Annotated in this window: 416 protein-coding genes, 1 tRNA gene, 7 pseudogenes and 1 riboswitch (2 of these 425 running past the window's edge); of the genes and pseudogenes, 212 read left to right on the forward strand and 212 right to left on the reverse strand. The window is 68.6% G+C overall.

What is annotated here, in order from left to right; translation table 11 throughout:
* On the reverse strand, positions 1-1,028 hold the 5' portion of the coding sequence (locus ASD79_RS25425; protein WP_056720857.1) for a DUF418 domain-containing protein. It extends 322 nt beyond the left edge of the window; the window shows 1,028 of its 1,350 coding nt (coding positions 1-1,028); it begins with the start codon at positions 1,026-1,028; the stop codon falls past the left edge of the window.
* 193 nt (positions 1,029-1,221) lie between these two features.
* Positions 1,222-1,794 carry an SH3 domain-containing protein gene (locus tag ASD79_RS09315; RefSeq protein WP_156400428.1) on the reverse strand — a complete coding sequence of 191 codons (573 nt, stop codon included), beginning with the start codon at positions 1,792-1,794 and terminating at the stop codon, positions 1,222-1,224.
* Between the two features lie 235 nt (positions 1,795-2,029).
* Here ASD79_RS09315 and ASD79_RS09320 point away from each other — a divergent pair, with 235 nt between their 5' ends.
* The gene (locus ASD79_RS09320; RefSeq protein ID WP_056720860.1) at positions 2,030-2,299 is read left to right on the forward strand and encodes a hypothetical protein; all 270 of its coding nucleotides are present in this window, start codon (positions 2,030-2,032) and stop codon (positions 2,297-2,299) included.
* Between the two features lie 178 nt (positions 2,300-2,477).
* On the opposite strand, the gene ASD79_RS09325 is transcribed toward ASD79_RS09320, so the two are convergent.
* Complete coding sequence (locus tag ASD79_RS09325; protein ID WP_056720862.1) at positions 2,478-3,104, reverse strand: glutathione S-transferase family protein; 627 nt, start codon at positions 3,102-3,104, stop codon at positions 2,478-2,480.
* Between the two features lie 105 nt (positions 3,105-3,209).
* Between ASD79_RS09325 and ASD79_RS09330 the strand changes: the two genes are divergently transcribed.
* The 3 genes from ASD79_RS09330 to ASD79_RS09340 all read left to right on the forward strand — a co-directional run bounded on the left by ASD79_RS09330 (position 3,210) and on the right by ASD79_RS09340 (position 7,029).
* Positions 3,210-4,904, forward strand: a complete 1,695-nt coding sequence (locus ASD79_RS09330; protein WP_056720864.1) for an acyl-CoA dehydrogenase family protein — start codon at positions 3,210-3,212, stop codon at positions 4,902-4,904.
* A gap of 91 nt (positions 4,905-4,995) precedes the next feature.
* Complete coding sequence (locus tag ASD79_RS09335; RefSeq protein ID WP_056720866.1) at positions 4,996-6,600, forward strand: serine hydrolase; 1,605 nt, start codon at positions 4,996-4,998, stop codon at positions 6,598-6,600.
* A gap of 243 nt (positions 6,601-6,843) precedes the next feature.
* Entirely contained in the window at positions 6,844-7,029 is a 186-nt protein-coding gene (locus ASD79_RS09340; RefSeq protein WP_056720868.1) for a hypothetical protein, read from the forward strand.
* Here ASD79_RS09340 and ASD79_RS09345 read toward each other — a convergent pair.
* The 3 genes from ASD79_RS09345 to ASD79_RS09355 all read right to left on the reverse strand — a co-directional run bounded on the left by ASD79_RS09345 (position 7,026) and on the right by ASD79_RS09355 (position 8,584).
* Positions 7,026-7,628, reverse strand: a complete 603-nt coding sequence (locus ASD79_RS09345) for a TetR/AcrR family transcriptional regulator (protein ID WP_056720870.1) — start codon at positions 7,626-7,628, stop codon at positions 7,026-7,028. The two genes, ASD79_RS09340 and ASD79_RS09345, sit on opposite strands and share 4 nt — an antisense overlap.
* Positions 7,629-7,715: 87 nt before the next feature.
* On the reverse strand, positions 7,716-8,363 hold the full coding sequence (locus tag ASD79_RS09350; RefSeq protein WP_056720872.1) for a TetR/AcrR family transcriptional regulator: 648 nt from the start codon (positions 8,361-8,363) through the stop codon (positions 7,716-7,718).
* A complete protein-coding gene (locus ASD79_RS09355; protein WP_056720875.1) occupies positions 8,360-8,584 on the reverse strand; it encodes a hypothetical protein in 225 nt (74 codons plus the stop codon). The genes ASD79_RS09350 and ASD79_RS09355 overlap by 4 nt, the downstream gene beginning before the upstream one ends.
* Positions 8,585-8,910: 326 nt before the next feature.
* Between ASD79_RS09355 and ASD79_RS09360 the strand changes: the two genes are divergently transcribed.
* Together ASD79_RS09360 and ASD79_RS09365 are read left to right on the forward strand one after the other, a co-directional pair.
* Complete coding sequence (locus ASD79_RS09360; RefSeq protein ID WP_056720876.1) at positions 8,911-9,108, forward strand: twin transmembrane helix small protein; 198 nt, start codon at positions 8,911-8,913, stop codon at positions 9,106-9,108.
* A gap of 220 nt (positions 9,109-9,328) precedes the next feature.
* Positions 9,329-9,907: a cob(I)yrinic acid a,c-diamide adenosyltransferase gene (locus tag ASD79_RS09365; RefSeq protein WP_056720878.1), complete on the forward strand. Its 579-nt coding sequence runs from the start codon at positions 9,329-9,331 to the stop codon at positions 9,905-9,907.
* Positions 9,908-9,935: 28 nt separating this feature from the next.
* Here ASD79_RS09365 and ASD79_RS09370 read toward each other — a convergent pair whose 3' ends face one another.
* The gene (locus ASD79_RS09370) at positions 9,936-10,196 is read right to left on the reverse strand and encodes a hypothetical protein (RefSeq protein ID WP_056720880.1); all 261 of its coding nucleotides are present in this window, start codon (positions 10,194-10,196) and stop codon (positions 9,936-9,938) included.
* 97 nt (positions 10,197-10,293) lie between these two features.
* The gene (locus ASD79_RS09375) at positions 10,294-10,647 is read right to left on the reverse strand and encodes a hypothetical protein (protein ID WP_156400429.1); all 354 of its coding nucleotides are present in this window, start codon (positions 10,645-10,647) and stop codon (positions 10,294-10,296) included.
* Between the two features lie 346 nt (positions 10,648-10,993).
* On the opposite strand from ASD79_RS09375, the gene ASD79_RS09380 reads away from it, so the two are divergent.
* Together ASD79_RS09380 and ASD79_RS09385 are read left to right on the forward strand one after the other, a co-directional pair.
* Complete coding sequence (locus ASD79_RS09380; protein WP_056720884.1) at positions 10,994-11,740, forward strand: electron transfer flavoprotein subunit beta/FixA family protein; 747 nt, start codon at positions 10,994-10,996, stop codon at positions 11,738-11,740.
* Entirely contained in the window at positions 11,740-12,681 is a 942-nt protein-coding gene (locus ASD79_RS09385; RefSeq protein WP_056720886.1) for an electron transfer flavoprotein subunit alpha/FixB family protein, read from the forward strand. Before ASD79_RS09380 ends, ASD79_RS09385 begins: the two co-directional genes overlap by 1 nt.
* 261 nt (positions 12,682-12,942) lie before the next feature.
* On the opposite strand, the gene ASD79_RS25295 is transcribed toward ASD79_RS09385, so the two are convergent.
* Positions 12,943-13,074 carry a hypothetical protein gene (locus ASD79_RS25295; protein ID WP_255356968.1) on the reverse strand — a complete coding sequence of 44 codons (132 nt, stop codon included), beginning with the start codon at positions 13,072-13,074 and terminating at the stop codon, positions 12,943-12,945.
* Between the two features lie 120 nt (positions 13,075-13,194).
* Between ASD79_RS25295 and ASD79_RS09395 the strand changes: the two genes are divergently transcribed.
* Positions 13,195-14,085 (forward strand): LysR substrate-binding domain-containing protein, encoded by an 891-nt coding sequence (locus ASD79_RS09395; protein WP_056720890.1) that lies wholly within the window; start codon positions 13,195-13,197, stop codon positions 14,083-14,085.
* Between the two features lie 435 nt (positions 14,086-14,520).
* Here ASD79_RS09395 and ASD79_RS09400 read toward each other — a convergent pair whose 3' ends face one another.
* Complete coding sequence (locus ASD79_RS09400; RefSeq protein ID WP_056720891.1) at positions 14,521-15,909, reverse strand: glycoside hydrolase family 47 protein; 1,389 nt, start codon at positions 15,907-15,909, stop codon at positions 14,521-14,523.
* 246 nt (positions 15,910-16,155) lie between these two features.
* Between ASD79_RS09400 and ASD79_RS09405 the strand changes: the two genes are divergently transcribed.
* From ASD79_RS09405 to ASD79_RS09410, 3 genes are all read left to right on the forward strand, one after another.
* Positions 16,156-17,034, forward strand: coding sequence for a 3-hydroxybutyryl-CoA dehydrogenase (locus ASD79_RS09405; protein ID WP_056720893.1), 879 nt, complete (start codon positions 16,156-16,158; stop codon positions 17,032-17,034).
* 80 nt (positions 17,035-17,114) lie between these two features.
* The gene (locus ASD79_RS23180; protein ID WP_082584863.1) at positions 17,115-17,618 is read left to right on the forward strand and encodes a DUF488 family protein; all 504 of its coding nucleotides are present in this window, start codon (positions 17,115-17,117) and stop codon (positions 17,616-17,618) included.
* On the forward strand, positions 17,566-18,318 hold the full coding sequence (locus ASD79_RS09410; protein ID WP_156400430.1) for a hypothetical protein: 753 nt from the start codon (positions 17,566-17,568) through the stop codon (positions 18,316-18,318). The genes ASD79_RS23180 and ASD79_RS09410 overlap by 53 nt, the downstream gene beginning before the upstream one ends.
* Positions 18,319-18,338: 20 nt before the next feature.
* Here the strand turns inward: ASD79_RS09410 and feoB are convergent, their stop codons facing one another.
* Together feoB and ASD79_RS09420 are read right to left on the reverse strand one after the other, a co-directional pair.
* Positions 18,339-20,237: a ferrous iron transport protein B gene (gene feoB, locus ASD79_RS09415; RefSeq protein WP_056721645.1), complete on the reverse strand. Its 1,899-nt coding sequence runs from the start codon at positions 20,235-20,237 to the stop codon at positions 18,339-18,341.
* Positions 20,238-20,256: 19 nt separating this feature from the next.
* Entirely contained in the window at positions 20,257-20,580 is a 324-nt protein-coding gene (locus tag ASD79_RS09420; RefSeq protein ID WP_200952292.1) for a FeoA family protein, read from the reverse strand.
* A gap of 385 nt (positions 20,581-20,965) precedes the next feature.
* Here ASD79_RS09420 and ASD79_RS09425 point away from each other — a divergent pair, with 385 nt between their 5' ends.
* From ASD79_RS09425 to ASD79_RS09440, 4 genes are all read left to right on the forward strand, one after another.
* Complete coding sequence (locus ASD79_RS09425; RefSeq protein WP_235524383.1) at positions 20,966-21,550, forward strand: hypothetical protein; 585 nt, start codon at positions 20,966-20,968, stop codon at positions 21,548-21,550.
* A gap of 224 nt (positions 21,551-21,774) precedes the next feature.
* Positions 21,775-23,034: an EAL domain-containing protein gene (locus ASD79_RS09430; protein WP_156400432.1), complete on the forward strand. Its 1,260-nt coding sequence runs from the start codon at positions 21,775-21,777 to the stop codon at positions 23,032-23,034.
* A 207-nt stretch (positions 23,035-23,241) separates the two neighbouring features.
* Positions 23,242-23,796 carry a hypothetical protein gene (locus tag ASD79_RS09435; protein WP_156400433.1) on the forward strand — a complete coding sequence of 185 codons (555 nt, stop codon included), beginning with the start codon at positions 23,242-23,244 and terminating at the stop codon, positions 23,794-23,796.
* A 45-nt stretch (positions 23,797-23,841) separates the two neighbouring features.
* Positions 23,842-24,336, forward strand: a complete 495-nt coding sequence (locus ASD79_RS09440) for a GNAT family N-acetyltransferase (protein WP_235524384.1) — start codon at positions 23,842-23,844, stop codon at positions 24,334-24,336.
* 150 nt (positions 24,337-24,486) lie between these two features.
* Here ASD79_RS09440 and ASD79_RS09445 read toward each other — a convergent pair whose 3' ends face one another.
* Positions 24,487-24,846, reverse strand: a complete 360-nt coding sequence (locus ASD79_RS09445) for a hypothetical protein (protein ID WP_056720902.1) — start codon at positions 24,844-24,846, stop codon at positions 24,487-24,489.
* Between the two features lie 110 nt (positions 24,847-24,956).
* A complete protein-coding gene (locus ASD79_RS09450) occupies positions 24,957-25,574 on the reverse strand; it encodes a glutathione S-transferase N-terminal domain-containing protein (RefSeq protein WP_056720904.1) in 618 nt (205 codons plus the stop codon).
* Positions 25,575-25,749: 175 nt separating this feature from the next.
* On the opposite strand from ASD79_RS09450, the gene ASD79_RS09455 reads away from it, so the two are divergent.
* Both ASD79_RS09455 and ASD79_RS09460 read left to right on the forward strand, forming a co-directional pair.
* Positions 25,750-26,316, forward strand: coding sequence for a TetR/AcrR family transcriptional regulator (locus ASD79_RS09455; protein WP_082584864.1), 567 nt, complete (start codon positions 25,750-25,752; stop codon positions 26,314-26,316).
* A gap of 114 nt (positions 26,317-26,430) precedes the next feature.
* Entirely contained in the window at positions 26,431-26,874 is a 444-nt protein-coding gene (locus ASD79_RS09460) for a cupin domain-containing protein (protein WP_056720909.1), read from the forward strand.
* A gap of 73 nt (positions 26,875-26,947) precedes the next feature.
* Here ASD79_RS09460 and ASD79_RS09465 read toward each other — a convergent pair whose 3' ends face one another.
* The gene (locus tag ASD79_RS09465) at positions 26,948-27,988 is read right to left on the reverse strand and encodes an NAD(P)-dependent alcohol dehydrogenase (RefSeq protein ID WP_056720911.1); all 1,041 of its coding nucleotides are present in this window, start codon (positions 27,986-27,988) and stop codon (positions 26,948-26,950) included.
* Between the two features lie 280 nt (positions 27,989-28,268).
* Here ASD79_RS09465 and ASD79_RS09470 point away from each other — a divergent pair, with 280 nt between their 5' ends.
* The 9 genes from ASD79_RS09470 (at position 28,269) to ASD79_RS09510 (ending at position 37,379) form a co-directional block, all read left to right on the forward strand.
* A complete protein-coding gene (locus ASD79_RS09470; RefSeq protein WP_056720914.1) occupies positions 28,269-29,129 on the forward strand; it encodes a TIGR01459 family HAD-type hydrolase in 861 nt (286 codons plus the stop codon).
* Between the two features lie 54 nt (positions 29,130-29,183).
* Positions 29,184-29,606, forward strand: a complete 423-nt coding sequence (locus tag ASD79_RS09475; protein WP_056720916.1) for a MaoC family dehydratase — start codon at positions 29,184-29,186, stop codon at positions 29,604-29,606.
* Positions 29,607-29,617: 11 nt separating this feature from the next.
* Entirely contained in the window at positions 29,618-30,574 is a 957-nt protein-coding gene (locus ASD79_RS09480; protein ID WP_056720918.1) for a bifunctional riboflavin kinase/FAD synthetase, read from the forward strand.
* A 201-nt stretch (positions 30,575-30,775) separates the two neighbouring features.
* Entirely contained in the window at positions 30,776-30,976 is a 201-nt protein-coding gene (locus ASD79_RS09485) for a hypothetical protein (protein ID WP_007667006.1), read from the forward strand.
* 101 nt (positions 30,977-31,077) lie between these two features.
* Complete coding sequence (locus ASD79_RS09490) at positions 31,078-32,166, forward strand: S1C family serine protease (RefSeq protein ID WP_056720920.1); 1,089 nt, start codon at positions 31,078-31,080, stop codon at positions 32,164-32,166.
* A 109-nt stretch (positions 32,167-32,275) separates the two neighbouring features.
* Positions 32,276-32,527, forward strand: a complete 252-nt coding sequence (locus ASD79_RS09495; RefSeq protein ID WP_235524385.1) for a hypothetical protein — start codon at positions 32,276-32,278, stop codon at positions 32,525-32,527.
* A 357-nt stretch (positions 32,528-32,884) separates the two neighbouring features.
* On the forward strand, positions 32,885-35,863 hold the full coding sequence (ileS, locus tag ASD79_RS09500; protein WP_056720922.1) for an isoleucine--tRNA ligase: 2,979 nt from the start codon (positions 32,885-32,887) through the stop codon (positions 35,861-35,863).
* A gap of 170 nt (positions 35,864-36,033) precedes the next feature.
* Positions 36,034-36,543, forward strand: coding sequence for a signal peptidase II (lspA, locus tag ASD79_RS09505; RefSeq protein WP_056720924.1), 510 nt, complete (start codon positions 36,034-36,036; stop codon positions 36,541-36,543).
* Between the two features lie 269 nt (positions 36,544-36,812).
* A complete protein-coding gene (locus ASD79_RS09510; RefSeq protein WP_056720926.1) occupies positions 36,813-37,379 on the forward strand; it encodes a DUF3035 domain-containing protein in 567 nt (188 codons plus the stop codon).
* Between the two features lie 178 nt (positions 37,380-37,557).
* Here the strand turns inward: ASD79_RS09510 and ASD79_RS09515 are convergent, their stop codons facing one another.
* A complete protein-coding gene (locus ASD79_RS09515; RefSeq protein ID WP_056720927.1) occupies positions 37,558-38,499 on the reverse strand; it encodes a TraB/GumN family protein in 942 nt (313 codons plus the stop codon).
* A gap of 220 nt (positions 38,500-38,719) precedes the next feature.
* Here ASD79_RS09515 and mutL point away from each other — a divergent pair, with 220 nt between their 5' ends.
* From mutL to ASD79_RS23185, 3 genes are all read left to right on the forward strand, one after another.
* Positions 38,720-40,621 (forward strand): DNA mismatch repair endonuclease MutL, encoded by a 1,902-nt coding sequence (gene mutL / locus ASD79_RS09520; protein WP_056720929.1) that lies wholly within the window; start codon positions 38,720-38,722, stop codon positions 40,619-40,621.
* 136 nt (positions 40,622-40,757) lie between these two features.
* Complete coding sequence (locus tag ASD79_RS09525; RefSeq protein ID WP_056720930.1) at positions 40,758-41,759, forward strand: hypothetical protein; 1,002 nt, start codon at positions 40,758-40,760, stop codon at positions 41,757-41,759.
* A 47-nt stretch (positions 41,760-41,806) separates the two neighbouring features.
* Positions 41,807-42,730: an Abi-alpha family protein gene (locus tag ASD79_RS23185; protein ID WP_082584865.1), complete on the forward strand. Its 924-nt coding sequence runs from the start codon at positions 41,807-41,809 to the stop codon at positions 42,728-42,730.
* A 519-nt stretch (positions 42,731-43,249) separates the two neighbouring features.
* Here the strand turns inward: ASD79_RS23185 and ASD79_RS09530 are convergent.
* Together ASD79_RS09530 and ASD79_RS09535 are read right to left on the reverse strand one after the other, a co-directional pair.
* Positions 43,250-43,738, reverse strand: a complete 489-nt coding sequence (locus ASD79_RS09530; RefSeq protein WP_056720932.1) for a VOC family protein — start codon at positions 43,736-43,738, stop codon at positions 43,250-43,252.
* 170 nt (positions 43,739-43,908) lie between these two features.
* Entirely contained in the window at positions 43,909-45,024 is a 1,116-nt protein-coding gene (locus tag ASD79_RS09535) for an acyltransferase (RefSeq protein WP_056720933.1), read from the reverse strand.
* Between the two features lie 247 nt (positions 45,025-45,271).
* Here ASD79_RS09535 and ygiD point away from each other — a divergent pair, with 247 nt between their 5' ends.
* The 3 genes from ygiD (at position 45,272) to ASD79_RS09550 (ending at position 48,469) form a co-directional block, all read left to right on the forward strand.
* Complete coding sequence (ygiD, locus tag ASD79_RS09540; RefSeq protein ID WP_056720934.1) at positions 45,272-46,045, forward strand: 4,5-DOPA dioxygenase extradiol; 774 nt, start codon at positions 45,272-45,274, stop codon at positions 46,043-46,045.
* 96 nt (positions 46,046-46,141) lie between these two features.
* Positions 46,142-47,557, forward strand: a complete 1,416-nt coding sequence (locus ASD79_RS09545) for a S41 family peptidase (protein WP_056720936.1) — start codon at positions 46,142-46,144, stop codon at positions 47,555-47,557.
* 192 nt (positions 47,558-47,749) lie between these two features.
* The gene (locus ASD79_RS09550) at positions 47,750-48,469 is read left to right on the forward strand and encodes a glutathione S-transferase (RefSeq protein WP_056720937.1); all 720 of its coding nucleotides are present in this window, start codon (positions 47,750-47,752) and stop codon (positions 48,467-48,469) included.
* 15 nt (positions 48,470-48,484) lie between these two features.
* Here the strand turns inward: ASD79_RS09550 and ASD79_RS09555 are convergent, their stop codons facing one another.
* The gene (locus ASD79_RS09555; protein ID WP_056720939.1) at positions 48,485-48,931 is read right to left on the reverse strand and encodes a DUF2147 domain-containing protein; all 447 of its coding nucleotides are present in this window, start codon (positions 48,929-48,931) and stop codon (positions 48,485-48,487) included.
* A gap of 175 nt (positions 48,932-49,106) precedes the next feature.
* Positions 49,107-49,820, reverse strand: a complete 714-nt coding sequence (locus ASD79_RS09560; protein WP_056720942.1) for a DJ-1/PfpI family protein — start codon at positions 49,818-49,820, stop codon at positions 49,107-49,109.
* A gap of 78 nt (positions 49,821-49,898) precedes the next feature.
* On the opposite strand from ASD79_RS09560, the gene ASD79_RS09565 reads away from it, so the two are divergent.
* Entirely contained in the window at positions 49,899-50,870 is a 972-nt protein-coding gene (locus ASD79_RS09565) for a GlxA family transcriptional regulator (protein WP_056720944.1), read from the forward strand.
* Positions 50,871-51,001: 131 nt separating this feature from the next.
* Here the strand turns inward: ASD79_RS09565 and ASD79_RS09570 are convergent, their stop codons facing one another.
* Positions 51,002-51,562: a DUF1003 domain-containing protein gene (locus ASD79_RS09570; RefSeq protein WP_056720946.1), complete on the reverse strand. Its 561-nt coding sequence runs from the start codon at positions 51,560-51,562 to the stop codon at positions 51,002-51,004.
* 139 nt (positions 51,563-51,701) lie between these two features.
* On the opposite strand from ASD79_RS09570, the gene ASD79_RS09575 reads away from it, so the two are divergent.
* On the forward strand, positions 51,702-51,881 hold the full coding sequence (locus tag ASD79_RS09575; RefSeq protein ID WP_056720948.1) for a YegP family protein: 180 nt from the start codon (positions 51,702-51,704) through the stop codon (positions 51,879-51,881).
* 115 nt (positions 51,882-51,996) lie between these two features.
* Complete coding sequence (locus ASD79_RS09580) at positions 51,997-52,821, forward strand: SDR family oxidoreductase (protein ID WP_056720950.1); 825 nt, start codon at positions 51,997-51,999, stop codon at positions 52,819-52,821.
* Here ASD79_RS09580 and ASD79_RS09585 read toward each other — a convergent pair.
* Positions 52,781-53,914, reverse strand: coding sequence for a cell wall hydrolase (locus tag ASD79_RS09585; protein ID WP_056720951.1), 1,134 nt, complete (start codon positions 53,912-53,914; stop codon positions 52,781-52,783). The two genes, ASD79_RS09580 and ASD79_RS09585, sit on opposite strands and share 41 nt — an antisense overlap.
* A 387-nt stretch (positions 53,915-54,301) precedes the next feature.
* On the opposite strand from ASD79_RS09585, the gene ASD79_RS09590 reads away from it, so the two are divergent.
* A complete protein-coding gene (locus ASD79_RS09590) occupies positions 54,302-54,487 on the forward strand; it encodes a hypothetical protein (protein WP_056720953.1) in 186 nt (61 codons plus the stop codon).
* Here ASD79_RS09590 and ASD79_RS09595 read toward each other — a convergent pair.
* Both ASD79_RS09595 and ASD79_RS09600 read right to left on the reverse strand, forming a co-directional pair.
* On the reverse strand, positions 54,484-55,485 hold the full coding sequence (locus tag ASD79_RS09595; protein WP_056720955.1) for a hypothetical protein: 1,002 nt from the start codon (positions 55,483-55,485) through the stop codon (positions 54,484-54,486). The genes ASD79_RS09590 and ASD79_RS09595 overlap by 4 nt on opposite strands.
* Positions 55,486-55,500: 15 nt before the next feature.
* The gene (locus ASD79_RS09600) at positions 55,501-55,845 is read right to left on the reverse strand and encodes a PadR family transcriptional regulator (protein WP_056720957.1); all 345 of its coding nucleotides are present in this window, start codon (positions 55,843-55,845) and stop codon (positions 55,501-55,503) included.
* 156 nt (positions 55,846-56,001) lie between these two features.
* Here ASD79_RS09600 and ASD79_RS09605 point away from each other — a divergent pair, with 156 nt between their 5' ends.
* From ASD79_RS09605 to ASD79_RS09615, 4 genes are all read left to right on the forward strand, one after another.
* On the forward strand, positions 56,002-57,567 hold the full coding sequence (locus ASD79_RS09605; RefSeq protein WP_156400434.1) for a hypothetical protein: 1,566 nt from the start codon (positions 56,002-56,004) through the stop codon (positions 57,565-57,567).
* A 1-nt stretch (position 57,568) separates the two neighbouring features.
* Positions 57,569-58,819: a hypothetical protein gene (locus tag ASD79_RS09610; RefSeq protein ID WP_056720960.1), complete on the forward strand. Its 1,251-nt coding sequence runs from the start codon at positions 57,569-57,571 to the stop codon at positions 58,817-58,819.
* Positions 58,820-58,886: 67 nt separating this feature from the next.
* A complete protein-coding gene (locus ASD79_RS23795; protein ID WP_156400435.1) occupies positions 58,887-59,054 on the forward strand; it encodes a hypothetical protein in 168 nt (55 codons plus the stop codon).
* Positions 59,055-59,134: 80 nt separating this feature from the next.
* Positions 59,135-59,476, forward strand: a complete 342-nt coding sequence (locus tag ASD79_RS09615) for a hypothetical protein (protein WP_156400436.1) — start codon at positions 59,135-59,137, stop codon at positions 59,474-59,476.
* A 13-nt stretch (positions 59,477-59,489) separates the two neighbouring features.
* Here ASD79_RS09615 and ASD79_RS09620 read toward each other — a convergent pair whose 3' ends face one another.
* Positions 59,490-59,921, reverse strand: coding sequence for an Lrp/AsnC family transcriptional regulator (locus ASD79_RS09620; RefSeq protein ID WP_056720964.1), 432 nt, complete (start codon positions 59,919-59,921; stop codon positions 59,490-59,492).
* 113 nt (positions 59,922-60,034) lie between these two features.
* Here ASD79_RS09620 and ASD79_RS09625 point away from each other — a divergent pair, with 113 nt between their 5' ends.
* From ASD79_RS09625 to ASD79_RS09635, 3 genes are all read left to right on the forward strand, one after another.
* On the forward strand, positions 60,035-61,459 hold the full coding sequence (locus ASD79_RS09625; RefSeq protein WP_056720965.1) for an FAD-binding oxidoreductase: 1,425 nt from the start codon (positions 60,035-60,037) through the stop codon (positions 61,457-61,459).
* Between the two features lie 182 nt (positions 61,460-61,641).
* Positions 61,642-63,165 (forward strand): aldehyde dehydrogenase family protein, encoded by a 1,524-nt coding sequence (locus ASD79_RS09630; RefSeq protein WP_056720967.1) that lies wholly within the window; start codon positions 61,642-61,644, stop codon positions 63,163-63,165.
* A gap of 188 nt (positions 63,166-63,353) precedes the next feature.
* Positions 63,354-64,388 carry a DUF1338 family protein gene (locus ASD79_RS09635; protein ID WP_056720969.1) on the forward strand — a complete coding sequence of 345 codons (1,035 nt, stop codon included), beginning with the start codon at positions 63,354-63,356 and terminating at the stop codon, positions 64,386-64,388.
* A 16-nt stretch (positions 64,389-64,404) separates the two neighbouring features.
* On the opposite strand, the gene ASD79_RS09640 is transcribed toward ASD79_RS09635, so the two are convergent.
* The 4 genes from ASD79_RS09640 to ASD79_RS09655 all read right to left on the reverse strand — a co-directional run bounded on the left by ASD79_RS09640 (position 64,405) and on the right by ASD79_RS09655 (position 67,385).
* Complete coding sequence (locus tag ASD79_RS09640; RefSeq protein WP_056720971.1) at positions 64,405-64,782, reverse strand: response regulator; 378 nt, start codon at positions 64,780-64,782, stop codon at positions 64,405-64,407.
* Positions 64,779-65,822 carry a sensor histidine kinase gene (locus ASD79_RS09645; RefSeq protein ID WP_056720973.1) on the reverse strand — a complete coding sequence of 348 codons (1,044 nt, stop codon included), beginning with the start codon at positions 65,820-65,822 and terminating at the stop codon, positions 64,779-64,781. The genes ASD79_RS09640 and ASD79_RS09645 overlap by 4 nt, the downstream gene beginning before the upstream one ends.
* A 198-nt stretch (positions 65,823-66,020) precedes the next feature.
* The gene (wrbA, locus tag ASD79_RS09650) at positions 66,021-66,620 is read right to left on the reverse strand and encodes an NAD(P)H:quinone oxidoreductase (RefSeq protein ID WP_056720975.1); all 600 of its coding nucleotides are present in this window, start codon (positions 66,618-66,620) and stop codon (positions 66,021-66,023) included.
* Positions 66,621-66,686: 66 nt separating this feature from the next.
* Entirely contained in the window at positions 66,687-67,385 is a 699-nt protein-coding gene (locus ASD79_RS09655; RefSeq protein WP_056720977.1) for a pirin family protein, read from the reverse strand.
* 279 nt (positions 67,386-67,664) lie between these two features.
* Between ASD79_RS09655 and ASD79_RS09660 the strand changes: the two genes are divergently transcribed.
* Complete coding sequence (locus ASD79_RS09660) at positions 67,665-68,573, forward strand: LysR family transcriptional regulator (RefSeq protein WP_082584866.1); 909 nt, start codon at positions 67,665-67,667, stop codon at positions 68,571-68,573.
* 439 nt (positions 68,574-69,012) lie between these two features.
* On the opposite strand, the gene ASD79_RS23800 is transcribed toward ASD79_RS09660, so the two are convergent.
* Together ASD79_RS23800 and ASD79_RS09670 are read right to left on the reverse strand one after the other, a co-directional pair.
* Positions 69,013-69,138, reverse strand: coding sequence for a hypothetical protein (locus ASD79_RS23800; protein ID WP_155856545.1), 126 nt, complete (start codon positions 69,136-69,138; stop codon positions 69,013-69,015).
* A 127-nt stretch (positions 69,139-69,265) separates the two neighbouring features.
* On the reverse strand, positions 69,266-70,726 hold the full coding sequence (locus ASD79_RS09670) for a protein adenylyltransferase SelO (RefSeq protein ID WP_056720981.1): 1,461 nt from the start codon (positions 70,724-70,726) through the stop codon (positions 69,266-69,268).
* Positions 70,727-70,991: 265 nt separating this feature from the next.
* Here ASD79_RS09670 and ASD79_RS09675 point away from each other — a divergent pair, with 265 nt between their 5' ends.
* Positions 70,992-73,505 carry a TonB-dependent receptor gene (locus tag ASD79_RS09675; RefSeq protein WP_056720983.1) on the forward strand — a complete coding sequence of 838 codons (2,514 nt, stop codon included), beginning with the start codon at positions 70,992-70,994 and terminating at the stop codon, positions 73,503-73,505.
* A 162-nt stretch (positions 73,506-73,667) separates the two neighbouring features.
* The gene (locus ASD79_RS09680; protein ID WP_056720985.1) at positions 73,668-76,118 is read left to right on the forward strand and encodes a M20/M25/M40 family metallo-hydrolase; all 2,451 of its coding nucleotides are present in this window, start codon (positions 73,668-73,670) and stop codon (positions 76,116-76,118) included.
* Between the two features lie 153 nt (positions 76,119-76,271).
* On the opposite strand, the gene ASD79_RS09685 is transcribed toward ASD79_RS09680, so the two are convergent.
* The 3 genes from ASD79_RS09685 to ASD79_RS09695 all read right to left on the reverse strand — a co-directional run bounded on the left by ASD79_RS09685 (position 76,272) and on the right by ASD79_RS09695 (position 80,246).
* A complete protein-coding gene (locus ASD79_RS09685) occupies positions 76,272-78,134 on the reverse strand; it encodes an AMP-binding protein (RefSeq protein WP_056720989.1) in 1,863 nt (620 codons plus the stop codon).
* Between the two features lie 93 nt (positions 78,135-78,227).
* Positions 78,228-79,667: an aldehyde dehydrogenase family protein gene (locus ASD79_RS09690; protein ID WP_056720992.1), complete on the reverse strand. Its 1,440-nt coding sequence runs from the start codon at positions 79,665-79,667 to the stop codon at positions 78,228-78,230.
* A 108-nt stretch (positions 79,668-79,775) separates the two neighbouring features.
* The gene (locus ASD79_RS09695; protein ID WP_056720993.1) at positions 79,776-80,246 is read right to left on the reverse strand and encodes an NUDIX domain-containing protein; all 471 of its coding nucleotides are present in this window, start codon (positions 80,244-80,246) and stop codon (positions 79,776-79,778) included.
* A gap of 187 nt (positions 80,247-80,433) precedes the next feature.
* Here ASD79_RS09695 and ASD79_RS09700 point away from each other — a divergent pair, with 187 nt between their 5' ends.
* From ASD79_RS09700 to ASD79_RS09725, 6 genes are all read left to right on the forward strand, one after another.
* Entirely contained in the window at positions 80,434-81,189 is a 756-nt protein-coding gene (locus tag ASD79_RS09700; protein ID WP_056720996.1) for an SDR family oxidoreductase, read from the forward strand.
* A gap of 58 nt (positions 81,190-81,247) precedes the next feature.
* Positions 81,248-81,628, forward strand: coding sequence for a dihydroneopterin aldolase (folB, locus tag ASD79_RS09705; protein WP_156400458.1), 381 nt, complete (start codon positions 81,248-81,250; stop codon positions 81,626-81,628).
* Between the two features lie 20 nt (positions 81,629-81,648).
* Positions 81,649-82,218 (forward strand): hypothetical protein, encoded by a 570-nt coding sequence (locus tag ASD79_RS09710; protein ID WP_056721657.1) that lies wholly within the window; start codon positions 81,649-81,651, stop codon positions 82,216-82,218.
* Between the two features lie 85 nt (positions 82,219-82,303).
* Positions 82,304-82,669 carry a hypothetical protein gene (locus tag ASD79_RS09715; protein WP_007667439.1) on the forward strand — a complete coding sequence of 122 codons (366 nt, stop codon included), beginning with the start codon at positions 82,304-82,306 and terminating at the stop codon, positions 82,667-82,669.
* Positions 82,670-82,671: 2 nt separating this feature from the next.
* Positions 82,672-83,073, forward strand: a complete 402-nt coding sequence (locus tag ASD79_RS09720; RefSeq protein WP_056720999.1) for a hypothetical protein — start codon at positions 82,672-82,674, stop codon at positions 83,071-83,073.
* 137 nt (positions 83,074-83,210) lie between these two features.
* Entirely contained in the window at positions 83,211-84,191 is a 981-nt protein-coding gene (locus ASD79_RS09725; RefSeq protein ID WP_056721001.1) for a tetratricopeptide repeat protein, read from the forward strand.
* Positions 84,192-84,283: 92 nt separating this feature from the next.
* On the opposite strand, the pseudogene ASD79_RS25035 reads toward ASD79_RS09725, so the two are convergent.
* Positions 84,284-84,364 (reverse strand): annotated as a pseudogene (locus tag ASD79_RS25035) (hypothetical protein); the annotation flags it as partial.
* A gap of 96 nt (positions 84,365-84,460) precedes the next feature.
* Positions 84,461-85,330 carry a branched-chain amino acid aminotransferase gene (locus ASD79_RS09730; protein WP_056721003.1) on the reverse strand — a complete coding sequence of 290 codons (870 nt, stop codon included), beginning with the start codon at positions 85,328-85,330 and terminating at the stop codon, positions 84,461-84,463.
* An 80-nt stretch (positions 85,331-85,410) separates the two neighbouring features.
* On the opposite strand from ASD79_RS09730, the gene ASD79_RS09735 reads away from it, so the two are divergent.
* From ASD79_RS09735 to ASD79_RS09745, 3 genes are all read left to right on the forward strand, one after another.
* Entirely contained in the window at positions 85,411-85,929 is a 519-nt protein-coding gene (locus ASD79_RS09735) for a MarR family winged helix-turn-helix transcriptional regulator (protein WP_056721005.1), read from the forward strand.
* Entirely contained in the window at positions 85,926-86,627 is a 702-nt protein-coding gene (locus ASD79_RS09740) for a response regulator (protein WP_056721007.1), read from the forward strand. The genes ASD79_RS09735 and ASD79_RS09740 overlap by 4 nt, the downstream gene beginning before the upstream one ends.
* Positions 86,628-86,787: 160 nt before the next feature.
* Entirely contained in the window at positions 86,788-88,134 is a 1,347-nt protein-coding gene (locus ASD79_RS09745; protein WP_056721009.1) for an ATP-binding protein, read from the forward strand.
* A gap of 49 nt (positions 88,135-88,183) precedes the next feature.
* Here the strand turns inward: ASD79_RS09745 and ASD79_RS09750 are convergent, their stop codons facing one another.
* Both ASD79_RS09750 and ASD79_RS09755 read right to left on the reverse strand, forming a co-directional pair.
* On the reverse strand, positions 88,184-88,531 hold the full coding sequence (locus tag ASD79_RS09750; protein ID WP_056721011.1) for a hypothetical protein: 348 nt from the start codon (positions 88,529-88,531) through the stop codon (positions 88,184-88,186).
* Positions 88,532-88,735: 204 nt separating this feature from the next.
* Positions 88,736-90,277, reverse strand: a complete 1,542-nt coding sequence (locus tag ASD79_RS09755; RefSeq protein WP_056721013.1) for an acetolactate synthase large subunit — start codon at positions 90,275-90,277, stop codon at positions 88,736-88,738.
* Positions 90,278-90,288: 11 nt separating this feature from the next.
* Between ASD79_RS09755 and ASD79_RS25040 the strand changes: the two are divergent.
* Positions 90,289-90,390, forward strand: a pseudogene (locus ASD79_RS25040) (hypothetical protein); the annotation flags it as partial.
* A 28-nt stretch (positions 90,391-90,418) separates the two neighbouring features.
* Here the strand turns inward: ASD79_RS25040 and ASD79_RS09760 are convergent.
* The 3 genes from ASD79_RS09760 to ASD79_RS09770 form a co-directional block, all read right to left on the reverse strand.
* Positions 90,419-92,230, reverse strand: coding sequence for a feruloyl-CoA synthase (locus ASD79_RS09760; protein WP_056721014.1), 1,812 nt, complete (start codon positions 92,228-92,230; stop codon positions 90,419-90,421).
* Between the two features lie 178 nt (positions 92,231-92,408).
* Positions 92,409-93,743 (reverse strand): dihydroorotase, encoded by a 1,335-nt coding sequence (locus ASD79_RS09765; RefSeq protein ID WP_056721016.1) that lies wholly within the window; start codon positions 93,741-93,743, stop codon positions 92,409-92,411.
* Between the two features lie 351 nt (positions 93,744-94,094).
* On the reverse strand, positions 94,095-95,279 hold the full coding sequence (locus ASD79_RS09770) for a glycosyltransferase family 9 protein (protein WP_056721018.1): 1,185 nt from the start codon (positions 95,277-95,279) through the stop codon (positions 94,095-94,097).
* A gap of 110 nt (positions 95,280-95,389) precedes the next feature.
* Between ASD79_RS09770 and ASD79_RS09775 the strand changes: the two genes are divergently transcribed.
* The gene (locus tag ASD79_RS09775; RefSeq protein WP_056721021.1) at positions 95,390-96,322 is read left to right on the forward strand and encodes a folate-binding protein YgfZ; all 933 of its coding nucleotides are present in this window, start codon (positions 95,390-95,392) and stop codon (positions 96,320-96,322) included.
* Between the two features lie 144 nt (positions 96,323-96,466).
* Positions 96,467-97,054 (forward strand): DNA-3-methyladenine glycosylase I, encoded by a 588-nt coding sequence (locus tag ASD79_RS09780; protein ID WP_056721024.1) that lies wholly within the window; start codon positions 96,467-96,469, stop codon positions 97,052-97,054.
* Positions 97,055-97,124: 70 nt separating this feature from the next.
* Here the strand turns inward: ASD79_RS09780 and ASD79_RS09785 are convergent, their stop codons facing one another.
* The gene (locus ASD79_RS09785; protein ID WP_056721026.1) at positions 97,125-98,315 is read right to left on the reverse strand and encodes a DUF3644 domain-containing protein; all 1,191 of its coding nucleotides are present in this window, start codon (positions 98,313-98,315) and stop codon (positions 97,125-97,127) included.
* 205 nt (positions 98,316-98,520) lie between these two features.
* Between ASD79_RS09785 and ASD79_RS09790 the strand changes: the two genes are divergently transcribed.
* The gene (locus tag ASD79_RS09790; protein ID WP_162252350.1) at positions 98,521-99,192 is read left to right on the forward strand and encodes a ribonuclease HII; all 672 of its coding nucleotides are present in this window, start codon (positions 98,521-98,523) and stop codon (positions 99,190-99,192) included.
* A 107-nt stretch (positions 99,193-99,299) separates the two neighbouring features.
* Here ASD79_RS09790 and ASD79_RS09795 read toward each other — a convergent pair whose 3' ends face one another.
* Entirely contained in the window at positions 99,300-99,878 is a 579-nt protein-coding gene (locus ASD79_RS09795; RefSeq protein WP_056721661.1) for a dihydrofolate reductase family protein, read from the reverse strand.
* A gap of 206 nt (positions 99,879-100,084) precedes the next feature.
* Here ASD79_RS09795 and ASD79_RS09800 point away from each other — a divergent pair, with 206 nt between their 5' ends.
* Positions 100,085-101,161: a site-specific DNA-methyltransferase gene (locus ASD79_RS09800; RefSeq protein ID WP_056721028.1), complete on the forward strand. Its 1,077-nt coding sequence runs from the start codon at positions 100,085-100,087 to the stop codon at positions 101,159-101,161.
* A 256-nt stretch (positions 101,162-101,417) separates the two neighbouring features.
* Positions 101,418-101,852, forward strand: coding sequence for a hypothetical protein (locus ASD79_RS09810; protein WP_056721032.1), 435 nt, complete (start codon positions 101,418-101,420; stop codon positions 101,850-101,852).
* Here the strand turns inward: ASD79_RS09810 and mutY are convergent.
* The gene (mutY, locus tag ASD79_RS09815) at positions 101,849-102,913 is read right to left on the reverse strand and encodes an A/G-specific adenine glycosylase (protein WP_056721033.1); all 1,065 of its coding nucleotides are present in this window, start codon (positions 102,911-102,913) and stop codon (positions 101,849-101,851) included. The genes ASD79_RS09810 and mutY overlap by 4 nt on opposite strands.
* Before the next feature lie 244 nt (positions 102,914-103,157).
* On the opposite strand from mutY, the gene ASD79_RS09820 reads away from it, so the two are divergent.
* From ASD79_RS09820 to ASD79_RS09835, 4 genes are all read left to right on the forward strand, one after another.
* The gene (locus tag ASD79_RS09820) at positions 103,158-103,700 is read left to right on the forward strand and encodes a DUF721 domain-containing protein (protein ID WP_056721035.1); all 543 of its coding nucleotides are present in this window, start codon (positions 103,158-103,160) and stop codon (positions 103,698-103,700) included.
* A gap of 125 nt (positions 103,701-103,825) precedes the next feature.
* Positions 103,826-104,455, forward strand: coding sequence for a DsbA family protein (locus ASD79_RS09825; RefSeq protein ID WP_056721037.1), 630 nt, complete (start codon positions 103,826-103,828; stop codon positions 104,453-104,455).
* The gene (locus ASD79_RS09830; protein ID WP_056721039.1) at positions 104,452-105,123 is read left to right on the forward strand and encodes a thioredoxin domain-containing protein; all 672 of its coding nucleotides are present in this window, start codon (positions 104,452-104,454) and stop codon (positions 105,121-105,123) included. The genes ASD79_RS09825 and ASD79_RS09830 overlap by 4 nt, the downstream gene beginning before the upstream one ends.
* 16 nt (positions 105,124-105,139) lie before the next feature.
* Positions 105,140-108,586 (forward strand): AAA family ATPase, encoded by a 3,447-nt coding sequence (locus tag ASD79_RS09835; protein ID WP_056721040.1) that lies wholly within the window; start codon positions 105,140-105,142, stop codon positions 108,584-108,586.
* 153 nt (positions 108,587-108,739) lie between these two features.
* On the opposite strand, the gene ASD79_RS09840 is transcribed toward ASD79_RS09835, so the two are convergent.
* From ASD79_RS09840 to ASD79_RS09850, 3 genes are all read right to left on the reverse strand, one after another.
* Entirely contained in the window at positions 108,740-109,534 is a 795-nt protein-coding gene (locus ASD79_RS09840) for a TSUP family transporter (RefSeq protein WP_056721042.1), read from the reverse strand.
* A 67-nt stretch (positions 109,535-109,601) separates the two neighbouring features.
* Entirely contained in the window at positions 109,602-109,931 is a 330-nt protein-coding gene (locus tag ASD79_RS09845) for a DUF6481 family protein (RefSeq protein ID WP_056721044.1), read from the reverse strand.
* A gap of 103 nt (positions 109,932-110,034) precedes the next feature.
* Positions 110,035-112,002 carry a hypothetical protein gene (locus ASD79_RS09850; RefSeq protein ID WP_056721046.1) on the reverse strand — a complete coding sequence of 656 codons (1,968 nt, stop codon included), beginning with the start codon at positions 112,000-112,002 and terminating at the stop codon, positions 110,035-110,037.
* A 109-nt stretch (positions 112,003-112,111) separates the two neighbouring features.
* Between ASD79_RS09850 and ASD79_RS25045 the strand changes: the two are divergent.
* The 6 genes and pseudogenes from ASD79_RS25045 to ASD79_RS09875 form a co-directional block, all read left to right on the forward strand.
* Positions 112,112-112,217, forward strand: a pseudogene (locus tag ASD79_RS25045) (hypothetical protein); the annotation flags it as partial.
* A 254-nt stretch (positions 112,218-112,471) separates the two neighbouring features.
* Positions 112,472-112,855, forward strand: coding sequence for an AtpZ/AtpI family protein (locus ASD79_RS09855; protein WP_056721663.1), 384 nt, complete (start codon positions 112,472-112,474; stop codon positions 112,853-112,855).
* Positions 112,856-112,880: 25 nt separating this feature from the next.
* Complete coding sequence (locus ASD79_RS09860) at positions 112,881-113,654, forward strand: F0F1 ATP synthase subunit A (RefSeq protein ID WP_056721665.1); 774 nt, start codon at positions 112,881-112,883, stop codon at positions 113,652-113,654.
* Positions 113,655-113,702: 48 nt separating this feature from the next.
* Entirely contained in the window at positions 113,703-113,927 is a 225-nt protein-coding gene (locus tag ASD79_RS09865) for a F0F1 ATP synthase subunit C (RefSeq protein ID WP_007668628.1), read from the forward strand.
* A gap of 29 nt (positions 113,928-113,956) precedes the next feature.
* The gene (locus ASD79_RS09870; RefSeq protein ID WP_056721049.1) at positions 113,957-114,490 is read left to right on the forward strand and encodes an ATP synthase F0 subunit B'; all 534 of its coding nucleotides are present in this window, start codon (positions 113,957-113,959) and stop codon (positions 114,488-114,490) included.
* A gap of 12 nt (positions 114,491-114,502) precedes the next feature.
* Positions 114,503-115,012: a F0F1 ATP synthase subunit B gene (locus tag ASD79_RS09875; RefSeq protein WP_056721051.1), complete on the forward strand. Its 510-nt coding sequence runs from the start codon at positions 114,503-114,505 to the stop codon at positions 115,010-115,012.
* 224 nt (positions 115,013-115,236) lie between these two features.
* Here ASD79_RS09875 and ASD79_RS09880 read toward each other — a convergent pair whose 3' ends face one another.
* From ASD79_RS09880 to gcvT, 6 genes are all read right to left on the reverse strand, one after another.
* Positions 115,237-115,680 (reverse strand): hypothetical protein, encoded by a 444-nt coding sequence (locus ASD79_RS09880; RefSeq protein ID WP_056721052.1) that lies wholly within the window; start codon positions 115,678-115,680, stop codon positions 115,237-115,239.
* Positions 115,677-116,108 carry a hypothetical protein gene (locus ASD79_RS09885; protein WP_056721054.1) on the reverse strand — a complete coding sequence of 144 codons (432 nt, stop codon included), beginning with the start codon at positions 116,106-116,108 and terminating at the stop codon, positions 115,677-115,679. Before ASD79_RS09885 ends, ASD79_RS09880 begins: the two co-directional genes overlap by 4 nt.
* 132 nt (positions 116,109-116,240) lie before the next feature.
* Entirely contained in the window at positions 116,241-117,809 is a 1,569-nt protein-coding gene (gcvPB, locus tag ASD79_RS09890) for an aminomethyl-transferring glycine dehydrogenase subunit GcvPB (RefSeq protein ID WP_056721056.1), read from the reverse strand.
* Positions 117,806-119,152: an aminomethyl-transferring glycine dehydrogenase subunit GcvPA gene (gcvPA, locus tag ASD79_RS09895; protein ID WP_056721058.1), complete on the reverse strand. Its 1,347-nt coding sequence runs from the start codon at positions 119,150-119,152 to the stop codon at positions 117,806-117,808. Before gcvPA ends, gcvPB begins: the two co-directional genes overlap by 4 nt.
* A gap of 135 nt (positions 119,153-119,287) precedes the next feature.
* The gene (gcvH, locus tag ASD79_RS09900; protein WP_056721060.1) at positions 119,288-119,653 is read right to left on the reverse strand and encodes a glycine cleavage system protein GcvH; all 366 of its coding nucleotides are present in this window, start codon (positions 119,651-119,653) and stop codon (positions 119,288-119,290) included.
* 24 nt (positions 119,654-119,677) lie between these two features.
* Positions 119,678-120,805 carry a glycine cleavage system aminomethyltransferase GcvT gene (gene gcvT / locus ASD79_RS09905; protein WP_156400437.1) on the reverse strand — a complete coding sequence of 376 codons (1,128 nt, stop codon included), beginning with the start codon at positions 120,803-120,805 and terminating at the stop codon, positions 119,678-119,680.
* Positions 120,806-120,953: 148 nt separating this feature from the next.
* A riboswitch (glycine riboswitch) is annotated at positions 120,954-121,045 on the reverse strand.
* A gap of 123 nt (positions 121,046-121,168) precedes the next feature.
* Between gcvT and ASD79_RS09910 the strand changes: the two genes are divergently transcribed.
* The gene (locus ASD79_RS09910) at positions 121,169-121,978 is read left to right on the forward strand and encodes an ORF6N domain-containing protein (RefSeq protein WP_056721065.1); all 810 of its coding nucleotides are present in this window, start codon (positions 121,169-121,171) and stop codon (positions 121,976-121,978) included.
* 4 nt (positions 121,979-121,982) lie between these two features.
* Here the strand turns inward: ASD79_RS09910 and ASD79_RS09915 are convergent, their stop codons facing one another.
* Positions 121,983-123,824 (reverse strand): arginine--tRNA ligase, encoded by a 1,842-nt coding sequence (locus ASD79_RS09915; protein WP_056721066.1) that lies wholly within the window; start codon positions 123,822-123,824, stop codon positions 121,983-121,985.
* Positions 123,821-124,534 (reverse strand): hypothetical protein, encoded by a 714-nt coding sequence (locus ASD79_RS23805; protein ID WP_056721068.1) that lies wholly within the window; start codon positions 124,532-124,534, stop codon positions 123,821-123,823. The genes ASD79_RS09915 and ASD79_RS23805 overlap by 4 nt, the downstream gene beginning before the upstream one ends.
* 151 nt (positions 124,535-124,685) lie before the next feature.
* Here ASD79_RS23805 and ispH point away from each other — a divergent pair, with 151 nt between their 5' ends.
* From ispH to rnhA, 3 genes are read left to right on the forward strand one after another with little or no spacing between them, the layout of a single operon-like run.
* Positions 124,686-125,657, forward strand: a complete 972-nt coding sequence (ispH, locus tag ASD79_RS09925; protein WP_056721070.1) for a 4-hydroxy-3-methylbut-2-enyl diphosphate reductase — start codon at positions 124,686-124,688, stop codon at positions 125,655-125,657.
* A 44-nt stretch (positions 125,658-125,701) separates the two neighbouring features.
* Positions 125,702-126,664, forward strand: a complete 963-nt coding sequence (gene thrB, locus ASD79_RS09930) for a homoserine kinase (RefSeq protein ID WP_056721072.1) — start codon at positions 125,702-125,704, stop codon at positions 126,662-126,664.
* On the forward strand, positions 126,661-127,110 hold the full coding sequence (gene rnhA, locus ASD79_RS09935; RefSeq protein ID WP_056721074.1) for a ribonuclease HI: 450 nt from the start codon (positions 126,661-126,663) through the stop codon (positions 127,108-127,110). Before thrB ends, rnhA begins: the two co-directional genes overlap by 4 nt.
* Positions 127,111-127,209: 99 nt before the next feature.
* Here the strand turns inward: rnhA and ASD79_RS09940 are convergent, their stop codons facing one another.
* Positions 127,210-128,094 (reverse strand): LysR family transcriptional regulator, encoded by an 885-nt coding sequence (locus ASD79_RS09940; RefSeq protein WP_056721075.1) that lies wholly within the window; start codon positions 128,092-128,094, stop codon positions 127,210-127,212.
* A 78-nt stretch (positions 128,095-128,172) separates the two neighbouring features.
* Here ASD79_RS09940 and ASD79_RS09945 point away from each other — a divergent pair, with 78 nt between their 5' ends.
* Both ASD79_RS09945 and ASD79_RS09950 read left to right on the forward strand, forming a co-directional pair.
* Positions 128,173-128,826, forward strand: a complete 654-nt coding sequence (locus ASD79_RS09945) for an FMN-dependent NADH-azoreductase (protein ID WP_056721076.1) — start codon at positions 128,173-128,175, stop codon at positions 128,824-128,826.
* Positions 128,823-129,152: a multidrug efflux SMR transporter gene (locus ASD79_RS09950; RefSeq protein ID WP_056721077.1), complete on the forward strand. Its 330-nt coding sequence runs from the start codon at positions 128,823-128,825 to the stop codon at positions 129,150-129,152. The genes ASD79_RS09945 and ASD79_RS09950 overlap by 4 nt, the downstream gene beginning before the upstream one ends.
* Positions 129,153-129,377: 225 nt before the next feature.
* On the opposite strand, the gene ASD79_RS09955 is transcribed toward ASD79_RS09950, so the two are convergent.
* Positions 129,378-129,692 (reverse strand): NIPSNAP family protein, encoded by a 315-nt coding sequence (locus ASD79_RS09955; RefSeq protein WP_056721078.1) that lies wholly within the window; start codon positions 129,690-129,692, stop codon positions 129,378-129,380.
* A 91-nt stretch (positions 129,693-129,783) separates the two neighbouring features.
* Positions 129,784-130,209 (reverse strand): rhodanese-like domain-containing protein, encoded by a 426-nt coding sequence (locus ASD79_RS09960; RefSeq protein WP_056721080.1) that lies wholly within the window; start codon positions 130,207-130,209, stop codon positions 129,784-129,786.
* A gap of 87 nt (positions 130,210-130,296) precedes the next feature.
* Here ASD79_RS09960 and ftrA point away from each other — a divergent pair, with 87 nt between their 5' ends.
* Both ftrA and ASD79_RS09970 read left to right on the forward strand, forming a co-directional pair.
* Positions 130,297-131,289: a transcriptional regulator FtrA gene (ftrA, locus tag ASD79_RS09965; RefSeq protein ID WP_056721082.1), complete on the forward strand. Its 993-nt coding sequence runs from the start codon at positions 130,297-130,299 to the stop codon at positions 131,287-131,289.
* Between the two features lie 286 nt (positions 131,290-131,575).
* Entirely contained in the window at positions 131,576-131,944 is a 369-nt protein-coding gene (locus ASD79_RS09970) for a hypothetical protein (RefSeq protein WP_056721084.1), read from the forward strand.
* Positions 131,945-132,326: 382 nt separating this feature from the next.
* Here the strand turns inward: ASD79_RS09970 and ASD79_RS09975 are convergent, their stop codons facing one another.
* Positions 132,327-132,923 (reverse strand): TetR/AcrR family transcriptional regulator, encoded by a 597-nt coding sequence (locus ASD79_RS09975; protein ID WP_235524386.1) that lies wholly within the window; start codon positions 132,921-132,923, stop codon positions 132,327-132,329.
* A gap of 192 nt (positions 132,924-133,115) precedes the next feature.
* On the opposite strand from ASD79_RS09975, the gene ASD79_RS09980 reads away from it, so the two are divergent.
* From ASD79_RS09980 to ASD79_RS10010, 7 genes are all read left to right on the forward strand, one after another.
* A complete protein-coding gene (locus tag ASD79_RS09980) occupies positions 133,116-134,450 on the forward strand; it encodes a cytochrome P450 (RefSeq protein WP_056721088.1) in 1,335 nt (444 codons plus the stop codon).
* Position 134,451: 1 nt separating this feature from the next.
* On the forward strand, positions 134,452-135,552 hold the full coding sequence (locus ASD79_RS09985; protein ID WP_056721090.1) for a hypothetical protein: 1,101 nt from the start codon (positions 134,452-134,454) through the stop codon (positions 135,550-135,552).
* The gene (locus tag ASD79_RS09990) at positions 135,549-136,574 is read left to right on the forward strand and encodes a phosphotransferase family protein (RefSeq protein ID WP_082584867.1); all 1,026 of its coding nucleotides are present in this window, start codon (positions 135,549-135,551) and stop codon (positions 136,572-136,574) included. Before ASD79_RS09985 ends, ASD79_RS09990 begins: the two co-directional genes overlap by 4 nt.
* On the forward strand, positions 136,574-137,005 hold the full coding sequence (locus ASD79_RS09995) for a hypothetical protein (protein ID WP_056721092.1): 432 nt from the start codon (positions 136,574-136,576) through the stop codon (positions 137,003-137,005). Before ASD79_RS09990 ends, ASD79_RS09995 begins: the two co-directional genes overlap by 1 nt.
* A gap of 93 nt (positions 137,006-137,098) precedes the next feature.
* Positions 137,099-137,449: a hypothetical protein gene (locus ASD79_RS10000; protein WP_056721093.1), complete on the forward strand. Its 351-nt coding sequence runs from the start codon at positions 137,099-137,101 to the stop codon at positions 137,447-137,449.
* Between the two features lie 253 nt (positions 137,450-137,702).
* Entirely contained in the window at positions 137,703-138,626 is a 924-nt protein-coding gene (locus ASD79_RS10005; protein ID WP_056721095.1) for an ABC transporter ATP-binding protein, read from the forward strand.
* Positions 138,623-139,384, forward strand: coding sequence for an ABC transporter permease (locus tag ASD79_RS10010; RefSeq protein ID WP_056721098.1), 762 nt, complete (start codon positions 138,623-138,625; stop codon positions 139,382-139,384). Before ASD79_RS10005 ends, ASD79_RS10010 begins: the two co-directional genes overlap by 4 nt.
* Positions 139,385-139,570: 186 nt before the next feature.
* Here ASD79_RS10010 and ASD79_RS10015 read toward each other — a convergent pair whose 3' ends face one another.
* From ASD79_RS10015 to ASD79_RS10025, 3 genes are read right to left on the reverse strand one after another with little or no spacing between them, the layout of a single operon-like run.
* Complete coding sequence (locus tag ASD79_RS10015) at positions 139,571-140,023, reverse strand: NfeD family protein (protein ID WP_056721100.1); 453 nt, start codon at positions 140,021-140,023, stop codon at positions 139,571-139,573.
* A gap of 4 nt (positions 140,024-140,027) precedes the next feature.
* Entirely contained in the window at positions 140,028-140,993 is a 966-nt protein-coding gene (locus ASD79_RS10020) for an SPFH domain-containing protein (RefSeq protein ID WP_056721103.1), read from the reverse strand.
* A gap of 33 nt (positions 140,994-141,026) precedes the next feature.
* Positions 141,027-141,461: a TIGR02301 family protein gene (locus ASD79_RS10025; protein WP_056721104.1), complete on the reverse strand. Its 435-nt coding sequence runs from the start codon at positions 141,459-141,461 to the stop codon at positions 141,027-141,029.
* Between the two features lie 218 nt (positions 141,462-141,679).
* On the opposite strand from ASD79_RS10025, the gene ASD79_RS10030 reads away from it, so the two are divergent.
* Positions 141,680-141,889, forward strand: a complete 210-nt coding sequence (locus ASD79_RS10030) for a hypothetical protein (protein WP_056721106.1) — start codon at positions 141,680-141,682, stop codon at positions 141,887-141,889.
* A 164-nt stretch (positions 141,890-142,053) separates the two neighbouring features.
* Here ASD79_RS10030 and ASD79_RS10035 read toward each other — a convergent pair whose 3' ends face one another.
* The 6 genes from ASD79_RS10035 to ASD79_RS10055 form a co-directional block, all read right to left on the reverse strand.
* Positions 142,054-142,599: a hypothetical protein gene (locus ASD79_RS10035; protein ID WP_056721108.1), complete on the reverse strand. Its 546-nt coding sequence runs from the start codon at positions 142,597-142,599 to the stop codon at positions 142,054-142,056.
* 190 nt (positions 142,600-142,789) lie between these two features.
* Entirely contained in the window at positions 142,790-143,755 is a 966-nt protein-coding gene (locus ASD79_RS10040; RefSeq protein WP_056721110.1) for a nitronate monooxygenase family protein, read from the reverse strand.
* 198 nt (positions 143,756-143,953) lie between these two features.
* Positions 143,954-144,091, reverse strand: coding sequence for a hypothetical protein (locus tag ASD79_RS24590; protein WP_200952293.1), 138 nt, complete (start codon positions 144,089-144,091; stop codon positions 143,954-143,956).
* A 130-nt stretch (positions 144,092-144,221) separates the two neighbouring features.
* Positions 144,222-145,004 carry an SDR family NAD(P)-dependent oxidoreductase gene (locus ASD79_RS10045; protein ID WP_056721112.1) on the reverse strand — a complete coding sequence of 261 codons (783 nt, stop codon included), beginning with the start codon at positions 145,002-145,004 and terminating at the stop codon, positions 144,222-144,224.
* A 64-nt stretch (positions 145,005-145,068) separates the two neighbouring features.
* Positions 145,069-146,253: a trans-acting enoyl reductase family protein gene (locus ASD79_RS10050; protein ID WP_056721114.1), complete on the reverse strand. Its 1,185-nt coding sequence runs from the start codon at positions 146,251-146,253 to the stop codon at positions 145,069-145,071.
* Positions 146,254-146,466: 213 nt separating this feature from the next.
* Positions 146,467-147,762, reverse strand: a complete 1,296-nt coding sequence (locus ASD79_RS10055) for an MFS transporter (protein WP_056721115.1) — start codon at positions 147,760-147,762, stop codon at positions 146,467-146,469.
* 214 nt (positions 147,763-147,976) lie between these two features.
* Between ASD79_RS10055 and pgsA the strand changes: the two genes are divergently transcribed.
* Positions 147,977-148,594, forward strand: a complete 618-nt coding sequence (gene pgsA, locus ASD79_RS10060) for a CDP-diacylglycerol--glycerol-3-phosphate 3-phosphatidyltransferase (RefSeq protein WP_056721117.1) — start codon at positions 147,977-147,979, stop codon at positions 148,592-148,594.
* A 127-nt stretch (positions 148,595-148,721) separates the two neighbouring features.
* Here pgsA and ASD79_RS24595 read toward each other — a convergent pair whose 3' ends face one another.
* Positions 148,722-148,889: a hypothetical protein gene (locus tag ASD79_RS24595; protein WP_200952294.1), complete on the reverse strand. Its 168-nt coding sequence runs from the start codon at positions 148,887-148,889 to the stop codon at positions 148,722-148,724.
* Positions 148,890-148,979: 90 nt separating this feature from the next.
* Entirely contained in the window at positions 148,980-149,219 is a 240-nt protein-coding gene (locus ASD79_RS10065; protein ID WP_056721119.1) for a hypothetical protein, read from the reverse strand.
* A 310-nt stretch (positions 149,220-149,529) separates the two neighbouring features.
* On the opposite strand from ASD79_RS10065, the gene ASD79_RS10070 reads away from it, so the two are divergent.
* The 15 genes from ASD79_RS10070 to ASD79_RS10140 all read left to right on the forward strand — a co-directional run bounded on the left by ASD79_RS10070 (position 149,530) and on the right by ASD79_RS10140 (position 165,519).
* Positions 149,530-149,736, forward strand: a complete 207-nt coding sequence (locus tag ASD79_RS10070) for a cold-shock protein (protein ID WP_007666377.1) — start codon at positions 149,530-149,532, stop codon at positions 149,734-149,736.
* 175 nt (positions 149,737-149,911) lie between these two features.
* On the forward strand, positions 149,912-151,108 hold the full coding sequence (locus tag ASD79_RS10075) for a patatin-like phospholipase family protein (protein ID WP_056721121.1): 1,197 nt from the start codon (positions 149,912-149,914) through the stop codon (positions 151,106-151,108).
* Between the two features lie 268 nt (positions 151,109-151,376).
* Positions 151,377-154,670, forward strand: coding sequence for a carbamoyl-phosphate synthase large subunit (carB, locus tag ASD79_RS10080; protein ID WP_056721123.1), 3,294 nt, complete (start codon positions 151,377-151,379; stop codon positions 154,668-154,670).
* Positions 154,671-154,972: 302 nt separating this feature from the next.
* Positions 154,973-155,329, forward strand: coding sequence for a hypothetical protein (locus tag ASD79_RS10085; RefSeq protein ID WP_056721124.1), 357 nt, complete (start codon positions 154,973-154,975; stop codon positions 155,327-155,329).
* 79 nt (positions 155,330-155,408) lie between these two features.
* Complete coding sequence (locus ASD79_RS10090) at positions 155,409-156,410, forward strand: transferrin-binding protein-like solute binding protein (RefSeq protein WP_056721127.1); 1,002 nt, start codon at positions 155,409-155,411, stop codon at positions 156,408-156,410.
* Between the two features lie 102 nt (positions 156,411-156,512).
* A complete protein-coding gene (locus ASD79_RS10095; RefSeq protein WP_156400438.1) occupies positions 156,513-157,856 on the forward strand; it encodes a surface lipoprotein assembly modifier in 1,344 nt (447 codons plus the stop codon).
* Positions 157,857-157,902: 46 nt separating this feature from the next.
* Entirely contained in the window at positions 157,903-158,349 is a 447-nt protein-coding gene (locus ASD79_RS10100) for a hypothetical protein (RefSeq protein ID WP_056721130.1), read from the forward strand.
* Between the two features lie 3 nt (positions 158,350-158,352).
* Positions 158,353-158,655 (forward strand): DUF1294 domain-containing protein, encoded by a 303-nt coding sequence (locus ASD79_RS10105; protein WP_056721132.1) that lies wholly within the window; start codon positions 158,353-158,355, stop codon positions 158,653-158,655.
* 237 nt (positions 158,656-158,892) lie between these two features.
* Positions 158,893-159,558 (forward strand): glutathione S-transferase family protein, encoded by a 666-nt coding sequence (locus ASD79_RS10110; protein ID WP_056721134.1) that lies wholly within the window; start codon positions 158,893-158,895, stop codon positions 159,556-159,558.
* Between the two features lie 259 nt (positions 159,559-159,817).
* Positions 159,818-160,291, forward strand: a complete 474-nt coding sequence (gene greA / locus ASD79_RS10115) for a transcription elongation factor GreA (protein WP_056721136.1) — start codon at positions 159,818-159,820, stop codon at positions 160,289-160,291.
* Positions 160,292-160,361: 70 nt separating this feature from the next.
* Complete coding sequence (locus ASD79_RS10120) at positions 160,362-161,642, forward strand: mitochondrial fission ELM1 family protein (protein ID WP_235524387.1); 1,281 nt, start codon at positions 160,362-160,364, stop codon at positions 161,640-161,642.
* Between the two features lie 137 nt (positions 161,643-161,779).
* On the forward strand, positions 161,780-162,505 hold the full coding sequence (locus ASD79_RS10125; RefSeq protein WP_156400439.1) for a hypothetical protein: 726 nt from the start codon (positions 161,780-161,782) through the stop codon (positions 162,503-162,505).
* Between the two features lie 65 nt (positions 162,506-162,570).
* Positions 162,571-163,287: an NTP transferase domain-containing protein gene (locus tag ASD79_RS10130; protein WP_056721139.1), complete on the forward strand. Its 717-nt coding sequence runs from the start codon at positions 162,571-162,573 to the stop codon at positions 163,285-163,287.
* A complete protein-coding gene (gene pseG, locus ASD79_RS10135; RefSeq protein ID WP_082584868.1) occupies positions 163,284-164,381 on the forward strand; it encodes a UDP-2,4-diacetamido-2,4,6-trideoxy-beta-L-altropyranose hydrolase in 1,098 nt (365 codons plus the stop codon). Before ASD79_RS10130 ends, pseG begins: the two co-directional genes overlap by 4 nt.
* A gap of 274 nt (positions 164,382-164,655) precedes the next feature.
* Entirely contained in the window at positions 164,656-165,519 is an 864-nt protein-coding gene (locus tag ASD79_RS10140) for an SDR family oxidoreductase (protein WP_056721141.1), read from the forward strand.
* Between the two features lie 153 nt (positions 165,520-165,672).
* Here ASD79_RS10140 and pseI read toward each other — a convergent pair whose 3' ends face one another.
* Entirely contained in the window at positions 165,673-166,728 is a 1,056-nt protein-coding gene (pseI, locus tag ASD79_RS10145) for a pseudaminic acid synthase (RefSeq protein WP_056721143.1), read from the reverse strand.
* 151 nt (positions 166,729-166,879) lie between these two features.
* On the opposite strand from pseI, the gene ASD79_RS10150 reads away from it, so the two are divergent.
* Positions 166,880-167,185 carry a hypothetical protein gene (locus tag ASD79_RS10150; RefSeq protein WP_056721146.1) on the forward strand — a complete coding sequence of 102 codons (306 nt, stop codon included), beginning with the start codon at positions 166,880-166,882 and terminating at the stop codon, positions 167,183-167,185.
* A gap of 13 nt (positions 167,186-167,198) precedes the next feature.
* Here the strand turns inward: ASD79_RS10150 and ASD79_RS23810 are convergent, their stop codons facing one another.
* Complete coding sequence (locus tag ASD79_RS23810) at positions 167,199-167,480, reverse strand: hypothetical protein (protein WP_056721147.1); 282 nt, start codon at positions 167,478-167,480, stop codon at positions 167,199-167,201.
* Between the two features lie 93 nt (positions 167,481-167,573).
* On the opposite strand from ASD79_RS23810, the gene trxB reads away from it, so the two are divergent.
* A complete protein-coding gene (trxB, locus tag ASD79_RS10160) occupies positions 167,574-168,581 on the forward strand; it encodes a thioredoxin-disulfide reductase (RefSeq protein WP_056721149.1) in 1,008 nt (335 codons plus the stop codon).
* A 171-nt stretch (positions 168,582-168,752) separates the two neighbouring features.
* Here the strand turns inward: trxB and ASD79_RS10165 are convergent, their stop codons facing one another.
* Positions 168,753-169,871 (reverse strand): cell wall hydrolase, encoded by a 1,119-nt coding sequence (locus ASD79_RS10165; protein ID WP_235524388.1) that lies wholly within the window; start codon positions 169,869-169,871, stop codon positions 168,753-168,755.
* Between the two features lie 118 nt (positions 169,872-169,989).
* The gene (locus tag ASD79_RS10170; protein ID WP_056721153.1) at positions 169,990-170,469 is read right to left on the reverse strand and encodes a Dps family protein; all 480 of its coding nucleotides are present in this window, start codon (positions 170,467-170,469) and stop codon (positions 169,990-169,992) included.
* Between the two features lie 126 nt (positions 170,470-170,595).
* Between ASD79_RS10170 and ASD79_RS10175 the strand changes: the two genes are divergently transcribed.
* Positions 170,596-172,944, forward strand: a complete 2,349-nt coding sequence (locus ASD79_RS10175) for a PAS domain-containing sensor histidine kinase (protein WP_235524389.1) — start codon at positions 170,596-170,598, stop codon at positions 172,942-172,944.
* A gap of 4 nt (positions 172,945-172,948) precedes the next feature.
* The gene (locus tag ASD79_RS10180; RefSeq protein WP_056721156.1) at positions 172,949-173,686 is read left to right on the forward strand and encodes a haloacid dehalogenase type II; all 738 of its coding nucleotides are present in this window, start codon (positions 172,949-172,951) and stop codon (positions 173,684-173,686) included.
* 62 nt (positions 173,687-173,748) lie between these two features.
* On the opposite strand, the gene ASD79_RS10185 is transcribed toward ASD79_RS10180, so the two are convergent.
* Positions 173,749-174,312, reverse strand: a complete 564-nt coding sequence (locus tag ASD79_RS10185) for a TetR/AcrR family transcriptional regulator (protein ID WP_056721158.1) — start codon at positions 174,310-174,312, stop codon at positions 173,749-173,751.
* 62 nt (positions 174,313-174,374) lie between these two features.
* Between ASD79_RS10185 and ASD79_RS10190 the strand changes: the two genes are divergently transcribed.
* The 4 genes from ASD79_RS10190 (at position 174,375) to ASD79_RS10205 (ending at position 179,358) form a co-directional block, all read left to right on the forward strand.
* On the forward strand, positions 174,375-175,421 hold the full coding sequence (locus tag ASD79_RS10190; RefSeq protein ID WP_235524391.1) for an NADP-dependent oxidoreductase: 1,047 nt from the start codon (positions 174,375-174,377) through the stop codon (positions 175,419-175,421).
* 36 nt (positions 175,422-175,457) lie between these two features.
* The gene (locus tag ASD79_RS10195; protein ID WP_056721160.1) at positions 175,458-176,324 is read left to right on the forward strand and encodes an alpha/beta fold hydrolase; all 867 of its coding nucleotides are present in this window, start codon (positions 175,458-175,460) and stop codon (positions 176,322-176,324) included.
* Between the two features lie 242 nt (positions 176,325-176,566).
* Entirely contained in the window at positions 176,567-177,667 is a 1,101-nt protein-coding gene (gene nadA, locus ASD79_RS10200; protein WP_056721162.1) for a quinolinate synthase NadA, read from the forward strand.
* 143 nt (positions 177,668-177,810) lie between these two features.
* The gene (locus ASD79_RS10205; protein ID WP_056721164.1) at positions 177,811-179,358 is read left to right on the forward strand and encodes an L-aspartate oxidase; all 1,548 of its coding nucleotides are present in this window, start codon (positions 177,811-177,813) and stop codon (positions 179,356-179,358) included.
* Here ASD79_RS10205 and ASD79_RS10210 read toward each other — a convergent pair.
* Positions 179,346-179,939 (reverse strand): hypothetical protein, encoded by a 594-nt coding sequence (locus ASD79_RS10210; RefSeq protein WP_056721166.1) that lies wholly within the window; start codon positions 179,937-179,939, stop codon positions 179,346-179,348. The two genes, ASD79_RS10205 and ASD79_RS10210, sit on opposite strands and share 13 nt — an antisense overlap.
* A 62-nt stretch (positions 179,940-180,001) precedes the next feature.
* Between ASD79_RS10210 and ASD79_RS10215 the strand changes: the two genes are divergently transcribed.
* From ASD79_RS10215 to ASD79_RS10235, 5 genes are all read left to right on the forward strand, one after another.
* Positions 180,002-180,664 carry a TetR/AcrR family transcriptional regulator gene (locus tag ASD79_RS10215; protein ID WP_082584871.1) on the forward strand — a complete coding sequence of 221 codons (663 nt, stop codon included), beginning with the start codon at positions 180,002-180,004 and terminating at the stop codon, positions 180,662-180,664.
* Positions 180,625-181,503, forward strand: a complete 879-nt coding sequence (gene nadC / locus ASD79_RS10220; RefSeq protein ID WP_056721171.1) for a carboxylating nicotinate-nucleotide diphosphorylase — start codon at positions 180,625-180,627, stop codon at positions 181,501-181,503. The genes ASD79_RS10215 and nadC overlap by 40 nt, the downstream gene beginning before the upstream one ends.
* A 78-nt stretch (positions 181,504-181,581) precedes the next feature.
* The gene (locus ASD79_RS10225; protein WP_056721173.1) at positions 181,582-182,259 is read left to right on the forward strand and encodes a DUF4328 domain-containing protein; all 678 of its coding nucleotides are present in this window, start codon (positions 181,582-181,584) and stop codon (positions 182,257-182,259) included.
* 189 nt (positions 182,260-182,448) lie between these two features.
* Positions 182,449-183,042 (forward strand): PleD family two-component system response regulator, encoded by a 594-nt coding sequence (locus ASD79_RS10230; protein WP_056721176.1) that lies wholly within the window; start codon positions 182,449-182,451, stop codon positions 183,040-183,042.
* 20 nt (positions 183,043-183,062) lie between these two features.
* Complete coding sequence (locus ASD79_RS10235) at positions 183,063-183,524, forward strand: hypothetical protein (RefSeq protein ID WP_235524392.1); 462 nt, start codon at positions 183,063-183,065, stop codon at positions 183,522-183,524.
* A 178-nt stretch (positions 183,525-183,702) separates the two neighbouring features.
* Here the strand turns inward: ASD79_RS10235 and ASD79_RS10240 are convergent, their stop codons facing one another.
* The 3 genes from ASD79_RS10240 to ASD79_RS10250 form a co-directional block, all read right to left on the reverse strand.
* Positions 183,703-184,935: a hypothetical protein gene (locus tag ASD79_RS10240; protein WP_056721181.1), complete on the reverse strand. Its 1,233-nt coding sequence runs from the start codon at positions 184,933-184,935 to the stop codon at positions 183,703-183,705.
* A gap of 86 nt (positions 184,936-185,021) precedes the next feature.
* Positions 185,022-186,308: a hypothetical protein gene (locus ASD79_RS10245; protein ID WP_056721183.1), complete on the reverse strand. Its 1,287-nt coding sequence runs from the start codon at positions 186,306-186,308 to the stop codon at positions 185,022-185,024.
* A gap of 352 nt (positions 186,309-186,660) precedes the next feature.
* Positions 186,661-187,251, reverse strand: coding sequence for a GNAT family N-acetyltransferase (locus ASD79_RS10250; protein ID WP_056721186.1), 591 nt, complete (start codon positions 187,249-187,251; stop codon positions 186,661-186,663).
* 466 nt (positions 187,252-187,717) lie between these two features.
* Between ASD79_RS10250 and ASD79_RS10255 the strand changes: the two genes are divergently transcribed.
* From ASD79_RS10255 to ASD79_RS10265, 3 genes are all read left to right on the forward strand, one after another.
* Positions 187,718-188,719 carry a transporter gene (locus ASD79_RS10255; RefSeq protein WP_056721188.1) on the forward strand — a complete coding sequence of 334 codons (1,002 nt, stop codon included), beginning with the start codon at positions 187,718-187,720 and terminating at the stop codon, positions 188,717-188,719.
* 87 nt (positions 188,720-188,806) lie between these two features.
* The gene (locus tag ASD79_RS10260; RefSeq protein ID WP_056721190.1) at positions 188,807-189,439 is read left to right on the forward strand and encodes a hypothetical protein; all 633 of its coding nucleotides are present in this window, start codon (positions 188,807-188,809) and stop codon (positions 189,437-189,439) included.
* Positions 189,440-189,522: 83 nt separating this feature from the next.
* Positions 189,523-190,830, forward strand: coding sequence for an acyl-CoA dehydrogenase family protein (locus ASD79_RS10265; RefSeq protein ID WP_056721192.1), 1,308 nt, complete (start codon positions 189,523-189,525; stop codon positions 190,828-190,830).
* Positions 190,831-191,023: 193 nt separating this feature from the next.
* Here the strand turns inward: ASD79_RS10265 and ASD79_RS10270 are convergent, their stop codons facing one another.
* Positions 191,024-192,076, reverse strand: a complete 1,053-nt coding sequence (locus tag ASD79_RS10270) for a hypothetical protein (protein WP_056721193.1) — start codon at positions 192,074-192,076, stop codon at positions 191,024-191,026.
* 447 nt (positions 192,077-192,523) lie between these two features.
* Here ASD79_RS10270 and ASD79_RS10275 point away from each other — a divergent pair, with 447 nt between their 5' ends.
* The 9 genes from ASD79_RS10275 to galA all read left to right on the forward strand — a co-directional run bounded on the left by ASD79_RS10275 (position 192,524) and on the right by galA (position 206,912).
* A complete protein-coding gene (locus ASD79_RS10275) occupies positions 192,524-194,041 on the forward strand; it encodes a DNA-3-methyladenine glycosylase 2 (protein ID WP_056721195.1) in 1,518 nt (505 codons plus the stop codon).
* Positions 194,031-194,543 (forward strand): methylated-DNA--[protein]-cysteine S-methyltransferase, encoded by a 513-nt coding sequence (locus ASD79_RS10280; RefSeq protein WP_056721197.1) that lies wholly within the window; start codon positions 194,031-194,033, stop codon positions 194,541-194,543. Before ASD79_RS10275 ends, ASD79_RS10280 begins: the two co-directional genes overlap by 11 nt.
* 91 nt (positions 194,544-194,634) lie before the next feature.
* Positions 194,635-195,477: an SMP-30/gluconolactonase/LRE family protein gene (locus tag ASD79_RS10285; protein ID WP_056721199.1), complete on the forward strand. Its 843-nt coding sequence runs from the start codon at positions 194,635-194,637 to the stop codon at positions 195,475-195,477.
* Positions 195,478-195,576: 99 nt separating this feature from the next.
* A complete protein-coding gene (locus tag ASD79_RS10290; protein WP_056721200.1) occupies positions 195,577-197,340 on the forward strand; it encodes a chloride channel protein in 1,764 nt (587 codons plus the stop codon).
* Positions 197,337-198,041 (forward strand): helix-turn-helix domain-containing protein, encoded by a 705-nt coding sequence (locus ASD79_RS10295; protein ID WP_056721202.1) that lies wholly within the window; start codon positions 197,337-197,339, stop codon positions 198,039-198,041. The genes ASD79_RS10290 and ASD79_RS10295 overlap by 4 nt, the downstream gene beginning before the upstream one ends.
* Positions 198,042-198,149: 108 nt before the next feature.
* Positions 198,150-198,818 carry a class I SAM-dependent methyltransferase gene (locus ASD79_RS10300; protein ID WP_056721204.1) on the forward strand — a complete coding sequence of 223 codons (669 nt, stop codon included), beginning with the start codon at positions 198,150-198,152 and terminating at the stop codon, positions 198,816-198,818.
* A gap of 42 nt (positions 198,819-198,860) precedes the next feature.
* Positions 198,861-201,185 carry an acyl-CoA dehydrogenase gene (locus ASD79_RS10305; RefSeq protein WP_056721206.1) on the forward strand — a complete coding sequence of 775 codons (2,325 nt, stop codon included), beginning with the start codon at positions 198,861-198,863 and terminating at the stop codon, positions 201,183-201,185.
* Between the two features lie 280 nt (positions 201,186-201,465).
* A complete protein-coding gene (locus tag ASD79_RS10310; protein ID WP_056721208.1) occupies positions 201,466-204,162 on the forward strand; it encodes a TonB-dependent receptor in 2,697 nt (898 codons plus the stop codon).
* Between the two features lie 218 nt (positions 204,163-204,380).
* A complete protein-coding gene (gene galA, locus ASD79_RS10315) occupies positions 204,381-206,912 on the forward strand; it encodes a beta-galactosidase GalA (RefSeq protein WP_056721210.1) in 2,532 nt (843 codons plus the stop codon).
* Between the two features lie 61 nt (positions 206,913-206,973).
* Here galA and ASD79_RS10320 read toward each other — a convergent pair whose 3' ends face one another.
* From ASD79_RS10320 to ASD79_RS10360, 9 genes are all read right to left on the reverse strand, one after another.
* On the reverse strand, positions 206,974-207,993 hold the full coding sequence (locus tag ASD79_RS10320; protein WP_056721212.1) for a Rieske 2Fe-2S domain-containing protein: 1,020 nt from the start codon (positions 207,991-207,993) through the stop codon (positions 206,974-206,976).
* Positions 207,993-209,120, reverse strand: a complete 1,128-nt coding sequence (locus ASD79_RS10325) for a hypothetical protein (protein ID WP_056721214.1) — start codon at positions 209,118-209,120, stop codon at positions 207,993-207,995. The genes ASD79_RS10320 and ASD79_RS10325 overlap by 1 nt, the downstream gene beginning before the upstream one ends.
* A complete protein-coding gene (locus ASD79_RS10330; RefSeq protein WP_156400440.1) occupies positions 209,117-210,277 on the reverse strand; it encodes an ATP-dependent carboxylate-amine ligase in 1,161 nt (386 codons plus the stop codon). Before ASD79_RS10330 ends, ASD79_RS10325 begins: the two co-directional genes overlap by 4 nt.
* Positions 210,274-211,539, reverse strand: coding sequence for a hypothetical protein (locus ASD79_RS10335; protein WP_056721216.1), 1,266 nt, complete (start codon positions 211,537-211,539; stop codon positions 210,274-210,276). The genes ASD79_RS10330 and ASD79_RS10335 overlap by 4 nt, the downstream gene beginning before the upstream one ends.
* Entirely contained in the window at positions 211,536-212,384 is an 849-nt protein-coding gene (locus ASD79_RS10340) for an MBL fold metallo-hydrolase (RefSeq protein WP_056721217.1), read from the reverse strand. The genes ASD79_RS10335 and ASD79_RS10340 overlap by 4 nt, the downstream gene beginning before the upstream one ends.
* Entirely contained in the window at positions 212,381-213,379 is a 999-nt protein-coding gene (locus ASD79_RS10345) for an NAD(P)-dependent oxidoreductase (protein ID WP_056721219.1), read from the reverse strand. Before ASD79_RS10345 ends, ASD79_RS10340 begins: the two co-directional genes overlap by 4 nt.
* On the reverse strand, positions 213,379-214,428 hold the full coding sequence (locus ASD79_RS10350) for a 3-oxoacyl-[acyl-carrier-protein] synthase III C-terminal domain-containing protein (RefSeq protein WP_056721221.1): 1,050 nt from the start codon (positions 214,426-214,428) through the stop codon (positions 213,379-213,381). The genes ASD79_RS10345 and ASD79_RS10350 overlap by 1 nt, the downstream gene beginning before the upstream one ends.
* A gap of 157 nt (positions 214,429-214,585) precedes the next feature.
* Positions 214,586-214,978 carry a helix-turn-helix domain-containing protein gene (locus ASD79_RS10355; protein ID WP_368664861.1) on the reverse strand — a complete coding sequence of 131 codons (393 nt, stop codon included), beginning with the start codon at positions 214,976-214,978 and terminating at the stop codon, positions 214,586-214,588.
* Positions 214,979-215,218: 240 nt separating this feature from the next.
* Positions 215,219-216,409, reverse strand: a complete 1,191-nt coding sequence (locus ASD79_RS10360) for a hypothetical protein (RefSeq protein WP_056721225.1) — start codon at positions 216,407-216,409, stop codon at positions 215,219-215,221.
* A gap of 113 nt (positions 216,410-216,522) precedes the next feature.
* Here ASD79_RS10360 and ASD79_RS10365 point away from each other — a divergent pair, with 113 nt between their 5' ends.
* From ASD79_RS10365 to ASD79_RS10380, 4 genes are read left to right on the forward strand one after another with little or no spacing between them, the layout of a single operon-like run.
* Positions 216,523-217,251, forward strand: coding sequence for a ferritin-like domain-containing protein (locus ASD79_RS10365; protein WP_056721227.1), 729 nt, complete (start codon positions 216,523-216,525; stop codon positions 217,249-217,251).
* Positions 217,251-219,020: a carbamoyltransferase N-terminal domain-containing protein gene (locus tag ASD79_RS10370; protein ID WP_056721228.1), complete on the forward strand. Its 1,770-nt coding sequence runs from the start codon at positions 217,251-217,253 to the stop codon at positions 219,018-219,020. Before ASD79_RS10365 ends, ASD79_RS10370 begins: the two co-directional genes overlap by 1 nt.
* The gene (locus ASD79_RS10375; RefSeq protein WP_056721230.1) at positions 219,017-219,229 is read left to right on the forward strand and encodes a DUF5989 family protein; all 213 of its coding nucleotides are present in this window, start codon (positions 219,017-219,019) and stop codon (positions 219,227-219,229) included. Before ASD79_RS10370 ends, ASD79_RS10375 begins: the two co-directional genes overlap by 4 nt.
* A 2-nt stretch (positions 219,230-219,231) precedes the next feature.
* The gene (locus ASD79_RS10380) at positions 219,232-220,221 is read left to right on the forward strand and encodes a bifunctional 2-polyprenyl-6-hydroxyphenol methylase/3-demethylubiquinol 3-O-methyltransferase UbiG (protein ID WP_056721232.1); all 990 of its coding nucleotides are present in this window, start codon (positions 219,232-219,234) and stop codon (positions 220,219-220,221) included.
* 30 nt (positions 220,222-220,251) lie between these two features.
* On the opposite strand, the gene ASD79_RS10385 is transcribed toward ASD79_RS10380, so the two are convergent.
* Complete coding sequence (locus ASD79_RS10385) at positions 220,252-221,199, reverse strand: LysR family transcriptional regulator (protein ID WP_056721234.1); 948 nt, start codon at positions 221,197-221,199, stop codon at positions 220,252-220,254.
* 272 nt (positions 221,200-221,471) lie between these two features.
* On the opposite strand from ASD79_RS10385, the gene ASD79_RS10390 reads away from it, so the two are divergent.
* The 5 genes from ASD79_RS10390 (at position 221,472) to ASD79_RS10410 (ending at position 229,553) form a co-directional block, all read left to right on the forward strand.
* Positions 221,472-224,459 (forward strand): TonB-dependent receptor, encoded by a 2,988-nt coding sequence (locus ASD79_RS10390; RefSeq protein ID WP_235524393.1) that lies wholly within the window; start codon positions 221,472-221,474, stop codon positions 224,457-224,459.
* Between the two features lie 128 nt (positions 224,460-224,587).
* Complete coding sequence (locus ASD79_RS10395; RefSeq protein WP_235524394.1) at positions 224,588-225,634, forward strand: nucleoside hydrolase; 1,047 nt, start codon at positions 224,588-224,590, stop codon at positions 225,632-225,634.
* Positions 225,631-226,953, forward strand: coding sequence for an NCS2 family permease (locus ASD79_RS10400; RefSeq protein WP_056721241.1), 1,323 nt, complete (start codon positions 225,631-225,633; stop codon positions 226,951-226,953). Before ASD79_RS10395 ends, ASD79_RS10400 begins: the two co-directional genes overlap by 4 nt.
* 120 nt (positions 226,954-227,073) lie before the next feature.
* Positions 227,074-228,204, forward strand: coding sequence for an adenosine deaminase (gene add / locus ASD79_RS10405; protein ID WP_056721243.1), 1,131 nt, complete (start codon positions 227,074-227,076; stop codon positions 228,202-228,204).
* Positions 228,201-229,553 (forward strand): MmgE/PrpD family protein, encoded by a 1,353-nt coding sequence (locus ASD79_RS10410; protein WP_056721245.1) that lies wholly within the window; start codon positions 228,201-228,203, stop codon positions 229,551-229,553. The genes add and ASD79_RS10410 overlap by 4 nt, the downstream gene beginning before the upstream one ends.
* A 24-nt stretch (positions 229,554-229,577) precedes the next feature.
* On the opposite strand, the gene ASD79_RS10415 is transcribed toward ASD79_RS10410, so the two are convergent.
* The 6 genes from ASD79_RS10415 to ASD79_RS10440 all read right to left on the reverse strand — a co-directional run bounded on the left by ASD79_RS10415 (position 229,578) and on the right by ASD79_RS10440 (position 236,844).
* On the reverse strand, positions 229,578-230,363 hold the full coding sequence (locus ASD79_RS10415) for an ABC transporter ATP-binding protein (RefSeq protein WP_056721247.1): 786 nt from the start codon (positions 230,361-230,363) through the stop codon (positions 229,578-229,580).
* 194 nt (positions 230,364-230,557) lie between these two features.
* Positions 230,558-231,448 (reverse strand): nitrate ABC transporter permease, encoded by an 891-nt coding sequence (gene ntrB, locus ASD79_RS10420; protein WP_056721249.1) that lies wholly within the window; start codon positions 231,446-231,448, stop codon positions 230,558-230,560.
* 14 nt (positions 231,449-231,462) lie between these two features.
* Positions 231,463-232,761 carry a CmpA/NrtA family ABC transporter substrate-binding protein gene (locus tag ASD79_RS10425; RefSeq protein ID WP_056721251.1) on the reverse strand — a complete coding sequence of 433 codons (1,299 nt, stop codon included), beginning with the start codon at positions 232,759-232,761 and terminating at the stop codon, positions 231,463-231,465.
* Positions 232,762-232,783: 22 nt separating this feature from the next.
* Complete coding sequence (locus ASD79_RS10430) at positions 232,784-234,160, reverse strand: alginate export family protein (RefSeq protein ID WP_235524422.1); 1,377 nt, start codon at positions 234,158-234,160, stop codon at positions 232,784-232,786.
* Positions 234,161-234,532: 372 nt separating this feature from the next.
* Entirely contained in the window at positions 234,533-235,096 is a 564-nt protein-coding gene (locus ASD79_RS10435) for a gluconate 2-dehydrogenase subunit 3 family protein (protein ID WP_056721256.1), read from the reverse strand.
* The gene (locus ASD79_RS10440; RefSeq protein WP_056721258.1) at positions 235,096-236,844 is read right to left on the reverse strand and encodes a GMC oxidoreductase; all 1,749 of its coding nucleotides are present in this window, start codon (positions 236,842-236,844) and stop codon (positions 235,096-235,098) included. The genes ASD79_RS10435 and ASD79_RS10440 overlap by 1 nt, the downstream gene beginning before the upstream one ends.
* 177 nt (positions 236,845-237,021) lie before the next feature.
* Between ASD79_RS10440 and ASD79_RS10445 the strand changes: the two genes are divergently transcribed.
* Complete coding sequence (locus tag ASD79_RS10445; protein WP_082584872.1) at positions 237,022-237,876, forward strand: DUF1080 domain-containing protein; 855 nt, start codon at positions 237,022-237,024, stop codon at positions 237,874-237,876.
* A 77-nt stretch (positions 237,877-237,953) separates the two neighbouring features.
* Here ASD79_RS10445 and ASD79_RS10450 read toward each other — a convergent pair whose 3' ends face one another.
* The 5 genes from ASD79_RS10450 to ASD79_RS10470 are packed head-to-tail and all read right to left on the reverse strand — an operon-like array spanning position 237,954 to position 242,813.
* Positions 237,954-238,313, reverse strand: coding sequence for a cytochrome c family protein (locus ASD79_RS10450; protein ID WP_056721261.1), 360 nt, complete (start codon positions 238,311-238,313; stop codon positions 237,954-237,956).
* A gap of 32 nt (positions 238,314-238,345) precedes the next feature.
* Positions 238,346-239,401: a sugar phosphate isomerase/epimerase gene (locus tag ASD79_RS10455; protein WP_056721262.1), complete on the reverse strand. Its 1,056-nt coding sequence runs from the start codon at positions 239,399-239,401 to the stop codon at positions 238,346-238,348.
* Positions 239,398-240,543: a Gfo/Idh/MocA family protein gene (locus ASD79_RS10460; RefSeq protein ID WP_056721264.1), complete on the reverse strand. Its 1,146-nt coding sequence runs from the start codon at positions 240,541-240,543 to the stop codon at positions 239,398-239,400. The genes ASD79_RS10455 and ASD79_RS10460 overlap by 4 nt, the downstream gene beginning before the upstream one ends.
* On the reverse strand, positions 240,543-241,547 hold the full coding sequence (locus ASD79_RS10465; RefSeq protein WP_056721265.1) for a sugar phosphate isomerase/epimerase: 1,005 nt from the start codon (positions 241,545-241,547) through the stop codon (positions 240,543-240,545). The genes ASD79_RS10460 and ASD79_RS10465 overlap by 1 nt, the downstream gene beginning before the upstream one ends.
* 3 nt (positions 241,548-241,550) lie before the next feature.
* Positions 241,551-242,813, reverse strand: coding sequence for an MFS transporter (locus tag ASD79_RS10470; RefSeq protein ID WP_056721267.1), 1,263 nt, complete (start codon positions 242,811-242,813; stop codon positions 241,551-241,553).
* Between the two features lie 182 nt (positions 242,814-242,995).
* Here ASD79_RS10470 and ASD79_RS10475 point away from each other — a divergent pair, with 182 nt between their 5' ends.
* A complete protein-coding gene (locus ASD79_RS10475; protein WP_056721269.1) occupies positions 242,996-244,009 on the forward strand; it encodes a LacI family DNA-binding transcriptional regulator in 1,014 nt (337 codons plus the stop codon).
* A 163-nt stretch (positions 244,010-244,172) separates the two neighbouring features.
* On the opposite strand, the gene ASD79_RS10480 is transcribed toward ASD79_RS10475, so the two are convergent.
* From ASD79_RS10480 to ASD79_RS10550, 15 genes are all read right to left on the reverse strand, one after another.
* Complete coding sequence (locus tag ASD79_RS10480; protein WP_235524395.1) at positions 244,173-244,931, reverse strand: DUF1080 domain-containing protein; 759 nt, start codon at positions 244,929-244,931, stop codon at positions 244,173-244,175.
* A gap of 599 nt (positions 244,932-245,530) precedes the next feature.
* On the reverse strand, positions 245,531-245,815 hold the full coding sequence (locus ASD79_RS23815; protein WP_056721273.1) for an RHS repeat domain-containing protein: 285 nt from the start codon (positions 245,813-245,815) through the stop codon (positions 245,531-245,533).
* Positions 245,816-245,978: 163 nt separating this feature from the next.
* The gene (locus tag ASD79_RS23820; protein WP_156400441.1) at positions 245,979-246,446 is read right to left on the reverse strand and encodes a hypothetical protein; all 468 of its coding nucleotides are present in this window, start codon (positions 246,444-246,446) and stop codon (positions 245,979-245,981) included.
* Between the two features lie 8 nt (positions 246,447-246,454).
* A complete protein-coding gene (locus tag ASD79_RS10495; RefSeq protein ID WP_082584874.1) occupies positions 246,455-249,577 on the reverse strand; it encodes an RHS repeat-associated core domain-containing protein in 3,123 nt (1,040 codons plus the stop codon).
* Positions 249,574-253,911, reverse strand: a complete 4,338-nt coding sequence (locus ASD79_RS10500; protein WP_162252351.1) for a hypothetical protein — start codon at positions 253,909-253,911, stop codon at positions 249,574-249,576. The genes ASD79_RS10495 and ASD79_RS10500 overlap by 4 nt, the downstream gene beginning before the upstream one ends.
* Positions 253,912-254,274: 363 nt before the next feature.
* Positions 254,275-255,840, reverse strand: coding sequence for a glycoside hydrolase family 43 protein (locus tag ASD79_RS23205; RefSeq protein WP_235524396.1), 1,566 nt, complete (start codon positions 255,838-255,840; stop codon positions 254,275-254,277).
* Positions 255,841-256,079: 239 nt separating this feature from the next.
* A complete protein-coding gene (locus ASD79_RS10510) occupies positions 256,080-257,309 on the reverse strand; it encodes a glycoside hydrolase family 27 protein (protein ID WP_082584876.1) in 1,230 nt (409 codons plus the stop codon).
* 32 nt (positions 257,310-257,341) lie between these two features.
* Complete coding sequence (locus ASD79_RS10515; RefSeq protein ID WP_235524397.1) at positions 257,342-259,333, reverse strand: family 43 glycosylhydrolase; 1,992 nt, start codon at positions 259,331-259,333, stop codon at positions 257,342-257,344.
* 441 nt (positions 259,334-259,774) lie between these two features.
* On the reverse strand, positions 259,775-261,313 hold the full coding sequence (locus ASD79_RS10520; RefSeq protein ID WP_056721281.1) for an alpha-N-arabinofuranosidase: 1,539 nt from the start codon (positions 261,311-261,313) through the stop codon (positions 259,775-259,777).
* 55 nt (positions 261,314-261,368) lie between these two features.
* Positions 261,369-262,379 (reverse strand): glycoside hydrolase family 43 protein, encoded by a 1,011-nt coding sequence (locus ASD79_RS10525; RefSeq protein ID WP_082584877.1) that lies wholly within the window; start codon positions 262,377-262,379, stop codon positions 261,369-261,371.
* Positions 262,380-262,494: 115 nt separating this feature from the next.
* Entirely contained in the window at positions 262,495-264,009 is a 1,515-nt protein-coding gene (locus ASD79_RS10530) for a tryptophan halogenase family protein (RefSeq protein WP_235524398.1), read from the reverse strand.
* A gap of 188 nt (positions 264,010-264,197) precedes the next feature.
* Positions 264,198-267,587, reverse strand: a complete 3,390-nt coding sequence (locus ASD79_RS10535; RefSeq protein WP_235524399.1) for a TonB-dependent receptor — start codon at positions 267,585-267,587, stop codon at positions 264,198-264,200.
* 665 nt (positions 267,588-268,252) lie between these two features.
* Positions 268,253-269,596 carry a DUF1593 domain-containing protein gene (locus ASD79_RS10540; RefSeq protein ID WP_235524400.1) on the reverse strand — a complete coding sequence of 448 codons (1,344 nt, stop codon included), beginning with the start codon at positions 269,594-269,596 and terminating at the stop codon, positions 268,253-268,255.
* Between the two features lie 671 nt (positions 269,597-270,267).
* On the reverse strand, positions 270,268-272,064 hold the full coding sequence (locus ASD79_RS10545; RefSeq protein WP_082584878.1) for a phosphocholine-specific phospholipase C: 1,797 nt from the start codon (positions 272,062-272,064) through the stop codon (positions 270,268-270,270).
* Between the two features lie 60 nt (positions 272,065-272,124).
* The gene (locus ASD79_RS10550) at positions 272,125-274,821 is read right to left on the reverse strand and encodes a TonB-dependent receptor (RefSeq protein WP_056721289.1); all 2,697 of its coding nucleotides are present in this window, start codon (positions 274,819-274,821) and stop codon (positions 272,125-272,127) included.
* A 296-nt stretch (positions 274,822-275,117) separates the two neighbouring features.
* On the opposite strand from ASD79_RS10550, the gene ASD79_RS10555 reads away from it, so the two are divergent.
* A complete protein-coding gene (locus ASD79_RS10555) occupies positions 275,118-275,873 on the forward strand; it encodes a DeoR/GlpR family DNA-binding transcription regulator (RefSeq protein ID WP_056721291.1) in 756 nt (251 codons plus the stop codon).
* A 246-nt stretch (positions 275,874-276,119) separates the two neighbouring features.
* Here the strand turns inward: ASD79_RS10555 and ASD79_RS10560 are convergent, their stop codons facing one another.
* From ASD79_RS10560 to ASD79_RS10580, 5 genes are all read right to left on the reverse strand, one after another.
* Positions 276,120-277,223 carry a hypothetical protein gene (locus ASD79_RS10560; protein WP_056721293.1) on the reverse strand — a complete coding sequence of 368 codons (1,104 nt, stop codon included), beginning with the start codon at positions 277,221-277,223 and terminating at the stop codon, positions 276,120-276,122.
* 14 nt (positions 277,224-277,237) lie between these two features.
* Positions 277,238-277,852 carry a 5-bromo-4-chloroindolyl phosphate hydrolysis family protein gene (locus tag ASD79_RS10565; protein ID WP_056721295.1) on the reverse strand — a complete coding sequence of 205 codons (615 nt, stop codon included), beginning with the start codon at positions 277,850-277,852 and terminating at the stop codon, positions 277,238-277,240.
* 83 nt (positions 277,853-277,935) lie between these two features.
* The gene (locus ASD79_RS10570; protein ID WP_056721296.1) at positions 277,936-279,495 is read right to left on the reverse strand and encodes a substrate-binding domain-containing protein; all 1,560 of its coding nucleotides are present in this window, start codon (positions 279,493-279,495) and stop codon (positions 277,936-277,938) included.
* Positions 279,492-280,577, reverse strand: coding sequence for a toxic anion resistance protein (locus ASD79_RS10575; RefSeq protein WP_056721297.1), 1,086 nt, complete (start codon positions 280,575-280,577; stop codon positions 279,492-279,494). The genes ASD79_RS10570 and ASD79_RS10575 overlap by 4 nt, the downstream gene beginning before the upstream one ends.
* Positions 280,578-280,785: 208 nt before the next feature.
* A tRNA-Arg gene (locus tag ASD79_RS10580) sits at positions 280,786-280,862 on the reverse strand.
* A gap of 102 nt (positions 280,863-280,964) precedes the next feature.
* Between ASD79_RS10580 and ASD79_RS10585 the strand changes: the two genes are divergently transcribed.
* Positions 280,965-282,248 (forward strand): dicarboxylate/amino acid:cation symporter, encoded by a 1,284-nt coding sequence (locus ASD79_RS10585; protein WP_162252353.1) that lies wholly within the window; start codon positions 280,965-280,967, stop codon positions 282,246-282,248.
* On the opposite strand, the gene ASD79_RS10590 is transcribed toward ASD79_RS10585, so the two are convergent.
* From ASD79_RS10590 to coxB, 10 genes are all read right to left on the reverse strand, one after another.
* Positions 282,245-283,510, reverse strand: a complete 1,266-nt coding sequence (locus ASD79_RS10590) for a pitrilysin family protein (protein WP_056721300.1) — start codon at positions 283,508-283,510, stop codon at positions 282,245-282,247. The two genes, ASD79_RS10585 and ASD79_RS10590, sit on opposite strands and share 4 nt — an antisense overlap.
* Before the next feature lie 154 nt (positions 283,511-283,664).
* Positions 283,665-285,068, reverse strand: a complete 1,404-nt coding sequence (thrC, locus tag ASD79_RS10595; RefSeq protein ID WP_056721302.1) for a threonine synthase — start codon at positions 285,066-285,068, stop codon at positions 283,665-283,667.
* Complete coding sequence (locus ASD79_RS10600) at positions 285,068-285,754, reverse strand: SURF1 family protein (RefSeq protein WP_056721304.1); 687 nt, start codon at positions 285,752-285,754, stop codon at positions 285,068-285,070. Before ASD79_RS10600 ends, thrC begins: the two co-directional genes overlap by 1 nt.
* On the reverse strand, positions 285,747-286,109 hold the full coding sequence (locus ASD79_RS10605) for a DUF983 domain-containing protein (protein WP_056721306.1): 363 nt from the start codon (positions 286,107-286,109) through the stop codon (positions 285,747-285,749). Before ASD79_RS10605 ends, ASD79_RS10600 begins: the two co-directional genes overlap by 8 nt.
* A gap of 127 nt (positions 286,110-286,236) precedes the next feature.
* A complete protein-coding gene (locus ASD79_RS10610) occupies positions 286,237-287,109 on the reverse strand; it encodes a cytochrome c oxidase subunit 3 (RefSeq protein WP_056721309.1) in 873 nt (290 codons plus the stop codon).
* Between the two features lie 72 nt (positions 287,110-287,181).
* On the reverse strand, positions 287,182-287,820 hold the full coding sequence (locus tag ASD79_RS10615; RefSeq protein ID WP_056721682.1) for a cytochrome c oxidase assembly protein: 639 nt from the start codon (positions 287,818-287,820) through the stop codon (positions 287,182-287,184).
* Between the two features lie 13 nt (positions 287,821-287,833).
* Positions 287,834-287,983 (reverse strand): hypothetical protein, encoded by a 150-nt coding sequence (locus tag ASD79_RS24600; RefSeq protein WP_200952295.1) that lies wholly within the window; start codon positions 287,981-287,983, stop codon positions 287,834-287,836.
* Entirely contained in the window at positions 287,980-289,035 is a 1,056-nt protein-coding gene (gene cyoE, locus ASD79_RS10620) for a heme o synthase (protein WP_056721311.1), read from the reverse strand. The genes ASD79_RS24600 and cyoE overlap by 4 nt, the downstream gene beginning before the upstream one ends.
* A gap of 112 nt (positions 289,036-289,147) precedes the next feature.
* Positions 289,148-290,815 carry a cytochrome c oxidase subunit I gene (ctaD, locus tag ASD79_RS10625; RefSeq protein ID WP_056721313.1) on the reverse strand — a complete coding sequence of 556 codons (1,668 nt, stop codon included), beginning with the start codon at positions 290,813-290,815 and terminating at the stop codon, positions 289,148-289,150.
* 24 nt (positions 290,816-290,839) lie between these two features.
* Positions 290,840-291,781 (reverse strand): cytochrome c oxidase subunit II, encoded by a 942-nt coding sequence (gene coxB / locus ASD79_RS10630; RefSeq protein ID WP_056721315.1) that lies wholly within the window; start codon positions 291,779-291,781, stop codon positions 290,840-290,842.
* 359 nt (positions 291,782-292,140) lie between these two features.
* Between coxB and ASD79_RS10635 the strand changes: the two genes are divergently transcribed.
* The 6 genes and pseudogenes from ASD79_RS10635 to ASD79_RS23825 form a co-directional block, all read left to right on the forward strand.
* Positions 292,141-292,467: a PadR family transcriptional regulator gene (locus ASD79_RS10635; RefSeq protein ID WP_007663566.1), complete on the forward strand. Its 327-nt coding sequence runs from the start codon at positions 292,141-292,143 to the stop codon at positions 292,465-292,467.
* Entirely contained in the window at positions 292,464-293,030 is a 567-nt protein-coding gene (locus ASD79_RS10640) for a DUF1700 domain-containing protein (RefSeq protein ID WP_056721317.1), read from the forward strand. The genes ASD79_RS10635 and ASD79_RS10640 overlap by 4 nt, the downstream gene beginning before the upstream one ends.
* Positions 293,031-293,040: 10 nt before the next feature.
* Positions 293,041-293,838 carry a DUF2807 domain-containing protein gene (locus ASD79_RS10645; RefSeq protein ID WP_056721319.1) on the forward strand — a complete coding sequence of 266 codons (798 nt, stop codon included), beginning with the start codon at positions 293,041-293,043 and terminating at the stop codon, positions 293,836-293,838.
* A gap of 100 nt (positions 293,839-293,938) precedes the next feature.
* Positions 293,939-295,369, forward strand: a complete 1,431-nt coding sequence (gene tldD, locus ASD79_RS10650; RefSeq protein ID WP_056721684.1) for a metalloprotease TldD — start codon at positions 293,939-293,941, stop codon at positions 295,367-295,369.
* 371 nt (positions 295,370-295,740) lie between these two features.
* On the forward strand, positions 295,741-297,807 hold the full coding sequence (locus ASD79_RS10655; protein WP_056721320.1) for a TonB-dependent siderophore receptor: 2,067 nt from the start codon (positions 295,741-295,743) through the stop codon (positions 297,805-297,807).
* Positions 297,808-297,821: 14 nt separating this feature from the next.
* Positions 297,822-297,928, forward strand: a pseudogene (locus tag ASD79_RS23825) (hypothetical protein); the annotation flags it as partial.
* Positions 297,929-297,930: 2 nt separating this feature from the next.
* Here ASD79_RS23825 and ASD79_RS10660 read toward each other — a convergent pair.
* From ASD79_RS10660 to ASD79_RS10670, 4 genes and pseudogenes are all read right to left on the reverse strand, one after another.
* Positions 297,931-298,704, reverse strand: coding sequence for a DUF4908 domain-containing protein (locus ASD79_RS10660; protein WP_235524401.1), 774 nt, complete (start codon positions 298,702-298,704; stop codon positions 297,931-297,933).
* Between the two features lie 208 nt (positions 298,705-298,912).
* A pseudogene (locus tag ASD79_RS25050) lies at positions 298,913-299,037 on the reverse strand (hypothetical protein); the annotation flags it as partial.
* A 34-nt stretch (positions 299,038-299,071) separates the two neighbouring features.
* Complete coding sequence (locus ASD79_RS10665; protein ID WP_056721322.1) at positions 299,072-299,797, reverse strand: beta-ketoacyl-ACP reductase; 726 nt, start codon at positions 299,795-299,797, stop codon at positions 299,072-299,074.
* A gap of 104 nt (positions 299,798-299,901) precedes the next feature.
* Entirely contained in the window at positions 299,902-301,077 is a 1,176-nt protein-coding gene (locus tag ASD79_RS10670) for an acetyl-CoA C-acetyltransferase (RefSeq protein WP_056721324.1), read from the reverse strand.
* Positions 301,078-301,298: 221 nt separating this feature from the next.
* On the opposite strand from ASD79_RS10670, the gene phaR reads away from it, so the two are divergent.
* Complete coding sequence (phaR, locus tag ASD79_RS10675; protein ID WP_056721326.1) at positions 301,299-301,973, forward strand: polyhydroxyalkanoate synthesis repressor PhaR; 675 nt, start codon at positions 301,299-301,301, stop codon at positions 301,971-301,973.
* Positions 301,974-301,999: 26 nt separating this feature from the next.
* Here the strand turns inward: phaR and ASD79_RS25055 are convergent.
* Positions 302,000-302,113 (reverse strand): annotated as a pseudogene (locus ASD79_RS25055) (hypothetical protein); the annotation flags it as partial.
* Between the two features lie 39 nt (positions 302,114-302,152).
* On the opposite strand from ASD79_RS25055, the gene ASD79_RS10680 reads away from it, so the two are divergent.
* Positions 302,153-302,476, forward strand: coding sequence for a hypothetical protein (locus ASD79_RS10680; RefSeq protein WP_056721328.1), 324 nt, complete (start codon positions 302,153-302,155; stop codon positions 302,474-302,476).
* Here ASD79_RS10680 and ASD79_RS10685 read toward each other — a convergent pair.
* From ASD79_RS10685 to ASD79_RS10705, 5 genes are all read right to left on the reverse strand, one after another.
* Entirely contained in the window at positions 302,473-302,805 is a 333-nt protein-coding gene (locus ASD79_RS10685) for a helix-turn-helix transcriptional regulator (RefSeq protein ID WP_056721329.1), read from the reverse strand. The genes ASD79_RS10680 and ASD79_RS10685 overlap by 4 nt on opposite strands.
* Before the next feature lie 152 nt (positions 302,806-302,957).
* Positions 302,958-303,158: a hypothetical protein gene (locus ASD79_RS10690; protein ID WP_056721331.1), complete on the reverse strand. Its 201-nt coding sequence runs from the start codon at positions 303,156-303,158 to the stop codon at positions 302,958-302,960.
* 3 nt (positions 303,159-303,161) lie between these two features.
* Positions 303,162-304,433 (reverse strand): acetyl-CoA C-acyltransferase, encoded by a 1,272-nt coding sequence (locus ASD79_RS10695; protein ID WP_056721333.1) that lies wholly within the window; start codon positions 304,431-304,433, stop codon positions 303,162-303,164.
* Positions 304,434-304,547: 114 nt separating this feature from the next.
* Positions 304,548-304,973, reverse strand: coding sequence for a hypothetical protein (locus ASD79_RS10700; protein WP_007663595.1), 426 nt, complete (start codon positions 304,971-304,973; stop codon positions 304,548-304,550).
* Positions 304,974-305,185: 212 nt separating this feature from the next.
* A complete protein-coding gene (locus tag ASD79_RS10705; protein WP_056721334.1) occupies positions 305,186-305,923 on the reverse strand; it encodes a glycosyltransferase family 2 protein in 738 nt (245 codons plus the stop codon).
* Between the two features lie 55 nt (positions 305,924-305,978).
* Here ASD79_RS10705 and ASD79_RS10710 point away from each other — a divergent pair, with 55 nt between their 5' ends.
* Both ASD79_RS10710 and ASD79_RS10715 read left to right on the forward strand, forming a co-directional pair.
* Complete coding sequence (locus ASD79_RS10710) at positions 305,979-307,706, forward strand: glycosyltransferase family 39 protein (protein WP_056721337.1); 1,728 nt, start codon at positions 305,979-305,981, stop codon at positions 307,704-307,706.
* A 98-nt stretch (positions 307,707-307,804) separates the two neighbouring features.
* Positions 307,805-308,704: a hydroxymethylglutaryl-CoA lyase gene (locus ASD79_RS10715; RefSeq protein WP_056721339.1), complete on the forward strand. Its 900-nt coding sequence runs from the start codon at positions 307,805-307,807 to the stop codon at positions 308,702-308,704.
* On the opposite strand, the gene ASD79_RS10720 is transcribed toward ASD79_RS10715, so the two are convergent.
* The 8 genes from ASD79_RS10720 to cysS all read right to left on the reverse strand — a co-directional run bounded on the left by ASD79_RS10720 (position 308,705) and on the right by cysS (position 315,381).
* Positions 308,705-309,031, reverse strand: a complete 327-nt coding sequence (locus ASD79_RS10720; protein ID WP_156400443.1) for a hypothetical protein — start codon at positions 309,029-309,031, stop codon at positions 308,705-308,707. It lies immediately after the preceding gene.
* Between the two features lie 48 nt (positions 309,032-309,079).
* The gene (locus ASD79_RS10725) at positions 309,080-310,006 is read right to left on the reverse strand and encodes a glycosyltransferase family 2 protein (RefSeq protein WP_056721689.1); all 927 of its coding nucleotides are present in this window, start codon (positions 310,004-310,006) and stop codon (positions 309,080-309,082) included.
* Positions 310,007-310,011: 5 nt separating this feature from the next.
* Entirely contained in the window at positions 310,012-311,982 is a 1,971-nt protein-coding gene (gene thrS / locus ASD79_RS10730) for a threonine--tRNA ligase (RefSeq protein ID WP_056721344.1), read from the reverse strand.
* Positions 311,979-312,233 (reverse strand): membrane protein insertion efficiency factor YidD, encoded by a 255-nt coding sequence (yidD, locus tag ASD79_RS10735; RefSeq protein ID WP_056721346.1) that lies wholly within the window; start codon positions 312,231-312,233, stop codon positions 311,979-311,981. Before yidD ends, thrS begins: the two co-directional genes overlap by 4 nt.
* A gap of 54 nt (positions 312,234-312,287) precedes the next feature.
* Entirely contained in the window at positions 312,288-312,749 is a 462-nt protein-coding gene (locus ASD79_RS10740) for an iron-sulfur cluster assembly scaffold protein (RefSeq protein ID WP_056721348.1), read from the reverse strand.
* Positions 312,750-312,754: 5 nt separating this feature from the next.
* Positions 312,755-313,219 (reverse strand): SRPBCC domain-containing protein, encoded by a 465-nt coding sequence (locus tag ASD79_RS10745; protein WP_056721350.1) that lies wholly within the window; start codon positions 313,217-313,219, stop codon positions 312,755-312,757.
* A 19-nt stretch (positions 313,220-313,238) separates the two neighbouring features.
* Positions 313,239-313,751, reverse strand: coding sequence for a DinB family protein (locus tag ASD79_RS10750; protein WP_056721352.1), 513 nt, complete (start codon positions 313,749-313,751; stop codon positions 313,239-313,241).
* Between the two features lie 238 nt (positions 313,752-313,989).
* On the reverse strand, positions 313,990-315,381 hold the full coding sequence (cysS, locus tag ASD79_RS10755; RefSeq protein WP_056721354.1) for a cysteine--tRNA ligase: 1,392 nt from the start codon (positions 315,379-315,381) through the stop codon (positions 313,990-313,992).
* A 189-nt stretch (positions 315,382-315,570) separates the two neighbouring features.
* Here cysS and folE point away from each other — a divergent pair, with 189 nt between their 5' ends.
* The 4 genes from folE (at position 315,571) to ASD79_RS10775 (ending at position 319,206) form a co-directional block, all read left to right on the forward strand.
* On the forward strand, positions 315,571-316,212 hold the full coding sequence (gene folE / locus ASD79_RS10760) for a GTP cyclohydrolase I FolE (protein ID WP_056721356.1): 642 nt from the start codon (positions 315,571-315,573) through the stop codon (positions 316,210-316,212).
* 135 nt (positions 316,213-316,347) lie between these two features.
* On the forward strand, positions 316,348-318,195 hold the full coding sequence (locus ASD79_RS10765; RefSeq protein ID WP_056721358.1) for a M14 family metallopeptidase: 1,848 nt from the start codon (positions 316,348-316,350) through the stop codon (positions 318,193-318,195).
* The gene (locus ASD79_RS10770) at positions 318,196-318,705 is read left to right on the forward strand and encodes a hypothetical protein (RefSeq protein WP_056721360.1); all 510 of its coding nucleotides are present in this window, start codon (positions 318,196-318,198) and stop codon (positions 318,703-318,705) included.
* A gap of 99 nt (positions 318,706-318,804) precedes the next feature.
* A complete protein-coding gene (locus ASD79_RS10775; protein ID WP_056721362.1) occupies positions 318,805-319,206 on the forward strand; it encodes an MAPEG family protein in 402 nt (133 codons plus the stop codon).
* Here the strand turns inward: ASD79_RS10775 and ASD79_RS10780 are convergent.
* A complete protein-coding gene (locus tag ASD79_RS10780) occupies positions 319,203-321,014 on the reverse strand; it encodes an FAD-binding protein (RefSeq protein WP_235524402.1) in 1,812 nt (603 codons plus the stop codon). The two genes, ASD79_RS10775 and ASD79_RS10780, sit on opposite strands and share 4 nt — an antisense overlap.
* Before the next feature lie 27 nt (positions 321,015-321,041).
* Between ASD79_RS10780 and ASD79_RS23835 the strand changes: the two genes are divergently transcribed.
* The 4 genes from ASD79_RS23835 to ASD79_RS10795 are packed head-to-tail and all read left to right on the forward strand — an operon-like array spanning position 321,042 to position 323,606.
* The gene (locus ASD79_RS23835) at positions 321,042-321,188 is read left to right on the forward strand and encodes a hypothetical protein (protein WP_156400444.1); all 147 of its coding nucleotides are present in this window, start codon (positions 321,042-321,044) and stop codon (positions 321,186-321,188) included.
* 55 nt (positions 321,189-321,243) lie between these two features.
* Positions 321,244-322,575 carry a TldD/PmbA family protein gene (locus tag ASD79_RS10785; protein WP_056721364.1) on the forward strand — a complete coding sequence of 444 codons (1,332 nt, stop codon included), beginning with the start codon at positions 321,244-321,246 and terminating at the stop codon, positions 322,573-322,575.
* On the forward strand, positions 322,572-323,357 hold the full coding sequence (locus ASD79_RS10790) for a 3'(2'),5'-bisphosphate nucleotidase CysQ (protein ID WP_056721366.1): 786 nt from the start codon (positions 322,572-322,574) through the stop codon (positions 323,355-323,357). The genes ASD79_RS10785 and ASD79_RS10790 overlap by 4 nt, the downstream gene beginning before the upstream one ends.
* 24 nt (positions 323,358-323,381) lie before the next feature.
* Positions 323,382-323,606 (forward strand): DUF4170 domain-containing protein, encoded by a 225-nt coding sequence (locus tag ASD79_RS10795; protein ID WP_056721368.1) that lies wholly within the window; start codon positions 323,382-323,384, stop codon positions 323,604-323,606.
* 146 nt (positions 323,607-323,752) lie between these two features.
* Here ASD79_RS10795 and ASD79_RS10800 read toward each other — a convergent pair whose 3' ends face one another.
* Positions 323,753-324,418, reverse strand: coding sequence for a tyrosine-protein phosphatase (locus ASD79_RS10800; RefSeq protein ID WP_156400462.1), 666 nt, complete (start codon positions 324,416-324,418; stop codon positions 323,753-323,755).
* 166 nt (positions 324,419-324,584) lie between these two features.
* Here ASD79_RS10800 and ASD79_RS10805 point away from each other — a divergent pair, with 166 nt between their 5' ends.
* The 5 genes from ASD79_RS10805 (at position 324,585) to lpxK (ending at position 330,663) form a co-directional block, all read left to right on the forward strand.
* Positions 324,585-326,378, forward strand: coding sequence for an ABC transporter ATP-binding protein (locus ASD79_RS10805; RefSeq protein WP_056721372.1), 1,794 nt, complete (start codon positions 324,585-324,587; stop codon positions 326,376-326,378).
* Positions 326,375-327,094: a lysophospholipid acyltransferase family protein gene (locus tag ASD79_RS10810; protein WP_056721374.1), complete on the forward strand. Its 720-nt coding sequence runs from the start codon at positions 326,375-326,377 to the stop codon at positions 327,092-327,094. Before ASD79_RS10805 ends, ASD79_RS10810 begins: the two co-directional genes overlap by 4 nt.
* Positions 327,095-327,389: 295 nt before the next feature.
* Positions 327,390-328,394: a cation diffusion facilitator family transporter gene (locus ASD79_RS10815; RefSeq protein WP_056721376.1), complete on the forward strand. Its 1,005-nt coding sequence runs from the start codon at positions 327,390-327,392 to the stop codon at positions 328,392-328,394.
* Between the two features lie 14 nt (positions 328,395-328,408).
* Positions 328,409-329,659: a 3-deoxy-D-manno-octulosonic acid transferase gene (locus tag ASD79_RS10820; RefSeq protein ID WP_082584881.1), complete on the forward strand. Its 1,251-nt coding sequence runs from the start codon at positions 328,409-328,411 to the stop codon at positions 329,657-329,659.
* Positions 329,656-330,663 (forward strand): tetraacyldisaccharide 4'-kinase, encoded by a 1,008-nt coding sequence (gene lpxK, locus ASD79_RS10825; RefSeq protein WP_056721380.1) that lies wholly within the window; start codon positions 329,656-329,658, stop codon positions 330,661-330,663. The genes ASD79_RS10820 and lpxK overlap by 4 nt, the downstream gene beginning before the upstream one ends.
* Positions 330,664-330,804: 141 nt before the next feature.
* Here lpxK and ASD79_RS10830 read toward each other — a convergent pair whose 3' ends face one another.
* From ASD79_RS10830 to ASD79_RS10845, 5 genes are all read right to left on the reverse strand, one after another.
* A complete protein-coding gene (locus ASD79_RS10830; protein WP_156400445.1) occupies positions 330,805-331,887 on the reverse strand; it encodes a phosphotransferase in 1,083 nt (360 codons plus the stop codon).
* A 203-nt stretch (positions 331,888-332,090) separates the two neighbouring features.
* Complete coding sequence (locus ASD79_RS23840; RefSeq protein WP_156400446.1) at positions 332,091-332,240, reverse strand: hypothetical protein; 150 nt, start codon at positions 332,238-332,240, stop codon at positions 332,091-332,093.
* Positions 332,241-332,317: 77 nt separating this feature from the next.
* Positions 332,318-333,598 (reverse strand): phosphoribosylamine--glycine ligase, encoded by a 1,281-nt coding sequence (gene purD / locus ASD79_RS10835; RefSeq protein WP_056721384.1) that lies wholly within the window; start codon positions 333,596-333,598, stop codon positions 332,318-332,320.
* 931 nt (positions 333,599-334,529) lie between these two features.
* A complete protein-coding gene (locus ASD79_RS10840; RefSeq protein ID WP_056721386.1) occupies positions 334,530-335,210 on the reverse strand; it encodes a PQQ-binding-like beta-propeller repeat protein in 681 nt (226 codons plus the stop codon).
* A 9-nt stretch (positions 335,211-335,219) separates the two neighbouring features.
* Positions 335,220-336,440: a hypothetical protein gene (locus ASD79_RS10845; RefSeq protein ID WP_056721388.1), complete on the reverse strand. Its 1,221-nt coding sequence runs from the start codon at positions 336,438-336,440 to the stop codon at positions 335,220-335,222.
* Positions 336,441-336,577: 137 nt separating this feature from the next.
* Between ASD79_RS10845 and ASD79_RS10850 the strand changes: the two genes are divergently transcribed.
* Positions 336,578-337,351, forward strand: coding sequence for a DUF899 domain-containing protein (locus ASD79_RS10850; protein WP_056721390.1), 774 nt, complete (start codon positions 336,578-336,580; stop codon positions 337,349-337,351).
* 340 nt (positions 337,352-337,691) lie between these two features.
* Positions 337,692-338,696, forward strand: a complete 1,005-nt coding sequence (locus ASD79_RS10860) for an NAD(P)-dependent alcohol dehydrogenase (protein ID WP_056721392.1) — start codon at positions 337,692-337,694, stop codon at positions 338,694-338,696.
* A 15-nt stretch (positions 338,697-338,711) separates the two neighbouring features.
* Here the strand turns inward: ASD79_RS10860 and phoB are convergent, their stop codons facing one another.
* The 5 genes from phoB to pstC form a co-directional block, all read right to left on the reverse strand.
* Positions 338,712-339,404, reverse strand: coding sequence for a phosphate regulon transcriptional regulator PhoB (gene phoB / locus ASD79_RS10865; protein ID WP_012288542.1), 693 nt, complete (start codon positions 339,402-339,404; stop codon positions 338,712-338,714).
* 18 nt (positions 339,405-339,422) lie between these two features.
* The gene (phoU, locus tag ASD79_RS10870; RefSeq protein ID WP_056721394.1) at positions 339,423-340,112 is read right to left on the reverse strand and encodes a phosphate signaling complex protein PhoU; all 690 of its coding nucleotides are present in this window, start codon (positions 340,110-340,112) and stop codon (positions 339,423-339,425) included.
* Between the two features lie 98 nt (positions 340,113-340,210).
* On the reverse strand, positions 340,211-341,059 hold the full coding sequence (gene pstB, locus ASD79_RS10875) for a phosphate ABC transporter ATP-binding protein PstB (protein WP_156400447.1): 849 nt from the start codon (positions 341,057-341,059) through the stop codon (positions 340,211-340,213).
* 52 nt (positions 341,060-341,111) lie between these two features.
* Complete coding sequence (gene pstA, locus ASD79_RS10880) at positions 341,112-342,416, reverse strand: phosphate ABC transporter permease PstA (RefSeq protein WP_056721398.1); 1,305 nt, start codon at positions 342,414-342,416, stop codon at positions 341,112-341,114.
* Positions 342,409-343,851, reverse strand: coding sequence for a phosphate ABC transporter permease subunit PstC (gene pstC, locus ASD79_RS10885; protein ID WP_056721401.1), 1,443 nt, complete (start codon positions 343,849-343,851; stop codon positions 342,409-342,411). Before pstC ends, pstA begins: the two co-directional genes overlap by 8 nt.
* A 314-nt stretch (positions 343,852-344,165) precedes the next feature.
* Between pstC and ASD79_RS23845 the strand changes: the two genes are divergently transcribed.
* Both ASD79_RS23845 and ASD79_RS10890 read left to right on the forward strand, forming a co-directional pair.
* Complete coding sequence (locus ASD79_RS23845) at positions 344,166-344,546, forward strand: hypothetical protein (protein ID WP_156400448.1); 381 nt, start codon at positions 344,166-344,168, stop codon at positions 344,544-344,546.
* On the forward strand, positions 344,530-345,792 hold the full coding sequence (locus ASD79_RS10890) for a hypothetical protein (RefSeq protein ID WP_156400449.1): 1,263 nt from the start codon (positions 344,530-344,532) through the stop codon (positions 345,790-345,792). The genes ASD79_RS23845 and ASD79_RS10890 overlap by 17 nt, the downstream gene beginning before the upstream one ends.
* Positions 345,793-345,832: 40 nt before the next feature.
* Here the strand turns inward: ASD79_RS10890 and ASD79_RS10895 are convergent, their stop codons facing one another.
* Complete coding sequence (locus ASD79_RS10895; RefSeq protein WP_056721405.1) at positions 345,833-347,266, reverse strand: cell wall metabolism sensor histidine kinase WalK; 1,434 nt, start codon at positions 347,264-347,266, stop codon at positions 345,833-345,835.
* 176 nt (positions 347,267-347,442) lie between these two features.
* Between ASD79_RS10895 and ASD79_RS10900 the strand changes: the two genes are divergently transcribed.
* The 8 genes from ASD79_RS10900 to dapD all read left to right on the forward strand — a co-directional run bounded on the left by ASD79_RS10900 (position 347,443) and on the right by dapD (position 358,059).
* Positions 347,443-350,736, forward strand: coding sequence for an autotransporter outer membrane beta-barrel domain-containing protein (locus tag ASD79_RS10900; RefSeq protein WP_056721406.1), 3,294 nt, complete (start codon positions 347,443-347,445; stop codon positions 350,734-350,736).
* Positions 350,737-350,985: 249 nt separating this feature from the next.
* Positions 350,986-352,443, forward strand: coding sequence for a porin (locus tag ASD79_RS10905; protein ID WP_056721409.1), 1,458 nt, complete (start codon positions 350,986-350,988; stop codon positions 352,441-352,443).
* A 68-nt stretch (positions 352,444-352,511) separates the two neighbouring features.
* On the forward strand, positions 352,512-353,564 hold the full coding sequence (locus ASD79_RS10910; protein ID WP_056721410.1) for a sulfate ABC transporter substrate-binding protein: 1,053 nt from the start codon (positions 352,512-352,514) through the stop codon (positions 353,562-353,564).
* A 152-nt stretch (positions 353,565-353,716) separates the two neighbouring features.
* Positions 353,717-354,826, forward strand: a complete 1,110-nt coding sequence (locus ASD79_RS10915; protein WP_056721412.1) for a histidine kinase dimerization/phosphoacceptor domain -containing protein — start codon at positions 353,717-353,719, stop codon at positions 354,824-354,826.
* Between the two features lie 18 nt (positions 354,827-354,844).
* Positions 354,845-355,309, forward strand: coding sequence for a response regulator (locus ASD79_RS10920; protein WP_056721693.1), 465 nt, complete (start codon positions 354,845-354,847; stop codon positions 355,307-355,309).
* A 268-nt stretch (positions 355,310-355,577) separates the two neighbouring features.
* Positions 355,578-356,492 carry an acetylglutamate kinase gene (gene argB, locus ASD79_RS10925; RefSeq protein WP_056721414.1) on the forward strand — a complete coding sequence of 305 codons (915 nt, stop codon included), beginning with the start codon at positions 355,578-355,580 and terminating at the stop codon, positions 356,490-356,492.
* Between the two features lie 42 nt (positions 356,493-356,534).
* Complete coding sequence (locus tag ASD79_RS10930; RefSeq protein WP_056721417.1) at positions 356,535-357,197, forward strand: pyrimidine 5'-nucleotidase; 663 nt, start codon at positions 356,535-356,537, stop codon at positions 357,195-357,197.
* Position 357,198: 1 nt separating this feature from the next.
* Complete coding sequence (dapD, locus tag ASD79_RS10935; protein ID WP_056721419.1) at positions 357,199-358,059, forward strand: 2,3,4,5-tetrahydropyridine-2,6-dicarboxylate N-succinyltransferase; 861 nt, start codon at positions 357,199-357,201, stop codon at positions 358,057-358,059.
* Here dapD and ASD79_RS10940 read toward each other — a convergent pair.
* From ASD79_RS10940 to ASD79_RS10950, 3 genes are all read right to left on the reverse strand, one after another.
* Positions 358,056-358,352, reverse strand: a complete 297-nt coding sequence (locus ASD79_RS10940) for a hypothetical protein (protein WP_056721420.1) — start codon at positions 358,350-358,352, stop codon at positions 358,056-358,058. The two genes, dapD and ASD79_RS10940, sit on opposite strands and share 4 nt — an antisense overlap.
* A complete protein-coding gene (locus tag ASD79_RS10945) occupies positions 358,330-358,884 on the reverse strand; it encodes a Panacea domain-containing protein (protein ID WP_056721422.1) in 555 nt (184 codons plus the stop codon). Before ASD79_RS10945 ends, ASD79_RS10940 begins: the two co-directional genes overlap by 23 nt.
* A 117-nt stretch (positions 358,885-359,001) precedes the next feature.
* A complete protein-coding gene (locus ASD79_RS10950; RefSeq protein ID WP_056721424.1) occupies positions 359,002-360,591 on the reverse strand; it encodes a peroxidase family protein in 1,590 nt (529 codons plus the stop codon).
* Positions 360,592-360,722: 131 nt separating this feature from the next.
* Between ASD79_RS10950 and dapE the strand changes: the two genes are divergently transcribed.
* The 3 genes from dapE to ASD79_RS10965 all read left to right on the forward strand — a co-directional run bounded on the left by dapE (position 360,723) and on the right by ASD79_RS10965 (position 363,320).
* Positions 360,723-361,889, forward strand: a complete 1,167-nt coding sequence (gene dapE / locus ASD79_RS10955) for a succinyl-diaminopimelate desuccinylase (protein ID WP_056721426.1) — start codon at positions 360,723-360,725, stop codon at positions 361,887-361,889.
* Positions 361,890-361,913: 24 nt separating this feature from the next.
* On the forward strand, positions 361,914-362,834 hold the full coding sequence (locus ASD79_RS10960) for a glutaminase (RefSeq protein WP_056721428.1): 921 nt from the start codon (positions 361,914-361,916) through the stop codon (positions 362,832-362,834).
* Between the two features lie 99 nt (positions 362,835-362,933).
* Positions 362,934-363,320: a DUF3597 domain-containing protein gene (locus tag ASD79_RS10965; RefSeq protein WP_056721430.1), complete on the forward strand. Its 387-nt coding sequence runs from the start codon at positions 362,934-362,936 to the stop codon at positions 363,318-363,320.
* A gap of 137 nt (positions 363,321-363,457) precedes the next feature.
* Here the strand turns inward: ASD79_RS10965 and truA are convergent, their stop codons facing one another.
* Together truA and fmt are read right to left on the reverse strand one after the other, a co-directional pair.
* Positions 363,458-364,204 (reverse strand): tRNA pseudouridine(38-40) synthase TruA, encoded by a 747-nt coding sequence (gene truA / locus ASD79_RS10970; protein WP_056721432.1) that lies wholly within the window; start codon positions 364,202-364,204, stop codon positions 363,458-363,460.
* Positions 364,204-365,130 (reverse strand): methionyl-tRNA formyltransferase, encoded by a 927-nt coding sequence (gene fmt / locus ASD79_RS10975; protein ID WP_056721435.1) that lies wholly within the window; start codon positions 365,128-365,130, stop codon positions 364,204-364,206. The genes truA and fmt overlap by 1 nt, the downstream gene beginning before the upstream one ends.
* A 113-nt stretch (positions 365,131-365,243) precedes the next feature.
* Between fmt and ASD79_RS10980 the strand changes: the two genes are divergently transcribed.
* Complete coding sequence (locus tag ASD79_RS10980) at positions 365,244-365,603, forward strand: hypothetical protein (RefSeq protein WP_056721438.1); 360 nt, start codon at positions 365,244-365,246, stop codon at positions 365,601-365,603.
* Between the two features lie 170 nt (positions 365,604-365,773).
* On the opposite strand, the gene ASD79_RS10985 is transcribed toward ASD79_RS10980, so the two are convergent.
* Positions 365,774-366,166 carry a hypothetical protein gene (locus tag ASD79_RS10985; RefSeq protein WP_056721440.1) on the reverse strand — a complete coding sequence of 131 codons (393 nt, stop codon included), beginning with the start codon at positions 366,164-366,166 and terminating at the stop codon, positions 365,774-365,776.
* Positions 366,167-366,284: 118 nt separating this feature from the next.
* On the opposite strand from ASD79_RS10985, the gene ASD79_RS10990 reads away from it, so the two are divergent.
* Entirely contained in the window at positions 366,285-368,435 is a 2,151-nt protein-coding gene (locus tag ASD79_RS10990; protein WP_056721442.1) for a protein-disulfide reductase DsbD, read from the forward strand.
* A gap of 137 nt (positions 368,436-368,572) precedes the next feature.
* Here ASD79_RS10990 and ASD79_RS10995 read toward each other — a convergent pair whose 3' ends face one another.
* The 3 genes and pseudogenes from ASD79_RS10995 to ASD79_RS11000 all read right to left on the reverse strand — a co-directional run bounded on the left by ASD79_RS10995 (position 368,573) and on the right by ASD79_RS11000 (position 370,002).
* On the reverse strand, positions 368,573-369,304 hold the full coding sequence (locus ASD79_RS10995) for a DUF1353 domain-containing protein (RefSeq protein ID WP_056721444.1): 732 nt from the start codon (positions 369,302-369,304) through the stop codon (positions 368,573-368,575).
* A gap of 52 nt (positions 369,305-369,356) precedes the next feature.
* Positions 369,357-369,515: pseudogene (locus tag ASD79_RS25060) on the reverse strand (hypothetical protein); the annotation flags it as partial.
* Positions 369,505-370,002, reverse strand: coding sequence for a hypothetical protein (locus tag ASD79_RS11000; RefSeq protein WP_056721446.1), 498 nt, complete (start codon positions 370,000-370,002; stop codon positions 369,505-369,507). The gene ASD79_RS11000 and the pseudogene ASD79_RS25060, both read right to left, overlap by 11 nt.
* A gap of 111 nt (positions 370,003-370,113) precedes the next feature.
* Here ASD79_RS11000 and pgi point away from each other — a divergent pair, with 111 nt between their 5' ends.
* Positions 370,114-371,733, forward strand: a complete 1,620-nt coding sequence (gene pgi / locus ASD79_RS11005; protein WP_056721449.1) for a glucose-6-phosphate isomerase — start codon at positions 370,114-370,116, stop codon at positions 371,731-371,733.
* Positions 371,734-371,924: 191 nt separating this feature from the next.
* On the opposite strand, the gene ASD79_RS11010 is transcribed toward pgi, so the two are convergent.
* Positions 371,925-372,164 carry a hypothetical protein gene (locus tag ASD79_RS11010; protein ID WP_056721451.1) on the reverse strand — a complete coding sequence of 80 codons (240 nt, stop codon included), beginning with the start codon at positions 372,162-372,164 and terminating at the stop codon, positions 371,925-371,927.
* Positions 372,165-372,936: 772 nt separating this feature from the next.
* On the opposite strand from ASD79_RS11010, the gene ASD79_RS11015 reads away from it, so the two are divergent.
* Both ASD79_RS11015 and ASD79_RS11020 read left to right on the forward strand, forming a co-directional pair.
* A complete protein-coding gene (locus ASD79_RS11015; protein WP_056721454.1) occupies positions 372,937-373,803 on the forward strand; it encodes a hypothetical protein in 867 nt (288 codons plus the stop codon).
* Positions 373,804-373,872: 69 nt separating this feature from the next.
* Positions 373,873-374,862 carry a hypothetical protein gene (locus ASD79_RS11020; RefSeq protein WP_056721455.1) on the forward strand — a complete coding sequence of 330 codons (990 nt, stop codon included), beginning with the start codon at positions 373,873-373,875 and terminating at the stop codon, positions 374,860-374,862.
* Between the two features lie 22 nt (positions 374,863-374,884).
* On the opposite strand, the gene ASD79_RS11025 is transcribed toward ASD79_RS11020, so the two are convergent.
* Complete coding sequence (locus ASD79_RS11025) at positions 374,885-376,948, reverse strand: TonB-dependent siderophore receptor (protein WP_056721457.1); 2,064 nt, start codon at positions 376,946-376,948, stop codon at positions 374,885-374,887.
* Between the two features lie 489 nt (positions 376,949-377,437).
* On the opposite strand from ASD79_RS11025, the gene hisS reads away from it, so the two are divergent.
* Genes hisS through hisG form a run of 3 tightly spaced genes read left to right on the forward strand, consistent with a single transcriptional unit; the run spans position 377,438 to position 381,022 of the window.
* On the forward strand, positions 377,438-378,919 hold the full coding sequence (gene hisS, locus ASD79_RS11030; protein ID WP_056721459.1) for a histidine--tRNA ligase: 1,482 nt from the start codon (positions 377,438-377,440) through the stop codon (positions 378,917-378,919).
* 1 nt (position 378,920) lies between these two features.
* On the forward strand, positions 378,921-380,069 hold the full coding sequence (locus tag ASD79_RS11035; protein ID WP_056721461.1) for an ATP phosphoribosyltransferase regulatory subunit: 1,149 nt from the start codon (positions 378,921-378,923) through the stop codon (positions 380,067-380,069).
* Entirely contained in the window at positions 380,066-381,022 is a 957-nt protein-coding gene (gene hisG / locus ASD79_RS11040; RefSeq protein ID WP_056721463.1) for an ATP phosphoribosyltransferase, read from the forward strand. The genes ASD79_RS11035 and hisG overlap by 4 nt, the downstream gene beginning before the upstream one ends.
* Before the next feature lie 778 nt (positions 381,023-381,800).
* Here the strand turns inward: hisG and ASD79_RS11045 are convergent.
* The 5 genes from ASD79_RS11045 to ybaL form a co-directional block, all read right to left on the reverse strand.
* Positions 381,801-383,930, reverse strand: coding sequence for a M13 family metallopeptidase (locus ASD79_RS11045; protein WP_056721465.1), 2,130 nt, complete (start codon positions 383,928-383,930; stop codon positions 381,801-381,803).
* A 261-nt stretch (positions 383,931-384,191) separates the two neighbouring features.
* Entirely contained in the window at positions 384,192-384,677 is a 486-nt protein-coding gene (locus ASD79_RS11050; protein ID WP_056721467.1) for a copper chaperone PCu(A)C, read from the reverse strand.
* 95 nt (positions 384,678-384,772) lie between these two features.
* Positions 384,773-386,857, reverse strand: coding sequence for a TonB-dependent receptor (locus tag ASD79_RS11055; RefSeq protein ID WP_235524403.1), 2,085 nt, complete (start codon positions 386,855-386,857; stop codon positions 384,773-384,775).
* A 69-nt stretch (positions 386,858-386,926) separates the two neighbouring features.
* A complete protein-coding gene (locus tag ASD79_RS11060; RefSeq protein ID WP_056721471.1) occupies positions 386,927-387,322 on the reverse strand; it encodes a DUF2946 family protein in 396 nt (131 codons plus the stop codon).
* Positions 387,323-387,854: 532 nt separating this feature from the next.
* The gene (gene ybaL, locus ASD79_RS11065; RefSeq protein WP_056721473.1) at positions 387,855-389,507 is read right to left on the reverse strand and encodes a YbaL family putative K(+) efflux transporter; all 1,653 of its coding nucleotides are present in this window, start codon (positions 389,505-389,507) and stop codon (positions 387,855-387,857) included.
* A gap of 71 nt (positions 389,508-389,578) precedes the next feature.
* On the opposite strand from ybaL, the gene ASD79_RS11070 reads away from it, so the two are divergent.
* The 4 genes from ASD79_RS11070 to ASD79_RS11085 all read left to right on the forward strand — a co-directional run bounded on the left by ASD79_RS11070 (position 389,579) and on the right by ASD79_RS11085 (position 392,404).
* Positions 389,579-389,827 carry a helix-turn-helix transcriptional regulator gene (locus ASD79_RS11070; protein WP_007669294.1) on the forward strand — a complete coding sequence of 83 codons (249 nt, stop codon included), beginning with the start codon at positions 389,579-389,581 and terminating at the stop codon, positions 389,825-389,827.
* A gap of 74 nt (positions 389,828-389,901) precedes the next feature.
* Positions 389,902-390,330 (forward strand): putative toxin-antitoxin system toxin component, PIN family, encoded by a 429-nt coding sequence (locus ASD79_RS11075; RefSeq protein ID WP_056721475.1) that lies wholly within the window; start codon positions 389,902-389,904, stop codon positions 390,328-390,330.
* The gene (locus tag ASD79_RS11080; protein WP_056721477.1) at positions 390,327-390,581 is read left to right on the forward strand and encodes a toxin-antitoxin system HicB family antitoxin; all 255 of its coding nucleotides are present in this window, start codon (positions 390,327-390,329) and stop codon (positions 390,579-390,581) included. Before ASD79_RS11075 ends, ASD79_RS11080 begins: the two co-directional genes overlap by 4 nt.
* Before the next feature lie 38 nt (positions 390,582-390,619).
* A complete protein-coding gene (locus tag ASD79_RS11085; protein ID WP_156400450.1) occupies positions 390,620-392,404 on the forward strand; it encodes a cation:proton antiporter in 1,785 nt (594 codons plus the stop codon).
* A gap of 163 nt (positions 392,405-392,567) precedes the next feature.
* Here ASD79_RS11085 and ASD79_RS11090 read toward each other — a convergent pair whose 3' ends face one another.
* Positions 392,568-394,022 (reverse strand): serine hydrolase domain-containing protein, encoded by a 1,455-nt coding sequence (locus tag ASD79_RS11090; RefSeq protein WP_235524406.1) that lies wholly within the window; start codon positions 394,020-394,022, stop codon positions 392,568-392,570.
* Between the two features lie 250 nt (positions 394,023-394,272).
* Here ASD79_RS11090 and ASD79_RS11095 point away from each other — a divergent pair, with 250 nt between their 5' ends.
* The 8 genes from ASD79_RS11095 to ASD79_RS11130 all read left to right on the forward strand — a co-directional run bounded on the left by ASD79_RS11095 (position 394,273) and on the right by ASD79_RS11130 (position 403,600).
* Complete coding sequence (locus ASD79_RS11095; protein WP_056721483.1) at positions 394,273-394,917, forward strand: TetR/AcrR family transcriptional regulator; 645 nt, start codon at positions 394,273-394,275, stop codon at positions 394,915-394,917.
* Entirely contained in the window at positions 394,914-395,900 is a 987-nt protein-coding gene (locus ASD79_RS11100; protein ID WP_056721485.1) for an HlyD family secretion protein, read from the forward strand. The genes ASD79_RS11095 and ASD79_RS11100 overlap by 4 nt, the downstream gene beginning before the upstream one ends.
* Positions 395,897-396,859 carry an ABC transporter ATP-binding protein gene (locus ASD79_RS11105; RefSeq protein WP_056721486.1) on the forward strand — a complete coding sequence of 321 codons (963 nt, stop codon included), beginning with the start codon at positions 395,897-395,899 and terminating at the stop codon, positions 396,857-396,859. Before ASD79_RS11100 ends, ASD79_RS11105 begins: the two co-directional genes overlap by 4 nt.
* Positions 396,856-398,013: an ABC transporter permease gene (locus ASD79_RS11110; RefSeq protein WP_056721488.1), complete on the forward strand. Its 1,158-nt coding sequence runs from the start codon at positions 396,856-396,858 to the stop codon at positions 398,011-398,013. The genes ASD79_RS11105 and ASD79_RS11110 overlap by 4 nt, the downstream gene beginning before the upstream one ends.
* 327 nt (positions 398,014-398,340) lie before the next feature.
* The gene (locus tag ASD79_RS25430) at positions 398,341-399,549 is read left to right on the forward strand and encodes an OmpA family protein (protein WP_056721490.1); all 1,209 of its coding nucleotides are present in this window, start codon (positions 398,341-398,343) and stop codon (positions 399,547-399,549) included.
* Between the two features lie 511 nt (positions 399,550-400,060).
* A complete protein-coding gene (locus ASD79_RS11120) occupies positions 400,061-401,938 on the forward strand; it encodes a ribonucleoside-diphosphate reductase subunit alpha (RefSeq protein WP_156400452.1) in 1,878 nt (625 codons plus the stop codon).
* A gap of 170 nt (positions 401,939-402,108) precedes the next feature.
* Complete coding sequence (locus ASD79_RS11125; protein WP_056721492.1) at positions 402,109-403,104, forward strand: lipid A-modifier LpxR family protein; 996 nt, start codon at positions 402,109-402,111, stop codon at positions 403,102-403,104.
* A gap of 172 nt (positions 403,105-403,276) precedes the next feature.
* Entirely contained in the window at positions 403,277-403,600 is a 324-nt protein-coding gene (locus ASD79_RS11130) for a hypothetical protein (protein WP_056721494.1), read from the forward strand.
* 167 nt (positions 403,601-403,767) lie between these two features.
* On the opposite strand, the gene ASD79_RS11135 is transcribed toward ASD79_RS11130, so the two are convergent.
* The 9 genes from ASD79_RS11135 to phnC all read right to left on the reverse strand — a co-directional run bounded on the left by ASD79_RS11135 (position 403,768) and on the right by phnC (position 413,832).
* On the reverse strand, positions 403,768-405,039 hold the full coding sequence (locus ASD79_RS11135; protein WP_056721496.1) for a patatin-like phospholipase family protein: 1,272 nt from the start codon (positions 405,037-405,039) through the stop codon (positions 403,768-403,770).
* Positions 405,040-405,046: 7 nt separating this feature from the next.
* Complete coding sequence (locus tag ASD79_RS11140) at positions 405,047-405,760, reverse strand: hemolysin III family protein (protein ID WP_235524408.1); 714 nt, start codon at positions 405,758-405,760, stop codon at positions 405,047-405,049.
* A gap of 72 nt (positions 405,761-405,832) precedes the next feature.
* Positions 405,833-406,615 (reverse strand): sulfite exporter TauE/SafE family protein, encoded by a 783-nt coding sequence (locus tag ASD79_RS11145; protein WP_056721498.1) that lies wholly within the window; start codon positions 406,613-406,615, stop codon positions 405,833-405,835.
* 190 nt (positions 406,616-406,805) lie between these two features.
* Positions 406,806-408,101 carry a hemolysin family protein gene (locus tag ASD79_RS11150; RefSeq protein ID WP_056721499.1) on the reverse strand — a complete coding sequence of 432 codons (1,296 nt, stop codon included), beginning with the start codon at positions 408,099-408,101 and terminating at the stop codon, positions 406,806-406,808.
* 330 nt (positions 408,102-408,431) lie between these two features.
* Positions 408,432-409,475: a substrate-binding domain-containing protein gene (locus ASD79_RS11155; protein WP_056721501.1), complete on the reverse strand. Its 1,044-nt coding sequence runs from the start codon at positions 409,473-409,475 to the stop codon at positions 408,432-408,434.
* 79 nt (positions 409,476-409,554) lie between these two features.
* Positions 409,555-410,805: an OprO/OprP family phosphate-selective porin gene (locus tag ASD79_RS11160; RefSeq protein ID WP_056721503.1), complete on the reverse strand. Its 1,251-nt coding sequence runs from the start codon at positions 410,803-410,805 to the stop codon at positions 409,555-409,557.
* Positions 410,806-410,974: 169 nt separating this feature from the next.
* Positions 410,975-411,802: a phosphonate ABC transporter, permease protein PhnE gene (phnE, locus tag ASD79_RS11165; protein ID WP_056721505.1), complete on the reverse strand. Its 828-nt coding sequence runs from the start codon at positions 411,800-411,802 to the stop codon at positions 410,975-410,977.
* A 198-nt stretch (positions 411,803-412,000) separates the two neighbouring features.
* The gene (gene phnD, locus ASD79_RS11170; protein WP_056721508.1) at positions 412,001-413,023 is read right to left on the reverse strand and encodes a phosphate/phosphite/phosphonate ABC transporter substrate-binding protein; all 1,023 of its coding nucleotides are present in this window, start codon (positions 413,021-413,023) and stop codon (positions 412,001-412,003) included.
* The gene (gene phnC, locus ASD79_RS11175) at positions 413,020-413,832 is read right to left on the reverse strand and encodes a phosphonate ABC transporter ATP-binding protein (protein ID WP_056721510.1); all 813 of its coding nucleotides are present in this window, start codon (positions 413,830-413,832) and stop codon (positions 413,020-413,022) included. Before phnC ends, phnD begins: the two co-directional genes overlap by 4 nt.
* A 256-nt stretch (positions 413,833-414,088) precedes the next feature.
* Between phnC and ASD79_RS11180 the strand changes: the two genes are divergently transcribed.
* The 6 genes from ASD79_RS11180 (at position 414,089) to ASD79_RS11205 (ending at position 420,512) form a co-directional block, all read left to right on the forward strand.
* Positions 414,089-415,348, forward strand: coding sequence for a type III PLP-dependent enzyme (locus tag ASD79_RS11180; RefSeq protein ID WP_056721512.1), 1,260 nt, complete (start codon positions 414,089-414,091; stop codon positions 415,346-415,348).
* Positions 415,349-415,706: 358 nt separating this feature from the next.
* A complete protein-coding gene (locus ASD79_RS11185) occupies positions 415,707-416,756 on the forward strand; it encodes a deoxyhypusine synthase (protein ID WP_056721515.1) in 1,050 nt (349 codons plus the stop codon).
* Between the two features lie 228 nt (positions 416,757-416,984).
* A complete protein-coding gene (locus tag ASD79_RS11190; protein ID WP_056721517.1) occupies positions 416,985-417,758 on the forward strand; it encodes a phosphatase PAP2 family protein in 774 nt (257 codons plus the stop codon).
* A gap of 67 nt (positions 417,759-417,825) precedes the next feature.
* Entirely contained in the window at positions 417,826-418,620 is a 795-nt protein-coding gene (locus ASD79_RS11195; RefSeq protein ID WP_056721698.1) for a phosphatase PAP2 family protein, read from the forward strand.
* A gap of 213 nt (positions 418,621-418,833) precedes the next feature.
* Entirely contained in the window at positions 418,834-419,316 is a 483-nt protein-coding gene (locus ASD79_RS11200) for a Fur family transcriptional regulator (protein WP_007672843.1), read from the forward strand.
* Between the two features lie 248 nt (positions 419,317-419,564).
* Positions 419,565-420,512 (forward strand): thioesterase family protein, encoded by a 948-nt coding sequence (locus tag ASD79_RS11205; RefSeq protein ID WP_056721520.1) that lies wholly within the window; start codon positions 419,565-419,567, stop codon positions 420,510-420,512.
* A gap of 171 nt (positions 420,513-420,683) precedes the next feature.
* Here the strand turns inward: ASD79_RS11205 and ASD79_RS11210 are convergent, their stop codons facing one another.
* Complete coding sequence (locus tag ASD79_RS11210; RefSeq protein ID WP_056721700.1) at positions 420,684-421,586, reverse strand: alpha/beta fold hydrolase; 903 nt, start codon at positions 421,584-421,586, stop codon at positions 420,684-420,686.
* 225 nt (positions 421,587-421,811) lie between these two features.
* The gene (locus tag ASD79_RS11215) at positions 421,812-422,600 is read right to left on the reverse strand and encodes an SH3 domain-containing protein (protein ID WP_056721523.1); all 789 of its coding nucleotides are present in this window, start codon (positions 422,598-422,600) and stop codon (positions 421,812-421,814) included.
* Between the two features lie 96 nt (positions 422,601-422,696).
* Between ASD79_RS11215 and ASD79_RS11220 the strand changes: the two genes are divergently transcribed.
* Positions 422,697-423,557 (forward strand): crotonase/enoyl-CoA hydratase family protein, encoded by an 861-nt coding sequence (locus tag ASD79_RS11220; protein WP_056721525.1) that lies wholly within the window; start codon positions 422,697-422,699, stop codon positions 423,555-423,557.
* 51 nt (positions 423,558-423,608) lie between these two features.
* Here ASD79_RS11220 and ASD79_RS11225 read toward each other — a convergent pair whose 3' ends face one another.
* The 5 genes from ASD79_RS11225 to ASD79_RS11245 form a co-directional block, all read right to left on the reverse strand.
* The gene (locus tag ASD79_RS11225) at positions 423,609-423,824 is read right to left on the reverse strand and encodes a hypothetical protein (protein ID WP_235524409.1); all 216 of its coding nucleotides are present in this window, start codon (positions 423,822-423,824) and stop codon (positions 423,609-423,611) included.
* A gap of 115 nt (positions 423,825-423,939) precedes the next feature.
* A complete protein-coding gene (locus ASD79_RS11230; RefSeq protein WP_056721529.1) occupies positions 423,940-425,235 on the reverse strand; it encodes a pentapeptide repeat-containing protein in 1,296 nt (431 codons plus the stop codon).
* Positions 425,236-425,316: 81 nt separating this feature from the next.
* On the reverse strand, positions 425,317-426,276 hold the full coding sequence (locus ASD79_RS11235) for a magnesium transporter CorA family protein (protein WP_056721530.1): 960 nt from the start codon (positions 426,274-426,276) through the stop codon (positions 425,317-425,319).
* Between the two features lie 59 nt (positions 426,277-426,335).
* Positions 426,336-427,028 (reverse strand): CHAP domain-containing protein, encoded by a 693-nt coding sequence (locus tag ASD79_RS11240; protein ID WP_056721532.1) that lies wholly within the window; start codon positions 427,026-427,028, stop codon positions 426,336-426,338.
* 67 nt (positions 427,029-427,095) lie between these two features.
* Positions 427,096-428,193: an acyltransferase gene (locus ASD79_RS11245; RefSeq protein ID WP_056721534.1), complete on the reverse strand. Its 1,098-nt coding sequence runs from the start codon at positions 428,191-428,193 to the stop codon at positions 427,096-427,098.
* A 118-nt stretch (positions 428,194-428,311) separates the two neighbouring features.
* Here ASD79_RS11245 and ASD79_RS11250 point away from each other — a divergent pair, with 118 nt between their 5' ends.
* Both ASD79_RS11250 and ASD79_RS11255 read left to right on the forward strand, forming a co-directional pair.
* The gene (locus ASD79_RS11250; RefSeq protein WP_056721535.1) at positions 428,312-429,091 is read left to right on the forward strand and encodes a TerC family protein; all 780 of its coding nucleotides are present in this window, start codon (positions 428,312-428,314) and stop codon (positions 429,089-429,091) included.
* A gap of 237 nt (positions 429,092-429,328) precedes the next feature.
* Positions 429,329-430,903, forward strand: a complete 1,575-nt coding sequence (locus ASD79_RS11255; protein WP_056721537.1) for an MDR family MFS transporter — start codon at positions 429,329-429,331, stop codon at positions 430,901-430,903.
* A 245-nt stretch (positions 430,904-431,148) separates the two neighbouring features.
* On the opposite strand, the gene ASD79_RS11260 is transcribed toward ASD79_RS11255, so the two are convergent.
* Entirely contained in the window at positions 431,149-433,311 is a 2,163-nt protein-coding gene (locus tag ASD79_RS11260) for a primosomal protein N' (RefSeq protein ID WP_056721538.1), read from the reverse strand.
* Between the two features lie 164 nt (positions 433,312-433,475).
* On the opposite strand from ASD79_RS11260, the gene ASD79_RS11265 reads away from it, so the two are divergent.
* Together ASD79_RS11265 and ASD79_RS11270 are read left to right on the forward strand one after the other, a co-directional pair.
* Entirely contained in the window at positions 433,476-434,156 is a 681-nt protein-coding gene (locus tag ASD79_RS11265) for a DUF484 family protein (protein ID WP_056721540.1), read from the forward strand.
* A complete protein-coding gene (locus tag ASD79_RS11270; RefSeq protein WP_056721542.1) occupies positions 434,153-435,097 on the forward strand; it encodes a tyrosine recombinase XerC in 945 nt (314 codons plus the stop codon). The genes ASD79_RS11265 and ASD79_RS11270 overlap by 4 nt, the downstream gene beginning before the upstream one ends.
* 59 nt (positions 435,098-435,156) lie before the next feature.
* On the opposite strand, the gene ASD79_RS11275 is transcribed toward ASD79_RS11270, so the two are convergent.
* Together ASD79_RS11275 and ASD79_RS11280 are read right to left on the reverse strand one after the other, a co-directional pair.
* Positions 435,157-435,567 carry a DoxX family protein gene (locus tag ASD79_RS11275; RefSeq protein ID WP_056721544.1) on the reverse strand — a complete coding sequence of 137 codons (411 nt, stop codon included), beginning with the start codon at positions 435,565-435,567 and terminating at the stop codon, positions 435,157-435,159.
* Between the two features lie 68 nt (positions 435,568-435,635).
* Positions 435,636-437,666 (reverse strand): sulfatase-like hydrolase/transferase, encoded by a 2,031-nt coding sequence (locus ASD79_RS11280; protein ID WP_056721547.1) that lies wholly within the window; start codon positions 437,664-437,666, stop codon positions 435,636-435,638.
* Positions 437,667-437,920: 254 nt separating this feature from the next.
* Here ASD79_RS11280 and ASD79_RS11285 point away from each other — a divergent pair, with 254 nt between their 5' ends.
* Positions 437,921-439,897: a methyl-accepting chemotaxis protein gene (locus tag ASD79_RS11285; RefSeq protein ID WP_056721548.1), complete on the forward strand. Its 1,977-nt coding sequence runs from the start codon at positions 437,921-437,923 to the stop codon at positions 439,895-439,897.
* Between the two features lie 103 nt (positions 439,898-440,000).
* Here ASD79_RS11285 and ASD79_RS11290 read toward each other — a convergent pair whose 3' ends face one another.
* The 14 genes from ASD79_RS11290 to ASD79_RS11355 form a co-directional block, all read right to left on the reverse strand.
* Positions 440,001-440,345 (reverse strand): hypothetical protein, encoded by a 345-nt coding sequence (locus tag ASD79_RS11290; RefSeq protein ID WP_156400454.1) that lies wholly within the window; start codon positions 440,343-440,345, stop codon positions 440,001-440,003.
* Entirely contained in the window at positions 440,342-440,680 is a 339-nt protein-coding gene (locus ASD79_RS11295; RefSeq protein WP_056721552.1) for a hypothetical protein, read from the reverse strand. The genes ASD79_RS11290 and ASD79_RS11295 overlap by 4 nt, the downstream gene beginning before the upstream one ends.
* 92 nt (positions 440,681-440,772) lie before the next feature.
* Positions 440,773-441,099 (reverse strand): hypothetical protein, encoded by a 327-nt coding sequence (locus ASD79_RS11300; protein ID WP_056721555.1) that lies wholly within the window; start codon positions 441,097-441,099, stop codon positions 440,773-440,775.
* Between the two features lie 74 nt (positions 441,100-441,173).
* On the reverse strand, positions 441,174-442,574 hold the full coding sequence (gene lpdA / locus ASD79_RS11305) for a dihydrolipoyl dehydrogenase (protein ID WP_056721557.1): 1,401 nt from the start codon (positions 442,572-442,574) through the stop codon (positions 441,174-441,176).
* Between the two features lie 214 nt (positions 442,575-442,788).
* On the reverse strand, positions 442,789-443,262 hold the full coding sequence (locus ASD79_RS11310; RefSeq protein WP_056721559.1) for a DUF2007 domain-containing protein: 474 nt from the start codon (positions 443,260-443,262) through the stop codon (positions 442,789-442,791).
* 41 nt (positions 443,263-443,303) lie between these two features.
* Positions 443,304-443,660, reverse strand: a complete 357-nt coding sequence (locus ASD79_RS11315; RefSeq protein ID WP_056721562.1) for a DUF3088 family protein — start codon at positions 443,658-443,660, stop codon at positions 443,304-443,306.
* Complete coding sequence (locus tag ASD79_RS11320) at positions 443,657-444,067, reverse strand: type II toxin-antitoxin system VapC family toxin (RefSeq protein WP_056721564.1); 411 nt, start codon at positions 444,065-444,067, stop codon at positions 443,657-443,659. Before ASD79_RS11320 ends, ASD79_RS11315 begins: the two co-directional genes overlap by 4 nt.
* Positions 444,064-444,336 (reverse strand): antitoxin, encoded by a 273-nt coding sequence (locus ASD79_RS11325; RefSeq protein WP_056721565.1) that lies wholly within the window; start codon positions 444,334-444,336, stop codon positions 444,064-444,066. The genes ASD79_RS11320 and ASD79_RS11325 overlap by 4 nt, the downstream gene beginning before the upstream one ends.
* A 124-nt stretch (positions 444,337-444,460) precedes the next feature.
* The gene (gene odhB / locus ASD79_RS11330) at positions 444,461-445,678 is read right to left on the reverse strand and encodes a 2-oxoglutarate dehydrogenase complex dihydrolipoyllysine-residue succinyltransferase (RefSeq protein ID WP_056721568.1); all 1,218 of its coding nucleotides are present in this window, start codon (positions 445,676-445,678) and stop codon (positions 444,461-444,463) included.
* Positions 445,679-445,773: 95 nt separating this feature from the next.
* Positions 445,774-448,737, reverse strand: a complete 2,964-nt coding sequence (locus ASD79_RS11335) for a 2-oxoglutarate dehydrogenase E1 component (protein WP_056721570.1) — start codon at positions 448,735-448,737, stop codon at positions 445,774-445,776.
* A gap of 166 nt (positions 448,738-448,903) precedes the next feature.
* Positions 448,904-449,788 (reverse strand): succinate--CoA ligase subunit alpha, encoded by an 885-nt coding sequence (gene sucD, locus ASD79_RS11340; RefSeq protein ID WP_056721573.1) that lies wholly within the window; start codon positions 449,786-449,788, stop codon positions 448,904-448,906.
* Positions 449,789-450,988, reverse strand: coding sequence for an ADP-forming succinate--CoA ligase subunit beta (sucC, locus tag ASD79_RS11345; protein ID WP_056721575.1), 1,200 nt, complete (start codon positions 450,986-450,988; stop codon positions 449,789-449,791). It abuts the gene before it with no gap.
* 247 nt (positions 450,989-451,235) lie between these two features.
* Entirely contained in the window at positions 451,236-452,861 is a 1,626-nt protein-coding gene (locus ASD79_RS11350; protein WP_056721576.1) for an esterase family protein, read from the reverse strand.
* A 68-nt stretch (positions 452,862-452,929) separates the two neighbouring features.
* Positions 452,930-454,196 carry the 3' portion of a glycosyltransferase gene (locus tag ASD79_RS11355; RefSeq protein ID WP_235524412.1) on the reverse strand. 2,105 nt of this gene lie beyond the right edge of the window, so only the last 1,267 of its 3,372 coding nucleotides appear in the window; its start codon lies off the right edge, out of view — the gene reads right to left on this strand; its stop codon occupies positions 452,930-452,932.

Raw genomic sequence — 454,196 nt, forward strand, 5'->3', positions numbered from 1 at the left:
ACCAGGGTCACCAGGCCGACCCAACCCAGGGTCAGCGGCAGCCGACCCAGTTCGTAGACATAGCCGCGCCACGCCATGACGGCCGGGTCGGGCATGTAGCCGGCGCGCCAACTGGCCGCCGCCAGCGTCCCGCGCACCGCCAGCCCGAGGGCGAAACCGCCGACCGCCAGCGTCAGGTAGAAACGGCTCGACCACCGGCCGGTCAGCACCCCGGCCCGGAACAGCGCCATGCCGATCAGCATGAAGCCCAGGGTCTCGAACACGAAGGTCGCCCGGGTCCCCCAGTTGTAGCCCAGCCAGGTCTTGGCGCTCCAGGCCAGCAGGGACGGATAGTGGGTGCGGACCTCGTAGGCCTCGCGCCGGTCCCGCGCCGTCGGCTGGGCCCTGCGCAGCATCTCGGCCCGCGCCGCGATCGCCTTGCCTTCCGCCTCGCTCGGCCGACGCCCTGCCGCCTGGGCCGCGACCGCCGCCTCCGCCGTGCGCAGGCTGGCGGCGCGCTCGGCGCCCTGTCCGCCCATCAGCACGGCCAGGAACACCAGCGCCGCCGCCGCCGCGACCACCAGCACCCGGGTGTCGACCCGCCGGAAGAACAGCAGCGCCAAGCCGCAGATCCCGTAGTTGAACAGAATCTCGCCGGGCCACAGGAACAGGGCGAAATTGGCCACGCCCAGCAGAACCAGGGCGAAGCAGCGGGTCAGGTAGGCCTGAACCGCCGCCGCTTCCTGGACGGGGCCCGGCCGGCTCAGCATGACGATCATCCCCGCCCCGAACAGCAGGGTGAACAGCCCGCGCATCGCGCCGGAGAACACCGTGTCCTGCAGCGTGTAGACGATCCAGTCGAGGCTGGGCGTGGCCGGCACGGGCGGCAGCGGGTGATCGTACAGCATCCCCATGATCGGGATGTTCATCAGCAGGATGCCCAGCACCGCCACGCCGCGCAGCACGTCCAGCACCGCGATGCGGTCCCGCTTGGCGATCGGCGCGAGTGTCACGGTGTCCATGCCGGCCTCCCAGTTGGAAACCGTCATGCAACCTTGGGGTTTCGCCCGCAAGCTTGAATTGCGCGTCGGCGAACGCAACAAGCCCGCCCGCCGTGGGGGCGGACGGGCTTGCCGGTATGCGGCGGACCGCTATGGGGGCGGTCCGCCGAACGCTGGGGAGCATTTTCAAGCGAAGTGGATGCCGGTTCGCGTGAAGAAAATGCGCAAAGACAAGGAGGCCTTAGGCCCGGTAGACGTAGGCGCTGCTGACGTAGCCGACGCCGACGCCGTCGTGGCCGACCAGGATCCACTTGCCGTCGCCGGTGCGGCCCAGGGCCTGGAAGGTCTCGCCCGCCTGGACCGAGCCGACCCGCTCGCCGCGGGTCGAGGCCGAGGCGCGCAGGTTCAGGGTCGAGCGGGCGACATACTTGCCCTTGATCTCGGTCATCGGGGCGGCTTCGACCGAATTGGCCAGGCGGATGCCGTTGCTGGTGTAGGCGCCGCCGGCGTTCTCGGCCGCGCGCTTCTTCTGCATCGAGCAGCCGACATAGGAGCCGGCGCCGGCCCCGGCGACGGCGCCGACGGCGGTGCCCGTGCCGCGGTTGTGCTTGGCCAGCTTGTTGCCGATGACGCCGCCCAGGACGCCGCCGATCACCGCGCCGACTTCCTGCTTGCCGCCGGCCGCGTCGCAGCCGACCACGCCGCCCAGGCGCTGCTCAACGGCGTTGGCGGCCGGGGCGACGGCCATGGTCAGGGCGGTGGCGCTCATGGCCAGGCCCAGGGCGATCTTCTTGGTGATGGTCGTGGTGGTCATGTCTTTGTCCCTTTGAAATGGTCCGGAGCCGTCGGCCCCGTGAGACGCACCATGCCAAGGCGAAGCTGAACGGCGCCGAGCGGCGGGCTGACAGATTTCGTTCATGTTGGATTTTTTTGAGGCGGCCCCTCGCCTGCACACGGAATGTCGCGTTCAGAGACCATGCATCCACAGGCTTGTCGGCATCGGACGCGTATCCGGTGCAGCTAAACGCGGCTTGAGCCGTTCTTGAACAATGGCCAAACCTCCCAAACCCCCACGCACCGGCGCCGGCGCCCTGACCGTCGCCCGCGAAAGCTGTCCCGTCGAATTCGCCGTCCACCTGGTCAATGAGCTGAACGGCCGTCGCGGCGGCAAGGGCGCCGTGACCGGCGACCCCGAAACCATGCGCCTGGCCTTCAAGGCCGGCCGCACCAGGCTGACGCTCGACGACGGCGTCGCCCTGGATGTGATGGTGGTGGCCTACACCGAAGGCAGCGAAACGGCGTACTTCCAGGTGGCCTAAGAGACCCTCTCCCGGAGGGGAGAGGGAGGGGCCCGCCGCGTAGCGGTGGGAGGGTGAGGGGTGACGCCCTCACCGTTTTCCATGAGCGCCCTGCCGGCACGCCGTCAGACGTCCAAACCCCTCACCCTCCCAAGCTCCGCTTGGGCCCCTCCCTCTCCCTTTGGGAGAGGGTTTCCGATCATTCCCCCAGCTTGTACGGCCCGCTCTTCGCCAGCGCGGTCTTCCAGGCCGGGCGCGCGTGCATGCGCTCGATCCAGTCGGCCAGGTTGGGATAGTCGCCCAGCTTGCCGTGGGCCTTGGCGACCTCGGCGACGAAGCTCATCTGGATGTCGGCGCCGGTCAGGCTGTCGCCAACGAAGAACTGGCGACCGACCAGCGCGCCCTCGACATAGGACAGGTGGTTGGCGATCTCGCCCTCGATGCGCGGGGCCAGCGGCGCGCCGGCCTCGCCCAGGCGGCCGACATACATCCGCAGCAGCATCGGCAGCATGGCCGAGCCCTCGGCATAGTGCAGCCATTGCTGGTAGGCGTCGTAGTCCGCCGAGGCCGGATCGGGCGCCAGCCTGCCCTCGGCATGGCGGCGGATGACGTAGTCGGTGATCGCCCCGCTCTCGATGATCGTGGCGTCGCCGTCGGTCAGCACCGGCGACTTGCCCAGCGGATGGACGGCGATCAGCTCGGGCGGGGCCAGGCGGGTCTTGGCGTCGCGCTCGTAGAACTTGATCTCGTAGGGCAGACCCAGCTCCTCGAGCAGCCAGAGAATCCGCTGCGAGCGCGACTCGTTGAGGTGATGGACGACCAGCATGTTTCTTCCCCTATTGGGCCACTTATGTTGCACTGCGGCATTGCTCGCAGATGCGAAAAGCTCCAGAGTAAAAGAAAACAACTGTTTGGCGCACGGGAGCAAGCCATGACCGCGACGGTCGCCCAGGAAACCACTGAAACCCTGATCCTGCCGGGTCTGACCGCGCTGCTGCGCGAGGCGGCCGGCGCGGCCCAGCTGTTCGTGGCCGAGGCCAAGCCCGCCGTGAAGGCGGCGATCACGGGCGGAAGCGGCAAGATCGACCGCAAGCTGGCCGACGACCAGCAGCACCAGGTGCACGGCTACGGCTGGTACGCCGCCTATGCCGAGCTGCTGAACCAGGTCGCCGGCTGGGCCGAACGGCTGGAGGCCGAGGGCCGGTTCGGCGAGATCGAGGCCCTGCTGGCCCAGCTTCTGGTCTCCGAATACTGCGCCCAGATGGTCGGCGGCGTGCCCATGAACCAGGGCGAGATCGTCCGCCCCGCCCACCTGGTCACCGACCGCGCGGTGCTGAACCGGCTCTATTCCAACGGCCTGATGAAGCTGATGGTCGAGGGCGGAACCCAAGCGGTGAAGACCCGCATCGCCCAGCATCTGGCGCGGGCCCGGGGCCGCCCGACCCTGGAGCATACGGGCCTGGACGAAACCTTCGAGATGGTCCGCGACCAGTTCCACGCCTTCGCCGAGGAAAAGGTCACCCCCTTCGCCCACGAATGGCACCTGAAGGACCAGCTTATTCCCATTGAGCTGGTCGAGGAGCTGGGCGCCCTGGGGGTGTTCGGCCTGACCATCCCCGAGGAATACGGCGGCAGCGGCATGGGCAAGACCGCCATGTGCGTGGTGTCGGAGGAGCTGTCGCGGGCCTGGATCGGCGTCGGCTCGCTGGCCACCCGTTCGGAGATCGCCGGCGAGCTGATCCTGACCGGCGGCACCGAGGCGCAGAAGTCGTATTGGCTGCCCAGGATCGCGGACGCCTCGATCCTGCCGACGGCGGTGTTCACCGAGCCCAACACCGGCTCGGACCTGGGGTCCCTGCGCACCCGCGCCACCCTGACCGGCGACCAGTACGTGGTGACGGGGAACAAGACCTGGATCACCCACGCCGCCCGGGCCGACGTCATGACCCTGCTGGTCCGCACCGAGCCCGACACCACCGACTATCGCGGCCTGTCGATGCTGCTGGCCGAGAAGCCGCGCGGCGTCGAAGGCGACGACTTCCCAGCCCAGGGCATGAGCGGCGGCGAGATCGGGGTGATCGGCTATCGCGGTATGAAGGAGTACGAGCTGGGCTTCGACGGCTTCGCCGTGCCGGCCGAAAACCTGCTGGGCGGCGTGCCCGGCCAGGGCTTCAAGCAGCTGATGGCCACCTTCGAGAGCGCCCGCATCCAGACCGCCGCCCGCGCCGTCGGCGTGGCCCAGGCGGCGCTGGAGACCGGCCTCGGCTACGCCCTGGACCGCAAGCAGTTCGGCCAGGCGATCTTCGAGTTCCCCCGTGTCCACAACAAGCTGGCGATGATGGCCGCCGAGATCATGGGCGTGCGCCAGCTGACCTATTTCGCCGCCCGCCAGAAGGACGAGGGCAAGCGCTGCGACCTGGAAGCCGGCATGGCCAAGCTGATCGCCGCCCGCGTCGCCTGGGCCGCCGCCGACAACGCGCTGCAGATCCACGGCGGCAACGGCTTCGCCATGGAATACGTCGCCAGCCGCCTGCTGGCCGACGCCCGGATCCTCAACATCTTCGAGGGGGCCGGGGAGATCCAGGCGCAGGTGATCGCGAGAAGGCTGCTGGAGGAAGGGAACTAGGGTTTCTTCGAACCCTCTCCCTCTGGGAGAGGGTTGCCGCGATGCCATGGCTCGGCTTAGCTGCCGCCCTCGCCATGAACCGGACGCCCCCATGATCGCCACGACCCGCCGCGCCGCGCTGCTGTCGGCCTTCGCCACCGTGGGAGCCGGCGCCCTGGCCGCGACGCCGCGCATCGCGCGGGCGGCCGAGACCGGCAAGGCCGCCGCGGCGATCGACCTCTACGCCCAGCAGGTGATGGCCGCCTTCCCCGACGAGCCGGGCCTGGGGATCTGCGTGGTCGAGGACGGCCAGATCACCCTGGCCAAGGGCTATGGCGTGCGCCGCCTGGGCGGGACCGACAAGGTCACCGACTCCACCCTGTTCGGCGTGGCTTCCAACACCAAGGCCTTCACCGCCGCCGCCCTGGCCATGCTGGTCGAGGCCGGCAAGGTCGAGTGGGACGCGCCGGTCACCCGGTACCTGCCCCAGTTCGAGATGAGCGACCCGGTCGTCACCAGGCTGATGACCGTGCGCGACCTGCTGTGCCACCGCAGCGGCCTGACGCTGGGGGCCGGCGACCTGATGATCTGGCCCAACCCGACCCACAGCCGCGCCGAGATCGTGGCCGGCATGAAGTACCTGCCGATCGGGACCGGTTTCCGCACCGGCTACGCCTATGACAACGTGCTCTACGTGGTGGCCGGCGAGGTGATCGCCGCCGTCACCGGCGCGCCGTGGGAGGTGTTCATCCAGACGCGGATCCTCGATCCGCTGAAGATGACCGACAGCGTCCCCTTGCCCTCGATGATCGGAAACCGGCCTCGCGCCGAGCCGCATGCCCGCATGGGGCCGCCGGTGCGCGGCATGGGACCGCAGACCGTCCTGCCCTTCGACGGCAGCTTCGCCGCCGCCGGGGCGGCCGGCGGCCTCAACGCCACGCCGCGCGACATCGGCAGGTGGATGCAGGTCCAGCTGGGCCTGGGCACGACGCCCGACGGGGTGAAGCTGTGGAGCGAGGCCTCGGCCCGCGAGATGTGGAAGCCCCACACCATCACCGCCTGGTTCGACGGCCCGACGGCCGAAAACCCGGTGCGCCCGACCATGCAGGCCTATGGCCTGGGCTGGTTCGTCCAGGACCATCGCGGCGAACGGCTGCTGTCGCACACCGGCGGCCTGGCCGGCTTCATCTCCTATACCGGCCTGCTGCCCGGCCGGAAGTCGGGGATCATGGTGATGACCAACGCCGAGGAGAACGCCGTCTTCCGGTCCCTGCGCTACGGCGGTCCCGACCGGCTGCAGGGCCGCGCCGACTACGACTGGATCGCCTCGTCCAGGCGCGTCCAGGCCGAGACCGACGCCACGACCATCAAGGACGCCGCCGAAGCCGTCACCCCCAAGGGCGGTGGCGTCAAGCCGACCCTGCCGCTGGCCGCCTATGCCGGAACCTATCGCGACCCCTGGTACGGGACGATCACGGTCTCCGTCGTGAAGGCGGGCCTGAAGATCGCCTTCGACAAGACGCCGGCGCTGCAGGGCGCCCTGGAGACCTTCGACGGCGACACCTTCCGCACCCGCTTCGACGACCGCTCGCAGGAGGACGCCTTCATGATGTTCGCGGTCAAGGACGGTCAGGTGACCGGCGCGACGATGAAGGCCGTCTCGCCGCTGGCGGACTTTTCGTATGACTATCAGGATTTGAAGCTGGCGAAGATTTGAGCCCACGTCGCGCGCCGTGAACCCTCTCCTATAAGGAGAGGGAGGGGCCCGCGCTCGAAGAGCGTGGGAGGGTGAGGAGTTACGCCCTCACCGCTTTCTCGCGGCGCCCTGCCGGCACGCCGTCAGACGTCCAAACCCCTCACCCTCCCAAGCTCCGCCTGGGCCCCTCCCTCTCCCTTTGGGAGAGGGTTCACGGCGCGTCGCTTGCACCACGCATGGCCAGAGTCTCACGACAGGACAGCCATGCCCAATCCTCGCCGCCGGTTCCGCGCCTTCGCCCAGAACGACACGGCCGGTTCGGCGGTCGAGACCGCGCTGATCCTCGCCCTGACAGCGGTGATGGCCTGCACGGTCAAGGCGACGGCGGTCAATGCGTTGATCCGGCCGACCAAGCAGGCTTTCGATTCGCTGATCCGGGCGCTGTCCTAACGCGGCCGCCAGCCCTCGGCGATGAAGGCGATCTGGTTGTCCATGGCGGCTGACAGCGCCGCGGCCTGGGCCCCGCAGGTGGCGGCCAGGCGGTAGTTCCAGGCGTAGCTGGCCTTGAGGACGTCGACGGCCAGTTGCGGGTCGAGGTCGGGGCGCACGTCGCCGCGCCGGACACCGTCCTCCAGCACCTCGCGCAGCATCAGGGTCAGCCGTTCGTTGCGGCCGTAGGGCGTGACGCCGGGGTCGTTGGAAGGGCTGTAGGAGGCGGCGATGTGGGCCAGGAACAGCTTCACCCGCCGGGTCTCGAACTCGTAGTGGATGGCGAAGATCGAGCACAGGCGATCGGCCGTCGAGCCCCGCAGGTAGGGTACCACGCGGTCGAACTCGGCATAGAGATCGCCGAGCCGCCTATCCATCACGTGGCTGAGCACCTCGGCCTTGGAGGCGAAGGTGGTGAAGACGCTGCCGACCGAGACGCCCGCCCGTTCGGCGATCGCCCGGATGGTGGTCTCCTCGTAACCCGTCTCGTTGAACAGGTCGCGCGCGGCCTCGAGGACCTTCTCACGCGTCGCCAGTTTCTGGTCGTCCCGTATGCCCACGCACTGTCCCCCCGGATAGCCTGCGTCGTTATATTTATTCCGAAGGCGGACGCTCCGACTAAGAGCGCCCGCCCCCGGTCGTGCCTCTTAGGCGCGCGCGCCCGCCAGAATGACCTTCAGTTGATCCGAAAGCCGCGACAGCAGTGCTTCAACCGTCCAGGCGTCGAAGATCGCCCGGCGATAGTTGGCGACATACACGTCCCAGATGATCTCGGCGAGCAGCTTCGTGTCGGCGCTGGTCTTCAGTTCGCCGCGCTCGACGCCGCGCAGCAGCACGCCGTTCAGCAGGGTGAAGATGTGCTTCAGGTGGCCGCGGTTGCGGCGCTCGGCGGTTTCCGAGCGGGTCCACGACACGGCGATGCTGGCCTGCAGCAACGGCAACTGCTCGACGTGGAAGCCGTAGGCGACGGCGAACATGCCGATGACGCCTTCTTCGACGCTGGCGCCGTTGACGCCGGCCTGCTTCATCTGGGCGTAGATGACTTCGTAGTCGGCGGTCAGGATCTCGTCGAACAGTTCGCTCTTGTCGGAGAAGCTGGCGAACACCGCGCCCGTCGACATGCCGGCGGCCTGGGCGATGTCGCGGATGGTCGCGCCTTCGTAGCCACGTTCGGTGAACAGGCGACGCGCCGCCGACAGCACGCGCTCACGGGTGCGCTGCTTGGCCAGGGCCCGGCGCGTCAGCTTGACGGGGGCGTCGGTCGGGGACTCGATGTTCAAGGATACAAAGCTCATGCGGCGGCCTCCAGGCGAGCAAGCGCAGCCTCGGCGCGCTTTTCGAATTCGTTGCAGTATTCGTCGACGACGTTCTGAAGGACGTCGGCGTAACGGCGCGCCAGGGCGCGGCCATCCTGCGCGGCGTCGCGCAGGTCGGTGATCAATTGGCGGACTTCCACCATGGCTTCTTCGCGCTCGGACGCGGAGAAGTCGGCTACGGCGCGAGCGCTCTGAGCCATTCTAAGTCTCTCCTGCCTCCCCGCTGGGATGGGGCGCCGACATGACCTGCGGTGAGGAGTTGATCATGTTCAACGAACGCGTACTGGAATTTGAAGGTGGCGCGTTTAACCCCAGCCGCAAGGGGTTGCAACCCGTAAACTGAACTAAAATCGTCGAACGGCGGCGCTTGAGACGCTGTATGGTACCGGTAGCGCTCGGTCACTGCGACAAATGCACTCAACGAACAGACTCGTCGAACGCGATTTCGCGACGGGACGCTCAATCAAGGCTTGATCCGGAGGACCGTGCTCTGGCCAAGCCTGGGGCGAGGGCCTAGTTTGCCGCCATGGACAAACTGTTCGACTTTCTGATCCCCGTCGCGCTGGGCGCGGTGTTGATCACCCTCGGCGTCGGCATCTTCTCCCTGTTCAAGGGTGGGGATTTCGGACGTTCCTATTCCAACAAGCTGATGCGCCTGCGCATCGTGCTGCAGTTCGTCGCGGTGCTGGTTCTGGTCGCCGCCTTCTGGTGGCGCGGCCACTGAGAGCGTCTTCGCGTGAAGACTGGTCACGTGAAGACGGCGGACTGGGTGGACGACCCGCTCCCGGCCAGGTCGTCCACCGCGCTTAAGCCACCAACGCTTACGCTACTCTAGGAGCTCACTGCTCTATGGGACGAGTTGACCAGAGCCGCGCACCCATAGCGATAGGACAACTTGCCCTAGGACATATTGGCCCACCGGACCGTCGAAAGGGGACCCGCCCATGGTCACGCTCAATCGCATCTACACCCGCACCGGCGACCAGGGCCTGACGCGGCTGTCGACCGGCCAGCCGGTCAGCAAGGCGTCCTTGCGGGTCGAGGCCTATGGCGGAGTCGACGAGACCAACGCCTTCATCGGCGTGGCTCGCCAGCACACGGGCGCCGACGCCGAACTCGACGCCCTGCTCGAGCGCATCCAGAACGACCTGTTCGACCTGGGCGCGGACCTCGCCACCCCCGAGCAGAACGGCAAGCCGGACTGGGAGCCGCTGCGGGTGGTCGACAGCCAGGTCGAGCGGCTGGAGCGCGAGATCGACCTGATGAACGCCAGGCTCTCGCCCCTGACCTCGTTCGTACTGCCGGCCGGCTCGCCCGCCTCCGCCGCCCTGCACGTGGCCCGCACGGTGTGCCGCCGGGCCGAGCGCAAGGTGGTGGAACTGATGAGCGTCGAGGGCGAGATCGTCGGCGACGCGGCGCTGAAATACCTCAACCGCCTGTCGGACCTGCTGTTCGTGGCGGCGCGCCGGGCCAATGACGATGGCGCGGCGGACGTGCTGTGGAAGCCGGGGGCGACCAGATAACCCTCTCCCGGCGGAAGAGGGTTTCTTCCTACTTCGCCGCGCGGGCTTCCATCTTCCGGGGATCGGTGTTGATCGGCGGCAGGGTGGTCGAGCGCTTCATCGTCAGCACTTCGAGCGGCATGATCGTCGCGCACTTCATCCACTTGCCGGCCCAGGCGTGGTCGGGGCCCCGGGCCTCGCAGCGCGCCTTCGGCCAGACCCACAGGTAGTGGTAGGTGAAAACACTGGCGGACCCGGCCAGGAACAGACCCAGGAAGACCAGCTGCAGGCGCTTGATGTTGCTCTTCATGCGCGCCTCATAATCGCCCGCCGCCGAGCTGGCCAGAGAGTTCTGCGCCGCCGCCGTGCGCGGCCCGCGGCGGGAAGTCCACCGGCTGGGCCGGTGCTCAGTCGCTGATCACGAAATAGGCGGCGCTTTCGGTGTCCGGGGCGGCCTGATCGCAGGCGCTTGTGCCGACGATTGTCACGGGCTTGTGCGTCGCGAAGGCCGTCAACAGGGTCGAGAGCATCGCCTGGCCACCCGGAGTGGCGACGCTGAAGGCGTAACGGGAGTTGCTCGCGGCGCCGCAGCTTGGGATTTGCGTCCTCGTGCCGGCGTGGGTGAAATAGACCATGCCGTAGTTGGTCGGCGTGATCGACATGACAATGACGGGGGCCGTGTTGGAGGCCTGGGCCGAACCTCCGGCCAGAGCGCCCAAGGCCACGAAAGCAACAAGCCATTTCCGCACGATCTTCTCCAAGGCTAAACCCCGTTCGCGAACACCGATCGCCGGCGCGACACCTCGGGTCAGGGCGGAAAATCATTTCAGCCCTCGGCTGCAGCGTCGCAAAAGCCGTGACGCGACACAATGGCCACGCTTGCCCGGGTCCGCCGATTTCACGTCCCGGCCCGCCCCCACCACGCGTTGCGAAGCGCTCTTAAGTGTGCGGCGCAGCAGACGCGGACCGGGAAGTGTCCTACGATCGTTTGAACGCCCCAGCCGATAACGCATTACGTTTACGTCAGGGGAAACTTGCAAACCTGCGTGGACACGGTAATGGCCTCCGCGCAGGCAGGAAAAACTAGCCAGGAGGCGGCGTAGACCGATGAAGGTTCTGGTCCCGGTTAAACGGGTTATCGATTACAATGTGAAGGTCCGGGTGAAGCCCGATCAGACCGGCGTCGACTTGGCCAACGTCAAAATGTCGATGAATCCCTTCTGCGAGATCGCGGTCGAAGAAGCCGTGCGTCTCAAGGAAAAGGGCGTCGCCACCGAGGTGGTCATCGTCAGCATCGGCCCGCAGCAGGCGCAGGAAACCATCCGCACGGCCCTGGCCATGGGCGGCGACCGCGGCGTGCTGATCGTCACCGACATCGACCCGGAACCGCTGGCCGTGGCCAAGCTCCTGGCCGCCGTGGTCGCCGAGGAACAACCCAACCTCGTGCTGATGGGCAAGCAGGCGATCGACGGCGACAACAACGCCGTCGGCCAGATGCTGTCGGCCCTGCTGGGCTGGCCGCAGGCGACCTACGCCTCGGCCATCGAGGTTTCCGGTTCGACCGCCAAGGTCACCCGCGAAGTCGACGGCGGCCTGCAGACGCTGGACGTCGACCTGCCGGCCGTGGTCACCGCCGACCTGCGCCTCAACGAGCCGCGCTACGCTTCGTTGCCCAACATCATGAAGGCCAAGAAGAAAGAGATCGCGCAGAAGACCGTCGCCGACTACGGCGTCGACGTCGCCCCGCGCCTCAAGGTCCTCAAGGTCGTCGAACCGGCCAAGCGCTCGGCGGGCATCAAGCTCGAGACCGCCGCCGACCTCGTTTCCAAGCTCAAAACCGCGGGGGTGCTGTAATGGCCGTTCTCGTCGTCGCCGATAACGACAACGCGCACCTGCGCGATGGCACCCACAAGACCGTCACCGCCGCCCTGAAGCTGTCGTCCGACGTGGACGTCCTGGTCCTGGGCAAGGGCGCCAAGGCGGTGGCCGACGCCGCCGCCAAGATCACCGGCGTCCGCAAGGTGCTGCTGGCCGAGAGCGACGCCCTGGGTCACGGCGTGGCCGAGGCGGAAGCCGACGCCGTGCTGGCCCTGGCCGGCAATTACGACGCCATCCTGATCCCGGCCACCTCGGGCGGCAAGAACTTCGCCCCCCGGGTCGCCGCCAAGCTGGACGTCGCCCCGATCTCGGAAATCGTCGAGGTCGTTTCGGCCGACACCTTCACGCGGCCGATCTACGCCGGCAACGCCCTGGAAACCGTCCAGACCAGCGACGCCAAGAAGGTGATCACCGTGCGCCCCACCGCCTTCGCGGCGGCGGAAGAAGGCGGCTCCGCTCCCGTAGAAACGGTCTCCGGCGCCGACGCGGGCAAGACCCGCTTCGTCTCCGAGGAAATGGTCAAGTCGGACCGTCCGGAACTGGCCGCGGCCAAGATCGTCGTCTCCGGCGGTCGCGCCATGGGCTCGGCCGAGGAGTTCCAGAAGGTGATCGAGCCCCTGGCCGACAAGCTGGGCGCCGCCGTCGGCGCCTCGCGCGCCGCCGTGGACGCCGGTTATGCCCCCAACGACTACCAGGTCGGCCAGACCGGCAAGGTGGTCGCCCCGGCGCTGTACATCGCCATCGGCATCTCGGGCGCCATCCAGCACCTGGCCGGCATGAAGGACAGCAAGATCATCGTCGCCATCAACAAGGACAGCGACGCTCCGATCTTCCAGATCGCCGACTACGGCCTGGTGGCCGACTACAAGTCCGCCGTGCCCGAACTGATGGACGCCCTGACGGCGGCCGGGAAGTAAGGCTTTCGCGACTTTCCCCATTTTTTGGGGGCGATACAGGAAAGGCCCGGGAGCGATCCCGGGCCTTTTTTCTTTGGCTGCAACATCGCGAACCTTCCACCTGAACGCCAACGAAGACCAAGTCCCAAATTTCGTTGTCATCCCGGCCGTAGCGAAGCGGAGGGCCGGGACCCAGGGCAACCGCAGTGCGTTGGCCCCTGGGTCCCGGACAGCGCTACGCGCTTCCGGGATGACAACCTTTGGGGGCGGGTTCGCATATCCTCACTTCGGACTGTCGAGCGGGATCCCCGCCGCCCAGGCGAAGGCCTCGTCCTTGACCGGCGAACCGGGGTTGTCGGCCGAGGCCATCAGCAGGGAGAGCACGGCGATACCGGCTATGAGCAGAAGTTTCATCACATCACCTGTGAGCATGAAGGGGTGGGCCAGGTCGGCCCGCACCCACAAGATGCCTCCGCACGACAGGCTTTACGAACGATGGTATCTACGCGAACTTGTCAGCGGAGCTAACATCCTATGCGCCTGCCGCCGTTCCTGACCCTGACCGCCCTCGAGGCCGCCGCCCGCCATCGCAGCTACAGCCGCGCGGCCCGCGAACTGCACGTCACCCACGGCGCGGTCAGCCAGCAGATCCGCAAGCTGGAGGACGAACTGGGCGCCAAGCTGTTCCTGCGCCAGGGCAACAGCATGGTCCCCACCGCCACCGGCGCGCGGCTGGCGGGACAGGTGACGATCGCCCTGTCCACCCTGCGGCTGGCCGTCGAGGAGGCCAGCCAGGCGGCGCGCGGGCCGCTGGTGGTGAGCACCGGCGCGGCCTTCGCCAGCCGCTGGCTGGTCACCCGCCTGGCCCGGCTGGCGGCCGACACCGGCGAGCCGGACCTGACCGTGCGGGCCGAGGATCGGGTGTCGGACCTGTCCAGCGACGGCGCCGACGTCGCCCTGCGCTTCGGAATCGGACCATGGCCGGGCATGGAGTCGGTGACCCTGATGACCGAACGCCTGTTCCCGGTCTGCAGCCCGGCCTTCCTGCGCGTGCACGGCATCGCCCACCCGCGCGACCTGATCGACGTTCCGCTGCTGCGCCACACCGGCCTGCCATGGAGCCTGTGGCTGTCGGCCATGGGGGTGGAGGAGACGCCGCTGCACCTGGGCCTGCGTTTCGACGACACCGCCCTGATGCTGGACGCCGCCGCCCAGGGCATGGGCGTGGCCCTGGCCCGCAGCGGCCTGTCGGAGCGCGACCTGCGCGACGGCCGCCTGGTGCGGCCCTTCCCCGGCGAGGTCGCGGTCGAGACCGGCCACCACTTCGTCTGGCGCGCCGACAGCCCCAAGCTGGCGCGGATCCTGCGGCTGCGAGACTGGTTCCTGGAGGAAACCAAGGGTGTTCGGGGCGGCGCGGCGGACTGAGGAACCGTGGTATTTGGACTCTTGGGATGTTGGTTATGGGTGGAAGGTAGACGTCTGAAGCGCCCGCTTCTGATGAAGGCCGGGCGCACGGACCCCCTCTCTCTTTGAGAGAGAGAGGGGTACAGGAGCGTCCGCTCAGGGTCGAAAGCGGAACTTGACCTTTCCGACGAAAATGCAGGCAATGTGGCGTGGGCCGTCAGGAGGACGGCAATGACCTGCGAGGGTTATGTGAAGGCCCACTGGCCGGCTCTACTTCTCCGATGGGCGGTGTTCTCGCTCGCCATTCTGGTTATCGCGTTCTTTAGCAAGCAAGATCCACGCACGCTCTGGCCCATCGCCCTGGTCGCCGGAGGCCTACTCAACATCGCGTGGATCTGGGTCGCCTAGAGGTCCACGACAGGCCGATAGGCGGCCGGAACCGGCGCCGGCGCGGCCCTACCCCTTCCTGAACCCCCGCAGCACATTGGCCTCGGTGCTCAACTGCAACCGTCCATAGTCGATGCGCGGCGTGTCGGAGAACAGCAGGTAGTAGTACTTCATCTGCTCGGACCACCAGTAGCCGGGGCAATTGTCGCCCTGGGTCATCGGCTTGGTGGTGATGTCCTTCAGCGCCGTGTAGCCGAAGGCCGCGCGGCTGGTGGCCTTCATCTGGACGTAGTGGGCGCCGGCCAGCCGGCGATAGCGGTCGTCGCGGCCCTCCAGCCACAGGTTCAGGCAGGCGTCGGGATATTCCGGGCGCAGGCCGGTGTGCTTGCGGCGCGGCTGGCGGGTGGTCACGTCGATGGATTCCGGGATCACGCCGAACGTCGCCTGCAGCTCGCTAAAGGAGGCCAAGTAGTCGTCGCCCTGGGCCTTGCGGCCGACCTGGCCCAGCAGGCCGGCATAGTAGGCGGCCAGCTCGCTCTGGGCCGTGCCGGTCACCGCGCCGGTTTCGAAATCGACCATCGGAAACCACAGCCGCCCGTCATAGCGCTTGGCCTGGTGGGCCAGCTGGGCGTCGACGCACTCGACCGCCCAGCGCTTGCAGTCCTGGTCACCGAACAGCTCCCAGGCGTCCCACAAGTACTCGTAGAAACTGTCGGCATAGACGTCGATGCTTGCGTTGCGGCTGGTGAACTCGCCGGTCGTGGCGTGGATGTTGGCGGCCATCAGGCCGATCTTCGAGCGGCGGTCCAGGGCGTGACGCATGGCCCGCTTGGCCATGTCGAAATAGCGCCGGTCGCCGGTCAGTTGGCTCAGCACCCCGAACTCCGACAGGTAGGTGCCGATCTCGGCCAGGTTGGTCTCCGGGTCGCTGACCGCGCCGGTGCGCAGGTTCACGTAGCGCCAGGGCAGGCCGTGGGGCGAGGCCTCGAACGCCTTGACCAGGCGGTCGGCCAGGTCGCGGGCCTTGGCCAGAAGCACAGGGTCGCCGCAGGCCAGGTGAGCCGACAGCAGGCCGCCGACCAGGCGGATATTGGTCTCGAACACCTGGGCGTTCCCGTCGACGTCGAAATCGAGATGGGTCTTCACCCAATCGACCCCGGCCTGGAACTCGGCGTCCAGGCCCATGATCCACAGGGTGTCGAGCGCCTCGACCAGCGACAGTCCCAGGTCGTGGCCCTCGATGAAGAACGACCGCGACGTGCCGCTGACCGGGTTGATCTCGTCCTTGCCCCAGGCCTTGGCGACATAGCCCCGCCAGGCCCACTGGAATTCGGAACGAACGTCCTGGGCCAGCAGGCTCCAGTTCTCGACGGGCGGCACGGCCGCGGCGGGAGAGGCCAGCGCGGCCGAGGAGACCAGGACGAGGGCGTGGCGGCGGGAGACGAGCGAAGCGGTCATGGGCCGATCTAACCTCGGATCGGGGCGTCCGCCCAGAGGGTCGCGACCCCGTCCGCCCCAGCCCAGCGATAACTCGCCTTTCTGGATAACCACAACCCTTACGATTACATGGCAACGAAGTCACGCGGTTTCCGCTGCGTCGCAGCAAAGCCTTGGCGACGGTGGGGTTGCTCGTGCTAGAAAAGCGGGCATGAAATTGGGTATGGCGCGCAAAGCCTTGCCCCGCCTCGAACAAGGCTAGCCTGAATGACGGATATCAAGACGGTCGGCGTGATCGGCGCCGGCCAGATGGGGTCGGGGATCGCCCATGTGGTCGCCCTGGGCGGCTATGACGTGCGGCTGCATGACATTTCGCGCGAGCGCATCGACGCCGGTCTGGTCCTGATCGAAAAGAACATGGCCCGGCAGGTGCATCGCGGCATCATCGACGAGGCGGCGATGGTCGCCGCCATGGCCCGCATCACCGCCGCCGAGGACCTGGCCCAGATCGGTTCGACCGACCTGGCCATCGAGGCCGCCACCGAGAACGAAGAGACCAAGAAGGCGATCTTCCGGGGCCTGCAGCCGCACCTGGGTCCCAACACCCTGCTGGCGTCGAACACCTCGTCGATCTCGATCACCCGCCTGGCCTCGGCCACGGACCGTCCCGAGCGGTTCATCGGCCTGCACTTCATGAACCCGGTCCCGCTGATGAAGCTGGTCGAGATCATCCGTGGCATCGCCACCGACGTGCCGACCTACGAGCGCGCCGTGGCCTTCGCCAAGTCGCTGGGCAAGATCACCAGCAACGCCGAGGACTTCCCCGCCTTCATCGTCAACCGCGTGCTGGTGCCGATGATCAACGAGGCGATCTACACCCTGTACGAGGGGGTCGGCACGGTCGACGCCATCGACACCGCCATGAAGCTGGGCGCCAACCATCCGATGGGCCCGCTGGAACTGGGCGACTTCATCGGCCTGGACACCGTGCTGTCGATCATGAACGTGCTGCACGAGGGCCTGGCCGACAGCAAGTACCGCCCCTGCCCGCTGCTGGTGAAATATGTCGAGGCCGGCTGGCTGGGCAAGAAGGCCGGCCGCGGCTTCTACGACTACCGCGGCGAGGTTCCGATTCCGACGCGGTAGACCTTCCAGCGTCGCCTCAGAAGCTAAATTAGGCTAAAATCTTAACCATGTTCACGCAGTTCTTCACCGTGAGGTGACCCATGCAGATCGTGACGATTGGCTACGAAGGCGCAACGCCAGAGGCCTTTGATCGCGCCCTCCTACAGGCTGGCGTTCAGATGGTCGTTGACGTTCGGGCGATGGCCATCAGCCGCCGGAAGGGGTTTGCCAAAACGGCCCTGCGTAGCCGTTTGGCCAGTCTTGGGATCGACTATTTGCACCTTAAGGGATTAGGCGATCCCAAACCCGGCCGAGAAGCCGCGCGAGCTGGCGACTTCGTGCTCTTTCAACGTATATTTGGCGCCCACATGCGTACCAGCGAAGCGCTGGCGGATTTGGCCATTCTAAAGGATCTAGTGACACGACAGACTGTCGCCTTGGTGTGTTACGAGGCAAATGCCACAGAATGCCACCGTACGGTTGTGGCGCGTACTGTTGCATCTTCCCATGATTGCGAGATTGTGCACCTCGGGCTTTCTGGGGGCACGCGCATTGAACGACGTCGAGCAGACTATCGTGTTGGTGAAGGCTTGGCCGCAGCCTAGCCAGAAGTACGGCGAGACAGTTTGCTGTGCTGGGGTTACACCTGCCGGAGAATGGCGTCGTCTATTTCCTGTTCGATTCCGACATCTTGTTGGTAGCGCTCAGTTTTCCCGTTGGGACGTCGTCGAATATCGGCCAGCAAGACCTCGTGACGACAACCGAATTGAAAGCCGGCGCGTCGATGAACAGAGCCTCAGACGTGTACGTAAAATGTCGGAACGGGAGCGCGAGGGCTTTTTCGATCCGCTATTTCGCTCCTCGATAGGTGAAGCCGCGAAACGCAACGAAAGCCTCACACTAATACGCCCCCATTCTCTGCGGTTCTTCTGGCGACCGAAGAGCACCCGCGAACTCTCGGACGAGGCCGAAAAACGGCAGAAAGCACTTCGGCAGGGCAGCCTTTTCGATCGCGAGCTGGCGAAGATCGAGCCATGCCCTTACGAGTTGCGCATGGCATTCGACGATGCCGATGGGCCCCACGACATGGCTTGTGGGGATTGGGAAACTGCCGCGACATTCTTCAACTGGCAAAAATTGTACGGGGCCAAGTCGGCTCTTGAGAGGCTTAAAGCTATATACGAGAAAGACTATTTCCAGGCTGGAGTGGCACTAGCGCTTGGCACCGTCAAGAAGAGGCCCAGCCAATGGTTGTTGCTTGGCATCATTAGGCTCAATGAAACGGTTCAACCTCGTTTGTTATGAAGCGCGGCGAGAACTCACCCCTACCCCGCCCCCATCGACACGGCGACGTGGTAGGTGATGAACGAGGCCAGATAGGCCAGGCCGGCCATGTAGAGGAACATCACCGTCGGCCAGGTCCAGCTGTTGGTCTCGCGCTTGACCACGCCCAAGGTCGCCGCGCATTGCGGGGCGAAGACGTACCAGGCCAGGAACGATAGGGCGCTGGCCAGCGACCACTGGTGCGACAGCACCGAGCCGAGGGTGGCGGTCGAGACGTCGGTGTCGCCCACGGCATAGACGGTGCCCAGGGCGGCCACCGCCACCTCGCGCGCCGCGAAGCCCGGGATCAGGGCCACCGTCATCTGCCAGTTGAAGCCGATGGGTTGCATGACGGGCGCGATCAGGTGTCCCAGCCGGCCGGCGAAACTGTAGTCGATGGCCGGCCCCGTCGCGCCCTGCGGCGGATAGGGGAAGGTCGACAGCACCCAGACCAGCACCATCAGCGGCAGGATGATCCGGCCGGCCCGGTTGAGGAAGATGCGGCAGCGGGTCCACAGGTTCATCAGCACGTTGCGCGGCTCGGGCCAGCGATAGGTCGGCAGCTCCATCATGAACGGCTCGACCGTGCCTCGCCAGAAGATGCGCCGGATGACGGTCGACACCACCAGCGCGCTGACGATGCCGGCGGCGAACAGGCCGAACATCACCAGCCCTTGCAGCGACAGCCCGCCCCAGACCGTGGTGCGCGGCACGAAGGCCCCGATGATCAGCGTATAGACCGGGATGCGCGCCGAGCAGGTCATCAGCGGCGCGATCAGGATGGTGGTCAGGCGGTCCTGCTTGTTGTCGATCACCCGGGTCGACATGATCCCGGGGATGGCGCAGGCGAAGCTGGACAGCAGCGGGATGAACGCCCGGCCGTGCAGGCCCGCCACTCCCATCAACTTGTCCAGCAGGAAGGCCGCGCGGGTCATGTAGCCGCTGTCTTCCAGCAGCAGGATGAAGAAGAACAGGATCAGGATCTGCGGCAGGAACACCAGCACGCTGCCGACCCCGGCGATCAGGCCGTCGGCGATGAAGCTGCCCAGCAGCCCGTGCGGCAGGTGAGTGGCCACCAGGCTGCCCAGGGCGGCGAACCCGCCGTCGATGAGGTCCATGATCGGGGCCGCCCAGGTGAACACCGCCTGGAACATGACGAACATCAGGGCCACCAGGATCAGCAGGCCGCCGACCGGGTGGAGCAGCACCGCGTCGACCTTGCCGGTCACGGTGTCGGGCCGCTCGGGCGGGCGGACGCATTCCTTGACGATGCGCTGGGCCTCGCGGTGGGCGGCGCGGATCTCGTTGGCGGTCGGCTCACGCCAGACGTTCTCATGCTCACCGGCATGGCTGAGCGACAGGGCGTCGGCCTTGGCGACCAGTTCCTCCAACCCGCGCTTGCGGGTGGCGACGGTGGTGACGATCGGCGCGTCGATCTCGGCCGACAGCCGCTCCAGGTCGATGCGCAGCCCCTGGCGCTGGGCGATGTCGTACATGTTGAGGGCCAGGACGAACGGCCGGCCGACCTGCTTGAGCTCCAGCACCAGGCGCAGCACCAGCCGCAGGTTGGTGGCGTCGGCCACGCAGATCACCACGTCGGGCGCGGCCTCGCCGGCCAGCCGGCCCAGCACCGCGTCGCGGGTCACCATCTCGTCGGGGCTGCGGGCCCGCAGGGAATAGGTGCCCGGCAGGTCGAGGATGTGCGCGCCCCGGCCGCTGGCCATGGTCAGCACGCCTTCCTTCCGCTCGACGGTGACGCCGGCGTAGTTGGCGACCTTCTGCCGGCTGCCGGTCAGGGCGTTGAACAGGGCGGTCTTGCCCGAATTGGGATTGCCGACCAGCGCCAGGCGCACGGGCCGCGCGGGTGCGGTCCCGGGCGCGGTCCTTGGGGGGGCGGACATCACGGTGTCGGTCACGGACTTAGATCTCTTCGAACTGAACGGTGACGGCCCCGGCTTCGCGGCGACGCAACGCCACGCGCATGTCGTCGACGCGCAGGGCGATCGGGTCGCGGAAGAACAGGCCCTCGTGCAGCACCTCGAACGCCGCGCCCTCGACGAAGCCCATCTCGAGCAGGCGCCGCTCCAGTTCGTCCGGGTCGATGGCCTCGGACCGCCCCGTCTGGCCGCCGACCCGCAGGATCACGCCGCGCTGGCCCTTGCGGGCCACGCTCAGCGGATGCTCCGCCCTCGCCGCGGCGGGGATGTCCGAGATGTCGGGGGCAAGGCTGAGAGCGTCTGACATGGTCGCACCGGAAAAACTTGCGAACGATTATCAGTCTAAGGCCACGCTGTCATGTCACGATTGGGGCGGAGCCCGCGCCAAGGAACCTTCGTCACGTGCCGGAATCCTTCCAGCACACCTAATAATAGCGCCACGCATTGACTCAACCTTTGAGATGTGAGGGAGCTGAGGTCTCTCAGCGGCCAAGCTTCCCATTGCAAGGAGGTGTTCAGTGCGTGTCTGCAGCATCACGATGAAGAACGCCGACGCCAGCGACGCACAAGTCGTCGACGGTCATCTTGGCCACGGCGAATGGCGGACCGACCTCGCGAGCACGACCCGCCGGTTGTTTCCACGGCCTTCAAGCGACCCTCGCATCAAGACGCGGTCGTTTCCTCGGGGCGGCGTGAGGGCCCAAATCCTGGCGTCCACCCGCCGCACCCTGGTCGCCTCGGCCTTCGCCCTGACCGCCGTCACGGGAACGGCGGCGTTCGCCGCCGACCCGCCCGACGCCGGGATCACCGAACCGGAGGTGCTCGCCGCCCAAAAGGCCTGGGGCGACGCCCTGGTGGCCATCTCGCGCGACTACGAGACGGGCGGCATCAATAAGGCCCGGGCGACCGCCAGCGCGGTGCTCGACCAGGCCTATGGCTACAATCTGGGGCCAGTCCTCTTCAAACCGACCCTGACCCGCGCCCCGCAGACCTTCCGCACCACCAAGGAAGGCGCCCTGGCCTACTTCGTCGGCCACGATCGGAACTACCCCCGCGACCGCGGCTTCGCGCTCAAGCACTGGCGCTCGGTGGAGATCAGGAACGTCGGCATCCAGATCGACGGCGATGTCGCCAACACCATGGGCACGGTCATGATGCGCGACAGGCGCGGCAAGACGACCACGGTCGACAAGACCTGGACCTTCAAGAAGGACGACGCCGGCGTGGTCCGCATCGTCCTGCACCACTCCTCGCTGCCCTACACCGGCAGCAAGTAGGGTCCCCGCCCTCATTCCCCTTGGGCGCGAACCTGGGCCCCGGCGGCGACCCGGGCCCAGTTGACTGTCGGCGCCGCCCTCCGCTACCCGACAATCGCCGTCGCGCGTTCACGAAGAGCTGTTTCGTGGTTAAGGCGCGGCGTAATGGCTCACGCGCGTTAATCTGTTCGACTCGCGGCCTCCGCGACTCACATAATCAAGCTGGACGATTCGTGGGAAACCCTATGCGAAGGCTGATGCTGGCGCTGCTGACCGGCGCCTATCTCTGTCTGGCCTTGGTGACCTCCCTGGCGCTGTGGCGCATGGGGGCGGCGCCGGCCGTCGGCCTAGCCGCCTTCATCGGGGCCATGGGCCTGTGCTTCGCCGTCCACGCCGTGATCGCCAACGCGCTGCAGGGCGCGGCCCTGCGCGTCGACATCGAGACCATCCGCGAGGCCCACGGCATCCTGCTCGAGCAGGTCGAGAAGGTCGACGCCCGCATCACCGGCCTGCTGGAGACCGTCGCCGACGACGCCCAGCGCCGCTCGGCCGAACTGACCAGCGAGGTCCACCAGCTGGAAGACCTGGTCGGCCGGATGAGCGACCGCCTCGAGCACCAGCTGACCGACCAGGTCGCCGCCGCCCGCACCGAGACCCGCGGCCGCTCGCCCCAGTCCGCCGCCCTGCTCGAAGTGGTGCAGGACGCCCTGGCCGAGAACCGCGTCGACCTCTACCTGCAGCCGGTCGTCAGCCTGCCGCAGCGCCGCACCGTCTTCTACGAAAGCTTCTCGCGCCTGCGCGACGACACCGGCCGCATCATGATGCCGGCCGAGTACCTGGCCGTGGCCGAGCCCGAGGGCCTGACCGCCGCGATCGACAACCTGCTGCTGTTCCGCTGCGTGCAGATCGTCCGCCGCCTGGCCAAGCAGGACCGCAAGGTCGGGATCTTCTGCAACATCTCGCTGGCCAGCCTGGCCGACGAGGTGTTCTTCGCCCAGTTCCTGGAATTCCTGCAGGTCAACAAGGACCTGTCGGGCGCCCTGATCTTCGAACTGGGCCAGGCCGCCTTCAACGACCGCGGCCCGGTCGAGGCCCGGCACATGGCCCGCCTGGCCAGCCTCGGCTTCCGCTTCAGCCTCGACAAGGTCCACGACCTGGACCTCGACTTCCAGGACCTGGCCCGCGCCGACGTCAAATTCCTGAAGATCGGCGCCCAGTTGCTGCTGGACCAGCTGGAAGAGCAGGACGGCAAGCTGGTCATCGCATCCTTGCCCGACCTCAACGCCGCCGACTTCGCCGGCCTGACCCGCCGCTACGGCATCGAGGTGATCGGCGAGAAGGTCGAGACCGAGCGCCAGGTGGTCGACATCCTCGAACTCGACATCGGCTACGCCCAGGGCCACCTGTTCGGCGAACCCCGCGCCATCCGCGACGCCATCCTGGCCGAGGCCGATCCGCCGCAGGACTTCATGCGTGGGGCGTTGCGGCGCCGGGCCGGGCGGTAGGGAACGAGTCTCCTCTCGATATTTGTCATCCCGGACGAGCGCGAAGCGCGAAGATCCGGGACCGATGCCCAAGCGCCGCGCTTCTGGCGGTCCCGGATAACGGCTGCGCCGTTTCCGGGACGACAGCCGTTGGGGCGCTTTCTCCCCAGCAATTGACGCCCTCGGCGCCTCAACCCTAAGGTTGAGCCCCCAGGAGCGCCCGTCGCCGTGCAAGCCGTCCCACCGCCCGTATCGCCGCCGGCGCTCTTTCGCCCGAACCCGCCGAGCATCGTGCGTGGCGCCAGCGCCAACACCATCGTCGCCCATGGCGACCTGAAGCTGGTGCTCACCAAGGGCCAGCGCGCCGAAACCGCCCTGGCCCGCTACCAGATTTTCATCAAGACGGACGTCGATCGGAAGGTTCAGACCGCCGAGGTCCAGGACCCGCGGGTCGAGACCGCCGACCTCCCGAAGGTCCAGTGCGGCTGGCGGGTCCAGGCCTACCTGCAGCGCAACACCTGCTTCTGGTCGATGAGCGGTCTGTTCAGTTGCACCGACCTGGTGTCGGACGAACTGCCCGACGCCGAGACCGGCGCGGCCGACCTCGACCCCGCCCAGGCCACCGACGCCTGCGGACTGTCGTTCGCCCCGGCTCGCGAGGCCCGAGAACGGCTGGAGGCCAAACTCTCGGCCGGCGCGGAGGCGCGGTTCGAGGACGACTACCGCCTCAAGCTGCGGCCCCTGCTGACGGCGTCCGGCGTGCAGGTCCGCCGCGCGCCGTGAGGGCTTTGCCCGCGCCGCGCCGCGCGCTTGTCCGTGGTGACAGGCATGAGCATTGAGGCGATATATCCGCCCATGCTGATCGAGACCACCGACGCCCATTTCGCGGCCCTGATCGCCGGAAACGCCCCCGAGGGACTGACCGTCGCCGAGGGCGGGGTCGAGGCGCCGGAGGTGCTGGCGATGTTGCGTGGGCTGTCGGCGACGGTCGCCGAGGAATTCACCCCCAACGCCTGGATGATGGTCGAGGACGGCGAGGTGGTGGGCCTCTGCTCGCTGGTCAGGATCCCCTATGTCGGCGGCACGGTGATGATCGGCTACGGCGTCGCCGAGTCCCGTCGCCGGCGCGGGATCGCCCGACGGGCGGTGGCCGACCTGCTGGACTGGGCGCGGGCCGACCACCGGGTGAGCGTCGTCACCGCCGAGACCTCGATCCACAACGCCCCCTCGCAGCGGGTGCTGGAAGCCAACGGCTTCGCGCGGTCCGGCGAGCGGACGGACGAGGAGGACGGCGAGCTGTTCTGCTGGCGGGTCGAGGTCTGAATCCTTCCCCCTTGATGGGGGAAGGTGGCCGCGAAGCGGTCGGATGGGGGTGGACGCGCAGCGTTCATCTGATGTCGGGCAGCGATGCGGCGCCTCGGCAATCACCCCCATCCCCAGCCCTTCCCCCATCAAGGGGGAAGGGGGCGATTCCTAGCGCGCCGCCGCCACTTCGGCCTCGGCCGGGGTCTTGGCGATCTGGGCGGGGCTGCAGGCCGCCAGGTCCGCGGCCTCCAGCGTCACGCCGCGATAGCTGAAGGCCGTGACCGGGCCCAGCTCGCGCGCCAGCCGCTTGCAGCTGCGCAGCGGCGGCAGCGACTTGACCTGCGGCGAGCGGCAGACGTCGGCCTTGCAGCGCCAGACCGCGCCGTCGAACACCACGTGGTCGCGGGTGGTCGGCGCGCTGAGGGTCAGCCAGCCCCCCTCTTGTCTAAGGGCCTGTGGCTTGGTTTCGGACATGGCGGGGCCGCCCATCGCGGCGAGGGCCGCGACGGCGATGATGAGACTACGCATGACTTAGCTCCTGGGGAGAGGTTTGGGGGGTGGGAAGGGACACACATTCACGGCCACGCCTCGCCAACCCGGCTCTGACCGTGGGGTGAGTGTGTGTCCCCGTACGCGAACTAGGCGGCGGCTTTGTAGAGCGTGAACTCCTCGCCCAGGGCCCGGGCGACGGAGGGGCGGGCCTTCAGGCGGCCGTGATAGGCGGTCAGGGCGGGATAGGCCGACAGGTCCACATTCACCGCCCCGGCCCAGGTCAGGATCACCAGCAGATAGGCGTCGGCGACGCTGAACCCGCCTTGCAGGAATTCGCGCCCGGTCAGGTAGGCGTCGAGGTGGGCGAAGCGCTCGGCGACGGCTTCGCGGGCGAAGGCCTTGGCCCCCTCCGGCGCGGTGGACCGCAGCAGGACCCTGAACACCCCGGCGTGCAGTTCCGAACCGATGAAGCTCAGCCAGCTCTGCACGCGCAGGCGCTCGATCCCGTCGGGAGCGATCAGGCCGGCGGCCGGAAAGCGGTCGGCGACATATTGCAGGATCACCGGGTTCTCGGTGATCAGTTCGCCATCGTCGGTGCGCAGCACCGGCACCTGGCCCATCGGGTTGATGGTCAGGAACTCGGTCCCGTCCTCCACCCGGTTGGCCTTGGTGTCGACCTTGTGGAACCTGGCGTCGGCTCCGGCCTCGTAGAGGGCGATGCGGGTGGCCATCGAACAGGCCAGTGGGGAGAAGTAGAGATCCATCGGAGCCTCCGTTTGCATTTTCATACCATTTCGCATAAAAATAGCGGACGCAAGGTTTTTATTCGAAATGGTACAAAAATCAAATCCACCCGAACCGCGACTCCCGCCTGAAGGCGAGGCGCCTCCGGAAGCCAAGCGCAGGGGCAGGCCCCGCGGCTACGATCCGGACGTCGCGGTGCGCCAGGCGACCGCGACCTTCTGGGACCAGGGCTATGCCGGCGCTTCGCTGGACGACCTGAGCGCGGCCACCGGCATGAACCGCCCCAGCCTGTACGGGGCCTTCGGCGACAAGCAGACCCTCTTCCGCATCGCCCTGGATCGCTACATGGACGAGTCGCGGGCGACGATGATCCAGGCCTTCCGGGCCGGCGGCACGCTGCGCGAGGCGCTGGCGCGGGTCTACCAGGCGGCCCTGAGCCGCTATCTTTCGGGCGACGTCGGCGGGCGCGGCTGCTTCCTGGTCAGCGCGGGCCTGGGCCAGGCGGTCGTCGATCCGGTGGTGCGCCAGACGGTCGCCGACGGCCTGCACGAGCTGGACCGCGGCTTCGAGCGCCTGTTCTCGCGGGCCTACGAACACGGCGAACTGCCGCCCGGCACGGACCACGCCGCCCTGGCGCGGGTGGCCGGGGTCATGGTCAACGCCCTGTCGGTGCGCGCCCGGGCCGGCGAAACCCGCCAGCAGCTGGAGGCGACCATCACCGCCACGGTCGACCTGATCTGCGGACCGCGCGTCTCGGAGTGACGGAATCCAGGCGCGCCGACGCGGCGACCTCACCCGGCGTCCGCCCGCCGAGGTTGTAGGGGGGCGGGGCCACTGGGTGATAGGCTACCGCCTCCGAAAACCCGGAGAACCGCCATGTTGAAGACAACGGTTGCGTTCTGTATCGGCCTCGCGTTCGCCTCCGCCGCCCAGGCCCAGGTGAATTCGCAAGACCTGAAATGGGGCCCCGCCCCGGCCATGTTCCCGAAGGGCGCGACGATCGCGGTGCTGTCGGGCGACCCGACCAAGGCGGGCCTGACGACGTTGCGGATGACCATGCCGCCCGGTTACCAGGTCCCGGCCCACCACCATCCGACGACGGAATATGTGACGGTGATCTCCGGCGACCTCCACCTGGGCATGGGCGACAAGCTGGACATGACCAAGGCCGCCGCCCTGGCCGCCGGCGGCTTCGCCGAGGCGTCGGCGGGCATGAACCACTACGCCTGGAGCCAGGACGGCGCGGTTCTGCAGATCCACGCCCAGGGGCCGCTGGAGATCGTCTACGTCAACCCGATGGACGATCCCCGCAAGAAGTGATGGCCCTCGAAGGACGCAGCGGGGCCAGAATGGGGACACGCACATGCGCGTGTCCCCAGCCGTGCTCCCAGCCCTACAGCGTCGCCATGTCGATCACGAAGCGGTAGCGCACGTCGCTCTTGAGCATGCGGGCGTAGGCGTCGTTGATCTGGTCGATGGCGATGGTCTCGATCTCGGCGACGATGCCGTGCTGGCCGCAGAAGTCGAGCATCTCCTGGGTCTCCTTGATCGAGCCGATCATCGAGCCGGCCAGGGTGCGGCGGGCCGGGATCAGGGCGAAGGCGTTGACGGGCACGGGCTGCTCGGGCGCGCCGACCACGACCATCGCGCCGTCGACCTTCAGCAGGTTCAGATAGGCGTTCCAGTCCAGCTCGGCCGAGACCGTGCAGATCAGCAGGTCGAACGTGCCGGCCAGGGTCTCGAAGGTCGCCGCGTCGCTGGTGGCGTAATAGTGGTCGGCGCCCAGCTTCAGCCCGTCCTCCCGCTTGGACAGCGACTGGCTCAGCACCGTGACCTCGGCTCCCATGGCGTGGCCCAGCTTGACGCCCATGTGACCCAGGCCGCCCATGCCCAGGATCGCCACCTTCTTGCCGGGCCCCGCCTTCCAGTGGCGCAGCGGCGAATAGAGGGTGATGCCGGCGCACAGCAGCGGCGCGGCGGCGTCCAGCGGCAGGTTGTCGGGGATCGACAGCACATAGCCTTCCTTGACCACCATGTGGTCGGAATAGCCGCCATAGGTGGGCAGGTCGCTGCCCGGCTGCAGGCCGCTGTAGGTCAGGACCAGGCCGGGCTGGTACTGCTCCAGGTCCAGGTCGCGCTGGGCGCAGGTGGTGCAGCTGTCGACGAAGCAGCCGACCCCGACCCGGTCGCCTTCCTTGAAGCGGGTGACCCCGGAACCCACGGCGGTGACGACGCCGGTGATCTCGTGGCCCGGCACGATCGGATAGAGGCTCTGGCCCCAGCCGTTGTCGACCATGTGGATGTCGGAATGGCAGACGCCGCAGTGCTTGATGGCGATGACGACGTCGTCGGCGTTGGGTTCGCGCCGCTCGAAGGTGAAGGGGGTCAGTTTCTCGGACGCGGCTTGAGCCGCGTAGCCCTTGGCGATGGCCATCGGATAGTCCTCGGATTTGGGGGAACGGCCGGACGGCCAAGACTTGCCATGCGCCGGGCGCCCAGCGTTAAACCGATCCTCCACGTCTGATGCACGATCCTGCCAGAGCCACCCGACGCGGTGCGCGAAGCTGGGGACACACACTCACCCCACCGCGCCTCGCCGTCCTAATGACGACCGTGGGGTGAGTGTGTGTCCCCGTCCCCTGGCCGCCGCGCCTTCGCGCCCCTACATGCGCTACCGTTGACGCACCCGTCTCCGCCCGGTACCGCCCGTCTCCATGACCGACCTGCCCGCTGGACTATCCGCCCTCGCCGACCGCTACGACGTGCTGCTGTGCGACGTGTGGGGGGTGATCCACAACGGCGTCGCGAGTTTCCCGGAGGCCTGCCAGGCCCTGGTCGAATGGCGGGCCCATCATGGTCCGGTGATCCTGATCTCCAACTCGCCGCGCCCGTCGGCCGACGTGGTGGCCCAGCTGGACGCCCTGGGCGTACCGCGCGCGGCGTGGAGCGCCTTCGTCACCTCGGGCGACGCCACCCGGACCCTGCTGGCCCAGCGCGCGCCGGGCCCAGTCTGGACCGTCGGCCCCGACCGCGACGCCGTGCTCTACGAAGGCCTCGGCCTGGCCTTTTCAGGACCCGAGGACGCGGCCTTCATCTCGGTCACGGGCCTCTTCAACGACGAGGCCGAGGGTCCCGAGGACTATCGCGAGCGCCTGGCCACGGCGGCCGAGCGCGGCCTGGCCCTGGTCTGCGCCAATCCCGACCGGGTGGTGCAGCGCGGCGACCGGCTGATCTATTGCGGCGGCGCGCTGGCCGACCTCTATGAAGGTCTGGGCGGCCAGGTGCTGATGGCCGGCAAGCCCTACGCCCCGATCTACGACCTGGCCCTGGCCGAGGCCGAAGCGCTGAAGGGCGGACCGGTCGACCGCTCGCGGGTGCTGTGCATCGGCGACGGGGTGATCACCGACGTCAAGGGCGCCCAGGACCAGGGCCTGGCCTGCCTGTTCATCGCCAAGGGCATCCACGGCGAGGCGGCGCTGGGCCCCGACGGCAAGCTGGATCCGGCCAAGGTCGAGGGCCTGCTGGCCGCTGAAAGCGTCGGCGCGACCCACGCCATGGGCGATCTGGTCTGGTGAAGCCGCCGCTGATCGCTAGATTGGTTGCAACGCACAATAAGAAGAGAGCGCGGGATGCGGGGACTTTATCTTGAGGATCTGAGCGTCGGCCAGTCGGCCGAACTGGTCCGCACCGTCGGCGAGGCCGATATCGTCGCCTTCGCCGCCGTGACCGGCGACAACAATCCCGTCCACCTGGACGCCGACTACGCCGCGACCACCAGCTTCGGCGAGCGCATCGCCCACGGCATGCTGTCGGCCGGCTACATCTCGGCGGTGCTGGGCACCACCCTGCCCGGCCCCGGCGCGATCTACCTGTCCCAGACCCTGAAGTTCAAGCGCCCGGTCAGGATCGGCGACGCGGTCACCGCCCGCGCCACGGTCGCGCAGATCGACGAAGCCAAGGCCCGCGTCACCTTCGCCACCGTCTGCCTGGTCAATGGCAAGCCCGTGGTCGATGGCGAGGCCGTGGTCATGGTCCCGCGCAAGAACGTCTAGAGAGAGCCCGCATGCGCCTGAAGATCGTCCACGGCTGGAAGGACCTGCCCGAAGAGCAGCGGGGCGCGGCCGTGGCCCTGGGCAATTTCGACGGCGTGCATCGCGGCCACCAGCAGGTGATCGCCCAGGCCGCCAAAGCCGCCCTGGCGGCCAAGGTCCCGCTGGGCGTGGTCACCTTCGACCCGCATCCGCGGCGACTGTTCCGGCCCAGCGAACCGGCCTTCAAGCTGATGACCCACGACCAGCAGGCCCGCGCGCTCGAGGCCCTGGGCGTCGACATCCTCTACCTGCTGCCGTTCGACTTCGAGATGGCCAGCTTCGGCGACCGCGAGTTCGTCGAGAAGGTGCTGGTCGGGGGACCCCATGGCGGAGGCTTGGGCGTGAAGCACGTGGCCGTCGGCTTCGACATCTCGTTCGGACGCGGCCGCACCGGGAGCGCCGAACTGATGAAGATCTACGGTCAGCAGGACGACTTCTCGGTCTCGGTGGCCGAGCCGGTGGCCAGCCGCGACGGCGAGAAATTCTCCTCGACCGCCGTGCGCGACGCCCTGCGCGACGGCCATCCCGAGCAGGCCGCCCGCATCCTGGGTCGCCCCTTCGCCATCGAGGGCGTGGTGCGTCGGGGCCAGCAGCTGGGCCGCCAGCTGGGCTTTCCCACCGCCAATGTCGAGGTCGAGGACTATGTGGTGCCGAAGCTCGGCGTCTACGCCACCCGCACCCGCCTGCCCGACGGCCGCCTGGTGCCCGGCGTCGCCAACCTCGGCAACAACCCGACCACCGGCGTGGTCGAGACCCGGCTGGAGACCTGGCTGTTCGACTTCGACGAGGACCTCTACGGCCAGATCATCGAGACCCAGCTGATCGCCTTCCTGCGGCCGGAGCTGAAGTTCGACAGCATCGAGCTGCTGGTCGAGCAGGTGCTGCGCGACGAGGTGGCCGCCCGAGCGATCGTGGCGCCGGGGTTCTAGGGACGTCCTCCCCCCATGGGGGAGGCGATCGCGCAGCGATCGGTGGGGGGAGTTCTAGGGTCGTCGATCCTGGAGTCCGGCCAATGGCCAAACCCTCCCCCCACCGTCGGCTTCGCCGACACCTCCCCCAGAGGGGGAGGACCCGCGACCTCCCTGATCAAGCGCATGGCGCGGGGCCCCGCCAGGGTTTATCCTCACGGCATGGCGACCAACCTGACCAAGGCAGACCACCTCCTTCTGGACCGCTATCTGGATTGCGTGCTCCTGCGCCACGCGGAAGGCGTCTACAATCTCGAGATGGCCAGGGCTGAACTGGCCGAGGCGTTCACCCAGATCACCCGCGACGAGCCGGCGTTCCGCAACCACATGCAGGCCGTGCTGGACGCCCGCGACGACGCCTGAAGGCCCGACCGCCCCCGGGGCCGCCCCCGGGGCCGCCCGTCGACTCGCCAACCCCCGTTCTTCCCGTTAACCTTCACCTTGCGCAGGCGGGGGCCGGGACGTTGAAAGCACGCAAGTACGAACGGTTCGCCCAGGCCCGGCGGCCCCGCTCCACGCGTCTGCGCGAGATCCTGGCCTATCCCGACATCGACGCCGACGGGGCCGCCTTCGTCTTCAGCCCCGCCGAGCCGCCGCGAACCGGCGGCGCGGCGTCCGACGACACCCTGCTCGACGCCTATTCCAACGCCGTGGTCCGCGCCGTCGAGGCGGTGGGGCCCAGCGTGGTGCGCATCCATCCGATGCTGGACGATCCCCGCGTCCAGGGCGTCGGCTCGGGCTTCGCCATCGCGCCCGGCGGGCTGATCCTGACCAACAGCCACGTGGTGCAGGGCGCGGCGCGCTTCGTGGTGATCACCGCCGAGGGTCGCAGCCTGACGGCCCGCTGCGTCGGCGACGACCCCGACACCGACCTGGCCCTGCTGCGCCTCGACCAGAAGGCCGACCTGCCAGTGGCGCGGCTGGGCGATTCCAAGGCCCTGCGGCGCGGCCAGCTGGTCATCGCCATCGGCGCGCCGCTAGGCTTCGAGGCCACGGTCACCACCGGCGTGGTCTCCGCTCTGGGCCGATCCCTGCGCGGCGAACGCGGCCGGCTGATCGAGGACCTGATCCAGACCGACGCCGCCCTCAACCCCGGCAACAGCGGCGGACCGCTGGTCGCCTCGAATGGCGAGGTGGTCGGCATAGCGACGGCGGTGATCGCCGGCTACCAGGGCCTGTGCTTCGCCGTGGCCTCCAACACCGCCAGTTTCGTGATCGCCCAGCTGCTGCGGCACGGCCACGTGCGGCGCGGCTCGATCGGCCTGGTCGCCCAGCAGGCCCCGATCCCGTCGGGCCTGGCCAAGGCCACCGGCGTCACCCAGGGCTATGCGGTGTTCGTGGCCCAGGTCGACGCCGGCGGACCGGCGGCCAAGGCCGGGGTGCGCGAGGGCGACCTGCTGGTCAGCGCGGCCGGCGCGCCCCTGACCGGCCTGGACGACCTGCTGCGGGCCCTGGACCACCACAGCATCGACAAGCCCGCCGCCTTCGTCCTGATCCGCGAGGGCCGGCTGATGACCGTGACCATCACGCCCCGGGCTCGAAGGCGGGGTTAGAGCATCGTGCGGCTTGCTCCAGGCAAAACTGGGTAACCATGGTTTTTCACCGTAGACGCGACCAATTGACGCGCCTACACTTTTTCCGTCAGCGTCGGGGGAACGGGTCTTGCGTCACGACTTCAGGGGGCATCGGATTTGGCGGCGGTCCCTGCGGGCCGTCAAGCGGCTGACGTCGCCCAGACTGGCGCGCCAGTCCCGCGAAGGCCGTTTGCTGATGGTCGCCTGGACCCTGGCCGCCCTGCTCACCCTCGGCGTCGCCCTCGCCCAGAGCCTGCCGATGTTCCTGGCCTCGTTCGCGGCGGTGACCTTCGGCACCTGTACGGCGCTGTGGCTGATGAGCGGCATGGCGCGGCGGTAGCGGCGCGGCTTCAACTTCCACGCAAATTTCGTTGTCATCCCGGAAGCCTCGAAGAGGCTGTCCGGGACCCAGGCGACTGGGCCAACGTGGTGCAGCCGCCCCTGGGTCCCGGACAAGCGCTGCGCGCTTTCCGGGATGACAACCATTGGGGGAACCGGAGCTGACACCGTCCTGCTGAGCTCCGAGCTTCGCATCCCGTTTGCCCCTCCCCTCCGCCTCTGCTATCCCCCGCCCATGCCTTTCGTTCGGAAAACCCCGCGAATTAACCGCCCGGCGTGACGCCGCCGGACGAGATTCCAGCGCGCGCCGGGACGACCACCCGCACTTTTCGAACACTCCAAGCTGGATAGCTCTCCCATGGCCGACGACGCCACGCCCGCTCGCGACTACCGCGAAACCGTCTTCCTCCCCGACACCCCGTTCCCGATGCGTGGCGGTCTGCCCAAGAAGGAGCCCGAGATCCTGGAGGGCTGGGCGGCCCTGTCGGACAAGGGCCTGTACGGCGCCGTTCGTGCAGCCCGCCAAGCCGCAGGAGCGGAGTTGTTCGTGCTGCACGACGGCCCGCCCTACGCCAATGGCGCCATCCACATCGGCCATGCCCTCAACAAGACGCTGAAGGACTTCGTGGTCCGCTCGCGCTTCGCCCTCGGCTACGACGTCGACTACGTGCCCGGCTGGGACTGCCACGGCCTGCCGATCGAGTGGAAGATCGAGGAAGAGTTCCGCGCCAAGGGCCGCCGCAAGGACGAGGTGCCGGCCGCCGAGTTCCGCGAGCGCTGCCGGCAATACGCCGCCGGCTGGATCGAGGCCCAGAAGGTCGAGTTCCAGCGCCTGGGCGTGCTGGGCGACTGGTGGAACCGCTACGCCACCATGGACTTCACGTCCGAGGCCACGATCGTCGCCGAGTTCCACAAGTTCGCCACCAGCGGCCAGCTCTATCGCGGCTCCAAGCCTGTCATGTGGAGCCCGGTCGAGCGCACGGCCCTGGCCGACGCCGAGATCGAGTACCACGACCACACCAGCCCGACGGTGTGGGTGAAGTTCCCGGTCAAGGCCTATGACGAGGACCGCTACGCCCTGTCGGGCGCAGAGGCCGGCGACAACGTCTTCCGCCTGCCGCCCAACGACGCCTCGGTGGTGATCTGGACCACGACGCCCTGGACCCTCCCCGCCAACCGAGCGATCTCGTTCGGGCCCAAGGTCGAGTACGGCCTGTACGAGGTCGAGGAGATGGAGGCCGACCTGGCCTTCGCCCCCTGGGCCGCGCCGGGCGACCGGCTGATCGTCGCCGACAAGCTGGCTGACGACGTCGCCAAGGCCGCGAAGATCGCCAAATGGCGCCGCGCCGAGCCCGTCGATCCGACCGGCCTGATCTGCGCCCACCCGCTGGCCCAGTTCGAACCTGACCCCCAAACAGGCTACGGCTACGACGTCCCCCTCCTCGCCGGCGAGCACGTCACCGACGACGCCGGCGCCGGCTTCGTCCACACCGCGCCGGGCCACGGCGCCGACGACTACCTGGTCTGGCTGAAGAGCGGCCACAGCCTCGACTCGATCCCCGACACCGTCGATCCCGACGGGGCCTATTTCCCGACCGTGCCGCTGTTCGCGGGCCTCAAGATCATCGAGACCGAGGGCAAGAAGGCCGGCAAGTTCGGGCCCGCCAACGGCGCGGTGATGGACAAGCTGATCGAGGCCGGCAACCTGCTGGCCCGCGGCCGGGTCGAGCACAGCTATCCGCACAGCTGGCGCTCCAAGGCCCCGGTGATCTTCCGCAACACCCCGCAGTGGTTCATCCGCATGGATGCGGCCGTCGAAGGCGGCAAGACCCTGCGCGAAACGGCCGTCCAGGCCATCGCCGACACCGCCTTCCACCCCGAGGCCGGCCGCAACCGCATCGGGGCGATGGTCGAGACCCGGCCCGACTGGCTGGTCAGCCGCCAGCGCGCCTGGGGCACGCCGCTGGCGATGTTCGTCGACAAGGAGACCGGCGTCCCGCTGATGGACCCGGACGTCAACGCCCGCATCCTGGCGATCATCCGCGAGGGCGGCAGCGACGCCTGGTTCGAGCGCCCGGACGCCGATTTCCTCGGCAACCATGACCCCGACAAGTTCGAGAAGGTCATCGACATCCTCGACGTCTGGTTCGACAGCGGCTGCACCCACGCCTTCACGCTGGAAGGCCGGACCGACAGCCGCAGCCCGGCCGACCTCTATCTGGAGGGCTCGGACCAGCACCGCGGCTGGTTCCAGTCGTCCCTGCTGGAAAGCTGCGGCACGCGCGGCCACGCGCCCTACAAGGCGGTTCTCACCCACGGGTTCACCCAGGACGAGAACGGCGAGAAGATGTCCAAGTCCAAGGGCAACACCGTCGAGCCGCAGACCATCACCAAGGAGAGCGGGGCCGAGATCCTGCGGCTGTGGGCGGCGATGGTCGACTATTCGGAAGACCAGCGGATCGGCAAGACCATCCTGGCCACCACCACCGACGCCTATCGCAAGCTGCGCAACACCACGCGCTACCTGCTGGGGGCCCTGGCCGGCTTCGACGAGGCCGAGCGGGTGACGAACTACGCCGACTTCCCGCCGCTGGAGAAGTACATCCTGCACCGACTGTGGGAACTGGACGGCCAGGTGAGGGCCGCCTACGAGGCCTTCCGGTTCAGCGACGTGATCCGGCCGCTGATCGACTTCTGCCAGGGCGACCTGTCCAGCCTGTTCTTCGACATCCGCAAGGACAGCCTCTATTGCGACGTCCCGACCGCGCTGCGCCGTCGGGCCTACCGCACGGTGCTGGACTACGTCTTCGAGCGCCTGACGGTGTGGCTGTCGCCCCTGACCAGCTTCACCATGGAAGAGGCGTGGCAGACGCGCTTCCCCGAGGCGGGTTCGAACGTGCTGCGGGTGATCCCGGAGACCCCGGCGGCGTGGCGCAACGACGCCGAGGCCGCGCGCTGGGCCAAGGTCGAGACCGTGACCTCGGTGGTGACCAGCGCCCTGGAGATCGAGCGCCGCGACAAGCGGATCGGATCGGCCCTGGAGGCGGCGCCGGTGGTGCATATCAGCGACGCCGGCCTGCTGGCCGCCTTCGACGGCCTCGACGCCGCCGAGGTGTTCCGCACCAGCGCCGCCACCCTGACCGCCGGCGACGCGCCTGGCGCCTTCGCCCTGGACGAGGTCAAGGGCGTGGCGGCGGAGGTCAAGCTGGCGGAAGGCGCGAAATGCGCCCGTTCGTGGAGGATCCTGCCGGAGGTCGGCAGCGACCCCCGCTATCCGGAGCTGTCCTTGCGCGACGCCGAAGCCGTGGCGTGGTGGGATAGCAAGCACGCGGTTTAAGATCACCCTCTCCCAGAGGGAGAGGGAGGGGCCCGCGCCGCCAGGCGTGGGAGGGTGAGGGGTTAAGGCGCCGGGGAAACCTGGCGAAGGCGTAACCCCTCACCTTCCCACCGCTACGCGGCGGGCCCCTTCCTCTCCCCTCCGGGAGAGGATCCAAGAAAGCGACCTGAATGCCCAAAATCACCCGCCTCGGCTGGATCGCCTACGCCATCGCGATCGCCACCATCGTGCTGGACCAGGTCAGCAAGGCCTGGATCCTGTCGACCCTGGGCGCCGACCCCGGCGCCAGCCAGCCGCTGCTGGGTCCGCTGCACCTGACCATGGTCCATAACCAGGGCATGAGTTTCGGCCTGTTCCGGGGCTCGGAGCTCAGCCGCTGGCTGCTGACGGCCTTCTCGGCCGCCGTCGTGGTCGGCCTGGCGATCTGGGCGCGCAAGACCACGCGCTGGCTGATGGCCGGCGGCCTGGGCCTGATCATCGGCGGGGCGTTCGGCAACAACCTGATCGACCGCATCCGCTACGGCTATGTGGTCGACTTCATCGACGTCACCCGCCTGCACTTCCCGTGGGTGTTCAACGTCGCCGATTCGGGGATCACCGTCGGGGTGGCGCTGCTGCTGCTGGACAGCTTCCTGTCGGAGGAGAAGACTCTCGCCCATCCCGACGGACACGGGCTTTAGATCCGATTCTCCGCGGTCTCTCCTTCCTCCGCCTCCCCGGCGAAGGCCGGGGCCCAGATGAAACCCATGAGCCGCTCAGGCTGAATCTGGATCCCGGCCTTCGCCGGGAAAACGGTAGTGGGGTTGAGGCGTTTCAATATGAAGCCGTTGGCTTTAACGCCCTAACGTGGCCACGTTTCCAAGGAAGATTGGCGCCCGGCCCCGGATGTCGTATCGAGGGCGTCCGAAATTTGGCCTACCCGGGGGCGGGCCGCTGGAGCATGGGTTTCATGAGTTTCTATCGGGTCGCGACCCTGAGCGCACTGGTCGCCGTGGCCGCCACCGGCTTGGCCGGCTGTCAGACGGCCTCCAAGGCCCTGGGCATGAACAAGGTGGTTCCCGACGAGTTCCGCGTCGTCACCAAGGCCCCCCTGGTGGTGCCGCCCGACTACAGCCTGCGCCCGCCGGCGCCCGGTGAGCCGCGCCCGCAGGAACTGCAGCCGGAAAGCGCCGCGCGCCAGGCCCTGATCGGCCAGAGCAACGCCGCCGCCCGCTCGGACGGCGAGAAGCTGCTGGTGTCCAAGGCCGGCGTCGAGAAGGCCGACCCGCTGATCCGCTTCGTTGTCGACGACGAGAACGGCGACCTGGCCCACAAGGACGAGAGCTTCGCCAGCAAGGTGATGTTCTGGAAGAAGGGCGACAAGACCGCCGCCCCCACCGCCTCGGAAACCGGCGCCACTGACGCCGCCCCGGTCGACGCCGCCACCGAAGAGGCCCGCCTCAAGGCCCTGACCGGCAACGGCGCGATCGTCATTACCCGCGACAAGCAAAGCAAGATCAAGCTGCCGGGCCTGTAGGCTTCGACGCTCGCTGAATTCTGGAAAGGCCCGGCGGCGAAAGCTTCCGGGCCTTTTTCTTTAAGTCCTCCCCCTCTGGGGGAGGTGTCGGCGAAGCCGACGGTGGGGGGAGTGATCCGATCTCTCAAAACTCCCCCCACCGATCGCTGCGCGATCGCCTCCCCCACGGGGGGAGGACTCAATCCCCCGGCGTCGACACCTCGAACCCTCGCGCCCGCATCTGGTCCAGCACCCCGTCCCGGGCCACCAGGCCCCGCACGCCATAGACCGCCACCGCATGGCCCGGCGTCTTCATCGCCGCGCTCAGCGCCTCGACCTCGTCCTGGGTTCCGCGCCGCTCCAGCTCGGCCATGCCCGGCAGGCCCAGCAGGCAGCGCTGGAAGTTGCGCGGCCCGCTGATCGCGCCGCGCACGTCGCCCAGCGCCCAGGCCCGGGCGGCGGTCCGCGTCGCGCCGGCTCCGGCGTTGACCTCGTCCAGCACCCCTTCCAGGCACACCAGCCCCGCCTCCGCCGAGTGCCCGCGCACCGCCGTCTTGATCACCGGCATCGCCTTGTAGGTCGCGGCCGGGCGAGCCCTGACCCGATGCTTGCGGGCCAACCGGGCGATGGCGCGCTCCGGTTCGGCCGGCTCCAGCCTGACCGCCTTGCGATAGTCGCCGGCCATCATCACCCCCGCGCCCAGCGGGCTCCACTGGCGATAGGCGTCGGGAGCCTTGCCCAGGGTGGCCCGGGCCCTGACCAGCTTGGGCGCCAGGCTGGCGGCGGCGACGTCGAGCGGCGTGTCGGACTTCAACCGGCCGCGCAGGGCCAGGGCGGCGGGGAGGTCACGGAGCCCGGCCTTGCCCTCCGGCGGCAGGATCACCGCGAAGGCCCCGGTCAGCCGTCGCTCCAGCACCGACTTGTCCCAACCCTGGCCCTCGGGCAAGGCCTGCAGCACGCCCAGCATGTAGATCGTGGTGTCGCCGTCGGAGATCCGCCACCAGGCCGGGCCGGGCAGCTTGGCGCTGACGACCAGCTCATCGACGACGTTGGCCTCGGGGTCGTCGATGACCTGGGCGTGGGCGGGGGCGTGGGTGGCCAGGGCCAGCACGACGACGAGGCCCAATGTCGATCGCCGCATGCCGAATCTCCAACCAAGGCCTGTCATCCCGGACGTAGCGTAGCGAAGATCCGGGACCGGCGCGTGAACGCATGTGCTTCCGGCGGTCCCGGATCTTCGCGCCGCGCGCTCGTCCGGGATGACAATCTTGGACGACCAATCCCTATCTGTGATCCTCAAGAGTCGCCGGAATCGATCTAGGATGACCGGCTCGCCGTCCGCCCCTGAAAGCCCGCCCCGCATGCCGATCCGCCGCCTGCCGCCCGAGACCGTCAACCGCATCGCCGCCGGCGAGGTGGTCGAACGGCCGGCCAGCGCCATCAAGGAGCTGGTCGACAACGCCATCGACGCCGGAGCCACCCGGATCGAGGTCGAGGCCCACGGCGGCGGCCTGACCCGGATCATGGTCGCCGACGACGGCTGCGGCCTGAGCGCCGAGGAACTGCCGGTCGCCATTGAGCGCCACGCGACCTCCAAGCTCTCGCCCGACGCCGAGGGCCTGTGGGACCTGCTGGCCATCCACACCATGGGCTTCCGGGGCGAGGCCCTGCCGTCGATCGGCTCGGTGGCGCGGCTGTCGATCGCCTCGCGGGCCAAGGGCCAGAGCGACGCCTGGTCGATCCTGGTCGAGGGCGGGGCGGTCGGCGACGTCGCCCCCGCCGCCTTCGCCGGCGACCACGGGGCGCGGATCGAGGTCCGCGACCTGTTCTACGCCACCCCCGCTCGGCTGAAGTTCATGAAGTCCGAGCGCGCCGAGGCCCTGGCCATCACCGAGGAGCTCAAGCGCCAGGCCATGGCCAACGAGGGCGTCGGCTTCTCGCTGGACATCGACGGCCGCCGGATCATCCGCCTGCCGCCCGAGCATCCGGGCCCGCAGGGCCGGCTGGCGCGGCTGTCGGCGGTGCTGGGCCGCGACTTCCAGGACAACGCCATCGAGATCGACCAGACCCGCGACGGCGTCCGCCTGACCGGGTTCGCCGGCCTGCCCACCTACAACCGCGGCAACGCCGCCCACCAGTACCTGTTCGTCAACGGCCGGCCCGTACGCGACCGGCTGCTGCAAGGCGCCCTGCGCGCCGCCTATGCCGACTTCCTGGCCCGCGACCGCCACCCGACGGCGGCCCTCTACATCTCGCTCGACACTTCGGAGGTCGACGTCAACGTCCACCCGGCCAAGGCCGAGGTGCGGTTCCGCGACCCGGCCCTGGTGCGCGGCCTGATCGTCGGGGCCCTGCGCCACGCCCTGGCCGGGGCCGGCCACCGGGCCTCGACCACCACGGCGGCGTCGGCGCTGGAGGGCTTCCGGGCGCAGTCGATGATCCCCGGCTATCAACCAGGCCCCTCGCCCGCCGGCTTCTCGGCCTGGCAGGCCGGCGGCTGGACGCGGCCTTCGCCGCAGGTGCTGCCGGGGCTGTCGGACGTCTCGGCCCGGGTCGAGCCTGGCGGCGGCTATGGCGTGGCCGAGGCGGTGCGCGAGGCGGCCTATGGCGACTATGACGCCCCGCCGGCCATTGCCTATCCCGGGATGAGCGAAGGCCCCGCCCCGGTGTTCGACCCCGTCGACTTCCCGCTCGGCGCGGCCCGGGCCCAGGTGCATGAGACCTATATCGTCGCCCAGACCCGCGACGGCGTGGTCATCGTCGACCAGCACGCCGCCCACGAGCGCCTGGTCTACGAGCGGATGAAGACCGAGATGGCGGCCGGCGGCGTCGCCCGCCAGGCCCTGCTGCTGCCCGAGGTGGTCGAGCTGGACCCCGCCGAGGCCGAGCGCGTCGTGGCCCGCGCCGACGAATTGGCGGCCCTGGGCCTGGTGGTCGAGAGCTTCGGCCCCGGCGCCGTGCTGGTGCGCGAGACCCCGGCCCTGCTGGGCAAGGCCGACGCCGCCGGCCTGGTCCGCGACATCGCCGACGACCTGGCCGAGAACGGCCAGGCCCTGGCGCTGAAGGAGCGCCTGGAGGAGGTCTGCTCGACCATGGCCTGCCACGGGAGTGTGAGGGCGGGGCGGCGGCTGAACGGCGCGGAGATGAACGCCCTGCTGCGGGAGATGGAGGCCACGCCGCATTCGGGCCAGTGCAACCACGGGCGGCCGACTTATGTGGAGCTGAAGCTGGCGGATATCGAGAAGCTGTTTGGGAGAAGGTAGGGGGGCGTCGTCATCTTCGACGGCTCTCCCTACCAAACGCCCAAATTGCAGATAGCTCCAAGGACGCCTGCCACGGGATCGTGGCGAAACGTCGTTTTGTCTGGAATGTAGAGACTACAGCGGAGCAGTCGAGCTGATGGACGAGGCCAACGAAAAACTGGAGGCGATCCGCGCTCGATACCAAGCCGTAATGGCACCGCTGTTCTTTCCAGAACGGCCCGCCGAGCCCGACATCATTCAGCTATTTGCATCATTGCTTAGGGTCGTGGGCATGGAAGATGCCGGCTGGGACCCGTACATGGAATCTCGCGCCGTGCTTGAGGACCTTAACCGGCTGATGCAGATTCCGCTGCCGGAGGATCGTTTTGCCGATCGCGAGCTGACGGGGTGGCGCCTCGGCCTTCTGTTTTACACGCATGTGGTGGAGATGTCGGCCCCCTACGAAGTGCTGTTGAATTTGCTGCGCTTTCGCCTGGGTAAGGGCTACAGCCCCAACCCCTACTACGATTTCCTTACCAAGGACGAGCGCAAGCGGGCTGCCAAGAGCGGCCTGTTTCCCAGCAAGAAGATCCAGATTATCGGTCAGTTGGGCGATGAAGCGGGCCTCAACCTCAAGTCCATCTTCTTGGACTTTTACTCCGGACCTTTCCGCAATGCCGTCGCTCATTCTGATTTCATCTTCACGGATGAGGGCTTCCGCTGTCGAAATGACCTCTTCGGAAAATCCTTTAAGCTCTCCTTCGCAGAGGTCGATGTCCTGATCACTCACGCCAAAGCCTTTATCGGCGCCTTCTTCACGCTTGAGCGGGAGGCTCGCCGAGGATGGGGCACCAATGCAGGCCAGGGCCATGCCTACGATGCTGCGTACAAGGGCGTCATGGAGATTCTGGCGGACGACGTCGGGCTCATGAACGGGTTCAAAGTCCATTGGCCCAACGGCAGCGAAAGCACATATCGGCGAACCGAAGCAGGTATCGACATGACCAACTGCATGCTTGATTTGGAAGCCAATACAATCGGCCTCATGGTCGGCCTCTATGCCCGTGATCGCGATCCCTTCAGCCCGTTAGTGGAGCGCGGCGAGGCTCCGGTCTACACACCGCTAGAAAATGGTGAGCCAACCGTCTGGCTGCCTTAGCTTGGGCACCCCGATCACCTCACGACGACGGATAGTACGGAGCGACTATGGAAGCCCTGGACCCCGAGCTGGCCAAAGTAGCAGGGCAGATTGCCGTCGATACCGCCAAGGATGCGCGCGGCGCATTGGGACGGTTGTTTGGCGACGCCATCACTGAGCTTGGCCTAACCCTGGGTGATCGCGCACGGCTATATCGGTTTGAAAACCTTACAAAGATTTTGGAGAAAGCGGAACGCATCGCGAGAGAGCGTGGCTATACGGCTGAGCAGTTGAAGGCTTTGCCGTTCGGTGATGCGCTACGAACTACCGAGGCCGCCTCCATGGAGGAGGATGACGACGTTCGGGATTTATGGGCGCGGCTAATCGCCAATGCGACGGCGCCCGAGAACGGATCGCCTGTTCAAAAGGTCTATATCGATCTTCTGAAATCACTCTCTGGGCCCGAAGTCTTATTGCTTGATCTTCTCTGGCGCTTTCGGTTGGACAGCTTTCGAAACCTTGAGGAATTAGACAGCTACAACAGAGATTCCGAGGCCGCCGCGGAAACTCGTTGGCGTAAAGTGCCTATGCAGAAGCGTCTTGCCTCGATTCAAAATTTGCTGAGACTGCGGTGCATAAGCTTGCGCCCTCGCCCGATCATGGCGGAAAATCTTCTGGCCAAGATGCCCAATGAATTGGTGAAAAATCACTTCAGTGAATGGTCGCTTATAGATGCGAAAAAGTTCGAGCGAGTTCTAGTCCAGATAGCCGAGAATATGGCTATTTCTAGCGGCGCCAAAGAACATATTCCATCGAGCGGAGTTATATTGACACCCATGCACGGCGGCTGGAGCTTTAACAGGCAATTGATGATCAAAGCTCCGGAACTGAATTATATTCTGACGCCAATTGGTCGAGATTTGATGCTGGCTTGCAGTCTTTCAGATGACCAAGGTCGAGCGGATGAGGACCATCGCGACGTATATGAATAATCAAACGTGGCGTGACGATTGTTTGACCAATATAGGACCCATTGTATCATTCAGAATATTATCCGACGATGGATCAAATCTCTTGGGTTCGACGTAGAAGTGTAGACACATTGATACCGAAGCCCCATCCGCCAAGCCGGATGCGGCCACGCCTTAAACCCTTGCAGGATGGGAGCTCTGGCGTCTGGCCGAGTCAAGGACCGCCTCTGGCGGCCGCGTCGCGGCGGCGCGGCGCGCCGTCCTTGACTCGGCCAGACGCCAGAGCAAGCTCGCCAGCAAGGTTTCAAGGCGCGGCGTCGCTCGCCCTTCGTCCTAAGAGCTGTGGACAGTTGAACGGTTTAGGCTGGGAAGCGCCGTGCGTCCTTCGAGGCCCTCCTCTGGAGGGCGCCTCAGGATGAGGAACTCAGCAACAACGCGCCTCATCCTGAGGTGCGTAGCGGAGCGAAGCCTCGAAGGACGCAGAGCGCTCGCCGAAGAACGACCGCCAAAGTCTACTGCTCCCACCCTAGCCCCCCCCGATCAGCCCTCGCCCCGCCGCGCGGCCTCGATCTTGGCCACGTCGATCTTGCCCATCGTCATCATCGCCTCGAACACCCGCTTGGCCACCGCCCTGTCCGGGTCGTTGACCCCCTCGGTCAGCTGACGGGGCGTGATCTGCCAGGAATAGCCCCAGCGGTCCTTGCACCAGCCGCACGCGCTGGCCACGCCGCCGTTGCCGACGATGGCGTCCCAGTAGCGGTCGGTCTCGGCCTGGTCCTGGGTCTCGACCATGAACGAAACGGACTCGTTGGGCTTGAAGCCCGGACCGCCGTTGAGCCCCGTGAAGGGCGCGCCGAGCACGGTGAACTCCACCGTCAGCTCCACCCCTTCCGCGCCGTTGGGGAAGTCGCTGGGCGCCGCCATCGCCGCGCCGACATGGCTGTCGGGGAAGACGCTGGCATAGAATTCCGCCGCCTTGCGCGCCTCGCCATGGTCGAACCACAGGCAGTTGGTGATCTTGCCGGCCATCGTCTCTCTCCCTTGCCTTGTCCGTCTCGAAACGTGTTCCCGTCCCCCCGGTTCACGCCGTGACAGGTTTAAGCCCCGAACGTCCGCTTTCCACGCGTCGCCGCCGGCCCAGCCAGCCGCCGGTTCTTTGACGCTACTCAGGAACTCAAGCGTTCAACTGAGTACGGACCCTAGCGCCGCCCCCGCAGCCACGGCGACAGCCGATCCTGCAGCGGCTGGTCGACATAAGTATGGAACAGCCAGGCCGCGCCCATGGCGATCGGGAACGAGGCCAGCCACATCAGCCACTGCCAGCCGATGCCGATCGGCACCGTCTCGATCAGCTTGTGGACCGCGCTCCAATAGATCACCCCCACCAGGATGTGGGTGATGAACAGGGCGAAGGATAGCTTGGCGCCCTCCTCGATCCAGGCCCGGGGATGCCTGACCGGCAGCCGGCCGGCCCCCAGCACGATGGCGGCGATGGCGATCAGGCAGGGAACGTCGAAGATCAGCTCGTCGGGCAGGGCGTAGCGGTCCAGCGGCTGCATGACGGCCAGCAGCCCGCAGCCGGCGATCAGCAGGGCGCGCGCCGCCTTCTCCGACGGCCAGTTCATCTCCACGGCCCGCGCCAGGCAGACGCCGAGGATGAACAGCGGCAGGGCCCGCACCACCCCGAACCGGAACTGCAGGTCCGACAGGGCGTGGTCGAACACCTGGCGCGCCAGCACCTCGCAGGCCACGAAGGCCAGGGCCCCGATCAGCGGCAGGATCCACGGGTGGCGGACCTTGTCGACCGCCCGCCACAGCCACGGGAACACCGCGTAGCAGACGACCAGGGCCGACAGCGACCAGCTGGGCAGGTTCCAGCCGTCGCTGTTGAAGCCCCAGGCGTGGACCAGCAGGGCCTGGACCGGCAGCTGGTCCCAGGCGAAGCGCGAGGGCTTGTGGGCGTCGGTGCCCAGGGCGTTGAGGGCCAGCACCAACCCGGCCATCATCGCCAGCACGATCAGGTGCCCCGGCCAGACCCGTCCGACCCGCCGCACCCAGAAACGGCCGTGGCTGATCTTGCCGGTCAGGGTCGAGGCCCCATAGGCCCGGCCCAGCACATAGCCCGACAGCATCAGGAAGAAGTCCGTCGCCAGGAAGCCGCGCGAGAACACCTGGCCGAAGCGTTCGATGCGCATCGGCCCCTCGGCCCCGTAGTGGTAGACGACGATCAGCAGCGAGGCGAGCAGCCGCAGCAGGTCCAGCGCCCCGCCGCGCGTGGAGGCCCGCGACACGCGCGCCGCCACCGGCGAGGCCATCGCGGGCGTCGCCTCGCTGGAAGCTTCGGGGGAAGCCTCCGAGGGCGCAACGGGAGGAAGGACGGGTACGTTCACGACGCCCGCCTTAACAAAGCCGGGCGCGCCGGGAAAGCACGCGTCGCGACGCGGGGCGCGACACCACGACGCGGCGGCCCGCCTGTGGCCAAATGGTCGCCCCCGGCGTCGTTGAACGCACGAGGGAAGTTCCTATCTGTAACTTCAACAGTGTCTAATTGGATCGACAACGATGACCGCCCGCCTGCCCGTCCTGTTCCTCGGCCACGGCTCGCCGATGAACGCCATCGACGACAACGCCTGGAGCCAGGCCTGGGCCCGGCTGGGCGCCGAGCTGCCGCGGCCCAGGGCGGTGCTGATGATCAGCGCCCACTGGGAGACCATGGGGGCCAGCGCGGTCAGCGCCGCCGAACACCCCGAGACCATCCACGACTTCGGCGGCTTCCCCCAGGCGCTGTTCGACGTGCGCTACGACGCGCCGGGCGCCCCGGCCCTGGCCTTGCGGGTCGCCGAACTGCTGGCCCCCGACCGCGTGGTCCAGCACCCAACGCGCGGCCTGGACCACGGGGCCTGGGGCGTGCTGCGGCCGATGTATCCGCACGCCGACGTGCCGGTGGTCCAGCTCAGCCTGGATCGCGGTCGCTCCGACCAATGGCATTACGACGCCGGCGCGCGCCTGGCCGCCCTGCGCGACGAGGGCGTGCTGATCGTCGGCAGCGGCGACATCGTCCACAACCTGCGGGCCGTGAACTTCCGCACCGGCGAAATCCCCGACTGGGCCCCGCGCTTCAACGACCAGGCCAAGGCCCTGATCGCCGCCGGCGACCACGGCCCGCTGATCGACTGGCGGAGCCTGGGCCCCGACGCCGAGGCCTCGATCAACAGCGCCGAGCACTATCTGCCGCTGCTCTACGTGCTGGGCGCCCAGCAGCCGGGCGAGCCGGTGTCGTTCTTCACTGATGATCTGTTCGCGGCGATCTCGATGACCAGCGTGCGGATCGGGTAGGCTTTCCAGGGCGTTACCACCACAAAGACCACGCTGACGCTTGCATCGGCCGTCCCGCAGCGCCGATGGTCCGGCGTTGAAATGGAGGGGATTCGCATGACGCGTCGCAGCGCCCTCGTCGCAGCCGTGATCGCCCTGGCCGGAACGGCGAGCGCCCAGCCCTCCCACGCCCAGGCCCCGGGCGCCGACACCCAGGGCGCCAGTACCCAGGGTGCCAATACCCAAGGCGTATGGCGCTCGCGCGGCTATGGCTACATCGTCAGGATCGACGCCGCCGGCCCCAAGCTGTTCCACGCCGTCGACGGCGCCTGCTACGCCGACCCGCGTCCGCAGGCCGATCCCGACGGCATCCTGGCCGTGCGTCGCGCGGTCGGCCCAGGCGCCATCGCCTTTTCGTCGGGCCCGGCCGACACCGCCTACCTGTTCGACCGCCTGCCCGCCCTGCCCAAGGCCTGCCTGGCCAAGACCGACTGGACGCCCCGCCGCGTCGCCGCCGTGACCGCCGAGACCTTCGCGGCCTTCTACCCTTCCTCGCGCGAGCACCACATCGACTGGCCGGCCCGGGCCCGCATCGCCGACAAGGCGGCGGGCAAGGCGACCAGCGACGCGGCGCTGTTCGACGTGCTCGACGGGCTGATGGCGGGGCTCAACGATCCGCATGTCGGCCTGCAGGCCACGCTGGGCGGCGACGAGCGCGAATTCGAGAGTGGCCAGGCCGCCACCCTGATCCGGGTGCGCTCGGAATCCAAGGAGGCCGACCCCGCCGCCTCGGAGAAGGCCTGGCTGCAGGCCTACAAGCGCGGGGTGATGGACGGCGTGCTGAGGGGCCGCGGCCACCAGACGGCAAACAACCGGGTGATCTGGGGTCGGGTGGGCGAGATCGGCTACCTGAACGTCGCCACCATGGGCGGCTTCGACAAGGACGCCGCCCCCGGCGACCCCGCGGCCCTGGACAAGGCCCTGGACGAGGCCCTGACGGCCTTCGAGGGCGCCAAGGCGGTGATCGTCGACGTCAGCAACAATCGCGGCGGCTACGACGACATCAGCCTGCGCATCGCCGGCCGCTTCGCCGACCGCTCGCGCCTGGCCTGGACCAAGGTCGCGGTCGGCGCGCGCGGCGTGGTTCCCCAGGCCTTCCATGTCGAGCCGACGCGCGGGCGCCGCTATCTGGGGCCCGTGTATCTGGTGACCAGCGACGTCACGGTCAGCGCCGGCGAGACCTTCACCCTGGCCATGCGCGCCCTGCCCAACGTGGTGCAGGTGGGCGAGCGCACACGCGGCGCCCTGTCGGACAAGCTGAACAAGCCCCTGCCCAACGGCTGGATGCTGACCCTGCCGGGCGAGATCTATCGCGACCCGCGGGGGACGCGCTTCGAGGCGGTCGGCATCGCCCCCGACGTCCCGCGCGCGGTGTTCGCCGGCGACCTGGCCGAAGGCCATGCCCGGATGATCCACGCCCTGATGGACCAGATCGAGCAGGGCGGCGCGCCGTCGCCGGTCACGCGGAGCTGAAGGCTCCTTACGCAAGAAGGATCGAGAAGCGCCCCGCGTCCTTCGAGGCCCTCCGTTGGAGGGCGCCTCAGGATGAGGAGCTTTGTGCTGATTTCCTCATCCTGAGGTGCGTAGCGAAGCGAAGCCTCGAAGGACGCAGGGCATTCACAGCCTCCAATGGGAACAATCGCGCTCCAGACGGTTTCCCCCCGCATGACCTACCAACTGCACTACTGGCCGACGATCCAGGGGCGCGGCGAGTTCGTGCGCCTGGCCCTGGAAGAGGCCGGCGCGGCCTATGTCGACGTGGCGCGCGGCGACGGCGACGACGGCGGCGAGGAGGCCCTGATGGCCGACATGGCCGCCCAGGACCACCCGCCCTTCGCGCCGCCCTATCTGGTCGACGGCGACCTGGTGATCGGCCAGACGGCCAATATTCTGCTGCACCTGGGTTTGCGCCACGGCCTGGCCCCGAAGGCCGAGGCCGGGCGGCTGTGGGTCAACCAGCTGCAACTGACGATCGCCGACCTGGTGGCCGAGGCCCACGACGTCCACCACCCGGTCGGGATGGGCCTCTATTACGAGGATCAGAAGCCCGAGGCGGCCAGGCGGGCCCGGGAATTCCGCACCCAGAGGATGAAGAAGTTCCTCGGCTGGTTCGAGACCGTGCTGGAGCGGGCTCCGAAAGGAGGCTGGCTGACCGGTGAGGATCTGACCTATGCCGACCTGTCGCTGTTCCAGGCGGTCGAGGGTCTGCGCTACGCTTTCCCCCACGCCATGAAGCGACTGGAGCCCAGGATCGGGCGGGTGATCGCCGTGCGCGATCGGGTGGAGGCGCGGCCCAACATCAAGGCCTATCTCGCCTCGCCGCGCCGCATCCCGTTCAGCACCGAGGGGATCTTCCGGCTCTATCCGGAGCTTGACCCGGTCTAGGGCGGCGAGCCGCCCCTACGACGCCGCGTTGGCGGTGACGCTATCGACCCGCCGCCAGGTCTGCGACTTGCAGAGGATGGACCCGATCAGGCAGCCCTTGGCCTTCATGGTCGTGGCGTTCGGGAAGTCGGCCGTGCCGGTCAGGGTCATGTTGAGGTCCGGCACGAACACCTTGCCCTTCCAGCTGCCGTTCTTCTGCAGCTGGAAATCGCGCAGCAGCTGAAGGCCGACCAGGTTGGGCGTGCCGCCCTTCTTGGCGTCGGCCTGGGCCTCGTCGGTGGCCCAGACGACGTTGCCGCAGGCGCGGCCACCGCCGCAGGGCTTGATCTCGACATGCACGCTGTTCTTGGGATTGCGCCAGACGCCGTAGGTGAAGGGGGCGTCCTGGGCCGAGGCCGGCAGGGCGATCGAAAGGCCGGCCAGGGCCGCCAGAACGACGAGAGCGGTTTTGACTGAACGCATGAGCGCCTCCGAACACCACCATGTTGTGATGCAGGTCAGCGCCCGGATCAAGGCGGGCGGGGCGATTTGGCGCGCCTAGAGCCGCTAACCAGGCTGGAGCAAATCCCAGAATTCCGCTTGTCCCGGCGAATGCCGGGACCCAGATCCCAAGGCGGTGTGGAAGTGAGCCGATGCCTTAGACCCCCGCCAACAGCCTCTCCCCCGCCGCCCGGGCCGCGGCCCAGCGCGCATCCATGCCCCGGCCGTAGATCGCCTGGACCCGCTCCAGAACGGCCGGCGGCGCGGTCTCGGGGCGGCCGGCGTCGAACGGCGGAGCAGGGGCGTATTCGACGGCCAGCTGGATGGCCTGGGCGACGTCGGGACCCGCGATCTCGGCGGCGATGGTCAGGGCGAAGTCGATGCCCGCCGTCACCCCGCCGCCGGTGAACACATTGCCGTCGCGCGCCACCCGGGCCGGGTCGGGGATGGCCCCGAACAGCGCCAGTTGGTCGCGCCAGGCCCAGTGGCAGGCCGCCCGCCGGCCCCGCAGCAGTCCGGCCGCGCCCAGCAGCAGCGACCCGGTGCAGACCGAGGTCACATAGCGCGCCCCCGCCGCCAGCCGGCGCAGTTGGGCCAGATAGGCCTCATCGGCCATCGCCTGGGTGACGCCGAAGCCGCCGGGCACGCACAGCAGGTCGCAATGCTCCAGGTCGGCCAGCCGGGCCACCCGGGCGAAGACCAGGCCCTCGGCTTCGATCTCGCCGCCGGCCTCGCTGGCGATCACCACCTGGGCGCCGGGCAGGCGGCTGAGGATCTGGTGCGGGCCGGTGAAGTCCAGGTGGGTGACATCCGGGAACAGGGCGAAGACGATGTGCAGCGGGGCGGGCTTCTTCGGCGGTGATTGGGTCATGGGGCGGTCTCCGATTGACGCCGCAGCATCGTCCGCCTAGCGTCTGGCGGAAATGACATAATTCCCTCGGAATCCGCCATGACCCGCGAACTCGGCTTCCTGATCTTCCCCGACTTCCAGCTGCTGGACGCCGCCGGACCGATCGCCGCCTTCGAGATCGCCGGACGGCTCGCGCCCGGGGCCTATCGCCTGAACCTGCTGGCCCGCGACCCCGGCCCGGTGGCCAGTTCGTCGGGCGTGGCGATGACCGCGACGGCCTTCGCCGACGCCCCGCCGCTCGACACCCTGATCGTCTCCGGCGGCGAGGGCACGCGCAGCCCGGCGATCTGCGACGCCACCCTGACCTTCGTCCGCGCCGCGTCGGCCACGGCCCGCCGCACCGCCAGCGTCTGTTCGGGGACCTACGTCCTGGCCGCCGCCGGCCTGCTGGACGGCCGCCGGGCCACCACCCACTGGCAGCGGTCGCGGGACTTCCAGAAGCGGTTCCCGGCCGTGCGGCTGGAGCCCGACAAGATCTTCGTCCAGGACGGCGCGCTGTGGAGCTCGGCCGGGATCACGGCCGGCATCGACATGGCCCTGGCGATGATCGGCGCCGACCTCGGCGAAGCCGTCGCCCGCCGCACCGCCCAGCAGCTGGTGGTTTATCACCGCCGCCCCGGCGGCCAGTCGCAGTTCTCGGCCCTGCTGGAGATGCAGGGCGGCCGGTTCGACGACCTGCTGGTCTGGGCGCGCGAGAACCTGGCCCTGCCGCTGACCGTCGACCAGTTGGCGGAGCGGGCCGCCATGAGCCCACGCAACTTCGCCCGGCTGTTCGCCGCCGAGACCGGCGCCACCCCCGCCAAGGCCGTCGAGCGCCTGCGCGTCGAGGCGGCCCGGGCGCTGCTCGACAGCCAGCCGCTGCAGGTCGAGGACGTGGCCCTGGAGACCGGCTTCGGCGATTCCGAACGCATGCGCCGCGCCTTCGTCCGCGCGTTTGGACAGCCACCCCAGGCGCTGCGGCGGGCCGGAAGAACCCTCTCCCATGGGGAGAGGGAGGGGCCCACGCCATAGGCGTGGGAGGGTGAGGGGTTACGCCCTCGCCGTTTTCCTCGAACGCCCTGCCGGCGCGCCGTCGGACGCAGAACCCCCTCACCCTCCCACCGCTGCGCGGCGGGCCCCTCCCTCTCCCCATGGGAGAGGGTTCAGGCTCCGCCGGCCATCTTCGCCACCTGGGCCTTCAGGATATCCAGCGTCTCGGTGTTGCACCGCAGGATCTCGACCATCTCCTGCTCGCGCAGGGCGTCCAGCTTGGCGTGCAGGCGCATGATCTCCAGCTCCGCGCGCAGGTTGACGACATAGTCGTGCTCGGCGTTCAGCCGGTCCTTCGTGGCCTGGCGGTTCTGGCTCATCATGATCACCGGGGCCTGGATCGCCGCCACGGTCGAGAGGATCAGGTTGAGGAAGATGAACGGATAGGGGTCGAACGACAGATGGAACGGCTTGAGGCCGACGTTCAGCACGATCCACAGCGCCAGGCAGGCGCAGAACCCGCCGATGAAGGCCCAGGACCCGCCGATCGCCGCGACCCGGTCGGCCAGCCGGTCCCAGAACGACCGGTCATCGGCCAGCAGGGCCTTGTTGAGTCCGGTGGGGGCCTCGGCGGCGATCAGATCGATGACGCTCTTCTGGACGTCCTTCAGGGCGGCGTAGGGCGTGGCCAGCAGGTCACGGGCCAGTTGGTCGAGGCGATCGTCGGGGGTCATGGGCGCTCGTCGATGAGGGACGGCGAAGGATGCGCCTTCGAGGACGGCGCGCAAGCCGCCGATTGACGCCGTGCACGCCTGAGGCGAGGTTGGCGTCGTCGGCTTGACGACATCGTCAGCGCACTAAGGAGCGATCCCCATGGCCCACAAGTTCCAGATCAAGAAGAACAAGGCGGGCGAGTTCGTCGCCTACTTCGTCTACAACAGCGAGACCATCTTCTGGACCGAGGGCTACACCTCGAAGGCCTCGGCCAAGAACGCCATCGAGTCGATCAAGAAGAACGGCCCGGACGCCGAGATCGACGACCAGACGGACTGAGGCCAATCGAAGGGGGGCATGCGCTTGTGCGTGTCCCCACCTCGACCCCGGCTTGACCTTCCCCGCCTCCCCGGCGTCTGATCGGCGATAACAAACAGAAAAGGGGAGGGACGACATGGACGCCAGCGCCACCAACGCAACGGCAGGGGCCCGCAAGGCCGTTTTCATCACCGGCGCCGCCAGCGGCATCGGCCTAGCCGCCGCCAAGCGCTTCGCCGCCGAGGGCTGGTTCGTCGGGCTTTCCGACATCGACGCGCCGGGGCTGAAGGCGGCGCTCGTCGCCATCGGTCCGGACAACGGCTCGGTTCACCGGCTCGACGTCCGCGACCGCAGCGCCTGGACCGCCGTCCTGGCCGACTTCGCCAAGGTGACCAAGGGCCGGCTGGACCTGCTGCTCAACAACGCCGGCGTCGCCCGCTTCGGGCCGTTCGAGAGCCACGAAGACGCCGACATCGACCTGCAGCTGGACGTCAACATCAAGGGCGTGATCAGCGGGGCCCGCGCCGCCCTGCCCTGGCTGAAGGCCACGCCGGGGTCGCGGCTGGTCAACATCTCGTCCTGCGCGGGCCTGTACGGCTCACCCGGCCTGGCGGTCTATTCGGCCACCAAGTTCGCGGTGCGCGGCCTGTCGGAGGCGCTGGACGTCGAGTTCGCGCCGCAGGGCGTCAGCGTCGCCTGCGTGATGCCGTGGTTCGTGGAGACGCCGATCCTCAACGCCAGCCAGCCGGGCAGCAACGCCAACATGTCCGACGCCCTGAAGGCCGGCGGGCTGCCGGTCTATCCCGTGGAGGACGCCGCCGAGGTGATCTGGCGCGCCGCCCACGGGAAGGACCTGCACTATTTCGTCGGCAAGCGGGCCAAGCAGATGCGCTTCGCCACCAGCCACATGCCCGGCGCGGTTAGGAAGCAGCTCCGGTCGAGGCCGCCGCTGGCGACTTGACGGCGTCGCCCGACGCAGGCGACGAGGCCTTGCTCGGGTGCATGGCCGGGGCCGAGGCCGGTTCGGAGACCGGGCCCACGGGACCGCCCATGCCGCCCGGCGCGGTCGCCTGCGTCGGGGTGTTGGGCATGATCACCAGGGCGCTGGCCAGCTGGAGCGTCTGGACGGGCTTGCCGTCGGCGCTGGTCGCGGCCGGCAGGCTGGCCAGGGTGACGCCGGGCAGCTCGTCCGCCGTCGACGGACGCGGCTGGCGGCTGAAGGCGTCCGGCGCGCCCGAGCGACCGCCGAAGCGGTAGAACACGTGCATGCCGACCTGGGCGACGCGCAGCAGGCGCGGGCCCCAGCCCGGCGAGACGCCGGTGGTGTGGAAGTGGGTCGCGGCCCCGACCTCGCCCATCACCGCGCCGCTCAGGGCGCGCGAGGCGACCTTCTGGGCCCGGTTCCAGGCGCCGGGCTCGCGACCGCGACGCATCGAGCCGTCGCAGGCGAAGCTGAACTGGCAACCGACGTGCTTGTAGGCCCCCTGGAACACCACGCCGCAGATCGACTTGGGGAACGAAGGGTGGCGTACGCGGTTTAATACCACTTGAGCCACGGCCGCCTGGCCGCTCGGGGTCTCGCCGCGGGCCTCGTAATAGACCGCCTCGGAAAGGCACTCGAGTTCACGCGAGCTTTCCAGGGCGTTGGTCAGACGGAACGGCGCGACAGCCGGGTTGAACGGACCGCCGAAGCTGGCGCGCAGCATCAGGGGCTGGCGATCGCCGCCGCTCGCCTGGCGCTGTTCGAGGCGTTCGGCGAGCAGCGCCGACTGCCGGTCGCGCTGGGCGCCGCCGGCGACGGTATAGGGATCGTGACGGCGGGCGATGGCCATCGCTCCGGCGTCCATCCGCGACGCGGCCTGGTACAGCGCCGCGTCGGAGAAATTCCCCTCGGCGCCGTCGGCCAGGCGCGAGACTTGAGCGTGCTGACTCGCGGCTTGGGCCATGCCCCCCACAAGGTAAACGCCGCCAAGCGCCAGACCCGTGGCGGATCCGACCAATACGGCGCCGATCAGCGCGCGCGCGTCTGCGCACGTCTGCGACTTGATATTCAAAACTCGTGTCCTGCGCGGCGAGGGCGGACCGCCCCCCGACAAAAACGCCTTTAGAAACCCGGGAAAAACACTATCGGGCAGCTCTGAAAGCGGAGGCTCGGCCGGTTCACGATGGTGGCCGAAGTCCTACATATAGAGCGCCTTATGACGCAATCATGACCGAGTCGCAAGCGTACGCGGAGTCGCACCATGAATTTAGCCGCCCCGCGCGACAGATCGAATGGTTAATTGTTTGATTCCAAGGCAAAAACGCGACAGTCCCGTAATTCCCCGAAACGGCGAATATTCAACCGCTCGGATAGACTTCCGCCCCGCCGCTCTCAATGGAACCCCGCCTGTCGCACGCCGTTACTCAAGCGACGTCGCAAGGATGTCTCGGAGGACATAGTGTCTGCTATTTGCCGGTTTTCCCTCCCCCTCGCGGCCGCCCTCGCCCTGGCCGCCTGCGGCCACAACATGGAGCAGCGCGCGGCCACCGGCGCGATCGCCGGAGCGGTCGTCGCCGGCCCGGTGGGCGCGGTGGTCGGGGCCGGTGTGGGGGCGGTGGTCAACACCGCCGCCAAGCCGAACTAGGCCGTTCGGGAGGCCGCCGCTTCCGGAGTCCGCCCGCCTCGCAACAGCCGCCAGCCGTCGACGATAAGCTTAATGACGCAGATCGCGGCGGCGACGGCCGTGGCGATCTGAAACGTCTGGTCGAGCACCAGCTGCAGGGCGGCGACGTCCGCCGATCGCGTCCCCGCCGCGCCCTGCGCCGCCACCTCGACCAGACGTCCGGCCGACCACAAAGTCGCGGCCAGCGCCAGCCCGCCCAGGCCGCCGACGATCTCCAGCCCGGCGCGCGCCCGCACCCAGTCGGGCCGGATCATCCTCACGAGGCTGGAGGCGACCTGGACCAGGGCCAGGGCCAGGATCGGCAGATACAGGGTCGACCAGATCGGCGTCGCGCCCAGGAATAGGCCGTTGCGCGCCACGCTCGCCGACCACGGCGCCTCCACCGCGCCCGTCCACCACAGGATGAACAGCAATGTGGCGGCCAGCTCGAACGACGCCTCGAAACGCGACCCGACCTTGCCGCCGCGCCGGTCGAGGCGTGGCAGGTCGGCGACCTTCCAGTCGAGGGTCCGGCCCAGCTGGATCCAGCCGCGCTCGATCGCCGCCCCGACCACCGTCGCCGCCCCGATCATCATCATGGCCGTGGTGAGGAAGCCGGACAGGAAATGCGCCAGGGCCGCGCCGTCTTCGTGGCCGGTGATCACCGCGATGACGATCGGAATGGCGGTGACGACGGCCGTCAGGATCAGCAGGCCCTTCACCGCGAACATGTAGAACGGATAGAGCTCCGGTCCGATCACCGAGCGCGGCGTTCCGAACCGGCCGGCCACGGCGATCGGGTGGCCAAAGGCCCGCAGCACGTCCTCGCGCTCGGCCCTGTCGAGCGGCCGGCCCAGTTCGGCCTCCTTCTCCTCCATCTGGCTCAGCAGCAGGTCGCGCAGCTCGGCGATGATGTCCTGGCGCTGGGCCTTGGGCAGCAGGGCCGCGACGGCGGCCAGATAGCGGTCGAGCAGGTCCATGACGGGGTCCCTTCCTCAGATCAGGTTTTGCAGGGTGTCGTTCATCGCCCGCCACTCGGCGGACAGGCGGGCCAGCACGGCCACGCCGTCGGGCGACAGGCGGTAGAAGCGCTTCTTGCGCTTGTCTTCCTCGCGCCATTCGCTGGTCAGCAGGCCCTGGCCCTCGAGGCGGCGCAGCATCGGGTAGAGCGCCCCTTCGTCGATCTCCAGCCCCACCTCGGCCAGCGCCTGGCGCAGGCTGTAGCCGTAGCGCTCGACCCGCAGGTGCGCGAGCACGGCCAGGATCAGGGTCCCGCGCCGGAGCTCCTGGCGCAGGGTTTCGAAAATGTCGGCGCCTGTTGGCTCGGTGTTTGGGGGCATGGTGTACGTCGCATGGTGTGCGCCACTTGGTGTGTGGCGTACACTGTGTGACACACTGTATATGTCATCGTCAAGCCATGTCGAAGGCGACTACAAGCGTTGCCATGGTGCGGAGGTCATGCTTCTACCTGCGGACGTAGCTTAGCCGGGGGCGTCATGAAGCGTTTCGTATTGGTCGGGGCCTCCGCCCTGGCCCTGTTGTGCGGGGTCGCGACGGCGAACGCCGACACCAAAGCCGTCTCCGACCAGATTTCGCCCTCCCCCACGCACCGCACCCGCGACGCCGAGGCCGCCCTGCTGGAAATCCAGGACGCCCAGCAGAAGCTCGCCAATGGCGATTTCTCCGGCTGCTACGAGGTGCTGAAGCCGGTGATGGCCGGCAAGGGTCTCTCCCAGCTGGAACCCGCCGTGCAGCGCGCCGCCTGGTATATTTTCGGCGTCGCGGCGACGCAGAACAGCACCAAGATGGACGAAGCGCATGACGCCTTCCGGCATTCGTCCGTGCTGGAAGGCGCGGTCGGCCTGGACTGGTACATGCGGCTGATGACGGCCTCGGCGCGCGAGGACAAGGATGACGCCGTCCTCGCCGCGACCACCCTGGCCGAGGACTATCCGGCCACCTTGAGCCAGGTCACGGACACCGGCATGGCCTGGCTGGTCGCCAGCGCCAAGGACGTGCCGCGGGGCGACACCCGACGGTTCGCGTTGCTCGACGCCCTGCTCACCGCCGACTGGAAGCCCAAGAGTCCCTACATCGACTGGAGCATGCAGTGGTCGCAGCACGCCGCCCAGCTGCTGGATCGCGGCGACGCGACGCGCGCCGCCGAGGCCGCCAAGCGCGTGACCATGCCGATCCCGCTGATCGGCATGCGGGCCGACAACCGCTTCGCCCCCGTGCTGAAGTCCTCGCCCGGCCTCTTCGACATCAAGGCCGCCTACGCCCGGCGCATCGAACGGGCCCAGGCGCGGGTCGCCGCCGACCCGACCTCGCTCGAAGCCGCCAACCAGTTGGTCGCCGCCCTGCTGTCGGCCGATCGACCGGCCGAGGGTCTGAAGGTGGTCGACGACGCCCTGGCCAAGGCGCTGCCGGCCGATGGCGCCAAGTCCAGCTACAAGGACGCCGAGAGCGTCAACCTGACGCTCAACCTGCGCGCCGAGATCCTGCTCGCCCTGGGGCGTAGCGACGAAGGCCTGGCTGTTCTGGCCCGCGCCGCGCGGCGGCCGGAGAGGGGCCATCTCAATATCAGCCAGACGCTGAACCTGGCCGGCCAGCAGATGATCACCGGCCACCTGGACGAGGCGGTGGAAACCTTGGCCGAGGTCACCACCTCGGACGCCAGCGCCTACGGCAAGATGGTGCAACAGTCCTTGCGCGCCTGCATCGCCGCGCAGAAGGGCGACAAGGACGGCATGGCGCGCGTGCTGGAGGCGATGCGCAAGACGCAGGACGACGCCCCGCGAATGATGATGAGCGCCCTGGTTTGCGCCGACGACCAGGACGCCGCCGCCCACCTGCTCATCGGCCGGATCGCCGACCCTGACACCCGCCTCGAGGCTCTGAGCGAGGTCCAGGACTATCCCGAGCGGCCGGACCTGACGGCGTTCGAGAAGGTGCTGCGGGCGCGCGGCCTGGCGATCGAGGCCCGGCCCGACGTCCAGGCGGCGATCGCGGCGGTCGGCCAACGGACCGAAAAGCCGCCCTATCCCTATCGAGGGTGGTGAGATGAAACCCCTGTTGTTCGCCCTGGTGCTGGCCGGCCTCGCCGCGACCGGCCCCTTGGCCCTGGCCGAAACCGAAAAACTGCCCCTCGATCTCGACGCCCCCGCCAAGGCGGTCGCCCTGGTCGAGAAGCAGGCCCGCAAGCCCGGCGGGCTCTCCGCCTTCGCGGCCTCCGACCTGCAGGACCTGGTCTACGCCGCCGCGGACGACAAGCCGGGACTGCAGCTCAGGTTGTTGAACCTGCTGGCCCGCGAGAACTTCGCCCCCGCCGACCCGTTCGAGACCTATGACGACATCTGGTACGAGCAGGCGCTGCGGCTCGAGGAAAAGGGCGACCAGGCCGGCGTCCTGACCGCCCTGGGCCGGATGCGCGCCATCAGCGAGCTGTTCTACGCAGGACTGGACCCGCGGTTCGCGCGGACCCGCGCGGCCGATCCGGCGGTGTTCGACATCAAGGCCGCGGCCGAGCGCCGCCTGGCCCAGGCGGAGACGCTGTCGGTCGCCCATCCCGATCGCCTGGTCGGCGCGCGAATCCGCGCCGACGCCCTGGAACAACTGGGACGAGCCGACCAGGCGCTGGCCCTGGTCGACGAGGCTCTGGCCAAGGTCGAGGCCCATCCCGGCGACTATGTCGACAAGGCCGACACCCTCACCAGCCTGCATGTCGAGCGCGCGGTTTCGCTGTGGCTGGTCGGCCGGACCGACGACGCGATCGCCGAGCGGCGGCGGACCATCCCCCTCGCCCGCTCGCAGGAGGGCTATAACGGCTGGGCCGACCTGGCCCTGGTCGGCGACCTGGTGGCGTCGGGCAAGGCCGCCGAGGCGCTGGTCGCGCTCGACTATTTCAACGCCGAGGTAGGCGTCGCCAGCATCGACAACTGGGTGGCCGCCCGGGCGATCTGCGCCAACGCCCAACTGGGACGCCAGGGGGCGGCGCAACGCGAGCTGAGCCGCCTGGCCGGCAAGGACGACCCCAACACCGCGTCGTTGAGCTTCGCCTATCTGTGCCTCGACGATCTCGACAAGGCGGCGCTGACCTACATCGCCCGCTTGGAGAACCCCGACCGCGCGCCGAGGGCGATCGAAGCGCTCTCGCCCCGCATCGCGATCAAGGCCGCCCGACCCGCGATGGAGGCCGAACTTCTGCGGCGGCAAGCGATGGTGGCGGCCCGCTCGGACGTCGCCGCCGCCCTGGCCAAGCGCGGCGGGCCGCAACCCTCGCTCCTGATCCCCGCGGCCGGCGAACCCTATTGATAGGCGCGGTGGGAACGCTCCACCGGCCGGCGCCTTCCTAGTGTCACCCGCCCCGAGGAGACCCGCCATGTTCGGAAACAAGGACGCCCAGGCCACCGTGCCGGTCAAAAGCCTGGCGCTGGCGCGGGCCTCGATGCGGTTCCACGCCATTTCGGTGCGGGCTTGGCTGAGGCGCCGGGCGGCGGGCGACCGGCGGCGTCCAACGGGCGACGCAGGCGGGCTGATCCGCGATTGAAACCTGCAATTGCACTTGCCAAGGCGACTTGCCAAAGGCGAAGCTTGCCGCATCGTTTCGAATCGCGACTGGGGGTTTCCTTGCAACACATCAGCAGGATCGCGGCGGCTGCAGCGTTTTCGCTGGGCATGCTGGCGATGGGTCCGACAGCGCACGCCGCCGCGGAATCGCTGGTCGTGCCGGACGCCTCTGTCCTGCAGTACGGCGTGAGCTACGACGCCAAGGTCTATTTCCGCAACCTGAACCAGGTCGACGCCAGCTGGCTGGGCTGCTGCTACAACTATTGGATCGACGTCTCGACCGACACGGGCCGGGCGCAGTTCTCGGCCTTCCTCACCGCCAAGGCCAGCCACTCGCGGATCGTCTTCTTCATCGCCGACAAGGCCGTCATCAGCCCCTTCATCATGGTCGGCGACTTCTGACTGCTGATCGCGCTCAGCGATCGAACTTCGTCGACAGGATGATCGACGAAGTGGTGCGCTCGACCCCCGGAAGCTGGCCGATGCGATCGATCACCGCGTCCATCTCGGCGACCGTCGCGGTGGCGGCGATGGCGATCATGTCGTAGTCGCCGCTGACCGAGTGCAGCAGCCGCACCTGCGGGATGGCCCGCAGCCCCGCCTCGACGGCGCGGGCCTCCTTGGGGCCGATCTTCAGCATCACGTGGACGCGAACGGCGCCGTGGGCATGGTCGGGCGCCAGGCGCGCGGTGTAGCCGACGATCACCCCGTCGCGTTCCAGCCTTTCGATCCGGCTCTGCACCGTGGTACGCGAACGGCCGACCCGCCGCGCGAGGTCGGCGGTCGAGGCCCGGCCGTTGTCCCGCAGGGCGGCGATCAGCTTCTCGTCTATGGCGTCGATCGTCATTGCGTCGGCTCGAACCTGCGTTTCGCCGAAAGCATGTCGGCAAACCGACGATCAGGCCACTAGGATTCGACGAAACGGCGGCGATGATGTCCGCCCCTGGAGGCGCCGCTCACGTGCTTGACCAAGTCCACACAGAGGCCCTGGCCGCGATCCTCGGGCCCGGCGGCCTGATTCTCGATCCGGCCGACCGCGCCGCCTACGAGACGCCCGCGCGCTACGCCGGCGGCGTGGCGGCGGCCGTGGCGCGACCGACCAGCACGGAACAGGTCTCCCAGGTCGTGGCCTATTGCGTGCGCCATGGCCTGGCCTTCGTGCCACAGGGCGCCAACACCGGCCTGGCCGAGGGCTCGACCCCGGACACCAGCGGGACTCAGTTCGTGCTGTCGCTGGACCGCCTGATCGCGCCGCTGGAGATCGACGCCGCCGACCGCACCGCCACCGTGGGCGCCGGGGTGCGGCTGTCGGCCCTGAACGCGGCGCTGGAGCCGCACGGCCTGTTCCTGCCCATCGACCTGGGCGCCGACCCCAGTCTGGGCGGCATGGCGGCCACCAACACCGGCGGAGCGCGGTTCCTGCGCTACGGCGACATGCGGCGGCACGTCCTGGGCTTGGAGGTTGTGCTGGCCGACGAAGCCGCCACGGTGCTGCAGCTGTCGCACGGCCTGCGCAAGGACAACGCGGCCGTCGCCCTGCGGCAGCTGTTCGTTGGCGGCTGCGGGGCGTTCGGGGTCATCACGGCGGTCACCGTCGAGGTCCACCACCGCCCGCGCCAGACGGCCGCCGCCCTGCTGGTCCCGCGCGACGCCGACGCGGTCCTGCCCCTGCTCCAGGCCTTCGAGGCCGAGGCCGGCGGGGCCCTGACCGCCTTCGAGGGCATGTCGGCCGCCGCCATGCGCCGCGCCATCGACCACGTGCCGTCTCTGAGCAATCCCTTCGCCGGCGGCGTTCCCGACTACGCCGTGCTGGTCGAGCTGACCCGGACCTGGGCGCCGCGCGACGGCGAGGCCTCGCTGGATGAGGTGCTGCAACAGATCGCCGGCGACCTGCTGGAGCGGGACGACAGCCCGCTGGTCGACGCCCTGTTCGGGCCCCTGGAGAAGATGTGGGCCCTGCGCCATTCGCTGTCGGAGGGCCTGCGGGCCAGCGGGCCGGTGGTCGGCTTCGACCTGTCGTTCCGCCGCCGCGACCTGGCCCGCTTCCGCCGCGAGGCCACGGCGATGCTGGAAACGGATTTTACCGACTACGAGCTTTGCGACTTCGGCCACGTGGCCGACGGCGGCATGCACTTCAACCTGGTGCGGCGGGAGCCCGGCGCGCACGACCCCGACCGGCTGGACGCCCTGCGCGAGGCGGTGCTGGTCCTGGCCATCGAGTGTTTCGGGGCCAGCTTCAGCGGCGAGCATGGGCTTGGCCGCGCCGTCCAAGGTCCTTATGACCGGTTCACGCCCCGGCTGATCCAGGACTATTCGGCGGCGGTGGCGGCGGTGTTCGGGACAGGGTCGGCCAGCGTGAGACTGGGGCCGGCGGTGATCAATTGAGATATTCCACTTTACTTCAACCGCTCATCCCGGCGAATGCCGGGACCCAGATGGAATGGCTTTGAGGCTGACGCCAAGAGCGCAGAGCCTATCCAGTCAGCGCCCCAGCTTTGGGATCTGGGTCCCGGCATTCGCCGGGATGAGCGGATCAAAAATAAGATCAAATTCCTCAGGACCACCCCATGACCACCCTGCCCTCCGCCATCCCGCAAGCCCACGCCCTGCTGAGCCGCCTGGGCGTCGACGCCGCTATCCTGGACGGCGGGACCCTGGCCGCCTGCTCGCCGGTGACCGGCGAGGTGCTGGCCCAGTTGGTCGAGGCGACGCCGGAACAGGCCACGGCCGCCATCGACGCCGCCCATGACGCCTACCTCGCCTGGCGCAAGGTTCCCGCCCCGCGGCGCGGTGAGTTGGTGCGGCTGCTCGGCGAGGAACTGCGCGCGGCCAAGGCCGACCTGGCCGACCTGGTCACCCTGGAGGCCGGCAAGGTCGTCTCCGAGGGCCTGGGCGAGGTGCAGGAGATGATCGATATTTGCGACTACGCCGTGGGCCTGTCGCGCCAGCTGTTCGGCCTGACGATAGCGAGCGAACGTCCTGATCACCGAATGATGGAGACCTGGCGCCCGCTGGGCGTGGTGGGCGTGATCTCGGCCTTCAACTTCCCCGTGGCGGTGTGGTCGTGGAACGCGGCCCTGGCCCTGGTCTGCGGCGACGCGGTGGTCTGGAAACCGTCGGAGAAGACCCCGCTGGTGGCCCTGGCCACCCAGGCGCTGTTCGCGCGCGCCGCCGCCCGCTTCGGCCCCGACGCGCCCTCCGGCCTGTCGACCCTGCTGATCGGCGGTCGCGACGTGGGCGAGGCCCTGGTCGACCACCCGAAGGTCCCGCTGGTCTCGGCCACCGGCTCGACGGCCATGGGCCGACAGGTGGGGCCCAAGCTGGCCGCCCGCTTCGCCCGCGCCCTGCTGGAGCTGGGCGGCAACAACGCCGCCATCGTCGCGCCGTCGGCCGACCTGGACCTGACCCTGCGCGGCGTCGCCTTCGCGGCCATGGGCACGGCGGGCCAGCGCTGCACCAGCCTGCGCCGGCTGTTCGTGCACGAGAGCGTCTACGACGCCTTCGTCGGCCGGCTGAAGATCGCCTATCCCAACGTGCCGGTCGGCGATCCGCGCGCCGCCGGGGTGCTGGTCGGCCCGCTGATCGACAAGGCCGCCTACGAGGCCATGCAAAGCGCCCTGACCCACGCCCGCGCGGCCGGCGGCCGGGTGGTCGGCGGCGAACGCGCGCGGGTCGCGGGTCCGGACGCCTACTACGTCGCCCCCGCCCTGGTGGAGATCGACGCCCAGGCGCCGATCGTCAGGCACGAGACCTTCGCCCCCATCCTCTACGTGATGAAGTACGCCGAGCTGGCCGACGCCATCGCCGCCCAGAACGACGTGGCCCAGGGCCTGTCGTCGTCGATCTTCACGCTCGACCTGCGCGAGGCCGAGCTGTTCGTGTCCGGCGAGGGCAGCGACTGCGGCATCGCCAACGTCAATATCGGCCCCTCGGGCGCCGAGATCGGCGGGGCGTTCGGCGGCGAGAAGGAGACCGGCGGCGGCCGCGAGGCGGGCTCCGACAGCTGGAAGACCTATATGCGCCGCGCCACCAACACCGTGAACTACGGGACCACCCTGCCGCTGGCGCAGGGCGTGACCTTCGACGTCTAGGGATCCGCATGCCGTTGCCCCACTACCGTTGTCATCCCGGAAAGCGCGTAGCGCTTGTCCGGGACCCAGGGGCGGCTGCACCGCGCTGGCCCAGTCCCCTGGGTCCCGGACAGCCTCTGCGAGGCTTCCGGGATGACAACTGATCTTAGGTCTCCAAACCTCACCTCTCGCCATCACCGGACCATGCCATGACCCCCCACCTGACCGCCCTCGTCGCTTCGGCTATCGGCCCGCGCGCGGCCGGCGAAATCCTCGACACCCTCGCCATCGACGTGATGTTGTCGGGCGAGACCGGCCAGCGCGTGTCGCGCGCGGTATTCGCCATGGCGGTCAACACCGTGTTGTTCCACGACATCATGGACCGCGTGCCGCTGGGCGCGGCCTATGTCGCCGAGCGCCGGGCCGCCGGCCTGCGGATCCTGTTCGACCACGGCGCCCTGCGCACGATCCGGTTCGGTGAAGGCCGGTTCGGCGAGGGCAAGACCGGCGCCCTGCCGGCCGGCCAGATCGCCTTCGCGCGGATCCTCGAGCCGCTGGGCTACGCGATGGCCGACGTCTATCCGCTGGACCGCCTGAAGATGACCGGCCGGGCCTACGCCCATCTCGACTATCCGGAGGCCATCCCGCAGTTCTTCGTCAGCGAGCTGCACGTCGACCGCTTCTCGCCGGCCTTCCAGGCCGCCGCCCACGCGGTGTTCGACGCCACGCGCGACCTGCTGGGGGCCGAGGCGACCCGCGCCCTGGCCGCCTTCGCCACCGAGGGCGCCGTCGACCTGGAGACGGCGATCGCCGCCCTGCCCCAGGTGGTCGCCGCCTTCGACCGCACCCATCCGACGCCGCGCCTGGCCGACTACAAGACCCTGCTGGCCGAGTCGGCCGAGGCCGCCTGGATCGCCACCGAGGGCCAGTCCTTCAATCACGCCACCGACCGGGTGCCCGACGTCGAGGCGGTGGCCGACGCCCAGAAGGCCCTGGGCCGTCCGGTCAAGGACGCCGTCGAGGTCTCGGCCTCGGGCCGCGTGCGCCAGACGGCGTTCAAGGCTCAGCCGGTCGAGCGGGCGTTCATCACCGACGACGGCGAGGTGATCCTGACCGTCCCGGGCTCGTTCCACGAGTTCATCACCCGCGACCGGTTCGTCGACGAGGCGGGCGTCGAACGGCTGGACCTGCGGTTCGACAGCGCCAACGCCCAGGGCATCTTCAAGATGACCGGAACGGGGTGAGGTCCTCCCTCTCCCCCTACCCCCCCAGCGCCACCTCGACCGCGCTGCGCAGCTGACGATCGGAGATCGGCTTGAACAGCACGCCGGCCGGGTGGTCCATCTGGATGCGGGCGATGGTGGACGGCTCGCGGGAGCCGGTGATGAAGATCACCTTGGAGCCCACGGCATGATGGATGGCCAAGGCGGCGTCGACGCCGTCCTTGTCGCCGCGCAGGCGCACGTCCATCAGGACCAGTTCGGGCTTGTGAAGCTGGGCCAGCGCCACCGCCTCGTCGGCCGTCGCCGCGGTGCCGCAGACCGCCATGTCCAGGTCCTCGACCTGCAGGCACAGGCCCTGGGCGATCAGGAACTCGTCGTCGACCACCAACACCAGGCGCTTGCGCGGACCGTTCATGAGGCTAGCGGCGCGGGCGCCCGGATCTCGCTGCGCGTCCTTCCCCGTTGGCTTTCAACCATGATCGTTCCCCTCAATTGGGCGACGAGGCCTTTGATGATGCTGGAGCCCAACGCGGCCTTGGGCTCCTCCGACGCCGGCCCGCCCTGATTGTAGCCCTTCCCGTTGTCGGCGACGACGAGAACCAGCGCGCCGTCCTCCGCCCGCTCCAGGGTGACGTCGATATCGCCCTGGCCGTCCGGGAAGGCGTGCTTGAGCGAGTTGGTCACCAGTTCGGTCACCAGCAGGCCCAGCGGAATGGCGAAGTCCAGGCCTACGTCCAGCGGGATGGCCTCGACCGACAGGTTGACCGTCCGCCCCGCGCCGCCGTGGACGATGTTGGTCGACAGTTCGCGCAGGAACGGCGCGATGTCGAAGGTCTTGAGGTTTTCCGACTCCATCAACTGATGGTGCACCAGTCCCAGGGCGTAGACCCGGTCGCGCAGTCCCTGCATCGCCCGACGCCCTTCGGGATCGCTCAGTTGGCGGGCCTGCATGACCAACAGGCCGTCGACCATCTGCAGGTTGTTCTTCACGCGGTGATAGACCTCGCGCAGCAGCAGGTCGCGCTGGGCCAGGGCGGCGGTCAGTTCGGCGGTGCGCGCCTGGACCCGGCGCTCCAGCTCGGCGGCCGACGGCAGGGCCGCGGCCTTGGGGATCAACGGCCAGAGGATCACCGCCGTGGCGATCGACAGGATGGCGGTGACGACCTTGATGATCCCCTCGACCCCATAGGCCGGGACCCAGAGGGTGAGGATCGCCAGGAAGTGGGTCGCGCCGCAGGCCAGGATGAAGGCCACGAACAGATAGGCCACCCAGCCGTACTTGATGTCCGGGCGACGCCGGACGAAGGCGGCGATGGCCAGCGGGATCGAGAAATAGGCCAGGCCGATGACCACGTCGGACAGGGCGTGCATCGCCACCAGGCCCGGAGACCAGCTGAGACAGAAGCCGTGCGGCGTCAGCCCGGTGGGGTTGAGCAGCCAATCAAGGAAAGACATGTCCAGACCCCCGACGGTCGACGCGACGACACCTCATCAAGGCAGAAAATTACTCTCCAAGGTAGCGCTTTCGCGGGGAGCGGCGACACGGCGCCAGCCGACCACGCGAGGACCGCGCGGCGCGGACGTTGGGGGAGGACGAACCGACCGTGGAACCGTTGGGGACAGGCGCATGCGCCTGTCCCCGATCGCGCACGCCTAGCCGAACAGCTTGGCCGCGGTCTTGGCGACCAGCTCGCCCTGATGGCGGGCGCCGGCCAGTTCCAGTTCGCTGGGCTGGCGCGAGCCGTCGCTGGCCGCGACGGTGGTGGCGCCGTAGGGCGCGCCGCCGGTGATTTCCTCGACGGTCATCTGGCCCTGGTGGCTGTAGGGCAGGCCGACGATGACCATGCCGAAGTGCAGCAGGTTGGTGATGATCGAGAACAGGGTGGTCTCGTTGCCGCCGTGCTGGGTGGCCGACGAGGTGAACGCCCCGCCCACCTTGCCGTGCAGCGCGCCGCGGGCCCACAGGCCGCCGGCCTGGTCGAGGAAGGCGGCCATCTGCGAGGAGATGCGGCCAAAGCGGGTGCCGGTGCCGACGATGATGGCGTCGTAGTTTTCCAGTTCGGCGATCGTGGCGATCGGGGCGGCCTGGTCGAGCTTGTAGTGGGACTTCCTGGCGATCTCTTCGGACACCAGTTCCGGCACGCGCTTGACGTCGACCGTGGCGCCGGCGGCGCGGGCCCCCTCGGCGACGGCGTTGGCCATCGTCTCGATGTGACCGTAGGCGGAATAGTAGAGAACGAGAACCTTGGGCATCTTGGCTTCCTTGATGGACGTTGGGAATGGGCTGGGGACAGGCGCATGCGCCTGTCCCCATTTCGGTTAGGCGGCGTCGACGAGCACCAGCTCGGCGTCCTCGATAGCCGTCACGCGGATCACGGCTTCGTCTTGAATGGCGGCGCCGTCGCGGGTGTTCAGGGTCACGCCATTGACCTCGACCTTGCCGGCCGAAGGCACCAGATAGCCCTTGCGGTCCGCGCCCAGCGCGTACTCGGTGGTCTCGCCGGCCTTCAGCGTCGCGCCCAGCACCCGGGCGTCTGCCCGGATCGGCAGGGCGTCGTTGTCGGCCGGAAAGCCGCTGGCCAGGGCCACGAACTTGCCGGAGCGGTCGCCCTTGGGGAACGGCTTGGCGCCCCAGGCGGGACCTTCGCCGCGCTTGTTGGGGATGATCCAGATCTGGAAGATGCGGGTCGCGCTGTTTTCCAGATTGTATTCCGAGTGACGGATGCCGGTGCCGGCGCTCATCACCTGGACGTCGCCGGCCTCGGTGCGGCCCTTGTTGCCCATGTTGTCCTGGTGGGTGATCGCGCCCTCGCGGACATAGGTGATGATTTCCATGTCGGCGTGCGGATGCGGCGGGAAGCCGGTTCCGGCGGCGATGGTGTCGTCGTTCCAGACCCGCAGGGCGCCGTGGTGGACGCGCGTGGGATCATGGTAGTCGGCGAACGAGAAGTGGTGCTTGGCGTCGAGCCAACCGTGGTTGGCGCCGCCCAGACTGTCGAAGCTCCTGACATCGATCATGGTCTCAATCTCCTGAGAGAAGGCCGCCTGGCCGTCTCTGTTGAGGAGAAGATGATCCCTTGCGCTTCGATCCGAAATGGAAATGATCGAAACAAACCGTTTCGGATTTCGTGCTAATACTCTCCGCTCATCCCGGCGAACGCCGGGACCCAGATCCCGTGGCGTTGAGGATGATTGGAGTGGCTCCGAGCTTTTGGCGTCAGCCCCACGGCCATGCCATCTGGATCCCGGCATTCGCCGGGAAGAGCGGAGGTTGAGGTAGGGGATGAGGCAATACCCATGAAACTCCCCGATTTCGAGGCCTGGGCGGTGTTCGCCAAGGTGGCCGAGACCGGCTCCTTCGTCGGGGCCGCCACCCAGTTGAACCTGTCGAAGGCCACGGTGTCCAAGGCCGTCACCCGGCTGGAGGTCCGGCTGGGAGCGACGCTGTTCCACCGCACCTCGCGGCGGCTGTCCCTGACCCAGGCCGGCAAGGATTCGCTGCACCGCGCGACGCACATCCTGCATGAGGGCGAGGCGCTGGAGGCCGAGGCCTCGGCCCAGTCGGCCACGCCGCGCGGCCTGGTGCGGGTGGCCGCGCCGATGTCGTTCGGCATCGCCCATCTGGGTCCGGCCCTGCCCGAGTTCTTCGCCCTCTATCCGGAGGTGTCGATCGAGCTGTCGCTGTCGGACCAGCTGGTCGACATCGTCGAGGACGGCTTCGACCTGGCCCTGCGGATCTCGGCCCTGGAGGATTCCAGCCTGCTGGCCCGGCGCCTGTGCCCGGTGCGGCTGATGCTGGTCGGCTCGCCGGCCTATTTCGAGAGGCACGGGCGCCCCGGCCACCCCAAGGACCTCACCGCTCACAGCGGCATGTTCTACACCAACAGCAAGACCAAGGACGTCTGGCGGTTCGAACACGCCGAACACGGACAATATGCCGTCAGCCTGCCCGCCCCGCTGCGGGTCAACAACGCCGACATCCTGCGCCCGTCGTTGCTGGCCGGCCTGGGCCTGGCCATGCAGCCGGACTTCCTGGTGTGGCGGGACGTCAAGGACGGCTTGCTGGAGGAGGTCCTGGGCGACTGGGCGCCGCCGCCGATCGCCCTGCACCTGGTCACCCCGCCCAGCACGATCCGGCCGGCGCGGGTGGAAGTGCTGATCGCGTTTTTGGCCAAGCGGATGGCCAGCGCGCCTTGGTTGGGATGATCGGTTTCAGATGTCCCGTGGATCAGGTTTCCGATCCGTGATCGCCTGGAACACGCCACACAACATGAACGAGATTATGAAAATCACACCTAGGAACGCACTATACTTATAGATCAAACCATCGATTTTACTGAAATAGAACGTCGTTCCTTTCGCCTGAACACCGTACACCCAGCCGCGGGAAGGGTCGGGGTGGATGTCCGATGCGAACCGCATGAGCGCAATGGGGATCGCCAAGGACACCATCCCCAACGTCCCTAGGATCGACATCAATATTCGCAACATCGTCTCATCCGCTGAAACCCGGGTTGGTCACGCCGCGCCCTATTCAAGATAGTATAGCGCCTGCCACTTGCAGACGGCTTGGGCGACGTATGACGCCCGACCCGAGACGATGACGCTAGTCGAGAGCGACGGCCGGCCCTGAGGCCAAAACCCGCTAAGCCATCTCGTGCTTGTCGTTGAGACACTCGCCGATGGCGCGGGCGCAGCCCGGGAGGCCCAGGGCGCCGATGAACGACATGGCCACCGCGCAGACCAGCATCACGGGTTGGAAGAAACGCATGCGATATTCTCCACCGGCCAAATCACCCACGGGGCGCCATCAACCCCAGATAAGGCTGAAGCTTGACGTTTGTTCCTGCCCCACATCGGAAAAGCTCAGCATGCGGCAGATTTGTCTCACCCGTATGTCAGTGGCCTAACGCATAGGCGACACGAGTCGCCTCAAGCCGGGCCAGTTTAGCATAAAGGGTCGACCAGTCGTCGGCCTGGGCGATCGGCGCCCACAGGGCCTCGACCTCGTCGATCAGCATCTCCTCGGGCTCGGGCCGGGCGAAGACCGGGCTGTCCAGCCGCTCGGGGCGATCGGTCTCGAAGGCCGCGAACTGGCGGCGCAAATCAAGGAAGGCGTCCTGGCCGTAGAGTTCGGCGCGCGGACCCGCCAGGGCGCGGGCTTCCGAGGCCCGGCCGCCGAACCAATCGAAGAAGAACGGCTCCCAGCGCAGTTGATCCCCGCCCGCCGCCCCCCCGGCCGCCCCCCCGGCCGCCCCCCCGGCCGCCAAGGCGGTGAACGCCGCCTGGACCAGGGCGATATCGGCCTCGGGCGAGCGGCTCTTCAGGCCCAGCCGGTCGAGCATCGCCGCGCGCAGGGCGTCGCGATAGAGGTCGGAGAAGCCGTTGAGCGCCGCGATCAGTCCGGCGTCGTCGGTGACCAGGGCCAGGCAGCCGGCCAGTTGCTGCAGGTTCCAGAACACCGTCTCGGGCTGGCGGCCGAAGCTGTAGAGCCCCGAATGGTCGAAATAGGCGGCGGTGAAGTTCGGGTCGTTGCGCGGCAGGAACCGCCAGGGGCCGTAGTCGAAGCTCTCGCCGGTGACGACCATGTTGTCGGTGTTGAGCACGCCGTGCACGAAGCCGGCCGCCATCCAGCGGGCGCACAATCGGGCGCTGGCGGCGACCACCTGCTCCAGCAGCGCCTTCGGGCGGTCGGGCTCGTCGGCGACGGACGGGAAATAGGTCTGGACCGCGTGGTCGACCAGCACGGTGATCAGGTCGGGCCGCTCGGCGAAGGCCTGGCGCTGGAAGGTCCCGAACCGGATGTGGCTGTGCGACAGCCGGGTCAGCACCGCCGAACGCGTGGGGCTGGGCTCGTCGCCGCGCTGCAGGTCCTCGCCGGTCTCGACCAGCGAGAAGGCCCGCGAGGTCGGCACGCCCAGGGTCTCCAGCATCGTGGCCGCCAGGATCTCGCGCACCCCGCCCTTCAGGGTCAGCCGCCCGTCGCCGGCCCGCGACCACGGCGTCTGGCCCGAGCCCTTGGTGGCCAGGTCCAGCAGGCGACCGCTTCCAGCCTCGCGCAGCTGGGCGAACAGGAAGCCCCGCCCGTCGCCGAGGTCGGGGTTGTAGCTGCGGAACTGGTGGCCGTGATAGCGCATGGCCAGCGGCCCCGGCTGGTTGTCCGGCAGGGGCTTGAATCTCGCGAAATGGTTGAGCCACTCGGCGTCGCTCAGACCCTCCAGTCCCACGGTGGCGGCGGCGCGGTCGTTGCGGAAGCGCGGGATCGTCTTGGGGAAGTCCGCCGGAAGCACGGGATCGGCGAAGTCGGGCCCCAGGCGCATGAAGACCGGATCGGGGCGATAGGCGGCGGAGATCGGCATTCTCCGGACATGAGCCGCCGCGCTTCTCGACGCAAGCCTGGAGGCGGCTTTCGGGGTCAGCGGAAGATCGGGGATGGTGGGCGACCATTGTCGCATCCGCGCAACAGATGTTCGCGAACCGTTAAGCCATAAGGATTTTCCTTGCCGAGGCCACAGCGCGGCCATAACCCTTACTAGTCAATTCGAACGAACGTTCGGGCTAAGACCAAATCAAAAGGCGGGGGCGTTGCAAGCGCCCGCGTCATAAAACGAACCGAGGTAGGAAATGCGCTTCACCCAGGTGCTTTGCGGCACGGCGTCCGCCGTCGTGCTCGCCGGTCTGACCCCGCTGACGGCCCAGGCCCAGCAGACAGACATCCCCACCGTCGACAGCATCGTCGTCACCGCCCAAAAGCGCGAGCAGAACCTGCAGGACGTGCCGGTTGTGGTGACCGCCGTCGGCGCCAAGCTGCTGCAGGACACCGGCGTCAAGGACATCAAGGATCTGACGATCCTCACCCCCGGCCTGACCGTGACCTCGACCTCGTCGGAAGCCTCGACCACCGCCCGCATCCGCGGCGTCGGCACGGTCGGCGACAACCCCGGCCTGGAAAGCTCGGTCGGCGTCGTGATCGACGGCGTCTACCGTCCGCGTAACGGCGTGTCGTTCGGCGACCTGGGCGACATGGAACGCATCGAGGTCCTGAAGGGCCCGCAAGGCACGCTGTTCGGCAAGAACACCTCGGCCGGCGTCATCAACATCGTCACCAAGGAGCCGGAATTCGGCTTCGGCGGCAGCGCCGAGGCGACGATCGGCAACTACAACGCCCACGGCCTGGCCGCCTCGGTCACCGGCCCGCTGTTCGGCACCGAGACCCTGGCCGCCCGCCTGTACGTCGCCGCCCGCGAGCGCGACGGCTACAACGACGTGGTGACCGGCAAGGGCCCCAGCAAGCGCGACCAGGACGCCGACCAGGGCTTCTACACCGTGCGCGGCCAGTTGCTGTTCGTGCCGGACGACAAAGCCACCTTCAGACTGATCGGCGACTACACCAAGCGTGACGAGAACTGCTGCGGCGCCGTGCAGATCCGCACCGGCCCCACCGCCGGCATCCTGGCCCTGATCAACGGCGGCCCGGTCCTGGCCACCGTCGCCGATCCCTATGCCCGCATCGCCTATTCGAACCGCGGCGCACCGTCGTCGGTCGAGGACAAGGGCGTTTCGCTGCAAGGCGATATCGAAACGCCGATCGGCACGCTGACCTCGATCTCGGCGATCCGCAACTGGCGCACCGACAACGGCCAGGATTCCGACTTCACCACCGCCGACCTCGCCTACCGCAACAAGGACGGCACCAACTACAGCGAGTTCACCACCTACACCCAGGAACTGCGCCTGGCGGGCAAGACCGACAAGCTGGACTGGCTGGTCGGCGCCTTCCTGGCCGACGAGACGCTCGATACCAAAGCCAACTTCCTCTACGGCAACGACTACGAGCAGTATCTGGGCCGGTTGCTGTCGCGCTCGGCCGCCAACCCGGCCGGCGTCGCCAACTTCGTCGCCCTGCTGCTGAACCGAGCGCCCAACACCAGCTTCGTCGGCGGCCAAGGCCTGCGTGACCAGTACAAGCAGCGCGCCACCACCGTCGCCCTGTTCACCAACGACACCTGGCACGTGACCGACGCCTTCGAGATCACGGCCGGCCTGCGCTACAGCGTCGACGACAAGACGCTCAACACCTATCAGAGCACCAGCGACGGCGGCCTCGCCTGCGGCATCGCGCTGACCCCGGCCGGCCAGGCCCGCATCGCCGGCATCGTCGGCGCGGCCAACACCCCGACCATCGTCGGCAACCTGTGCCTGCCCTGGGCCAACCCGCTGTTCAACGGCCGCGGCACCACCCAGAAGCGCTCGGACAAGGAATGGAGCGGCACCATCAAGGCGTCGTACCGCTTCTCGCCGGAAGTGTTCACCTACGCCTCGTTCGCGCGCGGCTACAAGGGCGGCGGCTACAACCTGGACCGCACCCAATCGTCGAACGGCCTGCCCAGCGGCGGCCCGGGCGTGATCCCGATCCTCGACACCTCGTTCCCCGGGGAGTTCGTCGACAGCTACGAAGTCGGCATGAAGAACACCCTCTTCAACCGCTCGGTGCTGTTCAACGTCACGGGCTTCTACCAGAAGTTCAGCGACTTCCAGCTGAACACCTTCCTGGGCACCTCGTTCGCCGTGCGTTCGATCCCGGAAGTGACCTCGCAGGGCGTCGACATCGACTTCCTGTGGTTCACCCCGGTCCGCGGCCTGTCGCTGCAGAGCGGCTTCAGCTACGCCAAGACCGAGTACGGCAAGGACAAGGTCCCCAACGACCCGACCAACGCCCTGCTGCTGCTGCCAGGCAACCGCCTGTCGCTGGCCCCGAAATATTCGGCTTCCGGCTCGCTCACCTATGAGCGCCCGCTCGGCGACAGCCTGAAGGCCCGCTTCAACGTCGGCGCCAAGTACTCGTCCGACTACAATACCGGTTCGGACCTGTTCCCGCCGAAGCAGCAGAAGGCCTACACCCTGGTGAACGCCCGGGTCGGCATCGGCTCGCAGGACGACAAGTGGACCGTCGAACTCTGGGGTCAGAACCTGTTCGACGAGAAGTACACCCAGGTCGGGTTCAACGGCACCCTGCAGGGCACTTCGGGCATCGGCCCGGCCAGCACCGCCTATCTCCCGGCCGGCGACACGATCACCTACAACGCCTTCCTCGGCGCGCCGCGTACCTACGGCATGACCTTGCGTTCGAAGTTCTAGGCCACGACGACGACGGGCGGCGGTTTCGCCACCGCCCGTCTCAACGACCATCGGCAAGGGCGATCCGGGCGACCGGGTCGCCCTTTTCCGTTTCAGCGGCTTTTATCGAATCCCGAACAGCCCCACCCTGCCGTGCGGGGACTGTCCGCGGAGGCGCGACGCATGAAGACCATCAGGCTGCTCGGCGTCTGGATCTGCCTGCTGCTCGGTTTGGCGATCGCCAACCTGGCCCTGCGCACCCCCGCGCCGCTCTCCGCCAACGCCCCCGCCGACCAGTTCTCGGCCGGCCGCGCCATGGCCGACGTCCGCGCCATCGGCCGCAAGCCCCACCCCATCGGCTCGGCCGAGATCGTCCGGGTCCGCGACCACCTGCTGACCCGCATCAGCGGCCTGGGGCTGGAGGTGCTGGTGCGTCCCGGCGAGGGCGTGCGCGACGCCTCCAAGGGGTCGCGCGCCGTGTCGGTCGGCGCGGTGCAGAACATCGTCGCCACCCTGCCCGGAACCGACCGCGACGCGCCGGCCGTGCTGGTGATGAGCCACTACGACACCGTCCACAACTCACCCGGCGCGGCCGACGACTCGGCCGGGGTCGCCGCCGCCCTGGAGATCGCCCGCGCCCTCAAGGCCGGCCCGCCCCCGGCCCGCGACGTGATCTTCCTGTTCACCGACGGCGAGGAACCGGGCCTGCTGGGGGCCGAGGCCTTCTTCGCCCGCGATCCGCTGCGCGAACATGTCGGGGTGGTGGTCAACATGGAGGCGCGCGGCGACGCCGGCCGGGCCGCCATGTTCCAGGCCGGAACCGAAAGCGGCGACCTGATCCGCCTCTATGCCGGGGCCGCCCACCAGCCGACCGCCAACTCGCTGGCCGCCGCCGTCTACCAGCGGATGCCCAACGACACCGACTTCACCCATGCCCTGCGCGCCGGCCTGCCGGGCCTGAACTTCGCCTTCATCGACGACCAGCTGGCCTATCACACGCCCCTGGCCACGCCCGAGCACCTGAACCAGGGCAGCCTGCAGAACCTGGGCGACCAGGCCCTGCCGACCGTCCGCGCCCTGGCCCGTGGCGCGGCCCTGCCGGCCCGGACCCCGGACCTGATCTATTCCGACGTCCTGGCCCTGGGCCTGCTCGCTTATCCAATCAGTGTCGGCTGGGCGATCCTGGCGGTAGCTGGCCTGCTGATCGTCTTCACCGGCTATCGCGCCCTGCGCGGCCGCGCCGTCACGGTGGTGGAGATCCTGCGCGGGATCGCCGGCTTCCTGCTGCTGGCCAGCGCCGCCGCCCTGGCCCTGCACCTGGCCGGACGACTGATCGGCATCGCCGACCAGCAGCGCTACTACGCCGTGCTCGGCCAGTTCAACGCCCTGCTGCCCGGGGCCGGGATCCTGCTGATCGGGGTGTGCCTGAGCGTCCTGGTGCTGCAGGCCCGGGGGACGGGCCGGATCTGGGTGACCGCCATCGCCGCCGTGATGGGCGGGGCCTGCAGCCTGGTCGGCGGCTTCGACCCCATCGGCCTGGGCATGGCCGGCGCGGTGATCGTCCTGGCCTGGCTGAGCCTGGGCAAGGGCGTCGGGGTGTTCGGGGCCTGGCTGGGCGCCCTGCTGGTGGTGCTGGCCCTGGCGATCACGACCCAGGTGCTGCTGCCCGGCGGCTCGGTGATGCTGGCCTGGCCGCTGCTGGCCGCCAGCCTGGTCGCGGCCTTCGTCACCGCCGTGGGCGGCACGCGCGACCGGCGGGTGGCCTGGGCCCTGACCGCGGTGGTCTGCCTGGTCGCCATCCTGGTCGTCGCCCAGTTGGGCGCCTGGGGGGCCTGGACCTTCGCCGGCGTCGGCCTGATCGAGCCGGCCGTGCTGGCGGTGTTCGCCATCCTGGCCGCCCCCGCCCTGCTGCCGCTGGCCTTCGACTTCGCCGCCTATCGCTGGGCCCCGGTCTTCGCCGCCGTCGCCGGCGCGGCGGGCGCGGGCCTGCTGCTCTATGCGGGCGTGGCCGGCGGCGGCCCCGACCGCCCGCGCCTGGCCGAGGCCAGCCACCTGGCCGACCTGTCGACCGGCACGGCCTGGCGCGTCTCGCCCCTGCCGCGCCTGGACCCCTGGTCGAAAGTGGTGCTGTCGGACTCCGACAAGACCCCGGTGCGAAAGGCCTATCCGCCGCTCTACCGCGAGCCGGTGTGGATGGCGCCGACCGCCGTGCTGCCGGTCGATCGGCCGGTGCTGACGATCGACAGGGCCGGCGACCGCCTGCTGATCCGCGCCGTGCCCTCCCTGGGCGCCGAGGTCCTGACCCTGCGCCTGCGCCCCAGCCTGGCCCTGGGCGAGCCGCGCCTGAACGGCCGGCCGATCGCCCTGCCGACCACGGCCGGCCAGTGGTCCAGCCTGTCCTACCACGCCCCCGACCCCAACGGCGTCACCCTCAGCTTCACCGCCGCGCAGGCGGGCAGGGTCGAGGTGGCGGTGATCGAGATCCGCGACGGCTGGCCGCGCGGTGCCTCGGCCATCCCGGCCAAGCCGCCGGAGCTGATGGGCAGCGGCTATTCGGACAAGACGATCGTGCTGGATCGTGGAGCGTTGAGCTGGGCGGCGGACACGCCCGCCCCTGAAACCGACCAGCAATAACACCGCTCATCCCGGCGAATGCCGGGACCCAGATGGAATGGCTCAGACGTGGGTTCTATGAACGCCGCGTCTCTCCAACCCACCACCACGCTTCGAGATCTGGGTCCCGGCATTCGCCGGGATGAGCGGATCAAGAATGATGCGGGGACATGCTCAGATCGCGATCACGCCCTCCGACGGTTCGCTCGCATAGAGCGCCGCCGCCAGCGCCGCGCGGCGTTCCAGCGTCGCGCGCTGGTTCACATAGCCCTTGTCGGTGATCTCGCCGGCGTCGATCGACGGCGGTTCGGTCATGATCGCCACCCGGCCGACCCGGCGCGACGAACCGCCGGCGGCGGCGTTGAAGGCCCCGATCCGCTCGCGCAGGATGAGGCTCAGCTTCTCCAGCGGCGTGCCCGGCCCCGAATCGGCGACCAGGGCCGCCAGGCCGGCCGGCGAGGGCCACAGCATCGCCCCGACGAACGGCTTGTCCTGGCCGGCGATCACCGCATCGTGGACATAGGGGCTGCAGGCGGCCACCAGGTCGGGGCGCAGCACGCCGACGCTGACCCAGGTGCCGCTGTCGAGCTTGAAGTCCTCGGTCACCCGGCCGTCGAACACCAGGCCCCTGGACGGGTCCTCCGGGTCGACGAACCGCGCCGCGTCGCCCAGCTTGTAGAAACCCTCCTCGTCGAAAGCCCCGGCCGTCTTCTCCGGGTCCTTGTGGTAGCCCGACGCCACGGTCGGCCCCTTGACCCGCACCTCGTATTTCGACCCCGAGGGGGCCAGCTTCAGGGCGATGCCCGGCAGCGGCAGGCCAACCAGCCCGACCCGCTCGGTGATCCAGTGGACCACCGTCACGCCCTGCGTCTCGGTGGCCCCGTACATGGTGATCAGCGGCACGCGATGGCCGGTCTGCGCCACCGCCAGGGCCTGCATCCGCGTATAGACGTCGTCCGACAGGGTGGCGCCGCCATAGGCCATGTAGCGCAGGTTCTTGAAGAAGGCCGCGCGCAGCGCCGGGTCGTTCTCCATCGCCCCGGCCAGCATCGAAAAGGCGATCGGGGCCGAGCCGAAGACGATCGGCGAGACCTCGTAGAGGTTCCTGATGGTGGTCTCGAACAGGCCGGGCAGCGGCTTGCCCTCGTCGATCCACAGCGTGCCGCCGTTCCAGATCACGGCGTTGAAGCCGATGTTGCCGGCCGAGATGTGGCTCCACGGCATCCATTCCAGGCTGTCGGGCACGTCGTCGTCGCGCCCATCGTCGCGCAGGCCTTCCTGGCCGGCGATGACGCCCGCCATCATGCCGTGGGTCTGGGGCACGCCCTTGGGCATGCCGGTCGAGCCGGAAGTGAACAGGTACTTGGCGACGGTGGCCGGCGTCAGCGTCTCGCGCTTGGCGGCGACGTCCTTGGGCTCGGTCCCGGCGACCGCGTCGAAGGTATGCGCGCCCTCGCCCGTCCCGTCCGCGGTGACCAGCAGCAGGCCCGGATCAATGGCCTTCAGCGTGGCGATCGCCTTCTCGAACAGGTCGCCGGACTGGGCGAAGACCACGCGCGGCGCGACCTTGTCGAAGCAGTGCTTGAGCTTGCCGTGGTCGGCCGACATCAGGCTGTAGGCCGGGCTGACCGGGGCGGCCGGGACGCCGGCGCCGTACGCGCCCAGGGTCATCAGGGCGTGCTCGATGGAGTTGCCCGACAGGATCATCACACTATGGTCGGCGGTGACGCCCTGATCCAGAAGCCACTGGGCGATCCCCTCGACCGCCCGCTGGGCCTGGCCGTAGGTCACCTGGCGCCAGGGCCCATGGCCGGGTTCGCGCTGCTTGAGGTACGGCCGGTCGGGGTGCGTCGCGGCCCTCTGCGCCAGCAGGTGGCTGATCGTCCGCGGTCCGTCGCCGGGCGGATGGTTGGAGGTGATGACGATGCTGCCGTCGGCTCGCCGGTCGACGGTGATGTCCGGTCCCTTCATCGCCAGCGGTTTGAACGGCGCCGTGCTCGGGTCGCGCGCGGTCACAGGGCTGTCGACGCCGTCCATGTCGTTCTCTCCCGGTAGGTTATCGTTTTTGTTCTTGAGGACCGGATCGCGGACGGGGACAGGCGCATGCGCCTGTCCCCGAACCGAAACGTCCTATTCCGCCGCCTGCTTGGCCGCGTAGCCGAGGATGGCCTTGGTCTCGAGGAACTCGCCGAACGCGTGGTCGCCCCATTCGCGGCCGTTGCCGCTCATCTTGTAGCCGCCGAACGGGGCCATCAGGTCGGGTCCGGCGCCGTTGAGGATCACCTGGCCGGCCCGCAGCCTGGAGGCCACGGCCTGCACTTGGCCCGCGTCATTGCCCGAGACATAGGCCGCCAGGCCGTACTCGGTGTCGTTGCCGATCGCGACCGCCTGGTCGACGCCGTCATAGCCGAGGATGGCCAGCACCGGGCCGAAGATCTCTTCCTTGGCGATGGTCATGGTCGGGGTGACATTGGCGAACACGGTCGGCTTGACGTAGTAGCCGACCTCCAGGCCCTCCGGCTTGCCGGGGCCGCCCGAGACCAGGGTCGCGCCCTCGTCGACGCCCTTCTGGATCAGGCCCTGGATCTTGTTCCACTGCACTTCCGACACGACGGGGCCCAGCTTGGAATTGCCGTTCGGGTCGCCCACCGTGTGGGCGTCGGCGGCGGCCTTGGCGATGGCGATCACCTCGTCCATGCGCTTTTGCGGCACCAGCATCCGGGTCGGGGCGTTGCACGACTGGCCCGAGTTCATCATCACCGAGGCCACGCCGCCGCCAACCGCCTTCTGGTAGTCGGCGTCGTCGAGGATGATGTTGGGGCTCTTGCCGCCCAGTTCCTGGTGGACGCGCTTGACGGTCGGGGCGGCGTTCTTGGCCACCTCGATGCCGGCCCGGGTCGAGCCGGTGAACGACACCATGTCGACCTCGGGATGCGAACTCAGCGCGGCGCCGACGGTCGGGCCGTCGCCGTTGACCAGGTTGTAGACGCCGGCCGGCACGCCGGCGGCGGCCAGGATCTCGGTCCAGACCCAGGCCGAGAACGGGGCCACTTCCGAGGGCTTGAGCACCATGGTGCAGCCGGTGGCCAGCGCCGGGGCCACCTTGCAGGCGATCTGGTTGATCGGCCAGTTCCACGGGGTGATGAAGGCGCAGACGCCGATCGGCTCTTTCACCAGCCGCGTCGTGCCGCGATCCTCCTCGAACTTGTAGTCCTTGAGCACCTGCAGAGCGGTCTGCACATGAGCGATCCCCATGGCGGCCTGGGCGCGCTGGGCCAGCCACGACGGGGCGCCCATCTCCTCGGTGATGGCCTTGGCCATGTCCTCGAAGCGCTTCTGGTATTCGGCGATGATCCGCTCGAGCAGGTCGACGCGCTCTTCGCGGCTGGTCCGGGAGAAGGCGGGGAAGGCCTTGCGGGCGGCGCGAACGGCCAGGTCGACGTCCTCGACCGTGCCCAGAGTCACCCGGCCGGCGACGGCCTCGGTGGCCGGGTTGATGACGTCGACGGTCTTGGAGCCCTTGGGTTCGGCCCACTGGCCGTCGATGTAGAACTTCAGGTAGTCGCGCATGTCGTCATCCTCCTGGCTCGGGCCGCTCTCATCTGGGGAGACGGCGGACCTCGTTCAAACATCCATTTTAATGATCGTTGATCACTAGGGAAGGCGTCATCTGACGACTCACCACATCGGATCGATGTCGGCCCCCTGGAACAGCTCGGCGATCCGCCGGCGATTGCCCGGCGTGATGTCGTCCGGCAGGGCGTCCGGGGCGAACCAGCCGACCTCGTGAATCTCGCCCTGGGCGCTGGCCGCACAAGGCTCCCAGGTCTCGACGCGATAGACCAGCACGTGGTCGCCCTTGTGGTGCGGCTCATTGCTATGGATCGAGACCAGGCGGACCGGGCCCGTCACCCGCACGCCGGCCTCCTCCTGCAATTCGCGAAACAGGGCCTGCCGGGCGGTCTCGCGCCGCTCGACCCCGCCGCCGGGCAGGTACCAGCCGTTCATGTAGGTGTGCTGCACCATCAGCACCCGGCCCTCTGCGTCGGTGACGACGCCGCGCACCCCCAGGGTCAGGCCCCGTTTGAGCCGAAAGGCCATGTGGATCAGGGGTCGGAGGGTGGGTTCGATGCGGCGCAGCCAGAGCATGGGCCGACCTTAGCGCGTCCCGCGCGCGTGGCCAGCCTTGCGATCGCGCGCGCGCGCCGCTAAAGCCGCATCATCTTTCAGTCTGACAACGGACCCGCGCCCATGCTCGCGATCGGCATCATCGCCATCTTCCTCGGCGTCAACCTCGCCCTCAACAAGTTCGAATTCGGCCGTTTCGACTAAGTCGATGACGATGCGCGGCGCGGCCCTGGTCACCGGCGCCGGTCGCCGGATCGGCCGCGTCCTGGCCCTGGAGGCCGCGCGGGCCGGTTTCGACGTCGCCGTGCACTACCGCACGGCCAAGCCCGACGCCCAGGCCGTCGCCGACGAGATCGCGGCCCTGGGCCGCCGGGCCGTCATCCTCGACGCCGAACTGACCGACGAGGGCCAGGCCGCCGGCCTGGTCGCGCGCGCCGCCCAGGCCCTGGGCCCCCTCGGACTGCTGGTCAACAGCGCCTCGACCTTCGAGGACGACCGCCTCGCCACCGCCGACCGGGCCAGCTGGGACACTCACCTGGACGCCAACCTGCGGGCTCCGATCGTGCTGGCCCAGGCCTTCGCCGCCGCCCTGCCGTCCGACATTCCCGGCCATATCATCAATATCGTCGACCAGCGGGTGCTGCGCCCCAACCCGCAATTCTTCAGCTACAGCCTGTCGAAAGCCGCGCTGTGGTGGGCCACCCAGACCATGGCCCAGGACCTGGCGCCGCGCGTCCGCGTCAACGCCATCGGCCCCGGACCGGTGCTGGCCTCGGTCCATCAGGCCCCAGGCGAATTCGAGCGCGAGGCGGCCGCCACCCCGCTGCAACGGGCCGTTTCGCTTGAAGAGCTGGCCGCCGCCCTGCGCTACCTCATTGACGCGACCTCGGTCACGGGCCAGATGATCGCGGTCGACGCGGGTCAGCATCTGGGCTGGCGCACGCCAGACATCATCGGTTCCTGAAGGTCTCGCCGTGTCCGTCCAGCCCCTGAAAAACGCTCCGAACGAGGTCTCCGCGCCCATTGGGCCCAGGCCGAACCCCGCCCGGGTGATCGTCACCAAGGTCTTCGTGCGCGGCCTGAAAGTCGAGGCCTGGATCGGCGTCTACGACCACGAACACGGCCGCCAGCAGCCCCTGGTCATCGATGTCGAGCTCGACATCGCCGCCAGCCATTGCGAGCAGCTGGGCGACACCGTCAATTACGAGACCATCCTGCAGGCCGCCCAGGCCATCGCCGCCGAGGGCCATATCGACCTGGTCGAGACCTTCGCCGAGCGCCTGGCCCAGGCGTCGTTCGCCGACAGCCGCGTCACCCGCGCCCGGGTGCGGGTCGAAAAGCCCCTGGCCCTGGCCCCTCACGCCGCCGCGGCCGGGGTGGAAATCACCGCCGTCCGGGGGTGACCGCGCCCCCTACCCTTGGCTTGGCCTACAGCGCCCGCCTCGCCCCGTTCCAGCCCGAGACGGTGTGGACCCTGGAAGGCGCGGAGCTGGTCGAGCGCCGAGGCCCGCGCGAACGACGCTTCCCCTTGAGCGCCCTGACCGCTTTTCGCCTGGCCAAGCCGCGCGAAGGCGGTCGCCGGCGGGTGCTGACCCTGGCGTTCGGCCGCCGCAAGACGATCCTGACCGCCCAGAGCTATGTCGGCCCCGGCCGGTTCGAGGACCGGCTGGCCGGCTTCTCGCTGTTCGCCCGCGCGGTGGCCGGCGCGGGCGCCGACCTGGCTCCCCCTGGCACGAATGGGGGCGCCCGCTTCGAGCTGGCCGGGGTGATGGCGGCGCGCGAGGGCCTGACCTGGGTCATGGGCCTGCTGGCGTTCGGCACGGTGGTGATGCTGCTGCTGGCCTTCACCCCCGGCATGACCGGCATGGCCGTCGAGATCGCCGCGCGCATGGCCTTCGTGCTGATCCTGCTGGCCGCCGTCACCCCGTGGCTGGGACGCGGCGAGGGGCTGGACCCGCACGCGCTGCCGGACGAGCTGCTGCCGCTGATCTAGCTCCTCCCCCGTTTCACGGGGGAGGAAAGCCCACCTAACAGCACCTTCATTTGCGTTCGGGGTCGTTTTTAGCGAGCATCGTTCCATGAACCAGACCGATCCCGCCGTTCCGCCCGCCCTGCAGGACGACAAGACCATGCCGCTGGTGGTCTACGCCCTCTATCTGCTGGGTCTGCTGTCCGTCGGCGCCACCGCCGTGGTCGGGGTGATCCTGGCCTATGTCAGCAAGGCCGCCGCGCCCGAGTGGATGCAGAGCCACTACGTGTTCCAGATCCGCACCTTCTGGCTGTGGCTGCTGTTCACGGTGATCGGCGGGGTGCTGAGCGTCGTCGGGATCGGCTTCGTCATTCTGGCCGCCGTCTGGGTGTGGACGGCGGTGCGCTGCATCCTGGGCCTGTCCTGGCTGCTCAAGGGCCAGGCCTACCCCACGCCCCGCAACTGGATGATCTGACCATGACCGACGTGACCCAGACCCCGGAGCGGGTCGATGAGGACAAGATCCTGCCGATCGTCGTCTACGCCCTCTATCTGCTGGGCTTCACCAACGGCCTGACCTTCCTGATCGGGCTGATCGTCGCCTACGTCAATCGCGACGCCGCCGGGCCGATCAACGCCAGCCACTACACCTTCGCCATCCGCACCTTCTGGCTGTCGATCTGGTGGTTCCTGGGCGGTCTGGCCCTGATCCTGGTCGGACTGGTCCTGGCGGTGCTGCTGATCGGCTTTCCGATGATGATCGCCGGCGGCGTCATCCTCAGCCTGATCAGCGTCTGGTTCGTCGTTCGAACGATCCTGGGCCTGGTCTATCTGCTCAGAGGCGAGGCCTATCCCCGCCCCCTGACCTGGCTGATTTAGAGGCGCCACCACGACCTGGCGCCCGTTACGGCGCAGCTTGCGCGCCGGTCTTCCCCTGGCGGTTGAGACGGCTCGACGCGGCGGCGGCGCTGGGATCACGTGCCGCTCCTTACGAACGCCGTCATGGAGGGGGCGACATGATGGCTCGGCTCGTGGGGATCATCCTGGGGGTGATCCTGGCGACATCGGGGTACGTCATCGCGGGTCTGGGCGTCCTGGGGGGCTGGGCGCAAGACCTCGATCTCGGACCTTTCGAGCCACACCGGCCGTTCGTGGGCTGGGCGGCGGCGATCACGGGGGCTTTGCTGCTCGTCGCCGCCCTGACCCCACGGCCCCTGAGCCCACGGCCAAGGCGCAAGCCGCGCCGCAAGACCGTGGTGGTCGACCTGGGCGAACCGCTGGCGACGCCGGTCGTCGTCGCCGAGGCCGCGCCCGAAGCCGAGCCCGTCATGACGCCAGTCGTCCTGGTCGAACCGGAGCCGACCCCGGTCGCCGTCATGCCGCCGCCGCCCGTCGAGACCTTCGCCGAGCTCCGCGCCAGGCTCATCGAACTCAGCCGCACGCAGACCTGGCCCGAGGCCGCGCGGGTGCTGACCCGCTTGCTGCGCGTGGCCGGTGGCGACCGCGAGAAGGCCCTGGCCCACCGCGACCTGGGCGACTTCGCTCGCGCCCAGGGACGGATGGACGAGGCGGCCGAGGCCTATGAAAGCGCGGTCAGCTACGCCCGCGCCGTCCGCGCCACCCGCCCCTCCACCCTTGGCGACGCCTCCGTCGACGACCTGCTGGCCGGCGCCCTGGCCGGGGTCGGCGACGTGGCCGAGATCGAGGGCCGGCTGAACGAGGCCCTGTCGGCCTTCGAGGAATCCCTGGCCTTGCGCCGCTCGCACGGCGGCCGCGAGGCGGCCGACCCCGGCGCGCGGCGGGCCCTGTCGATCACGCTGGAGCGCCTGGCCGACCTGCGCGAGGACCGCGGGCATCGGATGCGGGCGCTGGACCTGTATCGCGAGAGCTATGACGTGGCGGCGCGACTGGCGGCGGCCGACCCGGCCCGGTTCGGGGCGGACCTGGCCTCGACGCGGGCGCGGCTGGTGGAGCTTGAGGCGAAGGTGGCGGGCTGATTTGAACCCTCTCCCGGAGGGGAGAGGGAGGGGCCCAAGCGAAGCTTGGGAGGGTGAGGGGTGACGCCCTCACCGTTTTCTCCCAGCGCCCTGCCGGCACGCCGGCTGACGCCCAAACCCCTCACCCTCCCACCGCTGCGCGGCGGGCCCCTCCCTCTCCCTTTGGGAGAGGGTTCCGCGCTCTGGACACAAAAAATCCCGGAGAGCCAAGCCCTCCGGGATCATTCAGTTCAGCTGGGGACAGGCGCATGCGCCTGTCCCCGTCAGCCTTACGCTTCCACCAGCTCCCGCCGCACCAGACGGGCATAGTCGTCCATCAGCGACAGCGAGATCGCGCCCGGCTTCTCGGCCACTGGGGTGACCTCGGCGGCGGTGCCGACGATGAAGCACTCGGTGAAGCCGGCCAGCTCTGGCTTCTCGATGTGGCGCTCGACCACCTCGATACCGCGCTCGCGGGCGATCTGGATTACCGTCTGGCGGGTGATGCCGTTCAGGATGCAGTCCGGGAGCGGGGTGTGCAGCACCCCGTCCTTGACGAAGAACACGTTGGCGCCGGTCGCCTCGGCGACATAGCCGCGATAGTCGACCATCATCGCGTCGGCATAGCCTTCCTTCTCGGCGGCGTGCTTGGAGATGGTGCAGATCATGTACAGCCCGGCGGCCTTGGCGGCGGTCGGGATCGTGTTCGGCGCGGGACGGTCGTACTTGGCCCAGGTCAGGCGGATGCCCTTGGCCTTGGTCGCCGGATCGAAATAGCTGGGCCAGTCCCACACGGCGATGGCCACGTGGGTCTTGGTCTGCTGGGCCGAGACGCCGATCATCTCGCTGCCGCGCCAGGCGATCGGCCGCACATAGCAGTCGGTCAGGCCGTTCTTGGCGGCGGTCGCCTTGCACGCCTCATCGATCTGCTCCACCGTGTAGGGGATCTTGAAATCGAGGATTTCGGCCGATTTGAACAGGCGCTCGGTATGCTCGGTCAGCTTGAAGATCTCGCCGCCATACATCCGCTCGCCCTCGAACACCGACGAGGCGTAGTGAAGGCCATGGGTCAATACGTGCACCTTCGCCTCGCGCCAGGCTACGAACTGGCCGTCCAGCCAGATCCATCCATCGCGATCGTCGAAGGGAACGAGAGACATCGGTCCAAGACCTCCTTATTTGGAATCCGGTTCTTAGACGCCCCGCGACGCGGCAGGTCAAATAAAATGGACGCATTCTAATGGCCACGCCTCTTTCCTCGGGCCTTTCGGCGGGGTCCACCGATCCGCGCCTGATTCTCGGCGAGGAGCAGCTGGACGGCGGGCTGGAGTTGCTGCTGCTGGCCGAGGCGGCGCTGTGGGCGGCGGTCGACGCGGCGCTGGAGGCCGAGGGTCCGGGCCTGGGCCGCTCGCACTGGCGCGCCGCCTTCCTGCTGCGCCGCCGGCCCGGCATCGGGGTGCAGGACCTCTCCAAGCTGACCAGCCTGTCGAAACAGGCGGCCAGCAAGACCCTGACCGACCTGCAACGCCTGGGCCTGGCCGAGAAGGCGGCCGGCGACCTCGACGCCCGCCGCCGGCCGACCGCCCTGACCGCCGAGGGCGCGGCCTTCGAGGCCCGGGTGTCGGAACGGCTGCGCGGCCTGCTGGGCCGGGCCTATCGCACCGGCGGGCTGGACGGGGTGGCGGGGAGCCGCCGCATCCTGGCGGCCCTGGCCGGACCACGCCAAGGCGTCGGCCTCAATCGGAGGGACGGACTGTGACCCCCGAAGAACGCGGCGAGCGCCACCTGCTGGTCGTCGACGACGATGACCGCATCCGCTCGCTCCTGAAGGAGTTCCTCAGCCGCGCCGGCTTCCGGGTCAGCGCCGCGGCCGACGCCGCCCATGCCGACCGGCTGACCGGGGCCATGGACTTCGACCTGCTGGTGCTGGACGTCATGATGCCCGGCGAGGACGGCTTCGCCTTCACCCGGCGCCTGCGGGCCAGGGGCGGCGAGGCCGGCAAGACGCCGATCCTGATGCTGACCGCCCGTGACCAGACCGGCGACCGCATCGAGGGGCTGACCCACGGGGCCGACGACTACCTGGCCAAGCCGTTCGAGCCGCGCGAACTGCTGCTGCGCATCGAGGCCATCCTGCGCCGCACCGCGCCCAAGCCGTCCGGGCCCCGCGCCCTGAGCCTGGGCGACTGCGCCTTCGAGCCGGAGCGCGGCGAACTGACCCGCAACGGCGAGCCGATCCGCCTGACCGAGGCCGAGGTCGCCCTGCTGCGCCGCCTGGCCAAGGTCGCCCACGCGCCGGTCGACCGCCTGGAACTGGCCCGCGACACCGTCGACGCCACCGGCCGCGCCGTCGACGTCCAGGTTACCCGCCTGCGCCGCAAGATCGAGCCGGACCCCAAGAACCCGAGGTACCTGCAGACGGTGCGCGGGATCGGCTATCGGTTGGCGCCGGATTGATGGTGTTGGTGGCTGACGACCACGGGTCCTCCCCCTATGGGGAGGTGTCGCCGCAGGCGCCGGAGGGGGGAGCTTGCGCCATCGGCCGGATATTTCCCGGCATCCCACCCCTCCCCCCACCGGCCCTTCGGGCCGCCTCCCCCAGAGGGGGAGGACCTAGATGATCCGCCTGCGCACCCGCCTGTTCATCCCCCGCCAGATCAAGCGCTGGCTGCCGACCTCGCTGTTCGGGCGCTCGCTGCTGATCATCGTCCTGCCGGTGGCGGTAATGCAGATCGCCGTCACCTGGGCGTTCTTCGACGCCCATTGGGAGACCGTCACCAGCCGCCTGTCCGAGGGCCTGGCCGGCGACGTGGCCTGGGCGGTGGAGACCTATAACGACGACCCGTCGCCGGCCGCGCTCGACAAGATGGCGCAGCGGGCCGAGGACTCGATGTCGCTGTCGATCGCCCTGCAGAAGGGCCGCAAACTGCCGACCGGCCAGCGACCGTCGCTCTTCGCCTCCCTGGACCGCTCGCTGCGCATCGCCCTGGACGACCGGCTGGACGCGCCGTTCTGGTTCGACACCACCCGCTATCCCGGCCACGTCGACATCCGCGTGCAGGTCAAGGAAGGCGTGCTGCGGATCATCGCCCCGCGCGACCGGGCCTTCGCCACCCAGGGCCACATCTTCATCCTGTGGATGGTGGTGGCGACCCTGCTGCTGACCGCGGTGGCCATCCTGTTCATCCGCAACCAGGTGCGGGCTATCGAGCGCCTGGCCGACGCCGCCGACGCCTTCGGGCGCGGCATCGACCAGGCCGCCTTCAAGCCGCATGGGGCCCGCGAGGTGCGCATGGCGGCCCAGGCCTTCCTGGCCATGAAGGAGCGCATCCAGCGCCATATCGAGCAGCGCACGGCCCTGCTGGCCTCGGTCAGCCACGACCTGCGCACGCCCCTGACCCGCCTGAAGCTGGAACTGGCCCTGGCCGAGCCCGACGCCCAGGTCCAGGCCATGCAGCGCGACCTCTCCGAGATGGAGCACATGATCGACGAGTACCTGTCGTTCGCCCGGGGCGAAGGCGGCGAGGCGACGCGCGAGGTCATGCTGAGGCCGCTGATCGAGGAGGTCTGCGAGGGGGCGTCCCGGGCCGGGGCGCGCATCGAGCTGGCGATCGGCGACGATCTTTCAGCCATCTTGCGGCCCCAGGCCTTCAAGCGGGCGCTGGCCAACCTGATCGACAACGCCGCCGCCCATGGCGAGACCGTGCGGGTGTCGTCCATGGCCCGGCCGAGCGGCGGGGTGTGGATCTTCGTCGACGACGACGGCCCCGGCATCCCCGACGCGCTCCACGAAGAGGCCTTCCGCCCGTTCAACCGCCTGGACGAGTCGCGCAACCAGAACGAAAAGGGCGTCGGCCTGGGCCTGGCCATCGCCCGCGACATGGCCCGGGGCCTGGGCGGCGACCTGACCCTGGAGCGCTCGCCGATGGGCGGGCTGCGGGCGGTGCTGCGGTTGCCGGGATAGTTTCGGGATGCGATCGGGGACACGCGCATGCGTGTGCCCCCGGCCCCGGCTAGTCGTCGATATAGACGTAGACCGCGCTCTCGGTGTCGGGCGCCACGTCGCAGGTCGCGTTGCCGGCGACGACGATCGGCTTGCCCGTGGCGTTGGCCGACAGGATCAGGGCCAGGAGCGACTGTCCGGCCGGCGTCGTGCTGCTGAACGCCCACCGCCTGGGCATTCCCGTGCTGCAGGCCGGCTGGGCGGTTCGGACGCCCCTCTGCCAGAAGTAGACGGTGCCGTAGATGGTGACCGTGATGTTATACACCGTGCCGGACTGCCCGGTGGAGGCCTGGGCGGCGGAGCCGGTCATCAGCGCGAACGCCAGGGCGGCAGCCGTCATCGAGGTCGAAAGCTTCATCGGCGCCGTTCCCATTGGATTCGAAGAGGGCGGCGAGACCCGCGCCGTGATCGAACCTTAGCCATGGGCACAACCCAAGGTCAACGCGCCGCGCAAGCCTTCAGGGCGAACAGCGCCAGCCTCGCAAACAGGGCACGCTCCTTCACGACGAGGCGCGCCGCCCGATCAACGCCGTGAGATGAACTGGCGCTCCCGCCCCACTTCCTACCGCATCGCCGCCTCGATGAAGCGCGGCCCCGGCGTGCCCATCGCGCGCGCCATGGCCGCGTCGAACGCCTCCGCCGTCTCGACCCGCTCGGCGGGCAGGCCCAGGCCCCCGGCCACCGCGATCCAGTCGATGCGCGGGTCCGACAGGTCCAGCAGCCGCGACGCCGCCGGGCCGGGCTCGCCGCCGCCGGTGCGGCCCATCTCGATGCCGAGGATGCGGTAGGCGTGGTTGGCGAACACCACCACCGTGACGTCCAGCTGCTCGCGGGCGATCGTCCACAGGCCCTGAACCGTGTACATTCCCGCCCCGTCGCCGGTCAGGGCCAGGACCTTGCGGTCGGGACAGGCCACGGCCGCGCCGATCGCCAGCGGTATGCCCTGGCCGATCGCCCCGCCGGTCAGGGACAGCCAGTCATGGCGCCGGGCGCTCTTGGTCTGGGTGAAGATCGGCAGGCCGGCGGTCACCGCGTCGTCCGAGATGACCGCGCCGGCCGGCATGTGGCGGGCGATCGACGCGCCCATCGCCCAGGCGTCCAGCTTTCCGGCGGGGGCCGGCGGCGGGGCGTAGGGCTCGACCGCGCCGGTCGCCGGCGCGCCCAGGGCGTCGGCCAGGGCGTCGAGCGCCGCCGCCGCGCCGGTTCCCCGGTCGCTCAGGGTCAGGGTCGCGCAGCCCTCCGGGACCAGCACGCTGGGCCGGTCGGGATAGGCGAAGAAGGCCACCGGCTCCACCGTGGCGCACAGCACCATCAGGTCGACGCCGTCCAGGTCCTTCAGCGCGGCCTCGCCGAAATAGGGCAGCTTGTCGGGCCGGAAGCGGCCCTCGCCCCGGGCCTGGCGGGCGGTGAAGGTGTCGGTCAGCACGCGGACGCCGGCGGCCGCCAGCCGTCCGGCGGCGGCGATCCCGGCCTCGCCGCAGGCCCCGCCGCCCAGCAGCAGCACGGGCTTGGCGGCGGCCTTGATGGCCCGGGCCGCCGCCGCGACCGCCACCGGGTCCGGGGCGCGCGGGCGGGGCGGTTCGACCACCGGACCGCGAGCATTGGTCAGGTTCCAGGCGCTGTCGGCCGGCAGGATCAGGCAGGCGTTGCCGCCCGGCGCGCCGAAGCTGGCGGCCACCGCCTCGGCGGCCAGCGGCCCCACCGCGTCGGCGCTGTCGGCCGACCCGACCCACAGCGAATTGGGCCTGGCGAGGGCGGCGATGTCGGAATTGAGCGGGGCGTCGTACTGGCGATGGTCGACGGCATGGTCGCCGATCACGTTGACGATCGGGGTGAAGGCGCGCCGGGCGTTGTGCAGGTTGGCCGCGCCGTTGGCGTAGCCGGGGCCCAGGTGCAGCAGGGTGCAGGCCGGCGTCCCGGTCATCCGCCCATAGCCGTCGGCCGCCCCGGTCGCCACCCCCTCGAACAGGCACAGGATCGAGCGCATGCGCGGCTCGCGGTCCAGGGCCGCGACGAACTGCATCTCGCTGGTGCCGGGATTGGCGAAACAGGCGGTGACGCCGTTGTCGGCCAGGGTGGTGATCAGGGCGTCGGCGCCGTTCATGTAATTTTCCAATCGCTACCTACCCGCTCCCCAACGGTTGTCATCCCGGCCGTAGCGAAGCGAAGAGCCGGGACCCAGGGGCAACCGCAATGCGCCGGCCCCTGGGTCCCGGACAGCGCTACGCGCTTCCGGGATGACAACCTATGAGAATACGAGAACATCCTCGTCCGGCGTCTCGGCGAACAACCGCGCCAGCTCCGCCGGTCGCCGGTCGCGCGCCAGGGCCTGGTTGATGTAGCCCTTGTCGGTCAGCTCGCCGCTGGCCGCGTCGGGCGCGCCGTCGAGGATCAGGGCCCGAGCCACCCGGCCGCCGCCCTTGGCCGTGGCGTTCAGCCGTTCGAGCCCCACTTCGATCGCCTTCCGCACCGTCGCCGGGTCACCCAGCAGCAGGCCGGCCTTTGGGTCGAGGAACAGCATCAGGCCCACCCCGTCCCGGCCTTCGCCGCAGACCACCGCGTCGGACACCACGCCGCCAATCGCCGAAACCGCCGCCACCCGCAGCGCCCCGGCCGCGACGAACGTGCCGCTGGCCAGCTTGAAGTTCTCGACCAGTCGGCCGTCGAACACCAGGCCCGCCGAGGGATCGGCCGGGTCGGCCAGTCGCGCCGCGTCGCCCAGCCGATAGAAGCCCTCTTCGTCGAAGGCCTCGGCGGAGGCCTCCGGCATGTCCAGATAGCCCGGCGAGACCTGCGGCCCCTTCACCCGAATCTCGAACTTGTCTCCCCCTCTCTCGCTTGGGGCGGGAACCAGCTTCACGGAGGTCCCCGGGGTCGGCAGGCCGATCATGCCGGAGCGGGCGTTGAGCCAATGGATGTTGCAGGCGGTCGGGCCCGTCTCGGTGGCCCCGTAGCCGGCCGCGAAGGTCACCCGGTGGCCGATGGTGCGCGCCGCCACGGCCTGGACGCGGTCGAGGATGCTCTGGGCCATCGAGGCGCCGCCGTACTGCAGCACCCGCACCCGTTCGAAGAACTTCCGCGCCAGGGCCTCGTCGCGCTCCAGCTCGCCGACCAGCATCCCCCAGCCGGCCGGGACCATGTTGTGGTAGGTCGTCGCCACCTCACGCAGGTTGCGCACCGTCTCGTCGAACTTGCCAGCCAGCGGCTGGCCAGCATCAATGTAAAGACTCCCGCCCCGGTGCAGCACCATGTGCAGGATGGCGTTGGCCCCCAGGCTGTGGCTCCAGGGCGCGGAATTGACCAGCACCGGCGGATCGGGGTCGTCGTAGCAGGCGGCGATCTGGGCGGCGTTGAGGGCGATGTTGGCGTGGGTGCAGATCACCGCCTTGGGCTGGCCGGTCGAACCGGAGGTCAGCAGCAGCTTGGCGGGGTCGGAGGGCCGGCAGACGGCGGCGGCGGGATGCGAGTCCTGGAGGGCCTCGAACCTCACGTCGCCCGGCCGGGCGTTGCGGCTGGCCACCACCGGCAGGCCGGCCAGGAACGGCGCGGCCAGGGCGTCGCCGAACGCCTCGGCGTCGTCGACATAGACCGCGACCGGCTTCAGCCGCTCGACGGCGAAGGCCAGGCGGGTCAGGTCGGCGCCCTTCAGCCCGTACTGCGGCGAGACCGGCGAGATCGCCGCGCCCAGGCTCATGGCCGCATAGCCGATCAGGGCGTGGTCGACGCCGTTGCGGGCCAGGATCAGCAGGCATTGGCCGCGCGCCAGGCCCAGGGCCGAGAGGCCGCCGGCCAGAGCCGAGACCCGCCGCGCCGCCTCGCCATAGGTGACCGTCCGCCAGCCGCCTCCCTCGTTCTCGGGGGAGCGTTCGGCCAGCCAGATCCGATTGGGCGCCTGCGCCGCCCAGCGGGCCAGGGGCGCGGTCACGGTCTGGATGGTGTTGGAATAGGGGGTCGGATTGCGCAGGACCAGGACGTCGCCACGGCCTTCCACCTCCAGCGCGCGGGGCGCGTAGCGGGCGTCGCGAAACGGCGCGTGGGTTTCTGAAGTCCCATCCATGGGGGGAATGTTAACCGGACTTGGGTGGGACGCAATCGCCAGATCCTCCCCCTCTGGGGGAGGTGTCGGCGAAGCCGACGGTGGGGGGAGCAACACGACGTCAGCCCAATCCTGGATCGAAGACCCTAAAACTCCCCCCACCGGCCTTCGGCCGCCTCCCCCACAGGGGGAGGACCGATCACCCCGCCAGCGTCTCCAGGAACCGCACCGGCGCGCCCGTCCCTTCCGCCACGATCTCGTCGTCCCGCATCACCACCGTCCCCCGGACGATGGTCGCCACCGGCCAGGCCTTGGCCTCGAAGCCGTCGAACGGGGTCCAGCCCGAGCGGGTGGCCATCCAGTCGTGGGTGATCACCCGCCTGGCCTTCATGTCGACGATGGTGAAGTCGGCGTCGAAGCCCTCGGCGATGCGACCCTTGTCGGCCAGGCCGAACACTCGGTTCACGCCGTGGCTGGTCAGGTCGACGAAGCGTTCCAGGCTCAGCCTGCCATCCACCACATGCGTCAGCATGATGGGAACCAGCGTCTGGACGCCGGGCATGCCCGAGGGCGAGGCCGGATAGGGCCGGGCCTTTTCCTCGCGGGTGTGGGGGGCGTGGTCGCTGCCCAGCACGTCGGCGATGCCGGTCTCGATGCCGCGCCACACCCCGGCCACGTGTTCGGCCGAGCGGATCGGCGGGTTCATCTGGGCGAAGCCCTTCAGCCGCTCATAGGCCTCGGGCGCGACCAGGGTCAGGTGCTGGGGGGTGACCTCGACGCTGGCCACGTCCTTGTTCTTGGCCAGGAAGTCGATCTCCTGGTGGGTGGTGACGTGCAGCACGTGGATGCGCTTGCCCAGGCGCTTGGCGATGCCCACCAGCCGATGGGTCGACTGCAGGGCGGCCTGGGCGTCGCGGACCTCCGGATGGCTGGTCCAGTCGCCGGGGCGAGCCAGCGAGCGGCGCTCGGCCAGGCGGTATTCGTCCTCGGAATGGAAGGCGGCGCGGCGGTTGACGTGCCGCAGCACGTTCTCGACGCCCTCGTCGTCCTGGACCAGCAGGGTCCCGGTCGAGGCGCCCATGAACACCTTGATGCCGCAGCAGCCGGGCAGGCGCTCCAGCTCGCCCAGGAACGTCGCGTTCTCGTGGGTGCCGCCCACATAGAAGGCGTGGTCGGTGTGCATGCGGCCCTTGGCGCGGGCCAGCTTGTCGGCCAGGGCGTCGGGGTCGGTGGTGGTCGGCTCGGTGTTGGGCATCTCGAACACCGCCACCACCCCGCCCAGGGCCGCGCCGCGCGAGCCGCTCTCCAGGTCTTCCTTCCACTCCAGGCCGGGCTCGCGGAAGTGGACCTGGCTGTCGATGACGCCGGGCAGCACGGTCAGGCCGGTGGCGTCGAACACCTCGCCGGCCGAGGCCTGAGACAGGTCGCCGATGGCGACGATCTTGCCGCCCCGGACGCCGATGTCGGTGAAGCCGCGTCCCGCGTGGTTGACCACCTCGCCGCCGCGCACGATCAGGTCGAAGGTCTGGGTCATGGGGCGGTTCCTGCCGGACACTGGGGGGAGGGTTGGGGGCGGTCTAGGTCCGGGTTGCCTATCAGGCAACCCCCGCGTCAACAAACCTCCGTCATCCCCCGACTTGTTCGGGGGACCCAAGCCACGCCGGCCAAGTCAGCTTGGGTCCCCCGGTTAAAGGGAGAGCGCTATCGCATATGACCAAAAACGGTTGTCATCCCGGACGAGCGCGTAGCGCGAAGATCCGGGACCGACGCGTGAACTCGGCGCTTCCGGCGGTCCCGGATCTGCGCTTCGCTTGTCCGGGATGACAGCTTTCTTCGCAGCGAATCCATATGTGATAGCCCCGCATTAGAGCAGGGATGACGGATTTTAGGGGCGATCCGCCTCGATCGGCGGTTCGGCGGGTTGATGGTCGGCGTCAGGCTCGGCGACATCCTCGACCACCGGATAGAGCTCCGGCGTGGTCGCCGCATCCTCCACCGCCAGCTCGGCGGCGTCTTCCTCGACAGGCTGGGGCTCGACGGCCAGCGCCGCCTGCGCCTCCGCCACAGCTCCCGCCCTCACCTGCGCCAGCAGCTCCTTGGCCGCTCGCACCACCGTCGCCACCGGCAGGTCGCTCATGTGGCGGATGGCCTGCGACAGGTCGGGATCCACCGCCAGGAACTGGTCCAGCGTGCGCGGGCCGCGCACCGCCCGGGTGCGTTCGCCCCACGGCGCGTAGCGGCGCTCGTCGGAGGGGCCGAACAGGCCGATCGTGGGAATGCCGGCGGCGGCGGCGATGTGCATCAGGCCGCTGTCGTTGCCGATGAACAGGTCGGCGCGCTTCAGGGCGGCATAGGCGGTCAGCAGGTCGACCTTGCCCGTCAGGTCCACATAGCGACCGCGGGCCGAGGCCATGCGCAGCTCCTCGACCATCCGGCTGTCGCCCGGCCCGCCCATGATCAGCAACCGGCCGCCGGCCAGCGGCCCCTGCGGACCCAGCATCTGGGCGGCGGTCTGGGCGAAGCGCTCGATCGGCCAGATCTTGCCCACCCAGTTGGAGGCGGGGCCGACGGCCAGGATCGGCCCGTCCGGCTCGCCCCCACCTGCTCGATCTGGGCGCGGGGCCAGCATCTGGTCGGCCAGGGCCTGGACCTCGGGGGTGATGTAGAGGTGCGGACTGGGCGGGTCGCCCTCCAGCTTCAGCACCCGGGCGGCGTCGATCACCTTGTGGACCGGCTCGCCCAGCGCCTTCTTCCAGATCGCCCGCTTCTCGCGGCGCAGGAAGAGGGCGGTGCCGGAACCGCGCAGGTCGACGACCAGGCCCCATTTGCGGTGGCGCACCTGGTTCCACAGCTTGAACCAGTGGCCCTTGCCCTTGCCCTTCTCCATGACGATCACCCGGTCGAGACCGGGCACATGGGCGAACAGGGGCGCGGCCAGGGGGCCGGCGACGATAGTGAAGCGGGCGTTGGGGATCTGGTCGGCCAGGAACCTGATCAGGCCGGACGACAGCACGGCGTCGCCGATACGCGTGGCGGTGATGAAGAGAATCGGGAAGGCCCGCTGTGTCATCGGCGAATGTATAAAGCCTGTGGCGAGTCGGCGCATCCCTCGATAACAGCTCAGCTTTCTATGGATCGAGGGACTGGCGCGACCGCGTCCTTCGCGCCACATGTGCAGGCATGAACCAGACCCAGATCGCCCACCTTCAAAGCCGCGCCGTGATCGCCGTCGGCGGTCCCGACTGGAAGAGCTTCCTGAACGGCCTGCTGACCCAGGAGGTCGAGACGCTGGAACCCGGCGAGCTGCGGTTCTCCGGACTGCTGACCCCGCAGGGCCGCCTGCTCCACGACCTGTTCGTGGCGGGAACGCCGGATGGCGCGCTGCTGGACGTCGCCGCCGAGCATCGCGACGCCATCATGACGCGGCTGACGATGTACAAGCTGCGGGCCAAGGTGGAGCTGGCTTCAAGCGACTTGGCGGTGTTCGCAGCGTTTCCCCTCCCCCTGGAGGGGGGAGGGGTCAGGGGTGGGGGTGGGGGTGGCGCCGTTGGCGGGCTTGAACTCGGCGTCGCCACATCCGAAACCTCTTCCACCCCCATCCCCAGCCCTTCCCCCCTCCAGGGGAAAGGGGGCACACCGTGGATGAGCGATCCTCGCCTGCCCGACCTGGGCTGGCGCGCCTATGGCGGCGACCTGGCCGCCACCGCCTCGGAAGACGCCTACGACGCCCACCGCCTGGCCCTGGGCGTCCCCGGCCCCGCCGACTGGGGAACCGACAAGACCTATCCGATCGAGGCCGATTTCGACCTGCTGAACGGCGTCGACTTCAAGAAGGGCTGCTTCGTCGGCCAGGAGACCACCAGCCGCATGAAGCGGCGTGGCACGATCAAGAACCGCATGCTGCCGATCGCCTTCGACGGCCCGCCCCCGGCCTTCGGCGCCGAGGTGCTGGCCGGGACGTTGCGGGCCGGCGAGGTGCTGTCGGGCCGCGACGGCCGGGCCATGGCGCTGCTGCGCCTGGACCGCATCGAGGGCGCGGACCTGACGGCCGATGGGCGGGCGGTGACGGTGGATTGGCCGGACTGGGTTCCGGCGCCGACGCCGGCTTCCTAGGGTTTCAACCACGGAGCGCGAAAACCTCGTCCTTCGACAAGCTCAGGATGAGGTCGAATTCAAGCTCAACCACTTGGATCGCGCAAGCTGATCGGCGCAAGAATGTTCTTGAAAAGTTCCAAACAACCGGGCCAAGCTCCGCCCATGACCGAGATCCAACGCTGCACCTGGCGCGGCATGAACGGCGACCCGTTCTACGAGGCCTATCACGACACCGAATGGGGCGTGCCGGAGTACGACTCCCGGGCCCTGTGGGAAAAGCTGGTGCTGGACGGTTTCCAGGCCGGGCTGTCGTGGATCACCATCCTGCGCAAACGCGAGGCCTTCCGCGCCGCCTTCGCCAATTTCGACCCCGACAAGGTGGCCCGGTTCGGCGAGGCCGACCGCGCCCGGCTGATGGCCGACGCCGGCATCATCCGTTCGAACGGCAAGATCGACGCGGCGATCTCCGGGGCGAAAATCTACTGCGACATGCGTGATCGCGGCGAGGACCTCGGGGCCCTGCTGTGGGGCATGGTCGGCGGCGCGCCGATCCAGAGCCAGTGGACCGCCGCCACCGGCGTCCCGGCCCAGACGCCCCTGGCCGTCGACATGGCCAAGATGCTGAAGGCCAAGGGCTACAAGTACTGCGGCCCGGTGATCGTCTACGCCTTCATGCAGGCCACGGGGCTGGTGAATGATCACTTCACGACGTGCTTCCGGCATGAGGAATGCCGGGCAATGGCTCGGTAGGGGTATTTCGGCATAGGTATGGTCAGCGATTGCGGGCAGCTCAGGTCTCCGCCTATCGGTGTCATCGAGTTCAATCCTTGAAGGTGCTGAGCTGCTGCCAGACCGCTTCATCAGCAATCTTCTCCACCAAGAAATCCACCCAAATTTTAGAGTAAGTATACGCCTTGTAAGGAACGTGGTAGACGCAGTACTTAATATCCGTCGCCGATGGATTACCCGCGTCACCTTTTGGCCGAACTTTAAACATTTTCCAAGCACGCTGATGCTTGTCTAGGGTAAATTTGCGCCCCGATTTCTCCGAAATGAGCTTCGACACCTCAGATGGTTTCAGTGGATAAATCTCGTCGAGCGGCTTGTATTTAATCAGGACGTTCTGAATTTCCTTTCCTTCAGCGGAATCCGGCTGAACAAACTGAAAATGAGCCTTCGCCTTAGATGCATTGGTGAGGGTGTAAATGACTTTGAACTGGTACTCGAGATCGTCTGCTTCTCCGTCCTTGAGTTTCGCGGCAAGGCTCGCATCTAACGCCGCGATATGCTCGGGAAGATCGAACCCCTGGAGAGTAGAAATCTCTTCCGTGGTTAGCTTGGCAAATTGGAGGGAGAACCCCAGATCGTGGCCAAGTGTGAGCTTTACCCCGAAGAGTTCAGTTATAACCTTCTCAAAATTCAGACATGTTGACTGGAATAACGGAAGCCACTTACTATCAAATGATCCAATCGTTCTATGCTCAACTACGTCCCGAATTTCCTTCAAAGCGACCAAATTTTGCTTACAGCCTTTCGACAGAGGGACGTCTTCTCGCGCAATCATTTGCGACAGAAGAAGACTAAACCCGTCCTTGATGATCGGCACGCCCTTTGAGACGTAGTATTGATGCAGGAGATAGGTCCACGCGACGTTTGCTAACATTGAAAACACCCCGGCTTTGAAGGCAATGCGTGGCGTGTTGAACAACTCGACGGCCAAAATCATGGCCTCGCGCGCGCGGACTAGCCGCTCGTCATCGAATGGGCAAAGACCGGTTACATGGTCGAAGAGCAGCTTTTTCCGCCTGAACGCCTCCACCTGCTGCTTGGACGCAGGGACAATCGTATTGTCGCCTTTGATCGTGGAGATGCGTCCAAAGTTAATCGAAGCGGACCGCCCTGTGTTGATCAGAACCTGGACATCTTGGTTTCGCCAGCCCTCCACGAGTAGGGCTTTAATGACGGACTTCTCGATCGACGTGAGAGTCGTTTTTGAGGGCTTCCTCGCCATGCACTGTAAATAACACGCATATAGTGCTGACAGTAAGGGCCGTGTCGGGGAGTTCGACTATCCGAACTTTTATTGTGGCCGGCGCTCACGTGCGCGACGACCAGCGGAACGCCGAATCCAGAGTGCAAAGCTTGGGATGATGCCCACAGGGAATTGATCAGGCTTCAGGATTCCCACCCTTTGCGAAACGCCCTAAACCGCCCTCATGACCAAGTCCTTCGCCAAAGCCCCCACCGGCCCCGACATGATGCTGGAAGCCGCCTGCGGCCCGGGCCATGTTTGCGGCGTGGACGAGGCCGGCCGGGGTCCGTGGGCCGGGCCGGTCAGCGCCGGGGCGGTGATCCTCGATCCGGCTCGGATCCCCAAGGGGCTCAACGACTCCAAGAAGCTGACCGCCAAGGCCCGCGCGGCCCTGGAGATCGAGATCAAGGCCACCGCCGTCGCCTGGTGCGTCGGCCTGGCCAGCATCGAGGAGATCGAGGAACTCAACGTCCTGCACGCCGCCGGCCTGGCGATGCGGCGGGCGGTGGAGGGGCTGGCGGTCGCGCCGGCCTTCGCCCTGGTGGATGGAAACTACGCCTTCAAGCTGCCCTGCGCGGTCAAGACGGTGATCAAGGGCGACAGCCTGTCGTGCTCGATCGCCGCCGCCTCGATCCTGGCCAAGGAAGCCCGCGACCGGATCATGGTCGAGATGGACGCGGTCTATCCCGGCTACGGCTTCGCCGGCCACAAGGGCTACCACGCCGCCGTCCACGTCGAAGGCCTGCGCCGCCTGGGCCCCTCGCCGATCCATCGGATGGGCTGGGCGCCGGTCAAGCTGGCGCTGGCGGGGGAGCTGGGGGCGAACATGGCGTTCGACGACGAGGTCGAGGCCTAGGGCTCTGGGTCCCGGCTCTTCGGCCCTCTACGCGGTCCTACGGCCGGGATGACAACGGTGGGGTGGGTTCCAATCGTGTCCGCTCCCAACCGCCATCGCCCGCGTCATTATGCCGAGGAAAACGAACGTCCGAGAGCGGCGGGCAGCTTCCGAACCGGCCGATAGCTCAGCCCATAGTCCAGCCGCACCATCCCCCGCTCCAGCGCCTCGACGCGGTTGAGCGCCAAGCCCTTCAGCCCGCTCACCGGCGGCGGAAACAGCCGCGTCCCCTCGCCCAGCAGCAGCGGCGCGACCAGCAGTTCCAGCCGGTCCAGCGCCCCGGCCGCGATCATCGCCGCCAGCAGCGTCGCGCCGCCCACCACCCAGACGTCGCCGTCGTCCAGGTCGCGCAGGCAGCCGATCAGCGCCGGCAGGCCGGCGGTCCAGAACCGCGTCCCGGAATGGAAGCTGGCGCCGCGTCCGGAGGTCACTACCAGGCCGCGCTTGCCGGCATAGGGCCAGCCCATGCCGAAGCTGGGGATCTGGTCGTGGGTGCGCCGGCCCATCACCACCGTGCCGACCTGGTCGATGAAGTGGCGGTAGCCGCCGTCGACCGCCGCATAGGGCGCCAGCCAGTCCATCCCGCCCCCGACGTCGGCCACGTAGCCGTCCAGGCTGGCGGCGATATAGCCTCGGATGACGGCCATGGCGCCCTCGCGTTCCTGCCCCGAAACCATTTCAGAACAATACGAGAACATCAAGGCCGAACCCGCTCCGCCGGCGATTTCTGAGTCCAATCGGACTCATTCCACAGGTTTCGGGCGAGGTTAACAGCCGGGTAACCATGCCCGTTCACCCCCCCGTAACCATCAAGACTCATGATTCCGCTCAGTGTTTTTGACGGGAAGCGGACATGTCCTTCGGGCCTGAAACCATCATCCAGGGCGACTGCATCGAGGCGATGAACGCCCTGCCCGAGAAGTCCGTGGACCTGATCTTCGCCGATCCGCCCTATAATCTGCAGCTGGGCGGCGACCTGCTGCGGCCGGACAATTCCAAGGTCGACGCGGTCGACGACCACTGGGACCAGTTCGAGAGCTTCGCCGTCTACGACAAGTTCACCCGCGAATGGCTGAAGGCCGCCCGCCGGGTGCTGAAGGACGACGGCGCGATCTGGGTGATCGGCAGCTATCACAACATCTTCCGCGTCGGCGTCGCCATCCAGGACCTGGGCTTCTGGATCCTCAACGACGTGATCTGGCGCAAGTCCAATCCGATGCCCAACTTCAAGGGCACCCGCTTCGCCAACGCCCACGAGACCCTGATCTGGGCCTCCAAGAGCCAGGCCGCCAAGCGCTACACCTTCAATTACGACGCCCTGAAGATGGCCAATGACGAGGTGCAGATGCGCTCGGACTGGACCATCCCGCTGTGCACCGGCGAGGAGCGCATCAAGGGCGCCGACGGCCACAAGGCGCACCCGACCCAGAAGCCGGAAGCCCTGCTCTACCGGGTGATCCTGTCGACCACCAAGCCGGGCGACGTGATCCTGGACCCGTTCTTCGGCGTGGGCACCACCGGCGCGGCCGCCAAGCGCCTGGGCCGCCGCTTCGTCGGCATCGAGCGCGAGGCCGACTATATCGAGCACGCCAAGGCCCGCATCGCCAAGGTCGTGCCGATCGCCCCCGCCGACCTGGACGTCATGGGCAGCAAGCGCTCCGAGCCGCGCGTGCCGTTCGGCAATATCGTCGAGGCCGGCCTGCTCAATCCGGGCGACACCCTGTACTGCTCCAAGGGCTCGCACGCCGCCAAGGTGCGGGCCGACGGCTCGATCACCGTGGGCGACCTGTCCGGCTCGATCCACAAGGTCGGCGCCCTGGTGCAGTCGGCCCCGGCCTGCAACGGCTGGACCTACTGGCACTTCAAGACCGACGCGGGTCTGGCCCCGATCGACGTGCTGCGCAGCCAGGTGCGGGCGGGGATGAACTGAAGGTCTCATTTTCCGGCCAGGGTCTTGCGTGAGCGCGCGCAAGACGGCAATGTTCACCTTATGATCCGCATCGGAAAAATCCTGGCCGACAGGGCCGTCGTCAGTCCCGTCGCTCTCCATGACGTGGGGAACGGCGGCGTCTTGCAGGCGATCCGACGTCCGGACGGCAGCAAGGTGGTCGCCCTGAGCCGCGACGCGCACGAGCGAGCCCTGTCCCGGGCCAAGTCCGTGCTGGCAAGAAAATAGGCCCGGCCAGGTGACGGCCGCCGACCACAATCTGGTCTTCGACCAACTGGTTTGCGCCTCCGACGACATCGAAGGGTTCATCGCCTACGGCCTCTACAAGCAGGCCAAGCGCGAATGGCTTCTGGGCCACAAAACCAGGGAGGGGCGCGCGCCGACCACGACCGAGCTGCGGAGCTTTTCCCGCCAGTGGACGCCGACCACGCTGAAGGCCTTTCGCGCGACCGCCGACAGCGCCCTATCCGCCTACGCCCAGAGCATCCTGGAAGACCAGACGCCATCCATCCAGCGCGACGCCCTGGCGCGCGGCAGGCCGTTGTGGAAGGACGTGATGATCGGCGTGGTGTCGGCGCTGACCTACTCCGTCATCCTGGTGATCGCGGCCTTCCTGCTGAAGATCTTCGGCAACGACTTCTTGGACGCGCTGGCTGCGTTCGCACGACGTTAGACCAGCCGATCCCGCCCCGCCCGCGCCGCCTTCAGGAACACGCTCGGCAGGGCCGCCAGCCCTTGCGGGTCGGTCCAGACGAAATCGCCTTCGCCGTTGCTGTCGGCCCGCAGCACCCGCAGGGTCAGCGAGAAGTGGGTGAAGACGTGCTCCACCGTCCCGAAGTCGCGCCAGGCGCCCGGGGCCGGCGCGGCCACGGCGGCCTCGGCGTCGCTCCACCGCGTCGCGCGCCAGTCGCTGGTCGGCAGGCCCAGCATGCCGCCCAGCAGGCCCTTGGGCGGCCGGCGGACCAGGGCGGTCTCGTCACCCCGGATCAGCACATAGGCGACACCGTGGCGGTGCGGGCGGTCGGCCTTCTTCGTCTTGCGCGGATAGGTCTCCGGCGCGCCGGTCTTCAGTCCTTCGCACCAGGTCGAAACCGGGCAGCGGTCGCACAGCGGGGCCTTGGGCCGGCAGGCCGTGGCGCCCAGGTCCATCAGCGCCTGGGCCCAGTCGCCGGGGCGCCCGTGGCCCTTGGCGCCGGTGACCAGCTGGCCGGCCAGGCGCTTGAGCTCCGGCTTGGCGTCCGGCACGGGGGCCTCGACCGCGAACAGCCGGGCCATCACCCGCTCGACATTGCCGTCGACCACATTGGCCGCCCGGTCGAAGGCGATGGCCGCCACGGCGGCGGCGGTGTAGGCGCCGACGCCCGGCAGGGCGCGCAGGCCCTCTTCCGTATCGGGGAACGTCCCGCCGTGGTCGCGGGCCACGGCCCGGGCGCAGGCCAGCAGGTTGCGGGCCCGGGCGTAGTAACCGAGGCCGGCCCAGGCGGCCATCAGCTCGCCGTCCTCCACCGCCGCCAGGCTCGAGACGGTCGGCCAGCGCTGGGTGAAGCTCAGGAAATAGGGCGTGGCGTGCGGCACGGTGGTCTGCTGCAGCATCACCTCCGACAGCCAAACCCTGTAGGGGTCGGACCGCTGTCCGGCCTTGCCGGCCGCCGGTCCGGTGCGCCAAGGCAGGTCCCGCGCCTGGGCGTCGTACCAGGCCAGCAGGGCGGCGCGGAGGGCGGGGATGTCGAGCATGATGCTCGTATGGCAAATCCCGGTGATCAGGGGGAGCCCCTCAGGGTGTCGATCCGCTCTTTCAGTTGTCATCCCGGAAAGCGCGCAGCGCTTGTCCGGGACCCAGGGGCGGCTGCACCGCGCAGGCCCAGTCCCCTGGGTCCCGGACAGCCTCTGCGAGGCTTCCGGGATGACAACGATTTTGGAATGCGATTGGATCAGGCCGTCGCTCCCTTCCTCACCGCACCTCTGCTACCCTCGCCCCATGCGCCGTCCCCTGCCCACCGCGGAAGAAGCCCTCGCGATCCTCAAGCGCCGCCGCACGCGGCCGCAGTTCCGCAGCCCCCCGCCGGCCGGCAAGGCGCTGGCCCCGCTGATCAAGCAGCTGGACGCCAAGTTCGGCCAGGGCCCGGCCCTGTTGCAGACCCGCTGGCGGGAAATCGTCGGCGAGACCTTGGCGCGCCGGACGGAGCCGGTCCGGGTCATCAAGAGCCGCACGCCCGGCGAAGGCGGCACCCTGGAGCTGCGGGTCGACGGCCCGGTGGCCTCGCTGATCCAGCACCAGGCCCCGCAGATCACCGCCCGCCTCGACCTGCTGCTCGGCAAGGGCGCGGTGACCCGGCTGCGCATCGTCCAGGGTCCGGTCAAGGTCCAGGCCGCGCCCGTCGCCCCGCGCGCCCGCCGCAAGCCGCCGCTGGACGCCGCCCAGGAACGCGAACTGGCCGACAGCCTGGGCGCCCAGCCCGAGGGCGGACTGAAGGAAGCCCTGCTGAAGCTGGGACGCGGCGTGCTGCGCGACCCGCGCTAGACGGGCGCCTCTGGATTGACAACCGGGCCGTGGATAGGCTCATGCCAAGGCCTCATCCGCGCCTTTTTCGCGCGGTCAAAGAATCGCGCTTAACTTCACTGTTCACGACCTGAGGAAGATCGACCATGCGTTCGCAGACCCGCCGGCTCCTGACGGCCGTCGCCCTCACCGCCTCCGTGGCCGTCGCGCTCGCGGGCTGCAACAAGGCGGAAACGTCCAGCGCCGACGACATGTCGCTGGGCAACCCCAAGGCCAAGGTCACGGTCGTGGAATACGCCTCGGCCTCGTGCAGCCACTGCGCGCGCTGGAACAACGACGTGTTCCCGGCCTTCAAGGCCAAGTACATCGACACCAACAAGGTCAACTACGTCTATCGCGAGTTCCTGACCCCGCCGGTCCAGGTGGCCGCCGCCTCGTTCCTGCTGGCCCGCTGCGCCGGCAAGGACAAGTACTTCCAGGTCGTCGATTCCGTGTACCGCTCGCAGGAAGAGATGTTCACCACCGGCGACTTCCGCGGCGTGCTGCTGCGTATCGGCCAGTCGGCCGGCATGGACGAGACCCAGTTCAACGCCTGCGTCACCGACGAGAAGAACCTCAAGGCCCTGAACGACCGGGTCGAGAAGTACGCCAAGGACGCCAAGATCACCGGCACCCCGACCTTCGTGGTCAACGGCAAGAAGGTGAACGGCGAGGACGGCGGCGAAGCTTCGATGGCCGCGCTCGACGCCGCGATCGCCGAGGCTGAAAAGAAATGATCCTCGACCGGCGCGCGCTGATCGGAACAGGGCTCTCGGCTTCGGCCTGGGCGGCGGGCGGCATGATGCTGGCCGCCGCGCCCACCGCCGCGCGCGCCGCGCCCCTGCCGGCGGTTCCCGGCGACATGACCCTGGGCTCGCCCAAGGCCAAGGTGCAGGTGGTGGAATACGCCTCGCTGTCCTGCACCCACTGCGCCCACTGGAACAACGACGTCTTCCCGCAGTTGAAGGCCCGCTTCATCGACACGGGCAAGGTCCGCTACGTGTTCCGCGAGTTCCTGACCCAGCCCACCGAGTTCGCCGCCGCCGGCTACCTGCTGGCCCGGCGGGTCGGCGCGGACCGCTACTTCCAGGTCACCGACGCCGTCTTCAAGCAGCAGACGGCGATCTTCGAGAGCGAGGACCTGTGGGGCGGCCTGCTGAAGATCGGCAAGAGCTTTGGCCTGACCGAGGAACAGTTCACCGCCGCCCTGAGCGACAAGGCCGCCCTCGAGGCCCTGAACGCGCGCGTCGCCAAGGCGGCCGAGCGCGACCAGATCGAGTCCACGCCCACCTTCTTCGTCAACGGCCAGCGCCTGGTGGGCGGCCAGCCGATCGAAGCCTTCGCCGCCGCCATCGACAAGGCGGCCGCCAGCAAGCCGGCCCCTGCCAAGCCGGCCAAGGGCTGAGGGGCGGGCGGGCGCCGTGCAATTCCAGCGTCTGCGCCTTTCCGGATTCAAATCCTTCGTCGAACCGACCGAGTTCCGGATCGAGCCCGGCCTGACGGGCGTGGTCGGGCCCAACGGCTGCGGCAAGTCCAACCTGCTGGAAGCCCTGCGCTGGGTGATGGGCGCCAACTCGGCCAAGGCCATGCGGGCCGGCGGCATGGACGACGTGATCTTCGCCGGCAGCGGCAACCGCCCGGCCCGCAATCACGCCGACGTCACCCTGACCATCGACAACACCGACCGCACCGCGCCGGCCCAGTTCAATGACGACCCGGTGCTGGAAGTCGTGCGCCGCATCGACCGGGGCGAGGGCTCGACCTACCGCATCAACGGCCGCGAGGTCCGGGCCCGCGACGTCCAGCTGCTGTTCGCCGACGCCTCGACCGGGGCCAACTCGCCGGCCCTGGTCCGCCAGGGCCAGATCAGCGAGCTGATCGGCGCCAAGCCGCAGAACCGCCGCCGCATCCTGGAGGAGGCGGCCGGGGTCTCGGGCCTGCACACCCGCCGCCACGAGGCCGAGCTGCGGCTGCGGGCCGCCGAAACCAACCTTTCGCGCCTGGAGGACGTGGCCGGCGAGCTGGAGACGGCCCTCAACCGGTTGCGGCGCGAAGCCCGCCAGGCCGAGAAGTACAAGCGGCTGTCGGCCGAGATCCGCGCCGTGCAGGGGGCCGTGCTCTACGCTCGCTGGACCGAGGCCCGCGACACCCTCAACCGCACGCAAAGCGACGCCACCGACGCCGCCCGCGCGGTGGAGGAGACCGCTCGCGCCGCCGCCACGGCCCAGACCGCGATCCTGGCGGCCGAGAACGCCATGCCGCCGCTGCGCGAGGAAGCCTCGATCGCCCAGGCGGTCCTGGGCCAGCTGGCCATCCAGAAGGATCGCGCCGAGCGCGAGGCCCAGGCCGCCGCCGCCGAGTTCGAGCGGCTGTCGGCCGACCTGGCCCGCATCGACGCCGACCGGGCCCGCGAGGCCCAGGGTCTGGAGGACGCCGTCCGCGCCCTGGCCCGCCTGGACGAGGAGCTGATCCAGCTGCGCGGCGAGATCGCCGCCGCCCCGGCCCGGGGCCCGGAACTGGCCACCGCCGCCAAGGCCGCCGAGGACAATCGGGCGAAGGCCGACGCCGAGGTCGAGCAGCTGGCCGCCCGCGCCGCCGCCGAGGAGGCTCGCGCCCGCGCCGCCGCCCAGCGCCTGGCCGAGGCCGAGGGACGCCTGGCCCGCACCGTCCGCGCCCTGGACCAGGCCAAGTCCGAGCGCGCCGCCATCGGTCCCGAGGTCGACCCGGCCGCCGCCGAGGCGAAGCTGCGCTTCGCCAACGCCGAGGCGGGTCTGGCGTCGGCCCGGCAGGCCCTCGAGGAAGCCGAGGCCGTTCGCGTCAAGACCGCCCAGGCCGAGGCCGCCGCCCGCGACCTGGCCCGCAAGGTCGAGGACCAACTGGGCCGCCTGCGCACCGAGGCCCGGGGCCTGGCCCAACTGACCGCGACCCGCGCCAAGAGCGGCTTCTCGCCGGCCCTCGACGCCGTCACGCCCGACAAGGGCTATGGCGCCGCCCTGGCCGCCGCCCTGGGCGACGACCTGGAAGCGGCGCTCGACGCCCGGGCGCCGTCGTTCTGGGCTGGCGGAGAGGCTTCCGCCGTCGCCTGGCCTGAAGGCGCCAGCCCGCTGGCTCCGCTGATCAAGGCCCCGCCGGAGCTGGCCGCCCGCCTGGCGCACGTGGCCGTGGTCGCGCGGGCCGACGGCGATCGCCTGGCCAAGGGCCTGCCGGTCGGGGCCCGCCTGGTCTCCAAGGAAGGCGACCTGTGGCGCTGGGACGGCTTCGTGGCCCGGGCCGACGCCCCCAAGCCGGCCGCCGTGCGGCTGGAGCAGCGCACCCGCCTGGCCGAGGTCGAGGCCGAGATCGACCAGGTCGCGCCGCGCGCCGAGGCTGGGGCCGCCGCCCTCAAGACCGCCGCCGACGCCCTGCGGGTCGCCGAGGAAACCCTTCGCGACAAGCGTCGCGGCCCGCCCGACGCCGAACGCCTGCTGACCGGGGCCCGCGAGGCGGTCGTCCGCTACGAGCGCGAGGCCGCCCAACGCGAGGCCCGCGCCCAGTCGCTGGACGACACCATCGCCCGCTTCGAAGCCGAACGGGTCGAAGCCGAGACGGCCCTGGCCGCCGTCCGCGCCGAGAACGCCGCCGCCGAGGGCGTCGCCGACCTGGCGCCGCAGCTGGCGCAAGCCCGTCAGGCCGCGACCGCCGCCCGCGAGGCCGCCGCCGCCGCCCGTTCGGCCCTGGACCAGGAGACCCGCGAGACCGCCGGCCGCCAGCGCCGCCTGGAAAACCTGGAGCGCGACCGGGGCGACTGGGCCAAGCGCCGCGAGGCCTCGGCCAGGCGCGAGGAAAGCCTCGAAGCCGATCGCGGCAAGGCCGCCGCCGCCCAGGAGGCCGCCCGCGAGGCGCCGGGCGTGCTGGCGGGCAAGCTGGTGATCATCGTCGAGCAGTTCGCCGCCGCCGAGGATCGCCGCGCCAAGGCGTCGGACGCTCTGGAGGCCGCCGAAACCGGCCGCCTGACCGCCGACCGCGCGGCCCGCGCCGCCGAACAGGCCGCGTCCGAGGCCCGCGAGAAGCGCGCCGCCCTGGTCGCCACCCTGGACGCTGTCCGCGAGCGCTTCGCCGAGGTGGCCGGCCACATCCGCGAACAGGCCCGCATGGAGCCCGAGGAACTGGGCCGCCACATCGCCGGCGAGGCCATCGCCGTCCCGAAGGACGCGGCCGGGGTCGAGGCCCACCTGTTCGCTCTCGAGCGAGAGCGGGATGCGATCGGCCCCGTCAACCTGCGCGCCGAGGAGGAGGCCAACGAATACGCCGCCCGGCTGGAGACCATGCGCACCGAGCGGGCCGACCTGTCGGGCGCGGTCGCCAAGCTGCGGGCCGGCATCGAGGAGCTGAACGCCGAGGGCCGCGAGCGGCTGCTGGCCGCCTTCGAGGTGATCAACGGCCACTTCCAGACCCTGTTCCAGGCCCTGTTCGGCGGCGGCCAGGCCGAGCTGCGACTGGTCGAGAACGACGACCCGCTGGAGGCCGGCCTGGAGATCTTCGCCTGCCCGCCCGGCAAGCGCATGGCCAGCATGAGCCTGATGAGCGGCGGCGAGCAGGCCCTGACCGCCAGCGCCCTGATCTTCGGCGTCTTCCTGGCCAACCCTGCCCCGATCTGCGTGCTGGACGAAGTCGACGCGCCGCTGGATGACGCCAATGTCGACCGCTACTGCAACATGCTGGACGAGATGCGCCGGCGGACCAAGACGCGGTTCATCGCGATTACCCACAATCCGGTGACGATGAGCCGGATGGATCGGTTGTTCGGGGTGACCATGGCCGAGCGGGGGGTGAGTCAGCTGGTCAGCGTGGACTTGTCGACGGCCGAGCAGTTGGTGGCGGCGCAGTAGCGGCGCTCTCTTGAAGCCTCCCCCTGTGGGGGAGGTGTCGGCCATAGGCCGACGGAGGGGGGAGTGAAACGGCCTCGACCACAATCCGGATCAACGATCCTAAAACTCCCCCCACCGATCGCTGCGCGATCGCCTCCCCCACAGGGGGAGGCTCTAGGGCGTAAACAGTCCGACCACCGCATGCCGCAACGGATTCCCCGGATCGCTCAGCAGCTTCACCGCCATGGCGCACGACATCACCACCAGCAGCGGCCGGATCAGCTTGGCCCCGAACCGCATCGCCAGCCTTGAGCCGATCTGCGCCCCAATGAACGCCCCTGCCGCCATCGTCAGGCCGATCGGCCAGACCACCGCGCCCTTCCAGATGAACAGCGACAGGCTGCCCAGGTTCGAGGCGGCGTTGGCCAGCTTGGTGTGAGCGGTGGCCTTCAGCGCGCCGTAGCCCAGCAGGGTGACGATGGCGACCATGTAGAAGGCCCCCGCCCCGGGGCCGAAGATGCCGTCATAGAAGCCGACCAGCGGCGCGACGCAGAAGGCGAAGACCGGCACGGTCAGACGCGGCGAGGCGTCCTCGCCCTTCAGGCCGCGCGTGAAGCCGAAATAGAGGGCGATGACGATCAGCAGGATCGGCACCAGGGCCGCCAGCACGCGCGGCGACAGCAGGCTGGCGCACAGGGCCCCGGCCAGGCCCGCGACCGCGGCGCCGGCCGCGACCGGCAGGGCGGTCTTCCAGTCGATCAGGCCGCGACGGGCGAAGGCGCTGGTGGAGGAGATGGCGCTGACCGCGCCCTGCAGCTTGTTGGTGCCCAGGGCCGCGACGGGGTTCATGCCGGTCAGCAGCAGGGCCGGCACGGTCAGTAGGCCGCCGCCGCCGGCGATGGCGTCGAACGCCCCGGCGATCGCCGCCACGGCGAACATCGTCGCCAGCAGACCGACATCGACATGCATCACTCAAGCCCTCGCATGGTCCGCCCGCAACCAGGCCGGAACCATGCGATCGAGCGAGTTTCGATGATTATTTCTGGCGCGCCTTGCGGGCGGCGTACTTGGCGTCGCGAGCGATCTTCTGCTCGGCGGCCGACAGCGCCTTGCGTTCCTTGCGGTCGGCGCGCTTCTCGGCCAAGGCGGCTTCCTCGCGCGCCAGGATTTCCTGACGGGCGGCTTCCTTGACGGCGGCGCGCTCGGCGCGAACCCGCTCCAGCTCGGCTTCACGTTCGACGTGACGCTGCTCGAAATTGGGGTCCGTGACCGTGGGCTTCGGCTTCATCTTGGCCAGCATGGCCTTCTTGGCTTCAGCAGCGGCGGTGATGCGGTCGGCGAAGCCGGTGTTCTTCAGTTGCGACATGAATCTTCTGGTTGGTGGAAAGTGCGCCCCTAAGACCCCAAAACGCCGGAAAAAGCAATTGATCATCCCGGCGCGAATGGACGCGCCGGGATGATCGCGAGCTCTACTTCTCGATTCGGTAGACCCGATAGCTGTGCGGCGCGACCTGGGCGGCGAAGTCGGTGCGAGCCGGCACGCCCTGGCGGCGCCACGCATCGGCCTTGCCGTCGGCCGCCTTGGCCTCGACCAGCTTGCCGCTGGTCATGTCGCGCAGGCGCACGCCCTCGCCCAGCAACGACAGATCGACCGCCGTGTCGTCGTCACGGAACGACTGCACCACGAAGGTCCCGTTGTCGTAGGCGAACAGGCTGACACGGTCGGGAGCGTCCAGCCGCACCGGGAAGTCGCGCTGCAGGTAGCGCTTGATCTCGGTCGTCACGCCCTGGGGCAGGTTATAGAGGTCGCCGGGGTTCTCCGGCATGGTGATCACGTAGAGCACCCCGCCGCCGTAGCGGTTCATCAGCAGGATCGGAAAGCCCTTGGCGTTGGCCACGCCCCGGATGATCCCCCAGCTGTCGTTGGTGTAGAAGGCCAGTTCCGGGAACAGCACCGGCGGATTGTCGCGCTTGGGGTCGTTCAGGCTCTCGCCATTGCCCGCGCCATAGCCGTTGAGGAAGTCGTGCAGGGCCACCTTGCGGCCGGTGTCGCGCACTTCCAGGATGTCCTCGATGCCCTTGCCCTGCAGGGCGCCGAGCAGGCCCGAGGTGATGAACACCGTCTTGCCGGCCAAGAGGTTGCCCTTGATCCTGTCGACGATCTTCGGGTCCTTGGCCGCCGCCTGGGTCAGCAGGGCGACGTCGGCATTGGTCGGAAAATTGGGCGACAGCTCGATCGGTATGCCGACATTGCCCAGATAGTTGTGCAGGAAGTCCTCGCCCGACGACTGGTAGGGCTTGTAGCTGGCAATGCCGATCGGCTTGCCCAGCAGGCCCAGGTCCTTGTCGATCTTCTCCAGCGAATAGCCGGCGGCGCGGCCCCAGCCGGGACCCGGATCACCGGCCTGGCCCAACGGCTTGTAGGACGCGGCCATCGCCTTCCAGTCGAAGCTGGTGGCCTTGTCCTTCCACGGGCGATCGCCGGGCGCGACCGGCTTGGCCTCGCTCATCGGGTTCCAGTTGAACAAGGTGATCTCCGGCGCCTTGGCCAGCAGGGTGTCCCACAGCTGCTCGGCGTAGCGGTCGACATAGAGGGTCGAGAAGGTGTCGACCCAACCTCCGCCGTTGCCTTTTCCGCCGTTCGAGCCCGTGGGTCGGATGTTGTCGTAGTAGCGGATGATCGAATAGCTCTCGTACTGCTGCAGCAGTTGGTCGGTGACCACCGGATCGCGGGTCTCGGTGCCGGTATAGATGCCGTCGAACATCTGGGACTGCTTTTCCAGGTCGTAGCCCGTGCCCTGGAAGTGCTCGTACCAGTTGGGGTACTTGATGATCATCCGCACCTTGGGATTGACCGCCTTGGCCGGGCCCAGGACCAGGTCCTGGCTGACCTTGCGCATGGTCTCCAGCCGGTACTGGCTCCAGGACCGGTCGCCCTTGGCGGCGATGTCGGCCGGACTTTTCGAGGTGTAGAAGAAGAAGTCGTCGAGGATCACCTCGTCGAAATGCCTGGCCGCCAGCCGCACGGCCTTCTCGCACTCGGCCCGGTCGGCGGGCTTTTCATAGTCGAAGGTGCCGAACTGGCCGCCCTCGCCGCCGGCCGCCAGGGTGATTCCGCCAGCCACCTTGACCCCGCGTTCCTCGAACCAGCCCTTGACCCGGGCGATCTGTTCGTCGCTGGCGAAGTCGTTGCTGCGGTAGACCTCCAGATAGACCTTGTCGAAGTGCAGTTGGCGCGAGGCCCGCTCGAACTCGCGGTCGAAGGTGGCCTTGTCGGCCAGCTCCTTGGCGTCGTTGACGGCGATGTAGATGGCGGCGTGGAAATTCTTGTAGGCCGGGATCGGCTGCGGCTTGACGGGCGGGGCCGCCTGGGCGGCCGGCGCGACAATGGCGCACAGCGCCGCGGCGCCGAGCAGACAGCGGGTAACGCGGATCATGACTGTTCTTCCCTCAATGAACCCCCGCGCCGGCGCGTCGAGGCGACCGGTCATGGTTGCGGTAACATAGGATTAGTCGGACAAATTAGGCGAGGGGTTTTTGGTCCTCCCCCCGCGGGGGAGGCGGCCGAAGGCCGGTGGGGGGAGCTTGGGCAGGTCAGTCCTGCGTGCGGCCGACACCGCCCCCCACCGTCGGCTTCGCCGACACCTCCCCCACAGGGGGAGGACTTGCACCCCATTCCCCCACGGAACCCGCGCGCTCCGAAAGCGGCGCCGTTGCCCCGTCCGCGCCCCGATTCCTTAAGGGTCGCCGCCCAGGGCCAAAAACTGTTATAAAACCGCCACTTGACGTGATCCCGCCCAACCTTGACGCACCGCAGCGCGCCCTATAGGTTCCGCCGCGATCAAGCCGGCCGGAAAACCGCCTCTTTTGGGGCGGCCGCGGGCGTTATCGGACCTGCCGCTTCCCATGCCCAAGGCCGACGAACCGAACGACAAGGCCCTGCGAAGCCTGGACGCTCGGCTCGACGCTTTCGAGGCGAAAAAAGCGGCGGAACAGCCGATACATGCCCAGAACGAGAAATCGTCCCAGGACGGCTATCGTCTTCTGGCGGATTTGATCGGGGGCGTTCTGGTGGGGCTCGGCTTTGGCTGGCTGCTCGACCGTTACGCTGGCACGGGGCCTTGGGGCATGGTCGGCGGTCTGCTGATCGGCATGGGGTTTTCGATCTATCTCGTCGTCCGCAAGGCGACGAAACTGAGCGCGCAGGCGTCGGTCCACTCGAAAGATTCGGGTGGGATCGACGAAGACACGGGAGGCGGGTCTACCGCCCCCAAGCAGAAGAGAGACTAGGGCCTTGGCCACGCCGATCGACCCGATGCACCAGTTCCTGATCAAGAAGATCGTGGAGCTGCCGACCGTGACCGTGCCGGGCCTGGGCGCGCTCGATCTGTCGATCACCAATTCCATCGCCGCCATGCTGCTGGCCGCGACCCTGATCATGGTGTTCTACGGCTTCGCCTCGGCGAAGGCCGCCGTGATCCCGGGCCGCCTGCAGACCGTGGGCGAGCTGCTCTATGGACTGGTCGACGGCCTGACCAGCTCGATCATCGGCCACGACGGCAAGAAGTACCTGCCGTTCGTCTTCACGCTGTTCGCCTTCGTGCTGTTCTGCAACCTGCAGGGCATGCTGTTCGGCTGGACCGGCAACTTCCTGGGCTTCACCGCCACCTCGCAGCTGGCCGTCACCCTGACGCTGGGCATGCTGGTCATCCTGACGGTGATCGCCGTCGGCTTCGCCAAGAACGGCCTGAAGTTCTTCAAGCTGTTCGCCCCGTCGGGCGTGCCGTGGCCGCTGTATTTCCTGCTGGTGCCGATCGAGATCATCTCGTTCCTGATCCGCCCCGTCACCCTGGCCCTTCGTCTGTTCGGCAACATGCTGGGCGGCCACGTGGTGCTGAAGATCTTCGCGACCTTCGTGTCCATCCTCCTGGCCATGGCTCCGGCCTACTGGCTGGTGGGCGTGTTGTCGCTGACCTCCGTCGTCGCCCTGACGGCCCTAGAGTTCATGGTGGCCTTCCTTCAGGCCTTCGTGTTCGCGGTGCTCACCTGCGTCTATCTGAACGACGTCGTGCACCTCGACAGCCACTGATCACCCTTTCTCTTTTCAACCTATCTACCGCTCTCAAGGAGTCTCACAATGGAAGCTGAAGCCGCGAAGTACATCGGCGCTGGTCTGGCGATGCTGGGCATGGTTGGCGCCGGTATCGGCCTGGGCATCATGTTCGGCAACTATTTCCAAGGCGCGCTGCGTAACCCGACCGCCGCCGCTCAAGAACGTCCGATGCTGTTCCTCGGCATGGCGCTGACCGAAGCCCTGGGCATCTTCGCCCTGGTCATCGCCTTCCTGATCCTGTTCTCCTAATAAACCCTAGCTGAGAGGCGTCTTCGCCCATGGCGACGGAACCCCACGGCACGGTCGAGACGACTGAAGCTCCCAAGCACGAAAGCGGCGGCCTTCCGCAGCTGCAATTCGAGCACTGGGGCGGACAGATCGTCTGGCTGCTGCTCATCTTCGCCGTCCTCTTCGCGGTGCTGTCCAAGGTGCTTCTGCCCCGGGTCAGCGGCGCGATCGAGACCCGCGGCGCCAAGATCGCCGGCGACATCGCCGACGCCCGTCGTCTGAAGGACGAAGCCGAGGTCCAGGCCCGCGCGGCCGCGGCCGAGGTGGCCGAGGCGCGCGCCAAGGCCCAGAAGACCGCGGCGGACGCCAAGGCGGTGGCTTCGGCCGCCGCCGCCGAGCGTCAGGCGAAGGAAGAGGTGGCGCTGGCTGAGAAGCTGGCCGCCGCCGAGGCCCGGATCCAGATCGCCCGCGACGAGGCCATGGGCCACGTCCGCGCGGTGGCCTCGGAGACGGCCGGCGCCATCGTCCAGAAGCTGACGGGCAAGGCGGCCACGGCCGCCGAGCTCAAGGCCTCGCTGGCCTAGGGAGAGACGAAGATGGAACATCACGCGCTCTTCGACCTGGCCAACCCCGAACTGTGGGTCCTGGTCGCCCTGGCCCTGTTCATCGGCCTGCTGGTCTGGCTGAAGGTCCTGCCGGGCGCCCTGTTCGGCGCCCTTGACGCCCACGCCGAGAAGATCAAGGCCGAGCTCGACGAGGCTCACCAGCTGCGGGAAGAGGCCCAGGCCCTGCTCGCCGAGGTGAAGGCTCAACGGGACGAGGCCGAACGTCAGGCCGCCGGCATGATCGAGGCGGCCAAGGCCGACGCCGCGCTGATCGCGTCGGAAGCCAAGGCCAAGCTCGAGGAACAGATCACGCGCCGCGCCGAAATGGCCGAACGCAAGATCGCCCAGGCCGAGGCCCAGGCCGCCGCCGACGTCAAGGCCGCGGCCGTCGACCTGGCCGCCCAGGCCGCCGAACAGGTCCTGATCGCCCGCCTCGCGGCCGGCGGTTCGGACGGCCTGGTCGACGCGGCCATCGGCCAGATCGGCACGAAGCTGCAATAGCGGTTTTGCTCCGGCGACAACATCAAGGGCGCGCTCCTCGCGGGGCGCGCCTTTTTTGTTGGTCAAGCCTCCCCCTGTGGGGGAGGCGATCGCGCAGCGATCGGTGGGGGGAGTTTTAGGATCATCGACCCCGGGCGCGGGTGCCTGCCGATCACTCCCCCCTCCGTCGGCTTCGCCGACACCTCCCCCACAGGGGGAGGCTTAGGTGGGACGGGCTCCGCGCTTTAAGCCGGCTGCTTGTTCAGCCACCGCCGCTTCAGATACTTCCGCCCCCGCTTCAGCACCCGCCAGGACGGCTTGCGCAGGAACACCTTCTCGGACCGCAGCAGCTGCTGCCAGGCCACCAGCATGATCTCCGGCTCGCGGCGCATCAGCCGGCGGATCGGGAAGATCAGCTTGGGGTGACGCCGCTGCCAGCGCAGGAACCGGCGCTTGGCCTGGAACGAGTTGCGCAGCACGATCATCAGCCCGACGACCAGCAACGGCAGGCCCAGGTGGCCCGGCAGGGGCGTCAGGACCACACCGGCCAGCAGGATCAGCACGCCCAGCGCCAGCGCCGCCCAGCGGGCCACGCGCCCGGCGGTTTCGCGCAGGACCAGGGCCAGCCGGCGACGGCGGCGGTAGAGCCTTGAGGGCAGTTTGGCGAGCGCCCTGGCGGGCGCGTTCACGAGCCCGGCTTGAAGGATTGGCGCTTGAGCGACTGGCGCTTAAGGGATTGGCGCCAGCGCTTGGCCACGCGCCAGCGGCGCGGCAGCACCAGCTTCTCCATGCGCAGGACCTGTTGCCAGGCCACCGGCATCACCTCGGGCTCGCGGCGCAGCAGGCGGCGCAGCGGGAACAGCAGCTTGGGGTGGGCGTGCTGGAAGCGGACGAACTGCTTGCGGGCCCGGAACGAGTTGCGCAGCACCAGCATCAGGCCGCCCACCGTCAGCGGCACGCCCAGCGGGCCAGGCAGCGGCGCGATCAGGAAGCCCGCCACGACCAGGATCAGGCCGATCGCCACCAGCACGACACGCGAAATCCGCCCGAGAAGCTCGCGGGCGAGTTCGTCGGCGGCGGAGAAGCGCACGGGGGGCATGGCGAGGGCAAGGTTCATGGCGGGAGAAACGGGGTTCCGTGCTCCGTCTGATCCCGGCACGGGCCGGCCTCCTCGGCTCACTACGCCGATATGAGAACGGGGCGACTTTACGTAAAGGCGCCCCGCTCCCCTTTTGTTCGACTGTGGCGTCTATTCCGCAGCGAGTGGCGCGACGGCCACAGGTTTCCACCGCAGACGTGGCTTTCGGGCCGCCAGGGTCTCGTCCAGGCGCTTCAGTGGCGCGTGGTAGGGCGCGCCCTTGAAGCGGTCGACTTCACCGCCTTTCGCCGCGCCGGCCAGAGCCCGCAGCGCGGTGATGAAGCGGTCAAGCTCCTGCTTGCTCTCCGTCTCGGTCGGCTCGATCAGCATCGCGCCGTGCACCACCAGCGGGAAGTACATGGTCATCGGGTGGAAGCCCTCGTCGATCATCGCCTTGGCGAAGTCCAGCGTGGTCACCCCGGTGCCTTCCAGCCAGGCGTCGTCGAACAGGGCCTCGTGCATGCAAGGGCCGTTCGGGAAGGCCGGGCTCATCAGGTCGCTGAGGCGGGCCTTGATGTAGTTGGCGTTCAGCACGGCGTCCTCGGCCACCTGCCGCAGGCCGTCGGCCCCGTGGCTGAGCATGTAGGCGTAGGCGCGCACGAACATGCCCATCTGGCCGTGGAAGGCGCTCATCCGGCCGAAGGCCTGGGCGGCGGGCCCCTCGGCCTCCTCGACCAGCTTGAAGCCGAAGTCGCGACTGACCACCCACGGGGTCGGCGCGAACGGGGCCAGGGCCGCGCTCAGCACCACCGGACCCGCGCCCGGACCACCGCCGCCGTGCGGGGTGGAGAAGGTCTTGTGCAGGTTGATGTGCATGGCGTCGACGCCCAGGTCGCCCGGGCGCACCCGGCCGACGATGGCGTTGAAATTGGCGCCGTCGCAGTAGAAATAGGCCCCCGCCGCGTGGGTCAGCCGGGCGATCTCGACCACGTCGCGCTCGAACAGGCCGCAGGTGTTGGGGTTGGTGACCATGATGGCGGCCACGTGGTCGCCCAGCTTGGACTCCAGGTCGGCCAGGTCGACCCGGCCGTCATCGGTCTGGGCGATCTCGACCACGGTGTAGCCGCAGAAGGCCGCCGTGGCCGGGTTGGTGCCGTGGGCGCTGGTCGGGGCCAGGACGGTCTTGCGGTGGCCGTTACCGGCCGCCTCGTGGGCGGCGCGGATGGCCAGCAGGCCGCACAGCTCGCCGTGGGCGCCGGCCTTGGGGCTGAGCGCCACGGCCGGCATGCCGGTCAGGGTCTTCAGCCAGTGGGCCAGGCGGTCCATCAGCTCGATGGCGCCCTGCACCGTCGACTGCGGCTGCAGCGGGTGGATGTCGGCGAAGCCCGGCAGGCGCGCCACCTTCTCGTTGAGGCGCGGGTTGTGCTTCATCGTGCACGAGCCCAGCGGATACAGCGCCAGGTCGATGGCGTGGTTCTTCTGGCTCAGGCGCACGTAGTGGCGCACCGCCTCGGGCTCCGACAGGCCCGGCAAGCCGATCGGCGCGGTGCGGACCAGGTCGCCCAGGTCGTCAGCCGGAGGGGCGTCCGGCAGGTCGACGCCGGTCTTGTCCCAGCAGTCCAGTTCGAAGATCAGCGCCTCGTCCTGCAGCAGGCCGCGGGCCCCGGTCAGGGTGGGGTGGATATAGTCGTTGACGGCGACTTCGGGACGGGTCGGCCGTCCGACGGTGTTCATGCTCATCGGGCCAGCACCTTGGTCAGGGTCTTCGCGAAGATGGTGATGTCGAGGTCCGGGGTGGTCTCGGTGGCGGCGACCAGCAGGACGTCGTCGAGGCCCGCGCCAGGCTCCAGCCGCGAGAACGGTACGCCGGCGATGACGCCGTTGGCGGCCAGGGTCTCGACCACCTCGGCGGCGTTGACCGGCAGGCGGATCGCGAACTCGTTGAAGAACCTGGGGGTCAGGATCTCGACGCCCGGCACCGCCGCCAGGGCGTCACGCAAGGCCACGGCCTTCTGATGGTTGACCAGGGCCAGCCGGCGCAGGCCCTTCTCGCCCAGCAGGCTCATGTGGATGCTGAAGGCCAGGGCGCACAGGCCGCTGTTGGTGCAGATGTTCGAGGTCGCCTTGTCGCGGCGGATGTGCTGCTCGCGGGTCGACAGGGTCAGGACGAAGCCGCGCTTGCCGTCGGCGTCGACGGTCTCGCCGCACAGCCGGCCCGGGGCCTGGCGAACGTATTTTTCCTTGCAGGCGAACAGGCCGACATAGGGGCCGCCATAGTTCAGGCCGTTGCCGATCGACTGACCCTCGGCCACCACGATGTCGGCGCCCATTTCGCCGGGCGACTTCAGCAGGCCAAAGGACACCGCCTCGGTGGTCACCACGATCAGCAGCGCGCCGGCCGCCTGGGCCGCCTGGGCGATCTTCGTGACGTCGGTGGCGGTGCCGAACACGTTGGGGGTCTGGACCACGACGCAGGCGGTGTCGGCGTCGATGGCGGCGATCACCGCGTCCTCGGCGTCGATGGCGGCCGCCAGGCGCTCGGTGGCGACGCCGGCCGCGTGGGCCAGGGTCTCGACCGTGCCGACATAGTGCGGGTGCACGCCGCCCGACAGCACCGCCTTGCCCCGGCGGGTGACGCGGGTGGCCATCATCACCGCCTCGGCGGTGGCGGTAGAGCCGTCATAGAGCGAGGCGTTGGCCACTTCCATGCCGGTCAGGGCCGCGACCTGGGTCTGGAACTCGAACAGCACCTGCAGCGTGCCCTGGGCGATCTCGGGCTGGTAGGGCGTGTAGCTGGTCAGGAACTCCGACCGCTGGATGATGTGGTCGACCGTGGCCGGCACATGGTGGCGATAGGCCCCCGCCCCCACGAAGAACGGGCCTTCCGAGGCCGAGCGGTTGCGGCGCGACAAGGCCAGCATCTCGCGCTCGACCTCCAGCTCGCCGGCATGCAGCGGCAGGTCGACCACGCCCGCGCGGCGGGCGACGGCGGGCACGTCGACGAACAGCTCGTCGATCGACTCCGCGCCGATGACGCCGAGCATGTCGGCGCGATCCTGGGGTGTGAGGGGGAGGTAGCGCATTGAGATCACCTAGGTCTGTCATCCCGGCCGAACCCCGGCGAAAGCCGGGGGAAGAGCCGGGACCGCCGGAAGCGCATGCGCTCTGGGTCGGTCCCGGATCGGCGCGCTGCGCGCTTGTCCGGGATGACAAGGAAATTACAGGGTCGAGAGGAACGCTTCGTAGGCCGTGCGGTCCATCAGGGCGTCGAGCTCGGCGGGGTTGCTCAGCTTGATCTTGGCGAACCAGCCGCCGGCTTCCGGCACGGCGTTGACGGTCTCGGGGGCGTCCGACAGCTGGCCGTTGGCCTCGACCACCTCGCCCGACACCGGGGCGTAGACATCGGAGGCGGCCTTGACGCTCTCGACCACCGCCAGGCCTTCGCCCTGCTTCACGGTCTTGCCGACTTCGGGAACTTCGACGAACACCACGTCGCCCAGTTGCTCGGCGGCGTAGCCGGTGACGCCCACGGTGGCGATATCACCCTCGACTTCAACCCACTCGTGATCCTTGGTGAACTTCATGGTCTGGCCCTCTTTGGTCTGGATCTAGATCTTGCGCACGTAGCGGGTGGGAACGAACGGCGAGGCCACGACCTCGGCCGCCTGCGGCTTGCCGCGAACGATGACCTTCAACTTCGTTCCGATCACGGCCAGGGCCGGGGGCGCGAAGCCGATGGCGATGGCGCCGCCGTAGCTGGGGCCGAAGCCGCCGCTGGTGACCACGCCGACCACGGCGCCGGTCTCGTCTGCGATCTCCGCGCCCTCACGGGCCGGGGCGCCTTCCAGCACCTTCAGATTGACCCGCACGCGCTTGAGGTCGCCGGCCAGCTCCTTGCCGATGCGGTCGGCGCCCAGATAGTCGCCAGCCTCGCGGCGCGACTTGCCGATGGCGAAGTTCATGCCGGCCTCGATCGGCGAGACGGTCTCGTCCATGTCGTGGCCGTAGAGCGGCAGGCCGGCCTCCAGGCGCAGGCTGTCGCGGGCCCCCAGGCCGATCGGCTTGACGCGTTCATCGGCCAGCAGGGTGTTCCAGATCCGCTCGGCGTCGGTTGCCGGGACCGAGATCTCGTAGCCGTCCTCGCCGGTATAGCCCGAGCGCGAGATGATCGCGTCGACGCCGAATGCGGAGAGCGCGACCGTATCCATGAACACCATGCTGGCGGCTTGCGGCACGTGGGCGGCCAGCACGGCGGCGGCCTCTGGGCCCTGCAACGCCAGCAGCGCGCGGTTCTCCAGGCGCTCGACGGTCGCCTCGCCCGCCAGGACCTTGGCGATGATCGCGTAGTCGTTGTCCTTGCAGGCCCCGTTGACCACCACGAACAGGCCGTCGTCGTCGGGCCGCGCGGTCATCAGATCGTCGATCACCCCGCCTTGCGCGTTCAGCAGCACCGCGTAGCGCTGCTTGCCGGGCTTGAGGCCCTGGTAGTCGGCCGAGACCAGCTTCTCGAAGCTCTTGGCCGGGTTGTCGCCGCGCAAGCGCGCCTGGCCCATGTGCGAGACGTCGAACAGGCCCGCGTGCTCGCGGGTCCACAGGTGCTCCTTCAGCACCCCGTCCTTGTACTGCACCGGCATGGAATAGCCGGCGAACGGGACCATGCGGGCGCCGGCGGCGACGTGCGCGTCGTACAGGGGCGTCTTCTTGAGGTCTTGGTCGGACACGCTTTGGGCTCCAATCGGGGTCGGCGACGCCGCCCGGCTTTCGCCAGGTGGTCTCGCCCCCGCTGTCCCTTTGACCTGAGAGATTTCGGCCGGACTAGTCCGGCCTTGCTCCTTCGGCGGGCATCTCTCCCTTCTTGGGAAATCTGCCTCTTTCCAGCGTTCCTAAACCCGCGCGGTCCTTTTGCCTGAGCGTTTCCGGGGCGGTTGCGCCTTCGGCCTCGGGACCAGAATCCCGATGTCTCCCGCGAGGGTCGAGGCGTGTTTGGGCGAGGGGGCCGCGGGAGTCAACTGCGCGCGTGCGAGGCCGCCCCAGGGTTGCGAACATTCCAAGAACATAGTCAAACTTGAGGTCGCAAATTGCGACCTCAAGGGACGGCCATGACCCTGGCATACTCGCTTGCTGAATCCGCTGCGCCGCTTGAGGTTCGTGACATCCGGGGCCAGTTCGTGGTCCTGGACGCCGACCTAGCCCGACTGTTCCAGGTCGAGACCCGCAGCCTCAATCAACAAGTCCACCGCAACCTCGACAAGTTCGAAAGTTTCGCTTTCCGGCTAACCGGAGAAGAGGTCGCGGCTTTGACATCACAAAATGTGATGTCAAACGAAGGTCGTGGCGGCCGCCGCCATCTGCCCTACGCCTTTACCGAGCACGGCGTGGTCATGGCGGCGACGGTGGTAAAGTCCGAGACCGCTATCGCCGCCTCCCGCTTCATCATCAAGGTGTTCGTCGAGGCGCGCCGCAAGACACTGGTCTCGGACGGCGCGAACCTCCCGTCGCTGATCGATGCTCGAGGACTGTTGCCGCTCGTGAACGAGGCCCGCACCGGGCTGATGGGCAAGCTCAACGGCGCCCTGGGCCGGGTGCTCGACGCCATCGCCGACCCCGAGGCCCAGACCACGGTCCGCGACGAAGCCCACGCCATCGCCGCCGAGGGCCTGCGCAGCATCAAGGAATATCTGAAACGGGCCGGCGTCCAGAACGAGAAGACCCTGGCCGAGGTGCGCAAGCTGTTGGCGGAGGCCGACGCCCTGGAGGCCGAAACGGCCCAGAAGCGCACCGAGAACCAACATCGCCAGCTGGCGCTGCTGGCCAAGCAGCTGCGCCTGGTGCTGGTGGCCCAGCAGTATCTGGAAACCGGCGGGGTCGAAGGCCTGCTGGCGACGCTCAAGGATCTCGAGCGCCCCTAGCGGCCTACATCCGTTCCGGCGCTTCGATGCCCAGCAAGGTCAGGGCCAGTTCCAGCTGCCGCAGCGCGGCCTCGGCCAGGCCCAGGCGCGAGGCCCGAACGGCCGGGTCGTCGGCGCCGAGGATCGGGCAGGCGGCATAGAACCGCGAGAAGGTCTGGGCCAGCTTGTAGGCGTGCTCGGCCACGAAGTTGGGGGCCTTCTTGTCGTAAGCCTCGGCCAGCGCGCCCTCGAAGCCGTCGAGCAGCAGGGTCAGGTCCCGCTCGGCCGGTTCGGCGACGGTGATCGGGCCCGAGACGACGTTCTGCTCGGCGGCCTTGCGCAGGATGCTCTTGATGCGCACCGACTGGTACAGCAGGTACGGCCCGGTCTTGCCCTCGAAGCTGGTGAAGCGGTCGAGGTCGAAGACGTAGGAGGTGCCGCGGAAGTTCTGCAGGTCGGCGAACTTCAGGGCCGCGACCCCGACCTTCTGGGCGATGTCCTCGAACACCTCGGGCGCCAGGTCGGAGCCGAGGCCGGCTTCGCGCAGGCGCTCGCGGGCCTTCTCGCGGGCCATCTCGATCAGGTCGTGCAGCTTGAGCACGCCGCCGGCCCGGGTCTTGAACGGCTTGCCGTCGCTGCCGTTCATGGTGCCGAAGCCGATGTGCTCCAGCGAGCCCGGCTCGGCGTAGCCAGCCAGGTAGGCAGCGCGGAACACCTGCTCGAAGTGGTCGGCCTGGCGCTGGTCGACGCAATAGAGGATCAGGTGCGGATCGAACGACTTGCGGCGGTCCAGGATGGTGGCCAGGTCGGTCGTGCCGTACATGGCCGAACCTTCCGACGACACCACCAGCAGCGGGTCGGGGCTTTCGACCTCGACCACCGAACCGTCGGGCAGCTTCTTCTTCTTGGTCTCGCCGGGGCGGGCCACGCGGACGATGCGAGCGCCCTGGTCGTCGACCAGCAGGCCCTTGACCTCCAGCTGGCGGACCATCGGGGCGATCAGGTCCTGCACGTCGCTCTCGCCCTTCCAGAGGTCGAAATCGACGCCCAGGGCGTGGAACTCGCGCTCCAGAGCCACGCGGCTGATGGTCACGAAGTGGCGCCACAGCAGGCGGTAGCCGAAGCGGCCGTTCTGCAGCTCGGCGGTCGCCTTGCGGGCCCGCTCCTTGAATTCGGGGTCGTCCTTCTGGCGCTGCGAGGCCAGGGGATAGAGGCGGTCGAGGTCTTCCAGGCTGACGCGCGAGGCGAACTCGCCCATCACCGTGGCCTCGTCGGCCTTGGAGAAGTCGCGCGGCGCCTCGACCAGGCGGTCCAGCAGGGCGCGGATGAAGGCGTCCTCGTCCATGATGGCGCTGATCAGCAGGCCCATCTGGAAACCCCAGTCGCCGAAGTGGGCGTCGCCCACCACGTCGTCGCCGCGGAACCGGTACAGGCGCTTGACCGACTCGCCGATGATCGAGGCGCGCAGATGGCCCACGTGCATCGGCTTGGCGACGTTGGGGCCGGCATAGTCGATCAGCACCCGGCGCGGCTGGGCCAGGGGCTCGGCCCCGGCGCGCGGATCGGCGGCGATCTCGCGGGCCCGGGTCGACAGAGCGCCCGAGCTGACGCGCATGTTGATGAAGCCGACGCCGGCGATCTCGACCGAGGCCAGGCGCGGGTCGGTCTTGAGGATGTCGACCACCTGGACGGCGATCTCGCGCGGATTGCGCTTGGCGCTCTTGGCGGCCGCCAGGGCGCCGTTGCACTGGAAATCGGCCAGGTCGGGACGATCGGACGCGGTGACGCGCCCGAAGTCGGGGGACAATCCGGCGGCCTGGAAAGCGGCCGCGGCCGCCTCGCTCAGGGACCGCTTCAAATCAATCATGGTTTGGTCGGGACCTGGGTCTGCTGGCCTTGGGCCTGTTGGGTCTGACCGGCATTGACCCGGAAGCGCTTGCCGTCACGATTGAAGGCGGCCATTTCCGGGGTCACGTCGAAGCCGATCAGCACTTCGAAATTGGAGCCGCTGACCTTTTCGTCGGCGCGCGGGATGGTGATGGTCTTCAGGACTTCGGTGGCGTAGACGCGATCCTGGCCGGAGGCGAAGTTGACCGGCAGGTCGAAATATTCCTTGGCCAGGACGTCCTTGTTGCGCTCGGTCACCGCCACCCAATAGCGATAGATCTTGCGGTTGTCGGTGGCCTGCGGGCCGCGGCCCAGCTCGAACAGCATCTCGACCTGCATCTTGATGGGGTCGTTGCTCTTGTAGGCGCAGCCCGACGACAGGCCCTGGATCTCGCCGGTATAGGCGGTCGAGGCGGCCGATTCCTTGCCGTCCTTGAACTCGATGTAGCGGCTGGCGTCGTACAGCACCTTCACATAGGGGCACGGGCCGGCGTTGCGCAGCTGGGCCAGCGGGGCCTTGGGCTGATTCCACTCGTCGTCGCGCTTCTTCTTCTTGCCGGCCTGGTCGTCGTCGCCGCCGCCGCCCTGGTCCTGGCCGGGCCGACGCTGCTGCGCGTGGACGGTCGTCGCCGTGGCGGCGATCGAGAGGGCCATCAGGGCGCTGAGGGCGACGGAGAGCTTGCGGCGCATGAAACGTCCGGTCCGAAAATGAAGAGCCTGTATGGGAAGTCCCCATCGGCGTCATGGAGCCTGATAAAGGCATATGCGTGACGTCGCAATGTGCAGCGGAGTTCTGGGCCGACGCTGGCGCGAAAGGCGCGGAACCCTTAGGTTCAGCGGCATGAACGCCCATACGCCGATCCCGCCCCTTGGCCGCCCTCCCCTCCGTGTCGTCCTGGCCAGCCCGCGCGGCTTCTGCGCCGGGGTCGACCGGGCGATCCAGATCGTCGAACGGACGATCGAGAAGTTCGGCGCGCCGGTCTATGTCCGCCACGAGATCGTCCACAACCGCCACGTGGTCGACCGTCTCAAGGCGCTGGGCGCGGTGTTCATCGAGGAACTGGACGAGGCCCCGACCGACCGCCCCGTGGTGTTCTCGGCCCACGGCGTGCCCAAGTCGGTGCCGGCCAGCGCCAAGGCCCGCGAGATGGTCTATCTGGACGCCACCTGCCCGCTGGTCTCCAAGGTCCATGTCGAGGCCCAGAAGCATTTCGACGCCGGGCGCGAGATCGTGCTGATCGGCCACGCCGGCCATCCCGAGGTGGTCGGCACCATGGGCCAGCTGCCCGAGGGCACGGTGACCCTGATCGAGGACATCGACGACGCCCGCGCCTGGGTCCCCAAGGACGCCGGCAACGTGGCCTTCCTGACCCAGACCACCCTGTCGGTCGACGACACCGCCGAGATGGTCAACCTGCTGAAGGAACGCTTCCCGGGCATCGCCGCCCCGCACAAGGAAGACATCTGCTACGCCACCACCAATCGCCAGGAGGCGGTGAAGATGCTGGCGGAAGCCTCGGACCTGATCCTGGTGGTCGGCTCGAAGAACTCGTCCAACTCGGTGCGGCTGATGGAGGTCGGCCGGCGGGCCGGCGCCAAGGACGCCCACCTGATCGACGACGCGCGCGGCATCGACTGGTCGTGGTTCTCGGGCGTCGCCAGCGTCGGCGTCACCGCCGGCGCCTCGGCCCCGGAAGACCTGGTGCAGGGCGTCCTCGACGCCATCGCCGGCCGCTACGAAGTGACCGTCGACGAACTGATCGAGGCTCGCGAGACGGTGACCTTCAAGCTGCCGCGACTGCTGACGACGTAACGGCGGCACTTGACCGCCAGCGCCGCCTCCCCCATCCCCGCCCCATGGCCGTCTATACCGACATCACCGACGACGAACTCGCCGCCTTCCTGGGCGACTACGACCTGGGCCAGGCCCTGGCGTTCAAAGGCATCGCCGAGGGGGTGGAAAACTCCAACTTCCTGCTGGAAACCGAAGCCGGGCGCTACATCCTCACGGTCTACGAGCGGCGCGCCAAGCCCGAGGACCTGCCCTATTTCCTCAACCTGCTGACCTGGCTGGCCGATCGCGGCTATCCCAGCGCCAAGCCGATCGCCGACCGTTCGGGCGCGACGCTGAAGACCCTGCGCGGCAAGCCCGCCGCCCTGGTCGAGTTCCTGCCCGGCCTCTCGGCCCGCCGCCCCACCGTCGCCCACTGCCGCGAGGCCGGCGAGGGCCTGGCCTGGCTGCACCTGGCCGGCGAAGGCTATCCCGCCCGCCGCGCCAACGACCTGGGCCAACCGCACTGGGCCCCGCTGTTTTCCAGGCACCGCAAGGACGCCGACGGCCTGAAGCCCGGCCTGGCCGCGACCATCGACAAGGACCTGGCCGAGCTGGCCCTGGCCTGGCCGCGCGGCCTGCCGTCGGGGGTGATCCACGCCGACTATTTCCCCGACAACGTGTTCTTCAAGCCGGACGGCAAGTTCGCCGCCGCCATCGACTTCTACTTCGCCTGCGACGACGCCTTCGCCTACGATATCGCCGTGACCCTGAACGCCTGGTGTTTCGAGGCCGACGGCAGCTTCAACGTCACCGCCGCCCGGGCCCTGATCGCCGGCTACGAGCGCCGGCGGCCGCTGAGCCCGGCCGAGCGCGAGGCCATCCCGATCCTGGCGCGCGGGGCGGCCATGCGTTTCTTCCTGACCCGCCTGGCCGACTGGGGCTCGACCCCGGCCGGGGCCCTGGTCAGGCCGAAGGACCCGCTGGAATACGAGCGCAAGCTGGCCGTCCACCGCGAGGGCCTCAGCCTGTTCGGAGCCGGCGCGTGACCCCCAAGCTGGTGATCTATACCGACGGCGCCTGCCGGGGGAATCCCGGCCCCGGCGGCTGGGGCGCCCTGCTGATGTACGGCGACAAGAAGAAGGAGCTGTGCGGCGGCGACCTGGCGACCACCAACAACCGCATGGAGTTGATGGGCGCCATCCAGGCCCTGGAAGCGCTGAACAAGCCGACCAAGGCCGAGCTGCACACCGACAGCCAGTACGTGATGAAGGGCGTCACCCAGTGGATCCACGGCTGGAAGGCCAAGGGCTGGAAGACCGCCGACAAGAGCCCGGTCAAGAACGTCGACCTGTGGCAGCGCCTGGACGCCGCCCGCGCCAGGCACGACGTCGACTGGCGCTGGGTCAAGGGCCACGCCGGCCATGTCCACAACGAACGCGCCGACGAGCTGGCGCGGCTGGGGATGCTGAAGACGCTGGGCGAGAAGCCCTAGAGCGTTTCCCGACCTGATTGCATCAGGCCGGGCGCTCTAGTCTTTTGTTTTGACGCGTTTTCTTCACGCGAACCGGTATCCACTTCGCTTGAAAACGCACTAGGTTCCCTCGAACAGGTCCCGCCGCTCGGCCAGTCGCCGGTATATCTCGTCCAGGAAGGCCCGGATGCGTCCGGCGGTCGTCAGGTCGGGGTGGGTGAGCACCCACAGCTCCGTCGCCAGCTCGGCGATCGGATCGCCTAGCCGCCGCAGACCGGGATCGAGGTCGCCGAGATAGCAGGGCAGGACGGCGCGCCCCAGGCCCGCGCGCGCCGCCTCGCGCAGGCTGACCAGGCTGTTGCCGCGAAAGGTCGCCCTCGCCGACAGGCCGCGCTCGGCCATCCAGCGACTGAGCTTCAGCGCCGAAAGACTGTCGTCCGGCGCGACCCAGTCGCCCTCGCCCTGGCCGGTGTCGCCGGGCGCGCCATAGACGGCGAAGGCCAGGGCGCAGACCCGGCGGCCGGTCAGGGTCGGCGGCGGATCGAGCGCCGGGCGGATCGCCACGTCGGCCTCGCGCCGCGACAGGTCGGCCATGGCGTTGGAGACCCCGGCCTCGACGACGATCTCGGGATAGGCGCCGCGAAAGGCCGCCAGCATCGGCGGCAGGGGCCCGGCCATCAGGGTGTCGGTGGTGGCCAGCCGGACCGTTCCGGAGGGACGGCCCTCGCGGCCCTCGAGCGTGCGTCCCAGTTGCGTCAGTCGCGCCTCGATCGCTTCGGCCGCCTGGACCAGGGCCTCGCCGGCGGCGGAGGGCGCCAGGCCGGCCGACGTCCGCTCGAACAGCCGCACGCCCAGCCGGGCCTCGAGGCTCCTGAGCCGTCGAAACATCGTGGGATGGCTGACCCCGATCGTCCGCGCCGCGCCGGAGAGCGATCCGGCGCGAGCGATCGCCAGCGCCACCCGCAGGTCGTCCCAATCTGTTTGTTCAAAATTGAAATCAGGCATTGCGATCCTGGCTATGGCGGAGATCGATTCTGAAATCCTTATAGGGCGCTCCGATCCCCGGCAACGGAGCCTCCCGCCATGCCTCGCCTGCTCCATATCGAAGCCTCGCCCCGCGACGCGCGCTCGCGGTCGTCGGCCATCGCCCGCCGGCTGCTGGACCAGGTCCGCGTCGCCGCGCCGGAAATCCGCATCGACGTCCTCGACGTCTGGCGCGAACCCCTGCCCGCGTTCTCGGGCCAGACCCTGGACGCCAAGTACGCGGTGCTGGCCAAGACCGAACACACGCCGGCCCAAGCCGAGGCATGGCGCGCCGTGGTCGCCCTGGTTGAGCGCCTGCGCCAGGCCGACCACCTGCTGATCTCGACGCCGATGTGGAACCTGTCGATCCCCTACCGGCTCAAGCATTATATCGACCTGGTCACCCAGCCGGGCCTGACCTTCGCCTTCTCGCCGGACACCGGCTATCGCGGGCTGCTCGGCGGGGTCGGCGCGACTCTGGTCCAGGCCAGCGCCGGCGACTTCGGTTCGGGCCGCGACCCGCGCCCCGACTTCCAGAAGCCCTATCTGCGCGCCTGGCTGAACTTCATCGGCGTCACCGACATCGCCGAGGTCGCGGTCGAACCCACCGTCGGCGCTCCGGACATCGTCGCCCAGGGCCAGGCGCTGGCCGAGCGCGAGGCCGATCGGCTGGCGTCCAGGCTGCTCGTGACCTTGGGCGAGGTCGCGCGATGACCCCGTCCATGGCCTGGATCGCCCTGGTCGCGGCGGCGGGGCTGGACGTCGTCTGGGCGTTGACGATGAAGCGGGCCGACGGCTTTCGCCACCTCGGCTGGACCCTGGCTTCGCTGGCGGCGCTGGCCGGCCTGGTCCTGCTGCTCGGCCGCAGCCTGCGGGTGCTGCCGGTGGGTACGGCCTATGCGGTCTGGACCGGACTCGGCGCGGCCGGGACCGTCCTGCTGGGCGCGGCGCTGTTTGGCGAAACGCTGACGCTGGCCCGGCTGGCCTGGATCGCCCTGATCGTGCTCGGCGTCATCGGCCTACGCTTCCAGGAGGTCTAGGGCGGATCGACATTCAGGCGTGATCCCCAACCTGTCGTCATTCCCGCCCTTGTGGCGGGAACCCCTGGTTCAGATGACGGTGAAGCGCCTTGGCGCGCTGGCGCGCCACACCCCCCGCCCTTGCGGCGGACAAAGGGGTTCCCGCCACAGGGGCGGGAATGACGGGTATTAAGGGATGGTTCGGAGACCGGTCGAACGGCCCGAAGCGCTGAATGTCGATACCGCCTAATCTCCACCCTCGAACACCGGACGCATGAAGCTGCGCTCGTAGCTGACGATGCAGCGGGTGCGCTCGCCCAGCGCCAGGGCTTCCTGGCATTCCGGGTCGTCCGGGATCCGGGCGCGATACGCCTCGTAGGTGGCCAGGCTGGGGAAGCTGAACAGCGCCAGGGCGATGTTGCTGGCTCCCTCGCTGGGCAGGAAATAGCCGTGATGGACGCCGCCCATGCGGTTGACCAGAGGGATCCACAGCTTCGCATAGGCCTCGAACTCGGCCAGCTTGTAGGGATCGATGACGTAGCGCAGGTAGCAGGTGATCAAGCACGCCTCCGTTCGCGAAGAGCCCTCGCCCGGGCCATGACGGACGGCCCGGGCGAGAGTCCTGTCCATTAGCCGCGCCGGGCGACCGAAGTCACGCGGCGGCGGCCAGCTTGCCCGGCTCGGCGCCCGTCGCGAACGCCAGCCCCTCGTCCTCCCAGCCGGTGATCCCGCCGATCATCAGCTTCACGGGCCGGCCCAGATGGGCCAGCCGCAGCGCGGCCCGGTCGGCGCCGTTGCAGTGCGGGCCGGCGCAATAGACGACGAACAGGGTGTCGGAGGACCACGCCGCCATGCGCTCGGCGGTGATCTCGGCGTGGCGCAGGTGGATCGCCCCGGGCACGTGCCGGCGGGCATAGGCCTCCGGCGTGCCGACGACGTGCAACAGCACGAAATCGACGTCGCCGGCCTTCAACGCGGCGCCGACGTCCGAGCAGTCGGTCTCGACGCTGAGCCGGCGGGCGAAGTGGGCGACGGCGTCCCGCGGCAACGCGGCGGGGATGGCGGAAACAAAGCTCATGGCGGCCTCCTCTGTTGGGCGACAGCAGACTTGCCCCAAGGCGGCGCATCGCGTTAGCTGGCACGATCGCCATAGGCCGTAAAGATCATGCCAAAGCCGCCTGAACGCTCGATCCTCCCCAACCGCCTGCCCCCAAACCGCCTGGTGGTCGCCCTGGCCTATGACGGCCTGTGCACCTTCGAGTTCGGCGTCGCGGTCGAGCTGTTCGGCCTGCCCCGTCCCGAGATGGGGCCGGACTGGTACCGGTTCGCGACGGCGGCGATCGAACCGGGGCCCCTGCGCGGCCTGGGTGGCGTGCAGGTGACGGCCGACGGCGGGCTGGACCTGGTCGAGCAGGCCGGCACGGTCATCGTCCCCGGCTGGCGCGGGGCCGACGCGCCGGTCCCCCAGCCGCTGATCGACGCGCTCCAGGTCGCCCATCGAAGGGGCGCGCGGGTGATGTCGATCTGCTCGGGGGTGTTCGTGCTGGCGGCGGCGGGCCTGCTGGCGGGACGCAAGGCCACCACCCACTGGCGCTATGTCGACATATTGCGCGCCCTCTATCCAGACATCGATGTGCGGCCCGACGTGCTCTATGTCGACGCCGGCGATGTCCTGACCTCGGCCGGCAGCGCGGCGGGCCTGGACCTGGGCCTGCACCTGGTGCGCCGCGACTACGGCCCCGAGGCCGCCAACACCGTCGCCCGCCGGCTGGTGGCGCCGCCGCACCGCGACGGCGGCCAGGCCCAGTTCATCCAGCGCCCCGTGCCGATCGTCCACGAGAGCGCCCGGCTGGGTCCGGCCCTGGAGCGGATGCGCGCCGACCTGGCCGGCGAGCATACGGTCAAGGCCCTGGCGGGCGCCGCCGGCATGAGCCCCCGCACCTTCTTGCGCCGCTTCGAGGCCGCCACCGGCACGACGCCCGCCCGCTGGCTGCTGGCCGAGCGCCTGGCCCGGGTCCGCGACCTGCTGGAGACCAGCCCGGCCGGCGTCGAGCAGATCGCCCAGTCGGTCGGCTTCGGCGCCGCGGCCCTGCGCCACCACTTCCGCAAGTCGTTCGCGACCACGCCCCAGGCCTACCGGGCCCGGTTCGGCGGGTAGGGCAGCGGCCTTTTGGCATGCGCCGTGCGTCCTTCGAGGCTCGGCTTCGCCTCACACCTCAGGATGAGGACGGTTTTCTGAGTTCCTCATCCTGAGGCGCCCTCCATGGGAGGGCCTCGAAGGACGCACGGCGCTTCAGCCGTTCCCAAGCCGTTCAACCGCCCCTGCTTCAGAACAACCTTCACCACCGGACCCATTTCGGCCCCATCCCGGTCGTGCCCTCGCCCAAAAGCCGCGCCAGCCTGTCTGTGACAGTTGGGGGACATTTCAACATACTGGAAACCGAATGCGCTCATTTGTGAAACTCGCCGCCGCCGCCGTCGCGCTCGCCGTCGCCGCGCCCGCCCTCGCCCAGACCACCGCCCCGGCGGATCAGACCACGCCTCCCGCCGCGCCGGCCGAAGGCGCCGCCCCAGCCGCCGGCGCCCCTGCCGCCGCAGCGCCCGTGGCCGCCGGACAACCCGTCAAGGACAGCACCGGCGCCGTGATCGGCGAGGTCGCGGAGGTCAAGCCCGACGCCAGCGGCAAGCCGATGGCGACCATCAAGATGGGCACGGACTCCTTCGCCGTGGCCGTCGCCAACCTGGCCGTCAGCGACGGCGCGACCCTGATCAACGCCACCCAGGCGGAGATCAAGGCGATGCTGAAGAAGTAGGAACCCCGGAGAGGGGGGCGGGCCTGCAACAAGATTGAACGTCTGAAACGATCCGACCGTGAAAAGACCTCAGTCGCGCCGTTGCAAAGCCCCGTTCGACGCCCAATCTCTTCTTCGACGCGGACAACCCGGCTCTCCCCCCCGGCCGGCCCCAGCGTCCTGCAAGTGCAGCGTCCGTGCCTCTCCCCCAGGCACGGGCGCTGTTTGCGTTTGGGGGGATAGAGCCGGTTGCTTCTCGTTGAACCGCACCTCTCCCACCGCCGTCTTCCCGGCGAAGGCCGGGACCCAGATTCATCCTGGGCGGCTCGTGGGCTTCACCTGGGCCCCGGCCTTCGCCGGGGAGGCGGAATAAGGGCGGCGGCTCAGCCCAAGCTCCTCCCCCTCAACCGCCCCGCAGCAGCCGCCACCAGCTTTCGGCCATGGCGTCCAGCAGCGGGTCCAGCGGCATCGAGGCGCGCTGGACGATCACCACGTAGGACAATCGCTCCAGCTGGACCATCTGCATCAGCAGCCGCATCCGCGCGGCCGGCCGCTCGGCGTCGGGGAAGCGGGCCAGGTAGCGGGGCATGCTGTCGATGAACAGGTTGATGAAGCGCAGGTAGTCGTCGGCCAGGTCCGGGTCGGCGACATTGGCCTCGGTGGCGACGGCCAGCAGGTTGCGGCGCTCCTCGGTCTGGTCGGCCATGCCGGCCGCCAGCCAGGCGCGGACCGCGTCCTTCGTCGGATCGACCAGGGCGTCGAGCGCCGCGAAGTTCGCCTGGATGTTGGGGACCAGGCGATCGCCGATGGCGTTGGCCACGTCCTCCTTGTTGCGGAAATGCAGGTAGAAGGTGGCGCGGTTGGCGCCGGCCGCCGCGGCGATCTGCTCGATGGTCACCGCCCGGAAGCCACGCTGGCTGAACAGGTCGACGGCCGCGTCGACCAGGCGCTCGCGCGTCAGCCGCCGCTGCGCCTCGCGCAGGCCGCCTGTTCGTTCCATCGCCGCTCGCGCCAAGGCCTGCTTTCCTCCGGGACACGTCTGGGGGACAGGCGCATGCGCCTGTCCCCGTCCGCGCTCATTGCCATATCCCATGAATCGACGCCAGTAGATTGACACGACATGTGTCGTCTGAACTATTCGAACGAAACCACGCGACGAAGTTCGCGGGTCCATAGGGAAGGCCAGCGAGCCATGCAGCTTGTCAGCGAAACCGCGATCGACGGCCTCGAGGGGCCGGGCGCCCCGACGGTCTTCCCCATCCTCGACATCGACCTGTCGGAGATCCAGCGGTTCACCGGCGGCCAGCCCTATGGCGACTTCGCCCGCATGCGGGCCCAGGCCCCGGTGATGTGGCACCCCGAGCCCTATGGCGGCCCCGGTTTCTGGGCGGTCACCCGCCACGCCGACGTCATGACCGTGAACGGCGATCCGGAGACCTTCTCGTCGCGCAAGGGCGGCATACTGATGGCGCACGGCGACCCGCAGAAGCGCCACGCCCTGCTCTACCGCGCCTCGATGGACGCGATGATCAACCTCGACGGCGCCGAGCACATGCAGCTGCGCCGCGAGCACATGAAATACTTCACCCCTGGCTACCTGCGCGGCGTGGCCGAGGCGGTGAAGGCCGAGGTCACCCGGCTGCTGGACGCGATGGCCCCGCTGGGCCACTGCGACCTGGTCGAGCGGTTCTCGTCGCGCCTGCCGCTGTTCACCCTGTGCGAGATCCTCGGCGTGCCGCCCGAGGACCGCGGCAAGTTCCTGCGCTGGATGCACTATCTGGAGCTGGCCCAGGACCTGGCGCTGAAGCAGCACCTGGCGCCCGTCACCCCGACCCTGGAGCTGATGCAGTTCGTCCAGGACTTCAACACCAACGTCGAGGAGATGTTCGACTACGGCCGGACCATGCTGCACAAGCGCCGGCTGGAGCCCCAGGCCGACCTGATGAGCGCCATCGCCGCCGCCCAGGTCGACGGGACCCTGCTCAGCGACGAATATCTGGACGGCTCGTGGCTGCTGATCGTCTTCGCCGGCAACGACACCACCCGCAACACCTTGTCGGGCGCGATGAAGCTGCTGACCGAATTCCCCGACCAGAAGGCGCGGCTGGTCGCCGATCCGTCGCTGCTGCCGGGCGCGGTCAACGAGTTCGTCCGCATGGTCAGCCCGGTGATCTACATGCGCCGCACCGCCACCCGCGACGCCGAGGTCGCCGGCCAGGCCATCCGGGCGGGCGAGAAGGTGGTGATGTATTACGGGGCCGCCAACCGCGACGAGGCGGTGTTCGACCAGCCCGACCGGCTCGACATCACCCGCCCCAACGCCGACAAGCACATCGCCTTCGGCTACGGCCCGCACGTCTGCATCGGCAAGCGGGTGGCGCAGATCCAGCTGGAGGAGGCCTATCGCCAGATCCTCGGCCGCTTCCCGGACATCCATTGGACCGGCGACATCGACATCGCCCCCAACAACTTCGTCCACGCCATCCGCCGCCTGGACGTCGCCTTCACGCCCGGCGGGACGGTCTGAGATGGCGCTGACCCGGGGCGATGACTATCCGATCCACCAGACGGCCGAGCCCGTGGCCTATGCCGGCACGGACCGCAATTTCTACGACCGCTACTTCTTCAATGGCTACCCAGCGGAAGGCGACGGCGACGCCTTCTTCGCGGCGGCCTTCGGGGTCTATCCGCACCTCAACATCGCCGACGCGGCGTTCTGCTGGATGAAGGACGGTCGGCAGGTCAACCTGCACGCCAGCCGCTGGCTGGAGATGGAGCGGATGGACCTGGCCGTCGGGCCCATCACCATCCAGGTGCTGGAACCGCTGCATCGGCTGAAGATCGCCGTCGAGGCCCCCGAGCAGGGGATCCGCGCCGAGGTCACCTTCGAGGGCCGGTCGTTCCCGATCGAGGAGCCGCGCTTCACCCGGCGGATCGGACCGCGCACCCTGCTGGACTACACCCGCCTGACCCAGAACGGCCGCTATACGGGCTGGATCGAGGTCGACGGCCAGCGCCACGACCTGGACGGCTTCGTCGGCACGCGCGACCGCTCCTGGGGCGTGCGGCCGGTCGGGGCGCGCGACCCGCAGGAGGCCGCGCCGACGGCTCCGCCGCAGTTCTTCTGGCTGTGGAGCCCCTGCGCGTTCGAGGACGGCGACCTGTTCTTCCACACCAATGACGACGAGCATGGCCGGCCCTGGAACCGGCGGGCGGTGTGGGCGCCGCTGGGCTCGGAACGCGACGGGGCCAGCGACTTCGACGCGGCAGCCTACGGCGTCGACTGGCGCCCGGGCACACGGCACGCCACGCGGGCCACGCTCAGCCTCCCCGACGGCGAGGTGACGATCCAGCCCCAGGCCGAATTCTTCATGCTGGGCCTGGGCTACGGCCATCCGGTCTGGGGCCATGGCCTCAACCATGGCCCGCTGAAGGTCGAGCGCGAGGACTTCGTGCTGGCCGACCTCGACCGCGCCATGCCCCACCACCTGCACATCCAGGCCGTGTCGAAGGTGACCTACCGGACCGCCGACGGCCGCGTGCGGGTCGGGCGCGGGGTGTTCGAGCAGCTGGTGCTGGGGCCGCACGCGCCTTCGGGCTTCAAGAGCATCCTGGACCTGGCTTCGTGAGCGGGAGCCTGGCCCAGCGGCTGGAAGCCTATCTCACCGACCTGTGGGGCGCGCCGACCACGGTGGCGAACCTGTCGCGGATCTCCGGCGGAGCCAGCCGCGAGACCTATCGGCTGGACGCCGAAACGGGCGGCGTGACCCACGGCATGATCCTGCGCCGCGACCCGACCGGCAGCCTGATCGACACCGACCGGCGGCTGGAGTTCCTGGCCTATCGCACCGTCCACGGCCATGTCCCCGTGCCCCAGGCCATCGCCCTGGAGCAGGACGGCGGGGCGCTGGAGCGGCCGTTCTTCCTGATGGAGCGGATCGACGGCGGCGTGGTCGCCTCGCCCTTCACCTTCGACCCCTACGGCGCCCACGCCGAGGCGCTGGGCGAGCGATTCTTCACGATCCTGGGCCAGCTGGCGGCGCTGGACCACGAGGGGACGCCGATCCGCGAGGCCGCCGCGCTTCCGGTCGCCGGGGACTGCTGGCGCATCGCCCTGGACCACTGGGCCGGAGTGATCGAGGCCGACGAACAGCATCCGCAGCCGATCGTCCGGGCCGCCATCCGCCATCTGCGCCGCAACCCGCCGCCGCCGGCCCAGCGGGTGGCCCTGGTGCACGGCGACTACCGGACCGGTAATTTCATGCACGACGGGGCGGGCCGGATCCTGGCCGTCCTCGACTGGGAGATGGTCCATCTGGGCGACCCGATCGAGGACCTGGGCTGGGCCTTCGACCCGCTGTGGAACCACTTCGACGAGACCAGGGTCGGCGGGATGATCCCGCAAGAGCGAGCCATCGCGATCTGGGAGGCGGCCAGCGGACTTCGGGTCGATCCAACCGCCCTGGCCTGGTGGTCGCTGTTCAACGCCGTCAAGGGCCAGGCGATCTGGACCTCGGCGGCCAAGGAATATCGCGACGGCGGCTTCACCGATCCGATCCTGGCGATCTCGGGCTGGTACACCGCGCGGCGCCACGACCAGATCCTGGCGGAACGTCTCGCCGACTTGGCCGCGTTTGGGGAGGGCTTCTGATGACCCCCGCCCTACCCGACATCCTGCGCGGCAATTTCCTCAGCCTGGCCGTGCCCGCTCCGCCCGAATCCCAGGGCGAGTTCATGACCGGCCGCATCGGGGTGATCGCCCTGCTGTCGCTGCTGGCCGCCCAGGAGGTCGAGCGCGGCCACCCGGCGCGGGCCTGGGAGAACGACGCCATCGCGGCGGTGCTGGCGGAGGCGGCGGAGGTCTATGGCGCTCAGTACGCCGACGCGGCTGACATCGTCGCCGCCGACCTGTCGCTCGAAACCCTCGACCGCGCCAACGCCGCTCTGCGCCGGGCGCTGATCGCCCTGCACGAGGCGGTGGAGGCCGCCCGCGACCTGCCGCGCCACCGGGCGATCGTGGCGCTGTACGGCGAGATGGCGGAGGCGCGGCGGCTGGATTTGCCACCGCTGCCGGCGCGGTAGGCGATGAGTAACATTTTTCGTCACACACTCGCCCCTACATTGCGCCGCGACGACCCCTCGGCCATACTCAAGCTCTACAACCATGGGGCGGTCATGAAGAACAAGTTTGTCGCTCTGGCGGGGGCGATCGTCGCGATGACGGCCGCCGCGGTTCCCGCTCATGCGTCAGACGCCCAATTGGGCGTCATCAGCCATGTTCTGGGAATGTCGAATGGAGCCGTGCTCTTCAGCACCAATGGTTCAAGAGGACCTCGCCCGGCGTGCTCGGGGGCTGGCCTGGACGCCCGTTACGCGATCAACGCCAGCACTCTGGTCGGCCAGTCGCAGCTCTCGGCCTTCATGACCGCATATACGCTCAAGAAGCGCATCTTCATTCGCGGGACGGGCACCTGTTCGATCTGGCCTGACACCGAAACCGTGGATTATTTCGAGATCGAAGACTGAATATTGGGACGTCATCGTCGCCGCGTTCGGTCTGGGCGTCTCGACGGTCATGGCGTCCGGATCGCAGCGGCGGCGAGGCGCATGAGGCCTGGGAAGTGGATGGCCCCACCGTCGTGGCGCGTGGCGGCCAGGGAGACGCCAACCACAAACTTCCCTCATATCCCTCATGAGCCCTAGCCAAGCCCGCGCTCCCGCCCCATCTGCCCCAGGCGGCACGGTTCCAGGGAGGGACGGCCCGCAGCCCAGGGGCCTCATGCCAATCATATCCGTTTCCGGTCTGACCAAGACCTATGCTTCCGGCCACCAGGCCCTGAAGACCGTCGATCTCGACATCCGCCAGGGCGAGATCTTCGCGCTGCTGGGTCCCAACGGGGCCGGCAAGACCACGCTGATCAGCATCATCTGCGGCATCGTCAATCCCAGCACCGGCACGGTGATGGCCGACGGCCACGACGTGGTGAAGGACTACCGCGCCGCCCGGGCCAAGATCGGGCTGGTGCCGCAGGAACTGAACACCGACGCCTTCGAGACCGTCTGGGCCACCACCCGGTTCAGCCGCGGCCTGTTCGGCAAGCCGCCCAACGACGCCTATATCGAGAAGGTGCTGCGCGACCTGTCCCTGTGGGACAAGAAGGACAGCAAGATCATGGCGCTGTCGGGCGGCATGAAGCGCCGGGTGATGATCGCCAAGGCGCTGAGCCACGAGCCGCGCATCCTGTTCCTCGACGAGCCCACGGCCGGGGTCGACGTCGAGCTGCGGCGCGACATGTGGGAGATGGTCCGGGGCCTGCGCGAGAGCGGCGTCACCATTATCCTGACCACCCACTATATCGAGGAGGCCGAGGAGATGGCCGACCGGATCGGGGTGATCAGCAAGGGCGAGATCATCCTGGTCGAGGACAAGGACGTCCTGATGCGCAAGCTGGGCAAGAAGCAGCTGACCCTGCAACTGCAAAGCCCGCTCGCCGCCATCCCCGCCAAGCTGTCCGACTACGCCCTGGAGCTGGCGGCCGAGGGCCACGAGCTGATCTACACCTTCGACGCCCAGGCCGAGGACACCGGCATCGCCGGCCTGCTGCGGCGGCTGGGCGAACAGGGCGTCGACTTCAAGGACCTGCACACCAGCCAGAGCTCGCTGGAAGAAATCTTCGTCAGCCTGGTGAGGGACGCGAAATGAACCTTCACGCCATCAAATCCATCTACCGCTTCGAGATGGCCCGCTGGTTCCGCACCCTGGCCCAGAGCGTCATCTCGCCGGTGCTGTCGACCTCGCTGTATTTCGTGGTGTTCGGCTCGGCCATCGGCTCGCGGATGCAGTCGATCGACGGGGTCAGCTACGCCGCCTACATCGTGCCGGGCCTGATCATGCTGTCGCTGCTGGGCGAGAGCATCTCCAACGCCTCGTTCGGCATCTACATGCCCAAGTGGGCCGGGACGATCTACGAGCTGCTGTCGGCCCCGGTGTCGTGGGTCGAGACGGTGATCGGCTATGTCGGGGCGGCGGCGACCAAGTCGGTGTGCCTGGGCCTGCTGATCCTGGCCACGGCGCGGATCTTCGTACCCTACGAGATCGCCCACCCGTTCTGGATGCTGGGCTTCCTGGTGCTGACCGCCATCACCTTCAGCCTGTTCGGCTTCGTGATCGGGGTCTGGGCCGACGACTTCCAGAAACTGCAGATCGTGCCGGCCCTGATCGTCACGCCCCTGACCTTCCTGGGCGGCAGCTTCTATTCGATCAGCATGCTGCCGCCGATCTGGCAGAAGATCACCCTGTTCAACCCGGTGGTCTATCTGGTCAGCGGCTTCCGCTGGAGCTTCTACGGGGTGTCGGACCTCAACCCGGTGGTCAGCTTCGCCGCCACCCTGGGCTTCCTGGCGGTGTGCCTGACCGGGGTGTGGTGGATCTTCAAGACGGGGTACCGGCTGAAGACGTAGGGGGTTTTTAGAGACCCTCTCCCGGAGGGGAGAGGGAGGGGCCCGCGTCCCGAAGGGACGTGGGAGGGTGAGGGGTGACGCCCTCACCGTTTTCCATGAGCGCCCTGCCGGCACGCCGGTCGACGTCTAAACCCCTCACCCTCCCAAGCTCCGCTTGGGCCCCTCCCTCTCCCTTTGGGAGAGGGCCTACCGAACCGTCAGCACCGCGCCGTCGATGGCCACGATCATCACCCGCTGGCCCACCGCCGGCGGTGGGCCGTCCTGGACCACCGCGGCCCATTCCTTGCCGTCGGCGAACACCCGGCCCTTGCCGTTCTCGAAGGCCAGAACCTCGCAGTCGCGACCGATCAGCCGCAGGGTGGGGTCGTTGAGGTCGGGCTGGTGTGGCCCTTCGAGCGCCGGCTGCAGGAAGCGCCGCGCCAGGTAGGTGGCGACGATGGTCAGCACCGCGAACAGTCCGACCTCGATCGCCAGGCCCGGGGCCACGACCAGGGTCATCAGCCCGACCACGGCGGCGCTGGCGGCCGGCCACAGCAGCCAGCCGGTGCCGGTGGCCACCTCGGCCGCCAGGAAGATCGCCGCCACCGCCAGCCAGACCCAGAACGGATGGGTCGCGTAGAACAGCATCAGGCCGTCCATGGCGTCAGGCTCCGCGGCCAGGGCTTCTGGGGGGTGTCGGCGGCACGACGGTGCGCGGCCCATCGCCGCCGCCGAGGGTCTTCACCAGCTCGGCGACGCCCGCCACCGTGCCGGTCAGGCCGGCGAAGTCGGCCGGCACGATCACGGTCTTGGCGTTGGGCGACCGGGCCAGCTCGCCGAACGCCTCGACGTATTTCTGGGCGATGAAGTAGTTGATGGCGTTGACGTCGCCCTTGGAGATGGCTTCCGACACGAAGGCGGTGGCCTTGGCTTCCGCCTCGGCCGAGCGCTCGCGGGCCTCGGCGGTGCGGAAGGCGGCTTCCTTGCGGCCCTCGGCCTCGAGGATGGCGGCCTGCTTCTGGCCCTCGGCCCGGGCGATGGCGGCCTGCTTCTCGCCCTCGGCCTCGGTGATCACCGCCCGCCGCTCGCGCTCGGCCTTCATCTGCCGGGCCATGGCGTTGGTGATGTCGGCCGGCGGGGTCAGGTCCTTGATCTCGATGCGCGCCACCTTGACCCCCCAGGGGTTGGTGGCGTGGTCGATGGTGGCCAGCAGGCGGGTGTTGATCAGGTCGCGCTGGCTCAGCACCTCGTCCAGCTCCATCGAGCCGACCACGGTGCGCAGGTTGGTCTGGGTCAGCTGGGTGATGGCGTACATCAGGTTGTCGACCCGGTAGGCGGCCTGCGAGGCCTCCATCACCTGGATGAAGACGATGGCGTCGACCTTCACCGAGACGTTGTCCTTGGTGATCACCTCCTGCTGGGGAACGTCGAGCACCTGCTCCATCATGTTCACCCGCCGGCCGATGGCCTCGACGAAGGGGGTGAGGATGCTGATGCCGGGCTTGAGGGTGCGGGTGTAGCGGCCGAACCGCTCGACGGTGAATTCGCGCCCCTGGGGCACGATCTTGATCACGTTGACCACGAGGAAGATGGCCAGCGCCACCAGGATCAACGGCACGATAAACGACATCACAAAGCGCCCCCCACAACCGATGGAGGCAGACTAGCGCGCCGCTTCGTCGTCCGCCACGGAATCCGGCGTCGCTTGGCCGTCGGGCGCCTGGGTCCGCATCGACCGGGCCAGCTTGGCGGCGATCGCCTGGCCGTGGCGGGCGGCGGCCTGCTCCGCCCGCCGGCTGTCGTCGTCGCACTGCGGGAACTCGCCCTGGCGGGCGGCGAAACCGGTGTTGAACTTGTCGCGCAGCTGGGCGTCGAAGGCCTGGTCGGCCTTTTCCACATCGGTCAGCCGCACCATGCGCGAGCGCCAGTACTGGTCGCCCGCGCCCTGGCAGACCTGCCGCAGGGCGTGGCTCTCGCCGATGGTGAAGGCCAGGTCGAGCAGCTTCTGGCGCTCCACGGGGCCGCGGTCCTGGGCGACGGCGGCGGTCGGGGCTAGCAGGGCGAGCGCGGCGAGAGCGTGAAGCAGCGGGCGGTTCATGGCCGCACTATCCCCATCGACGAGGCTTCTGTCACCGTCCCGCGCGGACTCTTTGTTTTGACGCGTTTTCTTCACGCGAACCGGCATCCACTTCGCTCGAAAGCGCTCTAGGCGAACCCCGTGGCCAAACCAAGACTCCAATAGGCCTTGCGAAGGCCACGGATCGGAGCGACCCTGTGGATAACGCTGGGATAAACGCAAGCGCAGGGAGGTCGACCATGACTGAAGTGCACTATGGGGTCGTCCGCGTCGGGGACACCTGGGCGATCATCGGCGACGCCCTGCGGGTCGGCGCCTACACCACGCGGCGCCAGGCCGAGCACGCGGCGCGCAACCTCGCCGAACAGGCCACGGGCGTGGGCGTTCCGGTCCAGATGCACCTGCAGGACGAGACCGGCGAGCTGCTCAAGCCGACTTTGCTGAGCTGACTCAACCGATCGCGCGAACTTTTTCAATCAAGCACCCAAAGGGTTGTCATCCCGGAAGCGCGTAGCGCTGTCCGGGACCCAGGGGCCGGCGCACTGCGGTGGCTCTGGGTCCCGGCCCTCCGCTTCGCTACGGCCGGGATGACAACGGTTGGAGTAGCTGAACCCTAAGCCGCCTCGACATCCCCGTCGCCGTCGCCGACCAGCAAGCCCCGGAGGGTCTTCACGACCTGGGTGGCCGAGGCCAGGAAGCCCACCACCGAGGCCGCGACCTGGAAGATCGCCCAGACGGCGCCGGCCAGCGGGCTGTCGGTGAACAGCGCCACCAGCGGATAGACCACCTGGCTGACCGCGATGCGGAAGTGGGCGTAGGTGGTGGAATACTCGATCACCACCCCGCCGATCGCCGCCACCACCAGCACCGCCAGGACCGGCGCCCACAGCAGCGGCAGGATCAGCAGCAGGGCCAGGGCGACGATCAGGCTCTTGGTCCCCGGCCCGGCCCGCGACACCGCCGTGGCCCCGACGCCGTACAGCATCGCCCCGCCCAGCAGCACGAAGGCCACGGGCAGCACCAGATCGGCCACGTCGATCAGGTCCAGCCGGGCGACCAGGCTGGTCGCGGCGGCGATGATCAGCACCAGCAGGAAGGCGCCCAGCCACAGGGCGCTGTACTGGCCGAGGCGATGCCGGATGACGGCGCGGTCCCGCATGATGTCGTCTCCCCCGAGAGTCCGCGGCGAGCCTGACCCGGAAGCTCCGCCGCGTCGACCGGAAATCGCACGCTTGCCCCCTCCGGGCCTTCGGCCCTCCGCCCCCATAGGGGAAGAGCCTCGCGCTTGAGGCTCCGCCCCCTAGGGAGCGGACAGGCGGCGAAGCCGCCGGGTGGGGGAAATGGGCGTTCTACCCCCGCAACCCCGCCACCCGGGCGATCGTCGCCTCGGCCTCGGCCATCACCCGCGCCACGATCTCGCCGGCCGGTAGCACCTCGCGGATTCCCCCCGCGCTCTGGCCCATGGCGAAGCAGGACTTGTCGGCGTCCAGCCCCTCGATCTGGCCGGCGATGCCGCCCAGGGCCCCGGCCTGGATGCTGACCATGGCCTGGCCCGGGAAGGGCTGGATGTCGGCCGGGCGGCCCTCCCAGTCGTCGACCCAGGCGTTCTTGCGCACCCGCATCGGTTTGCCGGAATAGGAGCGGGTGCGGACGGTGTCCTCGTCGGCCGCTTCCAGCACCGCCTGGCGATAGAGGTCGCCGGCGTGGGCTTCCGTCGAGGCGATGAACCGGGTGCCCATCCACACGCCCTGGGCCCCCAGGGCCAGGGCCGCCGCCAGGCCGCGACCATCGAAGATGCCCCCTGCGGCGACGACGGGAATATCAACGGCGTCCACCGCCTGGGCAATCAGCGGCAGGGCGCCGACCAGGCCGGTGTGGCCGCCGCCCTCGCCGCCCTGGCAGATCACCGCGTCGCAGCCGGCTTGCTGGGCCTTGACCGCGTGCTTGACCGCGCCACAGACCACCATGACCTTCAGCCCCGCCGTCTTCAGCCGCGCGATGATCGGCAGCGGCACGCCCAGGCCGGCGATGAAGGACGAGGCTCCGCCTTCAATGATCACCTCGACGGCGGCCGTCAGGGCGTCGGGCGTGGCGGCCAGCAGGTCGACGCCGAACGGCTTGTCGGTCAGGGCGCGGACCGCCTCCATCTGCGCGCGGATGAAGTCGGGCGTGGTCCCGGCCATGCCCAACACGCCATAGCCGCCGGCGTTGGAGACGGCGGCGGCCAGCGGCGCGTAGGATACCCCGCCCATACCGGCCAGCAGGATCGGATGCTCGATGCCGAGCAGCGCGCAAAGCGGCGTCTTGAGGGTCATGTGGCGGCCTCCCGTTTTTCAGGAGGATGGGCGCTTGGGAGCCGACGGCAAGCGTGCCGCGAGGTCAGGTCCCTAAAATCCGCTCATCCTGGCGAATGCCGGGACCCAGATTCAGCTTGGGTATTCAGGATTCGTGGAACCGCTCGGGCCTATGACCTGGGTCCCGGCATTCGCCGGGATGAGCGGATCGTGGGAGGATCAGTCCTTACGGAGGACCTCGGGCTGAACCTCGGCTTCCGAAGTCCAGAAACAGGCGGCCATCGACGTCAGGATCATGGCGATCAGGGCCAGCATGCCGCGCGGCGGGGCCAGGCCCATGACATCTTGCGGGGTCATTGTCGTTTCCTCTGGCGACGTCCCGGTCTGGCGCCGGGACTGTCGATAGAAGAAGCTTCTCACCGGCCCAATGGTTCCGCAAGTCCCTTATTTATAAGGAGATTTCATGGACCAGCGCGTCCAGTTTTCGTCAAAAGATCGAATAGGCCCCGTCGATCACGAAGGTGTCGCCCGAATGGTAGCTGGATGCGCCCGAGGTCAGGTAGACGGCGATGCCGCCGAAGTCGGCCGGCTGCCCCCAGCGGCGGGCCGGCACGCGGGGGATGACCTTCTCGGCGAAGGCCGGGTTGTCCTGCGCGCCCTGGGTCATGTCGGTGGCGATCCAGCCCGGCAGGATGGCGTTGGCCCGCACGCCGTAGCGGGCGTGCTCGACGGCCACCGACTTCATCATCGAGATCACCGCCCCCTTGGTGGCGGCGTAGGCCTGGTTGCGGGCCGCGCCCTCGATGGCGGCCAGCGAGGCGATCCCGACCAGCGAGCCGCCCGGGTCGCCGGCCTTGGCCCGCTCGACCATGTGGCGGCAAGCCTCGCGGAAGGTGAAGAACACCCCGTCCAGATTGACCGCCAGGATCTTGCGGTAGGTCTCCGTCGGCATGTCGACGAACGACGGCGCGCCGTAGCCGACCCCGGCGTTGGCGAACACGCTGTCGACCCGGCCCATGGCCGCCACCGCCTCCTCCATGCCCTCGCGGACCTGGTCCTCCCGCGAGACGTCGACCACCTGGGCCTTCACCCGCACGCCGTGCTTGAGCAGCTCGCCCTCGGCGGCCAGGTTGCGCTCGGCGTTGCTGCCCCAGATGACGATGTCGGCCCCGGCCTGGGCCAGGGCGCTGGCCATGCCCAGGCCGATGCCGCGATTGCCGCCGGTGATCAGCGCGACCTTGCCGGTCAGGTCGAAGGGTTGATAGGCCATGGCGTCAGCTCCCGAACGTTTGTTTGAGGGGAGCGGTTGCGGGGCGCGGCGTCAAGGGCCGCCCTCACTCCACCGCGAACTTCAGACCCGCCTTTTCCCGCAGGCGCTCGACCAGTTTCCCCTGCATCGCCGCGCCCGGCGTCCAGATCCCGCCGGCCACCTCGGGCGACTGCTGGATCAGGCACAGGGCCGTCTCGGCGATCATCTTCGAGGTCGAGCCGTAGCCGGGGTCCTTGTCGCCGGCCACCGAGGCCCGCACATGGTGGCCGTCCTGCGTGAGGCCGACGAACAGCACGTCGTAGAAGCCCGCCTCGCGCTCGGCCTTGCTGGGGCCCTCGCCGGGCTTGGGACCGCCCTCGGCGCCCATGCTGGCGTTGGCGGCGGTGATGGCCTTGGCCACCGCCTCGCCCTGCTCGCCGGGGCCGGTCAGCATCATCTCGTCATAGACGAAGCCCTCGCCATAGGGCTGGCCCATCAGCCAGTTGGAGCGGTGGACGTTGCGGGTGTTGATCGCCGCCATCACGAACGGCGCGGTCCAGGCGCCCAGGTCCTCGTCGAAGGCCACGGCCGCGCCATGCGGCTGCTTGGGGCCGGCGAAACCGGGGGTCAGGGAGAAGGGGTTCTTCAGCAGCTCGATCACCGACGGGTCGCGGGCCGCGGCGGCCATGGTCGCCTTGAGGCTGGCCGCCGTGCCGCCCGAGAACGCGCCCTGCATGCGCCGCACGCGGCCCTTCACCCGGGCGACGGGACCGCCAAATCGCCGGATCGCCTCCTGCTGCAGGAACCAGACGCCCAGTTCGAACGGGATGGAGTCGAAGCCGCAGGAGAAGACGATGCGCGCCCCGCTGGCCTTGGCCGTCGCCTCGTGGGCGTCGATCATCTGGCGCATCCAGGCCGGCTCGCCGCACAGGTCGAGATAGTCGGTCCCCGCCTCGGCGCAGGCGGCGACCAGGTCCGAACCGTAGAGCTGGTAGGGGCCGACGGTCGTCAAGACCGCTTTGGTCCGCTGGACCATGGCCCGCAGCGAGGCCGGATCGTCGGCGTCGGCGACGATCAGCGGCATGTCGGCCATGTCGGCGCCCGTTTGGGCGCCGATCTCATCGCGCACGGCGGCCAGCTTGTCGGCGTTGCGACCGGACATCGCCCATTTGGTCTCGGGGTGATGCTTCGCGAAATGCTCGGCCACCAGCCGGCCGGTGAAGCCGCTGGCGCCGTGGACGATGACGTCGAATTCCGCCGACGGGTTCATGAGGTCGCCTCCCGAGGTTTTATCGTTGGACGGGAGAGTGGCGCGAATACGGGGCGACGGCAAACAGGTGTTTGATATTTGCGTGTGGGACCAATCAAAATCGTTGTCATCCCGGAAGCCTCGCAGAGGCTGTCCGGGACCCAGGGGCCGGCGCAATGCGTTGGCCCCTGGGTCCCGGCTCTTCGCTTCGCTACGGCCGGGATGACAACTTAATTAGAGCGCGACCAGCTCCACGGCCGCCTTCGGCTTCAGCGCCCACAGCCCGCCAAAGCTCAGCGCCGCCGCCACGGCCAGATAAACCCCCACCGGCGCCAGGCCGCCGCGCTCGGCCAGGGCCTGGGCGATCATCGGGGCCAGGCCGCCGCCCAGGATGCCACCCAGGTTGAAGGCCGCCGAGGCCCCGGTGTAGCGCACCCGGGCCGGGAACAGATCGGGCAGGAAGGCGCCCAGCGGGCCGTAGACGAAGCCCATGACCAGCAGGCCCAACGCCAGGAACAGCCCGATCAGCGGCAGCGAGCCGGCCCCCATCATCACCGGCAGCAGCACGCCGACGCCGACCGTCATGCCACAGCCGGCCATCAGCACCCGGCGCGGACTGGTGGCGTCCGCCCAGTAGCCGGCGGCCACGATACCCAGGGCCATGAACAGGATGGCGACCAGCTGCACGCTGAGCATGGCCGTGCGGCTATAGCCCAGGGTGGTGACGCCATAGCCCAGCGCGAAGGCGGTCATCAGGTAATAGACGGCGAAGCAGCATATGGCCGCCAGGGTCCCGCACACCGTGGCGCGCCAGTGGTCGCGCAGCAGCTCGCCCAGCGGCACCGCCGGCGGCGGCTCGTGGGCGATGGCGGCGGCGAAGGCCGGGGTCTCGGTCAGCTTGAGCCGCACCCACAGCCCCACCCCGACCAGGGCGGCGCTGCCCAGGAAGGGCAGGCGCCAGCCCCAGGCCATGAACTGCTCTGGCGTCAGGAGGACGCCCAGCGCCAAGAAAAGCCCGTTGGCGGCGATGAAACCGACCGGCGCGCCCAACTGCGGGAACATGCCGAACCGCGCCCGCCAGCCGGGGGGCGCGTTCTCGACCGCCAGCAAGGCCGCCCCGCCCCACTCGCCGCCCAGGCCGAAGCCCTGGCCGAACCGCAGCAGGCACAGCAGGGCCGGGGCCAGCCACCCCGCCATGGCGTAGGTGGGCAGGAAGGCGATGGCCAGGGTCGAGCCGCCCATCAGCAGCAGCGAGGCCACCAGGGTCGACTTGCGGCCGATCCGGTCGCCGAAATGCCCGAACACCGCCGCGCCGATCGGCCGGGCCAGGAAGGCCACGCCCAGGCTGGCGAAGGCGGCCATCTGCTGCAGGCTGGCCGACTTCGACGGGAAGAACAGCGACCCGAACACCAGCGAGGCGGCGGTGGCGTAGATGTAGAAGTCGTAGAACTCCACCGCCGTGCCCACCAGGCTGGCCGTCAGCACGCGGCGGTTGGAATTGCCGCCGGCCGGCTTGGTTGCTTGGTTCATGACGCCCCTCGGGAAACTCGGCCATGGCCTTGGCGTCATGCGGGCCCGCCGTCAACCGGCAGAGAGAAGAACAACCCCGTTCGGCGACTTTTGGCGCCCGGGACAGCGCGACCCATCCGGAATATCGGCGCGAACCGGCATGAGATTGCCCCGACTGATCCAAGCAGCCGGCGGACGTATCCATAATGGCCACTCATGCGTTAGAACCCGCGCCATGAAGAACCTGCCCAACATCCTGACTGGCGCGCGCCTGGTCATCGCCCTGTTCATGTTCGTGGCCCTGGCCGCGGCGGCCGGCGGCGTGCCGTGGCTGAGCGAGCGGCTGACCGCCGACCAGCAGTTCTCGCTGCAACGCTGGGCGTTCTGGGCCTTCGTGGTGGCGGCGATCACCGACTTCTTCGACGGCTGGCTGGCCCGCAAGCTGGACGCGGTCAGCGTCTGGGGGGCGATCCTCGACCCGATCGGCGACAAGATCCTGGTCTGCGGCGGCCTGCTGGGCCTGATGGCCCTGGGTCCCAACCCGCTGGTCATCCTGCCGGCCGGCCTGATCCTGTTCCGCGAATTCGCCGTCAGCGCCCTGCGTGAGGTCGGGGCGGGCAAGGGGATCAAGCTGCCCGTCACCCTGCTGGCCAAGTGGAAGACCACCCTGCAGCTGGTCGCCATCGCCGGCGAGATCGTCCTGGTGTCGTGGAGCGCGTTCGGCCTGCCCAACGACCCGGCGGTGTTCGGCCCGGCCAGCCTGGTCACCCACGGCCTGCTGTGGGTGGCGGCGCTGGTGACCCTGATCACCGGGGCGCAGTACTGGGAAGCGGCGCGCAAGGCGCTGGTTTAAGGCCGTTCCTCCCCCCGTGGGGGAGGCGGCCCGTAAGGGCCGGTGGGGGGAGTTTGCCGAGAGGGCCGATCACGCCCCCCCTCCGTCGCCTTCGGCGACACCTCCCCCACAGGGGGAGGAAGGCCCCCTACTCCGCCGCCAGCAACATCGGCGGCGCGCCATCGTCCTCGATCGCGTCGGGATCGGTCGGGCCGTGCAGCAGCCATTCGGTGTCGGGCGCCGCGACGCCGGCCCGGGTGCGCTCCGCCTGCATCATCAGGGCCAGCCATGTGACCCCGGTCGTCAGAAACACCATGATCGCCTCCGAAGCGCTCCGCCATTAATGAGAATGACTCTCAATAACGGCGGAGGCAAGGCGTCTTTCGATCAGGGGTTCAGGGAGGCTTCAGGCCGCTTCGACGGTGGCGGCCTTGCGCTTGGCGGCGCTGGTGGCCGAGCGCTTCTTGGTCGCCGCTTCCAGGGTGACCTGGCGGCGCTTTGAGGCTTCCAGTTCAAGCACCGGCAGGACCTCGGCGGCGCCGCGCCGCTGGTCCGGGGTGCCGACGATGTCCAGGCGGCGGGCATTGGCGAGGAGCGAGACCAGCTCCTGGTCGTTCAGCAGAGGAATCCGCTCGATCAGGGTCATGGGCTGCTCCTTGGAAATCACAAAACTCCCGCAATAGCGCGAGAGAGTTCATTAACGTTCAAAGCGACGCTTGGGGTCCAAAACTATTTTAGATTCAGCGAGATTCATTCGAGACTCACGGCGATTCACGAATTCACTTGCCGTGCGCGTTTGAGAGGCTCATGGTGGCTTATCGAATTCGCTGCCGTTCGGCCTGCTTTTCCATGCTCTCCTTGTGAGAGCGCCGGACGCGCCCACCGATCCCCAACGAAATTTGATCGTCGCGCGGAACGACTCCGCCGACGAATATTGACTACAAGGACTACGAACTATGGCTACCGGCACCGTGAAATGGTTCAACGGCACCAAGGGCTTCGGCTTCATCCAACCTGACGACGGCGGCGCCGACGTTTTCGTGCACATCTCGGCCGTTGAACGCGCCGGCCTGCGCGGCCTGGATGAAGGTCAGAAGATCACCTACGAACTCGAGCGCGACAACCGCTCGGGCAAGATGTCGGCGGGCCAACTGCAGGCTTAATCGCCTTCAGCCTTCGAGATTTGGAATGGGCCGGCGCTCACGCGCCGGCCCATTTTCTTTGCGCCTCATCTTTGTACGAAACCGCCCGCAAAAAGCCTTCCGCTCGCCCCGCCATGGACGGCCGGCGCCGCGCGGCGTAACACCGAAAAACGTTCAGGCAGCGGTTCCAAAGCCCATGCGTTCCATCCGCCTTCTCGCCCTGCTCTGCCTGACGCTCAGCCTGGCCGCCTGCGGCTCGCTGTCGCGCGACACCTTCCAGGCCAGCGACCTGGCCCTGGCCCCGCCCAACGGCCTGGCGGACCTGCGCTTCAACGCCAGCGACAGCCAAGCGGCCATCCGCTTCGGCGGCCCGGCCCGCAAGCGCGCCCAGGCCCAGAAGAGCTTCGACGTCCTGGCCCTGTCCGGCGGCGGCTCGAACGGGGCCTACGGGGCCGGCGTCCTGGTCGGCTGGAGCCAGCGCGGCGAACGGCCCGAGTTCGACATCGTCACCGGGGTCAGCACCGGAGCCCTCACCGCCCCCTTCGCCTTCCTGGGTCCCACCTGGGACGAGCGCCTGACCGAGGCCTCCACGGGCGCGGCCGCCGGCCGGGTCCTGAAATCACGTGGGCTGGGCGTGCTGTTCCACCCCAGCTTCTACAGCAACGCCGCCCTGCACGCCCTGGTCGACACCTATGTCACCGACGACATGCTGCAGGCCATCGTCGCCGAGCACAAACGCGGCCGCCGCCTGCTGATCGCCACCACCAACCTCGACACCGAGGAGACGGTGATCTGGGACATGGGCGCGATCGCCAGCCGCGGCGGCGAGGAGTCGCGCGAGCTGTTCAAGAACGTGATGGTGGCCTCGGCCAGCATCCCCGGCGTCTTCCCGCCCACCCTGATCGAGATCGGGGGCGAAGGACGCCACCTGTCCGAGATGCACGTCGACGGCGGGGTGACCATCCCGTTCTTCGTGGCCCCGGAATCGCTGCTGCTGTGGACCGCCGACAAGGGCTCGGCCCGGCCCGGCCGGATGTTCGTGATCGTCAACGGCAAGGTCGGCGGCGCCTTCGGCTTCACCAAGGGCGGGGCGGTGTCGATCGTCGGCCGCTCGTGGGACACCATGAGCAAGGCCCTGATGCGCACCCACCTGGCCGCCAGCAGCGCCTTTGCCCGCCGCAACGGCGGCCAGCTGTTCTACAGCGCCATCCCCGACACCGCCGATGTCGACGCCTCGGGCCTGGACTTCGCGTCCAACAACCGCAACGCCCTGTTCAAGCTGGGTTACGAACGCGCCATCGCCGGCTGGGCCTGGGCGCTGTCCGACAGCCCGGAGGAGACCCCCGCCGCGCCCCCCGTCGTACCCGCGCCGCCGGCGACCGACGGTCGGTAGCGGAGCCACCGCCCTGCGTCCTTCGAGGCCCTCCCATGGAGGGCGCCTCAGGATGAGGAATTCAGCAACGGCGTCCCTCATCCTGAGGTGCGAACCGCAGGTGAGCCTCGAAGGACGCACGACGGTGGGCCGGCCGTTCCCCTAACCATGCTCTCCGGATCGGGGGTTGCGCCGATCCGACTCCGTCTCTAAACGGGCGGCTTAACCTGCAAGATGGTCGGCAGCGGGCGCGCGGATGTGCGCGACCGTGTCTACGCGCGAGTTTACCATGCCCAAACGCACAGACATTTCCTCGATCCTGATCATCGGCGCGGGTCCGATCGTCATCGGCCAGGCGTGCGAGTTCGACTATTCGGGCGTCCAGGCCTGCAAGGCGCTGCGGGCCGAGGGCTACCGGATCATCCTGGTCAATTCGAACCCGGCCACGATCATGACCGACCCGGACGTGGCCGACGCGACCTATATCGAGCCGATCACCCCGGAGATGGTCGAGAAGATCATCGCCAAGGAACGCCCCGACGCCCTGCTGCCGACCATGGGCGGCCAGACGGCGCTGAACACCGCCCTGGCCCTGGAAGCCAGCGGGGCCCTGGCCAAGTACGGCGTCGAGATGATCGGCGCCAAGGCCGAGGTCATCGACAAGGCCGAGGACCGCCAGAAGTTCCGCGACGCCATGGACAAGCTGGGCCTGGAAAGCCCCAAGTCCAAGGCCGCCCACAACATGGACGAGGCCCGGGTCGGGCTGGAGTTCGTCGGCCTGCCGGCCATCATCCGCCCCAGCTTCACCCTGGCCGGCACCGGCGGCGGCATCGCCTACAATCTCGAGGAATTCGAGGAGATCGTCGCCCGCGGCCTGGACCTGTCGCCGACCACCGAGGTGCTGATCGAGGAGAGCGTGCTGGGCTGGAAGGAGTACGAGATGGAGGTCGTCCGCGACAAGGCGGACAACTGCATCATCGTCTGCTCGATCGAGAACATCGACCCGATGGGCGTCCACACCGGCGACTCGATCACCGTCGCCCCGGCCCTGACCCTGACGGACAAAGAGTACCAGTGGATGCGCGCGGCCTCGATCGCCGTGCTGCGCGAGATCGGCGTCGAGACCGGCGGTTCCAACGTCCAGTTCGCGGTCAACCCCGCCGACGGCCGGATGGTGGTCATCGAGATGAACCCCCGGGTGTCGCGTTCGTCCGCCCTGGCCTCCAAGGCCACCGGCTTCCCGATCGCCAAGGTCGCCGCCCGCCTGGCCGTCGGCTACACGCTGGACGAGCTGATGAACGACATCACCGGCGGCGCGACCCCGGCCTCGTTCGAGCCCTCGATCGACTACGTGGTCACCAAGATCCCGCGCTTCGCCTTCGAGAAATATCCGGGCAGCGAGCCGCTGCTGACCACCGCCATGAAGTCGGTCGGCGAGGTGATGGCCATCGGCCGCACCTTCAAGGAAAGCGTCCAGAAGGCCCTGCGCGGCCTGGAGACCGGCCTCAACGGCTTCGACGAGATCGAGATCCACGGCGCCGACGATCCAGACACCGGCCGGGCCGCCGTGGTCCGCGCCCTGGGCACGCCCACCCCCGACCGCCTGCGGGTCATCGCCCAGGCCTTCCGCCACGGGCTCTCCGTGGAAGAGGTCAACGCCGCCTGCGCCTACGAGCCGTGGTTCCTGCGCCAGATCGCCGAGCTGGTGCGCCAGGAAGGCTGGATCCGGGCCGGCGGCCTGCCGACCGACGCCGCCGCCTTCCGCGCCCTGAAGTCGCAAGGCTTCTCCGACGCCCGCCTGGCCAAGCTGGTCGGGTCCGACGAGAAGACCGTGCGCGCCCAGCGCCAGGCCCTCGACGTGCGCCCGGTCTACAAGCGCATCGACAGCTGCGCCGGCGAGTTCCGCGCCGAGACGCCCTACATGTACTCGACCTACGAGACCGGGGCCCTGGGCCAGGTCCCCGAGTGCGAGAGCGAGCCGACCAACCGCAAGAAGGCGGTCATCCTCGGCGGCGGCCCCAACCGCATCGGCCAGGGCATCGAGTTCGACTATTGCTGCTGCCACGCGGCCTTCGCCCTGGCCGACATCGGCGTCGAGTCGATCATGGTCAACTGCAACCCCGAGACCGTCTCGACCGACTACGACACCTCCGACCGCCTGTATTTCGAGCCGCTGACGGCCGAGGACGTGCTGGAGCTGCTGGCCGTCGAGCAGAGCAACGGCACGCTGGCCGGCGTCATCGTCCAGTTCGGCGGCCAGACGCCGCTGAAGCTGGCCCAAGCCCTGGAAGAGGCCGGCATCCCGATCCTGGGCACCAGCCCCGACGCCATCGACCTGGCCGAGGACCGCGAGCGCTTCCAGCAGCTGCTGAACGGCCTGTCGATCGCCCAGCCCGAGAACGCCATCGCCCGCACCTGGGACGAGGCCCGCGCGGCGGCCGAGGAAATCGGCTTCCCGTTCGTCATGCGCCCGTCCTACGTGCTGGGCGGCCGGGGCATGGAGATCATCCGCGACCACGAGCAGCTGGAGCGCTACATCAGCGACGCCGGCGACATCTCGATCGAGCACCCGATCCTGCTGGACCACTATCTGAGCCGCGCCACCGAGGTGGACGTCGACGCCCTGTGCGACGGGACCGACGTGTTCGTGGCCGGGGTGCTGGAGCACATCGAGGAAGCCGGCGTCCACTCGGGCGACAGCGCCTGCTCGATGCCGCCCTTCTCACTCAGCGCCGAGACGGTGGAGGAGCTGAAGCGCCAGACCGTCAAGATGGCGCTGGCCCTCGACGTCCGTGGCCTGATGAACGTGCAGTTCGCCATCGAGGAGCCGCACTCCGACGCCCCGCGCATCTATGTGCTGGAAGTCAATCCGCGCGCCTCGCGCACCGTGCCGTTCGTGGCCAAGACCATCGGCCAGCCGGTGGCCGCCATCGCCGCCAAGATCATGGCCGGCGAGACCCTGGCCAGCTTCGGCCTGGTCGACAAGCCGTACGACCACATCGCGGTCAAGGAAGCGGTGTTCCCGTTCGCCCGCTTCGCCGGCGTCGACACGGTGCTGGGCCCGGAAATGCGCTCGACCGGCGAGGTCATGGGCCTGGACTGGATCCGCGAGGGCGAAGACAGCCTGGCCCCGGCCTTCGCCCGCGCCTTCGCCAAGAGCCAGCTGGGCGGCGGCGTCACCCTGCCCACCGCCGGGACGGCCTTCGTCTCGGTCAAGGAAAGCGACCGCCCGTGGATCGTCGAGCCGGTGCGTCTGCTGCAGGCGGCGGGCTTCAAGGTGCTGTCCACGGTCGGCACCCGGGGCTACCTGGCCGAGCAGGGCATCGCCGTCGAGCTGGTCAAGAAGGTGCTGGAAGGCCGTCCGCACATCGTCGACGTGATGAAGAACGGCGGCGTGCAGCTGGTGTTTAACACCACCGAGGGCAAGCAGGCCCTGGAAGACAGCTTCGAGATCCGCCGCACGGCGCTGATGATGAAGGTGCCCTACTACACCACCTCGGCCGGCGCCCTGGCCGCGGCCCAGGCGATCTCCTCGGCCCCTGCCGAGACGCTGGAAGTGCGGCCGCTGCAGAGCTACCAGTAAAAGTTATCCACAGGGGTGGACGGCGGTAGCGGCGGGACTCCCTTCCCCCTGGAGGGGGGAAGGGCCGGGGATGGGGGTGAAAGCGGCCCAGGATAGGGCGCGGACTCAGCGAACCCGCCGACGGCGCCACCCCCATCCCCTGCCCTTCCCCCTTCCAGGGGGAAGGATCGCGCCAAGGTTCGGAGGCGCGGGTTGCTCCTCTATCCCCGCTGCTTCCAAAATAAACCCCAGCCTAATCAACCCCTTACATAAAAACGCACGTTTCCCGTCCCCACCTCCCGGCGCGGCCGCAGACTGGCGCCATGACCCAGACCTCCCTCCCCGCCTGGTGCGAGACCCTGCAAACCAAGCTCATGGCCGCCCTCGACGCGGTCTGGGCCACCCTCGAAACCAGCGACGACCCCGCCGCGATCCGCCGAGCCCGCGACAGGGCCAAGGCCATCGGCGACCTGGCCGCCGTGGCGCGGAAGGTGGCGGCGATGACGGGCTCGCCCGGCCGCGCCAAGCCGCCTGTCGCCGCCAGCCTGGCCGGCCCGATCCCCGCCTGGGAAACGCCGGTTCCAGCCCCGCCGTCCTTCGCGGAACCCGTGGCCGCCCAGGTCGAACACGCCCGCCGCGCCCTCGACCGGCTCAAGGGCGGGCGGCGCGGGCGATTGTGACGACCGGCCTCCCGCCTTGGGTTGCGGAAGCTTGAGCGTTCTGGTAGCGCAACCCAAGGGAGTACTGGCCATGTTGCGTATGCGTTCTTTTCTGGTCCTGGCCGTCGCGATGGCCGTTTCGGCCTGCGCCAGTGGCGGCGGTGGCGGTGGCGTTACGCCCCCTCCGCAGCCGCCCGTCGTTCCCGTGCCGCCGAAACCGCCCGCGCCCCCGGCCCAGCCCTACGCCTCCAACTGCGCGACGACGCCGAACGCGCTGACCTGCACGCCCGGGGTCTATGGCCAGGGGATCATCAACACCCAGGGTCTGGAGATCCAGCACGGCCCTGATCGCAACGGCGGGACCAACACCTTCCCGTTCGACTACATGCAGATCGACCGTCGGGGCACGCCGCAGGCGAGCGACGATCGCTACGTGTTCTCCTATTTCGGCGCGAGCGTGAACTACAGGATCTACCAGAGCCTGGAGAGCAAGAACGACGGGCTGGGCCCCGTGCGCACCGGCTCGAACATCGTCCTCGACCAGTTCTCCGGCCTGCCCAGGCCGGGCGACGGCAGCGTGCTGACGCTGTACGACATCACCAATGTCCTGCAGGGCGGCCTGGACTATATCCAGTTGGGCCAGATCTCGCCCACCTTCACCGGCCGGGCCATGGACTTCTTCGTCGTCGGACAACCGCTTGCGGTGTCGATGCCCACCTCCGGTTCGGCGCGCTTTGACGGCGGGACGCGCGGCGCCTATATCAGCGCGTCCGGGACGACCATCTCGACCTCCAGCGACATCACCCTGAACGCCAATTTCGCCACCGGCGCGGTCACCGGGTCGACCTCGAACTTCTACGCGGTCGACGCCAACGGCGCGGCGGTCTTCACGCCGCACGACCTGGGCTTCAATTTCACGGCGACGATCGCCGGCTCGACGTTCGGCGGAACGGCCTCGAGCACGACGATGTCCGGCGCCGTGAAGGGCGGCTTCTACGGCGAGGCCGGCCGCGCGCCCGTTGAGGCGGGGCTGACCTATAGCCTGACCGAAACCGTCGGCGGCGGCACGATGATCGGCGTGGGCGGTCTCAAGAAGAACTAGAGCGTTTTCGAGCGAAGTGGATACCGGTTCGCGTGAAGAAAACGCGCCAAGACAAAAAGCCGAGGCGCCCGGCCTGATGCAATCAGGTCGGGAAGCGCCCCAGTGACTCCGCCCTTCTCGCGAGCGCTGCTCGGGGCGCTCGCCCTCGCCGCCATGGCGGGGCCCGGACCGACCGGATCGGCGCGCGCCCAGATCGCCCCCGCGACCACCCCCGCGACCACCGACGACCAAGCCTTCGCCCAAGCCTTGGCGCGGGCGCTGCGCGACGGCGACCACAGGTTGGCGCTGGCGCTGATCGAGTCGCGTCCAGACATCGCCGCCATGCCGGCGGGCGTGCGCCTGCGCGGCGAATTGATGATCAAGCTCGGGCGGGCCTCGGAGGCCGTCGCCCTGCTGGAAGGCCACCTGACCCAGGACGCCACCGACGCTCTCGCGCGTTTCCAGATGGGCGAACTGCACTTCGCCGCCCACCGCGACCGGTCCGCGATCCTGGCCTATCGGCTGGCCCTGGCCGGAAACCTCGACGCCGCTCGGCGCTCCATTGTGCTGGCTCGACTGGGCGCCATCGAGGACCGACGCGACCTGCGGATCTCGCTGTCAGGCGCGATCGCTCCGGACAGCAACGTCAACGGCGCGACCAGCGCCACGACGATCGACCTGTATGGCCTGCCGTTCTCGCTGTCGGACGACGCCCGACGCCGCGCCGGCGTCTCCGCCACCGTCAGCGCCTCGCTCGAACGTCGGATCAGGATGGCGGGCCCCTACGCCCTGACCGTCGGCGGCTCTGCCGTCGTGCTGGAGGCTTCGGGACGCGCCTTCGACCAGAACCAGATCGCGCTGTTCGCGGGCCCCGAAGTCAAGCTCGCCGAACACGCCAGGCTCGCCCTCCTGGCCACCTACCGCGATATCGACTACGGCGGCGCGGACCTCGAGACCTGGCGCGGCCTGCAATTGACGGGCGAGGCCTACGGCGACCCACAGACCCGGTGGGACGGATCGGCCCATCTGGACCACATCGACAGCCAACGCGCCGCGGCCCTGGAGGGATGGGCCTACGGCGCCCAGTTCAGCCGCACGCGGTTCCTGGGTCCCAGCGCCCTCTGGCGCGCCAGCCTGAACCTCGACGCCCACGCGCTGACCAGTTCTGAAGCCAGCTACCGCGAAGCGCGCCTGGCCGTGGGACGCCTGTTCGCCTTGCCCTTTTCCAGCCTCGGCTACCTTGAACCCTATGGCCACGAAAGGGTATTCGAGGGGCGATCCTCGATCTTCGGCGTGCGCCGCGCCGACCGCGAGGTGGGGGCCAGCCTGCGGATTTCCCGCCGCGACTGGCGCGTGAAGGGCGCCTTTCCCTTCGTGCAGACGACCATCTCTCGGTCGTCCTCCAATGTGGCGCTGGGCCGCTATTCCCGGCAGCGTGTCGAGTTCGGCTTCACGCGCGATTTCTAGGGCGTCAGACGAAGGCGCGTCACTGTTCCGATCGCGGGGAGCCGCCATGACCGCCCATTCCGACACCCCCTACACCGACGCCGAAGTCGCCACCCTGGCCCGCCGCCTGCTGGACCACAGCCTGCCCAAGGCCCAGTGGACCCACGCCGCGCACCTGACCGCCACCCTGCGTCTCGTCCGCATCCGCGACGATGGCCTGGAGCGCGACATGCCGGGCATCATCCGCGCCTACAACGTCGCGGTCGGCGGGGTGAACGACGACCATAACGGCTATCACGAGACCATCACCCAGGCCTACCTGGCCGCCATCCGCGCCTTCGTCGCCACCCTGCCGGCCGGGCTCGGCGACGGCGAGGCCGTGGCCCGCCTGCTGGCCACGCCGATGGGCGACAAGGCCTGGCCGCTGAGCTTCTGGTCGCGCGAGCGGCTGTTCAGCGTCGAGGCCCGGCGCGCGTGGGTGGCGCCCGACCTGGCGCCGCTCGAGGCGGTCTGAGCCATGGTGGTCCAGGTCGCGGCCATCCTTGTGCTGATCAACATCGCGGCCTTCCTGCTGTTCTGGCTGGACAAGGACGCGGCGCGCCGGGGGCTGGGCCGGATTTCCGAGCGCACCCTGCTGCTGGCCGCGGCCCTGGGCGGCGGACTGGGCGCCCTGCTCGCCCAGCAGATCCTGCGCCACAAGACCCGCAAGCAGCCGTTCCGCACCCGGCTGTTCCTGATCGTGCTGGTCGAGCTGATCGCCGGGTGGCTGCTTGTCATTCCCGGCGTCCGCGCCGCGCTGGCGGGGTTGGTGGGGTTCTAAGAGACGGTAGGAAACGCCTTGCGTCCTTCGAGGCCCGCTGCGCGGGCGCCTCAGGATGAGGAGTTCTGTACTCAGTCCCTCATCCTGAGGTGCGTAGCGAAGCGAAGCCTCGAAGGACGCACAGCGTTCGCCGAAGACCGCCTGCAATGTCGACCGTCCACGGCGAAACGGCTCGCCAAGCTTGACGGACGCGCCCGTCACCGTGCCAACCTCGGCGCTTGCCTCGCGGAGCCCGCCATGATCGTCGTCCATCACCTGAACAATTCCCGCTCGCAGCGGGTGCTGTGGCTGCTGGAGGAGCTGGGCGTTCCCTACGAGGTAAAGCGCTACGAGCGGGACGCGGCCACCATGCTGGCCCCGCCCGAGCTGCGGGCCATCCATCCGCTGGGCAAGTCGCCGGTGATCACCGACGGCGACAAGGTCCTGGCCGAGACCGGGGCGATCATCGAATACATCATCGACACCTACGGCCAGGGCCGCCTCATTCCGCCGGCCGGCAGCGCCGAGCGCCTGCGCTACACCTACTGGCTGCACTACGCCGAGGGCTCGGCGATGACGCCGCTGCTGCTGAAGCTGGTGTTCACCGCCCTGCCGGCCCGCGCGCCCGGCCTGTTGCGGGGCCTGGTCAAGGCCGTCGCCGCCAAGGCCCAGGCCGGTTTCGTCGATCCGCAGCTGAAGAGCCACATCGACTATTGGGACGTCGAGCTGTCCAAAACCGAATGGTTCGCCGGCCCGGCGTTCACCGCCGCCGACATCATGATGAGCTTCCCGCTCGAGGCCGGGGCCGCCCGGGCCGGCGCCGCCTCGCGACCAAAGGTCGCGGCCTTCCTGGACCGAATCCACGCCCGGCCGGCCTACCGCAAGGCCCTGGAGCGCGGCGGGCCGTACGACTACGCAACCTAGAGCGTGCCGCGACGAGCCGTTCCACCTGGGTCCCGGCATTGGCCGGGATGGGCGGAAGTGAGGGCCCAAGGTCGGCGACGAACGCCTCGGGAGCCCAAAACGGGGCCATAACGGACAAAACAAGCTTGGCTATACGCCTGCTCGACCGTGGGGCTCTTGCTTATCGCAAACACGCCTCCTATCCTCTCAGCCCCCGGTCGTGCGCGCCAGCGTCCGGGACGTACTTCCTCCCCTAGGGCGAACCGAGCTAAAATCCGCAATGGAAAAAGTGCCGATGACCGCCGGGGGTTACCAAACCCTCGACGAAGAACTGAAGCGTTTGAAGACGATCGAACGGCCGGCGGTGATCGCCGCGATCTCCGAGGCGCGCCAGCATGGCGATTTGTCGGAAAACGCGGAATATCACGCGGCCAAGGAACGCCAGGGCTGGATCGAAGGCCGGATCGCCGAGATCGAGGACAAGATCGCGCGCGCCCAGATCATCGACGTGTCGAAACTGTCGGGCAAGCAGGTGAAGTTCGGCGCGACGGTCAGCGTCGTCGACGAAGACACCGAGGAAGAGGCCCGCTACCAGATCGTCGGCGAACACGAGGCCGACGTGAAGGAAGGCCGCATCTCGCTAAGCTCGCCCCTGTCACGCGCCATGATCGGCAAGGAAGTCGGCGAAGTGGTCGAGGTCAACACGCCCGGCGGCGTGAAGGCCTACGAGATCCTCAAGGTCGAGTGGGTCTAGCTTAGGCCCCATTCCGTGGTCATGACACAACGAACGCCGACCCTGACGCGGGTCGGCGCATCGCTTCGCTATGGCCGGGATCACCGACGTGGTTGAAAACAACAAGCAGGACGCGGCGGCGGAGCCCCAAGCGGCTCGGCCCAAGGCGGTCAAGCCCAAGGCCGCGCGCAAGCCCAGGGCCGGCGCGGCGTCGGCGGTCGAGGCCGCGAGCCCCGCGGCCAAGGCCGCCCCGAAGGCGCCCGCTCCAAAGGCTCCGGCCAAGCCCCGGGCCGCCGCCAAACCGCGCGCACAGCCAAGCGCCGTCGAGGCCGTCGAGGCCGTCCCCGCGCCGGCTCCCGAACCCGAAGTCCCAGCCCCCGAAGTCTCCACCCGGCCGCCGATCACCATCTGGGCGATCTCGGACGGGCGGGCCGGCATCGAGGCCCAGGCCGTGGGCCTGGCCGAGGCCGTCGCCCGGCAGGTCCCGGCCAAGGTCGTCGTCAAGCGCGTGGGCTGGAGCGGCAGGACCGGCCGCCTGCCCTGGTGGGCCAACTGGCTGCCGCGCCGCTGGCTGACGCCCGAAAGCGAAATCCACGCCCCCTGGCCCGACCTGTGGATCGCCGCCGGCCGCGCCACCCTGCCGCTGTCGATCCGCGCCCGGCGCTGGTCGGGCGGCAAGACCTATGTCGTGCAAATCCAGGATCCGCGCGTGCCGGCCAACATGTTCGACCTGGTGATCCCGCCCAAGCACGACCGCTTGTCCGGCGACAACGTCCTGGCGATCACCGGCTCGCCGCACCGGGTCACCAGCCAGCGGCTGGACAGCGAATACGAAAAATTCAAGGACCAGATCGACGCCCTGCCCCACCCGCGCGTGGCCGTGCTGCTGGGCGGCAAGTCCAAGGCCTTCGACCTGTCGGTCGAGCGCGCCGCCCAGATGGCCCACCAGATCCAGCTGCCGCTGGAGCAGGAGGGCGGCAGCCTGCTGATGACCTTCTCGCGCCGCACGCCCGAGCCGGCCCGCGCCCTGCTGACCGCCCGCCTGCGGCATTTGCCGGGCATGATCTGGGATGGCACGGGGGCCAACCCCTATTTCGCCTTCCTGGCGGCCGCCGACTACATCCTGGTCTCCGAGGACTCGACCAACATGGCCACCGAGGCGGCCTCGACGGGCAAGCCGGTGTTCATCCTGAAGATGGACGGCCAGAGCCTGAAGTTCCGTCTCTTCCACCAGGAACTGGAACGCCAGGGCGCCGCGCGCCCCTATGGCGGGGCCTTCCACGGCTGGACCTACGACCCCGTCGACGAGACCGGACGGGCGGCGGCCGAGGTGGTGGCGCGGATGGACGCGCGGGCGGCGGGGACGTCGTAGCGCGGCGGTCATCCCGGGCAAGCACGCAGCGCGCCGATCCGGAACCGACGTCCGGGATGACATCGATTTGGCGGCCCCCCCTAGCCTCGCCCCGCCTCCGCCACTAGCTTGGCCATAAGTTGCTTTCAGGGGTTTTCATGTCTCGTCGCCTCGCGGTCCTGGCCGCCATGCTGTTGTCGTGCGCGTCGTTCGGCGCCCAGGCCGCGCCAGATCCCGTCACGCTGACCGACGCGGACCGCAAGGAATTTCACGAAGCGATGATCTCCAACGTCATGATGCGCGGCCTGATGGAGGCCGATCCGGCGGGCTTCAAGGCGTTCGAGGACGGGCTGCTGAGCGACTTGGCGGCGGGCAAGATCGACCAGAACGGCGCTCGCAAGCGAGGCTACGAGTTCGCCGTGTCGGCGCGCGCCAAGCTGATGAGCGCGGTGAACAAAGCGCCGGACGACGAATACCTGGTCTTCGCCAACGCCCAATTGTCGGCGATGAAGGTGCTCAGCCGCTACAACACCCGCGCCTGCTACGAGTTCGTCGAGAGCGGCGGGATCAGCGACGACACCTCCAGCACCCTCGGCCCGGCGCTGAGCGTCGAGATCGAGAAGATCGGCGTCGCTCAGGTCGCGGCGGCCAGGGCCGGCTCCACCTCGCCGGTCGATCGCCAACCGGCCACCGACAAGGAGGCCGAAGCCGCCCTCCAGAGCTTTACCGATCTTGGCGGCGACCTCTACTGGCTGAAAAGCCTGAACGACAAGACCACCGACACGCTGACGGCCGAACAGCGCTGCGACGGCGCGATCAAGTGGGTCTCGGCGCTCCTGGCCCAGCCCAAGGCCACGGCGGCGCGGCTGCTGACCGACGAATAGGCCGCGTTGCGTCGTCCCGCCGGCCGGGCGATCATGCCGCCCCTTGAGTTGCGGGAAGCGCGTTCTTGATCCTCGCCGTCCTCCAGGCCCGCATGGGCGACGAACGCCTGCCGGGCCGGCCGTCGATGCCGCTGGCTCGGGCGCCGCTGATCGTGCGGCAGATCGAGCGGATGGCGCGGGCCCGGCGCGTGGACGAAATCGTGGTCTCGACCACGACCGATCCGGCCGACGACACGCTGGAGGCCGTGGTCCGGCGCGAGGCGATCGCCGTCCATCGCGGTCCGCCCCAGGACGAACTGGCCCGGCTGGCCGGAGCCCTGGCCGCCTATCCGGCCGACCACGTGGTGCGGGTGGGTGACGACAGTCCGCTGATCGACCCCGACCTGATCGACGCGACCATCGACCTGCACCTGTCCGAACAGGCCGACCACACCACCAACCGCTCGCCCGGCGCGGCCTGGCCCGCCGGCCAGGGGGTGGAGGTGATCACCGCCGAGGGCCTGCGCCGCCTGGCCGCCGAGAGCGCGGCGCTACGGCTGCGGGCCGGCGATGGACCGGAGACCCCGCCGCCTGCCGTCCGCTGGTCGTCGCTGGCCCTGCTGGCCCAACCCGACCAGGGCGACGTGCGCTGGGCGGTCGAGACGCCGGCCGACTACGCCTTCGTGGCGGCGGTCTATGACGCCCTCTATCCGGTCAACCGGGCCTTCACCTCGGCCGACGTGCGCGCGCTGCTGGCCGGGCGCGACGACCTGGCGACCTTCGGCGGGGCGAGGCGGCTGTGAGCCTCTCCCCCCGCGTCCTGTTCGTGGTCGACGCCGGACCGGCGGTGGGCGGCGGCCATGTGATGCGCAGCCTGACCCTGGCCCAGGCCCTGGAAGCCGAGGGCGCGGCCTGCGCCTTCGTCGCGCCCCCGGTGGTGAAGGCGGTGCTGGAGGCGTTCGGGCCGGGGATCGCGCGACTGGAGACCGGTGCGGTTTCGATGCCCGAACTGGTCGAGGCCGCCACGGATTTCGCCGAGGACTTCGACGCCGTGGTCATTGACCACTACGGGCTGTCGGCGCCCGAGCATCGACAGATCGCGGGTCACCCCCAAAACTCCGCTCGTCCCGGAAAATCCCGGGATCAGCGGATAGGGGAAACCAGGCCCACCCTGGTCATCGACGACCTCGCAAATCGCCCCCTCGCCGCCGGCCTGGTGCTGGACTCCGGCCCCGCCCGGAAGGCCAGCGACTATGACGGCCGGGTCGCGCCCGAAACCGAACTGCTGCTGGGCCCCAACAACGCGCCGGTCCGCCCGGCCTTCGCCGCCCTGCGCAAGGAAGCCCTGGCCCGCCGGGCGAAGGCCCGGCCGGTGCGGCGCATCCTGGTCTCGCTGGGCCTGACCGACGTCGGCGGGATCACCGGCCGGGTCGTGGACCTGATGCTGCCGATTACCAGCGAGGCGGCGCTGGACGTCGTGCTGGGGGCCGGGGCGCCCAGCCTGCCGCGCCTGCGCGAAATGGCCCGGACCCAGCCGCGCCTGGCCCTGCATGTCGACGCCCAGGACATGCCACGCCTGACCCTGGAGGCCGACCTGGCCGTCGGGGCCGGCGGTTCCACCAGCTGGGAGCGCTGCGTCCTGGCCCTGCCGACCCTGCTGCTGGTCCTGGCCGACAACCAGCACGAGGCCGCCCAGGCCCTGGCCGGGGCCGACGCCGTGCTGGCCCTGGACGTCGCCGCGCCGGACTTCGCGGCGGCCTTCGCGGCCGACCTCCAGCGCCTGGTCGCCGACCCCTTGCTGCGCGACCGGCTGTCGGCCGCCTCGGCGGCGGTGTGCGACGGGCGCGGCGCGGCGCGGGTCGCGGCGCGGTTCCTGGCGGTGATCGCGTCCCATTAGCCAAGGCGTTGCTTTTCGCCCGTCGAGTCGCGGGTCCTATTTATCCGTTTCCCCGACGAAGGTCGGGGCCCAGGTGAAACCCACGAGCCGCCCTGGATGAATCTGGGTCCCGGGCGGAGTTTATCCTGAGGCGCGCGCTCCGCGCGACCTGAGGGCCGGGAAGACGGCGGTGGGAGTGGGGCGTTTCCACGGAAAGTACACGCGCTCTAGCGGGATGATCTGGATAACAGCGTTCACCTATCCCATCTTGGCTGTAACCAAGGGGAGCGCACGCATGAGCCAGACCAGGAAATCCGTCGTCGTCACCGGCGTGTCCACCGGCATCGGCTGGGGCGTGACCAAGGTCCTGACCGAGCGGGGCTTCCACGTCTTCGGCAGCGTGCGCAAGGCCGCCGACGCCGAAGCGCTGGTCGCCGCGTTCGGCGAGGCCGTCACCCCGCTGACCTTCGATGTCACCGACGAGGCCGCCGTGCGCGAGGCGGCCCTGCAGGTCGAGGCGGTGCTGGGCGGCCAGACCCTGGCGGGCCTGGTCAACAACGCCGGCATCGCCGTGGCCGGGCCGCTGCTGCACCTGCCGATCGACGAGTTCCGCAAGCAGCTGGAGGTCAATCTCACCGGCGTGGTCATCGCCACCCAGGCCTTCGGACCGCTGGTCGGGGCGCGCGGGAGCGGGCCGAAAGACCCGGGCCGGATCGTCAATATCGGCTCGGTCGGCGGCCGCAACGCCAACCCGTTCATGGCCCCCTACTGCACCAGCAAGTTCGGGCTGGAAGGCCTGTCGGAATCCCTGCGCCGCGAACTGCTGCCGTTCGGCGTCGACGTGGTGGTGATCGCCCCCGGCGCGGTGGCCACCCCGATCTGGGACAAGGCCGACGAGATCGACACCGCCCGTTACGCCGACACCGTCTATGCCGGCCCGATGGAACGCCTGCGGGCCTTCATGCTGTCGATCGGCAAGACCGGCCTGCCGCCCGAACGGATCGGCGAGGCGGTGCATACGGCCCTGACGGTGGCCAAGCCCAAGGTGCGCTACACCCTGACCCCGCAGCCGTTGCAGTTCCTGCTCAGCCAGCTGCTGCCCAAGCGGACGCTGGACCGGATCGTGGGCAAGCGGCTGGGGCTGCTGCCATCGACCTAGGTCCTCCCCCCGCGGGGGAGGTGTCGGCGAAGCCGACGGAGGGGGGAGTTTAGGCTGCCCGCCGCCTCCCGGATCATCCGCCGCACTGCTCCCCCCACTGGCCTTCGGCCGCCTCCCCCACAGGGGGAGGGTCGGTGTAGCAAAAGGAGCCGCCTACCCCACCATGTCCCAGGCCAGCGGTTCCCCCCGCGTCAGCGCCCGGGCGGCCGGGCGGCCCAGCACCGCCTCGTAGTCGGCCGGCGGCAGGCCGTTGCCGGGCCGCACCGAGCGGACATTGGCCTTGGTCAGCGCCTCGCCGGCCGCGACGTCGGCGGTGACGTACAGCGAGCGGCGGAACTGGCGGTTGCCGCGTTCGGAGCCCAGCAGATCGTAATTGACGCCGCCCAGCGCCTTCCAGGCGTTCCGGGTGTCGTCGACCAGGGCGCGGAACTCGGCCGGCTCCAGGCTGAAGGCGGCGTCGGGGCCGCCGTCGGCCCGGGCCAGGGTGAAGTGCTTCTCGATGGCGCAGGCCCCCAGGGTCACAGCCGCCACCGAAGCGGCCGTGCCCGGCGTGTGGTCCGACAGGCCGGTCGGGCAACCGAAGCGCTGGGCCATGTCGATCACCGTGCGCAGGTTGGCGTCCTCGAAACTGGCCGGATAGCTGGAGACGCAGTGCAGCAGCAGCACCCCCGCCGCCCCGGCCTCCAGGGCGGTGTCGCGGGCGGTCTCGATCTCGGCCAGGTTGGCCATACCGGTCGAGATGATCAGCGGCTTGCCCTGGCGGGCGGCGTGGCGGATCAGCGGCAGGTCGACGGCCTCGAACGAGGCGATCTTGTAGGCGGGCGCGTCCAGCCCGGCCAGCAGGTCGACGGCGGTCTCGTCGAACGGGCTGGAGAAGATCGTCACGCCGCGCCGCCTGGCCCGTTCGAACAGCGGCCCATGCCATTCATAGGGCGTCTGGGCCTCCTGGTAGAGCTCGTGCAGGCTGCGCCCGTCCCACAGGCCGCCATGGATCTTGAACTCCGGCCGGTCGACGTCCAGCGTGATGGTGTCGGCGGTGTAGGTCTGCAGCTTGATGGCGTCGCAGCCGGTGTCGGCCGCCGCGTCGACCATCGACAGGGCGCGGTCGAGGCTGCCGTTGTGGTTGCCCGACAATTCACAGATCAGATAGGGCGGATAGTCGGCGCCGATCCTGCGGCCGGCGATCTCGATGAAGGGGGCGGCGGTCATGGGCGGGGCTCGGATCTAGGGTATTTCGCAGATTAACCCTGAAATCGTGGACGAGGCGTCAATCGCGCGGACGCCACTTTCAGTTATCGCAGAATCCGTTTCATCTTCCGCGCGAGCTTGGCCTTACGCTCGGCGTCGTCTGGAGGAACTGATGAAACCTTGGATCGCCGGCGCGGTCGCCGCCATGGCCCTGGGCGCGAGCGCGCCCGCCTTCGCCCACAGCGAATGCACCGACACCATCACCCGGCTCTATGTCGACAACAGCGGCTATATCTGGGTCAGCCTGGCCGGCGGCGGCGCGGCGGAGATCACCAACACCAACCCCAACAAGGTCACTTACTACTCGGCGCTGCTGTCGGCGAAGATGAGCGGCAAGGCGGTGACCTTCCGCTACACCAAGGACACCAGCACCTGCACCGCGGTCAATTCCGACCTGATGGCGCTCTGGGTCGAGTAGGCGAGCGGGGGTCTCAATCGCCTCCCCCACCGCCGCCGTCTCCGCCGCCGCCATCGCAGCTTCCGCTGTCCGAGTTGCTGGACTCGCAGTTGTCCGATCCGCTGTTGCTTCCAAAATCGAAGAAACCGCCGCCGGTGTCCCCACCGCCGCCGCCATCCGCCCCCGCGCGGGCTGACCGCGAACCGGGCGGCGACACCAGATGGCCCAGGAGGCCGCCGGCGGTCAGACCGGCGGCGACCGCGAAACCGGACAGGCCAAGGAGCCAGTCGGCCAGCCCGCCGACCAGCCCGCCCAACAGAATTCCCAATGGTGTTCCAGGACGCACGACACCCCCAAAAGTTCCCCGGCGCCATCGCGCCAAAGCGGAATCGGCCCTATATCTGCGATCATGTCGAGCCCCGAACCCCGCCACACCCGCTGCCTGATCATTGGATCGGGCCCCGCCGGCTACACCGCCGCCATCTATGCCGCCCGCGCGCTGCTCAAGCCCGTGCTGATCGCCGGCATCCAGCCCGGCGGCCAGCTGACCATCACGACCGACGTCGAGAACTATCCCGGCTTCGCCGACGTCATCCAGGGCCCCTGGCTGATGGACCAGATGAAGGCCCAGGCCGAGCATGTCGGCACCGAGTTCGTCAGCGACATCGTGCTGACGGCCGACCTGTCCAAGCGCCCGTTCCATCTCACCACCGACAGCGGCCAGGAATGGTTCGCCGAGACCCTGATCATCGCCACCGGCGCCCAGGCCAAGTGGCTGGGGCTGGAGAGCGAGAGCAAGTACCAGGGCTTCGGCGTTTCGGCCTGCGCCACCTGCGACGGCTTCTTCTACCGCAACAAGGAAGTGGTCGTGGTCGGCGGCGGCAACACCGCCGTCGAGGAGGCCCTGTTCCTGACCAGCTTCGCCAGCAAGGTCACCCTGGTGCACCGCAAGGACGAGCTGCGGGCCGAGATGATCCTGCAGGAACGCCTGCTGGCCAATCCGAAGATCGAGGTGATCTGGGACAGCGCCATCGACGAGGTGATCGGCGAGTCCAACCCCATGGGTGTGACCGGCGTGCGGCTGAAGAACGTCAAGACCGGCGCGACCCAGAACCTGGCCTGCGACGGCGTGTTCATCGCCATCGGCCACGCCCCGTCGTCGGAACTGTTCGCCGGCCAGCTCGAGGTCGGTCACGGCGGCTACCTGAAGGTCAAGCCGGGCACGACGGCCACCGCCGTGGCCGGCGTCTATGCGGCCGGCGACGTCACCGACGACGTCTACCGCCAGGCCGTCACCGCCGCCGGCATGGGCTGCATGGCCGCCCTGGAGGCCGTGCGCTTCCTGGCCGAGGAAGACCACGCCAAGGCCCACCACCCGATCAGCCACCACGAGGCGGAGAAGATCGGGGTTTGGTGATCCGATACACCAACTAGCCCCCACTTCCGCTCATCCCGGCGAATGCCGGGACCCAGATGGAATGGCTCTGGAGCTGACGCCAAAAGCGCCGAGCCGCTCCAATCATCCTCAACGCCATGGGATCTGGGTCCCGGCATTCGCCGGGATGAGCGGTGTTTTGGGCCCGCCCCCCTACCCCAACGGGCTCAGCAAACTCGGCGGCCGGGCCTTCGGCTTGGGCGGCGGCGGCGGCGGCTCGGGAGCGGCCGGCGCGGCGGCTGGCTGGGCCGGCGGGGCGGCGACCTCGGGCAGGGCCTCCAGCGCCTTGTTGATCTTGGCGATCTCCTCGGGGGTCGGCAGGCGGCGGCCGCCGCGCATCGCGGTCGGGTCGCCGGCCAGCGGGGCCAGGACCTCGACCACCCCGTCGGCGCCGACGATCCTGGCCGCCTCGCCGGTCGGGGCCGGAGCCATGCCCATGGCCTGGGCGGCGGCCAGGGTCTCGGCCTTGGCCTGGGCCAGGACGTCGGCCGGGGCCGCCTCCAGGGTGCGCGGATCGGCCCCCATCATGATCTCGGCCGAGACATCCTCGTGGGCCGAATAGCGGCCGCGGAACGCCGCCACCGCGCCCGACGGGCCGGTCCAGCGATAGAAGATGTGAGCGCCCACCGTCCTCAGCTTGACCAGGGTCGGGGCCCAGTACGGATAGACGTAGTTGGCGTGGTAGTGGGTGGCGGTGCCCACGTCCTTCATCACGAAGCCGGCCAGGGCCCGCCTGGCGATGATCCCGGCGTTGTCCCACGCGGTCGGGCTGATGGTCCGCGCCAGCGAGCCGTCGCAGGTGAAGCTGAACTGGCAGCCCGTGCCGCGCGCCGCGCCCTCGTAGACCACGCCGCAGATCGACTTGGGATAGCCGGGATGGCGCATGCGGTTGAGCACGGTCTGGGCCACGGCCTGCTGGCCGGCCACCGGCTCGTAGCCGGCCTCGAAATAGACCGCCTGGGTCAGGCAGCGCAGGGCCTTGTCGCGCTCAACGGCCGGGCCGCTGATCGTGAACGGCCGGGCGGCCTCGATCGCCAGCGGCGCCGACAGCTTGTAGTCGTTGATCCGCCGGGCGTCCTCGAAATCGGGGTCGCGGTCGGCCAGGCGGGGGATCAGGTGGATGTCCAGCCGCTCCCAGCCCCGGACGCGGCCCCAATAGTCCTTGTGCGGACGGGGATCGTGCCGGCGGGCCAGGGCCAGCATCGCCGGGTCCATGTCGGCCACGTAGCGGGCCAGGCCGGCGTCCGACAACGTTCCGGCGATCGTCGCCATGCCGCTGACCCGCCCCGCACCGCGCGGAACATGGTAGGCCGCACACGCGGCGAGGCCGCCGACGGCGACCAGCGCCGCGGCGGCCCTGACGGCCCGGGTTTGACCTGGAGTCGGCAGACTATTTTCCGCCGAGCGTCGAGCGGATCATCCAGGCGTGCTTCTCGTGAGCCGCCAGGCGCTGGGTGTAGAGATCGGCGGTGGCCTCGTCGCCCGCCTCGTCGGCCGCACCGAAGGCGGCGCGCAGGGTGGCGATCACGGTCTCGTTGTCGGTCAGCAGTTCCTTGAACATGCCTTCCCAGTCCTGCTCGGCGTCGCCGTCCTTGATGCTCGAAAGGTTGCCGAAGGCTGCGTAACCCTGAGGCGCCAGTTCGCCCAGGGCGCGGATGCGCTCGGCGATGGCGTCCAGCGCCGTCCATTCCTCGGTATACTGGCCTTCGAGCAGCACATGCAGCGCCTGGAAGTTGGGGCCGCGCACGTTCCAGTGATAGCCGTGGGTCTTCAGATACAGTGCGTAGCTGTCGGCCAGAACCTTGTTCAGGCCGGCGACGATGTCGGCTCGCTGTTTGGCGGTGAAGCCGGTGTTCAGGTTCGCGGCCATCGTCATCTCCCGTGTTGCGTGTCCTAGGTAAGCGTGTCCATGCTCATGGCAAGACGTATGTGCGCGTGGACCATGATGAAGACACAACAACCACTCGCAACAGGTCGCGGGCGCCTTTCGTCCGACGTGCTGAGCGCGTGGCTGGCGCCGACGGTTCCGCCGCCGGCCTGGAAGGCCGCCCTGGTGACCCTGGCCGCGATCGCCGTGGCGACGGGCCTGCGAATCGTCCTGCTGGGTCTGAACGGGGGCATCGGCGTCACCCAGGCCTTCTTCCCCGCGATGATCCTGGTCACGCTCTATGCCGGCTGGCGCTGGGGCTGCGGCCCGATCCTGGCCGGAACGGCGTTCGCCTGGTGGGTATGGGGCGGCAGCCGCGGCGAGGCGCTGGACGATGGCGAGGTCGCCACCCTGGTGCTGTTCCTGCTGTCCTCGGCCATCACCCTGGGGGTGGTCCAGTGGCTGCGCCTGGCCCTGGTCAACCTGGCCGAGGCCCGCCGTCTGCAGACCGAGGCCGAGGTCCGCCTGCAGGTGACCCAGAGCGCGGCCGGGGTCGGTCCCTGGGAGTGGGACGTCGACAAGAACGAGCTGCAGCTGTCGCCCGCCGCGCGCAAGAACCTGGGGGTTCCCCCCGAAGGGCCGATCGACCTGAACGCCTTGCTGGAGTCGGTCCATCCCGACGACCGCGCCATGCTGACGTCCCGCATCCGCGAGGCGGTCCGGGTGGGTCCGCGCTATGAGGTCGAGTACCGGCTGGCCAAGCACCCCGGCGGCGAACGGTGGATCCACGGCCGGGGCGAGGTGCTGCGCGACGAGCGCGGCCGCGCCACGCGCCTGCTCGGCGTCAATTTCGACGTCACCAAGCGCCGCCAGGCCGAAGAGAGCCTGCGCGAGAGCGAGGCGCGCTTCCGGTCCCTGGCCGACAGCGCCCCGGCCTTGATGTGGATCACCGGCGGCGACGGCCAGCGCGTCTTCGTCAACGCCGCCTATGTCGAGTTCGCCGGCGTGACCTATGACGAGGCCCTGGTGCTGGACTGGCGCTCGCGGCTGCACGCCGACGACCTGCCGGCGATCCTCAAGGCCCAGATCTCCGGCGAGGCCTCGCGGCGGCCGTTCAGCCTGGAAGGGCGCTACCTCCGGGCCGATGGCGAGATCCGCTGGCTGAAATCCTTCTCGCAGCCGCGCTACGCCCCGGGGCAGGTGTTCAACGGCTTCATCGGCATCGCCTTCGACGTCACCGACGCCAAGGAGGCCGAGGCCAAGCTGACCGGCCTCAACGAACTGCTGGCCGACCGCGTGCAGGAGGCGCTGTCGGAGCGCGACGCCGCCCAGGCCGCCTTGACCCAGTCGCAGAAGCTGGAGGCTATCGGCCAGCTGACCGGCGGGGTCGCCCACGACTTCAACAACCTGCTGACGGTGATCATCGGCGCGCTGGACGTGTTGCAGCGCAACCCCGCCGACGACGCGCGGCGCGAGCGGATGCTGAACGCGGCCCAGTCGGCGGCCCGCCGGGGCGAGAAGCTGACCCAGCACCTGCTGGCCTTCGCCCGCCGCCAGCCGCTGCATCCGGAAATCTGCCGGATCGACACCATGATCGCCGAAAGCGAAAGCCTGCTGCGCCGCGCCGTCGGCGAGGGCCTGGAGCTGCGCCTGGAGCTCAAGGCCGGCGACCGCACCACCCTCACCGATTCCGGCCAGTTCGAGGCCGCCCTGCTGAACCTGGTGGTCAACGCCCGCGACGCCACCCCGGCCGGCGGCGCGCTGACCGTGACCTCCGAAGGCGTCGACCTCATCACGCCGAAGGGCGACCTGCCGCCCGGCCGCTATCTGCGCGTCGCCGTCAGCGACACCGGAGCGGGCATGGACGCCGAGACCCTGGAGCGGGCCTTCGAGCCCTTCTACACCACCAAGCCGGTCGGCAAGGGCACGGGCCTGGGCCTGTCGCAGGTCTACGGCTTCGTGCGCCAGAGCGGCGGCGAGGTGACCATCGACTCCGTCGTCGGCGAAGGCACGACCGTGGCCATGCTGCTGCCGGTGCGCGAGGCCTTCACGCCGATCGAGGTGTTCACCGCCCAGCCGCCCGCCACCCGGGCCACCTCGCACGTGCTGCTGGTCGAGGACGACGTCGAGGTCGGCGACCTTATCGAGGCGATGGTTTGCGAGCTGGGCCACATGGTCAGCCGCGCGGCGACCGCCGACCAGGCCCTGGACATCACCCGCGCCGACCCGACCCTGGGCCTGGTGATCACCGACGTGATGATGCCCGGCGGCAAGAGCGGCGTCGACCTGGCCGTGATCCTGGCCCAGGAGCGGCCGGAACTGCCGATCCTGCTCAGCTCCGGCTATACCGGCCAGGAACTGGTCCGGGCCCACGAGACGCCCTGGCCCCTGCTGCGCAAGCCCTACGCCCTCGACGCCCTGGCCCAGGCCATGGCCGACGCCTGGGACCGGCGAGCGGGGTCGCGAGCGGCGGGCTGAACGCATGACCGCCCCCCGCAAGCCCCCCCGCAAGCCCAAGGTCCTGGCTTTCGACGTGTTCGGCACGGTCGTCGATTGGCGGTCGAGCATCGCCCGGGACTCGGCGACCTTCCTCGACCGGATCGGCCGCCGGGACATCGATCCGGCCGCCTTCGCGGACACCTGGCGCTTTCGCTATATCGGCGTGATGGCCGCCTTCACCGCGTCTGGCCGTGGCTTCGTGACGCTCGACGTGTTGCACCGCGAGATGCTCGACGAGGCGCTGCGCGCCGAGAACATCGATCCCTCGACGCTCGACGACGCGCTGCTCGATGACTGGAACCAGGCGTGGAGCCGGCTCGCGCCATGGCCGGATTCGGTGGCGGGACTGACCCGGCTGAAGGCCGGCTTTCCGATCGTCACGCTCACCAACGGCAATATCTCGCTGATGCTGGCGATGGCGCGTCAAGCTGGTCTGCCGTGGGACGCGCTGCTCGGCGCCGAGGTCACGCGCGCCTACAAACCCGATCCGCGCGCCTATCTGGGCACGGCGGAAGTGCTGGCGATCGCGCCGGAGGATCTGTGCCTGGTCGCCGCGCACCACAGCGACCTGGCCGCCGCGCGCGCCTGCGGCCTTTCGACGGCCTATGTCGATCGGCCCGACGAATATGGCGGACGCCCGGCCCCCGACGCCGACGCCGCGCAGGCGTGGGATTGGACGGCCGGCAGCTTGACCGAACTGGCCACGCGGTTGGGCTGCTGAGCGACGCTTGTTTTGGCGCGTTTCCTTCACGCGAACCGGTACCCACTTCGCTCGAAAACGCTCTAAGCCTTCGACGTCTCGCCCAGGCTTCCCTCGATCCAGGAGCGGGTCTCGTCGAGAATCTCGTCGGATAGCGCCGGATCGTCGATCGCCCTGGCCAGGACGACCGCGCCCACCATGGCCGCCCAGGCGCCGACGGCTTGACGGCGGGAAGCGGCCGCGCCCGGTTCGGCGATCGCCTTGGCCATGCGGTCGATCTGGGACCTGAAGCCTTCGGTCATGGCCAGCCGCGCGGCGGAGGTCTGGCGGCGGATGTCCGCGACCAGCGCGGCCGTCGGGCAACCGTCTCCGACACTGTCGCGATGCTGGGACGACAGGTAGGCGTTCAGGTAGGCGCCAAGGTCGCCCTGACCGTCGTCCTGGGCGGTGAAGATGTGGGCGATGGCCTGGGCGATCAGGTCATCCTTGGAGTCGAAATGGCCATAGAATCCCCCGTGGGTGAGGCCCGCGGCCTTCATCACCTCGGCCACGCTGACCGCCTCGAAACCCTTCTCCCGAAACAGCCGGCTGGCGGAGTCGAGGATTCTGAGGCGGTTGGCCTGCATCTGGTCTCGGCTGACCCTCATCCAAGAATTCTCCGTTTGCCCGGTTGACACATACATGACGATCATCATATTTGGCAACAATCATGATGACCGTCATGAATATGAGCGACTGGCAGGAGAACACCGTCGTGAAGGCCTTCATCCTCGATCGGTATGAGAAGAAGGGGGCGTTGCGCCTCGGCGACATGCCGCAGCCGAAGCTGGGGGATGACGAGGTCCTCGTCGAAGTCCACTCGGCCGGCGTCAATCTCCTGGATTCGAAGATCCGCGACGGCGAGTTCAAGCCGATCCTGCCCTATCGCCCGCCGTTCATCCTGGGGCATGACGTGGCCGGCACGGTCGTTCGCGTCGGTTCGGACGTCCGACGGTTCAAGCCGGGCGATGAAATCTATGCCCGGCCGCGCGATGGTCGGGTCGGGACATTCGCCGAATTCATCGCCATCAGCGAAGCCGACGTGGCGCTGAAGCCCAAGGCCCTCAGCATGGAGGAAGCCGCGTCCATCCCCCTGGTCGGGCTGACGGCCTGGCAGGTGCTGGTCGAGCGCGCCAAGCTCCAGAAGGGGCAGAAGGTGCTGATCCATGCCGGCTCCGGCGGGGTCGGCGCCTTCGCCATCCAGTTGGCCAAGCATCTGGGCGCGACGGTCGCCACGACGACGAGCACGGCCAACATCGACCTGGTCAGGGGCCTCGGGGCCGATGTCGTCATCGACTACAAGACGCAGGATTTCGCGAAAGTCCTGTCCGGCTACGACGTCGTCCTCAACAGTCTGGACGGCGACACGCTCCTGAAATCCCTCGACGTGTTGAAGCCCGGCGGCAAGCTGATCTCGATCTCGGGCCCGCCGGATCCCGATTTCGCCAGGGAGCAGGGCTTGAACTGGGTCCTGCGGCAGGTGCTGGGCCGGGTGAGCGCCGGGATCCGGAAGAAGGCCAAGGCCCGCCAGGTCAGCTATTCGTTCCTGTTCATGCGGGCGAGCGGCGAGCAACTGAGCCAGATCACCGCGCTGATCGAGGCCGGGATCATTCGTCCCGTGGTGGATCGGATCTTCCCGTTCGAAGCCACCAACGAGGCCCTGGCCTACATCGAAACCGGCCGAGCGAAGGGCAAGGTCGTCGTCAGGCTGAAGTGAGCCTGACGACGTCGCGACCAATCCGAGGAAACGATCGTGAACGCATCCCCTTCGCCGCCAGCCGGCCAGACAACAACGTGGAAAGACGCGCCGACCCAAATCGTCGACGTCGCGGGAACGACGCTGGCCTACCGCCGTCTCGGGGCCGCGACTGGCGTGCCCCTGGTCATGCTCAACCATTGGGGCGCGGTCCTGGACAACTTCGACCCGCGCATCGTCGACGGCCTGGCGGCGACCAGACCCGTGATCGCCGTGAACTATCGCGGCGTCGGCGCTTCGGGCGGCCAGGCGCCGCTGACGGTGGCGGAGATGGCCCGGGACGTGATCGCCCTGATCCGCGCGCTGGGCCTGCGGCAGGTCGATCTGCTCGGCTTTTCCCTCGGCGGTTTCGTGGCGCAGGACATCGTGCTGGAAGCGCCCGAACTGATCCGCAAGGTCATCCTGACCGGAACCGGCCCGGCCGGCGGCGCGGGCATCAAGAACGTCGGACGGGTGTCCTGGCCGCTGATCATCAAGGCCATGCTGACCTTCCAGGACCCGAAGGTCTATCTGTTCTTCACCTCGACCGCGAACGGTCGGCGCGCCGCCAAGGCCTTCCTGGCCCGGTTGACCGAGCGCGAGACGAACCGCGACAAGAAGGTCACGACGACCGCGTTTCTCCGGCAACTGAAAGCCATCGAAGCCTGGGGCAAGCAGGCGCCGCAGGATCTGGGGACGATCGACAAGCCCGTCCTGGTCGCCAATGGCGATCACGACATCATGGTCCCCAGCCGCAACTCGATCGACCTGGCGCGCCGTCTGCCCAACGCCGAACTCGTCCTCTACGAGGACGCCGGACACGGGGGCATCTTCCAGTATCAAGAGGCCTTCGCGCGCAAGGCGCTGGCCTTCCTGGACGCCTGACGCCGAGCGCGCGGCGAGGGCTTGCTCTCCACAGAGCCTATTGCCTGGCGACTACGGCCGCGCCGTGAATTTTCGCTCGGCGCTTTGCAATCCGCTCGCGAGGGTCTATATGTCTTTCATCCCTTTTGCTCAATTTCAGCAAAAGGGGCGACGCCGGAGCGGAGTTCCTTTCGAGGCCACCCTCGCTCCCGGCGTTTTTTGAGGCCCTGGAAATGCTCAGTTTGAGCATAAGAGAGGATCACATGGCTGACGGTTTCGCGCGCCCCCTCCCGGCGTCTTTGGCCTTCACCCCCGACGTCGAGGCCCAGACCGCCGCGATGTGGGACAAGGTCAAACACCATGTCACGCCCCTGGAATGGCGCCTGCACGCGCCGCTGATCGCCGAGATCAACCGGCTGAAGCGCGAGAAGAACGCCGTCATCCTGGCCCACAACTACATGACGCCCGAGATCTTCCATGGGGTCGGCGACTATGTCGGCGACAGCCTGGGCCTGGCCCGCGAGGCCGCCAAGAGCGACGCCGCCGTGATCATCCAGGCCGGCGTCCACTTCATGGCCGAGACCAGCAAGGTGCTGGCTCCCGACAAGCGGGTGCTGATCCCCGACCTGCTGGCCGGCTGCAGCCTGGCCTCCTCGATCACCGGCGCCGACGTGCGACTGATCAAGCAGCGCTATCCGGGCGTGCCGGTGGTCACCTATGTCAACACCACGGCCGACGTGAAGGCCGAGACCGACATCTGCTGCACCAGCGCCAACGCCGTGCAGGTGGTGGAGTGGGCGGCCCGCGAGTGGGGCGTCGACAAGGTCATCCTGATCCCCGACGAATACCTGGCCCGCAACGTCGCCCGCCAGACGAACGTCAAGATCATCGCCTGGGCCGGCCGCTGCGAGGTGCACGAGCGCTTCACGGCCGGCGACATCGCCGAGATGCGCGCGGCCTATCCCGGCGCCGAGATCCTGGCCCACCCCGAGTGCCCGACCGAGATCCTGGAAGCCGCCGACTTCGCCGGCTCGACCGCGGCGATGAACGACTATGTGGCGCTAAGGAAGCCCAAGCAGGTGGTGCTGATCACCGAATGCTCGATGGCCTCCAACGTCCAGGCGGAGTCGCCCGGCACCCAGTTCATCGGCCCCTGCAACCTGTGCCCGCACATGAAGCGGATCAGCCTGCGGAACATCCACGACGCCCTGGTCCACGACCGCTACGAGGTCACCGTCGATCCGGCCATCGCCGACCGCGCCCGCCTGGCCGTGCAGCGGATGATCGACCTGCCGCCGCCGGCCGTCCCGGCGCGGTACGACCTGGTCAAGGCCCGGCATCACGTGGATGTGGAACTGATCTAGAAATTCGTTTCCTTCCCCCCTTGCGGGGGAAGGTGGCCGCGAAGCGGTCGGATGGGGGGTGTCGGCGCGAACCTTTCGAGACCGGCGCCGACACCCCCACCCCAACCCCTCCCCGCAAGGGGGAGGGGCTCCGGAGTTGAAGCATGACCGACCGCATCACCTTCGACGGCCCCGTGATCCTCGGGGCGGGCCTGGCGGGCCTGACCGCCGCCCTCTCCGCGACGGATGGGGCCGCCGCGCCGCGCCAGGCGCTGGTGCTGTCGCCGACGCCGCTGGCCACCGGCTGCTCCAGCGCCTGGGCCCAGGGCGGCATGGCGGCGGCGTTGTCGGACGAGGACGCCCCGGCCCTGCACGCCGCCGACACCATGGCGGCCGGCGCCGGGCTCTGTGATCCCAAAGCGGTCGAGCTGCTGACCACCGAGGGTCCCGCCGCCGTCCGCGCCCTAGCCGCCCTGGGCGCGCCGTTCGACCGTAAAGCCGATGGGGAGTTCGTGCTGAGCCTCGAAGCGGCCCACGCCAAGGCCCGTGTCGCCCGGGTCGGCGGCGACGGGGCTGGCGCGGCGATCATGGCCGCCGTCATCGCCGCCGTCCGCGCCGCGCCCTCCATCGAGGTCCGCGAGAACGCCCGAGCCCGCCGACTGCTTCAGGACACGACGGGTCGCGTCGTCGGGCTGATTGCAGAGATCGACGGCAAGCTGGTCGAAATCCGCTGCGCCAGCGTGATCCTGGCCACCGGCGGGGTGGGCGGCCTCTACGCCGTCACCACGACCCCGGCCGAGGTCCGGGGCGAGGGCCTGGGCCTGGCCGCCCTGGCCGGGGCGGTAATCGCCGATCCGGAGTTCGTGCAGTTCCACCCCACGGCCATCGACATCGGCCGCGACCCCGCCCCCCTGGCCACCGAGGCCCTGCGCGGCGAGGGGGCGATTCTTCGCAACGCCCCCTTGGGCGACAAGGACGGCCGCGCCTTCATGGCCGACTACCACCCGGCCCGGGAACTGGCCCCGCGCGACGTGGTGGCCCGCGCCATCCACGCAGAGCGGGCGGCCGGTCGCGGCGCGTTCCTCGACGCCACGACAGCGGTCGGCGCGCATTTCCCGCACGAGTTCCCGGCCGTGTTCGCCGCCTGCATGAGCGCGGGGATCGACCCTCGCGTCCAGCCGATCCCGGTGACCCCGGCGGTGCACTACCACATGGGCGGCGTCGCCACCGACCTTGACGGGCGCACCAGCCTGCAAGGCCTGCTGGCGGCCGGCGAATGCGCCAGCACCGGCGTGCACGGCGCCAACCGCCTGGCCTCCAACAGCCTGCTGGAGGCGGCGGTGTTCGGGGCCCGGGCCGGCCGGGTCGCCCGCGAACTTAACCTTGGCGTTGAGCCGCCGCTGGCGGCCGCGCCCGCGCCGGACCTGCCCGACGCCGCCTTCCAGGCCCTGCGCCAGGCGATGAGCCGCGACGCCGGAGTGATCCGCGACGCCGACGGCCTGAACCGCCTGCTCACGGCGCTGGACGCCCTGGAAGACGCCAACGGTCTGGCCCCGACCCTGGTGGCCGCCCGCCTGATCGCCCGCGCCGCCCTGGCCCGCCAGGAAAGCCGCGGCGGCCATTTCCGCACCGATTTCCCGGCCACCGCCCTGGCCGAACGGACCTTCGTCACCCTGGAGGCGGCCGGCGCCCTTCGCCGTCAGGCGGCTTGAAGCCGGCGCCCGCGCAGGGCCCAGGCGGCCAGCTTCAGCGTCACCGCCAGGCCGACCAGGCTCAGCGCCGGGATCGCCAGCCAGGGCTTGGCCGCCAGGCGGCTGACATAGCTGTTGGTGAACACCAGCAGGATCATCAGCCCGCCCGTGACGTGCAGCGCTTTCCAACCCTTGCGCCCCAGGGCCCGCACGGCCGCGTCGTTCGAGGTCGCCGCCATGGCCGCGATCAGCAGGTAGGTGAAGCCGCCGGCATAGATCGTCACCTTGGGCAGCACGTGGTGGAAGACCAGGGCCAGGGTCAGGATGAAGCCCAGGTGCACGAAGTGGCAGGCCGCGAAGCCCAGCCCCACCGCCCGCCGCCGGCGCAGCAGCGTCGCGCGCCATCCGTCCGGCCACAGCGCGGCGAGCGCCGAGGCCGACCAGGCGGCGACGAACCACGGAAAGGCGAAGCGGGCCGTCAGGCGCGTGGCCTCCAGCGCGCCCTCGTGGCTCCAGCCGCCGCCGATCGCGAACCCCGTCGCGCCGACCGCCAAGGCGGCCAGGGCCGCGCCCCCCACCAGGGCGGGCGTGGAAATGCTCATGTTCGATCCTCTCGAGCGGTGCGCTTCCACACCTTTCATACCGACGGTATGATCGTCATACTATGAGTATGACGTCAAGCCCCCGCGCCGCGCCGCTGACCAATCGCCAGCGCCTGGTCGTCCACGCCCGCCGGCTGTTCGCCGAGAAGGGTTTCGCCGAGGTGTCGGTCGACGAGGTGGCCGCCGCCGCCGGTCTGACCAAGGGCGCGGTCTATTATCAGTTCAAGGACAAGACCGACCTGTTCCGCGCCGCCTGCGAGTCGGTGCTGGCCGACGTGCGCGACAAGGTCGACACCGCCACCATGGGCCAGTCGGCCCATCACCTGGACGAAATCGTCATCGGGGCCGACCGGCTGTACGACGCCTACGAGGCGCCGGACGCCCGGCGCCTGCTGCTGGTCGACGGCCTGACGGTGCTGGGGGTCGATGGCTGGACGGCGATGCAGGAGCCGGTCGGGATCGGCCTGATCGCCCACGCCCTGACCCACCTGGCCGAGGACGGCCGGCTGGAGCCGGACGTGGTGCCGGCCCTGGCCCACCTGATGTTCGGCGCCTTCGTCCAGGGGGTGCTGCGCATCGCCGCCGCCGCCGATCCGCAAGCCGCCAGCCGCGACGTCCGCCGCGCCACCCGCACATTGACCCAGGCGCTGTTCTCCGGCGCCGGCGCCCCGCTGAAGGAGCCCGCATGGCTGCCCCTCTCGCCTCCCTTGCCGCCCACCTCGTGACCCCCCTCCCCGACCTCCTCGTCCGCCCGATCGTCGACATGGCCCTGGCCGAGGATCTCGGCCGGGCCGGCGACATCACCGCCCAGGCCTGCATCGACGCCGACGCGCGCCTGTCGGTGGTCTGGGCCGCGCGGCAGGACGGCCGTGTCGCCGGCCTGTCCTGCGCCCGCCTGGCCCTGGCCGCCCTCGACCCGACCGCGAGCTTCGCGGTGGTGACGCCAGACGGCGCCGACGCCGCGCCGGGCGCGATCCTGGCCCGCGCGCAGGGCAACGCCCGCGCCGTGCTGGCCGCCGAGCGCACGGGCCTGAACCTGCTGGGCAAGCTGTCGGGCATCGCCACCCTGACCCGGGCCTATGTCCGCCTGGTGCAGGGCACGGGGGCGACCATCGTCGACACCCGCAAGACCACGCCCGGCCTGCGAGCCCTGGAGAAGTACGCCGTGCGCTGCGGCGGCGGCATCAACCACCGCTTCGGCCTGGACGACGCCATCCTGATCAAGGACAACCACGTCGCCGCCTGCGGCGGGGTCGGCGAAGCCGTCCGCCGGGCCCGCGCCTTCGCCGGCCACCTGGTCAAGGTCGAGGTCGAGGTCGACGGCCTGAACCAGCTGGAAGACGCCCTGCGGCACCGTCCCGACGTGGTCATGCTCGACAATTTCAGCCTCGACGACCTGAAGACCGCCGTCGCCCTGGCCAAGGGCCGGGCGGTGCTGGAGGCTTCCGGCGGCGTCAACCTGACCACCGTGCGCGCCATCGCCGAGACCGGGGTGGACGTCATCAGCGTCGGCGCCCTGACCCACTCGGCCCTGGTCCTGGACATCGGCCTGGACGCGGTATGAACCGCTCCGAGCGCCCTAAGGTTGTCCGCCGGCGCGAACACCCTTAGACGCGGATCGGGGTGTTTGGGGAACCGACCGATGGCGAAGAACAAGAAAGCCTATGTGGCGCGCGATCCGAGCGCCTTGGGCCGGATGGTCGTGGTCTGGCTCTACCTCCGGATCGCCTCATCGGTCGTCAGCCTGTTCACCGACCTCTTCCAGTTCCAGGCCCTGTCGCGGTTTCCTTCGGACACGCCGGTCTCGATGACGGAAACCCTGCCGGGCATGGAGACCGCGGACCTGGCCACCGGCCTGGGCAGCCTGCTGCTGCTGGTCACGCTGCTGGTCAGCGGCTTCCTGACGCTGAAGTGGATCTATCGCGTCACCATGAACAGCCACACCCTGGCCAGCGGCCTGAGGGTGTCGCCGCCATGGTCGATCGGCTGGTTCTTCGTGCCCTTCGCCAACCTCTACAAGCCGTTCCAGGCCATCAGCGACGCCTGGTCTGTCAGCCTCTCGCCGGAGTCCTGGCGGGCCCAGGACACGCCGTCCCTGCTGCGCTGGTGGTGGGGCCTGTGGCTCGTCGCCTCGTTCCTCGACAACGCCAGCTTCCGCCTGCAGCTACGCACCCACCAGGTCAGCGACGCGATGATCACGGCGGGCCTCGACGCCGTGAGCGACGCGCTCTGGATCCCGCTCTGCCTCGTGTTGATCCGGATCGTCCAGCGGCTCGGCGCCCAGCAGGCCGAGATGCTGCGCACGACGGCCTTCAGCTAGCGAGAGCATTTTCGAGCGAAGTGGATACCGGTTCGCGTGAAGAAAATGCGCAAGAACATAAACCTAGAGCCTCCCGGCCTGATGCAATCAGGTCGGGAGGCTCTAGGCGAGACAGCGGTTTCTTAACCGTCCCCCAGGCACAGAGTGGCGGCCGCCCAGCGTCCCGCCGGACGGCCGGAGCGTTCAGGGTTGCAGCCCAGTCAGCACATCAATCTCGACAAGGCTCGGGCGCTGATCGTCGACGACAACCACCAGTCGCTCGACCTGCTGGTCGGCGTGCTGACCAGCTTTGGCCTGCGCAACATCGTGCGCAAGGCCAGCGGCAAGGACGCCCAGGAAGAGCTGCGATATCATCCGGTCGACCTGATCCTGGCCAACGCCCAATTGCCTGAAATGGACGGCTACGACCTGATCCGCTGGCTGCGCCGCGAGGGCGACGAGGCCAGCCGCCAGACGCCGGCCATCATCGTCACCGCCCACACCCGCCGCGCCCACGTCGAGAAGGCCCGCGACTGCGGCGCCAACTTCATCATCACCAAGCCGATCTCGCCCGCCGTCATGCTGGAGCGCATCCTTTGGGTGGCCAGGAGCGACCGGCTGTTCATCGAGTGCGACGCCTATGCCGGCCCGGACCGTCGCTGGCGCAACGCCGGCCCGCCCATCGAATTCCCCGACGGCCGCCGCCGCGACGATCGGTCGATCGAACTGGGCGACGGCCAGGGCCAGGACATGAGCCAGGACGAGCTGGACCTGCTGATCAAGCCGCAGAGATCGCCGATATGAGCCAAGTCAAGAAAAGCCGCATGCGGCCCCGCCTCGGCCAGCTGATGGCCCAGAAGAGCGGCGGCATGTACGTGGCCGAGGCCCTGAAGCGCGCCGACGCCACGCTGGAGACCCTGCGCGAACCGTCGCTGACCGGGATCGACGGCTACATCGCCGCGCTCGACGCCCTGCTGGCCTCCGACGCCGGGGACCACGCCAGGATCGAAGGCCTGTACGCCCGCGCCGCCGACATCGTCAGCCTGTGCGGCGCCGAGCGCAACGCGGCGGTCCAGGTCGCCGCCCGCTCGCTGTGCGACCTGCTGGACGGGGCCGACGGCCTGACGCCCGCGGTCGTGGCCGGGATCAAGGTGCACGTCGCCTCGATCAAGCTGCTGCACCGCGCCGACGCCGACCCCGCCATGCACGACGTCATCCTGCAAGGCCTGGCCAGCGTGCTCGAGAAGCGGCAGGGCGAGAGCGGGGACAAGGCTCCGTCGGCCTAGGGCGCGTTGGCTTCCCTGAACCACCTTTGTCCGCTCATCCCGGCGAATGCCGGGACCCAGATGGGATGGCTTCGAGACTGACGCCAAGAGCGCTGAGCCCCTCCCGTCATCCACACCGCCATAGGATCTGGGTCCCGGCATTCGCCGGGATGAGCGGAGATTGGGAGTGTGACCCCCCCTAAGCCACCGACGAGATCGGCGCGCTGTCGGGGAAGGTCGACCAGTCATGCATCGGCAGGTGCAGGGACGGCAGGGAGGCGCTGCCGACCGGGACCTCGAGCAGGTCGGTCACGGCCGCGCCGGTCAGGAAGGGCGCCTCCTGGTCGATGCAGTGGTTCAGCTCGCGCCGGGTGCGCACGTCCGCCAGACCCTGCCAGACGTGCTTGCGGCGATAGGCCGGACCTTCGCGCATGAACCGGGTCACCGCCGCCAGCCTGACCTTCTCGCTGGCCTGGGGCAGGACCAGGGTCACGCTGCTGGCCAGGTCGGCGGGCAGGTCGTCGATCTGGAAGGCCGGGTCGCTGACCCGCAGGTCCAGCCGGCCGAAGAACGGGTCGAGGAAGCGCTTGACCTGCGACAGGGCCGAGAACGACGGCGCGCGCGGCGTGTCGTAGACAGCGGCGGCCAGGCGTCCGCGCAGGGCGCGCGGCAGGGCCTCCAGATGCGGCAGCAGGTCGGCGCGGGCGCTGGGCTTGACCATGGCCGAGAAGCTGATCGGAAGGAACATCAACCCCGCCTCCAGCTTGGCCAGGGCCGTCTTGGCCCCCAGCAGCGTGGGAATGTCGTCTTCCTGGCGGTCGGCGTCGGCGCGTGACGGCGTCAGGCCGAAGACGTCGGACACGCCGTCCTGGCGCCAGACCGCGACGCTGCCGATGAACACCTCGCGGGCGGTGTGATAGACGCCCCGATAGCCGACCCTGGCCGGGACGGAGGCCTGTTCGACGGGCGCCAGCTCCTCCATCGGCGGCGCGCCGCACACCGGTCCGCCCGGCGGCACGACCGAACTGACCTCGGTGGGGGTGATGCGGCAGACCCGGCCAACCAGCGAACCGTCGTCCTCGCCGTTCAGCAGGGCCTTGAGTTGCGCGCCGTGGATGCCGGCGAAGCGCATGACGTCGGTCTGGTCGCCCTCGAACATCAGCAGGGCGATGTCGCCCACGCCCTTGTCGCCGAACAGCTTGAACTGCAGGTCGCGGGCCAGGGCCTGCAGCTCGCGGGCGTCCAGCTGGGTGGCGCGCGGGTCGGCCAGCACGAAGGAGAACGGCGCGACCAGGCCGTAGCGGCGCGGCCACAGCCAGGTGGTTTCCAGATAAGCGCCCGCCACCTTGCCGACCAGGGTCGCCATGGTGTCGTTGTCGGCGAACCGCAGTTCGTCGCCCACGAAGACCTTGAGGCACGCAATCGCTGTCATGCCGCCACTATTACGCGGGCAAGGTTGATAAAGTAGGGCGCCACGCCGCGACTGACTGACGCAGCCTTAGGTGGTTTAGCTTGGGCTTACGCCACCTTTAGCGGTAGCTGCGCCGCGGGGGCGGCGCCGATCGGGCCGGCCATCATGTCGGTGATCCCGGGCCCCGAGACGTAGCGCAGGCCGGCGGCGCGGCAGGCTTCCAGCTCCTTGGCGTCGCGCACCCCCGCGACCCCTTGCCGAACCCCCTTCGCGCGGCAGGCTCCCTGGCTCGACGCGAACCTGGCGATGGCTTCGATGCGCAGGCGCGGCTCTTCGTCCGGCAGCGACAGGGTGATGCTGGTGGCCAGCTCGCCCGGCAGGGTGGCGACCGGGAAGTTCGGCTCGGTGATGTTGAGGTCGATGAAGGCGAAGCTCGGCTGCAGGAAGGCGCGGATCTGGCTGAGCAGGCCCAGCGACGGCTCGCGGGGGGTGTCGTAGATCGTCGCGCCCAGCCGGCCGTGCAGGGCCATGGGATAGCGCGACAGGCGGCGCTTGTAGGCCTCCTGCGAGGCGGGGTTGGTCAGGTTCCAGAAGCTGAACGGCACGAACAGCATCCCCGCGTCACCCGCTTTCGCGAAGGCGGCCTGGGCGTCGTTCAGGCAGTTGAGGTCGCGGGTCAGCAGGGCGGCGTCGTCGGTGGGCCGCGCGGCGTCCAGGTCGGCGCGCAGGCCGATGGCGGCCCCGACGAAGGATTCCGACGGCGGATGGTAGAGACCCCACCAGCCCGTGGCGGGCGGCGGCGGCGGCTTGACCGGAGCGGAGGCCGGGGCCGGAGGCCTGGCGGCGGCTTTGGCGGGCACGGCCTTGGCGGGGACGGCTTGAGCAGGAGCGGCCTGGGTCGGGGCGGCCTGGACCGGGGCGGCGTCCTTGGCGACGACCGGAGCCTGCACGGCCGGCGCGGTCTCGGCCTGGGCGCTGGGGACGGCGCGGATCTCTTCGGCGGTGATCACCTGGACGTGGCCGGGCGGACCGTCATAGCCCCGGCCGGCGATCAGCCCGGCCAGTTGCGCCTGCGACAGGCTGGCGAACTGCAGCACGGCGCTCTCGTCGCCCTCGAAGGTCATCAGGCACACCTGGCCAGCGGCCTTTCCGGGAAACAGCGTGGCCTCCAGCTCGACCGCCAAGGCCTGCATCTCGACCGGATCCAGCCGCTCGGCGCGGCTGTCGGCCAGCACGAAGGCCAGGGGCGCGACGGCTCCATAGCGACGCGGCGCCTTCCAGCGATGCTTAAGGTACAGGTCGGCGGCGGCCTCCACCTGGGAGGCCAGGACGCCCCGACCGGGCTCGGGAGCGATCCCGGCGACCAGAATTCTCAAGCAGGCGATAGCGGTCATGGAGCCGAAACCTACAGGCGAAGGCTTGGCGAAGTCTTTACGGGGAAATGGAAAACGCGATCTTTACCTCGAAGATCGGCGGTCTTCAGAAATCGCGACGATGGGGCGGAGGGCGGCGCCACTAGGCGCCGTGGACAGCGGGCGGTGCAGCTGCTTTCGGCGATGGCCCTGCGTCCTTCGAGGCTTCGCTACGCTACGCACCTCAGGATGAGGAAAGCAGCACAAAGCTCCTCATCCTGAGGCGCCCTCCAAGGGAGGGCCTCGAAGGACGCAGGGCGCTTCCCGATCTCGACCATCCACACATCCTGAAGCATTCGCCGGGATGAGCGGACTTATGGATCAGGCTGAACGCCTAGACGAAGGTCTCCATCAGGCGGAAATCCAGCCGCTGCTTGACGCCCGGCCAGTCGGCGTCGGTGATCGAGAACACGGCGGTGTCGCGCACGTGGCCGGTCCAGGTGATCTTGTGGTTGCGCAGCACGCCGTCCTTGTCGGCGCCCAGCTTCTCGACCGCCGCCTGGCTGCGGGCGTTGCGGACGTCGACCATGAACTCCACCCGGATGGCTCCGGCGTTGAAGGCGTGGCCCAGCAGCAGGAGCTTGGATTCCGGATTGATCGGGCCCGAGCGGGCGTCGGGGTGCAGGAAGGTCGAGCCGACCTCCAGGCTCTTGTGCAGCTTGCGGATGTTCAGATAGCTGGACGTGCCGACCACCTTGCCGTCGCTCAGCCGGCGGATGGCGAAGCCGATGCGCTCGCCGCGCTCGGTCTCGCCCTTCAGCGCGCCCCACCAGTCGGCGAAACCCTCGCCGCAGCCGTTGGTCGACATGATCTCCCAGCTCTCGGGGTCGCAGTCGATCGCCGCCTTCAGCTCGTCGCGAAGATCAGCGGTGATCGGTTCCAGCCGCACATAGCGGCCTTCGAGGGGGCGAATCTGGATGTTCATGAGCCGTAGAATGGCCCTTCCGGACGGTTCGACGCAAGGCGCTCAAGTCGGCGAGGTCGCGAGGCCCGCGACGCTGCATCGCAACACAGCTCTTGAAATGACAACGTTGTCATGTATATTGGCGGGCATCGGAGGCGCTCGACGCCGCCCTATTTCACAGACGGATTTCCCATGTTCAGCCTCATCGTCCTGACGATCTCGGCCATCAAGGCCTCGCGCGCCGCGGCCTAAGGCCAAAAGCGACCAGATCGCCGCCCCTTTCGGGGAGCGGCTTCGAGAAAGCCCGCGAACCCGGTTCGCGGGCTTTTCTCGTTTTGCACCGCAGCACGACAGCCTCACCTCGGCGCGCGACGACTGCTGACAGAAACTGACACACCGGCGCCGCAAGTTCCGGGCGGCCGCGGCGGCGCGCGCGGCCTAAAGGACGGTCCGACGGTTGATCGGATCGCAACGGGGAGCAGGAACCATGAGATCAAATCCGCGACGGGCCGGCCATGGCGCCTGGCCCACGGCGCTTGTGGCCGCGCTGATCGCCGCCGCCGCCCTTCCCGCCCATGCGTCCGATGCGACGCCCGGCCGGCAAGCCCTGGACGAGGCCTGGTGGACCGGACCGCTGCTGGCCTCGGGCGCCTCGACCCTGCCCAAGGGCCGCATGCTGATCGAGCCCTATCTCTACGACGCCAAGCCGTATGGCGTGATCGACGACAAGGGCAAGCGCCACGGCGCGCCGGGCGCCGACAACTGGGGCTCGCAGACCTATCTCCTGTATGGCGTCACCGACACCTTCACCGCCGGCCTCATTCCCCGTTTCGGCTATCGCCGGGCCGGCGGCCGGTCGAGTTCGGGCGTCCAGGTCGGCGACCTGACCGTCCAGGGCCAGGTCCGCCTGACCCAGTACAAGGCCGGCGGCCGCACCCCGACGATCTCGCTGGTCGTGCAGGAAACCCTGCCCCTCGGCCGCCACGACCGGCTCGACGGCCGCCCCAACGACGGCTTCGGCAGCGGCGCCTACGCCACCTCGGTGGGCGTCAATTCCCAGACCTATTTCTGGACGCCAAACGGCCGGATCCTGCGCACGCGCCTGAACCTGGCCTATACGCGCTCGGGCCGCGCCGACGTGCGCGACACCAGCGTCTACGGCACCCCGACGGGCTTTTCGGGCCAGGCCAGGCCGGGCGACTCGTTCAACGTCGACCTGGCCTTCGAATACAGCATTACCCAGAAGTGGGTGGCGGCGATGGACATCGGCTACCAGCGTGACGCCGCCACCCGCGTCTCCGGCGTCGACGGAGCCGGAGACGCCTTCGACCGCCGCTCGCCGGTCAGCCAGGCGCTGATCCTGGCCCCGGCGATCGAATACAATATCAGCCCCGCCCTCGGCGTGATCGCCGGCGCCCGGATCATCCCGGCCGGTCGCAACACCACCGCCTCGGTGACTCCGGTGATCGCGGTGAACTACGTGCTGTAGGGGCGGCGGCCCGCCCGCCGGGGCGCTTTGCCGGAACGGGCTGGTCCCGTAGATAGAGGGCGTTCCGCCTGCGACCGAGCGCCCGTGATGACCGACGCCCCGAATCCCGACAGTTCGCCCTTCGCCGAGTTCGGTGTCCTGGCCCCGCTCTTCGAGGGGACGCGCTACCTCACCTTTCTCAAGCTGAGCCACCAGCCGCGGAACGATGTCGCCGCCTTGAAGACGATCGTCGAGGCCGACGCGTCCAGCCTGGAAGCGGACATCACGGCCTTGCTTTCGCCCGTCCACGGCTGGCGGCCGCAGGTTGTCGGAGCCAGCGCGGCGATCGCGGTCGGCGCCCCGTCGAAGGCGATGATCCAGGCCCTGTGGGCGGCGCTGGACGAACCCAGCTGGGCGTCCCCGCAACTGGCCGTGGCCGCCTTCCTGCTCGACCCCGATTTCGTCTCCCGGGCCCGGCGAAGGATCGAGGCCCTGTGCGTCGTCGATCCGGTTCAATGGCGACGCCAGCATCCCGACACCACGATGCGCGCCGGCCCCGACGCCAAGCAGTTGGCGGCGATGATCGCGCTTTGTCGTCAGCACGGCGGCCTGGCATGGCTGGACGACCTCGTCGCCCGCCCCGAGACACAGGCGGTGCTGGCCACCGATCGCGACAGGAGCGGCGACATCGCGACCGCCTGGCTGGCCAAGGCCAGGCATTGGTTGTCGCCGGCCGCCTGACCCCGCTTGCCGTCCGCGTCACTTCGGTGCTAGAAAGCTTTCAAACAAGTGTTTGACAGCGACATAACGGGATCGGGAACGCCATGGATTTCGAAATCTCCGCCACGCAGCGCAGCTTCCTCGACCGCGTCACCGCGTTCATGGAAGAGCACATCGTCCCGGCCGTCCCGCGCTACGACGCCGAGATGAACGTGCTGGGGGCCGAGCGCTGGAAAGTCGTCCAGGTCGTCGAGGAGCTGAAGGCCAAGGCCAAGGCCGCCGGGCTGTGGAACTTCTTCATGCCGCCGCACAGCGGCCAGACCCACGTCGACGACAGCTTCCAGTTCGAAGGCGTGCAGCTGACCAACCTGGAATACAGCCTGATCGCCGAACAGCTGGGCAAGATCGGCTTCGCCTCGGAGGTCTTCAACTGCTCGGCGCCCGACACCGGCAACATGGAAGTGCTGATGCGCTACGGCACGCTGGAGCAGAAGGAGCGCTGGCTGCGCCCGCTGATGAACGGCGAGATCCGCTCGGCCTTCCTGATGACCGAGCCGGCGGTGGCCAGCTCGGACGCCACCAATATCGAGACCCGCATCGAGCGCGACGGCGACCACTATGTGATCAACGGCCGCAAGTGGTGGAGCTCGGGCGTCGGCGATCCGCGCTGCAAGATCGCCATCGTCATGGGCAAGACCGACCCCGACAACGCCAGCCGCCACGCCCAGCAGAGCCAGGTGCTGGTGCCGATGGACGCCCCCGGCATCGAGATCGTCCGCATGCTGCCGGTGTTCGGCTATGACGACGCCCCGCACGGCCACGCCGAGGTGATCCTCAAGAACGTCCGCGTGCCGGTCGAGGACGGCCTGCTGCTGGGCGAGGGTCGCGGCTTCGAGATCGCCCAGGGCCGGCTTGGCCCCGGCCGCATCCACCACTGCATGCGCACCATCGGCGCCGCCGAGGTGGCGCTGGAAAAGATGGTCAAGCGCCTGATGAGCCGCAAGGCGTTCGGCAAGTACATCTCCGACCACTCGGTATGGGAAGAGCGCGTCGCCGAGGCCCGCATCAACATCGAGATGTGCCGCCTGCTGTGCCTGAAGGCCGCCGACATGATGGACAAGGCCGGCAACAAGTCGGCCCGCCTGGAGATCGCGATGATCAAGGTCGCCGCCCCGCGCCTGGCCCTGAAGATCATCGACGACGCCATCCAGGCCCACGGCGGCGGCGGCGTCACCACCGACTTCGGCCTGGCCAAGGCCTATGCCGGCATCCGCACCCTGCGCCTGGCCGACGGCCCGGACGAGGTCCACGAGCGCACCATCGCCCGCATGGAATACGGCAAGTACGGCGACCTGGCCTACCAGCAGAAGGTCGAGCGCGAAGCGGCGCGGGAAGTGGCGGGGATCCGCTGACACTCAATCACGTGTGACCACAGGAAAGGCCTCCCAGCGTAAGCTGGGAGGCCTTTTTCTTACCCCCTTCCCCCTTGATGGGGGAAGGGTTGGGGATGGGGGTGACTTCGGCGGCGGCCGTGCGAGAAACGCTGCGCGTTCACCCCCATCCGACCTGCTTCGCAGGCCACCTTCCCCCATCAAGGGGGAAGGATCAGTTGCCCGGAACCGGCGACATCGCCGCCACCTCGGGCCCCGTCCCACCGACCGGGATGAACAGCCCCGGCGCCCGGCGCGGCGCGGCGGTCATCATCGGAGACGCCGTTGGGACCCGCGCCCCGCCCGCCGCGTCGGTGACGCACTGGGCGGTGTCGATCAGCGCGTGCTGGCCCAGGCAGAACACGTCCTCGTAGTGCGGCCCCGCCACCGCCAGGCACTGGTAGAGGTTCAGCTTGGCCATCTTCATGCAGAAGCCGCTCTTCTTCTCGTGCATGACGGTGTCGAGCCGGGCGACGTCATCGTCGCCGGCCGCGCCCAGCACCGCCAGGGCGGCCAGGGCCGCGGCCCGCACGGTGACCGGGGTGAAGGCCGCCCCACCCTCGGCGCTCCCACCAAATCCAGGGGACCCGTTGTCGTCACGCGGCGCGGTGGCCGACAGGATCAGCCGGCCGCCGTCCTCGTCGCCGGGGACGAACAGCGCCGCCGACATCGCCTTGACCCGCGCCAGGCGGCCGGCGCTGTCGGCGATCGGGTCCTTGGACCAGTCCTGGTGCTGGATGTCGTAGGCCGACTGCTTGACGGCGCGGCCGGTGACGCCCAGCGGCGTGGCGCGCTGGAGCAGGGCGGCCTGGGCCCGGCTGGCGGCGGCGCCGACGCCGTCGATCTCGATGACGCTTTCCGGATTCTCGGTCAGGCGCGCGATCAGCACGTCCGGCGGCGTGTTGCGCGCCGCCTGCCGCACGCCGTCGATGAAGGCGGTCTCCTGCAAGGCGGCGATGGCCCCGTAGGCGACCATGCCGGCGTCCAGTTGGTCGGCCTGGTAGGCCGCGCCGGTGGCCAGGGCCTGCGCGACCCCGCCGCCATTCTTGAACGCCGCCGAGATCGTCCCCGCCCCGCGGGTATAGGTCTCGAAGGCGCTGGCGGCGGCGACCACGTCGCGGGCCAGGCTGACGCCGGGCGCGCTTCGCTCCTGCCGCGCTGTCGCGAAACCAGAGATGGCGGTGACGGCGACCAGCGCGCTCGCCGCCCAGAGAACTGGATACTTCATGAACTTGCCCCAAACCCCAATCCGAGGCCTATTGGGCGACCATCTCGGTTGATCGGTTTCTAATGTTCATGCCGAATCCGGCGTTAAGGTTCGTGTATTGGACCGTTTTCGATGCGCATCTTGTCGCACCCAAACTTGACCATTGGCCACGATCGCGGCTCTACATCATCGTGATCACGAATTTTAGAAGACCCGGTAACTTCACGACACCGTGAATACTTTATTCTCAAGGTTGCAAATCCCCTCCCCCGTCATCCTCGGACTTGTTCCGAGAACTCCTGCTTCAGCTTCGCTGACGGCGCGGGGGGCGTACGGCGCCGACGGTGTCCGCCCGGCGCACGTCAACGCGGCAGGCGGAGGGGTCCCCGGAACCAAGTCCGAGAATGACGCGGGTGGTGACGTCCGAAAACCGCGAGACGCCGTTCCCCCGAGGACTATGATCGCCGCATGGATCTCGACCCCGACGCCTGTTACCGCGCCATCCAGACCCGCGACGCCCGCTTCGACGGCCGGCTGTTCGTGGCGGTCCGGACGACCGGCATCTACTGCCGCCCGGTCTGCCCGGCCCGCACGCCGCTGCGCCAGAACGTCACCTTCCACGCCACCGCCGCCTCGGCCCAGGAAGCGGGCTACCGCGCCTGCCTGCGTTGCCGGCCCGAGACCTCGCCGCAGCTGGGGGCCTGGAACGGGGCGTCCAACACCGTGTCGCGCGCCCTGGCCCTGATCGAGGCCGGGGCCCTGGACGCCAATCAGGATGGGGGCGACGTCGAGAGCCTGGCCGGGCGCGTGGGCGTCGGCGGGCGACAGCTGCGGCGGCTGTTCCTGCAGCACCTGGGCGCCACGCCGGTCGGGGTGGCCCAGACCCGGCGGGTGCTGCTGGCCAAGCAGCTGATCCACGAGACCGACCTGCCGATGGGCGAGGTGGCCCTGGCCGCCGGTTTCGGCAGCGTGCGGCGCTTCAACGAGACCTTCCAGCAGCTCTACGACCGGCCGCCCGCCGCGCTTCGCCGGCGCAAGGCGATTGGCGCGCCGGCCAACGACGCCATCGTCCTGACCCTGCGCTACCGCCCGCCCTACGACTGGGACGGCATGCTGGCCTTCCTGGCCATGCGGGCCATCCCCGGCGTCGAGGTGGTACGGGACGGCGTCTACCACCGAGCCATCGCCCTGGATGGCGCGGCCGGGACCATCGCCGTGCGGCCGATCGGCGACGACCGGTTGAGCGTGGCCGTGCGCTTCCCCAAGCCCTCGGCCCTGCCGCGCATCCTGGCCCGGGTGCGCGGGGTGTTCGACCTGTCGGCCGACCCGGTGGGCATCGGCGAGGTGCTGTCGCGCGACCCCGACCTGGCGCCGATGATCGCCGCCCGGCCGGGCCTGCGGGTGCCCGGCGCCTGGGACGGCTTCGAGCTGGCGGTGCGGGCGATCCTGGGCCAGCAGATCACCGTGGTGGCGGCCCGCAAGCTGGCCGGCGACCTGGTGGCCGCCCATGGCGAGCCCCTGGCCGCGACTTGGAGCGAGTCGGGGGCCGAGCCCGGCCTGACCCACACCTTCCCCTCGGCCGCCCGGTTGGCGCAGGCCGACCTCAGCGGCATGAAGATGCCCGGAGCCCGCATCCGCTGCCTGTCGGCCATGGCCCAGTCGATCGCCGACGACCCCAACCTGCTCAGCCCCAACGCCAGCCTGGACGACATGGTCAAGCGCCTGCGCGCCCTGCCCGGCATCGGCGAATGGACGGCCCAGTACATCGCCATGCGCCAACTGCGCGAGCCCGACGCCTTCCCGGCCGCCGACGTCGCCCTGATGCGGGCCCTGACCGACGCCGACGGCGTGCGCCCCACCGCCGAACAGCTGCTGGCCCGCGCCGAGGCCTGGCGGCCCTGGCGAGCCTACGCCGCCCTGCACCTATGGGCCTCGCTGGCCGATGAAGGGGCGCCGCCGATCCGGAGGACGGCGCGTGCGGCCTGAACACCTGAAGCTCGACCGCCTGGCCACGCCGATCGGCGAGATCGACCTGGTCACCGACGCCGGCGGGCGGCTGCGGGTGCTGGAATTCCATGACGAGCCCCAGCGCCTGGCCCGGGCCCTGCGCCTGCATCATCGCGACCAGGCGGTGGAGGCCGGGGCGGCGCCGGGGGCGGTGCGCGAAGGGCTGACGGCCTATTTCGCCGGCGAGCTGGGCGCGCTGAAGACCGTCCCCTGGACGATCGGCGGCACGGCCTTCCAGCACCAGGTCTGGCACGCCCTGGTCGAGATTCCGCTCGGCGAGGCGACGACCTACGCCCGGCTGGCCGCGCGGATCGGCCGACCGACCGCCGTGCGGGCCGTCGGCCTGGCCAATGGCGCCAACCCGATCGCCATCGTCGTGCCCTGCCACCGGGTGATCGGCGCCGACGGATCGCTGACCGGCTACGGCGGCGGGATCGAGCGCAAGCGCTGGCTGCTGGCCCACGAGGGCGCGGCCGGCTGAGCGGCCCGACGCTTTTCAGCATCGAAAGCGACCCGACCTGTCGGAATCGGCGGCCGCCGCGCGTCCTGGGAGGACAAGCCCAGGAGATCGCATGCCCAAGCTCGAACCCCGCACCCTGCTTACCGGACTGGTCATGGGCGAGTCGCCCCGTTGGTGGAACGGCCGGCTGTGGATCTGCGACTGGGGCGCGCGGGAACTGGTGGCGATCGACATGGCCGGCGGTCGCGAGACGATCGTCGGCGTCGACGCCCTGCCGTTCTGCATCGACCCGACGCCCGACGGCCGGCTGCTGATCGCCGCCGCTGGCCAGGTGCTGCGCCTCGCGCCACACCGCCAGCTGACGGTCCATGCCGACCTGAGCGTCCTGTCGGACAAGCCGTGGAACGAAATCGTCGTCGACGGCCGGGGCGGCGCCTATGTCAACAACATCGGCTTCGACTTCCCGCACGGCGAGGTGACAACCGGCCTCATCGCTCGCGTCGAGCCGGACGGCCAGGTTCGCCAGGTCGCCGACGACGTGGCCTTTCCCAACGGCATGGCGATCACGCCGGACGGCTCGACGCTGATCGTGGCGGAATCCTACGGCCAGCGCCTGACCGCTTTCGACATCGACCCGGACGGCGGCCTGTCGAACCGGCGGGCCTGGGCGGAGGTCGAGGACCACCCGGACGGGATCTGCCTCGATGCCGGGGGCGCGCTCTGGTACGCCGACGTCGGCAATCGGCGTTGCGTGCGGATCGCCGAAGGCGGCGCGGTGCTGGCCGTGGTCGAGGCCGATCGCGGCTGCTTCTCCTGCGCGCTGGGCGGCCCGGACGGCCGCACCCTGTTCATCGTCGCCAATGACTGGCGCGGGCCGCAAGGCATGGGCGAGCCCGCGCGCACCGGCGTGGTGCTGAGCGTGACGGTCGAGGTTCCGGGCGCGGCCTGGAGATAGGGGCTGTCGCGCCGACGGGGACAATTCCGGCCCCGCGTTGTATCCCCCCGCAACCCCCGTAAGATGGCCGCGCCCACCGGGCGACCGGAACCCTCGCCCATGCCGCTTTCGCTACCGACCTCCACCTCCGTGCGCTGGCTCAGCTGGCTGCGGCGGCGGATCCGGTCGAGCGAGCTGTGGCTGATCGCGGTGGCCACCCTGATCGGCGCGGGGGCCGGCGCCCTGGCGGTGCTGCAAGCCAAGCTGGCCCACGGCCTGCAGGTGCTGCTGTTCGCCATCAATATCGACGAGCGGCTCAGCGCCCAGAGCGTGATCGCCCCGTGGCGGACCCTGGCCATCCCGGCCGGCGGCCTGGTGCTGGGCGTCGCCACCTGGGCCTGGCTGAAATACCGCCCGCGCCCGGCCGTCGACCCGGTGGAGGCCAACGCCCTGCATGGCGGGCGACTGTCGGTGAAGGACAGCGCCTTCATCTGTGGACAGACGATGTTGTCGAACGGGGTCGGGGCCTCGGTCGGGCTGGAGGCGGCCTACGCCCAGGCCGGGTCGGCGATCGCCTCGTTCGTCGGCCAGAGGCTGAACCTGCGGCGGGCCGACATGCGCACCCTGGTGGGAGCCGGGGCGGGCGCCGCCATCGCCGCCGCGTTCGGCGCGCCGCTGACCGGGGCCTTCTACGCCTTCGAGATCGTCATCGGGGCCTACACCGTCGCCAACCTGGCCCCCGTGGCCGCCGCCGCCCTGGCCGCGGTGCTGGTGGCCGAGCGGATGGGCGGCCTGCCCTACCTGCTCAAGACCACCACCCCGGCCGTGCAGTCTTGGTTCGACTACGGCCTCTACGCCCTGCTCGGCGTGATCTGCGCCAGCGCCGGCATCGGCCTGATGCGGCTGGTGGCCTCGGCCGACGGGCTGGTGGCCCGGTCGCCGATCCCCAAGACCTTCCGCCCGGCGGTCGGCGGCCTGGCCCTGGCCGCCATGGCCCTGGTCACCCCCCAGATCCTGTCGGCCGGCCACGGGGCCCTGCACCTGAACCTGACGGCGGCCCTGCCCCTCCAGATGCTGGTCCTGCTGCTGGCCATGAAGGCCCTGGCCTCGGTGGTGTCGCTGAGCTTCGGCTTCCGGGGCGGGCTGTTCTTCGCCTCGCTGTTCCTGGGCACGCTGATCGGCCAGATCTTCGCGGCCCTGACGGTGTATGTGCCCTGGCTGCCGTCGCTGGATCCCACGGTGGCGGCCCTGGTCGGCCTGGCCGCCCTGGGCGTGGCCGTGGTCGGCGGGCCCTTCACCATGTCGTTCCTGGTGCTGGAGGCGACCGGCGACTTCACGGTGGCCGCCGCCGCCCTGGTCGCCTCGCTGATCGCCAGCGCCCTGGTCCGCGAGACCTTCGGCTATTCGTTCTCGACCTGGCGGCTGCACCTGCGCGGCGAGACCATCCGCAGCGCCCACGACGTCAGCTGGATGCAGCCGCTGACCGCCGGGCGAATGATGCGCAAGGACGTCAAGACCGTCACCGCCGACACCAGCCTGGCCGAGTTCCGCCGCCGCTACCCGCTGGGCTCGACCAAGCGGGTGGTGATGCTGGACGACATCGGCCGCTACGCCGGCATCGTCCGAACGGCCCTGGCCTACGCCCACCCCGACGACGGCGAGCGGGCGGTGGCCTTCCTGGCCGACTACGCCGACACCGCCCTGCTGCCCAACCAGTCGATCAAGGACGTCATGCGGGCCTTCGACCACACCCAGGCCGACGAACTGGCCGTCGTCGACCCCGACCGCAAGGTGATCGGCATCCTGTCGGAAGCCTACGCCACCCGCCGCTACGCCGAGGAGCTGGACAAGGCGCGGCGCGAGTTGACGGGCGAGACGGGGTGACGACGCCGGCCGATCACGCCTGGGATGGTCAGCTGGAACTGGGCGACCGGTGGGCGACCTGGCGCGGCTCGGTCGGCGACAGCGTCGCGCACCGGCACCTGGCCGCCCAGATCGCGGTGGCCGACACCCCGATCGGCGTCCGCGACGCCGCCGGCCGGCGGCACGAGGCCCGGGTGGTGTTGATCGATCCCCTGGTTCAGCACCGCTTCGAAAGCCACCGTGGCGCGCGGATGATCTTCGTCGAGGCCATCGCCCCCGGCCTCGATGCGCGGCGAGCCCTCGCCGACCTGGGCCCCGTCCCCGACGACGCCGTCGTCCTGGCCTCGACCGATCCGCGCCTGCGGACCTGGCGGTCGCCCGCGCAGATCCCGTCCAGCGACCTGCCCGAGGCGCTGAAGCGTTCGCTGGCCCGGGTGGAGCGACAGCTCGCCGAGGGTCCCGTGCCGCTGGTCCTGGCGGCGAAGGCGGCCGGGTTGTCGCCCGAGCGCTATCGCCACGTCTTCGTCCAGAGCCTGGGCCTGCCGTTCCGGCGCTATCTGCTGTGGCGACGGGTGCAGCGGGCCTTCGCGGCGATGACGGCCGGGGCCGGCGTCACCACCGCCGCCCACGCGGCCGGCTTCGCTGACGCCGCCCACTTCGCCCGGACGCTGAAGGCGATGTTCGGCGTCACCGCGACCCAGATCATGCGGCCCGGCGCGTAGGGTCCGGGTTCGGCTGGGGACATGTCCATGGGCATGTCCCCCGACCTGTTCCCGACCGCTAGCCGCTACGTTCAAGCGCGCCCGTCCGCCAGCCGCCATCCTCCCCCCATGACCGACACCCGACCCTACGTCCCCGCCCTCGGCCGCCCCGAACTGACCGGCCTCTACGACACCGTCATCGCCCTGATGACCCGCGAGCGCGTCTGGCGCGCGGCGCTGCAGGCCCTGGTCGACCCCAGGCCGGGCGAGACGATCCTCGACGTCGGCTGCGGCACCGGGGCCTTCGCGGTAATGCTGAAGCGGGCCTGTCCGACCGCGCGCGTCATCGGCGTCGACCCCGACTCCGACATTCTGCGCCGGGCCGCCGCCAAGGCCGTGGCGGCCGGGGTCGAGATCGAGTGGCGGCAGGCCATGGGCGACCGGCTGGCCGCCGTCGCCGCGCCGGGGTCGCTGGACAAGGTGGTCTCCAGCCTGGTGCTGCACCAGTGCCCGATGCCCATGAAGTCCGCCATCCTGCGAGCCGCCCACGACGCGCTCAAGCCCGGCGGCCAGCTGCTGATCGCCGACTACGGCCTGCAACGCACGGCCCTGATGCGGCTGCTGTTTCGCCAGGTCCAGATGGTGGACGGCTTCGAGTACACCACGCCGAACGCGTGCGGCGTGCTGCTGCCCCTGATGGCCGAGGCCGGGTTCGCGCCGGTCGAGGAGCGGCGGGTGATCCCGACCCTGACCGGATCGTTTTCCCTCTATGCCGCGCGACGTCCGTTGGAGCCCTGAGCCCCATACGGCGTTTGATGTCCATCCCAACGAGGTGGCGTCATGACCAGCTTCAACCTTCGCCGAGACCTGATCACCCGCCCGATCCTGCAGTGGGCGCGCGGCGTGATGCCGGCCCTGTCGCAGACCGAGCGCGAGGCGCTGGACGCCGGCGACACCTGGTGGGACGCGGCGCTGTTCACCGGCGATCCGGACTGGAACCAGCTGCTGGCCTTCCCGAAGGCGACGCTGCGCCCCGACGAGCAGGCCTTCATCGACGGGGCGGTCAACACCCTGTGCGCCATGGTCGACGACTGGCAGATGACCTGGGAGACCCGCGACCTGTCGCCGGAGACCTGGGCCTATCTGAAGGACCAGAAGTTCTTCGGGATGATCATTCCCCAGCGATACGGCGGCCTGGGTTTTTCCGCCTTCGGCCACGCCGAGGTGGTGCGCAAGATCGCCACCCGCTCGGCCTCGGCGGCGGTGACGGCGATGGTGCCCAACTCGCTGGGGCCGGGTGAGCTGATCCTCAAGTTCGGGACCAAGGCCCAGCAGGACCACTGGCTGCCGCGCCTGGCCGACGGCCGCGAGATCCCGGCGTTTGGTTTGACCAGTCCCGAGGCCGGCTCCGACGCCTCGGCCATGGTCGACGAGGGCGTGGTCTGTTACGGGACCTGGCAGGGCAAGGACGTCCTGGGCATCCGCCTCAACTGGCACAAGCGCTACATCACCCTGGGCCCGGTCTGCACGGTGCTGGGCCTGGCCTTCAAGCTGTACGACCCCGACCATCTGCTGGGGGCGGTCGAGGACATCGGCATCACCTGCGCCCTGGTTCCCACCGACACCCCCGGGGTCGAGATCGGCCGCCGCCACCTGCCGGCCTTCCAGACGTTCCAGAACGGCCCCAACTGGGGCAAGGACGTCTTTATCCCGATGGACCTGGTGATCGGCGGGGCCGAGCGCGTGGGTCAGGGCTGGAAGATGCTGATGACCGCATTAGGCGCCGGGCGCGGCATTTCGCTGCCGGCCATGTCCGGCGCGGCGGCGGCGTTCAGCGCCCTGACCACCGGCGCCTATGCCCGGGTCCGCAGCCAGTTCCACGTGCCGATCGGCAAGTTCGAGGGCGTGCAGGAGCGCCTGGCCCGGATCGCCGGCAACGCCTACCTGCTGGACGGCGCGCGACGCCTGACCTGCACGGGCCTGGACTTCGGCCACCACCCTTCGGTGATCTCGGCGCTGCTGAAGTCGGGGGCCACCGAACGCATGCGGGTGGTGATCAACGACGCCATGGACGTGCATGGCGGCAAGGCGGTGATCGAGGGGCCACGCAACTATATGGGCTCGCAGTATCGGGCCATCCCGGTGGGGATCACCGTCGAAGGAGCCAATATCCTGACCCGCAGCCTGATGGTGTTCGGCCAGGGCGCGATCCGGGCCCACCCCTACATGCTGTCGGAAATCCTGGCGATCGGCGACGAGGACCGCGCCCAGGGCCTGGCCGATTTCGACGCGGTGTTCTGGAAGCACGTGGCCCACGCGATCCGCACCGGCCTGCGGGCCTGGGGCCGGAGCTGGACGAACGGCGCGATCTCTCCAGCCCCCGACGCTGGCCGCGCCACCAGGTTCTATCGTCAAATGGGCCGCTACAGCGCCGCCTTCGCCCTGACCTCCGACATCGCCCTGCTGACCCTGGGCGGCGAGCTGAAGCGCAAGGAGATGCTGTCGGGGCGGCTGGGCGACATCCTGAGCGAGCTCTATTTCCTGTCGGGCGCTCTGAAGCGCTGGGAGGACGAGGGCCGCCAGGACGCCGACTTCCCGCTGCTGCGATGGTGCCTGGAGAGCGGTTTTTCCACCATCGAGCAGCGCTTCGACGAGGTGTTCGCCAACCTGCCCAACCGGCTGGCCGGCTGGCTGCTGCGCATCGCCGTCCTGCCGCTGGGCCCGCGCCGCCGGGGACCGTCCGACCACGTCACCCGCGCCTGCGCCGACCTGCTGCTGGAGCCCTCGGCCACCCGCGACCGGCTGGTCGAGAACGTCTATGTCGGCGGCAAGGACGAGGCGGTCGGCCAGCTGATCGACGCGTTCGAGCGGGTGGTCGCCACCCAACCGATCCATGACCGCCTGCGGGCCCAGAAGATCCGCGACTGGAAGGACGGCGTCGAAGCCGGCTGGGTCACCCCCGACGAAATCGCCGCCCTGGAGGCCGCCGACAAGGCGGTGGCGGCGGTGATCGCGGTCGACGACTTCGCCCATGACGGGCTGGCGGTGAAGAGCCAGGCGGCGGCGCGGCCGGCGGTTTCCGCCGCCAAGGCGGATGGACCGGAGCCTCGCACGCCGGCCTCGGATCTCGGCGAGCAGCGGACGTTCAGCGGGGTGGAGCTGTAAGATCCGCTGGACAGGGCCCCGCGCCGCGAGGCGTGGGAGGGTGAGGGGGTGAAGCCCTCACCGATTTCTCACGACCGCCCTGCCGGCACGCCGGCCAATTCAAAAACCCCTCACCCTCCCACGCTTCGCGCGGGCCCCTCCCTCTCCCCATGGGAGAGGGATAAACGCCGGCTAACTAGGCCGTGGCTTGCCTTGTACTATTGTTATGATAAATAGCGGTACCATAGAGCGACCGTGTCCCTCGAAACGCGGCGCCATCGCAACTGGGGAGGACTTCACGATGTCTCACTACAAGCTGCTCGCCGCCGCCAGCGGTCTGGCCCTGATGGCCGCCGCCGGCGCCCACGCCCAGACGGCCGCGCCGGCCTCCGACACCGCCCAGGTCGATGAAGTCGTCGTCACCGGCGTGCGCAAGAGCCTGCGCGACGCCCTGGCCGTCAAACAGGGTTCGGACAAGGTGGTCGAGGCGATCTCGGCCAAGGACATCGGCGTGCTGCCCGATGTCACCATCGCCGAATCCATCGCCCGCCTGCCCGGCGTCAACGCCACTCGCGACCGCGGCAACGACAGCCAGGCCGTCGTGCGCGGCCTGGGCGCGCGCCTGGTGCTGGGCACCATCAACAATCGCGAAGTCGCCTCCAGCGAGCCGGACCGCAACGTCCGCTGGGAAATCTACCCGTCGGAAGTCGTCTCGGGCGTGCAGGTCTACAAGTCGCAGTCGGCCGACCTGATCGCCGGCGGCGTGGCCGCGACCATCAACATCTCGACCATCGATCCGCTGGACTATCGCGGCCCCAGCGTCGTGCTGCGCGCCGGCCCGGTCTATTACGACGGCGGCAAGGACATCCCGAACTACGGCCAGACCGGCTACCGGGCCTCGGGCTCGTTCGTCCACAAGTTCAACGACGACCTGGCCGTGGTGCTGGGCCTGACCTCGCAGAAGCAGAAGAACGGCTACACCTCGTTCCAGGGCTGGGGCTACAACGACTCGGTCATGCGCCAGCCCCAGGGCGCCAGCGACTACAGCGGCGACCTGAACGGCGACGGCAAGGTCGATCCCACCCCGTGGGGCATGCAGCTGGAGATCAAGAAGATCGACCAGAAGCGCAACGGCGTTTCGACCGGCCTGCAGTGGAAGCCGACCGATCACTTCGAGCTGAAGGCCGACGTCCTCTATTCCGACATCAAGATCACGGAAAACCAGGACCAGCAGATCTACGCCCAGAACATGGGCAACTGGAACAACGGCAACTGGGGCGACTACAACGCTTCGGGCGCGTCCTACACCCTGGTGAACGGCGACGTGGTGGCCGCCACCCTGCCCTACGCCGCCGTCACCTCGGTGATCGCGCGCTACACCGAGGACAAGAAACTGTGGGCCGGCGGCCTGAACGGCAAATGGACCAACGACGCCTGGACCGTGGCGGGCGACCTCTCCTATTCGAAGGCCGAGCGTCGGAACAACTGGCGGGCCGTGCGCACCGAGGTCTATCCGGCCTCGCTGACCTACGACACCCGCGCCGGCGTCAAGCCCAGCGTCACCACCTCGGAAGACCCCACCAAGCTGGCCCAGGTGGCCCCCAGCTATCGCGGCGGCCAGAACGACGGCCCCGAGCATCTGAACGACGAGTTGATGGCCGGCGCCTTCGACGCCACCCGCGACTTCTCGGGCGGCGCGTTCAAGAGCCTGCAGTTCGGCGCGCGCTATTCCGACCGCGTCAAGGACCACGACCAGGCCTCGTGGGCGACCTGCCCCAACCCCGGCAACCTGCCCGTCACCAGCCCCATCGTGAAGGACCAGACCTGGGGCACGTGCTTCCAGTCGGTCACCCTGCCCGCCAGCCTGTTCAGTTCCTACAACATCGGCAGCTTCAACGTGCCGAGCATCCTGACCGGCGACCTGGACGCCATCGCCAAGGCCGCCTACGGCGACCACGGCTTCGACGCCGCCAACGCCGTCGACAACCTGGCCCAGCGCTGGCGCGTGCATGAGAAGGTGGCCGAAGCCTACGGCAAGCTGAACTTCGCCGCCGACAGCATCGGCGGCGCCTGGATGACCGGCAATGTCGGCGTCCGCGTGGTCAGCACCAAGACCGACAGCGAGGGCTATCGTCAGAACCCGGGCCTGGCGACCTTCTCGGCCGTCTCGGTCGGCAACGACTATACCGACGTGCTGCCCAGCGCGAACGTCAAGCTCGACTTCGACCAGGGCCGCGTGCTGCGCTTCGGCCTGGCCCAGGTCGTGGCCCGTCCGCCGCTCGACGAGCTGCGCGCCAGCCGCACCCTGACCACCTGGGCGCCCTTTACCGGCTCGGCGGGCAATCCCGACCTGAAGCCGTTCAAGGCCATCCAGTTCGACGCCTCGGCCGAGTGGTACTTCCGTCCTGAAAGCCTGGTGGCCGCGTCCTACTACTACAAGGACGTCGACACCTATATCGGCTGGAAGCAGACGCCCGAGACCTACAACGGGATCACCTACGCGGTGTCGAGCCCGGTCAATGGCGGCGGCGGCTATATCCAGGGCCTGGAGCTGACCTTCCAGACGCCGTTCTTCTTCCTGCCGGGTCCGCTCAGCAAGTTCGGCGTCTATTCGAACTACGCCTATGTCGACTCCAACCTGAAGGAGTTCCAGCCGGTCACCAAGCCGCTCACCCTCACGGGCCTGGCCAAGGACACCGTCACGCTGGACCTGTGGTACGCCAACGGCCCGTTCGAAGGCCGTATCGGCTACAAGCACCACAGCCCGATGACCGTGATCTACGGCTGGAGCGGCGCCGACCTGCAGACCCTGGAATCGGAAAGCACCTTCGACTTCAGCTCGTCCTATCAGATCACCGACAAGATCGGCGTGCGCTTCCAGGTCAACAACCTGACCAACGAGCGCCTGCGGATGTATCGCGACAACACGCCTGATCGTCTGGGCCGGTACGACCTGTACGGCCGCCGCTACCTGATGGACGTGACGGTGAAGTTCTAGGGCGCTTCCCTCCTCTGTCCGTTTTCCCGGCGAAGGCCGGGACCCAGATTCATCCGGAGCCTCTCGTGGGTTTCACCTGGGCCCCGACCTTCGTCGGGGAAACGGATTTAGGAGCGCCCGCCATTTAGCTCTAGGCATCATCACACCTCCCCGATGATCCTGCGCCTGGGGAGGAAGCTTCGCGCTTCCTCTCTTTTTTCTTTCCGCGTGAGGGACCCATGGTCGATTTCAGCCGCCGCCAAGCCCTGGCCGCCACCGCCGGCGCCGCCGCCCTGGCCGCCGCGTCCTCGGCCGGCGCCGCCGCCAAGCCCGCAACCCCCGCGACGCCCGCGCCACTCGCCATCGACCTCACCCCCCGCGAGCGGCTGTCGCTCGACTTCGGCTGGCGCTTCGCCCTGGGCCACGCCCAGGACCCGGCCCGCGATTTCGGGTTCGGCGCCAACCAGCGCACCTACGCCAAGGCCGGGGCGAGCGCCGCGAACTGGTGGGTGGCCGGCGCGGCCCAGCCCGCCTTCGACGACAGCGCCTGGGCCCCGGTGACCCTGCCCCACGACTGGGGCGTCACCCTGCCCTTCGTCGACAACCCCGCCTACAAGCCCGCGGGCAAGCCCGACGACGAGGACTTGCGCGCCGCCCACGGCTACAAGCCTCTGGGCCGCGAGTTCCCCGACACCAGCGTCGGCTGGTACCGCAAGACCTTCGCCCTGCCCGCCGCCGACGCCGGCAAGCGGCTGTCGATCGAGTTCGACGGCGCCTTCCGCGACGCCCTGGTCATCGTCAACGGCTACGTCCTCGGCCACGAGGACAGCGGCTACAGCCCGTTCCGCGTCGACATCACCGATATCGCCAATCTCGGCGGCGACAACAGCCTGGTGGTCCGCGTCGACGCCTCGATCGGCGAGGGCTGGTTCTACGAAGGCGCGGGCCTCTACCGCCACGTCTGGCTGGTCAAGACCGCCCCGGTCCACGTGCCGCGATGGGGCGTCTTCGTCCGCGCCAAGCTCGACGGGACGGTCACCATCGACACCGACCTGATCAACGAGTCCGACGCGGCCGCCGCCTATGAGCTGCTGCAGACCGTGCTCGACGGCCAGGGCCGGCCGGTGCTGACGCCGATGGCCGCCCAGGGCCGCCTGCCGGCCTGGGAGCGCCAGTCGCTGTCGCAGACCGTCCAGCTTGCCAATCCGGTGTTGTGGTCGCTGGAGAACCCGCACCTCTACAGCCTGGTGACCGAGGTCAAGGTCGGTGGCGCCGTGGTCGACCGCTTCGTCACCCCGTTCGGCGTGCGCTCGATCGCCTTCGACGCCGACAAGGGCTTCCTGCTCAACGGCCAGTCGGTGAAGCTGAAGGGGACCTGCAACCACCAGGACCACGCCGGCGTGGGCGCGGCCATCCCCGACGCCCTGCAGGTCTGGCGGCTGGAACAGCTGAAGAGCATGGGCTGCAACGCCTATCGCGCCGCGCACAACCCGCCGACGCCGGAATTGCTCGACGCCTGCGACCGCCTGGGCGTCCTGGTGATCGACGAGACCCGGCGGATGTCCAGCGACGAGACCTCGCTGGACGAGCTGGAGCGGCTGGTCCGCCGCGACCGCAACCATCCCAGCGTCATCCTGTGGTCGATCGGCAACGAGGAGCCCCAACAGGGCACGGCGCGCGGCGCCAAGGTGGCCCGCACGATGAAGCGGCTGGTCAATCGCCTGGACCCGACCCGGCCGATCACCGCCGCCATGGACTCCGGTTTCGGCGAGGGCATCACCGAGGTCATCGACGTCATCGGCTTCAACTACCGCCACGAGAAGATGGACGACTTCCACGCCCGCTTCCCGCACATCCCGATCATCGGCACCGAGAGCGCCAGCACCGTGGCGACGCGCGGCGAATACGCCCGCGACGACGCCAAGTCCTACGTCCCGGCCTACGACACCGAGCACCCCTGGTGGGCGACCACGGCCGAGAAATGGTGGAGCCACGCCGCCGACCGGCCGTGGATGGGCGGCGGCTTCATCTGGACCGGCTTCGACTATCGCGGCGAGCCGACGCCGTTCAACCGCTGGCCCAGCATCAGCTCGCACTTCGGGGCGCTCGACACCTGCGGCTTCCCGAAGGACAACTATTTCTACTACCGCGCCTGGTGGCGGTCCGAGCCGCTGCTGCACCTGCTGCCGCACTGGAACTGGGAAGGCCGCGAGGGCCAGCCGATCGCGGTCTGGGCGCACAGCAATTGCGACCGGGTCGAGCTGTTCCTGAACGGCAAGAGCCAGGGGGTCCGCGACGTCGCCCGCAACCACCATGTCGAATGGTCCGTGCCCTACGCCCCGGGCGTCATCGAGGCCCACGGCTACAAGGGCGGCAAGGTCATCCTGCGCGAACGCCGCGAAACGGCCGGCCCGGCCGCCGCCCTGCGCCTGACCACGGATCGCCACGACCTGGCCGCCGACGGCCAGGACGTGGCGATCCTCAAGGTCGAGGTGCTCGACGCCAAGGGCCGCCCGGTCCCGCGCGCCGACGCCCTGGTCTCGTTCGCCGTGGCCGGCCCCGGCCAGGTGATCGGGGTCGGCAACGGAAACCCCACCAGCCACGAGCCCGACGTCGCCAGCCAGCGCAAAGCCTTCAACGGCCTGTGCCAGGCGATCGTCCGCACACGGCGCGGCGAGGCGGGCGAGCTGCGGGTCACGGCGTCGGCGCCAGGGCTGAAGGCGGCGTCGGTGAGCCTGAAGGTCGAGGGCGGACGGTTGGCGACGCTGTAGTTGGTACATCCGTCATCCCGGGCCTTGTGCCCGGGATGACGGTGGTGAGGGGGCGACAGCCCTACAGCCAGATCGTATGCGGCCCGTCCACGCCCGGCTCCAGTCGCTCCCCCTGATACAGCCGGGTCAGCGGAACCGTCACCCGATCCGTCGGCCCCGACTTGAACCTGGGCCCGCCGAACGCGGTGATGGTGGCGTGCTGCTTGTCCAGCGCCACCCGGTCCTGTTCGGAGACCGGCCGCACGAAGGCCAGGATCGCCTGGCGCTTCAGCCAGGCCGGGGCTCGGCCCTTGGGCGTGGTCCAGCAGCCGAACGCCCGGTAGCGCTCTTGCGTCTCCGGCACGAAGAAGGCGGTGGCGCACAGGGTCAGGCCCTTGGGTCCCTCCCAGCGACCCTGGAAGGTGATCGGCGGGATGTAGCGGCCGACGCTGCGCTGGCGCTCGCCCTCCAGCAGCCGCGACATCCAGCCGCGATCGGGGTCGTCCTGGTCGTAGGCCACCTCGAAGCCGTCCTCGCGGAAGGTCAGGGTCTGGCGCACCGGCTGGCGCGCGCGGCTGACGCGGATCAGCCCGTCGTGGATGAAGTTGGTGTGGAACGGGTCGAGGATGTTCTCCAGGGCGTCCAGGGCCCGGCCGCGCCAGGGATCGCGCGTCCACCAGAAGTGGTCATGGTCCGGGTCGCCGACCAGCGGCGGCAGTTCCAGTTGCGGCGGCGGGCCATCGCCAACCTCCAGCTTGACGAAGATCGCCCCGTGCCGCTCGGCCACGGCCAGGGTCCGCGCGCCCAGCCTGCCCAGCGCCGCCGCCTCGCCGGCCCCCGGAGCTTCGACACAAGCCCCTGCCCCGTCGAACCGCCAGCCGTGATAGGAGCACATCAGCGTCCCGTCCCGCAGCTTGCCGTCCGACAGCGGATAGTTGCGGTGCGGACAGCGGTCCTCCAGCGCGGCCACCGCGCCGCCCACGCCCCGGAACAGCACGATCGGCACGCCGCCGATCTGGCGGGCCAGCGGCTTGGCCCGCAGCTGCCGCGACAGGGCGATCGGGGCCCAGGCGGACGAAAGGCCGGCGGGAAACGGCGTCATCACAGGGCGATCCTCTCCAGGCTGGGCGTCATCGCCGCCAGCGCGCGGGCCAGCAGGCCGTAGCCGATCCGCCGCCACCACGGCAGATGGTCGTCGAACACCGCCATGAACTCCAGCGCCGGTTGCGCGCCCCGGTGGCGCTTGAACGCCCCGGCGCCGGCCGAATAGTTCACCGCCAGGCCCAGGTCGAGGGCCCGCAGCACCGACAGGCTCATGGCCACGCGGTAGAGCCCCCGGCGCTGGGCCTGGCCCCGGTCATGCCCCAGCATCGGGCTCGACAGCTGGGTCTCGTGGACATGGTCGGCGGCGAAGGCCTCGATCTGGCCGGACGGGCCCCGGACCACCCGCAAGCCCAGCACCCCGCTGGCGATGGCCGCGCGCAGCAGGGCTTGGTGGTAGGCCGGATTGGCGTTGGAATACTTGTCCAGATAGACGCCGGCATAGAGGTCCAGCATCCGCCTCTGGTCGTCCGGCGAAGGGTTGGGCGCGTCCTCGACGCTGAGGCCGTGGGCGGCGGCCAGCTTGAGGTCGGCCTTGACGTCGGTGCGCGGCGCCCACTGGCGGGCGGGGTCGGGCAGCCGCCAGACGACGCGGCTGACGATCCGCCGGGCGCCCCGGGCGTCCATGGCGGCCAGAAGTCCCGGATGGTCGGCCACGTTCAGCGAGCGCCAGATGATCGCCCGGTCCGGGAAGGCCTTTCGCAACGCCGCGAGCGCGGGGTCCAGGTCGTCGCCGGTCCAGGACCCGTAGAGGCTGGTCGAGAACAGCAGGTGGTTCACATAGACCGCCTGGTCGGCGCGGGTCAGCCGCAGCAGGCCCTCGGCGGCCAGCGAGGCGGCGTGGAACAACCAGGCCTGCGGCCCCTTCAGGTCGCGGCCGATCTCGTCGCGCACCGCCGGGCCGTAGGTCACGGCCAGCGAGGTCAGCCAGCAGCCCTGGCGGCCGACCGGCGCGACGATCGCGAAGGCCCGGTCAGTCAACTGCAAGGCCGACAGCGCGACCCGGGCGTTGGCCAGCGCCCCGTCCGATCCGGCCGTCGCCAAGGCGCGGACATAGGCGCCGACCTCGGGGGAGCGCCCCCAGTCGAGCCGGGGATCATCGACCGCCAGGACGGCGACGGCGCTCACGGCCGGTCTCCATTCCATTCGATGTCGGCGGTCATCGCGGCGGCGAGGCTCTGGCCCGCCAGCAGCGCCTTGGCCGAGAACCTCAGGCTGTCGGCCAAGGCGCCAAGCAGCGGCCACCGGTCGCCCGGAGCGCCAATGACGTCCCGCCCCTCGCCCAGGCCTCGCCGCCAGGCGCCCAGCCGCCCCTGGCGCAGCGCGGCGGGCAAGCCGAACAGCCAGTAGGCCGGAGCGAGATAGCGCAGCGTGGCCGGCGCTGCCTGGACGGGTGGTCCGTCGCCAACCAGGGCGTGGGCCAGGGCCGGGTCGCGGTCGAACAGGTGGACCCCGCTGGTCGCTCGCGGATTGCACTCCAGCAGCCACGCGCGGCCGCCGGCGTCGACGATGGCGTCGCAGGCGAACTGCCCCTGGCCGGCCACGCCGGCCAGGATGGCGGCGATGGTCAGCAGGTCGGCGGTCACCCGCCCGGGCGGCGCTTCGAACGCGTAGCTGGCCCCGCCCCCCTCGCGCCAGGTCGAGCCATAGGCGCTGAACGCCGTCAGCCGGCCGTCGCGACAGGCGGCGTGGAACGACATCTCGGTCCCGGCGACATGGCGCTGGGCCACCCAGCGCTCGCCCGGCGTCGGGCGCAGCGCGGCCAGGCGGGCGGGGTCGGGCCGGATCAGGGTCCGCACGCCGAACCGCGAATATTCCGGCTTGAACACCAGGTCGCCGGCCGGCGGCAGGGCGACCAGGTCGTCCGGACCTTCGAGCGTCCAGGTCTCCGGCATGGGCAGGCCGTGGGCGCCGCAGACCTCGGCGAACAGGGCCTTGGAGTGCAACTGGTGCAGGGTCTCGAAGTCGGGGGCCAGCAGCCGCGCCTTCAGGTCCGGCCAGCGCCGGGCCAGGGAGGCGAGGTGGAACACCTCCTCGCAGGCCGGCACGACCAGGCGCGGGGCCAGACGTTCGACCAGGTCACGCAGGTCGCGTTCGAAGGCCTCGGGACGGACCACCGGCGAGGCGTAGGCGTGGACGCCGGCCGGAGCGCGCGACCCTCGCGCCATCGCGCACGGCGCGCAGTCGGCCAGGTGCGCGGCGTAGCCGGCGGCGGCGAAGGCCCGCGCCAGGTCCAGGGCGGCGGGGGCGCGGGCCCCGGTGATCAGGACGACGGGCGCGGTCATGGCGTCCACCGCACGCGCCGTCGCTTGGGGCCCGGTTCGCGGCCCGGGCCAACCGACGCCGTTACCGGAACCGCGACGCCCCGCGCGCGTAGCAACGCCTCGACCACCGCCCGCGCCGGCTCCATGTCGGCGGGCGCGGCGACCTCGATCCGCGCCGCGTCCGGCCGGCCCCGGACGGTCCAGACGGCGCGGGGGCCCAGGGCGCCCTCGATCCGTGCGTCGATCTCGCGGGGCGGGATCGCGACCTCGCCGAACCGCCAGACGTCGCCCAGCCGGCCCTCGACGAGGTGGATCGCCAGGCGCGGCGAGCCGCAGGGGCAGGGCCCGTCCAGCGGCTGGATCAGATCGTCCAGCCGCACACGGACCATCGGTTGGCCGCGCCGCCGCAGGTCGGTGACGATCGGCGTGAAGCGGTCCGTGCCGGTCACCGGTTCCAGCTCGACGATCAGTCCGTCCTCGTTGAGGTGCAGCGTCCCGTGCCGGCAGGGCGCGCCCAGGAAGCCCTCGGTGGCCTGGTACAGCGGCCGGGGCGCCAGACCGAACACCTCGCCCAGCCAGGCCTGCTCCGCCGCCCCGATCGGCTCGGAGCCGTAGAACAGGCCGTCCAGCCGAGGCCGCCAGCCGCCGGCCTCGATCCGCGTCGCCAGGGCCGCCAGCACGTGCGGCGGGGCCACCAGGTGGGTCGGGGCGAAGGCTTGCAGCGCCGCCAACTGCGCATCGGGCCCCACGTCGAGCCCGATGAAGGCGAACGCCGCCCCGGCCCCCTGGATGTCCTGGTAGAGGCGGTTGTTGGCCCGCAGGATCAGGGCGGCGCGCAGGGGCCGCAGCAGGCGGACCGGCGCGATCAGCTTGCCCAGCAGGGTCCCCAGATAGTCGTCGCGCTCGGCCGGGGTGGTGATGAACAGGCCCCGCGTTCCGTCGCCGCCGCCGGTCGAGAACCCGGCCTGGACCCCGTCCGGCAGGCCGCCGTCCCGACCCGCCTCGGCCGCTTCCGCCGCCGCCCACGCCATGTCCGCCGTCAGGCCCAGGCCGTTCCATTCGGCCACGTCGGCCCGGACCTGGGCGGGCGTGACGACGGGAAAGTCGCCCAGCGGCCGCCCGGCCAGGGCGCGCAAGGCGGGCGTCGCCGCCAGGGTCGGGGCCAACCGACGCCACAGCCGCCGCTGATGGGCCTCCAGGGCGGCGCGGCGGGTCAGGGTCGCCGCCGCGATGTGCGTGCGCAGATAGGCCCCCAGGATGCGCGAGCGGCGCGGACCGTTCACGCGGTCTCGGCGGCCTGGGCCGCCTCCCGGCAGTGCGACGGCACGATCCGGACCTCGGGCGCGCGGCCGATCAGGGCGTGCAGGTCGGCCAGGGTGGCGCGATAGACGGCGGTGCGCCCCAGCAGGGCCGTGGTCAGGGCCGGCGGCGGCCGGTTCTCGCGCACCGCCTGGGTCGACCAGGCCGCGTCGCCGATGAAGAAGCTCAGGGCGTCGTCCTCGCCACGCAGCGCCAGGCCCCAGTGCCCCGGACAATGGCCCGGCAGCTCGACCGCCAGCAGGCTGCCGTCGCCCAGGATGTCGGCCCCGGTCTCGAACGGGGCCAGGGCGCCGGGCAGAGCCCGCCGGGGCATGTCCTCGAAGAACGTGGCGCGGGCCTCGGCCTCGCCCGGGACCAGGGCCGGCAGCAGGCCGCGCCGCACGCCCTCGAACCGGCCGACCCCGCGCAGCTGCGCCAGCCCGGCCCTGGCGCAATAGATCCTGGCCTTCGGGAAAGCCGGCAGGCCGGCGATGTGGTCGCCGTGGAAGTGCGAGATGATCACCCCCCGGATGTCGGCCGGCGTCAGGCCGAACCGGCCGATCTGCTGGCTGGCCGCCTCGCCCTCGGCCAGGGTCACCGGGGTGGCCAGGCGATAAAGCTTCTCGGGCCAGCGGACGGTGGCCTGAAAGAAGGCCGGATCATAGCCGGTGTCGAACAGCAGCGCTCCCTCGGTAGGGTGCAGGATCAGGGCGGTCAGGGCGGGGAAGTCGACGGGGCACAGGCTGGCGCCGCGCATCGCCATGCCCTCCGGGTGGCGGCAATAGCCGGCCTGCAACAGGTGGACCTGGCAGCGCACCGTGGCCGTCATCGCCCGTCTCCCCGCGCCTGCCGCGCCATGGCCAGCATGGTCGCGTTGGCGTCGTGCAGCGGCGTATAGCCCAGGCCGTCCCGGGCTCCCGCCAGGTCGAAGGTCTGGGAGAAGGCCAGGGTCGCGACGCCATAGGGGGTGATCAGCGGTTCGCGCCGGGCGGGCGACAGCGCCGCCGCGCCCTCCAGCGCCACCGCCCCGGCCAGCATCAGCGGCCACGGCAGGGGGACGAAGGTCAGGTCGCGACCCAGCGCCCGGGCCAGGCCCACGGCGGTGTCGCGCACGCTGACCGGATGGCCGCCGGAGATGTTGAAGACCCGTCCGCCGACCGCCGACCGTCGCTGGTCGGCCAGGACCAGCGACCGCGCCGCGTCGCGCACGTCGGTGAACTCGACCAGCGCCCGCCCGCCGCGCGGCAGCGGCACGCGCCCGCGCGCCACCAGGGCCAGCAGCCGGGGCAACACCACCTGGTCGTCGGGACCGACCAGGGCCCGGGGCCGGACGGCGACGGTGAAGAAGTCCGGGGCGTTGGCGGTCAGCACCAGCCGCTCGGCCGCCAACTTGGTGCGGGCATAGGCGTTCAGCGGCCGCGCGGCCGGCGGATCGGCCTCGGTCAGGCCGATCCGGTCGCGGAACTGGGCGTAGATCGACGGCGAGGACACCAACACCAGCCCCTCGCAACCGGCCGCCCGCGCCGCGCCCAGCAGGGTCCGTGTCGCCGTGACATTGATCCGCTCGAAATCCTCGGCCCGTCCCCACGGGCTGGATAGGGCGGCGGCGTGGAAGACCACGTCGATGCCGTGGCACAGACGCGCCGCCGCGCCGGGGTCGCGGGCCAGGTCGGCCAGCACGACCTCGGCGCCCAGCGCCGCCAGCCGCGCGGCGGCGACCGGGTCACGGCCGGTGGCCCGCACGGCATAGCCCTCGGCGACCAGGGCGGCGGTCAGGGCCAGCCCCAGGCCGCCGGTCGCGCCGGTGACGAGCGCCTGGCGCATCAGACCCTCAGCACCATGGCGCTGACGCTGATCCCGGCCGCCGTGCCCAGCAGCAGGACCGTGCTCCCGGGCGTCAGCCGTCCGGCCTCCCAAGCGTGGCAAAGCGCCGTGGGCAAGGAAGCGGCGATCTGGTTGCCGTGGCCGTCGAAGATATCGACGACCCGGCCGGGGTCGCCGCCCATCAGCCGCCGCACATGCTCCAGGCCCGGATGGCTGGCCTGGTGGGGGACGATCAGGTCGACGCTCTGGCGGTCCAGCCCCGCCTCGCCCAGCACATGGTCGATCATCGCCGGCAGCCGGCGGGCCGCGGCCTTGAAGATCCCGAACGCATCCATGTGAAACTTCGAGGCCTGGACGAACGGCTCCAGCCCGTCCTCCAGCCGCACCCGCGTGCCGCCGGCCCGCAGCGCGGCCAGGTCGCGGCCCTCGCCATAGGTCTGGAAATCGCGGGCCAGCAGGGCCGGCCCCAGCGGATCCTCGCCCGCCTCCAGGCAGACGGCGGCGGCCCCGTCGCCGAAAATCGCGTAGGCGGCCGGATCGGCGGGGTCGAGCCCGGCCGAGGCGATGTCGCTGGACACCACCACCGCCCGGCGCCAGCGCCCGGTCTCGAAGCCCATGGCCACGATGTCCAGCGCCATCAGGAACGACAGGCAGGTCTGGTTGACGTCGAAGGCCAGTATGCCCGAGCGGCCCAGGCCCAGCTCGTGCTGGATCAGCACCGAGGCGCCAGGGATCGGCTGCTCCATGACCCCGCAGGCCCCGACCAGCACGTCGAAGTCGCCGTCGTCCCAGCCGGCCGCCGCCAGCGCCCGCCGCGCGGCGGCCGCGCCCATCACCGAGGTGGTCTCGTCAGCCGCCGCGACGCCCCGCGCGCCGATGCCGAACGCCTGTCGCGTCCAGCCCCTGGGCTGTCCGAACAGGGCGTCCAAGGTCTCGGAGGTCCGGGTCTCGCGCGGCCGGTAGACGCCCAGCCCCGCCAGCCTCAGCGGCGAAACCCGACGCAGGCCGCGCGAACCTCGAGGCCTGACCTGCGGCTCGGCGATCTCCATGCGCGGCCTCCCCTGTCACCGAACGCTCCGGCTGCCGCACAACGCATAGTCGTGCGGCGGCAAGGTCGCAACGGGCTTCAGCGCGCGCGGCGGGCGGGTCTCGGCCGTCTTCGCGGTCGGCTCGCGGAACACCACGAACAGCGCGTCTCCCGGAACCCTAGCCGTCGGTGTCCGCCATCGCCTTCGCCAGGGCGACGAGCTGCTTGCGGAGCTCGGGGCGCATGGTCTTGAACGCCACCACGAGGTCCTGGGATCCGCTGTCGTTCAGGAAGTCGATCAGGCCGCCCGCGACGCTCTCGCCGCCGCCGCGCGGCGCGTCGAGGCCCTCGAAGAAGGCCGACAACGGCGTGTCGAGCTTGTGGGCGATCTCGTACAGCTTCGACGAGCTGACCCGATTGGTCCCGCGCTCGTACTTCTGCACCTGCTGGAAGGTGACCCCCAGCGCATCGGCCAGGTCGGACTGCGAAATGCCCAAAGCCCGTCGCTTCACCCGGATGAGGGCGCCGACGTGCCGGTCCACGGGGTGGGGTGAATGGGGGGTCGCGGTCATGGTCTTCATGTCCTCTGTTGGAGAACGCGCCATGGCGATTTACCAAATCGCCGCGTGATGAATTCATTAAGGCCGAGGTTGTTGAAAGGTTGCAACCATTGTCCCCGCTCGCGGGAATCGTGAGAGCCATGACCGCCACGGACGACGAAGCTCCGGACTCCTCGCCGGCATGGGCCGCCGTCGAAGGACCGTGGCGCCGACCAACGCCAAATCTCTAAGCCATTGGAATCAAAAGATTCCCTAGGTCCCGCAACTTGGCCACCGCCCTTCCGGGGATGAAACTCCGGCCTCGCCGCGCGCGGCGGCCGAGCATCGACGATATTCCGCGCCCGGATGGGCCTGGAGGTACGCCGCGATGGCGCGGGCGATCACCCGCGCCGCCCGGGCGTCCGGATGGCGATTGCGCGGAAGGCGCCAACTGGAATCGAGGTTCACCATCACATAGGGCAGCCCCACCTCGTCGAGGATCCGGCGGCGCAGCGCCCGCTCCACGGCGGTCTCCGGCGCCAGCTGCGGCACGACGATCAGCGGCGTGGCGCCGCGCCGGCGCGCCATCTCGACCGTATCGTCCAGCACCGCTCGGCTCATGGCCACGCCCTGGTCGATGTCGGCGTCCGTGCGGTAAGGGATCGCCCGTTGGGCCAGCTGGACCAGGCGCGGCGCGGCCTCCGGTGGACGCCAGGCCAGGCCCGGGTCGAGGCGCGGACGATCGGCGTCCAGGTTGCGTCGAAACAGCGACGGCATGAACAGCGACACCACCGCCACCGGCCGCCGATAGCGCGGCCATTCCTGGCGCAAGCGAAGATAGGCCTGGTCCGTCGCGTAGCCCTCGACCGCCAGGTTGGCGCTCTGGACGCCAGTCAGGGCCTCGACTTGCGCGGGGATCGACTCCTCCCAGGTCAGGCCGTGACCGACCATGATCGACTCGCCGGTGAAGAGGATGGTCGGCCGGCCCGGATCGACGGCGTCGCCCAGGCGGCGCACCCGATGGCCCGAGGCGTCGATGTCGTAGACGATGGAACGCCCGCCCAGCCTGCCGACGCCCTGCCGCGACGGTTCCAGGACCCAACCCAGTTGCGCGTCGCGCCGCCGCAAGGGCTCGCGCGGGGCTGGCGTATCCTGGGCTCGCAGCCAGGGCAGGTGCGACAAAAGGACCTCGCAGAACACCAGGGACAGCACCACGGCGACCGCCACCGGCGCGGTGTCACGGGCCAGGCGGACAAGCGGCGTCCTGGCCAGCAGACGCCCCACGCGGGGACGAACCCAGAGGATCAGGGCCAGCCCCAGCCCTCCGCTCACGACGCGAAAGACTAGCAGGGCAAGGGCTTGCGTGGCCCTTGGCGTGTAGAAATCGGGCAGGATGTGCCGGTCCATCCAGGCGCTGTCGGCGATGAGCGCCCAGGCCACCAGCGCCGCGCCGAGCGCCGCCACGACGGCCTCTGCCGACAGGCGCCGGGCAAGCGCGCCGCCGGGGGCGGACGAGGCAACTGGCGGCCCATGCATACCGGTGTTATTCCAGAAGCAGACCAAGGGGATGCTAGCGCATGAGATCCCTACTGTCGTTGGTTCACTGGTGGGTTTGGCGTGACGCCCGGCGGCGGGCGACCAACCTGCTGCGGTTCGCCGAGGTCGAGGCGGACGGCGGGCGCGACATCGTCCGCGCCGCCGAACAGACCCGCGATCCGGTGCTTCGCAAGCTGTTCCTGGTCCATGCCCTGGACGAGCAGCGTCACGCCGAACTCTTCCGCGAACGGGGCCGAGCCTTGATGGCCCAACTGCCGCCCGGGCCGGACGGCGGTGGTCGGACCCAATGGCTGGCGCCGGGCGAGCGGGGGTTGGACGACCTGCGCGTCGAGCAGGAACGCGACGGCTCGCTGCTGGCCTTCCTGCACCTGTCCGAGAAGACCGCCGCCCGCGACTTCGCCCACTATGTCGATGTGCTGGGGCACGACCCGGCCACCCGCGAGGTCTTCGAAAAGGTCGCGCATGACGAGGCGTTCCACATGACCTACACGCACGCTCAACTGCTCCGGGTCTCGCCCGAGGGTCACGGCCGTCTGCTGTGGATGGCCCGCCTGCGCCGGCTGTGGTCGCTGTACCTGCGCTTCGCTGGCGCCTTGGCCGGCCTGATCGGCGCGGTCATCCTGACCCTGCAATATTTCATCCTGGTCCCGCCCTTCGCCCTGCTGGCCCGTCGCGCCCAGGCCCGCGAGCCGCTCGGCTGGGTCGCCATACCGGAACAGCGCAACGGCGCGTTGACGCGGCAATACTGATGAAGATCCTCGGCGTCTCCGCTCATTATCACGACGCCGCCGCGGCCCTGGTCGTCGACGGCCTTCCGGTCGCGGCCGTGCAGGAAGAACGCCTGTCGCGACGCAAGAACGATGCGGCCTTCCCGATGGGGGCCATAGAGTGGTGCCTCGACCAGGCCGGCCTGCGGCCCGAGGACCTCGACGCGGTCGTCTTCTACGAACGGCCGATGCTGAAGTTCGACCGGATCCTGACCAGCGCCCTGCGCGCCTTTCCCCACAGCCGCCGCGCCTTCGCCCACGCCATGAAGAACACGCTGGGCGAAAAGGCCTGGGTGCGCGGCCTGATCACCGCCCAGTTGGGCGTGCGGCGGGACAAGATCCTGTTCACCGAGCACCACCAGTCGCACGCGGCCGCCGCTTTCCTGACCGCCCCGACCCGGCGCGCGGCGATCCTGACCACCGACGGCGTGGGCGAATGGGCGACCACCACCGTGGGCCGGGGCGAGCGGCCCGCCGACGGCCCCACCCGGATCATCCTGGATCGCGAGGTGCGCTTTCCCCACTCGCTGGGCATGTTCTACTCGACCTTCACCGCCTATCTCGGCTTCGCCATCAACGAGGGCGAGTACAAGGTCATGGGTCTGGCCGCCTATGGCCGCCCGTCGATGGTCGACCAGGTCCGCAAGGTGCTGCGTCGCACCCCGGACGGGGCCTTCGCCCTCGATCTCGACTATTTCGAGTTCCACACCAGCGTCACGCGTTCGTTCTCCCGGCGCTTCGTCGATCTCTTCGGCCCGCCCCGCCTGGCGCATGAGCCCATCGACCTGGAGACCGCCGAAGGGCGCAGGTTCGCCGACATCGCCGCCAGCGCGCAGCAGGTACTGGAAGAGGTCCTGGTCGACCTGACCCGCCGCCTGAAACGCGAAACCGGCCTGCCGGACCTCTGCCTGGGTGGCGGCGTGGCGCTGAACGGCGTCGCCAACACCCGCATCCTGGCCGAATCGGGTTTCGAGCGCCTGTTCGTGCCCTCGGCGCCGGGCGACGCGGGCAGCGCCCTGGGCGCGGCGCTCTATGCCGACCGCATCCATTTCGGCAACCCCGACCGCGACATCCCCGACCATCCGTTCTGGGGGCCCGAGCTCGACGAGGCCGATCTCGCACGCCTGGCCGGCGAGGACGGCCTGCCCCTCCAGATCCTCGACGAGCCGGCCCTGATCGACCTGAGCGTGGAGGACCTGGCCCACGGCCGCGTCGTGGGCTGGATGGACGGAGCGCTGGAGTTTGGTCCTCGCGCCCTGGGGCATCGCAGCATCCTGACGGCGCCGCACGACCTGGCCATGCGCGACCGGCTCAACCGGGACATCAAGTATCGCGAGGAGTTCCGCCCCTTCGCCCCGGTCGTTCCCATCGAGGCGGCCGACCGCTTCTTCGTGCTGCCGCCGGGCGGAGCGCGCCTGGCGCGGTTCATGTCGGGCGTCTTTCCGGTGCGGGCCGAATGGCGCGAGCGCCTGGCCGCCGTCACCCATGTGGACGGCACTGCCCGGGTGCAGGTCCTGGAGCGGGACATGGCCCCGCGACTGCACGACCTGCTGCTGGCCTATGGCCGGCGCAGCGGCGTGCCGGTGCTGCTCAACACCTCGTTCAACCTGGCCGGCGAGCCGATCGTCAACCGGGTGGTCGAGGGCTATTCCACGTTCCGGCGTTCGGGCATCGACGTCCTGGTCGCCGGCCGGTCCCGCATCGTCAAGCGCGCGGTCGCGCAAGCCGCCCCCAGGGAGGAAGTCGCATGATCCGTCATCGTGGAAGATTCCATCGCCAGATGATCGTGCTGGGCAGCATGGCCGGCTCGACCCTGGAACTCGTGCAAGGTCTTTGGCGCCACGGCTCCGGCCGACGCTGGCTCATCCCCCTGGCCGTCTTCCTGTGCCTGACCGGCGCGATCCTGGTTCTGGCCGTCAGCGTCGAGGCCCTGGCGCCGTTCGTCTACGCCATCTTCTGACCGTGGAGGCGTTTCGCACGCTGCTCGCCTGTCCGGCCTGCGCCGGCGACCTGGCGGCGGACTGGGCCTGCCTGGGCTGCGGCGCCCGCCATGCCGCGCCGGACGGCGTGCCGGCCTTGCGCCTGGCGGCCGACGAGCGCACCGAAACCGTGCGCCGGTTCTACGAGCATGCGCCGTTCCCCGGCTATCCGCCGCGCGACAGCCTGGACTGGCTGCGCGCCCGCGCCGAGCGCAGCCCTTTCGCGCGGCTGCTGGACCGGTCCATCGCCGGCGACGCCAGGATCCTGGAGATGGGCTGCGGCACCGGCCAGATGAGCCTCTACCTCGCCCGGGCCGACCGCGTGGTGATCGGCGCCGACCTCACCCGGGCGTCGCTGGCGCTGGGCGCGGCGGCGGCCCGGCGGTTCGGGGTGAGCGGCGTGCGGTTCGTCGAAACCGACCTCGCGGCGCCCGGCCTGCGCGAGGGCGCCTTCGACCTGGTCTATTGCTCCGGCGTGCTGCACCACACGCCCGATCCGCGGGCGTCGTTCCGTCACCTGGTCCGGCTGGCGCGACCGGGCGGGATGATCGTCCTGGGGCTCTACAACGCCTATGCCCGCCTGCCGCTGCGCCTGCGCCGGGCGGTCGGCCGGCTGTCCGGCTTCCGCTGGATCCCGTTCGACCCGGTGTTGCGCGACCGCGCCGCCGAGCCCGAGCGCCGCGCGGCCTGGCTCCGCGACCAGTACCTTCACCCCGAGGAGCATCGCCACACCCACGCCGAGGTGCTGGCCTGGTTCCGCGCCAACGACGTCGACTATGTGCGCGCCTATCCCAGCACCGTCCTTGGGGACGATCCGGAGGACCTGTTCACCCCGGCAGCCGACAACTGGGGACCGGAGGCCTGGCTGGCCCAACTTGGATGGATGCGCAGCCTCGGGCCGGAGGGAGGGCTGTTCGTGATGGTCGGCAGACGCTCCGGGTCGAGCATCCCGGCCGCCATCGGGCCAACCTGACGCCGGTTCGCGCGCGCGTCGCCGGCGACTTCAGGTCGCCAGCGCGCCGCGCAAGGCGGGGACCAGCAGGGCGCACAACGCCGCCGCGCGGGGATGCTCCTCGCGGAGCTTGGCGCGATGGAACAGCATCAGCTTGCGCTTGATCGCCGGCTGCACCAGCGGCACCAGTCGCACCCGATCGGTGTCGAGGCCGCGCGTGTAGAGACGCGGCAGGACACCCACCGCCAGGCCGCTGCTGGCCAGGCCGAGCAGCGACCCCACCTGGTCGACCTTGTAGCGCGTCGAGGGCGACAGGTTGTTCTGGCGCATCGCCGCCGAGCTCAGCTCGCCGATGCTGCCGCCGACGAAGTGAACGATCTCGCTGCCTTCCAGGGCGCTCCAGGGCAGGCTGGTCGAGGCCGCCAGCGGATGGTCCTTCGGCGTCACCAGCAGCATCTCGTCCTCGGCGATCAGGGTCGCTTCCAGCCCCTCCTCGGTGCGCCCCAGGACGCCCACGACGATGTCGAGCGCGCCGGTGCGCAGGTTTCCAAGGAGCGCGTCGTTCTTGCCGTCGCTGAGGTGGAAACTCACGTCGTCGCATTGGCCGCCGAGCCGCGCCACGACCTCGGCCGCCGCCGGCACGACCGACGGGATCGCGCCGATCCGGATGACCGCCTTGCCCCGCGCGGCGACGTCGCTCATGTCGACGAAGGCGTTGTCGGCGGTCTTCAGCAGGCGCAGGGCGTGCGGCAGGAAGGCGGCCCCGGCGTCGGTAAGGGAGACGTGGTGGGTGCTCCGGTCGAACAGCCGGACGCCCAGATGCTCCTCGATCTGACGAATGCCCGCGCTCAGAGCGGGTTGGGACACGATCATCCGCTCGGCCGCCCGGCTGAAGTTGCCCGTGTCGGCCAGGGCGGTGAAGAAGCGCAGCTGGCGCAGCGAGATGGCCTGGGTGCGGGCCGCTGGACGCGAGGCCGGGGCGGTCAAGATCTCTGGCATGGCGGCCTTCGGGAACGGTGAGCGGGCCAGCCTCTGGTTATAAGCCGTCCCTATAAGCAGATAACTACAAAGAGCTTCCAATTCTAAGGAGCCGTCATAACCTCGCAACAATCGCGCACCGATGGAATAGTTGAAATAAGCAGCAGAATTAGCGCATCCCCCGCGAAACAAGCGCGGACTTTGAGCAAATCTACTTGCTGAGGTAAACAACTATAAGAAGAAACGCCTGGGGAGGCTGTCGGCGGGCGCGCCAACCATCACGGGGGTTCTTCATGTTGTCTGTTGTCGGCCATCGGCCAGAATGCGCCACCGGCGATCGCCGTCCCTCGCACGGCAAGGCGTCGATGCTGGGCATCGCCTCCACCGCCGTGCTCATCGCCCTGTCCTGCGGCGCCTCGGTTCAGGCGCAGGACAGCTCGGCCAGCGCCGAGGTCGAAGCGGTCGTGGTCACCGGATCGCGCATCAAGAGCCCCGACGCCACCAGCGTCAGCCCCATCAGCACGGTGACCAACAAGCAGATCGCCCAGCGCGGCGTCGTCCGCGTCGAGGACCTGATCAACACCCTGCCCCAGGCCTTCGCCGACCAGGGCAGCGGCAATCGCGGCGGCACGGTCGGGGCCAGCGGCACCGCCACCATCAATCTGCGCAACCTCGGCAATCAGCGGACGCTGGTCCTGATCGACGGCAAGCGCCTGATGCAGGGCGATCCCGCCCGCTCGGCGGCCCAGGCCGCCGACATCAACAACATCCCCGCCGCGCTGATCCAGCAGATCGACGTGGTGACCGGCGGCGCCTCGGCCGTCTACGGGTCGGACGCCCTGGCCGGCGTCGTCAACTTCATGCTGAAGCGCGACTTCGAGGGCGTGCAGCTGGATGTGCAGGGCGGCCTGTACATGCACAACAATCACAGCGCGATCGTCTCGGCGGCCACGGCGGCGGGACAGACGCCGGCGGTGGGCCGCGAGCTCGACGGCGGCCAGCAGAGCTATTCGATCACCGCCGGCCGGAATTTCGCCGACGGTCGCGGCAACCTCACCGGCTTCTTCAGCTACAAGGAAATCGCCGGCGTCGGCACCAAGGACCGCGACTTCTCGACCTGCAACCTGTCGGCCACCGCGACCGGCTATGCCTGCTCGCTGTCCAGCGCCACCTATCCGGTCCAGTTCCAGCTGACCAACCCGACCACCGGCGCGACGCGCGGCAGCTACGCCCTGGACGGAACCACCGGCAACACCCTGCGCGCCTACCGCACCTCGGACGGCTTCAACAACGGCAACACCTACGACCTGCAGTCGCCGGACAAGCGCTACAACGCCGACCTCTTCGGCCGCTACAAGATCTCGGACGCGGCCGAGGTCTACGGCGAGTTCATGTACATGCATGACGAGGCCGACATTAAGCTGTCGCCCACCGCCGTGTTCACGGTCCCCGAAAGCATCAACTGCAACAACCCGCTGCTCTCGGCCCAGGAAAAGACCCTGATCTGCACCTCGGTCGGCCTGACCGACGCGCAGAGCGCCAATGTCATCGTCTCGCAGCGCAACGCCCTGGGCGGCTCGCGTCACGACTATACCGACCACACGTCCTACCGCGGCGTGGCCGGCCTCCGCGGCGACATCACCTCCAACTGGCGCTACGACGTCTACGCCCAGTACGGTCGCACCGACTACACCTCGCGCCTGACCAACGACTATTCCCTGGCCAGGTTCGCCAAGGCCCTGCGCGCGGTGACCAACGGCAGCGGCCAGATCGTCTGCGAATCCGTGGTCAACGGCAGCGACCCGTCCTGCGTGCCGATCAACCTGTTCCAGGTCGGCGGCATCACCCCGTCGGCGCTGAACTACGTGCAGAACACCGTCCGCCGGAAGGGCTTCACCGAGGAGACCATTCTCAGCGGCGCGCTGACCGGCGACCTGGGCCTGACCAGCCCCTTCGCCAGCTATCCGATCGGCGTCGCCATCGGCGCCGAGTATCGCGACGAGAAGATCAGCTTCCAGCCCGACAAATACTACAGCAGCCGCGACGTGGCCGGGAACTCGGGCGGGGAATATCCGATCGAGGGCTCGTTCAACGTCAAGGAAATCTATGGCGAGATCCGGGTTCCACTGGTCGAGAACAAGCCGTTCTTCAAGAGCCTGTCGGCCGAAGGCGGCGTGCGCTACTCCGACTACAGCACCGCGGGCGACACCTGGGCCTACAAGGCCGGCGGCGAATGGGCCCCGGTCAGCGACATCCGCTTCCGCGGCAGCTTCCAGCGCGCGGTGCGGGCGCCCAACCTGGTCGAGCTGTTCGGGCCGCAACGCACCGTGACCGCCGCGATCACCGACCCCTGCGAAGGCGCGACGCCCAGGGCGACGGCGGCCCAATGCGCCCTGTCGGGCGTGACGGCGGCGCAGTACGGGACGATCGCCCCGGCGGCGGGCCAGCAGTCCGGCGCCCTGGTCGGCGGCAATCCCGATCTGGCTCCGGAAAAGTCGAACACCAAGTCGTTCGGCGTGCAGTTCATGCCCCGGTTCCTGCAAGGCGTGACCTTCACCGTCGACTATTTCGACATCGACGTGAAGAAGCTGATCACCACCGTTCCGGCCGGGATCGAGCTGTCGCAGTGCATCAACACCGGCGTGTTCTGCGACCTGATCAAGCGCAACGCCGCGACCGGGTCGCTGGTCACCAGCGGCTATGTCGTCACCACCAGCGTCAACGCCGGCTACCTGAAGACCTCAGGCCTGGATTTCTCGGTCACCGCCGCGCACGACCTGCCCGACCTGTTCGGCAAGGACATGGGCCGGATCGGGCTGAACTTCTCGGGCACCAAGACCAACAAGTACGAGGTCCAGATCCTGCCCGGCTCGCAGCCCTATCGCTGCGACGGCTATTTCGGCGTCACCTGCGGCCAGCCGATCCCTGAATGGCGTCACCGCCTGATCGCCGACTGGACCTCGCGCGGCGGCGTCAACCTGTCGGCCACCTGGCGCTATATCGGCGGAACGAAGAACGACAAATCGAGCAGCGCGACCTTCCTGAAGGCCGCCTACCAGCCCTACGACCTGAAGATGCCCAGCGTCAGCTATGTCGACTTCGCCGCCTCGATGGACGTCGCCGAGAAGGTCACGGTCCGGGTCGGCGTCAACAACGCCTTCGACAAGGACCCGCCCCTGACCGCCAGCACCGGCGGCCAGACCTCGAACGGGGCCTTCTTCTCGGGCATGTACGACTCGCTGGGCCGCTACATGTTCGTCGGCGCCACGGCGCGCTTCTGATCCGGATACGGGAAGGGTGAGCGCCCTTCCCGTGACGCCCAGGCCAAGGACCTATCATGCTGCTCCGCACCAAAGCCCCTCTCTGGCGCCCCGCGGCCCTTGGCCTATCCGCGCTGCTCGCGTGTTGCATGCTCGCGAGCAGCGCCTCGGCCCAGACCTCGTCCGTCCCCTCCCCGGACAAGGTCAGCATCTTCTTCGACAATGACTTCCTTGGCCCTGGCCAGAGCAACATCCAGTCGTTGATCCCGCTGCTGCGCGACGAGCGGGTCAAGCTGATGGGGATCGGCGTCGTCACCGGCGACGCCTGGCTGAAGGAAGAGACCGCCCACGCCCTGCGCTTCCTGGAGATCGCCAAGCGCCCCGACGTGCCGGTGCATCTCGGCGCCGAAATGCCGCTGATGCGCACCCAGGCCGAGATGGCCAACTGGGAGGCGCGCTATGGCCGCGTACCGTTCAAGGGCGCCTGGAGCACGCCGCGCCCGGGCCGCACCTACCACCCGCAGGACCCCGCCCTGATCCCGCCGATGCCGGAGGGCGCGCCGACGATCAAGGCCTCCGACGAGGACGCCGTCCACGCCCTGATCCGCAACGTGCGCGCCCATCCCGGCCAGATCACCATCGTCAGCGCCGGCCCGCTGACCAACATCGCCTTGGCCCTGCGCATCGCGCCCGACATCGCGCCGCTGGCCAAGGAAATCGTCATCGAACCCGGCAAGCTCGACACCGCCGTCGCGCGGGTGACCGGCAACACCGACTACGCCACCGACTTCAACTTCCTGTTCGACCCCGAGGCGGCCCACATCGTGCTGACCGCCCCGTGGAAGAAGATCACCGTCATGGGCAACGTCACCGCCTCGGCCAAGGCCACGCAGGCCGTCGTCGACCGCATCGGCGCGTCCGGCGCGCCGGTGGCGACCTACGTCAAGACCTACGCCCGGATCGGTCAGCCGCTGTGGGACGAAATCACCGTCGCCGTCGCCGTCGATCGCTCGCTGGTCACCGAGGAACTGGTGGCGCGGATGGACGTCGACACCCTGCCCGGTCCGTCCTACGGCCAGCCTGTCGTCTGGAAGGAGGACATGGCCCCGGGCAGCGGCGAGCGCGAGGTCCACATCGTCCGCGCGATCGACGTCGACCGCTTCCTGTCGACCTTCATCGCCCAGGCTTCGAAATGAGCCGCCTCCACGCCTTCCTCGATCGGCGTTTCGCCCTGGGCGCTCGCGAGACAACGGTCAGCCGCGAGATGATCGCCGGCCTGACCAGCTTCCTGGCGGCGGCCTATCTGATCGTCGTCATCCCCTCGCTGCTGTCGACCGGCGGCATGGACCGCGGCGCGGTGACCACCGCCGCCATCCTGGTCATGGCCCTGGGCAGCCTGTTCATGGGCGTCTATGCCAACCTGCCGTTCATCGTCGGGCCCGGCATCGGCGGTTCGGTGATCCTGGGCGTGACCCTGGCCCATGTGGAGCACGTGCCCTTCGCCACCGGCCTGGCGATCGCCATGACCTCGGGCCTGCTGTTCCTGGTCCTGACCCTGACCGGCGCGCGCGAACTGGTGGTGCGGATGATCCCGCCGCAGATCAAGCTGGGGCTGGGCGCCTCGATCGGCCTGTTCATCGCCATGCTGGGATGCCGCGACGCCGGCATGGTGGCGTTGAACGTCAAGTCCAACGCCCTGGCCCTGGGCGACTTCTCCCAGCCCGGGCCGATCGTGGCCCTGATCGGCCTGGCCGTCGCGGTGGCCATGCAGGCGCGCAAGATCCCCGGCGCGGTGCTGGCCGGCATCGCCGTCGCCGCCCTGGCCGGCGTCCCGCTGGGCCTGACCCACCTGCCCCACAACGGCTTGTCCCTGCCCCACGCCCTGACGCCGGTGGCGCTGCGCGTCGACTTCATGGGCGCGTTCAGCCTCGCCGCCTTGCCCTACGTCTTCGCCTTCTTCGCCGGCGAGTTCTTCTCGACCCTGGGCACCACCCTGGCGATCGGCGCCAAGGCCGGACTGACCGACGCGGACGGCAACCTGCCGGGCATCGAGAAGCCCTTCCTCGTCGACTCCCTGGCCGCCGCCCTGGGACCGCTGATCGGTATTCCGGCCGGCACCGCCCTGGTGGAATCCGCCGCCGGCGTCGAGGCGGGCGGGCGCACGGGCCTGACCCCGGTCACCGCTGCGGTCCTGTTCCTCTGCACGCTGTGCCTGCTGCCGCTGGCCATGGCGATCCCCAAGCAGGCCACGGCGCCGGCCCTGATCCTGATCGGCATCTCGATGCTGGGCACCATCCGCCATCTGCGCAGCGAGGACATCACCGACATCCTGCCCGCCCTGGCCATGGTCCTGCTGACCCTGATCTCCAACAGCTTCGGCACCGGCATCGCCGGCGGCCTGCTGGTCCATGTCATCGTCCAGGTCCTGGCCGGCAAGGCGCGCGAGATTCCGGTCGGCCTGCTGATCCTGTCCATCCCGCTTGGCTACTACTTCTACACCGCCGCCACGCACTAGAGCGCCCGACCCGACTGCATCGGGCCGGGCGCTCTAGCCCTTTGTTTTGGCGCGTTTTCTTCACGCGAACCGGTATCCACTTCGCTTGAAAACGCTCTAGGTTCCCGTCTCCAAGGCATCATGACCACCGACCCCATCCAGACTATCGGCAACGTCCCCGCGTCCACGCTTGGTCGCCAGACGGACGCGGCGCAGCGCCGGTTCTTCCGCGCCCTGCCGAAGGTGGAGCTGCATTGCCACCTGCTCGGCGCCGTGCGCCGCGACACCTTCACGGCCCTGGTCCGCAAGCGCGGCGCGCCGATCACCGACGCCGAGATCGCCGCCTTCTACGCACGGGGCGCCAAGCCGGTCGGCGTGCTGCGCGTGCTGCGCGCGCTGGAGCGGCACCTGCTGCTGGAGCCCGACGACTTCCGCCGGATCACCTACGAATACCTGGAGGACGCGGCGGCCGAGACGGTCCGCCACGCCGAGTTCTTCTGGAACCCGACCGCCACGATCCGCGACACCGGCCTGGCCTATGGCGAGGTCCAGGCCGGCATCCTGGCGGGCATGCGCGAGGCGCGGAGCGATTTCGGGGTCAGCGCCCTGCTGATCCCCAGCATCGACCGCGAGGCCGAGGCCTCCAGCGCCCTGGAGATGGTGGAGATGATGCTGGCCCATCGCGATCCGGCGGTGGCGGGCATCGGCATCGACTACCGCGAGAACGACCGCCCCCCCGAGCTGTTCCTCGAGGCCTACGCCCTGGCGCGCCGCCACGGCCTAAAGGCGACGGCCCACGCGGGCGAGTTCGGCATGCCCTGGACCAATGTCGAGACGGCGGTCGAACGGCTGAAGGTCGACCGCGTCGACCACGGCTACACCATCGTCGACAATCCCGACCTGGCGCGACGCTACGCCGAACGCGGCATCGTCTTCACCGTGGTCCCGACCAACTCCTACTACCTGCGCACGCTCGAACCGGAGCGCTGGGCGGCGGATCATCCGATCCGCGCCATGTCGGCGCTGGGCCTGAAGCTCCACCCCAACACCGACGACCCGACCCTGCACAATGTCAGCCCGGCCGGCGCCTGGGAGCTGATGTACAGCCATCTCGGCTACGACATCGACGCGCTGAAGGCGATGATGCTCAACGGGATCGACGGATCCTGGGCCGATGAAGACCAGCGCGCGGCCTGGCGCGCGGCCTGGCCGGTGGAATTCGACGAACTGGCCGTTTCGGCCGGCTGGCCGCCCGCGGACGGCGCCGCGTGAGCGAAGGCGCCGGCCTGACGACGACGATCGTCCGCCTCAGCCGCGCCGCCGCGACGGACATCCCGCCCGCGACGCTGGAGATGGCCAAGCTGTGCGTGCTCGACTGGTTCGGCCTGACGCTGGCCGGGTCGCGCGAACCCCTGAGCATGCTGCTGCATGACGCGGCCCTGATCGAAGGCGCCCAGCCCGCCGCCACGATCGTGGGCCGGAACTTCGGCTTCAGCCCGCGCCAGGCCGCGCTGGTCAACGGCGCGGCGGGCCACGCGCTCGACTATGACGACGTCAACCTGGCCATGCGCGTCCATCCGACCACCGTCATCCTGCCCGGCGTCCTGGCCCTGGCCGAGGCGCGACGCCTGTCGGGCAGAGCCGTGCTCCAGGCCTTCGTCGCCGGCTACGAGGCGGCGGGGATGATCGGCGCCCTGGTCAGCGCCAGCCACTATGCTCGCGGGTTTCACGCGACGGGGACGATCGGCGCCTTCGGCGCGGCCGCGGCCTGCGCCCATCTCCTCGGGCTGGACGAGGCCACGACGGCGCGCGCCTACGGCCTGGCCGGCTCGCAGGCCGCCGGCCTCAAGGCGCAGTTCGGGACGATGACCAAGTCGCTCCATGCCGGGCGGGCGGCCGAGGCCGGCCTGACGTCGGCGCTCTGGGCGCGGGCCGGAATGACGGCCCGGCCCGACATCCTCGAACGCCCCCTGGGCTTCTTCGCCACCCAGACCGACGGCGCGCCGGCCGAAGGTGTCCGTTGGAGCGGCCATGCGCTGGACCGCAACCTCTTCAAGCACCACGCGGCCTGCTTCGGCACGCACGGCGCGCTGGAAGCGATCGGCGCCCTTCGGCGCGAGGGCCTCCGGCCCCAACAGGTCCGGGCGATCCGTCTCAAGGTCGATGCGGGGGCCGACGCGATGTGCAACATCGCCGCGCCCCGCACCGGGCTGGAAGCCAAGTTCAGCCTGCGCTTCAACGCCGCCCTGGCGCTGCACGGCGCGGACACGTCCAACAGCGCGACCTATGCCGATGCGGTCGTCCTGCGGCCCGACCTCGAAGCCTCGCGCGCCGTCACCACGGTCGAGCTGGCGCCGCCGGGCTGGCCCGAGGACGTCACCGAAGTGACGGTCACGATGCTCAACGGCGAGACGCTGGTCAGGCGCCACGACATCAGCCTCCCGCCGGGCGACCTGGCGACGCGGCGCCCGCGATTGCACGCCAAGTTCCTGGCCCTGGCCGCGCCGGTCATCGGCGATGAGCGAGCCCAGCGCGCGGCCGACGCGATCGGCCGGCTGGAGCATGGCGCAGACCTCTCCGAGCTCCTGGCCCTGGTACGCGGCCCCGACGCCGTTCGATGACGGTCCGCCCGCCCGCTCCCGCCCTCAGGCGGCGCGGCGGGCGTAGAGGAACTCGATCACCGCCGCCCGGGCGTGGATGTAGGTCGGGTCCTGGGCGACGGCGAGGCGGTCGCGCGGGCGGTCCAAGGACACGTCCAGCACCTGGCCGATCGAGGCGCGCGGGCCGTTGGTCATCATCACGATGCGGTCCGACAACAGGGCCGCCTCGTCGACGTCGTGGGTGACCATCAGCACGGTGTTGTTCAAGGTCGCGTGGATCTCCATCACGCTGTCCTGCAGGTGGGCGCGGGTCAGGGCGTCCAGGGCCCCGAACGGCTCGTCCAGCAGCAGCACCTTGGGCTCCATGGCCAGGGCCCGGGCGATGCCGACCCGCTGCTTCATGCCGCCCGAGATCTCGGCGGGCCGCTTGTCCATGGCGTGGGTCATCTTGACCAGGTCGAGGTTGTGCAGGGTCCAGTCGCGGCGCTCGGCGGCGCTCTTGCTGGCCCCGAACACCTTGTTGACCGCCAGGGAGACGTTCTCGCGCACCGACAGCCAGGGCAGCAACGAGTGGTTCTGGAACACCACCGCCCGGTCGGGGCCCGGAGCATTGACTTCCTGCTTGTCGAGGATCACCGCGCCGGTGGTCACCGGCGCCAGGCCGGCGACCACGTTCAGCAGAGTCGATTTCCCGCAGCCGGAGTGGCCGATGATCGAGACGAACTCGCCCTTGTCGACCCGCAGGTCGATGCCGGTCAGCACCTCGGAGCGGGCCGCGCCCTTGGTGAAGGTGACGCCGACGCCTTCGATGGAAAGATAGGCCTTGGCCATGGTCGTGGTCTCCTAGAGCATGATGATTCACGGCGGAATCGCCATTTTGGTTCCGTTTCCCCGGCGAAGGCCGGGGCCCAGGTTCAGCCGTCGTATTGGACGATGACCCGCAACGCTCCGCCCCATGATCTGGGCCCCGGCCTTCGCCGGGGAAACGGAACGGGGTGGGCGGTTCAGTTCAAGATCATCACGCCCTAGCTCGCCGCGCCGCCGCGCGCGATGACGTGGCCCAGCAGGGCCACCAGGCGGTCGAGGAAGAAGCCGGTCAGACCGACCCAGGCCAGGGCCACGATGATGTCGGAGATGCGCGAGGCGTTGTACTGGTCCCAGATGAAAAAGCCGACGCCGACCCCGCCCAGCAGCATCTCGGAGGCGACGATGGCCAGCCAGCTCATGCCGATGCCGATCCGCAGGCCGGTGAAGATGTAGGGCGCGGTGGCCGGCAGCAGGATCTGGAAGAAGTACTCGACCGGCGACAGCCGCAGCACCTTGGCCACGTTCACATAGTCGGCCGGGATGTTGCGCACGCCCACGGCGGTGTTGATGATGATCGGCCAGATCGAGGTGATGAAGATCACGAAAAGGGCCGAGGGCTGCGCTTCGCGGAACGCGGCCAGCGAGATCGGCAACCAGGCCAGGGGCGGCACGGTGCGCAGCACCTGGAAGATCGGATCCAGCCCCCGATGCGCCCAGCGGTTGGAGCCGATCAGCACCCCCAGCATCACGCCGCACACCGCCGAGATCGAGAAGCCGATCCCGACCCGCTTCAGGCTGGTCAGCACGTGCCAGAACAGGCCCTTGTCCACCCCGCCATTGTCGAAGAACGGGTCGAGGATCAGGGTCTTGGAGTCGGTCCAGACATGGGCGGGCGACGGCAGGCCGGCATAGGAGTCGCCGGTGACGACCTGCCAGACGCCGAGGATCGCCAGCAGGGTCAGCAGCGGCGGGATCACCGCCGCCGCCACCGCGCCGGCCCGCCGCTTCACTTCGGCGAGGCCGGAGGTCCGGGTCTCGCCGGCGGGCGGCGCGATCACCGGCGAGACCACCGGTTCAGCCGGAGAGAACGAGGGCTTGGGAAAGGTCATCGCCGCGCCCTCCCCTAGACCAGCTTCTTGATCGGCTGGCTGGCCAGGTAAGCGCCCGGATTGGCCGGGTCGAACACCTTGCCGTCGAAGAACCGCTCGACGCCGCGGCTGTCGCCGGCCGGACCGCCTTGGCCGATGCTCTTGGCCGCCGCGCGCCAGATGTCCGAGCGGTTGACCTTGTTGACCAGGGCCTGGGTGTTGGTCTTCTGCGGCAACACGCCCCAGCGGATGTCCTCGGTCAGGAACCACAGGTCGTGCGACTTGAAGGGGAAGCTGGCGTTGTCGGCCCAGAACTTCATCCGATGCGGCGAGTTCTTCAGCGTCCGGCCGTCGCCATAGTCCACCGTGCCCTGCAGGCGGGGCAGGATGTCGCCCATCGGCACGTTGACGTACTGGCGGCCGGAGACGATCGAGCACATGGCCGGCAGGTTGGCGGCCTTGTCGCACCACATCGCCGCTTCCTGCACGGCGGCGGTGATCGCCTGGGCGGCGCGCGGATACTTGTCGACCCAGGCGGCGCGCATGCCCAGCGCCTTTTCCGGGTGGTTCATCCACAGTTCCGAGGTCAGGCAGGCGGTATAGCCGACCCGCTGATTGACCAGTTGGCCGTTCCACGGCTCGCCCACGCAGAAGGCGTCCTGGGTGCCGGCCTTCATGTTGGCCACCATCTGGGGCGGCGGGATGACGATGGTGGCGACGTCGGTCTCGGGATTGATGCCGCCGGCCGCCAGCCAGTAGCGCACCCACAGGTCGTGGGTGCCGCCCCGGAAGGTCATGGCCACCTTGGCGATGTTGCCGGCCGCCTTCAGCTGCTGGAACTTGGCCTTGGCGCCGCCGCTGTTGAGCCCGACCTTCACGGCCTTCAGGTCGTTGCCGACCGAGATCGCCTGGCCGTTGGTATTGAGCCGGGCCAGGATGTACATCGGGGTCGGCGCGCCGCCGGTGATCGCTCCGGTGCTCATCAGATAGGGCATGGGCGACAGGATGTGGGCCCCGTCGATGCCGCCGCGCTCCGAACCCAGCACCAGGTTGTCGCGGGTGGCGGCCCACGAAGCCTGCTTGACCACCTCCAGGTCGGGCAGGCCGTGCTTGGCGAACAGCCCGCGTTCCTTGGCGATGATCACCGGGGCGGAGTCGGTCAGGGCGATGAAGCCCAGGCGGGCCTTGGCCACTTCGGGTCCCGCGCCGGCGGCGTGGGCTCCAGCCGGGAACAAGGCCTTGGCGGCGGCGACCGTGGCGGCCGCGCCCACCAGGGCGTGGCGGCGGGTCAGGCCCGTCTCAGAGCCGGCGGCGGTCTTGTCGATCTTGGTCATGAGCTGCAAATCCCGCTGGAGGTCAGAGTTTGTATTCGAGGGTGAACCAGGCCTTGGTCCGCGAGGCCGGCGGCGTCGCCGTGCCCAGGGGCACGGTCTTTTCGCGCTGGAAGTCGGCGTACTTCAGCTGGATCGAAAGCTTGGGGGTGATGGCGGCGGTGAACTGCAGGTCCCACTCGCGGCCGAGGTCCGCGCCGGTCCTCTGGTCGTTGAAGTCGTGGTAGCGGACCAGGATGTCGGTGTTGAAGAAGTAGGTCCGCTTGAACCGCGGCTTGGCGTTGAAGCTGAGGTTGGCGTCCTCGATGCCGTCGATGAAGCTCTTGTTGCCGCCCGGCGAGACGAAGGCGTCGGACCAGCCCTGGAAGGCGTGGACGGTGGCCAGAGGCGTGGTGAAGCCTCGGGTCCCATTGCCCTCGAGCGACTCGTAGCTGGCCTTGACCGTGTAGATGTCGAAGGTGCCGGCGACGTCGCCGCTGAAATAGGCCAGGTCGAAGTTCGGCGTGTTGCCGTGGTATTCCGACTGCTTGGCGTAGGTGGCGTTGTAGGCCAGTTGGTAGAGGCCGACCCAGGTCTTGCCCGAGGCCTTGACGCCCTTGGTCAGCGACGAGTTGACCGCCGAATTGCCGAAGTCGAGGGCGTAGACGAAGCCCTGCAGGCGTAGCGCCTCGGCCGGCGACCAGGTGACGTTCAGCAGGTGGCTGTCTGAGTCCCAGTCCCGCAGTTCGCCGAGGATGCGGTTGATGTGGGTGACATAGGCGTAGGTCGCCTTGAACCGGCCCAAAGCCAGGTCGGCGCGGACGGCGTCGAAGGTCTGCTCGTCCTGGCGCCAGCCGACGTTGCCGACGAAGCGCTGGTCGTCGAGCAGGATGCGCTGGCGGCCGGCGGTGACCTGCAGGGCGGCGCTCGGCGTCCAGGTCAGCTGGGCGCGGTTCAGCTCGGTGACGTCCGGGTCGTTGACCACCGGATACTTGGCCTTGTCGGCGCCGTTCAGCGGCGGGGTGGCCGCGCCCGGCACGTTGACGGCGTAGTGCTCGGAACCGGCCTGGCGGACGTCCTCGAATTCGATCAGGCCCTTGACGCCATGGAACTCGGCCGTCTCCCAGCCCAGGCGGGTGCGGATCGTGAAGGCCGAGGCGTCGTCGGTCAGCGTCGCGGTCTTGGTCTGGTCGACGCTCTCGTAGCGAGCCCGGACCTCCAGGATCAGCTTTCCGGCCGCGACCTGGTCGCTGAAGGTCGGCGGCGGCGCGGGCGGCGGCGGCGGTTCGACGGCGTCGGCCACCGGTTCGGCGACGGCCTCGCCAGCCGGCTCCGCCACCGCTGGAACCGGTTCAGGCGCGGCTTGAGCGAAGGCCGTTCCGCCCAACGTCAGGGCGCAAAAAGCCACGCTGCAACGCAGCATTCCTCGCGAATTCTTCATGCCTTGATCCCCCAAAGACCAAAAAAAACGCCCGGCGAGACCGCGGCAGCGATCTCTCCGGACGTCGTTGTCCACAACGGTACCTGGCGGCTGCATCGCCGCTGGGCGGCCCTCTCGGGCCAGCGCGGAACGTCGTTGTCCCGCGTGTCGAGATCAGGAAGGGGCCGGCGGCCCGGCGCGGCAATTGGAAAACCGCGTCATGTCGCACCGCAACAGACGAATGGGGTCATTTTGCACAGCGGCCATGCAGGGCCGGCGCGGTCGATGCTTGAATTTCGCGCGTTTAAGCGTCGCGATCGGCCCGTGCGCCACCGCGCCGATCGCCTTGATCACACCGCGGAGACCGCCGTCGCCCTACCGGGTCGCCCAGGCCCGGCCGAGTTCCGACAGCGGCACGCACCCATGGTAGGCGCCCGGTATGGGGTCGTATCTCAACGCCACCGTCGCGCCGGGTTCGGATGTGAAATAGCCGACCGTCACCAGGTTCTCGAGCACCAGGAAGAAGTGCGCGTCGTCAGGCGTTTGGCCGCGAACGGCCGTGGCCTCACGGTCATAGCCGGTCAAAAGCTCGACCTGCTGCTGCGGCGTCAACGCGACGAAGACGTCGCCATGAGCGGCGCGAGCGTCGGCGTCCATGCGCGCGAGTCCTCCCAGCAGCCGTTCCTTCTGGGCCTTGTTGTAATAGTCGGCCAGCGCGCGGTCGATGAACTGCGGCACGCCGGCTTCCCTGGCGCCCGGCGTGTCCGTGGCGGGGATGATCAGTTCGGCCACCACGTCCACCAGGCGCGCCTGGTCGGGCGCCAGCGCCGTGGGGGTCCAGGTCAGCGTCTGGGCGGCGACCGCCCGTCCGGCCCATCCGGTCGCCGCCACCCCGATCGTCAGGGTCAGGCCGCGTATCGCATCGCGTCGGCTCAGCATCAGAGATCACCCCTCTTGCGCGCCTGGACGGCATGGTCGCAGGCCCTTGCGGTCAGCGCCATGTAGGTCAGGGACGGGTTCACGCAGGACGCCGAGGTCATCGCCGCGCCGTCGGGGACATAGACGTTCTTGCACTCGTGGACCTGGTTGTGGGCGTTGAGCACCGAGGTCTTCGGGTCCCGGCCCATGCGCGCGGTGCCCATCTCGTGGATGCCCAGCCCCGGCGCATAGCCCTCGTCGCGTCCACGAACGTTCTTGAAGCCCGCCGTTTCCAGCATCTCCACGGCCGCGGCCTGCATGTCGCGGCGCATGGCCAGCTCGTTCTCGCGGATCGTGACGTTCATCGACAGGGTCGGCAGGCCGTACTGATCCTTCGCGTCGTGGTTCAGGGTGATCCGATTGTCGGCGTAGGGCAGGATTTCGCCGAACCCGCCCAGTCCCATGGTCCATGGTCCGGGCTGGCTGAGGGCGGCCTTGCGCGCCGCGCCGAAGCCGGCGTCGTCAGGGCCGCGCTTGGTCAGGTCACGGTCCCATCCCGGCCGGGAGGCGCCGCCCTGATAGCCGAAGCCGCGCAGATAGTCGGTCCGCTTGGTGGCCGCGTCGCCCAGGTTGCGGAAGCGCGGCACGTAGATCCCGTTCGGGCGGCGGCCGGAATAGTACATGTCGGCGAATTCGGGCGCTTCCCCGACCGCGCCCACGCCCAGATGGTGGTCCATGACGTTGCGGCCCAGCTGGTCGCTGCCGTTGCCGAAGCCGTTGGGAAACCGCGAACTGGTCGAGTTCATCATGATCCAGGCCGAGTTGAAGGCCGAGGCGCAGAGAAACACGACGTCGGCGTAGAACTCTTCTTCCTGACGCGTCTCGGCGTCGAGGATGCGCACGCCGGTCGCCTTGCCCGCCTTCTCGTCATAGATCAGCGAGGTGACGATCGAGCCCGGGCGGATCACCAGGTTGCCGGTGCGGTCGGCCGCCACCAGCGAGGCGGAATTGGAGCTGAAATAGGCGCCGAACGGGCAACCGCGGATGCACATGTTGCGGTACTGGCACTTGGTCCGGCCAAGGCTGAGCTGTTCCTCGGTCGGTTCGGTGAGGTGCGCGGTCCGGCCCATGGTGACCCGCCGTTCCGGGAACCGCGCCTCGGCCCGGGCCTTGAAGGCCTTCTCGACGCAATTCATCTCCATCGGCGGCTGGTACTGGCCGTCGGGAAGATGCGCCAGGCCCTCCTTCTGGCCCGAGACGCCGATGAAACGCTCGACATAGTCGTACCAGGGCGCGAGGTCCTCGTAGCGAATCGGCCAGTCGACCCCGATGCCCTCGCGGGCGTTGGCTTCGAAGTCGATGGGACTGTGGCGATAGCTCTGGCGGCCCCAGGTCAGCGACCGACCGCCCACGTGATAGCCGCGGATCCAGTCGAAGCGGTTTTCCTCGACATAGGGGTTCTGGTCGTCGCGGACGAAGAAGTGCTTGGTGAACTCCGTCATCGTGTAGCCGGTGCGCTGCTGCACCGGATAATGAGCGTTCAGCTCGTCCGTCGGCAGCTGCCCGCGCGGGTACTTCGCCTGCCAGGGGTCCATGACGGCGGTGGGATAGTCCTCCAGGTGGCGCACCATCGGGCCACGCTCGAGCACCAGGGTCTTGAGGCCCTTCTGGGTCAGCTCCTTGGCCGCCCAACCGCCGGTTATGCCGCTGCCCACGACGATCGCATCGTAGGTGTTCTCTTGGCGCGCGCGACCGTTGAGGTTGGCCATGTTTTCTCCCCGTTTGGCGCGCCCGATGGAACGGCGCCGCTGCTTCGCAGTTGGACGCATCGACCTGGGGGAACCCTTCATTGTTGGCCTGGAAGCTTCCATGAAATGGGTTACATTGCAAGAAAGCTCGCTAATCTGCTGTAAAATCGTCGAGCCAGGGAGGAAGACGGAAAAACCATGATCCAGCTGAGCCAGTTCGTTCGAACGCGCCGCGCGCCCATGATGGGCCTTGTCAGAATGGGGGCGCTGCTTGGCGGTCTGGCGCTGTTGGCCGGCCCGCAAGCCAATGCCGAGGCGGTGAAGGCGGGGCCGTGGCGCTCGATCTTCGACGGGCGGACCCTGGACGGCTGGACGCCGAAGATCGCCAAACATCCGGCCGGGGAAAACTACCGCCAGACCTTCGTGGTCGACCATGGCGCGATCCGGGTTTCCTATGCCGGCTACGAGCGGTTCGACAGCCAGTTCGGGCACCTGTTCTACAAGACGCCCTTCAAGGCCTATCGCCTGCGCCTGATGTACCGGTTCGTCGATCCAGGCCTGCCAGATACGCCGACCTGGGCGCGCAGCAACAGCGGCGTGATGTTCCACAGCCAGAGCCCCGAGAGCATGACGCTGGACCAGTCGTTCCCCGTCTCCGTCGAGTTCCAGATCCTAGGCGACAAACGCGACGCTCCCAAGGCGACCGGCGCGGTGTGCACGCCCGGCGTCAACATCACCTTCGACGGTGTCCTGGCCAAGGATCACTGCACGCCGCCGGCCAACGGCCCCACGATCGCCAACGGGACCTGGACCAAGCTTGAGCTCGACGTAATGCCGAACGGCGAGGTCTTCCAGAAGATCAACGGCGTGACCGTCCAGCACTATGCCGGACTGGCGTACGACCCCAAGGACACCGTCGCGCCGGGCGCCCAGGCCTATCTCGCCGCGCACGGCGACGCGCCCATCACGGAGGGCTACATCGCTCTGCAGAGCGAGGGCCATCCCGTCGAGTTCAAGGATATCGAAATCCAGGACCTGACGGCGCCGCGCTGAGCCTGGCCGCCATGAACCGCTCGCGGGCCTCGGCCGGCGGGCGGTCCTCCGGGATGACTGATCTTTTTGCTTCAGCCCTATTTCTTCAGCGATCCCAGGTACTGGATCACGGCGGCGCGATCCTCCGCGCCCGGCGCGCCGACCAGCATCTTGGTCCCCGGGACCGTCTTCCCCGGCGCCTTCAGGAAGGCGTCGAGCGCCTCGGGGGTCCAGGTGAGGGTCGAGGCCTTCATCGCGGCGCTGTAGCTATATCCGGCGGCGGTCCCCGCCTTGCGGCCGGCGACACCGGCCAGGGGCGGCCCCATCTTTCCCGGCGCGGGCTGCAGGGAGTGGCAGACCGTGCAGCGTTGTTCGAACACGGCCTGTCCCGGCGAGGCGGCGACGGCGCTGGTCGCCATGGCGGCCAGGGCGGCGGCGAGCATAAACGAGTACTTCATCAAGACAGTCTCCGTCGGGGTGTGTCAGCGGCTCAGAGGCCCAATAGCCGGCGATTGCGACCGCCGTCGGGCGCGCTGCCGGCGAAGTCGTCGAACGCCCGATCGGTCACCTGGATGATGTGGTCGCGAATGAACGGCGCGCCTTCGCGGGCGCCCTGCTCGGGATGCTTCAGGGCGCATTCCCACTCGAGCACCGCCCAGCCGGGAAAGTCGTACTGGGCCAGCTTCGAGAAGATCGCCTTGAAGTCCACCTGGCCGTCGCCCAGCGAGCGGAACCGGCCGGGGCGGTCGACCCAGCCCTGGTAGCCGCCATAGACGCCGGACCGGGCCGATGGCCGGAACTCGGCGTCCTTGACGTGGAAGGCGCGGATCCGCTCGTGATAGCGGTCGATATAGCCCAGGTAGTCCAACTGCTGCAGCACGAAGTGGCTGGGATCGTAGAGGATGTTGGCGCGCGCGTGGCCCCCGACCTCGTCCAGGAAACGCTCGAACGTCGCGCCGTCGTGCAGGTCTTCGCCCGGATGGATTTCGTAGCAGACGTCGACGCCCTCGTTCTCGAAGACGTCGAGGATGGGCTTCCAGCGGCGGCCGAGTTCGGCGAAGGCCTCCTCGACCAGGCCCGCCGGCCGCTGCGGCCACGGGTAGAGGTACGGCCAGGCCAGCGCGCCCGAGAAGGTGGCGTGGGCGTTCAGGCCCAAACGCCGGCTGGCGACGGCGGCGGCCTTCACCTGCTCCACCGCCCAGACCTGGCGCTCCGCGGGCTTGCCGCGAAGTTCGGGCGGCGCGAAGCCGTCGAACAGTTCGTCATAGGCCGGATGGACGGCCACCAGTTGCCCCTGGAGGTGGGTCGACAGCTCGGTGATCACCAGGCCGTGGCTGGCCAGCAGACCGGCGGTGTCGTCGCAATAGGTCTGGCTTTCAGCGGCCAGGGCCAGGTCGAAGAACGAGTCCGCCCCGCCGGTCGGCATCTGCACGCCGACATAGCCGAGATCGGCGACCCAGGCGGCCATCGTCTCCAGCTTGTCGAACGGCGGCTCGGCGCCGATGAACTGCGCGAGGAAAATACCGGGTCCCTTGAGCGTCTTCATCGCCCCTCTCCTTCCAGCGCCACCCAGCCCGCGTCCGCCCGGCTGGCGGCCACGGCGCGCTCGACGAAGGCCATGCCGCGCACGCCCTCCCCGATGTCGGGCACGAGCCCGCCTTCGCCGCCTTCGCCGATTGCATCGGCGAAGTCGCGATAGAGGTTGGCGAAAGCCTCGACGAAGCCTTCCGGATGACCGGTCGGCAGCCGCGTGGCGGCGCGAGCGGTCGCGCCCAGATAGGCCGAACCGGCATGCAGCACCTGGGAGGGTCCGTCCAGCCAGTCCAGGGTCAGCTCCGTATGGCGCTCATGCGACCAGCTCAGGCCGCCCTTCTCGCCATAGACGCTGATCTTCAGGCCGTTGCGGGCGCCCGCCGAAATCTGCGAGGCGATCAGCACGCCGCGCGCACCGCCCTCGAACCGCAGCAGCACGTTGCAATCGTCGTCCAGAGCCCGCCCGGGAACCACCGTGGCGACGTCGGCGCACAGGCGTTCGACCCGAACCCCCGCCACGAACTCGGCGATGTTGAAGGCATGCACGCCGATGTCGCCGATGCAACCGCCGACCCCCGACTGGGCCGGATCGGACCGCCAGCTGGCCTGCTTGTTGTCCTCGCGCTCGAGCGGCCGAGACAGCCAGCCTTGCGAATATTCGACGACGACCTTGCGCACCCGGCCGAGGTCGCCGCGAGCGACGATCTCGCGCGCCTCGCGGACCATCGGATAGCCCGTATAGACATAGGTCAGGCCATAGAGCTTGCCGGACGCGGCGACGATGTCGGCCAGGTCCCTGGCCTGCGCCAGGTTCAAGGTCGCGGGCTTGTCGCTCATCACGTGCAGGCCGCCGCGCAGCGCGGCGGCGGCGACGTCGAAATGCAGATGGTTGGGCGTCACCACCGCGACCAGATCGACTCCGTCGCCGCGCGCCCGTTCGGCCTCGATCATCGTATGATGATCCGGATAGACCCGGTCACGCGGCACGCCCCAGCCGTCAGCGGCCCGGGCGTTCTTCTCGGGATCGCGGCTGAACACGCCCGCCGTCAGCCGGATGCGGCCATCCAGCTCGGCGGCCATCCGGTGCACCGGTCCGATGAACGAGCCGGGGCCGCCGCCGACCATGGCCAACCGCAGGGGCGTCCGACCGCTCATCAGGCCGCGACGCTCGCCAGGTAGTCGAAGCTGATCTTGGCCGACTCCAGCCGGCTATGGGCGAACGGCGGTTCCTGCTCGACGAAGAAACCCCGGACCCCGGCGGCGTAGGCGGCGGGCAGCAGCTTGGGCCAGTTGATCATGCCGCCGCCAACCTCGGTCGGGTCCTGTTGCAGCACGAAGTTGGGCTTGGTGGTCGCCTTGATATCCTTGACGTGCATCTGGGTGAACCGCCCCGGGTGCTTCTTCAGCATGGCGAACGGGTCCTGTCCCGCCGCCGTGACCCAGCCCGCGTCCATTTCGAAGGTGACCAGGCTCGGGTCGGTGCCCTTCAGCAGGATCTCCATGCCGTTGGTGTCGCCCCCCTGGGTGTCTTTCAGCGGCGCGAACTCGAAATTGTGGTTGTGGTAGCCCGTCACGATGCCGGCCTTCTTCAGGACGGCGGCCTTGGCGTTGAGGAAGTCGGCGTTCCACTTCCAGTCGTCGGCCGTCATCTGGGCGCCGGCCTGGCGCAGATCGGCGCCGCTGAAGCGGTCGGGAATGTAGAGGATCGGCATGATCGCCGCCTTCACGCCGATCACGTGCAGTTCGTCGGCCAGCTTGGCGAGATCGCCGCTGAAGCTGGAACCGTTGGCGCTCTTGGGCGAAATGTGGGCGCTGGGGCAGACCAGGCCCGCGCGGTCGAAGGCGGCGCGCAGCTCGGCCGGCGTGCGGCCCAGATAGCCGGCCAGTTCCACCGACTTGAAGCCGGTCTTGGCCACCGTGGCGAGCTGAGCGTCCAGCTCTTTCTGAAGGTCCGGACCCAGGGTGTAGAGCTGGATGCCCAGCGGCAGACCGTGGCGCTGGAAGAACGGCTTCCCGGCCGCGTTCGCGACGCAGGCATAGGCCGCGCCCAGAGTGGCGGCGCCGGCGGCCAGAAGGCCGCGCCGCGAAAGATCGACGCCGGCGGCCGGGTTTTCGAGAGCTGTTGAGCGCACGAGGCTTTCCTCTTTCTGAATGGGCATGAGTCAGACCTGGGCCGGGCTGGCCGCGCCAGTGGGCGCGGCTTCGTCGGTTTCGGCGACTGGACCTCGCGTTGGCGGCTTGAAGAACACGGCCAGCAGAACCACCGCCGCCAGGGCCAAGCCGGTGGGGACCATGAACAGGCGCGTATAGTCGACCGTCGCCACCCCATCGGCCCCGGCGTGGGTCAGGCGACCGATCAGGGTGGGGAACAGGAAGCTGGCCACGACATTGCCGACGCCCAGGATCAGCAGGTTGAACAGGCCCTGGGCGCTGGAGCGGACGTCCTTGGGGAAGACCGCGTCGACGAAGATGTAGACCGTGGCGAAGAAGAAGGCGTAGCAGATCCCGTGCAACAGCTGCACGGCCACGATCACCGGGATGCTGTCGGCGAAGAAGGCGAAGACCGCGAAGCGCGCGGCGTGGCCCAGGACGCCAACCATCATGGTGACCTTCCATCCCAGCCGCACCAGCACGCGGCCCAGCAGGAACATGGTCAGGATCTCGGCCACCTGGCCCAGGCTCAGCACCACCATGCTGAGGTTGCCGGCGATCCCGACCCGGTTGGTCAGGAAAGCGTCCGCCATCACGAAGTAGCCGTTGTGGATCACCGAATCGATGAAGGTGACGATGAACAGCACCAGGACGAACGGCGCGGCCAGCAGCTTGAAGGCCCGCCGCCAGGCCAGTTTGTCGATCCCCGCCGCGTCCTTGCGGGCCGGCGTGTGTGGCAGGGTCAGGGCGTAGCCGGCGAAGGCGAAGGAGATGATCGCCGCGACCAGGAAGATCCACCGCACCTGCTCGGCCGTGGCGTGAGCGCCCAGCAGGAAGACGAAGGGCCAGCTGACCAGCACCCAGCCGACCGTGCCGCCCATGCGCACGGCGCCGAAATCGGCCGCCGGATCGCGCAAGTTGGCGAAGGCGATCGAGTTGGTCACCGACAGGGTCGGCACGTAGAGCAGACTGAAGAGCAGATAGCAGGCGAAGAACGGCCAGAAACTGGTCGAGAACGCCACCCCGACCAAGGCCAGGCCGCCGATCAGGTGGCTGACCGCCAGGAAGCGCTCGGCCGCGAAATTGCGATCGGCGAACTGGTTCGAGAAGAAGATCCCGACCAGCGCGGCCACGCCCCAGGCGCTGCCGACCAGCGATTGCTGCCAGGGCGCGAAGCCCAGCATGCCCATATAGGGGAATATCTTCGGCGCCCAGGCGCCCCAGATCGCCAGCTGCAGCACCATCATCAGGAAGAGTCGGAAGCTCGTCTTCATGTGTCCTGGCCCTCCCCGACCAGCATAGGCGGTCGTTTTCGACCCGTTTGGGTCTTGCCCGCTCCAATGTAATCGAAATCATCGATAACAGGGGTCTGCTGAAGCGGCAACCATGTAACGGCGGTGGAGCGCCCCACAGCTGCGCCTTGCAAAGGGGGCGGCATGCCGCCAGTGTCGCGCCGATGGCCACCATTCAAGAAGTTGCGCGCGACGCGGGTGTCTCGACGGCGACGGTTTCGCGGGTGTTCAGCGCGCCCGAACTGGTGCTGGAGGCCACCCGCAAGAAGGTGATCGAGGCGGTCGCCCGCCTTGGCTATGAGCCAAACTTCGCGGCCAGGAGCCTGCGAACCCTGAGGACCGAGAAGATCCTGGTCACCGTGCCGGACATCTCCAACCCCTTCTTCTCGCAGGTGATCCGAGGGGTGGAGGAAGCGGCGATGGCGGCCGGCTACTCGGTTCTGCTGGGCGACACGCGTCACGAGGAAGCGCGCGAGGAACAGTACGCGGCGATGTTCCGGCGCAAGGAGGCCGATGGCCTGATCTTCCTGGGACACCGGCTTCCCGACACCCTGGCCGAGATCGTCGCCGCCAAGGGGCCGCGAACGCCCATCGTCAACGGCTGCGAGTTTCGCCCGGGCCTGGCGGTGTCCAGCGCCCACATCGACAACGAGGGCGCCGCCGCCGAGGTCATGGAGCACCTCTACGGCCTGGGACACACCCGCGTCGGGGTGGTGACCGGCCCGCTGGTCAGCCCGATCAGCAGCGACCGCCTGGCCGGCGTGCTGGCGGCGGCCCAGCGCCATGGCCGGGCCAGCGCCCTGCGCATCGCCATCGGCGACTTCTCCATCGAATCCGGCGTGCGCCGGACCGGCGAACTGCTCGACGAACCCGGCCGGCCGACGGCCGTCTTCTGCTTCAGCGACGAGATGGCGATGGGCGCGCTCGAGGCGATCCGCCAGCGGGGCCTGCGCTGCCCTCGGGACGTCTCGTTGGTCGGCTTCGACGACATCCGCTTCGCCCAGTACCTGGACCCGCAACTGACCACGGTCAGCCAGCCGATGGAGCAGATCGGCCACGAGGTCGTCCGGTTGCTGCTCGACATCCTGGCCGACCGCGCCAGCGCCCTGCAGAACGTCACCCTGCCCCACCGCCTCGTCGTCCGATCGAGCACGGCCCCGCCGCCCGATCCGAGCTAGAGCACGTTTGCTTCAGATTGAATCGTGCTTCTCAAATTCCGTTTCCCCGACGAAGGTCGGGGCCCAGGTGAAACCCACGAGCTTCTCCTGATGAATCTGGGTCCCGGCCTTCGCCGGGAAAACGGCGTTTGGGGCGGGCGCTTCAATGTAAACCAAACGCGCTCTAGCGCCGCGGCGGCAGTTCGCGGACCCAGATGTCGCGGAAGCTGATCGGCGCGCTGGGGTCGCCATGGGCCTGCAGCTTGATCGGCGCTGGCCCGTGGGGCCGATAGGCGGGCTTGCCGATGTAGACGGTGTCGCCGGCCAGGACGGCGTTGTCCTGCACCAGCACGCCGTTGTGGAGCACGGTCGCCGTGGCGGGCGAGATCAGCGTGCCGTCCGCGCCGAACACCGGCGCCCTCCAGACCACGTCATAGGTCTGCCACTCCCCCGGCTTGCGGCTGGCGTTCGCCAGGGGCGGATGCTGCTTGTAGAGACTGGCGGCCTGGCCGTTCACATAGGTCGGATTGTCGTGGGAATCGAGAATTTGCAGCTCGTAGCCCCGGTCGCCGGGGCCGGTGGACGCCAGGAAGACGCCGCTGTTGCCCCGCGCCTGTCCCGCCCCGGCGATGTCCGCCGGGATCCGCCATTCCAGATGCAGCTGGTAATCGCGGAAGCTCCGCCTGGTTTCGATGTTCCCGCGCGCCTTGTTCACGGTCAGCACGCCGTCCGCGACGGTCCAGGCGGCCGGTGACTTGTCCTGGGTCGAGACCCATTCGTCCTGGTCATCGCCATCGAACAGCACGACGGCGTCCGACGGCGCGCCGCCGACTTGGCTTGCTGGGGTGACCACCGCCGGCGCGGGCTTCCAGACCTCGGTGTCCTCCGGTCGGGTCTGAGCCACGACCGGTGACCCCGCCAACAGCCCGCCAAGGCCAAGCATCACGGATGCGAAAACAACACGCTTCGGCTTCATTTCCGTTCGTCACTCCATGGCGAGGCGTCGACACCATAGCCGCCAAGACGCGGTACGCCAGCCCGCATGAACTTCACGGACCTCAGGCTCAACTCGCGCCTTGCTCCATCGCCGACACCTCGCGCCAAGGCATGGACCGCCCTCCTCAAGAGCTTCATCCAGCCAATGATGTGTCAGCCATCTCCCCGAACACCCGTCAGGCATCTCCCCGGTCTGAACGCCAACGCCGGAGATGACGCCGGACAGGCTCAGCGTGACCCCTGCATCGGTGAGCGGCGTGCCCGCGCCAATCAGGTTGACCGCGCGGGTCGAACCGAAGCTCGAGGTCGTGTTCAGCGTGCCGCCGTTGAAGCTGAGCGACCCGGCCGCCGCGCCAAGGTTGGCGTCGCTCGCGATGCGGAGCGTACCCGCAGGCTGTTGTCGATCGTCACCGTGCCGGGCGCCGCCGAGAAGATACTACCGGGCCGACAAGCTCCGCAGCCTCTTAAGATCGATGGCGCAAGGAGCACCGCCAGTCAAAAGCTTCTATTGGCTGAGACATTTCGGCAGGGGATCAGTTCGGGGGATCAGTTCGGGAGGGGGATCACCAGCCCGCCCAGCAGCGGCAGGACGACGACCCTGACCGGCGCGGCCGGGAACCCGGTCGTGCTGGTGCTGGTGCGGTTGCCGGCGCTGTCATAGGCGTAGGACACCGTCTTGCCGTTGCCGTAGTCGGCCTTGGTCACCCGCCCCAGGGCGTCGTAGGTGTATTGCGTCGTGCTCTGCGCCGCCGCGACCCCGGCCATGCCCAGGCCGAGCCCAAGGCCGGCCGCCACGATCACGATCCGTGCGATTTTCTGGATGGTGAGCATCAAAGGGCCTCGATCAGCATAGGTTGTATTGTGAGCTTCGCCTAAAGCGGGGGCATTGTCCATGGTGGAGCTTTTGGAATGTGGCGGCGGCGTCGGGGACGCAGGCGAGACGCCTCTACGCATCGTGCGCGCCAGTCGATATGCGCGAGGCTTGGAGCGCGCGTTAGTGGCCGCTTGCCGCTTCGCCGAGATAGGACAGGACCACGCCTTCGATCGAAACTCCACCCTCGCATCCATTGTAGTCGACGATGCAACCCGAGCGCACATGCGGATCCATGATCACGAAGCCATCTGGTGAGAAGAGCGCGTTCTTTTCCAGTATGGCGGCCAGCAGATCGCCGCTGCTCAGGTAGAACGCGGCGCACTCCTCGATATCGTAGCCGATCGCTACGACATGGGGGTGAAAAGACGCGAACGCCGCCAAGCCGTCCACGGCGTCGACGAGTGACGCCATGTCTTTGCGAACGCGATGCGAGAAGCCAGAAGTCGCCCCCCTGACCAGCGCTACGATCCAGTCCTGAACGTCGTCGGGCAGGGCCGTTCCGTGCGCGCCGACAAGCGCCAAATCACGCGCCACATGCGCCCGATTGATGGCTCTCGCTCTTCGAACGCTCGCAGCGAAAATCGACACGCCGTGGCTTAGCATTTCGCATCAACCTTGCATTTGTCGTTGGTTAACGCCGGTGCGCCAAACCGGTTGTTTTGAGGTTCTCCCGAAACCGGATCGGTCTTCTGGCGGCCAGCTTCCACGTGCGGCTGGTCTGGGTGGCTTCGATCCTTGGTCTGTTCGACAACGGCTTTGTGCACAACACCACCGCCCGGCTTCGGGGCGAAGTAGATTCTGAAACGGCCGGATTCGTTGCGTCCCTGAGATGCCGGTTGTTGCGACGTCGGCATCCCGGCGCCTCGCATCGCCGCGCGGGCGGCTGCGCGCATGTTCGGGCACTTGCCATTGTGCACCCACAGTCGGTCCTCACCCACAAAGTAGGTGTGATATTCAGCGACCTCGAGGTTGAACGTTGGAAGGATGCGACCGGTTGGAATGATCCGAAGGACGCGCGCTGCCTCGCCATAGGCGGTGAGGATCGATCTACCCGGCTTGAGATCGTCCGTTCTTGTCCAAGTATTATCCGCGGAACGCCAAGGGTGATCATCAGTGGTCTGGAACTTGGCTACGCGCGAGAGGCCATTCGGTAGAGCAATCTCGAATTCGGCAACATAGATCTCACGATCGTGCCGCCGAACCAGGGACTCGACAGGCTTGAAACCATTCTCACCGGTCCGCTCATCGCGAGATAGCACTAAGTCGCCGACGCGGATGTCCTCGATGCGGCGCGGGCCTTCCCTGGTGGAAACCAAAGTACCTGCCACAAAGCAGCAGCCCCCTCCACGCTGCCCGGCGGGCCCCACGCTCGGCAGCTCGCCGCTTGCCACAGCCTCCTGCTCGTCGACGGCGTCTCGACCAAGGCCATAGCCTATGGTGTAGCCAAGATCGCCCCACTTGGATTTCTTCGGTCCTGGTGCGCCCTCGTCACCAACTGCATCCAACGCACCGTCGTTGTAGCCAGCGCGCAGGCTCGCGAAGAAACTCCAATCACCACTGTTGCCAGTCGGGTCGGACTTATTGAGCGGATCGTTGCCAACATAGGCATAGAGATCCAGATCATCCTTGTACCCAATCGGGTCCGTCTGGAGAAACCACCCCCGCGCCGGGTCATAGACCCGGGCCTTGTAGTGGTAGAGCCTCAGCTCCGGCAGAGCCGCCTGGCCGGTGTAGCGGAAGCGTGAACCCGCCGCCCAGTTGTCGCCCGGCTCGCCGTAGGGGCCGTAGGTGTAGACCGCCTGGGATACGCCCGAAGCGTCGCTCCAGCCGACAATCGAGCCCTGGCGGTCGGCGTGGAGGTAGCGCGGCGCGGACAGGTCCGCCCCTTCGAACCAGACCAGGGGATCGTCGACCCCAGGGCCGTGCAGGTAGCGGCGCAACAGGTTACCCGAGCCGTCGTACTCGGCCGTCAGTTGGTCCCCGTCATAGACGAACCGCGTCACGACGCTGTTGATCGTCGTCACAGCCAACCGGCCCAGGGGGTCATAGCTCAGGGTCGCCGACGCGCCGGGTACGCTGGCGCTGATCAGTCGGTTCTCGCCGTCATAGGCAAAGCTGCGGGCGCCGTCGTTGGTCAGGTTGCCGTTACAGTCATAGCCCCTGCCCGAGGCGGCGCATCCGCCGCCGCCGACGGTGGCGATCGCCTGGTCGCGGTTGAGGCCGTCGGCCGTCGCGGTCAGGCTGGCCGCGAACCCGGCCCAGTCGTAGACGGGGTTGTCCTTGGTGGCCGTCGTCACCTGGCTGGCCGGGTTGTAGGCCAGGGTCTCGTGCAGGCTCCTGCCGCCCCCCAGGTCGAGGTTCACGGCCGTCGGCCGGTCGGCCAGGTCATAGCCGTAGCTGGAGCTGGGGCTGGCGACGGGCTCGCCGTGCCGGTTGACCGAGGTGCGGCGGCCCAGGGCGTCATAGCCGAAGGCCAGGGCGGCGGCGCCGCCCGTGGTCGAGGTCGGCCGTCGCGCCGCGTCGTAGGTATAGGCCGCCGACCTGGGCGCGGCCCCGCTGTCGTCGGGCCACTTGACCGTCGTGCGGTTGCTCGCCGCGTCGTAGTCGAAGGCCATCTTGCGGCCGAAGGTCGTCTCTTCGGTCAGCCGCCCGGCGGTGTCATAGGCGTAGGCCACGCCCTGTCCGGAACTGACGCCGCCGGCGAACAGGGTCGAGGTCGGCTTGCCCGTCAGGTCATAGGCGTAGCTGACGCTGTCGATGCGCGAGCCCGACTTGTCGGTCATGCGGTTGAGGGCGTCGTAGCCGTAGCTCAGCCCGCCGTTGTCGCGCTTGCGCAGCCAGGCGCGGTTGCCCGACTTGTCGTAGCCGTACTCCTCGAAATCGCCGCTGGTGGTCAGCTGGGCGTCGGCCAGGGTCGCGCGGCAGGCCAGATAGGCCTGGCCCTGCGGGACCGACGGGCCGTTGGAGGCGTGCGCGCCGGGCGTCGTGACCGGGAACTCCTGCCGGCACAGCCGATCGAAGCCGTCGTAGCGCAAGGTCGTGCGATTGAAACGCGCGTCCTCGATCGTCGCCTGCTTGCCGTTCAGCGTATAGCTGTAGGTGGCGTAGGTGCGTGCGGCGCTGGTCCCGACGGCCTGCTGGATATTGAGCGTTCGGCCGACAGCGTCGTAGGCCGTCTGGGTGATCCGGTCGGGCGTGGCGTCGCCCGCGGCCGGCGGTGCGCAGGCGTCGGGCTGGTCGCCCGCCACGAACGCCGCCTCCAGCTGGGCCGGCGACTTCATCCGCACGGCCACGCAAACGGGTCGGTAGCTGGCGTCGTACTTGGTCTGGATCAGGCGGGCATCAACGGTGTTGCGCGCCGAATAGACCTGGGTCTTGTTGCCCATGGCGTCATAGCGGAACAGGGTCGTCTGCTCGGCCACGAAGTCCGAGCCGTCCGCCGCGCTGGCCGAGCCCACCTGGGTGCTGATCAGCTGGCTGTCCAGGTCGTAGTCGTACGTCTCGACCCGTCGCCTGAACGGCGCGTTGGGCGCCGTGCCGACCTTGACCAACGGGCCGATCTTCATCGTCAACCGCCGCAGGTCGTCCCATTTGTAGTTGGTCGAATAGTCGCTCGCCGTCTGCGCCGACGCCGGAGCCGCGACCAGCCAACCGGCCAGCAGCAGCGCCCCTAGCCCGAACAGGCCGTGCTTCATCGCCCCCTCCCCCCGGCGGCTCATGAGCAGGCTCCCGCGCGAGGATCGGTGGTCTGGATCAGGTTGCCCAGGGCGTCGAACTTCAGGCAGGTGCGGATGTTCTTGCCGCCCGGATCGGTGATCGCCGCCTTGAGGACGAAATGGTTGGCCGCGTCGTACTCGTAGTTGGTGACAAGGTTCTGGCTGGCCGAAACCTTCTCGGTCTTGGAGGTCAGGAGACTGAAGGTCGAGCCATTGGCCGTGTAGGCGGTGTAGCCCAGGTCGATCTGCGGCCGGGTGGTCCCGACGGTCGGCGACAGCTTTTGCGTCAATTCGCCCGTGGCCGTGTCCCAGCTATAGGTGGTCAGTCCAAGCCTCGGGTCGGTTTCGGTGTAGGGGCTGTTGCAGACCTTCAGGTTGGCGCAGGAAACCGCCGCGGGCCCTTCCCAATAGGTGGTCCGGGTGACCAGATCGCCTTGCGACTCGTCACAGGCCAGCCCCGCCCGGGCCTTGGAGATCTCGCACTTGCTGACGACATTTCCGCGCGCGTCGTAGGCGATCTCCTGGGCGTTCAGCTCGGGTGAGACCACACGCACCAGCCTTCCGGAACTGTCGTAGGTCTTGCGCGTCACCGCGCCGAGCGCGTCCCGGTCGAGGATCGTCCCGTTCTTCTCATCGAAGGTCTGCAGCGACACATAGCCCAGGCCGTCGACCAGTTCGAAGCGCTTCCAAAGTTCGCTGCCGAACAGTCCGCTGGAATAATATTTCAGCGCGACGCCGTTGCGGTCCGTCACTCGCGAGGCCCGATTGAGGGTGTCGTAGCGCACGACCTGGTAGGGCGTGGACGGCGCGCCGGGGCTGAACCAGCGGCGCAGTTGGTAGTCCTTGCGGCGCAGAATCGGCGCGTCGGGCGAGTCCGTGCTCGGGCTGTACTCGTACCGGGTGGTCGCGGTGACCCCGACCTTCACGGGAACAGTCACCGAGAAGGTGTCGCCATTGATCGCCCCGCCGGCGATCGAGAACGTCACCGCGCGCTGGTTCTCGTCGGTGACCGACTTCAGGCGGTAGGTGTAGAAACTGACCGCCGTGTAGGCATAGCCGGGATAGATCACCCCCTGCTCAAAGGTGGGCCGACAGGGCTCGCCGATGGTCTGCCGCGTCCATTGCCTGTCGTAGTCGAAATTCAGCTCGCGCCCGAAGCTGTTGGAAACCTTTCGGAGCAGGTAGCCGTACTGGCCCGCGTATTGGACAGCGCCGCCGTTTGGCGGACATCCCGGCGGATCGGAGAGGACGATCGGGTCGTACTGGAACTTGACGGCCAGGCCCGAAGGGAATGTCCACTGATCCGCCTTGAGGATCTTGTAGCTGTCGTAGTTGGCCGCCGAGCCGACCAGCGTATTAGTCGGGCCGTCCACCGTCGCCTCATTGAAGCGATAGGGCGAGAAGGTGATCACCTCGCCGTTGCGAGACGTGTAGATTTTCAGTGTCGCGTCAAGCGTGGCTTCCGGCTCGGCGCCGGAAACCCAGGTCTGGTTGGGCATCTGGTGGAAGACGGTCGATGACGTGCCCTTCATCACCGAGATGGTGTTGAAGGTTCCGCCGGCATAGCCCGCCAAGGACCGATCCATGTTGTTGATCGCGAAGATCGAGCCCAGCTTCGCGGGCAAAGCGCCCGTGGTCCCCAGATCCTTGATGATCTGCAGGTTGGCGATGAACTCGGAGGCAAAGAAGGCGTTCTCCGAACCCAACTGGTAGCTGAGGTCGTTCGAGCGGACCATGCGCACCTGGTAATTGTGCGTCCACCCGCCGCCGAGCCGGTCATGGTACTGCGAGTCCGCGCCGCTGGTGACGGCCGCGGTGCTCTCGATACTATTTAGGCCGCCGCCGTCGTTATAGTAATAGCTGGACGTGTTGCGGCCTTTTTCCTTGGCGCTCGGCGCGAAGCTGCGCGTGAACGGAAGGCTGTTGGGAAAGTCGCCGACGCCGGTGACGATGTCGGCCCCCGCCGAATAGCTCAGGTCTCCCGAACTAGGCGACACGGTCAGGAACTTGCGGCGCGGGGCGGCCTGGTCGATCAGTTCGGTGGTCTTGATGGCGGTGGCCAGGCCGTCGCCGATCGTGGTGCCGCCCTTGACGTACTCCCACATGGTGAAGGCGCGCTCGCCCCCGCCGTTGTAGAACAGCTCGCCCAGGCCGCCTTCCATGATCAGGGTGGAATAGCCCTGGTTGGCGACATCCTGCAGCGCCAGATGCCGCCAGCAACCCGGCGCGGCGACGGAGCTTCCGGTCGAGCTGACATAGTTGATGCAGTAGGAGCCGTAGCTGGCCGAACCGTCCGGCTGGGTGACCTTGGCCTGGTGCGGCAAGGCGGCCACGTATGCGGCCATCTGGGACGGCGCGATGTCGTAGATCTTGCCGGCCGTGCCCGAGAGGGTGGTGACGAAGTCCTTGACGAAGAACGCCCGGGCCGCCGAGATCCCCGGCGCGGCGTCGATGGCGTTGGCGCGGGATTCCGCCTCCGACAACGCCAGCGAGGTCATGTCGAACGCGGCTTGCTTGGCCGGGGCCGACCCGCTGGCGGCCGCGATGCTGAGGCTTTCCTGGATCGTCATCATCGACATGCCGCTGGCGCGGCCCGCATAGACCAGGCCGATGTCGTGGTGGCGCGTCGTGACGGTCTTGGCCACACCGTCGACCAGCTGGTCGGTGAGGGTCCGCATCGAGGCGAACGTCTCGGCCACCACGGCATGTTCGCCGTAGTTGCACTCCCGATAGGCCGGCCGGGTGTTGACCGTCGTGATCCCGCATTGTTCCTGGGGCGGAGTGATCACCGAGGTCAGGTCGGACATGTATTTCTGCGCCGACATGCCGGCCTGACCGAAGCCGTGGACGATGGTCACGGGCGCGATCGATAGGTAGTTTTGCTCGGGCCAGTCGGTGGCGTACTGTTGGCCGGAGACGTAGGTGCGCGGGGAAACCCCGATCCCGCCATCGTAGTAGAGATAGCTGGGCCGGGCGCGTCGGCTGCCGCCGGTCTCGTCCGACGGCGGATCCACCGATTTGAAGTTCACCAGTTCGTCGGCATAGGTCCCGCCGTTGGCGGCGTAGGGGTGATCGACCTCGATCTGCACGTAGGGCGCGGCGACGGCGCTGCAGCCGCCGGCGGGCGCATAGGCCAGACCGGCCAACACCTGACCGTCGATGGCGAAGGCCTCGGTCGTGTAGAGGAGGTTGCGCTTGTAGACGAGCGACCGCCCGGCGATCTCGTCGGCGAAGAAGGCGCCGCAGGTCGTGGCGTCCGTCTTGACCCTCAGTTTGGTGCGGTACTGGTCGGGCATGGCTCCGGCCAGCACGACGCTCGCGCCATAGGAAAGCGGAGCCAGTTCGAGCGTCTCGAGCTGGGGCTGCAGGTCCTTGCCGCCCAGCACGTCGAAGACCGAGGCGGTGAGGCCCTGCCCGCGGATGTTCTGGTTTTTGATATAGGTGGCCAGATTGGTCTTGAGCGTATCGTGGGTGGTCTTGGCCGCGGTCAGGTTGTAGTTCGCCACGAAAGGTATGCCGCCAGCCGTCGTGCCTTGGGACGCGCCGGACATCCCGGCGTTGCTGACGGTCGAGCCGCAGCTGGAGGCGGACTGGGTTCCACAGCCCATCGCGGCCGGGAGGTCGATCCCGTTGCGCAAGACATGCACCTTATAGGCCGGGTCATAATTGACGCCGGCAACCTGCACCCAGACGTGCGACATCGTCAGGTTCGCCGACAGCGCCCCCGCCAACCCGTCGCAACTCGTGGCGCTGCCGACCGTGGCCGGAATGCCGCCGTCGGCGAGCAGCTCGCATGCGGCTTTCGCATTGACCGTAAAGGTCTGCGCCGGTTCGTTTAGGGTCTCGACCAACCCCGTCCAAAGGCCGAACTGCGACGGCGTGACCGTCGCCTCGCCCGCCACGTAGTTGGCCTGCACGCCGCCCTGGTCTAGCAGCATGACCATGAGTTCGGCCTGGTCGAACGGCGTGCCCGACTGGTCGATCAGGGCGCCCGCCCCACCCTTGGACAAGCCGTAGCGGAACTCGACCTTGATATTGTTGCGGACGTAGTCGAACACGTTCCGGGTGAAGCCGTCGCGCTCCGCCACCACCGACACGTTTCGGTCGCCGAGCAAGGATTTCGCCAGCGCGGTGATCTCCGGGGTCGGCGTCGTCGCCAGGGAAAGACCCCTGGTATGGGTGGAGGCCGACCCGAAGTAGGACCGCCCAGCCGCGGGCGACACCAGCGCCGCGGTTTTGAGCTTGGTCGCGGGCGGCGCGATGCTCTCGCTCTTGGCCAGCAACACAACGGCGGCAATCGCGTTGAACGGGGTGGAAAGCACCAGCGTGATCGCCACGCTCGCGCCTACAGGCGCGACGCAGCGCGTCATCATCCTATTGAACAGCATCGCCCCCTCGAATCGCCGTCTCGTCGCCGGGCCCAGCGGCCTGCGACGCTTACGCGCCCAAGCTACACAACAAAAATACAACTGTAAGGTTTCTTTTTATCTTTAGCCGAGTCGCCGAGGACGATCCCAATGGAGACACCTCGAGCGGGCGAAGCGACTGCCAGCAGGCGCCAGACGTAAGGCGCTCCCAACTACCGCCGGGAGCGCCCCTGTCGCTACACCACCAGGTGCTCGCCGAAGACGGCGGCCAGCGTCAATCCAGCCTGGGCGTAGCGGCGAGCAGGCCCCGCGGGGCGGGAATCCGAGTCTTGATCATGGCCTGTCGTAAAGGGCGAAGGCGAGGTCGATGGCGGCGCCGGACCTGTCTTTGAGCGGCTGGCCGTCCCCGTGCGCGGCGCCGGCGGCATAGACGTCGCCGCGGCTGGCGCGCAGGAAGACCGTGAGCGCCTGGCGCTCGCCGCTCAGCTCCAGCACATACCGGCGCCCCGCCTTCAACAGGACCGGCGTGGCGGTGGCCAGCTCGAAGCTCAGCAGGCCCGCCCCTTGAGGCTGGTAGGCGATGGTCAGGCCGCCTGGGGCGCCCAGCAGTTCGGTTCCGCCGTCGACGCCTTCCGCCTCGCCCAGGTCTCGCAGCGACAGCCGCAGCGATCGCCCGCCACCCGTGCCGAGGCCGTCGCCCGCGTAGAGGCTGATACGTGCAAGGGCGATGTCGGCGGCCGGCACGAAGGTCTGGGCGATGCGGCCTAGGCCGCCGTTGCTGTTGAAGCCCACGGGCTCCGGCGCCTGGTTGAAGGGGTCGGTCACCGACGTCAGCGCCGGCGCGCCAGGCCAGGCGGTCGGATAGCCCTGCGCGAACTGCCGCACGCGCACGGCGGGGTCCGAGCGGCCGTAGTCGACGGCCGGTGCCGGCGCGGCGGGCGGGGGTGGCACGCTGATGCCGGCCTCGGTCTGTGTGATGGGCAGGATGCCGCCGTCGGCGCCGTAGTGCAGGTACTCGATCGTGACGCTGCGGCGCGCGCCGGCGCCGGTCTGGCCGTCGGGCAGGGTCAGCGTGCCGTTGTGATACAGCAGATAGGACCGGCCCTTGAAGTCGAGCAGGCCGGGATGGATGGTATAGCTGTTCTTGACCGGGCCGGTGATGAGGCCGCGATAGGTCCATGGTCCGCGCGGACTGGGCGCCGTGGCGTAGGCCAGGTGCTCCCACACGCCCTGGTGGGCCATCGCCGCATAGGTCAGGTAGTAGAGGCCCTGGCGCTTGGACAGCCACGGCCCCTCGGTATAGTTGGGCAGGGCGATATTCTCGATGGGCCCATCCAGCTCCGTCATGTTGGGCTTGAGCCGCGCCAGGTGGAGCACCGGATTGCCCCAGGCCAACCAGGCCGTGCCGTCGTCGTCGACGAGGACGGTGGGGTCGATGTCGTCCCAGTTATAGGGACCGGGCGTCATCTGGTCGGTGACCAGCGCCGAGCCGCGCGCGTCCTTGAAGGGGCCCAGCGGGTTGTCGGCCACCGCCACGCCGATGGCCCTGCCGGGGTGGCGGTCGTCATGCGTCACGGTGGTGTAGAAGTAGAAGCGCCCGTTGCGCTGCACCGCCTGCGCCGCCCAGGCCTCGCCCACCGCCCAGCTGAAGTCGGTCGGCTTCATGATGGCGCCGTGCGACGTCCAGTGCTTGAGGTCGCGCGAGGAATAGACGCGCCAGTCGTTCATCCGGAAAAATTCGTCGCCCTTCGCCTCGTCATGGCCGACATAGAGGTAGGCGGTATCGCCCACCACCAGCGGCGCGGGGTCGGCGGTGAAGACGTCGCGCAGCAGCGGGTTGCTGCCTGGCACGGGTTCGGCGGCCAGCAAGCCGCCAGGCAGGGCGATGCACAGCAGCAAGGCGCCGCGGACAATCCAGGTCCGGAGCGTTGAAGAGCGTCGGACTACCTGGTCCCCTGAAGGCGAGACACAGGTCGTGCGTGGAGACCGGCGCGAAATCATTCGGGTTCTTTCTTCGGCGATGGCGTTAGTGGCCGTCAGTCGATGGCCGACGGATAGGCGCCGGGATCTACTGGGCCGCGCTTGGCAAGGGCATCGTGAGGTAAGGACTCCTTGCGCGCCGCGCGGCCCGGCGCGCCCTATGTTTTCGCGGGGCCGGTCAGGCGCAACATCAGCACGCTGTGGGGCGCCAGCCGCGCTTGCAGCTTGGTGCTGGTGTCGCCGGTCTTCTTGCTCCACAGGTCGGACCAGCCGTAGACATTCTGCTTGAAATCGACCGACCGCTTGCTCAGGTCATCGGTCAAGATTTGCTTCTTCCAGTCATGGTGAACGTCGACAGCCTGGTTGGAGCGGTTCAGGAACATCAGTGCCCATTCCCCGCCGTCGAGTGGCTTGGCATAGACCTCCAGCGGACCGTCGGCCAGGACGCGCAGCGCCTGCACACCCAGCTTGTCCTGGCTCACCGCGATCACGCCGGGGTTGGTCAGGATGCGGCGGGTCGACTCGGACATGGAACGCAGGTCGTTGCCCAGGATGAGGGGCGAGGCCATCATGGCCCAGATCGACAGATGGGCGCGGTCTTCATCCTCGCTCATGCCGTTGCCCACTTCGAGCATGTCCATATCGTTCCAGTGGCCGGGCCCCGCGAACTTGCGCAGGCCTGCCTGCCTGTCGAGGATGCGCAGCACGCCCAGACCCGTCGAGAAACCGGGACTGAATTCGCAGTCGAAGCAATTATAGATATCGGGCGTGGTGCGCCACGAATGGCCAACCTGGCCGGCCCACTCCCACGGCTTGTTGATGCCCCATTCGCATAGGCTGAACAGCATCGGACGGCCCGACTTGGCGATCGCGTCGCGCATCGTGGTGTAGGCCGCCTCGGCGTTTAGACTCTGGGCGTCGCACCAGTCGTACTTGACGTAATCGATGCCCCAGCGCGCATAGGTCCGCGCATCCTGATACTCGTGGCCGCGGCTACCGGGATGGCCGCCGCAGGTGGTCGCGCCGGCGTCCGAGTAGATGCCCAGCTTGAGTCCCTTGCCATGCACATAGTCCGCCAGCGCCTTGATGCCGGATGGGAAGCGCTTGGGGTCGGGCTGGATGTTGCCGTCGGCGTCGCGCTCGCCGTGCCAGCAATCGTCAATGTTCACGTACTGGTAGCCGGCATCCTTCATGCCCGTCTCGACCATGGCGTCGGCGGTCTCGCGGATCAGGCGCTCGTCGATATTGCAGGCAAATTTGTTCCAGCTGTTCCAGCCCATTTGCGGGGTGCTGGCCAGGCCTTCAGCCTTTTGAGCCCAGCTATTGCCGCAGAGGGCGGCGCCCAGAAAGATGCCCAACACGAGCGGCGCTATGCGTTTGATGTTCATGTCGAACCCCTTCAACATATGGATGGTGGCGGTTATTCCGACCAGATAAAGCGCGCGCCGTCGCTGTCGTCCGGCATGGGGCCGGGACTGTCGGCCCGGATGTCCCCGGTCTTCGGATCGATGCGCAGGAAGCGGTTGGTGGCCAGTGACATCAGCACCAGTTCCCCTGTCGGCGTTTCAATCCATTGGAAGTTTTGCGCCGTACCGGACCGGCCGGCCACGAGCGTCACCGCTCCATCCTCGCCGACCGTGACATAGCGTCCGCCCGACCGCAGGGCGACGCGGCCCAGCCGGCGGTCGACGATCTCGAACCGCGTCGGGGCGCCCGAGGCCAGGCTGGGCCCGCCGCCGGCCGCCAGCCCGGTCGTTGCGTGAAACGAGGTCAGCCGGATCGATCGGCCGTAGGGAATGGGCCGCATCAGGCCATGGGTGTGCGGTTGATGGACGTCGATACTGTCGAAATCGGCGAAACCGCCCTCGGCGCCGGTCGTGTTGTAGTTGAACAATCCGTAGCGAACGCCCTGGAAGGTGAAGGTCTGGTAGAACAGCTCGACCTCGTCGCCGATCGGGGTGAAGGTGACGCCGTCGAACGAATAGCTGAAGCGCGCCCGTTCGGTGAGAAAGTCGCAGTCGGCCCGAAGCCAGACGCGCGTCCCGGTCATCTTCACCCGCACCGTCTTGTCGGGGTGCTGGTCATAAAGGACGACGTCGAGCCCGTCGGCGCGCTTTTCGACGCCCAAGGTCGCATAGGGCAGATTGAGCAGCCCCAGGCCGGCCGTGTCGCCCGGCTTCAGGTTCGACGCATCGAGCAGAACGGTCGGCGTCGACATCGGCCCGATCGCCCGCTGCGTCAGGGTGTTGCGCGCGTCGTAGAACGTGGTCGCCGGCAGGGCGTGAAGCCGCAGGTAGCCCGGCCGTTCCGACAACGACCACTTGTCGTCGACCGGGACATGGTTCCACTGCCATAGGGGCTGGAGCTTCGGCGCCGAAAAATCATCGCTGCGCCGGAAGGGCGCGCGCACCGGCTGCGGCGTGGCGGTCTTCGGCTTCACCCAGGTCCGCGGCGTGCGGGTCAGGTTGCCCGGCAGGCCGAAATAGGGCCAGCCGTCCTTCCAGGTGATCGGCGACAGGCCGAGCAGGCGACCGACGGAATTGAAATCCATCATGGAAAAGCCCCACCATTCGCCCGCGGGCGTCTGGACGACGCCCCCCTGGTGCAGCGCCAGGTCATGTTTGGCGGCGGGGGTAGGCCCCCAGAACGTGAACGGCGGCTTGGGCGCACCCGTGCGCTTGCTTGACGCCATGCCGAAATCCTCGTGCAAGCTGATCGCTTGATTGACCTCGTAAGGTCCCAGCACATGATCCGCCCGCGCGGCCGGCATCCGGAAGCCGCCGGAATAATTGGCGCTGATGATGTAGTACTTGCCGTCGATCTTGTAGAAATGCGCCCCCTCGCCCATCCCCGCGTCCTTGGCGAACAGGACGCGTTCGGTGCCCGGAACGATGTCGGTCAGGTCGTCCGTCAGCTGGGCCAGGTGCATCGTCTGGTGATCCCAGACGACATAGGCCTTGCCGTCGTCGTCGAACAGGACGGACAGGTCGTGGAAGCCGCGCTTCATCGGCGTGCGCGTCCACGGCCCCTTCGGATCGGTGGCCGTGAACATCTGGGTCGTCTGGCGGTTGACGTTCGAGAAGATGTAGAACTTGCCGTCATGGTAGCGGAAGGACGGCGCCCAGATACCCTGACCATAGACATTCTGGCCATCCTCCAGCCGGTAGGCCGGGCCGAGGTCGAGCTTGTCCAGCGCGTAGGCGACGAATTCCCAGTTGACCAGGTCTTTCGAGCGCAGGATCGGCAGGCCCGGCATGGCGTGCATGGTGGTGCCGGTCAGGTAAAACCAGTCGCCGACGCGGATCAGGTCCGGATCCGAGAATTCGTCATAAAACAAAGGATTGGTGAAGGTGCCGTCGCCGTTGTCGGGCGTCCAGGTCGCGGTGGACAGGCCCTTGGACGCGCTCGCCACTGGACCGTCCCGATCCAGCGCGGATGCCGGCGCCGCGCATAGACTCAGCGTCAAGGCCACGCATGACACCAGCCCGGACATGACCATTCGGAGCGATTTCGATCCATGCCGCATGACGCTTCCCCTTTTGCGCTTTGCTACCGCATCCGAGACGGCATCCACAAGACGCGCGCCTCATTTTTGTCAGACAATTGACGCCGCGGCCGGCGCTTTCTTCGTTTAGGACGTATTATCGCATCGAGAGCCCGAAAATGAGTTGCAACACCTTCGGAAAGGTCAGCCATTTCCACCCGGTAAGCCCGGATCCCATCAGGCGTCGGAGCACATTACTCAGACATTTTGGACGCGTAAAGCGGTTGTGGCGACCTACCGTCGCGGGCCACCGCTTCCCACCCTGCCGGTAGAAGGGCCGGCGGGCCTGGCCCGCCGGTTTTGCCCCGACTATTCCAGGCCGAGCACCGTCACCGACGCCGGTGCGACGGTGACGGTCAGCTTGCCGCCCGCGACCTTGGCCGACAGCGCCTTGGGGGCGACGGTATTGGGGGCGTCGAAGGTATTGATGCTGTCGACCTTCGGCGCCGAAAGGGTCTGGCCCGAAGCCTTCGTGGCTTTCACGCCGGCCAGTGAAACACTGAATGTCGCGGGCGACTTCGGGTCGATATTGGTGACGGCGATCCACACCTTGCCGGCCTTGTCCCTGGCCGCGATGGCGTCGACGCGCGGCAGGGTGACGCCGTTCGTCGTATAGGCGCCGGCGTCGAAGGTCAGCGGTACGAAGGTCGCGTCCTGGAACGGCACGTACATGTGGAAGACGTGATAGGTCGGCGTCAGCAGCATCTTGTCCTTGTCGGTCAGGATCATGGCCTGCAGGACGTTGACCATCTGCGCGATGTTGGCCATGCGGACGCGGTCGGCGTGGCGGGCGAAGACGTTGATGTTGAGCGCGGCCAGCACGGCGTCGCGCTGGGTGTTCTGCTGCGCCAGAGCGCCGGGGTTCGACCCCGGCGTCGGCGCCAGCCAAGCGCCCCATTCGTCGACCACCAGGGCGACCTTCTTTTCGGGATCATACTTGTCCATGATCGCCGACTGCGTCTTGATCGTCTCGTCCATGCCGATCGAGTCTTTCAGCAGGACGGCATAGTCCTTTTCGTCAAAACCGGTGTCCGGCAAATGCGGCGGCCAGCCGCCCGCCGCATAGGAATGTAGCGACAGACCTTCGATGTCCCAGGACCAGGAACGGTCCTTCCAGGCCTTCATGACGGCCTCGGTATAAACGGGGTCGGGGCCGCTCGGTCCGACGGCCACGCGCTTCATCGGCTGGGCGGGATTGTAGCTGTGCAAGAAGTGCGAAAAGCGCTTCATTTCGTTGACGTAGAAGTCCGCCGACATCGCGCCGCCGCAGTCCCAGGATTCGTTGCCGAGACCAAGGATCGCGACCTTGTATGGCTCGGGGTGACCGTTCTTGGCGCGCTCGGCGCCCAGGGCGTGGTCGGTCGAAGACGTCATGTATTCGAGCCATTCGTCGGCTTCCTGCGCGGTGCCCGAGCCAAGATTGACCGAGATATAGGCGTCGGTTCCGATCTGCTGGGCGAAGTCCATGAATTCGTCGGTGCCGAACGTATTGGGCTCGCCCGCCCCGGCCGGCTTGCGCTCAGGGCCGACACCGCGACGCCAGTTGTATTGGTCGGCGAAGCAGCCGCCCGGCCAGCGGACGTTGGGGACCTTGAGCGCCTTCAAGGCCGCGACGACATCGTTGCGGATGCCGCGCGTGTTGGGGATCGTGGACTCCTTGCCGACCCAGATGCCGCCATAGATCCCGCTGCCCAGGTGCTCGGCGAACTGGCCAAAGAGGTGGCGGTCGATCACGGCGCCGGGCTTGGACGCATCGAGCGTGACCTGAACCGGGGCATCGGCGGCATGGGCCGCGACAGGCAGGATCAGGGCGGCGGCGATCGCGGCCGCGGAGGTCAGAAGGCGCATTGATTGGATCCCAGTTGGATTATCGCGCCATTGTCCGACGCGGTTATTATGTTCGCTAATGGGCCGGCGGAGGCGGTACGGACACGCCGGCCTCGGTCTGGGTGACGGGCTTCAACGTGCCGTCCGGGTTGTATTGCAGATACTCGACCGTCACGGCGCGGCGGCCGACGGCGCCGCTCTGGTCGCCGACGGTGAGCGTCGCATTGTGCAGGAAGATGTACCCCTGGCCTTTGAACTCGGCGATGCCGGCATGGATGGTGAAGCTGTTCTTGGCCGATTTGGTCAGTTCGCCGCGATAGGTCCATGGACCGTCCAGCGAGGTCGCGGTGGCGTAGGACGTGTGTTCGGCGCTCTGGGTCTTGCGGTCGAACGACGCATAGACGAGGTAATAGAGATCGCCGCGCTTGTGCAGCCAGGGACCTTCCTCGAAATGCGGCGGGGTGATCTTGCGGATCGGGCCGTCGATTTCCGTCATGTTGGCCTTGAGTTTCGCGATGTAGCAGTCGCGATTGCCCCAGGCGATCCAGGTCGTGCCGTCATCGTCGGTCAGGACGGTGGGATCGATGTCCTCCCAGCTGTGCGTGCCTTCGGGCGTCATCTGATTGGTGATCAGGGCCGATCCACGCGCGTCGGTGAAAGGACCGGTCGGACTGTCCGAAACGGCGACGCCGATGGCCATGCCCGGATGACTGTCGTCGTGTGCGACGGCGGCATAGAAGTAGAACTTGCCGTTCTTCTCGATGGCCTGCGACGCCCAGGCGTCCTGCTTGGCCCACTTGAAGTCCTTGACGTTCATGATCGGGGCGTGCGGCGTCCAGGTCTTCATGTCCCTGGTCGAAAAGACCAGCCATTCGCGCATGTCGAACATCGCGTCGCCCCGGGCCTCGTCGTGGCCGGTGTAGAGATACAGCGTGTCGCCGACGACCAGCGGCGCCGGGTCAGCGGTGAACCGGTCGCGGATGATCGGGTTGGCGCCGGGTTTATGCGACGTGTCCTGCGCCGCGAGCGGGCCGGCCACTGTCATCACACATAGCGCGGCCCAGCCGATCAGGTGTTTGTGCGTCATGATCCATCTTTCTGCGCCCGGTCTCATGCCGGCTGTATGTCCAAATATGTTACCGCTATCATTTTTGGTCAGACTCTTACCCCTTGCCCTCTCAGTCACATCGCGGTGACGCGACTTAGTCGGCCGGCGCCGCTTGGGGAGCCTTGCAGTAACGATCGATGAAGTCTTGATGCGAAGTGACCGCCTGCGCCGAACGCATGATCTCTTGGCGGCGCAATTCCATACCCTTGCGGATCTGCTCCAAAGGATAGAGATCAGCCGATACGTTGTGGCGCGCTGGAACGGCGCCGTTGCCCAACAGAATGGCGAGCCAACTCGGCTCCATATAGGATTCGGAATCGCCCAGCGCGATTTGTCCGCTGGCGTTCCAGACATCGAGCTTGTGCCGAAGGCTGTCGGGTATCTCGATGTCGCGGCACGCCGCCCACAAGGGTTCGGGACGGCGCGAGAGATAGTAGTGCGCGATGATGAAGTCGCGGATACGCTCGATCTCGCGGGTGGAGAGTTGATTATATTCGTCGCGCAGAACGGGGTCGATGGTCCGTTCGGGGAAGTATCGAAGCAACTTCAAGACCCCCATGACGATCAACTGTAGTCCGGTCGATTCCAGGGGTTCGAGAAAGCTGGAGGCAAAACCGATCCCCACGCAATTGCGGTTCCAGAACTGCTTGCGATGCCCGGAGGTAAAGCGGAACAGCCGTGGCTCGGCCAGCGGTTCGCCGTCGATATTGCCCAGCAAGGCCTCGCGCGCCTCGTCGTCGCTCCAGAAATCCGAACTATAGACCATGCCGTTGCCGCTGCGATGTTGCAGCGGAATAGTCCAGCGCCAGCCCCCGGCGTGCGCGGTGGATCGCGTAAACGGCGTGGGCGCGTCGGGGCGTTTCGATGGCGCCGCCATGGCCCTGTCGCAAAGCAACCAGCGCGACCAGTCGACAAACGGCGTTTCCAGCGCCTTTCCCAGCAGTGCGGACGCGAACCCTGTGCAATCCAGGAACAGGTCGCCGGGCACCGTAACGCCATTGGCAAGATGGATGGCGGCGATATTGCCGGTCTCGCCATCCAGATCGACGTGCGTCATCTTGCCTTCGATACGCTGCACGCCCAGCTCGGTCGCCACGTCCCGCAGGTAGCGGGCGTACAAGGCGGCGTCGAAGTGATAGGCGTGGTGATAGCGCGAATTCTGCGGATCGCTCAGGTCGAACTTGTTGTTTTTCGCGACGGCGTAGGCGAACGAATAGTCATCGATCGGATGGTCGTCGCCTGATTGCCGCAACCTCAGCCAGTAATGGTGGGTCGCCACCCCTTCAACCTGGTGACCATAGTCGCTGAACGCGTGGAAATGCCGGTTTCCGGCAACGCCCCAGTCGCAAAATTCAATGCCCAGCTTGAACGTGCCCTGGGTGCGGCGAATAAAGTCGAATTCATCAATGCCGAGCAGGGCGTTGCATTGCGCCAGCACCGGGACCGTCGCCTCGCCGACGCCGATGATGCCGATCTCCTCGGATTCGACCAGGGTGATGCGCGTTCGATGGCGATCCGTCTTCTTGGCCAGCAGCGCGGCCGCTATCCACCCCGCCGCGCCGCCACCCAGAATGACGATATCCTGTTGAGGGCCGCTGTTCATAAACATGCCTCGCCATGAACGTACCCGGCGCCGTGCCTGCCGGATGGGTTTCAGGCCTATCGGTGGTTGAAGGTCGGTCAAGGCGCGCCAACCGGCCGCGCCCGTGACAGGCGACCGGGCGTGGACCGGCCGCGATACTGTATTCGAAAAGGGAAGGACGCTTCCCGATGAAGCGCCCTTCCCCGTTCAGACCGTTAGAAGCGCGCCCGCACGGTGACCTCGTAGCGCCGATCGCTGACGTTATGGTCGTACGGCTGGAACACGCCAGGTATGGGCTCCTGAACGGTTTTCGACTTGGTGTTGAGAAGGTTGTTTGCGTTGAACGAGAAGGAAACCTTTTCGCTCAACTTGTAGTCGAAGCCCATATCCAGGTATCCGGCCGCCGCCATGTAGGCCGGAACCATGTTGTACACGGGATAGGAATGATCCGAGTCAAAGTTGGTCGGGCTGGTGTTGAGGATGTAGGGATTGCCGCCGCTCGTCGTATACGACAGCGGATTGACATTGGTCGACAGCAAGGCCTTGTCGCGCCAATTGTACGCCAGACGGAAATTGACCTTCTGGTAGCTGTACAGCAGCTGGATGTTGTAAGCCCACTTCGACAATCCGGCGTAGGGAAGGTTGGGGTAGGTCTGCGGCACCGTGCCGTCCGGATTGAGACCCGGACTCAACATATTGTTGGCCTGCTGGGCAGGGTTGCTGCTGTCGATGTAGGTCACGTTGCCTTCGATGCCGAACCCGCGAAGCATTCCCGGCAGCTGGTCGAAGAACTTGCGGCCACCGATCTCGAAGCCCTTGATCTTGGCCTTCTCCGTCGACGTCCTGTTCTGCATATAGAGCCACGGAAGATCGTGGCTTGACGGCGTCCCCAGGTCCGGGGTCGTCGCCCCCTGGGAGGGGGGGGCCTGACCATTGGTGTAGGCCTTCCCTGGAACGGGAAGATTGCTGGCGATGAACGAATAGAACTGCGGATGATCCTCGATCTGCTTGGCGAACACGCTGGCGTAGAAGAAGCTGGACGACGACGGATAGAATTCGAACGCCAGATCTTCGCTGGTGATCATGGTCGGCTTCAGATTTGCGCCCGAGTCTCGGGCGGTAAAACCCGTGAGAATGGGCGGCGCCTGGTCTCCCAAGGTAGGGTTTTGAAGCGTCCTGGCGTCGACGAAACCGCCCGCGCGAATGTCATTGAGATTCGGCGGGGCAGACGACTTCGACGCCGCACCCCGAATGATGAACTTGTCGGATACATCGAACTTGATGTTGAACGCAGGCAGAACGCGCGTGTAATCATAGCTGCGGTGCTGCATGGCAAAAGTTCTATCAAAATAATAGGTCGTCGGGTACGGGCTCGACGAACCCGGCAGCTGCGCATTGAAGTATGCCGTGCTGTCCGCCGCGCTCAGAACAAGCCTATCAGCGTCCGGCGTTTGCAGCAGACCGCTCGCCCGCAGAGAATCGCGGAATACACGAACGCCGATATTGCCCGAGAACGCCGGAATGAATCCGATACCATCATGCGCGAACTTGGCCTGAACATAGGCAGCCTTGTTGACAATGCGGCTATCGGTCTTGTTCAGGCCCTGATCGAGGTTGTTCGTCCAATACTGATCCGCGGTCCCGTTGGGGATCTCACCGTTATACGTCTTGAGCAAATGGTACCAGTCATAGCTCTGCATGAGCGAATCGCTGGCGACGAAAAGCTGTGACGGAACAGCCACTTTGCCGCCGAAGAAATTCGGGAAGTTGGCGACTTGATAATCCGACTGCCGGACATTTGGGTTATTGAGATATTGAATATTCCCCGGCCCAAACGTCGGGTCCTCGAGGTGGGTCCCAAAATTTCTCCCCATCCATGACTGACCCAGCGGTGCGAAATACGACCCCGCGAAGTTGTCGTTTTCGGAGCGGTTGGCCGTACGAGCGCCAACAGAGATGCTGCGCAGGAATCCATCGTCGCTGACCCGGTATTCAAGGTCGATATGGGCGGCCACCATCGCCCCTTCATTCTTGGGTTTGTGATAACCCATGAAGCCTAGGTACGCCGTACTCTTATCGAGCATGCCGGCAGTGGATATGCCAGACACGGTCGGCAGTTTCCCAGTCAGATCGACGTCCACCGAACCAACCAGCGGCTGAGAGAGGCCAACAAACATGCTCTGCCCGGTCATGCGGGAAGAAACATATTGCGCACCGCCACGCACCGACACCCGGTCCCCCGGGGTCCAGACGAAGCTCTGCGAAATATCCAGCGTGGAGCTCTTGCTGTGCGATGCCGTCGCGCCGCCGGTGGGGTTCAGTGTGGTGGTGGGGCCGCACTGCGCCAGAACGGGGGCGCCCGGCGACCAGTCCCACTGAATCATCGACGCAGGAGCGCCATAGCTGGAGCCGCAGTCGAGCTGGTACTGGGGGGGCAGCCAGCTGGTGTTCATGGTCGTGTTCTGGAACTCCACCGCATTGCCGGTGGATCCGACCATGAGGCTTCCCTTACGGAAGGCGCCATTGGCGTCATATTCAACCGGGCGGCCGATAACGGGGATGACCGCGGATGCCGCGGATGGGTTCGTCCCCAAGGAACCGCTGTTGCCCTGGCTATCCTCGACATATTGCGAGAAGAACACGGTGTTGGTCAGCGTCAGGTTCGAAGCCGGCTTCCACTGAAGGGCCTGATAGAAGCCGTACCGGTCGCGCTTGCTCTTGTCTGTGCTCCACCTGAACGAGCTGGGAACAAAGGCAAGATCATCGTCACGCGTGGAGGTCGGCACGTACTGGGCGAACATGGCGCCCACCTGCAGGTTGCTGCCTTGCTGGTGCAGGCGGCTGTAGGCCAGATCCCACAACACGCCAAATTCGCCGATGTTGGTGTCGAAACGCTTCGAGAACATGGCGGACGCGCGGGGCGAGGCCTTTTTCGCCTGGGCGCCGTAGCTGCCGCCCGCGGTGACGCTGACCTGGCCATCCTTGAAATCGAAGGGCAGATGCGTGCGAAGATCGACCGCGGACGCGCCGCCTTCGATGAGGTCGGCGCGCGTGCCTTTGTAAACATCGACCCCGGCCATCAATTCGGGCGTGACTTCGTTCCAGCTGATGGCGCTCGCGCCGTTGGCGCTGAACACCTGCTGACCGTTGAGCATGCTCGAATTGAAGGGAAGGCCGCGCACGGTAATGCCCGTACCTTCGATCTGGAACGCGGTGCTTCCGCCGTTGCCCGGCGCGAAACGCGAGATCGACACGCCCGACACGCGCTGAAGAACTTCGGTGATTGAATTGTCGGGCAGCTGGCCGGCCTCGTCGGCGACGACCGAGTCGACGAGCGTGTCGGAGTTCCGCTTGATCTCGATGGCGCTCTGCAGCGCCTTGCGGCGCGCGGTGACGACCACTTCCTTCACGGTATCGACGACTTCGCCGCCGTTGGTCGCGGATGACACATCCTGCGCCGCCGACCTGTCGAACGCTGTCAACGCGCAGAGCACGCCAAGCGAAACACCGGCGACGAGCAACCGACGCGAAGGAGCGCCTCGGCGCACGGCGAGCGCCGAGGCGCCCTGAACCGGCATCGTCCGTAGAATCTGTCCGCGAGACATTTTGACCCCTCCCTTTTGCCTGCCAGGTCCTGGCGCTCTGCGGGCGCCGACTGAACCCATGACCCGCTCCCCAGATGGCAGCGTTGTCATTTCACCTATGCGTACTATCCCCATCGGTAAAACTTGGCAAGTTTAATCCCCCTACAAATATGACGAATCTTATTGAAATGCGACGCTGTGTCGCTGACACCGGTGGCACTCGGAATGCTGATCGCGTGTCTTTCGAACGGCATCCCGGAAAATGGAAAGCCTGATATCCATATGTATGTATTGGACAATTTATAAATTTGATTTTCTAAATCCATCTCTAGCGGCGATATCCGCTTGCGTCGAACCTCGCGAATTCAACGAACCAATTAGTCGGACAATTTGAACCGCTTCCGACCCTTGATCGCTCCCACTCGACCCCGGCGGCAAGCAAGACGCAGCGCTTCTAAGCGACCAGCCCTCCGCCGCCAGTAAGTCTCCAGCCGCGCCGCCGACGATCCAGGTCGTCTCGCCGCCGCTGACGGCGGCGCCCCTTCCAGACCCACCTTGCAGATGCCGCTAGAGGGCTACCTGGCCGATCCGGGCCGGCGCCGATGGGCGGCGACTGATCGAGGCGCTGCGCGCCCTGCCGACCAACTACCAGCGCCGGTTCCCGGGCATGAGCCAGCCCGGTCGGGTCAGGGCGCGATGGTGACGATCACCCGCTTGTAGCGGGTAAGGGGCGGAGCGCCCTTGTCGGTAACCCGAACGATGAAGTGGGCCTCACGCGGCGTGGTGACGGTTGGCGCGGTGAAATCGACCGTATGGATGTTCGCGGCGATGCCATTGGGAATCGCCGCCTGCCAGTGGCCGACCTCCTGATAGTGCAGCCATTGGAAGCTCAGGCTGTCGCCATCGGGATCGGTGCTGTCGGCCGCGCTCAAGACGAAGCGCTGGCCCGATTTCACGGTCAATCGATCAGGATGAGCGAGCCGAACCTCCGGCGCGTGATTGGCCTGCGCGAACGGCCGCGTCGTCCAGTCCATCCGCGCGGCGAAGTCGTTCTGCAGATCATCGCGCCATCGCCAGATTCCGGCGCGGAAGTCCTTGGATCGCTCCGCCGGCGTGTGAGCGCGGCCAAAGTCCTGGGCGACCCGCGGCGTGAACGTATCGATCGCGTTGGTCCAGATCGGCCGGGTCTCCGGCTCGATGGTCACCCCGCTGAAACCGCTCGGATCGGTGGTGGCGACGGCCGGCGTATAGAGCTCGTAGCGGCCGCCCCATCCGCCCCAGTCGGGGTGTTCGGGATCGCTCAGGCCGTTGGGGATCAGCGACAGGAAGGCCGGCGTGTCGCCTTCCATGCCATAGGAGACGTCAGGGTAGGTCGCGCCCAACGGTCCATGGCCTTGCTGGATGTTGTCGCGCAGCCAGCTGTTGCTGACCGTGCGGTTGTCGGCGCCGTCGATGACCGTGTGAATGCCGGTCCAGGTTCCCGCGCCATAGCCGCCGGGGCTGACGACATAGAACAGCTCTGGAAAGGTGCGGCGGATCCAGGCGCCGCCGTCGTCCTGGTCCGAGATCGTATAGACCCGCAGCTTGGCGATCAGGCGGCGGGCCGCTTCGGGCGAGCGCGTCTCGCGGATCGTGTGGAGGGCCTGGGCCAGCGTATTGACGCCGCCCCATACCGAGATCCAGAGCGGGCGCGGATCGTCGCGCTCCAGCGCCTGGATGATCAGCCGCGACCCGGCTGTATCCTTGCCCGTCCCAACCGCGGCCATGCCGTAGCCGGACTGCCCCTCGCTCACGAGAGCGGCGAGCCGGTCGGGCGTCGGGAAACCGGCCTCGTGTTTGGCCAAGTTCGGGCGGACCTTGGCATAGGCCTGGATGACGCGGCGGATCGACTCCGGATGCGTCGAGGTCTTCATGTGGATCGATGTCGTGGCCACCAGCCCTTCCAGGTCGATCTGGTTGGCGTAGAGCATGAGTCGCACGAAGGATTGGGTGTCGTCGGGATCGGCCTCGATGTCGCTCAACACGATCATGCGCTGGCGCTCCGGTGGCCCCGGAAGAGGCGCCTGCGCGGCCACGGGCCAGGCGAAGGTGGCGAGAGTGGCGGTGATCGCAAGCAGCCTCGTCAGTTTGCGAGGGTGTTTTTCCCGTTGTCCGTCCCGGCCGGCTTGGGCGCCGGCCTGGCGAGCGTCGCGAGTGCAGCACCAGCCAATCATTGAAACCCCCTAACGTCGTATTGTTTTTGTCTGACTAATGGTACCGCAACCATTGATCAATGCGAAGCGTGATTCCATCGCTGGACAAAATGCGAGACGCACCGGGTGAACCCTTCCAGCCCAAGATGTATCGGGCCGATGACCAGCGTCGCCGCCCGCGGCTGGAAGGCGAGAACGTGCAAAGGAGCCCGTCCCCGAGTCGTGTTCACACCCGATAGATGCCTGATCTTGTCTGACTAAATTTCGGGCGTTCGGCCATGGGGTTTACGCCCGTCGCTGCCTGCCATCTGTCCGGGCCGGCCGCCTGTGGATCATGGGGCCGAATACCCGTGTGGGGCCAACTTAGCACGGACTGGCTAGGGCGTTGAAATCCCTCAACAGGGCAGTTTTGCCAACTTGGCGGCCCCAACTTAAGACTGGCCCTCGAGCGCGCGATCCAACCTAAGCCCGTCCACGCCGTTTCGCGTCGAGGGCGAAAGCCGGGGATTTCATCCTGTGAATCCGCGCCGTTCACGAGCGGACGCGGCGCGACCGCCACGAAACGCCCGATAGAATCCGTCCGGGCCATGGACGGTGAAGCCGTGGGCCTTGACCGATCCGGCGACCATCCAGGCGCCCGACAGGGTTTTCCCAGCCTCAACGGTGTAGTAGCGCGGGCCCGTGTCGTCGCCGTCCCGATAGACCGTGAACACCGCTCCGGCCCGGCCCCGATTGAGGAACCGCAGGGTCAGCTGGCTGTCGGACCAGCGCGCCTGGACGTCCAGGCCATAGGGCAGGGAGCGGGCCGGCCGGACGCCCGGTTCCTGGCGCGGCATGGCCGGAGGCTGGGCGTAGTGGGCCTTGGGCAGCCGGCAGCTCGCGTCGCTGCGTGTCCTGTAGTCGCTGGTGTCGGGCAATTGTCGCAGCCAGCCGGTGTCCCGCCGCTCGGCCTCGGAAATGTCGAAATCGAAGGCCGAGGTCAGGTCGCCGCACACCGCCCGCCGCCACGGGCCGATATTGGGCTCCGCCACGCCGAACCGCAGCTCCAGGAACCGCAACACCGAGGTGTGGTCGAAGACCTGCGAATTGACCCAGCCGCCGCGCGTCCAGGGTGAAACGATCAGCATCGGCACCCGGAAACCCAGGCCCAGCGGTTCGCCCTGATAGTCCTCGCCGCGCAGATCCACCGTACTGGCGCCCAGCTCCGGCCGGATCGCCGGGATCGGCGGCGGCACGTGGTCGAAGAAGCCGTCGTTCTCGTCGTAGTTCAGGATGAAGACGGTCTTCTTCCAGACCTCCGGATTGGAGCCCAGCGCGGCGACCAGTCGGGCGGTCAGGGTCTCGCCATAGGCCGGCGGCGCGTCAGGGTGCTCGCACAGCTTGAACGGCGCGACGATCCACGAGACGGCGGGCAAGGCGTCGGCCGCGACGTCGGCGGCGAAGGCGTCGACCAGGTGCTGGCCCGTCGTCTGCGGGACGTTCTCCTTCGTCGAGCCCGCCACCCAGGCCCGGGCGCGGCGATAGGCCTGGGAGCCGCGGTCGAGGTCGCGATACATCGGGAAGTAGGCCAGCGGATTGTCGCTGTAGTTGTCGTACTCCTGGTAGACTTTCCAGCTGACGTCGGCGGCCTCCAGGCGCGCGGCGTAGGGCGTCCAGCCATAGCCGGCGAAGGCCGGGTCGTCCTTGGCCATGTCGGCGCAGCCGTTGTCGTCGGAGCCGTCGTTGGTGACGGCCGAGACCGTGACCTGGCCGACGCTGAGGCCGTTGGTGCCCGAGAACAGGAACAGGCGGTTGGGGCCGGTCGGCCCGTGCACCGAGGCGTGATAGGCGTCGCAGATCGTGAAGGTGTCGGCCAGGGCGTAGTAGTAGGGGATGTCCTCGCGCGTGAGGTGGCCCATGCTCATGGGCCCCTTCTCGGGCATCCAGACGTCGTAGTTCTTCCAGCGGTCGTGGCTGCCCTTCCAGCTGTGGTCCAGGCCCGACAAGCATTGGGCGGCGGTGACGCCGGTGTTCAGCCGGAATGGCATGACCGTCTCGCCGCCGTCCTGGTCCAATTGCTTCTGCATCCACACCGGGTCGCCGTTCGGCTTGAGCACGGGGTGCGGATCGTCGAAGCCGCGCACACCGCGCAGGGCTCCGAAATAGTGATCGAACGAGCGGTTTTCCTGCATCAGGATGACCACATGCTCGACGTCGCGGATCGAACCCCGCCCGGGCGAGGTCGCCCGGGCGGGGCCGCCGGCCGCCGCCGCACCCAGGGCCGCACCCGAAGCGGTCTTCATGAAACGGCGTCGCGTGAAAGGCATGGGCGCTCCGGCTTGGCCGCTTCGCGAGGGGGGCGCGAGGCGGCCGGGGCGGGGGAAGGATCAGAAGCTATAGGCCGCCGATATGAAGGCGTTGCGACCGGACGAGACCAGTTGCGGGATCGTGCCGCTGTCGCGCCCCACCGTCCGATAGTAGCCGTAGTCGTTGAGCAGGTTCGAGGCCGAAAGGGTCAGCTTCAGCCCGCTCGGGAACTGGTAGGCGACACTGGCGTCCAGGGTGCGGGTGGAGCGTTGCCATTCGTTGAGATCGACGCCGCCATAGTCGCCGAACCGGTAGCTGACCAGGGTCGGCCCGCCATAGCGATAGGACAGGGTCGCGGTCATCCCATCGCGGTCGTAGAACAGCGAGGCGTTATAGAGCAGGTCGGGCGAGCCCTGCATCGGCATGCCGCTGTCGGTGTCGGGGTCCTTCAGGTCGACCTTCGAGCGCTGCAGGGTCAGGTTGCCGCTGACGCCCAGGCCGCCCAGCCGGCCCGGCAGTTCGGCGAACTGGCGCCGCACGGACATCTCCAGACCGTAGACCCGCGCCGCGCCGCCGTTTTCGGGGCGGCTGATCGAGGAAACGCCCGTCTGGGCCACGGTCTGGGCGCGGTAGGTGTTGCCGCGATCATAGAGGTAGTCGGACATGTCCTTCAGGAACAGGCCGACCATGAACTGGGTCCCTTCCGGCGCGGCGTGCTCGTAGGAGACGTCGTAGTTGACGGCCGAGATCGCCTTCAGGTTCGGGTTGCCCTCGGTGATGTCGATCGAGCCGTCGGCATTGAGCGTCGTGCGCCGACCACCGGCCAGCTGGAAGAAGGCCGGTCGCACATAGCTGCGCCAGATCGAGGCCCGCACCACCGTCTCGGCGTCGGGACGGTAGTTGGCGTGCACGCTAGGCAGCACGAAATCGTACTTGGTCTGGTTGGAGGCGAAGGCCGAGGCGCCGGCGCTGTCGTCCGAATTGGTGACTTGGTTCCAGAAGGTGTCGTGGATGTCGGTGTGCTCGTAGCGCAGGCCCGGCTGCACCTCGACGCCGCCGAGCTTGAGATTGGCCAGCACGTAGACGGACGAGACCTTTTCCGTGCCCGACAGGGTGTTCTTGTTGAAGTCGTCGGCCGACAGGACCTGGGACTTGGCCAGGCCGGCCATCAGGTCGGTCAGGGCCGCGCCGTCGCCGATCGGCAGGGCGTAGGGGTAGACGCCCTTGATCGTCTCGCTCAGCGTCCTGTCGATCAGCGGACTGTCGGCCAGGGTCGAACCCGCCGGATAGGGGGCGAGGTCGCTGTAGTCGCGGGATGTCGCCTCGCGGCGGCTTTCGACATATTTCGCGCCGAACGCCACGTCGCTCAGCACGTCGCGATCGAAGTCGTAGTGGAAGTCGACCTTGCCGCCGGTCTTGCGCTGCTCGCTGCGGGAGCTGGTGAACTCGCCGCTGTCCTCGCCGACCAGGAACAGGCGGCTGTCGTTCAGTCGCGCCAGCTGGGCGGGCGTCAGCTGCGGTATGGGATAGCGGTCGCGATAGGTTACCGTGAACGGGCCGTTGAGGTCGTTGTCGGCGCTGGCCAGGTAGCTGATCTCGGCGTGGTCGGGGGCCGAGTTCTCACCCCAGCTGTAGAAGGCGTTGTAGTCCGCCGTCAGCCGGCCGAACCGCGACTGGCCGCCCAGCTGGAAGGAATCCAGTTCCGAAACTTCCGGCGAGGTCTCGAACCAGTAGTGGTACTCGCCGTCGTCCTCGGCGTTCTGGTACAGGCCGTCGGGCCGCGGGACCCCGGCCGAATAGCCGTCGGCCTGGATGCTCTTCTGATAGACCTCCTGGTCGATGTTCGAGCGAGCGAAGCTGCCGCGAGCGTAGAGCGTGGTCTGCTCGCCTTCCCAGTCCAGCGAGGCGATGGCTCCGTAGCGCGTCTGCTGGCCACGGGTGAACTGGGCGTTGACGCTGGTCAGCAGCAGGTTGTCGCTCTTGTCCATGCCGGCCGGGTTGCTGCCCTGTTCGCCGTCGGAGATGGCGTGCTCCCACTGGCCGGCCTGGTAGTCCTGCATCGTCGAGGCGAAGTCGCGCCGGCCGTAATAGGCGGTGGCGTAGATCCCGAACCGGTCCCCGGCCCCGAACCGTCGGGCCAGTTCCGCCTGGGCCAGGCCCGAGCCGCCCTTGAGGCCGTAGCGCAGCGGCAACTGCGCCAGGCCGGCTTGGACGTAGATCCGCGTCATCGGTTCCTGGAAGTCCAGGCCAGTGGGGGTGCGGAAGTCGATCGTGCCGCCGATGGCGTCGCCGTCCATGTCGGCGGTCGAGGTCTTGGACACCACGATCCGGTCCAGGCCGACCGGCGGCAGCAGGCTCAGCTCGATCTGCCGGCTGTAGGGCATGCCCTGGGCGGCGTTGACGCCGTTGAGCAGGTTGACGTTGTAGGCGCCGTTCAGGCCGCGCAGGCTGACGAACGACCCTTCGCCGCGCCCGGCCGCGTCGACGCCGTGGTGGTTGCCCTGCGAGGGCGAGCCCATGTTGTCGGTGGGAGAGACCGAAACGCCGGGCAGGCGCGCCAGGGCGTCGACCACGTTCTGGTCGGGATTGCGCCGGATCTGGTCGGCCGACAGCACGTTGGTCGCGCCGATCGCCTGGACCTGCTGGTCGGCGGCGGCCTTCCGCTTGCCGTTGACGACCAGCGCCGAGACATCGCCGCCGCCGTCGTCCAGGTCTCCGGCGTGTGCGACGGAGCCCAGGGTCGCCAGGACCAGGACGCCGACGGCGCTTCCGGCCAACCAGAGGCCGCGCCCACGCGGCCGACGATCGGCTCTTGGGTCACCGAGACCGCTGGACGTCGATCGAGTCATGTTTTCACCGGCTTCAGGCGCGTCCCCCCAACGGGTCCGTCTGTCGGGGCTGTCCTTAGGGAACTGACGCGTCAGTTCTGCGACATTTCTGACTGAAAAATGCGTATAGCGAAAATTTCCCACATTTTAGCCTCATAATGAGGGGTATTTCCGGCGAAATCGCATTCTTCTTGACGTGCCGGTTGTAATTCCCTCATTTCCCCGTCAATCCTCAGGGGGCGATCATGACCAAGCGGCAGGTTCGGCAACAGGCGATCATCGCCCGCATCCAGACGGCCGGGACCTATGCGGTGCGCGAACTGGCCCACGAGCTGCGGGTTTCCGAAGAGACCATCCGCCGCGAGCTCAAGGTGCTGGAGGCCAACGGCGCGATCTCCAAAGTCCACGGCGCGGCCAGCTTGCCGCTCGATGTGGTGGAGGGGCCCTTCGAATTGCGGCTACGGGAGAACGCCGAGGCCAAGCAGCGCATCGCCCGGGCCGTCGCCGACCTGGTCCCGGACGGCGGCATCGTCCACATCGACAGCGGCACCACGAGCTATTACGTCGCCAAGGCCTTGCGCCAGCACAGGTCCCTGACCGTGATCACCAATTCCGTGGCGGTGACCACCGAGCTCGGCGGCCGCAACGACAACAAGGTCTTCCTGTCTGGCGGCGAGCTCGACTACCAGTACAAGGCCTTCTTCGACCATCGCAGCTGCGACTACCTGGCCGAGTTCACGCCCAGCCTGGCGGTGCTGTCGGTGGGGGCGATCAGCCGCGACCAGGGGCTGATGGACTTCCATTCGGGCGAGGCCGCCGTCAACCGGATCGTCTATGGCAAGGCGCGCACGGTGATCCTGGCGGCCGACGCCACCAAGTTCGATCGCTACGGACTGATCCGCACGGCGCAACTGACCGATGTCGACGTGCTGGTGACGGATCTTTCCCTGTCGCCGGACTACGTGGACGCCTTCGCCCACGCGCGGATCGTGATCGCCTGACTGAATTTGGAGGTCATGCCCGCCACCAGGCCGACCCGTGCCCCTGTCGACGCGGTCGTCCTATCCGAACCATGGGTTCTTGATGCACCAGAGTGATGAGAGCTCCTTTGGAAGCGACCTCCATATCGTAGAGGTTGAATATTGGCTTGGATCAAAGGCGAGACAGTGCTCAAGCACGTCATGCAGAACACCAGATTCTGCTGGCCCATTGCGAACCTGACAACGCCTGTCACGCCATACTGGCGTTCAGATTAGGGCCTTGAGAATGCTCAGCATGACTTCGATGTCGGGCATCGGAGCGACGGCGGCGATCTGGGCTGGCATGCGACCGGCGATCATCGGATCGGTCTCCGCGCCGACCGCGCCGAGCGGCCCGCGAAAGCCATGGTCGCGCCAGCCGATCTCCTGCAGCGGCCGCGACATCAGGGTGTCGATCAACGGCAGGGCGTGCGGGTCCAGGGCGATCAGCGGGTGGGCGGAATAGACCGTCGGCTTGGGATAGAGGGCCACCGGCTTGGCCGGCCCGGCGGCGCCGGCGATGCGCTTCCAGCGTTCCTTGTCGGCCAGGATCCACTCGACCAGCTGGTTCTCATAGCCGACCACCATCGGCTGGGCGCCCGGACCGCCGGCCACGTAGTCGTCGAACACCTTGCCCGAGGAACTGGACTTGAAGCCCATGCCCCGGAACAGGTCGACCAGCTTGGGCAGGATCGCCGGCAGGGTGTCGGCGGTGGCGACATCGCCGGCCAGCAGGTTGGCGGCCAGGCCCGCGAACATGAAACCGGAATTGGACTTGTTGGGATCCGACGCGATCAGCCGCACCCGGCCGTAGAGGTCGGGCTGGCCCAGCTCGCTCCAGGATCGGCGGGCCAGAACCGCGTCGATCAGGCCCCGGGCGTCGATATGGTAGTGGGCGCCTTCCTTGGTCGCCAAGCCGGCGCGGACCAGGCCGTCGGCGATTGGGGCCCAGGAATAGATGACAATGGGCGAGTTGAAGATCACCTCGTCCTTGAGAATCTTGACCTGGCGACGGGCCAGGTCGATCAGCGGGCTGGAGCTGGGCCACAGGAACTGAGGCTTGGTGGCCAGCAGGGTCGGGTCGCGGACCTGCTCCACCGATCCGGCGCGCTCGGCCGCCAGGGCCAGGCCGTGCTGCTTCAGGGCGGCGATGGTGTGGGGGTTCTGGATGAAGCCGATCTTCTCGCCGCCGGCATAGCCCTTGACCAGGTCGACATCGCCCAGGGCCCCGCGAACCTCGGGTCGGTCACGAAACAGCACGACCCCGCCGGTGACCGCCGCGCTGACCCCCAGGACGCCCAGCCCCGCCATCGCCCGCCTGCTCATGGCCATGCCTCAGGTCTCCTTCACGGGGTGTTGCTCAGATCGGCCTTGAGGGCGTCCTTCAACACCTTCAGGTCCAGGTCGAGCGTCTGCAGTTCGGGTTCGGCGACGTCGTCGGCATATTTGGCGAAGGCCTGGGACAGCCCGCCCATCACCTCGCGGGTCTGGGTCATGCGGGCCGCGGAAGGGACCGCCCGGGCTTCCAGCGTGCGCCAACCGTCGGCGACGCTGGCGGCGTTGGGCAGGTAGAAGGTCAACAGGCGGCGCACGGCCATGGCGCGGCTGGGGTCCTCGCGCACCTCGCGCATCACCTTGTCGCCGACCTCCAGCAAGTGGGCGATCTCGGTGCGCATGGGGGCGTCCTTGATCTCGCGACGGGCCTTGCGCAGACGGTCGATGGCGTTGGCGGCTTCGAGCAACAAGCCCTGGGCGGTGGCGCTGCGCGCGTCCAGGACGGCCTCGTCGGTGAGTCCGGGCCCCAGGCCGCCGCCCGGCTTCAGCACCAGCCAGACCCCGCCGAACACCGCCACGGCGACGACCAGGGCCAGCCACCACGGCAGGTTCAGGCCCAGCGCCAGGAGTGGCAGGGCCAGGCCCGCGGCCACCGCCGCCAGCAGGGTCGCGGTCCCGCGCCCCATCAGCGCGATTCCGGGAGAAGGTCAGGCCGCTCAACCAACCGCGCATCCACCCGCAAGACCACCGCGCCTCTCATCGAACCGGCTCAGTTATAGCCCCTGGCGGACCGGAACGCTTCCGTCAGGTTCTTGCCGCCGTCGAACACCCGCGCCCGGGTCAGTTTCGCCACCTGATCCAGCTGATCCTTGTTGGCGTCGCCGAAGGTCACGCCGAACACGGGCAGGTCGTGGCCGCCCCGCCGCCAGACGGCGTCGAAGCCTTCGGCATGATCCGACTCGCCGTCGGTCATCAGCACCACCGCCGGCAGGTAGCCCTTGTCGAGATAGGGTTGCATGGCGGCGAAGGCGGCGTTGGCGCAGGCGTACATGTCGGTGCCGCCGCCCGAACTTTCGGCCTCGATCGCGGCGAGCAGCCGGGCCTGGGAGGCGGCGCCGCCGTCGCCTTCGAAGGTCGTTCGCGGACCGTCGTCGAAGGGGATGACGATGATGCGATCGGCCGGAGACCACTGGATCAGCGACTTCGAGGCTTCGGCGGGGGTGAGCAGGGTCCGCATGGCGGTCTTCAACTGGGCCTCGCCCTCGCCGTCCATCGAGCCGGAGAAATCCAGGCACAGGGCGGTGAGGGACGGGCGGCGCAGCACCTCCTGATAGAGGGTGAGGGCCCGGGAGATCACCGCCGGCTCGGGCAGGGCGACGGACGGCACGACCCGCGACGGATCGAAGTTCCAGTCCGGTTCGGCGCGGGCCGGCGCGGCCATGCCGGGGGCGGTGCGACGCCCATCGGCGGCGATGCGGGCCTGGGCCTCGGCGCTCAGCAAATAGGTTTGGAGGGCGTCGAAGAAGGCCCGCGTCTTCTTATCCTGGCCGCGCTCGACATAGCCCAGCGGCGCGTCGGCATAGGCGGCGCCCTCGGCCGGGTAGACGGCGTACAGCAGCTCGCCGCCCGTCTGGCGCAGGGCGTCGTTAGTCTCCTTCAGCACCGCCTCATAGTTCCACATGGCGTCGTAGGGCTTCCCGGCCTGGGCGGTTTCCAGATAGAGGTCCTTCAGCCAGCCCGAGGAGCCGGACGAGCGCGCCACGCCTTTCAGCAGGGCCTTGACCTTGGTCCGCGCCGCCTGGTCGTCCAGCGCCGCAGGGTCCAGCCGGGAGCCGTCGCCGAAGGCCGCCGCCAGCATGGCCAGATAGGCCGCCGCGCCGGAGTTGGACTGGGTGGCCGAGGTCATCAGGAACGATAGCTTGCCGGCCTGCACCGCTTGGAGGATGTCGTCCATCCGCACCGGCTTGCCCACCCAGCCGAGGTCGCGGGCCTTGCTGGCCCGCACGCCGAGGATCACCGGCGTGGTGTCGATCGACTTCAGGTCCTTGACCCGGCGGTGGGTGTCGTAGAGCTCGATCCACAGGCTGGAGGCCGGCCAGACCGCATCCACCTCGGGCGGCGCGTCATTGGCCAGCATCAGGCCGATATCGAGCGAGCCCTTGTAGTCGATCTGGCATTTGACGTGCTGGCGTTTGCAGAACGCCTGGACGAGGGGCTCCAGCGACTTCTGCTCCGAGCCGGCGACGATGCGGAAATCGGGGGCCCGCGACCCGCAGCCGGCCAGCAACCCGGCCAGGACGGCGACCGCTAGGACGGCCAGCCGCCTCACCGGGCGGGGCCTTGCGACAGAGCCTTCTTCAGGGCGTCGGTCTGGCGATCCATCTCGATCTCGACCAGTTCGCGCTTCTTGCGGCCCTCGGCCTGGACCTGCAGCACGCCGGAAATGGTGTCGATCAGGTCCTGGTTGGTCTTCTGCAAGGTCTCGATGTCGACGATGCCGCGCTGGGATTGGGTTTCGATGTCGATGGCCTGGGCCTTCATCATCTCCGAGGCTTGGCGCAGCATCTGGTTGGTGGTGTCGGTGACCGTCTTCTGCAGGGCCAGGGCCTCGCGCTGACGGGTCAGGCCCAGCAGCAGCACCATCTTCTGCTTCCAGGCCGGAACGGTGAGGTTGATCGAAGCGGCCAGGCTCTCGATCAGGGTGGCGTCGCCGTTCTGGACGATGCGGATCTGCGGCAGCTGCTGGATGGCGATCTGCCGCGCCTGCTGCAGATAGAGCACGCGCTTTTCCAGCCGGTCCAGCGACTGGACGGCGTCCTGATAGGCCTGGGCCGCCATGATGTCCCGGCTGCCGCCGTCGGAGCCCGCGGCCTTGGCCTTGGCTTCCAATTCGGCCAGCGGGCCCGCCTGGAACGCCTGGACGAAGCTCTTGCCGGCCGCGATATAGGCGTCGAGATCGCCGATCGAATCGCGGGTCTGGTCGTGCAGGCCATCGAGCATGGTGACGTCGCGGCGCAGGCGGTCGATCCGCTTCTCCAGCTCGACGGTGATGCGGTCGATCTGGGCCGCCACCGTCTCGAACTTGGAGGTGAAGCGGTGCAGGCGCCGCCGCAGGCCGCCGAACAGCTTGGTGACAAAGCCGGCGTTCTGCAGGTCGGCCGGGTCGAGGCCCTTGGCCTTGGCGATGATGTCGCTGAGCAATTCGCCCGTATCGCCCAGCTCGCGATTGCGGGTCTGTTCCAGGATCCGGTCGGCGAAGCCCGCCACCTGCTGCTGGGCCCGCTCGCCGAAGGCGGTGATCTGGGCGGTGTCGGCGATGTTTATGGTTGCCTGGATCGTCGCCACCTTGCCGCCGTCGGCCGGCGCGATAACCGGCGCCGTCGCCTGCGCCGTCTTGTCGATCTCGCTCATTCCCGCCTCCTAAACCCGGTGGGGAAGTATGCGGAGCGTTGCACGCAAGACGAGTGACAGTTTTATTACAGTTCGGGACGGCGGGGTATGGGGGAGTCCGGAATGCAAACACCTCCCCTGGTGCTGGCGGTCTAACGACAAACTTGTCTCCGCCAGGCGCGGGAAACCCAAACCCGACCAACCTTTACGTCATGACGCCCCCCCCCGCTGGCGGCCCGGAAGGGACTCGAACCCCTGACCTTCGCTTTAGGAAAGCGCTGCTCTATCCTGCTGAGCTACCGGGCCGCTTCGCGCGGGCGTTCGGGTCAATAGCGCAAGTTTCCGGGGATGCGAACCCCAAGGCGAGCGCGCGGGGCGAGGGGAAAACGAATGGGCGTGTTTCGACATCTGCGGACGCTGTACGTCCAGGTCCTGATCGCCATTGCTTTAGGCGTGGTCGTCGGGGCGATCTGGCCGAAGGTCGGGGTCGAGCTGAAGCCGCTGGGCGACGCGTTCATCAAGCTGGTCAAGCTGGTCATCGCCCCGGTGATCTTCCTGACCGTGGCCGGCGGCATCGCCCGGATGGGTGACATCAAGGCGTTCGGGCGGGTGGGCGTGAAGGCCCTGATCTATTTCGAGGTGGTCTCGACCCTGGCGCTGTTCGTCGGCCTGGTGGTCGGCCACGTCCTGCATCCGGGCCACGGCTTCAACATCGATCCGGCCACCCTGGATCCGAAGATCGCCGCCGGCTACCTGGAAAAGGCCCACCATGGCGAGGGGCCGGTTCCCTACCTGCTGCACCTGATCCCCGAGACCTTCTTCGGGGCCTTCGCCGAGGGCAACCTGCTGCAGGTGCTGGTGATCGCCATCATGACCGGTTTTGCCTGCACGCGGCTGGGGCCGTTCGGCGACCGGGCGGCCTCGGCCATGGAGGACATGGCCAAGCTGTTCTTCGGCATCATCCATGTGGTGGTCAAGCTGGCGCCCCTGGGGGCGTTCGGGGCCATGGGCTTCACCATCGGCAAATACGGCCTGGCCAGCCTGGTGCAACTGGGCGCGCTGGTGGCCACCTTCTATGTCACCGCCCTGCTGTTCGTGCTGGTGGTGCTGGGGACGATCGCCTGGCTCAGCGGCTTCTCGATCCTCAAGTTCCTGGCCTATATCCGCGAGGAGCTGCTGATCGTGCTGGGCACCAGCTCGTCGGAATCGGCCCTGCCGCAGCTGATCGAGAAGATGGAGCGGCTGGGCGCCAGGAAGTCGGTGGTCGGATTGGTGGTGCCCACCGGCTACAGCTTCAACCTCGACGGCACCAACATCTACATGACCCTGGCCACCCTTTTCCTGGCCCAGGCGACCAACACCCATCTGAGCTTCGGCCAGATGGCCGCCCTGCTGGGCGTGGCCATGCTGACCTCCAAGGGGGCCAGCGGCGTGACCGGGGCCGGCTTCATCACCCTGGCCGCCACCCTGGCCGTGGTGCCCGACATCCCGATCGCCGCTCTGGCGGTGCTGGTCGGGGTCGACCGCTTCATGAGCGAGTGCCGGGCCCTGACCAATTTCGTCGGCAATGGCGTGGCGACCCTGGTCGTGGCCCGCTGGGAAGGCGCCCTGGATCGCGAGCAGCTGGCGCGGGAGCTGGATCGCGGGCCCAACGCCCCGGCGGTTGACCTTCTCGAGGAGGTCGCCGTCTAGCCGCCCAGCGTCCGCTCGAACACCTCGCCGGCCTTCATCGCCGCCTTGGCGCCGAGGATGGCGCTGGCGACTTTGCCGGAGCCGAGGATCACCTGGCTCAGGCGGCGCAGGTTGTCGGGGGTCACCGCGTCGACGGCGGCCGCCAGCTCGCCCGGGGTGTAGAGCCGGTCGAACATCAGGGCCTGGCCGGCCGCCTGTTCGGCGCGCGACAACGGCTGCTCGCGGGCCATGAACATGTGGGCCTTCAGCTGGGCCTTGGCCCGGGCCAGTTCGGCGTCCTCGATCTTGTCGGCGAGGCCCAGGATCTGCTCGGCGCAGACCTTGGCCGTCTCGGCCGCGTCGCTGGCCGCGCAGCCGGCATAGACCCCCAGGGCCCCGGCGTCGGCATAGGTGTCGGCATAGGCGTCGATGTTGTAGGCGAGGCCGCGCTTCTCGCGGGCCTCCTGGAACAGCCGTGACGACATCCCCCCGCCCAGGGCCTCGGCGAAGATGCGCAGGGCGAAATAATCGTCCTCGCGGGCGCTGACGGCCGGCAGCATGAACACCAGCTGCACCTGCTCCAGCTTGCGGGCCTGGCTCTTGCGGCCACCGATGAACTGGGGCGGCGCGAAGTTGGCGACGCCCGGCGCGGCGGGCATCGACCCGAACTCGCGGCGGGCCAGGTCCAGCACCTCGTCGACCTCGACCGCGCCGGTGGCGCTGATGATCAGCCGATCGGCGGCGTAGAGCGCCCCGCGCCAGTGCGACAACCCCTCGACGGTGGCGGAATTGACGCTGTCGACCGTGCCGAGGATCGGCCGAGCCAGAGGGTGGTCGCCCCAGGCGGCGGCCTGGACCAGGTCGAAGACGTAGTCGTCGGGGGCGTCGGCCGCCTCGGCGATCTCCTGGGCCACCACCTGCTTCTCGCGGGTCAGGTCGGCCTCGTCGAGGGTGGGGCGCAGGACCAGGTCGGCCAGCACAGCCATGCCGAGGTCCAGGCCGCCCTTGAGGGCGCGGACCTGGAAGCTGGTGCGCTCGTAGCCGGTGGCGGCGTTGATCGAGCCGCCCTCGGCCTCGACCACCTCGACGATGTCTCGCGACGAGCGGGCCCCGGCCCCCTTGAACACCATGTGCTCGAGCAGGTGCGACCAGCCCGATCGGGACACGTCCTCATAGGCCGCACCTCGGCCGGCGACGACCGACAGGGCGACGGTCTCCAGGCCCGGCATGGGGTCGCAGACGACGCGGACGCCGTTTTCGAGGGTGTGGAGGGTGGCGGTCATGAAAGCTTTCTCCTCCCCCGTGAAACGGGGGAGGTGGCCGCGAAGCGGACGGAGGGGGCGTTGGCGGAGGCGCGGACGACGCCCCCTCCGTCACGCCGCGTATTCGCGGCGCGCCACCTCCCCCGCTGCGCGGGTGAGGAGATGTTCAAGATGGTCACGACCCCGCCGAGGCGAACACCCGGACAAACGCCTTCACCGTCTCGGCGTCGGCCGGCAGGCGGTCGAAGCGTTCGGGCTTGGCCGAATGGTCCGGGGTGGCGCGGGGCGCGGCCGGGGTCAGGCCGGCGGCGGCCAGGACGGCCTCGGGGAACTTGGCCGGATGGGCGGTGGACAGCACCACGACCGGCGTGGCCGGATCGGCCAGGCGCAGGACGTTGGCGGCGGCCACGCCGACGGCGGTGTGCGGGTCGATGACCTCGCCGGTCTCGTTGAGGGTCGACAGGATGGTCTTGGCGGTGTCGGCCTCGCTGACCGACGCGCCCTGGAACAGCTCGCGCATCTTGGAGAGCGCGCTGGGCGGGATGTCGAGCACGCCGGTGTTGCCGAAGGCCCGGAACGCCCTGCCCGTCTCGACCCCGTCGCGGCCGACGGCCTCGAAATAGAGGCGCTCGAAATTGCTGGCCACCTGGATGTCCATGGCCGGACTCTGGGTGGCGGCGACGGCGCCGCGCGCGTAGCGGCCTTCCTCGAAGGCTCGGGCCAGAATGTCGTTGGAATTGGTGGCGGCGATGATCCGGGCGATCGGCAGGCCCATGCGGCTGGCGACATAGGCGGCGTAGGCGTCGCCGAAATTCCCCGTGGGCACCACGAAGGCCACCTTGCGGGCCGGCGCACCCAGGGCGACGGCGGCGGTGAAGAAGTAGACGCTCTGGGCGGCGATCCGCGCCCAGTTGATCGAGTTGACGCCCGACAGGTCGACGGCGTGGCGGAACTGGTCGTCCTGGAAGGCCTGCTTGACGATGGCCTGGCAGTCGTCGAACGAACCCTGGATCGAGACGCAGGCGACGTTCTTGTCGGTCGCCGTGGTCATGAACCGGCGCTGGACCTCGCTGATCCGGCCCTCGGGGAACAGGGCCACGATGCGGGCGTTGGAGCGGCCGCGGAACGCCTCGACGGCCGCGCCGCCGGTGTCGCCCGAGGTGGCGCAGATGATGGTCATGGTCCGCGACTGGCGCGACAGCACGTAGTCGTAGAGCCGCCCCAGCAGCTGCATCGCCACGTCCTTGAAGGCCAGGGTCGGGCCGTGGAACAGCTCCAGCAGATGGCGGCCGGGGGCCAGTTGCTTCAGCGGCGCGACGGCGGCGTGGGCGAAGCTGGCATAGGCCTCGTCGCACATCTCGGCCAGGTCCTCGGCGGGCAGGTCGTCGCCGACGAACTTGCCGATCACCGCGGCGGCGACCTTGGCGTAGGGCTGGCCGGCGAAGGCGGCGATCTCTTCCGGCGTGAAGGTCGGCCAGCGTTCCGGCACATAGAGGCCGCCGTCGGGGGCCAGGCCCGCCAGCACCGCTTCCAGGAAACCGATCGACGGGGCCTCACCCCGGGTGGAGACATAGCGCATCAGGATCTCATCTTCCGCCAGAGCATGGCGGCATAGATAAACAGCAGGGTCACGGCAAGACCGAACCACGTCAGGGCGTATTCGAGGTGCCGATTGGAAATTTCTGCCGGAAGCGGCGCGGGGGTGACGCCGGGCGGGACGGGGGTCGCGGTCTCGACCATCAGGATATAGGGCGCGGGCCTCTCGGCGGCGAACTTCTGGACCGTGGCCTCGCGGTCGCCGCCCAGCTGCCTGGGAGCCATCAGAACGCCGACGGCCCGGGCCGGGGCCGCCAGGGCGACCGGCGCGGGCGCGGACTGGCCGGTCAGGGCCTTGACCACGCCGAGGTCCAGCAGGACCGCGCCATAGCCGCCAACGGTGGCGCGGCATAGGGCGGTGGCGCGCCAGACGATGTCGCCGTCGCGGATGCCGTAGACCAGCGGCAGGGTCGCGGGCTGGGCCGGCGCGCAATCGACCGAGACACGGGTCCAGGTCAGGTCCCGGCCCTGGGCGTTCGCCAAGGCCGTGGCCAGAGGCTGGGCGGGCGCGGTCTTCAGCACCTCGATCCGGGCCAGCAGGTCTTGTTTCCAGGCCAGGCGCTTGATCTGCCAGGCGCCCAGGCCGATCAGGATGGCGAAGGCGATCAGGGTGGCGATCGTCAGACCGAATGGGAAGCGGCGATCCTTGCCGAGAGCGGTGTCAGACATCGTGGCGGCCAGCCTCGGAGGCGTGGTTGGCGATGTGGGCGGCGACCATCAGGCCCTTGGCCGGGCGCATCAGCCCCAGGCAGGCGACCAGGGTCAGGGGCAGCCAGATCAGCAGCAGCAGCCAGACGGGCCAGTTGAAGGCGAACATCGTGAACAGCGCCCCGAAGGCGCACAGGAAGCCGGCGATCAGGATCACGAAGGTGGCCGCGCCGTCGCCGGTCTCGTGGGCCCCCAGGTCGAAACCGCAGGCCTCGCAGGTCTTGGTCACCTTCAGGAACCCGTCGAACAGCATCCCCTCGCCGCAGTGGGGGCAACGGCCGGTCGCGCCGGCGAGGTAGGGGTTCACTTGGGTCATGGGCCTATGCCTTACACCGCAACACGCGGACGGGGACAGGCACATGTGCCTGTCCCCAATCCAGGATCCCCAAACAAAAAGGCCCGGAACACCGCTTGGCGTTCCGGGCCCTCTCGAAGCGCGTGACCTAGTGGCTCGCGCCGAAGATCACGTAGACGAAGGCGAACAGGAACAGCCAGACCACGTCGACGAAGTGCCAGTACCAGGCGGCTGCTTCGAAGCCGAAGTGCTGCTTGGGGGTGAAGGCGCCGTTCATCAGCCGGATCAGGCAGACGATCAGGAACAGGGTGCCGACGAACACGTGGAAGCCGTGGAAGCCCGTGGCCAGGAAGAAGGTCGAGCCGTAGAGGCCCGAATTGACGGCCGCTTCCGAATAGAACAGCTGCTCGTGGTTGATGTGAGCGTATTCGTAGACCTGGATGCAGGTGAACAGCGCGCCCAGCAGGATGGTCAGGATCAGGCCCCACTTGGCGCCCTGGCGGTCGCCTTGCTGCAGGGCGTGGTGCGACCAGGTGATGGTCGTGCCCGATAGCAGCAGGGTCAGGGTGTTGACCAGCGGCAGATGCCACGGCGACACGGCCTCGACGCCGGCCGGCGGCCAGGTGGCCCAGGCGGCGCGGACTTCCTCGATGCCCGACAGGGTGCGGTGGTGATGGAACAGGGCCATCTCGAAGAAGATCCAGAACCACGCCACGAAGAACATCACTTCCGAGGCGATGAACAGCACCATGCCGTAGCGCAGGCCGATCGAGACGACCGGGGTGTGGTCGCCGGCGTTGGCTTCCTTCACCACGTCGCTCCACCAGCCGAAGAAGGTGTAGAGCACGCCCGAGACGCCCAGCGCGAACAGCCAGAACTGGCCCTTCTCGATGCCGAAGACGCCGCCCTTGATCCAGGCGATCAGGCCGATGGCCATCATGGTGGCCGACAGCGACCCGACGAACGGCCAGGGGCTGGGGGGCAGGATGTGATAGTCGTGTTTGACGGCGCCGTGGGCCATGTGCGTGCTAACCCTTTAATCCCTCGAAGCGCATCGGCTAGGTCCCCCCGCCGACACGCCATGTGTGAAACGCTATAGCCCCGTCGGCGGCTTGCCGCCAAGGGGTTGAACGATGCGCGGCGTCGTCGCCGCCTGTTTCGTCCCCGCCGCGTCAGGAACGGCCGGGAAGAAGGTGTAGGAGAGGGTGATCTCCGACTTGCCCTTGGTGTCCGGATCGTCCGCGAACTGGGGGTCGACGAAATAGACGACCGGGAACTCGACCGTCTGGCCGGGCTCGATCGTCTGGTTGGAGAAGCAGAAGCATTCCAGCTTCTGGAAGTAGGGGCCGGCCTGCTCGGGCACGACGTTGTACATCGCCCGGCCGGTCAGGGGCTTGTCGCTCTTGTTGGTGACCTTGAAGAAGGCCAGGCCGGTGTCGCCGATGCGGATGTCCTGGCTGACCTGCTCGGTCGAGAAGTCCCAGGGCAGGCCGCGGATATTGGCGTCAAAGCGGATCTTGACCTTGCGGTCCAGCACCCGGCTCGGCTTGACCTCGGCCTTGCGCACCGTGCCGTCGAAGCCGGTGGCCTGGCAGAACATCTTGTACAGCGGCACGGCGGCGTAGGCCGCGCCGACCATGCCGAAGAAGGCGACGCCGCACAGGGCCGCGACCTTGGCGTGATGGCGGCTCTCGCGCTTGGGGCCGGTCCCGGCCTGGTTGTCGCGCGCGATCCTCTCGGCGTCCTTAGAAGTGAGGTTGGGCAAGGTTGCCTCCCAGCTTCACCAGGGTGACCACGAAGACCAGCACCACGAAGGCCGCCAGGCCCAGGCCCAGGGCGATGTTTCGCAGGCCGCGCGCCTTGGCGGCGGGGTCGTCCTTGCGGGGTGCGGTCATAGCGGCAGCTCCAGCACGTGAAGGTTCAAGGCGGGCAGGCCCAGCACCGCCTCGGCCAGCAGGGCGGCGAACAGGGCGAACAGGTAGAGGATCGAGAAGGCGAACAGGTTGCGGGCATGCTTGGCGTCGCCAACTGGCTTGCCCCGCTTGGCGGCGGCTTCGCCGACCTCATAGAGGTCGCGGTCGGCGGGGCGCGGGTCGGCGGCGTCGCCGGCCGTGCTGCGGAACACCCGCCAGGCCAGGGTCAGGAACACCAGCCCGCCCAGACCGGCCACCGCCAGGTACAGCAGGCCGCCCAGGCCGGTGAACACAGGGGCGACGCACACCGGGATCAGCAGCAGGGTGTAGAGCAGGATCTGCTTGCGGGTTTCCTTGGCGCCCTTGACCACCGGCAGCATCGGCACGCCGGCCTTGGCGTAGTCGGTGCTGATGTACAGCGACAGGGCCCAGAAGTGCGGTGGGGTCCACAGGAAGATGATCAGCACCATCAGCCAGGCGTTCAGCGGCGCGTGGCCGGTGGCCGCGGCCCATCCGATGGCGGGCGGCAGCGCCCCGGCAAGCCCGCCGATGACGATGTTCTGGGCCGTCCAGCGCTTGAGCCACATGGTGTAGACCACGGCGTAGAACACGATGGTGAAGGCCAGCAGGCCGGCGGCCAGCCAGTTGATCGCCATGCCCATCAGCATCACCGACAGCAGCGACAGCACCACGCCCAGGGTGGCGGCCTCCTCGCCCTTGACCAGGCCCATGGGCACCGGCCGGCCGCGCGTGCGGCGCATCTTGGCGTCGATGTCGGCGTCGTACCACATGTTCAGCGCGCCCGAGGCCCCGGCCCCGACGGCGATACAGAACACCGCCACCGCGCCCAGCAGCGGGTGGATCGGCGTGCGGGCGGCCAGCAGCCCGGTCAGGGCCGTGAACACCACCAGCGACATCACCCGCGGCTTCATCAGCTGGAAATAGTCCTGCCAACGGGCGTGGCGGACCGTTTCGGTCGCCCCGTCTTCAGGGGTCAGGACATCTCCAGGATTCAGGACGGGCGAACGGGCCATTTTACGTAAGGGTCTTCAGGTCTTGCCAACTACGGTCTTGATTGGCGAAGGGCGCGGGCTGGATTTTCACCCGGCCCGCGCCCCCGCGCTTTGTGTGTCTATACCGCCAGGATCAGTGGCTGTCGGCCTTGATGACCGGCGGATCGCTGAACTGGTGGAACGGCGGCGGCGAGGAGAGGGTCCATTCCAGGGTGGTGGCGCCTTCGCCCCACGGATTGGCCTCGGCCTTGCGGCGACGGATGGCGGCCTCGACCAGGATGACCAGGAACACCACCACGCCCACGGCGGTGATCGCGTAGCCGACCGACGAGACGTAGTTCCAGTGCGCGAAGGCCAGCGGGTAATCGACGTAGCGACGCGGCATGCCCTGCAGGCCCAGGAAGTGCTGCGGGAAGAACACCAGGTTGACGCCGACGAACATGATCCAGAACTGCAGGCAGCCCAGGAACTCGTTGTACTTCACGCCCCACATCTTCTCGAACCAGTAGAAGAAGCCGGCGAAGATGGCGAACACGGCGCCCAGCGACAGCACGTAGTGGAAGTGGGCGACGACGTAGTAGGTGTCGTGCAGACTGTAGTCGATGCCGGCGTTGGACAGGACCACGCCGGTCACGCCGCCGACGGTGAACAGGAAGATGAAGCCGATCGCCCACAGCATGGGCGTCTTGAAGCTGATCGAGCCGCCCCACATCGTGGCGATCCATGAGAAGATCTTCACGCCGGTGGGCACCGCGATGACCATCGTGGCGGCCACGAAATAGGCGCGCAGGTTGATGCTCATGCCGACGGTGTACATGTGGTGGGCCCACACGATGAAGCCGACGAAGCCGATGGCGACCATGGCGTAGGCCATCGCCAGGTAGCCGAAGATCGGCTTCTTGGAGAAGGTCGAGACGATGTGGCTGATGATGCCGAAGCCTGGCAGGATCAGGATGTACACTTCCGGGTGACCGAAGAACCAGAACAGGTGCTGGAACATCACGGGGTCGCCGCCGGCGGCCGGGTCGAAGAAGTGGGTGCCGAAGTTACGGTCGGTCAGCAGCATGGTGATGGCGCCGGCCAGGACGGGCAGCGACAGCAGCAGCAGGAAGGCGGTGATCAGCACCGACCAGGCGAACAGCGGCATGCGGTGCAGGGTCATGCCCGGCGCGCGCATGTTGAAGATCGTGGTGATGAAGTTGATCGCGCCCAGGATCGACGAGGCCCCGGCCAGGTGGAGGGCCAGGATCGCCAGGTCCATCGACGGTCCGGTGTGGCCGGTGGTCGAGAGCGGCGGATAGATCGTCCAGCCGCCGCCGAAGCCCCTGCCCGGGCCGCCGTCGACGAACATCGAGGTCAAGAGCAGGCACCAGGCGGCGACCAGCAGCCAGAACGAGACGTTGTTCATCCGCGGGAAGGCCATGTCCGGCGCGCCGATCATGATCGGCACGAACCAGTTGCCGAACCCGCCGATCATCGCCGGCATGACCATGAAGAAGATCATGATCAGGGCGTGGGCGGTGACCACGGCGTTGTAGCCGTGCTTGGACTGCTCGACGAGGCCCAGCAGGCTGACCGACGAGTTGGGGCCGAAGATCTGGATGCCCGGCTCGGCCAGTTCCCAGCGGATCAGGCCCGACAGCGCGCCGCCCACCAGTCCCGCCATGATGGCGAAGATGATGTAGAGCGTGCCGATGTCCTTGTGGTTGGTCGAACCGAACCAGCGCTGGAAGAAGGGCGGCTTGTGGTCGGCGTCATCGTGTGACGCGTCGTGATGATCGATGTCAGCGGCGTGAGCCATCGGACTTAATCCTGCAATCGTATCTTAGACCGCCGGCGCGGCGGGAGCCGCGGCCGGGGCGGAAGCGGGGGCGGCGGCCGGCGTTACCCCAAGGGCGCCGGGGGCCGGAGCGGCGGCGGCGGTCGCGGCCGGAGCGGGCGCGGTCTTGGACTTCACCCAGGCGTCGAAGTCGGCCTGGCTGACCACCTTGATCTCGATCGGCATGTTCGAGTGATCGACGCCGCACAGCTCGGAGCACTCGCCGTAGTAGGTCCCGATCTTCTCGGCCTTGAACCAGGTCAGGTTCAGGCGCCCGGGGACGGCGTCGGTCTTCAGACCGAAGGCCGGCAGGGCGAAGGCGTGGATCACGTCGGCGGCCGTCACCTGGACGTGGACGACCTGGTTGACCGGCACCACCAGCGGGGTGTTGGCCGCCAGCAGGTAAGGCACGCCCTTGGCGTCGGCCTCTTCCTTCTTCAGCGGGGTCGAGATGATCTCGCTGATCTTCTGGTCGGGATACTCATAGCCCCAGTACCACTGATAGCCGGTGGCCTTCACGGTCATGTAGGGCTTGGGCATGTTGTCGTAGGCGAACAGCAGCCGGAACGAGAAGATGGCGATGACCATCAGGATCAGCACCGGCACCACGGTCCAGATGATCTCGACCGTCGTGTTGTGGCTGAACTTGGCCGGGACCGGGTTCGACTTCGCGTTATAGCGGATGACGATCCAGACGATCAGGCCCAGCACCAAAAGGGTGATGGCCGTGATGATCGGCATCAGGATCCAGGTGTGAAACCAGATCGCGTCATGCTTCAGCGGCGAGGCCGCCTGCTGCAGATCGATCGCGCCGGGCGTCGGTTGGCCCAGCAGTTCGGCGCCCTTGGCGAGGGCTTGCCCCGCGAACATCCCCGAAAGGACCATCGTCGTGGCGGCGACGGCGGCTACGCCCGCCAACATCCGCCGCATCCCCTGAATTGCCTTCATATCCCTCACGGCCCGTTTCGGCGGCGATTTGGCGTCCATCGAACCCACGCCGCGCCGACATGCACAATACGACCAGCGACAAGGGGGCCTGGCAATCGACTTCCGTCTCGCAACGTGAATCGACAGTCCGCCCCGCCGCCTCTGGCCGGTCGCTGGCGTGCATACGCGCTCCAAACCCCGTTGCCAAGCGCCAGAGGCGTTCCCCGAACACCGTGCTCGACACCCAGGCAAGCCAGCTGAGAACAGGTCTCAACAACGGCCGTTCGGACCTAGGTAGCATTACTAACATGTAATGCCAGCTACCTTGCATTAGGCACTACCTTGCGTCACAAGAGAGCCATCAACGGGAAACAGCCACCGTGACGGAAGCCATCGAGATACAACTGAAGAAAGGCGTGCTGGCGCTCTGCGTTCTGGCCCTGCTGTCGCGGGCCGACAGCTACGCCTACGAGATCGCCAGCCAACTGGCCAAGGACATCGATATGGGGGAAGGGACAATTTATCCGCTCATGCGCCGCATGCAGTCGGACGGCCTGGTCGAGACCTATCTGGTCGAGTCCCAGAGCGGCCCGCCGCGTAAATATTACCGCCTGACCGACGCCGGCCGCGACAGCTTCGCGGCCCAGAAGGCCGAATGGGCGGCGTTTACCGCCGCCGTCGAACACATCCTGGGAGCCGCCGCATGACGCGCGCCGAATTCCTCACCCGCCTCAAGCGCGGCCTGGCCGGCATGCCGGCCTCCGCGATCACCGACATCGTCGCCGACTACGAGGCCCATTTCGCCGACGGCCTGGCGGCCGGACGCACCGAGGCCGACGTGGCCGCCGCGCTCGGCGAGCCCGAGCGCCTGGCCCGCGAACAGCGCGCCGAACAGGGCGTCAAGCGCTGGGAGGAGGCCAAGAACCCCTCCGCCGCCGCCGGGGCGATCTTCGCCATCGTCGGCCTGGGGGCCATCGACATCCTGTTCCTGCTGCCCCTGCTGATGGGGGTGCTGGGCACGCTGTTCGCCTGCTTCATGGCCGCCATCGGCATCTTCGTCGCCGGGGGCGCGGTGACCGCGGTCGGCCCCTTCGCCGGACAGCCCGGCGGCCCGGCCGTCGCCTTCCTGCTGGGCATCGGCCTGATGGCCGCCGCCACCGCCCTGGCCGCCGTCACCACCCTGCTCAGCATCTGGCTGGTCAACGGCCTGGTCTGGTTCGGGCGTCTTCACTACCGGCTGCTGAAGCCGGCCATCGAAACCCAGGTCTGAGGGGGCCATCATGATCCGCAACCTGACCATCGTCGCCGTCGCCAGCTTCGTCCTGGCGCTGGGCTGCTTCGCCGGCGCCGCCGCCCTGGGCGGGCGGGACATCCTCAAGAACGGCTGGAATATTCCCGCCGACTGGCACGTCGAGATCAACGACGACGACGACCACGTCAGCATCACGCCCGATCGCCTGGCCAGCGACGAGACGATCGAACGCCAGATCGCCTGGACCGGGTCCGACACGCTGCAGATCGACGTGCCCGCCGACGTCACCTTCACTCAGAGCGCCCCCGGAGCCGGCGCCTCGATCAAGGTCAACGGCCCCAAGGGCCTGGTGGACCGGGTGGTGGTGGATGGCGGCCAGATCCGCCTGAGGGGCGACGACGACGCCTCGACGGTCAACCTCAACAGCCACGGCTTCCACGTCGGCCGGGGCCATGACCAGCTGACCATCGAGGTCACCGCCCCAGCCGTGCGCGGCTTCACCCTGAACGGCAGCGGCGACCTGAGGGTGCGGGCCTATGACCAGCCCACCGCGACGATCGAGCTGAACGGCAGCGGCGAGATCGAGGCCGAAGGCAAGGCGGCGAAGATCGACCTTCGCATTTCCGGCTCCGGCGACGCCGACCTGACCGAGCTCGACACCGGCGACGCCAAGGTCGCCGTGGCCGGTAGCGGCTCGGCGCGGATCGCTCCGCACGGCGCGGCCGAGGTCGAGGTGGCCGGCAGCGGCGAGGTCAGCGTCACCACCAAGCCGACCAGCCTGGTCACCAACGTCGCCGGATCCGGCGAAGTGCACGAAAGCTGGTGAGCTCGGAATGGGGACAGGCGCATGCGCCTGTCCCCGTCAGCGGATGGACGAATCGTCGCCGGGTGATGACGCGGGCCAAGGAAACCCCTACCTGTACGCCATGACCGCTCCCATGACCGCCCCGTCCCTGCTGGCCGCCGCCGGCGTCGATCCCGAACGCGCCCGCCAAATCCTCGGCGAAGCCCTGGCCGGCGCTGACGACGGCGAGCTGTTCGTCGAACGCTCCGAGAGCGAGGCCTTCGTATTCGACGACGGTCGCCTGAAGAGCGCCTCCTATGATTCGGGCGAGGGTTTCGGCCTGCGCGTGGTGGCCGGCGAGACCGCCGGCTACGCCCATTCCGCCGAGATCTCCGAAGCCGCCATCGGCCGGGCCGCCGATTCGGCCAAGCTGGCCCGCCGCGGCTATGCCGGGGTCAGCGCCGAGGCGCCGCGCGCCACCAACGAAAAGCTCTATGGCGAGGACGACCCGGTCTCCTCCCCCGCCTTCTCCGACAAGGTCGCCTTGCTGCAGGAGATCGACGCCTTCGCCCGGGCTCGCGACCCGCGTGTGGTCCAGGTGATGGCCTCGATGGCCGGCGAGCGCCGGGTGGTCGAGATCCTGAGGGCCGACGGCCGGCTGCTGCGCGACGTGCGGCCGCTGGTCCGCGTCAACGTCCAGGTCACGGTCGAGAAGGACGGCAAGCGCGAGGCCGGCTCGTCCGGGGCCGGCGGCCGCGCCGGCTTCGCCGCCTGGATCAGCCCCGACAAGTGGCGGGACCAGGTCGACGAGGCCCTGCGCATGGCGCTGGTCAATCTGGACGCCGTGGCCTGCCCGGCCGGCGAGATGGACGTGGTGCTTGGCCCCGGCTGGAACGGCGTGCTGCTGCACGAAGCCGTTGGTCACGGCCTGGAGGGCGACTTCAACCGCAAGGGCATCAGCGCCTTCTCCGGCCGCATCGGCGAGCGTGTGGCGGCCAAGGGCGTGACCGTGTTCGACGATGGTTCACTGGCCGGCCGTCGCGGCTCGCTGACCATCGATGACGAGGGCACCCCGACCGAGCGCACGATCCTGATCGAGGACGGGATCCTGGTCGGCTACATGCACGACCGGATGAGCGCTCGACTGATGGGCATGGCCCCGACCGGCAACGGCCGCCGCCAGTCCTACGCCCACATGCCCATGCCGCGCATGACCAACACCGGCATGCTGGCCGGGAACGACGACCCGGCCGAGATGATCGCCTCGATGAAGCGCGGCCTCTACTGCGCCAATTTCGGCGGCGGCCAGGTCGACATCACCAACGGCAAGTTCGTCTTCCAGTGCACCGAGGCCTATCTGGTCGAGGACGGCAAGATCACCGCCCCGGTCAAGGGCGCCACCCTGATCGGCGACGGCCCCAACGCCCTGACCAAGGTGACGATGATCGGCAACGACTTCGACTTCGACCCCGGCATCGGCGTCTGCGGCAAGTCGGGTCAGGGCGTGCCGGTCGGCGTCGGCCAGCCGTCGCTGAAGATCACCGGCCTGACGGTGGGCGGCACGGCGGTTTAGTTAGAGGTCCCTCCTCCCCCCTCATCCACCTCTTTTGAACCGTCATCCCGGGCCTTGTGCCCGGGATCCCTCAGTCCGCCGCGGGTGCGGATGGGTGGCGCGCTGGCGCGCCAAGGTACTTCACCGTCGGCTGAACCAGGGGTCCCGGGCACAAGGCCCGGGATGACGGCGGAGGGGGAGAGCGCATGCGGAAGCAAGATCAGAGCGGCTGCCGTAACACCCTGAAAATCTTGCCGAAACCTCCGCTCCCCCAGGTGATCGGCGAAAACATTTCACAAATGTAATCTACCTTGCGGTTTTGTAACTGGTTCCGGCGCCTCCGGAACCTCAGGTTCGCCGCCAACAAAGCGGGGGCTTTGGGGGACCGCGGTATGAGTCTGACTTCGCTTATCTTCGCCTTGGGCCTGGCATCGCCCGAGGCCCAAGCTACCGCTCCGACTTCGGCTCCGCAGGCCGCCCCCGTGGTCGCCGACACCGCCACCACCACCGCCGAACAACGCGGCGTGATCGCCTATCCGCCCAGCTTCTTCGAGGCCGCACGGCCCAGCACCGCCTTCGACATGATCACCCGCCTGCCCGGCTTTCGGTTGGACCAGGGCAGCGACGTCCGCGGCTTCGCGGGCGCCGCCGGCAATGTGCTGATCAACGGCGAACGCCCGACCACCAAGAGCGAGACCCTGGAGGACATCCTCAAGCGCATCTCGACCTCGGCCGTCGAGCGCGTCGAGCTGATCCGCGGCGGCGCGCCCGGCGTCGACATGCAGGGCCGCACGATCCTGGCCAACGTGGTGATCAAGAAGACCGTGCAGGTCGAGAAGGTCGCCAACATCCAGACCTACCTCTATCCGGACGGTTTCTTCGGCCCGCTGCTGGAGTTCCAGGCCTCGCGCCGCGACGGGATCAACGAGCTGGAAGGTTCGCTGAAGGCCACCATCGACCGCACCGGCGACACCTTCGACGGCGCCGCCCGGGTGCGCAGCGACGGGGCCGGGAACCTGGTCTCGCGCGAGGCGGTGAAGGGCTATGACGAGATCCAGAACTACGTCGCGCGCGGCGCGATCCAGCGCGGGGTCCTGGGCGGCAAGCTGAAGGTCAACGGCAAGGTCGAGTACTTTTCCTATGACCGCGACGTGACCTACACCCGTTTCTTCCCCGGCCCCGGCCGCGAAACCAGCGGCGAGACCGACGAGAACTGGACCGGCGAGTTCGGGGCCCGCTACGATCGGAAACTCGCCTCGAACACCGACCTGCAACTGGTGTTCCTGCAGAACCTGGGCCACGAGGAATACGGCTCGACGGCCGACAAGTCGGGTGATCATCAGGTCTATTCCGAGATCGACAAGACCGGCGAAACCATCCTGCGCGCCGAGCTCAAGCAGCTACGGTCCGAAAAGCTGTCGCTCGAGGCCAGCGTCGAAGGCGCCTACAACGTCCTGGACGGCGCGACGCGCTACGTGTCCACGACCGCGCCGATCCCGGACCTCGTCAATGTCAAGGTCGAGGAACTGCGCGGCGAGGCCGCCGGCAAGGCCGTCTGGCGCCCCGATCCCAAGTTGACGGTCGAGGCCGGGGCGCGCCTGGAGATCTCGCGCATCACCCAGACCGGCGACAACAACCTGGAGCGCGACTTCTTCTACCCCAAGCCCCGGGTCATGGTGACCTGGAACCCCAACAGCGTCGACCAGCTGCGTTTCCGATTGGAGCGCGAGGTCGGACAGCTGAACTTCGGCGACTTCGTCTCGTCCGCCGACCTGCAGGCCGGCACCAGCGACGGCGCCGACGCCAAGCTGGCGCCAAGCCGCTCCTGGGTCGGCGAGGTCGCGTACGAGCGGCGGTTCTGGGGCGCGGGCTCGATCTCGGCCACCCTCACCCACGCCGAGATCCAGGACGTCAACGACTACAAGCCGCTGGACGACGGCAGCGGCCTGGACGCGCCCAGCAACATCGGCGACGGCCGGTCCGACCAGTTCGTGATCCTGATGACCCTGCCCACCGACCGGCTGGGCCTGTCGGGCGGCCAGTTGAAGACCCGCCTTAGCTGGTACGACAGCGAGGTCACCGATCCGGTCACCCTGGAAAAGCGTCGCATCACCAACGCCACGCCCTTCGTCTGCAATGTCAGCTTCACGCGCGACATGCCGGGCGGCAAGTGGAGCTGGGGCGCCTCGACGGGATGCCCCAACGAGAACAGCCGCTATCGGATCAACGAGGTGCGCACCAACCGGTTCGAGCAGTGGTTCGAAACCTTCGCCGAGTGGAAGCCGCGCGCCGACCTGACCGTGCGCACCACCCTGGCCAACCTGACCTCGCGCAACATCACCCGCGAGCGCGTGATCTACAACGGTTCGCGGGCCGACGGTTCGGTGAAGACGGTCGAATACCGCTCGATCCCGTTCGAGCCCTACCTGTTCATCCAGGTGCGCAAGCGGCTGGGGTAGAGCGGCGGGGCCGTGCGTCCTTCGAGGTTCGCCTACGGCTCTCACCTCAGGATGAGGAATTCAGCACAACGCTCCTCATCCTGAGGCGCCCGCGAAGCGGGCCTCGAAGGACGCACAGCGCCGCTACTTGTTGACGACCTTGATGATCCGCTTCGAGGACGGCCGGCCGGACAGGCCCTTGTCGGGCGCGTAGGTCACGGTCAGGTCGCCGCCCTTCAGGTTGGCCCCCGGCTTGTGGCCCTCGGCCAGCAGCACCCGGGCCACGCGATTGAGCAGGTTGCGATCGCCGTTGCGGGCCATCTTTTCGAAGGCCTCGGCGGTGACCGTGGCGGTGTCGGCCACCAGCACCGAGGTGGCGGGGGTGGCGTCGTCGACGGTTTCGAACGAAACGCGATGCTGGGCCGCGCGGCTGGCGCGGGCGCTGGCCTGGACCAGGCGCTGGAACAGGGCGTTGACCGAAATGAACGTCGGCGGCTGGATCGAGGTCGCCCTGCCGATCAGGGCGGCGGCGTCGCCAGCCGGCCGTTCGCTGGTGAACAGCGTCATGCCGCCCAGCTTGGTGGCCCGCAGCACCGGCTCGCCCATCTCGTTCTTGTAGATCGTGTCGCCGCGCGGGGCCGGCTGCGGCGACAGCACCCAGACCTCGGAGCTGTTCTCGAACTTCATCAGCGGCTGGGGCGAGGCCCGGTCGAGGACGAAGGCGCTGCCGGTTTCCGACACGTAGCGAGCGACGGGGGGCGCGGGCGCCTTGCGGGATTCCGACCCGCTCCGGGCGCCGAAGAGGTCGCGAAGGCTCGACTGCTGCGCATTCGCGGCGCCGGCGCTGGCCCCCAGGGCGAACGCCAGCAGGATCGCGCAGCCCCCTGGCCCTGTCGTCGCCGCCGATAGACTCTTCATGCCCACGGTCATGATCGCCGACTGGGGCGAATCTTGGACGCCAAAGACCTTGTTCCCGCCACGCCTCACCCCGGACGCTCCAGTGTCGCTTGTCGGCAACACTCCCGTCAGTCCGCTAGTCGAACCGGCGGGAGCGTCGCCGTCAAGTGGATAGCTACGCTTGAAAGGTCGGCTGGAGCTCGCACTCAATTGAAGGCCCACCACCGTTGTCATCCCGGAAGCCTCGCAGAGGCTGTCCGGGACCTAGGGGCCGACGCGATGCGGTGGCCCTGGGTCCCGGCTCTACGCTTCGCTTCGGCCGGGATGACAACTTGAATAAAGCGCTGATTTCAAAGACCTAGCTCGAACGATCAAGCTCAGCCGAAACCTAGGCCGCCATGTACTGGCCGCCGTTCAGGGTGAGTGTCGCGCCGGTCACGAAGCCCGCCCGCTCGCCCGCCAGGAAGGCGACCATGTCGGCGATCTCCTCGCCCTTGCCCAGGCGACCGACCGGGATGCCGGCGATGATCTGGGCCAGGACGTTCTCGGGCACGGCGGCGACCATCTCGGTGTCGATATAGCCCGGGCAGATGACGTTGACGGTCACGCCCTTCTTGGCGTTCTCCAGGGCCAGGGCCTTGGTGAAGCCGATCAGTCCGGCCTTGGCGGCCGAATAGTTGGTCTGGCCCATCTGGCCCTTCTGGCCGTTGATCGAGCTGATGTTGATGATTCGGCCCCAGCCGCGCTCGCGCATGCCTTCGATGACCGGACGGGTCATGTTGAAGGCGCTGTCCATGTTCACCCGGATGACCTCCGACCACTGCTCGTAGGTCATCTTGTGCAGCATGCCGTCGCGGGTGATGCCGGCGTTGTTGATCAGCACCTCGACCGGGCCAAGCTCGGCCTCGACCGTCTTGACGGCGGCGGCGCAGTCGTCGAACGAGCCGACATTGCCCTTGACCACCATCACGCCCAGGGTCTTGGCGCAGGCCGCGGCGGCCTCTTCGTTGCCGGAATAGCCGGCCGCCACCTTCATTCCGTCGGCGACCAGCCGCTCGCAGATCGCTCGACCGATGCCCCGGGTGCCGCCGGTCACGAACGCAACTCTCGCCATGTGTCTCTCCCACTTAGGTTTCTTATGGTTGCACGCGGTCGCCGGCGCGGGACAAGCCCCGGCCGGCGACCGTCATGAAGATTTGGCCAACAAGCGTTTCGTCGTCAGATCGCTTCGACGCACATGGCCACGCCCATGCCACCACCGATGCACAACGTCGCCAGGCCCTTCTTGGCTCCGGACCGCTTCATCTCGTGGACCAGGGTGGTGAGGATGCGCGCGCCCGAGGCGCCGATCGGGTGGCCGATGGCGATGGCCCCGCCGTTGACATTGACCTTGGCCGGGTCGAGGCCCAGCTCGCCGACCACGCACAGCGACTGGGCGGCGAAGGCCTCATTGCTCTCGACCAGGTCGAGGTCCGAGACCTTCCAGCCGGCCTTTTCCAGGGCCTTCTTGCTGGCCGGGATCGGGCCGGTGCCCATGATCTCGGGCGCGACGCCGGCATTGGCCCACGAGGCGATGCGGGCCAGCGGGGTCAGGCCGCGCTTCTTGGCCTCGTCGGCGCTCATCAGCACCAGGGCGGCGGCGCCGTCGTTGAGGCCCGAGGCGTTGGCGGCGGTGACCGTGCCGTCCTTGGTGAAGGCCGGCTTCAGGCCCGAAATGCCTTCGTAGGTGACGCCGTGGCGGATGAACTCGTCGTCCTTGACCACCGTGTCGCCCTTGCGGCCCTTGATGGTCACCGGGGCGATCTCGCTGTCGAACCGGCCGGCTTTCTGGGCGGCCTCGGCCTTGTTCTGGCTGGCGACGGCGAACCTGTCCTGGGCCTCGCGGGTGATCTGCCAGCGGCTGGCGATGTTCTCGGCGGTCTGGCCCATGTGGTAGCCGTGGAAGGCGTCCCACAGGCCGTCCTTGATCATGGTGTCGACGAACGACAGGTCGCCCATCTTCTGGCCGTTGCGCAGCGCCTGGGCGTGCGGGGCCTGGCTCATGCTCTCCTGGCCGCCCACCACCACGATGCTGGCGTCGCCGGCGGCGATCTGCTGAGCCCCTAGCGCGACAGCGCGCAGGCCCGAGCCGCACAGCTGGTTGAGGCTCCAGGCCGGGCTTTCGACGGGGATGCCGGCGTTGACCGAGGCCTGCCGCGCCGGACCCTGGCCGGCGGCGGCCTGCAGCACCTGGCCCAGGATCACCTCGTCGACATCGGCGGCGCTGATGCCCGCCCGCTCGACGGCGGCCTGGATGGCGATCTTGCCCAGCTCGTGGGCCGGCAGGCTGGACAGGGCGCCGAGGAACGAACCGACCGGCGTGCGGGCGGCGGAGACGATGACGATGTCGCTCATGGCGAAGAAGCTCCCGTGACGTGGTTTCCGGGCGCTTCTCGCAGGTGCGGCGCCCATTTTTTGCGATGCGGCGCCACCTTGCATAATCCCGCAGGGTTCGTCACCGTCACCTTTTCACGGGATGTTGCGCGTTCCAAGCTTCGGCGGCACTGGCGCCATGCCTTTGCATCCGCGATAGTGCGATGCGAAAAGGCGGAGACAACGCTGTCCTAGGGAACGAAATGTCCGAGAACAACGAAAACGGCGAAACGCCATCGGCTCGTACGCCGGGTGAAAAAAGCGCCGGCCAAAAGGTCGTCATCAAGAAATACGCCAACCGTCGCCTCTACAACACGGCCTCCAGTTCCTATGTCACCCTGGAACATCTGTCGGACATGGTGAAGGAGGGCGTGGACTTCGTGGTCTACGACGCCAAGACCAATGACGACATCACCCGTTCGGTGCTGACCCAGATCATCTTCGAAGAGGAAAATCGCGGCGGCGGCCAGAACCTGCTGCCGATCCAGTTCCTCCGCCAACTGATCGGTTTCTACGGCAATTCCATGCAGGCCTTCCTGCCCAGCTACCTGGAAATGTCGCTGGAGAGCTTCACCAAGCAGCAGGAGCGGATGCGCACCCAGTTCTCGGGCCTGACGCCTGGCCTGGGCGGCGCGACCAAGGGCATGGTCGGCATGGGGGTCTACGAAGACCAGATCCGTCAGAACATGGCGCTGTTCGACCGGGCCATGAAGATGTTCTCGCCGTTCGCCTATGCGCGGCCCGAGGATGCGCCGGCCGCGGCTCCCGCCGAACCGGCCCCGCCCGCCCCCGCGCCCAGCGAGGACTCCCTGGCCGACCTCAAGCGCCAGCTGGAAGCCATGCAGGCGCAGATCGAGAAGCTGGCGACCAAGCCTTGACGCCGTGCGTCCTTCGAGGCCCGCTACGCGGGCGCCTCAGGATGAGGAGCTTTGTTGCTGAATTCCTCATCCTGAGGTGCGAGGCGAAGCCGAGCCTCGAAGGACGCACATCGGCCGCCACGATCCCTTAACCACGCCAACCCATCCGTTCTTAACGATCCGGGCGCTAATTCTTCACCATGAATGGCCCGATCGATCCCATCCGGCGCGCCCAGGCGACCCGCCGCGCGCTGCCCGCGCCGCGCGAGACCGACCGCCCCGAGGCGGACGATGAGGAGGTGACCTTCGTGCGCGACGAGGAGCCGGCTCCTCCACCGCCGCCCCGTCGCGGGGCGTTCGCGACCTTCGCCGCCCATATCATGGGTCAAAGCGGCCAGAAGCGCGGCCTGCGGGGTGGGCAGGAAGTGCTCGACGCGGCGCGTTCGACCTATCTCGGCACGGAATATTCCGGCCAGGCCGACCGCCGGCCCAAGGCGGGCCTGATCAAGAAGACCGAGATCTAGGATTTCAGGCGGGTCAGCTCGGCTTCCAGAGCGGCGACCCGCGTCTCCAGATCCGCCACCTTCCGATCCAGCGACACGCTCTCTTCCGGTGGCGGAACCAGCGCGGCCGCGTGCGCCCCGACGCCGGCCCGGCGGGCGGCCTCGGCCAGGGAAACCCCCAGAAGCTCGGCGAAAGCGGCCACTTGCGCCGCCGTCAGCTCACGCTGGTCCTTGAAGGCCAGGGCCAGTTCGTCCGAGGTCATGCCGGCCACGGCGGCCAGCACCGCCCGCGTCAGGCCGCGCTCGGCCAGCCGCGCGTCGTACCAAGCCTGATCGAAGAACAGCGCCATGGACGAACGCTAACCCGGCCGGCCCGGTTGGCGCCAGTCTTGCTTGATCGGAGGTGAGTTCCGCCCACGAGACCCACCATGCTGCTCAGCGCCGTCACCCGCTTCTTCGACATCGCCGTCGTGACGCTGATCTTCACGGCGCTGACCTAGCTTCAGAGCCATTCTTCCTGAACGAGTTCACCGCTCTCTCGCAGGAACACCTCGAAGCCATCCGCCTCCGGCGCTCGCGATCCAAGCATCGCGCGCCCGGCGACGATCGCCAGCCATAACTCTTGCTCGTCCGGGAGCACCGGCCCGACAAGCGGAAACCTCTCCGAGCCATGGCCCAGCTTGACGAAGCGAATGCCGAACATGGCCTAACCCGCCTCCAGCAACATCATCGTCCCCTGCCCGCCGTCGGCGCAGATGCTGACGATGGCCTTCTCGCCCTTGCCGCGCGTGGCCAGTTCCTTGACCGCCTGGCTGAGGATTCGCGCGCCGGTCGCCCCGAACGGATGGCCGACCGCCAGGCTGCCGCCGGTGGGGTTCATCCGGTCGCGCGGGAACGGGCCCAGGTCCGCGTCCACCCCGGCCTTGGTCCTGCGGAACCTCTCATCCTCCCAGGCGGCGATGTGCGACAGCACCTGGGCGGCGAAGGCCTCGTGAATCTCCCACAGGCCCACGTCCGCGTATTTCAGCCCGTTGCGGGCCAGCAGGCGCGGCACGCCGTAGGCCGGGGCCATCAGCAGACCCTCGTGGCGCAGGTCGATCGAGGTGACCTCATAGTCGACCACCTTCACCCGGGGCGTCCTGGCCGGCAGGCGCGCCAGGCCGGCCTTGGACGCCACCCAGATCGCCGCCGCCCCGTCGGTCAGGGGCGAGGAATTGCCGGCCGTCAGCGTGCCCTGGCCGCTGGTCCTGTCGAAGGCCGGGCCCAGCTTGGCCAGCTTCTCCAGCGTCGAGTCCTTGCGCGGGATTGTATCGTGCTTGAGATCGCCGATCGGGATGACCAGGTCGTCGAAGAACCCGGCCTCCCAGGCGGCTACCGCGTGCTGGTGGCTCTCGAAGGCGATCTGGTCCTGGTCGGCACGGGCCAGCTTCCATTCCTTGGCGGTGATCTCGGTGTGCTCGCCCATCGACAGGCCGGTGGTGCGGTTGGCGACCTTGGGGATCCACAGCTTGAGGTCGCCGGCTTTCAGCTTGGCCAGGTGCGCCAGCTTCTGGCCGGCGGTCTTGGCGGCCTGGAAGCCTTTCAGCCAGTCGGAGAAGGCGATGCTCATCCCGACCTGGACCTTGCTCATGCTCTCGACCCCGCCCACTAGGGCCAGGTCGCGCCCGCGCCCGTCGATCATGCCGTGGGCCTCGATGACGCCGATCATGCTGGTCGAGCAGGCCATGATCGTCGAGAAGGCCGGGATGGTCGGGTCGGCCCCGGCGTCCAGCAGCACCTCGCGGGCGATGTTGCTCCAGGTCAGGTTGGGGATCACCGTGCCCCAGATCGCGAAGTCGGGGCGGGCCCCTTGCGCCAGCATCGCCTGGACTACCGGGACCGACAGCGCGATGGCGTCATAGGCCTTCAGCGGCCCGTCGACCTTGGCGAAGGGGGTGCGAAGGCCGGCCGCCAGCCAGATGTCGGGTTTGGACGCCATGGTCGTGATCCTTCGGGAAACCTACGATGTCAGCATCGCCAGGCTTCGCCGCAAGGTCTTGTCGAAATTGGCGGTAACTGAGGACACGCCCAAGGGCATGTCCCCGGCCGCAAGTTAGTGCGCGTCGCCGAAGTCGACGTCGCGGCGGGCCGAGACGATGGTGACGATGAAGCCGGCCAGCACGTCCAGCAGCACCATCACCGTCAGCAGGAAGAACACCGAGGTCCCGAAGGCCGGGGCCAGCAGGAACTCGACCAGGCAGACGATGAACAGGATCATCGACAGCGAATGGTTGATGATCGCGATCTTGCGGCTGGTCGTCGACTTCAGGAGCTCGACGAACAGCACCACCAGGGACGCGGCCAGCAGCAGGTCGCCCAGGCTGACCACCCAGTCGGCCTTGGAGGTCATGTGGATGGTGAACAGCTGCTCGGCCAGCCGGTACTGGGCGGCGTTCGAGGCGAACCCGCCCGCGAAGGTCAGGACGATCAGGTTGTAGACCAGCACCGGCAGGGCCAGCAGCGGAAACGCGGCGAACATGGCTTTGGTTCTTCCCCCAGGATGGCGCGACCTCAGGGTTAACCGGTTTCGCGGGTTGGGAGAAGCCGCGACCGCCTGGAAAGCAAGCGGGTGACGTCCTGCGTCCTTCGAGGCCCGCTGCGCGGGGCGCCTCAGGATGAGGAATTCAGTAGCAATCCAGGGCCCTCATCCTGAGGTGCGTAGCGAAGCGAAGCCTCGAAGGACGCAAGGCCCTAAGCCTCGTCCACGCCCTGCGGGTTGCGCAGCCGGGTCTGCAGCCACATCACGCCCAGCAGGTCCGACACCGAGGCCCTGAGCCGGCCGAAGTTGGTGTATTTCGACACCCCGCTCTCGCGGTGGCGATGGTTCACCGGCTGGAAGTCGACCCTATAGCCTTCGCGCAGCATCAGGGCCGGAATGTAGCGGTGGATGTGATCGAAATAGGGCAGGCGCAGGAAGGCCTCGCGGCGGAAGGCCTTGAGCCCGCAGCCGGTGTCGTTGGCCGTGTCCTTCAGCAGCCGCTTGCGCACGCCGTTGCCGAACTTCGAAGCCAGGCGCTTGGCCGAGCTGTCCTGGCGCTTGACGCGCTCGCCGCCGACCAGGGCCAGGTCCTGTGGCGCGGCCTTCAGGGCCCGGGCCAGGCGGGGGGCGTCGGCGGGATCGTTCTGGCCGTCGCCGTCCAGGGTGACGACGATCGGCGCGCGGGCCGCCAGCACGCCGCTGCGCACAGCCCGGCTCTGGCCGGAGTTCTTGCGATGCGACAGCACCCGCAGTTGCGGAATCTCGGCCTTCAGCGCCACCAGCAGGGCCTTGGTGTCGTCGCGGCTGGCGTCGTCGATGAAGATGATCTCGTGGTTCTCGCCGGCGAAGGCCGCCGCGATCTCGCGGGCCAGGGCCGGCGCCGCGCCGCCCTCGTCGAAGACGGGAACGACGATGGAAAAATCGGGGGCGGCGGCGGTGGGGGCGGTCATCGCCCTCTAATACCGCAAAAGTCGCCAGGATAAAGGATCGTGGTATTCCATCCTCATGACGCTCGAATCTCGCCTGGATGACTGGAGCCGCGGCTGGCGCGGTCCGTTGATGGCCGCCTTGGTGGCGCTGATCGCCGGCCTGCCCGGCGTCTTCGCCATGCCGCCGCTGGACCGCGACGAATCGCGTTTCGCCCAGGCCACCGCCCAGATGCTGGAAACCGACGACCTGGTGGTCATCAAGTTCCAGGACCAGCCGCGCTTCAAGAAGCCGGTCGGCATCCACTGGCTGCAGGCCGCCAGCGTCACCGCCTTCTCGGCGCCCGAGGACCGGGGCATCTGGGCCTATCGCATCCCCTCCCTGCTGGGCGCCATGCTGGCGGCGGCGGCCTGCGCCTGGGGCGCGGCGGCGCTGCTGGGCCCAAAGACCGGCCTGCTGTCGGGGGCGATCCTGGGCGCGACCATCCTGCTGTCGACCGAGGCCTTCATCGCCAAGACCGATGCGGCGCTGTGCGGCTTCACCACCCTGGCCATGGCCGCCGTGGCGCGGATCTACGCCGCGCACCTTGCCGGCGAGAAGGTTCATCGTTGGACCAAGGTGGCCTTCTGGATCGGCCTGGCCATGAGCGTGCTGATCAAGGGGCCGGTCGGGCTGATGGTCGTGGTGCTGAGCATCGCGGCGCTGTGGCTCTGGGACCGCAAGGCGCCCTGGCTCAAGGACCTGGGCTGGGGCTGGGGCCTGATCCTGCTGGCGGGCATCGTCCTGCCATGGGCGACGATGATCACCGTGGCCACCGACGGCGCCTTCTGGTCCACCGCCGTGACCGGCGACCTGGCCCCCAAGCTGGCCGGCGGCCAGGAAAGCCACGGCGCGCCGTTCGGCGCTTACGCCCTCTTCGCCTTCCTGCTGGTGTTCCCCGCCACCCTGCTGCTGCCGTCCGGGCTGGTGCTGGGCTGGACGGGCCGCAAGGAGGCCGGCGTGCGGTTCGCCCTGTGCTGGCTGATCCCGACCTGGCTGGTGTTCGAACTGCTGCCGACCAAGCTGGTCCACTACACCCTGCCCGCCGTCCCGGCCCTGGCCATGCTGATGGCCGCCACGCTGCGAGCCCCGCTAGGCCGGATTTCACGCGGCGTCGGCGCCGCCCTGAGCGTCGTGGCCGGCCTGCTGTTCGCGGCCGTGGCGATCTATCTGCACGTCGAGTACGGCGACCCGTCCGACATTCCGTGGACGGCGATCACCGCCCTGCTGTTCCTGGCCGCCGGGGTGGTCGGCGCGGTGCTGCTGATGCGCAAGACCGCCGCCATCGCCCTGGTCACGGCCGGGGCTGTCGGCATCCTGGCCCACGCCACCCTGGTCGGCGTGCTCGTGCCGAGGCTGGAGCCACTGCTGCTGTCGCCGCGCCTGGAGACGGCGCTGGAACAGGCCGACCTGGCGCCCCGGGCCGGCGCGGCCGGGCCCGTGGCCGTCACCGGCTATTCCGAGCCCAGCATGATCTTCCTGCTGGGCACCACCACCCAGCTGACCGACCCGGCCGGCGCTGCCAAGGCGGTGGCGGAGGGCCGTCCGGCCGTGGTCGAGGGGCGCCAGGAGCAGGCCTTCCGCGCCGCCCTCGCGGCCCTGGGCCAGGCCGCCCGTCCGGCCGGGGTGGTCGAGGGCTTCGACTATTCCGACGGCGACAAGGAGCGCCTGACGCTCTATCGCGGCGCGCCCGCCAAGCCGGACGCGGACGACGAGGCCGACGCCGACGCCGACGCCGAAGACACTCCAGATCAAGTCGTGCGATGAAGGAACCGCACGACTTGATCTGGATTTTTGTTTTCGCATCGTTTTAGCGGAAAGCCGGTCTCCACTTTTCCGCACGATGCTTTAGCCGAGAACCGCCCATGAGCCGCTTCATCCAGATCGTCGAGGTCGGCCCGCGCGACGGGCTGCAGAACGAGACGCTGTCGCTGCCGGTCGCGGACAGGCTGGCCTTGATCCGCCGGCTCGAGGCCGCCGGCGCCAGGCGGATCGAGACCGTGTCCTTCGTCAACCCCAACCGCGTGCCGCAGATGGCCGGGGCCGAAGAGATCATGGCCGCGCTCGAGCCCGACCTGGATCATTCGCGGATCGGCCTGGTGCTGAACCTGCGCGGCTGGGAGCGCTGCGTGGCGGCCGGCTGCGACGAGGCCAATGTGGTGGTCTGCGCCACCGACGGCTTCGGCCTCGCCAACCAGGGCGCGACCGCTGCCCAGCAGGTCGACACCCTGGCCGCCATCGTCGAGCGCCAAGCGGTCGAGGGCGGCCCGCCGATCACCATGACCCTGTCGGTGGCCTTCGGCTGTCCGTTCGACGGCGAGGTTTCGGAAGACCAGGTCGTGGCCATCGTCCGCGAGGCCGCCGCCCTGGGCGTGCCCGAGATCGCCATCGCCGACACCATCGGCGTCGCCGATCCGTGGACCGTCCGCCAGCGGATCGAGGCGGTGCGCGCCGCCGCCCCCGACGCCCGCCTGCGCATGCATTTCCACGACACCCGCAACACCGGCCTGGCCAACGCCTTCGCCAGCGTCGAGGCCGGGATCGACGTGCTGGACGCCTCGGTCGGCGGCCTGGGCGGCTGCCCGTTCGCGCCCAACGCCACCGGCAACATCGGCACCGAGGACCTGGTCTACATGCTGGAGCGGGCCGGTTTCGACACCGGCTACGACCTGGCGGCCCTGATCGAGATCGGCCGCGACATCAGCGAGAAACTGGGCAAGGCGCCGGCGTCCTCGCTGGCGCGAGCGGGCGGGTTTCCGGCCTGATCAGATCCAGTCCCGGGTCTCGTCCAACGCCTTGATCACCGCGGGCGACCGTCGATGCCGGCCGCGCAAGGCCTGCTCGTCCCTCTCCAGCGCCGAACACCGCAGGCCCGCGAGGGCTCGGCGGATTTCTCGCGCCCGGGTTCTATCCTCCGCGCCCTCTCCGGCCCAATGGGCGCATCCCATTCGGCGGTCGATGAAGGCCTTTACCTCGGCCGGAACGGGCAGGGCGTTGACCTCCGCGAAATTGCTCACGCGGGCGTTCTGAGCGGCCGTGCAACCTGTGAGCGCCATGAAAAACAACAGGACCGGAAGCCGCTTTTTCGACAATGGACGGTCCTTCGTGGAAGGCGATTGGTGCGCGGGTCTATCGACCCCCTAGATCGGCCGTCCCGTCAGCTTCCAGATCAGCGGCCGCGACACGCTCATCAGCAGGATGGCCGGGGCCAGCAGCACGGCGATCACATAGCGCTGGACGCTGTCGGCGCGCTTGATGAAATAGCGCGACAGGCCCACGCCCTTGTGGAACTCCACCTTCATCGGATGCTCCAGGCTGGTGTGGCCCAGGTGGATGACCTTGGCGTGCGGCTGGAACAGCACCTGGCCGCCGGCCTGGCGGGCCCGCCAGCACAGGTCGATGTCCTCGACGTGCAGGAAATAGCCTTCGTCGAAGCCGTTCAGAAGGTCGAAGTCACGACGGCGCAGGGCGAAGCAGGCGCCCGAGATCGTCGGCATCGGTACCGGGCCTTCGGGCAGGGGCTCGTGCTCGCGGTGGATCTCGAAGTTCGCCAGGCCCGGGAAACGCGCGGTCAGGTGGCCAAAGCTCAGCAGGGTGGTCACCGGGGTGACCTCGCCGCGCCGGCCGCCGCGTTGCTCGCTGCCGTCGACGTTCATCACCCGCGCGCCGACCACCGTGGGCGTCGGCTGTCCCTCGAACGCCGCGGCCAGGGACTCGACGCAATCGGGCTGCAGGTTGGCGTCGGGATTGAGGAAGACGATGTATTCGCCGCGCGCCGTCCTGGCGCCCATGTTGGCGCCGCGCGCGAAGCCGACATTGCCGTGGCCCTGCTGCAGCACCACCCGCGGTTCGGTCAGGCCCAGCGACCGCAGCATCTCGGCCTCGCGCGGTGGCGAGCCGTTGTCGATGATGACAAACTCATCGACCAACGGCTCGTTCAGCGTATGCCGGATGCTTTCGATCAGCGCCTCCCCCGTCTGGTAGACGACCATGACCACCGAGATGCGCGGCCGGATCGGACGCGCCCCTGAGACGAAGGTCGAATGGGAGGGAAGAATGCTGTTCATCAATCCTACGCCAACACCTCGGAGCGCGTGACGGCGCGATGACGGGCGAGGTCCGGCGGCGTCGCTTCCTGCGTCAACGCACGAACGGCGTCTTCCAGCGACAACACCTTCTGCCCCTCGCCCCCCAGGCGACGGAGGGCAACCTCTCCGTTCTCGGCTTCCTTGCGCCCGACCACTGCAATTACCGGTACTTTCGCGAGGCTATGCTCACGAATTTTGTAGTTGATCTTCTCATTCCGGAAATCGACTTCTGCGCGAATGCCCATCGACGTCAACCGGTCTGCGACACGCTGGGCGTAATCGTCCGCGTCCGACGTGATGGTGGCCACGACCACCTGGGTCGGCGCCAGCCAAAGCGGCAGGTGACCCGCGTAGTTCTCCAGCAAAATGCCGATAAAGCGCTCGAACGACCCCAGGATCGCCCGGTGCAGCATCACCGGACGCTGCTTGGAGCCGTCCTCGGCCACGTATTCCGCGTCGAGCCGCTCGGGCAGGACGAAGTCCAGTTGCAGCGTGCCGCACTGCCAGACCCGGCCGATGGCGTCCTTCAGCGAGAACTCCAGCTTCGGGCCATAGAACGCGCCCTCGCCGGGCTGCAGGACCAGCGTCTCGCCCGCCGCCTCGGCGGCCGTGGCCAGGGCGGCCTCGGCCTTGTCCCAGACCGCGTCCTCACCCGCGCGAAGCTCCGGGCGCGTCGAGAACTTCACGTCGGCGAGTTCCATGCCGAGGTCGGTATAGACGCTGCGCAACAGTTCGATGAACCGGGCGCTTTCCTCCGTGACCTGCTCTTCGCGGCAGAAGATGTGGGCGTCGTCCTGGGTGAAGGCGCGCACCCGCATGATGCCGTGCATGGCTCCCGAGGGCTCATAGCGGTGGCAGGCGCCGAACTCGGCCATGCGCAGCGGCAGTTCGCGGTAGCTCTTCTGGCCGACGTTGAAGATCTGGATGTGGCCCGGGCAATTCATCGGCTTGACCGCCAGGATCTCGCCCTCGGCGCTCTCGCACATGAACATGGCGTGGCCGAACTTCTCGGCGTGGCCCGAACGCTCCCACAGGCTCTTGTCGAGGATCTGGGGCGTCTTGACCTCGCGATAGCCGGCCGCGTCCAACCGGCGGCGCATATAGGCCTCCAGCGCCAGGTACAGCGTCCAGCCCTTGGGGTGCCAGAACACCATGCCCTTGCCCTCTTCCTGGATGTGGAAGAGGTCCATCGTGCGGCCCAGCTTGCGGTGATCGCGCTTCTCGGCTTCCTCGATGCGCTTGAGGTGCGCCTCGAGATCGGCTTCCGAGGCCCACGACGTGCCGTAGATGCGCTGCAGCTGGGCGTTGTTCTGGTCGCCGCGCCAATAGGCGCCGGCCAGCTTCGTCAGCTTGAAGGCCTTGCCGACATGCTTGGTCGACGGCAGGTGAGGACCGCGGCAGAGGTCCTTCCATTTGCCCTGGTGATAGACCGTGATCGTGTCGCTGACCGGCAGGTCACGGATGATCTGGGCCTTGTAGGCCTCGCCCATCGCGTCGAACTCGGCGATCGCCGCGTCACGGTTGACCTCTTCGCGCGTGATCTTCTCGTCACGGTCGACGATCTCGCGCATCCGCTTTTCGATCACCGCCAGGTCGTCCAGGCTGAACGGCTCGTCGCGGGCGAAGTCGTAATAGAAGCCGTCCTCGACGTTCGGACCGATGGTCACCTGCGTGCCGGGGAAAAGTTCCTGCACGGCTTCGGCCAGGATGTGCGCCGTGTCGTGGCGGATCACGTCCAGGGCCTCGGGGGCCTCGCGCGTCATGATCTCGAAGCGGTTGCCGCCGCCCAGCAGATCTGGCGTCAGCGGACGGTCCAGGTCCAGCAGCACGCCGTCCAGCTTGATCAGCAGGGCCTTCTTCTCAAGCGACTTGGAGATCGAGGCGGCCACGTCGCGGCCCGTCGATCCGTCAGCGTACTGTCGGGCCGAGCCGTCGGGGAAAATCAGGTCGATCATTCTTCACATTTCCACTTGCGCGGCGTCGTCGGCGGAGGCGGCGGGTCATAACCCTGTCCGCCGAACGGATTGCATCGGCAGATCCGTCCCACCGCGAGCCAAGACCCCTTCAGGGGTCCGTGATCCTTGAGCGCCTGCGCCGCGTATTCCGAACAGGTCGGCAGATAGCGGCACTGACGCCCGATGAAGGGCGAGAGCGTCGTCTTGTAGGCCTTCAGGCCCAGGTCGACGGTGCGTTCGTAGAGTGTCATGCCGGCGCTTTCGCGAACGGAGTCGGGACCTTATCGACTAGCGAAAAGTCTCGATCAAGCGGCGCCGGCGCGGCTAGTTCGGGTTTGGGTCACGCCTGTGGCCGTACGGACAGCCTCGACCGTGGCTTCGAACGCCAAAAGCGTCGAGGCATGACGGGCGGGATAGTCCTTGACCGGCTCCAGCACGGCGAGCTCCGAAAATCGGCCCTGGGGAGGTGGGCCGTTGAACTTTAGCATAGCGTGCAAGGCGTCGCGGGCCAACTCGATCTCGGAAAGATCCGCGCCGATCACCTGGGCGCCGAGAATGGCGGCCGAGGCCTGGCCCAGGGCGCAGGCGGCCACGTCCTGGGCGAAGTCGCTCACGACACCGTCCTTGACCGTCACATCGACCACGATCCGGCTGCCGCACAGCTTGGCGGTCTTCTCCGCGCTGGCGTCCGGCGCGGCCAAGCGTCCCGTGCGGGGGATATTGGCCACGAGCCCCAGGATGCGGGCCGAATAGAGGTCGTCGATCATGCCGCTTAGATGGGGGTCTTCTGGCGCTGCGACCAGATGGCCTCGGCGCGCTCGCGCACCGCCTCGCCCATGCGGGTATAGGCCGCGCGCAGACGCCGGCGCTCGTCGCGACTGACCAGCCGCACCAGCGGACCGATGAACAGCTCGCCGTTCGAGAAGGTGGCGTTGGTCGGCCCCATGTTCTCGATCTCGATGTAGCGGATGGCGGTCACGAAGCCACGCAGGCGCTTGGTGCGCCAGTGCAGCTGCTCGTAGGGCACCCAGTCCTGCACCACCGCCTCGACCACCTTGGCCGGCCCATCGCCGTCCAGCACGACCTCGACGTTCAGCGGCGTGCCGATGCGCAAGGCGCCTTCGATGCGCGGATGGACCGGGTTCCAGTCCCCCCAGGTGGCGAAGTCGGAGATCACTTCCCAGAGGATCTCGGCGGGGGCCTGCACCCCGGTGCGGTGTTCTACGGCGCGTTGCATGGTCGGCGATCTAGCACTTTCAGGAGGAAAACCCGAGTCCGCTGGCCTTCTGGAAGACCGGCAGATCGAGCGAGGGTGGGTCGGCGCCCGCCTGGCTGAGCAGGCCGTGGACCTGGCCGCGATGGTGGGTCTGGTGGTTGAACACGTGCGCCAGGGCGGCCCACAGCGGCTGGACGACCACCGCCCCATCGGCCATCCGGGTCCAGCGGAACTCGCCGGCCAGGGCCTCGTCGGTCAGGCCGGCGACGTAGGCCGACAGGCCCGCGTCCTCGTGGACGCGGGCTTCGCGCAAGGTCGCCAGGTCGTGGAAGATCACCGCGTCCAGCCCATGCGGCGGCAGGGCCTCGCCCCGCAGCCGCGCCAGCCACATGCGGTCGGTGACCATCAGGTGGTTCAGCGTGCCGTGGATCGAGCCGAAGAACGCCCCCCGCTCCAGCTTGTAGTCGGCCTCGTCCAGCAGGGCGCAGGCCGCGTGCAGGCGATGGTTGGCCCAGGCGTTGTACCCGGCGAACATCCGGAAGTAGGCGATCATCTTAAAAACTCCGCTCATCCCGGCGAATGCCGGGACCCAGATCCCATAGCGGGGTGGATGACTGGATGAATTCAGCGCTCATGGCGTCAACTCCAAAGCCATTCCATCTGGGTCCCGGCATTCGCCGGGATGAGCGGATTATGAGTGTAATTCAACCCCACACCAATCCTCATCCGCCATCGGATTCCGAATTGGGATCGGGGACAGGCACATGTGCCTGTCCCCGTCCGCTGTCATCCTAGTCCTTCATGCGCCAGGTGGCGCCGGCCGGACCATCCATCACTACCACGCCCAGGGCGTCGAGTTCGGCGCGGATGGCGTCGGCGGCGGTCCAGTCCTTGGCCTGGCGGGCCTCCACCCGGCGCTTGAGCAGATCCTCGACCTTGGCCTTCAGGTCGTCGTCGGCGTCGCCCTCGAACCAGGCGTCGGGATCGGCCTGCAGGAAGCCCAGCAGGGCCCCGGCCGCCAGCAGCCGAGACTTGTTGGCCGCGATCCCCGCCTCGTCGCCGGCGGTCACCGCCCGCTCGATGGCGCTGGAGATTTCGAAGAAGCCCGACACCGCCAGCGGCGTGTTGAGGTCGTCCGACAGGGCGGCCAGCACGTCGACCGGACCGTCGACGTCGATCGACGCCTCGATGGTCTTGGCGCGGCGCAGGGCGCCATACAGCCGGTCCAGCGCCTTGCGGCTCTGCTCGATCAGCTCCGGCGTCCAGTCCAGCGGCTGGCGATAGTGGCCCGACAGCAACGCCCAGCGGATGACCTCGCCCGGCACGGTCTTGAGCAGCTCGTGCGGGATGATGACGTTGCCCAGGCTCTTGGACATCTTCTCGCCGGCCATATCCAGGAAGCCGTTGTGCAGCCAGTAGTTGGCCAATACCGGCAGGTCGTGGGCGCAGCGGCTCTGGGCCAGCTCGTTCTCGTGGTGCGGGAAGGCCAGGTCGATGCCGCCGCCGTGGATGTCGATGGTCCGGCCCAGCGACTTGTCGATCATCGCCGAGCACTCGATGTGCCAGCCGGGACGGCCGGGGCCGAACGGGCTGTCCCAGACGGGCTCGTTTTCCTTCGACGGCTTCCACAGCACGAAGTCGGCGGGGTGGCGCTTGTAGGGCGCGACCTCGACCCGGGCTCCGGCGATCATGTCGTCCAGGTCGCGGCCCGACAGCTGGCCGTAATCGGGGAAGGCCTGGGTGTCGAACAGCACGTGGCCCTCGGCGGCGTAGGCTTTGCCGTTGTCGACCAGCTGGCCGATCATCGCGATGATCGGGTCCATGTGCTCGGTGGCCTTGGGCTCCAGGGTCGGACGCAGAGCCAACAGACCGTCGGCGTCGGCGTGGTACGAGGCCAGGTAGCGGTCGGTGATGACCTTGATCGCGACGCCCTCGGCGGTGGCCTTGGCGTTGATCTTGTCGTCGACGTCGGTGACGTTGCGGGCATAGACCACCGCGTCCTCGCCATAGACATGGCGCAGCAGTCGGAACAGCACGTCGAACACCACCACCGGCCGGAAGTTGCCGATGTGGGCGTGGTTGTAGACCGTGGGCCCGCAGACATACATCGTCACCCGGCTCGGATCGGCGGGGACGAAGTCGCGCTTTTCGCGCGCCATGGTGTCATAGAGCTTCACGGTCATGGAAAGTTGGTCGCCTGACGTAACGGGAGGGTGTTGCCGGAGTTCGTGTGCGTCCCATATAGCTATCTGAGCGTTTTGGAACCACGCCCTTGTCGGGCGCCAGGGCGCCTTCAACGGGTGGCACGCGTAATTCCGGGGCGAACGGCGCTCCGGCGCAACTCAGCCCGTGGAAAGAAACCCCTTACAACAATGGACGCACTGACCCGCGAGCGAACCCTGATCGGCCTCGACACTCCCGCCGATCTTGATCTTGACCACGCCCTGCGCCCCTCCCGCGAAGCCGCCATGCAGGCGGTCCGCACGTTGCTGGCCTGGGCCGGCGACAATCCCGACCGCGAAGGCCTGCTCGACACGCCGCAGCGCGTGGTCGACGCCTATGGCGAATGGTTCGCCGGCTATGACGGCGACCCCGCCGAAGAGCTGAGCCGGACCTTCGAGGACGTGCAGGGCTATGACGACATGGTCATGCTGCGCGGCATCGACGTGCAGAGCCATTGCGAGCACCACATGGCGCCGTTCCTCGGCAAGGCCTGGGTGGCCTACATGCCGACCGGCAAGGTGGTCGGCCTGTCGAAGATCGCCCGCGTGGTCGAGATCTTCGCCAAGCGCCTGCAGACCCAGGAAACCATGACCATGCAGATCGCCGACGCGATCTGCGACGAACTGGCCCCGGCCGGCGTGGCCGTGCTGATCGACGCCGAGCACCAGTGCATGAGCACCCGCGGCGTCCGCCACCACGACGTCTCGACCATCACCACCCAGTTCCGCGGCGTGTTCAAGACCGACAAGATGCTGCAGCAACGGTTCATGGACCTGGTGCAGCGGAAGTAGCTTTGACGTCGTGCGTCCTTCGAGGCCCGCTGCGCGGGCACCTCAGGATGAGGAGCTTTGCTGAATTCCTCATCCTGAGGTGCGTAGCAAAGCGGAGCCTCGAAGGACGCACCGCGTGACCAGGGGGCGTACGCGATGTTGAAGACCGGGTTGGCGGCGGTCGCCGTCGCGATGACGGCGGGCATGACCATGGCTGAGACTCCGACCAAGGCTCCCTGGGAGTCCGAGATCCTTCCTCCCGCCCTGGCCTGGCATGGCGCCAGCGAAAAGCTGGTCGCCAAGCCGTCCGACCCGTGGATCACGCCGTCGGAACTGACCGGTCTCACCGCCTCGCCCGACTATGCGCAGACCCGCGCCTGGCTGGAAAAGCTGGACGCCGCCTCGCCGCTGATCCGCATGGAAAGCTTCGGCAGGTCGCCCGAGGGCCGCGACCTGCTGGTGGTGTTCGCCAGCAAGGACGGCGCGGCGTTCGATCCCAAGAAGCCCGTGCTGCTGGTCCAGGCCGGCATCCATCCGGGCGAGATCGACGGCAAGGACGCCGGCATGATGCTGCTGCGCGACATTGCTTTCGAAAGGGGGGCCTTCCACGGCAAGGACAACCCACTCGACAAGGTCAACCTGGTCTTCGTGCCGATCTTCAGCGTCGACGGCCACGAGCGGGCCAGCCCCTACAGCCGCCCCAACCAGCGCGGCCCGACGATCCAGGGTTGGCGGCACACCGCCCAGAACCTCAATCTCAACCGCGACTACGGCAAGCTCGACTCGCCGGAGATGCGGGCTATGATCGGCCTGATCAACCGGGTGAAGCCCGACCTCTACATGGACATCCACGTCACCGACGGCGAGGACTACCAGTACGACATCACCTACGGCTGGGCCGGCTACAAGGGCGACTTCGCGCGCTCCAAGGCGACCAGCGCCTGGCTCGACCACAGCTTTCTGCCGGCCACCGAGGCTGGGCTGAAGGCGGCGGGCCACATCCCCGGCCAGCTGGTCTTCGCCCTCGACGACCGCGACCCCAAGAAGGGCCTGGGCGCCTCGCCGGCCAGCCTGCGCTATTCGAACGGCTACGGCGACGCCGCCCGCATCGCCACGGTGCTGGTCGAGAACCATTCGCTCAAGCCTTACCGCCAGCGGGTGCTGGGCACCTATGTCCTGCTCGAAGAGACCCTGAAGGTGCTGGCCAGGGACGGCGCCGCCCTGCGCGCCGCCGAGCTCCAGGACCGCGCCACGCGCCCCGCCGTGGTCGAGGCCAATTTCGGGACCAGTTTCGGGGGCGGCGGCGACAAGCCGATCCGCACCGAGACCTTCCTGGGCGTGCTGTTCGAGACCTACGACTCGCCAGCCTCCGGCCGCAAGGAAGTGCGCTGGCTGGGCAAGCCCGATCCCACGCCCTGGTCGCTGCCGCTCTACACCGCCGAGCCCAGCCTGAAGCTCACCCCGCCCAAGGCCTACTGGATCTCCTCGGCCAAGCCCGAGGTCATCGAACGCCTGCGCGTGCATGGTGTGACGATGGAGACCCTGACCGCGCCCCGCGCCGTCGGGGTCGACATGATCCGCTTCCAGGCCCCCAAGCTCGCCGCCCGCGCCAACGAGGGCCATGTCGAGATCGCCGCCGGCCCGGTCACCCACGAGACCCGCGCGGTCACCTTCCCCGCCGGCTCGGTGCGCGTGCCGGTCGACCAGCCGCTGGGCGAGATGGTGACCCTGCTGCTGGAGCCGCAGAGCGACGAGAGCTTCTTCGCCTGGGGGATGTTCCCCGAGGTGCTGCAGCGCGTCGAATATATCGAGGGCTACGCCATCGCCCCGCTGGCCGAGAAGATGCTGGCCGCCGACCCCAAGCTGAAGGCGCAGTTCGAGGCCAGGCTGGCCGCCGACCCGAAGTTCGCCGCCGACCCGGACGCCCGGCTGGCGTGGTTCTACGCGCGGACGCCGTATTACGACGACCACTACCGGCTGTATCCGGTCGGGCGGGAGCTGTAGGTGACGAATTGGATCGAGGTCTATCGGCCCCTTATCGGCGCCAAGCTCGAGGCGCTGATCTGGATGCCGATGACGTCCGACACGCCGGGCCTGGTGCGCGATCTTAGATCGCCGGCGTTCAGCTTCACGGGCGGCGTCTTCCTGGCGTTCGGGGACAAACCTTTGTTCCTAACTTGGACCCAGGTCGGCCTGAACATGGTTCTCGGCGCGGGTCCGGATGTCGCATGGGCCCCCTATGCCCTCGATCGCGTACGCGCCTCGCCTGAAGAACACTGGGGGTCCTTGGAAGGCGCGGTGTTGAAACGAGTCGAAATCTTCGCCGCTCCCTGCATTGAAGGCGACGGGATCGTCGGCGCACGACACCTGATGAGCCGCGAAGGCGTTGATCTTCATTTCTGGATCGGGACGGGCGGGGCGGATTTCATCGGCGACAATGACGACCTTTGGGTCGGCGTTGGCGTGGAGCCGTCGAACTTCGCCGATCTTACCCTGGCCGATGTGGTCGCCTAAACGCCCACCGCTCGCCTCCCCCACGAGCCGGCTTGCCAGCGCCGTCGAACGCTGAACCTTATGCGGCCACCTCAGACTTCGTTTCACGAGTAACCACCGATGGACACCATCGCTTCCGGCCACGCCGCCGCCCTGTGGGTGGGGCTGCATGTCTTCCTGCTGCTGACCCTGTCGCTGCTGGTCGTTCGCCTGCGGCAGAAGCACAAGGTCGCCATGGGGGACGAGGGCATCCCGGAACTGGCCCGCGCCATCCGCGCCTTCGGCAACGCCGCCGAATACGTGCCCGTCGGCCTGGCGGCGATCATCGTCCTGGCCCTGGTCGACGCCCCGCCCCTGGCCGTCCACGTGGTCGGGCTGATCCTGTTCGCCGGCCGGCTGATCCACGCCGTGGGCCTGTCCAACAGCGGCGGCGCCTCGATCGCCCGCTCGATCGGCATGATCTGCACTTGGGTGGCCTATGTGTTCGGCGGCGTGGCGCTGCTGTTCTACGCCATCGGCTAGATTGCCCCTCGGGCGCGCCGGGTGAAGCCGTCCGGGCTCCAAGCCTCGCTGCCGACCCCGTGGTGGACGACGAACAGTCCCCGCGGATCGTAGCGCCGCTTGATCGCGTCGAGACGCCGCCAGTGATCGCCCCAGCTGGCGCGTCGCCAATCGGCGGTGAAGTAGTCGCATTCGGAAAGATAGCTTCCCGCCGCCGGCGCCGACCGGCGCAGGGCGTCCATGGCCGCGCGGATCCGGGTCGCGTGGTCGCGGGCTTCGCGCAGGTCGGGCTCGGACAGGTCGGTGAAGGCGCAGGGTCCCTCGCCGGCGATGATGGCCAGGGCGAAGGCGTCCAGCACCTGCGGATTCATCGCCGTGTCGCGCGACGCCGCGATCGCCGAGGCGGGCGCGCCGGCCAGGCCCTTGTTGAAGTGGAAAGCGACGGACCAGTGCCGGGTGGCGGCGAACCAGGCGTCGACCAGCTCGGCCCGCCGATCGGCCTTGAGCAGCGTCGCGGGCAGCCAGGCCGAGTCGTAGCCGTGCCAGATCGCCCCGGCCTGCTCGCCGTCCCCGGCCCACCAATAGTCCCCCGGACGCGCCCCGAGCTGGTCGGCCGACGCGATGGCGTCCGGCGCGTATTTGACGAAGAACGCCTTGTCCCAGAAGTGTCGAGCCGGAACCGCGACCGCCTGGAACGGCTCGACGACCTGGTAGTCGGCGGGACGGCTGGCGACGAATTCGGCCAACCCCCGCCACGCGGCCTCGGCGGCCTCCTGGCTCAGGCCCTGGAACACCATCTGGACCGAAAGCCGGTTGTCGGAGGTGGCGCGCACCTGCTCGCCCCAATGCGGATTGAACAGGTTCGACTCGTATTCGGTCAGGAACCGGGCGAGCAGGTCGCGGAAGGCGGTGTCCGACGCGGCCTGGATCGACCATCGCACCGCGCCGAAGTTTCGCGGCAGGTCGTGGGTGCGCAGCGTCAGGCGGGTGACCACGCCGAAGGTCCCGCCGCCGCCGCCCTTCAGCGCCCAGAACAGGTCGGGTTCGCGGTGGGCGCTGACCGTGCGGACCACGCCATCGGCGGTGACGATCTCGGCTTCCAGCAGGCTGGCGGCCGCCAGGCCGTAGGTCTTCGAGAAGCTGCCGAAGCCACCGCCCTGGACCAGGCCGGCGACGCCCACCGTCGTGCAGCCGCCGCCCTGCACATAGCGTCCCGCCTCGGTGGTCACGGCCTGATAGACCCGCAGCCACAGGCAGCCGGCCCCGACCGAGACGGCCTGGATCGGCGCCGCCGTCGACCCCGCCGGCACGAAGGCGTCGTGCAGCGTCACGGCGTCCATGCCGCGCGTCCAAACCAGCAGCGAGTCGGGGGCGTTCGAGCCGCCGAAATAGCTGTGGCCGCCGCCCTTGACGACCAACCGCAGGCGGTGAGCGTGGGCGAACAGCACCGCCTTCGAGACGTCGGCGGCGTCCTTGGCCTTGACGACATAGGCGCTGGGCGCGGACTTCCAGGCGTCCACCCAGCCCGACATCTGGGTCAAGCCCGGCTGGTCGCCGAGGTAGAAGGGGTTCGACAGCAGCGCCTTGGCGGCCGCCGGTTCCAGCTTCGGCACGGTCACCGCCTCCAGGCGGTTTTCGATCGCGCGGTTCAAGCCGTCCCAGTCGGCGCTGGACGGCCAGGCGGCCGTTCCAGGTCGCACCCTGCCTGCCGTCGCGGCCCGCGCGGTGACGGTCGGCAAGACCGCCGCGAGCGGCAGGGCGAGCAGGGCGCTGACCAGATGGCGGCGCTGCATCGCGTTCGAGTGGTCTTCGTCGGGTCTGCGGGTCATCGGAACCTCACGTCGGGAACGCCTTCCATGGCCAATCTCGCCTGGCGGCCGCCACAGGCGTGGTGTGGTCGGCGCGCCCGGCGGGACGGGCGGCGGGCGGCCGGTGCGAAAGGCGACGTGATCGGGATGAGCGGCCTGGCCGCCTACGTCTCCCGCGAGAATGACCTCGGTTGACGCGGATGTCGCGCCACGCCTTGCCCCGCCCCTGCCCCCTCGTCCATAAGACCCCATGGACGAAAACCTGTTGCATGACGTGCTCGCCGCCGCGCGGAAAGCCGGCGCCGACGCCGCCGAAGCTGTGTTCGCGCAGCGCCAATCCCTCTCCGTCGGCGTCCGCCTGGGCGAACTGGAAGAGGTCGAGCGCGAGGAATCCCGCGACATCGGCCTGCGGGTCTTTGTCGGCAAGCAGAGCGCCACGGTCTCCGGTTCGGACGTTTCCGCCGAAGGCCGCGCCAAGCTGATCGACCGGGCGGTGGCCATGGCCCGCCTGGCCCCCGAGGACCAGTACGCCGCCCTTGCCCCGGCCGAGCGCCAGGCCCGTGCGCCGTTCCGCGACCTTGACCTGTTCGACCCGACCGAGCCCTCGGCCGAAACCCTGGAAACCCAGGCCCGCGCCGCCGAGCAGGCCGCCCGCGCCGTCGAGGGGGTGACCAATTCCGACGGCGGCTCGTCATCGTGGAGCGCCTCGACCTGGCGGCTCGTCACGAGCGAAGGCTTTTCCGGCTTGCATCAAGCCAGCGGCTTCGGCGTCTCGGCCTCGGCCATCGCCGGCGAGGGCGCGCTGATGGAGCGGGGCGGCGAAGGCCGTTCGACCCGCCACGCCGCCGACCTGCCGACCCCGGAAAGCATCGGCGCCACGGCCGGTCGCCTGGCCGTCGCCAAGCTGAACCCGCGCAAGATCGCCTCGACCACCGCCCCGGTGATCTTCGAGAACCGCCTGGCCATCTCGCTGCTCAGCCCGCTGATCGGCGCGATCTCCGGCCCGTCGATCGCCCGCGGCACCTCGTTCCTCAAGGACAAGCTGGGCCAGCAGATCTTCGCCAAGGGCGTGAACCTGCTGGACGACCCGTTCCGGGTGCGCGGCCTGGGCTCGGCCCCGTTCGACGACGAGGGCGTGGCCTGCGAGGCCCGCGCCCTGATCGACGACGGCGTGTTGACCACCTGGATCATGAACATCGGCTCGGCCCTGCAACTGGGCATGCAGTCCACCGGCCACGCCTCGCGCGGCCTGGCCGGCCCGTCCGGCGTCTCGACCCACAACCTGACCCTGCAACCGGGCGACAGGGACCTGGCCGGCCTGATGGCTGACGCGGGCACGGGCCTGCTGGTGACCTCGATGTTCGGCCCGTCGCTGAACGGCAACACCGGCGACTGGTCGGTGGGCTGCTCGGGCTTCTGGTTCGAGGACGGGGTCTCGACCGGCCCGGTCACCGAAATCACCGTGGCCGGCAACCTGATCGACATCTATGCCCGCCTGGTCCCCGGCTCGGACCTGGAGCTGCGCGGGGCCAGCAACAGCCCGTCCCTGCTGGTCGACGCCCTGGCGATCGCCGGCAAATGACCGACCTGGACCTGATCCTCGAGGCCGCCCGCGAAGCCGGAGCCCTGGCGGTTTCGGCCCGCGAGAAGGGCCTGAAGGTGTGGTCCAAGGACGGCGGCTCGCCGGTCACCGACGCCGATCTGGCGGTGGACGCCCTGCTCAAGGCCAAGCTGACCGGGGCGCGCCCGTCCTATGGCTGGCTGTCGGAAGAGACCGCCGACGACCCTTCCCGCCTGGCGACCAAGCGCCAGTTCGTGGTCGACCCGATCGACGGCACGGCCGCCTATCTGAAGGGCAAGCCGTGGTTCTCGGTGTCGATCGCCGTGGTCGAGAACGGCCGGCCGATCGCCGGCGTCGTCCTGGCCCCGGCCCTGGACGAGACCTACGCCGCCACGCTCGGCGGCGGGGCGACGCTGAACGGCGAGCCGATCACGCCCAGCGCGACCCTCGATCTCGAGGACTCGGCCATGCTGGGCGACGCCAGGATGTTCGCCTATCCCGGCTGGCCCACGCCCTGGCCGGTCATGCGGGTCGAGAGCCGCAACTCGATCGCCTATCGCATCTGCCTGGTGGCCAGCGGCGACTTCGACGCCGCCATCGCCCTGTCGCCCAAGAACGAGTGGGACCTGGCGGCCGGCGACCTCATCTGCAACGAGGCCGGCGCCGTCCTGACCGACCACAAAGGGCGCGGCTTCACCTATAATCGGCCAAATCCGCTGCTTCCGAGCCTGGTTTGCGCCAATCGGGCGCTTGCCCCGTTGATCCTGTCACGCGTCGGGCATATCGACCTGCAACAACGATAACTTCCGCGCAGGATCTTCCCCATCATGTCCGACAAGCAGCTTCTTCACCTCGTGATCGGCGGTGAACTGGAGAACGTTTCCAGCACCGAGTTCCGCGACCTGTCGAAGGTCGAGTTCGTCGGCGCCTACGCCAGCTACGCCGAAGCCCACAAGGCCTGGAAGGCCAAGGCCCAGGCGACGGTGGACAACGCCCATGCGCGGTACTTCATCATCCACGCCCACAAGCTGCTGGATCCGAGCCTGGATTGATCCAGCTCCTCCCCCTGTGGGGGAGGCGATCGCGAAGCGATCGGTGGGGGGAGTTTTAGGGTCTAGAATCCTGCCTGCGGCCGAAGCCGTATCACTCCCCCCACCGTCGGCTTCGCCGACACCTCCCCCAAGGGGGGAGGCTTCAGCTATTCCCTTCTAAGAATCCCCTCGGTCACCAATCCCCCGATCATCCCGGCCCGGAACCGGGCCTTCATCGCCACCGGGTCGTAGTCCGGCCCCTCCACCCACTCCGTGAAGGTCAGCCCCTTGGGCGCGGCGGTTTCCAGATACTGCTCGAAGACGTAGTCCAACACCCCGGTGTTGCCGTGCCGGATGTGCAGGTACTTCATCGACAGCTGCTCCTTGGCCGCCTCGATCGGCAGGCCCAGGCGGTAGTGGGCGTAGAGCACGCTCATGATCCCGGCCCGGTCCGCGCCGGACTTGCAGTGCATCAGGGCCGGATATTCGATGCTCTCGAACAGTTCCTTGGCGCCCAGCACCCGCGCCTTGATCGGGACCTCGCGCGAGGTGATCACGAAATCGACCATCTTCAGACCCAGGCGCTGACAGGCGTCCTTCTCCAGGGCGTAGAAGCTGCCGTCGAACCCGCCGCGCAGGTTGATGACGGTCTTGATCCCCTTCTTCTTCCATTCGGCCAGTTGGTGCGGCCACGGCTGGTTGGTGCGCACCAGCTCGGGGCTGACCCAGTGGTCGTTCTTGAAACCCAGGCGCAGATAGGCGTGGTCGTTCCACAGATAGTGGAGATAGGTGCGAAACCGCCCCCAGCGGGTGGTCAGGTCGTAGCCGGGCAACGGACGTTCCTTCATCAAAGCGCTTAACTGGGCATGAAAGCGCTTAACTAGGCGCCACAGCCCTGTAATGCAAAAACCACAGCGTCGCACCTACGCCCTATTGGCGGCGCACAGGGGCCCAATGGCTGGCTTGACAGTCCCGCCGCGAAATCCGACCCCTGCCTGCATGACCGACCCCGCCGCGCCGCCCGCCAGCAACCGCGCCCTCGCCGCGCGGGTCTGGCGCGACTATCTGAAGCCGCGCTGGAAGGGCCTGACGGTGTCGATCGTCAGCGCCGCGATCGTCGCCTGGCTGAGCGTCTCCCTGGCCCGGATCATCGAGCCGGCCATCGACAAGCTGATCACCCACCCGCAGCCGGGGGCCCTGGTCACCATCCCGCTGACCATCGTCGCCCTGGCAGTCGGGCGCGGCGTCTTCCAGGTGATCCAGGCCAACTTCATCAACCGCATCGGCAACGGGGTGGTCGGCGACGTGCAGGTGCAGCTGTTCGGCAAGCTGGTGCGCTCGGACCTGGCCCGCCTGCGCTCTGGCCACACCGGCGGCTATGTCGCCTCGGTGCTCTACGACGCCGGCCTGATCCGCGAGGCCTCGACCACCGGGGTGATCAACTACACCCGCGAGTTCCTGACCGTGCTGGGCGCCCTGGTGGTGATGTTCCAGCTGGACCCGGTGCTGGCCGGCGGCGTGCTGGTGCTGGCCCCGCTGGCCGGGCTGATCATGGGCCGGTTCTCGCGCAAGACCACCAAGGCCGCCAAGGGGGCCATGGGCGAGACCTCCAACCTGTCGACCGCGATCATGGAGAGCCTGGACGGCATCAAGATCGTCAAGATGGAGAACCGCGAGGCCTATGAGGAGGCCCGCGTCGCCGCCGTGGTCGACCGCCGCCAGCGCCACCTGATCAAGGGCTCCAACGCCCGGGCCATGGCGTCGCCGGCCACCGAGACCTTCACCACCCTGATCATCGCCGCCGTCTTCGTCTATGCCGGCTGGCGGGCCCAGAGCGGCCAGATGACGGCCGGGGTGTTCTTCGCCTTCCTGACCAACCTGCTGATGGCCGCCCAGTCGCTGCGCCAGGTGGCCAACCTGCAGACGGTGTTCAGCGAGGGGCTGACGGCGGCCCGCCGGCTATTCTCGGCCCTCGACGTCGAGGCGACGATCATCGACCCGCCCGGCGCCCCCGCCCTGCCGGCCGGAAACTCCGCCATCGCCCTGGACGGCGTCAGCTTCGCCTATGGCGAAGGCGCCCCGGCCCTGACCGAGGTGACCCTGAAGGCCGGACGCGGCGAGACCGTGGCCCTGGTCGGCCCGTCGGGCGGCGGCAAGAGCTCGATCCTCAACCTGATCCCGCGCTTCTACGACGTCACGGCGGGGGCGGTGACCATCGACGGCCACGACGTGCGCTCGGTCACCCTGGCGTCCTTGCGCGACCGCATCGCCCTGGTCACCCAGGAGCCGTTCCTGTTCGACGACACCATCCGCGCCAACATCGCCTATGCCCGCCCCAGCGCCGCCGAGGACGAGATCGAGGCAGCGGCCCGCCAGGCGGCGGCCCACGACTTCATCTCGGAGCTGCCGCTGGGTTACGACACCCTGGTCGGCGAGGCCGGGGCGCGGCTGTCGGGCGGCCAGCGCCAGCGCATCGCCATCGCCCGCGCCTTCCTCAAGGACGCCCCGATCCTGCTGCTGGACGAGGCGACCAGCGCGCTGGACACCGAGAGCGAGGCCCAGGTCCAGGCGGCGCTGGAGCGGCTGATGGCCGGCCGCGCCACCATCCTGATCGCCCACCGCCTGTCGACCGTGAAGGGCGCCGACCGCATCTACGTGATCGACAAGGGCCGGGTGGTCGAGACCGGGACCCACGCCGAGCTGGTGCGCCACAAGGGCCTCTACGCCCGCCTGGCCAAGGCCCAGGACCTGGACCACCAGCCGCCGGGCCTTGAAGAAGGGGCCACCGCTTGAGACCGCTGCGCTCGCGCTGGATCATGGTGGCCCTCACCAACCTGATGGCCGGCTATCTGCGGCTGACCTACGCCACCCTGCGCTGGACCCACGAGGACCGGTCGCGGGCCGAGAAGGTCTGGGCCGACAGCCTGGCGTCGAACAGCGGCGCGATCCTGGCCCTGTGGCACTCGCGCGTGCCGGTCGGCCCCACGGCCTGGCCGCAGGGGCCCGACAAGCCGCAGATCCGCGTGCTGGTCTCGCAGTCGCGCGACGGCGAGTTCATCGCCCGGGTGATCGCCAAGCTCGGCCTGCCCTCGATCCGCGGCTCGTCGCTGAAGAAGACCGACACCGCCAAGAACAAGGGTGGCGAGCAGGCCTTCCGCGACATGGTCAAGTGGGTGCGCGACGGCGGCGCCATGGCCATCACCCCCGACGGCCCGCGCGGTCCGGTCGAGGACCTGCAGAAGGGCGCCGTCGCCCTGGCCCGGGTGACCGGCGCGCCGGTGCTGTTTGTCGGCATCGCCATGCGGCCCTGCATCCGGCTGGACACCTGGGACCGCACCATCATCCCCCTGCCCTTCGCCCGGGCCGCCATGGTCTGGGACGGCCCGGCGACCGCCGGTCGCGACGACGATCCCGACGCCCTGGCCCCGGCCTGGGGCGCGCGCCTGTCGGCGGTGTCGCGGCGGGCCGAGGCGATCGTGGGGGAGCGCCAAGCCGTTCCAGCGCCCTAAGTCCGTCAGGGCGTCTCGCCGATTTCCGGCGCCGCGCGGACAACGGACGGCCGTTCTTCCCTCCCCATTTTGGGGAGGGGGGACCGGCGAAGCTGGTGGGTGGGGCTTCACCGCCGCAACGAACGGCCCTGCACCGGACCCCCACCCGACCCGCTACGCGGGCCACCCTCCCCGCAGGGGGGAGCGGATTCCGAAAACTGACCGTTCGAACCTCCGACCAGGGCGATATGACGGTTTGGGGGATGAGCGCTTCACGGTGATTGATCCTCCCGCCCCTTGGTGGGATGTAGGGTCCATGCCGCACGACCATCCAGGCCATTCGCACGACCACCACGACCATGGTCACGACCACGGCCACTCGCACGGTCACGGCCACAACCACGGCCCCGGCGGCCACAGCCACGCGCCCAAGGATTTCGGCCGGGCCTTCGCCGTCGGCGCGGCCCTGAACATCGGCTTCGTGATCGCCGAGACCGTCGCCGGCCTGATGACCCATTCGCTGGCCCTGCTGGCCGACGCCGGCCACAACCTGTCCGACGTGCTGGGCCTGTTCATGGCCTGGGGCGCGGTGGTCCTGGCCAAGCGCGCGCCGACCGGCCGCCACACCTACGGCCTGCGCAAGGGCACGATCCTGGCCTCGCTGACCAACGCCGTGGTGCTGCTGGTGGCGGTCGGGGCCATCGCCTGGGAGGCCATCCGCCGCTTCGCCGAGCCACAACCGATCCAGGCCGGGCCGGTGATGATCGTCGCGGCGATCGGCATCGTCATCAACACCGCCACCGCCCTGATGTTCATGCGCGGCTCCAAGGATGACCTCAACATCCGCGGGGCGTTCCTGCACATGGCCGCCGATGCGGCGATCTCGGCCGGGGTGGTGGTCGCGGCCGCCGCCATGTGGGCGACCGGCTGGCTGTGGCTGGATCCGGTGGTCAGCCTCGGCATCGTCGTGATCATCGTGCTGGGCACCTGGGGCCTGCTGCGCGACTCGCTGGACCTGGCCCTGGACGCCGCGCCGCGCGGCATCGACCCCAAGGCGGTCCGGGACTGGCTGGCTGGGCGACCCGGCGTCAGCGAGGTCCACGACCTGCACATCTGGGCGATGAGCACCACCGAGACCGCCATGACCGCTCACCTGGTCCGCCTGCCCGAAGCCGGCGCGGAGGGCTCCGACCACGACCAGTTCCTGCACGAGGTCTGCGGCGACATGGCCAGACTCTTTAAGATCGGCCACGTCACCATCCAGGTCGAGCACGGCGGCGGGGTCGGCCCGTGCCACCTGGCCGCCGCGGACGCGGTGTGAGCCTTCCCCTCTCCTTGAGCCTCTATCGCGCGGCCACCACCGTGCTGGAACCGTTCGCGCCGCTGCTGCTGGAGCGCCGGGCCAAGGCCGGCAAGGAAGACCGCGCCCGGCTGAACGAGCGCCTGGGCCGTCCGGCGACGCCACGCCCCGCCGGTCCGCTGGTCTGGCTGCACGGCGCCAGCGTCGGCGAGAGCCTGTCGATCCTGCCGCTGGTCGAGCGCCTGCGGGCGCAGCGGCCGGACGTCGGGGTGCTGGTGACCTCCGGCACCGTCACCTCGGCCCAGCTGTTGGCCCGGCGCCTGCCGGCCGGGGCGATCCACCAGTTCCTGCCCGTCGACACCCCCGGCGGGGCCCGGCGCTTCCTCGACCATTGGCGGCCCGACCTGGCGGTGTTCGTCGAGAGCGAGCTGTGGCCCAACCTGCTGCTGACCGCCAAGGACCGCGGCGTGCAGCTGGCCCTGGTCTCGGCCAAGCTGTCGGACAAGAGCTACCGGTCTTGGCAGGCGCGGCCGTTCGCGGCCTGGCGGCTGTTCAGCGGCTTCGACCTGATCCTGGCCCAGGACGGCCGCGCCGCCGATCGCCTGACCAGCCTGGGCGGAACCGTGGCCGGCCAGGCCGACCTGAAGTTCGGGTCCGCGCCGCTGCCGGTCGACGCGGCGACGCTGGCCAGCCTGCGCGTTCGCCTGGGCGGTCGGCCGCTGCTGCTGGCCGCCAGCACGCATCCCGGCGAAGACGAGGTCATCCTGGCGGCCTGGCGCGCCCTGCCCGACCGGCCGCGCCTGGTGATCGCGCCGCGCCACGTCGAACGGGGCCCCGCCATCGCCGAAGCCGCCCGCGCGACCGGCGCCAGCGTCGCCCTGCGCAGCGCCGAACCCGACGATCTCGCCGAGGTCGTGGTCGCCGACACCCTGGGTGAGCTGGGCCTGTGGTACCGTCTGGCCGACCTGGCCCTGGTGGCGGGCAGCCTGGTTCCAGGCATCGGCGGCCACAACCCGCTGGAGCCGGCGCGCGTGGACTGTCCGATCGTCTCGGGTCCGCATGTCGAGAACTGGCTGACCGCCTATGCCGACCTGCGGGCGGCGGACGGCGCGGCCTTCGCCGACGCCTCGGTGCTGGGTCAGCGCCTGGCCGCCCTGCTGGTCGGGCCCGAGCGCCTCGATGCCCAGGCGGTCCGCGCCCAGGCCTTCGTGGCGGCCCGCGACGCCGAGGCCCGGGCCGGGCTCGACCGCATCCTGGAACTGCTGCCGCCCGGGGTTTCGGCATGAAGCTCTCCACCCCCCGCTGGTGGTACCGCCGCGACGGCGCGCCCAGCCCGATCACCCGCGCCCTGCTGACCCCGCTGTCGTGGATCTGGGCCGCCCAGACCGCCAAGCGCATCGCCCGAACCCAGCCGCGCGGCGCCGATTGCGCGGTGATCTGCGTCGGCAATTTCACGGTTGGCGGCGTGGGCAAGACGCCGATCGTCCGCGAGCTGCTGCATGATCTCACCCAGCGCGGCCGCCGCGCCCATGGCCTGGCGCGCGGCTATGGCGGCAAGCTGAAGGGGCCGGCGCGGGTCGATCCGGCCCGCCATACGGCCCGCGACGTCGGCGACGAACCGCTGATGCTGGCCCAGGACTTCCCGATGTGGGTGTCGGCCGACCGGGTGGCCGGAGCCCGCAAGGCCGCCGCCAATGGGGCCGAGGTGGTGGTGATGGACGACGGCCACCAGAACCCCGACCTGCGCAAGACCCTCTCCCTGGTCGTGGTCGATGGCGAAACCCGCGAGGACGAATGGCCGTTCGGCGACGGCCGGGTGTTCCCCGCCGGGCCGATGCGCGAGCCGCTGAAGGTCAGCCTGGCCCGCACCGACGCGGTGGTGGTGCTGCTGCCGGGCGACCTGCCGGCCGCCGATCCGGAACTGCTGGCGCTGTTCGGCGACACCCCGGTGCTGATCGCCCGCCTGGAGCCCGCCGCGCCGCCGCCCAAGGGCCGCCAGGTCGGGTTCGCGGGGATCGGCAAGCCGTGGAAGGTCGAGCGGGCCCTGAAGGCCGCCGGCTGCCAGCTGGTCGACTTCGCGCCCTATCCCGATCACGGCAGCTATGACGAGGCGACGCTGAAGTTCCTCTGGGACCGGGCCCAGACCTACAGCGCCGGGCTGGTGACGACGGAGAAGGACTGGGTGCGGCTGCCGCAAGCCTGGCGCGACAAGGTCACGCCGTGGCCGGTGCGGGCGCGGTTCGAGGATGAGCGGGCGTTGGAGAAGCTTCTGGAGTCGGTGGGGCTGTAAAAATTCCTCCCCCTCTGGGGGAGGTGTCGCCCAAAGGGCGACGGAGGGGGGCGTGATACGGCCTCGACCACCGGCAGGATCAACCTGCCCAAACTCCCCCCACCGGTCGCTTCGCGACCGCCTCCCCCAGAGGGGGAGGACTTAAGCCCCGGCCTTCTTCGCGAACTCCCAGGCGCCCCTGGCGAGAACAGGCACCCGCGCCTCCATCAACTCCGCGTGGCCACTGGCCGCCGTGCCGTCGCGCACCCGGCCGACGATGCCCTGGCAGATCCCGGCCAGGCGGAAGAGGTTGTAGCTGAAGTACCAGTCCAGGTTCGGCAGGCCGTCGCGGCCGGTGGCCTTGCAGTACTGGGCCACGGCCTCGTCGATGGTCGGCACGCCGTAGGCGGTCAGGTCCTTGATCTCGGCCAGGCCGCCGCGCTGGTCGGACGGCATCACCCAGTTCATCAGGAAGTAGCTGAAGTCGGCCAGCGGGTTGCCCAGGGTCGACAGCTCCCAGTCCAGCACCGCGATCACCCGCGGCTCGGTGGGGTGGAGGATCATGTTGTCGAGACGGTAGTCGCCATGGACGATCGAGGTCTGGTCGTCCGCCGGGGCGCTGGCCGGCAGGAACGCGATCAGCCGGTCCATGTCCTCGATCGTCCTGGTCTCGCTGGCCTTGTACTGCTTGGTCCAGCGGTCGATCTGGCGGGTGAAGTAGTTCCCTGGCTTGCCGTAGTCGGCCAGGCCGACGGCGGCGTAGTCGACATTGTGCAGGGCCGCCAGGGTCTCGATCTCGGCTTCGTAGATCGCCCGGCGCTCGGCCGGGGCGTATTCGGGCAGGGTGCCGTCCCACAGGATCCGGCCTTCGACATTGTCCATCACGTAGAAGATCGTGCCGATCACGTCCTCGTCCATGCACAGCGCATAAGCCTTGGCGACGGGGAAGCCCGTCTTGCCCAGGCCGGAGATCACCTTGAACTCGCGGTCGACGGCGTGGGCGCTGGGCAGCAGCTTGCCCGGCGGCTTGCGGCGCAGGACGTATTTCTTGGCCGGGGTGACCAACTGGTAGGTCGGGTTCGACTGCCCCCCCTTGAACTGGCGGACCTCCAGCGGGCCCTGGTAGCCCTCGACGTTGGCCTCCAGCCAGGCGGCCAATCTGGCCTCGTCGATGGCGTGGCGCGGGTCGACGGGCTTGGTGCCCGAGTTCAGGTCCTGGGCGGTCTGTTCGGCCACGGCCATCACGCTATCTCCCCAACGCTTGTTTGAAAGGGACTTTAGAGCGTGGGGCGTGGGGTGCAAGCGCCGTGCGTCCTTCGAGGCCCGCTTCGCGGGCGCCTCAGGATGAGGAATTCAGTATTGTCGCTGCACAAACGTCCTCATCCTGAAGTGCGAGCCACAGGCGAGCCTCGAAGGACGCAGGGCGGCCAGAGCGTTCGGCCGCGACGCTACTCACGGGAAAGCCAGAATCGCAGACCCCGCCCGACGCTGGCGGCCGCGAGCCACATCAGCGCATACATCGCCAAGTGATCCCAGCGCCCATGCCAGTTCAGCAGTTCGATGACCACGCCCATCGAGCCGACAGTGATCAAAGCCACATGCGTCACACGTCCCGCCGCGACGTGCTGGCTATGGACTGGACGGGACCGGGGCCAAAGGAATGTCGATAAGCGCATCAATAGTGCTGCAGCGCCCGCCAGCCGATGTCGGTGCGATAGAACCCGCCCTCCAGCGACACTGTCCCCAGCGCCGCATAGGCCACGTCCCGCGCCTCGTGCAGCGTCGCGCCCAGGGCGCAGACATTGAGCACCCGGCCGCCGGCCGCCACCAGCCGGCCCTCGGCGTCCAGGGTCGTGCCGGCGTGGAAGACCACCGCTTCGCCACCGAAGTCGGGCTCCTGGCTGATCAGGCCGCCGGTCTTCGGCGCGTCGGGATAGCCCTCGGCGGCCAGCACCACGCAGATCGCCGCCTCCTCGCGCCAGACCGGCGGGGCGGCGGCGGCCAGCGCGCCCTGGGCGGCGGCCAGCAGCAGCGGCACGAGGTCGCTTTCGAGGCGCAGCATCAGGACCTGGCATTCGGGGTCGCCGAAGCGGGCGTTGTATTCGACCAGCTTGGGGCCGCTCTCGGTGAGCATCAGCCCGGCATAGAGCACGCCCACATAGGGGCAGCCCTCGGCGGCCATGCCCTTGACGGTGGGTTCGATCAGCTCGCGCCAGGCCTGGTCGACCAGGGCGTCGGTCAGGACGGGCGGCGGCGAATAGGTGCCCATGCCGCCGGTGTTGGGACCCCTGTCGCCGTCATAGGCCCGCTTGTGGTCCTGGGCCGCGCCGAACAGCATGGCGGTCTGGCCGTCGCAGATCGCGAACAGCGAGGCCTCCTCGCCGTGCATGAACTCCTCGATCACCACCCGCGCCCCGGCCGAGCCGAAGCGGCCGCCCAGCATGTCGAGCACGGCGGCGTCGGCTTCCGCGCGATCCGCCGCGATCACCACGCCCTTGCCGGCCGCCAGGCCGTCGGCCTTGATCACGAACGGCGCGGTCAGGGTGTCGAGGAAGGCCCCGGCCGAGGCGGCGTCGGTATACACGCCATAGGCCGCCGTCGGCAGGCCGTGACGGGCGCAGAAGTCCTTGGTGAAGGCCTTGGAGGTCTCCAACCGCGCCGCCTGGGCGCTGCCGCCGAAACAGGGGATGTTCAGTTCGGCGAGGCGATCGGCCAGCCCGACCTCCAGCGCCGATTCCGGACCCACCACGACAAGGTCGGCGGCGATCTGCTGGGCCAGGGCCACCAGGCCCTCGACGTCGGTGACCTTGGTGTCGCGAAGTTCGGCGACGGCCTCGATCCCCGGATTGCCCGGCGCGGCCACCAGCCGTCCGCACAGCGGCGACTGGGCGATCTTCCAGGCCAGGGCGTGTTCACGACCGCCGGACCCGACGAGGAGGATAGTGAGCTTTTCCATGGGTCCGGGATGTCGCGCGGCGACGGCGCGGGGTCAAGGTTTGTCCGGGAACAGACACGCGTGCGTGTTCCCAACGGACGCGGGGCGGAACTGGGGACACGCACGAGTGCATGTCCCCGGCCGGCGAAGGCCGGCGGGCTGGGGAGGCGGCGGAGCGTCCGGGCCATGCCCGGAAGTGTGGAGTTGGAGAATACCGTTTCGACACGTCACGGGCGCTCCGCGCGATCGGTGGACGAAAGCCTTCGGGTCGCGGATTCTTAACCCGCTCCGATGGAGGCCTCCGGCGGGCGGAGGGGAAGCGACCCCGTCCGGACCGCGCGGGCGATTTCAGCCCGCGCCTGTGGCGTTCGCCGCTCGGCCCCGAGGGGGTGTTCCCGAAGTCCGGTCCGGACCGCCCGAAGCCCCATCCGAGGCCCCCACGTTCCGCCGACCGAGCCATCCAGGCCCTTCGAAACCGGCCGCCGGACACGCCCCGCTCGACCGCCCCGCACCGCCCGTCAGGTCGCCAGCTGGACGGCCTCCCCAGCGGTGGGGCAGCTCTGATTATGCGGCGCCCCGCTCGACCGCCCCGCACCGCCCGTCAGGTCGCCAGCTGGACGGCCTCCCCAGCGGTGGGGCAGCTCTGATTATGCGGGGGGTTTGGAGGGGGAGGATAAGTTTGGGGATACGCCCGTGTGATCGGGGCGTAAGGGCTTGGATTCGTTGAGGGCGGGGGTGGTCCATGCTCTCGGCGAAACGAGGATCGACGGCCTGGCGGCGGGATTCTAGGGCGCGTTTGGTTTACATTGAAGCGCCCGCCCCAAACCCCGTTTTCCCGGCGAAGGCCGGGACCCAGATTCATCCAGAGCGGCTCGTGGGTTTCACCTGGGCCCCGACCTTCGTCGGGGAAACGGAATTTGAGAAGCACGATTCAATCTGAAGCAAACGTGCTCTAGGGTTTGGCGGAACCGACGGCCTTGGCGCCGTTCGCCGGGGCAGGCTTCCCTGCCCGCCTGATCACCCTGACCTTGCCGCTCGCGCCACCGCCGCAGAAGAACTGGCCGTCGTCGCCGGCCTCGAGTCCCGACACGAAGACTCCCGGCGGCATGTCGAGCCGTTCCAAGGTCTCCCCCGTCTGGGGATCGATACGCCTCACGTCGCTCTCGTCGCCGTCGTGAGCGCCGTGCCACAGCTCGCCGTTGATCCAGCTGACCCCGGTCACGAAACGGTTGGACTGCACGGTGCGCAGGATCGCCCCCGTCCGAGGGTCGATCTGGTGGATCTTCCGCTCCCGGTACTGGCCCACCCACAGCGATCCCTCGGCCCAGGCGAGTCCCGAGTCGCCGCCGCCGCCGGGCGCCGGGATCGTGGCGCGCACCTGGCCGGTCTTCGGGTCGATCTTCAGGATGCGGTCTTCGGCCAGCTGGAACAGGTGCTCGCCGTCGAACGCGGTTCCCGCGTGCGCGGCGATGTCGATCGCGCGCACGGTCTCGCCGCTGGCCGGATCGAGGGCGTTGAGCTTCTCTCCGGACGCGAACCAGACGAGCTCGCCGTCGAACGTGACGCCGTGCACCTCGTCGACGCCCGGAAAGGGCCCGTATTCGCGAACGATGTCAGTGGCTGATCGAAGCATGCCCGCACCCTAATGCCCCGCGAACGGGGTGGGGAGTAACAAGGTTGTCGTCAATCCCAGGACCGGCGGCGTCATCCAGCGACGCGCCCGCCCCTGGCCAAATGACCGCACCTTCCCGGCCGCCGCAAGGGAGTCCAGCGCACGCTGCACGGTGCGTTGGCCGGCGTCGAGCGCGATCGCCAGGGCCGAACTGGACCAGGCTTCGCCGTCGGACAGGAAGGCCAGCACCGCCGCGTGCCGCTCGTCGACGGGCCGCGCCAGCACGACCACCGTCGCGGCGTGGCGCGGCGCCAGCGTGAAGCCCCGCTTCGTCGCGGTCACCTCGGCCAGCCCGCGCAGCTCCGCGCGAAGCCGCCCGATCTCGACACGCAGCCGCGCGCGGTGCGTTTCGTCGATCTGCCTTGCCCCGAACGCTCGCGCGGCAAGCGCCGCCCTCGAGACGTCGCCGGGCCAGGCTTCGCCCAGGGCGCGCGCCAGGGCGAACAGCACCGGCCGTCGGGCCAGCGAAACCGTGGCGTCCGGGTCGCGCACGACATGGCGGCAGGCGTCCACGACCAGCGCCCGCGAAGTCTGCAACGCCTCGACGTCGGCGAGGAGCAGAAGCCGCTCCTCGCCGCTGGAGATCAGACGCGCCGCGGGGGTGTTCAGGACCAGACGCGCGGCTTCGACTTCCGCGATCAGCGCGGGGATTCCCGCCTGGCGCGCGCCGTGCTCCGCCCTGGCCAGCGCGGCCTCCGCCGCCTCGATCCGCGGGCGTCGCATCGCGATCCCCGCGACCGCCAGTTCGTGGGCGGTCCTCAAGGCCGGCGGAAACGGCGTCGGATCGAGCGCCGCGAGCCGATGCTCGGCCTCGTCGAACCGCCCGATCAGGATCAGGCGTCGGATCTCCAGACACTGCGCGTGCGCCGCGTTCACCCGGTCGCCGTGCTCTTCCAGGGTGGCCCTCGCCGCGTCGAGCGCCTTCACCGGCCAGCTCAGGTCGCGCGAGGCCAGGGCGATCTCGGCCTCGGCCACGACGCATCGCGCGCGGGCCACCGCCTCCCGGGGGCCGAAGGCGCGCGCGGCGCTCCGCAGCAAGGTCTTGGCGCGAGCGAAATCGCCCAGCTGCGCCATGGCGATGCCCCGGAGCGCCAGGGCGGGGGCGTCATCCCGCAACGCGACCCGCTTCAAGGCGCCCAGCGGATCGCCCGCCGCCAGGGCGCGCGCCGCGGCGGTGATCAGCGAGTCCATCGAAATCCCGTCACACTTGTCACTCCCACCGCCTCGATGTCCGGCGCCAATGTCGCGTCATCGACGACGGCGATCGGCGGCCAGACAAGCCGCCACAACGCCATGCGTCCGCGTGAAGCCCAAGGATCGCAACAGTCATGACCAAATCATCCGCGAACGACCAGAAGAACGGGGCCCCGGCGATAGATAGGCCGGCGATCGTCACGCGCGAGGCCTGGGAGGCCGCGCGCGAACAGCTGCTGGTGAAGGAGAAGGCCGTGATGCGGGCCCGGGACGGCCTGGCCGCCGAGCGCCGAAGGATGCCGTGGCTGGCCGTCGACAAGCCGTACGCATTCGAAGGGCCCCAGGGCAAGGCCAGCCTGCTCGACCTGTTCGAAGGCCGGCGCCAACTGGTCGTCTATCGCGCCTTCTTCGAACCCGGCGTGTTCGGCTGGCCCGACCATGCCTGCCGCGGCTGTTCGCTGGGGGCTGACCAGGTCGCCGACCTGGCCCACCTGAACGCCCGCGACACCACCCTGGCCTATGTTTCCCGCGCGCCCCAGGCCGACATCGCGGGCCTGAAGGCGAGGATGGGCTGGAAGATGCCCTGGTACACCCTGACCGACAGCTTCGACGCCGACTTCGGCGTGGACGAATGGCATGGGCACAACGTGTTCTTCCGCGACGGCGACCGGGTGTTCCGCACCTACTTCATCAATGTCCGGGGCGACGAGGCGATGGGGACCACCTGGAGCTACCTGGACGCGACGCCGCTGGGCCGCCAGGAGACCTGGGAGGATTCGCCCAAGGGCTACCCGCAGACGCCGCCCTATCAGTGGTGGAACTGGCACGACTCCTATGTCGACGGCGCCGCGCCCGACCAGAAGTGGACCGAGGTGTCGGAAGCCGGACAGGCCGCCTGGAAGGACTGACACGGCGCAAGGTCGGACCGGGGCCATGGCGCTCCGGCCCGACGTCGCTCTTCGAGGATCCGGACCATGGGCAAGGCTCATTCCCGCCCGCCCGCCGACTGGCTGGGCCTGGCGGCCGCGCCGACCTTCGCGGCGATGGCGCTATGGACCGGCGTTCTCGGCGATCGCCGGTCGGACATGCTCTGCTCGATCACCCCGGACGCGTCGCCGCTGAGCGGAATGGTCCTGATGTACCTGCTGATGGCCGCGTTCCATTCGGCGCCCTGGCTGAGGCTGACCTCCCGGCGACCACCCAGCGCGGACGCCCGTGCTCCAAATCATTCAACCCAGAAGGATATTCATGAAGCTGATCAGGCTGAGAGCGCCGAGAGGCTTGGACAGGCTCGAACTGACCGAGGAAGATCGTCCCGAACCCCGGCCGGGTGAAGTGCTGGTCAGGATCCGGGCCAGCTCGTTGAACTTCCACGACGTCATGGTGGCGTTGGGCAAGATACCGTGCGCCGACGGCCGCGTTCCGATGACCGACGGGGCGGGCGAGGTGATCGCGGTCGGGGACGGCGTCGACGCGTTCAGGGTGGGAGACCCCGTCGTCAGCACGTTCTATCCCGATTGGCTGGACGGCGAAGCGACGCCCGCCGCCAAGCGGGTCATCCCCGGGGAAACGGTCGACGGCTATGCCCGCGAATACGCGTGCATGCCGGCGCGCGCCTTCACCAAGGCGCCGGCGGGCTACACGCACGTCGAAGCGGCGACCCTGACCTGCGCGGGCGTCACCGCCTGGCGAGGCCTGGTCGTCCGCGGCCGGGTGAAGCCCGGCGACACGGTGCTGATCCTCGGCACGGGCGGCGTGTCGCTGTTCGCGCTGCAATTGGCCAAGGCCGCCGGGGCGCGGGTCATCGCGACGTCCTCCTCGGAAGAGAAGCTGGAAAAGCTCCAGCGGCTCGGCGCCGACGAGGTCGTCAACTACCGGGCCACGCCGGACTGGGGCCAGAAGGCCAAGGACCTGACCGACGGACGCGGCGTCGACCACGTGATGGAGGTCGGCGGCCCCGGCACCTTGGCGCAGTCGATAGCCGCCTGCAGGACGGGCGGGCATATCGCCCTGATCGGCGTCCTGACGGGTTTCGTGGCGGAGGTGGCGATCCCGGCGCTGTTCTCCAACCAGATCCGCATCAGCGGAATCTCCATTGGCAGCAGGGCGGACCAGGAGGACATGATCAGGGCGATCACGGCCAACCGTTTGAAGCCGGTGATCGACCGCTGTTTCCCGCTGCGGGAGATCGCCATGGCCTTCGCGTATTACGAATCCCAAAAGCACTTCGGCAAGGTCTGCCTGGAGCTTTAGGGCCTTCGCCGCGCCTCAGGCCGCGTCGAGATCCAGCGAATACCCCGCCGACCGCACGGTACGGATCGGATCGCCGTCCACGTCGCCGTTCAACGCCTTGCGCAGGCGGCCGATGTGGACGTCGACGGTGCGGGCTTCGACATAGACGTCCGAGCCCCAGACGGCGTCCAGCAGCTGTTCGCGGCTGAACACCCGGCCCGGGTGCTGCATCAGGTAGTCGAGCAGGCGGAACTCGGTGGGGCCCAGGTGGACCTCCTTGCCCTGTCGCTTCACGCGGTGGGCGACGCGGTCGATGACGATGTCGCCGACCGTGATCCGGTCGTCGGCCAGGCCCGGGCGGATGCGGCGCAGCACGGCGCGGACTCGGGCGGTCAGCTCGATCATCGAGAACGGCTTGACCACATAGTCGTCGGCCCCGGTGTCGAGGCCGCGGATGCGGTCGCTCTCCTCACCGCGGGCCGTCAGCATGATGATCGGCACGTTGCGGGTTTCGGAGCGGCCGCGCAGGCGGCGGCAGACCTCGATGCCCGAGACCTTGGGCAGCATCCAGTCGAGGATCACCAGGTCCGGCGCGCGTTCGCTGGCCATGGTCAGGGCTTCCTCGCCGTCGCCGGCCACGCCGACGACATAGCCTTCCTTGTCGAGGTTGTAGTGCAGCAGGGTGGCCAGGGCGTCTTCGTCTTCGACCACCAGAACGTACGGAGTCACTTGCGCTGGCCCTCTATTCTACTTCGACAGCTCGAGCTTGGGACGCTGGGAGATGATCTCCTCGCCGGTCAGCTCGAAATGGATGATCTCGGCGATGTTGGTGGCGTGGTCGCCGATGCGCTCGAGGTTCTTGGCGACGAACAGCAGGTGGGCGCACGGATTGATCGTCCGGGGGTCGCCCATCATGTAGGTCAGCAGTTCGCGGAAGATGGCGTTGTAGTGCTCGTCGACCTCCTCGTCGCGACCCCAGACGCCGATGGCGCGCTGCAGGTCCGAGGCGGTGTAGGCGTCGAGCACGTCCTTCAGACGGCCCTGGACCAGCTTGCCCATCCGCTCGATCGAGCGGGTCAGGGCGGTCATCGGGTCGGCCTCGGTGAGGATCAGCGCGCGCTTGCCGATGTTCTTGGCCATGTCGCCGCAGCGTTCCAGGCTCATCGAGATCTTCAGGGCGGCGACGGCGTGGCGCAGGTCCACGGCCATCGGCTGGCGCAGGGCGATCAGCCGGAAGGCCTTGCGCTCGATCTCGGCCTGCAGGATGTCGAGCCGCTCGTCGCGGGCCACGACCTGCTGGGCCAGCGGGCCGTCGCGACGGGCGATACACTCGATGGCGTCGGCGACCTGGGCCTCGGCCAGGCCGCCCATGCGGGTGACCTCGGCCGTGAGGTGGTTCAGTTCTTCGCCGTAGGATTTGACGGTATGTTCGGTCATCTTCTGGATCCTACTAGAGCGTCGCTCTAGTCCACTTCTTTGTTTGGCGCATTTTCTTCACGCGAACCGGTATCCACTTCGCTCGAAAATGCTTGGGCTTAGCCGAAGCGGCCGGTGATGTAATCTTGCGTGCGGGTGTCGCGAGGATTGGTGAACATCTCCTCGGTCGGACCGCTCTCGACCAGCTTGCCCAGGTGGAAGAAGGCGGTCTTCTGCGACACGCGGGCGGCCTGGGCCATCGAGTGGGTGACGATGACGATGCAGAACTGGTTGCGCAGCTCGTCGATCAGTTCCTCGATCTTGGCGGTGGCGATCGGGTCGAGGGCCGAGCAGGGCTCGTCCATCAGGATCACTTCCGGTGAGACGGCGATGGCGCGGGCGATGACCAGGCGCTGCTGCTGACCGCCCGACAGGCCGGTGCCGGCCTGGTGCAGGCGGTCGGCGACCTCGTTCCACAGGCCGGCCTTCTTGAGGCTGGCCTCGACGATGGCTTCCAGCTCGGCCTTGCCGGTGGCCAGGCCGTGGATCTTGGGACCGTAGGCGACGTTCTCGAAGATCGTCTTGGGGAACGGGTTGGGCTTCTGGAACACCATGCCGACCCGCGAGCGCAGCACCACCGGGTCGACGCTCTTGGCGTTGACGTCATTGCCGTCGATCTCGATCGAACCGTGGACCTTGGCCGACGGGATGGTGTCGTTCATGCGGTTGATGCAGCGCAGGAAGGTCGACTTGCCACAGCCCGACGGGCCGATGAAGGCGGTGACCGACTTGGCCGGCACGTCGAGGTTGACGTCGAACAGCGCCTGTTTGTCGCCGTAGAAGACGTTGACGTCGCGGGCCCGGATCTTGAACTCGCCGGTGGTCACGTGCCCGTGGCCGGCCGGGATGGCGGAGGCCATGGAAGGTGCGTGAGCGGCGAGGGTGTCGTCGCGGTTTTCGGTCGGCATGGCGTGGCCCTTGGAAAGGGGAAAGGCGAGAGGGTTGCGGGTCATATGGGGCCTACCACCGGCGTTCGAAGCGGCGGCGCAGGATCACGGCGGCGGCGTTCATGACGATCATGAAGACCAGCAGCACGATGATCGCCGCGGCGGTGCGCTCGTGGAAGGCGCGCTCGGAGGCGTTCTCCCAGATGAACACCTGGACGGGCAGGACGGTGGCCGAACTGGTGAAGCTTTCCGGCGCGCCGGGCACGAAGGCGACCATGCCGATCATCAGCAGCGGCGCGGTCTCGCCCAGGGCGTGGGCCAGCGACAGGATGGCGCCGGTCATCACGCCGGGCATGGCCAGCGGCAGCACGTGGTGGAACACCGTCTGGGCCTTGGAGGCGCCGACGCCGAGGGCGGCTTCGCGGATCGAGGGCGGCACGGCCTTCAGCGAGCTGCGGGTGGCGATGATCACGGTCGGCAGGGCCATCAGGGCCAGCACCAGGCCGCCGACCAGCGGCGAGCCGCGCGGCACGTGCAGCCAGTTGATGAACAGGGCCAGGCCCAGCAGGCCGTAGACGATCGACGGCACGGCGGCCAGGTTGTTGATGTTGACCTCGATGATATCGGTCCAGCGGTTCTTGGGCGCGAACTCCTCGAGATAGACCGCCGCCATCACCCCGACCGGAATGGCGATCAGGGCGGTGATCACCAGCATCATGGCCGAGCCGACCACCGCGCCCCAGACGCCGGCCTGTTCGGGCTCGGTGGAGTCGGAGTTGCTGAAGAACTTGGTGTTGAAGCCGGCCTTGACGGTGCCGTCGGTCCGCAGCTTGTCCAGCCAGTCCAGTTGCTGGTTGTCGAGCTTGCGGTCGACCTCTGCGGTCGAGCGCTTGATCTCGCCCTTGTAGTAGAGGTCGGCGTCGGCCTTGACCGAACCGGTGACGTCGACGGTCTTGCCGATCAGCGACTTGTCGGCCTTCAGCTTGTTGAGCAGCTGGAAGCCGAAGTCGCGCGAGGTCAGGTCCATGATCTTGGCCGAGGTCGTGCCCAGGTCGTCGTCCTGCACGCCCAGCTTCTTCATCAGGGCTTCGGCGACGATGTAGTCGTAGTTGACGCCCTCCAGCGCGGTGACGTCGACCCGCTCGGGGTTGATATAGACCGGCACGGTCAGGGTGTGGGTCTCGAAGGTCGAGTAGCCCTGCACGACGATGCGGCCGACCAGCACCACCAGGAAGATCATGGCGATGACGATCGCCGCGATCCCCTGGACGCGGAACCACATCTCCGAGCGGTGACGCTTCTTCAGCAGGGCTTCGCGCGCCGTCAGCGGAGCCGTCTTGGGCGCCGGCGCGCCGGGGGAGAGGACCGCGTCAGTCATATTGTTCCCGGTACTTCTGGACGATGCGCAGGGCGATGATGTTGAGGCCCAGGGTGACCACGAACAGGGTCAGGCCCAGACCGAAGGCCGACAGGGTCTTGGGGCTGTCGAACTCCTGGTCGCCGGTCAGCAGGGTGACGATCTGGACGGTCACGGTGGTGACGGTGTCCAGCGGGTTGGCGGTCAGCTTGGCCTGCAGGCCGGCGGCCATGGTGACGATCATGGTCTCGCCGACGGCGCGGGAAACGGCCAGCAGCATGGCGGCCATGATCCCCGGCAGGGCGGCGGGCAGGACCACCTTCTTGACGGTCTCGGACTTGGTGGCGCCCATGGCGTAGCTGCCGTCGCGCAGGGACTGCGGCACGGCGTTGATGATGTCGTCCGACAGCGAGGAGACGAAGGGGATCAGCATGATGCCCATCACCACCCCGGCCACCAGCGCCATCTGGTTCTGCACCTGCATCAGGTACTGGGCGATCCCGTCCAGCGGACCGCCGGCCATTTGTTCGCCGATGCCGTTGAAGAAGGCGCGGAACAGCGGGCCGACGGTCAGGGCCGCGAAGAAGCCGTAGACCACGGTCGGCACCCCGGCCAGGATCTCCAGCAGCGGCTTGATGGTCGAGCGCAGGCCGCGATTGGCGTATTCCGACAGGTAGATCGCCGAGTAGAGGCCGATCGGCGCGGCCACCAGCATGGCGATCATCATCACCAAGAAGGTGCCGGCGAACAGCGGCACGGCTCCGAAGGCGCCCGACGAGGCCACCTGGTCGGCGCGCATGGCGATCTGCGGGGCCCATTCGGTGCCGAACAGGAAGCCGAGGATCGGCACGGTCTCGAAGAACCGCCAGCTTTCGTAGATCAGCGAGAGAACGATCCCCAGCGTAGTCAGCACGGCGGCGACCGAGCAGGCGATCAGCACCCCGGCGATCCAGCCCTCGACCCGGTTGCGGGCCCGGAACTCGGTGTTGACCCGGGGGATGACCAGCAGGAAGCCGCCCAGGGCGACCAGGCCGGCCAGGCCCAGGATGGAATAGCGGACGATGCCCTCGATGTTGCGCGCCTCGACCACCTTGGCGTCGAAGGCGGCGCGCAGGGGGCCGTCATAGGCCACCTCGCTGGCGGCCTGACCCGAGGCGATGGCCTGGACGTCGCTGAAGAACACGTTCTGGCGGTCCGGCGTCAGGGCCGAGACGGCGGCGGGACGCTGGGCCTGCAGCACCGCGTCCTCGACCCGACCGCCGAACATGGCGCCGAGCAGCAGCAACAGGGCGGCGGGAGCCCCGGCCCACAGGGCGGCGTAGGCCCCGTAATAGTTGGGCAGGGAATGAAGGCGGGCCGTGGCGCCGCCGGCGGCCTTCAGCGCCCGGCCGCGGCCGGCCATGAACGCCGCGCCGGAGAACAGCGCCAGGAAGAGGAGCGAGAGCCAGGTCAGCATGCGTGAAGAGGTCTTGCGCGAGGGATGCGGAGACGGCGCACAACGCGCCGTACCGCCCGTGCCGATCTATGCCGGGCGGGCGCTGACCTTATGCGACGTTTTGACGACAGTTTTGCGACAAGGCCCGGCCGATGGACGCAACCGGGGATTTCCAGGCATGTGGCGCCACAGCGCTCACTTCGCGTTTGAGTATGATAGGGTTTGGTGGCCAGCCGACTGAATCCATGCCAACTGGTTTCAGCGGTCGATAATTTGCCCCAGAGACCACTTTGCGCCCGCCGCCCAGAAAAGCAAAACGGCCCCGTCAAGTCCCTATGCGCAGGCCGCTCACAGCCGAGAAGATCGAGACGGCAAGCTATCGCGGTAGCCCGGAACACAAAACACGTGAGTTCTGGGATGGTTTGCCTGAAGCTCACGTTGGAGAGGATGGCAAGGCCCAGCGCCCAGGCAAGCAGGACACGACAATTTGTCCGCTTACTCGGGAACATGAGCGCGAAGCAGCCACCCTATGGGTTCAACAAGCGTTGACTCTAGGGCAATCCAGGTTCTTCGAGGCCGACAAGGATTTTCCCAAGAAGATTTGGTACAGGCATACGGACGGCCAAGTTTGGTACGGCTTTTGTATCAACAGCGTACTAGGCACCTATAAGGGCTGGCCTATCGACGAGGATGAGCGAGTTGAAATTTTCGGCTGATTGGCACGACGAAGCCGTCAACGCTGCGCCAGAGGAACGGGCGACAGTTGCCGACTTACGCATCGAACTCGATGGGCAGATAGTCAGCATGCACCTGAAAGGGAAGACCGCTGTCGAGTGCGTAACCTTGCCATTGTACAGCCTTGCCGAAGGGCTCATTCATGATTGGTGGGCGCTGTTTGGCGGGCGGGATCGAGAGTTCTCGCTAGTTCGCCATCGGAGTGGCTTCGCTCTTCCCGATGTTCGGATGCGCTTCGACGGATCGGTGTTCGAGATTCTTGCTCAGCAACGATCATACCGCAATCCAGACGTTAGGTTCTGGGGTGGCGCCACAGAAATCATGGGCCGAACTGAAGCTGAAGCCGCCCTGGCCAACATTATTGAAATGGCCCTGGAGCGGCTTACGAAGCGCGAGCAGATCGGGACAAGTGCAAGCCTGCGCTGGGAGCGAGTAAATGCCTCTCGGGAAGACTCCGATGAAGCCGCTTTTTGCGAAGCGGCAGGAGCGCTTGGCCTCGACCCCTATCAAATTGACGCGGCGGCTACTGATACTATCGAGCGAGCATCTTCGGTTTTCGCCGAAGAACCGTTAGTTGAGTTCCTTGCCGGTGCTCAGGCCACTGATCAAGTGCGTTTGATGGATTGGATTGGCGAGGTCGATCGTCGCCCCCACTTCACCTCACGTGTCGCGGAGCTGCGAGCGCTCGCTGACGCTACGGCACGAACCGCCGTGTGCCGTGAAGGCGAGCAGGCTTGGGAGCTCGGCTATCGTCGGGCGAAAGCGTTCCGTGCGACTGCCAATATCGACGAAGCCCGGCGTTTTGATGGCTTCCGGTCCCTAGCTGAATATCTCGGCGCGAGCCGTAGTTTCCGACTTGCTCCCCAGGTGAATGGGATACGCTTGCTGCGAGCAGACCAAGACGATGGCTCACACCTCCACATGCGGGTTCTGGGCGAGACGGCTGCTCACACGACATCGCATCTATTTACATTTGCGAGAGGCGTCGCTGACGTCGTGTGTTTCCCTGACCCTCAGAATTCACCGGTAAACGAGTTGCACTCGGCCTATCGGCAAGCGGCGGGGCGCGCGTTTGCAGCCGAGTTGTTGGCGCCGGTGAACGAAATTCTCAGCATGATGGAAGACGGCCGCGACGTTGTCACCATCGCTGACGCGCTTAACGTTTCAACGGTTGTCGTTGAGCGACAAATCCAGAACGCGCCCAGAATCGCAGCTAGCGCCGCATAGACCACCTATCCGTAAAATCATGGACAGGAACGAGCGGCTGCTAGGTTTGCGATGAAGGCACCACCTTCATAAGCGCCGGCTGCCCCTGTCCCTGGACCGCCTTGACCATCGGGAAATAGACCCCGAACGTCGCGCCCTCGCCCTGCACGCTCTCGACGCACAGCCCGCCGCGGTGGCGGTTCATGATGTGCTTGACGATCGCCAGGCCAAGGCCCGTGCCCGACCGCTCGCCGCTCTTCTGGCCCTCGACGCGGTAGAACCGCTCGGTCAGGCGCGGCAGGTGCTCGCGCGCCAGGCCCGGCCCCTTGTCGCTGACCCGGAAGGACGCGTAGCGCTCGTCCAGCGCGTGGTCCGGGGTCAGCAGCGACATCCGGGCCGCGGCCGGGTCGCGCGGCGCGGCGGCCATGTCGGCCGTCAGCCCGGAAAAGATCTCGACCCGGACCACACCCTCGCGCGGGGTATATTTCATGGCGTTGTCGACCAGGTTCTGGATTACCTGGACGATCTGGTCGCGGTCGCCCTCGACCAGGGCCGCGCCGCGCGGCGGCAGGATGGGGTCGAAGGCCACCGCCTTGTCCTTGGCCTGGGGCGCCAAGGCGTCCAGCACGTCGATCGTGGCCATCACCAGGTCCACCTGGCCCAGGGGCGCGATGTGTTCGTTGAGCTCGATGCGCGACAGGCTCATCAGGTCGTCGATCAGCCGCGCCATCCGCTCGGCCTGGGCCTGCATGATGCCCAGGAACTTGTCGCGGGCCCCGACGTCGTCCTTGGCGTGGCCGCGCAGGGTCTCGATGAAGCCCGACAGCGAGGCCAGGGGCGTGCGCAGTTCATGGCTGGCGTTGGCCAGGAAATCGGCCCGGGTCCGCTCGCTGCGCCGGGTGTCGGTCTCGTCGCTGAGCACCAGCAGCGCCAGATGCGAACCGCGGGCGTCCACGCCCAGCGGCGCGCTGTGCGCCACCCACTCGCGGCCCTGGGCGCCGCCGCTGATATAGTCGGCCGACCGCCGCAGGCCGCCGAACAGGCTTTCGTCCACCGCCTCCAGCACCTGCGGATTGCGCATCGCCGACACCAGCAGCCCGCCGCGCGGCTGCAGCTTGAACAGCTCCCGCGCCGCGGCGTTGGCGAAGACGAAGCGCCGGCCGGTCAGGTCGTCGGCCTCCTCGGCGGCGATGACCATCAGCGGGTCGGGCAGGGTTTCGAGAATCAGGGCGAAGGGCGGCGGCTGGTCGACCGTCGCCGGAACCGGAACCGGGGCGGCCCAGCGATCGGGCTTGCGCAGCGCTCGGCGCGCCAGCAGCAGGCCCGCCGCGCCGCTGGCCAGGGCGACGGGAATCGCCACGGCGAGATTGGCCCCGCCCACCAAGGCCAAGGCCAGCAAGGCCCCCGGGCCGACCAGCACCGCCGCCCACACGCCGACCGGCATGGTGCTGGACCCGTCCGAACGGGTCGGCGGTAACGGCGAGGCCATCGGCATGCGGCAGTCTCGATTTCCGAGGAAGGAGGGATTCGGCGAACCAGATATGGCGCCCCGGCAAGGCTTGCGATAGACCGTCAAACGCCTGGAAGCACGTCGTTAGCGGAAACCACCGCAATTTCGCCGCAACGTGCCGCAATCTGGGGTCTGGGTTTTTCTCCGAGGTGTCGTTCGTAATGCAGCGCAAGGTCCTGGTCGCGACAGTCGCAACCGCTCCTCTCCTGGCCATGGCGTTCGGCGCTTATGCTGAGACGGTCATCAACACGGCCACCACGGCCCCGGTCGCCACGGCGACCGCGACGGCGACTGGCCGTGACGACATCAGGATCGACGCCGCCGGCTCGATCAAGCCGACCCTCCCCGGGGCCATCGTCACCCTCAACAGCAACAACAAGGTGACCAACGCCGGCACGCTGGCGACGGTGGGGGTCGACAACTCGACCGGCATCCTGATCCTCGGCGGCAATACCGGCACGGTGACCAACTCGCTCGCGATCAGCCTGACCGAGGACTACACCCCGACCGACGACGACAAGAACGCGGCCGGCGCGGCCGCGCCCGACGGCGACCTCGACGGTCCGTTCGCCAAGGGGACCAACCGCTACGGCGTCCGCCTGACCGGCCCCGGTGTCTTCACCGGCGACATCATCAACGACACCGCCGGTTCGATCACCATCGAGGGCAACAACTCGGCCGGCATCTCGCTGGAAACCGGCCTGGTCGGCAACCTGACCAGCAAGGGCGCGATCACCGTCACCGGCGACAACAGCTACGGCGTCCATGTCGCCGGGCCCGTGACCGGCAACATCGTCCAGGGCGGCTCGGTCGCCGTCACGGGCCTGAACGCCACGGGCGTGGCGGTCGACGCCAACGTGACCGGCGCCTTCGCCCTTCAGGGCTCGGTGGCCACGACCGGCTATCGCTACACTACGCGTCCCGTCGAAACCGCTGTCGTCAAGTTCGACGCGGACGACCTCCTGCAGGGCGGACCGGCCGTGCGGATCGGCGGCAACGTCACCGGCGGCGTCCTGCTGAACGGACCGACCTTCTCGACCGTCGTCGACGGCGCGGCCGCGACCACGACGACCACCACCATCACCTCGTCGACGACGCCAACGGCGTCGATCAGCACCTTCGGTGGCGCGCCCGCCCTGCTGATCGGCTCCGACACCCAGGCCGTGACGATCGGCGCGGTCGGCACGGCCGACAACGCCTACGGCCTGGTGTCCAAGGGCAGCATTTCGGCCAGCGGCGTCTATGACAAGGTCGCGGCGACCGCCGTGCAGATCGGCACCGGCGGCGCGACGGTCCAGGCCACGACCCTGGTTGGCGGGGCCCGCTTCGACGGCGCCGTCACCGCCAGTTCGCGGGACGCCAACGCCACGGGCGTCAACCTGACGGCCGGCGCCAACGCGCCGTCGATCTGGAACCGCGGCCAGATCACTTCGACCAGCGCGTCCTATGCCGGCTCGACCAACACCGGCGACGCGCGCGGCGTCGTGATCAACGCCGGCGCCAGCGCGACCAGCCTGAACAACAGCGGCTCCATCCAGGTGACCCGCAGCGGCGAAACCGGCAACGCGATCGGGGTCCTCGACGCGGCCGGCACGCTGACCAACGTCACCAACAGCGGCCAGATCGTCGCCCGGGTCGCGGCTCCGACCGCCAAGGCGGACGGCACGGCGCCCGCCACCGCCGCGGTCGCCACCGGCACGGCCATCGCCCTGGACCTCAGCGCCTCGACGGCCGGCGTCACGGTGAACCAGGTCGCCCCGACCTCGACCGCCATCACCACCACCTACCCCAGCGCCGATACGGTGACGTCGGCGTCCGCCACGACGGCCATCGGCGTGCCGCTGATCGTCGGCGACGTCCGCTTCGGCTCGGGCGCGGACACATTCAACGTCCAGAGCGGCACGGTTCTGGGCGGAATCTCGTTCGGCGCCGGGGCCGACACCCTGAACATCGGCGGCGGAGCCAGCGTGATCGGCGCCCTGCGCGATTCAGACGGCCAGCTGGCGGTCAACGTCGCCAAGGGTTCACTGGGCCTGACCAACGCCGAGACCATCAACGTCACCAGCGTGAACCTGGGGGCGGACAGCAAAATCCTGTTCACCGCCGACCCCTCGGCCAACAACGGCGCGGGCGCCAACACCCACATCGTGGCATCCGGCGCGGTCAACATCGCCTCCGGCGCCCAGGTGGGCCTGCAGCTGAAAAGCCTGCTGTCGGCGCCGACCAGCTACACCGTCATCACCGGCGCCAGCCTGACGGCCGGCACGATCAACCAGGACCTGCTGGGCGGCACGCCCTACATGTACGTGGCCAGCAGCCGGACCGACGCCAACAACCTCTATCTCGACGTGCGCCGTCGCTCGGCCGCCGAGATCGGCATGAACGTGTCACAGGGCGGCGCCTATGACGCGGTGTTCGCCGCCCTGGGCAAGGACACCCCCCTGGCCAACGCCTTCCTCGGCCAGACCACCAAGGACGGCTTCCTGGGCTATTACGACCAGATGATGCCCGACCAGGGCGAGGGCTTCTTCGCGGCGCTGCAGAACGCCAACCAGGCGATCTCGGCGGCGACCGCCTACCGGCCCGATCCGGGCGACCGCTACGGCCCCGACAGCATCTGGATCCAGGAGATCAACACCCTGGTCCGCCGCGACACCGCCGACACCATGGGTTCGGACACCCAGGCCTTCGGCTTCGTCGGCGGCTATGAAGCCATGGGCGACGCCGGCGGCGCGCTGGGCCTGACCCTGGCCTATGTCAGCGTCGAGGAACACGACATCGCCGCCAAGGTGGGCGAGCAGACCACCGGCAACTTCGTCCAGCTGGGCGGCTACTGGCGCCGGTCGATCGGCGGCTGGCGGCTGAACGCCGGCGGCGGCGGCGGCTACGGCTGGTACACCGGCGACCGCGTGTTCTCCTCCGGCGACGCCAACAAGGACGGCGTCGTCGACGTGACGCGGAAGAACCACGCCAAGTGGACCGGCGCGACGTTCAACGCCTTCGCCGGAACCGCCTACGAGGCCAAGTTCGGCCGCTACTTCATCCGGCCGGAAGCGCGGCTCGACTACCTGTGGCTGCGTGAAGGCGAGCGCAAGGAAAGCGGCGGCGGCGCGGGCTTCGACCAGGTCGTCAAGCGGCGGACGTCCGACAGCCTCACCGCCGACGCGGGCGTGGCCTTCGGCGCCGACCTGGGCCAGACCGTCTGGTGGCGCCCCGAAGTGCGGGTCGGCTATCGCAAGACCCTGGCGGGCGACATCGGCGACACGGTCGCCAACTTCGTCGGCGGCACGCCCTTCACCCTGGCGGCTCTCAACGACAAGGAAGGCGCCATGACCCTGGGCTTCGCCATCCGGGCCGGCACGCCGATGTCCTACCTGGCGCTGGAGGCCAACGCCGAGTCCGCCAAGAAGCAGAAGCGCTACAACGTGAAGCTCACCGGCCGGGCGATGTTCTAGGACCTGGACCACCGCCTTTCCGGCGCCCCAGGGGCCTTGGAAAGCGACCCAAGAGAACAACAATCGACAAGGCCCGCGCCTCGGCGCGGGCCTTTTTCGTTTGGATTCCAAGGCTCTATGCGATCATCGGTCACAGCCTGAAGGAAAACTCAAAGCCTCCCGCCCTAATCTCCATTTAACGGGTAGGAATAATGTTCTTTTTTCCTGATCAACATCGGCGCCGGCCAAGGCCGCCGAGAGGGGAAGACCATGATCAAAGCCAATACCGCCTTGCGCGCCGTCCTGATCGGAGGCGCATCGCTCTTCGTCATGACCGGCGCGGCCCAAGCCCAGAGCACCTCAGGGGCCGCCCAGACGCCTGAGCAGCAGCAGGCCCGCATCGAGGCCCTGGAAGCCCAGCTCGAAGCCCTGTCCGGCCAGATCGCCGACCTCAAGGCCGCGACCGCCGCCAGCCTCAAGGACGTCCGCACCGCCCAGGCCGCCACCACCGTCAGCATCGCCGGCGGCAAGCCGACCATCGCCTCGGGCGACGGCGCCTTCAGCGCCACGGTCCATGCCGTGATGCAGCTGGACGCCACCTGGTACAATCAGGACAGCGGCCTGCCGGCCGCCGTCACCGCCCGCGACCTCAACAGCGGCGCCAACTTCCGCCGCGCCCGCCTGGGCGTCGACGGCAAGGCCTTCAAGAACTTCGACTACGGCGTGCTGCTGGACTTCGGCGGCTCGGGCACGGACGGGGCCGGTCAGCTGCAGGAGATCTACCTGCAGTACAACTACGCGCCCTTCAAAGTGAAGGTCGGGGCCTTCGCGCCGAACCTCGGCCTGGAAGACGCCGCCTCGACCAACGGTTCGCTGTTCCCCGAGCGGCCTTCGGCGGCGGAGGCCGCGCGCGGCCTGGCCGGCGCCGACCGCCGCATCTCGCTGCAGGCCCAGGCCGTCGGCGAGCGCTGGATCATCTCGGGCGCGGTGACCGGCGCGAAGGCCGGCGACAGCGCCACCTTCGACGAGCAGTTGGGCTATGTCGGCCGCGTCGCCTTCGTGCCGTTCAAGGGTTACGATTGGTTGATCCATACCGGCGTCAACGCCAGCCTGGTGGCCCAGCCGGCCCAGACCGCCCTGGCCGGCGCCTACCCCATCACCATCGAGGACCGCCCCGAGCTGCGCACCGACGGCACGCGCCTGGTCAGCAGCGGGGCCATCGACTCGTCGGGCGCCCGCCACTACGGCTTCGAACTGGCCGCCCAGAAGAAGAACTTCCTGATCCAGGGCGAGTATTTCGATATCGCGCTGGACCGTCGCAACCGCGCCGCCAACGTCACCGATCCGAAGTTCAGCGGCTGGTACGTCGAGGGCGGCTGGGTGCTGACCGGCGAGGCGCGCAAGTACAACGCCGCGAATTTCGCCTTCGACGCCCCGACCATCGACAATCCGTTCGACCCCAAGGCCGGCAAGTGGGGCGCCTGGGAACTGGCGGCCCGCTATTCGGTGCTCGACCTGAACCACCACGAATACGCCACCGTGGCGGCCGACCGGGTGCGCGGCGGCGTGCAGGAGATCGTCAGCGCCGGGATCAACTGGTTCCCCAATTCGGTGACCAAGTTCTCGCTGGACTACCTGGACGTCGACGTCGACCGCCGTGACACGGCGGGCGCGCTGATCGGCCAGAGCTACAAGGCCGTCAACCTGCGCAGCCAGTACGCGTTCTAATCACGAGCGATCCGGCGGGCCGAACGCCCAGCCTTCAAGACCAACCTTTTCACGCGAGCGACATCGCCATGACCCACGATCTGAAGACCCCCACGCGACGCGGCCTTCTGGGCTCGGCCACGGCCGGAGCCGCCGCCCTGGCCGTGCCCGCCGCCCTGGCCGGTCCGGCCCAGGCCCGGGGCGTTAAGCCGTTGACCCTGCTGAACGTCAGCTACGACCCGACGCGCGAGCTCTACAAGGACATCAACGCCGCCTACGCCAAGTACTGGAAGGAAAAGGTCGGCCAAGACCTGACCATCAACCAGAGCCATGGCGGCTCGGGCAAACAGGCCCGGTCGGTGATCGACGGCCTGCAGGCCGACGTCGTCACCCTGGCGCTCGCCTATGACATCGACGAAATCGCCGCCAGGGCCAAGCTGCTGCCCGCCAACTGGCAGTCGCGTCTGCCGGACAATTCGACCCCCTACACCTCGACGATCGTGTTCCTGGTCCGCAAGGGCAATCCCTGGAAGATCAAGGATTGGAACGACCTGGTGAAGCCGGGCATCGACGTGATCACGCCCAACCCCAAGACCTCGGGCGGGGCGCGCTGGAACTACCTGGCCGCCTGGGCCTGGGCCCTGAAGCAGCCGGGCGGCAACCCGGCCAAGGCCGAGGCCTTCGTCGGCGAACTGTTCAAGCACGTGCCGGTGCTCGACACCGGCGCGCGCGGCGCGACCACCAGCTTCACCCAGCGCGGCCTGGGCGATGTGCTGCTGTCGTGGGAGAACGAGGCCTACCTGGCGCAGGAGGAATTGCCGGGCAAGTTCGACATCGTCTACCCGTCGCTGTCGATCCTGGCCGAGCCGCCAGTGGCCGTGGTCGACAGGAACGTCGACCGCCACAAGACCCGCCTGGCCGCCGAGGGCTATCTGAACTTCCTCTACAGCCCCATCGCCCAGGACCTGATCGGCAAGAACTACTACCGTCCGCGCAACGCGGCGGCGGCGGCCAAATACGCCGCCCGGTTCAAGAAGATCCCGCTGGTGACGATCGACGACACCTTCGGCGGCTGGAAGAAGGCCCAGGCCACCCACTTCGCCGACGGCGGCGTCTTCGACCGGATCTATCGCCCGAAATAGGCCGACCACGGACCACGCGGCGTGCTCTAGGCGGCGGGAACCCTCACCGGGTTTCCGCCGCCATGCGTTTTGGGCCAGTATCCGGAACCCGTCTCCCTGACCGGCGTTTCGGGAACCACGGGGGCGTAGAGGCCGGGTCGGGCGTTTCAAACATGACGGACATCACCCAGTCGGAACGCGCGGCGAAGCCACCAACCGCCGAGCACGACCTTCGCGATCCTTTCGCCGCCGCGATCCGGGCCACGCGGATGGCGATGATCGTCACCGACCCCCGCCAGGCCGACAATCCGATCATCTTCGCCAACGACGCCTTCCTGAAGTTGACCGGCTATCCGCGTGACGAGGTGATCGGCCGCAACTGCCGGTTCCTGCAAGGTCCCGACACCGATCCGGTCCAGGCCGACCGGGTTCGGGAGGCCATCGCCAAGGGCGAGGACGCGGTCGTGGACATCCTCAACTATCGCAAGGACGGCTCCACGTTCTGGAACGCCCTCCACCTGTCGCCGGTTCGCGACAAGACCGGCGAGGTCACCTACTTCTTCGCCTCCCAGCTCGACGTCAGCGACAGCAAGCGCCTGGCGTCGGAACGGGACGATGTCCGCGACCGGCTGGAAGCCGCCGTCGCCGACCGGACCCACGAACTGAGCCAGGCCCTGGACCAGAAGACCGCCCTGCTCCACGAGGTCGACCATCGGGTCAAGAACAACCTCCAGCTCATTTCCTCGCTGCTGCTGTTGCAGAACCGCCGGGTCACCGACCCCGCCGTGAAGGCCTCCCTGCGCGGCATGCTGGAACGGGTCAGCGCCATCGCCACCGTTCACCGCCGGCTGTTCCAGAGCGATGACGTCGAGCGCTTCGACGTCTCGGCCTTCGTGCGCGACCTGGTCAGCGACATGGTGGGGTCGGCGCGACGCGACGACGTCAAGGTGCAGTTGGACCTGGAACGGGTCGATGTCGCCGCCGCCAAGGCCGCGCCCCTGGCGCTGGTGATCAGCGAGCTGTTCTCCAACGCCCTGCGCCATGCGTTCCCCATAGGACACAGTGGCGATATTTTCGTCGGCATCGCCCGCTCCGACGACGATCTCCGGATCGAAATTACCGACAACGGCGTTGGACTTGAGAATTCCGCGTCTTCGGGCGGGTTCGGTCTGACTATCGTCCAGTTGCTCTGCCAGCAATTGAAGGCCAGATCCGAGACCACGTCGGCCGAACCCGGAACCCGTGTCGTGGTGCACATGCCGGTTGACGGCGTTCATCACTGAGGAAGGTCGGATTTGGTGATGAACGGGCGCCCGCTCGACGTGTTGATCGTGGAAGACGAAGTCCTTCTGGCCACCGAGCTGGAATTTCTGCTCGACGAGGTCGGCTACCATACGGTCGGCCACGCCATGAGTTCCGACGAGGCCATGGCCATGGCCAACGACCTGCATCCCGACCTCGCCCTGGTCGATGTCCACCTGCGCGACGGTCCGACCGGCGTCGAGGTGGCGCGCAGGATTCATGACGACTGCGGTGGCGTGGCGCTGTTCATGACCGCCAACCTCAAGCGCCTGCCCGACGATTTCGCCGGGGCCTGCGGGGTGATCGGCAAGCCCTATTCCTCGCATGGCGTGAAGACCGCCCTGTCCTACCTCTCGGCCTGCCTGCGCGACGGTCGGGCGCCCGGCCAGCCGCCCATCGGGCTGGAGCTGGCGCCGGCCTACGCCTCGCGTTGGGGCGTGTCCGCCATGCCGCGCGCCGTCTAGAGTTCGGGCACGATCGAACGGCCGGAATAGCCAAGAAATATCAGCATCTTAAATCGGGTTGTCATCCCGGAAGCCTCGCAGAGGCTGTCCGGGACCCAGGGGCCGACGCGATGCGGTGGCCCTGGGTCCCGGCCTTCCGCTTCGCTACAGCCGGGATGACAACAACAGGGGGCGTCAACCGAGTTCCTTCCCCATGTAAAGGCGGCGCGTGACAGGGGGGGCGGGGTCCGCTATCGAGGCGCGCCTTTCGCCTTACAGGACCGCCGCCTTGACCGACGTCGCCGAGGAAGCGGGCTGGGCCACCGCCAAGACCCTGGCCGAAGCCCTGCCCTATATCCAGATCTACGACCGCGAGACGGTGGTGATCAAATACGGCGGTCACGCCATGGGCCAGGAGCAGGTAGCCAAGCTGTTCGCGGCCGACGCCGTGCTGCTCAAGCTGCTGGGCGTCCACCCCGTGGTGGTGCACGGCGGCGGCCCGCAGATCAGCCGCATGCTCGACAAGGCCGGTGTCAAGTCGACCTTCGTCGACGGGCTGCGCGTCACCGACGAGGCCACCATGGAAGTGGCCGAGATGGTGCTGTCGGGCGCCATCAACAAGGAAATCGCCAACTGGATCACCCTGGCCGGCGCCGAGGCCGACGTCCGCGGCGTGGGTCTGTCGGGCAAGGACGCCCGGCTGATCACCGCCGAGAAGGTGACCCGCACCAAGCGCGACCCCGACAGCAACATCGAGCAGGTCGTCGACCTGGGCTTCGTGGGCGAGCCGACCAAGATCGACCCGCACATCATCCAGGCGCTGCTGACCTCCGAGACCGACTACATCCCGGTGATCGCCCCGATCGGCGTGTCGGAAGCCGGCCAGACCTTCAACATCAACGCCGACACCGTGGCCGGCGCCCTGGCTGGGGCGCTGAAGGCCAAGCGCATGCTGATGCTGACCGACATCGCCGGCGTGCTGGACGGCGAGGGAAACCTCATCCGCCAGATGACCATCGCCGAGGCGCGCGGCCTGATCGAGAGCGGCGTGGCCAGCGGCGGCATGATCCCCAAGCTGGAAAACGCCATCCACGCCGTGGAATCCGGCGTCGAGGCCGTGGTCATCCTGGACGGCCGCCGTCCCCACGCCATGCTGGTCGAACTGTTCAGCGAGCACGGCGCGGGCACGCTGATCTCGAAATGAGGGTTGGCCGGAAAGCACCCTCTCCCWYKGGGAGAGGGTCGCGTGACGGCCGCCGACCTGACCCACGTCGAGACCTGGCTGTTCGACCTCGACAATACCCTCTATCCGGCCGAGTCCGAATACATGGCCCTGATCGAGGGGCGGATGACCGACTTCATGGAGCGGGAGACCGGCCTGCCCCGCGAGGAAGCCCGGGCGATCCAGAAGCGCTACTACACAGAGCACGGCACCACCCTGGCCGGGCTGATGGCCCACCACGGCATCGCGCCCAAGGCGTTTCTCGACGAAGTGCACGACGTGTCGATGGACCGTCTGACGCCCGATCCGGCGTTGCGCGACGCCATCGACGCCCTGCCCGGCCGGCGGCTGATCTTCACCAACGGCTCGCTGGGCCACGCCGCGCGGGTGCTTGGCCACCTGGGCCTGGACCATCTGTTCGAGGACGTCTTCGCCATCGAGACGGCCGACTATCTGCCCAAGCCGGCCATGGCCACCTTCGAGAAGGTGATCGCCCGCCACGGCTTCGCGCCGAGGGCCACCGCCTTCTTCGAGGACAGCGAGAAGAACCTCGCCCCCGCCGCCCTGCTGGGCATGACCACCGTCCTGGTCGGGGCCCACGCGGCCGCCTCGACCGCCGACTTCGTCCACCACCGCACGCACGACCTCGCCGGGTTCCTGACCTCGGCGCGCTTGAAGGAAGCCTGAGATGACCACCCTGCCCCCCCTTTCGGTCAGCATGGCCGACCTGCGGACCGAAGTCGAAGCCGCCTGGGAGGCCCGCGACGGCGTCTCCACCGCCACCACCGGCCCGGTGCGCACCGCGGTCGAGGAGACCCTGCTGCTGATCGACGCCGGCGCGGCCCGCGTCTCGGAGAAGATCGACGGCGAGTGGACCACGCATCAGTGGCTGAAGAAGGCCGTGCTGCTGTCGTTCCGCCTCAACCCCAACCGGCTGATGCACGCCGGCGCCATGGGCGGCGCGGTCGGGCCGTGGTGGGACAAGGTTCCCAACAAGTTCGACGGCTGGGACGCGCCGCAGTTCGAGGCGGCCGGCTTCCGCGCCGTGCCCGGCGCGATCGTCCGCCGCGGCGCCTACGTGGGCAAGAACGTCATCCTGATGCCGTCGTTCGTGAACATCGGCGCCTATGTCGACGACAGCACCATGGTCGACACCTGGGTGACGGTCGGCTCCTGCGCCCAGATCGGCAAGCGCGTCCACCTGTCGGGCGGCGTCGGCATCGGCGGCGTGCTCGAGCCCCTGCAGGCCAACCCCACGATCATCGAGGACGACTGCTTCATCGGGGCCCGCTCCGAGGTGGTCGAGGGCGTGGTGATCGGCGAGGGCAGCGTGCTGTCGATGGGCGTGTTCATCTCGATGTCGACCAAGATCGTCGATCGCGCCACCGGAGTGGTCCACATCGGCAAGGTGCCGCCCTTCAGCGTCGTCGTCCCCGGCAGCCTGCCCGACCCCAAGGGCGGCCCCAGCCTGTCCTGCGCCGTCATCGTCAAGACGGTGGACGCCAAGACCCGGTCGAAGACCTCGATCAACGACCTGCTGCGGGACTAAGCCTCGCGCACCGAAAGGTGCCAGAGAAAGACCTTCTGTCCGCCAACTTCGTACAGCAGTCGCAGCGCCGGAGACCGCGGGGTCTTCGGCGCGAGCGCAATGAACAGGTCCCGGCCTTCGAAGGCCGGGCAACGCTCATTGTTGAACGGCGCGCGGCGTAGAAGCCATTCCGCGTTCTGCACCGCGTCGTCGATAAAGGGGAATTGACGCTGAAGGACGAAGACCGCCTCCTCGAAAAGCTCCGAATGGCTAATCGAGAAGGGCGGCCGATCAGAAGGGCCTCGTACCCGCATGTGCGTTCGCCGCCTCCAGCGCCCAGGTGCGATCCGCGTCCGTGACCTCGATCGGCACGAGTTGCAGGGCGGTGAAGTAGGGGATTACTTCGCCAAGTTCAGCCGCTTCCCAGGCCGCATTGTGGCTGATCTCGCTGATTTGGCGCGCCGTTTTCCCTCTTACATAGTCGGCGACGTCGTCGAGGAGTAACAGTTCGTCTTCAGCGAGCCGATGACGCTCAAACGGCGCGGTGACGATGTAGTCCTTCTTGAAGAAGCCGTGATAGTCGACCTCATCGACCCTCAGACGCCCTTCGCGCGTAAGTTCTTCGACAGCCGATGTCAGGTGGCGCGCCGTAGGTCCGAATTTTTGCTTGAGATAATCAACGCCGGTCAGCGGACGTCCTTCCTGTAGGAAGTACATCATGTCCGCGAAATAAAGCATCTTGTGGAGCTTCACGTTGCCAAGCTCTTCGGGGGGGCAAGACGCCGCGAGATAGAGGATCGCTTCCTTGAATTTTTCCCGGTCGAATTGGACGGCGGTTTGGGGCACGGCAAATCTCCGAATCGGAGTTGAATCCTCGCGACTCGCGGTGTCAATAGAACAAACAATGAACTTATGGGGCGGCTTTTACGCCGTCATGGGGCGCCAGTCAACAGCAGGCCGGCGTCAGGCCGCCCGCTGGATGCGTCCCTTGCGCACCCAGTCCTGCCGGGTCATGCCGACGAACGACGCGCCGGGGTCGGCGCCGTTGCGCACCAGCAGGTCGCGCATCGTCCGCGTCGAGGCGATCGCCTCCAGCCCCAGGTCGGTGAACGCGGCCCGGCGGTTGGTGTCGTCGCCCCAGATGTGCTCGGACAGCAGCGGGTTGGTCATCGCCTGGGAAAAGGCGTCCACCGCCACCATCCGCAGGATCAGCGGCGGCAAGGGCGAGTTGTCGACCACCGCCTCGGCGAACATGCCGATATAGAACTCCACCGTGTCGACCCCGCCCGGATAGGTCTCTTCCAGCCGCTTGGCGATATCCTGGTCCTGGGTGATGTCGCCGAAGGTCTTGACCGCCGGCATGCCCAGGGTCCGGCGATAGGCGTTGTAGGGCGCGACCTGGTTGGTGCGCGCCTGGGCGATGGCGTCGGCCTCGACGCTCTGCAGGAAGTCGGCGGTGTTGCCCATGCCCAGCCGGGCGGCGGGCTGGGCGCTCATCCAGGCAAAGGCCTGGGCCAGGCCCACCGAGGTGAACAGCGGGTTGGCGAACCGCAGGTTTCCGGTCGAGGTCTCCACGCCGTTCCAGTTCAGCCGGTCGGGCACCAGGGAGTGCCAGCGATAGAGCAGGCTGAACTCGGCGGTGATCCAGTTGGGCTTGTTCCATGGCTTGCGCCAGCAGCCGCTGGGATCGGCCAGCAGGCAGATCCGCGAGGGCGAGATGTGGTTGATGTATTCCTCGACCACCAGCTTGATGAACAGCACGATCATCACGTTGCGCGCGACCTCGAACACTCGGTCGTCGTCCCAGTCGGTGTTGGCCGCGGCGATCAGCCCGGCCAGGCGGTTGTGCTCGCGCAGCAGCAGGGTGTTGATCATCGACACCCCGACCGTGGCGTTGGCGCGGTCGCCGCCGACCGCGAACAGGGTGGGCCGCAGCTCGGCGGGGACCTTGCTGATCCCCAGCGGCGGATCGAGCGCCGCGAACTCGTCCAGCAGCACGCCGTTGTCGTCATAGAGGGCCGGCGGGTATTCCTCGCCCTGGATGCGCTGCGATTTCAGGCGGCCGCGCTCGGCCGAGTTCGGCGACCGCAGGCGCAGCGCCAGGGTCTGGAACTCGGTCCGGCCGTAAAGCGCGCACAGGTCGATCTCGTGGTTGGAGGTGTTGCGCCGGCGGTCGGTCAGGGCGTCATCGTTGGAGACCTTGGTGCGGATGAAGCCGTCGGTCAGGTACTGGGCGAAGGCCGGGAACAGCATGGTCGACTTGGGGCACAGCACCTGCTCGCCGGTCGGTCGCGCGAACAGGGCCGTCGCCCGTTCCAGGCTGGGAAAGGATTCGAACGTCGCCGCCGGCAGGTGGCGGGCGCTGTAGGTCTTGTCGGTCAGGGCGGCCCAGCTGATGTAGTCGGTCCTGGTGCTCCAGGGATGGGGCCGGGTGCGGGTCTGCTTGACGATGCCGTCGATCACCACGCCGTTCAGCAGCCTGGCGAAGGCGGGCCAATGGTTGGCCAACCAGGCGACGACCGGCTCGACGACGGCGATGATCCAGGCCAGCATGTCTTCTTCCCCCGAAGTTGAAACCTGTCCATATCACAGCTTTCGCGCGATCGTCTTCCTGGTTGCCGATCGCCGAACCCGGGACGGATGAGGTTTGCGTCATCGGACGCGCCAGCCTAAAGCCAAGGACGATGACCGACCTTGCCCCAGACACGCTCGCCCTCGACCCCGTCGCCCTGGCTCAAGCCCTGATCCGCCGCCCGTCCGTGACGCCGGCCGACGAGGGGGCCATGGACGTCCTGCAACGGCAGCTGGAAGCCTTGGGCTTTTCCTGCCGCCGCATGCGGTTCGGCGAGATCGAGAACCTCTACGCCCGGCGCGGAACAGCGCGGCCCAACCTGTGTTTCGCCGGCCATACCGACGTGGTGCCGGTCGGCGACACCGCCGCCTGGACGCAGGGCCCCTTCGAGGCCGAGATCCAGGACGGCGTGCTGTATGGCCGCGGCGCGGTCGACATGAAGAGCGCCATCGCCGCCTTCGTCGCCGCCGTCTCCTACCTTCCGCGAGACCTGCCCGGCTCGCTCAGCTTCCTGATCACCGGCGACGAGGAGGGCGTGGCCGAGGACGGCACCGTCAAGGTCGTCCAGGCCCTGGCCGCCGAGGGCGAGGTCATCGACCACTGCATCGTCGGCGAGCCCACCTCGGCCAGCCTGCTGGGCGACATGGTCAAGATCGGCCGGCGCGGCAGCATCAACGCCTGGATCGCCGTCGACGGCCACCAGGGCCACGTGGCCTATCCGCACCGCGCCGCCAACCCGATCCCGGTGCTGGTCGACATCCTCAGCCGCCTGCAGTCGCGGATGCTGGACGACGGCTACATCGGCTTCCAGCCGTCGAACCTGGAGGTCACCACGGTCGACGTCGGCAACACCGCCACCAACGTCATCCCGGCCAGCGCCAAGGCCCGCATCAACATCCGCTTCAATCCCGCCCACCAGGGCAAGGACCTGGCCGCCTGGATCGAGCACGAGTGCCGCGAGGCCGCCGAGGGTTTCTCCGGCCGGGTCGAGGCCCTGTGCAAGGTCAGCGGCGAGGCGTTCCTGACCGAGCCCGGCGCCTTCACCGACGTGATCGTCGCCGCGGTCGGCGACGCCACTGGCCGGGTTCCGGAGCTGTCCACCACCGGCGGCACCAGCGACGCGCGGTTCATCCGCGCCATCTGCCCGGTGGTGGAGTTCGGCCTGGTCGGGGCCACCATGCACGCGATCGACGAGCGCGTGCCGGTGCAGGAGATCCGCGACCTGGCCGAGATCTACAAGGCGCTGATCCAGCGCTATTTCGCGGCCTTCGCGGTTTAGCCTCCTCCGTCGACGGAGAGACAATTGGACGAGTTCTCGATCGCCGACGTCCTGGCCGAGGTGGCCGTGCTGGTGAAGCCGCACTTCGGCAAGGGCCAGCCCGCCGACTACATCCCGCAGCTGGCTCGCGTGCCAGGGTCCAAGTTCGGCATGGCCGTGCGCACGGTCAGCGGCGAGGAGGCGGTGATCGGCGACGCCGACGAGGGCTTCTCGGTCCAGAGCATCACCAAGGTGTTCTCGCTCGGGCTGGCCCTGAACCGCTTCGGCGACGAGGTCTGGACCCGGGTCGGCAAGGAGCCGTCGGGCACGCCGTTCAACCACCTCTCCCAGCTCGAGGCCGAGGAGGGCGTGCCGCGCAACCCGTTCATCAACGCCGGGGCCATGGCGATCTCGGACCTGTTGCTCGACTCGGTCCGGGACCCCGCCGCCCTGGTGCGCGGCTTCGCGAGTTTCCTGGCCGACGAACAGGTCGAGATCGACGAGACGGTGGCGGCGTCCGAACTGGCCACCGCCCACCAGAACCGCGCCATCGCCCACCTGATGCGCGGCAAGGGCACGATCAGCCACGACCCCGAGGCCGTGGTCGCCGCCTATTGCCGCCAGTGCGCCCTGACCATGAGCTGCCGCCAGCTGGCCCGGGCCATGCTGCCCCTGGCGGCCGGCGGCTTCTCGCCCCTGGTGCAGGAGACGATCTTCCCCGAGCGCCTGACCCGGCGGCTGAACGCCCTGCTGCTGACCTGCGGCATCTACGACTCGGTCGGCAGCTTCGCCTATCGTGTCGGCCTGCCGGCCAAGAGCGGGGTCGGCGGCGGCATCGTCGCCGTGGTTCCCGGCAAGGCGACCATCGCGGTGTGGTCGCCGGAACTCGACCGCTTCGGCACTTCGGTGGTGGGAACCGTGGCCCTGGAGCGATTCAGCCAGCTGACCAATTGTTCGGTACTGTAAAATCGCCGCGTGCCGCGAAACCGTCATGCAACCCTGAAGCTAGACCTGACGTTAGCCTCTCGCCGGCCAAATTCCGCGCCGGAACAGGAGGAGCGCGACGTGGGTATCTTCAGCAACATCATGGGCAAGATCTTCAACCACAAGCCCAAGGCCGCGCCCGCCGCGCCGCCGCCCGCGGCGGCTCCGACGCAGGCTCCCGCCGCCGCCGCGCCGGCCCCGCCGCCGCAGGTCATCGACGTCACCGGCGTCCTCGACGACCTGGCGGCCAGCAATCCGCAGAAACTGGACTGGCGCCACTCGATCGTCGACCTGATGAAGCTGGTCGGCATGGAGAGCAGCCTGGCCGAGCGCAAGGAACTGGCCGACGAACTGGGCTATTCCGGCGACAAGTCGGACTCGGCCAGCATGAACATCTGGCTGCACAAGCAGGTGATCAAGAAGCTGTCGGAAAACGGCGGCAAGGTGCCGGCCGAGCTGGTGGACTAGCTCCAAAAATAGTTGTCATCCCGGACAAGCGCGTAGCGCGCAGATCCGGGACCGCCGGAAGCGCAAGCGTTCACGCGTCGGTCCCGGATCTCCGCTTCGCTACGTCCGGGATGACAAGCTTTTAAGCACGAGAAACATCACTCCCCCTCGTACCCGACCCCCGTCAGGTACAGCCCGTCCGCCGGAGCCACCGGCCCGCAAGCCGTGCGATCCCGAGCCTCCAACGCAGCGCGCACGTCGTCCGGCGTCCAGCGCCCGACCCCGACCTCGACCAGGGTCCCGGTCATCGACCGCACCTGCCGATGCAGGAACGACCGCGCCGAAAACTCCAGATGCACCTCGTCGCCGACCCGGCTGACCCGGGCGACGTCCAGGGTCTTGAGCGGCGACTTGGCCTGGCAATGCATGTCGCGGAAGGTCGTGAAGTCGTGCAGCCCGACCAGATGCTGGGCGGCGACGTGCATGGCCCGCGCGTCGATGGCCTTCTTCACGTGCCAGACCTTGCCCGCCTCCAGGGCCGGCGGGGCCCGGCGGTTGAGGATGCGATACAGGTAGCGCCGCTCGTTGGCCGAGAACCGGGCGTGCCAGTCGTCGGGCGCCACGACGGCGTCGAGCACGCTGACCGCCTCCCGCACCAGGTGGGCGTTCAGCGCGTTGGCCACCGTCTCGGCCGGCCAGTCGCGCTCCAGATCGACATGCACCACCTGGCCGGTGGCGTGGACGCCGGTGTCGGTGCGGCCGGCCGCCGCGATGCGCAGCTCCTGGCCACAGAACGCCTTCACCGCCGCCTCGATCGCCCCCTGCACCGAGGGCAGCACGGCCTGGGCCTGGAAACCGCTATAGGGCCGGCCGTCATATTCGATCGTCAGGCGGTAGCGGGGCATCAGGCCAGCGCCGTTCCGGCCGCCAACGGGAAGCCGCGCAGGAACACCTCGGCGTCCTGGGCGCCCTTGCCCTCGCGCTGGGCCTTGAGCAGGCGCACCGCACCGTCTCCGCAGGCGATCAACAGCGTGTCGTCCAGGGCCACGCCCGGCGCGCCCTCTCCGTCCTCGACGCGCGACAGCAGGGCCTTGACCCGCACCGGGCCCTTTTCGGACGGCGCCTCGAACCAGGCGCCGGGGAACGGCGACAGGCCGCGGATGTGGCGGTCGATCTCGGCGGCTGGACGGGTCCAGTCGATGCGAGCCTCGGCGGCCTTGATCTTCCTGGCGTAGGTCACGCCCTCTTCGCTCTGCGGCGTCTCGCGCACGCCGCCCCGCTCGATGGCCGCCAGGGCGACGGGCAGGATGCGCGAACCGACGGCGGCCAGCTTGTCGTGCAGGGTTCCGGCCGTCTCCAGGGCGTCGATGCGCACCTGTTCGCCCATCAGCACCGGGCCTTCGTCCAGGCCCTCGCTCATCCGCATCACCTGGACGCCGGTCACAGCGTCGCCGGCCATGATCGCCCGCTGGATCGGCGCCGCGCCGCGCCAGCGCGGCAGCAGGCTGGCGTGCAGGTTGAAGCAGCCCAGGCGCGGGGCCTCCAGCACGTCGCGCACCAGGATCTGGCCGAAGGCCACGACCACGGCGGCGTCGAGGTCCAGGGCCTGGAAGGCCTCGATCTCCTCGGCGGTCTTCATCGACACCGGCGTGCGCACCGGCAGGCCCAGGCTGTCGGCGAAGGCATGGACCGGCGAGGGCTTGAGGTCCTGGCCCCGGCCGCGCGGCGCGGGGGGCTGGGAATAGACGCAGGCGATCTCGTGCCCGGCGGCGACGAGTTCGGCCAGGCAGGCGACGGAGAATTCGGGGGTGCCGAGGAAGGCTATGCGCATGGCCGCCGGTTTAGACGGCCCGTCTCCATTGGGAAAGCCCAAGGCCAGGAGCAGACAGGAACCTTCACCATGACCCGCCGTTCTATGAGCAACCTTTCCAAGGAGGAAACGCCATGCGCTCCATCATGCTGATCGCCGCCGCCGGCCTGGCCGCCCTGTCGCTGACCGCCTGTTCCGACAAGCACGCCACCGAGATCAAGGAAGGCGCCAAGGCCGCCGGCTCCGACATCAAGGACGCGGCGACCAACATCAAGAACGACCCCGACGTCAAGGAAGCCGGCACGGCCCTGAAGGAGAGCACCAAGGAAGCCGCCGGCGACCTCAAGGTCGCCGCGGGCAAGGCCCTCGACGCCACCCAGGAAGCCGGAGCCAAGGCCGGCGTGGCGGCCAAGGAAGCAGGCGCCGACGCCAACCGCGAGGCCAAGGAAGCCGGCCAGGACGCCAAGAAGGAGGTCCACGAAGCGACGCGGTAGGGGGTTTTCAGCCCTCTTTTGAGCGCGATTTTTCGCCTCCAAATTTCTCCGTTTCCCCGGCGAAGGCCGGGGCCCAGGTGAAACCCACGAGCCGCTCTGGATGAATCTGGATCCCGGCCTTCGCCGGGAAAACGGGGGTGGCGGGCGTGCTGAAGCAAGCGCGCCCGGCCCTACCGCGCGAAGATGCTCCGGGTCAGGCACGAGAACACCAGCCGGCCCGCCTCATCCAGCAGGTCGTGCTGAGCGATGACGATGCCCTTGCCTTCGCCCACGGGATCCTTGCCCATCACCGTCATCCGCCCGCGCAACAGCTCGCCGGCCGGCGGGTTGCGCAGCCAGCGCAGGGCGTCGACGCCCACCCGCTTGGTCTGCGGCCAGACGGCGCTGGCCTCGGCGTCCAGCTTGGACCAGATGGCGAAGACCATGGTGTCGGGCGCGCCGCTGGCCGCCGGCCAGCCCGGCTGAAAGGCGACGCAGAACGCCTCCAGCGCCTTGGCGTCGACGACCGTGGTCCCCAACGAGACCACCTGGCCGATCTCGATGTCGTCGAAACTCGCGGGCATGGACTGTCGACTCCCAAACACTGTTGTCCGACCTGATCACGGCGGCTTGGCCATTGTCGAGAGCGCGCGGAGGGGTCATGTGTCTTCCGCACGCCTAGACCGCGCCCGGAACCCGTTCATGCTCCTTCGTCGGCTGTTTTCCGTCCTTCCGGCGCTGGTCGTCGCCCTCGCCCTCGGCGCGCCTCTCCTGCCCGGCAAGGCCCTGGCGGCGCCCGTCCAGACCGGCCACATCGAGGTCGAGCTGGTGGCCCAGGAGGCCGGCGCCGCCCCCGGCGCGACGGTGTTCGTGGCCCTGCGCCAGAAGATCCAGCCCGGCTGGCACACCTATTGGCGCAATCCCGGCGACGCAGGCGACGCCACCCGCATCGTCTGGACCCTGCCGCCCGGCTGGACGGCCGGCGACATCGTCTGGCCCACCCCGGAAAAGAGCCGGGTCGGGCCGCTGCTCGACTTCGCCTATACCGGCGAGGTGCTGCTGCCGGTGCCGATCACCGTGCCGGCCGACGCCCAGGCGGGCTCGGTCGTCACCCTGAAGGCGGCCGCCGCCTTCCTGGTCTGCGAACAGGTCTGCGTGCCCGAGGACGCCGTCGTCACCCTGACCCTGCCGGTGGTCGCGGGCATGCCGGCGACCGACCCGGCCTGGGGCGCCAAGGTCGCCGAAACCCTGGCCAAGGCGCCCAAATCGGCCGGGCTGAAGGCGGTGTTCAACCTGCAAGGCGGCGTGCTGAAGCTGGCCGTGACCGGCGCGCCCCTGAAGGGCGCCGACCTCAGCGGGGCGTTCTTCTACCCCTATTCCGGCAAGGTCATCGAGCATCCGCCCGAGCAGGCGATCGAGCGCGGCCCCGAGGGCCTGACCCTGTCGCTGACCCCGGGCTACGACTTCACGCAGGGCACGCCGCCGACGCAGCTGTCGGGCGTGCTGGCCCTGAACGGCGCGGCCTATGAGGTCACCGCCACGGCGGGCGCGATCCCGCCCGGCGCCCAGGGGCTGGGCGCGCCGGCCAAGGCCGCCGGGGCGAGCCTGGGCCTGCCGCTGGCCGTGGCCTTCGCCTTCCTGGGCGGGCTGATCCTCAACCTGATGCCGTGCGTGTTCCCGATCCTGTCGATGAAGGCCGCCAGCCTGACCGCCCATGCCCACGACGCCGGCAAGACCCGGGTCCAGGGCCTGGCCTTCCTGGCGGGCGTGGTCGTCACCTTCCTGGCCCTGGCCGGCCTGCTGATCGCCGTGCGGGCCGGCGGCGACGCCGTGGGCTGGGGCTTCCAGCTGCAATCGCCGCCAGTGGTCGCCGCCCTGTCGCTGCTGATGCTGCTGGTCGCCCTGAACATGTCGGGCGTGTTCGAGGTCGGCGCCTCGGTGCAGGGCGTGGGGTCGGGCGCGAGCGGCGACGGTGTCGGCGGTTCGTTCCTGACCGGGGCCCTGGCCGTGGTGGTGGCCGCGCCGTGCACCGCGCCGTTCATGGCCGGGGCCTTGGGCTACGCCCTGACCCAGCCGCCCCTGCTGGCCCTGGCGGTGTTCCTGGGCCTGGCTTTGGGCTTCGCCGCGCCCTTCGTGCTGCTGGCCTTCATTCCCGGCCTCCTGGCCCGCCTGCCGCGTCCCGGCCCATGGATGGACGTGCTGAAGAAGGGCCTGGCCTTCCCGATGTACGCCACCGCCGCCTGGCTGGCCTGGGTGTTCAGCCAGCAGACCGGGTCGATCCCGCTGGCCCTGATCCTGGCCGCCGCCGTGCTGACCGCCTTCACCGCCTGGCTCTACGGCCTGGCCCAGGCGCGGCGGATCGAGGGCAAGGGCGCGGTGGTTCCGTTCGTCCTGGCCGCCCTGTCGCTGGTGGCCGCCATCGCCCTGGTGGTGGTCGCGGCCCGCGCCGCGCCCGCCGCCGCGCCGTCCTCCGTTGCGGAGACCGCCCCGTCCGGCCCCGGCTTGGCCGCCGAGCCCTGGAGTCCCGAACGCGTCGCCGCCCTGCAAGCCGAGGGCAAGGTGGTGATGGTCGACTTCACCGCCGACTGGTGCGTGACCTGCAAGGTCAATGAAGGCGCGGCCCTGAAGGGCCAGCGCCTGGCCGACGCCTTCAAGACCAGCAACGCCGTGCTGCTGCGCGCCGACTGGACCAAACGCGACGCGGTCATCGCCGCCGCCCTGGCCGAGCATGGCCGGGCCGGGGTGCCGCTGTACCTGGTCTATCCGAAGGGCGGCGGCGAGCCGGTGATCCTGCCGCAGCTGCTGACCGAGGGCTTGGTGATCGAGGCGGTGGAGAAGGCGGCGAAGGGGTAATTCCTCCCCCCGTAGGGGAGGCGATCGCGCGGCGATCGGTGGGGGGAGTCGTAGGATCGTCGATCCTGGGCGTGGTCGGAGCCGTATCACTCCCCCCACCGTCGGCTCCGCCGACACCTCCCCCACAGGGGGAGGACCTACTTCTTCTTGTCGCCGCCGAACGGCAGCCGGGCCTTGACCTGGTCGAGCGGCGTGCGGGTCACCACCACCGGGGGCGGGGCGGCGATGACCGGAGCCGCGATCGGATAGGCCCGCCAGCCGGTCTGGATCAGGGCGCCGAAGCCCTGGCAGCGCGGCAGGGTCCGCACCGCCCCCGTCCTCGGCTTGGCGAACGGCGGCGGCTGGAGCTGGTCCTGGCGCTTGGGGTCGGTGAACCGCCAGTCGGTGGGCAGGCCGTAACCCTTGTCGCCGCCGACCCGCACCGCCTGGTAGGCGATCTTGGCCTGGAACGGCGGCACGCCGTATTTCAGCATCGCCCGCAGGAAGATGGCGTCGGCCTCCTCGCGCTTGCCGGGCTCGCCGATCGTGTAGAGCCAGTCGTGGACGATGGCCGCCCGCGCCGTCGGCCCCTGCGGGTCGACGAAGCCCTGGCCGTACCAGGGCACGCTGGCGAAGTCGGTGACGTACCAGCGCGGCACGACGATCAGCTTGCCGGTCTCGGCGTCGCAGTAGGGGAACTCGGCGTCCAGCGTGAACAGCTTGCGGCCGTCCTTGGTCTGGTTGAACAGCATCACCGGCTGCGGCGTCAGCGAGCTGGGCGGGACCGGGGCGACGACCGGCACGAAGACCGTGGTCTTGGTCTCCGTCGTGCAGGCGGCGAGGGCCAGGGCCAGCGCGAGGGCGGAGAGGGTCTTGGACTTTGGCGACATGGCGGGAAATCGAGTGTTCAAGGTCTGGTCTTCTCGGACGGCAAGCTTTGCCCTAGCGGGCGTCGATGGCGAAGTCGTGACGGCCCGGTGCGTCCTTCGAGGCCCGCTGCGCGGGCGCCTCAGGATGAGGAATCTTGTTGCTGCTGATTTCCTCATCCTGAGGTGCGAGGCGCAGCCGAGCCTCGAAGGACGCAAGGCCCCTAGGCCGGCGGGGTCGGCGGGGCGGTGATCACTTCGACATTGTCGTTGAGCAGATAGACCATGTCGCGCAGAGCCTGGTCCTGGTCCTTGACGGTCTTGGCCGCGCCCACGGCGCCGAGCTTTTCGGGCAGGTCCTGGCTGATGCCGCGCAGGATGCATTTGAGGTCATCGACCGCCCCGCGCTCTTTCAGCGTCACATGGCCCTTCATGTCGAGCGCCGACAGCGCGCCGATCGCGGCGCCGAAGCCCTCGAAGCCCTTCAGCGGCGTCGCGGCCGCCGTCGGATCGCTCGGCAGGCCCTTGCGATAGGCCTCGGCCTGGGCCTTCAGCCCGCCCGCCCGCTTGACGATGTCGGCGAACAGCGGCTCGGACGCCACCGAGGCCGGGGCGCCCAAGGCCGAGGGGGCGACGGCGGGCGACGGGGCGACATCGACTGGCGCGGAACTGGTCGAAGCCAGCCACAGGAAGGCGGAAAAGGCGACGGCGCTGCAGGACATGCTGTTCTCCCCGCGAAAAACGTCATTGGTCTTCATGACGCGGCGGCATCCGTTTGGTAAGCCCGCCCGGGTAAACGCCGATTTACCACCTTCACCAAAAGGAACGCCCGCATGGCCGATCTCGACGCCGCCTGGACCCGCCTGGAAGCCGCCGCCAAGGCCGCCGGCGAAAAGCGCATCGTCGAGATGTTCGACGCCGAGCCTGGAAGGCTCACAGCGCTTACGCTGGATGTCGCCGGCCTGCACATCGACCTCAGCAAACAGGCCTGGGACGAGGCCGGCCTGGAGGCCGCGCTCGACCTGGCCCACGCCGCCGACGTCGAGGGCGCCCGGGCCCGGATGCTGGCCGGCGAGCCGATCAACGGCTCGGAGGGCCGCGCCGTCCTGCACACCGCCCTGCGCGCCGCCAAGGACGCCGACGTCAAGGCCGGCGGCGTCCCGGTGATGGCCGAGGTCGAGGCCGTCCGTGTCCGGATGAAGGCCTTCGCCGACGCCGTGCGCTCGGGCCAGATCAAGGGCGCCACCGGCAAGCCGTTCACGGCCATCCTGCACATCGGCATCGGCGGCTCCGACCTTGGCCCCCGGCTGCTGTGGGACGCCCTGCGGCCGATCAAGCCCGGCATCGACCTGCGCTTCGTGGCCAATGTCGACGGGGCCGAGTTCGCCCTGACCACCGCCGACCTCGACCCCGAACAGACCCTGGTGATCGTGGTCTCCAAGACCTTCACCACCCAGGAGACCCTGACCAACGCCACGGCGGCCCGCGCCTGGCTGGCGGCGGCCCTGGGCGAAGAGGGCGCCAACGCCCACCTGGCCGCCATCTCGACCGCCCTGGACAAGACCGCCGCCTTCGGCGTCGCCGACGACCGCGTGTTCGGCTTCTGGGACTGGGTCGGCGGCCGCTATTCGCTGTGGTCGTCGGTCAGCCTGTCGGTGGCCGTGGCCTGCGGCTGGGAGGCGTTCGAGGGCTTTCTGCAAGGCGCCGCCGCCATGGACGCCCACTTCGCCACCGCGCCGCTGGAGAAGAACGCCGCGGTGCTGATCGCCCTGGCCCAGGTCTTCAACCGCAACGGCCTGGACCGCCGGGCCCGCTCGGTGGTGCCCTATTCCCACCGCCTGCGCCGCCTGGCCTCGTTCCTCCAGCAGCTGGAGATGGAGAGCAACGGCAAGTCGGTCGGCCCCGACGGCCTGCCGGTCAAGCGCGGCACGGCGACGGTGGTGTTCGGCGACGAGGGCACCAACGTCCAGCACGCCTATTTCCAGTGCATGCACCAGGGGACCGACATCACGCCGCTGGAGTTCATCGCCCTGGCCAAGTCCGACGAGGGCCCGGCCGGCATGCACGAGAAGCTGCTGTCCAACGTCCTGGCCCAGGCCGAGGCGCTGATGGTCGGCCGCTCGACGGAGGACGTCCGCGCCGAGCTGGTCGCCAAGGGCGTGCCGGAGTCCGAGATCGCCACGTTGGCTCCGCAACGCACCTTCGCCGGCAACCGTCCGTCGACGATGGTGGTGCTCGACCGCCTGACGCCCCAGACCTTCGGGGCCCTGATCGCCCTCTACGAGCACAAGACCTTCGTCGAGGGGGTGATCTGGGGCGTCAACAGCTTCGACCAGTGGGGCGTCGAGCTGGGCAAGGTGATGGCCGGGCGGATCCTGCCCGAGCTGGAGAGCGGCGCGGTGGGTCAGCATGATCCGTCGACGGCGGCGCTGATCGCGCGGTTGAAGGTTTAGGGCCTAGAACCGCCGCTCCCACTCCCGCTCATCCCGGCGAAAGCCGGGACCCAAGCGGTATCGGCGGTTCCTGGCTCAGAGCTCCGTCCGGACAACCCGCTTGGGTCCCGGCCTTCGCCGGGATGAGCGGTGTTTGACTGCGGGACCGCGCCCGATCGGGGACAGGCGCATGCGCCTGTCCCCGGCCGCGCCTAATCCTCTCCGTCCGCCGACGGGGTCCCGCTCACGCGGGCCAGTTCGGTGTTCAGCTCGGCCAAAGCCGTCTCGTCCATGCGCAGCATCGTCAACTTGAGCACCCGCCTTTGCGCGGCCCGCACGGCGGCGAGCCGCGCGTCGAGTTCCTCGTCGGTCATGTCGTGATCAAGGGCCTCGGCGCCGAGGTTGATCATGGCGGCCAGGTGGTCGTTGGCGGGTGGCTTGGGCTTGCTCATGCGGAAGTCTCCATCGCGAGGTTGAAGGGGCCGGGATTGGGGACAGGCGCATGCGCCTGTCCCCGACCGATGCACGGACGCACGGCGGCGCCCTTCCGCCGGAAGACGCCGGCGGGCTGGGGAGGCGGCGGAGCGTCCGGGCCATGCCCGGAATGTAGTTTGTAGGAACACCGTTTCGGCCTGAGCCGGAGCGCTCCGCGCGATCGGTGGACGAAAGCCTTCGGGTCGCGGATTTTTAACCCGCTCCGATGGAGGCCTCCGGCGGGCGGAGGGGCAGCGACCCCGTCCGGACCGCGCGGGCGATTTCAGCCCGCGCCTGTGGCGCCCGTCTTTCGGCCCCGAGAGGGTGTTCCCGCCGGGCGGGCGGGAAACCGAAGGTCCATCCGGATCCCCCGTCCTCCCGCGCCGCCCCGACAGGCCCCGCGCAACCGGCCGCCGGACACCGCCCCGCACCGCCCGTCAGGTCGCCAGCTGGACGGCCTCCCCAGCGGTGGGGCAGCTCTGATTATGCGGGGGGTTTGGAGGGGGAGGATAAGTTTGTGGATACGCCCGTGTGATTGGGGCGTAAAGGCTTGGATTCGTTGGGGGCGGGGGTGGCGTGTGCTCGTGATGAAAAGGGGATGGAGGGCTTTGCAGCAGCGGCCATTTCACGCCGGGAGCATGCGTTGACATCGTCCCAAAAACGCAGACGCTCAATATATCCAGTGAGCGTTGCTGGCCGACGTGCGCTTTATCGACAGCGCGAACAGATCCCTGGCCATATCATGTGTGCATGACCCGACCCGTCTTCACCGAAATTGAGCAGGAAGCGATCGTCTTGGCCGCCGCGCTCGACCTAATCGATGACATGGTCAACTTCGAGATTTTCGAGCATCCGACCACAGACCGGGCGACCAACCTGTGGTTCAAGTCGTCATCGCACAAACGAGTCTTCGCGATCCTGCTGGGCGACTTCCTGTCTCAACCGCAAGCGCGCGGCGACAGGCCTCCGCCCTTTGGTTTGACGCGCGCGGCACACAACGACCCCGGCTCCCAAAAGACCTATCTTCGATATCTCGCCGCTATCGGATCTCGCCCGCAGATCGGGAAGGACGCGCAAGCGCTCGCCAAGGCGACGGAGGCCTTCTCGGTCTGGCTCGACGCCGATCTAACCTGCGAAGGCGTCTGGCTGTCCGGCCTCGATATCGAGTTCGACATGACGATCTCGCGAATATTGATGCTCCAGATCATCGCCGATATGTCGAAGCATAATTTCTCGCGGCTGGAAGGCCGCATCCAACACCTTCGAAACCTGCTTGCCCAACACGGCCACCAAGTCGATGAAGGTTCACTCTATCTTGAACTTCCGGTCTTCGAAGAGTGGCTCTACACTCACCTCTTCTCCTACCACGCCTCGACGATCGCCGAGTTCCTCAACGAGATCCGACTGACGATTTACGCCTATCTGCAGCCGGAGTTTGCCCGGTCGTACCGCAGAGAGCCGCGCGGGAGATTCGAGGAGTTCTACACCTTCGATGCGCCTGACGGACTTCAGGCCGGCGTTGCCCACGGCATGTACTGGCGGTTGATGAACGCCATGCGCCACGGGCCGTGGTTTCCGCCATTCAGCGTCGATCCGGCCCTGAAGCTACGCTATTGACGCATCGCATCAGTGGGCTCTTGCTCGCCTCTTGAGCCTCTCCCGCCCGACCAAACGGGAACGCCCGCCATGTTCGAAGACGACGAGATCGAAATCTACGCGATCAACGAGGTCCCGATGGACCGGGACATCTATCTCATGGACGAGATTTGGATGGCTCAGTACGCTGAGGCCCTGCGGACGTGTTTGTCGGGTGGTAGGTATGAGAACGTCGGCTACATCAGCTATGCCGCCGCCCGGAGTGCGACACCGGCTGGGGTCGAGCTGTCATGGTACCCTAACATCCACACTCGCTTTCATGAGATGCGGGTGTATCTCCCCACGTCAGCGTTCGTCATGTGCGTCGGCTGCCAAACCATAGACGAGAAGCCACGGATTTTCGTCAAGAGCGATTGGCTTCAAGCGCTTCACCTGCGCTCCAACTGCGCCTTCGCTTTGGTGGACGCCATCGGCGTCAAGGCGGCGCTGGCGGACGGCTGCCTAACTGCGGATCGATTGGCAGACTTGGCGGCGCGGATCGACGCTATCGCGGCGGACCATCCGACGATCGCCTTCGTCTCCTTCGCCGATAGCCTGCTGCTCAAAAGCCATTGGTCAGTCGGCACCTGGGACTCTGAGGTCAACTACACCTATGAACCGGAGCAGATCCTGCGAGTGCTGCCTCTGATCGCCGACGCCTATAGCGACGTCCTAGGACTCAAGATTTACGCCGTCGCGACACAAGGACAGAACGCCTTCTTCCACGATCAGCTGATGCATGTGTCGGTGAGTGGCAACCATGTGTCGCTCAACAGCCTCGGCCTGCCATTCGCGCAGTTGCAGGCCATCGAGGCGGCGGCGCGAACTTCAATCCGCAACGGCGAACACGCACCAGCGGACTTGTATCTTGACCGCGATTTCTACAATTCGCTCAACTGGTGCCACGGCTTCGAGAAGCAGCTGGAGCCCAGGAGCCACTACCTTGCGCCGATGGCCAGCACCCCCTGCACTTACATCCCGATCAGCCTTCGGCGCGTTCTCGACAACCTGAAACCGCCGAGAACGAAGCAATCATCCTAACCGTAGCGCCGCCCGCGCCCCCTCAAAACGTCCTCCTCACCTTCACCGTCACGAACGTCCGCGGATTAATATCCCGGTCCTCCACGAACGCCACCGTCCGTGTCTTGCGGTCGGCATAGCCCACCCGGCGGATGGTGAAGTCGTCCCAGACGTTGAGCTGGGCGCGGATCGACAGGTTGGCGGCGGGTTTGTACTCGACGAAGCCTTCCAGATAGCCGGCGCCGCGCCAGGTGTTGGTCTGGTCGGGGTCGTAGGCGCCCTCGCCCAGCAGCGGCAGCCAGTTGATCCCCCACTGGGTCTTCCAGCGCGTCAGGTCCTGCTGGAAGCCGATATTGGCCTGGGTGGGGCGAATGTCGGAGATCGGGCGGTCGCGGCCGGTGGTCGGGTCGGTGACGTGGGTCTCGTTCCAGTCGTTCTTGAAGGTGAAGCGGCCGCCCTTGATCCCCAGCCTGTCGGTCGGCACCACGATGTTCAGCGACAGGCGGTCCAGCGTGCCGTCGCCGATATTGCCCGTCGCCGCCAGGTCGTCGCCCACGGGCAGGCGGTCGATGACGCCGATGATCTGGTCGTGGCGGTAGCCGATCGAGACGATGCCCTCGCCCCAGAACCGGCGCTCGTAGGTCAGTTCCGAGATCCAGCGCTGTTCGGGGGCCAGGTCGACATTGCCGCCATAGACGGCGCCGTTGTCCAGTTCGGCCGAGGCGGCGAAGTCGCCGAAGTCGAGCTGGCCCAGTTCGCGCTCGAAGCGCAGGCGCAGCTGGTTGTTGGCCTTGGGCGTCCAGGTCGCCTGGAAGCGCGGCTTGGCGTAAAAGAAGCTCTTCTCCAGATTGGCGTCGCCCGACTGGCTGATCGTCGAGGTCTCCAGTCGCAGGCCGCCCTCCAGGGTCAGCTTGGGGCTGACCCGCCAGGCGCCCTTGGCGAAGGTCTCGCCGCGCAGTTCCTCGACCTTGACCGAGGCGCTGGGCAGGTCGACCGCCGCCCCGCCCCGGGTGAAGGCCTGCCGGGTGTCGAGCATGTTGTAGGCGACCTCGCCGCCGGCCTCGAGGGTCAGGGCGGCCGAGTGTTCGTGGCGGACCAGGGCGCGCAGGATCGATTCCGAGGAGTCGCCCTTGGCCGTGAACCGCGCCAGCGGCTTGGCGACGCCGCCCACGGTCTCGCCGGCGGTCGCGACCTCGTCGAAGTGCTCGAACTGGTGGATCAGCCGGGTTTCCAGCGTCCAGCGCGGCTTGAGCGGCCGGATCCAGGTCAGGCCCAGCTCGCCCGACCGGGTGTCCTCGGCGTAGTCGCTGCGGTTCAGGTCGGCGTCGGCGCCTATCGTCTGCCACTCCTGCCAGTCATGGACGCCGTACTGGCCCGTGGCCTCCAGCTTGCCGCCGGCCACCGGTCCCGAATAGTTGAGGCGGACGGAGTCGCTGCCGCCCCAGCCGTCGTTGGCGTAGGCCGCGTCGTGCACGCCCGCCGAGTCCCGCGTGATCGAGCGGCCCACGCCGTTGGAGTCGCTGGTGCTGGTGCCGTCGCTCAGCAGCACGCCCCAGGTGCGGTCGCCGTTGGTGGCGGTGAACTGGTAGCTGCCGCCGTAGACGTCGTGGTTGCCGTTGAACAGGGACGCGTTCCAGGTCGCCACCTGCTGGCGGCTGGCGCCCTTCTTCAGGATCACGTTCACGACCACCGAATAGCCCTGCATGTCGATGCCGGGCGCGCCGCCGCGGATCAGCTCGATGCGCTCGACCTTGTCGGCCGGGGTCCGCTCCAGCACGTCGGTGCCGGCGTCGTTCTTCGAGGCCGGGCGGTTGTTGTTGATCAGGATGTTGCCGACCGCGCCCTCGAAGCCGCGCGCGCCCGTGCCGTCGTCGGTGGTGAAGCCCGGCACGCGGTCGACCATGTCGAGGGCGGTGTTGGGGCGCTGGGCGGCGAAGAAGTCGGGGGTGAAGACCAGGACGCCGCGCTGGCTGGCGTCGTCCAGCGGGGCCTGGCTGGTCGGACCGGTGGGGACCGGCGTGCGGGCCACCTGCGGCGCGTCGGCCGCGAAGGCCGCGCCGGCGGCGATGAAGGTGGCGGCGGTCGCCAGCAGAATGGTCTTGGTCATCGGTGTCCCCCTCAGGATGTCCAAGGGTTTGCCGACCGGGGCCGTTCATCTCAAGTTACAAGGTGGAAAGGTAGATTACTTCGAAGATATCATTACACGGCGTCCATGTTGTCCTGTGGATAATTATTTGAATGTACGGTTGAGTGCTGCTGAACGGGTCCGCGAAATCAGTGCTCTCATCCTGGTGTTTGGGACTGATCGAAAGATCTTGGTCGGCGCCGGTGGCTGGTGTCGTCCTTCTAGGCCGGCGGGCGGGATCGGCCGTCCGGCGCCGGCCCCCTAGCCTCTCGTCCGCGCCTGCGCTATAGCCCCCGCCGATGACCCGCCAGCCGCACCATCACAGCCGCCACCATCATCCGACCTCGCCTCGCGGGATCGGCCGGGTTCGCACGCACTAAGCGACCCTAGCCGCAGCCCCGCCCAAGGCGGATGGGGCTTCGCACGAGCGCCATCCGTCGAGACCTTGCTTCCAGGACCCGACGTAGCGCCATGACCGACCAAAACACCTCTGGGGCCACCTTCCGCCCCGAAGCCCGCAACCCCCGCGGTTTCGCCGACAAGCGGGCCCGCGACCTGCGCGCCGAGCGCGCCATCCTGGAAGCGGTGTCGGCCGTCTACGAGCGCTACGGCTTCGAGGCGCTGGACACCGGGGCCTTCGAATATGCCGACGCCCTGGGCAAGTTCCTGCCCGACGCCGACCGTCCCAACGAGGGCGTCTTCGCCCTGCAGGACGACGACGACCAGTGGATGGCGCTGCGCTACGACCTGACCGCGCCCCTGGCCCGCTTCGCCGCCCAGAACTGGGAGACCCTGGCCAAGCCGTTCCGCCGCTACGCCTACGGCCCCGTCTGGCGCAACGAGAAGCCGGGTCCGGGGCGGTACCGCGAATTCATCCAGTGCGACGCCGACACCGTCGGCTCGGCCCGTCCGGAAGCCGACGCCGAGATCATCGCCATGGCCGTCGAGGGCCTGCAAGCCGCCGGCCTGCCGCGCGGCGCGGCGGTGCTGAAGATCAACAACCGCAAGCTGCTCAACGGCCTGCTGACCGCCGCCGGCGTCGAGACGGGCGGCCAGAAGCTGGGCGTCCTGCGGGCCGTCGACAAGCTGGACCGCCTGGGCGTCGAGGGCGTGCGCCTGCTGCTGGGCGAGGGCCGGCTGGACGACAGCGGCGCCTTCACCAAGGGCGCGGGCCTGGTGGGCAAGTCGATCGACGCGGTGCTGGACTTCGTCCAGGCCGGTTCCGGTGGCCGCTCCGACACCCTGGCCAAGATCGCCAACGTCATCGGCGGCTCGGCCGAGGGCGACGAGGGGCTGGAGGAGCTGGCCCGGATCGACGCGGCGCTCAAGAGCCTGGGCGTCGCCGACGACCAGGCGCTGTTCGAGCCTTCGATCGTCCGTGGACTGGAATACTATACCGGCGCGGTGTTCGAGGCCGAGCTGCTGCTGTCGACCACGGACGACAAGGGCGCGAGCGTGTCGTTCGGCTCGATCGGCGGCGGCGGGCGCTATGACGACCTGGTGGCGCGGTTCACCGGCCAGCAGACCCCGGCCACCGGCTTCTCGTTCGGCGTCTCGCGCCTGGCGGCGGCGCTGCGGGCGGCGGGGCGCGAGCCGGGCGGCGAGGCGCGCGGGCCGGTGGTGATCATCGCCTTCGACCAGGCCCACATGGGCGAATATTTCGCCGTCGCCACTGAGCTGCGCAACGCGGGGGTTCCGGCCGAGGTCTATCTCGGGTCGTCGGGCATGCGGCCGCAGATGAAATATGCCGACCGCCGCATGGCCCCGGCCGCCATCATGCTGGGCGGCGACGAGATCGCGGCCGGCACGGTGACGATCAAGGACCTCGACCTGGGCCGCGAGCTGGCCTCGGGCGTCGCCGACAACGCCGCCTGGAAGGCCGAGCGGCCCGGGCAGCAGACCATTCCGCGCGGCGAACTGGTCGCCGCCGTCCGCAAGATCATCGAGGGGTAAGATGAGGCTCGAGCGTTCCATCCCGGCGGAGGCGCTCGACGCAATCCGCGCGCCGCTGACGGCCTACAGCCCCACGCCCATCGACGTGCCGGTGCTGCAGCCGCTGAGCCTGATCCTCGACTTCGCCGGCGAGGCCATGCGCTCGCGACTGTTCGCCGTCTCGGCCGGCGACAGCGGCGAAGAGGCCTGCCTGCGTCCCGACTTCACCGTGGCGGTCGCCCGCCAGCATCTGGAGGCTCAGAACCACGGGGGCGCCCAGGCCGGCCGCTACTATTATGACGGCAAGGCCTTCCGCGTCGCGCCGCGCGGCAGCGATCGGGCCGAGGAGTTCCTGCAGATCGGCATCGAGGCCTTCGAGGGCTCCGACCCGATCATGGCCGACGCCGAGATCACCGCCATGACCTGGCGCAGCGCCTTGGCCGGCGGGCGCGACGACCTGTCGATCATCATCGGCGACATCTCGCTGTTCTCGGCGTTCGTCGACAGCCTGGCCCTGCCCAACATGCTGGCGGCGCGGCTCAAGCGCGCCTTCGCCCATCCGCGGCTGATGAAGCGCGAGCTGGACGGCGAGGACACCGAACTGCCGCTGGCCGAGCCGAGCCGCCTGGCGTTCATGCTGACCCAGATGCCCGAGACCGAGGCCGTCGAGGTGCTGCAGGAGCTGTGGGCCCTGGCCGGCATCGAACCGGTCGGCGGCCGTCGCCCGGCCGAGATCGCCCTGCGCCTGGTCGAGCGTTCGCAAAAGGCGATGGCCGGCCGCCTGAGTCCCGAACAGGCCGACCGGGTGCGGGCCTATCTGGCGGTCAGCGGCCATCCGTTCCAGGTCCTGGGCGAGATCCGGGAACTGGCCGGCCGCAGTCCACGTCCCCTGGAGAGGGCCACGGCCGCCTGGAACGCCCGGCTGGACCGGATGCGCGATCTGGACGTGCCGCTGGACCGCATCACGCTGAGCGCCGCCTTCGGGCGATCGTTCGGCTATTACGACGGCTTCCTGTTCGAGGTGCGCAGCGCCGCCCTCGGCGACGAACGCCCGGTCGCCGCCGGCGGCCGCTACGACGGCCTGCTCGCGCGGCTGGGGGCCGAGACCAGGACGGGGGCGGTGGGCTGCATGGTGCGCCCGGCCCGTGCCTATGCGGGAGACGGCGAATGACCGACACGCCGATGATCTTCGCCATCCCCTCGAAGGGGCGGCTCAAGGAACAGGTCGAGGCCTGGCTGGCCGAATGCGGCTTCAAGCTGGAGATGTCGGGCGGCGCGCGCGGCTATTCGGCCGGGCTGTCGGGCCTGCCGGGCGTCTCGGTGCGGCTGCTGTCGGCCGGCGACATCGCCGCCGGCCTGGACAACGGCGAACTGCACCTGGGCGTCACCGGCGAGGACCTGCTGCGCGAGCGCGGTGAGGACATGGACAGCCGGGTGATGCTGCTGCGGGCCCTGGGCTTCGGCCGGGCCGACCTGGTGGTCACCGCCCCCAAGAGCTGGCTGGACGTCGACACCATGGCCGACATCGACGATGTCGGGCACGCGCACCTGGCCAGGACCGGCCGCCGCCTGCGGGTGGCGACTAAATATGTCACCCAGACCCGGGCCTTCTTCGCCCGCCATGGCGTCGCCGACTACCGCATCGTCGAGAGCAGCGGCGCCACCGAGGGCGCCCCGGCGGCGGGCGTGGCCGAACTGGTGGTCGACATCACCACCACCGGCGCGACCCTGGCGGCCAACGGCCTGAAGATCCTGACCGACGGGGTGATCCTCAAGAGCCAGGCTCAGCTGACCGCCTCGCTGGTTACGCCGTGGACCGACGACCAGACGGACAGCCTGCGTCGCCTGCTGTCGGTGGTCGAGGCCAAGGGCCGGGCCCGCACCCTGGCGACCCTGGTCTGGCCCGCCGAGCAGGACGCCGCCGGCCAGGCGGCGGTGGCGCCGTTCGTCGGCCAGGGCGCGCGCCGGGCCAACGGCGCGCTGCTGGCGACGGCCGACCTGTTCGAGGCCGCCGCGGCGCTGGGGGCGGCGGGGGTGGAACCGGTCACGGTGTCGCGTCCGGACTATGTGTTCGAGTCGCGCTCGGCGGTGTTGGACGCGCTGCGGGAACGGCTCGGAAAGTAATATTTGACTGAATTGTCAAAAATACCCTGAGAGATCGGCGATAAGTTTGACCCCGCGGTCCATTCTAAGCCGTATTCGTCAAAAATATTCGCGAAGCCTTGTAGATTCCCGGTTGGCGGCGTTGACAGCGTCACGAAATTGACGTTTCTAACGCTTGCAAGGAAGAACCGAGCCCAAAGAGAGCTCCCTTCCTTCGGCGTTTCGGGGAGGAAACGCCCACCTAGATCGAATGATCGAGAAATAGCCGGACCCGTCGCGATTATCCCCCGCGGCGGGTTTGGTGTATCTGGGGTCTGGTTTCAGTTTTTGACAGATTCGATAAAAAGGCGGCGTCCGCGAAGGGAGCCGCCTTTTTTCGTTCTTCTCGAACCCTCTCCCATGGGGAGAGGGAGGGGCCCAAGCGAAGCTTGGGAGGGTGAGGGGGTTGTGAGTTCGACGGCGTGCCGGCAGGAATCTGCTTGTTTCGCCCTCGCCCCCTTCAAAGTCGTCATCCCCGTCTGTTCGGGGGCTATCGCATATGACCAAAACGGTTGTCATCCCGGACGAGCGCGCAGCGCGAAGATCCGGGACCGACGCGTGAACGCAGGCGCTTCCGGCGGTCCCGGATCGGCGGCCCTGCGGGCCTTGTCCGGGATGACAGCGCATCTCGCGGCGGATCCATATGCGCGACCCCGCCCTGCGGACCGGGGAGGGCGCGGCCCTGCTGGCCCAGCAGGCGACGCGCGAGGCCACCTCCCTCTCCCCTCCGGGAGAGGGTTTCCGGAAAACGCTCAGGCCGTCACCAGATATCCACCCGGTCCGCCGGCGCGACGTACAACTTGTCGCCCGGCTGCACGTCATAGGCCTTGTACCAGCCGGCCTGGTTCCGGATCGTGCCGTTGACGCGGTAATAGGCCGGCGAGTGCGGGTCGCTGACCACCTGCTGGCGCAGGGAGTCGTCGCGTTGCTTGGCGCGCCACACCTGGGCCCAGCCCAGATAGACGCGCTGGTCGCCGGTGAAGCCGTCGATCACCGGGGCCGGCTTGCCGCCCAGCGAGGCGTGGTAGGCCTCGAGCGCGAAGGCCAGGCCGCCCATGTCGCCGATGTTCTCGCCCATGGTCAGCTGGCCGTTGACCTTGGCCCCCGGCAGCGGCTCGAAGGCCGAATACTGGTCGCCCAGCTTGTCGGCCTGGACCTTGAACTTGGCGGCGTCCTGCGCCGTCCACCAGTCGCGCAGCACGCCTTCGCCGTCGGACTTGCGGCCCTGGTCGTCGAAGCCGTGGCTGATCTCGTGGCCGATCACCCCGCCGATGCCGCCGTAATTGACGGCCGGGTCGGCGTCCGGGTCGAAGAACGGAGCCTGCAGGATGGCGGCCGGGAAGACGATCTCGTTATTGGCCGCGTTGTAGTAGGCGTTCACCGTCTGCGGGGTCATGCCCCACTCCTTCTTGTCGACCGGCCCGTTCAGCCGCTCGACGTCGTGGCGCCAGTCGAAGGCCGCCGATCGCAGGGCGTTGCCATAGGCGTCGTCGGCCTTGATCGTCAGCTTGGAATAGTCGCGCCAGGTGTCGGGATAGCCGATCTTGACCGTGAACCTGGCCAGCTTGTCCTGGGCCTGGGCCTTGGTCTCGGGCGACATCCAGCTCAGATTGTCCAGCCGCACCTTCAGGGCGGCGCGAACATTGCCGACCAGGTCGACCATCTTGGCCTTGGATTCCGGCGGGAAATAGCGAGCCACATAGACCCGGCCAACCGCCTCGCCCAGCTGGTCGTTGACGGCGGCGACGCCGCGCTTCCAGCGGGGCTTCTGTTCCGGCTGGCCCGACAGGGTCTTGTTGCGGAACTCGAAGCTGGCGTCGACGAAGCGCTTGGACAGCATCGGCGCCGCGCCGTCGGCGACCTTGAACGCCTGCCAGGCCTTCAGGGTGTCGAGCGGGGTGTCGGCATAGATCTTGGCCACCTTGGGAAAGGCGGTGTTGGTGGTCACCACCACGCGGTCGATCGCCGGCAGTTCGCTCGAGGCCAGGTAGCGATCCCAGGCATAGCCCGGGGTCAGGGCCTTCAGCTCGGCCAAGCTCATCGGGTTATAGGTCTTGTCGCGCTCGCGGCGCTCGGCCCGCGTCCAGGAGGCCTCGGCCAGCTGGGTCTCGAAGGCGACGATGGCCTTGGCGTTGTCGGCCGGCTTGTCCCAGCCGATCAGCGTCAGAAGTTGGGCGACATAGGCCTCGTAGGCGGTCTTCTTGGCCGCGAAATCGGGTTTCAGATAGTAGTCGCGGTCCGGCAGGCCCAGGCCGCCGTTGTTGGCGTAGACGGCGTAGCGCGTCGGGGCCTTCAGGTCGGCCTGGATATAGACGCCCATCACCGAGGCGTAGCCGGTGGTCGGGCTCTTGCCCATCAGGGCGGTGAAGTCGTCCTTGGTCTTGACCTTGCGGACACCGTCCAGCTCGGCGGCGATCGGCTTGGCGTCCAGCTTCTCGGCCAGGGCCTCGTCCATGAAGGCGTGGTAGGCGGCGCCGATCTTGACGGTGTCGGGATCGGTCGACCGACTGTCGGCCGCCTCGGTGATGATCGCCTTGGTGCGGGCTTCCGACAGCACCGCCAGCTTGTCGAAATTGCCGAAGCGGGCGCGGTCGGACGGGATGGTGGCGTTGGCGTCCCAGGTTCCGCTGGCGAACTTGTAGAAGTCGTCGCCCGGCTTGACCGAGCGATCCATGCCCGCGACGTCGAAGCCCCAGGTTCCGTAGTGCGGCGATTCCAGCGACACCGGCTCGCCGCCGCCGGCGGCAGGCGCGTCGATCATGTCGAACAGCGCCTGCGTCGTGCAGGCCGCGTCGAGGCAGGCATGGTCATGATCTTCGCGCGCCTGGGCGCCGAAAGCCGACAGGGACAGCGCGGCCATGGCGGCGGCGGCGAACCAGACTTGTTTCATGAAGGACGATCCGTTGGATGAAGTTGGCCGTAACTTGCTCATCCCAAGGAAAATCCGTCCCTTACTTTTTTGTCATGTTTGGGAGCGGGACGCTGCGGGAGGCCGGCGCCCTGCGTCCTTCGAGGCCCTCCTCTGGAGGGCGCCTCAGGAAGAGGAGTTCAGCAACAACCTTCCTCATCCTGAGGTGCGTAGCGTAGCGAAGCCTCGAAGGACGCACGGCGCTCACCGAAACCAGCCTCCAACGGCTACTGTCCACAGACCCTAGTGGTGGTCGTGCATCCCGGCCATCGGATCAGCCCCGCCCTTGGGCGGGCCGGCCTCGACCGACAGGTCGATCTTCATCTTGCGGCCGTCGGCGAACACCAGGGTCAGGGGGGTCTTGCCGCCCACGGCCTGGGCGCTCTTCAGGCCCATCAGCATCAGGTGATAGCCGCCGGGCGCGAACTCGACCTTGGCGCCGGGGGCGACGGTCAGGCCGCCGGCCACCGGCCGCATCGACGAGACCCCGCCCGCCTGGCTGCTCTGGTGCAGGGTGACCGACCGGGCGGCCGGGCTCTCGACCGCGACCAGCTTGATCGGCTTGGCGCCGACATTGGCCAGGGTCAGATAGCCGACGCCGTTCATGCCGGCGGCGGCGGGGCGGGTCCAGGGACGGCGCACCTCGACCCCGCCGACGCGGTAGTCGCCAGCGATAGCCGGGGCGGAGAAGACGAGGGCGGCGAGGGAGGTCAGGGCGATAAGGCGCATGGGAGAGTTCTCGATCAATGTTTCATGCCGGGCATGCCGGCCATGGTGTCGGCGGAAGTCGTGGCCGGCGTGAGGCGGACCACCGGGGCGGGGCTCTAGAACTTGCCGGTGAGGCCGACGAACACGCCGCGCCCTTCGCCCGGCCAGAAGGCGGCCGTGGAATTGTCGACCGTCGTCGAGGTCGAGACGGTGGTGGCGGCCACCGACGGATTGATTGTCGAGACATAGCGCTCGTCGGTCAGGTTGCGCGCGTCCAGGAACACGGTGATGCGGTCGCGGGTATAGCCGGCGCTCAGCGAGGCGATGGCGTAGTCGGGGGCGCGGACCGTGTTGCGGTAGTCGACCAGCACGCCGCGCGGCGACCATTCCACCGACGGGGCCACGAACCAGCCGGCCGGGTGCTCGTACCTCAGCTCGGCCCGATAGAGGTGCTCGGGCACGACCGGCAGGCGGTTGTCCTTGTACGACGCGTCGCCGTCGAACCGGAAGTCGGACCAGGCATAGGTCTGGCGCAGTCTCAGCCGCGGAACGATCCGCCAGTCCAGGCCCGCCTCGAGACCCTGATGGATCGTCTTGTCGGCGTTGAAGGCGATGGCCGGCCGGGCCGGGTCGACCACATAGCTCAGCAGTTCGTGCTTCAGCTGGGCGCGATACAGGGCCACGTCCCAGGCGAAGGCCCCTCGCCGCCCCCGCGCCCCGACTTCGCCGGTCCAGGCCGTTTGCGGAACCAGGTCGGTGAAGGGGTGAGTGGCGTCCGGCGAATAGGACCCGAAGTTGGGCGGCTCGACCGAGCGGGTCAGGTTGGCGAAGATCTGCGAGTCCTGGTCGGCCTGGAACAGCACGCCCAGGCGTGGGGCGAACCAGTCGTAGTCGCGGCTTTCGGTGAGGTTGAAGCCGCCGGTGGGCAGCTTGTAGCTCTGGTAGTCGCGGCTGGCCGCGCCATAGGTCCCGCCGACCACCAGGGCCAGGCGCGGGGCGACGAACAACCGGCCTTCGGCGAAGACGTCCGCGGCCTGGGCGTTCTGCCGCGCGAACGCCGTGGGCGCGCCGTGCGAGCCGCGCAGGTTGATCCAGTTGCGGGAGTCCAGGTCGCCGACCCGCCAGGACAGCCCCGCGAACAGGTCGGCGGCCATGCCGCCCATCTGGCCAGTCCAGTCCAGGCGTCCGAAGGCCCCGAAATTGCGGCTCTCCTGGTCGACCACCTGAAAGATCGGATGGTCCAGGTCGCGCCAGGCGCCGTAGACCCCGCCCTCGAACACCGTGCTGTCGCTCAATCGCCAGGTGGTCTGCAGGCTGGCCCGGGCGTTGCGCATGTTGCGCCCGTAGTTGTTGGCCAGGTTGGCGGCGGTGGCCATCATCGGGCTGTTCAGGGCCTGGTTCAGGGTCAGGGCGCCGGCGATCTGCTGGCGCAGGTCCGCGCCGCTCAGATAGAGCCGCACCTCGCGGTCCTCGCCGAAGTCGTGACCCAGATTGACCGACAGCCGGGCGGCCGAGCTGTTGCTCTGCCGGCGCCAGCCGTCGGCGTTGAGCAGGGTCGCGCCGATGAAGACGTCGTCGTCGCCGAACGCCCGCGCCAGCTCGCCATGCACCCGCGCCGTGCCGAACGAGCCGCCTTCGACCCGCAGCAGGTTGTCGGCCCCGGCCGTCCTGCCGGTCGGGGTGACGAAGTTGATGGCCCCGCCCAGCAGCGCCCCGCCGAACCGCAGGGCGTTGCCGCCCTTGTAGACCTCGGTGTAGCGGGCCAGCAGCGGGTCGATCAGCTGGTAGTCGCCATAGCCGTCGGCCTCGTTCAGCGGCACGCCGTCCTGGGCCAGCATCGTGCCGCGATTGTGGCTGCTGTTGCCGATCCCCGAGCCACGGATCGACAGGCGGGCGTCCTCGCCGAACTTCTTCTGGGCGAAGACGCCGGGCACGTCGCGCAGGGCGTCGACCAGACCCAGGGCATAGCGGTTGGCATAGGCCTCGGACGAGATCACCGCCACCGCGCCGGGGGTTTCCGACAGGCGCTTGCGGGCCAGGGCGACGACCGGCGCGTCCTCCGGATTGGGACGGGCGGTGACCAGGACGGAATCGACCGCGGCGCGCTGGTCGTCGTCGGTCCCGGCGAAGGCGGGCGAGAAAGCGGGCAGGACGCAGAGCGCGGCGCCGGCCGCGAGGGCCAGGCGGAAGGATTTGGACATGAAGAGACAGAGCCCCGAAGACATGACGGCGCGCGCCGACTTTCAACCTTAGCGCGCGATGTGGAAAAGTCAGCCGTTCAGGTGGTGAGGCGGTCCTTGTCCGGGCGGACGGGGCGGCGCGCGGGCCGGGGCCATGCCGCGGCGGGCCATCGGCGGGGCGATCTCGACGCGCGCGGCGTAGAGCACGGGCAGCGAGACCAGGCTGTCGGGGGTGTCGGTGGTGGCCAGGCTGGCCGCCACGCACTGGTAGCAGGGCAGGCCGGCGAAGCCCTTCTTGGGGGCCCGCTCCTGGCCGTCGACCGTGACGGTCTTGGCGCCGTCGATCGTACAGATGACGATCGACTGGCCGGTCCCGGCCTCATGGGCCATGGCGGCGGCGGGGATCAGGCTCTGGACGAGCAGGGCCAGCATCGCCAGCAGGGCGATGGGCCAGGTCGTTCCGGACTGTCCGCGACGGGGGCTCATGACGGCGCGTGGGTAGGCGCTAGCGCGGGTTAGGTCAAACATCATCGACGCCAACGCTCCTACGGTGGAGCGTATAAAGGCATATGTGGATCGAATGAGTAGGTCAGGTTGACCAGTAGGTCAGAAGTGATCAAGCTGATCGTGGTAGGCGCCGGACGGTCTAGATCACCACCCGACGCCCTCCCACTAGCGCTTAACCTTCATGGCTGCGATCACCAGAGCGACCGCCATGAGGATCAAGAGCCCGGGGATCGTGATGGTTACATCCATCGTTGGTCTCCGGGTATCTGCCGCTAAGAATTACGCGACACAGCGACGGTCCCTTACCTCATAAGAATAGGCAAGCTTTGTTCCACAAACGTTCCTGTGGTGAACAGAGGTTATCCACTGGTTCACGTGAAACAGGGGACGAAACGGCGCGATTCCGGCAAATAAGCCAACTCATTGAACGCAAACACACGCTGCTTCCAAAGCGAATCAGAGGTAGCGCTACGCTCAAGGAGCGTTGCTAGCTCCAAATTCGTGCAAGAAATCAGTGCGCCGCCACAGCCGCCGCCTTCTTCCTCGGCGCCAGGGCCAGCATTCCCCGGGCGATCTCCTGCTCGCCGATCAGGGCGTGGGTGGCGCCCATCTGGGTCAGCAGGTCGACGTCGTTGTCGGTATAGGCCCGGGCGATGATCTTGACCTGAGGATTGGCGGCGCGGGCCTGTTCGATGATCCGGGCGGCCTCGAACGGGCTGGGCACGGCGACGAACAGGTGGGTGGCCTCGGCCAGGCCGGCCTTCATCAGCACCTCGGGCCGCACGGCGTTGCCCTGGATCATCTCGAAGCCGGCGGCGCGGACCGCGTCGGCGCGCTCGCCCTCGTCCTCGATCACCACCAGCAGCATGCGGTCCTTCAGGCCCTGGGCCACCGCCTTGCCGACCCGGCCGTAGCCGACCAGCACGCCGTGCGGCTGGGCGGCGGCGACGGGCGCGGCCGGCTCGCCGCTCCGACCGACCAGCCTGGGCAGGACCTTGTCCAGCACCGCGAACAGCAGCGGATTGACCAGGATCGACAGGATCGCCCCGGCCAGGATCAGGTCGCGACCGTCGGGCGGCAGCAGCTTCAGCGACACGCCCAGCCCGGCCAGGATGAACGAGAACTCGCCGATCTGGGCCAGGCTGGCCGAGATGGTCAGGGCCACGCTTTGCGGGCGCTTGAAGGCCAGGACGATGACATAGGCGGCCAGCGACTTGCCGATCACGATGATGGCCAGGGTGGCGGCCACGGCCAGGGGCTCGCGCAGCAGCACGGTCGGGTCGAACAGCATGCCGATCGACACGAAGAACAGCACCGCGAAGGCGTCGCGCAGCGGCAGGGTCTCGTTGGCCGCCTGCTGCGACAGCTCGCTCTCGGCCATGATCATGCCGGCGAAGAACGCGCCCAGGGCGAAGGATACGCCGAACAGCGCCGCCGAGCCGAACGCGACGCCCAGCGCGATGGCCAGCACGCCCAGGCGGAACAGCTCGCGCGAGCCGGTGTGGGCGATGCGGTGCAGGATCCACGGGATCACCCGGCGACCGACCACCAGCATGATGACGACGAAGGCCGCGACCTTGCCGATGGTGATGGCGAAGGCCCCGGCGACGCCGCCGGGCCCGGGGGGCGGAGCCTCGCCGCCCAGCATGCCGGAAAGCGCCGGCAGCAGGACCAGGGCCAGCACCATGGCCAGGTCCTCGACGATCAGCCAGCCGACGGCGATGCGGCCGCGGTCGGTGTCGATCAGCCGCCGCTCCTCCAGGGCCCGCAGCAGCACCACGGTCGAGGCCACCGACAGGGCCAGGCCGAAGACGATCCCCGCCCCCAGGGTCCAGCCCAGCATCGAGGCCAGGCCGACGCCCATGGCGGTGGCGACGGCGATCTGCACGGCCGCGCCGGGAATGGCGATCTTGCGCACCGCCATCAGGTCCTTGACCGAGAAGTGCAGCCCCACCCCGAACATCAGCAGGATGACCCCGATCTCGGCCAGTTGCGGCGCCAGCTCCTGATCGGCCACGTAGCCGGGCGTGAACGGCCCGACGATCACCCCCGCCAACAGGTAGCCGACCAGCACCGGCAGCTTCAGGCGGTTGGCGACGGCCCCGAAAATGAAGGCGAGTCCGAGGCCGGCGACGATGGTGGCGATCAGCGAGGTGTGGTGCAAAGGCTCTCCTTGACGGTCAACATTATCGGGCGTACTCAACCAATATGGGTGACGTTGTTCGAGGGCGCCAGATGCCTCACGCAAAAATTCTCCTGCCGGCCCAGTGCCGGGGGGCGCGTGGCCTGCTCAGCTGGTCGCAGGGCGACCTGGCCGACCGCGCCGGCGTGTCGCGCAGCACGGTCAAGGATTTCGAGACCGAGCGCCACGCCCTGCACCATAGCACCGAACGCCTGCTGATCGAGGCGCTGGAGGCCGGCGGGGTGTCGCTGATCGCGCCCGACGAGGCCGGAGCGGGCGTTCGACTGAAACTGGCCAGCTAAGCAGGGTCGGGGAGGTCGGTGACTCGGCGATCGTCCGAACTTGCAATATCGCGGGCGACATCCATTATAACGTCATGCGCTTGGTCCTCGACACAGCGACAATGGTTGCCGCGATCCGCAGCAATGCCGGAGCGTCCAGCCGGCTGTTGATGGCGGGCCTGGAACGGCGGCTGACCCTGCTGATCTCGACGCCATTGTTTATCGAGTACGAAGCGGTGATGACACGCGCTGAGCATCTGAAGGCCTCCGGTCTCCTGGCAGAGGATGTCGAAGCCATTCTCGACGCCGTGGCCGCCGCGTCGGATCCGGTGCGGCTGGCCTTTCTTTGGCGACCAGCGGTGCGTGACCCAGATGACGATATGGTGCTGGAGACGGCCGTCAACGGCCAAGCGGACGCCATCGTGACTTACAATCGACGCGACTTCGTCACTGTCGCGGAGCGGTTCGGCATCGAGGTCTGGTTGCCGTCAGAGGCGATCCAGAAGCTGGAGAAGGAACAATGAGGAAGAGCAATTTCGCGTTGCGGCTTCAACCATCGTTGCTCGACGAAGCCCGGAAGCTCGCCGAGTCCGAAGGCGTGGCCCTCAATCAACTGATCAATGTCGCGGTCGCCGAAAAGCTGTCGGCCCTCAGGACCGAGAGCTATTTCGCCGAACGGGCGAAGCGAGCCGACATCCCCAAGGCCATCGCCCTGCTCAAGAGAGCGGGCGGGGACAACCCGCCCGTGAAGGGCGACGAACTGCCTGGCGACTGAAGCCAGCGAACGGAGACCATGAGAGGGGGCGAAACCACGTGAACCACGCGATGTCACCGGCCGACTACAAGGACCTGGTGCTGTTCCTGGCCACCGCCGGGATCGTGGCTCCGCTGTTCAAGCGCCTTCGCGTCAACCCGATCCTCGGCTTCCTGCTGGCCGGGGTGATCCTGGGGCCGTTCGGCCTGGGCAGCCTGACCCACGTCGCGCCGTGGCTGGACTACGTCACCGTCGACAACCCCGACGAAATCGCCCAACTGGCCGAGTTCGGGGTGGTGTTCCTGCTGTTCATGATCGGGCTGGAGCTGTCGTGGGAACGGCTGCGGCTGATGCGCAAGCTGGTGTTCGGCCTGGGCGCCCTGCAGATGATCGGCTGCTCGCTGGCCCTGGGCGCGGTGGCCTGGCTGCTGGGCCAGCCGCCCGTCGCCGCCCTGGTGATCGGCGCGGCCCTAGCCCTGTCGTCCACCGCCATCGCCGTGCCGGTGCTGGTCGAGCGCAAGCGGCTGCATTCCGAGGGCGGACGGGCGACCTTCTCGGTGCTGTTGTTCCAGGACCTGGCCGTGGCCCCGATCCTGATCACCCTGGCGATCCTCGGCCGGGGCGACGGCGTCTTCCGGCTGGGCGACCTGCTGGCCCTGGGCCCCGCCGCCGTCGGCCTGGGGATCATCGTGCTGCTGGGCCGCCTGGCGCTGCGGCCGATGATGCGCTCGGTGGCCAAGGCCAAGAGCGAAGAGATGTTCATGGCCGCCTGTCTGCTGGTGGTGATCGGCGCGGGCCTGGTCGCCGCCCTGTCGGGCCTGTCGATGGCCCTGGGCGCGTTCGTGGCCGGGGTGCTGCTGGCCGAGACCGAGTACCGCCACGAGGTCGAGGTCAAGATCGAGCCCTTCAAGGGCCTGCTGCTCAGCCTGTTCTTCGTGTCGCTGGGCATCCGGCTGGACCTGTCGCTGCTGGTCGCCCAGCCGGGGCTGGTGCTGGGCGTCGCCATCGGGCTGGTGGCGGTCAAGGCGGCGATGGTGGCCGGGCTGGGACGATTGTTCGGCCTCTCGACCCGGGCCTCGATCGAGACCGCCCTGACCCTGGCGGCCGGCGGCGAGTTCGCCTTCGTGATCCTCGACAACGCCACGGGCGCCGGGGTGGTCTCCACCCGGGTCGGCCAGGCGGTGCTGGTGGCCGCGACCCTGACCATGTTCCTGATCCCGGCGCTGGCGGCGATCGGCGCGCGGCTGGCCAAGGGCGCGGTGGTGGCGACCAGCGAGGCGCCGGAGGCTCTCGAGCACCAGGGCGAGGAGCTGGAAGGCCGGGTGCTGGTGGTCGGCTACGGCCGGGTCGGGCGGCTGGTCGGCGACATGCTCGACCGCCACGACCTGCCGTGGATCGCCATCGACCGCGACCCCAGCTTCGTCCAGCAGGGCCGCCGGGCCGGCCACCGGGTCTATTACGGCGACGCCTCGCGGGTGGAACTGCTGGAGCGCTGCGGCCTCGACTACGCCCGGGCCGTGGTGGTGACCATGGACTCGCCGGAAGCCGCCGAGGCGGTGGTGGCCACCGCCCGCGGCCACCGTCCCGACCTGACCATCGTCGCCCGGGCCCGCGACGCCCGCCACGCCGCCCGGCTCTACGACCTGGGCGCCACCGATGCGGTGCCCGAGACCATCGAGGCGAGCTTGCAGTTGTCGGAAGCGGTGCTGGTCGACATCGGCGTGCCGATGGGCCTGGTCATCGCCTCGATCCACGAGCGTCGCGACGAATACCGCAAGGTGCTGAACCGGCCGGACGCCCTGGGCGGCAAGCGGAAAAGGCTGCGGGACGCCGGAAGGGTCTAGGGCCTGTCGACATCCGGCGCGGTGCGTGGCCCTCGTCCTTCGACAAGCTCAGGATGAGGACCAGTTTGCAGGCCCAGGCAGTCGAAAACCTCATCCTGAGCTTGTCGAAGGACGAGGTTTTCGTTTCCCGGATCTGAATGTCGGTCAACTCCAGGCGGTCGACCTACTGCCCGGCCTCGATCTTCGCGATCATCTTGTCGGCGTTGTCGTTTGCCGGGTTGAGGACCAGCGAGCGGCGGTACTCGGCGATGGCCTGGGCCTTGTCGCCCGTGGCGGCCAGGGATTCGGCGTAGCTGTCGTGGGCGTTCCAGCTGTCGGGGCGCCGGGCGGCGTTGTAGCCCAGCATTGCCTTGGCCTCGGCCAGACGCGGCGTGCGCAGCAGGCGGTAGCCCCAGGCGTTGACATAGTCCTCGTTGAGGTGGAGCTCCGGGAAGCGGCGGCGGACCTCATCGACGCTTGCGCCGACATCGGCGAAGCGGCTTTGTTCGAGGGCGGCTTCCAGCGCCGCGAGGCCGCGCGGCGGGCCAAACAGCGCCTCGTGCGCGGCGCTGCCGAGCGCCTGCAACGCGTCCTGGGCGCCGGAGCGGTTGGCCAGCAGCACGATGCCGTAGTCCTGGCCCGGATAGAAGTCGCAATAGGCCGAGAAGCCGAAGGTGCCGCCGCTGTGGCGCAGATAGGTCTGGCTGTCGACGGTCTTGGCGATCTGCCAGTGGAAGCCGATCGCGCCGCTGTCCGGCGCGCCCCAGGCGGGCTTTTGAGTCAGGGCGATGGACGGATCGCGCGCGGCCAGCTGGGCGGCGATGTAGCGGGCCATGTCGGCGGCCGAATAGCGCAGGCCCCCGGCCGCGCGGATGACGGGCTCGGTAAGGGCGGGCGTTGCGACGCCGCCTGGGCCGTAGCCTTTCACGAGCAGCGCGGGCGGCGGCTCGGCGGCGCCCGAGGCCATGCCCAGCGGTCGCTCGATATATTGCGCCAGCAGCGCCTCGTAAGGCCGGCCGTAGATCCGCTCCAGCACGATCCCGACCACCTGAGAGGCCACGTTGGAATGGCGCGTGACCTCGCCGGGCTTGTCGACCAGGCTGGCGGTCTTCAGGTCGGCCAGTAGTTTTTGCGAGGTGTAACCCTCGAGCAGCTTGGCGGCGATGAACGGAACCTCCGCCGGCTTGGCGCCGCCGATCACCTGGCGCCAATCGGGCAGGTTGTCGGGCAGGGCCGAGGTGGTGTCGACCAGATCGATCAGCCGCACGGGGCGGCCGTCGCGCTCGAGATTGTCGTAGCCCGGCGGCAGATATTTGCGCACGTCGTCGGAGGCGGCGGCCTTTCCCTCGCCGATCGCGTGGGCCAGCAGCAGGCCGGTGAACGTCTTGGAGATCGAGCCGACCTCATAGACGCTGCGCTCGCTCGCCGGCGTGCGGCTGTCCTGGGCGATGACGCCGGCATTATGGAAGCGCGTGCGCCCGCCACGCACGACGGCGGCCGAGAGGCCATCGACCTTGCCGGCGCGCACGAAGTCCGCGACCAGCGTTCCGACCGAATCTGCCGCCGTGGCCGCGCTCGCCACGCCCGAAAGCGCCAGTGGAACCGCCGGCGCCAAGGCAAGAAGCTCACGTCGGGCCATGCCCCGCGAGCGCCGCGTCGAGGATAGCTGGGCGGTCAATTCCATCGATGAGGTCCGATGCTGGGGGTTGCGGATCACGAGGAAGCCGCCGCTCGGCGCACTGCCTCGCGTTGCCGTGCAGCCTATGGGCGTCACCCGCTTTCGACATAGTGACATCCCGTTCACGTGCGCGCGCCGCCCTCGCCCAAGCTTGCGGCGATCACCGTTTCGTATATAACTGACTCGTCAGTTATATGTTTCGAGCATCGGCATGCAGGCGGGACAACCCAAGTGGCGGCGGCGCAGCGAGGCCCGCCCCGGCGAGATCATCGAGGCGGCCCTGGCGGTGTTCGCCGAGAAGGGCTTCGCCGCCGCGCGGCTGGACGACATCGCCGCCCGGGCCGGGGTCTCGAAGGGCGCGCTGTACCTCTATTTCGAAACCAAGCAGGACCTGTTCCGGGCGGTGGTGCGCGAGACGGTGGCCCCGAACCTGGCGGCGGTGGAGGTCTTCGCCGGCCAGGGCGGCCTGGCGTTCGGCGACCTGGTCCGGCTGGTTTTCGCCCGCATCGCCGGCGTCGTGGCCGAAGGGCGGCTGGGGCCGGTGGCCAAGATGGTGATCGGCGAGTCGCGCAATTTCCCCGAACTGGCCAAGGTCTGGCACGAGGACGTGGTCAGCCGGATGCTGAACGCCATCAGCGGCGCGGTCGCCGCCGCCCAGGCGCGCGGCGAGGTGGCGCCGGGCGATCCCCGCTTCCACGTCTTCACCCTGGCCGGCCCGTTGCTGATGGGCGTGCTGTGGCGCGAGGTGTTCGTGCCGATCGGGGCCGAGCCGATCGACCTGAAGGCGCTGCTGGCCCAGCACGCCGAGGTGGTGCTGGGCGGCATGCTATTGGAACCCGGGGAGGCGCGCACATGAAGCGTCCGGCCAAGATCGCGGTCGCCGTCGTGGCGATCGGCGTGGTGGGCTTCCTGGCCTGGCGGACCTGGGGGCCGGGCGCGGCCCATCCGCGCCGGCTGTCGGGCTATGTCGAGGGCGAGACGCTGTACGTCGCCGCCTCGGTCGCCGGGCCGGTCAGCACGGTGTCGGTCGAGCGCGGCCAGCGGGTCAGCGCCGGCCAGCCGCTGTTCGCCCTGGACGCCGCCCAGCTGGTCGCGGCCCGCGACCAGGCCGCCGCCCAGGCCGCCGCCGCCCAGTCCCAGGCGCAGGACGCCGCCAAGGGCCAGCGGCCCGACGAGCTGGCGGTGTTCGACGCCCAGCGCGCCGCCGTGCAGGCCGCGCTCGCCCAGGCCCAGGCCGACTACGACCGGATCGCGCCGCTGGCGGCCAAGGGTATCTACGCCCCGGCCCGGCTGGACAGCGCCAAGGCCGCCCTGCGCACCGCCCAGGCCAATGTCCGCACCGTCGAGCAGCAACGCCGGGTCGGCACGCTGGGCGCGCGGCCCGACGCCGTCCGCGCGGCCGAGAGCCAGGCCGCCGCCGCCCGCGACCAGCTGGCGGCCGCCCAGAACCGCCTGGACCTGATCAGCCCCCGGGCCCCGGCGGCGGCGCGGGTGCAGGACGTCTTCTATCAGAGCGGCGAATGGGTGGCGGCCAACCAGCCGGTGGTGGCCCTGCTGGCGGACGACCGGGTGCGGCTGCGCTTCTACGTGCCGCAGGCCCAGGTCGAGCTCTACCGGCCCGGAACCCGCGTCCAGTTCAGCTGCGACGGTTGCAAGCCCGGGCTGGGCGCGCGGATCAATTTCGTCAGCCCACGGGCCGAATTCACCCCGCCGGTGATCTACAGCCGCGAATCGCGCGACCGCTTGGTGTTCCTGGTCGAGGCCCTGCCCGACCGCCCCGCCGACCTGCTGCCCGGCCTGCCCATCGACGTCGTTCCGTTGACGGGGCCCGCCAAGTGAGCGCCGCCGCCCCGCCCCGCCCCGACACCGACCCGGTCGGGTCCGATCTGGCGGTCGACGTGCGCGGCCTCGACAAGTCGTTCGGCGACAAGCACGTGGTCCAGGACCTGTCGATCCAGGTCGGGACCGGCAAGATCACCGGGTTCCTCGGTCCCAACGGCTCGGGCAAGACCACCACCCTGCGGATGCTGTGCGGCCTGCTGACCCCGGACGGCGGCGAGGGCGAGGTGCTGGGCCTGGATTTCCGGCGGCACGCCGACGCGATCAAGCGCCAGACCGGCTACATGACCCAGAAGTTCTCGCTCTACGAGGACCTGTCGATCCGCGAGAACCTCGACTTCGTGGCCCAGATCTACGGCCTTGACCGCCGGCGCGCGCGGGTGAGCGAAGCGCTGGAGCGGCTGGGCCTGGCCGGCCGCCAGGGGCAGTTGGCCGGCAGCCTGTCGGGCGGCTGGAAGCAGCGCCTGGCCCTGGCCGCCTGCATCCTGCACGAACCGCGCCTGCTGCTGCTGGACGAACCCACCGCCGGGGTCGACCCCCAGGCGCGGCGCGAGTTCTGGGACGAGATCCACGCCCTGTCGGCCGAGGGCCTGACCGTGATGGTCTCGACCCACTACATGGACGAGGCCGAGCGCTGCCACGACATCGCCTACATCGCCTACGGCCAGCTGATGGCGCGCGGGACCCTGCCCGAGGTGATCGCCGGCTCGGGCCTGGTGACTTTCCGCGCCGAGGGGCCGGGCGCCGACCGGCTGGGCCGGGACCTGGCCAAGGCGCCGGGCGTGGCCATGGCCGCGCCGTTCGGGGCCGCCCTGCATGTCAGCGGCCAGGATCGCGCCGCCCTCGAAGCGGCGATCAAGCCCTACCGCCGCGCACCGTTCACGTGGACCGAGGTGTCGCCGACCCTGGAGGACGTGTTCATCCGCCTGATGGCGACCTCGCGGGACAATTTTCAATGAGCGGCCAATCCTCAAGCGGAGGGGGGGCCTGGAACCGCATCCTGGCGGTGCTGACCAAGGAGTTCATCCAGCTCACCCGCGACCGGCTGACCTACGCGATGATCCTGGTCATGCCGATCGTCCAGCTGATGCTGTTCGGCTACGCCATCAACAACGACCCGCGCGACCTGCCGACCGCGGTGCTGGTGCGGGACCACGGGCCGATGGCCCGCTCGACCCTGTCGGCCCTGGTCAACAGCGGCTACTTCAAGATCGTCCAGGAGGCCGGCTCGCCCGCCGACCTCGACCGGGCCATCGCCCGGGGCGAGGTGCAGTTCGCCCTGACCATCCCCGCCGACTTCACCCGCCGGGTGGTGCGCGGCGACCAGGCCCAGATCCTGGTCGAGGCCGACGCCTCCGATCCCGCCGCCACCGGCGGGGCGATCGCCGCCCTGGCCAGTCTTCCGCGCACGGCGCTGACGCGCGACCTGGCCCGAAGCCAGGTCGGCGCGGCCACCCAGACCAGCCGCGATCCGTTCGAGGTGGTGATCCACCGTCGCTACAATCCCGAGGCCATCACCGCCTACAACATCGTGCCGGGCCTGCTGGGCGTGATCCTGTCGATGACCCTGGTGATGATGACCTCGCTGGGCGTCACCCGCGAATACGAGCGCGGCACCATGGAGAGCCTGCTGGCCACGCCGGCCAGGCCCATCGAGGTGATGATCGGCAAGCTGGCGCCCTATGTGGTGGTCGGACTGATCCAGACCGTGGTGATCCTGGTCCTGGCGCGGGTGCTGTTCGCGGTGCCCATGGCCGGCGGATGGGCCGCGCTGGTCCTGGGGGTGGTGCTGTTCATCATCGGCTCGCTGTCGCTGGGCTTTCTCATATCGACGGCGGCCCGCACCCAACTGCAGGCGATGCAGATGTCGTTCTTCTACATCATGCCCTCGATCCTGCTGTCGGGCTTCATGTTCCCGTTCCGGGGCATGCCGCAGTGGGCCCAGGTGCTGGGCAGCGTCATTCCGGTGACCCACTTCCTGCGCGTGGTGAGGGGGTCTTTACTTAAGGGATTGGGACTTGAAGACCTGTGGACAAGTCTTCTGGCCCTGGCCGTCTTTGTCGTGGCGATCGCGGCCGCCGCGATGTCGCGATACCGGCGAACCCTCGACTGAGGTAGCCGGCGCCCGTTGCTCATTCCCGGCCAGATCCCGCGTCTATGCGACGTTTTTACACACGCATGTCCCTCAAAAAGCGCCGGAGGCCTTGCGCTGCGCGGATTCGCGTGCGAACCGGTACTATGCTGGCGCATTTTCCGGGACAGTCAGCCGATACGCTCGGAAGTTGATCTCGTGGGGCGGTCATGTGTTCGCGTCGTCTTGTCTATGGGGGCGACGAAACCTGACGAGTGTTGCTCTGCTGACACTTTCGCGGATCGCGCGCCTTGGTATAACAATGCTCGGTCGGTCTCGGCCGGTGCAGGGCAATAGAGGGCTCTTGATATGAAACTCAAACTCCTGGCGGGAGTGGCTCTGGCCGCGGTCTTCGCCGCTGGCGCCGCTTCGGCCCAAGAGACCGGCTGGTATGGCGCGGTCGATCTTGGCTATCACTGGCCGGAAGGCGTCAGCACTGAGTCGGATCTGAACGCTCCCGACGGCGCGCACTATCACTGGACCTGGTCGGCCGATAACGACTGGGCCGGCTTCGTTCGTCTGGGCTACCAGTTCAACCCGAACTGGCGCGCGGAACTCGAAGGCGGCTATCGCCCCGGCGACCTGACCAGCGTTCGCGGCAACCCCATCCGGACCCGCGAGCCGACCGGCCTCTGCACCCCGGGCGTGACCCGCACGACCGCCGCTCCGAAATGCGGCAGCCCGACGGGTTCGATCGACTCCTGGTCGCTGATGGTCAACGTTCTGTATGACTTCGCGCCGGACGCGTGGATCAACCCCTATCTCGGCGCCGGTATCGGTATCAACCGCCTCGACGTCAGCGCTCTGGGTCAGTTCAGCAACGCCATCCCGACCCCGTTCACCGCGGCCAACCCGGCCATTCAGAACCTGACCGTCGACGACGATGACATCGCCGTCGCTTGGCAAGGCATCGCCGGCGCCTCGATCAAGGCGACCGACAAGCTGAAGATCGACGTCACCTATCGCTACTTCGCGACCAACGACCACGCTTGGCAGACGACGGGTTCGGCGGTGCTGAATCCGGGTGCGTTCGAAGGCCAGTACAAGGATCAATCGCTGACCGTCGGTCTGCGCTACTCCTTCGCTTCGCCGCCGCCGCCCCCGCCGCCTCCCCCGCCCCCGCCGCCGCCTCCCCCGCCCCCGCCGCCCCCGCCGCCTCCTCCCCCGCCTCCGCCGGCGTATGAGGCTCGCGAATTCATCGTCTACTTCCCGTTCGATCAGTACGTCCTGACGCCGGAAGCCCAGTCGGTGGTTTCGGAAGCCGCTAACTACGCGACTTCGGGTCACGCGACGAAGCTGGTGGTCGTCGGTCACACCGACACCTCGGGCTCGCCGAAGTACAACGCCCGCCTGTCGGAGCGTCGTGCCAAGGCCGTCGCCGACGCGCTGGTTGGCGCCGGCGTCGCCGCTGACACCCTGGCTGTCGACTGGAAGGGCGAAAGCGCTCCCGCCGTCGCCACGGGCGATGGCGTGAAGGAACCGCTGAACCGCCGTTCCACGATCTCGATCAACTTCTAAGATCGCGATCACGACCTGAGTTGAGGGCCCGGCGGCGACGCCGGGCCCTTTTCTTTTGCGCCGAATCCGGAATTGGCGGAGCCGAGCCCTGGAGCGCCTGGCCCGATTGCATCAGGTCGGGCGCTCCAGCCTTTTGTCTTGGCGCGTTTTCTTCACGCGAACCGGTATCCACTTCGCTCGAAAACGCCCTACATATTGAAGGCGTTTGGGAGATCCGCGTTCCGCCGGATTCCACTCCGCCCGCGGATCACTTCTTTGTGGCCTGCGGCGCAGCGTCGCGGCCCCGCTCGCCGAGGCGAGGCAACCCTTTGATCCTGCCCAGCATCTCGACAGACGACGAGGTTCGTTCACAGGTTGTTAAGAAAAAACTCAGCGTTAAGAGCCATCTCGCCGTTGACGAGTCATTAGCCACTGTGGCCCCATATGTGGGCTGAGGGGGCTCCTCGGCCACAAGATGTAGCGGCTGGACGGGGCGTTCCCTTCTCCGGAACACGCTGATTGATTATGGATTTTGATCATGACCGGCAGTGAAGCGGCGAAGACTGCGCTCCCCGAGGCCCGCACCAGCGGCATGAAGGCCGAGCGCCCGAAGCTGGCCCTGGTGCGCAAGGTCGAGGTCGATCGCTCGCGCGACGCCCTGCTGACCGATTTCGGCAAGACCACCCTGGAAGACCGGTACCTGCTGCCGGGCGAGTCCTACCAGGACATGTTCGCCCGCGTGTCGACCGCCTTCGCCGACGACGCCGACCACGCCCAGCGCGTCTACGACTACATGAGCCAGCTGTGGTTCATGCCCTCGACCCCAGTCCTCTCGAACGGCGGCGCCGAGCGCGGCCTGCCGATCAGCTGCTTCCTCAACTCGGTCTCCGACAGCCTGGACGGTATCCTGGGCGTCTGGAACGAGAACGTCTGGCTGGCGGCCAACGGCGGCGGCATCGGCACCTACTGGGGCGGCGTCCGGTCGATCGGCGAGAAGGTCAAGGGCCAGGGCCAGACCAGCGGCATCATCCCCTTCATCCGCGTGATGGACAGCCTGACCCTGGCGATCAGCCAAGGCAGCCTGCGTCGCGGCTCGGCGGCGGTCTATCTCGACATCCACCACCCCGAGATCGAAGAATTCCTCGAGATCCGCAAGCCGTCGGGCGACTTCAACCGCAAGTCCCTGAACCTGCACCACGGCATCTCGATCACCGACGCCTTCATGCACGCCGTGCGCGACGGCCAGAAGTTCGGCCTGCGCTCGCCCAAGACCGGCGAAGTGGTCCGCGAGGTCGACGCCCGCAACCTGTGGCAAAAGGTGCTGGAGCTGCGCCTGCAGACCGGCGAGCCCTACCTGATCTTCTCCGACACCGTGAACCGCGCCATGCCCAAGCACCAGCGGGAGCTGGGCCTGTCGGTGCGCCAGTCGAACCTGTGCAGCGAGATCATGCTGCACACCGGCCTGGACCACCTGGGCAACGACCGCACCGCGGTCTGCTGCCTGTCGTCGGTGAACGCCGAGACCTTCATGGAATGGCGCGACCACCCGATGTTCATCGAGGACATCATGCGCTTCCTCGACAACGTGCTGCAGGACTTCATCGACCGCGCCCCGGAGCCGGCCAAGGCCGCCGCCTACGCCGCCATGCGCGAGCGTTCGGTGGGCCTGGGCCTGATGGGCTTCCACAGCTTCCTGCAGAGCCAGAACGTGCCGTTCGAGAGCGCCCTGGCCAAGAGCTGGAACATGCGGATGTTCAAGCACCTGCGCCGCGAGGCCGACAAGGCCAGCATCGCCCTGGGCGAAGAGAAGGGTCCGTGCCCGGACGCCGCCGAGCGCGGCTCGATGGAGCGCTTCTCGCACAAGCTGGCCATCGCCCCGACCGCCTCGATCTCGATCATCTGCGGCGGCACCTCGGCCGGCATCGAGCCGATCCCGGCCAACATCTACACCCACAAGACCCTGTCGGGCTCGTTCGCGGTGAAGAACCCCTATCTGGAGCAACTGCTCGTCGAGAAGGGCCAGAACACCGACGCCGTCTGGGGTTCGATCCTGGAGAACGAGGGCTCGGTCCAGCACCTGGACTTCCTCAGCCAGGACGACAAGGACGTCTACAAGACCGCCTTCGAGCTGGATCAGCGCTGGGTGGTCGAGCTGGCCGCCGACCGCACGCCGGAAATCTGCCAGAGCCAGTCGGTGAACATCTTCCTGCCCGGCGACGTCGACAAGTGGGACCTGCACATGCTGCACTGGCAGGCCTGGGAGCGCGGCGTGAAGTCGCTCTACTACCTGCGCTCCAAGTCCGTGCAGCGGGCGTCCTACGCCGGCTCAGACGTCGCCCTGGCGGGTCCTGCCAACGGCTTCGACGCGCCGGACAAGACCGACTACGAGGAATGCCTGGCCTGCCAGTAAATCAGGCGCCCAGAGCCCGAAAATCGAACGGCGGCGCGAGCACATCGCGCCGCCGTTTCGCGTTCGGAACCAAGACCACTAGGAATTGTTGATGATGAGGGAATTTGCCCCATGGACGCCGCCCAGATTGTGGGTAGGCTCCTTGTGGGGATTGGGACTGAGGGGTCCGTATGCGTAGCTTGGCGATCTTCGCCGCGAGTTTGAGCCTGAGCGCGATGATCTGCGCCCCGGCGTACGCTCGACCGACGTCGCCAAAGGCCATCAAGGCGGCCGAAGCTTCAAATAGGTCTTCGGAGGCCCGGCGCAAGGCCGCCGCGACGCCGAACTTCACCGTCAACATGAGCCGCGGCAAGACCGTCGACCTCAGCGTCCGCGACGTCCGCCCGGTTTCGATCGGTTTTTCCGCGGCCCCGCAGGCCGTGGCGACACGAACCGCCGACCCCAGCTTCGCGCTCTCGCCGGCCGGCGCCTATGGCGACGCCAAGCTGCTGGACGCCGATCGCTATTACCAGGGCCACGACCCGGTCACCTGGCGCTCCAACGCCTTTGTCGTCGGCCAGGGCGCCCACGCGGTCGATTCCGTGCGGGTATCGGTGGCCAGCGTGGCGCGGGGCGGCCAAAGCCGCCCGCTGTCCATGGTCCGGCCCGACGAGAACAGTTTCGATGACCGCGACGTCGATGTCACGGTGACCCGGGGCTGGCCCGCCGCCCTGCAACTCACCAGCGGCAAGTACGCCCTGGACGTCACGCCGCACGCCGGGCTCGGCTTTGGCGGCGCGGGCGGCACGGCCGAGGCCGGGGCCACGGTGCGGTTCGGCAAGAAGAGCATGGAAGACCGCGTCGTCAGTTCCCTGGGTGTCAGCGACGGACGCGCCTTCGGCAACCGCGGGCGCTGGTACGTGTTCGCCGCCGCCAGCGGCCAGGCCGTGGGCCTCAACATGCTGCGCAGCCAGGACGGCGACTGGAGCCGGGCCGGGTTCACCGCCGACAACAACAGCAAGCTGATCGGCGACGGCCAGGCTGGATTGGCTTGGCGCAAGGGGCCTATGCAGGCCTCGTTCGGCTATGTGCACCGCAAGATCAGGGCCAAGGACCAGATCATGGGCATGGCCACCCAGAAGGACGAGATGGTGGCGATGACCTTCAGCCTGAAGCCGCACTGGTAGCCCCGAGCATTTTCAAGCGAAGTGAATACCGGTTCGCGTGAAGAAAATGCGTCAAAACAAGAGGTTAGAGGATTTTCGATTTGACGAAGTCAGATCGGAAATCCTCCAAGGCTTGAGTTTCGGGGCTAGATCATGCAGCTAGCGGCCGTCCTCCACCGAGCCATCGACCGTCATGAGCGATAGCGAGCCTCCTCGCCGCAAGATCCTGAGCCTCAAGAGCGGCGTCGCCGCGCCTGGAGGCCCGCCGCCGCTCGAGCGCATCCAGCGCCCGGCCCGGCGCGTGATCCCCGAGCCGCCGCCCCCGCCGCCGCCGGCCGTCGGCGACTTCAAGTGCAAGCCCTGCGGCACGCGCTTCGACCCGCCGGCCGATCTGGCCGACGAGGACTCGGTGCGTTGCCCGTCGTGCAACGCCCGCCTGGGCCTGGCGTCCGACTTCCGCGCCGACCCGCCGAACGTCGAGAAGCTGCGCGCGCGTTACCTGAAGAAGAGCGCTTAAGGAGCGAGAGCCGTCTCCCGAGCCTGTTGGGCGAACGCGGTGCGCCCTTCGAGGCTCGCCTTCGGTTCGCACCTCAGGATGAGGAGCACTGTTGCTGAGTTCCTCATCTGAGGCGCCCGCGCAGCGGGCCTCGAAGGACGCAGGGCCGTTTCCGGCCTCGAAACCCTCTAAGGAATATCCAACCCCGGCGTCGGTTCGATCGGCAAGATCGAGGTCTCGCGCCGACCGCCGTTCGGGCCGTTCTGGCGGCGGAACAGGTGGCGCCACAGGGGCTCGGGTTCGATCGGGGTGGTCCACAACTGGCCGGCCATCGCCAGGCCCACGGCGTCGTCGAAGGTGCGCCGCATGCTGGCGGTCTCGAACTTCATCATGCTGAAGCCGTCGAAGCTGGTCGGGATCGAGGCCACGCGGAGCGGCAGGTTGTGGCGCGCGCAGAACCCGGCCGCCAGGCTGAGCGCCTGGCGATAAGAGAACCGCAGCATGGTCTCGAAGCTGCGCCCCATGATCGAGGTCACGCCGGTCGGAGTGGTGCGGGGCGAGGCGTCCAGCACGGTGTTGACGATCACATAGACCCGACCGCGCCGCAGGCGCTGACCCAGGTCGCGCCAACGCAGCAACGCGTCGGGCATCAGGAACAGCGGCGCCGAGACGCCGCCGTCGACGTGCATTTCCTGGTGGCGGACCACGCCGCCCTCGCCGTCGGGGATCTCGACGTCGAACAGCTTGGGCGGGAACAGGCCCGGCAGGGTGGCGGAGGCCACCAGCACGTCGCGGAACAGCTTCACGGCCGCCTCGCCGCCCTGGGTGGCGATCGCGCCCATGTCCCAGATGGTGGCCTTCTGGCTGTCGAGGTTGGTGGTGGCGATCAGCAGCCGCCGGCCCTTGGCGTGCTCATGGGCGACGGCCTCGATCATCGCCGCGTCGACGAACGGACCGACCAGGCCGTCGAGCGACTCGCCGCGGAACAGGCTGGGACCCAGGGCCGGTCCCAGCCGCCTGAGGCTGAGCAGCTCGGCGGCGTGGCCGCCCACATAGGCGTCGGCCAGGCGGTCGTCCCAGTCGGAGCCGAGGAAGGCCAGGGGGGCGATCAGCGCCCCGGTGCTGACTCCGGTGACGATGGCGAAGTCCGGACGGTTTCCGGCCCGCGTCAGCCCGATCAGCGCTCCGGCCCCGAAGGCGCCGCCGGCCGCGCCGCCTGACAGGGCCAGGATGTTGAAGCCGTCGCGGCCCAGCAGCGAGCGCATGGGGGCCAGGCGGTCGGCGACCTGGCGAAGAGCGGCGTCGGCCTCGTCGACGCTGAGGCGCACGCCGGGGAAGCCGACGGCCTCGGCCGGGGTCTCGACCGGCGGGGCGGTCAGCCGCTTGCCGCGCTGGGCCTGCGTCGCGCGGTCTCGAAAGAAGGTCTGGACGCTCTTTTTGGGATCCGGCGGCGTGTTCAAGGCGGGCTCAGGAGTGCCCGGTCGAAGCCAGGACCACCCCGACCAGAACGGCGGCGTAGTGCAGGCTGGCGCCGCCGATCACGTGACCGTGCCAGATCGCCCGCCGGAACTTTAGCCGTTGCATCAGATAGAACACCGTGCCCGTCGAATAGATCACCCCGCCGATCGCCAGCAGCAGCAGGGCGACCCAGCCCATGCCGTCGATCATCGGCTTGATGGCCACCAGGACCAGCCAGCCCAGCGCCAGGTACAGGCCGACCCAGAAGCGCTTGTCCAGGCCCGGCAGGAACAGCTTGGCCGCCACGCCGATCCCGGCCACCGTCCAGACCGCCGAGGTCATGCCGATCGCCCACCAGCCCGACAGGTTCTGGGTGGTGAACGGGGTGTAGGAGGCGGCGATCATGATGAAGATGCCGGCATGGTCGAAGCGCCGCAGCAGCGGCCGCCAGCGGGCCTTGGAGAAGTTGTAGGCGGTCGACAGCGACAGCATGGTGATCAGGCCGACGGTATAGACCGCGATGGCCGCCACCTGGCTCAGCGAGCCCAGGCCGAAGGCCAGGCCCAGCATGATGCCGCCGCCCAGCAGGGCGCAGGCCAGACCCGCCAGGTGAACCACCAGATCGGCCAGCTTGGCGCCGGGCGTCGGGTAGTGCGTGGCCGCCACGGTCGCCGGGACGTGCGGGGCGACCGGAGTCGGAAGGTTGCTGGTGGTCTCTGTCATGTCCCGCCCACTGTACGCGCAATCGATGACATATAAACCGCGATCATCGTGGCGCGAGAAGGGCCGCCCTAGCTAGCCCAGCAGGCCATGCGCCCCGTCCCAGGCCAGCTTGCCGCCGACGGCGATCAGCAGGACGTAGATGACCTTGTAGAAGCCCTCGGCCGGCACGCGCCGCACCAGCCACACCCCGGCCCAGGTCGAGGCCAGGGCCAGGGGCAGCAGGACGGCGGCGGTGGTCAGGGTCTGGCGGGTGAACTGGCCCAGGGCCGCGTAGGCCGGCACCTTCATCCAGTTGACCGTGGCGAAGAAGATGGCGCTGGTGCCGATGAACACGTCGCGCGGCAGGCGGCGCGGCAGCACGTAGATCTGGAACGGCGGGCCGCCGGCGTGGGCGACCTGGCTGGTGAAGCCGGCGACCATGCCGCACAACGCGCCCAGCCCCAGTCCCATCAGGGGCCGGGCCGGACCGGCGGCGATCGCGTCGGCGGCCTTCACCGCCCGCTCGGCCCACAACCGCTGCAGTGAGAAGGCGATCGAGATCACGCCAATCGCCAGCTCGACCGCCGACACCGAGACCCGGGCCGCCAGCGCCCAGCCCAGGAAAATGCCCACCGCCGCGGCCGGCAGCATCAGGATCAGCAGACCCCTGTCCCAGGTCTTGCGAAAGGCCCAGACGCTGACGACGTCCTGGGCCAGCAGGATCGGCAGGGTGATCGCGGCGGCCAGCACCGGCGAGATCACCAGCGCCATCATCGGCACCGCCACCACCCCGATCCCCGCGAACCCGCCCTTGGCCAGGCCCAGCAGGATGACGGCCGGAATGGCGACGGCGTAGAACAGGGGATCGGTCAGCATGGGGCGGTGTTAGCAGTTTCGCGGGGCGTCGCGAACCCAAGGTCCTCCCCCCGTGGGGGAGGCGGCCGGAGGCCGGTGGGGGGAGTGTCTGAGCGGTTGATCCCCGTTGTGGTCATCGGCCGATCGCTCCCCCCTCCGTCGGCTGCGCCGACACCTCCCCCACGGGGGGAGGACTTGGAGACGCCCCCCCCTATTCCCCCTTCGGCACGCACCGCAGGATCAGCTTGTCGATCCGCGACCCGTCCATGTCGACGACCTCGACATCGAACCCGCCCAGGGCGACGATCTCGCCCTCGCGGGGGATGCGGCCCAGGCGGTCGAGGATCAGGCCGGCCACGGTGTGGTAGCCGCCCTCGGCCTCGAAGTTCTCGCCCAGGGCGTCGTTGAGCTCCTGGATGTCGAGGCGGGCGTCGACCAGCCAGGAGCCGTCCTCGCGGCGCAGGATGCGGGTGTCGGCCTCGTCGTGGCTCTCGGGGAAGTCGCCGGCGATCATCTCCAACAGGTCCAGCGGGGTGATCACCCCCTGAATCGAGCCGAACTCGTCAACCACCAGGGCCATGTGCAGCGGCGTCTGCTTGAACACCGCCATGGCCCGCAGCAGCGACATGGTCTCGGGAATGGCGATCGGCTGCTGGACGTGGCTCTTGATGTCGATGGTGTCGCCGGCCAGGCAGGCGTCCAGCAGGTCCTTCTTGAGGATCACCCCGATATCGCCGTCCAGGTCGTCCTCGCTGGCCACCACGATTCGCGAATAGGGGCAGGCGCGGATCTCGGCCAGGATCTGCTCCTGGCTGTCGGCCAGGGAGATCCAGAACAGGTCGCGGCGCGGGGTCATGGCCACCCGCACGGGGCGGTCGCCCAGGCGCAGGACCTCGTTGATCATCGCCCGCTCCTCGGGCTCGATCAGGCCGGCGTCGGCCCCCTCGGCCAGCACGGTCTCGACCTCCTCGGCGGTCATGTCGTTGGTGCGCTCGTCGCGCACCCCCAGCAGCTTGAGGATGGCGGCGGTCGAGGCGGTCAGCAGGGTCACGAACGGCCGCAGCACCGTGGCCACCACCGCCAGGAACGGCGCCATGCGGCGGGCGATGGCGTCGGGGAACAGCAGAGCCAGGCGCTTGGGCACCAGTTCGCCGAGGATCACCGAGACATAGGTCAGGCCGATGACCACCACGGTGGTGGCGATGGCCTCGGAATGGGTCCCGATCACCGGGAACGGCTCAAGGTACTTGTCCAGCGCCCCGGCGATGGTGGCCTGGCCGTAGGCGCCGGCCAGGATGCCGATCAGGGTGATGCCCACCTGGACGGCCGACAGGAACCGGGTCGGGTGCTCGGCCATGGCCAGGGCCAGCCTGGCGCCCTTATCGCCCCGGTCGGCGAAGGTCTGGAGCCGGGCGCGGCGGGCCGAGACCACCGCCAGTTCGGACATGGAGAACACCCCGTTCAGCAGAACGAGGAGGAAGACGACGGCGAGCGCGAGGAGGATCATGGCCCTTCAGGGTCAGCGCGGCGCCGGAGCGGCCACGGCCAAACGGAGCAGGCCCGAAGGGACCGTCCGCCAACTCACTATAGAGGGACCACTATACAAAAGAAAACGCCGCGGCCCACTAGGGACCGCGGCGTCGTCTTGATTGTGGCCTGAGCGCTTCATAACGAGCGCTCAACCGCCCAACCCACATCCGTCTTCCCGGCGAAGGCCGGGAGCCAGATTCAGCCTGAGCGCCGAACGATCTATCCGGAAACACCCGGCCCTAGGATCTGGGCCCCGGCCTTCGCCGGGGAAACGGAAAAGAAGGAGGCCAGACCCTGGCCCCAACGCTTACGAAGCCGGACGGGCCATCGACGTCTTGTTGGCGACCACGCTCTTCTGGCCGTCGTGCTGGCCGGGGGGCAGCGGGATCAGGCCGCGGCCCTGCAGGTAGCCGCCACGACCGGTCGCCGCGTCCGAGGTGAACTCGGCCAGGAACTCGGCCAGGCCCGGCGTCACGCCGATGTTGGCCTTCTTGACGTAGATGAACAGCGAACGCGACAGCGGGTAGGAGCCGTCGGCGATCGTCTGGGCCGAGGGACGCACGCCGTTGACGGCCGCGCCCTTGATCTTGTCCATGTTCTCTTCGAGGTAGGACCAGCCGAAGACGCCCAGCGAGCCCGGGGTCTTGGTCAGGGTGCCGACGATGGCGTTGTCGTTCTCGCCGGCGTCGATCCAGCCGTCGTTACGCAGCGGGTCGACCAGTTGCTTGAACTTCTTCTCGTTGTCCGAGCGCAGGGCGTCGGCGGTCGGGAACTTGCGGGCGCCGGCCTCGATGGCCAGTTCCACGAAGGCGTCGCGGGTGCCCGAGGTGGGCGGCGGGCCGTAGACGTTGATGCGGTTGCCCGGCAGGCCCGAACCGATCTCGTCCCAGGTCTTGTAGGGGTTGGCCACGAACTGACCGCCCTTCAGGACTTGCTTGGCCAGGCCCAGGTACAGGTGCTCGGTCTTGAAGTTGTAGTCGGCGCCGTCCTTGTCGGTGGCCACGACGATGCCGTCGAAGCCGATCTTCACCTGGATGATGTCCTTGACGCCCTTGGCGGCGCAGGCGTCGAACTCGGACTTCTTCATCGGACGCGAAGCGTTGGCGATGTCGGGGAAGCCTTCGCCGGCGCCCGAGCAGAACAGCTTGATGCCGCCGCCGGTGCCGAGGCTTTCGACCTTCGGAGCCTTCTTGCCGGTCTTCTTGGCGAAGTTCTCGGCGGTGCGGGTGGCGAACGGGAAGACGGTCGAGGAACCGGCGGCCCAGACGTAGTCACGGGCGGCGTGGGCGGGGGCGGCGGCGAGGCCCGACAGGGCGACGGCGGCGGCCGCGCAGGAAAGCAGCTTTTTCATGGAGGACTCCTGGAAGTCTCGAGAGCTTTGGAGAATGGCGAAACGGCCCGGTCGCCGGACGGCGACCGGGCCGTGGGTCTTAGAAGTCCAGTTGCGCGCGCAGCTGGAATTGCTTGATGTCGAAGTCCTGGTTCACGCCGATGTTGTCGGCCTTGCCGTCGGTGTAGTTGGCCTGAAAGCGGACATAGGCGGTCGGGTAGTAGTTCGCGCCCAGGGTCCAGCCGGTGTACTCGCCGGCCTGCGACGTGGTCGGCTTGACGATCAGGGTGTCGTAGGCGTCCTTCAGGTCGGCGAAGTCGTAGCGCACGGCCAGTTCCAGACCACCGAAGCCACCGGCCGTGATCGGGTTGAGGATCTTCGGACGCTTGAACTCGCCGGCGACCGGATCGTAGTTGCGGGTCTCGCCCGTCGGCCAGAAGCTGACGAAGGCGTAGCCGACCTTGACGGTCGGATCGCTGCCCGCCGTGCCGGCGCGGGTCACGTCGATGTTCGAATATTCGCCCTGGACCGAGAACGGACCGTGCACCCAGGCGCCTTCGACGGCGATGGTGTTGTCGCGGTTGCCGATGCCGCCGGTCGTGTAGAACGTGGCGTTGCTGTAGGCGGTGTTGGTGCGGCCGGTATAGGCGAAGGCGCCTTCGTCGCCGCGGTTGCGGTAGCGGTACGAAGCCGCGACGTGGACCTTGTCGGTGTCGGTGACGATCGGCGCCCAATGGGCGCGACCGACGATGGTCAGGCGTTCCTTGGAGTCGGCGCTGGCGACGGCGACGTCGGCGTTGTTGATGCTGCCGCCCTGGACGCCACCGGTGAAGCTGTAGTTGGGGCCCTGGTACTTGCCGACCACGCCCAGCTGATAGCTGTCGACGCCGAAGTCGCCGTAGGGACCGCGGTCCATGAAGGTGGTGAAGCGGGTCGAGGTCAGGTTCTCGAGGCCGGCGACCTTGATGTTGCCGAACAGGATGCTGGTGGCTTCGGTCGGCTTGACCTCGATGACGACGTCATCCCAGGCCCAGGCGCCGCCGTTCACCGCGCCGCCTTCGGCCTTGTAGGCCACGTAGTTGTTCAGCTTGCCCTCGACGCCGAGGAAGACCTGGCGGCCGCGGACGTTGCGGGTGTCGAAGTCGCCGCCGGGGCCGTCCTTCTTGACGTCCTGGAACACGGCGTCGAGCAGGATCCGACCGCGGACCTTGAAGTAGACGTCGTCGTTGCTCCACTGCGGCGCGCCCTTCCAGGCGGTCGTGTTGTCTTGCGCGTGAGCCGCGACGCCGAGGCCGCAGGCGAGCATGACGCCCAGCGCCGCGCCGCTGACCAGCGAGGTCTTGATCCGCATTTGAGAATTCCCCTTAGGCTTTGCCCCCTGTCCGTTCGTCCGGATCAGGTAGGAGCGCTTTACGGGGGTCCCGTGACGGTTCCGCCACCCTTTGATGACAGCCGCGTGACAAGTCTTTTCAAGGCGTTAAAGCCGAAAAATGTGGCTCCAGCGCCACATCACGTCGCGCCTAGAGCAGACGTGTGCGGATGATCTGCGACAGCAGGTCGATCAGCGAAACGGCCACCACGATGACCAGCACGATGCAGCCGGTCTGGTCGTATTGGAAGCCGTTGATCGAATCGAGCAGCACCTGGCCCACGCCGCCGGCCCCGATCAGCCCTAGCACCGTGGCCGAGCGGCTGCTGGATTCGAAACGGTAGAGCGCATAGCTGGTCCACAGCGGCGCGACCTGCGGGATCACCCCCCAGACCACTTCCTGCAGCTTGCCGGCGCCGGTGGCCCGCACGCCCTCGACCGGGCCCTTGTCGATCGACTCGACGGCTTCGGCGAACAGCTTGGCCAGCACGCCGCCAGTGTTGAACATCAGGGCCATGACCCCGGCGAAGGGCCCCAGGCCGACGGCGGTGATGAAGATCAGCGCCACCACCAGGTCGGGCAGTGAGCGAATGATGTCGAGCAGGCGGCGGACCGGCTGCTGGATCCACCACGGGCTGATGTTGCGCGCGCCCAGCAGGCCCAGCGGAATGGCGACGACGATGGCCAGGGCCGTGCCCCACAGCGCCATCTGGATCGTCTGCCACATCTTGCCGACATACAGCGGCCAGTCGGCGGCCATGAAGGCGGCCGGGTCGATGAACGGCGAGAAGAAGCCGCGACCGAATTCCCGCATCTTGCCGGCTTCGGTGAACAGCTGCGGGAACTTGTCGATCTCGGCCGGCTTGAAGCTGACCACCAGCAGGGCGATCACCCCGCCCCACAGCAGGACATCGAAGGCCCGGGCCGAGATCGGCTGGCTGGGCGGCGGCGGGATGGCGTCGCTGGCTGGGGTGCTCATGACGGGCTCTGAAGGTCTGATCTAAAGTCGCCCAGGCGGGCGGTAAATTCCAAACCGTTGTCATCCCGGAAGCCTCGTAGAGGCTGTCCGGGACCCAGGGGACTGGGCGCATGCAGTGCGGCTGCCCCTGGGTCCCGGACAAGCGCTCCGCGCTTTCCGGGATGACAACGGTGATTGGGCTTCAACGGGGTCTGCCCCCTAGTTGACCGGCGCGGCGAGGCCGGCCTTGCCCTCGGCGGCCACGCGCTCGGCCTTGATGCCGGCCAGGACCTTCTCGGCCGCCGCCAGCTTGGCCGGGTCGCCGGCTTCGCGGGCCAGGCCGACGTTCTCCAGCGCCTCCATCTCGCGCACCACCAGCAGGTGGGTGTCGTCGGCGGGCTTGAAGCCGCCCATGCTGAGGCGCTCGAGATTCTTGCGCTGCTGGGCCGCGACCGGCGTGTCGCCCTGGCCGTAGGTCAGGAAGAACTGGCGCAGCTTTTCCTTCACGACCGGGTCGAGGTCCTTGCGCCAGACGATCGGATCCTCCGGCAGGGTCGGCGATTCCCAGATCACCTTGACCTTGTTGGCCTGGGCGCCGCCCTTGGCGTAGGTGTTCAGGCGCAGGGCCGTGGAGTTGTTGGTCGCCGCGTCCAGCTTGTGGTTGGCCACCGCGAACAGGTTGGCGTCATGGCTGGCGCTGAGCACGGTCTTGAAGCAGGTCTCGGGCTTCTTGCTGGCCGGGATGAACAGATAGGTCATCGGGGCCAGGGTGCCCGAGGTCGACTTCTTGTCGCCGATGCCGAAGTTCAGGGTCTTGTCGCACTTCAGCAACCCTTCAACGGTGAGATTGCTGTCGACCGGCACGATGACCACCGACTTGTAGCCGTCGGTGCCCGACGGGTCGAAGGTGCGGGCGAAGACCTCGCCGCCCGAGCGGCGCACGGCCTCCAGGCCCGACTGGTTGGAGAACCAGCCGACGTCGGTCTGCTTGGCGCCCATGGCGACGATCAGCGACGAATAGTTGGACGAAAAGAACGGCTTCACCTTCATGCCGGTCGACGCCTCCATGTCGGCCAGGATGGGCTTCCAGTAGCTCTCCATGTTCTGGGCCGACTCGGTGGACAGGATCGAGAAGACGATCGTGTCCTTGGCGACGGGCGTCACGACCTTCTTCTCGCCGCAGCCGGCGAGCGTCAGGGCGGCGACGAGGCCCAGGCCAGTGATGAGGGTGCGGCGGATCATTGCGGAGCTCCTTCCCAGAATACGTCCTCGAATTCCGGGCCGTAGATGTCGATGAGTTGGTCACGGTCCAGGCCGCTGGTCGGGCCGTCATAGACCTTCTTGCCGGCCTTCAGGGCCACCACCCGGTCGCAGTAGCGCAGGGCGTAGTCGACCTGGTGCAGGGTGACGACGACGGTCAGGCCGTCGGACTTGTTCAGATCACGGAGGATCTCCATGACCTTGCGCGCCGAAACCGGATCGAGCGAGGCGACCGGCTCGTCGGCGAGGATGATCTTGGCCTTCTGGACCAGGGCCCGGGCGATGGCCCCGCGCTGCTGCTGGCCGCCCGACAGGGTGTTGGCCCGCTGGGCCGCGTAGTCGGCGACCCCGACCCGATGCAGGGCGGCCATGGTCGCGTTCCGGGTCTCGGCCGGCCAGGCGCCCAGCAGGCCGCGCACCGTGCCGATCCGCCCAAGCGAACCGAGGGCGACGTTGGTGAACAGGCTCAGCCGGCCGACCAGGTTGAACTGCTGGGCGATGAAGCCGATGCGGACGCGCGCCTTGCGCACATGGTCGCTGACCTTGCCCTTGGCCTGAACCGGACCGCCGAACGCGGTGATGACGCCCTGGCCTTCCTTGCCCTCCGGGGGGGCATCGACCGTCTGCAGGCCGTCGATCGAGCGCAGGAGGGTGGATTTGCCCGAGCCCGACGGGCCGATGAGCGCGATCATCTCGCCGCGACCGACGTCGAGCGAAACGGCGTCCAGCGCCCGGCGCGACCCGAAGGTCTTGGAGGCGGCGCGGATCGAGAGAACGGGGTCCGACATCATGGTCGGGGCGAATCCTTACCGTGGTTTCTGGCGCAGTTAAATCCGTTCGTCGGTTTGAGGCACGGACGCAATGGATTTGTGACAGGCCGGGGAGCAATTCACCGGCCGGGCGAACGGCCACGAACGGAACCTCGCGTCCAAAAGACTCTTTACATCGGGGAACGATGACCCTATTTCGCTCGCTCCGGCGGACCCGAAGTCCTCATAAGCGCTGCTAACGCCGGCTGGGTTTAACTTCTGCAGGGGTCTACGTGAATTGCACACGTACCATGAACCCCTGGACCTGGTCCGTGAGCGGTCACCGGAACGTCCTGTCGCACTCGTGCGACCGGACGCGGTGTCGGTAGCGGCGCGCTGGTTCCAGGCTGAATTCAAAGGCGACGTCTTTTACGCGGTGAAGGCCAATCCTTCGCCGTGGGTGATCCGCGAGCTCGTGGACGCCGGGGTCCGGTCGTTCGACGTCGCCTCGCTCAACGAGATCGAGCTGGTGGGCGAACACGCGCCCGGCTCGCGCATGGCCTTCATGCACCCGGTGAAAAGCCGCGTGGCGATCTCGGCCGCCTATTTCGATCACGGCGTGCGGACGTTCTCGTTCGACACCCACGAAGAGCTGGCCAAGATCCTCGACGCCACCGGCAACGCCAAAGACCTCAACCTGATCGTCCGCATGGGCGTCCAGGCCGAGGGCGCGGCCTATTCGCTGTCGGGCAAGTTCGGCGTCGAGTCGCACAACGCCCCGGCCCTGCTGCTGGCGGCCCGCCGCTCGACCCAGGACCTGATGGGCGTCAGCTTCCACGTCGGCAGCCAGTGCATGCGCCCCACCGCCTACCAGGCGGCGATGGCCCAGGCCTCGCGCGCCCTGGTGCGGGCCGGCGTGCTGGCCGATGTCGTCGACGTCGGCGGCGGTTTCCCGTCGGTCTATCCGGGCATGGTGCCGCCCGACATGTCGGAATACCTGGCCGCCATCGACCGCGGCTTCAACGACATGATGGTCCACGAGTCGACCCAGCTGTGGTGCGAACCCGGCCGGGCCCTGGTGGCCGAGGCCTCGTCCCTGCTGGTCAAGGTCGAGCTGAAGAAGGGCGACGCGCTGTATCTGAACGACGGGTCCTACGGCTCGCTGTTCGACGCGGCGCACATGAAATGGCCCTTCCCGGTCAAGCTGCTGCGCAAGAACGGCGAGATCGTCGAAGAGAGCCAGAGGCCCTTCCGCTTCTACGGCCCCACCTGCGACAGCGTCGACCACATGCCCGGCCCGTTCTACCTGCCGGAAAGCGTTGACGAGGGCGACTACATCGAGATCGGCATGCTGGGCGCCTATGGCGTGGCGATGTCGACCCGCTTCAACGGCTTTGGCGAGACCGACACCGCGCGGGTTTCGGATGCGCCGATGGCCTCGATGTACGGCCTGGCCAAGCGCTCGATCCCCACGCCCCGGCCCGAGGCCGAGGAACGCAAGATCGTCCGCTTCTCGCGCCCCAAGGGCGCGGCGGGCAAGAAGCGGCGCCGTCGCTAGAGGGCTTACGGGTCAAATTGGCTCAAGCCCTAAAGCCCTCCGCTCATCCCGGCGAAAGCCGGGACCCAAGCGGTGCGGGCCGGGTGGTCAGAGCGAAACCGCCAAGCTCGGCTTGGGTCCCGGCTTTCGCCGGGATGAGCGGAATTGGGGGGCGGTCCTGAGAGGGCTCCAAAAGCTTTGCTTGCCCGACGCGAAATCGTCACTAAGCGCTGTCGGAAATCTGAGTTAAACCGCGCGCCGCACCCATCGCTTGAGCGTTTGGATACGAACCGCATTCCCTATCGCCCCCACCGGTCGCTCCGTCCCGGTGGACGGTCACTTTCAACGACGGGCGTCCAAAGTCAGGGAAACCGAAGCGATGAACGCTCCCGTTCCGAATACCAAGGCGCAGCTGCTGCAAAACGTCGTCGAGCACATCGACATCACGTCGTTCGACGCCCGTCCGATCATCGACGCCATGCGCAAGATGAGCTTCTCGAGCCGCGACACCGCCCGCGCCGCCGACATCTTCAACATGGCGCTGGAGGACAAGTCCTGCTCGCCGTGGCTGATCCTGGCCGGCTCCACCTCGGCCGGCGGCTGCATGCACGTCTACCGCGACATGGTGAAGAACGGCATGATCGACGCCGTGGTCGCCACCGGCGCCTCGATCGTCGACATGGATTTCTTCGAGGCCCTGGGCTTCAAGCACTACCAGGCCGCCGGCCCGGTCGACGACAACGTGCTGCGCGAAAACTACATCGACCGCATCTACGACACCTATATCGACGAGGAAGAGCTCCAGAACTGCGACCATACGATCCTGGAGATCTGCAACCGCCTGGAGCCGCGCGCCTATTCCTCGCGCGAGTTCATCTGGGAAATGGGCAAGTGGCTGAGCGAAGGCAACGCCAAGAAGCCCGGCTCGCTGATCCAGACCGCCTATGAAGAGGGCGTGCCGATCTTCTGCCCGGCCTTCGTCGACAGCTCGGCCGGCTTTGGCCTGGTCAAGCACCAGAAGGAACGCATCGCCGCCAAGCAGCCCTACCTGATGATCGACGCGGTGGCGGACTTCCGCGAACTGACCGACATCAAGATCGCGGCCGGCACCACCGGCCTGTTCATGGTCGGTGGCGGCGTGCCCAAGAACTTCGCCCAGGACACCGTGGTCTGCGCCGAGATCCTCGGCGTCGAGGCCGACATGCACAAGTACGCCATCCAGATCACCGTGGCCGACGTGCGCGACGGCGCCTGCTCGTCCTCGACGCTGAAGGAAGCCGCCAGCTGGGGCAAGGTCAACACCACCCACGAGCAGATGGTGTTCGCCGAAGCCACCACCGTGGTGCCGCTGATCGCCTCGGACGCCTATCACCGCGAAGCCTGGAAGGGCCGCGAAAAGCCCCGGTGGCAGAAGCTGTTCGCGAAGTAGGCGCTTCTCCACGCCATCATCGTTGTCATCCCGGAAGCCTCGCAGAGGCTGTCCGGGACCCAGGGGACTGGGAGAAGGCGGTGCGGCTCGCCTGGGTCCCGGACAAGCGCTGCGCGCTTTCCGGGATGACAACGGTGGGTGGATTTCGATTGAGTCCGGGCTCGGGTTGTCTTGCTACGAGCTCACTGAAAATGCAGGGTCCCCGGAAGTGATTTCGGGGACCTTTTCATGCGCGCCTGGCTGACCTGCGGAGCGGCGATCCTGGCGCTGGCCGGCTGCGCCAGCCTGGGCGGATCGCAAGCCGGACGCTACCTCGCCCAAGGCGCCTACGACGCGCGCAAGGTCGTGCCGCCGCCGCCCGCGCCAGGATCGGCCGCCGCCGAACAGGACCGCCAGACCTTCCTGGCGACCCGCCGGTTCAAGGACAGCCCGCGCTGGTCGCTGGCCAAGGCCGACGCCCGCGAGGCGAAGATCCTCGAAGGCTTCAGCTGCGTCCTGGGCGTCACGCCGACCCGCGAAACGACGCCCAGACTGGCGGCGATGCTGCGGCGCGTCAGCCACGACGTCCGCCCGGCCATCGCGGGGCCCAAGCGGCTCTACGACCGCAAGCGGCCCTACCAGGTCGACCGCGGACCGATCTGCGTCAAGAGCGGCATGATCACCGCCCTGACGCCGGACTATCCGTCGGGCCATTCGACCTGGGGCTGGACCGTGGGCCTGATCCTGGCCAAGGCCCAGCCGCAACGGGCGGACGCCATCCTGTCGCGAGCCCGGGCCTATGGCGAAAGCCGCGTGGTCTGCGGCGTCCACAACGCCAGCTCGGTGGCCGCCGGCCAGCTCAACGCCGTCGGCCTGGTCGAGGCGCTACAGGCCTCGCCGACGTTCGAGGCCGACCTGGCGGCCGTCAGCGCCGAACTCGACGCCGCCCGGGCCGCCGGCCCCACCCCCGACAAGACGCGATGCGACGCCGAGACGGCCCTGCTCGCCCAGCCGCTGTCCTGAACAAGCCGTCTTGCTCCTGTCGCCTTGGCGCGGCAGGGTCGCCAAAGCGATTTCGGGGACCGTTTTCATGCGCGCCAAGCTGACCCTCGCCGCCTGCGCGGCCGTGTTGATCTGCGGGACGGGCCTGGCCATCGCCCGCGAGGACGCCCCGCCCTCTTCTCCTCAAAAAGGGGGCTATCTGGCGGCCGGCGCGCTCGACACCTCGAAGATCCTGGCCCCGGCGCCCCAGCCCGGCGACGCCCGCTACGAGGCCGACCGCAAGACCTTCCTGGCCACCCGGGCGCTGAAGGACAGCCCCCGCTGGGCCCTGGCCCAGGCCGATGTCGACGAGAAGAAGATCCTGGCCGACTTCGGCTGCGCCCTGGGCTTCGCCCCGACCCCGGAAACCACCCCCAAGCTGGTCGCCCTGCTGACCAAGCTGCGCTTTGACGTCGGCGCGGCGGTCAACAAGCCCAAGGACCTCTACAAGCGCCAGCGGCCCTATCTGATCGACGCGGGCGACATCTGCGTGCCCAGGACCGACAGCCTGGCCGCCAGCCCCGACTATCCGTCCGGCCACACCACCTGGGGCTGGACCGTCGGCCTGATCCTGGCCGAGGCCGATCCCCAGGACGCCACGCAGATCCTGATCCGCGCCCGGTCGTTCGGCGAGAGCCGGGTGGTCTGCGGCGTGCACAACGCCAGCGCCGTCGAGGCCGGCCGCACCAACGCCTCGGCCCTGGTCGCCGCCCTGCACGGCTCCAAGGCCTTCCGCGACGACCTGGACGGGGTGCGCGCGGAGGTCGCCGTCGCGAAAGCCAAGGCCGCCGCCCCGGCCCAGTGCGCGACCGAGAACGCCTTGGTCGCCAAGACGCCCTACTGAGGAACGGGGACATGCACTTGTGCGTGTCCCCATCCGTACTCCGCGCCGTTTCCGATAGGCCCAGGGATCGGGTTTGCGGGACCGGCCGCGCGAATTTGGGGACACGCACAAGTGCGCGTCCCCGGTCGTGCGATCGCCTCTCCCTGCGGGGATAAGCGGTGGAGAGGCCAGGGCAAGGTTGCGCGAAGCCTTCCCCGCCTCTACCTCTTGGCCATGGCCCATGCCGCATGCGATCACGACCATCATAACCACGGCGTCGCCGGGGACCGCCTCGCCGCCGAGCTCGCCTCGGCCGAGGCCCGCTGCGCCGCCGCCGACCAGCGCCTGACCGCCCCGCGCCGCCGGGTGCTGGAGCTGCTGCTGGAGGCCGGCCAGCCGGTGAAGGCCTATGACCTGATCGCCAGCTTCGGCGGATCGGGCCCGCCGGCCAAGCCGCCGACCGTCTACCGGGCGCTGGACTTTCTCGAGAAGCAGGGCTTCGCCCATCGCATCGAGAGCCTCAACGCCTATGTCGCCTGCCGCAAGGAGGCCGACGGCCACGCCGCCGCCTTCCTGATCTGCGACTGCTGCGGCGCGACCCGCGAGATCGAACCCAAGGCCAGCGCCGAGATCATCGCCGCCGGGGCCTCGGCCGGCTACGCGCTGACCGCCGTGACCATCGAGGCGCATGGGCTGTGCGCCGATTGTCGGGGCTAATTGTCATCCTCGGCGGATGAGTTGGGGACACACACTCATGGCAGGCGCTCCGCAAGGCTGGCGAAAGCCGCTGGATGAGTGTGTGTCCCCACCCGCATCCACGGCTTGCCAGCGATTGCGGGACCCGAGCGAACGCCGCTAGGGTCGAACAGACGTTCACTCCGCCCGGACCCTTCCCATGACGCCCACCGAACCCCTTCCCGGCGTCGAGATCTGGCGTGCCATTCTTGCTCAAGGGGAGCCGCGCCATGACGACCGCTGAGCCCCTCCCCGGCGTCGAGATCTGGCGCGGCGGCGTCAACACCTGGGACTGCGACGAGATGGGGCACATGAACGTGCGCTTCTACGTCTCCCGGGCCATGGAGGGCCTGGCGGGGCTGGCGGCCGAGCTGGGCCTGCCGCACGCCTTCTCGCCCTACGCCAACGCCACCCTGGTGGTGCGCGAGCAGCACATCCGCTTCCTGCGCGAAGCCCATGCCGGCGCGGCCCTGCACATGCTGGGCGGGGTGATCTCGATCTCGGAGACCGAGGCGCGGCTGCTGCAGTTGCTGGTCCACACCGCCACGGGCCAGCTGGCGGCCAGCTTCCAGACCACCGTCGCCCACGTCACCCCGCGCGAGGGTGAGGCCTTCCCGTGGCCCGGCGTCACCCTGGCCCGGGCCGAGGCGCTGAAGGTCGAGATTCCGGAGATGGCCCGGGCCCGCAGCCTGGACCTCTCGCCGTTCGAACCGACCGCCAGCCTGGCCCGCGCCGACGAACTGGGCTTGCGGCGCACCGGCCTGGGGGCCCTGACGCCCACCGATTGCGACGTGTTCGGACGGATGCGCGCCGAGCAGTTCATCGGCCGGGTCTCGGACGGCATCGGCGCCTTCATCGGCCCGTTCCGCGACACCGTGGTCCGCCATGCCGACCCCAAGCCGGCGCGGGTCGGCGGCGCGGTCCTTGAGTACCGCATCGTCCAGCTGGCCTGGCCCCGGGCCGGCGACCGGGTCGAACTGCGCTCGGGCCTGGTCAGCGCCGACCACCGCACCATGCGCGTCGTCCACTGGATGCTCGACCCCACCACCGGCCAGCCCTGGGGAACCTCCGAAGCCACCACCATCACCTTCGACCTCGACGCCCGCAAGGTGGCGCCGATCTCGGACGCGGCGCGGGCGGAACTGGCCAAGGCGGCGGTGGCGGGGCTGGCGCTTTAGGACCCTCTCCCGGAGGGGAGAGGGAGGGGCCCGCCGCGCAGCGGTGGGAGGGTGAGGGGTGACGCCCTCACCGCTTTCTCACGACGCCCTGCCGGCACGCCGTCGGACGTCTAAACCCCTCACCCTCCCAAGCTTCGCTTGGGCCCCTCCCTCTCCCTCTGGGAGAGGGTTTCAAGAAGTCGCCATCTCGAAGATCGCTTCCCGCGCCAGGTCCGGGCGTTCCATTGGCAGGAAGTGGCTGGCGCCGGCCACCGTCTCGACCCGCACCTTCGGATAACGCCGCGCCACACCCTCGCCGACCCGGGCGGTCGAGCCCTTCTCGGCCTTGAGGATCCGGGCCGAGCAGCGCAGGCGCGCCATGGCCCGCCAGGGATCGTGGGCCTGGGCGCTGTAGTTGGAGGCCTCCCAGGCCGGGGCGCAGGCCAGTTCGACCTGGCCGTCGTCGCGGTCCTTGAAGCCGCCGCCGACATAGTCGGCCAGCATCGCCTCTGGCCAGGTCTTGAACGCCCCGCGCCCGCGATAGGCGGTGAAGGCGGCTTCGCGGCTGTCGAACACCGCCCGCCGGCGCAGCGCGCCCTGGACCATCGGCATCCGCTTCCACAGCGCGCCGGAGGTCCACGGCAGGTGCGCGTAGAGCGCCATCACCCGGGGCATGATCACCGGATCGAGCATCACCAGGCCGCGCACCGCGTCAGGCGCCTCGGCGGCCGTCAGTAGACTGACGGTTCCGCCCATCGAATGGCCGGCCAGCACCACGGGGCCCTGGTCGAGGGCCGCCAGCAGGGCCAGCAGGTCGTCGCGCAGGTCGAGCCAATTGCGACGACGGTCGGGGTCGGCCGCCAGGCGGCTGCTTCCATGACCGCGCTGGTCGACGGCCAGCACCCGCAGCCCGGCTGACAGCGGGGCCAGCAGGGCGCGGTAGGTCTGGCCGTTGAAGCCGTTGGCGTGGACGAAGACCACATCGACCGGGCGGTCGGTCGGCCCGAACTCCAGCACCGCCATCTCGCCGGCTCCGGCCCGGCTGGCGATGGGGATGAAGCGTCGTTTGGGATCACGAAACACGGCCGCGTCCATGGCGAAAGGCTCCTGTTGCGGCTGTTGGATCCCAAGGTAGGCGCGCGGGGTTTCTTCGTCCATGCGGACGCTGGGGAAGCCGTGGGTTCGCGCGCTTGCCCCCACCGGACCGCTTCGCGGTCGTCCGCCCCCATAGGGGGCGGAGCCTAGGCACGCGAAACTCCGCCCCCTATGGGGGCGGACAGGCGGCGCAGCCGCCAGGTGGGGGCAAGTCCGACGCTTCTCCTACGCCGCCGTCAGCTGCCACTCACCCCGGTTGTCGCGGCAGGCGCTGTAGCGTTCGGTGGTGGGACGCTGGCCCGAGGTGCTGATCGAGGCGGCGATCAGCCGGCAATTGGCCTCCGCGTAGCCGTTCTGGCTCAGCAGCGACGACGACACGTAGCCGACGCCGTAGCCGCCACGGCCGACCAGCAGCCAGTTGCTCGACGGCACGCCGCCCAGCACCTCGACCCGTTCGCCGGCCGACAGCTTGCCGACCACCGAACCCTTGGTGGACGGGCCGGAGCGCAGATTGGCGGTGGAGCGGACGGTGTAGTCGCCGCCGACCGCGTCGTAGCTGGACAGGACCTGGACGTTGCGCTCGAAACGCAGCTGGTCGCCGCGGATCGGCGGGCCGTAGGTCGAGGAGATCACGTCGACCCGGCCCGAGGCGCCGGTGCGTTTGTTGCTCCAGCTCTGCGACGAGCCGTCGTCCAGAGCCCGTTTTGTGGCCTGCTGAGCCAGGGCGGTGTCGGTCGACTGCATGCGGCAGCCGATATAGCCGCCGGCCGCCGCGCCCGCCGCCGCACCGAGCACCGTGCCCAGGGTCTTCTCGTTCTTGCTGACCGCGCGGCCGACCAGAGCGCCGACGCCGGCCCCGATCAGCGCGCCGCCCTCCTGCTTCTTGCCCGAGCCTTCACAGGAGAACAGCCCGCCCAGCCCCTTGGACTGCGCGGCGGCCGGCAGCGGCGCGACCACCAGCGTGGCGAGGACGGCGGTGATCGACAGGGCCGCGGGGATCGAATGTCTGGCCATCTGAGTGCTTCCTTCGCAAGACTGGGCCTTCGCATGAGGCCGGTTGGCGTCGCACGCGCCCATGATACAAACTGATCAACGATAAGGGAGAGACATATGAGCGTGCAGGACAAGCCGGACTATAGCTGCTTCGACGTGGAGATCGAGGCGGGTGTCGCGCATCTGCGGTTGAAACGCCCCGAGGCCCTGAACACCATGACCCGGGCGTTCTGGAACGAGCTGCCGGCCATCATCCGCGACATCGACGACAACGCCCGGGCCCGCTGCATCGTCATCTCCTCGACCGGCAAGCACTTCTGCGCCGGCATGGACCTGTCGGTGTTCACCGACGGCGAGGGCGTCACCGGCGGCGAGCCGGCCGACCGCTATGTGGCCGCCGAAAGCTTCCGTCGCCACGTGCATCACCTGCAGGACACCTTCACTTGCCTGGACGAGGCGCGGATGCCGGTGATCGTCGCCATCCAGGGCGGCTGCATCGGCGGGGCGGTGGACTTCACCAGCGCCTGCGACATCCGCTACGCCAGCAGCGATGCGTTCTTCACCATCCACGAGATCAACATCGGCATGACCGCCGACGTCGGCACCTTCCCGCGGCTGTGCAAGCTGTTGCCCGAGGGCTGGGTGCGCGAGCTGGCCTATACCGGCCGCCGGCTGTCGGCCGCCCGGGCCCGCGAGCTCGGCCTGGTCAACGAGGTGTTCGACAGTCACGAGGCCGTGGTCGCCCACGCCCTGGAGACCGCCCGCGAGATCGCCAGCAAGTCGCCCCTGGCGGTGGCCGGCAGCAAGGTGATGATCAACTACGCCCGCGACCACACGATCCGCGACGCCCTGGACTACATCGCCACCTGGCAGACCGGCATGTTCTCGCCGCCGCACATGATGGAGGCCTTCCAGGCCAAGGCCCAGGGCCGCGAGCCGGTCTATCCGGACCTCGTGCCGCTGCGAAAGCGGATGTAGGGGTCAGGAGGTCCGCTTCGCGCCAGGAGCGGACCTTCAATCCCAACGGCGTCAGCCGCCGCTCGCATCCACGACGATAGCGACCGTCTTGCCTCGGGACAGCGGGTCCCATCCCGCCGCGATGGCGGAGGTGATGGCTTTGGCCACCAGTTCCGGAGCGATCTGCGAGGGCTTCAATTGCGGCGCGCCGTACTTGGGCTGCGGGCCCGGTGGAAACTCCACCACGGCTTCGCGCTGCGCCTCCTTGTGACGCACGGCGATCGCCATGCCGTGCCGCTCCGTGGAGTCGCTGGACCACCCGGGCTGGCGATGAAGCCGCCAGACAAAAGGCTCTCCACCGACCTCGATCTCAAACTCAGGGCTTTGCTTGGTTCTTGCCATGTCAGGGAGTTAGCCCGGCAAGCGCGCCCAGGCCACCCCCCTCGGGCCCGGATGCCGATCCCGCCCCTCCAAACCCCTCCGGCAGTTCCGCGCTGGTCAGGTCGCAACCGTCCAGCTTGCAGTGGGTCAGGTCGGCGTCGATCAGGCGGACCCGGCGGGCGCTGGCTCCGGTCAGGTCGGCGCCGCGCAGGGTCGCCCGGCTGAGATCGGTGCGCAGCACGCGACCCTGGACGATGGTCAGCGGACCCAGCTTGGCCCCGCTCAGGTCGGCCCGCGACAGGTGCGCCCCGATCAGGCGCGCCCCACGCAGGTCGGCGCCGCGCAGATTGACGCCGCGCAGGTCGGCGTCGGCCAGGTTGGCGCCCTGCAACTGGACGCCTTGCAGGTCCATGCCGAACAGGATCGCGCCGGGGGCCGACAGGCCGCTGAGCCGACGCCCCTTCAGCCGCCTGAGCGGCCGGAAATCCACCGACGGAATCCTGGCGGCCGTCCCGTCGCGACCCTCCGAGGTCACATAGAGCTCGTGGGCTTCGAGGATCTCGTGCAGCGGCGCGTCGTCGACATAGATCAGCGGCGGCGGGGCGCGCAGCACCTCGGCCAGGTCGGCGCCTTCGAAACTGGCCCCGACCACGTCGGCTCCGACCAGCACGGCCCGGCGCAGCGAGGCCCCGGTCAGGTCGGCGTTGTAGAGGTTGGCCCTGGAAAGGTCGGCGCCGTTCAGCGTCGCTCGGTTCAGCCGGGCGCCCTGCAGGCTGACCCCGGTCAGGTCGGCGTCGGTCAGGTCGGCGGCCTGGGCGAAGCCCGCGCCCATCTGGGCCCCGGCCAGCTTGGCGCCGCGCGCCACGGCGTAATCCAGTTCGCCCCGGCGGGCCCGATGAGCCAGGATCTTGAAGCCCTCGACCGCGTCCTGGGTGGCGGTGACGCCCTCGCGCAGATCGCAGCCCGACAGATCGGCGCCGGAAAGGTTGGCGCCGCGCAGGCAGGCGCCGCGCATGTCGCAGCGGGCCAGTTGGGCCCCGCGCAGGTCGGCGTCGCGCAGGTCGGCGCCGTAGAGCGTGGCCCGGTTCAGCCGGGCGCCCGACAGCAGGGCCCCGGACAGGCGCGCGCCCGTCAGGTCGGCCTCCGAAAGGTCGACGCCCTCCAGATTGACGTTGTCGAGATCGACATAGGAGAGGTTGGCGCGGGTCCCGCCCGGCAAGCCCTTGAGGTAGCGCCCATGCGCCTCGACCGCGGCTTTCAGGGCGCGCGGCGGGAGATGACGGATCAGGGTCTGCTGGGCGGAAGAGGCGGCGGGCATGAAGGCGAGCTCGTTTTGCCGGGAGCCTGACGTCTCAACTTTAAGGAAACGTTCAATTTCCCCGTCAGTTTCTCCAAAGAATCAAAGCCATCCACGACGCCTGAACCACATCAGCGGCCCCAGCGCGGCGACCAGCATCAGTCCGATGGCGAACGGATAGCCGTGCAGCCAGCGCAGCTCCGGCATGTGCTCGAAGTTCATGCCGTAAATCCCCGCCACCAGGGTCGGCGGCAGGAACATCACCGAGAACACCGAGAAGATCTTGAAGATCGAGTTCTGCTCGATGTTGATCAGGCCCAGGGCCGCATCGAGCAGGAAGGTGATGTTGCCGGACAGGAAACCGGAGTGGTCGGTGATAGACTGCACGTCGCGCTGCAACGACTTCAGGTGGTCGCGCAGTTCCTTGTCGCCGGTGAACTGTTCGGCCAACACCGCGAAGCTCAGCAGGCGGGCCAGGCTGATCAGGCTGTCACGAGCCTTGGCGTTGATGTTCTGGGCTCGGCCCAGCCGATTGAGGATGGCTTCGAACGCCGCGCCGCGCGGCCGGCTGAAGATCACCCGCGACTGGGTCTCGACCTCGCCGGCCGTGCGCTCGATGATGTCGGCGGTGCGGTCGACGATGGCGTCGAGCAGGCCCAGGAACGTCTGGGCGCCGCCGGGGCACAGGCTGGGCTGGCGCTCGGCCTGGGCGGCGAACACCTTGAACGCCTTGGGTTCGACATAGCGGATGGTCACCAGCCTGTCGCCGGTCAGCACGAAGGTCACCGGGGCGGCGGTGGGCAGGTCGCCGTCGGCGTTGACCAGCACCGTGGCGGTCATGAACGTGCCGCCGTCCTCCTGGTAGAGGCGCGAGGACGCCTCGATCTCGGCCATTTCCTCGCGAGTGGGCAGCAGCAGGCCGATCGACTTCTCGACCGCCACCTCCTCGGCGCGGGTCGGGTCGACCAGCTCGATCCACACCGCGTCGTCGGGCAGACGCCAGTCGGCGCTCAGACCGACGAGGTCGAAGCCCGGCGCGCCGTGACGCAGCACTCTCAGCATGGGAATATGGCCTTGTTCACGCCCTCAAGACTGGGGCATGGCCCAGCGCGCGCCCGTCGTCAACGCGCGGGTTGCGGCTTGTCGGCTTCGGGCGACTGCGAAGCCGCGATCAGGGCGGCGATGCGGTCGGTCGAATCGGCGGCCTGGTTGATCATGTCCAGCGGCGAGCTGGCGCGCACCGAGGCGGCGACCTGGTTGGCGGCCGACTTGGCCAGCGACACGGCGGCGTTCTGGGCCAGGGCCATTTTCGACGTCGCCGCGGCGATCGTGGTGGCCTGGGCGTTCTGGTAGATGAAGCCGTGGGTCGGATAGACGGTCGTGCCGAGGTCGCGAATCGGGTCGTACCAGACCTTCACCTCGCTCCAGTCGCCGGCCGGCGAGACGTCGACGACGGTGACGTCCTTCTCGACCTGGCCTCGGGCGCCGTTCATCACCGACCAGTTGGCGTGGGTGACCTGGATGACGCGATCGGTCAGGACCTGGCTGACGAAGGCGACGTGGCCGAGGTTCATGCGACCGGTCGGCTTGAAGCACAGCACGGCGCCGGAGCGCGGCACGAAGCCCACGTCGTACTTGCCGACGGCCTGGCCCCACCACGTGCGGGCGTCGCCGAAGATCTGGATGCCCGACATCAGACGCGCGAACGGAACACACTGCCAATAGCCGTCAGCCACCGCGCCGGACATCGGCACAAGGCTGATCATGGCGGCAGCGCACAGGGATCCCCAGAGGGTCCTCGTCCGTTTCGTCATGCTGTGGGTACTCCCCCGCGTCACTGGGCTAAGGGATAACCCTGACAGACAGATATGAAAAGTCTGTTTATCCGGCGCCGGCCGTGGCAGGGCGCCGCTCCCGCCAGCCCTTCGCCCAAGACTTCATGCGTTCGCGGGCCGGCTTTTCGATGATGTGGTAGGACATCGCCGACAGCGGAACTAGCGCCAGGACCACCGCCAGCCAAGCATAGGGCGGCAGTTGTTCACCCTCGATGTTCAGAAGCTTGGCCACGGCATTGACCGCCAGGATCTTCCACGGAATGCAGATCATGTAGGTCGAGTAGCTGATCTCGCCCAGATACACGAGCGGGGGCTGAGTCGCGAAGCGCGACCCCGCCGCGGCCATGGCCGCCAGCATGACGATCAACCCGCCCAGGGTCATGACGATGACCGGGTCGGGGGCGCGGAAGTGCACAGCCAGCAGCACGGCGGCGCCCGCCAGACAGGCGCCCGCCCCCGAGAAGCGCCCGGTCACGGCGCCCGAACGCCACAGGGCGTGCAGGGCGCAGCCATAGGCGAAGCACGGCACGATGCGCAGGAAGCCCCAGCGGATGGTGGCCTCGGTCAAGGGAAAGCCGCTCAAGGCCTGGAAGGCCGGATAGAGCGCGGCGATCAGCGCCAGGGCCAGGCCGACGGCTGCCCACGGCAGGTCGCGCAGCCGCCAGGCGACATAGGCGAAGGCCGGGAAGCACAGATAGGCGAACCACTCGGCCGAGATTGACCACGACGGATGGTTCCAGCCCGCGACCGGCGCGAAGCCCCAGGCCTGGACCAGCAGCAGGTTGGCCGGCAGGGCGTCCCAGGCCAGCATGTTGTGGTCGACCGCGATACCCGCCAGGCCGGCGGCGGCGGCCATCAGCCCCACCCCGGCCAGGGTGACCAGGTGCAGCGGATAGACCCGCGCCAGCCGGTTCCACAGGAAGCCGCCATAGCGGAACTTCCCCTGGCCAAAGCCCTGCAGATAGACGTGGCAGAGGATGAAGCCCGACAGGGTGAAGAACGCCTCGACGCCCAGATAGCCCTTGGCGATCATGGCCGGCGGGGCCGCCGCCGACAGGTTGGGCCAATAATGGTAGAGCACCACCCAGAAGGCCGCGAAGAACCTAAGCGCGGTCAGGGGCTTGATATTGGCGGCGTCGGGCATATGTCGCATTCCAGTTTGGCGAAGCCTGGGGGCTTCCGTCGCGTTCCCTTGCATGAACGGCGCCTACGGAGGGGTAGGCGATGACGCGTATTCCAGACCGCAACCTTAGAACGGGACGATGAACGAACTCCTTCACCTCGCCGCGGACCCTGCCGCATGGGCCGCCCTGGTCACCCTGATCGTCATGGAAGTCGTGCTCGGCATCGACAACCTGGTGTTCATTTCCATCCTCTCGAACAAACTGCCGCCCGAACACCGCCAGCGGGTGCGCCGCATCGGCATCTCGCTGGCCCTGATCATGCGGCTGGTCCTGCTGTCGACCATCGCCTTCATCGTCGGCCTGGTGCACCCGGTGTTTGACCTGGGGATCGCCGGACCGCTGTCGCATGGCGAGCCGACCTTCGAGACCGCCTTCTCGTGGCGCGACCTGATCCTGATCGCCGGCGGCCTGTTCCTGATCTGGAAGGCCACCAAGGAAATCCACCATAGCGTCGATCCCAACGCCGGCGACATCGCCCCCGACATCAAGACCAAGGCGATTTCCAACGTCGGCAGCGCGATCTTCCAGATCATCCTGCTGGACATCGTGTTCTCGATCGACTCGATCCTGACCGCCGTCGGCATGACCGATCACCTGCCGATCATGATCATCGCCGTGATCGTCGCCGTCGGCCTGATGCTGGTGGCCGCCGACCCGCTGGGCAACTTCATCAACGACAACCCGACCGTGGTCATGCTGGCCCTGGGCTTCCTGCTGATGATCGGCGCGGTGCTGATCGCCGAGGGCTTCGGCGTCCATGTGCCCAAGGGCTACATCTACGCCGCCATGGCCTTTTCGGCCGGGGTCGAGGGCCTGAACATGCTGTCACGCAAGAAGGGCGCGAAGAAGGGGCACTAGGCCCTCCTGCGCTCGTCCCTCCCCCTTGCGGGGAGGGTGGCGGCGAAGCCGACGGGTGGGGGCCGGTGCAGGGAGTCATTGCGGCGGCTCCCCCACCCGACCCCTTCGGGGCCACCCTCCCCACGAGGGGGAGGGACGGCGCCTCGGCCTGCCGACCGCCATTCGATGGCCCCGACTTGTTCGAGGACCTCAAGCCGTTTAGGCCAAGGCCGCCCGGTTCGCGCTGACAGGTTGCCCATGACCACCACCCAGACCTTCACCGACACCGAGCGCCGGCTCACGCTCGGCGCGCTGATGATCGTCTTCCTGCTCAGCGCCCTGGACCAGACGGTGGTCTCCACGGCCATGCCGCGGATCATCGCCGAGCTGAACGGCCTGACGCTCTATGCCTGGGTGACGACCGCCTACCTGCTGACCTCGACGGTGATGGTGCCGATCTGGGGCAAGCTGGGCGACATCTATGGCCGCAAGCCGGTGCTGCTCTGGGGCATCGGCATCTTCCTGGCCGGCTCGTGGCTGTCGGGCCTGTCGGGCGAGTTCGGGACCGTGCTGGGCATGGGCGGCATGGTGCAGCTGATCGTGTTCCGGGCCCTGCAAGGCATCGGCGGCGGCGCGCTGTTCACCACCGCCTTCGCGATCATCGCCGACCTCTATCCGCCGCGCGAGCGGGGCAAGTTCGCCGGCATCTTCGGCTCGGTGTTCGGCCTGGCCAGCGTGCTGGGCCCGTTGATCGGCGGCTATTTCACCGACCACGGCACGGTCCACATCGCCGGCCACCTGGTGGCTGGCTGGCGCTGGGTGTTCTACGTCAACCTGCCGCTGTCCGTGCTGTCGCTGTTCATGATCCTGGTGAAGATGCCGGCCCTGGAACATCGGCGCTTCGGCTCGGTGGACTATCTGGGCGCCGCCCTGCTGGTCGCCGCCTTCGTGCCGCTGCTGCTGGCGCTGAGCCTGGGCGGCCACAGCTTCGCCTGGAGTTCGCCCCGGAGCCTGGGCCTGTTCGCCGGAGCGGCGGTCGCCCTGGTGCTGTTCATCCTGGCCGAGCGCAAGGTCAGCAACCCGATCGTGCCGCTGGCCCTGTTCCGCAACCGCGTCTTCACCACCGCCAACCTGGCCGGCTTCCTGATCTCCATGGCCTTCCTGGGCGTGGTCACGTTCCTGCCGCTCTACATGCAACTGGGCATGGGGGTGGACGCCACCACCAGCGGCTTGGCGATCCTGCCGCTGATGGGCGGGTTGATCGTCTCCAGCACCATCGCCGGCCAGCTGGTCAGCCGCGTCGGGCGCTACAAGCCGCTGATGATCACCGGCGCGGGGCTGCTGATGGTCGGGGTCTGGCTGCTCAGCCGGGTGAGCGTCCACACTACCCTGCCCGACCTGTGCTGGCGGATGGCGATCGTCGGCCTGGGCCTGGGCCCCGGCCAGAGCCTGTTCGGCCTGGCCGCCCAGAACGCCGTCGAGCCGCGCGACATCGGCGTGGCCACCAGCTCCAACCAGTTCTTCCGCCAGATCGGCTCGACGATCGGGGTGGCGCTGTTCGGCGCCCTGCTGACCCACCGGCTGGCCAGCCTGGGCCAAGGCGCCGACCTCGGCGCGCTGCAAGGCATGGCGCTGAAGGCCACCGCCAGCGGCGCCCACCACGCCGCCGACCCGACCCTGAGCCTGGCCCTGACCCACGCCATCACCGGGGTGTTCCTGGCGGGGCTGGCGGTGATCGGGGCGGGGCTGGTGGTGATCCTGTTCATCCCCGAACTGCCACTGCGCTCGCGCCAGCCGGCCGGCGCGCCGGCGCTGGAGAAGGAACCGGCCTAGAGAATCCCTCTCTCTTTGAGAGAGGGAGGGGCCCACCGCCGCAGGCGGTGGGAGGGTGAGAGGTTTCACCGCTCGCCGGTAAATCCCAGACCGGTCCGCTGAGCGCTTTGGAGAGATGGAGCCACGCTTCCACCGTGGAGGCGACTGGCGTCTTCGTCAGAGCCTTGTCCTGAAAGAGTGTAACCTCTCACCCTCCCACCGCTTCGCGGCGGGCCCCTCCCTCTCTCCAAGAGAGAGCGATTCCTTTAGAGGAAACTGTACGGGTCCACGTCGAACACCACCCGCACGGAGTTCGGGACCTTGGCCCGGGCCCGCCAGGCGGCCAGGAAGCCTTGCAGGTCCACCGTGCGGTCGGCGCGGACCAGGAACCGCTTGCGGCGCCGTCCGCGCACCAGGGCCAGGGGCGCGTCGGCCGGGCCGAACACCTCCACCCCGTCGGCGTTGGGCGTCGCGGCCGCCAGGGCCTGGCAATAGGCCTCCAGCGCGGCCGCGTCCGGTCCCGAGGCGATCACCGCCGCCAGCCGACCGAACGGCGGCAGGCCGGCCTCCTGGCGCATGGCCATCTCGGCCTCGACGAAGGCGTCGCGGTCCTGGGCCTTGAGGGCTTGCAGCACGCCGTGCTCGGGGGCGTAGGTCTGCAGCAGCGCCCGGCCCGGCTTCTCATGACGCCCCGCCCGGCCGGCCGCCTGGGCCAGCAGCTGGAAGGTCCGCTCGCCAGCCCGCAGGTCGCCGCCCCTCAGGCTGAGGTCGGCGTCGACCACCCCCACCAGGGTGAGGTTGGGGAAGTTGTGGCCCTTGGCGGCGGCCTGGGTGGCGACGAGAATGTCGATCTCGCCGGCCGCCATGCTGTCGACCAGGGCCCGCGCCCCGGCCGCGTCCATCACCGTGTCGGACGAGAACACCGCGATCCGCGCGTCGGGGAACAGGTGGCGCGCCTCCTCCTCCACCCGCTCGACGCCCGGACCGATCGACACCAGGCTGTCCTTGGCCCCGCAATGCGGGCAGGCCTCGGGCTTCTTCATCGAGAAGCCCGTCAGGTGGCAGACCAGCCGGCCGGTATAGCGGTGCTCGACCAGCCAGCTGTCGGTGTCAGGCGACTTCATCTTCTCGCCACAGGCCCGGCACAGCACCAGCGGCGCATAGCCCCGGCGGTTGAGGAACAGCAGGCTCTGCTCCCCTCGCGCCAGGGCCACCGACACCGCCTTGACCAGTGGTGGCGACAGCCAGCGACCGGGTTCGGGCGGGGTCTCGCGCATGTCGATCAGGTCGATGTCGGGCAATTGCGCCGCCCCGTGGCGGGCGCTCAACCGCAGCCAGCGGTAGCGGCCCTGCTGGGCGTTCCACAGGCTCTCCAGCGATGGCGTCGCCGAGGCCAGCACCACCAGCGCCCCCTCGATCTTGGCGCGGGCCACGGCCAGGTCGCGGGCCTGGTAGATGAAGCCCTCCTCCTGCTTGAACGATCCGTCGTGCTCTTCGTCGACCACCACCAGGCGCAAGCTCCTGAACGGCAGGAACAGGGCCGAACGGGCCCCGACCACGATCCGGGCCTGGCCGGTGGCCACGCCCTCCCAGGCCCGGCGGCGTTTCGGCGGCGAGACCCCCGAGTGCCACTCGACCGGGGCGACGCCGAACCGCTGCTCGAAGCGGGCGATCACCGCCTGGGTCAGGGCGATCTCGGGCAGCAGGATCAGCACCTGGCTGTGCGCATCGGCGGCCAGGGCGGCGGCCACGGCCTCCAGATAGACCTCGGTCTTGCCCGAGCCGGTCACCCCGTCGAGCAGCGCCGCCTGGAAGCCGCCGGCCGCCAGCATCTCGCCCAGTACGTCGGCCGAGGCCCGCTGGCTGGGATTGAGGATCTGGGCGGGCAGCGACAGGTCGGGCTGCGGGAAGCTGGTGTCGGGCTCGATCCAGATCGCGGCCAGGGCGCCCTCGTCGACCAGACCCTTGACCACGCCCGACGAGACACCCGCCGCCATGGCCAGGGCGCTCGAAGCCATCGGACCCTGTTCAGCGGCGGCCAGCACCTTCAGCCGCGCTGGCGTCATCCGCGCCGGCTGGGTTCCGGTCAGGGCCAGGGCCTTGTCGGGCTTGGCCGGCGGATGGCGCAGGCCGCGCAGGGCCATGGCCAGGGGCCAGCCGGGGATATCGACCGAATAGCGCGCCGCCCAGTCGATGAAGGTCAGGACGCCGGGCGGCAGCGGCGGGTCGTCCACCCGTTCCAGCACCGGCTTCAGGGGCCGGTTGCCGCCGGTCCCGTCGCGCAAGGCGGTGACCACCCCGCGAATCACGCGCGGGCCCAGCGGCACCGTGACGTGGTCGCCGACCGCCAGGCCCAGCCCCTCGGGCTCGGCATAGTCGAAGGCCTCGGGCAGCGGCATGGGCAGCAGGACGGAGGCGATGCGGGGCATGGGACCAAACATGGGGAGAGACCGGTTCTGCCTCGGAAACGTCCCCAGGTCGAGACGGCGCGTCGCCGCGTCATCAAGCGGCTGTTAACCGACTTGGGGCTTCATCGGAACTGACCCCGCCTGTGATCGACATGGGGATCGCGTGTGAATGGAGTAGGCAGATCATGACCGACGCGACACAAGCCATGCTGCGCCAAGAGGTCGACGCCGACGCCGTCCGCGATTTCCTGCGGGCCGCGCCGACCTTCCTGCACCAGGATCCCGACCTGCTCAGCGACCTGGGCCTGCGGCCCGACGCTAGCAATGTCGTCGATTTCGGGCCCCTGGCCCTGGCCCGCGCCTCGGCCGCTCATCAGCGCGAGGCGATCGTCCGCCGCGAGATCGAGGCGACGGCCCGCGCCAACTTCTCGGCCCAGGCCCAGACCCACGCGGCGGTGATCGACCTGCTCGACGCCCGCAACCATTCCGACCTGGCCCGCCGGGTCGACGACATGGCCGCCCTGCGCTTCGGCCTGGCGGCCGGCGTCGTCGTGCTGGAAGGCCCCGGCCGCGTCCCGGCCGGCTGGCACGCCCTGATCGACGGCCAGATCGAGATGATCATGGGCGATCACGGCGTCGCCCGCATGGGCTTCCACGCCCCCGCCCTGGGCCTGTTCGGCGACAAGCTGGACCAGATCAAGAGCATGGCCCTGGTCCGCCTGGCCCTGTGGGAGCCCTCGCGCCAGGGCCTGCTGGCCTTCGGCTCGGCCGACCCCGAAGGCTTCACCGCCGACATGGGAACCGAACTGGTGTCGTTCCTGGCCCGGGTGGTCGAGCGCACGGCCGAGCGTTGGCCGGTTCTGTGACCTCGAAACCGGCGGGCGCCCGCCAGGCCCTCGCCGCCTGGCTGGACCACCTGGCCAACGAGCGTCGCGCCTCGCCCCGTACCGTGCGAGCCTATGGCGACAACACCCTGGCCTATCTGAACTTCCTGGAGCGCCATCGCGGCGAGGCCCTGTCGGTCGCCGACCTGGGCGAGATCACCGCCGCCGAGCTGCGCGCCTATCTGGCCTTCCGCCGGGAGGGCGAAACTTCCCATGGCAAGGAGGGCCTATCGCCCCGTTCGCTGTCGCAGAGCCTGTCGTCGATCCGGGCCTTCCATCGCTATCTCGACCACCGGCTGGGCGCCCCTAACGCCGCCATCGGCCTGGTGCGCGGGCCGCGCATCAAGGTCGGGGCGCCACGTCCGGTGACCGAGGACCAGGCCCACGGCCTGATCGCCGAGATCGGCCTCGACCCCGACCGTGACGACTGGGAAGTGGCCCGCGACGAGGCGGTGCTGACCCTGCTGTGGGGCTGCGGCCTGCGGATCTCCGAGGCCCTGTCGCTGGTCCGCCGCGACGCGCCCCTGGCCGACAGCCTGCGGATCACCGGCAAGGGCGGCAAGACTCGGATCACGCCTGTACTCGACATCGTGCGTGAGCGGATCGACGCCTATGTGACCGCCCTGCCCTTCGCGCTGGCCCCGGACGAGCCGCTGTTCCGGGCCAAGCGCGGCGGGCCGCTGTCGCCGCGCCACGTCCAGGCCACCATGCAGATCCTGCGCGGCCGGCTGGGCCTGTCGGACCGCGCCACGCCCCACGCCCTGCGCCACTCGTTCGCCACCCACCTGCTGGGGGCCGGCGCCGACCTGCGCGCGATCCAGGACCTGCTGGGCCACGCCTCGCTGTCGACGACACAGCGCTACACCCAGGTCGATGCGGCCGGCCTGTTGGCGGCCTACGGCAAGGCGCACCCCCGGGCTTAAAACCCAAAACTCCGCTCATCCCGGCATTCGCCGGGATGAGCGGCTTAAAGGAGGCGCCCCTACCGAGACTTCATCCTCGGCAGGTTGACCGCCGCGGTGATCAGCAGGCAGACGATCAGCAGCGCGCTGTACTCCCAGCCCGCCGTGCCCGGCCCGACCACGAAGAAACCCTCGCTCCAATGGAACAGCACGATGCCGGTCGCATAAATGCCGGCCAGGATCAGCGAGATCGGCACGGGGAGAATACGCAGGGCCAACAGCAGCGTCCCGCCGGTCTCGGCCAGGTTCACCAGCCAGACCAGGACCAGGGCGAACGGAAAGCCCCGGGCCTCGAGAATGCCGGCCAGGACCGGCAGGCTGCCCTCGTAGAAGCGATACCAGCCGTGAACGCTGAGCAGCAGGCACACGGCGAGTCGCAGCACGTCGTAGCCGGCGGTGCGCGGCGCGAAAACATTCTTGAGCAACTTCATGTCGCCTCCCCATGATCCGCGGCGAGACTATCGGGCGTCGGCGGCGGGTTTCAATGGCGTGCGTCGTCCTACAGGTCCCGTGCCTCCAGCTCCGCCAGCAACGTCGCCAGCCGATCCGCATGGGCCTGCACCTCGGCCGTGACGAACGGCGACGGCAGGTCCGTGCGGGCCGTCGGTGGACTCACCGCCACCTGCACCAGGTTGATCGCCTCGTTGGGATCGAGGTTCAGGTCGTACATTTCCCATTCCTGGAACCGGGGCTCTGGCCTGGACGGGTCGAAATAGCGGCTGAGCTTGAAGTCCTTGGTCCGCACGCAGCGGACGTGATTGGGCTGGCGCACCGAGCTTGGCGTGAGATCGACCGAGGGGCGGCCTTCGTTGGTGGTCCGCACCACCTCGACCACCATGTTGTAGATCTCGAACTCCCGCTCGCACTTCTCATTGTTCAGGTCGGGGATCGTCGGTCGCGGCAGGGGCGCGGTGATCTCGTCGTCGGTGATGAACAGCACGCCCTGGCGCTCGCGGCCGTCCGGCTCGATCACGGTGTCGGTCTCGCCCCGCAGCAGGGGAGCCAGATCGACGCCGGGCAACGGCGGCGCGTCGCGTTCCACGGCCAGCTTGGCGGCGATCGCCTCGCGCTCTTTCTTGGCCACCCCGGCCAGACCCAGGATCGTCGGCAGGATGTCGATGTGGCTGGTCAGGGCGTCGATCTGGCGCGTCTCCACGAAGGCCGGCTCGACGGGTCCAGCCCCGCCGGCGCTTTCGGGCGGCGGGAAGCGGACGATCACCGGCACGTGCAGCGCCTCCTGATAGGCGGTGTGCCACTTCTCCATCATCATGCCGTGGGCCCCGGCATATTCGCCGTGGTCGGCCAGGAAGACGACGATGGTGTTGTCGGCCTGGCCGGTTTCCTCCAGCGTGTTCAGCACCGCCGCCACGTGGGTGTCGACCACCGAATGGAGCCAGCCGTAGAGCTGCAGGAACTCCAGGGTCGTCCCGGCCGGGTCGTCGCTCAGCTGGAACGGGATCGTGCCCTTCAGCGCCAGCTTGACGGCCTTCTCCTTGGCCTTGGCCTCGTCCTCGGGAACCTTGGGGAACCTGTTCTGAAGGCCCAGGACCATGTTGAAGCCGGTCTTGGCGTTGAGGGCCAAACCGACCTTGTAGGAATAGTCGAACTGGCAGCTGGGCTTGCTCGACAGGTCTTCGTTCTGGGTCGGCGAGGCCTTGGCGCAGTCCTGCGGGAAGCCCTGGGGATTGAGCGCGATCTGGGCCGTGCCGGCGGTCGGGGCCGGCGCCTTCTGGCCCGCCAGCGGTACGGTCAGCGGACCGAAGATCGACTGGGTTCCCGAGTCGTCCGGGGTCGGCAGGGCCTGGGCGATCACCGCCGGATAGGTGGCGATGTCATGCGGGTTGGTGAACGAGGCCACCGCGAACCACGGCGGGGTGTCGGTCGGGTCGGGCCCGGTGGCGTAGGGATCGTCGACCTGGGCGACGGCGACCGCGTAGTTGTAGTTCAGGGCCAGGGCCTGGCGGCGGATGAAGGCGCAGGCCTGGTCGGTGAAGCCGGCGTCGCGATAGACGCCCAGATTGTTGATCGCCGCCCCGTGCGGCTCGGGGAACGACTCTTCCCAGTCGTCGAAGCCGTAGGCCTGCAGCGAATGGTCCGGCGGATTGCTGACGTGCCACTTGCCGAAATAGTGGGTCGAGTAGCCGGCCTCGCGCATCCACGTACCCAGCGTCGGGATACCGTCGGCCGCCAGCCACGGGAAGTTGTGCGAGTCCCCGCTCTTGAACAGGCCGTCGGTCTGGGTGACCCCGGTCTTGGTTCCGTACTGGCCCGTATAGATCGTCGCCCGGCTGGGCGTGCAGGCGCTGGCGGCGATGGTGTGGTTGCGCAGCAGCGCGGCGTTGTCGCGCAGGGCCGTCAGGCCGGGAAAGTACTTGGCGTAGGGATTGACGACGCCCTCCTCCTCGCGCTGGAAGCCCAGGACGCGCTTCAGCGCCTCGGCGAAGCCGGCGTCCGGACCGTAGGAGAACCGCGGGAAACGGTACTGGTCGCAGGTGATCAGCAGGATGTTGGGTCGCTTGGCGTTGGTCATGTCCGTCCCCCCATGCGCGGCCGCCCCTTGGCTGTTTCTCGCGCCTCGACATTGCTCCGTCAAGGTTGAGGAGTCGACATCATTGCCATCAAAGCGCGCAGTATGGAGGCGCCGCGCGGCCAATTGCGTGACATTCCGTCGCGCGCGTTCCGCCAAGGTCCTGGGATTAACGGCGTTTTTACAGCGTTCACGGCTTCTGGAGCCCGGACCGGAACCCACCCTGTTTGTTGGGTCGTCCGGACATGGGGTTTGCGATGAAATTCGACGATCTGAAGATCTCCACCAAGGTGGCCCTGCCGGCCATCATCCTGACGATCGTGGCCCTGGCCATCACCGGCGTCGGCGCCTGGCAGGCCAGGGTGTCGGAAGCCGCCACCAAGGTGCTCGTCGAACAACGCGCCCCGTCCGAGCTCGAAGGCTCGCGCTTCAACCGCCGCGTCACGACCATCGGCTACGCGGCCTATCGCACGATCGCCAACCCCTCCACCTCGACCGAGGCCAAGGCGGCCAGCGCCGAGATCGACAGCGCCTACCAGGAGGGCAAGATCGCCCTCGGCAGGATCAAGCAGACCGACCCGGCCGCCGCCAAGATGGTCGCCGACTTCCAGGTGCGCCTGGACCGGATCTATTCCAGCGCCCGCCAGGGCGCGGACCTGGGCCTGCAGGACGCCAACGACGCCGCCAAGATGGTGATGGGCGTCATCGACCCCGACATCGCCAGCCTGAGCAAGGACGTCTCCACCTACACCAACACCCACAGCGAACAGACCCGCGCCATGGTGGCCAAGGCCGCCAAGCAGTCGGCGACCGGTTCCCTGATGAGCATCGTCTTCGGCCTGGTCGCCTCCGCCGCCGCCATGGTCTTCGCCCTGTGGATCGGCCGCTCGAAGATCTCGGCCCCGCTCATCAACCTGTCGCGCACCATGGAAGTGCTGGCCCAGGGTTCGGTGGACGTTCAGGTGGTCGGCGCGCAGCGCAAGGACGAGGTCGGCGCCATGGCCCGCTCGGTCCAGGTGTTCAAGGACAACGCCCTGGCCCTGCGCACCGCCGAAGCCGCCCAGCAACGCGCCACCGCCGAGACCGAAGCCGAACGCCAGCGCAACCAGCAGGCCGCCGAGGCCGCCGCCCACGAACAGGCCTTCGTCATGGAGAACATCGCCACCGGCCTGACTCGCCTGGCCGAGGGCGACCTGACCTATCGCGTCGACGCCGAGTTCCCGCAGGCCTACCAGCGCCTGCAGAGCGATTTCAACGGCGCCATCGCCCAGATGGAAGAGGCGATGCGCACCATCGTCCAGGCCGCCAACAGCATCGGGGCCGGCAGCGACGAGATCGCCGCGGCCGCCGACGACCTGTCGCGCCGCAGCGAGCAGCAGGCCGCCAGCCTGGAAGAGACCGCCGCCGCCCTGGACGAGATCACCGCCACGGTGAAGCGTTCGTCGGCCGGCGCGGTGGAAGCCTCGCGCGTCGTCACCTCGACCCGCACCGACGCCGAACGCTCGGCCGTGGTGGTGCGCGGCGCGGTCGACGCCATGAACCAGATCGAGAAGTCCTCGCAGTCGATCAGCCAGATCATCGGCGTCATCGACGAGATCGCCTTCCAGACCAACCTGCTGGCCCTGAACGCCGGCGTCGAAGCGGCGCGCGCCGGTGACGCCGGCCGTGGCTTCGCGGTCGTGGCGCAAGAAGTGCGGGCCCTGGCCCAACGCTCGGCCGACGCCGCCAAGGAGATCAAGACCCTGATCTCGACCTCCTCGCAGCAGGTCGGCCAGGGCGTGTCGATGGTCGGCCAGACCGGCGAGGCCCTGCAGGCCATCGTCGGCAAGGTCAGCGAAATCGACGCCCTGGTCAGCGAGATCGCCGCCGGCGGCGCCGAGCAGGCCACCGGGCTCAACGAGGTCAATGCCGCCGTCAACCAGATGGACCAGACGGTCCAGCAGAATGCGGCGATGGTCGAGCAATCGACCGCCGCCAGCCATGCCCTGAAGGGCGAGGCCAACAGCCTGATGCAGATGATCGGCCGCTTCCAGGTCAACGGCGCCCAGGTGGCGCGCGCGCCGACCCGTCGCGCCGCGCCTCCCCCGTACCGGCCGGCGCCGCGCGCCTCGGGTCCGGCTCCAGCCACCACGACCAGCCGTCCCGGCGCCAACCCGGTGCGCGCGGCCCAGGCCAAGCTCGCGGCCTTCGCCGGCTCGGCCAGGCCGGTTTCGGACGACTGGGAAGAATTCTAAGGTTCAGTAGCCTACCGCTCTCGCATATCGGAGGGCGTCTCCTCCCCTCGAGGACTATCGAAGTCCCGCCGGGCGCCCCCGGCGGGACTTTTTATTGGGCCGTTCAGCGCCTCAGCGCGACACCGATGATCTTGGGGCGCGAATAGATGCAGCCGTCCACCGTCAGCTGGACATCGACGCCCATGCTCTGGGCCGTCAGCAGCATCGACCAGAACAGCGAAGCCGCGGGCAGGCTCGGATCAAGGAAGTAACCGTCCTGAATCGCGCAGGCTTCCGGATTGAAGAAGGTCCCGCCGGTCTGGATCCGCAGCCCGGCCGAGGTCCATCCGCCGACCAAGGCGTTCACCCGCATCCAGGAGCTTTCGGCCGGCGTCGCCTGGGCCGCGCCCGCCGCCAGGAACATCGCCGCCGCGAGCGCCCCGCCCGCACATTCGCGCGCGACGCTCATGAGGTCCTCAGGGTGACGCCAATGACCCGCGGGCGTTCGAGGATGCAGCCGTCCACCACCAGCTGGACCTCCCGGCCGGTCGAGAACGCCGTCAGCAGCATCGAGGAGAACAACTGCGCGCCCTGCAGGCTGGCCTCGACGATGTAGCCGTCGGTCATCGAACATGCCGCCGGGTTGGAAAAGGCGGCGGTCGTCTGAACCCGCACGTGGGGCGCCGTCCAGCCGCCGGAGATGTAGGTCACCCGCGCCCAGGGCAGTTCCACCGGCGTGGCTATGGCCGCGCTCGACGCCAGGGCCAGCGCCGCGCCCCCGGCCAGGGCGAGAAATCGTTTCAAGATGCGTCCCCCGATGCGTCGCGCTTCGTCGCGGCCAAGCTTGACCGTTAGCAGTGCGCCCGGACGGGTGCAATCTGGCGTTGGGCGGGGTGCTACCGCGGCGGTCCGACGGGCCGATCGACGTTGTAGCGGATGGTCGACGACACCGGGCAGCCGTCGACGCTGCGCAGCACGGTCAGGGTGTGGTTGGCCGGCGGCAGGTCGCCCAGCCGTTTGACCTTGGGAGCGGCGTCAGGCGCGGGGTGTTCGGCCAGTTGCAGGCCTGATTCCCGGCAGGCCTTCTCCACCTTCATCGCCTGAAGGGCCTGGTCCTTCGAGGCGTAGACCGTGACCCGTCCGCCTCGCGCCAGGATCTGGCCTGGCGACGGCGGCGGCGTGGCCTGGACGGCGGCGGCCAGCAGCAGGGCGGACAAAAGCATGGCGGGGCTCCGTTGCCGAAACCCCGCCACTCTACGCTTGGTCGAGCGCGAACGCCCGTTAACTCTTGGACAGGCTAGGCCTGCATCGTCCAGCCCTCGACGCCCATCGCCGCCTGGCGGAAGGCTTCCGAGCGGGTCGGGTGCGGGTGGCAGGTGCGGGCCACGTCTTCCGACGAGCCGCCGAACTCCATGGCCACGCAGATCTCGGCGATCATGTCGCCGACGTTCGGGCCGACGGCGTGGGCGCCCAGGATGCGGTCGGTCTTGGCGTCGGCCAGCACCTTCACAAAGCCGTCGGTCTCGTGGTTGATCTTGGCGCGGCTGTTGGCCAGGAACGGGAACTTGCCGACCTTGTAGGCGACGCCCGCGGCCTTCAGATCGTCCTCGGTCTGGCCGACCGTGGCGACTTCCGGGCTGGTGTAGATGACGCCCGGGATGATGCCGTAGTTCACGTGACCGGCCTTGCCGGCGATCAGTTCCATGCAGGCCACGGCCTCGTCCTCGGCCTTGTGGGCCAGCATCGGGCCGCTGGTGACGTCGCCGACCACCCAGACGCCGGGAGCCGTCGTCTTGAAGTGGTCGTTGGCGATCACGCCGCGCTTGTCCGGCACGATCCCGACGCTTTCCAGGCCCAGGCCTTCCGTGAACGGACGACGACCGATGGCCACCAGCACATAGTCGGCCTGCAGGGTCTCGGCCGCGCCGCCGGCCACCGGCTCGACGGTCAGCTCCACCTGCTTGGCGGAGGCGGTCGCGCCGGTGACCTTGGCCCCCAGCTTGAACTTGAAGCCCTGCTTGGCGAGGATCTTCTGGAAGGCGTTGGCGACTTCCGTGTCGGTGCCCGGCAGGATGCGGTCGAGGAATTCGACCACGGTCACCTCGGCGCCCAGGCGCTTCCACACCGAACCCAGCTCCAGGCCGATGACGCCGGCCCCGATGACGATCAGGCTCTTGGGAACTTCCGGCAGGCTCAGCGCGCCGGTCGAGTCGACGATGCGCTGGTTGTCGATGGTCACGCCCGGCAGCGGGGTGGGCTCCGAGCCGGTGGCGATGACGATGTTCTTGGTCTCGAGCACGGTTTCGCTACCGTCCTCGGCCTTGACCACGACCTTGCCGGGTCCGTCGATGCGGCCCCAGCCCTTGATGTAGTCGACCTTGTTCTTCTTCATCAGGAACTCGACGCCCTTGGTCAGGGCTTCGACGCTCTCGGCCTTCTGGGCCATCATCTGGACCAGGTTCAGCTTCGGCTTGACCTCGATGCCCAGCTTGGCGAACTCGCCGCCGGTCGCGGCCTCGTACATCTCCGAAGCGTGCAGCAGGGCCTTGGACGGCATGCAGCCGACGTTCAGGCAAGTGCCGCCCAGCTTGCCGCGTCCCTCGACGATGGCGGTCTTCAGACCCAGTTGTCCGGCGCGGATCGCGCCGTTGTAGCCGCCGGGGCCGCCCCCGATGATGACGACGTCGTATTGAGCCATGGATCTTCGCCTTGAGACGCGCCGCGAATGGCGCCGGACAGAAAATGGGGCCTGCTCCCGGTTTCCCAAGGGGCTGGCGCGCGCGCGTACTTCCTAGCGCCTCTGTCCCAAGGATCAACCCACAGAGCGCTAAAGGTCTATTTCAACGGCGTCTTGCGCAATTCGGCCCACGCGATCAGCGCCTCGGTGGTCGCCATCACGGCAAGGGTCCGGCTCAGCGCAATCCGACGCTGAGCCAGGCGCCGACCAGCAGCAGGCCGACGACGCCGCAAAGCGTCGCCAGCGCCATGGCGACCCCGGCCAGGACGGCGTGATGACCGCCCCGCGGCCGGCGCGGTCCCGCCACCAGGAAACCGGCCACGCCGCCGAAGGTCATGGCCAGGAACAGGGCCACGCCGGTGCGCGCCACCTGGGCGGCCGGGGCGTCGGGAGGCGCGACGGGGTCGTCATCCTCAGGGTCCAGCGGCGGCGCGGCGCCGCGCAGCTCGGCGATCAGCAGGCGGGCCTCCTCGGCCTCGCTGGCCGGGGTCCACAGGCGAAAACCGCCCATGGCGATGCTCATGATGAAGTCGCTGGTCCCCCAGTACTCGTTCTGCAGCAGCACCGACACGCCCTCGGCCCGCAGGCGCGAGGCGGCGATCTGGGCTTCGGTCAGGTCCGCGAAACGGGCGATCTCGGTCAGGCTCATCGACGCCTCCTGCCGCGAGACTGCCCGAACGCGCGCGAAGTTCAAGGATGCGGTGGCGAGACCCCGTACCGGGCGGCCAGATAGCGGGTGATCGGGCCTTCGTTGGTGGCGAACAGCCGGCCGTTGGCCTCGCGGACGTCATCCTCCCGCAGGTCCGGGTGCGCGAAGGGCGCGGCCAGGATCAGGGTCGGCAGGTTCTGGTGCGCCTCGCCCAGCAGGTCGGCCACCGGCTGGCGCGGGCGCTCATAGGGCAGATAGGCGATCTCCAGCTGGGCGCGCACGGCCGGATAGTAGCCGAGGAACCCCTCCACGGCCGCGCAGGCCATGCAGAACCATGTGCGATCCTGGTCGGTCCAGTCCGGGCGGAGAAGGAAGAGCCGGTCGCGGGGGGCGGTCATGGTTGACTCCAGTCCTGGACATCCAGGCCCTCCACCCGCGAGAATTCCCGGACGTTCGAGGTCACCAATGTCCAGCCGCGCGCCAGCGCCTGGCCGGCGATCAGGCCATCATAGGGCCCAATCGACGCGCCCTGGCGCTTGAGCACGGCTCGAACCCGGGCCGCGACGATCACGTCTTCCTCGCTCAAGGGCTCGATGGCGACGCCCTCGAGGACATCCGCGACATTCAACGCCTCACCGGCGGGATCGCGGCTGGCCGCCACGCCGAATTGCAGTTCATGATAGACAATCAGCGACGCGACCACGGTCTCGCGGGCCAGAATGACCTTGTCCCGACGCCGGCGAATGATCGGCTTCCGTCCCTGAATGAGGTCCACGAAGACGTTGGTGTCGAACGCCAGAGTCACCAGCCGAAATCACGTTCTTGTTCCGAGGGCTGTTCGCGATCGGGGAAATCGCCACCGCCTCGCGCGTCGATACGCGCCCACATGGCGTCAAGATCGGCCTGGGTGCGGGGTGGTTTGGCGACAACCGGCTCCAGGATCACCGCGTCGCCTTCACGCCGCACGGAAACCTCCGTCCCCTCGAACCGGAACGCCTTGGGCAATCGCACAGCCTGGCTGCCGCCGTGCGTGAACAACTTGGCGCGGGCAGGCTGGACGTCGAGTTTGGTCATGACGACCTCACGTATCTACACAACATAGATACATCAGAAGCCGCGCGTCTTCAACACTGCGCCGCAACAGAAAAGGGACCGCTCACGCGGCCCCTTCCCCAATTCGCCCAGCCTCTCGAAGCGACTACAGCTCCAGCAGCAGACGCTGCGGGTCTTCCAGGGCTTCCTTGACCTTCACCAGGAAGGTCACGGCGCCCTGGCCGTCGACCACCCGGTGGTCGTAGCTCAGCGCCAGGTACATCATCGGCCGGATCTCGATCTTGCCGTTGACGACCATGGCCCGCTCCTTGATCGCGTGCATGCCCAGGATGCCCGACTGCGGCGCGTTGAGGATCGGGGTCGACATCAGCGAGCCGTAGATGCCGCCGTTGGTGATGGTGAAGGTGCCGCCCTGCATGTCCTCGATGGCCAGCTGGCCGTCGCGGGCCTTCTTGCCCAAGGCGCCGATGCCCTTTTCGATCTCGGCCAGGCTCAGCTGGTCGGCGTCGCGGACGACTGGAACCACCAGGCCCTTCTCGGTGCCGACGGCGACGCCGATGTCGTAGTGGTTCTTGTAGACGATGTCGGTCCCGTCGATCTCGGCGTTGACGTCCGGCACGGCCTTCAGGGCGGCCACGACGGCCTTGGTGAAGAAGCTCATGAAGCCCAGCTTCACGCCGTGCTTCTTCTCGAAGATGTCCTTGTACTGGCCGCGCAGGGCCATCACCGCCGTCATGTCGACCTCGTTGAAGGTCGTCAGCATGGCGGCGTTGTTCTGGGCTTCCTTCAGGCGGCGGGCGATCGTCTGACGCAGGCGCGTCATCTTCACCCGCTCTTCGCGCTCGTGGATGGCGCGCGGCGCGGCCGGAGCGGCGACGGGGGCCGGGGCGTTGGCGCGGGCTTCCAGGGCGGCCAGGGCGTCGCCCTTGGTCACCCGGCCGTCCTTGCCGGTGCCGGCGACGGCCGACAGGTCGAGGTTGTTCTCGGCGGCGATACGAGCCGGGGCCGGGCTGACCGGAGCGGCGGTCACCGGAGCGGCGGCGGCGACAGGCGCCGGGGCGGGCGTGGGAGCCGGCGTCGGGGCGGCGGCCTTGGGCGCGGCGGCGGCGGTCGCGGCGGTCGCGACGCCGCCTTCGGTCACCACGCCCAGCACGGTCCCGGGAACCACGGTCGCGCCTTCCTCGGCGCTGATCGACGCCAGGACGCCGTCGGCCGGAGCCACGACTTCAAGGCTGACCTTGTCGGTTTCCAGTTCGACGAGCAGTTCGTCCTTCTTCACCGCCTCCCCGGCCTTCTTGGTCCAGCGCGCCACCGTCGCTTCGGTGACGGATTCGCCGAGGGCGGGGGTCATGATGTCGGCCATGTGGGGTTCCGATGTCTCTTCTGGGTTCGGTTCGTAGTCTTGGCCCGCCCTCGTCCTTCGACAAGCCCGGGATGAGGGCGGCGGGGTTTAGGTGGTCAGGCGAAAGCTTCGGTGAGGAAGTTTTCGAGTTCCTTCAGGTGGCGGCTCATCATGCCGGCGGCCGTCGAGGCCGAGGCGGGACGACCCACGTAGCGGGCGCGCTTGGCCTTGACGTCCAGGCGGTCGAGGCTGAGCTCGAGCCACGGATCGACGAAGGTCCAGCCGCCCATGTTCTTGGGCTCTTCCTGGCACCAGACCAGTTCGGCGTTCTTGAAGCGGCCGAGCACGCCCAGCACCGACTTCAGCGGCCACGGATAGAACTGCTCCAGGCGCACGATGTAGACGTCGTCGCGGCCGGCCTTGGCCCGGGCGTCGATCAGGTCGAAATAGACCTTGCCCGAGCAGGCGATGACGCGGGTGATCTTGTCGTCGCTCTTCAGCTTGATCCCGCCGACGTCGCAGCCGGCCTCGGCCCCGTCGATCATCACGCGGTGGAAGCTGGAGCCCTCGGCCATGTCGGCCAGGTTGGAGACCGCCTTCTTGTGACGCAGCAGGCTCTTGGGCGTCATGACGATCAAGGGCTTGCGGAACTCGCGGTGCATCTGGCGACGCAGGGCGTGGAAGTAGTTGGCCGGGGTGGTGCAGTTGACCACCTGCATGTTGTCCTCGGCGCACGACTGCAGGAAGCGTTCCAGGCGGGCCGAGCTGTGCTCGGGGCCCTGGCCTTCGTAGCCGTGCGGCAGCAGCATGGTCAGGCCGCTCATCCGCAGCCACTTACGTTCGCCCGAGCTGATGAACTGGTCGATGACCACCTGGGCGCCGTTCACGAAGTCGCCGAACTGGCCTTCCCACAGGGTCATGGTGTTGGGGTCGGCCAGCGAGAAGCCGTACTCGAAGCCCAGCACCGCCTCTTCCGACAGGGCCGAGTCGATGACCTCGTAGTGGGCCTGGCCGGGGCGGATGTTGTTGAGCGGCGTGTAGTGCTCTTCGGTCGTCTGGTCGATGATGTCGGAATGGCGCTGGGTGAAGGTGCCGCGCACGCTGTCCTGGCCGGACAGGCGGACGGGGAAGCCCTCGTCGAGCAGGGTGGCGAAGGCCAGGTGTTCGGCCGTGCCCCAGTCGATGTTCTCGCCCTTCTCGATCGCCTCGCGACGGTTGTCGATGACGCGCTTGACGGTCTTGTGGGCGTTCAGGCGCTCGGGGATCGTGGTGATCTGGCGGCCGATCTCCAGCAGCTTGGTCTTGGCGACGTCGGTCTTGCCCTTGCGCTCTTCGTCGCCGGGCAGGGCCAGGCCCTTCCACTTGCCGTCCAGCCAGTCGGCCTTGTTGGCCTTGTAGGCCTTGCCGGCGTCGAATTCCTTGTCGAGGAAGGTCTCGAACTCGGTCACCCAACCGTCGACCTCGGCTTGCGAGGCCACGCCCTCGGCGATCAGCCGGCGGCCGTAGATCTCGCGGGTCGAGATGTGGTCCTTGATCTTGGCGTACATCAAGGGCTGGGTCATCGTCGGGTCGTCACCTTCGTTGTGACCGAACCGGCGGTAGCAGAACATGTCGATGACCACGTCCTTGCCGAACATCTGGCGATATTCGGTCGAGACCTTGGCCGCGAAGACCACGGCCTCGGGGTCGTCGCCGTTGACGTGGAAGATCGGGGCTTCGACCATCAGCGCCACGTCCGAGGGATAGGGCGAGCTGCGCGAGTAGCGCGGGTTGGTCGTGAAGCCGATCTGGTTGTTGACGATGAAGTGGACGGTGCCGCCCGTGCGGTAGCCCTTCAGGCCCGACAGGGTGAAGCACTCGGCCACCACGCCCTGGCCGGCGAAGGCCGCGTCGCCGTGCAGCAGCAGCGGCAGCACGTGGCCGCGACCGGCGTCGGGCTGTTCGCGCAGGGTGAAGGCCTGCTTGGCGCGGGCCTTGCCGATCACCACCGGGTTGACGATTTCCAGGTGCGACGGGTTGGCGGTCAGCGACAGGTGGACCTTGTTGTCGTCGAACTCACGGTCCGACGAGGCGCCCATGTGATACTTGACGTCGCCCGAACCCTCGACGTCCGACGGCAGGCTCGAGCCGCCTTGGAACTCGTGGAAGATCACGTGGTAGGGCTTGCCCATCACGGCGGCCAGCACGTTGAGGCGGCCGCGGTGCGGCATGCCCAGGACGATGTCCTTCACGCCCAGGGCGCCGCCGCGCTTGATGATCTGCTCCAGCGCCGGAATGCAGGCTTCGGCGCCGTCGAGGCCAAAACGCTTGGTGCCGGGGAAGCGCTTGTGCAGGAAGCGTTCGAAGCCCTCGGCCTCGATCAGCTTCTTGAGGATGGCGACCTTGCCCTCCTTGGAGAACACGATCTCCTTGTCGCGACCCTCGATGCGCTCCTGCAGCCAGGCCTTCTCGGCCGGGTCGGAGATGTGCATGTACTGCACGCCGACATTGTCGCAGTAGGTGCGGCGCAGGATCGACAGGATCTCGCGGATCGTCGAGGTCTCGAGGCCCAGCACGAAGTCGAGGAAGATCGGACGGTCGTAGTCGGCTTCCGAGAAGCCGTAGGTCGAGGGGTCGAGCTCGGGGGCCGAGGCCTTGGGCTCCAGGCCCAGCGGGTCGAGGTTGGCGGCGAGGTGGCCGCGCATCCGGTAGGCCCGGATCATCATGATGGCGCGCAGGCTGTCCAGCGTGGCGGCGCGGACGGCTTCGGCGGAGGAGCCGGGGGCCTTGGCCTCGATGGCCTTGGTCATCTTGGCTTCGACGGCGGGGGCCACGGTCGGCCACAGGCCGTCGATGGCCGAAAGCCATTCGGGGCGGACGGCCGGCGCCTGCCGGGGCGTCCAGGCCGGGTCCTGCGCGGCGCGCTTGACCTGGTCGGCCTGGTCCGAGAGCGTGGCGAAGAACGCGGCCCAAGAGGGCTCGACCGAAGCGGGGTTCTCCGCCCACCGGGCGTAGAGATCCTCGACGAAAGCCGCATTGGCTCCGTAGAGGAACGAGGTCTCGGTCAAGACCTGATTGATGATACCCGCGTCGTCCGCCATCGTGTTCGCCTTAAGATCCGTTACGCACCCCTAGCCCAGGGCCGTAAATATAGTCTCTCATTCACCGGGCGCCCGCCGATCGGCGGGGCCCAGGTGATTTTTTCGGATCGTCGACTGGCGGTCGGAAAAACCTGGGCCCCGCGTGGGGCGGGGTTTCGGTGTCGTCTTAGCCCTTGAGCACCTCGAGCAGGGTGTCGCCCAGGCGCGCCGGCGACGGCGAGACGCGGATGCCCGCGGCCTCCATCGCGGCGATCTTGTCTTCCGCGCCGCCCTTGCCGCCCGAAATGATCGCGCCGGCGTGGCCCATGTGACGGCCGGGAGGGGCCGTGCGGCCGGCGATGAAGCCGACCATGGGTTTGCTGCGGCCGCGCTTGGCTTCGTCGGCGATGAACTGGGCGGCTTCCTCTTCGGCCGAGCCGCCGATTTCGCCGATCATGACGATCGACTTGGTGGCTTCGTCGGCCAGGAAGAGCTCAAGAATGTCGATGAACTCGGTGCCCTTGACCGGGTCGCCGCCGATGCCGACAGCCGTGGTCTGGCCCAGGCCCGCATTGGTGGTCTGGAACACCGCTTCATAGGTCAGGGTGCCCGAGCGCGAGACGACGCCGACCGAGCCGTTCGAGAAGATCGAACCCGGCATGATGCCGATCTTGCACTGGTTCGGGGTCAGGACGCCGGGGCAGTTGGGGCCGATCAGGCGCGACTTGCTGCCTTGCAGGGCCTTCTTCACCTTCACCATGTCCAGCACCGGGATGCCTTCGGTGATGCAGATGATCAGCGGGATCTGCGCGTCGATGGCTTCCAGGATCGAGTCGGCCGCGAAGGGCGGCGGGACGTAGATCACCGAGGCGTCGGCGCCGGTGGCTTCGCGGGCTTCGCCGACCGTGTCGAACACCGGCAGGCCGATGTGGGTCTGGCCGCCTTTGCCGGGGGTCACGCCGCCGACCATCTTGGTGCCGTAGGCGATGGCCTGTTCGGAGTGGAACGTGCCCTGGGCGCCGGTGATGCCCTGGCAGATGACCTTGGTTTCAGAACCGATGAGGATCGACATTTAGCGAGCACCCTTCACGGCGGCGACGATCTTTTCGGCGCCGTCGGACAGATCGTTGGCGGCGATGACGTTCAGGCCGCTTTCCGAGATGATTTTCTTACCCAGTTCGACGTTCGTGCCCTCGAGGCGCACGACCAGCGGAACCGTCAGCCCGACTTCCTTCACCGCGGCGATGACGCCCTCGGCGATGATGTCGCAGCGCATGATGCCGCCGAAGATGTTGACCAGGATGCCTTTGACGGCTGGGTCGGCGGTGATGATCTTGAAGGCCGCGGTGACCTTCTCCTTGCTGGCGCCGCCGCCGACATCGAGGAAGTTGGCCGGCTCGGCGCCGTACAGCTTGATGATGTCCATGGTGGCCATGGCCAGGCCCGCGCCGTTGACCATGCAGCCGATTTCGCCGTCCAGGGCGATGTAGGCGAGGTCGAACTTGCTGGCTTCGATTTCCTTGGGGTCTTCCTCGGTCTCGTCGCGCAGCTCGCGGATGTCCGGATGGCGGAACAGCGAGTTGCCGTCGAACGACACCTTGGCGTCCAGCACCCGCAGATGATCGTCGGCGGTGACGATCAGCGGGTTCACTTCCAGCATGGCCATGTCCTTGGCCAGGAACGCCGCATAGAGCTGGTTCAGCAGGGTGGCGGCTTCCTTGGCGAGGCCGCCGGTCAGGCCCAGGGCCTTGGCCAGGGCGCGCGCGTGGGTCGGCCAGACGCCGGTCGCCGGGTCGATCGAGAAGCTGTGGATCTTCTCGGGGGTGTCGTGGGCGACGTCCTCGATATCCATGCCGCCTTCGGTCGAGGCGACCACCGAGACCATCGAGGTCTCGCGGTCGACCAGCAGCGACAGGTAGAATTCCTTGGCGATCGCCGCGCCTTCTTCGATGTAGAGGCGGTTGACCTGCTTGCCCTTGGGGCCGGTCTGGTGGGTCACCAGCACGCGGCCGAGCATTTCCTCGGCGCAGGCCTTGACGTCGGCGACCGACTTGACGACGCGGACGCCGCCCTTGGCGTCGGGGCCCAGGCCCTCGAACTTGCCCTTGCCGCGGCCACCGGCGTGGATCTGGCTTTTGACGACGAACACCGGACCACCCAGCTTCTCAGCGGCGGCGACGGCTTCCTCGACGGTAAAGGCGGGATAGCCGCGCGGAACTGGGGCGCCGAACTCCGCGAGGACGGCTTTGGCTTGGTGTTCGTGAATGTTCATGAGGGACCGGTCTCGGCGACGGCTTCTGAAATGTGGCCGGGTTATAGGAGCGCTATTTCGCAGGCGCAACCGCGCTTGGACCGATTACGCCGCTCTTGTGTAAAAGTGGGCTGAAGTCGTCCACCCTCGGAATGGGTTGGACTTTTCTCGCAATCGTGAGCTTCCGGAACTTCAACCGCCGCTTTGCCGAGCCTTTGGCGAATGCGTCTAGGTTACCGCTACCATTGAGGCAGTTCGACCCCGGCGGTCAGCCGCCCGGCTTGGCGGCGGCGACCGGCGGTTTCGCACCCGGTCGGGCGATCGCGTACATCTCCCAGGCGATCTGGTCGAGCAGCGCCCGGTCGTCGTCGCCGATCACATAGAGGTCGAAGTGGGTGCGACCCTCCAGGTAGCGGAAGTCGGTCTTCGCGCCGAGCCCCTTCATCACCGCCTCCAGCCGATGGGCCGCGCCGTCCAGATAGAAGGTGTCGGCCGCGCCGACGATCAGGTGGACCTTGCCGTCCAGGTCGGGCTTCAGAGCCGGCCAGTCGCGCTTCAGCCACTCGGCGATGTCGTAGTGGTCGCGCCAATAGGCGGCGACGACGGGATCGACCGCGCCGGTCGCCCGGTCGAACAGCGGCATGGGCCGGCCGTCGGGCCCGCGCGGCGAGAACACCCAGTCGAACGAGCGCATCTGGCCGCCATACTCGCCCAGCGCCTCCTCCATCAGCGTGGCGTCGCGTGACGAGGCCAGGACCTTGCCCTTGTCGCGGGCGATCGGCCAGGTCGAGCCGTCGGGCTTGAAATAGATGTTGGCGCCGGCGGCATAGAGGTCGACGCCGCTGAAGTCGTGGAAGTCGCTGGGGTCGGGCGAGGTCGACCACGTGCCGCCGAACACCTTGGGATAACGGGTCTGCAGCCACAGGGTCGCCCAGCCGCCGGAGGAATGGCCGTTCAGAAAGCGGCCGCCGGCCTTGGCGTCCATGCGCCAGTGCTTCTCGAGGTCGGGGATCAGCTCCTCGGTGAGCGCCGTCCCCCAAGGGCCGTTGTTGACGCCGTCGGCGAACTCGTGCGTGCCGGTGGCGCTGCTCTCGTCCAGCAGCACCCAGATCATCGGCGGCGCCCTACCCTTGGCCATGCCGTCGAACACGCTCGCCCCGACGCCGACCAGCGAGTTGGCGGTCCCGCCGAAGCCGGTGGTGTAATAGACGGTCGGATAGCGGTCCTTGCCGGCCTCGTAGCCCGGCGGCGTCACCACCCAGCCCTTCAGGGTGATCGGCCGGCCCCAGAAGGCGCTGAGCGCCGGGCTGACGAAGGCGATCTCGTGGGCGTGCGGCCGCAGCGCGACCCGCAGCGCCCGGCGCTGCTCGGGGACGCTGGCCGGCAGGTTCCAGGGATCGGTCGCCGGCTCGATGGTTTCCAGGGTCAGCTTGGTTCCGGCCGCCAGCGGCAGCTTCAGCTCGACCACCGGGCTGACCAGGTCGCCTGGGCCCCGGCTGTTATAGTTGTAGCTGTGGTTCTGATCGAGCACCGCCTGCACGGCGTAGTCGCCGGGCGGCAGCTGGGAAAAGGCCTGGGGCGCGGCGACGCCGTCCAGGTCGATATCGATCACCGCGCCCGGCTGGACGGTGGCGACCTCGCGGGCCGAGATGTTGCCCTTCTCGGCCCCGAACGGATCGGGCTCGACCCGGGTGACCTTGCCGTCCTTGGCGGCCGCCTTGGCCGCGGCCAGCGGCTGGGCGAAAACCAGCAGGCGGCCCGAGACCGGCGTCTGGATTTGCGGGCCGAGCTGGACCTGGAGGATCGGATGCCCGCCCGTCGGCGCCTCCGCCGCGAAGGCGTCGGCCCCGCTCGCCGTCGCCAACATCAGGGCCGCCGCAATCGCCGCTCGCATGGTGTCTTCCCGCTCTGATCTTGACCGAAGCTAGGCCACGGCGGCGGCGGGCTGGCAAGCCTGGGGCCCTACCCTCCGGTCTTGACCGTGGCCGTGGCCCGGCGCTCCAGCTTGCCCCAGCCGACCCGGCCACCGCGCGCGGCGGTCAGCACCGACTTGACGACGACGTAGTACATCAGCTGCCGGTAGCCGAAGCGCTGCACCGGCAGGTAGGGCAGGTCGGCCCACGGCGCGCGCTTCTCCAGGGCCATGCCCAGGGCCCCGGCCGACAGGTCGACCAGGATGAACACCGCCCAGTAGAGCAGCCCCCGGATGGTGTCGTCGGGCGACCACTCCACCGGATGGGCGATCGCGCCATAGACACCGGAGATCAGGCTCCAGACCACCGCCAGATCGACCAGGGGCGCGGCGACGGCCAGCAGGATCTGGAACAGCCAGATCTGCGGCAGGGCCACGAAGCCCAGGGCCGGGGTCTTGGAGTTGAACAGGGCCGCGCGGTGCTTCCAGACGCATTGCAGGGTGCCGAACGACCAGCGGAAACGCTGCTTGAGCAGGCCAGCGACCGTGTCGGGGGCCTCGGTGAAGGCCTGGGCGGCCGGGTCGAAGGCCACCTTCCAGCCGGCCCGCTGGCAGGCGATGGTCAGGTCCTGGTCCTCGGCCAGGGTGTCGGACGGATAGCCGCCCAGTTCGTCCAACACGCTCTTGCGCCAGGCCCCGACCGCGCCCGGCACCACGGTCACCGCGCCCAGGGCCGACAGCGCCCGGCGCTCCAGGTTCTGGGCGGTGACATATTCCAGCGCCTGCCAGCGGGTGACCATGTTCACCCGGTTGCCGACGATGGCGTTGCCGGCCACCGCGCCGATCCGCGGATCCTGGAACCAGCGCACCAGCCGGCCGATGGTCTTGGGTGGGAACAGGGTGTCGGCGTCCAGGGCGACGACATAGTCGCCCTTGGCCACGGCCAGGCCGCGGTTGACGGCCCGGGCCTTGCCGCCGTTCTCGAAGCTCATCAGCATGACGCGCGGATCATCGCCATGCGCCTTGCGTACCGCGTCCGCCGTGCCGTCCGACGAACCGTCGTCCAGCACCAGCACCTCGATATTGCGCCATTCCGATTCCAGAATCCGCGCCACCGAGGCGGCGATCACCTTCTCCTCGTTGAAGCAGGGGATCAGCACGCTGACCAGCGGGCCATTTTCCGGATCGAGGTTCTCCGGGCTTTCGTGGGTCCAGCGATGGACCAAGGCCAGGCAGGCCAGGAACACCAGCCGCGCCAGGCCCAGGGCGATGGCGGTCAGGAACAGGGCGGTGAGCGCGGTCTTCAGTGTACGGAAC

This window comes from Caulobacter sp. Root655, assembly GCF_001427665.1.
Classification (GTDB): Bacteria; Pseudomonadota; Alphaproteobacteria; order Caulobacterales; family Caulobacteraceae; genus Caulobacter.

Bases quoted from the DNA above. Each gene is read 5' to 3' on its own strand.
- ASD79_RS09985 (WP_056721090.1), top strand. From the start codon at position 134,452: ATGGCGCTGACCCGGGGCGATGACTATCCGATCCACCAGACGGCCGAG.
- ASD79_RS10745 (WP_056721350.1), bottom strand. From the start codon at position 313,219: ATGCAACGCGCCGTAGAACACCGCACCGGGGTGCAGGCCCCCGCCGAG.
- ASD79_RS10320 (WP_056721212.1), bottom strand. From the start codon at position 207,993: ATGACGCCGTTTCCCGCCGGCCTTTCGTCCGCCTGGGCCCCGATCGCC.
- ASD79_RS09775 (WP_056721021.1), top strand. From the start codon at position 95,390: ATGAACCAGACCCAGATCGCCCACCTTCAAAGCCGCGCCGTGATCGCC.
- ASD79_RS10700 (WP_007663595.1), bottom strand. From the start codon at position 304,973: ATGTTCGCCGCGTTTCCGCTGCTGGCCCTGCCGGTGCTGGTCTACAAC.
- ASD79_RS11055 (WP_235524403.1), bottom strand. From the start codon at position 386,857: ATGTCCAAATCCTTCCGCCTGGCCCTCGCGGCCGGCGCCGCGCTCTGC.
- ASD79_RS09485 (WP_007667006.1), top strand. From the start codon at position 30,776: ATGGCGACCAACCTGACCAAGGCAGACCACCTCCTTCTGGACCGCTAT.
- ASD79_RS10030 (WP_056721106.1), top strand. From the start codon at position 141,680: ATGACTGAAGTGCACTATGGGGTCGTCCGCGTCGGGGACACCTGGGCG.
- ASD79_RS10215 (WP_082584871.1), top strand. From the start codon at position 180,002: ATGAGTATGACGTCAAGCCCCCGCGCCGCGCCGCTGACCAATCGCCAG.
- ASD79_RS09395 (WP_056720890.1), top strand. From the start codon at position 13,195: ATGCGCCTGCCGCCGTTCCTGACCCTGACCGCCCTCGAGGCCGCCGCC.
- ASD79_RS09745 (WP_056721009.1), top strand. From the start codon at position 86,788: ATGATCCGCCTGCGCACCCGCCTGTTCATCCCCCGCCAGATCAAGCGC.
- ASD79_RS10725 (WP_056721689.1), bottom strand. From the start codon at position 310,006: ATGAACAGCATTCTTCCCTCCCATTCGACCTTCGTCTCAGGGGCGCGT.
- ASD79_RS09405 (WP_056720893.1), top strand. From the start codon at position 16,156: ATGACGGATATCAAGACGGTCGGCGTGATCGGCGCCGGCCAGATGGGG.
- ASD79_RS10365 (WP_056721227.1), top strand. From the start codon at position 216,523: ATGAGATCCCTACTGTCGTTGGTTCACTGGTGGGTTTGGCGTGACGCC.
- add (WP_056721243.1), top strand. From the start codon at position 227,074: ATGACCACCGACCCCATCCAGACTATCGGCAACGTCCCCGCGTCCACG.
- cyoE (WP_056721311.1), bottom strand. From the start codon at position 289,035: ATGGCCCGTTCGCCCGTCCTGAATCCTGGAGATGTCCTGACCCCTGAA.
- carB (WP_056721123.1), top strand. From the start codon at position 151,377: ATGCCCAAACGCACAGACATTTCCTCGATCCTGATCATCGGCGCGGGT.
- ASD79_RS11260 (WP_056721538.1), bottom strand. From the start codon at position 433,311: ATGCCCCGCATCGCCTCCGTCCTGCTGCCCATGCCGCTGCCCGAGGCC.
- ASD79_RS11185 (WP_056721515.1), top strand. From the start codon at position 415,707: ATGAACGCTCCCGTTCCGAATACCAAGGCGCAGCTGCTGCAAAACGTC.
- ASD79_RS10685 (WP_056721329.1), bottom strand. From the start codon at position 302,805: ATGGCGCTGTTCTTCGATCAGGCTTGGTACGACGCGCGGCTGGCCGAG.
- ASD79_RS11060 (WP_056721471.1), bottom strand. From the start codon at position 387,322: ATGAGCCCCCGTCGCGGACAGTCCGGAACGACCTGGCCCATCGCCCTG.
- ASD79_RS10390 (WP_235524393.1), top strand. From the start codon at position 221,472: ATGTTGTCTGTTGTCGGCCATCGGCCAGAATGCGCCACCGGCGATCGC.
- ASD79_RS10440 (WP_056721258.1), bottom strand. From the start codon at position 236,844: ATGGCCAACCTCAACGGTCGCGCGCGCCAAGAGAACACCTACGATGCG.
- ASD79_RS09670 (WP_056720981.1), bottom strand. From the start codon at position 70,726: ATGCCGATCTCCGCCGCCTATCGCCCCGATCCGGTCTTCATGCGCCTG.
- ASD79_RS11300 (WP_056721555.1), bottom strand. From the start codon at position 441,099: ATGCTTTTGTCCGCCCTGCTGCTGGCCGCCGCCGTCCAGGCCACGCCG.
- ASD79_RS10465 (WP_056721265.1), bottom strand. From the start codon at position 241,547: ATGCCCATTCAGAAAGAGGAAAGCCTCGTGCGCTCAACAGCTCTCGAA.
- ASD79_RS11285 (WP_056721548.1), top strand. From the start codon at position 437,921: ATGAAATTCGACGATCTGAAGATCTCCACCAAGGTGGCCCTGCCGGCC.
- ASD79_RS11025 (WP_056721457.1), bottom strand. From the start codon at position 376,948: ATGACCAAGACCATTCTGCTGGCGACCGCCGCCACCTTCATCGCCGCC.
- ASD79_RS10540 (WP_235524400.1), bottom strand. From the start codon at position 269,596: ATGATCGTGTTGAGCGACATCGAGGCCGATCCCGACGACACCCAATCC.
- ASD79_RS09860 (WP_056721665.1), top strand. From the start codon at position 112,881: ATGCACCAGTTCCTGATCAAGAAGATCGTGGAGCTGCCGACCGTGACC.
- ASD79_RS11000 (WP_056721446.1), bottom strand. From the start codon at position 370,002: ATGTCCTGCAGCGCCGTCGCCTTTTCCGCCTTCCTGTGGCTGGCTTCG.
- hisG (WP_056721463.1), top strand. From the start codon at position 380,066: ATGACCGACACGCCGATGATCTTCGCCATCCCCTCGAAGGGGCGGCTC.
- ASD79_RS10915 (WP_056721412.1), top strand. From the start codon at position 353,717: ATGACGGACATCACCCAGTCGGAACGCGCGGCGAAGCCACCAACCGCC.
- phaR (WP_056721326.1), top strand. From the start codon at position 301,299: ATGTCCGAGAACAACGAAAACGGCGAAACGCCATCGGCTCGTACGCCG.
- ASD79_RS09975 (WP_235524386.1), bottom strand. From the start codon at position 132,923: ATGGAACGAACAGGCGGCCTGCGCGAGGCGCAGCGGCGGCTGACGCGC.
- ASD79_RS10025 (WP_056721104.1), bottom strand. From the start codon at position 141,461: ATGAACCGCCCGCTGCTTCACGCTCTCGCCGCGCTCGCCCTGCTAGCC.
- ASD79_RS09765 (WP_056721016.1), bottom strand. From the start codon at position 93,743: ATGACCCAGACCTTCGACCTGATCGTGCGCGGCGGCGAGGTGGTCAAC.
- ASD79_RS10205 (WP_056721164.1), top strand. From the start codon at position 177,811: ATGACCGACCGCATCACCTTCGACGGCCCCGTGATCCTCGGGGCGGGC.
- ASD79_RS09355 (WP_056720875.1), bottom strand. From the start codon at position 8,584: ATGGCTCAGAGCGCTCGCGCCGTAGCCGACTTCTCCGCGTCCGAGCGC.
- wrbA (WP_056720975.1), bottom strand. From the start codon at position 66,620: ATGCCCAAGGTTCTCGTTCTCTACTATTCCGCCTACGGTCACATCGAG.
- ASD79_RS09940 (WP_056721075.1), bottom strand. From the start codon at position 128,094: ATGCCTGATTTCAATTTTGAACAAACAGATTGGGACGACCTGCGGGTG.
- ASD79_RS09330 (WP_056720864.1), top strand. From the start codon at position 3,210: ATGACCGCGACGGTCGCCCAGGAAACCACTGAAACCCTGATCCTGCCG.
- ASD79_RS09980 (WP_056721088.1), top strand. From the start codon at position 133,116: ATGCAGCTTGTCAGCGAAACCGCGATCGACGGCCTCGAGGGGCCGGGC.
- ASD79_RS11210 (WP_056721700.1), bottom strand. From the start codon at position 421,586: ATGGACGCGGCCGTGTTTCGTGATCCCAAACGACGCTTCATCCCCATC.
- ASD79_RS10415 (WP_056721247.1), bottom strand. From the start codon at position 230,363: ATGGCCAAGGCCTATCTTTCCATCGAAGGCGTCGGCGTCACCTTCACC.
- ASD79_RS09640 (WP_056720971.1), bottom strand. From the start codon at position 64,782: ATGAACGGTCCGCGCAAGCGCCTGGTGTTGGTGGTCGACGACGAGTTC.
- ASD79_RS10045 (WP_056721112.1), bottom strand. From the start codon at position 145,004: ATGGCCTATCAACCCTTCGACCTGACCGGCAAGGTCGCGCTGATCACC.
- ASD79_RS09850 (WP_056721046.1), bottom strand. From the start codon at position 112,002: ATGATCCGCGTTACCCGCTGTCTGCTCGGCGCCGCGGCGCTGTGCGCC.
- ASD79_RS10355 (WP_368664861.1), bottom strand. From the start codon at position 214,978: ATGACCGCGACCCCCCATTCACCCCACCCCGTGGACCGGCACGTCGGC.
- ASD79_RS11070 (WP_007669294.1), top strand. From the start codon at position 389,579: ATGCCTCACGCAAAAATTCTCCTGCCGGCCCAGTGCCGGGGGGCGCGT.
- purD (WP_056721384.1), bottom strand. From the start codon at position 333,598: ATGGAAAAGCTCACTATCCTCCTCGTCGGGTCCGGCGGTCGTGAACAC.
- ASD79_RS10605 (WP_056721306.1), bottom strand. From the start codon at position 286,109: ATGACCCAAGTGAACCCCTACCTCGCCGGCGCGACCGGCCGTTGCCCC.
- ASD79_RS10910 (WP_056721410.1), top strand. From the start codon at position 352,512: ATGACCCACGATCTGAAGACCCCCACGCGACGCGGCCTTCTGGGCTCG.
- ASD79_RS10940 (WP_056721420.1), bottom strand. From the start codon at position 358,352: ATGCGGGTACGAGGCCCTTCTGATCGGCCGCCCTTCTCGATTAGCCAT.
- feoB (WP_056721645.1), bottom strand. From the start codon at position 20,237: ATGTCCGCCCCCCCAAGGACCGCGCCCGGGACCGCACCCGCGCGGCCC.
- tldD (WP_056721684.1), top strand. From the start codon at position 293,939: ATGACCGCTCCCATGACCGCCCCGTCCCTGCTGGCCGCCGCCGGCGTC.
- ASD79_RS10055 (WP_056721115.1), bottom strand. From the start codon at position 147,762: ATGAACCAAGCAACCAAGCCGGCCGGCGGCAATTCCAACCGCCGCGTG.
- pgsA (WP_056721117.1), top strand. From the start codon at position 147,977: ATGAAGAACCTGCCCAACATCCTGACTGGCGCGCGCCTGGTCATCGCC.
- ASD79_RS10100 (WP_056721130.1), top strand. From the start codon at position 157,903: ATGACCGCCCATTCCGACACCCCCTACACCGACGCCGAAGTCGCCACC.
- ASD79_RS10090 (WP_056721127.1), top strand. From the start codon at position 155,409: ATGCGTTCTTTTCTGGTCCTGGCCGTCGCGATGGCCGTTTCGGCCTGC.
- ASD79_RS09750 (WP_056721011.1), bottom strand. From the start codon at position 88,531: ATGAAGCTTTCGACCTCGATGACGGCTGCCGCCCTGGCGTTCGCGCTG.
- ASD79_RS09675 (WP_056720983.1), top strand. From the start codon at position 70,992: ATGCGCTTCACCCAGGTGCTTTGCGGCACGGCGTCCGCCGTCGTGCTC.
- pstA (WP_056721398.1), bottom strand. From the start codon at position 342,416: ATGACTGACGCGGTCCTCTCCCCCGGCGCGCCGGCGCCCAAGACGGCT.
- ASD79_RS09715 (WP_007667439.1), top strand. From the start codon at position 82,304: ATGAACCAGACCGATCCCGCCGTTCCGCCCGCCCTGCAGGACGACAAG.
- ASD79_RS23805 (WP_056721068.1), bottom strand. From the start codon at position 124,534: ATGCGCCGCAAGCTCTCCGTCGCCCTCAGCGCCCTGATGGCCCTCTCG.
- ASD79_RS10185 (WP_056721158.1), bottom strand. From the start codon at position 174,312: ATGAGGGTCAGCCGAGACCAGATGCAGGCCAACCGCCTCAGAATCCTC.
- pgi (WP_056721449.1), top strand. From the start codon at position 370,114: ATGGCCGATCTCGACGCCGCCTGGACCCGCCTGGAAGCCGCCGCCAAG.
- ileS (WP_056720922.1), top strand. From the start codon at position 32,885: ATGGCCGACGACGCCACGCCCGCTCGCGACTACCGCGAAACCGTCTTC.
- ASD79_RS10645 (WP_056721319.1), top strand. From the start codon at position 293,041: ATGATCCGCAACCTGACCATCGTCGCCGTCGCCAGCTTCGTCCTGGCG.
- ASD79_RS09335 (WP_056720866.1), top strand. From the start codon at position 4,996: ATGATCGCCACGACCCGCCGCGCCGCGCTGCTGTCGGCCTTCGCCACC.
- ASD79_RS10610 (WP_056721309.1), bottom strand. From the start codon at position 287,109: ATGGCCCACGGCGCCGTCAAACACGACTATCACATCCTGCCCCCCAGC.
- ASD79_RS10190 (WP_235524391.1), top strand. From the start codon at position 174,375: ATGATGACCGTCATGAATATGAGCGACTGGCAGGAGAACACCGTCGTG.
- ASD79_RS24590 (WP_200952293.1), bottom strand. From the start codon at position 144,091: ATGACCCCGCAAGATGTCATGGGCCTGGCCCCGCCGCGCGGCATGCTG.
- ASD79_RS09580 (WP_056720950.1), top strand. From the start codon at position 51,997: ATGGACGCCAGCGCCACCAACGCAACGGCAGGGGCCCGCAAGGCCGTT.
- ASD79_RS11325 (WP_056721565.1), bottom strand. From the start codon at position 444,336: ATGACCAAACTCGACGTCCAGCCTGCCCGCGCCAAGTTGTTCACGCAC.
- ASD79_RS11280 (WP_056721547.1), bottom strand. From the start codon at position 437,666: ATGACCAACGCCAAGCGACCCAACATCCTGCTGATCACCTGCGACCAG.
- ASD79_RS10995 (WP_056721444.1), bottom strand. From the start codon at position 369,304: ATGTCGCCAAAGTCCAAGACCCTCTCCGCCCTCGCGCTGGCCCTGGCC.
- ASD79_RS11225 (WP_235524409.1), bottom strand. From the start codon at position 423,824: ATGGCGATCGCCGTGCGTCACAAGGAGGCGCAGCGCGAAGCCGTGGTG.
- ASD79_RS10370 (WP_056721228.1), top strand. From the start codon at position 217,251: ATGAAGATCCTCGGCGTCTCCGCTCATTATCACGACGCCGCCGCGGCC.
- ASD79_RS10985 (WP_056721440.1), bottom strand. From the start codon at position 366,166: ATGCCCGCGAGTTTCGACGACATCGAGATCGGCCAGGTGGTCTCGTTG.
- ASD79_RS11250 (WP_056721535.1), top strand. From the start codon at position 428,312: ATGAACGAACTCCTTCACCTCGCCGCGGACCCTGCCGCATGGGCCGCC.
- ASD79_RS10170 (WP_056721153.1), bottom strand. From the start codon at position 170,469: ATGGCCGCGAACCTGAACACCGGCTTCACCGCCAAACAGCGAGCCGAC.
- ASD79_RS23795 (WP_156400435.1), top strand. From the start codon at position 58,887: ATGTTCGGAAACAAGGACGCCCAGGCCACCGTGCCGGTCAAAAGCCTG.
- ASD79_RS11080 (WP_056721477.1), top strand. From the start codon at position 390,327: ATGAGGAAGAGCAATTTCGCGTTGCGGCTTCAACCATCGTTGCTCGAC.
- ftrA (WP_056721082.1), top strand. From the start codon at position 130,297: ATGCCAAAGCCGCCTGAACGCTCGATCCTCCCCAACCGCCTGCCCCCA.
- ASD79_RS09830 (WP_056721039.1), top strand. From the start codon at position 104,452: ATGATCCTCGACCGGCGCGCGCTGATCGGAACAGGGCTCTCGGCTTCG.
- ASD79_RS10310 (WP_056721208.1), top strand. From the start codon at position 201,466: ATGTCTCACTACAAGCTGCTCGCCGCCGCCAGCGGTCTGGCCCTGATG.
- ASD79_RS09385 (WP_056720886.1), top strand. From the start codon at position 11,740: ATGGCCGTTCTCGTCGTCGCCGATAACGACAACGCGCACCTGCGCGAT.
- ASD79_RS09575 (WP_056720948.1), top strand. From the start codon at position 51,702: ATGGCCCACAAGTTCCAGATCAAGAAGAACAAGGCGGGCGAGTTCGTC.
- ASD79_RS10785 (WP_056721364.1), top strand. From the start codon at position 321,244: ATGGACGAAAACCTGTTGCATGACGTGCTCGCCGCCGCGCGGAAAGCC.
- ASD79_RS11010 (WP_056721451.1), bottom strand. From the start codon at position 372,164: ATGAGCAAGCCCAAGCCACCCGCCAACGACCACCTGGCCGCCATGATC.
- ASD79_RS09855 (WP_056721663.1), top strand. From the start codon at position 112,472: ATGCCCAAGGCCGACGAACCGAACGACAAGGCCCTGCGAAGCCTGGAC.
- hisS (WP_056721459.1), top strand. From the start codon at position 377,438: ATGACCGACCAAAACACCTCTGGGGCCACCTTCCGCCCCGAAGCCCGC.
- ASD79_RS09960 (WP_056721080.1), bottom strand. From the start codon at position 130,209: ATGAGCTTTGTTTCCGCCATCCCCGCCGCGTTGCCGCGGGACGCCGTC.
- ASD79_RS09685 (WP_056720989.1), bottom strand. From the start codon at position 78,134: ATGGACGGCGTCGACAGCCCTGTGACCGCGCGCGACCCGAGCACGGCG.
- nadC (WP_056721171.1), top strand. From the start codon at position 180,625: ATGGCTGCCCCTCTCGCCTCCCTTGCCGCCCACCTCGTGACCCCCCTC.
- ASD79_RS09560 (WP_056720942.1), bottom strand. From the start codon at position 49,820: ATGACCCAATCACCGCCGAAGAAGCCCGCCCCGCTGCACATCGTCTTC.
- ntrB (WP_056721249.1), bottom strand. From the start codon at position 231,448: ATGACCTTTCCCAAGCCCTCGTTCTCTCCGGCTGAACCGGTGGTCTCG.
- ASD79_RS10015 (WP_056721100.1), bottom strand. From the start codon at position 140,023: ATGGACGGCCTGATGCTGTTCTACGCGACCCATCCGTTCTGGGTCTGG.
- ASD79_RS09915 (WP_056721066.1), bottom strand. From the start codon at position 123,824: ATGATTGATTTGAAGCGGTCCCTGAGCGAGGCGGCCGCGGCCGCTTTC.
- ASD79_RS10305 (WP_056721206.1), top strand. From the start codon at position 198,861: ATGACCAGCTTCAACCTTCGCCGAGACCTGATCACCCGCCCGATCCTG.
- ASD79_RS09515 (WP_056720927.1), bottom strand. From the start codon at position 38,499: ATGCGGCGATCGACATTGGGCCTCGTCGTCGTGCTGGCCCTGGCCACC.
- pstC (WP_056721401.1), bottom strand. From the start codon at position 343,851: ATGCTGACCTGGCTCTCGCTCCTCTTCCTGGCGCTGTTCTCCGGCGCG.
- ASD79_RS09530 (WP_056720932.1), bottom strand. From the start codon at position 43,738: ATGGCCGGCAAGATCACCAACTGCCTGTGGTTCGACCATGGCGAGGCG.
- ASD79_RS10430 (WP_235524422.1), bottom strand. From the start codon at position 234,160: ATGCTGCGTTGCAGCGTGGCTTTTTGCGCCCTGACGTTGGGCGGAACG.
- ASD79_RS11155 (WP_056721501.1), bottom strand. From the start codon at position 409,475: ATGAAAAAGCTGCTTTCCTGCGCGGCCGCCGCCGTCGCCCTGTCGGGC.
- ASD79_RS09845 (WP_056721044.1), bottom strand. From the start codon at position 109,931: ATGTCGCAACTGAAGAACACCGGCTTCGCCGACCGCATCACCGCCGCT.
- lpdA (WP_056721557.1), bottom strand. From the start codon at position 442,574: ATGGCTCAATACGACGTCGTCATCATCGGGGGCGGCCCCGGCGGCTAC.
- coxB (WP_056721315.1), bottom strand. From the start codon at position 291,781: ATGAAGGCAATTCAGGGGATGCGGCGGATGTTGGCGGGCGTAGCCGCC.
- ASD79_RS09440 (WP_235524384.1), top strand. From the start codon at position 23,842: ATGAGCATTGAGGCGATATATCCGCCCATGCTGATCGAGACCACCGAC.
- ASD79_RS09730 (WP_056721003.1), bottom strand. From the start codon at position 85,330: ATGTCTCTCGTTCCCTTCGACGATCGCGATGGATGGATCTGGCTGGAC.
- pseI (WP_056721143.1), bottom strand. From the start codon at position 166,728: ATGACCGCCGCCCCCTTCATCGAGATCGCCGGCCGCAGGATCGGCGCC.
- ASD79_RS09550 (WP_056720937.1), top strand. From the start codon at position 47,750: ATGACCTACCAACTGCACTACTGGCCGACGATCCAGGGGCGCGGCGAG.
- ASD79_RS11020 (WP_056721455.1), top strand. From the start codon at position 373,873: ATGTTCGAAGACGACGAGATCGAAATCTACGCGATCAACGAGGTCCCG.
- ASD79_RS10150 (WP_056721146.1), top strand. From the start codon at position 166,880: ATGAAACCTTGGATCGCCGGCGCGGTCGCCGCCATGGCCCTGGGCGCG.
- dapD (WP_056721419.1), top strand. From the start codon at position 357,199: ATGACCACCCTGCCCCCCCTTTCGGTCAGCATGGCCGACCTGCGGACC.
- ASD79_RS09595 (WP_056720955.1), bottom strand. From the start codon at position 55,485: ATGGACCTGCTCGACCGCTATCTGGCCGCCGTCGCGGCCCTGCTGCCC.
- truA (WP_056721432.1), bottom strand. From the start codon at position 364,204: ATGCCCCGCTACCGCCTGACGATCGAATATGACGGCCGGCCCTATAGC.
- ASD79_RS10590 (WP_056721300.1), bottom strand. From the start codon at position 283,510: ATGACCGCCACCCTCCACACCCTCGAAAACGGCGTCCGCGTCGTCTGC.
- ASD79_RS11075 (WP_056721475.1), top strand. From the start codon at position 389,902: ATGCGCTTGGTCCTCGACACAGCGACAATGGTTGCCGCGATCCGCAGC.
- ASD79_RS11240 (WP_056721532.1), bottom strand. From the start codon at position 427,028: ATGACGAAACGGACGAGGACCCTCTGGGGATCCCTGTGCGCTGCCGCC.
- ASD79_RS10400 (WP_056721241.1), top strand. From the start codon at position 225,631: ATGAGCCGCCTCCACGCCTTCCTCGATCGGCGTTTCGCCCTGGGCGCT.
- ASD79_RS10475 (WP_056721269.1), top strand. From the start codon at position 242,996: ATGGCCACCATTCAAGAAGTTGCGCGCGACGCGGGTGTCTCGACGGCG.
- ASD79_RS10455 (WP_056721262.1), bottom strand. From the start codon at position 239,401: ATGAAGACGCTCAAGGGACCCGGTATTTTCCTCGCGCAGTTCATCGGC.
- greA (WP_056721136.1), top strand. From the start codon at position 159,818: ATGGAAAAAGTGCCGATGACCGCCGGGGGTTACCAAACCCTCGACGAA.
- ASD79_RS10260 (WP_056721190.1), top strand. From the start codon at position 188,807: ATGACCGACGCCCCGAATCCCGACAGTTCGCCCTTCGCCGAGTTCGGT.
- ASD79_RS10425 (WP_056721251.1), bottom strand. From the start codon at position 232,761: ATGACCAAGATCGACAAGACCGCCGCCGGCTCTGAGACGGGCCTGACC.
- ASD79_RS11140 (WP_235524408.1), bottom strand. From the start codon at position 405,760: ATGACAGAGACCACCAGCAACCTTCCGACTCCGGTCGCCCCGCACGTC.
- ASD79_RS10640 (WP_056721317.1), top strand. From the start codon at position 292,464: ATGACGCGCGCCGAATTCCTCACCCGCCTCAAGCGCGGCCTGGCCGGC.
- sucC (WP_056721575.1), bottom strand. From the start codon at position 450,988: ATGAACATTCACGAACACCAAGCCAAAGCCGTCCTCGCGGAGTTCGGC.
- ASD79_RS10895 (WP_056721405.1), bottom strand. From the start codon at position 347,266: ATGCCGATGGCCTCGCCGTTACCGCCGACCCGTTCGGACGGGTCCAGC.
- mutY (WP_056721033.1), bottom strand. From the start codon at position 102,913: ATGCTCGACATCCCCGCCCTCCGCGCCGCCCTGCTGGCCTGGTACGAC.
- ASD79_RS10990 (WP_056721442.1), top strand. From the start codon at position 366,285: ATGCTCCTTCGTCGGCTGTTTTCCGTCCTTCCGGCGCTGGTCGTCGCC.
- ASD79_RS11200 (WP_007672843.1), top strand. From the start codon at position 418,834: ATGGCCCATGCCGCATGCGATCACGACCATCATAACCACGGCGTCGCC.
- ASD79_RS11265 (WP_056721540.1), top strand. From the start codon at position 433,476: ATGACCGACGCGACACAAGCCATGCTGCGCCAAGAGGTCGACGCCGAC.
- ASD79_RS10010 (WP_056721098.1), top strand. From the start codon at position 138,623: ATGAACCTTCACGCCATCAAATCCATCTACCGCTTCGAGATGGCCCGC.
- ASD79_RS24595 (WP_200952294.1), bottom strand. From the start codon at position 148,889: ATGGTGTTTCTGACGACCGGGGTCACATGGCTGGCCCTGATGATGCAG.
- ASD79_RS10690 (WP_056721331.1), bottom strand. From the start codon at position 303,158: ATGTTCGGCATTCGCTTCGTCAAGCTGGGCCATGGCTCGGAGAGGTTT.
- ASD79_RS25430 (WP_056721490.1), top strand. From the start codon at position 398,341: ATGAAACTCAAACTCCTGGCGGGAGTGGCTCTGGCCGCGGTCTTCGCC.
- ASD79_RS10255 (WP_056721188.1), top strand. From the start codon at position 187,718: ATGAGATCAAATCCGCGACGGGCCGGCCATGGCGCCTGGCCCACGGCG.
- ASD79_RS10780 (WP_235524402.1), bottom strand. From the start codon at position 321,014: ATGACCCGCAGACCCGACGAAGACCACTCGAACGCGATGCAGCGCCGC.
- ASD79_RS09555 (WP_056720939.1), bottom strand. From the start codon at position 48,931: ATGCGTTCAGTCAAAACCGCTCTCGTCGTTCTGGCGGCCCTGGCCGGC.
- ASD79_RS09945 (WP_056721076.1), top strand. From the start codon at position 128,173: ATGCCTCGCCTGCTCCATATCGAAGCCTCGCCCCGCGACGCGCGCTCG.
- ASD79_RS10750 (WP_056721352.1), bottom strand. From the start codon at position 313,751: ATGATCGCCTACTTCCGGATGTTCGCCGGGTACAACGCCTGGGCCAAC.
- ASD79_RS10530 (WP_235524398.1), bottom strand. From the start codon at position 264,009: ATGTTTATGAACAGCGGCCCTCAACAGGATATCGTCATTCTGGGTGGC.
- ASD79_RS11255 (WP_056721537.1), top strand. From the start codon at position 429,329: ATGACCACCACCCAGACCTTCACCGACACCGAGCGCCGGCTCACGCTC.
- ASD79_RS09735 (WP_056721005.1), top strand. From the start codon at position 85,411: ATGGCCACGCCTCTTTCCTCGGGCCTTTCGGCGGGGTCCACCGATCCG.
- ASD79_RS09460 (WP_056720909.1), top strand. From the start codon at position 26,431: ATGTTGAAGACAACGGTTGCGTTCTGTATCGGCCTCGCGTTCGCCTCC.
- ASD79_RS10565 (WP_056721295.1), bottom strand. From the start codon at position 277,852: ATGGGGCGCGGGACCGCGACCCTGCTGGCGGCGGTGGCCGCGGGCCTG.
- ASD79_RS11160 (WP_056721503.1), bottom strand. From the start codon at position 410,805: ATGCGGATCAAGACCTCGCTGGTCAGCGGCGCGGCGCTGGGCGTCATG.
- dapE (WP_056721426.1), top strand. From the start codon at position 360,723: ATGACCGACCTTGCCCCAGACACGCTCGCCCTCGACCCCGTCGCCCTG.
- ASD79_RS11150 (WP_056721499.1), bottom strand. From the start codon at position 408,101: ATGATCCTCCTCGCGCTCGCCGTCGTCTTCCTCCTCGTTCTGCTGAAC.
- ASD79_RS10070 (WP_007666377.1), top strand. From the start codon at position 149,530: ATGGCTACCGGCACCGTGAAATGGTTCAACGGCACCAAGGGCTTCGGC.
- ASD79_RS10480 (WP_235524395.1), bottom strand. From the start codon at position 244,931: ATGCTTGGCCTTGGCGGGCTGTTGGCGGGGTCACCGGTCGTGGCTCAG.
- ASD79_RS09400 (WP_056720891.1), bottom strand. From the start codon at position 15,909: ATGACCGCTTCGCTCGTCTCCCGCCGCCACGCCCTCGTCCTGGTCTCC.
- ASD79_RS23185 (WP_082584865.1), top strand. From the start codon at position 41,807: ATGGAAGCCCTGGACCCCGAGCTGGCCAAAGTAGCAGGGCAGATTGCC.
- ASD79_RS09350 (WP_056720872.1), bottom strand. From the start codon at position 8,363: ATGAGCTTTGTATCCTTGAACATCGAGTCCCCGACCGACGCCCCCGTC.
- ASD79_RS11125 (WP_056721492.1), top strand. From the start codon at position 402,109: ATGCGTAGCTTGGCGATCTTCGCCGCGAGTTTGAGCCTGAGCGCGATG.
- thrS (WP_056721344.1), bottom strand. From the start codon at position 311,982: ATGATCGACCTGATTTTCCCCGACGGCTCGGCCCGACAGTACGCTGAC.
- ASD79_RS11205 (WP_056721520.1), top strand. From the start codon at position 419,565: ATGACGACCGCTGAGCCCCTCCCCGGCGTCGAGATCTGGCGCGGCGGC.
- ASD79_RS10235 (WP_235524392.1), top strand. From the start codon at position 183,063: ATGCGGCCCCGCCTCGGCCAGCTGATGGCCCAGAAGAGCGGCGGCATG.
- ASD79_RS09785 (WP_056721026.1), bottom strand. From the start codon at position 98,315: ATGGCGAGGAAGCCCTCAAAAACGACTCTCACGTCGATCGAGAAGTCC.
- ASD79_RS10035 (WP_056721108.1), bottom strand. From the start codon at position 142,599: ATGCGGGACCGCGCCGTCATCCGGCATCGCCTCGGCCAGTACAGCGCC.
- ASD79_RS10120 (WP_235524387.1), top strand. From the start codon at position 160,362: ATGGCCGGGATCACCGACGTGGTTGAAAACAACAAGCAGGACGCGGCG.
- ASD79_RS10125 (WP_156400439.1), top strand. From the start codon at position 161,780: ATGTCTCGTCGCCTCGCGGTCCTGGCCGCCATGCTGTTGTCGTGCGCG.
- ASD79_RS10210 (WP_056721166.1), bottom strand. From the start codon at position 179,939: ATGAGCATTTCCACGCCCGCCCTGGTGGGGGGCGCGGCCCTGGCCGCC.
- ASD79_RS09600 (WP_056720957.1), bottom strand. From the start codon at position 55,845: ATGCCCCCAAACACCGAGCCAACAGGCGCCGACATTTTCGAAACCCTG.
- ASD79_RS10665 (WP_056721322.1), bottom strand. From the start codon at position 299,797: ATGGCGAGAGTTGCGTTCGTGACCGGCGGCACCCGGGGCATCGGTCGA.
- ASD79_RS10850 (WP_056721390.1), top strand. From the start codon at position 336,578: ATGACCAAATCATCCGCGAACGACCAGAAGAACGGGGCCCCGGCGATA.
- ASD79_RS09795 (WP_056721661.1), bottom strand. From the start codon at position 99,878: ATGGCCGTCATCCGAGGCTATATCGCCGCCAGCCTGGACGGCTACGTG.
- ASD79_RS10005 (WP_056721095.1), top strand. From the start codon at position 137,703: ATGCCAATCATATCCGTTTCCGGTCTGACCAAGACCTATGCTTCCGGC.
- ASD79_RS09655 (WP_056720977.1), bottom strand. From the start codon at position 67,385: ATGATCGATGTCAGGAGCTTCGACAGTCTGGGCGGCGCCAACCACGGT.
- ASD79_RS10340 (WP_056721217.1), bottom strand. From the start codon at position 212,384: ATGACGGCCACGGTGCGCTGCCAGGTCCACCTGTTGCAGGCCGGCTAT.
- ASD79_RS11275 (WP_056721544.1), bottom strand. From the start codon at position 435,567: ATGAAGTTGCTCAAGAATGTTTTCGCGCCGCGCACCGCCGGCTACGAC.
- ASD79_RS11130 (WP_056721494.1), top strand. From the start codon at position 403,277: ATGAGCGATAGCGAGCCTCCTCGCCGCAAGATCCTGAGCCTCAAGAGC.
- ASD79_RS09700 (WP_056720996.1), top strand. From the start codon at position 80,434: ATGACGATGCGCGGCGCGGCCCTGGTCACCGGCGCCGGTCGCCGGATC.
- ASD79_RS09825 (WP_056721037.1), top strand. From the start codon at position 103,826: ATGCGTTCGCAGACCCGCCGGCTCCTGACGGCCGTCGCCCTCACCGCC.
- ASD79_RS09370 (WP_056720880.1), bottom strand. From the start codon at position 10,196: ATGAAGAGCAACATCAAGCGCCTGCAGCTGGTCTTCCTGGGTCTGTTC.
- lpxK (WP_056721380.1), top strand. From the start codon at position 329,656: ATGAAGCTCTCCACCCCCCGCTGGTGGTACCGCCGCGACGGCGCGCCC.
- ASD79_RS11090 (WP_235524406.1), bottom strand. From the start codon at position 394,022: ATGGCCCGACGTGAGCTTCTTGCCTTGGCGCCGGCGGTTCCACTGGCG.
- pstB (WP_156400447.1), bottom strand. From the start codon at position 341,059: ATGCCGACCGAAAACCGCGACGACACCCTCGCCGCTCACGCACCTTCC.
- gcvPB (WP_056721056.1), bottom strand. From the start codon at position 117,809: ATGAGCATGAACACCGTCGGACGGCCGACCCGTCCCGAAGTCGCCGTC.
- ASD79_RS10165 (WP_235524388.1), bottom strand. From the start codon at position 169,871: ATGGCGACGATCGCCGGAACGTTGTCGGACGCCGGCCTGGCCCGCTAC.
- ASD79_RS10845 (WP_056721388.1), bottom strand. From the start codon at position 336,440: ATGGACTCGCTGATCACCGCCGCGGCGCGCGCCCTGGCGGCGGGCGAT.
- odhB (WP_056721568.1), bottom strand. From the start codon at position 445,678: ATGGCCGACATCATGACCCCCGCCCTCGGCGAATCCGTCACCGAAGCG.
- ASD79_RS11195 (WP_056721698.1), top strand. From the start codon at position 417,826: ATGCGCGCCAAGCTGACCCTCGCCGCCTGCGCGGCCGTGTTGATCTGC.
- ASD79_RS10050 (WP_056721114.1), bottom strand. From the start codon at position 146,253: ATGAACCCGTCGGCGGAATTCGACGTCATCGTCCACGGCGCCAGCGGC.
- ASD79_RS11310 (WP_056721559.1), bottom strand. From the start codon at position 443,262: ATGAGCCTGACCGAGATCGCCCGTTTCGCGGACCTGACCGAAGCCCAG.
- ASD79_RS11235 (WP_056721530.1), bottom strand. From the start codon at position 426,276: ATGCTGAGAGTGCTGCGTCACGGCGCGCCGGGCTTCGACCTCGTCGGT.
- ASD79_RS10330 (WP_156400440.1), bottom strand. From the start codon at position 210,277: ATGACCGCGCCCGTCGTCCTGATCACCGGGGCCCGCGCCCCCGCCGCC.
- ASD79_RS10660 (WP_235524401.1), bottom strand. From the start codon at position 298,704: ATGAAGAGTCTATCGGCGGCGACGACAGGGCCAGGGGGCTGCGCGATC.
- ASD79_RS11335 (WP_056721570.1), bottom strand. From the start codon at position 448,737: ATGGCGGACGACGCGGGTATCATCAATCAGGTCTTGACCGAGACCTCG.
- ASD79_RS09630 (WP_056720967.1), top strand. From the start codon at position 61,642: ATGACCACCCTGCCCTCCGCCATCCCGCAAGCCCACGCCCTGCTGAGC.
- ASD79_RS09470 (WP_056720914.1), top strand. From the start codon at position 28,269: ATGACCGACCTGCCCGCTGGACTATCCGCCCTCGCCGACCGCTACGAC.
- ASD79_RS10140 (WP_056721141.1), top strand. From the start codon at position 164,656: ATGAGCCAGACCAGGAAATCCGTCGTCGTCACCGGCGTGTCCACCGGC.
- ASD79_RS10670 (WP_056721324.1), bottom strand. From the start codon at position 301,077: ATGAGCGACATCGTCATCGTCTCCGCCGCCCGCACGCCGGTCGGTTCG.
- ASD79_RS09680 (WP_056720985.1), top strand. From the start codon at position 73,668: ATGAAGACCATCAGGCTGCTCGGCGTCTGGATCTGCCTGCTGCTCGGT.
- ASD79_RS10435 (WP_056721256.1), bottom strand. From the start codon at position 235,096: ATGCTGAGCCGACGCGATGCGATACGCGGCCTGACCCTGACGATCGGG.
- ASD79_RS10920 (WP_056721693.1), top strand. From the start codon at position 354,845: ATGAACGGGCGCCCGCTCGACGTGTTGATCGTGGAAGACGAAGTCCTT.
- phnD (WP_056721508.1), bottom strand. From the start codon at position 413,023: ATGATCCGCCGCACCCTCATCACTGGCCTGGGCCTCGTCGCCGCCCTG.
- ASD79_RS09720 (WP_056720999.1), top strand. From the start codon at position 82,672: ATGACCGACGTGACCCAGACCCCGGAGCGGGTCGATGAGGACAAGATC.
- ASD79_RS10655 (WP_056721320.1), top strand. From the start codon at position 295,741: ATGAGTCTGACTTCGCTTATCTTCGCCTTGGGCCTGGCATCGCCCGAG.
- ASD79_RS09360 (WP_056720876.1), top strand. From the start codon at position 8,911: ATGGACAAACTGTTCGACTTTCTGATCCCCGTCGCGCTGGGCGCGGTG.
- ASD79_RS11145 (WP_056721498.1), bottom strand. From the start codon at position 406,615: ATGCTGACCGATCCCCTGTTCTACGCCGTCGCCATTCCGGCCGTCATC.
- ASD79_RS09465 (WP_056720911.1), bottom strand. From the start codon at position 27,988: ATGGCCATCGCCAAGGGCTACGCGGCTCAAGCCGCGTCCGAGAAACTG.
- ASD79_RS10705 (WP_056721334.1), bottom strand. From the start codon at position 305,923: ATGACCGCCCCCACCGCCGCCGCCCCCGATTTTTCCATCGTCGTTCCC.
- ASD79_RS10795 (WP_056721368.1), top strand. From the start codon at position 323,382: ATGTCCGACAAGCAGCTTCTTCACCTCGTGATCGGCGGTGAACTGGAG.
- ASD79_RS11035 (WP_056721461.1), top strand. From the start codon at position 378,921: ATGAGGCTCGAGCGTTCCATCCCGGCGGAGGCGCTCGACGCAATCCGC.
- ASD79_RS10345 (WP_056721219.1), bottom strand. From the start codon at position 213,379: ATGCGCCAGGCGCTCGTCACCGGCGCGACCGGCGGCCTGGGGCTGGCC.
- trxB (WP_056721149.1), top strand. From the start codon at position 167,574: ATGTCGAGCCCCGAACCCCGCCACACCCGCTGCCTGATCATTGGATCG.
- ASD79_RS11015 (WP_056721454.1), top strand. From the start codon at position 372,937: ATGACCCGACCCGTCTTCACCGAAATTGAGCAGGAAGCGATCGTCTTG.
- ASD79_RS10765 (WP_056721358.1), top strand. From the start codon at position 316,348: ATGTTGAAGACCGGGTTGGCGGCGGTCGCCGTCGCGATGACGGCGGGC.
- ASD79_RS09780 (WP_056721024.1), top strand. From the start codon at position 96,467: ATGACCGAGATCCAACGCTGCACCTGGCGCGGCATGAACGGCGACCCG.
- ASD79_RS09645 (WP_056720973.1), bottom strand. From the start codon at position 65,822: ATGTCTTTCCTTGATTGGCTGCTCAACCCCACCGGGCTGACGCCGCAC.
- ASD79_RS10710 (WP_056721337.1), top strand. From the start codon at position 305,979: ATGACGCTCGAATCTCGCCTGGATGACTGGAGCCGCGGCTGGCGCGGT.
- ASD79_RS09565 (WP_056720944.1), top strand. From the start codon at position 49,899: ATGACCCGCGAACTCGGCTTCCTGATCTTCCCCGACTTCCAGCTGCTG.
- ASD79_RS10545 (WP_082584878.1), bottom strand. From the start codon at position 272,064: ATGCCTTTCACGCGACGCCGTTTCATGAAGACCGCTTCGGGTGCGGCC.
- ASD79_RS09450 (WP_056720904.1), bottom strand. From the start codon at position 25,574: ATGGATCTCTACTTCTCCCCACTGGCCTGTTCGATGGCCACCCGCATC.
- ASD79_RS11245 (WP_056721534.1), bottom strand. From the start codon at position 428,193: ATGCCCGACGCCGCCAATATCAAGCCCCTGACCGCGCTTAGGTTCTTC.
- ASD79_RS10445 (WP_082584872.1), top strand. From the start codon at position 237,022: ATGATCCAGCTGAGCCAGTTCGTTCGAACGCGCCGCGCGCCCATGATG.
- sucD (WP_056721573.1), bottom strand. From the start codon at position 449,788: ATGTCGATCCTCATCGGTTCTGAAACCAAGGTCATCTGCCAGGGCATC.
- ASD79_RS09970 (WP_056721084.1), top strand. From the start codon at position 131,576: ATGCGCTCATTTGTGAAACTCGCCGCCGCCGCCGTCGCGCTCGCCGTC.
- ASD79_RS10535 (WP_235524399.1), bottom strand. From the start codon at position 267,587: ATGTCTCGCGGACAGATTCTACGGACGATGCCGGTTCAGGGCGCCTCG.
- ASD79_RS09320 (WP_056720860.1), top strand. From the start codon at position 2,030: ATGGCCAAACCTCCCAAACCCCCACGCACCGGCGCCGGCGCCCTGACC.
- ASD79_RS09610 (WP_056720960.1), top strand. From the start codon at position 57,569: ATGAAACCCCTGTTGTTCGCCCTGGTGCTGGCCGGCCTCGCCGCGACC.
- ASD79_RS09570 (WP_056720946.1), bottom strand. From the start codon at position 51,562: ATGACCCCCGACGATCGCCTCGACCAACTGGCCCGTGACCTGCTGGCC.
- ASD79_RS10470 (WP_056721267.1), bottom strand. From the start codon at position 242,813: ATGAAGACGAGCTTCCGACTCTTCCTGATGATGGTGCTGCAGCTGGCG.
- ASD79_RS09760 (WP_056721014.1), bottom strand. From the start codon at position 92,230: ATGGATGGGACTTCAGAAACCCACGCGCCGTTTCGCGACGCCCGCTAC.
- ASD79_RS10815 (WP_056721376.1), top strand. From the start codon at position 327,390: ATGCCGCACGACCATCCAGGCCATTCGCACGACCACCACGACCATGGT.
- ASD79_RS10350 (WP_056721221.1), bottom strand. From the start codon at position 214,428: ATGGAGATCGCCGAGCCGCAGGTCAGGCCTCGAGGTTCGCGCGGCCTG.
- ASD79_RS11095 (WP_056721483.1), top strand. From the start codon at position 394,273: ATGCAGGCGGGACAACCCAAGTGGCGGCGGCGCAGCGAGGCCCGCCCC.
- ASD79_RS11220 (WP_056721525.1), top strand. From the start codon at position 422,697: ATGAGCGTGCAGGACAAGCCGGACTATAGCTGCTTCGACGTGGAGATC.
- ASD79_RS10265 (WP_056721192.1), top strand. From the start codon at position 189,523: ATGGATTTCGAAATCTCCGCCACGCAGCGCAGCTTCCTCGACCGCGTC.
- ASD79_RS10495 (WP_082584874.1), bottom strand. From the start codon at position 249,577: ATGAGCCGCCGGGGGGAGGGGGCGATGAAGCACGGCCTGTTCGGGCTA.
- ASD79_RS09995 (WP_056721092.1), top strand. From the start codon at position 136,574: ATGACCCCCGCCCTACCCGACATCCTGCGCGGCAATTTCCTCAGCCTG.
- ASD79_RS09340 (WP_056720868.1), top strand. From the start codon at position 6,844: ATGCCCAATCCTCGCCGCCGGTTCCGCGCCTTCGCCCAGAACGACACG.
- ASD79_RS09865 (WP_007668628.1), top strand. From the start codon at position 113,703: ATGGAAGCTGAAGCCGCGAAGTACATCGGCGCTGGTCTGGCGATGCTG.
- ASD79_RS10560 (WP_056721293.1), bottom strand. From the start codon at position 277,223: ATGGCCATGAGCAGGCGGGCGATGGCGGGGCTGGGCGTCCTGGGGGTC.
- ASD79_RS09770 (WP_056721018.1), bottom strand. From the start codon at position 95,279: ATGACACAGCGGGCCTTCCCGATTCTCTTCATCACCGCCACGCGTATC.
- ASD79_RS10860 (WP_056721392.1), top strand. From the start codon at position 337,692: ATGAAGCTGATCAGGCTGAGAGCGCCGAGAGGCTTGGACAGGCTCGAA.
- ASD79_RS09690 (WP_056720992.1), bottom strand. From the start codon at position 79,667: ATGCGCGACTACCTGAAGTTCTACATCGACGGCCAGTGGGCCGAACCC.
- ispH (WP_056721070.1), top strand. From the start codon at position 124,686: ATGAACGCCCATACGCCGATCCCGCCCCTTGGCCGCCCTCCCCTCCGT.
- ASD79_RS09525 (WP_056720930.1), top strand. From the start codon at position 40,758: ATGGACGAGGCCAACGAAAAACTGGAGGCGATCCGCGCTCGATACCAA.
- ASD79_RS10900 (WP_056721406.1), top strand. From the start codon at position 347,443: ATGCAGCGCAAGGTCCTGGTCGCGACAGTCGCAACCGCTCCTCTCCTG.
- ASD79_RS10385 (WP_056721234.1), bottom strand. From the start codon at position 221,199: ATGCCAGAGATCTTGACCGCCCCGGCCTCGCGTCCAGCGGCCCGCACC.
- ASD79_RS11100 (WP_056721485.1), top strand. From the start codon at position 394,914: ATGAAGCGTCCGGCCAAGATCGCGGTCGCCGTCGTGGCGATCGGCGTG.
- ASD79_RS09755 (WP_056721013.1), bottom strand. From the start codon at position 90,277: ATGAACGGCGCCGACGCCCTGATCACCACCCTGGCCGACAACGGCGTC.
- ASD79_RS23835 (WP_156400444.1), top strand. From the start codon at position 321,042: ATGGCCAATCTCGCCTGGCGGCCGCCACAGGCGTGGTGTGGTCGGCGC.
- ASD79_RS10240 (WP_056721181.1), bottom strand. From the start codon at position 184,935: ATGACAGCGATTGCGTGCCTCAAGGTCTTCGTGGGCGACGAACTGCGG.
- ASD79_RS11230 (WP_056721529.1), bottom strand. From the start codon at position 425,235: ATGCCCGCCGCCTCTTCCGCCCAGCAGACCCTGATCCGTCATCTCCCG.
- ASD79_RS11045 (WP_056721465.1), bottom strand. From the start codon at position 383,930: ATGAAACAAGTCTGGTTCGCCGCCGCCGCCATGGCCGCGCTGTCCCTG.
- ASD79_RS09545 (WP_056720936.1), top strand. From the start codon at position 46,142: ATGACGCGTCGCAGCGCCCTCGTCGCAGCCGTGATCGCCCTGGCCGGA.
- ASD79_RS10075 (WP_056721121.1), top strand. From the start codon at position 149,912: ATGCGTTCCATCCGCCTTCTCGCCCTGCTCTGCCTGACGCTCAGCCTG.
- ASD79_RS10245 (WP_056721183.1), bottom strand. From the start codon at position 186,308: ATGACCGCTATCGCCTGCTTGAGAATTCTGGTCGCCGGGATCGCTCCC.
- mutL (WP_056720929.1), top strand. From the start codon at position 38,720: ATGCCGATCCGCCGCCTGCCGCCCGAGACCGTCAACCGCATCGCCGCC.
- ASD79_RS11050 (WP_056721467.1), bottom strand. From the start codon at position 384,677: ATGCGCCTTATCGCCCTGACCTCCCTCGCCGCCCTCGTCTTCTCCGCC.
- ASD79_RS10085 (WP_056721124.1), top strand. From the start codon at position 154,973: ATGACCCAGACCTCCCTCCCCGCCTGGTGCGAGACCCTGCAAACCAAG.
- ASD79_RS10450 (WP_056721261.1), bottom strand. From the start codon at position 238,313: ATGAAGTACTCGTTTATGCTCGCCGCCGCCCTGGCCGCCATGGCGACC.
- galA (WP_056721210.1), top strand. From the start codon at position 204,381: ATGGTCGATTTCAGCCGCCGCCAAGCCCTGGCCGCCACCGCCGGCGCC.
- ASD79_RS09380 (WP_056720884.1), top strand. From the start codon at position 10,994: ATGAAGGTTCTGGTCCCGGTTAAACGGGTTATCGATTACAATGTGAAG.
- ASD79_RS23845 (WP_156400448.1), top strand. From the start codon at position 344,166: ATGCGCAGGCCGCTCACAGCCGAGAAGATCGAGACGGCAAGCTATCGC.
- ASD79_RS09790 (WP_162252350.1), top strand. From the start codon at position 98,521: ATGACCAAGTCCTTCGCCAAAGCCCCCACCGGCCCCGACATGATGCTG.
- fmt (WP_056721435.1), bottom strand. From the start codon at position 365,130: ATGCGCATAGCCTTCCTCGGCACCCCCGAATTCTCCGTCGCCTGCCTG.
- ASD79_RS10525 (WP_082584877.1), bottom strand. From the start codon at position 262,379: ATGACGCACAAACACCTGATCGGCTGGGCCGCGCTATGTGTGATGACA.
- ASD79_RS10040 (WP_056721110.1), bottom strand. From the start codon at position 143,755: ATGACCCTCAAGACGCCGCTTTGCGCGCTGCTCGGCATCGAGCATCCG.
- ASD79_RS09315 (WP_156400428.1), bottom strand. From the start codon at position 1,794: ATGACCACCACGACCATCACCAAGAAGATCGCCCTGGGCCTGGCCATG.
- phoU (WP_056721394.1), bottom strand. From the start codon at position 340,112: ATGACCGAACATACCGTCAAATCCTACGGCGAAGAACTGAACCACCTC.
- ASD79_RS11350 (WP_056721576.1), bottom strand. From the start codon at position 452,861: ATGCGAGCGGCGATTGCGGCGGCCCTGATGTTGGCGACGGCGAGCGGG.
- ASD79_RS10020 (WP_056721103.1), bottom strand. From the start codon at position 140,993: ATGTCGTTTATCGTGCCGTTGATCCTGGTGGCGCTGGCCATCTTCCTC.
- ASD79_RS10715 (WP_056721339.1), top strand. From the start codon at position 307,805: ATGAGCCGCTTCATCCAGATCGTCGAGGTCGGCCCGCGCGACGGGCTG.
- nadA (WP_056721162.1), top strand. From the start codon at position 176,567: ATGGCTGACGGTTTCGCGCGCCCCCTCCCGGCGTCTTTGGCCTTCACC.
- ASD79_RS09535 (WP_056720933.1), bottom strand. From the start codon at position 45,024: ATGGCCTCGCCGGTGGCGGCGCGCGTGTCGCGGGCCTCCACGCGCGGC.
- ASD79_RS24600 (WP_200952295.1), bottom strand. From the start codon at position 287,983: ATGACCGCACCCCGCAAGGACGACCCCGCCGCCAAGGCGCGCGGCCTG.
- ASD79_RS10510 (WP_082584876.1), bottom strand. From the start codon at position 257,309: ATGAACATCAAACGCATAGCGCCGCTCGTGTTGGGCATCTTTCTGGGC.
- ASD79_RS23800 (WP_155856545.1), bottom strand. From the start codon at position 69,138: ATGCGTTTCTTCCAACCCGTGATGCTGGTCTGCGCGGTGGCCATGTCG.
- ASD79_RS10275 (WP_056721195.1), top strand. From the start codon at position 192,524: ATGGATCTCGACCCCGACGCCTGTTACCGCGCCATCCAGACCCGCGAC.
- ASD79_RS10225 (WP_056721173.1), top strand. From the start codon at position 181,582: ATGGCGAAGAACAAGAAAGCCTATGTGGCGCGCGATCCGAGCGCCTTG.
- lspA (WP_056720924.1), top strand. From the start codon at position 36,034: ATGCCCAAAATCACCCGCCTCGGCTGGATCGCCTACGCCATCGCGATC.
- ASD79_RS10065 (WP_056721119.1), bottom strand. From the start codon at position 149,219: ATGACCCTGATCGAGCGGATTCCTCTGCTGAACGACCAGGAGCTGGTC.
- cysS (WP_056721354.1), bottom strand. From the start codon at position 315,381: ATGACCGTGAAGCTCTATGACACCATGGCGCGCGAAAAGCGCGACTTC.
- gcvH (WP_056721060.1), bottom strand. From the start codon at position 119,653: ATGAAGTTCACCAAGGATCACGAGTGGGTTGAAGTCGAGGGTGATATC.
- ASD79_RS10395 (WP_235524394.1), top strand. From the start codon at position 224,588: ATGCTCGCGAGCAGCGCCTCGGCCCAGACCTCGTCCGTCCCCTCCCCG.
- ASD79_RS10905 (WP_056721409.1), top strand. From the start codon at position 350,986: ATGATCAAAGCCAATACCGCCTTGCGCGCCGTCCTGATCGGAGGCGCA.
- ASD79_RS10740 (WP_056721348.1), bottom strand. From the start codon at position 312,749: ATGATCGACGACCTCTATTCGGCCCGCATCCTGGGGCTCGTGGCCAAT.
- ASD79_RS09430 (WP_156400432.1), top strand. From the start codon at position 21,775: ATGCGAAGGCTGATGCTGGCGCTGCTGACCGGCGCCTATCTCTGTCTG.
- ASD79_RS10250 (WP_056721186.1), bottom strand. From the start codon at position 187,251: ATGAACATCCAGATTCGCCCCCTCGAAGGCCGCTATGTGCGGCTGGAA.
- ASD79_RS09725 (WP_056721001.1), top strand. From the start codon at position 83,211: ATGATGGCTCGGCTCGTGGGGATCATCCTGGGGGTGATCCTGGCGACA.
- ASD79_RS09620 (WP_056720964.1), bottom strand. From the start codon at position 59,921: ATGACGATCGACGCCATAGACGAGAAGCTGATCGCCGCCCTGCGGGAC.
- ASD79_RS10520 (WP_056721281.1), bottom strand. From the start codon at position 261,313: ATGCGCCTTCTGACCTCCGCGGCCGCGATCGCCGCCGCCCTGATCCTG.
- ASD79_RS09820 (WP_056721035.1), top strand. From the start codon at position 103,158: ATGCGCCGTCCCCTGCCCACCGCGGAAGAAGCCCTCGCGATCCTCAAG.
- ASD79_RS10180 (WP_056721156.1), top strand. From the start codon at position 172,949: ATGACCGCCCCCCGCAAGCCCCCCCGCAAGCCCAAGGTCCTGGCTTTC.
- ASD79_RS09800 (WP_056721028.1), top strand. From the start codon at position 100,085: ATGTCCTTCGGGCCTGAAACCATCATCCAGGGCGACTGCATCGAGGCG.
- yidD (WP_056721346.1), bottom strand. From the start codon at position 312,233: ATGACACTCTACGAACGCACCGTCGACCTGGGCCTGAAGGCCTACAAG.
- ASD79_RS09635 (WP_056720969.1), top strand. From the start codon at position 63,354: ATGACCCCCCACCTGACCGCCCTCGTCGCTTCGGCTATCGGCCCGCGC.
- ASD79_RS10000 (WP_056721093.1), top strand. From the start codon at position 137,099: ATGAAGAACAAGTTTGTCGCTCTGGCGGGGGCGATCGTCGCGATGACG.
- ASD79_RS11290 (WP_156400454.1), bottom strand. From the start codon at position 440,345: ATGAGCGTCGCGCGCGAATGTGCGGGCGGGGCGCTCGCGGCGGCGATG.
- ASD79_RS10775 (WP_056721362.1), top strand. From the start codon at position 318,805: ATGGACACCATCGCTTCCGGCCACGCCGCCGCCCTGTGGGTGGGGCTG.
- ygiD (WP_056720934.1), top strand. From the start codon at position 45,272: ATGACCGCCCGCCTGCCCGTCCTGTTCCTCGGCCACGGCTCGCCGATG.
- ASD79_RS09480 (WP_056720918.1), top strand. From the start codon at position 29,618: ATGCGCCTGAAGATCGTCCACGGCTGGAAGGACCTGCCCGAAGAGCAG.
- ASD79_RS09510 (WP_056720926.1), top strand. From the start codon at position 36,813: ATGAGTTTCTATCGGGTCGCGACCCTGAGCGCACTGGTCGCCGTGGCC.
- ASD79_RS09660 (WP_082584866.1), top strand. From the start codon at position 67,665: ATGAAACTCCCCGATTTCGAGGCCTGGGCGGTGTTCGCCAAGGTGGCC.
- ASD79_RS25295 (WP_255356968.1), bottom strand. From the start codon at position 13,074: ATGAAACTTCTGCTCATAGCCGGTATCGCCGTGCTCTCCCTGCTGATG.
- ASD79_RS09365 (WP_056720878.1), top strand. From the start codon at position 9,329: ATGGTCACGCTCAATCGCATCTACACCCGCACCGGCGACCAGGGCCTG.
- ASD79_RS23180 (WP_082584863.1), top strand. From the start codon at position 17,115: ATGCAGATCGTGACGATTGGCTACGAAGGCGCAACGCCAGAGGCCTTT.
- ASD79_RS10840 (WP_056721386.1), bottom strand. From the start codon at position 335,210: ATGCTTCGATCAGCCACTGACATCGTTCGCGAATACGGGCCCTTTCCG.
- ASD79_RS10300 (WP_056721204.1), top strand. From the start codon at position 198,150: ATGACCGACACCCGACCCTACGTCCCCGCCCTCGGCCGCCCCGAACTG.
- thrC (WP_056721302.1), bottom strand. From the start codon at position 285,068: ATGCGCTATGTCTCCACCCGGGGTGAGGCCCCGTCGATCGGTTTCCTG.
- ASD79_RS10695 (WP_056721333.1), bottom strand. From the start codon at position 304,433: ATGGCGTCCAAACCCGACATCTGGCTGGCGGCCGGCCTTCGCACCCCC.
- ASD79_RS11315 (WP_056721562.1), bottom strand. From the start codon at position 443,660: ATGACCGCCCCCCGCGACCGGCTCTTCCTTCTCCGCCCGGACTGGACC.
- ASD79_RS10680 (WP_056721328.1), top strand. From the start codon at position 302,153: ATGAATGGCCCGATCGATCCCATCCGGCGCGCCCAGGCGACCCGCCGC.
- ASD79_RS11110 (WP_056721488.1), top strand. From the start codon at position 396,856: ATGAGCGGCCAATCCTCAAGCGGAGGGGGGGCCTGGAACCGCATCCTG.
- ASD79_RS10375 (WP_056721230.1), top strand. From the start codon at position 219,017: ATGATCCGTCATCGTGGAAGATTCCATCGCCAGATGATCGTGCTGGGC.
- ASD79_RS11190 (WP_056721517.1), top strand. From the start codon at position 416,985: ATGCGCGCCTGGCTGACCTGCGGAGCGGCGATCCTGGCGCTGGCCGGC.
- ASD79_RS09950 (WP_056721077.1), top strand. From the start codon at position 128,823: ATGACCCCGTCCATGGCCTGGATCGCCCTGGTCGCGGCGGCGGGGCTG.
- ASD79_RS09445 (WP_056720902.1), bottom strand. From the start codon at position 24,846: ATGCGTAGTCTCATCATCGCCGTCGCGGCCCTCGCCGCGATGGGCGGC.
- ASD79_RS09695 (WP_056720993.1), bottom strand. From the start codon at position 80,246: ATGCTCTGGCTGCGCCGCATCGAACCCACCCTCCGACCCCTGATCCAC.
- ASD79_RS09605 (WP_156400434.1), top strand. From the start codon at position 56,002: ATGAAGCGTTTCGTATTGGTCGGGGCCTCCGCCCTGGCCCTGTTGTGC.
- ASD79_RS10980 (WP_056721438.1), top strand. From the start codon at position 365,244: ATGCGCTCCATCATGCTGATCGCCGCCGCCGGCCTGGCCGCCCTGTCG.
- ASD79_RS09475 (WP_056720916.1), top strand. From the start codon at position 29,184: ATGCGGGGACTTTATCTTGAGGATCTGAGCGTCGGCCAGTCGGCCGAA.
- ASD79_RS10285 (WP_056721199.1), top strand. From the start codon at position 194,635: ATGCCCAAGCTCGAACCCCGCACCCTGCTTACCGGACTGGTCATGGGC.
- ASD79_RS09910 (WP_056721065.1), top strand. From the start codon at position 121,169: ATGACCCTGGCATACTCGCTTGCTGAATCCGCTGCGCCGCTTGAGGTT.
- ASD79_RS09885 (WP_056721054.1), bottom strand. From the start codon at position 116,108: ATGAACCTTGCCCTCGCCATGCCCCCCGTGCGCTTCTCCGCCGCCGAC.
- ASD79_RS09840 (WP_056721042.1), bottom strand. From the start codon at position 109,534: ATGCATGTCGATGTCGGTCTGCTGGCGACGATGTTCGCCGTGGCGGCG.
- ASD79_RS11215 (WP_056721523.1), bottom strand. From the start codon at position 422,600: ATGGCCAGACATTCGATCCCCGCGGCCCTGTCGATCACCGCCGTCCTC.
- ASD79_RS09325 (WP_056720862.1), bottom strand. From the start codon at position 3,104: ATGCTGGTCGTCCATCACCTCAACGAGTCGCGCTCGCAGCGGATTCTC.
- ASD79_RS10460 (WP_056721264.1), bottom strand. From the start codon at position 240,543: ATGAGCGGTCGGACGCCCCTGCGGTTGGCCATGGTCGGCGGCGGCCCC.
- ASD79_RS23815 (WP_056721273.1), bottom strand. From the start codon at position 245,815: ATGCTCACCATCCAGAAAATCGCACGGATCGTGATCGTGGCGGCCGGC.
- ASD79_RS10270 (WP_056721193.1), bottom strand. From the start codon at position 192,076: ATGAAGTATCCAGTTCTCTGGGCGGCGAGCGCGCTGGTCGCCGTCACC.
- ASD79_RS09870 (WP_056721049.1), top strand. From the start codon at position 113,957: ATGGCGACGGAACCCCACGGCACGGTCGAGACGACTGAAGCTCCCAAG.
- ASD79_RS10290 (WP_056721200.1), top strand. From the start codon at position 195,577: ATGCCGCTTTCGCTACCGACCTCCACCTCCGTGCGCTGGCTCAGCTGG.
- phnC (WP_056721510.1), bottom strand. From the start codon at position 413,832: ATGATGTCGGACCCCGTTCTCTCGATCCGCGCCGCCTCCAAGACCTTC.
- folE (WP_056721356.1), top strand. From the start codon at position 315,571: ATGGACGCACTGACCCGCGAGCGAACCCTGATCGGCCTCGACACTCCC.
- ASD79_RS10555 (WP_056721291.1), top strand. From the start codon at position 275,118: ATGACCAAGCGGCAGGTTCGGCAACAGGCGATCATCGCCCGCATCCAG.
- ASD79_RS10600 (WP_056721304.1), bottom strand. From the start codon at position 285,754: ATGTCTGACACCGCTCTCGGCAAGGATCGCCGCTTCCCATTCGGTCTG.
- ASD79_RS10790 (WP_056721366.1), top strand. From the start codon at position 322,572: ATGACCGACCTGGACCTGATCCTCGAGGCCGCCCGCGAAGCCGGAGCC.
- phnE (WP_056721505.1), bottom strand. From the start codon at position 411,802: ATGAGCACCCCAGCCAGCGACGCCATCCCGCCGCCGCCCAGCCAGCCG.
- ASD79_RS10110 (WP_056721134.1), top strand. From the start codon at position 158,893: ATGATCGTCGTCCATCACCTGAACAATTCCCGCTCGCAGCGGGTGCTG.
- ASD79_RS10950 (WP_056721424.1), bottom strand. From the start codon at position 360,591: ATGCTGGCCTGGATCATCGCCGTCGTCGAGCCGGTCGTCGCCTGGTTG.
- ASD79_RS09875 (WP_056721051.1), top strand. From the start codon at position 114,503: ATGGAACATCACGCGCTCTTCGACCTGGCCAACCCCGAACTGTGGGTC.
- ASD79_RS10575 (WP_056721297.1), bottom strand. From the start codon at position 280,577: ATGAGCGAGATCGACAAGACGGCGCAGGCGACGGCGCCGGTTATCGCG.
- gcvPA (WP_056721058.1), bottom strand. From the start codon at position 119,152: ATGCGCTACCTCCCCCTCACACCCCAGGATCGCGCCGACATGCTCGGC.
- ASD79_RS09420 (WP_200952292.1), bottom strand. From the start codon at position 20,580: ATGTCAGACGCTCTCAGCCTTGCCCCCGACATCTCGGACATCCCCGCC.
- ASD79_RS10805 (WP_056721372.1), top strand. From the start codon at position 324,585: ATGACCGACCCCGCCGCGCCGCCCGCCAGCAACCGCGCCCTCGCCGCG.
- ASD79_RS10105 (WP_056721132.1), top strand. From the start codon at position 158,353: ATGGTGGTCCAGGTCGCGGCCATCCTTGTGCTGATCAACATCGCGGCC.
- ctaD (WP_056721313.1), bottom strand. From the start codon at position 290,815: ATGGCTCACGCCGCTGACATCGATCATCACGACGCGTCACACGATGAC.
- thrB (WP_056721072.1), top strand. From the start codon at position 125,702: ATGGCCGTCTATACCGACATCACCGACGACGAACTCGCCGCCTTCCTG.